417 protein-coding genes, 2 tRNA genes, 1 other RNA gene and 9 pseudogenes (2 of these 429 cut by a window edge) are annotated in these 450,631 nt (G+C 64.1%); 233 read left to right on the top strand and 196 right to left on the bottom strand.

Annotation, left to right across the window (positions count from 1 at the left end; translation table 11 throughout):
- A protein-coding gene (locus IVB41_RS14605; RefSeq protein ID WP_247432110.1) for an SDR family oxidoreductase crosses the window boundary here: on the top strand, positions 1–473 show its 3' portion. Its footprint begins 289 nt before the window's first position; 473 of the gene's 762 nt are visible here — the last part of the coding sequence; its start codon lies off the left edge, out of view; the stop codon is at positions 471–473.
- Between the two features lie 63 nt (positions 474–536).
- On the opposite strand, the gene IVB41_RS14600 is transcribed toward IVB41_RS14605, so the two are convergent.
- Both IVB41_RS14600 and IVB41_RS14595 read right to left on the bottom strand, forming a co-directional pair.
- Complete coding sequence (locus IVB41_RS14600; RefSeq protein ID WP_247432107.1) at positions 537–2,129, bottom strand: GMC family oxidoreductase; 1,593 nt, start codon at positions 2,127–2,129, stop codon at positions 537–539.
- Between the two features lie 94 nt (positions 2,130–2,223).
- On the bottom strand, positions 2,224–3,681 hold the full coding sequence (locus tag IVB41_RS14595) for a coniferyl aldehyde dehydrogenase (protein ID WP_247432104.1): 1,458 nt from the start codon (positions 3,679–3,681) through the stop codon (positions 2,224–2,226).
- Between the two features lie 313 nt (positions 3,682–3,994).
- Here IVB41_RS14595 and IVB41_RS14590 point away from each other — a divergent pair.
- Positions 3,995–4,071 (top strand) — tRNA-Met (locus tag IVB41_RS14590).
- 283 nt (positions 4,072–4,354) lie between these two features.
- Positions 4,355–5,254, top strand: a complete 900-nt coding sequence (locus IVB41_RS14585; protein WP_247406133.1) for an alpha/beta fold hydrolase — start codon at positions 4,355–4,357, stop codon at positions 5,252–5,254.
- A 143-nt stretch (positions 5,255–5,397) separates the two neighbouring features.
- Here the strand turns inward: IVB41_RS14585 and IVB41_RS14580 are convergent, their stop codons facing one another.
- Positions 5,398–5,889: a hypothetical protein gene (locus IVB41_RS14580; protein WP_027570125.1), complete on the bottom strand. Its 492-nt coding sequence runs from the start codon at positions 5,887–5,889 to the stop codon at positions 5,398–5,400.
- Positions 5,890–6,180: 291 nt separating this feature from the next.
- Between IVB41_RS14580 and IVB41_RS14575 the strand changes: the two genes are divergently transcribed.
- The 3 genes from IVB41_RS14575 to IVB41_RS14565 all read left to right on the top strand — a co-directional run bounded on the left by IVB41_RS14575 (position 6,181) and on the right by IVB41_RS14565 (position 11,301).
- Positions 6,181–9,234, top strand: coding sequence for an AAA family ATPase (locus IVB41_RS14575; RefSeq protein ID WP_247432874.1), 3,054 nt, complete (start codon positions 6,181–6,183; stop codon positions 9,232–9,234).
- Between the two features lie 314 nt (positions 9,235–9,548).
- Positions 9,549–10,766, top strand: a complete 1,218-nt coding sequence (locus tag IVB41_RS14570; RefSeq protein ID WP_247432101.1) for an OpgC domain-containing protein — start codon at positions 9,549–9,551, stop codon at positions 10,764–10,766.
- Between the two features lie 46 nt (positions 10,767–10,812).
- Positions 10,813–11,301, top strand: coding sequence for a DUF2059 domain-containing protein (locus tag IVB41_RS14565; protein WP_247432098.1), 489 nt, complete (start codon positions 10,813–10,815; stop codon positions 11,299–11,301).
- A gap of 49 nt (positions 11,302–11,350) precedes the next feature.
- Here the strand turns inward: IVB41_RS14565 and IVB41_RS14560 are convergent, their stop codons facing one another.
- Positions 11,351–12,553: an ABC transporter substrate-binding protein gene (locus IVB41_RS14560; RefSeq protein WP_247362875.1), complete on the bottom strand. Its 1,203-nt coding sequence runs from the start codon at positions 12,551–12,553 to the stop codon at positions 11,351–11,353.
- Positions 12,554–12,765: 212 nt separating this feature from the next.
- Here IVB41_RS14560 and IVB41_RS14555 point away from each other — a divergent pair, with 212 nt between their 5' ends.
- Entirely contained in the window at positions 12,766–14,379 is a 1,614-nt protein-coding gene (locus IVB41_RS14555; protein WP_247432095.1) for an acyl-CoA synthetase, read from the top strand.
- 16 nt (positions 14,380–14,395) lie between these two features.
- Positions 14,396–15,403, top strand: coding sequence for an NAD(P)-dependent alcohol dehydrogenase (locus IVB41_RS14550; protein WP_247432092.1), 1,008 nt, complete (start codon positions 14,396–14,398; stop codon positions 15,401–15,403).
- Between the two features lie 144 nt (positions 15,404–15,547).
- Here the strand turns inward: IVB41_RS14550 and IVB41_RS14545 are convergent, their stop codons facing one another.
- A complete protein-coding gene (locus IVB41_RS14545; RefSeq protein ID WP_247432089.1) occupies positions 15,548–16,750 on the bottom strand; it encodes an MFS transporter in 1,203 nt (400 codons plus the stop codon).
- A gap of 191 nt (positions 16,751–16,941) precedes the next feature.
- Between IVB41_RS14545 and IVB41_RS14540 the strand changes: the two genes are divergently transcribed.
- The 3 genes from IVB41_RS14540 to IVB41_RS14530 all read left to right on the top strand — a co-directional run bounded on the left by IVB41_RS14540 (position 16,942) and on the right by IVB41_RS14530 (position 19,876).
- Complete coding sequence (locus tag IVB41_RS14540; protein WP_247432085.1) at positions 16,942–17,742, top strand: MBL fold metallo-hydrolase; 801 nt, start codon at positions 16,942–16,944, stop codon at positions 17,740–17,742.
- Positions 17,743–17,896: 154 nt separating this feature from the next.
- Complete coding sequence (locus IVB41_RS14535) at positions 17,897–18,913, top strand: alpha/beta fold hydrolase (RefSeq protein WP_247432082.1); 1,017 nt, start codon at positions 17,897–17,899, stop codon at positions 18,911–18,913.
- A 15-nt stretch (positions 18,914–18,928) separates the two neighbouring features.
- A complete protein-coding gene (locus tag IVB41_RS14530) occupies positions 18,929–19,876 on the top strand; it encodes a fatty acid desaturase (RefSeq protein ID WP_247432079.1) in 948 nt (315 codons plus the stop codon).
- Positions 19,877–19,943: 67 nt separating this feature from the next.
- Here the strand turns inward: IVB41_RS14530 and IVB41_RS14525 are convergent, their stop codons facing one another.
- Both IVB41_RS14525 and IVB41_RS14520 read right to left on the bottom strand, forming a co-directional pair.
- On the bottom strand, positions 19,944–20,177 hold the full coding sequence (locus IVB41_RS14525; protein ID WP_027570136.1) for a hypothetical protein: 234 nt from the start codon (positions 20,175–20,177) through the stop codon (positions 19,944–19,946).
- A gap of 99 nt (positions 20,178–20,276) precedes the next feature.
- Positions 20,277–21,296: a YafY family protein gene (locus IVB41_RS14520; RefSeq protein ID WP_247432872.1), complete on the bottom strand. Its 1,020-nt coding sequence runs from the start codon at positions 21,294–21,296 to the stop codon at positions 20,277–20,279.
- Positions 21,297–21,379: 83 nt separating this feature from the next.
- Here IVB41_RS14520 and IVB41_RS14515 point away from each other — a divergent pair, with 83 nt between their 5' ends.
- Positions 21,380–22,024 (top strand): glutathione S-transferase family protein, encoded by a 645-nt coding sequence (locus IVB41_RS14515; protein ID WP_247432076.1) that lies wholly within the window; start codon positions 21,380–21,382, stop codon positions 22,022–22,024.
- Between the two features lie 17 nt (positions 22,025–22,041).
- A complete protein-coding gene (locus IVB41_RS14510; RefSeq protein WP_247432073.1) occupies positions 22,042–22,476 on the top strand; it encodes a DUF6157 family protein in 435 nt (144 codons plus the stop codon).
- Here the strand turns inward: IVB41_RS14510 and IVB41_RS14505 are convergent, their stop codons facing one another.
- The 4 genes from IVB41_RS14505 to IVB41_RS14490 form a co-directional block, all read right to left on the bottom strand.
- Positions 22,477–23,262, bottom strand: coding sequence for an enoyl-CoA hydratase/isomerase family protein (locus IVB41_RS14505; RefSeq protein WP_247432071.1), 786 nt, complete (start codon positions 23,260–23,262; stop codon positions 22,477–22,479).
- A gap of 30 nt (positions 23,263–23,292) precedes the next feature.
- The gene (locus tag IVB41_RS14500) at positions 23,293–24,402 is read right to left on the bottom strand and encodes a cyclic nucleotide-gated ion channel (RefSeq protein WP_027570141.1); all 1,110 of its coding nucleotides are present in this window, start codon (positions 24,400–24,402) and stop codon (positions 23,293–23,295) included.
- A 112-nt stretch (positions 24,403–24,514) separates the two neighbouring features.
- Positions 24,515–24,733 carry a hypothetical protein gene (locus IVB41_RS14495; RefSeq protein ID WP_247432067.1) on the bottom strand — a complete coding sequence of 73 codons (219 nt, stop codon included), beginning with the start codon at positions 24,731–24,733 and terminating at the stop codon, positions 24,515–24,517.
- A gap of 122 nt (positions 24,734–24,855) precedes the next feature.
- Entirely contained in the window at positions 24,856–26,301 is a 1,446-nt protein-coding gene (locus tag IVB41_RS14490; RefSeq protein WP_027570142.1) for a TAXI family TRAP transporter solute-binding subunit, read from the bottom strand.
- Between the two features lie 402 nt (positions 26,302–26,703).
- Here IVB41_RS14490 and IVB41_RS14485 point away from each other — a divergent pair, with 402 nt between their 5' ends.
- Both IVB41_RS14485 and IVB41_RS14480 read left to right on the top strand, forming a co-directional pair.
- Positions 26,704–27,051, top strand: coding sequence for a DUF3307 domain-containing protein (locus tag IVB41_RS14485; RefSeq protein ID WP_018458457.1), 348 nt, complete (start codon positions 26,704–26,706; stop codon positions 27,049–27,051).
- Between the two features lie 276 nt (positions 27,052–27,327).
- Positions 27,328–27,726 carry a hypothetical protein gene (locus tag IVB41_RS14480; protein ID WP_007599645.1) on the top strand — a complete coding sequence of 133 codons (399 nt, stop codon included), beginning with the start codon at positions 27,328–27,330 and terminating at the stop codon, positions 27,724–27,726.
- Here the strand turns inward: IVB41_RS14480 and IVB41_RS14475 are convergent.
- Positions 27,723–28,046 carry a YkgJ family cysteine cluster protein gene (locus IVB41_RS14475; RefSeq protein ID WP_247362860.1) on the bottom strand — a complete coding sequence of 108 codons (324 nt, stop codon included), beginning with the start codon at positions 28,044–28,046 and terminating at the stop codon, positions 27,723–27,725. The genes IVB41_RS14480 and IVB41_RS14475 overlap by 4 nt on opposite strands.
- Positions 28,047–28,059: 13 nt before the next feature.
- A complete protein-coding gene (locus IVB41_RS14470; protein WP_027570145.1) occupies positions 28,060–28,758 on the bottom strand; it encodes a YafY family protein in 699 nt (232 codons plus the stop codon).
- A 112-nt stretch (positions 28,759–28,870) separates the two neighbouring features.
- On the opposite strand from IVB41_RS14470, the gene IVB41_RS14465 reads away from it, so the two are divergent.
- On the top strand, positions 28,871–29,176 hold the full coding sequence (locus tag IVB41_RS14465; protein WP_247362858.1) for a hypothetical protein: 306 nt from the start codon (positions 28,871–28,873) through the stop codon (positions 29,174–29,176).
- 38 nt (positions 29,177–29,214) lie between these two features.
- Positions 29,215–29,943, top strand: a complete 729-nt coding sequence (locus IVB41_RS14460) for a glutathione S-transferase family protein (protein WP_027570147.1) — start codon at positions 29,215–29,217, stop codon at positions 29,941–29,943.
- Between the two features lie 216 nt (positions 29,944–30,159).
- On the opposite strand, the gene IVB41_RS14455 is transcribed toward IVB41_RS14460, so the two are convergent.
- The 11 genes and pseudogenes from IVB41_RS14455 to IVB41_RS14405 form a co-directional block, all read right to left on the bottom strand.
- Positions 30,160–31,311, bottom strand: a complete 1,152-nt coding sequence (locus IVB41_RS14455) for an ABC transporter substrate-binding protein (RefSeq protein WP_027570148.1) — start codon at positions 31,309–31,311, stop codon at positions 30,160–30,162.
- A 78-nt stretch (positions 31,312–31,389) separates the two neighbouring features.
- The gene (locus tag IVB41_RS14450) at positions 31,390–31,821 is read right to left on the bottom strand and encodes a thioesterase family protein (RefSeq protein ID WP_247283456.1); all 432 of its coding nucleotides are present in this window, start codon (positions 31,819–31,821) and stop codon (positions 31,390–31,392) included.
- 10 nt (positions 31,822–31,831) lie between these two features.
- The gene (locus tag IVB41_RS14445) at positions 31,832–32,593 is read right to left on the bottom strand and encodes an SDR family NAD(P)-dependent oxidoreductase (protein ID WP_027570150.1); all 762 of its coding nucleotides are present in this window, start codon (positions 32,591–32,593) and stop codon (positions 31,832–31,834) included.
- Between the two features lie 25 nt (positions 32,594–32,618).
- Positions 32,619–34,505, bottom strand: coding sequence for a feruloyl-CoA synthase (locus tag IVB41_RS14440; protein WP_247432065.1), 1,887 nt, complete (start codon positions 34,503–34,505; stop codon positions 32,619–32,621).
- On the bottom strand, positions 34,502–35,311 hold the full coding sequence (locus tag IVB41_RS14435) for a crotonase/enoyl-CoA hydratase family protein (protein ID WP_247283469.1): 810 nt from the start codon (positions 35,309–35,311) through the stop codon (positions 34,502–34,504). Before IVB41_RS14435 ends, IVB41_RS14440 begins: the two co-directional genes overlap by 4 nt.
- Before the next feature lie 181 nt (positions 35,312–35,492).
- Positions 35,493–35,792, bottom strand: coding sequence for an addiction module antidote protein (locus IVB41_RS14430; protein WP_007605286.1), 300 nt, complete (start codon positions 35,790–35,792; stop codon positions 35,493–35,495).
- A 3-nt stretch (positions 35,793–35,795) separates the two neighbouring features.
- A pseudogene (locus tag IVB41_RS14425) lies at positions 35,796–36,091 on the bottom strand (type II toxin-antitoxin system RelE/ParE family toxin).
- A gap of 66 nt (positions 36,092–36,157) precedes the next feature.
- A complete protein-coding gene (locus IVB41_RS14420; RefSeq protein ID WP_027570154.1) occupies positions 36,158–36,619 on the bottom strand; it encodes a DUF3237 domain-containing protein in 462 nt (153 codons plus the stop codon).
- A gap of 11 nt (positions 36,620–36,630) precedes the next feature.
- On the bottom strand, positions 36,631–37,950 hold the full coding sequence (locus tag IVB41_RS14415) for a TRAP transporter large permease (RefSeq protein WP_027515392.1): 1,320 nt from the start codon (positions 37,948–37,950) through the stop codon (positions 36,631–36,633).
- Between the two features lie 2 nt (positions 37,951–37,952).
- Positions 37,953–38,462 carry a TRAP transporter small permease gene (locus IVB41_RS14410; RefSeq protein WP_007599673.1) on the bottom strand — a complete coding sequence of 170 codons (510 nt, stop codon included), beginning with the start codon at positions 38,460–38,462 and terminating at the stop codon, positions 37,953–37,955.
- 126 nt (positions 38,463–38,588) lie between these two features.
- Positions 38,589–39,605, bottom strand: a complete 1,017-nt coding sequence (locus IVB41_RS14405) for a TRAP transporter substrate-binding protein (RefSeq protein ID WP_247432869.1) — start codon at positions 39,603–39,605, stop codon at positions 38,589–38,591.
- A gap of 214 nt (positions 39,606–39,819) precedes the next feature.
- Here IVB41_RS14405 and pobA point away from each other — a divergent pair, with 214 nt between their 5' ends.
- Together pobA and IVB41_RS14395 are read left to right on the top strand one after the other, a co-directional pair.
- A complete protein-coding gene (pobA, locus tag IVB41_RS14400) occupies positions 39,820–40,989 on the top strand; it encodes a 4-hydroxybenzoate 3-monooxygenase (RefSeq protein WP_247432062.1) in 1,170 nt (389 codons plus the stop codon).
- Positions 40,990–41,226: 237 nt separating this feature from the next.
- Positions 41,227–41,646, top strand: a complete 420-nt coding sequence (locus tag IVB41_RS14395) for a PaaI family thioesterase (protein ID WP_007599679.1) — start codon at positions 41,227–41,229, stop codon at positions 41,644–41,646.
- Positions 41,647–41,651: 5 nt separating this feature from the next.
- Here IVB41_RS14395 and IVB41_RS14390 read toward each other — a convergent pair whose 3' ends face one another.
- Positions 41,652–42,536, bottom strand: coding sequence for a LysR family transcriptional regulator (locus IVB41_RS14390; protein ID WP_247406190.1), 885 nt, complete (start codon positions 42,534–42,536; stop codon positions 41,652–41,654).
- A gap of 119 nt (positions 42,537–42,655) precedes the next feature.
- On the opposite strand from IVB41_RS14390, the gene IVB41_RS14385 reads away from it, so the two are divergent.
- Positions 42,656–43,291 carry a pyridoxamine 5'-phosphate oxidase family protein gene (locus IVB41_RS14385; protein ID WP_027570158.1) on the top strand — a complete coding sequence of 212 codons (636 nt, stop codon included), beginning with the start codon at positions 42,656–42,658 and terminating at the stop codon, positions 43,289–43,291.
- Positions 43,292–43,422: 131 nt separating this feature from the next.
- On the opposite strand, the gene IVB41_RS14380 is transcribed toward IVB41_RS14385, so the two are convergent.
- The 3 genes from IVB41_RS14380 to IVB41_RS14370 are packed head-to-tail and all read right to left on the bottom strand — an operon-like array spanning position 43,423 to position 46,968.
- Entirely contained in the window at positions 43,423–44,154 is a 732-nt protein-coding gene (locus IVB41_RS14380) for an ABC transporter ATP-binding protein (RefSeq protein WP_247432059.1), read from the bottom strand.
- Positions 44,151–45,920 (bottom strand): ABC transporter permease subunit, encoded by a 1,770-nt coding sequence (locus tag IVB41_RS14375; protein ID WP_247432056.1) that lies wholly within the window; start codon positions 45,918–45,920, stop codon positions 44,151–44,153. Before IVB41_RS14375 ends, IVB41_RS14380 begins: the two co-directional genes overlap by 4 nt.
- Before the next feature lie 7 nt (positions 45,921–45,927).
- Positions 45,928–46,968, bottom strand: a complete 1,041-nt coding sequence (locus IVB41_RS14370; protein WP_247432052.1) for a branched-chain amino acid ABC transporter permease — start codon at positions 46,966–46,968, stop codon at positions 45,928–45,930.
- Positions 46,969–47,144: 176 nt separating this feature from the next.
- Here IVB41_RS14370 and IVB41_RS14365 point away from each other — a divergent pair, with 176 nt between their 5' ends.
- On the top strand, positions 47,145–47,666 hold the full coding sequence (locus IVB41_RS14365; RefSeq protein WP_027570162.1) for a MarR family winged helix-turn-helix transcriptional regulator: 522 nt from the start codon (positions 47,145–47,147) through the stop codon (positions 47,664–47,666).
- 57 nt (positions 47,667–47,723) lie between these two features.
- Here IVB41_RS14365 and IVB41_RS14360 read toward each other — a convergent pair whose 3' ends face one another.
- The 10 genes from IVB41_RS14360 to IVB41_RS14315 all read right to left on the bottom strand — a co-directional run bounded on the left by IVB41_RS14360 (position 47,724) and on the right by IVB41_RS14315 (position 59,953).
- Complete coding sequence (locus IVB41_RS14360) at positions 47,724–49,820, bottom strand: bifunctional diguanylate cyclase/phosphodiesterase (RefSeq protein ID WP_247432049.1); 2,097 nt, start codon at positions 49,818–49,820, stop codon at positions 47,724–47,726.
- Between the two features lie 222 nt (positions 49,821–50,042).
- Positions 50,043–51,326: a glycerate kinase gene (locus IVB41_RS14355; RefSeq protein WP_247432046.1), complete on the bottom strand. Its 1,284-nt coding sequence runs from the start codon at positions 51,324–51,326 to the stop codon at positions 50,043–50,045.
- Positions 51,327–51,519: 193 nt separating this feature from the next.
- Positions 51,520–52,749, bottom strand: a complete 1,230-nt coding sequence (locus tag IVB41_RS14350) for an ABC transporter substrate-binding protein (RefSeq protein WP_247432042.1) — start codon at positions 52,747–52,749, stop codon at positions 51,520–51,522.
- 239 nt (positions 52,750–52,988) lie between these two features.
- A complete protein-coding gene (locus IVB41_RS14345) occupies positions 52,989–54,215 on the bottom strand; it encodes an ABC transporter substrate-binding protein (RefSeq protein WP_247432039.1) in 1,227 nt (408 codons plus the stop codon).
- A 120-nt stretch (positions 54,216–54,335) separates the two neighbouring features.
- Positions 54,336–55,571: an ABC transporter substrate-binding protein gene (locus IVB41_RS14340; protein WP_027570167.1), complete on the bottom strand. Its 1,236-nt coding sequence runs from the start codon at positions 55,569–55,571 to the stop codon at positions 54,336–54,338.
- Positions 55,572–55,602: 31 nt separating this feature from the next.
- Positions 55,603–56,619 carry a branched-chain amino acid ABC transporter permease gene (locus IVB41_RS14335; RefSeq protein WP_026233593.1) on the bottom strand — a complete coding sequence of 339 codons (1,017 nt, stop codon included), beginning with the start codon at positions 56,617–56,619 and terminating at the stop codon, positions 55,603–55,605.
- 2 nt (positions 56,620–56,621) lie between these two features.
- Positions 56,622–57,500: a branched-chain amino acid ABC transporter permease gene (locus IVB41_RS14330; RefSeq protein ID WP_007599708.1), complete on the bottom strand. Its 879-nt coding sequence runs from the start codon at positions 57,498–57,500 to the stop codon at positions 56,622–56,624.
- Positions 57,501–57,512: 12 nt separating this feature from the next.
- Complete coding sequence (locus IVB41_RS14325) at positions 57,513–58,226, bottom strand: ABC transporter ATP-binding protein (protein WP_007599709.1); 714 nt, start codon at positions 58,224–58,226, stop codon at positions 57,513–57,515.
- Positions 58,223–59,020, bottom strand: coding sequence for an ABC transporter ATP-binding protein (locus IVB41_RS14320; RefSeq protein WP_007599710.1), 798 nt, complete (start codon positions 59,018–59,020; stop codon positions 58,223–58,225). Before IVB41_RS14320 ends, IVB41_RS14325 begins: the two co-directional genes overlap by 4 nt.
- Before the next feature lie 66 nt (positions 59,021–59,086).
- Entirely contained in the window at positions 59,087–59,953 is an 867-nt protein-coding gene (locus IVB41_RS14315; RefSeq protein WP_007599713.1) for an IclR family transcriptional regulator, read from the bottom strand.
- A gap of 128 nt (positions 59,954–60,081) precedes the next feature.
- Between IVB41_RS14315 and IVB41_RS14310 the strand changes: the two genes are divergently transcribed.
- The 9 genes from IVB41_RS14310 to IVB41_RS14270 all read left to right on the top strand — a co-directional run bounded on the left by IVB41_RS14310 (position 60,082) and on the right by IVB41_RS14270 (position 73,782).
- A complete protein-coding gene (locus IVB41_RS14310; protein WP_247432036.1) occupies positions 60,082–62,178 on the top strand; it encodes a 3-hydroxyacyl-CoA dehydrogenase NAD-binding domain-containing protein in 2,097 nt (698 codons plus the stop codon).
- A gap of 193 nt (positions 62,179–62,371) precedes the next feature.
- On the top strand, positions 62,372–64,066 hold the full coding sequence (pimA, locus tag IVB41_RS14305; protein ID WP_247432033.1) for a dicarboxylate--CoA ligase PimA: 1,695 nt from the start codon (positions 62,372–62,374) through the stop codon (positions 64,064–64,066).
- Entirely contained in the window at positions 64,063–65,250 is a 1,188-nt protein-coding gene (locus tag IVB41_RS14300; protein WP_247432028.1) for an acetyl-CoA C-acyltransferase, read from the top strand. Before pimA ends, IVB41_RS14300 begins: the two co-directional genes overlap by 4 nt.
- Before the next feature lie 155 nt (positions 65,251–65,405).
- Positions 65,406–66,596, top strand: coding sequence for a pimeloyl-CoA dehydrogenase large subunit (gene pimC, locus IVB41_RS14295; protein WP_027570171.1), 1,191 nt, complete (start codon positions 65,406–65,408; stop codon positions 66,594–66,596).
- A 132-nt stretch (positions 66,597–66,728) separates the two neighbouring features.
- Positions 66,729–67,871, top strand: a complete 1,143-nt coding sequence (gene pimD / locus IVB41_RS14290) for a pimeloyl-CoA dehydrogenase small subunit (RefSeq protein ID WP_247432025.1) — start codon at positions 66,729–66,731, stop codon at positions 67,869–67,871.
- A 127-nt stretch (positions 67,872–67,998) separates the two neighbouring features.
- Positions 67,999–68,772 carry an SDR family NAD(P)-dependent oxidoreductase gene (locus IVB41_RS14285; RefSeq protein WP_027570173.1) on the top strand — a complete coding sequence of 258 codons (774 nt, stop codon included), beginning with the start codon at positions 67,999–68,001 and terminating at the stop codon, positions 68,770–68,772.
- 250 nt (positions 68,773–69,022) lie between these two features.
- Complete coding sequence (gene glpK, locus IVB41_RS14280; RefSeq protein WP_247432022.1) at positions 69,023–70,528, top strand: glycerol kinase GlpK; 1,506 nt, start codon at positions 69,023–69,025, stop codon at positions 70,526–70,528.
- Between the two features lie 118 nt (positions 70,529–70,646).
- On the top strand, positions 70,647–73,094 hold the full coding sequence (locus IVB41_RS14275; RefSeq protein WP_247432019.1) for a penicillin acylase family protein: 2,448 nt from the start codon (positions 70,647–70,649) through the stop codon (positions 73,092–73,094).
- Positions 73,095–73,188: 94 nt separating this feature from the next.
- Entirely contained in the window at positions 73,189–73,782 is a 594-nt protein-coding gene (locus IVB41_RS14270; protein WP_247432016.1) for an N-acetyltransferase, read from the top strand.
- Between the two features lie 138 nt (positions 73,783–73,920).
- Here IVB41_RS14270 and IVB41_RS14265 read toward each other — a convergent pair whose 3' ends face one another.
- Positions 73,921–74,352 (bottom strand): DUF6636 domain-containing protein, encoded by a 432-nt coding sequence (locus tag IVB41_RS14265; protein WP_247432013.1) that lies wholly within the window; start codon positions 74,350–74,352, stop codon positions 73,921–73,923.
- A 118-nt stretch (positions 74,353–74,470) separates the two neighbouring features.
- Between IVB41_RS14265 and IVB41_RS14260 the strand changes: the two genes are divergently transcribed.
- Positions 74,471–75,100: a glutathione S-transferase family protein gene (locus IVB41_RS14260; protein ID WP_247432010.1), complete on the top strand. Its 630-nt coding sequence runs from the start codon at positions 74,471–74,473 to the stop codon at positions 75,098–75,100.
- Positions 75,101–75,151: 51 nt separating this feature from the next.
- On the opposite strand, the gene IVB41_RS14255 is transcribed toward IVB41_RS14260, so the two are convergent.
- The 5 genes from IVB41_RS14255 to metF form a co-directional block, all read right to left on the bottom strand.
- Positions 75,152–76,159, bottom strand: a complete 1,008-nt coding sequence (locus IVB41_RS14255) for a DUF3592 domain-containing protein (protein WP_247432007.1) — start codon at positions 76,157–76,159, stop codon at positions 75,152–75,154.
- A gap of 83 nt (positions 76,160–76,242) precedes the next feature.
- Complete coding sequence (locus IVB41_RS14250; RefSeq protein WP_245287899.1) at positions 76,243–76,935, bottom strand: hypothetical protein; 693 nt, start codon at positions 76,933–76,935, stop codon at positions 76,243–76,245.
- Positions 76,936–76,991: 56 nt separating this feature from the next.
- Positions 76,992–77,123 (bottom strand): hypothetical protein, encoded by a 132-nt coding sequence (locus IVB41_RS35610; RefSeq protein ID WP_256379063.1) that lies wholly within the window; start codon positions 77,121–77,123, stop codon positions 76,992–76,994.
- Positions 77,124–77,636: 513 nt separating this feature from the next.
- A complete protein-coding gene (metH, locus tag IVB41_RS14245) occupies positions 77,637–81,500 on the bottom strand; it encodes a methionine synthase (protein ID WP_247432004.1) in 3,864 nt (1,287 codons plus the stop codon).
- Positions 81,501–81,506: 6 nt separating this feature from the next.
- Positions 81,507–82,427 carry a methylenetetrahydrofolate reductase [NAD(P)H] gene (gene metF, locus IVB41_RS14240; RefSeq protein ID WP_247432001.1) on the bottom strand — a complete coding sequence of 307 codons (921 nt, stop codon included), beginning with the start codon at positions 82,425–82,427 and terminating at the stop codon, positions 81,507–81,509.
- A gap of 395 nt (positions 82,428–82,822) precedes the next feature.
- Here metF and IVB41_RS14235 point away from each other — a divergent pair, with 395 nt between their 5' ends.
- Entirely contained in the window at positions 82,823–83,836 is a 1,014-nt protein-coding gene (locus IVB41_RS14235; protein WP_247431998.1) for an LLM class flavin-dependent oxidoreductase, read from the top strand.
- A gap of 45 nt (positions 83,837–83,881) precedes the next feature.
- Here IVB41_RS14235 and IVB41_RS14230 read toward each other — a convergent pair whose 3' ends face one another.
- A complete protein-coding gene (locus tag IVB41_RS14230; RefSeq protein ID WP_247431995.1) occupies positions 83,882–84,727 on the bottom strand; it encodes a prephenate dehydratase in 846 nt (281 codons plus the stop codon).
- Between the two features lie 21 nt (positions 84,728–84,748).
- Complete coding sequence (locus IVB41_RS14225; protein ID WP_247406244.1) at positions 84,749–85,489, bottom strand: 3-deoxy-manno-octulosonate cytidylyltransferase; 741 nt, start codon at positions 85,487–85,489, stop codon at positions 84,749–84,751.
- 219 nt (positions 85,490–85,708) lie between these two features.
- Here IVB41_RS14225 and IVB41_RS14220 point away from each other — a divergent pair, with 219 nt between their 5' ends.
- From IVB41_RS14220 to IVB41_RS14195, 6 genes are all read left to right on the top strand, one after another.
- Positions 85,709–86,263, top strand: a complete 555-nt coding sequence (locus IVB41_RS14220) for a cytochrome c family protein (RefSeq protein WP_027570186.1) — start codon at positions 85,709–85,711, stop codon at positions 86,261–86,263.
- Between the two features lie 208 nt (positions 86,264–86,471).
- Complete coding sequence (locus IVB41_RS14215) at positions 86,472–88,373, top strand: extracellular solute-binding protein (protein WP_247431992.1); 1,902 nt, start codon at positions 86,472–86,474, stop codon at positions 88,371–88,373.
- 14 nt (positions 88,374–88,387) lie between these two features.
- Entirely contained in the window at positions 88,388–90,268 is a 1,881-nt protein-coding gene (locus IVB41_RS14210) for an extracellular solute-binding protein (RefSeq protein WP_247431989.1), read from the top strand.
- Positions 90,265–91,374, top strand: a complete 1,110-nt coding sequence (locus IVB41_RS14205; RefSeq protein WP_007605353.1) for a microcin C ABC transporter permease YejB — start codon at positions 90,265–90,267, stop codon at positions 91,372–91,374. Before IVB41_RS14210 ends, IVB41_RS14205 begins: the two co-directional genes overlap by 4 nt.
- Positions 91,374–92,555 (top strand): ABC transporter permease, encoded by a 1,182-nt coding sequence (locus IVB41_RS14200; protein ID WP_247431987.1) that lies wholly within the window; start codon positions 91,374–91,376, stop codon positions 92,553–92,555. The genes IVB41_RS14205 and IVB41_RS14200 overlap by 1 nt, the downstream gene beginning before the upstream one ends.
- A 4-nt stretch (positions 92,556–92,559) precedes the next feature.
- On the top strand, positions 92,560–94,197 hold the full coding sequence (locus IVB41_RS14195) for an ABC transporter ATP-binding protein (RefSeq protein WP_247431984.1): 1,638 nt from the start codon (positions 92,560–92,562) through the stop codon (positions 94,195–94,197).
- A gap of 6 nt (positions 94,198–94,203) precedes the next feature.
- On the opposite strand, the gene IVB41_RS14190 is transcribed toward IVB41_RS14195, so the two are convergent.
- Complete coding sequence (locus tag IVB41_RS14190; RefSeq protein ID WP_247431981.1) at positions 94,204–95,058, bottom strand: C40 family peptidase; 855 nt, start codon at positions 95,056–95,058, stop codon at positions 94,204–94,206.
- The gene (locus IVB41_RS14185) at positions 95,051–96,424 is read right to left on the bottom strand and encodes a M17 family metallopeptidase (protein WP_247431978.1); all 1,374 of its coding nucleotides are present in this window, start codon (positions 96,422–96,424) and stop codon (positions 95,051–95,053) included. The genes IVB41_RS14190 and IVB41_RS14185 overlap by 8 nt, the downstream gene beginning before the upstream one ends.
- Positions 96,425–96,627: 203 nt before the next feature.
- Between IVB41_RS14185 and IVB41_RS35790 the strand changes: the two genes are divergently transcribed.
- The 3 genes from IVB41_RS35790 to IVB41_RS14170 all read left to right on the top strand — a co-directional run bounded on the left by IVB41_RS35790 (position 96,628) and on the right by IVB41_RS14170 (position 99,582).
- Positions 96,628–96,831 (top strand): hypothetical protein, encoded by a 204-nt coding sequence (locus IVB41_RS35790; protein WP_018454690.1) that lies wholly within the window; start codon positions 96,628–96,630, stop codon positions 96,829–96,831.
- Positions 96,832–97,115: 284 nt separating this feature from the next.
- On the top strand, positions 97,116–98,618 hold the full coding sequence (locus IVB41_RS14175) for a metallophosphoesterase (protein ID WP_247431975.1): 1,503 nt from the start codon (positions 97,116–97,118) through the stop codon (positions 98,616–98,618).
- Positions 98,619–98,832: 214 nt separating this feature from the next.
- Positions 98,833–99,582: a tetratricopeptide repeat protein gene (locus IVB41_RS14170; protein WP_247284104.1), complete on the top strand. Its 750-nt coding sequence runs from the start codon at positions 98,833–98,835 to the stop codon at positions 99,580–99,582.
- A gap of 60 nt (positions 99,583–99,642) precedes the next feature.
- Here IVB41_RS14170 and IVB41_RS14165 read toward each other — a convergent pair whose 3' ends face one another.
- From IVB41_RS14165 to IVB41_RS14120, 10 genes are all read right to left on the bottom strand, one after another.
- Entirely contained in the window at positions 99,643–100,617 is a 975-nt protein-coding gene (locus IVB41_RS14165) for a type II secretion system F family protein (RefSeq protein ID WP_027570195.1), read from the bottom strand.
- A 9-nt stretch (positions 100,618–100,626) separates the two neighbouring features.
- On the bottom strand, positions 100,627–101,604 hold the full coding sequence (locus tag IVB41_RS14160) for a type II secretion system F family protein (RefSeq protein ID WP_027570196.1): 978 nt from the start codon (positions 101,602–101,604) through the stop codon (positions 100,627–100,629).
- A gap of 16 nt (positions 101,605–101,620) precedes the next feature.
- Positions 101,621–103,084 carry a CpaF family protein gene (locus IVB41_RS14155; protein ID WP_027570197.1) on the bottom strand — a complete coding sequence of 488 codons (1,464 nt, stop codon included), beginning with the start codon at positions 103,082–103,084 and terminating at the stop codon, positions 101,621–101,623.
- Positions 103,085–103,105: 21 nt separating this feature from the next.
- Positions 103,106–104,374 (bottom strand): AAA family ATPase, encoded by a 1,269-nt coding sequence (locus IVB41_RS14150; RefSeq protein WP_027570198.1) that lies wholly within the window; start codon positions 104,372–104,374, stop codon positions 103,106–103,108.
- Complete coding sequence (locus IVB41_RS14145; RefSeq protein ID WP_247431971.1) at positions 104,371–105,108, bottom strand: CpaD family pilus assembly protein; 738 nt, start codon at positions 105,106–105,108, stop codon at positions 104,371–104,373. The genes IVB41_RS14150 and IVB41_RS14145 overlap by 4 nt, the downstream gene beginning before the upstream one ends.
- Positions 105,109–105,125: 17 nt before the next feature.
- Positions 105,126–106,601 (bottom strand): type II and III secretion system protein family protein, encoded by a 1,476-nt coding sequence (locus tag IVB41_RS14140; protein WP_027570200.1) that lies wholly within the window; start codon positions 106,599–106,601, stop codon positions 105,126–105,128.
- 11 nt (positions 106,602–106,612) lie between these two features.
- Complete coding sequence (cpaB, locus tag IVB41_RS14135) at positions 106,613–107,410, bottom strand: Flp pilus assembly protein CpaB (protein WP_027570201.1); 798 nt, start codon at positions 107,408–107,410, stop codon at positions 106,613–106,615.
- A gap of 127 nt (positions 107,411–107,537) precedes the next feature.
- The gene (locus IVB41_RS14130) at positions 107,538–108,062 is read right to left on the bottom strand and encodes a prepilin peptidase (RefSeq protein ID WP_027570202.1); all 525 of its coding nucleotides are present in this window, start codon (positions 108,060–108,062) and stop codon (positions 107,538–107,540) included.
- Between the two features lie 122 nt (positions 108,063–108,184).
- Positions 108,185–108,325 (bottom strand): hypothetical protein, encoded by a 141-nt coding sequence (locus IVB41_RS14125; RefSeq protein ID WP_197031224.1) that lies wholly within the window; start codon positions 108,323–108,325, stop codon positions 108,185–108,187.
- 73 nt (positions 108,326–108,398) lie between these two features.
- Positions 108,399–108,563 carry a Flp family type IVb pilin gene (locus IVB41_RS14120; protein ID WP_007599783.1) on the bottom strand — a complete coding sequence of 55 codons (165 nt, stop codon included), beginning with the start codon at positions 108,561–108,563 and terminating at the stop codon, positions 108,399–108,401.
- 260 nt (positions 108,564–108,823) lie between these two features.
- On the opposite strand from IVB41_RS14120, the gene IVB41_RS14115 reads away from it, so the two are divergent.
- The 4 genes from IVB41_RS14115 (at position 108,824) to IVB41_RS14100 (ending at position 111,791) form a co-directional block, all read left to right on the top strand.
- A complete protein-coding gene (locus tag IVB41_RS14115; RefSeq protein WP_027570203.1) occupies positions 108,824–109,651 on the top strand; it encodes a sterol desaturase family protein in 828 nt (275 codons plus the stop codon).
- Positions 109,652–109,803: 152 nt separating this feature from the next.
- The gene (locus IVB41_RS14110; protein ID WP_027570204.1) at positions 109,804–110,301 is read left to right on the top strand and encodes a pilus assembly protein N-terminal domain-containing protein; all 498 of its coding nucleotides are present in this window, start codon (positions 109,804–109,806) and stop codon (positions 110,299–110,301) included.
- A gap of 261 nt (positions 110,302–110,562) precedes the next feature.
- A complete protein-coding gene (locus tag IVB41_RS14105; RefSeq protein ID WP_027570205.1) occupies positions 110,563–111,135 on the top strand; it encodes a TadE/TadG family type IV pilus assembly protein in 573 nt (190 codons plus the stop codon).
- A 5-nt stretch (positions 111,136–111,140) separates the two neighbouring features.
- Positions 111,141–111,791, top strand: coding sequence for a TadE/TadG family type IV pilus assembly protein (locus IVB41_RS14100; RefSeq protein WP_247359497.1), 651 nt, complete (start codon positions 111,141–111,143; stop codon positions 111,789–111,791).
- 77 nt (positions 111,792–111,868) lie between these two features.
- Here the strand turns inward: IVB41_RS14100 and IVB41_RS14095 are convergent, their stop codons facing one another.
- From IVB41_RS14095 to IVB41_RS14085, 3 genes are all read right to left on the bottom strand, one after another.
- Complete coding sequence (locus IVB41_RS14095) at positions 111,869–112,081, bottom strand: cold-shock protein (protein ID WP_007599788.1); 213 nt, start codon at positions 112,079–112,081, stop codon at positions 111,869–111,871.
- Positions 112,082–112,352: 271 nt separating this feature from the next.
- Positions 112,353–112,640 (bottom strand): translation initiation factor IF-1, encoded by a 288-nt coding sequence (gene infA / locus IVB41_RS14090; protein WP_007599789.1) that lies wholly within the window; start codon positions 112,638–112,640, stop codon positions 112,353–112,355.
- A 23-nt stretch (positions 112,641–112,663) separates the two neighbouring features.
- Positions 112,664–114,259 carry a DEAD/DEAH box helicase gene (locus IVB41_RS14085; RefSeq protein WP_247431966.1) on the bottom strand — a complete coding sequence of 532 codons (1,596 nt, stop codon included), beginning with the start codon at positions 114,257–114,259 and terminating at the stop codon, positions 112,664–112,666.
- Between the two features lie 479 nt (positions 114,260–114,738).
- Here IVB41_RS14085 and urtA point away from each other — a divergent pair, with 479 nt between their 5' ends.
- The 15 genes from urtA to IVB41_RS14010 all read left to right on the top strand — a co-directional run bounded on the left by urtA (position 114,739) and on the right by IVB41_RS14010 (position 128,670).
- Positions 114,739–116,061, top strand: a complete 1,323-nt coding sequence (urtA, locus tag IVB41_RS14080) for an urea ABC transporter substrate-binding protein (protein ID WP_027570208.1) — start codon at positions 114,739–114,741, stop codon at positions 116,059–116,061.
- A gap of 84 nt (positions 116,062–116,145) precedes the next feature.
- Complete coding sequence (urtB, locus tag IVB41_RS14075) at positions 116,146–117,753, top strand: urea ABC transporter permease subunit UrtB (protein ID WP_027570209.1); 1,608 nt, start codon at positions 116,146–116,148, stop codon at positions 117,751–117,753.
- Entirely contained in the window at positions 117,750–118,928 is a 1,179-nt protein-coding gene (urtC, locus tag IVB41_RS14070) for an urea ABC transporter permease subunit UrtC (RefSeq protein ID WP_247431963.1), read from the top strand. Before urtB ends, urtC begins: the two co-directional genes overlap by 4 nt.
- Entirely contained in the window at positions 118,925–119,686 is a 762-nt protein-coding gene (urtD, locus tag IVB41_RS14065) for an urea ABC transporter ATP-binding protein UrtD (RefSeq protein WP_247359503.1), read from the top strand. Before urtC ends, urtD begins: the two co-directional genes overlap by 4 nt.
- A gap of 3 nt (positions 119,687–119,689) precedes the next feature.
- A complete protein-coding gene (gene urtE / locus IVB41_RS14060; protein WP_007599806.1) occupies positions 119,690–120,385 on the top strand; it encodes an urea ABC transporter ATP-binding subunit UrtE in 696 nt (231 codons plus the stop codon).
- 31 nt (positions 120,386–120,416) lie between these two features.
- Positions 120,417–121,247 (top strand): urease accessory protein UreD, encoded by an 831-nt coding sequence (locus tag IVB41_RS14055; protein WP_247431958.1) that lies wholly within the window; start codon positions 120,417–120,419, stop codon positions 121,245–121,247.
- A 33-nt stretch (positions 121,248–121,280) separates the two neighbouring features.
- The gene (locus IVB41_RS14050) at positions 121,281–121,583 is read left to right on the top strand and encodes an urease subunit gamma (protein ID WP_027570212.1); all 303 of its coding nucleotides are present in this window, start codon (positions 121,281–121,283) and stop codon (positions 121,581–121,583) included.
- Positions 121,584–121,592: 9 nt separating this feature from the next.
- The gene (locus IVB41_RS14045) at positions 121,593–121,898 is read left to right on the top strand and encodes an urease subunit beta (protein ID WP_007599812.1); all 306 of its coding nucleotides are present in this window, start codon (positions 121,593–121,595) and stop codon (positions 121,896–121,898) included.
- Between the two features lie 57 nt (positions 121,899–121,955).
- A complete protein-coding gene (locus IVB41_RS14040) occupies positions 121,956–122,495 on the top strand; it encodes an HD domain-containing protein (RefSeq protein WP_247359505.1) in 540 nt (179 codons plus the stop codon).
- 37 nt (positions 122,496–122,532) lie between these two features.
- Entirely contained in the window at positions 122,533–124,248 is a 1,716-nt protein-coding gene (gene ureC, locus IVB41_RS14035) for an urease subunit alpha (RefSeq protein WP_247431955.1), read from the top strand.
- Between the two features lie 140 nt (positions 124,249–124,388).
- Positions 124,389–124,688: a putative quinol monooxygenase gene (locus IVB41_RS14030; RefSeq protein WP_007599815.1), complete on the top strand. Its 300-nt coding sequence runs from the start codon at positions 124,389–124,391 to the stop codon at positions 124,686–124,688.
- Positions 124,689–124,702: 14 nt separating this feature from the next.
- Entirely contained in the window at positions 124,703–125,311 is a 609-nt protein-coding gene (locus IVB41_RS14025; protein ID WP_247431952.1) for an urease accessory protein UreE, read from the top strand.
- Positions 125,292–126,038, top strand: coding sequence for an urease accessory protein UreF (locus IVB41_RS14020; RefSeq protein WP_247432865.1), 747 nt, complete (start codon positions 125,292–125,294; stop codon positions 126,036–126,038). The genes IVB41_RS14025 and IVB41_RS14020 overlap by 20 nt, the downstream gene beginning before the upstream one ends.
- Before the next feature lie 50 nt (positions 126,039–126,088).
- Positions 126,089–126,712, top strand: coding sequence for an urease accessory protein UreG (ureG, locus tag IVB41_RS14015; RefSeq protein ID WP_247431949.1), 624 nt, complete (start codon positions 126,089–126,091; stop codon positions 126,710–126,712).
- A 299-nt stretch (positions 126,713–127,011) separates the two neighbouring features.
- Complete coding sequence (locus tag IVB41_RS14010; RefSeq protein WP_027570218.1) at positions 127,012–128,670, top strand: HWE histidine kinase domain-containing protein; 1,659 nt, start codon at positions 127,012–127,014, stop codon at positions 128,668–128,670.
- 7 nt (positions 128,671–128,677) lie between these two features.
- Here the strand turns inward: IVB41_RS14010 and IVB41_RS14005 are convergent, their stop codons facing one another.
- From IVB41_RS14005 to IVB41_RS13985, 5 genes are all read right to left on the bottom strand, one after another.
- Positions 128,678–129,286 carry a TetR/AcrR family transcriptional regulator gene (locus tag IVB41_RS14005; protein WP_247432862.1) on the bottom strand — a complete coding sequence of 203 codons (609 nt, stop codon included), beginning with the start codon at positions 129,284–129,286 and terminating at the stop codon, positions 128,678–128,680.
- 88 nt (positions 129,287–129,374) lie between these two features.
- Entirely contained in the window at positions 129,375–130,517 is a 1,143-nt protein-coding gene (locus IVB41_RS14000) for an OpgC domain-containing protein (protein ID WP_247431946.1), read from the bottom strand.
- A 188-nt stretch (positions 130,518–130,705) separates the two neighbouring features.
- Complete coding sequence (locus IVB41_RS13995; RefSeq protein ID WP_247431943.1) at positions 130,706–131,161, bottom strand: hypothetical protein; 456 nt, start codon at positions 131,159–131,161, stop codon at positions 130,706–130,708.
- A 76-nt stretch (positions 131,162–131,237) separates the two neighbouring features.
- Complete coding sequence (locus IVB41_RS13990) at positions 131,238–131,609, bottom strand: YqjD family protein (protein WP_027570222.1); 372 nt, start codon at positions 131,607–131,609, stop codon at positions 131,238–131,240.
- Positions 131,610–131,687: 78 nt separating this feature from the next.
- Complete coding sequence (locus tag IVB41_RS13985; RefSeq protein WP_027570223.1) at positions 131,688–132,800, bottom strand: AI-2E family transporter; 1,113 nt, start codon at positions 132,798–132,800, stop codon at positions 131,688–131,690.
- 212 nt (positions 132,801–133,012) lie between these two features.
- Between IVB41_RS13985 and IVB41_RS13980 the strand changes: the two genes are divergently transcribed.
- Positions 133,013–133,846 carry a L,D-transpeptidase gene (locus IVB41_RS13980; protein ID WP_247431940.1) on the top strand — a complete coding sequence of 278 codons (834 nt, stop codon included), beginning with the start codon at positions 133,013–133,015 and terminating at the stop codon, positions 133,844–133,846.
- Positions 133,847–133,863: 17 nt separating this feature from the next.
- Positions 133,864–134,520, top strand: a complete 657-nt coding sequence (locus tag IVB41_RS13975) for a DUF2865 domain-containing protein (protein ID WP_247431937.1) — start codon at positions 133,864–133,866, stop codon at positions 134,518–134,520.
- 75 nt (positions 134,521–134,595) lie between these two features.
- On the opposite strand, the gene IVB41_RS13970 is transcribed toward IVB41_RS13975, so the two are convergent.
- Positions 134,596–136,689, bottom strand: coding sequence for a methyl-accepting chemotaxis protein (locus IVB41_RS13970; protein ID WP_247431934.1), 2,094 nt, complete (start codon positions 136,687–136,689; stop codon positions 134,596–134,598).
- Between the two features lie 274 nt (positions 136,690–136,963).
- Between IVB41_RS13970 and IVB41_RS13965 the strand changes: the two genes are divergently transcribed.
- The gene (locus IVB41_RS13965; RefSeq protein WP_007599832.1) at positions 136,964–137,119 is read left to right on the top strand and encodes a Thivi_2564 family membrane protein; all 156 of its coding nucleotides are present in this window, start codon (positions 136,964–136,966) and stop codon (positions 137,117–137,119) included.
- A 151-nt stretch (positions 137,120–137,270) separates the two neighbouring features.
- Here the strand turns inward: IVB41_RS13965 and IVB41_RS13960 are convergent, their stop codons facing one another.
- The 3 genes from IVB41_RS13960 to cysD all read right to left on the bottom strand — a co-directional run bounded on the left by IVB41_RS13960 (position 137,271) and on the right by cysD (position 142,455).
- Positions 137,271–139,436 (bottom strand): malate synthase G, encoded by a 2,166-nt coding sequence (locus IVB41_RS13960; protein WP_247431931.1) that lies wholly within the window; start codon positions 139,434–139,436, stop codon positions 137,271–137,273.
- Between the two features lie 288 nt (positions 139,437–139,724).
- Positions 139,725–141,641: an adenylyl-sulfate kinase gene (cysC, locus tag IVB41_RS13955; protein WP_247431928.1), complete on the bottom strand. Its 1,917-nt coding sequence runs from the start codon at positions 141,639–141,641 to the stop codon at positions 139,725–139,727.
- A gap of 19 nt (positions 141,642–141,660) precedes the next feature.
- Positions 141,661–142,455: a sulfate adenylyltransferase subunit CysD gene (gene cysD, locus IVB41_RS13950; RefSeq protein ID WP_027570229.1), complete on the bottom strand. Its 795-nt coding sequence runs from the start codon at positions 142,453–142,455 to the stop codon at positions 141,661–141,663.
- 245 nt (positions 142,456–142,700) lie between these two features.
- Here cysD and cysG point away from each other — a divergent pair, with 245 nt between their 5' ends.
- From cysG to IVB41_RS13890, 12 genes are all read left to right on the top strand, one after another.
- Positions 142,701–144,125, top strand: a complete 1,425-nt coding sequence (cysG, locus tag IVB41_RS13945; RefSeq protein WP_247431925.1) for a siroheme synthase CysG — start codon at positions 142,701–142,703, stop codon at positions 144,123–144,125.
- A complete protein-coding gene (locus IVB41_RS13940) occupies positions 144,122–144,439 on the top strand; it encodes a DUF2849 domain-containing protein (protein WP_027515471.1) in 318 nt (105 codons plus the stop codon). The genes cysG and IVB41_RS13940 overlap by 4 nt, the downstream gene beginning before the upstream one ends.
- An 11-nt stretch (positions 144,440–144,450) precedes the next feature.
- Positions 144,451–146,106 (top strand): nitrite/sulfite reductase, encoded by a 1,656-nt coding sequence (locus IVB41_RS13935; protein WP_247283711.1) that lies wholly within the window; start codon positions 144,451–144,453, stop codon positions 146,104–146,106.
- Positions 146,093–146,608: a DUF934 domain-containing protein gene (locus tag IVB41_RS13930; protein WP_247283721.1), complete on the top strand. Its 516-nt coding sequence runs from the start codon at positions 146,093–146,095 to the stop codon at positions 146,606–146,608. Before IVB41_RS13935 ends, IVB41_RS13930 begins: the two co-directional genes overlap by 14 nt.
- A complete protein-coding gene (locus IVB41_RS13925) occupies positions 146,605–147,336 on the top strand; it encodes a phosphoadenylyl-sulfate reductase (RefSeq protein ID WP_247283730.1) in 732 nt (243 codons plus the stop codon). Before IVB41_RS13930 ends, IVB41_RS13925 begins: the two co-directional genes overlap by 4 nt.
- Before the next feature lie 120 nt (positions 147,337–147,456).
- Positions 147,457–148,458, top strand: a complete 1,002-nt coding sequence (locus IVB41_RS13920) for a sulfate ABC transporter substrate-binding protein (protein WP_247431921.1) — start codon at positions 147,457–147,459, stop codon at positions 148,456–148,458.
- A gap of 36 nt (positions 148,459–148,494) precedes the next feature.
- Positions 148,495–149,331 carry a sulfate ABC transporter permease subunit CysT gene (gene cysT, locus IVB41_RS13915; RefSeq protein WP_081747971.1) on the top strand — a complete coding sequence of 279 codons (837 nt, stop codon included), beginning with the start codon at positions 148,495–148,497 and terminating at the stop codon, positions 149,329–149,331.
- A 9-nt stretch (positions 149,332–149,340) separates the two neighbouring features.
- On the top strand, positions 149,341–150,252 hold the full coding sequence (cysW, locus tag IVB41_RS13910) for a sulfate ABC transporter permease subunit CysW (protein WP_247406302.1): 912 nt from the start codon (positions 149,341–149,343) through the stop codon (positions 150,250–150,252).
- Positions 150,242–151,279 carry a sulfate/molybdate ABC transporter ATP-binding protein gene (locus IVB41_RS13905; RefSeq protein ID WP_027570238.1) on the top strand — a complete coding sequence of 346 codons (1,038 nt, stop codon included), beginning with the start codon at positions 150,242–150,244 and terminating at the stop codon, positions 151,277–151,279. Before cysW ends, IVB41_RS13905 begins: the two co-directional genes overlap by 11 nt.
- A 91-nt stretch (positions 151,280–151,370) precedes the next feature.
- Positions 151,371–151,874 carry a CAP domain-containing protein gene (locus IVB41_RS13900; protein WP_247283753.1) on the top strand — a complete coding sequence of 168 codons (504 nt, stop codon included), beginning with the start codon at positions 151,371–151,373 and terminating at the stop codon, positions 151,872–151,874.
- A gap of 78 nt (positions 151,875–151,952) precedes the next feature.
- Positions 151,953–153,128, top strand: a complete 1,176-nt coding sequence (locus tag IVB41_RS13895) for a patatin-like phospholipase family protein (protein ID WP_027570240.1) — start codon at positions 151,953–151,955, stop codon at positions 153,126–153,128.
- A gap of 1 nt (position 153,129) precedes the next feature.
- Positions 153,130–153,918, top strand: coding sequence for a 3-hydroxybutyrate dehydrogenase (locus IVB41_RS13890; RefSeq protein ID WP_247431918.1), 789 nt, complete (start codon positions 153,130–153,132; stop codon positions 153,916–153,918).
- A 46-nt stretch (positions 153,919–153,964) separates the two neighbouring features.
- Here the strand turns inward: IVB41_RS13890 and IVB41_RS13885 are convergent, their stop codons facing one another.
- From IVB41_RS13885 to IVB41_RS13875, 3 genes are all read right to left on the bottom strand, one after another.
- Complete coding sequence (locus IVB41_RS13885) at positions 153,965–154,789, bottom strand: sulfite exporter TauE/SafE family protein (protein ID WP_027570242.1); 825 nt, start codon at positions 154,787–154,789, stop codon at positions 153,965–153,967.
- 194 nt (positions 154,790–154,983) lie between these two features.
- Positions 154,984–156,351 (bottom strand): flippase, encoded by a 1,368-nt coding sequence (locus IVB41_RS13880; protein WP_247431915.1) that lies wholly within the window; start codon positions 156,349–156,351, stop codon positions 154,984–154,986.
- 230 nt (positions 156,352–156,581) lie between these two features.
- On the bottom strand, positions 156,582–157,421 hold the full coding sequence (locus tag IVB41_RS13875) for a protein-disulfide reductase DsbD domain-containing protein (RefSeq protein WP_027570244.1): 840 nt from the start codon (positions 157,419–157,421) through the stop codon (positions 156,582–156,584).
- 142 nt (positions 157,422–157,563) lie between these two features.
- Between IVB41_RS13875 and IVB41_RS13870 the strand changes: the two genes are divergently transcribed.
- Positions 157,564–158,208, top strand: coding sequence for a YqgE/AlgH family protein (locus tag IVB41_RS13870; protein ID WP_007605477.1), 645 nt, complete (start codon positions 157,564–157,566; stop codon positions 158,206–158,208).
- 129 nt (positions 158,209–158,337) lie between these two features.
- Here the strand turns inward: IVB41_RS13870 and IVB41_RS13865 are convergent, their stop codons facing one another.
- Positions 158,338–159,225 (bottom strand): TauD/TfdA family dioxygenase, encoded by an 888-nt coding sequence (locus IVB41_RS13865; protein ID WP_027570245.1) that lies wholly within the window; start codon positions 159,223–159,225, stop codon positions 158,338–158,340.
- A gap of 200 nt (positions 159,226–159,425) precedes the next feature.
- The gene (locus tag IVB41_RS13860; RefSeq protein WP_027570246.1) at positions 159,426–160,205 is read right to left on the bottom strand and encodes an SDR family NAD(P)-dependent oxidoreductase; all 780 of its coding nucleotides are present in this window, start codon (positions 160,203–160,205) and stop codon (positions 159,426–159,428) included.
- A 98-nt stretch (positions 160,206–160,303) separates the two neighbouring features.
- Here IVB41_RS13860 and IVB41_RS13855 point away from each other — a divergent pair, with 98 nt between their 5' ends.
- Entirely contained in the window at positions 160,304–161,041 is a 738-nt protein-coding gene (locus IVB41_RS13855) for an SDR family NAD(P)-dependent oxidoreductase (protein WP_247431911.1), read from the top strand.
- 73 nt (positions 161,042–161,114) lie between these two features.
- Positions 161,115–161,489 carry a CsbD family protein gene (locus tag IVB41_RS13850; RefSeq protein ID WP_027570248.1) on the top strand — a complete coding sequence of 125 codons (375 nt, stop codon included), beginning with the start codon at positions 161,115–161,117 and terminating at the stop codon, positions 161,487–161,489.
- Between the two features lie 138 nt (positions 161,490–161,627).
- Here the strand turns inward: IVB41_RS13850 and IVB41_RS13845 are convergent, their stop codons facing one another.
- Both IVB41_RS13845 and IVB41_RS13840 read right to left on the bottom strand, forming a co-directional pair.
- Positions 161,628–163,316 (bottom strand): SGNH family hydrolase, encoded by a 1,689-nt coding sequence (locus IVB41_RS13845; protein ID WP_247283813.1) that lies wholly within the window; start codon positions 163,314–163,316, stop codon positions 161,628–161,630.
- 202 nt (positions 163,317–163,518) lie between these two features.
- Positions 163,519–164,916, bottom strand: a complete 1,398-nt coding sequence (locus IVB41_RS13840; protein WP_247431907.1) for a lytic murein transglycosylase — start codon at positions 164,914–164,916, stop codon at positions 163,519–163,521.
- Between the two features lie 203 nt (positions 164,917–165,119).
- Here IVB41_RS13840 and IVB41_RS13835 point away from each other — a divergent pair, with 203 nt between their 5' ends.
- Positions 165,120–165,995: a UTP--glucose-1-phosphate uridylyltransferase gene (locus IVB41_RS13835; RefSeq protein ID WP_007599884.1), complete on the top strand. Its 876-nt coding sequence runs from the start codon at positions 165,120–165,122 to the stop codon at positions 165,993–165,995.
- Positions 165,996–166,102: 107 nt separating this feature from the next.
- Here IVB41_RS13835 and IVB41_RS13830 read toward each other — a convergent pair whose 3' ends face one another.
- Complete coding sequence (locus IVB41_RS13830; RefSeq protein ID WP_247431904.1) at positions 166,103–167,599, bottom strand: diguanylate cyclase; 1,497 nt, start codon at positions 167,597–167,599, stop codon at positions 166,103–166,105.
- 144 nt (positions 167,600–167,743) lie between these two features.
- On the opposite strand from IVB41_RS13830, the gene IVB41_RS13825 reads away from it, so the two are divergent.
- A complete protein-coding gene (locus IVB41_RS13825) occupies positions 167,744–168,013 on the top strand; it encodes a hypothetical protein (RefSeq protein WP_247431901.1) in 270 nt (89 codons plus the stop codon).
- Between the two features lie 12 nt (positions 168,014–168,025).
- On the opposite strand, the gene IVB41_RS13820 is transcribed toward IVB41_RS13825, so the two are convergent.
- Both IVB41_RS13820 and IVB41_RS13815 read right to left on the bottom strand, forming a co-directional pair.
- The gene (locus IVB41_RS13820) at positions 168,026–170,902 is read right to left on the bottom strand and encodes an EAL domain-containing protein (protein ID WP_026232774.1); all 2,877 of its coding nucleotides are present in this window, start codon (positions 170,900–170,902) and stop codon (positions 168,026–168,028) included.
- A gap of 154 nt (positions 170,903–171,056) precedes the next feature.
- On the bottom strand, positions 171,057–172,055 hold the full coding sequence (locus tag IVB41_RS13815) for an NAD(P)H-quinone oxidoreductase (RefSeq protein ID WP_247431899.1): 999 nt from the start codon (positions 172,053–172,055) through the stop codon (positions 171,057–171,059).
- Positions 172,056–172,166: 111 nt separating this feature from the next.
- Here IVB41_RS13815 and IVB41_RS13810 point away from each other — a divergent pair, with 111 nt between their 5' ends.
- The gene (locus IVB41_RS13810) at positions 172,167–172,358 is read left to right on the top strand and encodes a DUF1192 domain-containing protein (protein WP_027570253.1); all 192 of its coding nucleotides are present in this window, start codon (positions 172,167–172,169) and stop codon (positions 172,356–172,358) included.
- Between the two features lie 538 nt (positions 172,359–172,896).
- A complete protein-coding gene (locus IVB41_RS13805) occupies positions 172,897–173,406 on the top strand; it encodes a DUF1465 family protein (protein WP_007599893.1) in 510 nt (169 codons plus the stop codon).
- A 90-nt stretch (positions 173,407–173,496) separates the two neighbouring features.
- Here IVB41_RS13805 and rpmE read toward each other — a convergent pair whose 3' ends face one another.
- On the bottom strand, positions 173,497–173,724 hold the full coding sequence (gene rpmE, locus IVB41_RS13800; RefSeq protein WP_007599895.1) for a 50S ribosomal protein L31: 228 nt from the start codon (positions 173,722–173,724) through the stop codon (positions 173,497–173,499).
- A gap of 218 nt (positions 173,725–173,942) precedes the next feature.
- Between rpmE and IVB41_RS13795 the strand changes: the two genes are divergently transcribed.
- Positions 173,943–175,769, top strand: a complete 1,827-nt coding sequence (locus IVB41_RS13795) for an ABC transporter ATP-binding protein/permease (protein WP_247431897.1) — start codon at positions 173,943–173,945, stop codon at positions 175,767–175,769.
- 485 nt (positions 175,770–176,254) lie between these two features.
- Here IVB41_RS13795 and IVB41_RS13790 read toward each other — a convergent pair whose 3' ends face one another.
- From IVB41_RS13790 to IVB41_RS13775, 4 genes are all read right to left on the bottom strand, one after another.
- Complete coding sequence (locus IVB41_RS13790; protein ID WP_027570257.1) at positions 176,255–176,476, bottom strand: hypothetical protein; 222 nt, start codon at positions 176,474–176,476, stop codon at positions 176,255–176,257.
- 98 nt (positions 176,477–176,574) lie between these two features.
- Complete coding sequence (locus IVB41_RS13785; RefSeq protein ID WP_247431894.1) at positions 176,575–177,021, bottom strand: GNAT family N-acetyltransferase; 447 nt, start codon at positions 177,019–177,021, stop codon at positions 176,575–176,577.
- Positions 177,021–178,049, bottom strand: a complete 1,029-nt coding sequence (locus IVB41_RS13780; protein WP_247283836.1) for a peptidoglycan -binding protein — start codon at positions 178,047–178,049, stop codon at positions 177,021–177,023. The genes IVB41_RS13785 and IVB41_RS13780 overlap by 1 nt, the downstream gene beginning before the upstream one ends.
- Positions 178,050–178,053: 4 nt before the next feature.
- The gene (locus IVB41_RS13775; protein WP_247359542.1) at positions 178,054–179,079 is read right to left on the bottom strand and encodes a flagellar motor protein MotA; all 1,026 of its coding nucleotides are present in this window, start codon (positions 179,077–179,079) and stop codon (positions 178,054–178,056) included.
- A gap of 219 nt (positions 179,080–179,298) precedes the next feature.
- On the opposite strand from IVB41_RS13775, the gene IVB41_RS13770 reads away from it, so the two are divergent.
- The 5 genes from IVB41_RS13770 to IVB41_RS13750 all read left to right on the top strand — a co-directional run bounded on the left by IVB41_RS13770 (position 179,299) and on the right by IVB41_RS13750 (position 189,288).
- Positions 179,299–180,318, top strand: a complete 1,020-nt coding sequence (locus IVB41_RS13770; RefSeq protein WP_027570261.1) for a cyclopropane-fatty-acyl-phospholipid synthase family protein — start codon at positions 179,299–179,301, stop codon at positions 180,316–180,318.
- A 296-nt stretch (positions 180,319–180,614) separates the two neighbouring features.
- On the top strand, positions 180,615–183,215 hold the full coding sequence (locus tag IVB41_RS13765) for an autotransporter outer membrane beta-barrel domain-containing protein (RefSeq protein WP_247431889.1): 2,601 nt from the start codon (positions 180,615–180,617) through the stop codon (positions 183,213–183,215).
- Between the two features lie 307 nt (positions 183,216–183,522).
- Positions 183,523–184,716: an efflux RND transporter periplasmic adaptor subunit gene (locus IVB41_RS13760; RefSeq protein ID WP_247283864.1), complete on the top strand. Its 1,194-nt coding sequence runs from the start codon at positions 183,523–183,525 to the stop codon at positions 184,714–184,716.
- Positions 184,717–184,722: 6 nt separating this feature from the next.
- A complete protein-coding gene (locus IVB41_RS13755) occupies positions 184,723–187,875 on the top strand; it encodes an efflux RND transporter permease subunit (RefSeq protein WP_247431886.1) in 3,153 nt (1,050 codons plus the stop codon).
- Between the two features lie 282 nt (positions 187,876–188,157).
- On the top strand, positions 188,158–189,288 hold the full coding sequence (locus tag IVB41_RS13750) for an AAA family ATPase (protein WP_247431883.1): 1,131 nt from the start codon (positions 188,158–188,160) through the stop codon (positions 189,286–189,288).
- Between the two features lie 33 nt (positions 189,289–189,321).
- Here IVB41_RS13750 and IVB41_RS13745 read toward each other — a convergent pair whose 3' ends face one another.
- The 9 genes from IVB41_RS13745 to tkt form a co-directional block, all read right to left on the bottom strand.
- Positions 189,322–190,107, bottom strand: coding sequence for an inositol monophosphatase family protein (locus tag IVB41_RS13745; RefSeq protein WP_247283884.1), 786 nt, complete (start codon positions 190,105–190,107; stop codon positions 189,322–189,324).
- A 112-nt stretch (positions 190,108–190,219) separates the two neighbouring features.
- Positions 190,220–191,314, bottom strand: coding sequence for a tetratricopeptide repeat protein (locus IVB41_RS13740; RefSeq protein WP_247283888.1), 1,095 nt, complete (start codon positions 191,312–191,314; stop codon positions 190,220–190,222).
- An 8-nt stretch (positions 191,315–191,322) separates the two neighbouring features.
- The gene (locus tag IVB41_RS13735) at positions 191,323–191,997 is read right to left on the bottom strand and encodes a thiamine phosphate synthase (RefSeq protein ID WP_247431880.1); all 675 of its coding nucleotides are present in this window, start codon (positions 191,995–191,997) and stop codon (positions 191,323–191,325) included.
- A 3-nt stretch (positions 191,998–192,000) separates the two neighbouring features.
- The gene (locus IVB41_RS13730) at positions 192,001–193,026 is read right to left on the bottom strand and encodes a class I fructose-bisphosphate aldolase (RefSeq protein WP_247431877.1); all 1,026 of its coding nucleotides are present in this window, start codon (positions 193,024–193,026) and stop codon (positions 192,001–192,003) included.
- Positions 193,027–193,193: 167 nt separating this feature from the next.
- The gene (gene fba, locus IVB41_RS13725; RefSeq protein WP_027570269.1) at positions 193,194–194,261 is read right to left on the bottom strand and encodes a class II fructose-bisphosphate aldolase; all 1,068 of its coding nucleotides are present in this window, start codon (positions 194,259–194,261) and stop codon (positions 193,194–193,196) included.
- 66 nt (positions 194,262–194,327) lie between these two features.
- The gene (locus tag IVB41_RS13720; protein WP_247431875.1) at positions 194,328–195,524 is read right to left on the bottom strand and encodes a phosphoglycerate kinase; all 1,197 of its coding nucleotides are present in this window, start codon (positions 195,522–195,524) and stop codon (positions 194,328–194,330) included.
- Positions 195,521–195,679 carry a hypothetical protein gene (locus tag IVB41_RS13715; RefSeq protein ID WP_247406375.1) on the bottom strand — a complete coding sequence of 53 codons (159 nt, stop codon included), beginning with the start codon at positions 195,677–195,679 and terminating at the stop codon, positions 195,521–195,523. The genes IVB41_RS13720 and IVB41_RS13715 overlap by 4 nt, the downstream gene beginning before the upstream one ends.
- Before the next feature lie 33 nt (positions 195,680–195,712).
- Positions 195,713–196,720, bottom strand: coding sequence for a type I glyceraldehyde-3-phosphate dehydrogenase (gap, locus tag IVB41_RS13710; RefSeq protein WP_247431871.1), 1,008 nt, complete (start codon positions 196,718–196,720; stop codon positions 195,713–195,715).
- Positions 196,721–196,866: 146 nt separating this feature from the next.
- Positions 196,867–198,852, bottom strand: coding sequence for a transketolase (tkt, locus tag IVB41_RS13705; protein WP_247431868.1), 1,986 nt, complete (start codon positions 198,850–198,852; stop codon positions 196,867–196,869).
- 424 nt (positions 198,853–199,276) lie between these two features.
- Here tkt and IVB41_RS13700 point away from each other — a divergent pair, with 424 nt between their 5' ends.
- The 5 genes from IVB41_RS13700 to IVB41_RS13680 all read left to right on the top strand — a co-directional run bounded on the left by IVB41_RS13700 (position 199,277) and on the right by IVB41_RS13680 (position 201,794).
- Complete coding sequence (locus IVB41_RS13700; RefSeq protein ID WP_026232773.1) at positions 199,277–199,597, top strand: DUF4164 domain-containing protein; 321 nt, start codon at positions 199,277–199,279, stop codon at positions 199,595–199,597.
- A complete protein-coding gene (locus IVB41_RS13695) occupies positions 199,594–199,977 on the top strand; it encodes a cell division protein ZapA (RefSeq protein ID WP_007599950.1) in 384 nt (127 codons plus the stop codon). The genes IVB41_RS13700 and IVB41_RS13695 overlap by 4 nt, the downstream gene beginning before the upstream one ends.
- 48 nt (positions 199,978–200,025) lie before the next feature.
- Positions 200,026–200,185, top strand: a non-coding RNA gene (gene ssrS, locus IVB41_RS13690) — 6S RNA.
- Between the two features lie 210 nt (positions 200,186–200,395).
- Positions 200,396–200,992, top strand: coding sequence for a 5-formyltetrahydrofolate cyclo-ligase (locus tag IVB41_RS13685; protein WP_247431865.1), 597 nt, complete (start codon positions 200,396–200,398; stop codon positions 200,990–200,992).
- On the top strand, positions 200,970–201,794 hold the full coding sequence (locus tag IVB41_RS13680; protein WP_247431863.1) for a TIGR00282 family metallophosphoesterase: 825 nt from the start codon (positions 200,970–200,972) through the stop codon (positions 201,792–201,794). The genes IVB41_RS13685 and IVB41_RS13680 overlap by 23 nt, the downstream gene beginning before the upstream one ends.
- 191 nt (positions 201,795–201,985) lie before the next feature.
- Here IVB41_RS13680 and IVB41_RS13675 read toward each other — a convergent pair.
- From IVB41_RS13675 to IVB41_RS13640, 8 genes and pseudogenes are all read right to left on the bottom strand, one after another.
- Positions 201,986–202,126: pseudogene (locus tag IVB41_RS13675) on the bottom strand (c-type cytochrome); the annotation flags it as partial.
- Positions 202,127–202,174: 48 nt separating this feature from the next.
- Positions 202,175–202,807: a hypothetical protein gene (locus IVB41_RS13670; RefSeq protein ID WP_247431857.1), complete on the bottom strand. Its 633-nt coding sequence runs from the start codon at positions 202,805–202,807 to the stop codon at positions 202,175–202,177.
- 52 nt (positions 202,808–202,859) lie between these two features.
- The gene (locus tag IVB41_RS13665; RefSeq protein ID WP_247431852.1) at positions 202,860–203,639 is read right to left on the bottom strand and encodes a hypothetical protein; all 780 of its coding nucleotides are present in this window, start codon (positions 203,637–203,639) and stop codon (positions 202,860–202,862) included.
- A 227-nt stretch (positions 203,640–203,866) separates the two neighbouring features.
- The gene (locus tag IVB41_RS13660) at positions 203,867–205,210 is read right to left on the bottom strand and encodes a cytochrome c (RefSeq protein WP_247431850.1); all 1,344 of its coding nucleotides are present in this window, start codon (positions 205,208–205,210) and stop codon (positions 203,867–203,869) included.
- Positions 205,207–207,384: a molybdopterin cofactor-binding domain-containing protein gene (locus tag IVB41_RS13655; RefSeq protein WP_247431847.1), complete on the bottom strand. Its 2,178-nt coding sequence runs from the start codon at positions 207,382–207,384 to the stop codon at positions 205,207–205,209. The genes IVB41_RS13660 and IVB41_RS13655 overlap by 4 nt, the downstream gene beginning before the upstream one ends.
- 8 nt (positions 207,385–207,392) lie before the next feature.
- On the bottom strand, positions 207,393–207,857 hold the full coding sequence (locus IVB41_RS13650; RefSeq protein WP_247406390.1) for a (2Fe-2S)-binding protein: 465 nt from the start codon (positions 207,855–207,857) through the stop codon (positions 207,393–207,395).
- Positions 207,858–208,304: 447 nt separating this feature from the next.
- Positions 208,305–208,445, bottom strand: a pseudogene (locus IVB41_RS13645) (ATP-binding protein); the annotation flags it as partial.
- A 77-nt stretch (positions 208,446–208,522) separates the two neighbouring features.
- On the bottom strand, positions 208,523–208,843 hold the full coding sequence (locus IVB41_RS13640; RefSeq protein ID WP_081747973.1) for a hypothetical protein: 321 nt from the start codon (positions 208,841–208,843) through the stop codon (positions 208,523–208,525).
- Positions 208,844–209,022: 179 nt separating this feature from the next.
- On the opposite strand from IVB41_RS13640, the gene IVB41_RS13635 reads away from it, so the two are divergent.
- Positions 209,023–209,286, top strand: a complete 264-nt coding sequence (locus tag IVB41_RS13635; protein ID WP_007599963.1) for a hypothetical protein — start codon at positions 209,023–209,025, stop codon at positions 209,284–209,286.
- Between the two features lie 323 nt (positions 209,287–209,609).
- Here the strand turns inward: IVB41_RS13635 and IVB41_RS13630 are convergent, their stop codons facing one another.
- Both IVB41_RS13630 and IVB41_RS13625 read right to left on the bottom strand, forming a co-directional pair.
- Complete coding sequence (locus IVB41_RS13630) at positions 209,610–211,034, bottom strand: methyl-accepting chemotaxis protein (RefSeq protein ID WP_247431842.1); 1,425 nt, start codon at positions 211,032–211,034, stop codon at positions 209,610–209,612.
- Positions 211,035–211,143: 109 nt separating this feature from the next.
- Positions 211,144–212,891: pseudogene (locus IVB41_RS13625) on the bottom strand (methyl-accepting chemotaxis protein).
- 206 nt (positions 212,892–213,097) lie between these two features.
- Here IVB41_RS13625 and IVB41_RS13620 point away from each other — a divergent pair.
- The 7 genes from IVB41_RS13620 (at position 213,098) to IVB41_RS13590 (ending at position 218,357) form a co-directional block, all read left to right on the top strand.
- Positions 213,098–213,844 (top strand): YebC/PmpR family DNA-binding transcriptional regulator, encoded by a 747-nt coding sequence (locus tag IVB41_RS13620; RefSeq protein WP_247431839.1) that lies wholly within the window; start codon positions 213,098–213,100, stop codon positions 213,842–213,844.
- A 71-nt stretch (positions 213,845–213,915) separates the two neighbouring features.
- Positions 213,916–214,443, top strand: coding sequence for a crossover junction endodeoxyribonuclease RuvC (gene ruvC, locus IVB41_RS13615; protein ID WP_007599969.1), 528 nt, complete (start codon positions 213,916–213,918; stop codon positions 214,441–214,443).
- Entirely contained in the window at positions 214,440–215,057 is a 618-nt protein-coding gene (gene ruvA, locus IVB41_RS13610) for a Holliday junction branch migration protein RuvA (RefSeq protein WP_247431836.1), read from the top strand. Before ruvC ends, ruvA begins: the two co-directional genes overlap by 4 nt.
- Positions 215,058–215,212: 155 nt before the next feature.
- Positions 215,213–216,247 carry a Holliday junction branch migration DNA helicase RuvB gene (ruvB, locus tag IVB41_RS13605; protein ID WP_197031222.1) on the top strand — a complete coding sequence of 345 codons (1,035 nt, stop codon included), beginning with the start codon at positions 215,213–215,215 and terminating at the stop codon, positions 216,245–216,247.
- Between the two features lie 129 nt (positions 216,248–216,376).
- The gene (locus IVB41_RS13600) at positions 216,377–217,294 is read left to right on the top strand and encodes a metallophosphoesterase (protein WP_247431834.1); all 918 of its coding nucleotides are present in this window, start codon (positions 216,377–216,379) and stop codon (positions 217,292–217,294) included.
- Positions 217,295–217,407: 113 nt separating this feature from the next.
- Complete coding sequence (ybgC, locus tag IVB41_RS13595; protein ID WP_247432859.1) at positions 217,408–217,812, top strand: tol-pal system-associated acyl-CoA thioesterase; 405 nt, start codon at positions 217,408–217,410, stop codon at positions 217,810–217,812.
- A gap of 77 nt (positions 217,813–217,889) precedes the next feature.
- A complete protein-coding gene (locus tag IVB41_RS13590) occupies positions 217,890–218,357 on the top strand; it encodes a nuclear transport factor 2 family protein (protein ID WP_247431831.1) in 468 nt (155 codons plus the stop codon).
- A 119-nt stretch (positions 218,358–218,476) separates the two neighbouring features.
- Here IVB41_RS13590 and IVB41_RS13585 read toward each other — a convergent pair whose 3' ends face one another.
- The gene (locus tag IVB41_RS13585) at positions 218,477–219,196 is read right to left on the bottom strand and encodes a type 1 glutamine amidotransferase (RefSeq protein WP_247400944.1); all 720 of its coding nucleotides are present in this window, start codon (positions 219,194–219,196) and stop codon (positions 218,477–218,479) included.
- Between the two features lie 23 nt (positions 219,197–219,219).
- Positions 219,220–220,146 carry a LysR family transcriptional regulator gene (locus IVB41_RS13580; RefSeq protein ID WP_247400947.1) on the bottom strand — a complete coding sequence of 309 codons (927 nt, stop codon included), beginning with the start codon at positions 220,144–220,146 and terminating at the stop codon, positions 219,220–219,222.
- 151 nt (positions 220,147–220,297) lie between these two features.
- Here IVB41_RS13580 and IVB41_RS13575 point away from each other — a divergent pair, with 151 nt between their 5' ends.
- The 9 genes from IVB41_RS13575 to IVB41_RS13535 are packed head-to-tail and all read left to right on the top strand — an operon-like array spanning position 220,298 to position 229,065.
- Positions 220,298–221,254 (top strand): N-carbamoyl-D-amino-acid hydrolase, encoded by a 957-nt coding sequence (locus IVB41_RS13575; protein WP_256464233.1) that lies wholly within the window; start codon positions 220,298–220,300, stop codon positions 221,252–221,254.
- A gap of 35 nt (positions 221,255–221,289) precedes the next feature.
- A complete protein-coding gene (locus tag IVB41_RS13570; protein WP_247431828.1) occupies positions 221,290–222,114 on the top strand; it encodes an ABC transporter substrate-binding protein in 825 nt (274 codons plus the stop codon).
- The gene (locus tag IVB41_RS13565; protein ID WP_027570289.1) at positions 222,111–222,968 is read left to right on the top strand and encodes an amino acid ABC transporter permease; all 858 of its coding nucleotides are present in this window, start codon (positions 222,111–222,113) and stop codon (positions 222,966–222,968) included. Before IVB41_RS13570 ends, IVB41_RS13565 begins: the two co-directional genes overlap by 4 nt.
- Positions 222,965–223,729 carry an amino acid ABC transporter ATP-binding protein gene (locus tag IVB41_RS13560; protein ID WP_247287529.1) on the top strand — a complete coding sequence of 255 codons (765 nt, stop codon included), beginning with the start codon at positions 222,965–222,967 and terminating at the stop codon, positions 223,727–223,729. The genes IVB41_RS13565 and IVB41_RS13560 overlap by 4 nt, the downstream gene beginning before the upstream one ends.
- A gap of 14 nt (positions 223,730–223,743) precedes the next feature.
- A complete protein-coding gene (locus IVB41_RS13555) occupies positions 223,744–224,559 on the top strand; it encodes an ABC transporter substrate-binding protein (RefSeq protein ID WP_247431825.1) in 816 nt (271 codons plus the stop codon).
- On the top strand, positions 224,546–225,430 hold the full coding sequence (locus IVB41_RS13550) for a polysaccharide deacetylase (RefSeq protein WP_247431822.1): 885 nt from the start codon (positions 224,546–224,548) through the stop codon (positions 225,428–225,430). The genes IVB41_RS13555 and IVB41_RS13550 overlap by 14 nt, the downstream gene beginning before the upstream one ends.
- An 8-nt stretch (positions 225,431–225,438) precedes the next feature.
- Entirely contained in the window at positions 225,439–226,089 is a 651-nt protein-coding gene (locus IVB41_RS13545; RefSeq protein ID WP_247431817.1) for an aspartate/glutamate racemase family protein, read from the top strand.
- Between the two features lie 22 nt (positions 226,090–226,111).
- A complete protein-coding gene (locus tag IVB41_RS13540) occupies positions 226,112–227,695 on the top strand; it encodes an ABC transporter substrate-binding protein (protein WP_247431814.1) in 1,584 nt (527 codons plus the stop codon).
- Positions 227,692–229,065, top strand: coding sequence for an amidohydrolase family protein (locus IVB41_RS13535; protein WP_027570295.1), 1,374 nt, complete (start codon positions 227,692–227,694; stop codon positions 229,063–229,065). The genes IVB41_RS13540 and IVB41_RS13535 overlap by 4 nt, the downstream gene beginning before the upstream one ends.
- On the opposite strand, the gene IVB41_RS13530 is transcribed toward IVB41_RS13535, so the two are convergent.
- Entirely contained in the window at positions 229,055–229,969 is a 915-nt protein-coding gene (locus IVB41_RS13530; RefSeq protein ID WP_027570296.1) for a LysR substrate-binding domain-containing protein, read from the bottom strand. The genes IVB41_RS13535 and IVB41_RS13530 overlap by 11 nt on opposite strands.
- A 271-nt stretch (positions 229,970–230,240) precedes the next feature.
- Here IVB41_RS13530 and IVB41_RS13525 point away from each other — a divergent pair, with 271 nt between their 5' ends.
- The 10 genes from IVB41_RS13525 (at position 230,241) to IVB41_RS13480 (ending at position 240,120) form a co-directional block, all read left to right on the top strand.
- The gene (locus IVB41_RS13525; protein WP_247358225.1) at positions 230,241–231,275 is read left to right on the top strand and encodes an ABC transporter substrate-binding protein; all 1,035 of its coding nucleotides are present in this window, start codon (positions 230,241–230,243) and stop codon (positions 231,273–231,275) included.
- A gap of 23 nt (positions 231,276–231,298) precedes the next feature.
- Positions 231,299–232,333 carry an ABC transporter ATP-binding protein gene (locus IVB41_RS13520; protein ID WP_247431810.1) on the top strand — a complete coding sequence of 345 codons (1,035 nt, stop codon included), beginning with the start codon at positions 231,299–231,301 and terminating at the stop codon, positions 232,331–232,333.
- Positions 232,330–233,205 (top strand): ABC transporter permease, encoded by an 876-nt coding sequence (locus tag IVB41_RS13515; protein WP_247431807.1) that lies wholly within the window; start codon positions 232,330–232,332, stop codon positions 233,203–233,205. The genes IVB41_RS13520 and IVB41_RS13515 overlap by 4 nt, the downstream gene beginning before the upstream one ends.
- Positions 233,202–234,008 (top strand): ABC transporter permease, encoded by an 807-nt coding sequence (locus tag IVB41_RS13510; protein ID WP_247358228.1) that lies wholly within the window; start codon positions 233,202–233,204, stop codon positions 234,006–234,008. The genes IVB41_RS13515 and IVB41_RS13510 overlap by 4 nt, the downstream gene beginning before the upstream one ends.
- Positions 234,009–234,016: 8 nt before the next feature.
- Positions 234,017–235,153, top strand: a complete 1,137-nt coding sequence (locus IVB41_RS13505; RefSeq protein WP_247431804.1) for an FAD-binding oxidoreductase — start codon at positions 234,017–234,019, stop codon at positions 235,151–235,153.
- Positions 235,154–235,172: 19 nt separating this feature from the next.
- Positions 235,173–235,469 carry a (2Fe-2S)-binding protein gene (locus IVB41_RS13500; protein WP_247431801.1) on the top strand — a complete coding sequence of 99 codons (297 nt, stop codon included), beginning with the start codon at positions 235,173–235,175 and terminating at the stop codon, positions 235,467–235,469.
- A complete protein-coding gene (locus IVB41_RS13495; protein WP_247431798.1) occupies positions 235,466–236,884 on the top strand; it encodes an NAD(P)/FAD-dependent oxidoreductase in 1,419 nt (472 codons plus the stop codon). The genes IVB41_RS13500 and IVB41_RS13495 overlap by 4 nt, the downstream gene beginning before the upstream one ends.
- Positions 236,881–238,002 (top strand): FAD-binding oxidoreductase, encoded by a 1,122-nt coding sequence (locus tag IVB41_RS13490; RefSeq protein ID WP_247358232.1) that lies wholly within the window; start codon positions 236,881–236,883, stop codon positions 238,000–238,002. Before IVB41_RS13495 ends, IVB41_RS13490 begins: the two co-directional genes overlap by 4 nt.
- Positions 238,003–238,016: 14 nt before the next feature.
- The gene (locus tag IVB41_RS13485; protein ID WP_007596366.1) at positions 238,017–238,364 is read left to right on the top strand and encodes a RidA family protein; all 348 of its coding nucleotides are present in this window, start codon (positions 238,017–238,019) and stop codon (positions 238,362–238,364) included.
- A 172-nt stretch (positions 238,365–238,536) separates the two neighbouring features.
- On the top strand, positions 238,537–240,120 hold the full coding sequence (locus IVB41_RS13480; RefSeq protein ID WP_247431795.1) for an ABC-F family ATP-binding cassette domain-containing protein: 1,584 nt from the start codon (positions 238,537–238,539) through the stop codon (positions 240,118–240,120).
- A gap of 177 nt (positions 240,121–240,297) precedes the next feature.
- On the opposite strand, the gene IVB41_RS13475 is transcribed toward IVB41_RS13480, so the two are convergent.
- Positions 240,298–241,632 (bottom strand): dicarboxylate/amino acid:cation symporter, encoded by a 1,335-nt coding sequence (locus IVB41_RS13475; RefSeq protein ID WP_027570306.1) that lies wholly within the window; start codon positions 241,630–241,632, stop codon positions 240,298–240,300.
- Positions 241,633–241,757: 125 nt separating this feature from the next.
- Here IVB41_RS13475 and IVB41_RS13470 point away from each other — a divergent pair.
- From IVB41_RS13470 to IVB41_RS13405, 14 genes and pseudogenes are all read left to right on the top strand, one after another.
- A pseudogene (locus tag IVB41_RS13470) lies at positions 241,758–243,076 on the top strand (solute carrier family 23 protein).
- 73 nt (positions 243,077–243,149) lie between these two features.
- Positions 243,150–243,986: an SDR family oxidoreductase gene (locus IVB41_RS13465; RefSeq protein ID WP_247431792.1), complete on the top strand. Its 837-nt coding sequence runs from the start codon at positions 243,150–243,152 to the stop codon at positions 243,984–243,986.
- Positions 243,987–244,384: 398 nt separating this feature from the next.
- Positions 244,385–245,764 carry a hypothetical protein gene (locus tag IVB41_RS13460; RefSeq protein ID WP_247431789.1) on the top strand — a complete coding sequence of 460 codons (1,380 nt, stop codon included), beginning with the start codon at positions 244,385–244,387 and terminating at the stop codon, positions 245,762–245,764.
- Between the two features lie 16 nt (positions 245,765–245,780).
- Positions 245,781–246,404, top strand: coding sequence for a hypothetical protein (locus tag IVB41_RS13455; RefSeq protein WP_247431786.1), 624 nt, complete (start codon positions 245,781–245,783; stop codon positions 246,402–246,404).
- A 52-nt stretch (positions 246,405–246,456) separates the two neighbouring features.
- Positions 246,457–247,587, top strand: a complete 1,131-nt coding sequence (locus IVB41_RS13450; protein WP_247431783.1) for a LuxR family transcriptional regulator — start codon at positions 246,457–246,459, stop codon at positions 247,585–247,587.
- Positions 247,588–247,624: 37 nt separating this feature from the next.
- Positions 247,625–248,461 carry an NAD-dependent protein deacetylase gene (locus IVB41_RS13445; RefSeq protein ID WP_247431780.1) on the top strand — a complete coding sequence of 279 codons (837 nt, stop codon included), beginning with the start codon at positions 247,625–247,627 and terminating at the stop codon, positions 248,459–248,461.
- Positions 248,462–248,601: 140 nt separating this feature from the next.
- Complete coding sequence (locus IVB41_RS13440) at positions 248,602–250,686, top strand: hydantoinase/oxoprolinase family protein (protein WP_247431777.1); 2,085 nt, start codon at positions 248,602–248,604, stop codon at positions 250,684–250,686.
- 2 nt (positions 250,687–250,688) lie between these two features.
- The gene (locus tag IVB41_RS13435) at positions 250,689–252,347 is read left to right on the top strand and encodes a hydantoinase B/oxoprolinase family protein (RefSeq protein ID WP_247431774.1); all 1,659 of its coding nucleotides are present in this window, start codon (positions 250,689–250,691) and stop codon (positions 252,345–252,347) included.
- Between the two features lie 39 nt (positions 252,348–252,386).
- Positions 252,387–253,385 (top strand): TRAP transporter substrate-binding protein, encoded by a 999-nt coding sequence (locus tag IVB41_RS13430; protein WP_247431771.1) that lies wholly within the window; start codon positions 252,387–252,389, stop codon positions 253,383–253,385.
- A 9-nt stretch (positions 253,386–253,394) separates the two neighbouring features.
- Complete coding sequence (locus tag IVB41_RS13425) at positions 253,395–253,988, top strand: TRAP transporter small permease subunit (RefSeq protein WP_247287568.1); 594 nt, start codon at positions 253,395–253,397, stop codon at positions 253,986–253,988.
- A 34-nt stretch (positions 253,989–254,022) separates the two neighbouring features.
- A complete protein-coding gene (locus tag IVB41_RS13420; RefSeq protein WP_247431768.1) occupies positions 254,023–255,327 on the top strand; it encodes a TRAP transporter large permease in 1,305 nt (434 codons plus the stop codon).
- A gap of 354 nt (positions 255,328–255,681) precedes the next feature.
- On the top strand, positions 255,682–257,400 hold the full coding sequence (locus IVB41_RS13415; RefSeq protein ID WP_247431765.1) for a PQQ-binding-like beta-propeller repeat protein: 1,719 nt from the start codon (positions 255,682–255,684) through the stop codon (positions 257,398–257,400).
- Positions 257,401–257,502: 102 nt separating this feature from the next.
- On the top strand, positions 257,503–257,883 hold the full coding sequence (locus IVB41_RS13410; protein WP_247431762.1) for a cytochrome c: 381 nt from the start codon (positions 257,503–257,505) through the stop codon (positions 257,881–257,883).
- A 32-nt stretch (positions 257,884–257,915) separates the two neighbouring features.
- On the top strand, positions 257,916–258,683 hold the full coding sequence (locus tag IVB41_RS13405) for an ABC transporter substrate-binding protein (protein WP_247431758.1): 768 nt from the start codon (positions 257,916–257,918) through the stop codon (positions 258,681–258,683).
- 84 nt (positions 258,684–258,767) lie between these two features.
- On the opposite strand, the gene IVB41_RS13400 is transcribed toward IVB41_RS13405, so the two are convergent.
- The gene (locus IVB41_RS13400) at positions 258,768–259,412 is read right to left on the bottom strand and encodes a glutathione binding-like protein (RefSeq protein WP_247431755.1); all 645 of its coding nucleotides are present in this window, start codon (positions 259,410–259,412) and stop codon (positions 258,768–258,770) included.
- 116 nt (positions 259,413–259,528) lie between these two features.
- Between IVB41_RS13400 and IVB41_RS13395 the strand changes: the two genes are divergently transcribed.
- Positions 259,529–260,173 carry a TetR/AcrR family transcriptional regulator gene (locus IVB41_RS13395; RefSeq protein WP_247431751.1) on the top strand — a complete coding sequence of 215 codons (645 nt, stop codon included), beginning with the start codon at positions 259,529–259,531 and terminating at the stop codon, positions 260,171–260,173.
- Between the two features lie 166 nt (positions 260,174–260,339).
- Here the strand turns inward: IVB41_RS13395 and IVB41_RS13390 are convergent, their stop codons facing one another.
- Together IVB41_RS13390 and IVB41_RS13385 are read right to left on the bottom strand one after the other, a co-directional pair.
- Positions 260,340–262,307, bottom strand: a complete 1,968-nt coding sequence (locus IVB41_RS13390) for a methyl-accepting chemotaxis protein (protein WP_247431748.1) — start codon at positions 262,305–262,307, stop codon at positions 260,340–260,342.
- A gap of 118 nt (positions 262,308–262,425) precedes the next feature.
- Positions 262,426–263,391, bottom strand: coding sequence for a glyoxylate/hydroxypyruvate reductase A (locus IVB41_RS13385; RefSeq protein WP_247288291.1), 966 nt, complete (start codon positions 263,389–263,391; stop codon positions 262,426–262,428).
- Positions 263,392–263,535: 144 nt separating this feature from the next.
- On the opposite strand from IVB41_RS13385, the gene IVB41_RS13380 reads away from it, so the two are divergent.
- The 4 genes from IVB41_RS13380 (at position 263,536) to IVB41_RS13365 (ending at position 266,300) form a co-directional block, all read left to right on the top strand.
- Positions 263,536–263,904, top strand: coding sequence for a YciI family protein (locus tag IVB41_RS13380; RefSeq protein WP_027570323.1), 369 nt, complete (start codon positions 263,536–263,538; stop codon positions 263,902–263,904).
- Entirely contained in the window at positions 263,901–265,217 is a 1,317-nt protein-coding gene (locus IVB41_RS13375) for an RNA polymerase sigma factor (RefSeq protein ID WP_027570324.1), read from the top strand. Before IVB41_RS13380 ends, IVB41_RS13375 begins: the two co-directional genes overlap by 4 nt.
- Before the next feature lie 94 nt (positions 265,218–265,311).
- Entirely contained in the window at positions 265,312–265,848 is a 537-nt protein-coding gene (locus IVB41_RS13370; RefSeq protein WP_027570325.1) for an SRPBCC family protein, read from the top strand.
- Positions 265,849–265,886: 38 nt separating this feature from the next.
- Positions 265,887–266,300: a VOC family protein gene (locus IVB41_RS13365; protein ID WP_247431745.1), complete on the top strand. Its 414-nt coding sequence runs from the start codon at positions 265,887–265,889 to the stop codon at positions 266,298–266,300.
- Positions 266,301–266,407: 107 nt separating this feature from the next.
- Here IVB41_RS13365 and IVB41_RS13360 read toward each other — a convergent pair whose 3' ends face one another.
- The 4 genes from IVB41_RS13360 to IVB41_RS13345 form a co-directional block, all read right to left on the bottom strand.
- Entirely contained in the window at positions 266,408–266,761 is a 354-nt protein-coding gene (locus tag IVB41_RS13360; RefSeq protein WP_247431742.1) for a hypothetical protein, read from the bottom strand.
- Between the two features lie 435 nt (positions 266,762–267,196).
- Positions 267,197–267,607, bottom strand: a complete 411-nt coding sequence (locus IVB41_RS13355) for a hypothetical protein (RefSeq protein WP_371180161.1) — start codon at positions 267,605–267,607, stop codon at positions 267,197–267,199.
- Positions 267,608–267,716: 109 nt separating this feature from the next.
- Entirely contained in the window at positions 267,717–268,505 is a 789-nt protein-coding gene (locus tag IVB41_RS13350; protein ID WP_027570329.1) for an SDR family NAD(P)-dependent oxidoreductase, read from the bottom strand.
- A 120-nt stretch (positions 268,506–268,625) separates the two neighbouring features.
- Positions 268,626–270,290, bottom strand: a complete 1,665-nt coding sequence (locus IVB41_RS13345; RefSeq protein ID WP_247431740.1) for a PAS domain-containing methyl-accepting chemotaxis protein — start codon at positions 270,288–270,290, stop codon at positions 268,626–268,628.
- A 317-nt stretch (positions 270,291–270,607) separates the two neighbouring features.
- Between IVB41_RS13345 and IVB41_RS13340 the strand changes: the two genes are divergently transcribed.
- The 5 genes from IVB41_RS13340 to IVB41_RS13320 all read left to right on the top strand — a co-directional run bounded on the left by IVB41_RS13340 (position 270,608) and on the right by IVB41_RS13320 (position 273,378).
- Positions 270,608–270,970, top strand: coding sequence for a nuclear transport factor 2 family protein (locus tag IVB41_RS13340; RefSeq protein WP_247431737.1), 363 nt, complete (start codon positions 270,608–270,610; stop codon positions 270,968–270,970).
- Positions 270,971–271,129: 159 nt separating this feature from the next.
- The gene (locus IVB41_RS13335; protein ID WP_247431734.1) at positions 271,130–271,534 is read left to right on the top strand and encodes a YciI family protein; all 405 of its coding nucleotides are present in this window, start codon (positions 271,130–271,132) and stop codon (positions 271,532–271,534) included.
- Positions 271,535–271,572: 38 nt separating this feature from the next.
- Positions 271,573–271,935, top strand: a complete 363-nt coding sequence (locus IVB41_RS13330; RefSeq protein ID WP_027570333.1) for a YciI family protein — start codon at positions 271,573–271,575, stop codon at positions 271,933–271,935.
- A 96-nt stretch (positions 271,936–272,031) separates the two neighbouring features.
- On the top strand, positions 272,032–272,772 hold the full coding sequence (locus IVB41_RS13325) for a TetR/AcrR family transcriptional regulator (RefSeq protein ID WP_027570334.1): 741 nt from the start codon (positions 272,032–272,034) through the stop codon (positions 272,770–272,772).
- Between the two features lie 120 nt (positions 272,773–272,892).
- Positions 272,893–273,378 (top strand): DUF2852 domain-containing protein, encoded by a 486-nt coding sequence (locus IVB41_RS13320; protein WP_027570335.1) that lies wholly within the window; start codon positions 272,893–272,895, stop codon positions 273,376–273,378.
- Positions 273,379–273,584: 206 nt separating this feature from the next.
- Here IVB41_RS13320 and IVB41_RS13315 read toward each other — a convergent pair whose 3' ends face one another.
- Positions 273,585–274,748, bottom strand: coding sequence for an acyl-CoA desaturase (locus tag IVB41_RS13315; RefSeq protein WP_247431731.1), 1,164 nt, complete (start codon positions 274,746–274,748; stop codon positions 273,585–273,587).
- Between the two features lie 314 nt (positions 274,749–275,062).
- Here IVB41_RS13315 and IVB41_RS13310 point away from each other — a divergent pair.
- Positions 275,063–275,829 (top strand): annotated as a pseudogene (locus tag IVB41_RS13310) (serine acetyltransferase).
- A gap of 35 nt (positions 275,830–275,864) precedes the next feature.
- On the opposite strand, the gene IVB41_RS13305 reads toward IVB41_RS13310, so the two are convergent.
- Positions 275,865–276,383, bottom strand: a complete 519-nt coding sequence (locus IVB41_RS13305) for a DUF2231 domain-containing protein (protein WP_247401031.1) — start codon at positions 276,381–276,383, stop codon at positions 275,865–275,867.
- Between the two features lie 540 nt (positions 276,384–276,923).
- Here IVB41_RS13305 and tolQ point away from each other — a divergent pair.
- The 10 genes from tolQ (at position 276,924) to ftsH (ending at position 289,306) form a co-directional block, all read left to right on the top strand.
- On the top strand, positions 276,924–277,640 hold the full coding sequence (tolQ, locus tag IVB41_RS13300; protein WP_007596319.1) for a protein TolQ: 717 nt from the start codon (positions 276,924–276,926) through the stop codon (positions 277,638–277,640).
- Positions 277,641–277,683: 43 nt separating this feature from the next.
- Positions 277,684–278,133 carry a protein TolR gene (gene tolR / locus IVB41_RS13295; protein ID WP_018453789.1) on the top strand — a complete coding sequence of 150 codons (450 nt, stop codon included), beginning with the start codon at positions 277,684–277,686 and terminating at the stop codon, positions 278,131–278,133.
- Positions 278,134–278,136: 3 nt separating this feature from the next.
- A complete protein-coding gene (locus IVB41_RS13290) occupies positions 278,137–279,096 on the top strand; it encodes a protein TolA (RefSeq protein WP_247431728.1) in 960 nt (319 codons plus the stop codon).
- Positions 279,097–279,137: 41 nt separating this feature from the next.
- Positions 279,138–280,487 (top strand): Tol-Pal system beta propeller repeat protein TolB, encoded by a 1,350-nt coding sequence (tolB, locus tag IVB41_RS13285; protein WP_247432852.1) that lies wholly within the window; start codon positions 279,138–279,140, stop codon positions 280,485–280,487.
- 243 nt (positions 280,488–280,730) lie between these two features.
- The gene (locus IVB41_RS13280) at positions 280,731–283,061 is read left to right on the top strand and encodes a bifunctional diguanylate cyclase/phosphodiesterase (protein ID WP_247358260.1); all 2,331 of its coding nucleotides are present in this window, start codon (positions 280,731–280,733) and stop codon (positions 283,059–283,061) included.
- A 161-nt stretch (positions 283,062–283,222) separates the two neighbouring features.
- Positions 283,223–283,987: an N-acyl amino acid synthase FeeM domain-containing protein gene (locus IVB41_RS13275; protein WP_247401037.1), complete on the top strand. Its 765-nt coding sequence runs from the start codon at positions 283,223–283,225 to the stop codon at positions 283,985–283,987.
- Between the two features lie 258 nt (positions 283,988–284,245).
- Positions 284,246–284,734 (top strand): peptidoglycan-associated lipoprotein Pal, encoded by a 489-nt coding sequence (gene pal / locus IVB41_RS13270; RefSeq protein WP_007596304.1) that lies wholly within the window; start codon positions 284,246–284,248, stop codon positions 284,732–284,734.
- 187 nt (positions 284,735–284,921) lie between these two features.
- Positions 284,922–285,977 (top strand): tol-pal system protein YbgF, encoded by a 1,056-nt coding sequence (gene ybgF / locus IVB41_RS13265; protein WP_247431725.1) that lies wholly within the window; start codon positions 284,922–284,924, stop codon positions 285,975–285,977.
- 76 nt (positions 285,978–286,053) lie between these two features.
- Positions 286,054–287,169: a tRNA lysidine(34) synthetase TilS gene (gene tilS, locus IVB41_RS13260; protein ID WP_247431722.1), complete on the top strand. Its 1,116-nt coding sequence runs from the start codon at positions 286,054–286,056 to the stop codon at positions 287,167–287,169.
- 214 nt (positions 287,170–287,383) lie between these two features.
- Positions 287,384–289,306: an ATP-dependent zinc metalloprotease FtsH gene (gene ftsH / locus IVB41_RS13255; protein WP_007596301.1), complete on the top strand. Its 1,923-nt coding sequence runs from the start codon at positions 287,384–287,386 to the stop codon at positions 289,304–289,306.
- A 159-nt stretch (positions 289,307–289,465) separates the two neighbouring features.
- On the opposite strand, the gene IVB41_RS13250 is transcribed toward ftsH, so the two are convergent.
- Positions 289,466–290,959: a hypothetical protein gene (locus IVB41_RS13250; protein ID WP_247431719.1), complete on the bottom strand. Its 1,494-nt coding sequence runs from the start codon at positions 290,957–290,959 to the stop codon at positions 289,466–289,468.
- Positions 290,960–291,256: 297 nt separating this feature from the next.
- Between IVB41_RS13250 and IVB41_RS13245 the strand changes: the two genes are divergently transcribed.
- The gene (locus tag IVB41_RS13245) at positions 291,257–291,421 is read left to right on the top strand and encodes a Flp family type IVb pilin (protein ID WP_027570346.1); all 165 of its coding nucleotides are present in this window, start codon (positions 291,257–291,259) and stop codon (positions 291,419–291,421) included.
- A gap of 173 nt (positions 291,422–291,594) precedes the next feature.
- Here the strand turns inward: IVB41_RS13245 and IVB41_RS13240 are convergent, their stop codons facing one another.
- Complete coding sequence (locus tag IVB41_RS13240) at positions 291,595–293,085, bottom strand: hypothetical protein (protein ID WP_247401048.1); 1,491 nt, start codon at positions 293,083–293,085, stop codon at positions 291,595–291,597.
- Positions 293,086–293,380: 295 nt separating this feature from the next.
- Here IVB41_RS13240 and IVB41_RS13235 point away from each other — a divergent pair, with 295 nt between their 5' ends.
- On the top strand, positions 293,381–294,061 hold the full coding sequence (locus tag IVB41_RS13235) for a TetR/AcrR family transcriptional regulator (RefSeq protein WP_027520003.1): 681 nt from the start codon (positions 293,381–293,383) through the stop codon (positions 294,059–294,061).
- 150 nt (positions 294,062–294,211) lie between these two features.
- Here IVB41_RS13235 and pyk read toward each other — a convergent pair whose 3' ends face one another.
- Together pyk and IVB41_RS13225 are read right to left on the bottom strand one after the other, a co-directional pair.
- On the bottom strand, positions 294,212–295,648 hold the full coding sequence (pyk, locus tag IVB41_RS13230) for a pyruvate kinase (RefSeq protein WP_027570348.1): 1,437 nt from the start codon (positions 295,646–295,648) through the stop codon (positions 294,212–294,214).
- Positions 295,645–296,238, bottom strand: a complete 594-nt coding sequence (locus IVB41_RS13225; protein ID WP_027570349.1) for a DUF1036 domain-containing protein — start codon at positions 296,236–296,238, stop codon at positions 295,645–295,647. The genes pyk and IVB41_RS13225 overlap by 4 nt, the downstream gene beginning before the upstream one ends.
- 177 nt (positions 296,239–296,415) lie before the next feature.
- Between IVB41_RS13225 and IVB41_RS13220 the strand changes: the two genes are divergently transcribed.
- The 3 genes from IVB41_RS13220 (at position 296,416) to IVB41_RS13210 (ending at position 297,683) form a co-directional block, all read left to right on the top strand.
- Positions 296,416–296,718 (top strand): DUF1244 domain-containing protein, encoded by a 303-nt coding sequence (locus IVB41_RS13220; RefSeq protein WP_007596287.1) that lies wholly within the window; start codon positions 296,416–296,418, stop codon positions 296,716–296,718.
- Between the two features lie 209 nt (positions 296,719–296,927).
- A complete protein-coding gene (locus tag IVB41_RS13215; RefSeq protein ID WP_007596286.1) occupies positions 296,928–297,200 on the top strand; it encodes a DUF2312 domain-containing protein in 273 nt (90 codons plus the stop codon).
- Between the two features lie 60 nt (positions 297,201–297,260).
- Entirely contained in the window at positions 297,261–297,683 is a 423-nt protein-coding gene (locus tag IVB41_RS13210; protein ID WP_247431716.1) for a DUF1801 domain-containing protein, read from the top strand.
- A gap of 15 nt (positions 297,684–297,698) precedes the next feature.
- On the opposite strand, the gene IVB41_RS13205 is transcribed toward IVB41_RS13210, so the two are convergent.
- The 3 genes from IVB41_RS13205 to IVB41_RS13195 form a co-directional block, all read right to left on the bottom strand.
- Positions 297,699–299,321 carry a DUF882 domain-containing protein gene (locus IVB41_RS13205; RefSeq protein ID WP_247287595.1) on the bottom strand — a complete coding sequence of 541 codons (1,623 nt, stop codon included), beginning with the start codon at positions 299,319–299,321 and terminating at the stop codon, positions 297,699–297,701.
- Between the two features lie 287 nt (positions 299,322–299,608).
- Positions 299,609–301,768, bottom strand: a complete 2,160-nt coding sequence (locus IVB41_RS13200; RefSeq protein ID WP_247431712.1) for a murein L,D-transpeptidase — start codon at positions 301,766–301,768, stop codon at positions 299,609–299,611.
- A 347-nt stretch (positions 301,769–302,115) separates the two neighbouring features.
- The gene (locus IVB41_RS13195) at positions 302,116–303,609 is read right to left on the bottom strand and encodes a sigma-54 dependent transcriptional regulator (protein WP_027570353.1); all 1,494 of its coding nucleotides are present in this window, start codon (positions 303,607–303,609) and stop codon (positions 302,116–302,118) included.
- Positions 303,610–303,736: 127 nt separating this feature from the next.
- Here IVB41_RS13195 and IVB41_RS13190 point away from each other — a divergent pair, with 127 nt between their 5' ends.
- The 11 genes and pseudogenes from IVB41_RS13190 (at position 303,737) to IVB41_RS13140 (ending at position 316,646) form a co-directional block, all read left to right on the top strand.
- Positions 303,737–305,668, top strand: coding sequence for a M3 family oligoendopeptidase (locus IVB41_RS13190; RefSeq protein ID WP_247431709.1), 1,932 nt, complete (start codon positions 303,737–303,739; stop codon positions 305,666–305,668).
- 253 nt (positions 305,669–305,921) lie between these two features.
- Positions 305,922–308,951: a patatin-like phospholipase family protein gene (locus IVB41_RS13185; RefSeq protein WP_247431706.1), complete on the top strand. Its 3,030-nt coding sequence runs from the start codon at positions 305,922–305,924 to the stop codon at positions 308,949–308,951.
- A gap of 142 nt (positions 308,952–309,093) precedes the next feature.
- On the top strand, positions 309,094–309,246 hold the full coding sequence (locus tag IVB41_RS13180; protein ID WP_007596280.1) for an aa3-type cytochrome c oxidase subunit IV: 153 nt from the start codon (positions 309,094–309,096) through the stop codon (positions 309,244–309,246).
- 137 nt (positions 309,247–309,383) lie between these two features.
- Positions 309,384–310,511: a Re/Si-specific NAD(P)(+) transhydrogenase subunit alpha gene (locus IVB41_RS13175; protein ID WP_247431701.1), complete on the top strand. Its 1,128-nt coding sequence runs from the start codon at positions 309,384–309,386 to the stop codon at positions 310,509–310,511.
- An 11-nt stretch (positions 310,512–310,522) separates the two neighbouring features.
- A complete protein-coding gene (locus IVB41_RS13170; protein ID WP_007596278.1) occupies positions 310,523–310,840 on the top strand; it encodes a proton-translocating transhydrogenase family protein in 318 nt (105 codons plus the stop codon).
- A 42-nt stretch (positions 310,841–310,882) separates the two neighbouring features.
- The gene (locus tag IVB41_RS13165) at positions 310,883–312,280 is read left to right on the top strand and encodes an NAD(P)(+) transhydrogenase (Re/Si-specific) subunit beta (protein ID WP_247287601.1); all 1,398 of its coding nucleotides are present in this window, start codon (positions 310,883–310,885) and stop codon (positions 312,278–312,280) included.
- A gap of 171 nt (positions 312,281–312,451) precedes the next feature.
- Positions 312,452–313,249 carry an alpha/beta hydrolase gene (locus tag IVB41_RS13160; protein ID WP_027570358.1) on the top strand — a complete coding sequence of 266 codons (798 nt, stop codon included), beginning with the start codon at positions 312,452–312,454 and terminating at the stop codon, positions 313,247–313,249.
- Entirely contained in the window at positions 313,203–314,684 is a 1,482-nt protein-coding gene (locus tag IVB41_RS13155; RefSeq protein WP_247358272.1) for a sodium:proton antiporter, read from the top strand. The genes IVB41_RS13160 and IVB41_RS13155 overlap by 47 nt, the downstream gene beginning before the upstream one ends.
- A 111-nt stretch (positions 314,685–314,795) precedes the next feature.
- Positions 314,796–315,260 (top strand): annotated as a pseudogene (locus IVB41_RS13150) (ionic transporter y4hA); the annotation flags it as partial.
- A gap of 37 nt (positions 315,261–315,297) precedes the next feature.
- A complete protein-coding gene (locus tag IVB41_RS13145; RefSeq protein WP_027570360.1) occupies positions 315,298–315,582 on the top strand; it encodes a cupin domain-containing protein in 285 nt (94 codons plus the stop codon).
- A gap of 92 nt (positions 315,583–315,674) precedes the next feature.
- Positions 315,675–316,646: a hypothetical protein gene (locus tag IVB41_RS13140; protein ID WP_247431698.1), complete on the top strand. Its 972-nt coding sequence runs from the start codon at positions 315,675–315,677 to the stop codon at positions 316,644–316,646.
- Positions 316,647–316,673: 27 nt separating this feature from the next.
- Here IVB41_RS13140 and IVB41_RS13135 read toward each other — a convergent pair whose 3' ends face one another.
- A complete protein-coding gene (locus IVB41_RS13135; RefSeq protein ID WP_247431695.1) occupies positions 316,674–317,324 on the bottom strand; it encodes a tetratricopeptide repeat protein in 651 nt (216 codons plus the stop codon).
- A gap of 125 nt (positions 317,325–317,449) precedes the next feature.
- Positions 317,450–317,764: a 30S ribosomal protein S21 gene (gene rpsU, locus IVB41_RS13130; RefSeq protein WP_007614218.1), complete on the bottom strand. Its 315-nt coding sequence runs from the start codon at positions 317,762–317,764 to the stop codon at positions 317,450–317,452.
- 260 nt (positions 317,765–318,024) lie between these two features.
- On the opposite strand from rpsU, the gene aqpZ reads away from it, so the two are divergent.
- On the top strand, positions 318,025–318,747 hold the full coding sequence (gene aqpZ, locus IVB41_RS13125) for an aquaporin Z (protein ID WP_247401078.1): 723 nt from the start codon (positions 318,025–318,027) through the stop codon (positions 318,745–318,747).
- 36 nt (positions 318,748–318,783) lie between these two features.
- Here aqpZ and IVB41_RS13120 read toward each other — a convergent pair whose 3' ends face one another.
- Positions 318,784–319,890: a 5-(carboxyamino)imidazole ribonucleotide synthase gene (locus tag IVB41_RS13120; RefSeq protein ID WP_027570364.1), complete on the bottom strand. Its 1,107-nt coding sequence runs from the start codon at positions 319,888–319,890 to the stop codon at positions 318,784–318,786.
- Positions 319,887–320,375: a 5-(carboxyamino)imidazole ribonucleotide mutase gene (gene purE, locus IVB41_RS13115; RefSeq protein ID WP_247358276.1), complete on the bottom strand. Its 489-nt coding sequence runs from the start codon at positions 320,373–320,375 to the stop codon at positions 319,887–319,889. The genes IVB41_RS13120 and purE overlap by 4 nt, the downstream gene beginning before the upstream one ends.
- A 141-nt stretch (positions 320,376–320,516) precedes the next feature.
- On the opposite strand from purE, the gene IVB41_RS13110 reads away from it, so the two are divergent.
- Positions 320,517–321,293, top strand: a complete 777-nt coding sequence (locus IVB41_RS13110) for a GGDEF domain-containing protein (RefSeq protein WP_247431690.1) — start codon at positions 320,517–320,519, stop codon at positions 321,291–321,293.
- On the opposite strand, the gene IVB41_RS13105 is transcribed toward IVB41_RS13110, so the two are convergent.
- The 3 genes from IVB41_RS13105 to IVB41_RS13095 form a co-directional block, all read right to left on the bottom strand.
- The gene (locus IVB41_RS13105) at positions 321,294–321,545 is read right to left on the bottom strand and encodes a hypothetical protein (protein ID WP_027570367.1); all 252 of its coding nucleotides are present in this window, start codon (positions 321,543–321,545) and stop codon (positions 321,294–321,296) included. It lies immediately after the preceding gene.
- A gap of 22 nt (positions 321,546–321,567) precedes the next feature.
- Entirely contained in the window at positions 321,568–321,774 is a 207-nt protein-coding gene (locus tag IVB41_RS13100; protein WP_027519981.1) for a hypothetical protein, read from the bottom strand.
- Between the two features lie 117 nt (positions 321,775–321,891).
- Complete coding sequence (locus IVB41_RS13095; protein WP_027519980.1) at positions 321,892–322,098, bottom strand: YdcH family protein; 207 nt, start codon at positions 322,096–322,098, stop codon at positions 321,892–321,894.
- A 327-nt stretch (positions 322,099–322,425) separates the two neighbouring features.
- Between IVB41_RS13095 and IVB41_RS13090 the strand changes: the two genes are divergently transcribed.
- Positions 322,426–322,605, top strand: a complete 180-nt coding sequence (locus IVB41_RS13090; RefSeq protein ID WP_007596254.1) for a YdcH family protein — start codon at positions 322,426–322,428, stop codon at positions 322,603–322,605.
- Positions 322,606–322,772: 167 nt separating this feature from the next.
- Here the strand turns inward: IVB41_RS13090 and IVB41_RS13085 are convergent, their stop codons facing one another.
- Complete coding sequence (locus tag IVB41_RS13085; protein WP_247431687.1) at positions 322,773–323,876, bottom strand: NAD(P)/FAD-dependent oxidoreductase; 1,104 nt, start codon at positions 323,874–323,876, stop codon at positions 322,773–322,775.
- Positions 323,877–324,078: 202 nt separating this feature from the next.
- On the opposite strand from IVB41_RS13085, the gene IVB41_RS13080 reads away from it, so the two are divergent.
- The 6 genes from IVB41_RS13080 to IVB41_RS13055 all read left to right on the top strand — a co-directional run bounded on the left by IVB41_RS13080 (position 324,079) and on the right by IVB41_RS13055 (position 331,752).
- Entirely contained in the window at positions 324,079–326,766 is a 2,688-nt protein-coding gene (locus tag IVB41_RS13080) for an EAL domain-containing protein (protein WP_247431683.1), read from the top strand.
- A gap of 39 nt (positions 326,767–326,805) precedes the next feature.
- Positions 326,806–328,266 carry a glycerol-3-phosphate dehydrogenase gene (locus IVB41_RS13075; RefSeq protein ID WP_247431680.1) on the top strand — a complete coding sequence of 487 codons (1,461 nt, stop codon included), beginning with the start codon at positions 326,806–326,808 and terminating at the stop codon, positions 328,264–328,266.
- 75 nt (positions 328,267–328,341) lie between these two features.
- Positions 328,342–329,511, top strand: coding sequence for an ABC transporter ATP-binding protein (locus IVB41_RS13070; protein ID WP_247431677.1), 1,170 nt, complete (start codon positions 328,342–328,344; stop codon positions 329,509–329,511).
- Positions 329,508–330,422: an ABC transporter permease gene (locus IVB41_RS13065; protein WP_247431674.1), complete on the top strand. Its 915-nt coding sequence runs from the start codon at positions 329,508–329,510 to the stop codon at positions 330,420–330,422. Before IVB41_RS13070 ends, IVB41_RS13065 begins: the two co-directional genes overlap by 4 nt.
- 4 nt (positions 330,423–330,426) lie before the next feature.
- Positions 330,427–331,239, top strand: coding sequence for an ABC transporter permease (locus IVB41_RS13060; RefSeq protein ID WP_247431671.1), 813 nt, complete (start codon positions 330,427–330,429; stop codon positions 331,237–331,239).
- A gap of 12 nt (positions 331,240–331,251) precedes the next feature.
- Positions 331,252–331,752: a DUF6622 family protein gene (locus IVB41_RS13055; protein WP_247431668.1), complete on the top strand. Its 501-nt coding sequence runs from the start codon at positions 331,252–331,254 to the stop codon at positions 331,750–331,752.
- Here the strand turns inward: IVB41_RS13055 and IVB41_RS13050 are convergent.
- The 4 genes from IVB41_RS13050 to IVB41_RS13035 all read right to left on the bottom strand — a co-directional run bounded on the left by IVB41_RS13050 (position 331,749) and on the right by IVB41_RS13035 (position 337,066).
- Entirely contained in the window at positions 331,749–332,600 is an 852-nt protein-coding gene (locus IVB41_RS13050; RefSeq protein ID WP_027570375.1) for a carbohydrate ABC transporter permease, read from the bottom strand. The two genes, IVB41_RS13055 and IVB41_RS13050, sit on opposite strands and share 4 nt — an antisense overlap.
- Positions 332,597–333,469, bottom strand: a complete 873-nt coding sequence (locus IVB41_RS13045; protein WP_211394722.1) for a carbohydrate ABC transporter permease — start codon at positions 333,467–333,469, stop codon at positions 332,597–332,599. The genes IVB41_RS13050 and IVB41_RS13045 overlap by 4 nt, the downstream gene beginning before the upstream one ends.
- A gap of 76 nt (positions 333,470–333,545) precedes the next feature.
- Positions 333,546–334,931: an ABC transporter substrate-binding protein gene (locus IVB41_RS13040; protein ID WP_027570377.1), complete on the bottom strand. Its 1,386-nt coding sequence runs from the start codon at positions 334,929–334,931 to the stop codon at positions 333,546–333,548.
- Between the two features lie 209 nt (positions 334,932–335,140).
- Complete coding sequence (locus tag IVB41_RS13035) at positions 335,141–337,066, bottom strand: AsmA family protein (protein ID WP_247432849.1); 1,926 nt, start codon at positions 337,064–337,066, stop codon at positions 335,141–335,143.
- 290 nt (positions 337,067–337,356) lie between these two features.
- Here IVB41_RS13035 and IVB41_RS13030 point away from each other — a divergent pair, with 290 nt between their 5' ends.
- From IVB41_RS13030 to IVB41_RS13020, 3 genes are read left to right on the top strand one after another with little or no spacing between them, the layout of a single operon-like run.
- Positions 337,357–338,064, top strand: coding sequence for a CoA transferase subunit A (locus IVB41_RS13030; RefSeq protein ID WP_007596238.1), 708 nt, complete (start codon positions 337,357–337,359; stop codon positions 338,062–338,064).
- An 18-nt stretch (positions 338,065–338,082) separates the two neighbouring features.
- Entirely contained in the window at positions 338,083–338,733 is a 651-nt protein-coding gene (locus tag IVB41_RS13025) for a CoA transferase subunit B (RefSeq protein ID WP_027570379.1), read from the top strand.
- A gap of 22 nt (positions 338,734–338,755) precedes the next feature.
- Positions 338,756–339,391, top strand: a complete 636-nt coding sequence (locus IVB41_RS13020) for a GNAT family N-acetyltransferase (protein ID WP_247401094.1) — start codon at positions 338,756–338,758, stop codon at positions 339,389–339,391.
- 42 nt (positions 339,392–339,433) lie between these two features.
- Here the strand turns inward: IVB41_RS13020 and IVB41_RS13015 are convergent, their stop codons facing one another.
- From IVB41_RS13015 to IVB41_RS13005, 3 genes are all read right to left on the bottom strand, one after another.
- Positions 339,434–340,312, bottom strand: coding sequence for an SUMF1/EgtB/PvdO family nonheme iron enzyme (locus tag IVB41_RS13015; protein WP_247431665.1), 879 nt, complete (start codon positions 340,310–340,312; stop codon positions 339,434–339,436).
- Between the two features lie 52 nt (positions 340,313–340,364).
- A complete protein-coding gene (gene nirK / locus IVB41_RS13010; RefSeq protein ID WP_247431662.1) occupies positions 340,365–341,462 on the bottom strand; it encodes a copper-containing nitrite reductase in 1,098 nt (365 codons plus the stop codon).
- Positions 341,463–341,696: 234 nt separating this feature from the next.
- Positions 341,697–341,903, bottom strand: a complete 207-nt coding sequence (locus IVB41_RS13005; protein WP_247431659.1) for a hypothetical protein — start codon at positions 341,901–341,903, stop codon at positions 341,697–341,699.
- Positions 341,904–342,062: 159 nt separating this feature from the next.
- Between IVB41_RS13005 and hemN the strand changes: the two genes are divergently transcribed.
- Both hemN and IVB41_RS12995 read left to right on the top strand, forming a co-directional pair.
- Positions 342,063–343,415: an oxygen-independent coproporphyrinogen III oxidase gene (gene hemN, locus IVB41_RS13000; RefSeq protein WP_247431656.1), complete on the top strand. Its 1,353-nt coding sequence runs from the start codon at positions 342,063–342,065 to the stop codon at positions 343,413–343,415.
- Positions 343,416–343,516: 101 nt separating this feature from the next.
- Positions 343,517–343,714 carry a DUF1858 domain-containing protein gene (locus tag IVB41_RS12995; RefSeq protein ID WP_007596228.1) on the top strand — a complete coding sequence of 66 codons (198 nt, stop codon included), beginning with the start codon at positions 343,517–343,519 and terminating at the stop codon, positions 343,712–343,714.
- Between the two features lie 87 nt (positions 343,715–343,801).
- On the opposite strand, the gene IVB41_RS12990 is transcribed toward IVB41_RS12995, so the two are convergent.
- Positions 343,802–344,512, bottom strand: a complete 711-nt coding sequence (locus IVB41_RS12990) for a Crp/Fnr family transcriptional regulator (protein ID WP_027570385.1) — start codon at positions 344,510–344,512, stop codon at positions 343,802–343,804.
- Between the two features lie 128 nt (positions 344,513–344,640).
- On the opposite strand from IVB41_RS12990, the gene IVB41_RS12985 reads away from it, so the two are divergent.
- A complete protein-coding gene (locus IVB41_RS12985) occupies positions 344,641–345,852 on the top strand; it encodes an NnrS family protein (RefSeq protein ID WP_027570386.1) in 1,212 nt (403 codons plus the stop codon).
- Between the two features lie 2 nt (positions 345,853–345,854).
- Here IVB41_RS12985 and IVB41_RS12980 read toward each other — a convergent pair whose 3' ends face one another.
- Entirely contained in the window at positions 345,855–346,883 is a 1,029-nt protein-coding gene (locus IVB41_RS12980; protein ID WP_247431653.1) for an AraC family transcriptional regulator, read from the bottom strand.
- Positions 346,884–347,085: 202 nt separating this feature from the next.
- Between IVB41_RS12980 and IVB41_RS12975 the strand changes: the two genes are divergently transcribed.
- Both IVB41_RS12975 and IVB41_RS12970 read left to right on the top strand, forming a co-directional pair.
- Complete coding sequence (locus IVB41_RS12975) at positions 347,086–347,706, top strand: response regulator transcription factor (RefSeq protein WP_247431651.1); 621 nt, start codon at positions 347,086–347,088, stop codon at positions 347,704–347,706.
- A gap of 167 nt (positions 347,707–347,873) precedes the next feature.
- On the top strand, positions 347,874–349,550 hold the full coding sequence (locus tag IVB41_RS12970; protein WP_247431648.1) for a mucoidy inhibitor MuiA family protein: 1,677 nt from the start codon (positions 347,874–347,876) through the stop codon (positions 349,548–349,550).
- Between the two features lie 190 nt (positions 349,551–349,740).
- On the opposite strand, the gene IVB41_RS12965 is transcribed toward IVB41_RS12970, so the two are convergent.
- The 8 genes from IVB41_RS12965 to IVB41_RS12930 all read right to left on the bottom strand — a co-directional run bounded on the left by IVB41_RS12965 (position 349,741) and on the right by IVB41_RS12930 (position 358,260).
- Complete coding sequence (locus IVB41_RS12965; RefSeq protein ID WP_247431645.1) at positions 349,741–351,096, bottom strand: esterase-like activity of phytase family protein; 1,356 nt, start codon at positions 351,094–351,096, stop codon at positions 349,741–349,743.
- Positions 351,097–351,180: 84 nt separating this feature from the next.
- Positions 351,181–351,627 carry a DUF6130 family protein gene (locus IVB41_RS12960; RefSeq protein WP_247431643.1) on the bottom strand — a complete coding sequence of 149 codons (447 nt, stop codon included), beginning with the start codon at positions 351,625–351,627 and terminating at the stop codon, positions 351,181–351,183.
- 20 nt (positions 351,628–351,647) lie between these two features.
- A complete protein-coding gene (locus IVB41_RS12955) occupies positions 351,648–352,652 on the bottom strand; it encodes an alpha/beta fold hydrolase (protein ID WP_247287642.1) in 1,005 nt (334 codons plus the stop codon).
- A gap of 48 nt (positions 352,653–352,700) precedes the next feature.
- Complete coding sequence (locus IVB41_RS12950) at positions 352,701–353,669, bottom strand: MBL fold metallo-hydrolase (RefSeq protein WP_247431640.1); 969 nt, start codon at positions 353,667–353,669, stop codon at positions 352,701–352,703.
- Between the two features lie 133 nt (positions 353,670–353,802).
- The gene (locus IVB41_RS12945; protein WP_027519957.1) at positions 353,803–354,699 is read right to left on the bottom strand and encodes a carbohydrate ABC transporter permease; all 897 of its coding nucleotides are present in this window, start codon (positions 354,697–354,699) and stop codon (positions 353,803–353,805) included.
- Complete coding sequence (locus tag IVB41_RS12940; protein WP_247431637.1) at positions 354,692–355,648, bottom strand: carbohydrate ABC transporter permease; 957 nt, start codon at positions 355,646–355,648, stop codon at positions 354,692–354,694. Before IVB41_RS12940 ends, IVB41_RS12945 begins: the two co-directional genes overlap by 8 nt.
- Before the next feature lie 136 nt (positions 355,649–355,784).
- Positions 355,785–357,128: an ABC transporter substrate-binding protein gene (locus tag IVB41_RS12935; RefSeq protein ID WP_247431634.1), complete on the bottom strand. Its 1,344-nt coding sequence runs from the start codon at positions 357,126–357,128 to the stop codon at positions 355,785–355,787.
- An 88-nt stretch (positions 357,129–357,216) separates the two neighbouring features.
- Positions 357,217–358,260 (bottom strand): C-terminal binding protein, encoded by a 1,044-nt coding sequence (locus tag IVB41_RS12930; RefSeq protein WP_247431631.1) that lies wholly within the window; start codon positions 358,258–358,260, stop codon positions 357,217–357,219.
- A 252-nt stretch (positions 358,261–358,512) separates the two neighbouring features.
- Here IVB41_RS12930 and IVB41_RS12925 point away from each other — a divergent pair, with 252 nt between their 5' ends.
- Positions 358,513–360,198, top strand: a complete 1,686-nt coding sequence (locus tag IVB41_RS12925; protein WP_247431629.1) for a methyl-accepting chemotaxis protein — start codon at positions 358,513–358,515, stop codon at positions 360,196–360,198.
- Between the two features lie 120 nt (positions 360,199–360,318).
- Here the strand turns inward: IVB41_RS12925 and IVB41_RS12920 are convergent, their stop codons facing one another.
- Complete coding sequence (locus tag IVB41_RS12920) at positions 360,319–361,296, bottom strand: tripartite tricarboxylate transporter substrate binding protein (RefSeq protein ID WP_247431626.1); 978 nt, start codon at positions 361,294–361,296, stop codon at positions 360,319–360,321.
- Between the two features lie 97 nt (positions 361,297–361,393).
- Positions 361,394–362,329 carry a DMT family transporter gene (locus IVB41_RS12915; protein WP_007614154.1) on the bottom strand — a complete coding sequence of 312 codons (936 nt, stop codon included), beginning with the start codon at positions 362,327–362,329 and terminating at the stop codon, positions 361,394–361,396.
- Positions 362,330–362,422: 93 nt separating this feature from the next.
- Here IVB41_RS12915 and IVB41_RS12910 point away from each other — a divergent pair, with 93 nt between their 5' ends.
- Both IVB41_RS12910 and IVB41_RS12905 read left to right on the top strand, forming a co-directional pair.
- The gene (locus IVB41_RS12910) at positions 362,423–362,824 is read left to right on the top strand and encodes a DUF1330 domain-containing protein (RefSeq protein WP_247431623.1); all 402 of its coding nucleotides are present in this window, start codon (positions 362,423–362,425) and stop codon (positions 362,822–362,824) included.
- Positions 362,825–363,047: 223 nt separating this feature from the next.
- A complete protein-coding gene (locus IVB41_RS12905) occupies positions 363,048–366,239 on the top strand; it encodes an adenylate/guanylate cyclase domain-containing protein (protein WP_247431620.1) in 3,192 nt (1,063 codons plus the stop codon).
- Positions 366,240–366,242: 3 nt separating this feature from the next.
- Here the strand turns inward: IVB41_RS12905 and IVB41_RS12900 are convergent, their stop codons facing one another.
- The 3 genes from IVB41_RS12900 to IVB41_RS12890 all read right to left on the bottom strand — a co-directional run bounded on the left by IVB41_RS12900 (position 366,243) and on the right by IVB41_RS12890 (position 368,803).
- On the bottom strand, positions 366,243–366,917 hold the full coding sequence (locus IVB41_RS12900) for a class I SAM-dependent methyltransferase (protein WP_247431617.1): 675 nt from the start codon (positions 366,915–366,917) through the stop codon (positions 366,243–366,245).
- A gap of 8 nt (positions 366,918–366,925) precedes the next feature.
- Positions 366,926–367,441, bottom strand: coding sequence for a hypothetical protein (locus tag IVB41_RS12895; protein ID WP_247431614.1), 516 nt, complete (start codon positions 367,439–367,441; stop codon positions 366,926–366,928).
- Positions 367,442–367,870: 429 nt separating this feature from the next.
- On the bottom strand, positions 367,871–368,803 hold the full coding sequence (locus IVB41_RS12890; protein WP_247432846.1) for a DMT family transporter: 933 nt from the start codon (positions 368,801–368,803) through the stop codon (positions 367,871–367,873).
- 366 nt (positions 368,804–369,169) lie between these two features.
- On the opposite strand from IVB41_RS12890, the gene IVB41_RS12885 reads away from it, so the two are divergent.
- Both IVB41_RS12885 and IVB41_RS12880 read left to right on the top strand, forming a co-directional pair.
- Positions 369,170–370,462 (top strand): adenylosuccinate synthase, encoded by a 1,293-nt coding sequence (locus tag IVB41_RS12885; protein ID WP_247287660.1) that lies wholly within the window; start codon positions 369,170–369,172, stop codon positions 370,460–370,462.
- Positions 370,463–370,499: 37 nt separating this feature from the next.
- Entirely contained in the window at positions 370,500–372,125 is a 1,626-nt protein-coding gene (locus IVB41_RS12880; RefSeq protein ID WP_247431609.1) for a hypothetical protein, read from the top strand.
- A gap of 160 nt (positions 372,126–372,285) precedes the next feature.
- Here IVB41_RS12880 and IVB41_RS12875 read toward each other — a convergent pair whose 3' ends face one another.
- The 3 genes from IVB41_RS12875 to IVB41_RS12865 all read right to left on the bottom strand — a co-directional run bounded on the left by IVB41_RS12875 (position 372,286) and on the right by IVB41_RS12865 (position 373,328).
- Positions 372,286–372,558: a hypothetical protein gene (locus IVB41_RS12875; protein WP_027519942.1), complete on the bottom strand. Its 273-nt coding sequence runs from the start codon at positions 372,556–372,558 to the stop codon at positions 372,286–372,288.
- Between the two features lie 259 nt (positions 372,559–372,817).
- Positions 372,818–373,045, bottom strand: a complete 228-nt coding sequence (locus tag IVB41_RS12870) for a hypothetical protein (protein ID WP_007614124.1) — start codon at positions 373,043–373,045, stop codon at positions 372,818–372,820.
- A 37-nt stretch (positions 373,046–373,082) separates the two neighbouring features.
- A complete protein-coding gene (locus IVB41_RS12865; protein ID WP_247431606.1) occupies positions 373,083–373,328 on the bottom strand; it encodes a hypothetical protein in 246 nt (81 codons plus the stop codon).
- Between the two features lie 143 nt (positions 373,329–373,471).
- On the opposite strand from IVB41_RS12865, the gene IVB41_RS12860 reads away from it, so the two are divergent.
- Together IVB41_RS12860 and IVB41_RS12855 are read left to right on the top strand one after the other, a co-directional pair.
- Entirely contained in the window at positions 373,472–373,897 is a 426-nt protein-coding gene (locus IVB41_RS12860) for a DUF5413 family protein (protein WP_247287664.1), read from the top strand.
- 61 nt (positions 373,898–373,958) lie between these two features.
- Positions 373,959–374,516 (top strand): DUF4112 domain-containing protein, encoded by a 558-nt coding sequence (locus tag IVB41_RS12855; RefSeq protein WP_247287665.1) that lies wholly within the window; start codon positions 373,959–373,961, stop codon positions 374,514–374,516.
- A 78-nt stretch (positions 374,517–374,594) separates the two neighbouring features.
- Here the strand turns inward: IVB41_RS12855 and IVB41_RS12850 are convergent, their stop codons facing one another.
- From IVB41_RS12850 to msrA, 4 genes are all read right to left on the bottom strand, one after another.
- On the bottom strand, positions 374,595–374,888 hold the full coding sequence (locus tag IVB41_RS12850; RefSeq protein WP_007596188.1) for a hypothetical protein: 294 nt from the start codon (positions 374,886–374,888) through the stop codon (positions 374,595–374,597).
- 211 nt (positions 374,889–375,099) lie between these two features.
- Positions 375,100–375,264, bottom strand: a complete 165-nt coding sequence (locus IVB41_RS12845; RefSeq protein WP_081747975.1) for a DUF3309 family protein — start codon at positions 375,262–375,264, stop codon at positions 375,100–375,102.
- Positions 375,265–375,372: 108 nt separating this feature from the next.
- The gene (gene msrB, locus IVB41_RS12840) at positions 375,373–375,792 is read right to left on the bottom strand and encodes a peptide-methionine (R)-S-oxide reductase MsrB (RefSeq protein ID WP_247431602.1); all 420 of its coding nucleotides are present in this window, start codon (positions 375,790–375,792) and stop codon (positions 375,373–375,375) included.
- Between the two features lie 58 nt (positions 375,793–375,850).
- Positions 375,851–376,555 carry a peptide-methionine (S)-S-oxide reductase MsrA gene (gene msrA, locus IVB41_RS12835; RefSeq protein ID WP_247287667.1) on the bottom strand — a complete coding sequence of 235 codons (705 nt, stop codon included), beginning with the start codon at positions 376,553–376,555 and terminating at the stop codon, positions 375,851–375,853.
- A 244-nt stretch (positions 376,556–376,799) separates the two neighbouring features.
- Between msrA and IVB41_RS12830 the strand changes: the two genes are divergently transcribed.
- Positions 376,800–378,497 (top strand): caspase family protein, encoded by a 1,698-nt coding sequence (locus IVB41_RS12830; protein WP_247431599.1) that lies wholly within the window; start codon positions 376,800–376,802, stop codon positions 378,495–378,497.
- Positions 378,498–378,680: 183 nt separating this feature from the next.
- Here the strand turns inward: IVB41_RS12830 and IVB41_RS12825 are convergent, their stop codons facing one another.
- The 6 genes from IVB41_RS12825 to napE all read right to left on the bottom strand — a co-directional run bounded on the left by IVB41_RS12825 (position 378,681) and on the right by napE (position 384,059).
- Complete coding sequence (locus tag IVB41_RS12825; protein WP_007596183.1) at positions 378,681–379,796, bottom strand: ATP-dependent RecD-like DNA helicase; 1,116 nt, start codon at positions 379,794–379,796, stop codon at positions 378,681–378,683.
- An 88-nt stretch (positions 379,797–379,884) separates the two neighbouring features.
- Entirely contained in the window at positions 379,885–380,538 is a 654-nt protein-coding gene (locus IVB41_RS12820) for a NapC/NirT family cytochrome c (RefSeq protein WP_247358312.1), read from the bottom strand.
- Complete coding sequence (locus IVB41_RS12815) at positions 380,535–381,005, bottom strand: nitrate reductase cytochrome c-type subunit (protein WP_247431596.1); 471 nt, start codon at positions 381,003–381,005, stop codon at positions 380,535–380,537. The genes IVB41_RS12820 and IVB41_RS12815 overlap by 4 nt, the downstream gene beginning before the upstream one ends.
- A complete protein-coding gene (gene napA, locus IVB41_RS12810; protein ID WP_027570414.1) occupies positions 381,002–383,515 on the bottom strand; it encodes a nitrate reductase catalytic subunit NapA in 2,514 nt (837 codons plus the stop codon). Before napA ends, IVB41_RS12815 begins: the two co-directional genes overlap by 4 nt.
- A 16-nt stretch (positions 383,516–383,531) precedes the next feature.
- Positions 383,532–383,846: a chaperone NapD gene (locus tag IVB41_RS12805; protein ID WP_247431593.1), complete on the bottom strand. Its 315-nt coding sequence runs from the start codon at positions 383,844–383,846 to the stop codon at positions 383,532–383,534.
- 27 nt (positions 383,847–383,873) lie between these two features.
- Complete coding sequence (gene napE, locus IVB41_RS12800) at positions 383,874–384,059, bottom strand: periplasmic nitrate reductase, NapE protein (RefSeq protein WP_007596178.1); 186 nt, start codon at positions 384,057–384,059, stop codon at positions 383,874–383,876.
- Positions 384,060–384,266: 207 nt separating this feature from the next.
- Here napE and IVB41_RS12795 point away from each other — a divergent pair, with 207 nt between their 5' ends.
- From IVB41_RS12795 to IVB41_RS12785, 3 genes are all read left to right on the top strand, one after another.
- Complete coding sequence (locus IVB41_RS12795) at positions 384,267–385,394, top strand: helix-turn-helix domain-containing protein (RefSeq protein ID WP_247431588.1); 1,128 nt, start codon at positions 384,267–384,269, stop codon at positions 385,392–385,394.
- Between the two features lie 87 nt (positions 385,395–385,481).
- A complete protein-coding gene (locus tag IVB41_RS12790; RefSeq protein WP_247431584.1) occupies positions 385,482–386,720 on the top strand; it encodes an acyltransferase family protein in 1,239 nt (412 codons plus the stop codon).
- A gap of 81 nt (positions 386,721–386,801) precedes the next feature.
- Positions 386,802–388,007 (top strand): LLM class flavin-dependent oxidoreductase, encoded by a 1,206-nt coding sequence (locus IVB41_RS12785; protein ID WP_247401155.1) that lies wholly within the window; start codon positions 386,802–386,804, stop codon positions 388,005–388,007.
- Between the two features lie 163 nt (positions 388,008–388,170).
- On the opposite strand, the gene IVB41_RS12780 is transcribed toward IVB41_RS12785, so the two are convergent.
- Positions 388,171–388,617, bottom strand: a complete 447-nt coding sequence (locus IVB41_RS12780) for a hypothetical protein (RefSeq protein WP_247431581.1) — start codon at positions 388,615–388,617, stop codon at positions 388,171–388,173.
- Between the two features lie 391 nt (positions 388,618–389,008).
- On the opposite strand from IVB41_RS12780, the gene IVB41_RS12775 reads away from it, so the two are divergent.
- From IVB41_RS12775 to IVB41_RS12715, 13 genes are all read left to right on the top strand, one after another.
- Positions 389,009–390,232 (top strand): sensor histidine kinase, encoded by a 1,224-nt coding sequence (locus tag IVB41_RS12775; RefSeq protein WP_247431578.1) that lies wholly within the window; start codon positions 389,009–389,011, stop codon positions 390,230–390,232.
- A gap of 44 nt (positions 390,233–390,276) precedes the next feature.
- On the top strand, positions 390,277–390,654 hold the full coding sequence (locus IVB41_RS12770; RefSeq protein ID WP_247431575.1) for a response regulator: 378 nt from the start codon (positions 390,277–390,279) through the stop codon (positions 390,652–390,654).
- 58 nt (positions 390,655–390,712) lie between these two features.
- Positions 390,713–391,420 carry a PRC-barrel domain-containing protein gene (locus tag IVB41_RS12765; RefSeq protein ID WP_407062483.1) on the top strand — a complete coding sequence of 236 codons (708 nt, stop codon included), beginning with the start codon at positions 390,713–390,715 and terminating at the stop codon, positions 391,418–391,420.
- A 346-nt stretch (positions 391,421–391,766) separates the two neighbouring features.
- Complete coding sequence (locus IVB41_RS12760) at positions 391,767–392,126, top strand: DUF2200 domain-containing protein (RefSeq protein ID WP_247358321.1); 360 nt, start codon at positions 391,767–391,769, stop codon at positions 392,124–392,126.
- 117 nt (positions 392,127–392,243) lie between these two features.
- On the top strand, positions 392,244–393,032 hold the full coding sequence (locus IVB41_RS12755; protein ID WP_247431569.1) for a helix-turn-helix transcriptional regulator: 789 nt from the start codon (positions 392,244–392,246) through the stop codon (positions 393,030–393,032).
- Positions 393,033–393,109: 77 nt separating this feature from the next.
- Positions 393,110–394,276: a cytochrome P450 gene (locus IVB41_RS12750; RefSeq protein WP_247431566.1), complete on the top strand. Its 1,167-nt coding sequence runs from the start codon at positions 393,110–393,112 to the stop codon at positions 394,274–394,276.
- A 359-nt stretch (positions 394,277–394,635) separates the two neighbouring features.
- Positions 394,636–395,598: a sulfonate ABC transporter substrate-binding protein gene (locus IVB41_RS12745; RefSeq protein ID WP_247431563.1), complete on the top strand. Its 963-nt coding sequence runs from the start codon at positions 394,636–394,638 to the stop codon at positions 395,596–395,598.
- A 38-nt stretch (positions 395,599–395,636) separates the two neighbouring features.
- Positions 395,637–396,590 (top strand): sulfonate ABC transporter substrate-binding protein, encoded by a 954-nt coding sequence (locus IVB41_RS12740; protein ID WP_247431560.1) that lies wholly within the window; start codon positions 395,637–395,639, stop codon positions 396,588–396,590.
- On the top strand, positions 396,587–397,762 hold the full coding sequence (ssuD, locus tag IVB41_RS12735) for an FMNH2-dependent alkanesulfonate monooxygenase (RefSeq protein WP_247431557.1): 1,176 nt from the start codon (positions 396,587–396,589) through the stop codon (positions 397,760–397,762). The genes IVB41_RS12740 and ssuD overlap by 4 nt, the downstream gene beginning before the upstream one ends.
- Positions 397,759–398,565, top strand: coding sequence for an aliphatic sulfonate ABC transporter permease SsuC (gene ssuC, locus IVB41_RS12730; protein WP_247287687.1), 807 nt, complete (start codon positions 397,759–397,761; stop codon positions 398,563–398,565). Before ssuD ends, ssuC begins: the two co-directional genes overlap by 4 nt.
- Before the next feature lie 20 nt (positions 398,566–398,585).
- Positions 398,586–399,422 (top strand): ATP-binding cassette domain-containing protein, encoded by an 837-nt coding sequence (locus tag IVB41_RS12725; RefSeq protein ID WP_027570429.1) that lies wholly within the window; start codon positions 398,586–398,588, stop codon positions 399,420–399,422.
- 33 nt (positions 399,423–399,455) lie between these two features.
- Positions 399,456–400,037 carry a flavin reductase family protein gene (locus tag IVB41_RS12720; RefSeq protein WP_247358326.1) on the top strand — a complete coding sequence of 194 codons (582 nt, stop codon included), beginning with the start codon at positions 399,456–399,458 and terminating at the stop codon, positions 400,035–400,037.
- A gap of 95 nt (positions 400,038–400,132) precedes the next feature.
- Positions 400,133–400,291, top strand: coding sequence for a hypothetical protein (locus tag IVB41_RS12715; protein ID WP_247432901.1), 159 nt, complete (start codon positions 400,133–400,135; stop codon positions 400,289–400,291).
- Positions 400,292–400,401: 110 nt separating this feature from the next.
- Here IVB41_RS12715 and IVB41_RS12710 read toward each other — a convergent pair whose 3' ends face one another.
- From IVB41_RS12710 to IVB41_RS12670, 9 genes are all read right to left on the bottom strand, one after another.
- Positions 400,402–401,550 (bottom strand): M20 family metallopeptidase, encoded by a 1,149-nt coding sequence (locus tag IVB41_RS12710; protein WP_247431553.1) that lies wholly within the window; start codon positions 401,548–401,550, stop codon positions 400,402–400,404.
- Between the two features lie 214 nt (positions 401,551–401,764).
- Positions 401,765–403,150, bottom strand: a complete 1,386-nt coding sequence (locus IVB41_RS12705; protein WP_247431550.1) for a sigma-54-dependent Fis family transcriptional regulator — start codon at positions 403,148–403,150, stop codon at positions 401,765–401,767.
- Between the two features lie 44 nt (positions 403,151–403,194).
- The gene (fliN, locus tag IVB41_RS12700) at positions 403,195–403,545 is read right to left on the bottom strand and encodes a flagellar motor switch protein FliN (protein WP_007596160.1); all 351 of its coding nucleotides are present in this window, start codon (positions 403,543–403,545) and stop codon (positions 403,195–403,197) included.
- Positions 403,546–403,547: 2 nt separating this feature from the next.
- Complete coding sequence (locus tag IVB41_RS12695; RefSeq protein ID WP_007614077.1) at positions 403,548–404,168, bottom strand: FliH/SctL family protein; 621 nt, start codon at positions 404,166–404,168, stop codon at positions 403,548–403,550.
- Entirely contained in the window at positions 404,168–405,259 is a 1,092-nt protein-coding gene (gene fliG / locus IVB41_RS12690) for a flagellar motor switch protein FliG (protein ID WP_007614076.1), read from the bottom strand. The genes IVB41_RS12695 and fliG overlap by 1 nt, the downstream gene beginning before the upstream one ends.
- A 17-nt stretch (positions 405,260–405,276) precedes the next feature.
- On the bottom strand, positions 405,277–406,884 hold the full coding sequence (gene fliF, locus IVB41_RS12685) for a flagellar basal-body MS-ring/collar protein FliF (RefSeq protein ID WP_027570433.1): 1,608 nt from the start codon (positions 406,882–406,884) through the stop codon (positions 405,277–405,279).
- Between the two features lie 192 nt (positions 406,885–407,076).
- On the bottom strand, positions 407,077–407,352 hold the full coding sequence (locus IVB41_RS12680; protein ID WP_002714638.1) for a DUF1153 domain-containing protein: 276 nt from the start codon (positions 407,350–407,352) through the stop codon (positions 407,077–407,079).
- Positions 407,353–407,724: 372 nt separating this feature from the next.
- Positions 407,725–408,432: a flagellar hook capping FlgD N-terminal domain-containing protein gene (locus IVB41_RS12675; protein ID WP_027570434.1), complete on the bottom strand. Its 708-nt coding sequence runs from the start codon at positions 408,430–408,432 to the stop codon at positions 407,725–407,727.
- A 13-nt stretch (positions 408,433–408,445) separates the two neighbouring features.
- A complete protein-coding gene (locus tag IVB41_RS12670; protein ID WP_247431547.1) occupies positions 408,446–410,104 on the bottom strand; it encodes a flagellar hook-length control protein FliK in 1,659 nt (552 codons plus the stop codon).
- Between the two features lie 349 nt (positions 410,105–410,453).
- On the opposite strand from IVB41_RS12670, the gene mnmA reads away from it, so the two are divergent.
- The 4 genes from mnmA (at position 410,454) to IVB41_RS12650 (ending at position 413,088) form a co-directional block, all read left to right on the top strand.
- Positions 410,454–411,635, top strand: coding sequence for a tRNA 2-thiouridine(34) synthase MnmA (mnmA, locus tag IVB41_RS12665; RefSeq protein ID WP_247431544.1), 1,182 nt, complete (start codon positions 410,454–410,456; stop codon positions 411,633–411,635).
- A gap of 20 nt (positions 411,636–411,655) precedes the next feature.
- Entirely contained in the window at positions 411,656–412,294 is a 639-nt protein-coding gene (locus IVB41_RS12660) for a class I SAM-dependent methyltransferase (protein ID WP_247431541.1), read from the top strand.
- Positions 412,295–412,340: 46 nt separating this feature from the next.
- Complete coding sequence (locus IVB41_RS12655; RefSeq protein ID WP_247431538.1) at positions 412,341–412,697, top strand: hypothetical protein; 357 nt, start codon at positions 412,341–412,343, stop codon at positions 412,695–412,697.
- A 314-nt stretch (positions 412,698–413,011) separates the two neighbouring features.
- Positions 413,012–413,088: transfer RNA gene (locus IVB41_RS12650), tRNA-Met, on the top strand.
- Positions 413,089–413,573: 485 nt separating this feature from the next.
- Here IVB41_RS12650 and IVB41_RS12645 read toward each other — a convergent pair.
- From IVB41_RS12645 to IVB41_RS12620, 6 genes are all read right to left on the bottom strand, one after another.
- Positions 413,574–413,816, bottom strand: coding sequence for a hypothetical protein (locus tag IVB41_RS12645; protein ID WP_247431535.1), 243 nt, complete (start codon positions 413,814–413,816; stop codon positions 413,574–413,576).
- Between the two features lie 196 nt (positions 413,817–414,012).
- Positions 414,013–415,377: a four-carbon acid sugar kinase family protein gene (locus tag IVB41_RS12640; RefSeq protein WP_247431533.1), complete on the bottom strand. Its 1,365-nt coding sequence runs from the start codon at positions 415,375–415,377 to the stop codon at positions 414,013–414,015.
- Positions 415,374–416,597 carry a ribulose-bisphosphate carboxylase large subunit family protein gene (locus IVB41_RS12635; RefSeq protein ID WP_247431530.1) on the bottom strand — a complete coding sequence of 408 codons (1,224 nt, stop codon included), beginning with the start codon at positions 416,595–416,597 and terminating at the stop codon, positions 415,374–415,376. Before IVB41_RS12635 ends, IVB41_RS12640 begins: the two co-directional genes overlap by 4 nt.
- A gap of 4 nt (positions 416,598–416,601) precedes the next feature.
- The gene (locus tag IVB41_RS12630) at positions 416,602–417,141 is read right to left on the bottom strand and encodes a VOC family protein (protein ID WP_247431527.1); all 540 of its coding nucleotides are present in this window, start codon (positions 417,139–417,141) and stop codon (positions 416,602–416,604) included.
- 19 nt (positions 417,142–417,160) lie between these two features.
- Entirely contained in the window at positions 417,161–419,071 is a 1,911-nt protein-coding gene (locus tag IVB41_RS12625) for a TRAP transporter large permease subunit (RefSeq protein WP_247431524.1), read from the bottom strand.
- 5 nt (positions 419,072–419,076) lie between these two features.
- On the bottom strand, positions 419,077–420,093 hold the full coding sequence (locus IVB41_RS12620) for a TRAP transporter substrate-binding protein (protein ID WP_247431521.1): 1,017 nt from the start codon (positions 420,091–420,093) through the stop codon (positions 419,077–419,079).
- A gap of 148 nt (positions 420,094–420,241) precedes the next feature.
- Between IVB41_RS12620 and IVB41_RS12615 the strand changes: the two genes are divergently transcribed.
- From IVB41_RS12615 to IVB41_RS12605, 3 genes and pseudogenes are all read left to right on the top strand, one after another.
- Positions 420,242–421,285 (top strand): LacI family DNA-binding transcriptional regulator, encoded by a 1,044-nt coding sequence (locus tag IVB41_RS12615; RefSeq protein WP_247431519.1) that lies wholly within the window; start codon positions 420,242–420,244, stop codon positions 421,283–421,285.
- Positions 421,286–421,514: 229 nt separating this feature from the next.
- Positions 421,515–421,685: a hypothetical protein gene (locus tag IVB41_RS12610; RefSeq protein ID WP_247431516.1), complete on the top strand. Its 171-nt coding sequence runs from the start codon at positions 421,515–421,517 to the stop codon at positions 421,683–421,685.
- A 7-nt stretch (positions 421,686–421,692) separates the two neighbouring features.
- Positions 421,693–422,374 (top strand): annotated as a pseudogene (locus IVB41_RS12605) (DAPG hydrolase family protein).
- Between the two features lie 251 nt (positions 422,375–422,625).
- Here IVB41_RS12605 and IVB41_RS12600 read toward each other — a convergent pair.
- Complete coding sequence (locus IVB41_RS12600; protein WP_247431514.1) at positions 422,626–423,783, bottom strand: hypothetical protein; 1,158 nt, start codon at positions 423,781–423,783, stop codon at positions 422,626–422,628.
- Positions 423,784–424,239: 456 nt separating this feature from the next.
- Between IVB41_RS12600 and IVB41_RS12595 the strand changes: the two genes are divergently transcribed.
- On the top strand, positions 424,240–426,609 hold the full coding sequence (locus IVB41_RS12595) for a hypothetical protein (protein WP_247431512.1): 2,370 nt from the start codon (positions 424,240–424,242) through the stop codon (positions 426,607–426,609).
- Between the two features lie 24 nt (positions 426,610–426,633).
- Positions 426,634–427,656, top strand: a complete 1,023-nt coding sequence (locus tag IVB41_RS12590; RefSeq protein ID WP_247431510.1) for a glycoside hydrolase family 75 protein — start codon at positions 426,634–426,636, stop codon at positions 427,654–427,656.
- Between the two features lie 386 nt (positions 427,657–428,042).
- Here IVB41_RS12590 and IVB41_RS12585 read toward each other — a convergent pair whose 3' ends face one another.
- Positions 428,043–428,318, bottom strand: a complete 276-nt coding sequence (locus tag IVB41_RS12585) for a helix-turn-helix domain-containing protein (protein WP_247431508.1) — start codon at positions 428,316–428,318, stop codon at positions 428,043–428,045.
- A gap of 96 nt (positions 428,319–428,414) precedes the next feature.
- Between IVB41_RS12585 and IVB41_RS12580 the strand changes: the two genes are divergently transcribed.
- The 6 genes from IVB41_RS12580 (at position 428,415) to IVB41_RS12555 (ending at position 434,087) form a co-directional block, all read left to right on the top strand.
- Positions 428,415–428,879, top strand: a complete 465-nt coding sequence (locus IVB41_RS12580; protein WP_247431506.1) for a hypothetical protein — start codon at positions 428,415–428,417, stop codon at positions 428,877–428,879.
- Between the two features lie 89 nt (positions 428,880–428,968).
- On the top strand, positions 428,969–429,490 hold the full coding sequence (locus tag IVB41_RS12575; protein ID WP_247431504.1) for a hypothetical protein: 522 nt from the start codon (positions 428,969–428,971) through the stop codon (positions 429,488–429,490).
- Positions 429,491–429,862: 372 nt separating this feature from the next.
- A complete protein-coding gene (locus IVB41_RS12570) occupies positions 429,863–430,669 on the top strand; it encodes a hypothetical protein (RefSeq protein ID WP_247431501.1) in 807 nt (268 codons plus the stop codon).
- Between the two features lie 31 nt (positions 430,670–430,700).
- The gene (locus tag IVB41_RS12565; RefSeq protein ID WP_247431499.1) at positions 430,701–432,743 is read left to right on the top strand and encodes a hypothetical protein; all 2,043 of its coding nucleotides are present in this window, start codon (positions 430,701–430,703) and stop codon (positions 432,741–432,743) included.
- A gap of 344 nt (positions 432,744–433,087) precedes the next feature.
- The gene (locus IVB41_RS12560) at positions 433,088–433,381 is read left to right on the top strand and encodes a helix-turn-helix domain-containing protein (RefSeq protein WP_247431497.1); all 294 of its coding nucleotides are present in this window, start codon (positions 433,088–433,090) and stop codon (positions 433,379–433,381) included.
- A gap of 28 nt (positions 433,382–433,409) precedes the next feature.
- Positions 433,410–434,087, top strand: coding sequence for a tripartite tricarboxylate transporter substrate binding protein (locus IVB41_RS12555; protein WP_247431495.1), 678 nt, complete (start codon positions 433,410–433,412; stop codon positions 434,085–434,087).
- A 52-nt stretch (positions 434,088–434,139) separates the two neighbouring features.
- Here the strand turns inward: IVB41_RS12555 and IVB41_RS12550 are convergent, their stop codons facing one another.
- The gene (locus tag IVB41_RS12550; RefSeq protein ID WP_247431493.1) at positions 434,140–434,580 is read right to left on the bottom strand and encodes a hypothetical protein; all 441 of its coding nucleotides are present in this window, start codon (positions 434,578–434,580) and stop codon (positions 434,140–434,142) included.
- A gap of 190 nt (positions 434,581–434,770) precedes the next feature.
- Here IVB41_RS12550 and IVB41_RS12545 point away from each other — a divergent pair, with 190 nt between their 5' ends.
- The 5 genes from IVB41_RS12545 to IVB41_RS12525 all read left to right on the top strand — a co-directional run bounded on the left by IVB41_RS12545 (position 434,771) and on the right by IVB41_RS12525 (position 440,535).
- Entirely contained in the window at positions 434,771–435,931 is a 1,161-nt protein-coding gene (locus IVB41_RS12545; protein ID WP_247431490.1) for a hypothetical protein, read from the top strand.
- Positions 435,932–435,946: 15 nt separating this feature from the next.
- Positions 435,947–436,786, top strand: a complete 840-nt coding sequence (locus IVB41_RS12540) for a trypsin-like serine protease (protein WP_247431487.1) — start codon at positions 435,947–435,949, stop codon at positions 436,784–436,786.
- Positions 436,787–436,794: 8 nt separating this feature from the next.
- The gene (locus tag IVB41_RS12535; protein ID WP_247431484.1) at positions 436,795–439,125 is read left to right on the top strand and encodes a S8/S53 family peptidase; all 2,331 of its coding nucleotides are present in this window, start codon (positions 436,795–436,797) and stop codon (positions 439,123–439,125) included.
- A 782-nt stretch (positions 439,126–439,907) separates the two neighbouring features.
- Entirely contained in the window at positions 439,908–440,108 is a 201-nt protein-coding gene (locus IVB41_RS12530; RefSeq protein WP_247431479.1) for a hypothetical protein, read from the top strand.
- A 16-nt stretch (positions 440,109–440,124) separates the two neighbouring features.
- Positions 440,125–440,535: a hypothetical protein gene (locus IVB41_RS12525; RefSeq protein WP_247431476.1), complete on the top strand. Its 411-nt coding sequence runs from the start codon at positions 440,125–440,127 to the stop codon at positions 440,533–440,535.
- 414 nt (positions 440,536–440,949) lie between these two features.
- On the opposite strand, the gene IVB41_RS12520 is transcribed toward IVB41_RS12525, so the two are convergent.
- From IVB41_RS12520 to IVB41_RS12505, 4 genes are all read right to left on the bottom strand, one after another.
- Positions 440,950–441,210: a SemiSWEET family sugar transporter gene (locus IVB41_RS12520; protein WP_247431473.1), complete on the bottom strand. Its 261-nt coding sequence runs from the start codon at positions 441,208–441,210 to the stop codon at positions 440,950–440,952.
- Positions 441,211–441,346: 136 nt separating this feature from the next.
- Positions 441,347–441,661, bottom strand: coding sequence for a hypothetical protein (locus tag IVB41_RS12515; protein WP_247431471.1), 315 nt, complete (start codon positions 441,659–441,661; stop codon positions 441,347–441,349).
- Between the two features lie 28 nt (positions 441,662–441,689).
- Positions 441,690–442,838, bottom strand: a complete 1,149-nt coding sequence (locus tag IVB41_RS12510) for a YihY/virulence factor BrkB family protein (RefSeq protein WP_247431468.1) — start codon at positions 442,836–442,838, stop codon at positions 441,690–441,692.
- Positions 442,839–443,050: 212 nt separating this feature from the next.
- Entirely contained in the window at positions 443,051–444,160 is a 1,110-nt protein-coding gene (locus IVB41_RS12505) for a DNA topoisomerase IB (RefSeq protein ID WP_247431464.1), read from the bottom strand.
- A 231-nt stretch (positions 444,161–444,391) separates the two neighbouring features.
- Between IVB41_RS12505 and IVB41_RS12500 the strand changes: the two genes are divergently transcribed.
- Positions 444,392–445,216, top strand: coding sequence for a ribonuclease HII (locus IVB41_RS12500; protein ID WP_247431460.1), 825 nt, complete (start codon positions 444,392–444,394; stop codon positions 445,214–445,216).
- Between the two features lie 31 nt (positions 445,217–445,247).
- On the opposite strand, the gene ligD is transcribed toward IVB41_RS12500, so the two are convergent.
- From ligD to IVB41_RS12465, 6 genes and pseudogenes are all read right to left on the bottom strand, one after another.
- Positions 445,248–446,195 carry a non-homologous end-joining DNA ligase gene (gene ligD / locus IVB41_RS12495; RefSeq protein WP_247431456.1) on the bottom strand — a complete coding sequence of 316 codons (948 nt, stop codon included), beginning with the start codon at positions 446,193–446,195 and terminating at the stop codon, positions 445,248–445,250.
- Positions 446,196–446,207: 12 nt separating this feature from the next.
- On the bottom strand, positions 446,208–446,771 hold the full coding sequence (locus tag IVB41_RS12490) for an MOSC domain-containing protein (RefSeq protein ID WP_247431453.1): 564 nt from the start codon (positions 446,769–446,771) through the stop codon (positions 446,208–446,210).
- Positions 446,771–448,453 carry a DNA polymerase/3'-5' exonuclease PolX gene (locus IVB41_RS12485; protein WP_247431450.1) on the bottom strand — a complete coding sequence of 561 codons (1,683 nt, stop codon included), beginning with the start codon at positions 448,451–448,453 and terminating at the stop codon, positions 446,771–446,773. Before IVB41_RS12485 ends, IVB41_RS12490 begins: the two co-directional genes overlap by 1 nt.
- A 1,273-nt stretch (positions 448,454–449,726) precedes the next feature.
- Entirely contained in the window at positions 449,727–450,065 is a 339-nt protein-coding gene (locus tag IVB41_RS12475) for a hypothetical protein (protein WP_346770836.1), read from the bottom strand.
- A gap of 62 nt (positions 450,066–450,127) precedes the next feature.
- Positions 450,128–450,391, bottom strand: a complete 264-nt coding sequence (locus IVB41_RS12470) for a GlsB/YeaQ/YmgE family stress response membrane protein (protein ID WP_247392912.1) — start codon at positions 450,389–450,391, stop codon at positions 450,128–450,130.
- A 25-nt stretch (positions 450,392–450,416) separates the two neighbouring features.
- Positions 450,417–450,631, bottom strand: a pseudogene (locus tag IVB41_RS12465) (YidB family protein); it runs 243 nt beyond the window's last position.

Here is a 450,631-nt window from a genome sequence, read left to right as displayed (position 1 = left end):
CCATCGAAAAGCTCGCGACGGAGCAGACCGAGGCCGATTGGGACGCGGTGATCGGCGCCAATCTCAAGGGCGCCTATTTCCTCGCGACCGAGATCGCGCGCCGCATGATCGCGCGCAAGCAGGCAGGCAACATCGTCAACATCGCCTCCGTGCTCGGCACCGGCGTGCTGAAGGCGCTGTCGCCTTACGCGATCTCCAAGGCCGGCATCATCCAGGCGACCAAGGCGATGGCGCTGGAGCTTGCGGGGCAGAATATCCGCGTCAACGCGCTGGCGCCCGGCTACATCGACACCGAGATGAACCACGCGTTCTGGTCGACGCCGCCGGGCGAGCGCCTGACCAAACGCATCCCACAGCGCCGCATCGGCGCCGAGTCCGATCTCGACGGCGCGATCCTGCTGCTCGCGTCGAAGGCCTCGCGGTACATGACGGGCAGCGTGGTGACGGTGGACGGCGGGTTCTTGTTGAATTGAGCGCACCGCTGTCGTCCCGGCCTAGTGCGCAATTGCGCACTAGGCCGGGACGACGAGGTAGAGTCACCGCATCTCCGCCCTGATCATATCCGCCGCCTTCTCCCCGATCATGATGGTCGGCGCATTGGTGTTGCCGCCGATCAATGTCGGCATGATCGAGGCATCGACGACGCGCAGGCCTTCGACGCCGTGCACCTTCAGCGCCGGATCGACCACGGCCATGGCGTCGGTGCCCATCTTGCAGGTGCCGACGGGGTGATAGACGGTGTCGACACGCGCGCGCAGGATGGCGCGGATGTCGTCATCCGTTCTCACATCGGATGTGAACATGTCCTTCTTCTGCAAAGCGCGCATCGCGGGCGTCTCCATCAGCCGTCGCGTGGTCTTGAAGCCCGCGACCATCGTCTCGAGATCCTCAGCCTCGCCCAAGAAATTCGGATCGATCATCGGCGCCGCCAGCGGATCGGCGCTTTTCAGCCAGACGCTGCCACGGCTCTTCGGTCGCAACAGGCAGACGTGGCACGAGAAGCCCGCCTCCTTGTGCTTCTTGCGGCCGTGGTCGTCGAGCATCGCGATGATGAAGTGCAGCTGGATGTCGGGCACATCGAGATCGGTTCGGGTTTTCAGGAAGCCGCCACACTCGGCGAAATTGGTGGTCATCAGTCCGCGCCGGTCCCCGCGATATCGCTGGATGGCGCGGAGGAGGGATGGCAGGCGGCCGAGCGATGAGTGGACGAAGTGCGGGTAGTCGGAGGCGTAGACGAACACGAAATCCGGATGATCCTGCAGATTGCGTCCGACGCCCGGCAAATGACGCACGACGTCGATACCGTGCGCGGCAAGCGCATCGCCATCGCCGATGCCCGACAGCATCAGCAATTGCGGCGACTGGAAGGCGCCGGAGGCGAGGATCACCTGGCGGCGGGCGCGCAGCTGCTTTGTCTGCTTGCCCTGTACATATTCGATGCCGACCGCGCGCCCACCTTCGAACAGGATGCGCGTGGCATGCGCCTGCGTCTCGACACGCAGATTGGCGCGCTTGCCCATGTGCGGATTCACATAGGCTCGCGCCGCGCTCCAGCGCTCGCCATTATGCTGCGTCACCTGGTAGCTGCCGAGCCCTTCGTGGTCCTCCGCATTGAAGTCCTCGCGGATGCGGAACTGCGCCTCGCGGGCGGCCTGATGGAAGATTTCGTGGATCGGATTGTCCGAGCGCAGTCTGTTGACATGCAGCGGGCCGCCCTTGCCATGATACGCGCCGTCGAAATCGGCGTTGTTCTCCGAGCGCTTGAAATAGGGCAGCACGTCCGCGTACGACCAGCCGGCATTGCCGAGCGAAGCCCAGTGGTCGTAGTCCCATTTATTGCCGCGGATGTAAACCATGGCATTGATCGCCGAGGACCCGCCGAGCCCCTTGCCGCGCGGTTGATAGCCGATACGGCCGTTCAATCCCTTCTGCGGCACGGTATCGAAGCCCCAGTTCGCGACCTTGTATGGCAAGGCGAGTCCGAACGGTGTGGTGATCCGCCAATTGTCGTTCCGTCCGCCGGCATCGAGCAGCGCCACGGATGTCCCCGCATCCTCCGACAGCCGCCCCGCCACCGCGCAGCCGCCGGAGCCCGCGCCCACGACGACGAAATCGAATGTGTCAGTCACTGATGTTTCCCCCTTTATCGTCATTCCGGGGCGCGTAGCGGGAGCCCGGAATCTCGAGGTTCCGGGTTCGCTTCGCGCCCCGGAACGACTACCCCTACGACATGAACCGCATCATCTTCTCCAGCCGCGCGATCTTGCCGCCGTAGGGCGGATAGAGGTCGGCGAGGCGGTTGAATTTCGAACGATAGAACACCGGCTTCAGCTTGCTGAACGTGCGAAAGCCCCATTCGCCGTGATAGGCGCCGGTGCCGGACGCGCCGACGCCGCCCATCGGCTGGTTGATTTGCGCGAAATGAAAGAGGCAGTCATTGATGGTGACGCCCCCGGAGACGGTCCGCGCCAGCACCTCGTCGCGCGCAACGTGGTCCTTGCCGAACCAGTACAGCGCCAGCGGCCGGTCGCGGGCGTTGACGAAGGCGATGGCGTCGGCCGGCTCGCGATAGCTGAGCACGGGAAGCACAGGACCGAAAATCTCCTCCTGCATCACCGCCATGTCTGCGGTCGCGCCCGCGATCAGCGTCGGCGGGAATTTGCGGTGCGCCTTCCAGTTCGGATCGTCCGCCTTCGCCGGCTGCAAGATCTTTGCGCCGCGGCTTGCCGCATCAGCGACGAGATTTTCCAGCCGCGCATAATGCCGGTCGGAGATCACGGAGGTGTAGTCCTTGTTGGAGGGGGCGGTGCCGAACATGCGCCGCATCTGCGCGCGCACTTTTTCGGCGAAAGCCTGCAACGCGCGCTCGGGCACCAGCACATAGTCCGGCGCGATGCAGGTCTGCCCGGCATTGAGCAGCTTGCCGTAGGCGATGCGTTCGGCGGCCTCTTCGAGGTCGGCCGAGGCGTCGATGATAACAGGCGACTTGCCGCCGAGCTCGAGCGTGACCGGCGTCAGATTGCGCCCCGCGGCCTCCGCCACCAGCCGCCCGACCCGGGTCGAGCCGGTGAACACCAGATGATCGAACGGCAGCGATGCGAAGGCCTTCGCGATTTCGTCCTCAATGCCGGTGACGAGCAACTCCGCAGCGTCGAACCGCGCGGCGACCGTCTCCTTCAGCAGCGCTGAGAAATGCGGCACGAGCTCGCTCGGCTTGATGATGACGCGGTTGCCGGCGGCGAGTGCGCCGATGGCGGGCGCGAGCGTCAGCTGCAGCGGGTAATTCCACGGCGCGATGATGCCGACGACGCCGAGCGGCTGCGGCATCAGCCGGTTGCGCGCGGGCAGGAATTGCAGCGCCGTCGAAACGCGCTGCGGCGCCATCCAGCTCTTGAGGTGTTTCGTGGCATGACGGATCTCGGAGAACACCATCATGGTCTCGGCGATGGTGGTCTCGACCGTGCAGCGGTGGCCGAAATCGGCCGAGATCGCCTGCCGGAAGCGCTCCTCGTTGTCGGCGACGACAGTGCGCAGCCGCGCCAGCCGGTCGAGCCGCTCGGCAAGGCCGGGCGCCGGCTCGGCCCGCGACCGCGCGATCATGGCACGGAAGGTTTCCTCAACGGCCCGAAGCGGGGCGCTCGGCGGGGGGCGGTCCAAGGGGCGATCCAAGGCGTGGTCCATGGCATTCTCCCCCCTTGAAGTGGCGTTTCCGCCTGGTTTTGTGGCCGCAAGCTGGCCCCTTGTGGAACTTCTGGCAAGGGCGGGCCAAACAGGCCGCAAATTCGTCCACCGCGCTGTCATAAAGTCGAAAAAAACGTCCCCGCAGCCCTTTCCAAAGGCACCCCGGGTTGGTACATACCGCCCGCACCCAACGGGCTTTGCCCGGGGTTGCCTTCCAAGGAAGCCTTCGGGACGGACGAAGCAAGCCACGCGAACAGCGCCGGCCCTTCATTCACCGTCCCCGGCACTTTCACGAAGGCAAAGCAACGGTTAACGCGGGGTGGAGCAGCCCGGTAGCTCGTCAGGCTCATAACCTGAAGGTCATAGGTTCAAATCCTATCCCCGCAACCAAGTTCGGACCTTACCGGTCCCGATCCGAAAATGGCCCGCATAACGCGGGCCATTTTTGTTTTGGGGCGTCCTCGATCATGCATGTCCTGCTTTGGCTGAGCCTTGGTTCGTTCGGGCCAAAGCGCGTCTCGTCGCCATTGGTGGAGGTCCCGAACGTAAGCGCGATCAGTCCAGAGCATGCCGTCCGGGGAAGGAACCCAGGATGCCGCCGGGCGTCAACACGAGTCACCGGCGCGTCCGGTGCTCACTTGTTGGCTTGCCGTCGTTCGGAAGGAGAGGGCCAATGCAGTTCGAAGATTTCGAGGCCGCCGATGTTCGGGCGGATGAGACACGTATCTTCATCCGTCGCGCCGGTTCGGGGCCGGCCGTTCTCCTGTTGCACGGATTTCCGCAGACGCATCTGATGTGGCGCGACGTTGCGCCGGTGCTCGCGCAGAACTTCACGGTGGTCTGCGCCGATCTTCGCGGATATGGCCAAAGCGATTGTCCTCCCTCCAGTCCGGACCATACGCCATATGCAAAACGAGCGATGGCAAAGGACATGGTGTCCGTCATGACGAAACTCGGCTTCGACCGTTTTTCGGTCGCGGGCCATGATCGCGGTGGCCGTGTCGCCTATCGGCTCGCGCTTGATCACCGCGAACGCGTGCAGCGGCTTGCCGTCCTGGACATCGTTCCGATCGCCGATGCCTGGGAGCGCGCCGACAAGAACCTGACGGTCGGCTATTGGCCGTGGTCGTTGCTTGCGCAGCCTGAACCTCTTCCCGAGCGGCTGTTGTCGGCAGCCCCCGATGCCATCATCGACAATGCGCTGCATGGCTGGGGGTCTTCAGCTGGCAGCTTCAGTCCGGCCGTGCGGGCAGCCTATATCGACGCGTTGAGCGATGAGGCGCATGTTCATGCGATCTGCGAGGAATATCGTGCGGCCGCGACACTCGATCACGCGCACGATCTGGCGGACCGTCGTTCCGGCCGCCGAATTGACTGCCCTGTGCTCGTGCTCTGGAGCGGTCGCGGCCCTCTGAACGCGTGGTATGCGAGCGAGGGCGGCCCGTTGGGGCTCTGGCGGAGCTGGGCCGATGATTTGGACGGAAAGCCGCTTGATGGCGGGCACTTCTTCCCGGAGGAGCTTCCGCAGCAAACTGCGTACGAGCTGAACCGGTTTTTCGGAAGCGGCGGATAGGACCAGCGGCTTGGCCGTGCTGCTTCCTTCGACAGCTCTTGGCGAGCGCGAGGGCTGCCCCTTGGGGCGGGCGGCGATCGGAAGCAAACATTAAGCCCGCGCTAATGCGCAGGCGTAATGCGTACTTGCGTACTATCCGAAGCTCAGGGTCTGTGCGGACAGACCATCGTCAGATTGAGCAGCGTGGGCGTCTTGCTGTCTGCCTCGTACTCCCACTCCAGCCGAATCTCATGCCGGTCAGCGTCGCGATCGGCCGGCGCATGCGTGATGATATTGGTCTTCATCGGAATCGGAGGCTCCGAGTTGAAGCACTTCCGGACACAGGCATCGAGCAACGCGCATCGCGTCAGGGGGATCACGTCCGGCTCGTCCTTCGACAGCGGTGTGGTATTCGGTTGGAACGTGAGATCGACGCGAGCGCGGCCCTTCTCCTTCTGCCAGTGCTTCGCGCTTCCCTGCGGCCACTTGCTCTTCGGCGTCAAAACTAGGTGATATTGGCCGTATTCCAATGTCGGGAGGTGGATATTTTCCGAGGCCTTGAGCTTCTTTACGCTCTTCTTCATGTTCTCCAATGGGTAGTAGTTACCATTCATCAGGTCCTTAAATGGCTTACCCGTATATACTCTCATGCCCATGTATTTTGCCCCTCAATGAGTACTTGGCTTCCCCGGGAAATGTGCAGCTCCGCGAAGCTTGACGACCACAACACGAGCCTGGCGGCTCGTCATACGCAGCCTGTTTTTCGCGCAGCTTTCGGCAAGCTACCACCTGGGACTGTGAATCGTCCAGATCAGCAACCGGTTCGAGGATGTTTGCCCAAGATGAGCCGCATGCCCCGTTGCTAACCAGGTTTCCATAAGCGATCTTATTGCTTCGTTCGCAGAGGCCGACCGACGATGCCGCTGCAAGGCCTTGAAAGCACGGGAATGCATTGCGCGGCATGTCAGTCGACGATCGACCCTGGCGACAGCCGGTGTCCCAATTGCGGTGCAGGCGTGCAACGTTCCGATCCCGACAGCGAACGACGGTTCGTCACGATTTTACGGGCCGATGTGATTGATTCCACCGGGCTTGTTGCCGAACTGGATCCGGAGGAGGCGGTCTCGCGCCTGGAGCCGGCCCTGGCGTCCATGAGAGGCGCGGTTCGGCAGTTCGGCGGCATCGTCAGCAAGGAGCTGGGCGATGGGCTTGCCGCGGTGTTCGGCGCCCCGATCGCGGATGACAATCATGCCCCGATGGCCTGCCACGCCGCGATCGAGCTCGTCCGCCGCGTCGCAAGCCTGGGTGACCCCGGACTTCAGGTGCGGGTCGGTCTCCACTCTGGCCATGTCGTGGCCTACATGGTCGCCAGCGAGTTCTCCAAGGTTTACGAGATCGGGGGCGCCGCCCAGCATCTGGCCGCGCGGTTGGAGGCGGCGGCAGAGGCGAATCAGATCTACGTCTCGGAGGCCTGTCAAAAGCTCGCCGAGGGACATGTCCGGTTCGAATCATTGGGCGACAAGTCCCTGCGCGGCTTCAATCAGCCCGTGCCGGTCTACCGGATCGTGGGCGCGAGCGACCTGTCGAGCTGGCGGGTACGGCGGGCGCGTAGCGTTTCTCGCTTCGTCGATCGCACGATTGAGCGGGCTCTGCTGGAGCGCACCTCCGGAAACGCCAGGACAACCCGGCAGAGCGTCCTGCTGCTGGGCGATGCGGGTATCGGAAAATCGCGGCTCGCGCACGAGTTTGCCCAGCAGCTGAGAGCGGATGGCTGGCGGTTGATCGATGCGGAATGTAGCCCGAACCTCCAAGGCGCGCCCTTCAGCACGCTCAAGCGGATCTTGCTCTCGATCCTGGAGGGGACAGCAAGACATCCCGGCAGTCCAAGCGATCCTCGGGACGATCTGCCGGCGATACAACAGTGCGCCCTCGACGCAGTGCTCGACCTACCGATATCGAATCCGTACTGGGACGAGCTGGAGCCTCACGCACGGGGACAAGCGATCGCAGACGCAAGCTGTGCCCTCGTTGGAAGCCTGGCCCATCGCCAGCCAACGGTAGTCTTGCTCGAGGATCTGCACTGGATTGACCGTGCGAGCGATATCGTCGTAGCCGCCGTTGCGTCGCTACAGGCGCCCGGTCTTCTCGTGCTGTTCACCTCCCGGCCGAATGGCATGCCGGTCTGGATCGCGCGCTGTCCCGCCGAGATCGTCGCGATGCGGCCCCTCGACGACGATTCGGGGTTGGCCATGCTGGCAGACATGCTTGGCTCCTCGGAGACCAACGCCGATTTGAAGAGCCGGATCATTTCTCATACTGCCAACGTTCCCCTGTTCATCGAGGAGGTCTGCCGCGGGTTGAAGGATAGCGGCACGCTGCGTGGCCAATGGGGCGATCTTGCGCTCGTGCGTCCGATCGACGAACTCGGCATTCCCAGCAGCATCCAGGGCGTGATTGCAGCGCGCCTCGATCGGGTATCGAAGCAAGAACGGTCCATTCTGCAGATCGCCGCCACTTTGGGGCCGAGATCGAACGAAGCCTTGCTTGAAAAGATCGCAGCCCTGTCTCGTGACGTTCTCCAGGGGTGCCTCGCGGCGCTCGATCGCGCTGAGTTGCTTGTCAGGATCGATAGCGAATTGGAGAATTCCCTGGAATTCCGGCATGAGATGGTCCGGCAGGTCACCTATGACTCGATGGTCGAAAAGGTACGCGAAGACATCCATGCGCGCGTTCTTTCGGCCCTGGAGGACAGCGAAGGCAGTGCCGACGATCCCGACAAGCTCTGCTACCACGCCACGCGGGCGAAGGATTGGGACAAGTCGTTCAGCTATGGCAGGGCTTCGGCGAGAAGATGTCTGGCGCGGTCGGCATTTGCCGATGCGGCTGACTATTTCGAGGTAGCCATGAGGTCTTTGGACATGATGCCGGCGAATGCCTTGAGGGAGGCGAGCGCCGTGGATGTTCGTATCGAGGCGCGTGCGGCATTCATTGCGTCTGGCCAGATTGCCGAATGGCTCAACCTCGGCAAGGAGGCTGAGCGTCGCGCCGATGCGATCAACGACATCGGACGGAAGGTGGCGGCCATGACGGTCATGGCGGCTGCACAAAACTTCTACGGCACGCCCATCGAAGCGATCACCCTCGGTGAGCAAGTCGCGCACCTCGCGGAGGAGTGGGGTAATCCTGGATGGCTCAATGCCGCGCACTACGGGCTCGGACAGGTGTATTTTCTTGCCGGGCGCTACCGTGAAGCTGATCGATTTTTCGCCCGGAGCTGCGCTCAGCTGATGGGGCCGGAGCCCAGCGCGCCTTTCGGCTCGACACCGAAATACGCATTGTTGCTCTGCTGCATGATGAGCAGCATTACCCACACCGTCATGGGCGAGCTCGATGCCGCCGAACAACTTCAGCAACAGGCCGCGGAGATCGCGGGGGAGACGGGCCGGCCCTACGACCGTGTCGCCGCTGCCTATAGCGGCGGCTGGCTGATGCTCGGCCGCAACGAGCCGGCGGCGGCCGCGGCCATCCTCGAGGACGGTTTTGTCCTGGCGCAGAAGCACGGCATCCGGCTGTTCGTGCCGGTGCTCGGCTGTCACCTCGGCATGGCCTATCTGGAGCAGGGGCTGTTCGACCGGGCGCGCGGCATGCTGACGGAGGCGCGCGAGGAGGCGAAGGCGGTCGGCTATACCTCGGCGGTGCTGCGCAGCTCGATCTATTTGGCGCTCGCCACCCATCGCCTCGGCGACGTCCAGGCCGCGCAGAACATGCTGCGCGAGGCGCGCAACACCGCGCGGCAACAGGGGTTCTCCGGCCTGGAGGCGGAGGCCCTGTTCGGCGAGGCCGTGGTGACGCCGCCGTCGGATCCGGAGGCCAAGGCGGCGATCCTTGGCGCCCTGCGCGCGACCATCGCGATCGCCGCCGAGAGCGGCGCGCTGCCGCTGCGGCACAAAGCCGAGGCGATGCTCAACGAGATGCAGGCGACGGGCGACGAGCTCAGCTGACGGCAGCGGCGGCCGGGCTGCCATCGCGGCCGAAATCTGCCCGACGCGTCAAATAAATTCAGCAGGCGTCGCAATGGGTTAGCTACTGTGCATGGGGTTGTTTTCGCCCTTTTATCTTGAAGGGCCCTTCATGGCGCGGCGCAGAGGACGGCACGCTGGTGCGGCCCGCTCCGATGACTATGCCCTTGCACGCGCAGCAAGGTCGGCTACCGTCGGCCCTGGCCGCACGGCCAGGCGACTTTTGATTTCAATTTTTTAGCATTCGATTTTCCGGCGCCGCGACGGCGCGACGCCCACCGAAACGAGGCGGGGCCATGATCACACGGGACCAGTCAGCGCTGCTCGCGCCGGTCGAGCGCGACCTGCGGCTCGATCTCTTCCGCGGCATCGGTCTGTGGATGATCTTCCTCGACCACATCCCGCACGACGTCGTGGCCTGGCTGACCTTGCGCAATTACGGCTTCAGCGACGCCGCCGAATTCTTCGTCTTCATCTCCGGTTATCTGGTCGGCTGGATCTACGGCCCGATCGTCGCGGGCGGCTGGTTTGCCGCCGCGCTGAAGCGGCTGTGGCGGCGCGCGATCGAGATGTATGTCGCCCACATCATGCTGTTCCTGCTGTTCACGGCGCAGATCGCCCGCACCGCGCGCCGCTTCGACAATCCGATGTACGAGCACGAGTTCAACGTGTTCAATTTCCTGTCGCATCCGGACGAGCTGATCGGGCAAGCGATCCTGTTGAAGTACAAGCCGGTCAATCTCGACGTGCTGCCGCTCTACATCACGCTGGTGTTCGCCTCGCCTTTCATCGTGTGGTGCCTGGTGCGGCGGCCGAACCTGACGCTCGCCGCATCCGTGGTGCTCTACGTGCTGGCGCGCTGGTTCGACTGGAACGTCGCCTCCTATCCGCCCGGCACGCACTGGTACTTCAACCCGTTCTGCTGGCAGCTGATGTTCGTGTTTGCGGCCTGGTGCGGCATCGGCCAGATCGACAAGATCGCGAAATGGGTGTGGTCGAAGGCGGCGATGGCGCTGGCCGCGGCCTGGCTCGCCTTCGCGCTGCTGATCGTGATGACCTGGCACGTCCCCGTGCTCGAAGCCCTGATCCCGAAATGGATGATCAAGGCGATCTACCCGATCGACAAAACCGATCTCGACATGCTGCGCTTCACGCATTTCCTGGCGCTGGCGATCTGGGTGACGCATCTCATCTCGCGGAAATGGCGGACCCTGCACGGGGAATGGCTGCGACCCGTGATCCTCTGCGGCCAGCACTCGCTGCCGATCTTCTGCCTCGGCGTCTTCCTGTCGTTCTCGGCGCACTGGATCCTGACGCAATACACCAAGGGGGTCTGGGAGCAGCTCGCGGTCTCCGTCGTCGGCATCGTCATCATGATCGCAGCCGCCTGGCTGCTCGACCGGGCCGGACGGGTGCCGAACCTGTTCGTGAAGGTGACGGAGATCGAGGAGGCCGACACCGTCCTGGAAAGCGCGCCCGCGGACAGGTCTGCCGTGGCGCCCGCGGGTCATTGAGGTTCGCCGGCCTGTATTTTGGCGGAGAGATCCAACGGAGAAGTTCATGTCCAGACTTGTGTTGATGATCGCCGGCGCCCTCCTGCTCCTGATTTGTGGTGCGTCGGCGCAAGCACCGTCGCCGGAGGCGATGAGCGCGGCGCGCAAGCTCGTGGTCACCTTGAAGATCGCGGACCAGTATCGCGCGCTGTTGCCGCAGCTCCTGCTCAAGCTGAGGTCCGTGGTCGCGCAGGACAGGCCGGAGATCGAGCGCGACTATGACGCGGTGACGGCACCCGGTTCCGAGATCTACACCCCGGCCCTCAACTCGATGGTCGATCAGGTCTCAGCCCTCTATGCCCAGAGCTTCAGCATCGACGAGCTGCGTCAGATTGAGGCTTTCTATGTCCAGCCGGCCGGGAAGAAGCTTCTGGAGAAGTCGGATGCGCTGGCGCAGGCAAGCGCGCAGATCGGCCAGGACGTCGGCCAGAAGACGGCCGACGAGTTGAAGCAGCGCCTCATCGAGGCGCTGCGCCAGAAGGGGCACAAGCTTTGAGCTTATACCGACAGGGCTCGCGACCCTATACCTTGTCCGTCCTGCTGGCTCACTTCACAAGAGGGCAGCCGCCGTCCTTCAGGGGCCGGAAGGCCTGGTCGGCAGCGACTTCGGCGAGCAGCTTGTAGTAGTCCCACGGGCCCTTGGACTCCTCGGGCTTCTTCACCTGGAACAGATACATGCTGTGCACCATGCGGCCGTCTTCGCGTAAGCTGCCGTTGTCGGTGAAGGCATCCTTCACCGGCAACTCGCGCATCTTGGCCATGACGGTTTTGGTGTCCCTTGTGCCGGCGGCCTGCACCGCCTTCAGGTAGTGCAGCGTCGCGCTGTAGGTCGCCGCCTGGTTCATCGTCGGCATGCGCTTGACGCGCTCCATGAAACGCTTGCCGAAAGCGCGGGTCTTGTCGTTGAGGTCCCAGTAATAGGCCTCGGTGATGATCAGTCCCTGCGCGAGCTTCAGCCCTAAGCTGTGCACGTCGGAGATGAACATCACGATCGCAGCCAGGTTCTGGCCGCCGGCGACGATGCCGAACTCACCGGCCTGCTTGATTGCGTTGATGGTGTCGCCGCCGCCGTTCGCAAGCCCGATGATCTTGGCCTTGGAGGCCTGGGCCTGGAGCAGGAAGGAGGAGAAGTCCGCGGTGTTTAGCGGATGCTTGACGCTGCCGAGCACCTTGCCGCCCGCGGCCCTCACGACGTCGCCGGTGTCGCGTTCGATCGAATGGCCGAACACATAATCCGCGGTGAGGAAAAACCAGCTGTCGCCGCCGTTCTTGACGATGGCGCTGCCAACCGTGTGCGCGTTGGAATAAGTGTCGTAGGTCCAGTGCGCGGTGTAGGGCGAGCAGGACTTTCCGGTAATGTCGGAGCTCGCCGCATCCGTCACGATCATGATCTTCTCGTACTGCTTCGACAGCTCCATCACCGCGAGCGCGGTGGCGGATGTCGGCAGGTCGATGATCATATCGACGCCTTCGGTCTCCCACCACTTTCGCGCGATGGTCGAGGCGACATCGGGCTTGTTCAGCACATCGGCGCTGACCATGTCGATAGGCTTGCCGAACATCTGCCCGCCGAAATCCTCGATCGCCATTTTGGTGGCCTCGACATTCCCCTGGCCTCCGATGTCGGAATAGACCGAGGAGAAGTCGGAGAGCACGCCGATCTTGAGCGGCGCCTGCTGGGCGAGAGACGGGCTGATCAGAAACGCAGTCAATCCGGCCGCTAGGGCGGCACGCATAATTCGGCACATGGCATTTCCCCAAACTCTATCGTTGGTGCACGAGGCTAGATTTGCCCCCCTGAAGCGTCAACTCTTGCGTAACGGCGCCGCGCTCGCTGGCTGATTTGACGCGGCCGGTTGCCCCGACTACGCTTTTGCAGAGAACAAGAAGCGGGTGAATGCGGTGGCCTGACCTGTGCTCAGGCGGCCCTCGCGAAGAGAAAAAATCCAGGGGAACGGAAATGACCGGCGATATCGCAGCCACCATCTCGAAGGCCCGCGAGCATTCCATCGGCGACCTCCTGCGCCGCGCAGCGGGTCGCGATCCGGGCAAGCTCGCGGTCAGCTGCGGCCATGTGAGCTGGACCTTCGCCGAGATGGACGCGATCTGCAATCGGCTCGGCCGCGGCCTGCTTGGCCTCGGCGTGAAAAAGGGTGACCGCTTCGCCGTGCTCTCGCGCAATTCGCACGCCTTTGCGGCGCTCCGGTTCGCATTGGCCCGGATCGGCGCGGTGCTGGTGCCGATCAACTTCATGCTCAATCCGGACGAGATCAATTTCATCCTGAAGAGCTCCGGCGCAAAGCTGCTCGCGGCCGGCCCTGATTTCGTCGAGTCCGCGCGCGCGGCCAGCGCCAGGGATTGCGCGGTCGAGAAGATGATCTGGCTGCCGGGTGAGGATCCTGCCACGGCGCCCGCGGGCCTCACCACTTTCGACGATCTGCTCGATGCCGACGGCTCGTACCTCGAGGCGTCCGTTGACAGTCGCGATCTCGCGCAGATCGTCTACACCAGCGGCACGGAGTCGCTGCCCAAGGGCGCGATGCTGACCCATGAAGCAGTGATGTGGCAGTATGTCAGCTGCATCATCGACGGCGGCATGAGCGTGGACGACAAATTCCTGCACGCGCTTCCGCTCTATCATTGCGCGCAGCTCGATGTGTTCCTGGGGCCGCAAATCTATCTCGGCGCCTCCGGCGTGATCACGGGCAAGCCGACCGCCGACAACATTCTGTCATTGATCCAGACGCACAGGATCACGTCGTTCTTTGCGCCGCCGACGATCTGGATCGCGATGCTGCGCTCGCCCAATTTCGACAAGACGGATTTGTCGACCTTGCAGAAGGGTTATTACGGCGCCTCGATCATGCCGGTGGAGGTGTTGCTCGAGCTTCAGCGCCGCCTGCCCAGCGTGAAATTCTGGAATTTCTACGGCCAGACCGAGATCGCGCCGCTCGCGACCGTGCTGGGTCCCGCGGACCAGCTGCGCAAGGCCGGCTCTGCCGGCAAGCCCGTGCTCAATGTCGAGACCCGCGTGGTCAATACTTCAATGGAGGATGTGAAGGTCGGCGAAGTCGGCGAGATCGTGCACCGCTCGCCGCATCTGCTGTCCGGCTATTACAACGATCCGGTCAAGACGGCGGCGGCGTTCTCCGGCGGCTGGTTTCACTCCGGCGATCTCGCCACCGTCGATGACGAGGGCCACATCACCGTGGTCGATCGAGTCAAGGACATGATCAAGACCGGTGGCGAGAACGTCGCGAGCCGCGAGGTCGAGGAGATGGTCTACCGCATCCCCGCAGTGTCCGAGGTAGCGGTGGTAGGCCTGCCCGATCCGCGCTGGATCGAGGCAGTGACTGCGATTGTCGTGGTCAAGAGCGGCGAGAAGCTCGACGAGGAATCCGTCATCAGGCATTGCGCAGGCCAGATGGCGCATTTCAAGGTGCCCAAGCGCGTCATCTTCGTCGATGCCCTGCCCAAGAACCCGAGCGGCAAGCTGCTCAAGCGCGAGCTGCGCCAGCGCTTCGTCGGCGGCGAAACGCTCGACAAGGCGATCCAGAAGAATTTTGGGACCTGACGCGGAGCGCCCGACCATGAAAGTCTGGCAAATCGCGCGGGACTGGTCGATCGAGGGAATGGAGCTCGCCGATCTACCCGAGCCCAAGCCCGGCCCGGGGCAGGTCGCGGTGCGCATGCGGGCGGCATCGCTTAATTATCGCGATCTGCTCACGGTGCAGGGCAAGGGTGGCGTCACCAGATTGCCGCTGATCCCGTTCTCCGATGGCGCCGGCGAGGTGATCGCCGCCGGCGACGGCGTTTCCCGCGTAGCAGTCGGGGACCGCGTCTGCCCGATGTTCTTCCAATCGTGGATCGACGGAGCGGTTTCAGCCGCGAGCCGGCGCTACGCGCTCGGTGGCACGCGTCCGGGTGTGTTGCAGGAAGTCATGTTGCTGGACGCGGAGGGTGTCAGCCGCATTCCGTCGCATCTCTCTTTCCAGGAAGCGGCGACGCTGCCTTGCGCCGGGCTAACCGCCTGGCGCGCACTGTTCGAGGAAGCCAAGGTGAAGCCCGGCGACACCGTTCTGGTGCAGGGTACCGGCGGCGTGTCGATCTTCGCATTGCAATTTGCCAAACTTGCAGGCGGGAGCGTGATCGTAACGTCATCGAGTGACGAGAAGCTCGAACGCGCTCGTGCGCTCGGCGCCGATCACACGATCAACTATCGCTCGGTTCCTGAGTGGGGCAAGGCCGCGGCAGAGTGGACCGGCGGCGGCGTCGACCACGTCGTCGAGGTCGGCGGCAAGGATACGTTCTCGCAGTCACTCGAGGCGGCGCGGATCGGCGGTACCATTCTGGTGATTGGCGTGCTCTCCGGCTTCTCGCAGCAGATCGCGATTCCAAGCCTGTTCTCCAAGAATTTGCACGTCATCGGCCTCTCTGTCGGTAGCCGCCGCATGTTCGAAGGCATGACCGCCGCGATCGGGCGAAATGGGATCAAACCGGTGATCGACCGCGTGTTCCACTTCGACGCCGTGCCTGATGCGTTGCGGTTGATGCAGCAAGGCGGTCATTTCGGCAAGATCGTGGTGGAGTTTGGTTGAGCGGAATTCGGCGAGAGCTGCAGCGCGCAACTCGTCCTACATCGTCATTGCGAGCGCAGCGAAGCAATCCAGAATCTTTCCGCAGAGACAGCCTGGATTGCTTCGTCGCTTCGCTCCTCGCAATGACGGCTGAGAAGGCTGGCCTCAATACTTCTTTACAGCCGCGCCGAACGCGAACCACAGCGCCATGGACGCGAGGCCAAAACCGCCGAGCAGCAGGAAGGTCGGGCCGTAGCCGATCCATTGCGCGATCCAGCCGCCCAGCGCGGGGCTGAGGCTCGCGCCGATGCCCTGCACGGTGATGACGGCACCCTGGCCGAGATTGATGCGGCCGGTGCCGTTGAGGGAGCGCGCGACCATGCCTGGGACGGCAACCGTCTGGAGCCCGGTGCCGATGCCGTCGAGCACCTGCATCGGCACGACGCCCCACCATCCCGTGACGAAGAAGGCGAGCACGCCGCGGATGGGCAGGAACATGAAGGAGACGAGGATGATAGGCCAGTAGTTGCGCTTGCTCGCCGCCTTCATGGCGATCAGCGACGTGATGACCATGACGCCTTGTGCGATCACGACGGTGGTCGCGACGAAGCTCGGGCCGTTGGCCTGGCCTTCGGCGACCGCCGCCAGGCCGTAGAGCGGCACGATGGCGGCATTGCCGAGATGAAACAGCGCGAGCGCCATTGCCAGCACGAGCAGCGCGCGGTGCTTGAGCAGCATCGTGAGCGCGTCCGGCGCGCTGTCCGGATCGTCCTCCTTGCTGCCGCGCGCGGCGCGATCGTCGATCGCCTTGGCCGGGATCATCATCACGCAAGCGATCGCGATGGCGCCGAAGATTGCCGCCAGCACGAACACGGAGACATAGCCGAACCTGTAACCGAGATAGCCCGACAGCGCGGCGCCGACCATGTTGCCGGCGTGGTTGAATGCCTGGTTGCGGCCGTTGAGCGCGTTAAAGCCCTTCTGCTTGGCGATGCCGAGCGTGATGCCGGTGACCGCTGGCACGATCGCGGCGCTCGCCAGCGATTGTGCGACCTGCGAGAATGTCACCGCCCAGAAATTCTGCGAGATCAGGATGATCGCGGACGCGAGCACCACGCAGATGCCGGGAATGACGACCCACATGCGCTTGTTGCGGCTCGCGTCGATGAAGCCGCCGATCGGCGTCGTGATCAGCATGCCCGCGACATTGCCGATCGTCATCGCGGTGCCGATCAATCCGCTCGCCCAGCCGCGCTCCTGGAGGAAGACGCCGACGAAAGGGCCGATGCCCGACTGCATGTCGGCCATGAAGAAGTTGAGAGCGAACAGGGGCCAGATACGAGACGAGGAGGGGGACCGCGATGTCATCGATACCAAAACGTGGTCTCAGCCGGGATACGGCGGGTGGGACATGATCCTTTCAGCCAATCGTTCTGGCGCGGACGAAACTTTAACGGGCGCTGATCGGGTTGGTTCCAGGTCTTGCCCGGGCGGCGGGCCTTGCGGTCACGGCCAGCGAGTCCCTATTGAAGTTGGATAGTCTCTGTCGGGAGTACGGCATGCCCCTCTGGACCTGCGAAACCTGCGGCGCGCAATTTCCGGGCGAAAATCCGCCAACGTCCTGTGAAATTTGCGAGGACGAACGGCAATACGTCGGGTGGAAGGGCCAGACTTTCCTCACGCGCGAGGCGCTCTCGGAACGTCACCGCATGGTCTGGCGCGACGATCTCGGCCTGACCGGCCTCGCGCTCGAGCCAAGCTTTGCCATCGGCCAGCGCGCGCTGCTGGTGCCGCTCGCGGGCGGCTGGCTGATGTGGGACTGCGTCCCGCTGGCGACGCCGGAGGCGATCGCGCATGTGCGGTCGCTCGGCGGCCTGAAGGCGATCGCGATCTCGCATCCGCATTACTATGGCGCGCTCGCCGATTGGAGCGAGGCGTTTGGCGGGGTGCCGGCCTATTTGCACGCCGATGATCGCCAATGGGTGACGCGTCCGCATGCGGCGATCGTGCACTGGACCGGCGACAGCCATCGCATCTCCGAGGATGTGCTGCTGCTGCGCACCGGCGGTCATTTCGCCGGCGCCACCATGCTGCATCACGCGAGCGGTGCGGACGGCAAGGGCGCGCTGCTCACCGGCGATATCGCGCAGGTCACGATGGATCGCCGCTTCGTCAGCTTCATGTACTCCTATCCGAACTACACGCCGCTCAATGCCGCCGCGGTGCGACGGATCGCGGCTGCCGTCGAGCCGCTGGCCTTCGATCGCATCTACGGCGCCTGGTGGGGCCGCAACATCGCCGCAGGCGCCAAGGCCGCATTCGCGGCCTCTGTCGCGCGCTATCTGGCCGCCATCGCCTGACCCGGCGCGCGACCGGATTTATCTTGCTGGTCCATAATAAATGGACTACAAGTACAGTTATTAAGCGTGGCGCGACGATGCGTCTGCGGGACCGGCATGATCGATGCATCGCCGTTTCCGCGGCGCGCTTGCCGCGTGAGCGGGAGTTCGGTCGATGACGGCAGGGCGCGACTACGAGATCTTCGAGGCCGGCGACGTCGCGCTCCGGTCCGGGGCCGCCGTCCCTTCGCTCAAGCTCGCCTACAAGACCTACGGCACGCTCAGTCCGGACAAGGACAACGTGATTCTCTATCCGACCTCGTTCAGCGCGCAGCACGCCGACACCGAGTGGCTAATTGGCCCCGACGGGGTGCTCGACGCAACACGCTACTTCATCGTGATCCCGAATCTGTTCGGTAACGGGCTGTCGTCCTCGCCGTCGAATACCGCCGCGCCGTTCCCGATCCTGACCTATCACGATGCCATCGCGGTCCAGCACCGGCTGCTCACCGAGCGGTTCGGCATCTCGAAGCTTGCCCTGGTCTATGGCTGGTCGATGGGCGGCATGCAGGCCTATCACTGGGCGGCGCTGCATCCCGATATGGTCGAGCGGGCGGCCGTTGTCTGCGGCAGCGCCCGCTGCGCGCCCTATAATTACGTCTTCCTGGAAAGCGTGAAGGCCGCGCTGACCGCCGATCCCGCCTTCCGCGACGGCCGCTTCGTCGAGAAGCCTGTCGCGGGCTATCGCGCCATGGGGCGCGTCTACGCGGGTTGGGCGATGTCGCACGGCTTCTATCGCGACGAGATCTGGCGCGAAGCGGGCTTTACCTCGCTGGACGACTATCTCGTCCGCACCTGGGACGCGGCGTTTGCCCGGCGCGATGCTAACGATCTCCTGGCGCAGATCGGCATCTGGCAGACCGGCGATGTCAGCCGCTGCACGACCTTCGATGGCGATTTCGATCGCGCGCTCGGTGCAATCAACGCGCACATGTTGCTGATGCCCGGTGCGACCGACCGCTATTTCGACGTCCGCGACAACGAGGACGAACTCGGCCGGCTGGTCAATGCGCGCTCTGCGGTGCTGCGTCCGATCCCGTCGCTGCACGGCCATCGCGCCGGCAACCCCGTCAACAATGCGCGCGATCGGGCCTTCATCAAGGCCGAGATCGCAGAGCTTCTCGGCAAGTAGGGCGGGCATCCGATCATGATCGACGCAACCGTTTCAGAGTCCGGCCATCGGCTGAAGCCGCTGGCGCCGGCGATGCTGCGTGAACTGTCGGTGCGGTCCAACCTCAGGGGTGCCGTGCAGAGCCTCGGCCATTACGGCGTGATCCTGCTGATCGGCGGGCTGATCTGGATGGTCGCCTCACGCCATGGCGTGCTCTGGGCGCTGCCGCTGATGGCGGTGCAAGGCTATCTCGTCGCGTTCCTGTTCATGGCTGTGCACGAGACCGCACACAAGACCGCGTTCAAAAGCCGCGGTCTCAACCTCGTGGTCGGCTATCTCTCAGGCTTCATCATCGGATTGCCCTACGAATATTATTGCCTGTTTCACTGGGACCATCATCGCTACACCCAGGATCCTGACAAGGACCCCGAACTGATCGTCGGCGTGAAGCCCACATCGGACACGCAGCTCGCGATCGCCTATAGCGGCCTGCTTCAGGTCGCCGGACGCTTGCGGTTGATGCTCGACCATGCCGTCACCGGCAAGGTCGTTGTGCCCTGGATCCCCGAGAACAGACGCACCATCATCGTCACCGAGGCGCGCGCTTACGTCGCACTTTATGCGCTGCTGCTCGTGCTCTCGCTGTGGTTCTCGTCGGCGCTGCTGCTCTGCGTCTGGATCGTGCCGCTGATCATTGGGCAGTTCTTCCTGCGGCCCTATCTCTACGCCGAGCACACCGGCTGCGAGCGCACCCGCAGCGCATTCCAGAACACCCGCACCACCTACACCGGCGCAATCGTCAAATGGGTTGCGTGGAATATGCCTTACCATGTCGAGCACCACGCTTATCCCACGATCCCGTTCCACGCGCTGCCGCAGCTGAACGGGATCGTCGACGGCGAGATCGTCCACCGCGGCCGCGGCTACATCAGGACGACGCGCGAGACCTGGGCCTGGTTTCGCCGACATAGACAGGCCGGCTAGCCGACGAAATTTGACGTGCAAAGCCCCGGTCGCGGTGCGATCGGGGCTTTGTCGTGAATGCGGGATATCAGTAGATCCCGTACGCGCAGACGTTCACGACGCGGACGCGCAGGCCGTGGCGGGTCTGGACGACGCGCTCCTGATAGCAATTGTTGACGCCGCTGTTGACGTAGACCCCGCCAAAGCCCCAGCCGGGACCCCAGTGATGGTGGAAGCCGTGGGCCGACGCGGCGGTGGGGGCGAGAGCGGCAACGCCGAGCGAGCCGGCGGCGATCAGACCAAGTGCAAGCTTACGAAACATCTTCATTCTCCAGTGTGGCGCAGGGGCCGTTGTTGTGTCCCTGCATCTCGGTCGAGCCGAAACGCGGATGCGTTCATGCAGGCAGGGGAGAATCGTGTTTCAGGAGTGTTTCGTCGGTCGCGGTGCGTTGCGCCGCCGTCCTGCTTTCCGCGCCGCGCGATAGCGCACGGCCATCGCTTCTGTCAGCTCGGCCATCTTCTCGCGCAGATCGGCCGGCTCCAGTACTTCGGCCTCGGGCCCGAGCCGCAACAATTCGGCGGCGGCATGCCATGACGTCTTGCCGGTCGGCACTCTGGCAATGCGCCAGCCGTCTGCATCCGCGGTCTCTTCGAGCTGCGTGCGCGCCCTGACGTAAGGCTGGGTCAGCGCGTCGAGCAGTTTCACGCCGAAGGGCGACAGCCGAACGATCGCGACATTGGGATGCATCTCGGCCTCGAGACGCAGCGTTGCGTCCCGCCAATAGTTGGCGAGATCGAAACCGGCGGGCCGCTCACAGCGATCGTCGAGCGCCGTGCAGTCGAGCACGCGCGCGACGCGATAGGTCCGCACGCTGCCGTCGACCAGACCTGCCAGATACCAGCTGCCACCTTTCAGCACGAGACCGAGCGGCGCGACGCGACGCTGCTTCTCGGCGCGCCAGCTCTGGTAGCGGATCTTGATCAGTGTCCCGCGCAGGGTCGCGGCAGCGATGGTGCGCAGATGCTTGGGTTCTTCCGCCTCGCCGAACCAGCCCGGCGCGTCGAGGTGAAAACGGTCCTGCATCCGTCCGGCGTCTTCGCGCAAATTGGCGGGCAGCGCGGCCATCAGCTTGTTCTGTGCGGCGATCATCGCCGCATCCAGCCCGAACGCTGCCGCCGGGCCCGGCAATCCCGCCAGGAACAGCGCTTCCGCTTCGCTTTGCGACAGACCGTTCAGCCGCACGCGATAGCCATCGAGCAGGCGATAGCCGCCCTCCGCGCCGCGGTCGGCATAGACAGGGACGCCGGACGCCGCGAGCGCGTCGATGTCGCGGTAGATCGTGCGCACCGAGACTTCGCAGGCCTCCGCGAACTCAGGCGCGGTGACCTGCCCCCTGGCCTGCAGGGTGGTGAGGATCGACAGCATCCGGCTCGCGCGCATAATCCTTTTAACCATACCTGACACAGGATGTCAGGTATGGTTCGCTATAACGCCATCGCCAGCCGGCCAGATGGAGACCCGCCATGACCGATCCGAACCGCATCACGCTGTATTATTCGCCGCAAACCCGCGCCACCGGCACGCGGGTGCTGCTTGAGGAACTGGGGGCGCCCTATGATCTTCATGTCCTCAACATGAAGGCCGGCGAGCAGCGCCAGCCGGCCTATCTCGCCGTCAACCCGCTCGGCAAGGTGCCGGCGATTCACCACAGCGGGCAGCTTGTGACCGAGCAGGTCGCGATTACCGTCTATCTCGCCGATTTGTTTCCGCAGGCAGGGCTGACGCCCGCGCTGAACGATCCGCTGCGCGGCCCCTATCTGCGCTGGATCGCCTATTACGGCGCCTCGTTCGAGCCGGCCCTGATCGACAAGTTCATGCAGCGCGAGCCGGCACCGATCACGCAATCGCCTTATGCCGACTACGACGCCATGCTCGGCGCGCTCGAGGCGCAGCTGTCGAAGGGACCGTATCTGCTCGGCGAGCGCATGACGGCCGCGGATGTGCTGTGGGGCGTCGCGTTCAGCTGGACGATGATGTTCGGCATTGTGCCGAAAAAGGACGTGTTCGTCCGCTATGCCGAACGCATGACCTCGCGGCCGGCGTTCCAGCGCATCAACGCGGCCGACGCCGAGATGGCTACGCAGCATGCCGCGGCGCTTCAGGGCTGAGTGATCCAAGGTTGAAGATGACGAAGCCGATGCACACGACCAACTGCTTCAACACCTTCATCCAGGTTGCTGAAGATTGTCCTGCGCGCACAGGCGAAGAGCCGCCGCTGCGCGCGGGAAAGCCGACGGTGGCGTGCCTGCAATACGGGATGATCGCGAAGGCGCCTTACAAATACACGTCCGACGACGTGATCTTCGCGACGTCCGCGCCCGGACGCGAACTCGCCGTGAAGGCAACGGAAACGGAGAAGCAGGCGGCCCGTGAAGCGTTCTTCTCCCGAGGGCAGGCGTGCATGAGGGCGTCGAGCCTGGGCAAGCGCTTCGGCTGGGGCGTTCATGCCGATAGCAAGGGCCGGATCGCGCTCTATCCCATCGAGAGCAAACGCTACCAAGCGCTTGCCCGCGATCCGAAGCTCACGCAGGTGCGGGCGATGCGGTCGAAGCGGGCGTGATCAGAAAATTGGCGGCCGCTTCTCCGCGAAGGCCTTGATGCCTTCCTTGATCTCGTCGCCGCGCATGCTGTCACGGTGGCGCTGGTCGGCGCCTTGCTCGTCGAGTTCGCCGCGGGCGAATTCGTTGATCGCGCGCTTCATGCCGCGCATCGCCTGCGGCGCGTTGCCGGCGAGGATGTTGGCGAGCCTATCGACCTCCTCGTCCAGAAACTCGACCGCCACCATATCGGTCAGATAGCCGATCCGCAGCATCTCCGGCGCGCTGATCTTTTGCGCGGTCAGGAACAGCTTTTTTGCATTGTCGACGCCGAGCCGTGTCACGTAACGCTTGATGCCGCTGCTGTAGTAATGCAGCCCGAGGCGTGCCGCGGGCATGAACATCTCGGCGGTATCCACGCCGATGCGGAAGTCGCAGGCGAGCGCGAGATCGGTCGCGCCGCCATAGACGCCGCCGTTGAGCCGGCAGATCGTGGGGACGCCGAGATCCTCCAGCCGGTTGACGACTACCTCAAAGGCGGAGCCCGCGCTCTGCTGCTCGTTCGCACTGACCGCGCGCTCGGCAACCGAGTTGAGATCATAGCCCGCGGAGAAGGCGCGCCCGGTGCCGGTCAACACCAGCACGCGGATAGCAGGATCGGCCTCGACCCGATCGAACAGTTTGACCAGCTCGCCGAGATCCTCGGCCTGGAGCCGGTTGAGATGTTTGGGTCGGTTGAGGCGGATGGTGGCGCGTGCGCCAACGAGTTCGAGCACCGGGCCGGTGGCTGCGTCGGTGATGTCCGACATTCTTGTCTCCATTTATTTGCTTGTCGCCATCTATTTGTTTTCGAGCGTGCGCCGCTTCGCCTCGGCATCGATGGTTTCGGCGAGATCGGGATGCCGCGCCATCAGCACGCGGAAGTCGACGAGGTCGAGCACGAGAAGCCGCGACACCTTGGTGGTCGAGACATTGGCGCCGCGCAAATTGTTGCCGAGCAAGGCCATCTCGCCGAAGAAGGCGCCATCGCCGAGCTGCACCTTCTTGCCGGGCAGGTCGACCTCGACCTCGCCCGCGGCGATGAAATACATGCAATCGCCCTGCGCACCCTTGCGGATGATCATGGTGCGCGCCGGCAGCTCCATGGTTCGCAGCATGTGGGTGACGTCGGCGATGGCCGCCGGTCCGAGCGCCGCGAAGAACGGCACCTTGCTGACGGATTCCCAGGTCTTGAGGAAATTGTCGCGCCGGGTCTCCGCGGCAAAGCCGGTCGCCAAAATACCGGTCCAGAGGCCGAACACACCGAGGCCGGAGATCATCACCAGCGCGGCCACCATGCGGCCCAGCGGCGTCACCGGCACGACGTCGCCATAACCCGTCGTCGTCAGGGTTGCGACGGCCCACCACAGCGCGGCGGGGACGCTGCCGAAGGTCTGCGGCTGCACGTCCCGCTCCAGGAAATATTCGGCGACCGAGGCCAGGAAGACCACCATCAGGAAGATCACGAGCACGCTAAGCAGCGGCCCCGATTCGAGCACCAGCACGCGGCGGAGCTGCCGCAGGCCGGGAATGCCCGGTACCACCTTCAGCACCCAGAGCACGCTGAGCAGCCACGCCGTCCTGGGCTCGATTCCGAGAATCAGCGCGGCCGGCACGGCCAACGCACCGACCGCGTCGACCAGCCCGGCGGAGGAGGACATGTAGAGTGCGAGGCGCCCCTGTCGCGCCATATGGCGCAGCCGGACCACCCATTCGAACACGAAGTAGACGAGGCAGGTCCAAAGCAGGGCATCGACCCAGCGATGTGCCGCCTCATAGGCCGGGTTGACCGTCAGCAGCACCATGCCGAGCACGCCGACGCCGACGGCCACATAGGCCGCCCTGGTCATGTTGCGGCCGGCCGTGGCGGCCGCGAACTGGGCCAGAGCGGAGATCAGCGGCTTGGACATGCGGAAAGGCGGCTCGGTTTTGTCTTTGCGGTCCCCGGCTGGAACCTCGGTGCCAAAGTGCCTGCCCGGGTCGAGGCCGTCAACGACGGGCGCGGCCGCGGGCCACGTGCCGCTACTTGAAATGCGGCGGTTCGTCGTAGCCGCGACGGCTGCTGAAGAACAGCAACACCATCAAGCCGATGCCGACAAGAACGGAAAACCCGGCCCCCAGCGCCAGCGCCACATAGCCGTCCGTCGGAATCGGCTCGCCCTCGACCGCCATCGCGGAGTAAGCGAAATAGCCAACCGCGGCCAACATTCCCAGCAGGAAGATGATGAGGAGTGCACGCATGGCGCGGTCTCCGGTTGATCCGAGAACAAACGGTTGTGGACAGGGACGGTTCCCGGACGAGGTCCCCCGGTCCTTCGCGGACGTGCCGGCAAGGCGTCACCGCAGATCCTCAAATCGATAGGTCAGGCACTCTGAGCTGTCTTCACCACCACGACATTGCTCTCGTCGTGATGGGGAGGGGCCGCATCCTGAGCGGCCTTCTCGCCCTCGCCCGCATGGCGCTTGAGGTAGTCGCGGCGCATGCCGATCTCGTCGCGGACGAATTCGTAGCCGAGCTTGAAGGTATCGAGCCCGTCGGTACTGATCGTGCCGTCTCGCAAGCCGATGACCGCGCCGCGCAAGATGCCTTCCAGCTCGTCCTGGAGACATTCGAGCTGGTCGAGCGAATGCGCGTGTTCAATCCGCTCGCCGATGTCGAGGATGGCGGTGGAAAGCTCGCTGGCCTTCTCCGGCGCGATCCGGGTGATCTTGGCGTAGATCGCGGCGAAGATCGAGCCGATGACGCTGAGCGCGGCAGCGGCCAGATACATCAGGTCGCTGTACTTATCCATGAACGACTTGGTGTCGTCGTTGATGTAGTCGGCCGCCCCTTGATGCGCCATCACGAAGGCGTCCTTCTCGACGGAGGCGGGTTCGATTCTGCTGGCAAAGCCACTGTCGAGCCCGAGCGCGGACTTGTTCTCGTAGACGCTGCGCGCGAGCTCCCCGGCCGCCGTCGGCGACATCCGGGATTGGGCGACCAGCAACCATTCGAGCCCGATCGTGTCGAGATCGTCGTCGGGAATTTCCGGTGATGCAGACAGCGTGCCCGCCGTCAGCGTCTCGCTGGAAATGCCGGGGATCCTGCGCGCCAGCGCTTTCGCCTCGTCAATCGCATTCAGCGTGAAGCCGCCGCGCCTGGCGACCTGCTCATACGCCTTGTCCCGCACCGCCCTCGAGGCGTGGACGATGGCGACGACCGCGCCAAAGCCGCTTGCCGGCGCGAACAGCTTGTCGAGCGTTGCGCCCGGTGGCGCCATCTGGATCCTCGCCGCGTCCGCGCCGTCGGGAATGTCGAGGATGCCGCGGACGAAGGCGAGCGATGATTCGTTGTCGGCGAGGACGGCGACCTTCTTCTTCTTCAGTTCGGCGAGCGACTTGATCTTCTTGTTTCCCGGCCCGAGCAGCAGCACGAGATCGTGCTCGAGGATCGCGAGCGTGCGCGCCCGCAGCGGCACCTTGGCGTCGGTGCGCAGCACCGCGAGGTCAGCCTGCTTGCGATCGAACTGGGCGATCGCCTTGGCGTTGTCGGCGTTGTTGACGATCTTGATCCGGAAGCGCGAGGCGTTGTTCTTCAGGACGGCGGCGAGCTTGGCTGCGAACAGCGCCTCGTCGCTGTTAGGGGCGCCGACGGCAAAGGTCAGCGTTTCCGAACTGTGCACCAGCATGCGGCCGCCCCAGACGGTGGCAAGCGACAACAGCAGGGTCAGCACGACGTAGAGGAAGACCTGCTGCTGATTGGTCTTGATCACCTTGGGTCGCCGGGGCGGTGGCTCGATCGGCGATGAGGTCGGGCCCTCAGTACTCATGGCAGCACTCTGGCCTTATGCTTCCGGTGGCGGGCGGCATCGCGGATGCGATCGCTGCGGTCGCCCTGTAATTCGTAAACGTCTGAAAAAAGAACGATATTCTCTGCCGGCAATGATAGCGCGCAGGCCGCGGAATGCAAATTCCGAGCCGAAGGTAACCTTACTCAACCCGGCCGCGGCGATTGGTCATCCTATCACCAGTTAGCCACAGTTGGCGATTTTCCGGTTCCCCCCGGCTGCATTCCGCCGCGGGAGGTGTCATAAATCGCAGGTCCCGGCGATTTGACCGGTCCAGGAAGAGATTGCGCTGAACGCTCCAACTCTTCTTGCCACGTCAACGAGGGCGCCTTGTCGTTTCCACCCCTGTCATCGGCGGTTCCGGTCGAAGCCCTCATTGGTTGGATGTTGCTGCTGACGTTCAAGCACATCATCGCCGATTTCGTCCTCCAGACCGCCTGGATGGCGCATGGCAAGGACCAGAAGCACGGCTGGGCCCTGCCGCTCCTGGTGCACTGCCTGGTTCACCTTGCGGTTGCGCTGCCGCTCATCCTGATCGTGGCGCCGAAATTCTGGTTTGTGGCGCTGATCGACTTCGTGATCCACATCACGATCGACCGCGCCAAGGGGCTCGTCTCGGCCAATTTCGGTGTCGATCTTGCGCATCCCTGGTTCTGGACCTTGATCGGTGTCGACCAGGCCCTGCACCATCTGACCGGCTTCGGCCTCTCCATCTTCATGGCGGCGAACTGAGCGCTGGCGGCCGTCTGGAGTGGCTGGCGGGCCTGCATGGTTCGAGACAGCGCTTCGCGCCTCCTCGCCACGAGGACTGAGAATCTTTCAGCAGAAGCAGACCTCATCCTGAGGGCCCGCCGAAGGCGGGTGTCTCGAAGGATGGCCACAGAGAAAACCCTTTCCAGCCCATTGATTCGCGGCCCACGCGCAAGCACCCCGGGTGACTACCGGGCAGCGTGGTTAACCTTTCATTAGAGAATTGCACTGCATCTTCCCAGACGAGGGAGAACTGCAATGTTTTCAAGCCGCGATACCTTTGAAGGCGATTCGTGCCCGGTCCGCGACGAACTCCTTGGCGAGATGTACCGCGCCAGCGAGAGTGGCCTGCCGAGGCTGGTTGAAAGTGTTTCCCCTGACGCGCGCGCCAGGCTGGCGCTGTTCTGCTATCGCCGAAGCCATCTGCATTCGCTGGCGGTCGCGATCGCAGGCAGCTGCAACGAGCGCGACCTGATCGAGAACGGCGGCCGTGTCGGTTCGACGCTCTACGCGCTTGCGCGCGAAGGCGCGGCGAAATCCTCGCCGTCGCTGTCCGGTGGGCGCAAGCCGATCACGCTGTCGACCAAGCCGCTCTCGGTGCTCGCGCCGCTGGACGACGAGATCGACGACGAGATCAGCGAAGCCGTCCCGGCCTAAACGCTCGCGATCATTGGCAGCCCGAATTTCCGTCGCGCCATCGCGCATTCGGCGTCGCCCGGCATGCACGTGCGGCACACGTCCGGCCGCACTGCGTAGATGCCGCACGCGGTCGCTTGTCCGATCTCTCCCTGCAGCGCCGAACAGCGATCGCCTTCGCAGCGCATGCCGGATTGACGGTCGTTGACGAGCGCTTCGGGAATCGCGGCGAGCTCCTCGTCGCTCTCGATCGAGAAGCGCGGCCAGTTCGCCGAATAGCCGCAGCAGGCGCCGCAACTCTGGCAGCAGCTCGACAGGTCGATGTGGGCGTTCTCGTCCATCGTCACGTGTCCTTCACGTATCCTTGGGCGGGCCCCAGACCAGGCTCTGCCGCCATTTTGCGCGCAGCACGTCGCGCCTTTCAGGATATCTCTCATCGGGATAGGTCGCGTCGACCACGCGGTCGGTGCGGAAGCTGCGGAAGTCTCCGCGCAGCTCGCACCAGGCCGCGAGCAGGCGCACGGCTTCGAGATAGCCGATCGAAATCGGCCAGATCATGCGCTCGCTGGCGCGGCCCTGCTCGTCGCGATAGCGCAGCATGATCTTCTTGCCTTCGTGGATCTGGGTGCGTGTGCGCGCCATGTCCAGGCGGTCGGGCTCCCTGTTCCAGCTCGGCCGGGCCCGGCTTGCCGGCTCCAGCACGAAGGGACGCAGGCGCTCCGGGACAGTGTCGGCGATCTTGGCCATCAGATCTTCAGCCGCGCGCGCCAGCGCGGGATCGGCATGGCCGGCGACCCATTGCGCGCCCAGCACCGCCGCCTCGATCTCGTCGGGTGTCAGCATCAAAGGCGGCAGGTCAAAACCCTTTTCCAGGATGTAGCCCATGCCGGCTTCACCGCGGATGGGCACGCGCTGGCCGATCAGCGTGGCGATGTCGCGATAGATCGTGCGCTTCGAGGTCTCGAGCTCGGCCGCGATGGCGTCCGCCGTCAGCGGCTTACGCGTGCGCCTCAGCACCTGGATGATTTGAAACAGCCGGTCGGCGCGTCTCATGACGGGTCTCTTGTCGGTGGTTTTTCAGATGGTGGCGCGCGGCTGCTGACAGGATGTTGGCAGCAGGGGAGTTCTATACCGGGTCAACACGTCGACTGAAGAGGATTTGTCCATGATCATTCCAACTCATTTCGGCCCGGCCGCTGCGCTGTGGCGGACCCAGCCTCTACAGGTCCAGCCTTTGCAAGTCCTGCGTTTGCAACTCCGGGCTTGGTATGCATGGGCGTTCGGCCGCCTCGTATCCCTTGATCTCATGGTCGTCGACCTCCGCCTTGCGCTCGCGACCATGGTGGCTCGCTTCCTGGTCCAGGCCGCGGACGCGCTGGTCCGTCATGTCATGGCCCGCGCCTGGCGAGGGGCCCGTTTCGCAGAAGATATCACGGCTGCTGCCACCATGGTGGCAGCAGCCCGCGGTTAAGTTCCCTCAACTCTTTCGGTGGTTTCAGGAGAGCCTTCATGATCACGCTTTACGGCTTTGGCACCGGCTTCGGCCTGCCGGAAATCAGCCCCTTCGTCACCAAAACGGAGGTGCAGCTCAAGATGGCGGGATTGCCTTACCGCAAGGAGCGGGCGATGCCGCCCGCCTCTCCCAAGGGGCAGCTGCCTTTCATCGACGATGGCGGCGAGGCGGTGGCCGATTCCACCTTCATCCGCGCCCATATCGAGCGCCGCTACGGCTTCGATTTCGACGCCGGGCTGTCTCTTGCCGAGCGCGCACAGGCTTGGGCGTTCGAGCGCATGATCGAGCATCACGTTTATTTTGCGCTGGTCGGGGCGCGCTGGGTCGACCCCGTCAACTTCGCCAAGGGGCCTGCGCATTTCTTCGACGGCGCGCCGGAGCACAACCGCGAGAAGTTGCGCGAGGACGCGCAATTCCGTGTCGCCGAGAACTATTTGCTCTCCGGGCTCGGACGGCACGCGCCCGATGACGACGTCGATCTCGCCGTGCGCTCGCTGTTTGCGCTCTCGGTGCAGCTTGGTGACAAGTCCTATCTGATGGGCAACAAACCCTGCGGCGTCGATGCCACCGCCTTCGGTGCACTCGCCGGGATCCTGACGCCGTTCTTCGAATCCGCCCTGCGCCGTCGCGCCGAAGGATTTTCGAACCTCACCGCTTATGTCGACCGGATGATGGACACTTACTATCCGGAGTTCGCCTGGACCCCGCTGCGGCAGGCAGCTTGACGACAGCGCGTCCGCAGGGCGTGGCGGGTGAGGGCTATCTCCTCTGGGGGCTTTGCCGGTAGACGTCAGACAATCCCAATGCGGAGGCACCCTCACCCCAACCCTCTCCCGCAAGCGGGAGAGGGGGCGACACCGGAGGTGCGGCTCGCTCATACAGCCAAAACAAAAAGAGCCGGCCCATCGGGCCGGCTCTGTCGTCTCTAGTTTTCGCCGCGTCTACTTCACCAGCGAGTACTTGCCGTTCTTCACCGTGAGCAGGATGCGCGAGCGCTCGTCGAGGCCGTAGCGGTCCTTCTCGGTGAAATTGTAGACACCCTGGCTCGCCGCAAGCTCCTTCTCCGACAGCAGCGCCTGGCGGATCGCTTCGCGGAATTCCGGCGTGCCGGGCTTCGCCGTCTTGAGTGCCGCCGGGATGATGCGCTTGAGAATCTCGAACGCATCGTAAGAGTGACCGGCGAACTGGCTGCGGCTGTTCGGGCCGTACTTGGCTTCATAGGCCGAGTTGAGCGCGAGGCCCGGCTTCTTGGTGGCAGCTTCGTCCGGCTGGTCCTCGGGATCCATGACGGGACCAGAGGCCATCAGCACGCCTTCCGCCGCTTTGCCGGCGATGCGGATGAAGTCCATGCTGGCGGCGCCATGGGTCTGGTAGATCAGGCCCTGATAGCCACGCTCGCGCAGCTCGGTCTGCGGCAGCGCGGCCGCGGTGCCGGAAGCGCCGACCAGAATGGCATCGGGATTCGCTGCCACGAGCTTCAGCACCTGTCCGGTCACCGACGTGTCGGGGCGAGCGAAGCGCTCCTCGTCGGCGATGGTTATGCCCATCGGCACGGCCTGCGCCTTCAAATCGTTGAACCAGAGGTCGCCATAGGAGTCGGAATAGCCGATATAGCCGACGGTCTTCACGCCCTTGGCCTTCATGTGGTCGTACAGCACCTTGCCCACGATCGGGATCGGCTGCGGCATCGCCACCGACCACTTCATGCGCTCCGGCGTGATCGGGAACGGCGCCAGGCCGAAATGCGGAATGCCGGCTTCGTTGGCGACGTTGGACACGGCGATGGTCGGCGGCGTCAGCGCCGAGCCCATGATGATGTCGGCCTTGGATTCGGTCACGAAGCGGCGTGCGTTGGTGGTCGCGGTGGTGGGATCGCCACCGTCGTCGAGCACGATCACCTTCAGCGGCACACCGCCGATCTCCTTCGGCACGAACTCCAGCGCATTGCGCTCGGGAATGCCCAGCGCTGCGCCCGGGCCGGTCGTGGTGGTGGTGATGCCGATGGTGACCTCGGCGGTCTGAGCCAGCGCGGGCACGGCCGGCAGCGCAAGCGCGGCCGCGGTGACGGCGGCGGTCAGGTAAAAGCGTTTCATCTATTCCTCCCTTTATGTGTTTCTTTGAAAGCAGAAATCGGGGGGTAATTCAGCCCCCTCTTTTGGTGATGTGGCGATTTAGCTCCGGGTCTCGCTCCCCGTGAATTTGGCTACCATTTCCGCAGGAAACGGTGCCGATTTCAGTTTGTCGGGGTTAACGGGGTCGCGCCCGACCAGGACACGGGTCTCGAAACCCTCGATCGCAAGCGCCTCGCCCTTGAAGACGCTGTGCTTTACCTCGAAACTCGAGCGCTTGATGCTCTCGACCTTCGTTTCGATGGTGATCCAGTCGCCATAAGTCGAGGGGATGTAGAACTTGGCGCGCGTATCGACCATGGGAATGCCGACCAGGCCGTATTTCTTGACCAGGTCCTGCTTGGAGAAGCCGGCGACTTCGAACAGGGTCGACGTCGAATCGTCGAACATCGCGAAATAGCGCGGGTAATAGACGATGTTGGCGGGGTCGCAGTCACCCCACTGGATCTGGACGTCGCGCCGGTTCACGAACATATGCCGCGCCCTATTTCGGCGCCATGCGCAGCGAGCCGTCGAGGCGTACCACTTCGCCGTTGAGGTAGGAATTCTCGACCATGTGCAGGGCGAGCGCCGCGAACTCGTCGGCGTGGCCGAGCCGGCGCGGGAACGGGATTGCGGCGGCGAGTGAGTCCTGGGCTTCCTGCGGCAGGTTGGCGAGCAGCGGCGTGAGGAACAGGCCGGGCGCAATCGTCAGCACGCGGACGCCGAACTGCGCCAGCTCGCGCGCGATCGGCAGCGTCATGCCGACGATGCCGCCCTTCGAGGCCGAATAGGCCGATTGCCCGATCTGGCCGTCATAAGCGGCAACGGACGCCGTGTTGATGATGACGCCGCGCTCGCCGGTGGCCTGCGGCTCGAGCTTGGACATCTCGTTTGCGGCGAGACGCAGCATGTTGAAGGTGCCGATCAGGTTGACCTTGATCACCTTGTCGAAATCGGCGAGCGCCATCGGGCCGTCGCGGCCGACGACGCGCTTGGCAACGCCGATGCCAGCGCAATTGACCAGCACGCGCGCGGGTCCATGGGCTTTGGTCGCCTGCGCGATCGCAGCTTCCGCGGACGCGGCATCGGAGACGTCGCAAGCCACAGCCACGCCCTTGATCTCGGCGGCGACAGTCTCGGCGAGCTTGGCATTGAGATCAAACACCGCGACCTTGGCGCCCTGGCCAGCCAGCTTTCGCGCGGTCGCCGCACCAAGTCCCGACGCGCCGCCGGTGACGATGACAGCCTGATCCTTCAACAACATGGCGTTCTCCCTGGTGCGATATTTCTTAGCCGACCGATATCACACGGTCCGATGGATTGGCAGCGTAGAGCTCCTCGATCAGCAGGCTGCGATGCTCGAGCACCGCGCGCTGGTTGATCGAGCCCTTGTCGGTGACCTCGCCCTTGTCGATCGAGAGCGGCGTGTCCATGAGGATCGCGCGCGTGATCCGCGTCGAGGATCCCGTGGCCGCGCCGAGAAAGCGGGTCAGCCGTTCGCGAAATGCCTCGCGCACCAGCCGGTCGCGGGTCGCGACGACGAGATCGTCGGTCGGCAGCGTCGGGTTGATCAGCCGGCAGCCGTCGAGATCGAGCACGACGAGCGCGGAGACCTCGTCACGATTGATGCCGGCGATGACGACGTCGCGCACCAGCGGTGCGCAGGCCGCAACGAAGCGCGCGCGCAACGGGCCGACACTGACCCAGGTGCCGCTGCCGAGCTTGAAATCCTCGCCGATGCGGCCGTCGAAATCGAAGCCGGCATTGAGATCATCGGGATCGACGGGCTTGAGTGCATCGCCGAGCTTGTAGAAGCCTTCTTCGTCGAACGAACTTGCGGTGATGTCGGGCTGGCGCCAGTAGCCGGGCATCACGTTCGGCCCCTTGCAACGAACTTCCATCTTGCCGTTGTTCGGCACCAGCTTGGCGTCGTTGCCGGATACGGGAAGCCCGACATGGCCGGAGCGGCTGGTGCGCGGGTTGACCGACATGAAGAACGGCGCGGTCTCGGTTGCACCGAGGCCGGTCAGCATCGGCACGCGGTAGCCTTTTTCCTTCACCGCGAGCTCGTCGAGGCTGTTCCAGACGAACGGCGACAGGGCCGCGCCCGAGAAGAACATTGCGTGCAGCCGGTCGAAGAATTTTGCGCGCAGGCCCTGGTCGTCGCGCAGATAAGGCAGCAGCGACTCGTAGCCCTTGGGGACGTTGAAATAGACCGTCGGCGATATCTCCTGGAGATTGCGCACGGTCTCCTCGATGCCTCCAGGCACCGGCTTGCCGGCGTCGAGATACATCGAGCCGCCATTGTAGAGCGTCAACCCGATATTGTGGTTGCCGCCAAAAGTGTGATTCCAGGGCAGCCAGTCGATGATGACGGGCGGCTCGTCCTTGAGGAAGGCGAGCGTCTCGCGCAGCATCACCTGGTTGGCGCAGATCATGCGCTGGGTGTTGACGACTGCCTTGGGGTTGCCGGTCGAGCCCGACGTCAGCAGGAATTTCGCGATGGTGTCGGGGCCGATCCTGCCGTGGACCTCGTCCAGATCGCCGCGGATCGGCGTTGCCATGAGGTCGGCGAGCAAGGTGACGTCGCGGCCCGGCACATGGCCGTAGGACGCGGCGATCTCGGTGCCGAGCGAGACGTTGGCCGCGAGGGCGTCGGCGAACTTGTCGGCGTCCTCGGCGAAGACGAGGCCGGGCGTCAGCAGCTTCACCAAGTAGGAGAGCTTGCCGTAATCCTTCGACACCAGCGAATAGGCCGGCGACACCGGGCAGAACGGAATGCCGGCATAGAACGCTCCGAACGCCAGCAATGCATGGTCGATAGAATTGCCGGAGAGGATGACGACCGGCCGCTCCGCCGACAACCCGCGCGCAATGAGTCCTGAGGCAATGTGCCGGCTCGCGGCGAGCAGCTCGGCGTAGCTGATCTTGCGCCAGCCGCGGCCGCCTTCGCGCTCGGCCATGAACACGCGATCGGGGGTCGCGCTCGCCCAGTGATGCAGGCGGTCGGTGATGCGAGCCGGATAGTCTCCGAGCGGCTGTTTGGGCCGCAGGTAAATCGTGCCGTCGTCGCGCCGCTCGATATTCACGACCGGATCGCCGAACGAAATGGGCCGCAGCGGGGAAGTGCTCGCGCCGCGCTCCATGCTGGAAGAGGACGACGGCTGCGCGTTCATGATTTCGGCTTCACCTTTGCGGTCTTGTGTTCGAGGAACTCGCGGATTCTGCGCTTGGCTTCCTTGTCGCTCTGCGCCACCGTCGCCATCAGCGATTCCATCAACAGGCCGGTCTGCGGATTGGCCTCCGCGATCATCGGTAGCGCCTGGAGCACGGCGAAGTTGGTCAGCGGCGCGTTGGAGGCGACCTTGGTCGCAAGCTCCATCGCCTTGCCGAGTCCGTTGCCGGCTTCCGTGACATATTGCGCAAAGCCGTAGGAGGTGCCTTCGGTCGCGGAATAAACGCGGCCGGTCAGCATCATGTCCATCATCCTGGCGACGCCGATTAGCCGCGGCAGGCGCACCGAACCGCCGCCACCGACGAAGATGCCGCGCTGCCCCTCCGGCAGCGCGAAATAGGTCGAGGGTTCGGCGACACGGATATGCGCCGCACATGCGAGCTCCAGCCCGCCGCCGATCACGGCCCCCCTGAGTGCCGCGATCACGGGCACCCGGCTGTACTGGATGCGGTCGAACACCCGGTGCCACATCTGGGAATGGAGAAGGCCGCCGGTGGCGTCGTGGTCGGTCAGTTCGGAGAGATCGAGACCGCTGGAAAAATGATCGCCGATGCCGTGGATGACGACCGCGCCGATATCCTCGGGCAGGGACGCAAAACACTCGCCGATTTCCAGGATGATGCCGTCGTTGAGCGCATTGCGCTTGGCCGGCCGATTCAGGCCGACGGTCAAAACCCGGTCCGCCCGCTCGATCCTCAAAAGCCCGGAGGCGCCCGCGTCAGCGGTCTCGGCGTTTCCCTGTGTCATTTGCGTCCTTGTCAGAATAGTTATGTTGTATAACGAATTCAGGGGGAGTCAATACGGCTGACAGCGGAGAAGCCGATGCATAGTCCGGAAAAGGGACGACAGTCCGGGTGCAGCGCCCGTACCCGAATGCCCGATGCGCAAGATTGGGATCGATATTACGGACGCCGATGCGATCCGGTCGCTACGCCGCCTTCGTTCCACTTTGAGGTTGCGCCACAAGATTGATCCCCATGGCGTGGAGAACTTTTATCACAGTGCCGAATTCGGGTTTGGCCTCGCCGCCAAGCGAGCGATACAAGTTCTCACGGGATAGACCGGCCTTTTCGGCAATGGCGCCCATGCCCTGAGAACGGGCTACGGCACCGATTGCCATCGTTATTGCGGACGGATCGTCAGATTCAAAGGCTTCGGTGAGATAGGCCGCAATCATCTCGGGGCTGTCGAGGTACTCCGCAGCATCGAATGATTTCACTTTTGCCATTGCTCAGACCTCCAATTCGCTCGCGATCTTCTTTGCCAACGCTATGTCCCCCGGCTGAGAGCCTTTATCGCCACCGCAAAGAAGGACGATGATCTCCTCGCCTCGGGCAACGCAGTAGATCCGGTATCCGGCGCCCTCATGGACTCTCATTTCGCTGATGCCGCCTCCGACCGCAGCAACGTCTCCGGGATTGCCGAGCGCCAGCCGATCGATCCGGGCGAGGATTTTGCCTTCGCTCTCCGGTCTCGCAGGTTTCTAAGCCAGTCAGAGAATTCGTCGGTTCTCTTGATTGTCGGTATCTGTAGCGTATACGCTACAGATGCCGACATGTCAATGAACTAGCCGGCCCTTGCGGCGCGACGCGTTCACATCACCTGATGCACGTCGATCACCACGCGATCCGCATGCCGCGCTGCTGAACCGACAAAAATGTGCTCCATCAGCCAGCGATATTTCTCATGCCCGGTCTCGAACTTCGGCACGGTGCGGAAATAGATCTGCTTCGGGTCGACCGGCTCGCCGCGCTTGAGCTTTTGCAACAGTTCGACCGGGCCGAAGCGCATGCCCTTGTTCTCGACATAGACAATGGCGCCGTCGTCGGTTTCGAAGGCGTACTTGGCCTCGAGATCGATCAGCTCATTCGGGCGGATGGTCTGGAAGTCCGCGCCGAACGGCAGCACCTTGCCGGTGATCGCGCCCGTCACCTCGCCGCCGATGATCGGAATGATGCGGCGAATTCCGATGCCGGTCTCGCCGGCGGTGACGACGTCGCCGATGCGTGCGGTGACGGTGAAGACGTATTTGGTTTCCAGCGTCGGCGTGGTCATCGATTCACCCCTCAATGGGCCATCATCCGCGTCGGCAGCCACGTCGCCAGCAGCGGGAAGGCGATCAGGATCACCAGGCGCACGAGGTCTGTTGCAACGAACGGGATCACGCCCCTGAAGATCGTGGAGAAGGAGACGTCCTTCACCACGCTTTTGATGACAAAGACGTTCATGCCCACCGGCGGATGGATCAGGCCGAGCTCGACCGTCATGACGATGATGACGCCGAACCAGATCGGGTCGAAACCGAGATGCATGATCACGGGGAAGATGATCGGCACGGTGAGGATGATCATCGCCATGGCGTCCATCAGGCAGCCGAGCACGAGATACATCACCATGATCAGCGCCAACACGCCGTAGGGGCCGAGGCCGAGGCCGGTGAGGAATTCCGTCACCTTCTGCGGGGTCTGCGTCACCGTGAGGAAGTACCCGAAGATCAAGGCGCCGATCAGCACGGTGAACACGGCGGCCGCCGTGCGCGTCGCCTGCAGCAGCGAGGCCAGAATCTTCTCGCGGTCGAGGCGGCCGGTCGCCACGCCGATGATGAAGGCGCCGGCAGCGCCGACGCCGCCGGCTTCCGTCGGCGTGAAGCGCGGCAAATAGGGCAGGCCGTAGAGGCCGCCGATCACGAACACGAACAGCAGCACCGGCGCCCAGATGTCCTTCAGGCCGGCGAAGCGCTCGCGCCACGGCAGCACCTTGCCCTTGGGCAGAAAGTCCGGCCGGAAATAGCCGATCAGGAAGATCGTGATCATGTACATTGTCATCGCCAGGATGCCCGGAATGATGCCGGCGATGAAGAGCTTGCCGATGTCCTGCTCGGTGATGATGCCGTAGACGGCGAGCACGGTGGAGGGCGGCAGCATCGCGCCCAGCGTGCCGCCGGCCGCGATCACGCCGGTGGCAAACGACTGCGGATAGCCGAAACGTCGCATCTCGGGATAAGCGACCGCGGAGAAAGTCGCTGCGGTCGCGACAGAGGAGCCGCAGATCGCGGCAAAGCCGCCGCAGGCGCCGACGGTAGCGATGCCGAGTCCGCCGCGCAAATGGCCGACAAAGCCGTTGGCGGCGCGGAACAGCTCGCGGCTCATGCCGGAATTGCTGACGAAGGAGCCCATCAGCAAGAACATCGGAATGACGCCGAAGGTGTAGTCGGTCACCGTGCGCATCGAAGTCTGGCCGACCAGCTTCAGCGCCGGCGTGGCGCCGACGAGATAGGAGAAGCCGGAGACGCCGACAAGGCCCATGGCCATGCCGACCGGCACGCGCAGCAGCATCAGGGCGAACAGGGAAACGAAGCCGATTACGGCGACGGCATCGGTGCTCATGATTACTCCGTCGCCTTCAGCTTGGGGTCGTGCATTTCTTCGGGATGGAAGATCAACCGGTAGGTGCGGATCGCGATCAACAGCACTGCCGAGACGTCGCCGATCCAGGCGATCGCGAAGAACGGCCAGGTCGGCATATGCATGTCGAAGGTCTGGACGTTGTCGTTGTAGGTGCCGCGGACCTTGTCGAACAGCGTCCAGGTCTGCACCGTCACGACGAACAGCAGCACCAGGGTCGCGAACACGTCGATCCAGCGCTGGTAGCGCGGCCCGACATTGCCCCAGACCAAATCGACCGTGATGTGGGTGCCGCGATAGGAGGTGGCGGCGATACCCCAGAAGATCAGGATGCCGAGCAGCATGCGACCGATGTCGAAGCTGTCGGGGATCGCATAGTTCAGCGTGTTGCGCAGCAGCACCGACAGGAAGATGTCGAGCGCGACAATGCCGACGAAGGCCGCTGCGATCCATTCGATCGAATCGATAACGCGATCCATCCAGCTGCGCTTCATGTGAGCTTCCTAGGAGATGTGATCCTCAGGCGGGAGAGGGAGAGGACGCGCTCCTCGCGTCTCGGCCCGCTTGCAGAACAACGGCGGCGAGATGCATCCCGCCGCCGCATGTGTTTCGACGAAGAGCTACTCCGCCAGCGCGTTGTACTTCTTCAGCGAGGCTTTCAGCTCGCTAAGCGCCGCGTCCGGGTCCGCGCCGGCCTTCTTGGCGCCGTCGCTCCAGGTTTTCACCAGGGGCTCGGCGGCCTTCTTCCAGGCGGCGGTCTGCTCGGGTGTCAGCTTGTAGACCTCGTGACCGGTCTCCGCCTTGACCTTGTCGATGCCGGCATCCTCGAACTTGCCCCAGTGCTCGCCGACCACACCGGCCATCTCGACCGTGCAATTCTTGTCGATCGCGGCCTTCTGCTTGTCGGACATCGCATTGTACTTGTCCTTGTTCATGACGAACACGAAGGTCGTGGTGTAGAGCGGCGCCTCCATGTCGTACTTTGTCACCTTGTCGATGCCGAACAGCACGAGGGAGCCCCATGGGAAGGTGACGCCGTCGGCGACGCCGCGCTCGATGATGTCGCGCACTTCGGGCGCGGAGGACTGCACATTGGTGCCGCCGAGCGAGGTGACGAAGTTCGCCATGGTGGCGTGGGCGGGCCGGATCTTCAGGCCCTTCACGTCCTCCGGCATCACGATCTTCTTGGTCTTGGAATGGAACGAGGAGGGTGAGTGGACGAAGGCGAGGCAGTATTTGACGTCCTTCATCTCCTTTTCGGCGTATTTGCGGTACCAGGCGTCGAGCCCCATCGAGCCGCCCTTGGCATCCGAGATCAGGAACGGCAATTCGCCGGCGCCGATGATCGGGAAACGGCCCGGTTGGTAGCCGGGATTGACATAGGTGACGTCGGCGATGCCGTCGCGCGCCATGTCGTAATGGTCGAAGGCCTTGCCCATCTGCTGGGCCGGAAACACCTTGCCCTTGATGGTGCCGCCGGAATCCTTCTCGACCGCGGCGGCCCAGTCCTCGAGCGATTTCTGCAGCGGATGCGACGCCGGCACCCAGTGCGAGATCTTCAAATCGAAGGTCTTGTCCTGCGCGAGCGCAGGGCTCACGCTTGCTGCCAGCAGCAACGCCAGACAGGCTTTCCTCATCACGTGTCTCTCCCTCTTTTGACGGCGGGCTTCGATGGCCCGGTCTCGTTAATTAACATGTTATCTAATTGGCCGGCGCGTTCAAGCCGGAACTGGCGCGGCGTGCCGCCGCGCACTCCCTTTTGCCCAACCGTTATATGATATAATTATCGTGCGCGGACGGCTGCGACAAGCGAGCCGCGCCGAAAGCCTACAGGATCGGGAGGAGCAAGTATTGCGGACAAAAGTCGCAATCATCGGGGCAGGGCCGGCGGGATTGTTGCTTGGGCAACTGCTGCACGGTTACGGCATCGACAATGTCATTCTCGAGCGGCAGAGCCCGGACTATGTGCTCGGCCGCATCCGTGCAGGTCTCCTGGAAGAGGGGACCGTCGCGCTGCTCGACCAGATCGGCGCCGGCGCGCGGGCGCATGCCGAAGGTCTGGTGCATGAAGGGATCGAACTCGCCTTCTCGGGGCGCCGGCACCGCATCGACATGAAGGCTTCGACCGGCAAGACGGTCATGATCTACGGCCAGACCGAGGTCACGCTCGACCTGATGAATGCACGCGCGGCCGCCGGTCTCACCTCAGTCTACGAGGCCAGAGACGTGCAGCCGCATGATTTCGACGGCAGTCACCCGCGCGTAACCTACGTGAAGGATGGCGTCACCCACACGATCGATTGTGATTTCATCGCCGGCTGCGACGGCTTTCATGGCGTCAGCCGCGCCAGCGTTCCGGCTTCGGCGATCGAGGAGTTCGAGCGCATCTACCCGTTCGGCTGGCTCGGCATCCTCTCCGAGACGCCACCGGTCAGCCACGAGCTGATCTATTCCAACCACGCCCGCGGCTTTGCGCTGTGCACCATGCGTTCGACCAGACGCAGCCGCTACTATGTGCAGTGCGCGCTCGATGACCATGTCGACCAATGGCCGGACGACCGTTTCTGGGACGAGCTCAGGCGCCGGCTCGGCCAGGACGCCGCCGACAGCCTGATCACGGGCCCCTCGATCGAGAAGAGCATTGCGCCGCTGCGCAGCTTCGTCGCCGAGCCGCTGCGCTTCGGCAGGATGTTCCTGTGCGGTGACGCCGCCCATATCGTGCCGCCGACCGGCGCCAAGGGGCTGAACCTGGCGGCCAGCGACGCGCATTATCTGTCGAGCGCATTTCGCGAGTTCTACGACGAAAAATCCAGCGCCGGCATTGATGCCTATTCGGCGAAGGCACTGGCGCGGGTCTGGAAGGCCGTGCGCTTCTCCTGGTGGATGACCTCGATGCTGCACAAATTCCCCGACACCGGCACCATCGGCGCGCGCATCCAGCTCGCCGAGCTCGACTACGTCACGCAGTCGCAGGCCGCGATGACGTCGCTGTCGGAGAATTACGTGGGGCTGCCGTTTTAGGACGGTCACTGTCATGCCCCCGCGAAGGCGGGGCATCCAGTACGCCGCGGCCTCTCCGTATCACGTCGCCGTCTCTGGAATACTGGATCACCCGCTTTCGCGGGTGATGACAGTCCTGGTGAGGCGACGCCGCCGTCCATTTCAAACGCCCGCGCAAATGTCGTTTAAAACTTTGTAGGTGATGCAACCGTCACGTCCCTCGCGTTCAATGGCGGCAGCCACCAACGCGAGATGGACATGACCAGCACCGACATCCCCGCCGGCTTCGAGCCGCACTTTCGCAAAGCCCCGCTCACCGATCCCTGGGAGCCGCTTTACTCCAGGAAGACCGACAACGGCGTCACCGTGGGATTGCGGCTGGCAACACCGCACACCAACGCGCGCGGGCTGATCCATGGCGGCCTGATCGCGGCGCTGGCCGATGCCGCCATGGGCTACAGCTGCGCGCAGGCGACGGGCTGGACCACCTCGTTGGTCACGATCTCGCTGTCGGTCGACTATGTCGGCGCCGGCGAGATCGGCCAATGGCTGGCAGTCGAGGGTGAGGCGATCAAGACCGGCAGCACGATCTGCTTCGCGCAGTGCCTCGCGAAGGCCGACGGCGCCGTGATCGCGCGCGCCAGCGGCACCTTTCGCGTCGTGCCGAAGAAGGGGTGAGGGCGTCACCCAAATTTCCACTCCGCGGTCTCCACCACGAGATCGACGAAGGCGCGCACCTTCGCGGAGAGCAGGCGCGAGGTCGGGTAGACGATGTGGATTGGCAGCGCCGGCTGCTCGTAGTTCGCCAATACGATCTTGAGCCGCCCGCGCCGCAAGCCTTCGGCGGCCTGATAGGCCAGCACTCGGGTCACGCCGCCGCCGGCCTCGGCATATTGCAGGGCGGCGTCGGCGCTGTTGCTGGCGAACCGTGGATTCGGCGCCACCTCGATGTCGTGGCCGTTCTGTACGAAGCGCCAGTTCGCGGATGGACCGAACGCGATGGTCTGGTGCGTAAGCAGTACCTCCGGCGTCTTCGGCTCGCCATGGCGCTTGAGATAGCCTGGCGTCGCCACCACGATCCGCCGCATCTCGCCGACCTGGCGCGCGACGAGCGAGGAGTCGGCGAGATGGCCGATCCGCACCGCGACGTCGACGGCATCTTCCACGAGATTGACGAGGTTGTCCGACAGCCGCAATTCGCAGGCGACCTCGGGATAGCGTTTGAGGTAGGCGATCATGACAGGGCCGACATGGAGCCGGCCGAAGCCGACCGGCGCCGCCACTACCAGCCGCCCGCTCGGCCGGCTGCGCTCCTCCCGTGCCGAGCCGTCGGCCTCCTCGACATCGGCGAGGATGCGACGCGCGCGCTCGAGATAGCGCGTGCCGACGTCGGTCAGGGTCACCTGACGGGTGGTCCGCTGCAACAGCCGCGCCCCGAGATGCTCCTCCAGAGCCGCGATCAGCCGCGTCACCGCCGAGGGGGACAGCCGCAGCTTTCGTGCCGCTGGCGCGAAGCCGCGCAAATCGGCGACGGTGACGAAAACATGCATGGCTTCAAGGCGGTCCATGGCATTATTGCATATAACGCAATGATGAAGTGTCAAGCCGGCTGATTGTTTTAGCCTGCGAAAAGTCCACTTTAGCTGGCGAAGACGCAAGGACGCGCCGGGATTTCGGGAGATGGTCGATGACGGCAACTCACACCTACGCCAGCGACGTGGCATTCACGCCGGCGGTGAAGTCGATCCAGACCCGAAAGGGATCACGCGAAGGCTATGCGCATGCCGAGCAGCGCGGCTGGCGCACCGAGGTCGATGAGAACCTCGCGGCGTTCCTGGCCGACGCCAACAGCTTTTATCTCGCCACGGCCTCTGCCGACGGCCAGCCCTACATTCAGCATCGCGGCGGCCCGAAGGGCTTTTTGAAGGTGCTGGACAAGCAGACGCTCGCGTTCGCGGACTACGCCGGCAATCGGCAATACATCACGCAGGGAAACCTGTCTGAAAATCCCAAGGCCTACATCTTCGTGATGGACTACACCCATCGCCGTCGAGTGAAGATCTGGGGCGAGGCCCGCGTGGTCGAGGATGACGAGGCGCTGACGACATCGCTGATGCCGAAAGGCTATCGGGCGCGCCCGGAGCAGGTGATCCTGTTCAAGATCGAAGCGTGGGATACGAACTGCCCGCAGCACATCCCGCAGAAGTTCGACGCTGGCGATGTGGCAGCGGCGCTGGCGGCGAGGGATACGAAGATAGCGGAGCTGGAGGCGGAGGTCGCGGCGCTGAAGGGGGAGGCGAACTCACCATCCAATGAAAGCTAGAGCGACTTGCGCGGGATGAGGGGTCCCTCTCCGCGAATGAAGCGGTTTCCGTTTGGATGGATACCCCTCATCCGGCGCTTCGCGCCACCTTCTCCCGCAAGGGGAGAAGGGAAGAGGAGTTCACGGCGCACTTACAACACACTCGCGCCTTCGTGCTGGAAGCCGAGATAGCTGGCGGCGACGCGTTCATTCGCCGCGATGTCGCTGGCCTTGCCGCTGAGCACGATCTCGCCGAGCTCCATGACGTAAGCTTGATCCGCGATCTTGAGCGCGGCCTGCGCGTTCTGCTCGACCAGCAGCACGGAGACGCCGGCGGCACGCAACTCGGTGACGATGCGGAAAATGTCGGCGACGATGATCGGGGCGAGGCCGAGGCTCGGCTCGTCCAGCATCAGGAGCTTGGGCTCGCCCATCAGCGCGCGGCCCATCGCAAGCATCTGCTGCTCGCCGCCGGAGAGCGTGCCGGCGAGCTGCTTGCGCCGCTCCTTGAGCCGCGGAAACAGCGTGTAAACCCGCTCCATCGAGGCTTTCGCCTTGCTTCTCTCGATGCGGAAGGCTCCTAACTCGAGATTGTCCTCGACATTCATGGTCACGAACAATTCGCGGTGCTCGGGAACGAGGCCAAGCCCCATGGCGACGCGGTCCTCGATGTCGAGCCGCGACAGATCCTGACCTGCGAATGAAACGCGCCCCTTCAGCGGCAAAATGCCGATGATGGCGGACAGCAGCGTGGTCTTGCCGGCACCGTTGGCGCCGACGATGGTGACGATCTGGTTCTGGCCGACTTCGAGCGAGACAGAGCGCACGGCCTCGACCTTGCCATAGGCGACATGGGCGTCGGCGACGGACAACAGCGCGCTCATGCCGCCACTCCGAGATAGGCCTTGATCACTTCGGGATTGGTCTTGATCGTGGCCGGCGTTCCTTCCGCGATCTTGGTGCCGAAATCGAGCACCACGATGCGGTCGGCGAGGTTCATGACGAAGCCCATGTCGTGCTCGACCAGCAAGACGCTCATGCCGCCGTCGCGCAGCTCCCGCAGCAACGTCGCGAGCTGCTGCTTCTCCATGTGGCGCAGGCCGGCCGCCGGCTCGTCGAGCAGCAGCAGCATCGGATCGACGCACAGCGCGCGGGCGATCTCGACGATCCGTTGTTGTCCCAGCGACAGCGAGCCTGCGAGCTGACGCATCTGCTCGCCCAGTCCGACCCGCTCGATCTGGCGGGCGGCTTCGGCGAGCAGCTTTGCCTCATCAGTGCGGTCGAGCCGCAGCATTGAGGAAATCGGCCCCGAATGGCCGCGCAGATGCGCGCCGATTGCGACGTTTTCCAGCACGGTCATGTCAGGCACCAGCTTGACGTGCTGGAAGGTGCGGGAGATGCCGAGCTTGACGATCTCCTGCGGCGGCGCCCTGTCCACCTTGTTGCCGAGCACGGAGATCGAGCCCGAGCTGGCCGACAGCACGCCGGTGATCAGGTTGAAGGTGGTGCTCTTGCCGGCGCCGTTGGGGCCGATCAGCGCGACGATCTCGCGAGCCTGAACGTCGAAGGAGACGTTGTTCACCGCGACCACGCCGCCGAATTGCTTCCGCGCCTTCTCGACCTGAAGCAGGACGCTGGATTGGCCGGGCGAGCGGGTGCGCTGCTCCAGTTTCAGCGAAGTGTCCGGCTTCTTGCCACTGGTACGCTGGGGCAGGAACGACATCAGCCAGGGCCAGACGCCGCCGGGTGCGAGCTGGAGCAGCGCCACCAGCATGATGCCGAACACGATGGTCTCGACCTGGCCGGAGCCGGGCAGGATCAGCGGCAGGTAGCTCTGCAGCACTTCCTTCAGGACCACGACGAGCGCCGCACCGAGGACGCCGCCCCAGACATAGCCGGCGCCGCCGACCACGGCGATGAAGAGATATTCGATGCCCGCCTGCGCGCCGAACGGCGTCGGATTCACCGCGCGTTGAAGATGGGCGTAGAGCCAGCCGGAGAGGCCGGCAAGCACGGCGGCATGGATGAACACCAGCATTTTCGCCCGCGGCGTGTGCACGCCGAACGCCTCGGCCGCGACATGGCCGCGCCGGAGCGCGCGGATGGCGCGGCCGGTACGGGAGTCCAGCAGGTTCATCGTGAGCAGCGCCGAGAGGATTACGGCAACCCAGATCGCGTAGTAGATCGAACCGGGCGAGAGCATTTTGAACGAGCCGATCGACAGCGGTGGGATCGCCGAGATGCCGTCGTTTCTTCCCAAAAACTCCAGCTTGCTGAAGAGATAGAACAAGCCGAGTCCCCAGGCCAACGTGCCGAGCGGCAGATAATGGCCGGACAGACGGACCGTGACGAGGCCGAGCAGCACCGCCAACAATCCGCTGACCACCAGCGACAGCGGCAGCGTCAGCCAGGGCGACATGCCGTAGGTCGTCGACAGCACCGCGGTGGTGTAGGCGCCGAAGCCGACGAAGGCCGCTTGTCCGAACGAGGTCAGGCCGCCGACGCCGGTCAGCAGCACGAGGCCCATCGCGACCAGGGCGGTGAGGCCGACATTGTCCAGCAGCACGATCCAGAACGGGGGCATGCCAGGAACGAACGGGATCGCCGCCATGATCAGCGCGAAGATGAGGATGGGGAGCCGGCTCTGCATCTTGGCGTCAGTCCTTCTCTTCCTCGACTGCAGGCGCCGCGAGCGAGCGCAGCAGCAGCACGGGAATCAAGAGCATGAAAACGATCACCTCCTTGTAGTTGGAGGCATAAAAGGACGAGAACGCCTCGACGATGCCGACGACCAGCGCCGCGACCGCGGTGAGGGGATAGCTGACAAGCCCGCCGATGATGGCGGCGACAAAGCCCTTCAGGCCGATCAGGAAGCCCGAGTCGTAATAGAGCGTCGTGATCGGCACGATCATGATCCCGGACAGTGCACCGATGACGGACGCCAGCAGGAAGGCGATCTGCCCGGATAGCGTGGTGCGGATGCCGACGAGCCGGGCACCGAGCCGGTTCACGGCGGTCGCGCGCAGCGCCTTGCCGTAAAGTGTCAGCCCGAAGAACAGCCACAGCCCGACGATGAAGGCGATGGTGATGCCGTAGACCGTGATGCTCTGGCCTGTGAAGCGCAGCGCGCCGGTGGTGAAAGATCCCGACAGCACGGCAGGTCCGCGCTGGCCTTCGGCGCCGAAGAACAAAAGGCCCAAGCCCTGAAGCGCCAGGTGGACGCCCACCGAGGCGATCAGCAGCACCAGCACGGAGGTGTGCGCCAGCGGCTGGAATGCGATGCGGTAGAGAAACAGGCCGATCATCGCCACGATCACCAGCGACAGCGCGATGCAGACCGCAACCGGCGGCTTCTGGGCGGCGTAGTAGACGGTCAGCGCCAGCACGATGGCCGGCAGCACGATGTTGGTGAGGATGCTGCGCAGCACCAGGCGTCCGTGCAGCGCCTTGCGCGCGGCGAACAGGTCGAACGCGAAGGCGCCAATGCCGAGGGCGAGCGCGAGTTTGGCCGTGCCCGGCATCTGGCCCGCGGCCAGCGAGGCGTAGGTCAGCGCGCCATAGGTGACGAATTCGCCTTGGGGAATGAGGATGACGCGGGTGACGACGAACACCAGCACCAGCGCCAGGCCGAGCAGCGCATAGATCGCGCCATTGGTGATGCCGTCCTGCAGCAGGAACAGCATGATGGTGGTATTCAAGACCGGACGCTCCCCCTCAAAGATTCAGGACCGGTCCCCTGATTGTGGTGGACGGTCCGCTCACAGCCATTGAACAGCGCTGACGGTATTTGATATGGTCCATAACAATTATCAAATATAACATCAAGGGTGGCGAACGATCCTCCCGAACTTAACGGGATTGCGAGCATGAGGCGATGACCGTTTCCAAAAGCGCTGAAAAGTCCTCTGAAAAACCCGCCGAGACCGCCAAGGGCCGCAAGGATGCGGCCGACGGGCCTGGCGAAGCCCTCCAGCTCGGCGAGCTCTCGGAGCAGCTCGGCTATGTCCTGAAGCGGGCACAGCTCAAGGTGTTCGAGAACTTCCTGCGCTGCATGGCCTCGCTCCAGCTCACGCCGGCGCAGTTTTCCGTGCTGTTGCTGGTCGAGAAAAACCCCGGCCGTAACCAGACCGAGATCGCCTCCACCCTCGGCATCCTGCGTCCGAATTTCGTGGCCATGCTCGACAATCTCGAGAGCCGCGACCTTTGCGCGCGGATCCGCTCCACCAACGACCGCCGCTCGCACATCCTGGTGCTGACTGACAAGGGCAAGGCCGTGCTGGCCCGCGCCAAGAAGCTCGTCGCCACCAAGCACGAGGCGCGGCTGAACGAGCTGCTCGGGCCATCCAACCGCGAAGCCCTGCTCGGGATGCTCTCGAAGATCGCCAACGAGTTTTGACGCTTTCATTGCTCCGAAGACGGAGCATCGAACCTGGAAACGCGGGCGGGGCGGCGGTTACGCCGCGGCGAACCGGTCGGGCATGGCAGGTGCTTCCGCGGACAGGAAGCGGCGCTCGATTTCCAGGGCGGGCAAGGGCGGGCTGAACAAATAGCCCTGCATTTCCGTGCAGCCTTCCGCTGCGATCCGGTCCCGTTGCTCCTCGGTCTCCACGCCCTCCGCCGTCGTCGTCATGCCCATCCCGCGCGCCAGTGCCGCCACCGCCCGCACGATGCTGAGGGAGGCCGCATTGTTTTCCACGCCGCTGACGAAAGACCGGTCGATCTTGATCTTGTCGAAGGGGAAGCATTGCAGATAGGTCAGTGACGAATAGCCGGTGCCGAAATCGTCCATGGCGACCTTGATGCCCAGCGCCCGGAGCTGGTGCAGCGTCGTCAGCGTCCCATGCCTGTCCTGCAGCAGAACGCTTTCCGTGATTTCGATTTCCAGCCGCCGCGGATCGAGGCCGGAGGCCGCGAGCGCGCCGACGATCACCTCTGTCAGGCCCGGCTGGCGGAATTGCACCGCCGAGATGTTGACGGCGACGTGCAGATGGTCCGGCCATCGGCTTGCAGTGGCACAGGCCTGCCGGATCACCCATTCGCCGATCGGCACGATCAGGCCGATCTCTTCCGCAAGCGGGATAAAGCTGTTCGGCGCGACCAGTCCGCGCCCTGGATGTCGCCAACGGATCAAGGCTTCGAAGCCGCTGATCTCGCCGCCGTCGGTCTTCACGACCGGCTGGTAGTGCAGTTCGAACTCGCCGGCGGCAAGGCCGTTGTGCAGGTCCTGCTCCAGTGCACGACGGCTTTGCGCCTCTTCGCCCATGGCCGGCTCGAAGAAGCAGTGCATGCCGCGGCCGTCGCTTTTCGCGCGATTCAGGGCCAGATCGGCATTGTGCAGGAGTTGCTCGGGCGTTGAGCCGTCACCGGGCGCAATGGCGATCCCGATGCTCGCGCCCACAATAGCCTGATGTCCGTCGAGCCCGAACGGAGCACTCAGGGTGCTGACAACATCGCGCGCCAGCGTGTCCGCTTCGCTCGAACCGGAAATCGGCGACTGGAGGATGACGAATTCATCGCCGCCCATGCGCGCGATCGTATCGCTGTCGCGCGCGAGCTGTTTGAGGCGGCGGCTGACATCCTGCAGCAGAATGTCGCCGGCCTGGTGGCCCATGGTGTCGTTAACGGCCTTGAACTTGTCGAGATCGATGTGGTGGATCGCGAACATCCCGCCCTGTTCGAGCGCCTGCTTGAGGCGCTGACCGAGCAGGGCGCGATTGGCGAGGTCCGTCAGCGCGTCGTGGTGCGCCATATGCGCGATCTGCAATTCCGCCTTGCGCTGCTCGGTGATATCTTCGTGCGTCGCGACCCATCCGAGATCGGGCATCGGTCGGTGCCTGATCTTGAAGGTTCGCCCGTTCCGCATCTCGACGATGCTGTCCATGGCCTCGGCCGACGTGGCGACATCGGTCCGCCATGTGGCGTATTCCTCCCGCGTCATTGCCGGCACGCTGCCGGCTTCGAAGCGCAGGTCTAGGATCTCCTGGAGCGGCGTGCCCGGACGAACGCGGTCGGACGGCAGGCCGTACATTTCGATATAGTGCGTGTTGCAGACGAGCAGCCGATGGTCGGCGCTGAAGAAGCAAAGTCCCTGCGACATGTTGTTGATCGCAATGTCGAACTGAAAATTGCGCTCCTGCAGCCGCGCACTGAGCTCTTCGCGCTCGGTAATGTCCTCGTGCGTCGCCATGCCGCCGCCGTCGGGCAGGGGATGGATGGTGTAGGCGATGATTCTTCCGTCGGCGAACTGCTGGACCGTCTGCTCGCTGACGACCGAGCCTTCCGTGCGGGCGCGGACATAGGCGCCGGCTTCTCCGCCGATGTTCAGGCCCAGTTTGAGCCGATGCTGGATCAGGTCCTTGATCGGCGTTCCCGGGCGCACCTGCTCGGGCGAGAGCGCGTACATCTCGCGGTAGCGCGGATTGCAGAAAATGACCCTGCGGTCGCTGCCAAAGAGGATGATCCCAAGCCACAGATTATTGGCGGCGCACTTGAGCAGCTCGCCGAGCACGAGCGGATCAATGCTTGCGACCTCCTGATCACTTTGCGCCATGTGCGTTGCCCCCGGGACGACGCGATTAGAGCAGGCGGTGGTGAATCAGCCCAAAAATACGCCCAGTTTCGGGACATGTTCCTGAAACTGCGGCGAATGCGAGGTTAAAGGCGGCGATGCCCGCCCCCTGGAAAAGAGGACGCCGACGAGAATTCAGAGATCGTTAACCATGCCGTCGCCCCGAACCGCGCGCCGCGCCGGCGGGATGGCGATGCCGCCGTGTCAGTCGACCAGGATTACCCTGATGTCGTTGACATTGGTCAGCGTGGGACCCGGCAGCAGCAGGTCGCCCGTCGCCTCGAAGAACGTCGTCGCATCGTTGTTGTCGAGATAGACCTGGGGTTGCAGCCCCTGCGCCGCCATCTTCGCGAACGTCGCCGCATCGATCAGCGCGCCGGCGGGGTCGGTGGGATTGCCGGCACCGCCATCGGCGCCGTCGGTGTCGCCGGCGAGCGCGGAGATGTCAGGCGTGTCCTTCAAGAGGGCGGCGAGCGCCAGCGCGTATTCCTGGTTCGGGCCGCCGCGGCCATTGCCCCGCACGGTGACCGTGAGCTCGCCGCCGGAGAGGATCGCGACGCGCTTGCCCTGCGCGCGGGCCTGAAGCGCCAGCCTGGCGTGATCGGCGGCAACGTCGCGGGCCTCGCCCTCAAGGTCGGCACCGAGATCGATCGTCTCGTAACCGGCCTCATGCGCGAGCCTCACCGCAGCGTCGAGCGATTGCTTCGGACGTGCGATCAATTCGAAATGGGCGCGCGCGAACGCGGCGTCTCCCGGCTTGCAGCTCTCGTTGGCGGGGTCGTCCAGCGCGCGGCGAACGGCATCGTCGATGTCGAGCTTGTACCGGGCGACGATGGCGCGCGCATCATTGAGCGTGGTCGGATCGGGCACGGTCGGACCCGAGGCGATCGCGGAGGGATCGTCATGCGGCACGTCGGAGATCGCAAGCGTCACGATCTCGGCGGCATTTTTGCCCGCGCGCGCCAGCCGCCCGCCCTTGATCCGCGACAGATGCTTGCGCACGACATTCATCTCGCCGATCGGCGCGCCGGAGCGGAGCAGCGCCTTGTTGACCGCCTGCTTCTGCGCGAAGCTGATGCCGTTGACGGGCGCGATCCAGTTCGCCGAGCCGCCGCCGGTGAGCAGCACCAGGAGCAAATCGTCCGGCCCGGCCTCGGCTGCGAGCGCGAGCGTATCGGCCGCGCCCTTCAGGCCGGCTTCGTCAGGCACAGGATGACCGGCCTCGACCACGCGGATGCGGCGCGTCGGTACGCCGTAGCCGTGACGCGTGGTGGCGATGCCGACGAGGCGCTCCGGTGCGAGCCCGAGCGTGTCGAGATAATGCCGCTCGGCGGCGGCGGCCATCGCGGCCGCGCCCTTGCCGGCGGCGAGACAGATTACGCGTCCCCTTGGCGCGGGCCGCAGGTGCGGCGCCAGTATCGTGCTCGGATGAGCGGCGGCAACGGCGGCGTCGTAGAGCGCGCGGAGCAGGGGGCGTCGGTCGGTCATGACGAAGGGCCTTGAGCGGGCAGGAAAGACTGGCGGCAAACGCGCCGCTCACCTGCCTACCGCATCATGCGCCAAAGCGTAAGCCGGCTTTGTCATCATTCGATTGTGCAATCGCGTGATCATAATCGGCGCGCAAGCAAAAACCCCTGCGATCATCTCGCAGGGGGCTCTCGTCGTCGTATGGTCGAGCCGGTTAGCCGCCGACGTCGGCGCTGATCACGTCGCCGAACAGTTCCCACTTCTCGCCCTTGAACTTCTCGAGCTGGAGCTGGCTGATCGGCGCGAAATCGGTCGGCGAGGTGTTGATCTGCACGCCCGGCAGCAGCACTTCGGTGCGGAAGTCCTTCAGGCTGGCGGCCTGTTTCATGACGTTCGCGCGGGTGAGATCGTCGCCGCACTGCTTCAGGATCTGGACCAGGGTCTGCGCCACGCCGTAGCCGACGATGGTGCCGTGATCGAGCTTGTCGCCGTCAGGAAAGTACTTGTTCATGAACGCGACGAAGTCCTTCATGCCGGGGTCGCTGTTCCACGTCGAATCCGAAATGTCCTTCAGATAGTCGGCGGAGATGATGTCCTGCGAGTTCTCGAACCCGGCGGGCTTGAGCACGCTGCCGACGGAGGCCGAGACGTTGTTGAGGAAGTGCAGCGGCTTCCAGCCGATCTCGGCCACCTTCTTGATCGCCTGCGCCGCGAATTTCGGCGTCGTGATGTTCATGAAGACGTCGGCGCCGGTCGACTTCAGCTTGACGATGTGGTTGTCGATGGTCGGCTCGGAGGTCTCGTAGCTCTCCTCCATGACGATCATCGACGCGGCCTTGGCGCCGAGGCCGTCCTTCAGACCTTTGAGATAATCCTTGCCGTAATCGTCGTTCTGGAACAGCACGGCGATCTTGGCGTCCGGCTTGTTCTTGAGCAGCCATTTCGCATAGATCTGCGTCTCGCTCTGGTAGTTGGGCTGCCAGCCCATGGTCCAGGGGAAGTTCTGCGGATCGTTCCACTTGGTGGCGCCGGTGGCCACCAGGAGCTGCGGCACCTTCTTCGAGTTCATGTATTTGTGGATCGCCGAGTTCGGCGGCGTGCCGAGCGAGTTGAAGATGAACAGCACCTCGTCGCTCTCGACCAGCTTGCGCGCCTGCTCCACCGTCTTCGGCGGCGAATAGGCGTCGTCGTAGCTGATGAAGTTGATCTTGCGGCCGTTGATGCCGCCTTCGTCGTTGATCTTCTTGAAATAGGCGGCTTCCGTCCGCCCGATGATGCCGTAGGCGGAGGCCGGTCCGCTGTAGGGCATGATGTTGCCGACCTTGATCTCGGTATCGGTCGCGCCGGTATCGTATTTCTTCTGGGCCGATGCAGTGGAGGCCGAGGCCGCAATGAGCGCGAGCGCCAGTGACGCGGCCGCAAGTTTGCCGGTGACAGCGGGCATTCCTATCTCCCTATTTTCTTGGTGTGTGTGCGTCCCTTTTCTTGTGTTGCCTGTTCTTGGTGACGCAGCCGCAATTCAATACGATTTACCTGATGCCTACAACAGAAAGCCCCTGCGGCGGGGTCGCAGGGGCTGCTTCTTTAGTAGTCAGGGGCGCCCGCGCGCGCGTGTGCGACTGCGAGAAGGTGCATCCGTCTGAGTTGACGAACCGATCAGGAGCGAGTTTGAGTTGCGCGGCTTCAGTGGCCGAGCTCGCTCGAGATGACGTCCCCGAACAGCTCCCATTTCCGGCCCTTGAACCGCATCATCTGGAGCTGCTCGATCGGGGCGAAATTATCGGCTGCGGTGTTGATCTTGATGCCGGGCAACAGGGTGTCGGGCTCGAAATCCTTCAAGGAAGCGGCCTGCTTCATGACGTTGTCGCGGGTGAGATCGTCGCCGCACATTTGCAGCACCTTCACCATGGTCTGCGCGGCGGCATAGCCGAACACCACGCCGGCATCCAGCTTGTTGGCCTTGGGATCGTATTTGGCGAGGAAGTTGTAGAACTTCTTCATGCCGCCGTCGGCATTCCATTGCGGGTCGGAGCCGTCCTTGGTGTAGCTCGCCGACAGGATCCCTTGCGAGATCTCGAGCCCCGCCGGCTCGAGCACGCCGCCGACCGAGGCCGAGACGTTGGAGATGATGTGGACCGGATGCCAGTTGATCTCGGCCGCCTTCTTGATTGCCTGTGCGGCAAATTTCGGCGTGGTGATGCTGACGAAGATGTCGGCGCCGGCGGCCTTCAATTTTACGACGTGCTCGTCGATTGCCGGCTCCGACGTGTCGTAGCTGTCTTCCAGCACGATCATCGAGGCCTTGGGCCCAAGGCCGTCCGTCAGTCCTTTCAGATAGTCCTTGCCGAAATCGTCGTTCTGATAGAGCACGCCGATCTTGCCGTCCGGCTTCTCCTTCATGATGTACTTGGCGTAGATGCGCGCCTCGCTGGCGTAGCTCGGCTGCCAGCCCATGGTCCAGGGATATTGCTTCGGATCGTTCCACTTCGAAGCGCCGCTCGCCACGAACAATTGCGGCACCTTCTTCTCGTTCATGTATTTGCGAATGGCGCCGTTGGTGGAGGTGCCGAGCGAGCCGAAGATCAGCAGCACCCCGTCGCTCTCGACCAGCTTGCGGGCCTGCTCCACCGTCTTCGGCGGCGAATAGCCGTCGTCGTAGGAGATGAACTTGATCTTGCGGCCGCCGATGCCGCCCTCGGCATTGATCTTGTTGAAATAGGCTTCCTCGGCCTTGCCGATCGCCGCATAGGCGGAGGCCGGGCCGCTATAGGGCATGATGTTGCCGATCTTGATCTCCGTATCGGAAGCGCCGCTGTCGTATTTCTTTTGCGCCAGGGCCGGGTTGCCCATCGCAGTGCACAACGCGAATGCGGCCAGAACGCCCGCAACCTGAAATCGAACGGCAGTCATCTTTCTCCACCCGGAACGGATCGCCGCCGCATTGAACAAGAATGATGCGGGACGTCAACAAAAAGCCCCCGCGATCGTTCGCGGGGGCTTCTCGACGTGTCGGACTATAGCGTCAGAGTGTCACTCGGTGGCGATGTCGCCGCTGATGATCTCGCCGAAGAGTTCCCACTTCTCGCCCTTGAAGCGCTGCATCTGGAGCTGGGCGATCGGGGCGAAGTCGGTGGGCCCGGTGTTGATCTTGACGCCGGGCAGCAGGGTGTCCGGTGCAAAATCCTTCAACGAGGCCGCCTGCTTCATGATGTTGGCCCGGGTCAGATCGTCGCCGCACATTTCCAGGACCTTGGTCAGCGTCGACGCCGCGCCGTAGCCATAGACCATGCTGGTGTCGGACTTGTCGGCACCCGGCATGTACTTGTCGACGAACTCGTTCCACTTCTTCATGCCGGGGTCGTTGGCCCACTGCGGGTCCGTGGAGTCCTTGGCATAGGCTGCCGACAACACGCCCTGCGAGGCCTCGAAGCCGGCCGGCTTCATCACGCTGCCGACCGAGATCGACACGTTGGTGAGGATCTGCAGCGGCTTCCAGCTCAGCTCGGCGGTCTTCTTGATGGTCTGGGCCGCGAACTTCGGTGTCGCGTAAATCAGCAGGACGTCGGGATTGGCCGCCTTGATCTTGACGATGTGACCGTCGATCGAGGGCTCCGACACCTCGTAGCTCTCTTCCATGATGATCATGGACGCGCCCTTGGCGCCTAGGCCGTCCTTGGTGCCCTTGAGGTAGTCTTTGCCGAAATCGTCGTTCTGATAAAGGATCGCGATCTTGGCGTCCGGCTTCTCCTTCAACAGCCATTTTGCGTAGATCTGCGCTTCGCTCTGGTAGGAGGGCTGCCAGCCCATGGTCCAGGGGAAGTTCTTCGGGTCGTTCCACTTGGTGGCGCCGGTGGCGACGAACAGCTGCGGGATCTTCTTGGCGTTCAAATACTTCTGGATCGCGCTGTTCGAGGGCGTGCCGAGCGGGTTGAACACGACGATTACTTCGTCGCTCTCGACCAGCTTGCGGACCTGCTCGACGGCCTTCGGCGGCGAATAGCCGTCGTCATAGGTGACGAAGTTGATCTTGCGGCCGTTGATGCCACCCTTGTCGTTGATCATCTTGAAATAGGCTTCTTCGGTCTTGCCGATGATGCCATAGGCCGACGCCGGACCGCTATACGGCATGATGTTGCCGATCTTGATCTCGGTATCGGATGCGCCGGTGTCGTATTTCTTCTGGGCAAATGCGGCGCCGGAGGTGAGAGTGATGACCGCCGTTGCCGTCACCAGCGCAGCGGTTCGCAGTGTTCTTTCAAAAAACAATTCGGGTCTCCTTAGCTTAATCAACGGGTTGTCAGTTCTTTCTGAGCCGGCCGACGAGTTGCTGGCCCATGATCGCGATCTGCCTCGCGCCGTGCGGCACGAGGTAGATGACGGCGAACAGGAGTACGCCGAATACGGCGCCGGAGAGGCCCTTGGAGATGCCCTCCGCCATGTTCGGCACGAAGATGATGAAAGCTGCGCCGACGAACGAGCCGGGCAGCCAGCCGACGCCACCGACGACCATGCCGAGGAACAGCGAGATCGCCAGCGTGATCGTGTAGCTGTCGGGCGCGACGAACTGCACGGCGATGGCGCCAAGCGAGCCGGCAACGCCGGTGATGCCGGCGGACACGCCGAAGGCCAGCGTCTTGTACAGTGCGACGTTGACGCCCATCGAGGAGGCCGCGATCTCGTTGTCGCGGATCGCCATGAAGGCACGGCCCGAGCGGGAGCGCAGCAGGTTTACCGAGAAGATGTAGATCGCGAGCACGACGGCGAGCGAGAAGTAGTAGAGCCAGGTGTCCTGCGACATCGGCAGCCCGAACGGCGCGTCGGGCTTGGTGACGACGAGGCCCTGCACGCCGCCCGTCCAGTGCTCGAGGAAGTTCAGCTTCAGCAGCTGCGGCATCGCGGTGGCAAGCGCAAAGGTCGCGAGCGCGAGATAGACGCCCGATAGCCGCAGCGCCGGCTTGCCGAACAGGTAGCCGAATGCGAAGCAGACCGCCGCGGAAATCGGAATTGTCAGCGCATAGTTGACGTTGAAGTACTCCATCAGCACCGCCGACGTATAAGCGCCCACGGCGTAGAAGGCGCTCTGGCCGAGCGAGAACTGGCCGGAGCCGCCCGTCAGGATGTTCAAGGCCAGCACCGCGAGCCCGTAGATCAGGAGCATCGTCATCTGGAAGATGATGAAGTTCTTGACGAACACCGGCACGATCAACAGCACCGCCAGCACTAACAGGGAGGTGCCCGTGCCCAGCGTCATCGCCCGCTTCGGAACCGCCTCGACGGCCGGGGCTTCCGTGACGACGTCTTCTGCAGCGCTCATGATCAAACTCGCTTGACGATTTGCCGGCCGAACAGGCCAGCGGGTTTGACGACCAGGACGGAAATGATCAGCGCGAGCGCGATCGGGAGCTTCAACTCGTTGCCGACGCCGGGAATGTAGGTGCCGGCGAGGTTTTCGAAGACACCGACCAGGAAGCCGCCGACCACGGCGCCGAACGGGCTCGTCAGTCCGCCGAGCACCGCCGCGGCGAAGCCGTAGATCAGCACGCCGCCCATCATGTTGGGCTCGAGGAACACGACCGGTGCGATCAGCATGCCGGCGATCGCACCGATCGCGGACGCCATGCCCCAGCCGAGCGCGATCATCCAGCTCGTGTTGATGCCGACCAGCCGCGCCGATTCAGGCACGGAGGCGGCCGCGCGCATGGCGAGGCCGATCTTGGTGTACTGGAAGAAGAAGTAGAGGCCGAGCAGCAGCAGCACCGTCACGCCGATCATGCCGGCCTGGTGGGTCGAAATCAGCTGGCTGCCGAGGAACGGCGAGGAGCCGAACGGGGTCGGATACTGCTTGATGGTGAAGTCCCAGATCAGGCCGGCCGAGGAGTTGATGATCGCGAACAGCGCGATGAAGCCGGCGACGTTGGTCAGCACCGGCGCCTTGGCGAGCGGCTTGAACAGGATGCGCTCGATCGCGATGCCGCCGACGAAGGACAATGCCAGCGTGATCACGAAGGCGGCCCAATAGGGAATGCCCCATTGCATCAGCTGCCAGGAGATGAAGGTCGAGAACATCGCCATCTCGCCCTGCGCGAAGTTGAGATGGTCGATCGCCTGGTAGATCATGACCACGGCGAGCGCCATGCAGGCGTAGATCGCGCCCGTGGCGATGCCGGCCAGCACTTGGTTGGTGAACAGCTCCATCGTGCCGGCTCCTCAGTAACCCAGATAGGATTTGCGGATTTCTTCGTTGTTCGCGATGTCCTTGGCGTTGCCCGACATCACGATGCGTCCGGTCTCGATCACATAGGCCTGGTCGGCGAGCTCGAGCGCGAGCTGGGCGTTCTGCTCGACCACCAGGATCGACACCTTGTCCTCGCGATTGATCTTGCCGAGGATGCCGAACAGGTCGCGCACCACCAGCGGCGCCAGGCCGAACGAAGGCTCGTCCAGCAGCATCAGCCGCGGCCGCAGCATCAGCGCGCGGGCGACCGCGAGCATCTGCTGCTCGCCGCCCGAGAGCGTGCCGGCCTGCTGGGTATGCCGCTGCTTGAGCACCGGGAAATGCGCATACATGCGCTCGATGTCGGAGACGATGCCGGCGCTGTCCTTGCGGGTGATTGCGCCGAGCTGGAGGTTTTCCTCCACCGTCATGGTGGTGAAGGTGCCGCGGCCCTGCGGCACATGGGCGATGCCGAACCGTACGATGCTTTCGGTGGAGCGGTTGTTCAGCGGCTTGCCGTCGAACTCGATGCCGCCGGTCGAGCGCACCATGTTGCAGATCGCGCGCAGCGTGGTGGTCTTGCCGGCGCCGTTGGCCCCGAGCAGCGTGGTCAGCGATCCCTCGCTGAGCGAGAAGGAGAGGCCGTGGAGCGCCTGGACCTGGCCGTAATAGGCGCGCAGGTCCTTGACGTTGAGCAGCGTCGTCATTGGTCCTTGCTCCCGAGATAGGCCTTGATGACGTCGGGATCCGCCTGCACCTGGGCCGGCGTGCCTTCCGCGAGCTTCTTGCCGAAATTCAGCGCGACGACGTGGTCGGCGATCGACATCACGAGGCCCATGTGATGCTCGACCAGCAGCACGGTCATGTGGCGTTCGTCGCGGATGCGGCGGATGAGGTCGCCGAGCACGTAGACTTCCTCGTGGTTAAGGCCGCCGGCGGGCTCGTCGAGCAGCAGGATCTTCGGATCGGCAGCGAGCGCGCGCGCCAGCTCGACGCGCTTCTGCGTGCCGAACGGCAGGCCCGACACGACGGTGTGGGCGACATCCTCGAGGTCGAGATAGGCGAGGATCTCGTGCACCTTCTTGTTGACGTCGCTCTCGCTGCGGCGAACCCAGGCCAGCCGCAGCGAGTCGCTGATGATGTCGCTGGAGGTGCGGGCATGGGTGCCGACGCGGACATTGTCCATCACCGACAAATTCGGAAACAGCGCCACGTTCTGGAAGGTGCGGCCGATGCCGATCTCCGCGATCCGGTGCGGCGGGCGCGTCAGGATGCTCGCGCCCTCCATCAGAATGTCGCCGGACGACGGCTGGTACAGCCGCGAGAGGCAGTTGAAGAGCGTGGTCTTGCCGGCGCCGTTAGGGCCGATCAAGCCGAGGATCTGGCCCTTGTGCATGTCAAAGGACACACCGTTGAGCGCGACGATGCCGCCGAACACGACGCTGACGTCGCGAACCGCGAGCAGGGGCGATGTCCCCTGCGCGAGCTGTGCCTGCGTCATCTCGTCTCGCCCACTCTGTTCGGTGAGCGACGGAGCGATGTGAACCGCTCTCGATGACAACAAAGGCTATCTGATCCCCTCGGCCACACGCGCAACTTTCCCTCCTGATTTCAGCTTTTTGCTGACGTCTTTTTTGGAATGCGGCATCAGACCCCCAAGTGCCGCTTCGATGTTCCTTACCATCGCAAGCAGACGCGGTCCAATGTCGTTGATCAAACGCTCTTCCGTGAAGCGGAATGCTGGCGCGCCGCAATTGAATGCGTAGGGGCCGGTTCCGTCGTTGAGCCTGAGTGCGACGCCGGCGGCGCCGATGTCGTCGTGCCAGTCGCCGACCGAAATCGCAAATCCGTATTTCGCGACCGTCTCGCCGGAACGTTCCAGCCCGTCGCGCATCTTGGGCCAGCGGCTGCCGTAATGTTCGCGCAAGACACGAGACAGTTCCGCCCGATCGTTCTCCTCGAGCGCCCAGAAATAGGCGCGGCCCATCGCGCTGGTTGCAATCGGCACGCGGGAGCCGACGTCAAGTTGAACGCCGACCGTCTCGCTGCCGCGGCTTTGCCCGAAATAGATCATGCTGTGACGGTCGCGGCCGCCGACGGCAACGGCTCCGCCGGTCGCGCGCATCATTTCCTCGCGGAACGGTTCGGACAAATGCCGAACGCCGAGATTGGACAAGGCGGCGTAGCCGAGCGCCATCGCGGCCGGCGCAAGCTGATATTTCTCGAAGCGGGGAACCGGCGTCAAATAGCCGAGCTTGGTCAAGGTATAGGTCAGCCGCGAAACGGTCGGCTTGGGCAAGTTGGTACGCGCCGCGATTTCCTGATTGCCAAGAAGTCCGTCGCTGGGCTGGAATGCGCGCAATACGTCTAGTCCGCGGGAAAGCGCGACGACGAAATTCCGATCGGTCGCGGTCTTCTTTCCTGTACGCTTCATCCCAGATCTGCTTCTTGCGCGGAGTCGTTGACAAGCCACGTGCTTCAAAATAACCCTGCCGTCAAGATGCGGAATTAAATTCCGCAGTGCGAAATTGAACAAAAGTTACCCCACCAAGGAGGGACACCGTGAGCGAAGTGGTCAAGCTTGAGCGTCATGACGAAGTCGGGATCGTCACGGTCGACAGCCCTCCGGTCAACGCGCTGAGCGCCGCGGTTCGCGGCGGAATTCTGGAGTGCATCAAGGCCGCAATCGCCGATCCCGCCATCAAGGGCATCGTGCTGACCTGCGCCGGCCGCACCTTCATTGCGGGCGCTGACATCACCGAATTCGGCAAGCCGCCGAAGCCGCCCGCCCTTAACGACGTGCTTTCCGAGATCGAGAATTCACCGAAGCCGGTCGTGGCCGCGATCCACGGCACCGCGCTCGGTGGCGGCCTCGAGGTCGCGCTCGCCTGTCATTTCCGCGTCGCGGTGAAGGAAGCCAAGCTCGGCCTGCCCGAGGTGAAGCTCGGCCTGCTGCCGGGCGCCGGCGGCACCCAGCGCCTGCCGCGCGCAGTCGGACCGGAGCTCGCGGTCAAGATGATCGTCGGCGGTGATCCGATCGGTGCGGCGGAAGCTCTGAAGAACGGCCTGATCGAGGAGATCGTCGAGGGCCCGGCCGCCGGAGGTGAAGCCTTCGTACGAAAGCTGCTGGCTGAAAAGCGTCCGCTGCGCCGTCTGCGTGACGACGACTCCAAGATCGCGGCGGCCAAGGTCGATCGCTCGATCTTCACCAACGCGGTCGCCGCCATGACCAAGAAGTCGCGCGGTCTGGAAGCTCCGTTCGCGGCGGCTGACGCCGTCGGCTACGCCATCGACCTGCCGTTCGACGAAGGCCTCAAGAAGGAGCGCGAAGGTTTCCTGAAGCTCGTCGCCAGCGATCAGTCCAAGGCGCAGCGCTATGCCTTCTTCGCCGAGCGCGAGGCCAGCAAGATCGCCGGCGTTCCTGAGGGGACCAAGCCACGGCCCGTGAACCGCGTCGCCATCCTCGGCGCCGGCACAATGGGCGGCGGCATCGCGATGTCCTTTGCCAATGCCGGCGTTCCCGTCACCCTGATCGAGACCGGCGAGGAGCAGCTCAAGCGCGGCATGGGCATCATGCAGAAGAACTGGGAAGCGACCGCTGCGCGTGGTGGCATCCCGGCGGATGCGCCCGCCAAGCGCATGGCGCTGATCAACGGCGTCGTCGGCATCGAGAACGTCGGTGATGCTGACCTGGTGATCGAGGCCGTGTTCGAGACCATGGCGGTCAAGAAAGAAGTGTTCGGCAAGCTCGACCAGTACGTCAAGCCGGGCGCTGTGCTCGCCTCCAACACCTCGTACCTGAACATCGACGAGATCGCGAAGTCGACCAAGCGTCCGCAGGACGTGCTCGGCATGCACTTCTTCTCGCCCGCCAACGTCATGAAATTGTGCGAGATCGTGCGCGCCGACAAGACCGCGCCGGATGCCCTTGTGACCGCGGTCTCGATCGCGCGCAAAATCGCAAAGGTGCCGGCCGTGGTCGGCGTCTGCGACGGCTTTGTCGGCAACCGCATGCTGGCCCAGCGCGGCAAGCAGTCCGAGAAGCTGCTGTTCGAAGGCGCGCTTCCGCAGCAGGTCGACGCCGTCGTGACGAAGTTCGGCATGCCGATGGGGCCGTTCGCGATGGGTGACCTCGCCGGCCTCGACATCGGCTGGCGCTCGCGCAAGGACCGCGGCATCAAGTCGGAGATCGCGGACGCGCTCTGCGAAGCCGGGCGCTTCGGCCAGAAGACCGGCAAGGGCTATTACAAATACGAAGCCGGCTCCCGTTCGGCGCTGCCGGATCCCGAAGTCGAGAAGCTGATCGATGAGACGCTGCTGCGCATGGGCCGCAAGAAGCGCGTCGTCAGTGACGACGATATCCTCGAGCGCATGATGTATCCGATGATCAACGAGGGCGCAAAGATCCTGGAGGAAGGTATCGCCGCGCGCCCGTCCGACATCGACGTGGTCTGGCTCTATGGCTATGGCTGGCCGATCTACCGCGGCGGCCCGATGTTCTGGGCCGACACCGTCGGCCTCAAGCACATTGCCGATCGTCTCTCTTTTTACGCCAAGGAGACCAACGATCCCAGCCTCGAGCCCGCGCCGCTGCTGAAGAAGCTCGCGGCCGAAGGCAAGACCTTCGCGTCGCTCGCGGCGGGCTCGAAAGCGGCGTGATATTATGTGGCTGTGATGTCTCGCCCCGGGCAACGCTCTCTCCGTTCCCTCCCCCCTTGTGGGGGAGGGTCAGGGAGGGGGTAGCCCCGGGCGCAGGCGTTTGTGGCCACCCCCTTCCCCAACCCATCCCCACAAGTGGGAAGGGAGCCCGTCTGTCCGTGCCCGCCTCACGTTTGCAAAGTAACGGCCTTCAATGACCCATCCCGGCGAACAGTTTTATCCCGAGGGCGTGCGTTGGGACGACGCCATCGTCAAGGGCACGCTCCCTGACCTGCTGTCGAAAGCCGCCGCTGACTACGGTGCGCGCACCGCGCTCGAGTTTCGCGATCGTCCGATCAGCTACACCGAGCTCGCCGCGATGGCCGAGCGCGCAGCCGCCGCCTTCCTGCGCGCCGGCTATGGCAAGAACAGTTCGGTCGCGCTGTTCCTCGGCAATACGCCGGACCATCCCGTCAATTTCTTCGGCGCGCTGAAAGCCGGCGCCCGGGTCGCGCATCTCTCACCGCTCGACGGCGAGATCGCGCTGACGCACAAGGTCACCGATTCCGGTTCGCGCCTGCTCGTCACGTCCAACCTCGCGGCGCTGCTGCCGACCGCGCTGAAATTCCTGGAGAAGGGCCTGATCGACCGCCTGGTGGTCTGCGAGGACAATAATTGGGGTAAGGTCGGCACGCCGCAGGCTGCGATCCCCAGCGATCCCCGCATCGTCACCTTCAAGGCCTTTGTTGAGGGCGCCACCGCGCCGGCAGAGTGGCCGCAAGTGAGCGCCGACGACGTCGCGCTGCTGCAATATACCGGTGGCACCACCGGCTTGCCCAAAGGCGCGATGCTGACCCACGGCAATCTCACCTCGGCCGTGTCGATCTACGACGTCTGGGGCAAGCCGTCGCGCGCGACGCGTGGCGACGTCGTCGAGCGCGTGATCTGCGTGCTGCCGCTGTTCCACATCTATGCGCTCACAGTCGTGCTGCTGTCCTCGCTCAGGCGCGGCAATCTGATCTCGCTGCATCAGCGTTTTGACGTCGAAGCGGTGATGCGCGACATCGAAATCAAGCGCGCAACCTACTTTCCCGGCGTGCCGACGATGTGGATCGCGATCGCAGCCCTTCCCGACCTCGACAAGCGCGATTTTTCCTCGCTGGCGACGATCGGCTCCGGGGGCGCGCCGCTGCCGGTGGAGATCGCGAGTTTCTTCGAGCGCAAAGTCGGCAAGAAGCTCCGCAGCGGCTGGGGCATGACCGAGACCTGCTCGCCCGGCACCGGCCATCCGCCTACAGGTCCCGATAAGCCCGGCTCGATCGGCCTGATGCTGCCCGGCATCGAGCTCGACGTCGTTTCCCTGGACGATCCCACGAAGGTGCTGCCGCCGGGCGAAGTCGGCGAGATTCGCATCAAGGGCCCGAACGTCACCAAGGGCTATTGGAACAAGCCCGAGGGATCCGCGGAGGCCTTCGTCGACGGCCGCTTCGTCACCGGCGACATCGGCTATGTCGATAGCGACGGCTATTTCTTCCTGGTCGACCGCAAGAAGGACATGATCATCTCCGGCGGCTTCAACGTTTATCCGCAAATGATCGAGCAGGCGATCTACACCATGTCAGGCGTCCACGAGGTGATCGTGCTCGGCATTCCCGACTCGTATCGCGGCGAGGCCGCAAAGGCCTTCATCAAGCTCAGGCCCGGCGCAAAGCCGTTCTCGCTCGACGAGCTGCGCGCGCAGCTCGCCGGCAAGCTCGGCAGGCACGAATTGCCAGCGGAGGTCGAATTCGTCGACGATCTGCCGCGCACGCCGGTCGGAAAGCTGTCGCGCCATGAGTTGCGCCAGCAGCAGAAACCATCACAATCCGCCCAACTTGCCACCCGACTTGCATCAGGAGATCGCTCTTGACCGACGCCGTCATCGTTTCCACCGCCCGCACCCCGATCGGCAAGGCATATCGCGGCGCGCTCAACGCTACCGAGGGCGCGACCCTGCTTGGCCACGCCATCGGCGCGGCCGTCGCGCGCGCCAAGGTCGACCCCAAGGAGATCGAGGACGTCGTGATGGGCGCAGCCCTGCAGCAGGGCGCGACCGGCGGCAACATCGCGCGCAAGGCGCTGCTCCGTGCCGGTCTCCCCGTCACGGTCGCCGGCACCACCATCGACCGGCAATGCGCCTCGGGACTGCAGGCGATCGCGCTCGCCGCACGTTCGGTGATTTTTGACGGTGTGGAGATCGCGGTCGGCGGCGGCGGCGAGTCCATCTCGCTGGTGCAGAACGACAAGATGAACGGCTTCCATGCGCAAGACCCGGCGCTGCTCGAGATCAAGGGCGAGGTCTACATGCCCATGATCGACACCGCCGAAATCGTGGCCAAGCGCTACGGCATCTCCCGGGAGAAGCAGGACGAATATTCGCTGGAGAGCCAGCGCCGCACGGCCGCGGCCCAGCAAGGCGGCAAGTTCAAGGACGAGCTGGCGCCGATCACCACAAAGATGGCGGTGACCGACAAGGCAACCGGCGCAGTCTCGTTCAAGGACGTCACGCTCTCGCAGGACGAGGGCCCGCGCCCCGAGACCACCGCGGAAGGCCTCGCCGGCCTCAAGGCCGTGCGCGGTGAAGGCTTTTCGGTCACCGCCGGCAATGCCAGCCAGCTCTCTGACGGCGCCAGCGCGAGCGTGATCATGAGCGACAAGGAAGCGGCGAAGCGCGGGCTGAACCCGCTCGGCATCTTCCGCGGCTTCGTCTCCGCCGGCTGCGAGCCGGACGAGATGGGCATCGGCCCGGTGTTCGCGGTGCCGCGCCTGCTCAAGCGTCATGGCCTCACCGTCGACGACATCGGCCTGTGGGAGCTGAACGAAGCCTTCGCGGTGCAGGTGCTGTATTGCCGCGACAAGCTCGGCATCGACCCCGACAAGATCAACGTCGACGGCGGCGCGATCGCGGTGGGCCATCCCTACGGCATGTCGGGCGCGCGCCTCACCGGCCACGCTCTGATCGAAGGCCGCCGCCGCAAGGCGAAATATGCGGTCGTCACCATGTGCGTCGGCGGCGGCATGGGCGCGGCGGGGCTTTTTGAGGTGTTGCAGTAGTTCTGGTCCAGTAGCCGTCGTCCCGGCGAAAGCCGGGACCCATACTCCGCAGCAGGAGTTTGGCGCACGAACAACAATGGCCTTCGCAGGACAACGAAGGCCGGTGGTTATGGGTCCCGGCCTTCGCCGGGACGACACATTCACAGGAGGATCCGATGGATCTCGCATTCACGAAAGAAGAGCAGGCGTTTCGCGAGGAAGTGCGGTCATTCTTCCGCGACAATGTGCCGCCGGATACGCGGCGCAAGCTGGTCGAGGGCCGCCACCTCTCGAAGGACGAGATGGTGACGTGGTGGCGCATCCTCAACAAGAAGGGCTGGGGCGTCAGCCACTGGCCCAAGCAATATGGCGGCACCGGCTGGACCTCCGTGCAGCACTACATCTTCAACGAAGAGCTGCAGTCCTATCCGGCGCCGCAGCCGCTCGCCTTCGGCGTCAGTATGGTCGGTCCCGTGATCTACACCTTCGGCAATGAAGAGCAGAAGAAGCAGTATCTGCCCCGCATCGCCAATGTCGACGATTGGTGGTGCCAGGGCTTCTCCGAGCCCGGCTCCGGCTCCGACCTCGCCTCGCTGAAGACCAAGGCCGAGCGCAAGGGCGACAAGTGGATCATCAACGGCCAGAAGACCTGGACGACGCTCGCCCAGCACGCCGACATGATCTTCTGCCTCTGCCGCACCGACCCGTCCGCCAAGAAGCAGATGGGCATCTCCTTCATCGTGTTCTCGATGAAGTCGAAGGGCGTCACCGTGCGCCCGATCCAGACCATCGACGGCGGCGCCGAGGTCAACGAGGTCTTCTTCGACGACGTCGAAGTGCCCTACGAGAACCTGATCGGCGAGGAGAACAAGGGCTGGGATTACGCGAAATTCCTGCTCGGCAATGAGCGCACCGGCATCGCCCGCGTCGGCGTCTCCAAGGAGCGGCTCCGCCGCATCCGAGATCTCGCCGGTAAGGTCGAATCCGGCGGCAAGCCGATCATCCAGGACGCGGCCTTCCGTGACAAGCTCGCGGCCTGCGAGATCGAGCTCAAGGCGCTCGAGCTGACGCAGCTCCGCGTCGTCGCCGACGAAGGCAAGCACGGCAAGGGCAAGCCCAATCCGGCGTCCTCCGTGCTGAAGATCAAGGGCTCCGAGATCCAGCAAACCACCACCGAGCTGCTGATGGAAGTGATCGGCCCGTTCGCCGCGCCCTACGACGTGCACGGCGACGACGGCTCGAACGAAGCCATGGACTGGACCGCCCAGATCGCGCCGAGCTACTTCAACAACCGCAAGGTCTCGATCTACGGCGGCTCCAACGAAATCCAGCGCAACATCATCGCCAAGGCGGTGCTGGGGCTGTGATCGTACACTATTAACGCGCACTCACCGTCATGGCCGGGCTTGACCCGGCCATCCACGCCTAGCGCCACGAAAGAACGTGGATGCCCGGCACAAAACTGGGCATGACGACATCGATACCGGAGAGCAAAGAATATGGATTTTGATCTGAACGAGGAGCAGCGGCTTCTCAAGGAAAGCATCGACGGCCTCTTGACCGATTCCTACGATTTCGAGAGCCGCAAGAAGTACATGAAGGAGAAGGGCGGCTGGAGCCGGACCGTCTGGGGCAAGCTCGCCGAGCAGGGCCTGCTCGGTCTGCCCTTCGCGGAGGCCGATGGCGGCTTCGGCGGCGGCGGCGTCGAGACCATGATCGTGATGGAAGCGCTCGGCAAGGCGCTGGTGCTCGAGCCTTATCTCGCAACCGTCGTGATCGGCGGCGGCTTCCTGCGCCATGCGGGCAGCGATGCGCAGAAGGCCGCGCATGTGCCCGGCATCGTCGACGGCAGCAAGACGCTCGCCTTTGCCCAGCTCGAGAAGAACTCGCGCTACGATCTCTTCGACGTCTCCACGACGGCGAAGAAGAAGGGCGAGGGTTGGGTCATCGACGGCGAGAAGTTCGTCGTGCTCAACGGCGAGAACGCAGATACCCTGATCGTGACCGCGCGCACCAGGGGCGAGCGCCGCGACAAGAGCGGCATCGGCGTGTTCCTTGTGCCGGCCAACGCCAAGGGCGTCGCCAAGAAATCGTACCCGACCCAGGATGGTCTGCACGCCGCCGACATCACCTTCACCGGCGTCGAGATCGGTGCCGATGCCGTGCTCGGCAATCCCGACGATTCGCTCGCGCTGATCGAGCGTGTCGTCGACGAAGCCCGCATCGCGCTCTGCGCCGAAGCGGTCGGCCTGATGGACGAGTCTCTGAAGACAACAGTCGAGTACATCAAGACGCGCAAGCAGTTCGGTGTCGCGATCGGTTCGTTCCAGAGCCTCCAGCACCGCGCCTCCGACATGTTCGTCGCCGCCGAGCAGGCGCGATCGATGTCGATGTTCGCGACCATGGCTGCTGATTTCGAGGACGCCAAGGAGCGCAGCAACGCCGTTGCCGCGGCCAAGGTGCAGATCGGCAAGTCGCTGAAGTTCGTCGGACAGCAGGCGATCCAGCTCCACGGCGGCATCGGCATGACCATGGAGGCGAAGATCGGCCACTACTTCAAGCGCCTGACCATGATCGAGAACAGCTTTGGTGACACCGACTATCACCAGCGCCGCGTGGCGGATGGTGGCGGGTTGATCTAGTCGCCACCGCCGTCATTGCGAGGAGCGTAGCGACGAAGCAATCCAGACTTTCTCCGCCGAAAGATCCTGGATTGCTTCGCTTCGCTCGCAATGACGCAGTCAACGGAATCAACGGAGCCCAACAACAATGAAAAACACCCCGTTCGATCTCACCGGCAAAGTCGCCGTGGTCACCGGCTCCAGCCGCGGCATCGGCCGCTCCTCCGCCGAGCTGCTCGCTAAGCTCGGCGCCAAAGTGGTGGTCTCCTCGCGCAAGGCTGATGCCTGCCAGGAGGTCGCCGACGGCATCAAGGCGGCGGGTGGTGACGCCACCGTCATCCCCTGCAATATCGCGCGCAAGCAAGAGGTCGAGGCGCTGATCGCGGGTGCGACCAAGCATTACGGCAAGATCGACATCCTCGTCTGCAATGCCGCGGTCAACCCGTATTACGGCCCGCTGCTCGACATCACCGACGAGGCCTTCGACAAGATCATGGGCAGCAACGTCAAGAGCAACATCTGGCTCTCCGCGCTGGCGATTCCGCAGATGGCCGAGCGCGGCAACGGCTCCGTTGTCATCATCTCCTCGATCGGGGGCTTGCGCGGTTCGACCGTGATCGGCGCCTACGGCATCTCCAAGGCCGCCGACTTCGCGCTGTGTCGTTCGCTCGCCGGCGAATGGGGCCCGAAAGGCGTCCGCGTCAACTGCATCGCGCCCGGCCTGATCAAGACCGACTTCGCCCGCGCGCTGTGGGAAGACGAAGCGAATCTAAAACGCCGCACCGCCACCACACCTCTTCGCCGCATCGGCGAACCCGACGAAATCGCGGGCGCAGTGGCCTACCTCGCCTCCGACGCGTCGAGCTTCATGACCGGACAGACCATCGTCATCGACGGCGGCGTGACCACGGCGGCGGCGTAGGTCTCTCAGCTCGTCGTCCCGGCGAAGGCCGGGACCTATCACCACAGGGAGTGGTTTGACGAAGTCTGGTCGTGCTGGATCGGCATCGTGCGCGATCGATGGATCACGCGGTATGGGTCCCGGCCTTCGCCGGGACGACAGCTGAGCCCTTCTTGACCTTCCCGCCCTAATCCGCTCCCTTTGGCGCGACACAATGATCCCTCCCGGGACAACGCCAAGAAAACGACCAGCAAACCCCAAGGGTGCTTCCATGTCTTTCGTCCTTGCCATCGACCAGGGCACCACCTCCTCGCGCGCGATCGTGTTTCGCGGCGACATTTCCATTGCGGCGAAGGCGCAGGCCGAGTTTCCGCAGCATTTCCCCGCCTCGGGCTGGGTCGAGCACGAGCCCGAGGACATCTGGACCTCGACCGTGACGGTCTGCCGCGACGCGATCGCGCAGGCCGGCATCAGCGCAAAGGACATCGCCGCGATCGGGATCACCAACCAGCGCGAGACCACCGTGGTGTGGGACCGCGCCACCGGGCAGGCCGTGCACCGCGCCATCGTCTGGCAGGACCGCCGCACCGCCGACATCTGCGCGAGACTGAAAGCCGACGGCCGCGAGCCCGTGATCTCGCAGAAGACCGGCCTGATCATTGATCCCTATTTCTCCGGCACCAAGGTCGCCTGGATTCTCGACCATGTCCCCGGCGCGCGGGCGCGCGCCGCGCGCGGCGAATTGATGTTCGGCACCGTCGATTGCTATCTGCTGTGGCGCCTCACCGGCGGCAAGGTGCACGCCACCGATGCCACCAACGCCTCGCGCACGCTGCTGTTCAACATCCACACCGGCCAGTGGGACGACGAACTCCTGGAGATCATCGGCGTGCCGCGCTCGATGCTGCCCGAGGTGAAGGATTCCTCCGCCCGTTTCGGCGAGAGCACGCCGGACCTGTTCGGCGGCGCGATTGCGATCTGCGGCATCGCCGGCGACCAGCAGGCCGCGACCATCGGCCAGGCCTGCTTCCGCCCGGGCATGATGAAGTCGACCTACGGCACCGGCTGCTTCGCCCTGCTCAACACCGGCACGACGCCCGTGGCCTCGAAGAACAAGCTGCTCACCACCATCGCCTACCAGCTCGGTGGCAAACGCACCTACGCGCTCGAAGGCTCGATCTTCGTCGCGGGCAGCGCGGTACAGTGGCTGCGCGACGGCCTCGGCATCATCAAGCACGCCGCCGAGACCGGACCTCTTGCTGATCAGTCGGACTCCATGCAGAGCGTCTATCTGGTGCCGGCCTTCGTTGGCATGGGCGCGCCGTACTGGAATCCGCGCGTCCGCGGCGCGCTGTTCGGTCTCACCCGCAACACCGGCCCGGCCGAGCTCGCCCACGCCGCGCTCGAAAGTGTCTGCTACCAGACGTTCGACCTTTGGGCCGCAATGCGCGCGGACTGGCCGAGCTCGGAAACCGCGAGCGTCGTGCTCCGCGTCGACGGCGGCATGACCGCGTCCGACTGGACCATGCAGCGCCTCGCCGACCTGCTCGACGCGCCGGTCGATCGCCCGGTGATCCAGGAGACAACGGCGCTGGGCGCCGCCTATCTCGCGGGCCTCCAGGCCGGCGTCTATCCCGAGCCGACCAAATTCGCCGACAACTGGCGCCTCGAGCACCGCTTCAAGCCGAACATGAGCCAGGCGACAAGGGAGCGGAAGCTGGCGGGCTGGGCGAGGGCGGTGAAGGGCGTGCTCGCGAGCGACGAGGGCGAGGGCTAGGAGGATCTCGTAGCCTGGATGGAGCGCAGCGAAATCCGGGGTTCTGCATGGCACGATTCCCGGATTGCGCTGCGCTCCATCCAGGCTACAAGAAAAAGCAACAAAGGGAGCACCAACAATGAACACGGATTTCAACCGGGTCATCCAGAAGCTTTATGGCGCTGCGATCTGCGCCGCGCTGCTCACCTCGACCGCTATCGCGCGTGAGAAGCCGGACCCGCTCGGAAGCGCGCGGCAGGTCAAGACCGACGTCGCCGGTCTCAATGCTCCCGCGCAGATCCTGGTCGATGTCTGGGGCATCCCCCACATCTACGCCGGTAATGAGCATGACCTGTTTTTCTTGCAGGGCTTCAACGCCGCGCGCGACCGGCTCTGGCAGATCGATCTCTGGCGCAAGCGCGGGCTCGGTCTGCTGGCAAAGGATTTCGGCCCGGCCTATGCCGAACAGGACAAGGCGCTGCGGCTCTTTCTTTATCGCGGTGATATGAATGCGGAATGGGCGGCCTACGGCCCCAAGGGGAAGACCTATGCGGAGGCATTCGTCGCCGGGGTCAACGCCTATGTCGCCGATGTGCGCGCGGGCAAGCGCCCGCTGCCGATCGAGTTCAGGATCGCCGGCACCAGGCCGGATCCATGGACGGCGGACGACATCGTCCGCATCCGCAGCCACGGCCTGACGCGCAATGTCGCCTCCGAGGTCAAGCGCTCGTTGGTCGCCTGTGCGGCTGGCCTCGATGCCGATCGCTTTCGCGTCAAGCTCGAACCGGCGTGGACGACGAAAGTGCCGGATGGTCTCGATCCCTGCAGCGTGCCAAAGGCGGTGCTGGCGCCTTACGACCTGGCGACGCGCCCGGTCGCCTTTGCCGCGCCGAAAGATCGCCAGGCCGCGCTCGCGCACGATCCGGACAAGTACCTCACCGAGGCCGACCAGCAACGCGACACCATCGGCTCCAACAATTGGGTGATCGCGGCGTCGCGGACCGCGACGGGACGGCCGATCCTCGCCAACGATCCGCATCGCGAGCACAGCGTGCCGTCGCTGCGCTACATCGTCGGCCTCAATGCGCCCGGTCTCTCCGTGATCGGTGCGGGCGAGCCGGCGCTGCCCGGCATCTCGATCGGCCACAACGGCACCATCGCCTTCGGTCTCACCATCTTCAACGTCGACCAGGAAGACCTCTACGTCTACGAGCTCAATCCGCAGAATCCCAACCAGTACCGCTATGGCAGCGGCTGGGAGGACATGCGCATCGTGCACGAGACGGAGCAGGTGAAAGGCGAAGGCGATCGCGACCTCGAGCTGAAATTCACCCGGCATGGTCCGGTGATCTATGTCGACGACGCCAACAAGCGCGCCTTTGCCGTCCGCTCGATCTGGTTCGAGCCCGGTACCTCGGCCTATTTCGGCTCCTCCGACTACATGACCGCGAAGGATTGGAACGGATTCCTCGGGGCCATGCGGCGCTGGGGCGCGCCGTCGGAGAACCAGGTCTATGCGGACACCAAGGGCAATATTGGCTGGGTTGCCGCCGGCAAGACGCCGCGGCGCGCTAACTATGATGGCCTGATGCCGGTGCCCGGCGACGGCCGCTACGAATGGCAGGGTTTTCTCTCGCTCGACGAACTGCCCAAGGCCTATCAGCCCAAGCAGGGCTTTCTCGCCACCGCCAACCAGATGAACCTGCCGGCGGATTATCCCGTCAGCGAGCGCAAGGTCGGTTTCGAATGGGCGGACAGTGCGCGCTGGCAGCGCATCACCGAGGTGCTGCAGGCCAACAGCAAGGTGACGCTGGCCGACGCCATGGATCTGCAGAACGACGACACCACGATGCTGGGGCGGCGGCTGGTCAAGCTGTTGCAGCCGCTCACCTCGGACGATGCTAACGTGAAAAAGGGCCTCGAACTGCTCAAACCGTGGGATGCGCGTGATGCCGCCGACAGCGCCGCTGCCGCATTGTTCGAGGTCTGGATCGCCAATCATCTTGGACCGGTACTGTTGAAGACCACGGCGCCCAAGGCCGCCGACCTGATCGCGCCCGAGGCGTCCAGCATTTCGGCGCTTGTCGCCTTCCTGGAATCTCCAGACGCGTCGTTTGGCTCCGATCCCGCCGCCGCCCGCGACCAGATCCTGCGCGACAGCCTTGGCGCCGCGGTGGCCGATGTGGCGGCCAAGCTCGGGGCCGATTCCTCAACCTGGCGCTGGGGCCGCCTGCACGTCGCGAAATTCGACCACGCGCTGATGCCGCTTGCCGACAAGGCGACAGCCGCTCAGCTCTCGGTCGGTCCGCTGGCCTACGGCGGCGCCGCCAATGTGCCGCGCGCGGCCACCTATCGCCGCACCGATTATCAGCTGTTCGCCGGCGCCTCGTTCCGCATGGTGCTGGACGTCGGCAATTGGGATGCGAGCCGCACCATCAACACGCCGGGCCAGTCGGGCGATCCCTTCAGCGGCCATTATCGCGACCTCGCGCCGCTGTGGGCGACCGGCCGGTATGTGCCCCTGCTCTACAGCCGCGCTGCGGTCGAGGCGGCGACGGCGGAAGCGATCACCCTGACGCCGCGGTGAGTGAGGCGTATCCACAAACTCCGCCGTCGTCCTGGCGAAAGCCAGGACGACCCCGAATGTGTGGCCGGCGTTCAGCTTCAAAGGGACGCATCCCATGATCCTCCCCGACGGCTATTCCGACATTCCCGCCGGCAAGATCGCTGCCGTCGTCACGCATCTCGAGATGACCGCGCGTCCGCCGCTGCGTGGCGATCCCCTTGGCGCATGGACCCTGCGCAAGGTCGATACCCCCGCGCTTCATTGGTATCGCGATCTCCATCGCCGCGTCGGCGAGCAGTGGTTGTGGTTTTCGCGGGCGCGCATGAACGACGCCGAGCTCGCCGCAATCATCCATGCACCGGGCGTCGAGGTCTATGCGCTTGTCGTGGACGGCAACGATGAAGGCCTGCTGGAGCTGAACTTTCGCGAGGCCGGCCAATGCGAGCTCGTGTATTTCGGCGTCACCGCAAAACTGATCGGCACCGGTGCCGCCCGCTTTATGATGAACCGCGCGCTTGAGCTCGCGTGGTCACGCGACCTGTCCCGCGTTTGGGTGCACACCTGCACCTTCGACCATCCGTCCGCCGTTTCGTTCTACCAGCGGTCAGGATTTCGCCCGTTCCGCCGCCAGGTCGAGATCGCCGACGACCCGCGCCTCGATGGAACGGTGCCGCGGACGGCGGCGAGGTATGTGCCGATCATCGAATAGTGCGCAGCTGTCTCCCCACCGTCGTTGCGAGGAGCCCTTGCGACGTAGCAATCCAGCCTCAGAAGCGTAGCGGATGGAGCGCAGCGCAATCCGGGGCGGTATCCCCGCATTCGGCTGCGCTCCATGGGGGCTACATGATCAAAACACCTCCTGCTTCACCCGTGCCAGCGAAAACCCCCGCTGCATCGCGTTGAAGCACGTCAGCCCCGTCGGCTCCGACCGACACGTGAACCCAGCGCGCTGCCACACCTCGCCATAGGCGAGCACGGGCAGTGACGGGTCCATGATGGTGTCTCCGGCGCAGATGCGGCCTGCGGCTCCTTTCGCGCTCATCTCGAAGGCGTTGCCCCATTCCAGCTCGCAATCCGCCGGACGGCGCGGCCGCGTCTCCAGGTTCATGATGTCGCAGCGGAGTACGCCTTGGTCATTCCTTTGACCGTTGTCGGTGAAGAACTGGCAGGCGATGTTTTTCGACGGCGTCTGGAAGCCGGTCGGACGGTCCTGCGCGCGGACGAGGCTCGCGGCCAGCAGGGAGAGTCCAAGTGCGACCGTTGCAAGTCGTTGCATCATGCATGCTCCTGCGCCCAGCTCTGTCATGCCCGGACTTGATCCGGGCATCCATCGCTTTCTAATCTGAGGAGAGATGGATTGCCGGGTCAAGTCCGGCAATGACGAAAGGCACAAAACCATGTTCCTGATCGGCCAATATGATTCTCCCTTCGTTCGCCGCGTCGCGATTGCGTTGCGGCTTTACGGGCTCGCCTTCGAGCACAAGCCGTGGTCGACCTTCGGCGACGCCGACAAGATCGCGCCCTATAATCCGCTGCGCCGCGTGCCGACGCTGGTGCTCGACGACGGCGAGGCGCTGATCGAGAGCACGGTCATCCTCGATTATCTCGACGAATTGGTAGGGCCGGAGAAGGCGATGCTGCCGCGCTCCGGCGCCGAGCGCCGGCATCATTTGCGCATCTGCGCGCTCGCCTCCGGTCTCGGCGACAAGGCGGTCAGCCTGCTCTACGAGCGCGTGTTGCGGAAGGAGCAGCTTGCGCTGTGGGTGCAGCGTTGCGAAGCGCAGATCGCGGACGTGCTGAAAGCGCTGGAGGCCGAGCGCGCCAAGGTGACCACGCCATACTGGCTGGGCGACCGCATCGGCCATGCCGACATCGCGGTGGCCTGCGTCGTGCGCTTCACCCGCGAGGCGCACCCGCTTCTGTTCGAGACCTCGCGCTATCCGGCGTTGTCGGCGCATGCCGACGCGTGCGAGGAGCTGGTGCCGTTCCAGGAGATCGTGCAGCCACTGTCACCGCCGAAGGGGTGAGGCTCTTTCAATCCCTCCCGCTTACGGGGAGAGGCGAAGGGAGAAGCGCCGCTATGCGAACCCGACCTTGATCAGGATTGTCAGGAACAGGCCGCCGACGACCGCGCAGACCGCGGCGCCGATCAGCGGCCCCAGCGCGCCTGCGCGGCTTGCAGGCTCCAGCACGGCTTGACCGGGCTGGTCCGGATCGTAATAGACCTGGACGCTCTTCCCGGGCCTGTATTTCGCAGCGGCCTCTTCGGCGACCTCGCGCAACCCGGAGATCATGGTGCCGTTCCAATCGACTTCGGTGCCGATGAAGTCGCGCTTGCCGACCCTGTAGGCGTAGCGCAGGTCGACCTGATAGCGGTGGACGAGCTTCGAAGTCGTTGGTCGATTGTCGTGCTCGGTCTTCTCCTCGACGATTTCTTCGATCACGTCACAATGGGTGACCCTGCCGGCAGCGGTCGGCCAGCGCAGGCTGGCGCTCGCCAGCCGGCGCGTCCGGACATAATCGGCGGCGAGGAACACCCCGCCTACGAGCACGATGATCGGCACCGCGAACGCGAACAGCGGAACGCCGTTGTCGGCGTAGAGCACGTGGCCTGCGAACGAATGCGCGGTCAGCGTGGCGGCGATGATGCCGAACACCATTGTGAACGCCACCAGTGCCGCGACGTTCTGCGCGGCGGCGGGCTCCAGCAGCGCCTCGGTCGGTTGCTTCGGATCGACGTGGACGTCGACATGGGCGCCGACCGGATAACGTCCGGTCAGTTTTGCGGCCAGGACCCTCGTCGTGATGACGGTGCCGCCGACAAAGACCTTGTCGCCTTCCAGCTCCTGGCCGCCGGCCTGATAGCGGTAGCGGATGATGGGCTTGGCGTCGTTCCGATCGTCCGAGGTGTGCGCCGTTGGCTGGTCGACCCGGGAGACCGTGATGATGCCCTCCACCTTGTCCCAGCTCCGCGCCGCGACCATCCGGCCTCGCATGCGGATCAGGTTGAACAGCGTCAATCCAAACAGCAGCACCGCGATGCCGGCGGCAATCTGGGTCCACATCAATTGTTGGGCGTTCAGCATCCGATTCCCCTGCGCTTCGGCGGCGACCGCCATTGGTCGCGGCGAACGCGCGTTGCGTTCACGTCAGGGGTGCGGCGCCGATCCTATCTCCTCGTGCAGGGCTTGATCTCGCCCGAAGCAGAGTGCATCACGATCGGATTTGGCGACAGTCTGATGCCGAAAAACAATTGAGAGCCGGAGACCTTGTCGTTCGCCCCCTCATGGACGTCAAGATCGAGCTTCGTCGCGATCTCGGATGTCAGTTTGGCCCGCTCCTCCATCGAAATAGTGTTGTGATATTTGATCTCGTAGACGACGTCGGCCTCCAGCACGGACCGCGTCTGGCACACGACGCCGCCGCTCGAAACGTTCTGGGTGACCGCGTCTTCACACTCGGCTTTCAGCAAGGCGTTGCGGGCCGAGATCAGCGACTCGTCGGATATCAGCAGAATGTTGGCGTTCTCGAGCTTGAGGTTGACGGTCTCGACCTGCTGCATTCCGGCGACGGCCGACAGCTTGTCCCTGACCTGGGCCGACACGTCGAGCTTTTTCTCGAGCGACTGCTTCAGGTCGCGGTCGACGGTCCGCGATTTTTGAATCTTGCCGGTGAGCAGCGTCGGATCGACCTCGCAAGTCGGATGCAGCTCCACCCGGCCATTGCTCAGATACTCGATCGTGTTGATCGTGCCGGGGCCGCCGAACGTGCTTGGCGGCACCACCTCGAAATATCCGGTCTCGGAGAGGATGGCCGTGATGGTCTGCTTCTTGCGCGGGAATCCCGCGTAGACCGAGACCATCACGAGGGCTATCGCGACAAAAACTCCGCTACCAAGCCAAAGCCATTTGCGGCTTGTTACTTTCCCGGGCAGCACAACTGATTTTTCTCGCCGCATGGCACATAGCCTTTCGGACAGTCCGCCGCGGCAATCGTGGGTAGCACGACGAGAGCGATCGCGGCGACGAACGGTGCAATGAACTGCTTCATATGTTCGATCCCAAGCAAATCGTCGGTTAAAGGTAGTAGGCCGAGACAGTAGCGAACCAAGGTTGAGCGGACAAGTGAACGAGTTCACAAGCGGCCGATTCTTGCGAGGGCGCATCCGCAGCTGTTCGATGTGCTGCGTCGTTCCGGTACAGGCTGAGCATTTGCTTCACCGATATTGTTCTGGGAAAGCCAGGACCCATCACCCCAGTTGGTCATTTGGCGAAGATTCGTCGTTCGGTAGTGCCCGCGATCGTCACCGTGGGTCACTCGGCATGAGTCCTGGCTTCCGCCATGACGACACCGAACGTTCGACACCGAACGTGTGGCGCGCGCTCATGATCGCGGCGGACGAGGCAGCGAGTATCAAATGGGCGCGGTCGGCGATCATGCATTCATACAGGTGTTTTGCCCGACGCCGCAAGCCATTTCGGGAAGGACGAAATTTGTCGAGCTTTTTCAACCCCATGCCTACTGTGCATGGGGTTGATTTCTCGTTTTTTGTTTGGAGGGCGCCTAGCCCGCGCCCGCGCGCTTCTTCTGCCAGACCAGGTGCACCGCGCAGGTGCAGCCCGGCGGATGCGAGGCAAGCTCCTTCGACGTTTCGTCGTTGGCCGGTGTTGCCGCGAATGCCGCCTTGTCGGCCGTACCCTCTCGCGCCGGGATGTAGTTCAGGATCGGCGCGAGCCAGCGCTCGGTCTCGGCGACGCTCATGCCCTTGCGCGCAGCATAATCCTCGACCTGATCGCGCTCGATCTTGCCGACGCCGAAATAGTAGCTCTCGGGATTGGCGAGATAGAGCCCCGACACGGAGGAGCCCGGCCACATCGCAAAGCTCTCGGTCAGCTTCACGCCGGCGGTGTTTTCGGCGTCGAGCAGCTCGAACAGCGTGGCCTTCTCGGTGTGATCGGGCTGCGCGGGATAGCCGGGAGCGGGACGGATGCCCTGGTACTTTTCGAGGATCAACTCGTCGGTCGAGAGCGTCTCGTCCGGCGCATAGGCCCAGAACTCGCGGCGGACGCGGGCATGCATGCGCTCCGCGAAGGCTTCGGCGAGGCGATCGGCCAGCGCCTTGCACAGGATCGACGAGTAGTCGTCATTGGCCATCTTGAAGCGGTCGGCGACCACATCCTCGCCGATGCCGGCGGTGACGACGAAGCCGCCGACATAATCGGGCACGCCGGTGCCGGCGGGCGCGACGAAGTCGGACAGCGCCGCGTTGAAACGGCCCTCGCGCTTCTCGAGCTGCTGGCGCAGCGTGTGCAGCGTCGCGATCGTCCTGGTCCGGCTCTCGTCGGCGTAGAGCACGATGTCGTCGCCCTGCGCATTGGCCGGCCAGAAGCCGACGGTGGCGCGCGCGCGGAACCATTTCTCCTTGACGATCAGGTCGAGCATCTTGCGCGCATCGTCGTAGAGCGCGCGCGCGACCTCGCCGACCTTGGCATCGTTGAGGATGGCGGGGAAGCGCCCGGCGAGCTCCCAGGTCTGGAAGAACGGCGTCCAGTCGATATAGGGCACCAGCTCGGCGAGATCGTAGTCGTCAAAGCTCCTGGTGCCGAGGAAGGTCGGCTTCACCGGCTTGTTCGCGGCAAAGTCGACTGGCACGCGGTTGGCGCGGGCGGTCGCCAGCTTCAGCCGCTTCTTGTCGGCCTGGGCGCGCATATGCGCATCCGAGATTTTTGCGTATTCAGCGCGGACTTCGGCGGCATAGGCCTCGCGCCTCTCGGGCGACAGCAGAGCAGACGCAACACCAACCGCGCGGCTGGCGTCGTTGACATGCACCACGGGGCCGGCGCGATAGCTCGGGTCGATCTTCACTGCCGTATGCACGCGGCTCGTGGTGGCGCCGCCGATCAAGAGCGGCAGCTTGAGGCCTTCGCGCTGCAATTCTGCGGCGAAGAACGCCATCTCGTCGAGCGAGGGCGTGATCAGGCCGGACAGCCCGACGATGTCGGCCTTCTCCGCCTTCACCGTCTCGACGATCTTGGCCGCCGGCACCATCACGCCGAGGTCGATCACCTCGTAATTGTTGCACTGGAGCACGATGCCGACGATGTTCTTGCCGATGTCGTGGACGTCGCCCTTGACGGTCGCGAGCACGATCTTGCCGGCGGACGAGGAGCCTTCCGTACCGATGCCGTTGGCGAGATTGCGCGCCTTCTCCTCTTCCATGAACGGCATCAGCCAGGCGACAGCCTGCTTCATCACGCGGGCCGACTTCACCACCTGCGGCAGGAACATCTTGCCGTCGCCGAAGAGATCGCCGACCACGTTCATGCCCGCCATCAGCGGACCCTCGATCACGTCGAGCGGGCGCTTCGAGGCCTTGCGGGCCTCCTCGGTATCCTGCTCGATGAACTCGGTGATCCCGTGGACCAGCGAATGCGACAGCCGCTTCGCCACCGGCCATTCGCGCCAGGCGAGATCGGCTTCCTTGGTCTGGGTCTTGTTGCCGCGGAATCTTTCCGCGAGCGCCAGCAGACGCTCGGACGCACCGGGGTCGCGGTTGAGTATGACGTCCTCGCACACCTGGCGCAATTCGGGATCGATGTCGTCATAGACGATCATCTGCCCGGCATTGACGATGCCCATGTCCATGCCGGCCTTGATGGCGTGATACAAGAACACCGAATGCATGGCCTCGCGCACCGGCTCGTTGCCGCGGAACGAGAACGACAAATTGGACACGCCGCCCGAGATGTGCGCGCCCGGCAGATTCTTGCGAATCCAGCGCGTCGCCTCGATGAAGTCGACGCCGTAATTGTTGTGTTCCTCGATACCGGTTGCGATCGCGAAAATATTCGGATCGAAGATGATGTCTTCCGGCGGGAAGCCGACGCGGTTCACGAGGATGTCGTAGGCGCGCTTGCAGATCTCGGTCTTGCGGGCGAACGTATCGGCCTGGCCGACCTCGTCGAACGCCATCACCACGACGGCCGCGCCGTGGCGGCGGGCGATCTTGGCCTCGTGAATGAACTTGTCCTCGCCTTCCTTCATCGAGATCGAGTTGACGACCGGCTTGCCCTGCACGCATTTCAGGCCGGCCTCGATCACCGAGAATTTCGAGCTGTCGACCATCACGGGGACGCGGGCGATGTCGGGCTCGGCGGCGACGAGGTTGAGGAAGGTCACCATCGCGGCTTCCGAGTCCAGAAGGCCCTCGTCCATGTTGACGTCGATGATCTGCGCGCCGTTCTCGACCTGGTCGCGCGCCACCTGCAGCGCGGCGGTGTAGTCGCCGGCGGTGACCAGCTTGCGGAAGCGGGCGGAGCCGGTGACGTTGGTGCGCTCGCCGACGTTCACGAAAGGAATCGCGTCGGTCAGGATGAACGGCTCGAGGCCGGAGAGCCGCAAGCGAGGTTCGATCTCCGGCACGATGCGCGGCTTGTGCGGCGCGACCGCAGCCGCAATCGCAGCGATATGGTCCGGCGTGGTGCCGCAGCAGCCGCCGACGATATTGACGAGGCCGTCACGCGCGAACTCGCCGACCAGGCGCGCCATGTATTCCGGGGTCTCGTCATACTGGCCGAACTCGTTGGGCAGGCCGGCATTGGGATAGGCACAAACGAGCGTGTCGGCGACGCGGCCGATATCGGCGATATGCGCGCGCAGATCTTCCGCGCCGAGCGCGCAGTTGAAGCCGATGGTGATGGGCTTGGCGTGTTGCACCGAATGCCAGAACGCTTCCGGCAACTGGCCCGACAGCAGGCGGCCGGACTTGTCGGTGATGGTGCCCGATACCATCACCGGCATGTCGATGCCGCGTTCTTCCGTGATCTCGGCGATCGCGTACAGCGCCGCCTTTGCGTTGAGCGTGTCGAAGATGGTCTCGACCAGCAGCAGATCGACGCCGCCGTCGAGCATGCCGTTGATCTGCTCGCCATAGGATTTGCGCAAATCGTCGAACGTGACGGCGCGGTAGCCGGGATTGGACACGTCGGGCGAGATCGAGGCGGTGCGGTTGGTCGGTCCGATGGCGCCGGCGACGAAGCGCGGCTTGCCGTCCTCGGCCTCGACGCGGCGTGCGGCGTTGCCGGCGAGGCGGGCGCCTTCGCGCGCCATCTCGTAGACGATGTCGGCGAGATCGTAATCGGCCTGCGCGATCGAGGTCGTGGAGAAGGTGTTGGTGGCGACGATGTCGGCACCGGCACGCAAATAGGCGGCGTGGATGTCCTCGATCGCCTGCGGCTGGGTCAGGATCAAGAGATCGTTGTTGCCGCGCAAATCGCGATGGAAGGTCTTGAAGCGCTCGCCGCGGAAGGCGGCCTCGTCGAACTGGAGGTTCTGGATCATCGTGCCCATGGCGCCATCGAGCACGAGAATGCGCTCGCGCGCGGCGTTGAGCAGGGCGGTTCGCTTGGGAGAGGTGGATACGGTCATGCTGTCTTAAGCCGCCTTCTGCGCGCTCTTGGCGCGGATGCCGAGCAAATGGCTGATCGCGAACACGAGATCGGCGCGGTTCATGGTGTAGAAATGGAAGGTATCGACGCCGTGCTTCGCCAGCTTCTGCACCTGGCCGGCGGCGACGGTGGCCGCCACCAGCTTGCGGGTCTCGGCGTCTTCATCGAGGCCCTCGAACTTCGCGGCGATCCAGTCCGGCACGGAGGTGCCGTTGCGGGTGACGAAATTGCGAGCCTGCTTGAAATTATGCATGGGCATGATGCCCGGCACGATCGGGATGTTGATCCCGCGCGCCTGCACGCGGTCGAGATAGCGGAAATAGAGGTCGTTATCGAAGAACACCTGCGTGATCGCGCGGGTCGCACCCGCATCGACCTTGGCCTGCAGCGTGTCGATGTCATCGTCGAAGTCGCGCGCCTCCGGGTGCTTCTCAGGGTACGCCGAGACCGATACCTCGATATCGCCGTGCCGCTTCTTGATGCCGGCGACGAGGTCGGCGGAGCTCTGGTAGCCGTCGGGATGGCTGGAATAGGCCGTGCCGATGCCGCCCGCGGGATCGCCGCGCAAGGCCACGATGTGGCGGACGCCGACCTCGTGATAGCGATCGACGATCTCGTCGATCTCCCCGCGCGAGGCGCCGACGCAGGTCAGATGCGCGGCCGGCAGCAGCGCGGTTTCTTTCAGGATGCGCGAGATGGTCGCGTGGGTGCGCTCACGGGTCGAGCCGCCGGCGCCATAGGTGACCGAGACGAATTTCGGGTCGAGCGGGGCCAGCCGGTTGATGGTGTCCCAGAGATTGCGCTCCATATCTTCCGTCTTGGGCGGAAAGAACTCGAAGGAAATCGCAGGCCGCTTCAGGTACCCGTCTTGCCCGTCGGGGTGGGCAGGCATCGTCGCGTCAGTCATGGGCACCACTCACTCCAACGGCGCGCCGGGTCGTGGGCGGGCCGCGGTCAGGTCTAGATTGGGAGAGGTCAAGATAAGCCAAAGCGGCCGCGCGCGACAGCCCATCGCAGATGGGAAGTGGCCCACTTTTGTTACTATCGTAGCAAATGAGATGTCGTTTGAAATCGAAGTGGGCTAAATGCATTCAGCTGTAATGATAAACAAATCAGGCATATAGCCAGATACCGTGGCCATTTGACGCAAAGTTCTGGGGTGGGCAATGTGAAGGAGTTGTTTTCAGATCGATTTTGTCCCAACTTCGCGGCGCGGTCCGGCGCGCGAGCCCGCGGCCTGCACGTCAGACCTGCGCGGTCTCCCCATTGCCGCTGCGCCGCTCTCCATTACGTTAACGCGCCATGATCCCGCTCTCAGTCCTCGACCTCTCCGTCGTCACAACAGGCACAAAGCCGGCCGCGGCACTGCGCAACAGCATCGACCTGGCGCGCCATGCCGACGGGCTCGGCTATGTCCGCTACTGGCTTGCCGAGCATCACAACCTCGCCTCCGTCGCGAGCCCGGCGCCCGACGTGATGATCGGGCAGATCGCGGCGGTGACGAAGCACATCCGCGTCGGTTCCGGTGGCGTGATGCTGCCCAATCACGCGCCGCTGGTCGTGGCCGAGCGCTTCAAGATGCTGGAGGCGTTATTTCCGGGCCGCATCGATCTCGGCCTCGGCCGCGCCCCCGGCACCGACGGTGCCACAGCCTATGCGCTGCGCAGTCGGCTCGATCGCCGCGAAGGCGACGATTTCCTCGAGCGGCTGCACGAATTGATCCTGTGGCAGACCCGGGAATTCCCCTCGGGCCATCCCTACCACAACGTCGTTGCGATGCCCGACGATACGCCGTTGCCGCCGATCTGGCTGCTCGGCTCCAGCGATTATTCGTCCGAGCTCGCCGCGCAGGTCGGCATGGGCTTCGCATTCGCCCATCATTTTGCATCCCACGATGCGATCGACGCGATGGTGCATTATCGCAATCGTTTTCAGCCCTCGGCCTGGAGTGCGAGCCCGCGCGCGATCCTCGCGGTCGCCGTCATCACGGCCGACACGGATGACGAAGCCGAAAAGCTCGCCGCGTCTTTCGACCTCAACCGCCTGCGCCGTGACCGCGGCCAGTATCTTCCGTTGCCGAGCGTCGAGGAGGCGCTGGCCTATCCCTATACCGACTCGGAGCGCACCTCGATCCGGCGCAACCGCTCGCGGCTGTTCGTCGGTAACCCGGCGACGGTGCAGAAGACGCTTCAGCCACTGATCGATGCAAGCAAGCCGGACGAGTTGATGGTGATCACCGCCGTCTATGATCACGAGGCGCGAAAGAAATCGCATTCGCTGCTGGCGGAGGCGTTCGGGCTTAAGGCGGTCGGATAAGGCTCTCGTGCTCCGGCTCGCGCTTCGCGCGTCCGGGACACGAGACTATTCCATCGTCGCGCGGAACGGGTGGCCTGGATACACGCCGACGATGCGGAATTCGCGCGAGAAGAATTTCAGCTCCTCGATCGCGAAAGCGAGGCCCTTGTCATCAGGGTGGCCGTCGACGTCGGCGTAAAACTGGGTGGCGAAGAAATCGCCGTCGACCATGTAGCTCTCGAGCTTGGTCATGTTGACGCCGTTGGTGGCAAAGCCACCGAGCGCCTTGTAGAGCGCGGCCGGCAAATTGCGCACCCGGAACACAAAAGTCGTGACCAGCGGACCGGAGCCCTGTGCGGCCCATTTCGGTTCGCGCGCGAGCACCACGAAGCGCGTGGTGTTGTGGGCCTCGTCCTCGATGTCCTCAGCCAAAATGTCGAGGCCGTAAATCTTTGCGGCCAGGCGCGAGGCGATCGCGGCGACGGTCTTGTCGTTGCGCTCGGAAATGTCGCGGGCGCTGCCGGCGGTATCGGCGTGCACGATTGGCTTGATGCCAAGCTTGCGAATGATGCGCCGGCATTGGCCGAGCGCGTGCACGTGGCTCTCGACGCTCTTGATGTCCTCGAGCCTGGTCCCCTTCACCGCCATCAGCTGATGCCGGACCGGCAGAAACCATTCGCCGATGATGAAGAGGCCGGAGGCCGGCAGCAAATGATGGATGTCGGCGACGCGGCCTGCGACCGAATTCTCGATCGGGATCATGCCGAGATCGGCTTCGCCCGACGAGATCGCCGACAAGGCGTCCTCGAAGGTGGCGCAGGGCATCGGCTCGGCGTCGGGATAGGCCTCGACGATGGCGATGTGGGAATTGGCCCCAGGCTCGCCCTGGAATGCGATTTTCAGCTTGCTCATGCTCGGCCTTGTAACAGCGGCTCAGGATTTGGAAAGGATGCTGCGGGCGGTTTCCAGGTCCGCCGGGGTGTCGACCCCGCGGGGCACGGTATCGACGATGGTGAAGTCGATGCGCATTCCGGCCTCGAGCGCCCGGAGCTGCTCGAGCTTCTCCTGCAATTCCAGCGGCGAAGGCGGAAGCCGGACGTAGCGCTCCAGCGCGGCGCGGCGATAGGCGTAGAGGCCGATATGGTGGTAACGCGGCCCGTCGCCGGTCGGCGCGGTTGCGCGGGTGAAATAAAGTGCACGCATGCGTCTGCCGCCGAGCGAGGTCCCGATCGCCTTCACGACGCTGGGCGCGAGGTCCTCCTCCTCGGTGTGGATCTGCGAAGCCAGCGTTGCGATGTCCACGACGGGGTCTTGCAGCGGCGGCAGCACCTCGCGGATGTTGTCGATCGTGATGGTCGGGAAATCGCCCTGGAGATTGACCACGATCTCGGCTTTGCCGTCCGGATCGAGCTTCTGCATGGCCTCGTGGATGCGGTCGGAGCCGGAGGGGTGCTCCGGGCGGGTCATTACGGCCTCGCCGCCATGGGCGGTCACGACGGACGCGATCTCCGCGGTGTCGGTTGCGACCGCGACCCGGCCTATCCCGGCGGCCTCGGCGCGGCGCATCACGTGCACGATCATCGGCTGCCCCGCGATATCGGCGAGCGGCTTGCCGGGCAGGCGGGTGGCGGCCATGCGGGCTGGAATCAGCACCAGGATGCGGGGATCGATCATGGTTCAAGGGCCTGGAAACGGGGCGTTTTCCGCGCCGAGAAATGGGGTGGGGACGGGCGTGAAGCCCGCTCGCTTATACGGGTTGCCAGACCCCGGGCAAACCGATATCTCAATGGCAAAACTCGGGGAAACAATAAAGGAACGTTGATTCTCCGAGGCTCGTCCTGGCGGCCGCATTGGGCCGCTCGATCCTTCTTGCGGTGTGGGGCCTGGCCGGAAATGGACTCTTTCGAACTGAACAAGATTCTCGGTGCCGTGCTCGGCACCTGTCTCCTTCTGCTGGTGACGAGCTTCACCGCGAGTGCGCTGTTCTCGCCCAAGATGCCGGAAAAGCCGGGCTTCGAGATCGCGGTGAAGGAAGACGCCGGTCACGGCAAGGAAGGCGGCGCTGCCCCCGCAGCCGCCGAACCGATCGAAAAGCTGCTCCAGACCGCCTCGGTCGAGAAGGGCGCCTCCGCCGCCAAGAAGTGCGGCGCCTGCCACACCTTCGAGAAGGGCGGCCCGAACCGTGTCGGTCCGAACCTCTACGGCGTCGTCGGCGACCATGTTGGCGAGGGCCGCGGCGGCTTCAACTTCTCGGCTGCGATGAAGGCCAAGGGCGGCACCTGGGACTTCGATGCGCTCAACAAGTTCATCGCCAATCCCAAGGCGGCTGTCCCGGGCACCGCGATGGGCTTTGCCGGCATCCCGAAGGATAGCGAGCGCGCCGACGTGATCGCTTACCTGAACAGTCTCTCCGACAGCCCGAAGCCGCTGCCGACCGCGGCGAAGTAAGGCCTGTCGATTTCGATCTTGGTACGCGGCCGGGCTCAAAGCCCGGCCGTTTGCTTATCCGGGCCTCGCGGCGTTGTTATCGGGGCGTTTGGCCGCAGCGATCGGCCAGCCGGGCTTCCAAGATGAGGAAAAAGCAACATATTCCGTCGAAACCTCGCCTATATTGGGACCTTAAAGGAGTAGCCTCCTTCAAGACAGGAATGTTGATTTGCCCCTTACCCGACGCGATCTCCTGCTCACTGGCACCGCTGCCGCAACGCTCTCCGCCCTTGGTTCCGTAGGGGGCCTTTCCGGCGTCGGCGTGGCACACGCGCAATCCGCCAGCGAGCCGACTTGGCGGCACGCGCTGTCGCTGTTCGGACAGGTCAAATACCCTGCGGACTTCAAGCGCTTCGACTACGTCAATCCGGAAGCGCCAAAAGGCGGCGTCGCGCGCCAGATCGCCGTCGGCACATTCGACAATTTCAATATCGTCGTCTCCGGTGTGAAGGGGCAAGTCGCCGGTGCCGTGGCATTCATCTACGAATCCCTCACGACGGCCTCGCTCGACGAAGTCTCGACCGAATACGGCGCGCTGGCCGAGGCCGTCAGCCATCCGGATGATTTCTCCTTCGTGACTTACCGCTTGCGGCCGCAAGCCAAATGGCACGACGGCAAGCCGGTTACCGCGGACGACGTGATCTTCTCGCTCGATTCCTTCAAGAAGCACCACCCGCAGTACTCGGCCTATTACAGCCATGTGGTGAAAGCCGAGAAGGTCGGCGAGCGTGAGGTAAAGTTCGTGTTCGACGCGCCGGGCAACCGCGAATTGCCGCAGATCGTTGGGCAGCTCACGGTCCTGCCGAAGCATTGGTGGGAGGGCACCGACGCGCAGGGCCGCAAGCGCGATGTCTCCGCCACCACGCTCGAAGTGCCGCTGGGTTCGGGCCCCTACCGGGTCAAGGAATTCGTTGCCGGGCGGTCGATCGCGCTGGAGCGCGTCAAGGATTATTGGGGGCGCGATCTCGCCGCCAATGTGGGCCGAAATAATTTCGACGAGCTGCGCTACGAGTTTTTCCGCGACGCCACCGTGGCGATCGAGGCTTTCAAGGCCGATCAGGTCGATTGGCGCACCGAGAACAGCGCAAAGAATTGGGCGACAGCCTACGACTTCCCGGCCGTCACCGAAAAGCGCGTGATCCTCGAGGAGTTCGCCAATCGCAGCTCGGGCGTCATGCAGGCCTTCGTGCCGAACCTGCGCCGCGCCAAGTTTAAGGATCCGCGCGTGCGACGCGCGCTCAATTACGCCTTCGACTTCGAGGAGATGAACAAGCAGATCTTCTACGGCCAGTACAAGCGCATCAGCAGTTATTTTGATGGCATTGATGAGCTGATGGCGACCGGGTTGCCGCAGGGCAAGGAGCTCGAGATCCTCGAGACAGTCCGCGCCGAGGTCCCGCCCGAAGTCTTCACCACGGCCTACACCAACCCGGTCGGCGGCAGTCCGGAAGCCGTTCGCGACAATCTGCGCGAGGCGCTGCGCCTGTTCAAGGAAGCCGGCTACGAGGTGCGCGAGCGCAAGCTGATCGACGTCAAGACCGGCGCCCAGTTCTCGCTGGAATTGCTGAACTCAGATCCAAGCTTCGAGCGGATCACGCTGTTCTACAAGCCGTCGCTGGAGCGGCTCGGCATTGCTGTCAGCGTGCGGACGGTGGATCCCACTCAGTACGAGAACAGGACGCGCGAGTGGGATTTCGACATCGTCACCAACTCCTGGGGCGAGTCGCAGTCGCCGGGTAACGAGCAGCGCGAATTCTGGTCCTCAAAGACGGCCGACATCGCCGGTTCACGCAATATTACCGGCATCAAGAATCCGGCGGTCGACAAGCTGATCGAGCGGGTAATCTACGCCAAGGGTCGCGACGATCTCGTCGCGGCAACCAAAGCACTCGACCGCGTGCTGCTGTGGAATCACTACGTCGTGCCGCAGTGGACTTATACGAAGGTCCGCACCGCGCGCTGGGATCGGTTTGGCAGGCCAGCGGAATTGCCCAAATATGGTCAGTCCGGCTTTCCGTTCATCTGGTGGTACGACGCGGACAAGGCGGCGCGGATCGCAAAGAAGTCGTGAAGGACATTCTCCGCATGGCGCAGCTTTCACGCCGGCATGTGCTGGCCTTGGGTGCCGGTGGCGCGTTCGGCGCCTCCTGGCTCCGGGGCGCGGCAGCGTCCGAGATGCCTGCCGAGGCCCACGGCATGTCGGCCTTCGGCGACCTCAAATATCCCGCCGACTTCCATCACTTCGACTACGTCAATGTCGACGCGCCCAAGGGCGGCACTTTCTCGCTGATCCCGTCGGTGCGCGCCTACAACCAGTCATATCAGACCTTCAACTCGCTCAATGCCTTCATCCTCAAAGGCGATGGCGCGCAGGGCATGGACATGACCTTTGCGCCGCTGATGCTGCGCGCCAATGACGAGCCGGACGGGATGTACGGGCTTGCCGCCAAATCTGTAAATATATCGACAGACAGACTGGTTTATCGCTTCACCATGCGGCCCGAGGCGAAATTCCACGATGGCACCAAGCTCACCGCTCACGACGCGGCGTTTTCGCTGACGTCGCTGAAGGCGAAGGGGCATCCGCTGATCATCGTGCAGATGCGCGACATGGTCAGCGCAGAAGCTGTTGACGATGCGACGCTTGTTGTAACCTTCGCCAAGGGACGCGCGCGTGACGTGCCGCTCTATGTGGCGAGTCTGCCGATCTTCTCGAAAGCCTACTATGCCTCCCGTCCGTTCGACGAAACGTCTCTGGAGATCCCGTTGGGTTCGGGGCCGTACAAGGTCGGCAAGTTCGAGGTCAACCGCTACATCGAGTACGAACGCGTCAAGGATTGGTGGGCTGCCGATCTGCCCCCCTGTCGCGGCAGCTACAATTTCGACGTCGTGCGCTACGAATTCTACCGCGACCGCGATGTCGCTTTTGAAGGTTTCACCGGCAAGAACTATCTCTACCGTGAGGAGTTCACCTCTCGGATCTGGGCGACCCGCTATGACTTCCCTGCGGTGAAGGACGGTCGCGTCAAGATGGAGGTCGTGCCCGACGACACGCCGTCCGGCGCGCAAGGATGGTTCATCAACACGCGGCGCGACAAGTTCAGGGATCCGCGCGTGCGAGAGGCACTGATCGACGCCTTCGACTTCGAGTGGACCAACAAGACCATCATGTACGGTGCTTATGCCCGCACGGTGTCGCCATTTCAGAACTCGGACCTCATGGCGAGCAATGGGCCTCCGCTGCCGGAAGAGCTGAAGCTGCTGGAGCCGTTTCGCGGCCAGATTCCCGACGAGGTGTTCGCCGCGCCGTTCACGCCGCCGGTCTCGGACGGCTCCGGGCAGGATCGCAGCCTGTTGCGCAAGGCGCAGCAACTGCTCAGCGACGCCGGTCTGCCAATCAAGGACGGCAAGCGGGTGCTGCCGAACGGCGAGATCTTCAGGATCGAATTCCTGTTGGACGAGGCTTCGTTCCAGCCGCACCATGGGCCCTACATCAAGAATCTCGCGACGCTCGGCATCGAAGCGAGCGTGCGCCTCGTCGATGCCGTGCAACACAAGGCGCGCCAGGAAGATTTCGACTTCGACATGACGATTCAGCGCTTCAGCATGTCGGCGACACCGGGCGATGCCATGCGCGCATTCTTTTCCTCGCAGGTCGCTGCAACCAAGGGCTCGTATAATCTCGCGGGCGTCGCCAGTCCGGCCATCGATGCCATGATCGAGAAGATCATGGCGGCCGACAGCCGCGAGGACTTGACCATCGCCTGCCGCGCCTTCGATCGCCTGTTTCGCGCCGGCCGCTATTGGGTGCCGCAATGGTATAACAAGACGCACCGGCTTGCTTATTGGGACCAATTCGGCCATCCGCAGAAGCCGCCGCGTTATGCCAACGGCGTCGGCGCTCCCGACATCTGGTGGTACGAGGGTGGCAAGGCCGCGAAGCTCGATCAGGCGAAACAGCCATGAGCGCCTATATCGCCCGCCGCATCCTGCTGATGATCCCGACCTTGCTCGGGATCCTCTTCGTCTCCTTCATCGTCGTGCAGTTCGCGCCGGGCGGGCCGGTCGAGCGCGTGATCGCGCAGCTCTCGGGCGCCGACACCGGCGGGACCTCGCGCATTTCGGGCGGCAGCGACTTTGCGCAGCGCGCCCCGGGGCAGCTGGGGGCCGGCGGCGACGCCATCAATTCGAAATATCGCGGCGCGCAAGGCCTCGATCCCGACTTCATCAAAAAGCTGGAAGTGCAGTTCGGCTTCGACAAGCCGGCCCCTGAGCGCTTCGCGCTGATGGTCTGGAATTTCGCCCGCTTCGATTTCGGCAAGAGCTATTTTCGCGACGTCAGCGTCCTGCAGCTCGTCAAGGAGAAGTTGCCGGTCTCGATCTCGCTCGGCATCTGGCTGACGTTGCTGACTTACCTGATCTCGATTCCGCTCGGCATCCGCAAGGCGGTCAGGGATGGGACGCGCTTCGACACCTGGACGTCGAGCGTGCTCGTGCTCGGCTATGCCATTCCTGGCTTCCTGTTCGCGATCCTCCTGATCATCCTGTTTGCCGGCGGGTCGTTCTTCAACTGGTTCCCGCTGCGTGGACTGACGTCGGACGGCTGGTCGCAGTTTCCGTGGTACTGGAAAATCATCGATTACTTCTGGCATTTGACGCTGCCGCTGATCGCCATGGGGCTCGGTGCGTTCACCACCATGACATTCCTGACCAAGAACTCGTTCCTCGACGAGATCCGCAAGCAGTATGTGATGACCGCGCGCGCGAAGGGCTGCAGCGAGAACCGGGTGCTTTACGGTCACGTCTTCCGCAACGCGATGCTGATCGTCATCGCCGGCTTTCCCAGCACCTTTATTCACGCCTTCTTCTCGGGCTCGCTTCTGATCGAGACCATCTTCTCGCTGGACGGACTGGGACTACTCAGTTTCGAAAGCGTTCTCAACCGCGACTACCCCGTGGTGTTCGGCACGCTCTTCATCTTCTCGCTCGTCGGCCTCGTGATCAACCTGATCTCTGACCTGACCTATATGTGGATTGATCCGCGGATCGATTTCGAGGCGCGGGAGGTCTGATGACACTGGCCGCCCCCACCACGCCGATCGAAACCACTGCGAAGTCGCCGCTCGGCAGTGCCGTGCCGATCACGCGCAAACCGTTCGTGCCATCGCCGCTCAACAGGCGCCGGTGGCAGAATTTCAAGGCGAACCGGCGCGGCTATTGGTCCTTCTGGATCTTCCTGATCCTGTTTGTGGTGTCGCTATTCGCCGAGCTGATCGCCAATGATCGGCCGTTCCTGATCAAATATGATGGCCACCTCTATTGGCCCTCCGTCGTCACCTATTCGGAAACCACTTTCGGCGGCGACTTCGAAACGGCGGCCGACTATCGCGATCCCTATTTGCAGAAGCTGATCAGGGAGAAGGGCGGCAGCATCGTCTGGCCGCTGATCCGCTATTCCTACGACACCCACAATCTCGATCTGCCGACGCCGGCGCCGTCGCGGCCGACCTGGATGTTGACGGAAGCGCAGTGCAAGCCCGTCGTCGAGAAGAAGGGCCTCGAGAGCTGCCGCGATCTCGAATACAACTGGCTTGGCACCGACGATCAGGGCCGCGACGTGGTGGCGCGGCTGATCTACGGCTTCCGCATTTCGGTGCTGTTCGGCCTCTGCCTGACCATCGTCTCCTCCGTCGTTGGCATCGCGGCCGGCGCGGTGCAGGGCTATTTCGGCGGCTGGATCGACCTGTTGTTCCAGCGTTTCATCGAGATATGGACCGCGATTCCTTCGCTCTATCTGCTGCTGATCCTGTCATCGGTGCTGGTGCCCGGTTTCTTCGTGCTGCTCGGCATCCTGCTGTTGTTTTCCTGGGTATCGCTGGTCGGGCTTGTGCGCGCGGAATTCCTGCGCGGACGCAATTTCGAGTACATCCAGGCGGCGCGGGCGCTCGGCGTGTCGAACAAGGTCATCATGTTCAGGCATCTGTTGCCGAACGCGATGGTCGCGACCATGACATTCCTGCCGTTCATCGTGTCGAGTTCGGTGATGACGCTGACGGCGCTCGACTTCCTGGGGTTCGGACTGCCGCCCGGCTCGCCGTCGCTTGGCGAGCTGCTGTCGCAGGGCAAGTCCAACGTGCAGGCGCCCTGGCTCGGTTTCTCCGGCTTCTTCTCGGTCGCGATCATGCTGTCGCTCTTGATCTTCATCGGCGAGGCCGTGCGCGATGCGTTCGATCCGCGCAAGACGTTCAGGTAAGCCAATGGACGCGATCAACCAGCCTTTGCTCAGCGTGCGCGACCTCTCGGTGGCCTTCCACCAGGGCGGCGTCACGACGCTCGCGGTCGACAAGGTCTCGTTCCAGATCAGGCGCGGCGAGTGCCTGGCGCTGGTCGGCGAGTCCGGCTCCGGCAAGTCGGTCAGCGCGCTCTCGATCCTCAAGCTGTTGCCCTATCCGAACGCCTCGCATCCCTCGGGCAGCATCCACTTCAAGGGCCAGGAACTGATCGACCGGTCGGAGCAGGAGATGCGGGAGATCCGCGGCAGCGACATCTCGATCATCTTCCAGGAGCCGATGACCTCGCTCAACCCGCTCCACACGATCGAGGCGCAGATCGGCGAGATCATCCAGCTGCACAATCCGACCAGCAATGCCGAGGCGCGCAGGCGGACGCTGGAATTGCTGACGCAGGTTGGCATTCCCGAACCAGAAACGCGGCTGAAGAGCTATCCGCACCAGCTCTCCGGCGGCCAGCGCCAGCGCGTGATGATCGCGATGGCGCTCGCCAACGAGCCGGACCTGCTGATCGCGGACGAGCCGACCACGGCGCTCGACGTCACCGTGCAGGCCCAGATCCTGACGCTCCTCGCAGAGATCCGCGGCCGGCTCGGCATGAGTCTTCTCTTCATCACCCACGATCTCGGCATCGTGCGACGCATCGCCGACCAGGTCTGCGTCATGAAGGGCGGCGAGATCGTGGAGCAGGGGCCGGTCGAGCAGGTCTTCAAGAGCCCGAAGCATCCCTATACGCGCGACCTGCTCGCCGCGGAGCCGAAGCCGGATCCCGCGCCGCCGCAGCCGGATGCGCCGGTGGTGATGTCGGCCGACGATCTGAAAGTCTGGTTTCCGATCAAGCGCGGGTTGATGCGCAAGACGGTCGGCCACATCAAGGCGGTGGACGGCGTCAGCATCGCCGTGCGCAAAGGCGAGACGCTCGGCGTCGTCGGCGAGTCCGGCTCGGGCAAGACTACGCTGGGGCTCGCATTGCTGCGGCTGATCTCCTCGAACGGACGTATCGTGTTCCTGGGAAAAGATATCCAGGGTCTCCGCTTCAAGGAGATGCGGCCGTTCCGGCGCGACATGCAGATCGTGTTCCAGGATCCGTTCGGCTCGCTCAGCCCGCGCATGTCGGTCGCCGACATCGTCGCGGAAGGCCTCACCGTGCATCAGCCGCAGCTCTCGCGCGGCGAGCGTGAGGAGCGCGTCGTCAAGGCGCTCGAGGACGTCGGATTGAAGCCGGATACCCGCAACCGTTATCCGCACGAATTCTCCGGCGGCCAGCGCCAGCGCATCAGCATCGCGCGGGCGGTGGTGCTGGAGCCGGATTTCGTCGTGCTGGACGAGCCGACCAGTGCGCTCGACATGCTGATTCAGGCGCAGATGGTCGATCTGCTACGTGAATTGCAGCGCCGGCGCGATCTCACCTACATGTTCATCTCGCACGATCTGCGCGTCGTCGCCTCGCTCGCGAGCCATCTGATCGTGATGCGTGGCGGCAAGGTGGTCGAGGAAGGCCAGGCCGCCGAGCTCTTCAAGAATCCGAAGACGGATTACACGCGCGCGCTGTTTGCGGCGGCGTTCCGGCTGGAGACGGCCGAGAACGGTTCGGCGGCGACGTAGCGTCCGTCAGAGCCGCTTGATCGCGGTGACCTCGCTGCCGGCTTGCTTGATCCGTGCAATGGCCGGCTCGATCGGCTCGATCACCGTTGCCATGTGATGCGCATTGGCGTGAACCATGGTGCCGCCATCGCGGACGATCGCGACATGCCCCTTCCAGAAGATGAGATCGCCGCGTTGTAACTTGCTCTGCTCATGCGGCTCCAGCGCGCGACCGAGGCCGGCCTGCTGCATGTCGCTGTCGCGCGGGCAGCCGATGCCCGCTGACGTCAGCGAGATCTGGACGAGTCCGGAGCAATCGACGCCAAGGCTGCTCTTGCCACCCCAGAGATAGGGCGTGCCGACGAAACGCTCGGCGACGGCGACGAAATCCGGCTCGCGATGACCGAGCGGGACGAGATGGACCTTGGGCAGATAGTGTCCGTCGCGCGTCACGGCGAAGCTGCCGTCCTCGCGCACAACCACGATCTTTGATCCCATCACCAGGGTGTCTGCGGGCGGCAGCTTGATCGAGGGACCGGGGAAGGCAAAGGTTCGTAGCGCGCTGACCATATGGGTCGGGGCGGCCGAGGGCTTCATCAGCGCTGCATCCGGCAGCCAGCCGACATAGCCGTCACTGGAGAGCTGACCCCACGCCCAGCCTTCGCCGTTGCGGTCGTAGACCGTGACGCGCTCGCCGCGCAACGCTTGTGTCATCAGCATTGCGTTCGACGACGGCTGTTCGCGCACGGGCGCGATCGCCTCGACTGTCTCGAATTCCTCGCCCGTGACGAAACGATCCGCCTGCACCTTGCCTTCGAGGTATTTTGCGGCGAGGTCGCCGCGCGCGGGTGTCAGCCTTGGATCTCGCCCCGGATCACGCATAGCGCTCGCTCAGCAATGTGTAGATCGCGCGCGCGGCCTGGCATTCGCCGCCCTCGGGGCGTGCAGGCTTCGCCGACGGCGTCCAGCCGTAGATGTCGACATGCAGCCAGCTCCTGGCATGCTCGACGAAGCGTTGCAGGAACAGCGCGCAGATGATCGAGCCGGCAAAGCCGCCTGATGGTGCGTTGGTGATGGTGGCGGTCTTGGAGTCCAGCCACGCATCGTAAGGCGGCCACAGCGGCATGCGCCACAGCGGATCGTTCTCCTTCACCGCGCATCGTGCGACGTCGGCGGCAAGCATCTCATCGTTGGTGTAAAACGGCGGCAAATCCGGCCCCAGCGCGACGCGTGCCGCTCCCGTCAGCGTGCCGAGATCGATCAGCAGGTCCGGCTTTTCCTCGTCCGCCAGCGCCAGCGCGTCGGCAAGCACCAGCCGTCCCTCCGCGTCCGTATTGCCGATCTCGACCGTGATGCCCTTGCGCGAGGTGAAGATGTCGAGCGGGCGGAAGGAATTGCCTGCCACCGCGTTCTCCACGGCCGGAATCAGTACGCGCAGCCGCACCTTCAGCTTCGCATCCATCACCATGCGCGCCAGCGCCAGCACGTTGGCGGCGCCCCCCATGTCCTTCTTCATGATCAGCATGCCGCTCGAAGGCTTCAGGTCGAGCCCGCCGGTGTCGAAGCAAACGCCCTTGCCGACCAGCGTCACCTTGGGATGCGCCGGGTCGCCCCAGCCGATGTCGATCAGCCGCGGCGCGCGGTCTGAGGCCATGCCGACGGCGTGGATTAGCGGAAAATTCGTCTTCAGCTCATCACCGATGGTGCAGGCAAAGCTTGCACCGAATTCGGCGGCGAGATCCTGCGCGGCTGCGGCAAGCTCCTCCGGCCCCATGTCGTTGGCCGGCGTGTTGATGAGGTCGCGCGCCAGCATTGCGGCGTCAGCCATGCGGTTGATCTCGGTCGTGTCGACGCCGTCGGGGGGCATGAGACGGACCTCGGGGCGATCCGCCTTGCGGTACCGGGCAAAGCGGTAGCTGCCGAGTGCGAAGGCGAGTGCGGCGAGCCGTGCATCGTGCGGTGCATTGGCGAAGCGATAGACGCCCGGCGGCAGCAGGCCGGGCAGGGCGCCCGGTCGGAACAGGTCGCGCGATCTTGCACCTTCGTCCTCGATCCCGAACAGCACTTGCGCGATCGCGCCATCGGGCGCGGGCAGCGCGAGATAGCCGCCCGGCTTTGCGGTAAAGGCGCTCGCAGTGGCGAACTGGCGTTGCGCCGCCGGTAGCCGCTCAGCGACCTGATCCCAGCTCGACTTGGTGACGAAGGTGATCGGAATGGCGGTAGGCGACGTCTCGAAGACAGAAGGCATTGGCGGGTCCAGATCGTCAGATCGAGCGGGTCATACGAACGGACGAGATTTCGCAGAGTTTCGCCGCCGCTGCAATCAGCTTTGCTGCCATCGTTGAGCGATCCGCTACTCGCAGCAAGGGGGCCATGCTAGGTTCCGGCAACGGGCCGTCAGGTGCGGAGATCTCCGGCGGCCGACGACAAAGCCGGCCGGGAGGAAATGCAATGGAATTTGTGTGGAGCGTGGTCACATTCATCGGCCAGGCGGTCGAGGCGATTTTTGGCTATGTCGAGCATCATCATTGGATATTCGCGTTCCTCGCCGGTGGTTACGTCTTCTATCTCCACGACCGCTCCGTTCACGCGCGGTTCGATGCACTGGACAAGCGCATTGACGAAATCCGCAAGCGGCTCGCCATCGAATATTGATCTGGTGAACGAAACCATCATCGGGCGGGCCCCGTATCTCATGCCGAGGACCGCCGTTCAGCGAGCGGCCGCAGGGCTTTACTAGCGCTGCGGTTGTGGCATTATTGGCCAATATTTTAGATTGTGTCGTGCGGTTCTGCACGTGGCGAGCGCAACAACGAGGCATGCAGTCGCTTCTTACCCCGGCTCGTCATGGATCGGGCTGATACCGAACGGAACCTGATCGTCGAAGGCATTTCTCTTATCGTTTGCGCGGCGCGGCATTCGCAAATAAGCGACGCAAAATGGATAGATCGTTCGTCATCGTACAGATTTCCGACCTGCATCTGGACGGGTCTGGTCGGCTGCTTGCGACGATCGAGACGCTCAATGCCGCAATTCGCGAGAGGATGGCGGACTTCGCGGATGTTCCCGATCGCATCCTGTTGATCACCGGCGATATCGTCGACGACCCGACGCCGCCTGCGCTCGACGAAGCGCTCGCCGTCATTGCGTCCTTCCGGCAGACCGGGCTGTTCACCGACATTCAGGCAATTGCCGGCAATCACGACGTCAAGCGCCCGAGCCAGCGTGCAGGCCGCCACGACGTCTATGATTACCTGCATTTGCCGCGGACCTCGAAGAGCGTCTACTACCGTCAGGCCGGTCTCGATCTGGTGCTGCTGGATTCGAACCGCGCGAGCCTCACGACGCTCGCGAGCGGCAACGTCGACCAGGGCGCCTATCACGCCCTGGTTTCGGATTCCTCGCGGCTGAGCGTCGAACTCGCGGGCAGCCTCGGGTCGGGCGGCCGCGCCGATTATGCCGAGCCGGTTGAAAACCTGGTGCGCGTGCTGGCGCTGCACCATCATCCACTGCCGCAGGCGACCGGAGAAGGAAAGCGGTTTCTCGGCGTGCCCGACGAGCCGCTGATGTATCTCGCCGCGCCCGCGACCTTCCTCGAAGCGGCGACATCGCTCAACGTCGATCTGGTTCTGCACGGACACCGGCATGTCGAAGGCTTGACGCGCTATTCGATTCCCGATCCGCGCGCTACGTCGAGTGAGAGCGATGAAGCATTCTGGCGCACGATCTACGTCCTGTCCTGTCCATCATCGACCGGGCAGGCCGGTGACGATGCCGGCTTCAACGTCATCCATTTCGGCCCGATGTCCCATGGCGGCCGCACCGAGTATCGCTTCGCGATCGCCCGCTACTCACGTCCGCGCAAGGATGGTGTCTTCAGGCCGCTCGATTCCAACCTGCCGCACGGCGTCGTCAGGCTGCCGGCCGGGCGCGAGTTTTCCCGAGATCCGGCCGTCCAGTCGGGCATCGAGATCGACGCATGCACGACGCTGAAACGGGATCAGGTCGCGGCATTCGCCCGCCGGCTCCTGCTACGCCGCGCCTTCTATGCCGACGGCGAGGTGGATTGGGCCGATTTGCTCCACGTCTATCTCGTGACCTCTCACGCCTGGGCCGATCTCGACAGCAAGTTCTCGAGATCCGCACGCAAGCATGACCTCGACGCCGTAGCCGTGGTGACATCGCTGCTGCGTGGGTTGATCGAGCAATCCGCAAACGTGCTCGGCGTCGACGACGTTCAGCTCGACGAGTTCCGCGCGAGGCGTCTGGTCAATCGTGACGATCTTCGGCGCGAATTGCCGAGGGTGGCGCGCCCGGGCATCGATGTCGAGATCGAAACGCGGCAACGACTGCAATTGCTGCGAGACCTGAACGAGCAGGTGAAGGCGCTGGGCCTCGATCAGGGCCTCGGCGGCGAGATGCCGCCGCAGGCGCCGCGGTGAGGGACGCGGCAGGGAATTAACCGGCCGTTAGGGTTAACAGTCTATTGCTGGCGTGTTCGGCTCGATCAATCGGCTCGAGAGTCAAAGCGTCATGCGTCAACGGTTCGGTCTTGAACGGTTCAGTCTTGGACGGCTCAGTCTTGGACGGCTCAGTCTTGGACGTCTCAGTCTTGCCCGGCTTCTTGCGTCCACCTCGCTGGTTGCGGCGGTGGCCATGGGCCTCGGCGGCTGCACGGCGATGTCGAAACTCTCCGACGTCACGGGCTCGGTCGGGCCGCGGGCGGAAGCCGCTCCCACCGATCCCGCGCGCGCTGCCGAAGTCTATGGCGAGCGCTATCGTGCCAATCCCAAGGACGCCGATGCGGCGCTCGCCTACGGCCAGGCCTTGCGCGCCAACGGCCAGCACGCCCAGGCCGCCGCCGTGCTCGAGCAGGCGACCATCGCCAATCCCGGCAACAAGGCGCTGATGGCCCAATACGGCCGCGCGCTCTCCGACAACGGCAATTTCCAGCAAGCCTTCGACGTGCTGACGAAGGCGCATTCGCCCGACAACCCGGATTGGCGGCTGCTCTCGGTGCAGGGGACCGCGCTCGATCAGATGGGCCGTCACGAGGAAGCGCGTTCCTATTACGCGAGCGCGCTCAAGATTGCGCCTGGCGATCCCGGCGTGCTCTCCAATCTCGGCCTGTCCTACATGTTGTCGAGAGATCTGCCCAAGGCCGAAGACGCGCTGCGGCAAGCCTATGCCTCGCCGCGCGCAAACGCGCGGGTGCGGCAAAATCTCGGTCTGGTCGTCGGTCTCCAGGGCCGCTTCGCCGAGGCCGAGACCATCGTGAAGGCGGACCTGCCGCCGGACCAGGCTGCCGCCAATGTCGCCTATCTCAAGGAAATGCTGACCCGCAGCGACGTCAAGCGGGGTGCGCCGAAGCGAACTCCGGTCGCCTCGCTCGGCCAGCCCGACTGATCAGACGTGATCGTCCAATCCTGAAGGCAGCCGCGGACCTTGCGCGGTCCGCATCTAACGTCATTGCATCTCGGTGACCTTGATTCCCGTCGGTCCGAGGATGACGACGAACAGCACCGGCAGGAAGAACAGGATCATTGGTACCGTCAGCTTCGGCGGCAATGCTGCGGCCTTTTTCTCGGCCTCGTTCATGCGCATGTCGCGGTTTTCCTGCGCCATCACCCGCAAGGATTGGCCGAGCGGGGTGCCGTAACGCTCCGCCTGCTGGAGCGCGAGACATACCGACTTGACGCCCTCGAGCCCGGTGCGCCGCGCGAGGTTCTCGTAGGCGACCTTGCGATCCTGCAAATAGGACAGCTCGGCCGTGGTCAGGGTGAACTCCTCCGACAGCGCGATCGATTGGCCCACGATTTCGACCGCGACCTTCCGGAACGCCATCTCGATCGACATGCCGGATTCGATGCAGATCAGGAGCAGGTCGAGCGCGTCGGGAAAGGCGCGCTTGATCGAGAGTTGGCGCTTGGAGATCGCGTTCCTGAGGAACAGCATCGGCGCTTGAAGTCCGAGATAGGCCGCTCCGACGCAGATGCCGATCTTGATCGGCATCGACTGCTGCATATGCGCGATCAGGAACACGTAGACGACCGAACCGACGAACAGCACGATCGGAGCAACCAGGCGGGCAAACAGGAAGGTGATGTAGGGCGCCTGGCCCCGATAGCCCGCCATGATGAGCTTGTCCCGTGCAGCTTCCTGCGCGAGCCATTTGGTAAGGTTGAAGTCGTCGACGACCTTCGAGACGAGCTGCTTCGGCGTCTGGCGAAGCGAGACTTTTTCGCTCTTGTGGAGGCGCTCGCGCTCGCGCTGCCGGATGCGCTCACGTTCGTTCGCTACCGCCTTCATGCGCTTGGAAAGGCCTTCGCCAGCGAACAGCGGCATCACCAGCGTATAGACTGTGGCGCTGGCGGCAACGGCGGCCAGCAGCATCGTCATGAAGTGGACATCGTGAAGTTTCGCAACGAGGAACTCTACCATAAGGCACCATCAGAAGTCGAAATTGATCATCTTCTTCATCACCATGATGCCAATCGACATCCAGACGACGCAGCCGACCAGCATGAGCTGGCCGGTGGGATGAGTCCAAAGCATCGAGATGTATCCCGGCGTTGTGAGGTAGACGAGGAACATCACGATCGGCGGCAGCGAGCCGATGATGCCGGCCGAGGCCTTGGCTTCCATCGACATCGCCTGGATCTTCTCTTTCATCTTCTTGCGGTCGCGCAGCACCTTGGAGAGGTTGCCGAGTGCTTCGGAGAGGTTGCCGCCCGATTTCTGCTGGATCGAGATGACGATGCCGAAGAAATTGGCCTCGGGCAGCGGCATCCGATCGTAGAGTCGCGTGCAGGCCTCGCCGAGCGGCATGCCGATCGCCTGCGTTTCGATGATGGACAGAAACTCCGAGCGCAGCGGCTCCGGCGCGTCGGCGGCGACGACCTTGATCGATTCGAACAGCGGCAGGCCCGCCTTGATGCCGCGGACGATCACGTCGACCGCGTCGGGCAGCGCCTTCAGGAATTTGGCTTCGCGGCGCCTCTTCAGGAAGCCCAGCGCCCAGCGTGGCAGACCGAAGCCGCCGGCGAAAGCGAGTCCGGCGGCACCGAGCAGGCCGCCGCCGATGAACAAGGCGAGTGCGAACAGCACGCCCGCCACGACGGCGGACACGATCCAGAATTTCTGCGGCGCCCAGTCGAGGCCCGCCTGCGACAGGCGAACACTGAGCGGTACGCTCTTCTCCTGCTGGCGCCGCGCCTCGAGATCCTTGAGCGAGGTTTCGACCTGCTCGCGGCGCGAGCGCTGCGTCTTCTCGGCCGCGCGGGCCGTGGGCGCCTCTGCCCGCGAGATCGAGGCGCGGCGGCTCTCGGCCTTCCGTTCTCCGGAGAGCATAGGATAAAGGAAGACCCAGGCGAGGCCGCCGACGGCGGCGGTGGCAAGGAAGGCGAGGGCAAGGACTTGCATGTTCATGGCTGCGCTGACCCGCTCACGTCGTGGGCGCCACTTCTGCGGCGTCGAGCGCCGCGGCAAGGCGCTTCTCTTCGCCGTAATAGCGGGCGCGTTCCCAGAACTTCGGACGGCCGATTCCGGTCGACCGATGCCGGCCGATGATCTTGCCGTTGGCGTCCTCGCCGACCATGTCGTAGAGGAAGACGTCCTGGGTGATGATGGTGTCGCCTTCCATGCCCATCACCTCGGTGATGTGGGTGATGCGGCGCGAACCGTCGCGCAGGCGCGCGGCCTGGACGATGACGTCGATCGAGGCGCAGATCATCTCGCGGATGGTGCGTGAAGGCAGGGAGAAGCCACCCATCGTGATCATCGATTCGCAGCGCGATAGCGCCTCGCGGGGATTGTTGGCGTGCAGCGTGCCCATCGAGCCGTCATGGCCGGTGTTCATGGCCTGGAGCAGGTCGAACGCTTCAGGTCCGCGGACTTCGCCGACGATGATCCGCTCGGGACGCATACGCAAGCAGTTGCGCACCAGCTCGCGCATGGTGACTTGGCCCTCGCCCTCGATGTTGGGCGGGCGGGTTTCCAGTCGGACCACGTGCGGCTGCTGGAGCTGGAGTTCGGCGGCGTCTTCGCAGGTGATGACACGCTCGTCGTGCTCGATGTAGTTGGTCAGGCAGTTGAGCAAGGTGGTTTTGCCCGAGCCGGTACCGCCGGAGATCAGCACGTTGCAGCGGACGCGGCCGATGATCTGGAGGATTTCCGCGCCCTCCGGCGAGATTGCGCCGAACTTGACGAGCTGATCGAGCGTTAGCTTGTCCTTCTTGAACTTGCGGATGGTGAGCGTGGGGCCGTCGATCGACAGCGGGGGCACGATGGCGTTGACGCGGGAGCCATCGGCCAGGCGCGCGTCGCAGATCGGCGAGGATTCATCGACGCGCCGGCCGACCTGGCTGACGATACGCTGGCAGATGTTGAGGAGCTGCTGGTTGTCGCGGAAGCGGATACCGGTGCGTTGGATCTTGCCGGCGACCTCGATGTAGACGGTGTCGGCGCCGTTGACCATGATGTCGGCGATGTCGTCGCGCGACAACAGCGGCTCCAGCGGACCGTAGCCGAGGACGTCATTGCAGATGTCGTCGAGCAGCTCTTCCTGCTCGGCGATCGACATCACGATGTTCTTGATCGCGATGATCTCGTTGACGATGTCCCGGATTTCCTCGCGCGCGGACTCCGAATCGAGCTTGGCGAGCTGGGCGAGGTCGATGGCCTCGATCAGCGCGCCGAAGATGGTCGCCTTGACCTCGTAATAATTGTCCGAGCGGCGGGCTTCCATGGTCGGCGCAGGCTTCGCCGGGGCAAGCGGCGGAGAGGTGACGGCCGGCGGCGGCGGCACGCGCGACACAGCGGGCGCCGAAGCCTGGGCAGGCTCTGACGACACGGCACCGGGCTTCGAGGCCCGAGGGTCGGTGTCTGTTCCGCTACGCTTACCGAACACTTAAAAACTCCATGCGGCGACCTATTTTCCCCGCAACTTCTCAATCAGGGGTGAAAGCAGGGACGACTTTTGCTTTTTCGTTTCGCTGCGGCCGGTCAGGCGCTGGGCGATCTGAAGGAACATCTCGATTGATTTGTGATTGGCCGAGATCTCCGCGATCATCTGGCCGTTATTGGCCGCCGAGCCGAAGATCTGCGGCTCGAACGGGATCGAGACGACTGGCTGGCTCTCGATCGCCTTGGCGAACTCCGCTGCGGCGATTTCGGGCCGTTTCGGCACGCCGACCTGGTTCAGGCAATAGAGCGGCGGACGGTCGTTCGGGCGCGCGGCCTTCAGGAGATCGAACAGGTTCTTGGTGTTGCGCAAATTGGCGAGGTCGGGTGCCGCCACGATCAGGATGTCGTCCGCTCCGATCAGGGCGCGTTTTGTCCAGCCCGACCATTGGTGCGGAACGTCGAGCACGATGCAGGGCATGGTGGAGCGCAGCGTGTCGAACACGGCATCGAAGGCGTCGGCGCCGAAATCATAGACCCGGTCGAGCGTCGCCGGCGCCGCCAGCAGGCTGAGGTGGTCGGTGCATTTCGACAGCAGGCGATCGATGAAGGCGGTATCGACGCGATCGGGCGAGAACACGGCGTCGGCAATACCCTGCGGCGGATCCTGGTTATAGTCGAGCCCGGCAGTTCCGAAGGCGAGGTCGAGGTCGGCGACGACCGCGTCCATCGCGAGATCGCGGGCGATCGCCCAGGCGACGTTGTGGGAGATGGTTGACGCGCCGACGCCGCCCTTGGCGCCGACCACGGCGATGATACGGCCGACGGCCTTGGCTTCCGGCGCCGAGAACAGGTTGCAGATCGAGCGGACGACGTCGATCGCGCCGACCGGCGCGAGCACGTAGTCGCTGACGCCGCGGCGCACCAGCTCGCGGTAGAGCATGACGTCGTTGATGCGGCCGATCACGACCACGCGGGTGCCGGCGTCGCAGACGGTTGCGAGATGATCGAGCCCGCCCAGGAGGTCGTTGCGGCCGTCGCTTTCGAGCACGATCACGTTCGGCGTGGGTGCCGAGCGGTAGGCTTCGACCGCAGCCGCCATACCGCCCATCTGGATCTTGAGATGGGCCTTGCCGAGACGGCGATCTTCGCCGGCCGACTGCACAGCGGCCGCCGTTTCCACGGTCTCGCAGAAAGCCTGGACGGAAACGCGGGGGGCAGGCGCAATATGCTCCTCGGCCGGCGGGAGCGATGCCTCGGACTGCTCTTCTTGGGGCTGGCGAGCGTAGCTGATCATTTGCCGGTGTCGCTGAGTTTGGCCTTGTCGGCCTCAGGATAGGCGACCGCCGTCGGCATTCCCTTGCGATACTTCTCGAACGCGGCGGTGCGCCGCGGCGTGTAGGACGGCGTTTCGGGCCGCGGCTGCTCGAGATCTGACGGATTGTCGACCATCGCCGCGAGGTTGCGCTGATAAGCGCAGCCGTAATTGTAATATTCCTTGTTCTCGAACCAGCTCTTGTTCTTCATCGAAGGGCCGATGTCTTCCGGCCACAGGCCGCAAGGACCCGCGACCGCGGCGATCTTGGAATAGGTGAGCCGGATCGGCGGCAGGAAGCGCTTGTCTTCCGGCTGGTAAGAACGGGCGCTGACGCCGCGCGGCGGAACGCCTGCCGCTGACAGGATCGCCTGGATTTCACGCATGGTGTCCGCGACCGGACGCGCGTTGGGCGTGCCGGACGGCACGTCGATCTGGATCGCGCCGGTGCCTTCGTGCATCCAGGCCGACGCGACGCCCATCACGTCGGCGCGCTGGGCGGCGGTCAAGCCGCCGCGGGCATGGCCGACGAAGACGACGATGGAGCGATTCTGCTCCTCGATGGCGATCGGATGGCGCTGCTTGTAGTTGTCGGGAATGGAGGCGGTGACCGCTTCGTCATGCTGGCAGCCGCCAAGAGCGAGCGCCATGCCGACGAGCGCGCCGCCGAGGTGGATGGCGCGCCTGCGATTCTGGGGTGGTCTAGTGATCTTCATGAAGTCCCCGTTCCGCCTCAGTCGGTGATGAAGCCGTAGGTGCCGCGGTAGTTCTTGGCCGGTTCGGTCCGGCCGGGCACGCCGTAGATGCGGTTGATGTTGCCGAGCAGTTCGGCCTGCGGATCCGCAGGCGCGGAGAAGCCATCATCCGGCCGCGACAGATCTTTTTGCGCAACTGCGCGAACGATATAGGGCGTCACGATCACGACCAGCTCGGTCGCGTTGTTGACGAAGTCGCGGCTGCGGAACAGCGTGCCGAGGACCGGGAGCTGCATCAGGCCCGGCAGTCCGCTGACGGCCTGCTTGGTCTGCTGCTGGATCAGGCCGGCCATAGCCATCGCACCTCCGGAGGGAATTTCCAGTGAGGTTTCTGCGCGGCGGGTCTTGATCGAGGGCACCGTGAGCGAGTTGACCGAGGTCGAGGTTACGGCCTGGGACAGCGTGATCGCGTTTTCGTTGGAGAGCTCAGAGACCTCCGTCATCACCCGCAGGCTGATCTTGCCCTCGGTGAGAACGACGGGGGTGAAGTTGAGCGAGATGCCGAACTTCTTGAAGCTGATCTGGGTGGTACAAACGTGCGTGGTAGGGTCGCACGCGTAGCCGGCAGGCACCGGGAATTCACCGCCGGCGATGAATGTTGCCGATTCACCGGAGATCGCGGTCAGATTCGGTTCGGCCAGCGTCCGGATCACACCCGCGGTTTCCATCGCACGCAGGGTGGCCTGCACCGACGGGGCCCCGCCGAACTTGGTGGTCAGATTGTTGCCGTCGACGAGGTTCTTGCCGAGAGCCGTGAACGGATTGGAGTTGCTGAAGCTGACGACCGAGGTGCCGTAGCTGAGGTTGGCGGTAAGGTCGATTCCGAGCTGCTTGATGATGCTGCGCTGCACTTCGGCAACAGTCACCTTGAGCATGACCTGGTCGCGGCCGCGGACCACGATCGAGTTCACGACCTTCTCGGGGCCGCCCGCGAGGCGCACGGCGAGGTCGTTGGCCTGCTGGGCTTCGGCGGGATTCGCGGCCGAACCGGTCAGGATGATGCCGTCGCCTAGCCCGTCGATCTGGATGTCTGAGTTCGGCAGGACCTGCTTCAGCGCGGCCCGCACGCCGTTGAGGTCGCGCTTGACCGCGATGTCATAGGCCGCAATCTGCTGGCCGGCGGAATCGAAGAACACGATGTTGGTCTGGCCGATCGCGGCGCCGATGATGTAGGCGCGCTGCGCCGAGCGGACGACCGCGTTGGCGATCTTGGGATCGGCGACAAGCACGTCCTTGATGTCACGCGGAAGGTCGATCACGATCGACTTGCCGATGCCGAGCGAGAGGAATCGCGCGTTCATCTGACCGTCGGCCGCAGCCTGCGCCACAGGGCGATAGTCGGCGGCAACCACAGGGGTCAGCACCGGGTTGAGCGCGAGCGCGACGGTGGCCGAAAACGACAGGGCGCGGACCACAGAGGTTCGCATCGTCGCCAAGTTCGCCCTGCATTTCATATCGACAGTCCTCATCGTGCCTTCGCCGTCGAGCTTGGGATACCGTACCGAATGATCGAAATGCCATCGCGCTTCTGCGCGGAATCATCGAGCGTGATCTCGCTCAGCTTGACGTCGACGATGCTGCGCAACGCCAGCGACAGCGTGCCGCTCTGGCGTGCGGAGGAGAGCGTCGCAGTCTGCGCAGGATTGAGCTCGAGGGTGACGGTCTTGCCGACCACCGCGTTCTGCCCGTCCTTCTCCTTCGGCGCCTGGTCGATGGCCAGGACGCGGATATTGGCCAGGATGATCTCGGACGTGATCACATCAGGCGCGCCGCTGCTTTGGTCCGGATTCTTGAGACGGCGCGTCAGAAGCACGTCGACGCGGTCGTTGGGGAGGATGAAGCCGCCTGCGCCGGTTTCCGGCGAGATCTCGGTCGAAATCGCCCGCATGCCGGTGGGCAGGATTGCCGCCATGAAGCCGGAGCCTTCGGCCTTGACCAGCTTCTGGTCGCGGATCGGCTCACCCTGGATGAAGGGGGATCGTGCGATCGAGCCGGTGACCTGGGTTACCCCCTCCGGGCGCTCGTTGCGGCGGATGAAGGTGGTGCTGGCGGTCGCGGACGGCCAGGTCTGCCATTGCACGTCTTCCGGCTTGACGGTCTGGCCGAGGCCGATGTCGTTCTTGGCGACCAGGACGTCGACGGTGGGAAGCTGCGCGACCGGAGCCGGAGGCGGCGCAGAATTGTCCGAGCCGCTCGCCAGATACGCGGCGACACCGCCGGCGCAGATGGCGACCGTCAGGACGACAATGCGTGCCCTATTCATACGCTTCACTTTCCAACAAACGCCGCGACGCTGACGCCGCCGTAATCGGCAGTTGACCAGCTATTCGTCAAAGCATGGTTAATGAGGCGTATCTAAATCGCCTTAACGCCGGGTTGACCCGATGCGTTCAGCGCAATGCGAGGTGAGCGAGGTCGATCGCCTTCACCCATTCGGTCTCCGGGTAGACCATCAGCGCACTCATTGCGAGCGCGATGCCGTAGGGAATGCCGCTCTCCTTGGCGTGCAGCCGCGCGAGCCAGGCCTGGCCCGCCAGCCCATAAGGCAGCGGCCACTGCCGGAACTGGAGCAGGAGCAGCGTCAGCGCCCCGCCGAACAGCGAGGCGTAGAGCAGGAAGTTCATCAGCTGTGCGAACCCGAACCAGAGTGCGACGGAGGCCGCGACCTTGGCATCGCCACCGCCGACCCAGCCCATCGCAAAACAGGTGAAAGCCACGACCAGGACGAGCGCACCTGAGCCGACATGGCTCAGCATCTCGTAAGGTGCCATGCCACCGGCGAGAGCGAGCGCGAAAAAGCCGGCGACCAGCGCCAGCGATACGCGGTTAGAGATCGTCATCGTGAAGAGATCGCTCGCGGCGGCAAACGCCATCAGGGCAGGGAAGAGCAGAAGGCGCGCAAGGTCGAGGATCATGGGTTGCGTCTTGAGGCCTGGGTTTGCCGCGGAGCTGGCGTCGCCGGATTCTAGCCGGCAGTGCTAAACAAACCGAAAACGGCGGCAGCCGTTTCGATGGGCGGAGCCAGCCGAAGGCGTGCTCACCAGAGGGAGGCGATGCGTGCGGCGAGCGCGACGGTCGCAAGCAGCAGGGCCAGGCAGACCCAGTAAGCCGGCGAGCCGGTCTGCGCGGCCTCCGCCGCGTTTGCCGCGACCGCGGCATCGGTTCTGTACTTGCTCAACGCCACTGGAACTCGCCGTCTGAAAAACAAAGGCCCCGGAGGCCCGGGGCTTTTGCCGTCGTTCGTCGATCGCTTACTTCAGCGAGCTGCTGATCGAGGTGAACTTGGCGTTCAGCGTGGTGCCGAGATTGTTGACGACGGTGATGATGGCCAGCGCGATGCCGGCGGCGATCAGGCCGTATTCGATGGCGGTGGCGCCGGATTCATCTTTCGCGAAACGCGCAATCAGGTTCTTCATGAACAAAACTCCATCTGGGGTGGGATCGCCTCGTTCGGCGTTGTGCTTGACCCAATGACCATGAGATCCGAGCTCTTTCGGGAGAGTTAATTCGATCGGGCAAACCCGCCTGCCGCTGGCCAGAGTGAATTTCGCCTTAAGGCAGCCAGCTGCAATCGTTCCAGTTCCGGATGTGCAGCAAGCGCAGTTCCGGCTTCACCGTCCCTTAAATTTGAGGGAGTACGCGTAGGCGGGACCAGCAATTCGCAAGAGAGGCGACAATGTCGAGCCTGCCCATGGAAATCGCCCTGATGCTCGGCGAGACCATCGCGAAGGTGATCCCCACGACTTTCGCGCTCGCGGTGGTCTTCACCGTGCTCGAGCACGTCTGGGCCTGCAATCCCGGCGTGCCCTGGTGGCGCAAGCGGGAGATCGTCACGGACATCTGCTACTGGTTTGTCGTTCCGGTGTTCGCACGCGTCATGCGGATCAGCCTTCTGATCGTCGGTGCGAGCTTCGTCTTCAACATCCATGATGCCGACGAACTCATCGCCTTCTACGACAATGGCCACGGCCCGCTGTCGCTATTGCCGCTCTGGGTCCAGGCCGTGCTGTTCCTGGTCCTGTCCGATTTCATGCTGTACTGGCTGCACCGGTTGTTCCACGGCGGCGGGTTCTGGAAGTACCACGCGATCCATCACTCCTCGGAGGAGATCAGCTGGATTTCCGCGGCCCGCTTCCATCCCGTCAATCTCGTGCTCGGTACGATCGCGGTCGACGTCGTGCTGCTGATGGCCGGCATTTCGCCGAACGCCATGGTCTGGCTCGCCCCGTTCACGACCTTCCATTCGGCCTTCGTGCACGCCAACCTCAACTGGACCTTCGGGCCGTTCAAATATGTGCTGGCGACGCCGGTGTTCCATCGCTGGCACCACACCTCGCTCGCAGAGGGCGGCGACACCAATTTTGCCGGCACGTTCCCGATCTGGGATGTGCTGTTCGGCACTTTCCGGATGCCCGAGGGGCAATTGCCGCAGGATTACGGCAAGGATGAAGCCACCATGCCGAAGGAGATCGGAGGGCAGCTTGCCTATCCGTTCCGCCGCTAGGTTCTCGGGGCCGCGAAATGCCAGTCCGTTCAAACAATAGTCGGCGAATTTGCGGAACGTTCACGAATTGAGGGCAGGTTAGCCGGGTCGGGCACCGGCTCGGCTGTTATCTGATTGCTTCTGCCGGTTTGTGACGTCCCGGGGGTAAGAGTATGCGTAAACAACTGCTGCGCCGTCATGCGCGCGTCTGTCTTCTGGTTGCGGCCGCGGTGCTGGCATCGCCGGCTGCTGGCCTTGCCGAGCCGACCGCAGATGCCATAGCCGTGAATGTCGACCAGGCCAAGCTGGTGCGGTTGCCTGGCAAGGTGGCGACCATCGTGGTCGGCAATCCCATGATCGCCGACGTCACGCTCCAGCCTGGTGGCATGATCGTCGTGACCGGCAAGGGCTATGGCGCCACCAATTTCATCGCGCTCGACAGAGGCGGCGAGATCCTGGTCGATCGCCAGATCCAGGTCGAAGGTCCGAGCGATCGGCTCGTCACCGTCTATCGCGGGATCGAGCGCGAGTCCTACAGCTGCATGCCGGTTTGCCAGCGTCGCGTGACGCTCGGCGACAGCGACACCTATTTCAACAACACGATGAGTCAGGCCGGTTCGTTGAGCAGCACGGCCAGCGGCAATGCTGGTGCGGGCGCCAAGACGAACTGAGTAAGACCAACTAAGTAAGACCAACCAGCGAGTTTGATTGGCGGGTTTGCCGGGGCAAGGATCGCCCCGGGCCGATGCGGGCGCATGAGTTTCTCTCTCCGTATGCTCGTCTCAATGCTCTCGTCTCCTTGGCCTGGGTCGTTCACGGTTAACGCGCCCCTAATGGCCCGGGTCGCCGGGTGCGGATCGCCTGAAACACTTAAACAATCAGTTTCCGCTATTGAACATGGCAGATGATTGCTTCTGCTGCTGGGGAATTTGATGCCTTCGCCTGCACCTACGAGGTTCACGCTCCTCGCCATGCTGCGCCGGTTTCGCGGCAGTCGCCGCGGCTCCGCAGCCGTCGAGTTCGCGCTGGTCGCACCGATGTTCTTCGCGCTGCTGTTCGCCATCATCGAGACGGCGCTGATGTTCTTGGCGACCCAGGTGCTCGAGAGCGCCAGCCAGAATTCCGCGCGGGTGTTGCTGACGGGGCAGGCGCAATCCGGTTCGGTGGCGGCCTGCGCGGTGTCCGGCGTGAGCACGCCCTGCTCGCAAACGACGTTCAAGGCTTACGTCTGCAGCCAGATCCCAGCGCTCTTTGATTGCACTAAGCTCTACATCGACGTTGTGAGTACAAACTCGTTCGGAGCACTAAGCCTCACCAGCTACGGCAATTCCTGCAGCTTCAACCCGGCCGGCGTGCAGTACAATGCCGGGGCCGCCGGCCAGGTCGTCGTGGTGCGCCTGTTCTATCAGTGGCCGCTCATCGTCACCGGCCTTGGCTTCAACATGGGCTGCAGCAACAAACGGCTGCTGGTCGCGACCGCGGCCTTCAAGAACGAACCTTTTTGAGACAGATGGATTCGAGCAAGCCGATGCAGCCGATTGCGCATATCTGGAGGAATACCGGTCACTTCGTGCGTGACTTCGTCGCCGACAAGCGCGCGCTCGCGGCGACCGAATTCGCGGTCATCGTGCCGCTGATGCTGGTGATGTTCTTCGGTACCGTCGAATTTTCATCGGCCGTGGCGATTGATCGCAAAGTCACAATGATTGCACGGACACTGTCCGATTTGACGTCGCAGTCAACGTCGCTCGACTCGAACGACTTGCAGGACACGTTCACGGCAAGCATTTCGATGATCATGCCTTACGACGCTACGCTCGTGAACGGCACGGTTCTTCAGATCTATATCGACTCGAGCAGCGTCGCCAAAATTAAATGGAGCCAGTCCGCCACCATTGCCAACGGTGCGACGCAGGCCACGCTGACGGCTCCGCCCTCGGCTCTGGCTGCTGGTACCACGGTCACCTCGATGATTCCATCGACGCTCTTGATCCCGAAGACCTACCTCATTTACAGCGAGGCGAGTTACCTCTACACGCCTTCTGTCAAATTTGTTCTGAAGTCGGGCATCACGCTGAGCGATATCTCCTACACGCGGCCGCGCCAGGTCACCTGCGTTCCTTACAACGGCGTACCGTCGCTGCCGTGCCCCCTGAACTAGAAAAAAGGCCGGGCATTGTGCCCGGCCTTTTCTTTTAACTTGTTCGCTCGAGCCGATCGGGGCCGTAAGCGGTAGGCTCAACCGGCGGAACGGAGGTTGTCCGCTGCCGACTTGCCGGAACGGCGGTCGGCCACGATCTCGTAGGAGATCTTCTGACCTTCGCGCAGCGTGCCGAGGCCTGCACGCTCCACAGCGCTGATGTGGACAAACACGTCCTGGCCGCCATCGTCGGGCTGGATGAAGCCGAAGCCTTTGGTCGCGTTAAACCACTTCACGGTTCCCATGCTCATGGGGGTAGTCCCTTCTCAGATAACACAATGTCAGAGCCCGCTCGCGCGGACAGGTTAGATCGAATTTTTGGAAGGGTCGTCAGCGTGTCTGAACCGGCTGTACCGGTGGATGCTAATGTCGTCCGGCCGAAAATCGATTAACTCATTTTATTGGAAACAGAACCCCAAAACAATGCTGACGTGCACGATTTTTTGATCCGCCGTGATGTTCACGGCGGATCAGCATACAGGTCGGAACTTCAGGTCCGCGCTCGCGCGCTGAGCCTCCCGACTAGCGGCGGCGGAACTGGCCGCCGCGCTGTCCGGGGCGCGGAGGGCCGCCCATCCCGCTCGGACGTTCGTCCTTGTGGCGGAAAATCAGCCGGCCCTTTTCGAGGTCATAGGGCGACATCTCAACCGTCACGCGGTCGCCCGCCAGAGTCTTGATGCGGTTCTTCTTCATCTTGCCGGCGGTGTAGGCGACGATCTCGTGTCCGGCGTCGAGCTGCACGCGGTAGCGCGCGTCGGGGAGGATTTCGGTGACCAGTCCTTCGAACTGGATCAGCTCTTCCTTAGCCATGAATTTCTCCAGGTCGTGGACGGCTAGTGCGAATGGGGTTTGCGGTTCGGTTGGCCGTTCGGTCGACTCTCGCGGCGCAAAAAGGCAACGCCTTGTATCCCATCAGACGCCCCGGCGCTATGCGCGGAACGCTGTTCCGGACGGCCGTTTGGCGAAGAATGCGCCTTGCCGCCGGTGTGGTCGCGACGAGGAGCCTTCGAAGCCTTCGGGCCACTGCCGGGCCGTGCGTCAGCACGCCTGGCGTCGCCATGCCGTCCCTCGCCGGGTCTTCCGTCGCCCTGCTTGGCGGCACTGTGGTGGCGCCCGTCCGCATGCCTTTCGTCGGCACGGCGACCGTCACCGTGGCGTCCCTCACCAGACCTTGCGCCTTGCGGACGCTGGCCCGGGCGGCCCGGCCGACCCTGTCGTTGCTGCTGCGGGGAAGGGCCCGCATCCCGGCGGCCGGCGTCGGTGCGGCGATCCTCACGCGGCAGCGCCACTTTGATCAGCCGCTCGATATCGCGGAGATAGCTCAGCTCCTCGCCGCCTGCGACCAGTGAGATCGCGGTACCCTCGGCACCCGCGCGCGCGGTGCGACCGATGCGATGCACATAGGTCTCCGGCACGTTGGGCAGGTCGAAATTGATGACGTGGGTGATGCCGTCGACATCGATGCCGCGGGCGGCGATATCGGTGGCGACCAGCGTGCGGATTTCACCGGTGCGGAACTGGGCAAGCGTCCGTTCGCGATGGTTCTGCGACTTGTTACCGTGGATGGCGCTGGCCGGGATCCCCGCCTTCTCGAGTGTCTTAACGACCTTGTCGGCGCCGTGCTTCGTGCGCGTGAAGACCAGGGCTCGGTTGACCTGCTCCTGCTTCAACAGCTGGGCGAGGAACGCCGGCTTGGCGGAGAAGTCGACCTGGATGATGCGCTGCTGGATGCGCTCCACGGTCGAGGAGACCGGGGTCACCGCGACGCGGGCAGGGTCGCGCAGCATGGCGTCGGCCAGCTCGGCGATGTCCTTCGGCATGGTGGCCGAGAAGAACAGCGTCTGCCGCTTGATCGGCAGCTTGGCGACGATTTTGCGGATGTCGTTGATGAAGCCCATGTCGAGCATGCGGTCGGCTTCGTCGAGCACGAGGAATTCGACGCTTCCAAGCTTCAGTCCGTTGCTCTGCACGAGGTCGAGCAAACGGCCGGGGGTGGCGACCAGCACCTCGACGCCCTGCATCAGCGAGCGGACCTGACGGCCCATCGGCACGCCGCCGATGGCGAGGGTCGAGGACAGGCGGATGTGGCGGCCATAGGCGTTGAAGCTGTCGAGGATTTGGCCGGACAGTTCGCGGGTCGGCGACAGCACCAGGACGCGGGTCGTCTTCGGCTGCGGCTTGATGCGATTCTCGAGCAGGCGGTGCAGGATCGGCAGCGCGAAAGACGCGGTCTTGCCGGTTCCGGTCTGGGCGATGCCGACGACGTCGCGGCCGGTCAGCGCGGTCGGAATCGTCTGGGTCTGGATGGGGGTGGGGGTGACGTAGTTCTCTTCGGTGAGAGCACGAGCGATGGGTTCGGCGAGGCCGAAATCCTGAAACGAAGTCAAAAGGTGGGTTCTTTCCATGTCAAAAGCGGGCGCCCGGCGCATTCGGCGCGGCGCGCGCAAAAGGGTGTCGAGAGGGACACCTGCGTGTTTGGGGTGTCGGATGGCTTGATGGGATGGGGCAAGCCAGACGCCCGTAAGGGCTTAAGAACACGCGGCTCGCAACGGTCTCTGATTCGCAAGAGACCTCGCCCCCCATATGGAACATTGAGGCGGCGCTTTCAAGGCAGGCGCACCACAAATGGCGATCGCGGTGCAGAAATAGTTATGCCGGAAATTTAGCCAGGGTGGGAAATTTGCTTAGAAAATAGCCTGCCTGCCACATTCGCATACACTCGAATTGCTCAAGGTTTAGGCGGCGCGGCTATGGCGATGCTTGGTTTTCTGTCGATTTCCCCAGCGAAATCAATGGCGTAATATGTGTCTAATCCATGGCACGGTTCTTGCGAATCCGTTAATCGCAGGCGGCCGTTGGGGCCGTTTCGCAGCGTTTTTCACGTCTGCGTCAGGGAGATGAGACACTCATGCATAGCAAATCCACTCACGATATAGCGGCGCCATTTAGCCGCCGTGGCGTTCTCGCCGCGACCGCCGGACTGATGCTTGGTCTGGCTTCCATTTCCGGTGCGAAAGCCGCGGACGACACCATCAAGGTCGGCGTGCTTCATTCTCTCTCCGGCACCATGGCCATCAGCGAGACCACGCTGAAGGACACCATCCTCTTCCTGATCGACGAGCAGAACAAGAAGGGCGGCGTCAACGGCAAGAAGCTCGAAGCCGTCGTCGTCGATCCCGCTTCGAACTGGCCGCTGTTCGCCGAGAAGGCGCGCGAGTTGATCACCAAGGACAAGGTCTCGGTCGTGTTCGGCTGCTGGACCTCGGTGTCGCGCAAGTCGGTGCTCCCGGTGTTCAAGGAGCTGAACAGCATCCTGTTCTACCCCGTGCAGTACGAGGGCGAGGAGAGCGAGCGCAACGTGTTCTACACCGGTGCCGCGCCGAACCAGCAGGCGATCCCCGCCGTCGACTATCTGATGAAGGACGAGAAGGTGAAGCGCTGGGTGCTCGCGGGCACCGACTACGTCTATCCACGCACCACCAACAAGATCCTGGAAGCCTATCTGAAGTCCAAGGGTGTCGCCCAGGAAGACATCATGATCAACTACACGCCGTTCGGTCATTCCGACTGGCAGACGATCGTGGCCGACATCAAGAAGTTCGGCTCGGCCGGCAAGAAGACCGCCGTGGTCTCGACCATCAACGGCGACGCCAACGTTCCTTTCTACAAGGAGCTCGGCAACCAGGGCATCAAGGCGAAGGACATCCCGGTCGTCGCGTTCTCGGTGGGTGAGGAAGAACTCGCCGGCATCGACACCAAGCCGCTGCTCGGCCATCTCGCCGCCTGGAACTACTTCCAGTCGATCAAGTCGCCGGAGAACGAGAAGTTCATCAAGGCGTGGCAGACCTACACCAAGAATCCGAAGCGCGTGACCAACGATCCGATGGAAGCGCACGTGATCGGCTTCGACATGTGGGTCAAGGCGGTCGAGAAGGTGAAGTCGACCGATCCGGACAAGGTGATCGACGCGCTCCCGGGCATCGAAGCCAAGAACCTGACCGGCGGCACCTCCAAGATGCTTCCGAACCATCACATCACCAAGCCGGTGTTCATTGGCGAAATCAAAGCCAACGGCCAGTTCGACGTGGTGTGGAAGACCCCGGGTCTTGTCGCGGGCGACGCCTGGTCGAAGGAGCTCGACGGCTCCAAGGACCTGGTCGGCGACTGGGTCGGCAAGAAGTGCGGCAACTTCAACACCAAGAGCAACAAGTGCCTCGGTTCGGGTTCCTGATCCGAATCTGACACTTCATTGCATGATCGGAGAAGGCGGCGATCCCGCCGCCTTCTCCACCCTTTTCTGCCGGGGTCTTTCACAGTGCCAGCCAATTTGTCCGCCCGCCTCTGTTCGCTCCTGCTCTCGTTGTTCCTGATCGCGTTCGCACTGCCGGCCTTGGCTGGTCCGTTCGAGGATGCGGTCGCCAAATTCGCCAACGACGATTATTCCGACACGGAAGAGGCGATCGGCGTGGTCGCGAGCAGCGGCAATACGCTGGCCTTTCCGATCATCAGCGCGCTCCAGGACGGCCGGCTGATGGCCGATCCGGACAGCAAGAAGGTGTACGTCACCGGCGCCGACGGCAAGTCGATCGATGCCGCGACCGGTCAGGCCGTGGCCAGCGTGCCCGACAGTGCAAGCGCGGTCCGCCTCAACAACCGCCTGCGCCGCAGCGTCGATGCCGCGATCGGCAGTCTGACGCTGCAGTCACCCGACATCGGAGCGCGGCTCCAGGCGGCGCAATCCGTCTTCAAGTCGCATGAGGAGACGTCGCTCGAAGCCGTCGACGGCGCGCTCGCCAAGGAAACCAACCGATCCGTCAAGGCTGCGCTGGGCGACGCCCGCGCGGCGATCCTGTTGTTCAAGCCCGATGCCACCGAGGTCGAGAAGCTCGAAGCCGTTGCCACCATCAAGGCGCGCGGCGACCAGGAGGCGATGGCGCTGCTCACCGGCATGGGCGACCAGCCGGCCTCGGTGACCAAGGCTGCCGCGAGCGCAATCGGCTCGATCCAGAGTTCGCTCGCGGTCTGGTCGATGGTGCAGAATGCCTGGTACGGCCTCTCGCTCGGTTCGGTGCTGCTGCTTGCCGCGATCGGGCTTGCCATCACGTTCGGCGTGATGGGCGTCATCAACATGGCCCATGGCGAGATGGTGATGATCGGGGCCTACACCACCTTCGTGGTGCAGGAGGTGATCCGCACCCGCTATCCCGGCCTGTTCGACTATTCGCTGCTGATCGCGGTACCGCTCGCCTTCCTGGTGGCGGGCGCGCTCGGCGTCGTGATCGAGCGCAGCATCATCCGGTTTCTCTATGGCCGTCCGCTGGAGACGCTGCTGGCGACGTGGGGCCTGTCGCTGGTGCTGCAGCAGGCCGTGCGCACCATGTTCGGCCCGACCAACCGCGAGGTCGGCAACCCCTCCTGGATGAGCGGCGCGTTCGAGCTCGGCCAGATCACGATTACCTATAACCGGCTCTGGATTCTTGTCTTCACGCTCGCGGTGTTCGTTATTCTGCTCGCGATGCTGCGCTACACCGCACTCGGGCTCGAGATGCGCGCGGTCACGCAGAACCGCCGCATGGCGGCTTCGATGGGCATCGCGACCTCGCGTGTCGATGCGCTGACCTTCGGCCTCGGCTCGGGCATTGCCGGCATCGCCGGCGTGGCGCTGTCTCAGATCGACAATGTCAGCCCCAATCTCGGCCAGAGCTACATCATCGACAGCTTCATGGTCGTGGTGTTCGGCGGCGTCGGCAATCTCTGGGGCACGCTGGTCGGCGCCTTCACGCTCGGCATCGCCAACAAATTCCTGGAGCCGGTCGCCGGCGCCGTGCTCGGCAAGATCGCCATCCTCGTTCTCATCATCCTGTTCATTCAAAAGCGGCCGCGCGGTCTGTTCGCGCTCAAGGGCCGTGCGGTGGAAGCATGACCCCTCACATGCTGACGCGATCGCTGGACCGCGGCGCGACGATCTTCCTTGCCGTCGTCGTGGCCTGCGGCATCCTCATCCCGCTCTCCAACCTGCTGCTGCCCGCGGGCTCGTTCCTGCAGGTGCCGACCTATCTGGTCGCGCTCTGGGGCAAATATGTCTGCTACGCCATCCTGGCGCTCTCGATCGACCTGATTTGGGGCTATTGCGGCATCCTTTCGCTCGGCCACGGCGCCTTCTTCGCGCTCGGCGGCTACGCGATGGGCATGTACCTGATGCGGCAGATCGGCAGCCGCGGCGTCTACGGCAACCCGATCCTGCCGGACTTCATGGTGTTCCTGAACTATTCGAAGCTGCCCTGGTACTGGTACGGCTTCGACATGTTCTGGTTTGCCGCGCTGATGGTGCTGATCGTGCCGGGGCTGCTCGCCTTTTGCTTCGGCTGGCTCGCCTTCCGCTCCCGCGTCACGGGGGTGTATCTGTCGATCATCACGCAGGCGATGACCTATGCACTGCTGCTCGCCTTCTTCCGCAACGATTTCGGTTTCGGCGGCAACAACGGCATGACCGACTTCAAGGACATTCTGGGCTTCAACGTGCAGGCCGAGGGCACGCGTGCTGCGCTGTTCGCGCTGAGCTGCCTGGCGCTGATCGCCGGCTTCCTGATCTGCCGCGCCATCGTCTCGTCCAAGCTCGGCAAAGTACTGATCGCCGTGCGCGATGCGGAATCGCGCACGCGCTTCCTCGGCTATCGAGTCGAATCCTACAAGCTGTTCGTGTTCACGGTGTCGGCCTGCATGGCCGGCGTCGCCGGCGCGCTCTATGTGCCGCAGGTCGGCATCATCAACCCAAGCGAATTCGCGCCGGGCAATTCGATCGAGGCAGTGATCTGGGTCGCGGTCGGCGGCCGCGGTACGCTGGTCGGCGCTGCGCTTGGCGCCGTCGTCGTCAACTACGCAAAGACGTTCTTCACCTCCGGCATGCTCGCGCCTTACTGGCTGTTCATGCTGGGCGCCATGTTCATCCTGGTGACGCTGCTGCTGCCCAAGGGCATCGTCGGCACGTTCAACGCATGGTGGGACTCGTCGAAGGAAAGGCGCGACGCCGCGACCAATGCGAGCGCCGCGGCCGAAGACGGCGTCACCGAACCTAAAATGGCGGAGGAAGCGCAATGAACGTCATGGACACCCGCGCCACCTCCGCAATGCTTTATCTCGACGGCGTGCACGTCTCGTTCGACGGCTTCCACGCCATCAACAACCTCTCGCTGACGCTCGAGCCCGGCGAGATGCGTGCCATCATCGGCCCGAACGGCGCCGGCAAGACCACAATGATGGACATCATCACCGGCAAGACCAAGCCTGACGAAGGCACCGTGCTGTTCGACGGCGTCACCGATCTGACGCGGCTGGACGAAACCCGTATCGCCGAGCTCGGCATCGGCCGCAAATTCCAGAAGCCGACCGTGTTCGAGAGCCAGACCGTGCAGGACAACCTGCTGCTCGCGCTCAATGTCGACCACAGCGTCAAGGGTACGCTGTTCTGGCGCGGCAGCCGGGCGGAATCCGAGCAGATCGACAAGGTGCTGGAGACGATCCGCCTCACCGATGCCCGCGCCCGTCTCGCCGGCAGCCTCAGCCACGGCCAGAAGCAGTGGCTCGAGATCGGCATGCTGCTCGCACAGGATCCGAAACTGCTTCTCGTCGACGAACCCGTCGCCGGCATGACCGACGTCGAGACGCATCTCACCGCCGAGCTGCTCAAGCAAATCAACAAGACCCACACCGTGATGGTGGTCGAGCACGACATGACGTTCGTGCGCGAGCTCGGCGTCAAGGTCACCTGCCTGCACGAGGGGACCGTGCTCGCGGAAGGCACCATCGACCAGGTCTCGTCCAACGAGCGGGTCATCGAAGTCTATCTGGGGCGGTGAGCGATGCTTGAGGTCAAGGACATCAACCTGTTCTACGGCGCGGCGCAGGCGCTGCGCGGCGTGTCGATCGCGGCCGAACCCGGCAAGGTCACTTGCGTGCTCGGGCGCAACGGCGTCGGCAAGACCTCGCTCCTGCGCGCGATGGTCGGGCAGTACCCGATTTCCTCGGGCGCGATCGTGCTCGACGGCAACGATATCACGGGTCTGAAGCCCTATGAGCGCGCGCGCAAGGGCATCGGCTTCGTGCCGCAGGGGCGCGAGATATTTCCGCTTCTGACGGTCGAGGAAAATCTCAAGACCGGCTTCGGCCCGCTCAGGCGCGAGGACAAGCACATTCCGGACGACGTGTACTCGCTGTTCCCGGTGCTGCAATCCATGCTCGGCCGGCGCGGTGGCGATCTCTCCGGCGGCCAGCAGCAACAGCTCGCAATCGGGCGCGCGCTGGTGATGCGGCCAAAGCTGCTGCTGCTCGACGAGCCGACCGAGGGCATCCAGCCCTCGATCATCAAGGACATCGGCCGTGCCATCTCGTACCTGCGCAATCTCGGCAACATCGCCATCGTGCTGGTCGAACAATATCTCGACTTTGCCTGCGAACTCGGCGACAGTTTTGCGGTGATGGATCGCGGCGCGGTGAAGTTCACCTGCGACCGCTCCAATCTCGACGCGAGCGAAATCAGCCGCCAGATGGCGCTGTAGGCCATTCTGCCGCGACCGGCTGGGGAGGCGGATGCGCAGCGACGTTTTAGCGACATCTTCGGTGTTCGACGCCAACCGTGCCCGCGGCGCGGTGCGCTTCGACGTCCACGCGCGTGACGGTGTGACACGTCGCGGGATCTTGCATGAGTCCGGCTCCCTGCGCGTGCGCTTCCCTTCGCCGGAGGACGAGGGTCTCTCCGGTGTGTTCGTCAACACGGCCGGCGGCGTTGCGGGCGGCGATCGTTTCGACATCGAAATCGCGGCCGCAGATAGCTCGAAGCTGACGCTGACGACGGCAGCCGCGGAAAAGGTCTACCGCGCGCCAGGGCGGGCGGCGGAGCTCAATATAGCGCTGAAGGTTGCCGCGGGCGCCCATCTTGGCTGGCTGCCGCAGGAGACGATCCTGTTCGACCGGGCGCGCGTGCGGCGCCGCTTCGACATCGACCTCGATGCGACTGCCTCGCTTCTGCTGTGCGAGATCGTGGTGTTCGGCCGTACCGCCATGGGCGAACGAATGGAGCAAGGCGAGTTCGTCGACCACTGGCGGCTGCGTCGCGGCGGCAAGCTAGTGTTCGCCGAGACCGTCAGGCTCGACGGCAATATCGGCGCAAAGCTTGCGCGATCGGCGGTGGCCAAGGGCGGCGCTGCGATCGGCACGGCGCTGATCGTGCCCGGCGACGAGGCCCTGATCGAGCGTCTCCGCGAGGCCTCGGAATCCTTCGCCGGCGAGGTCGGGATATCCGCCTGGAATGGCTTTGCAATGGCACGGTTCTGTGCCCAAGATGCGGCGCGGCTGCGCGCGGACATGATGGCCGTATTGGCGCGCACCGGTGCGGCGCTGCCGCGGCTCTGGCTCAATTGATCGGCCGAAAGTGTTGAACGGAAGAGATTTCGCATGAACCTGTCTCCCCGCGAAAAGGACAAGCTTCTGATCTCGATGGCGGCGATCGTGGCCCGCCGCCGGCTGGATCGCGGCGTCAAGCTCAACCATCCGGAGGCGATCGCGCTCATCTCCGATTTCATCCTCGAGGGCGCGCGCGATGGCCGCACCGTCGCCGAGCTGATGCAGGCGGGCGCGCAGGTCCTCACCCGCGAGCAGGTGATGCCGGGAATCCCAGAGATGATCCATGACATCCAGGTCGAGGCGACCTTTCCGGACGGGACCAAGCTCGTCACCGTGCACGAGCCGATCAGGTAGGAGAGAAGCATGATCCCCGGCGAACTCTTCATCCAGGACGGCGAGATCGAGCTCAATGCCGGCCGCAAAACCGTGACGCTGACGGTCGCCAACACCGGCGACCGCCCGATCCAGGTCGGCTCGCACTACCATTTCTTCGAGACCAACCCGGCGCTGAAGTTCGATCGCAAGAAAGCCCGCGGCATGCGCCTCGACATCGCCGCCGGCACCGCCGTTCGCTTCGAGCCGGGCCAGACCCGCGACGTTCAGCTCGTCGCGGTGGCCGGTAAGAAGACCATCTACGGCTTCCGCGGCGACGTGATGGGGAAGCTGTGAAATCCACAGGAACGAGCGTGGCGCGCCACGGTTGAGGCGAAAACGGAGGACTTTGCCATGCTGTCACCTGTCCGCCTCATCTCCGAAGCCGCCGAACTCGCCGCGCGCCGCCACAACGGCATGGCGCGCAAGGGCCGCGGTCATGAGCCTTACATCAACCACCTCGCCGAGGTCGCGAACCTGCTTGCGACCGCGACCGACGGCACCGACGCCGAACTCGTTGCCGCCGGCTGGCTGCATGATGCGATCGAGGACACCGACACCACGCGCGAGGAGCTCGCGCAAAAATTCTCCGACCGTGTCGCGTCGCTTGTCGAGGAATGCACCGACGACATGAGTCTGCCGAAGCCGGAGCGGCGGCGGCGTCAGGTGCTCGACGCACCGAAAAAATCGGCTGGCGCCAGGCTGATCAAGATCGCCGACAAGATCAGCAATATCGGCGCGCGGGTGCATTCGGATCCGACGGCCGCGGAACGTGACGACCTCGTCGATTACACCGACTGGGCCGAGCAGGTTGTCGCCGGTTGCCGCGGCGGTAACTCCTGGCTCGATACGACATTCGACGACACGGTGCTCACAGCGAGGACCTCGCTGTGAGCACGGATCCAAAATTCAAACGCAAACGGGGCTTGTGATGTCCGTCAAAATAAAGCGTCCCGTTTATGCCGACATGTTCGGCCCGACCACCGGCGACAAGGTGCGGCTGGCCGACACCGACCTCATCATCGAGGTCGAGAAGGATTTCACCACCTACGGCGAGGAAGTGAAGTTCGGCGGCGGGAAGGTGATCCGCGACGGCATGGGCCAGTCGCAGGTCACCAACAAGCAGGGCGCGGCGGACACCGTCATCACCAATGCGCTGATCGTCGATCACTGGGGCATCGTGAAGGCCGACGTCGCGATCAAGGACGGCATGATCGCTGGCATCGGCAAGGCCGGCAATCCCGACATCCAGCCCGGTGTCACCATCATCATCGGCCCCGGCACCGACGTGATCGCGGGTGAAGGCAAGATCCTCACCGCCGGCGGCTTCGACAGCCACATCCATTTCATCTGCCCGCAGCAGATCGAGCACGCGCTGATGTCGGGCGTCACCTCGATGCTAGGGGGCGGCACCGGCCCCTCGCATGGCACGTTCGCCACCACTTGCACGCCGGGGCCTTGGCACATGGGGCGGATGATCCAGTCGTTCGACGCCTTCCCGGTCAATCTCGGCGTCTCCGGCAAGGGCAACGCCTCGCGGCCCGCGGCGCTGGTCGAGATGATCAAGGCCGGCGCCTGTGCGCTGAAGCTGCACGAGGACTGGGGCACGACGCCGGCCGCGATCGACACCTGCCTGTCGGTCGCCGACGACTACGACATCCAGGTGATGATCCACACCGATACGCTGAACGAATCCGGCTTCGTCGAGGATACCATCAAGGCGTTCAAAGGCCGCACCATCCACGCCTTCCACACCGAGGGCGCCGGCGGCGGTCACGCCCCTGATATCATCAAGGTCGCGGGGCTGAAGAACGTGCTGCCGTCTTCGACCAACCCGACGCGGCCCTTCACGCGCAATACCATCGACGAGCATCTGGACATGCTGATGGTGTGCCACCACCTCGATCCCTCGATCGCGGAAGATCTGGCGTTTGCCGAAAGCCGCATCCGCAAGGAGACCATCGCGGCCGAGGACATCCTGCATGATCTCGGCGCGCTCTCCATGATCTCCTCGGACTCCCAGGCCATGGGCCGCCTCGGCGAGGTCATCATCCGGACTTGGCAGACCGCCGACAAGATGAAGAAGCAGCGCGGCTCGTTGCCGCAGGACAAGGGCAAGGACAACGACAATTTCCGGGTCAAGCGCTACATCGCCAAATACACGATCAATCCCGCGATCGCCCACGGCGTTTCGAAGCTGATCGGCTCGGTGGAGAAGGGCAAGCTCGCCGATCTCGTGCTGTGGTCGCCGGCCTTCTTCGGCGTCAAGCCGGATTGCGTCGTCAAGGGCGGCATGATCGTCGCGGCTCCCATGGGCGATCCCAACGCCTCGATCCCGACCCCGCAGCCGGTGCATTACCAGCCGATGTTCGGCGCGTTCGGCAAGGCGCGCACTGCGTCTTCTGTGGTGTTCACCTCGAAGGCCGCGATCACCGGTGGCGTCGCGCGCAAGCTCGGCATCGACAAGAAGCTCTATGCAGTCCAGAACACCCGCGGCAGGATCTCGAAGAAGAGCATGATTCACAACGACGCCACGCCCAATATCGAGGTCGATCCGGAGACCTATGAGGTCCGTGCCGACGGCGAGCTTTTGACCTGCGCCCCCGCCGAGGTGCTGCCGATGGCGCAACGATATTTCATGTACTGAAATAGCGCCTCAACGCATGTCCCAGGAATATGTCTTGGTCGCATATCGGAGACAGCTTTTCCGGTTTTGCGTTCGATCCCGCCTGGTCTAAGGTCCCGCCCGGTATCTGAAGCCCAGAAGAAAAGCCGGGAGGATTTCTCGTGATCTATGTCGTCGCCACCTTGACCATCAAGCCTGAAACGCGCGCCGAGTTCATTGCAGCCGCCACTGCCTGCATCAAGGAGACGCGAAAAGAGCCCGGCAATATCGCCTATGATCTGCATGAGAGCGTCACCGATCCCGCCAAGATGGTGTTCGTCGAGCAGTGGGAGAATGCCGAGGCGCTGGTGCCGCATCGCGCCATGGAGCACATGAAGACCTTCGGCCGCGTCGCGGTGAAGTGTTTTACGGCGCCGCCGAAGATTGAAGTGATCACGCCCGAGAAGGTCGAGACACGGTAACGGGGTAAAAGCGCATGATCCGGGCGACGCAGGTCAGGGGACAACACCGCTTCGCGGAAGCGCCGGCGGATACGGTCGTGCTCGATTTCGACGATCGACACCGCCGCCGCATGGCGATGACGGGGACGCGGGGGCTCGAGTTCCTGCTCGACCTGGAGAATGCCGTCGCGCTGCGCGGCGGCGATGCGCTGGTGCTGGAGGACGGCCGGCTGGTCGAGGTGGTCGCCGCGCCCGAGCCGCTGCTCGAGATCCGCGGCCACGATCCGCACCACCTTATTCGCGTCGGCTGGCATCTCGGCAATCGTCATCTGCCGACGCAGATCATGGCCAAGGGCCTGCGCATCCGCCGCGACCACGTCATCGAAGCCATGGTGAAGGGCCTCGGTGCGCGCGTGATCGAGATCGAGGCGCCGTTCGATCCCGAGGGCGGCGCCTATGCCGATGCCGGTCATGCGCATGGACACGACGACCATGCGCATCACCATCATGGCCACGATGATCATCATGATCATCACCATGATCATGCCGCACATGGCGACGGTCACGATCACCATCACCACGACGAGCATTGCGATCACCCCGATCATCACCACGGCCACAAGCATGCTCATGACCACAAATGAGCCGGTCGCGGCCCGCGACCTCGCGGAGCGCGAGGCGGCGGCGCTGTACCGGTTGATGACCTGGCTGTCGCCCGCGTTTCCCGTCGGGGGCTTTTCCTACTCCAGCGGCATCGAATGGGCGGTCGAGGCCGGCGACATCACCGACACCGCGTCGCTGGCGGACTGGCTCGATGCGATGCTTCGCGACGGCTCGGGCTTCTGCGATGCGACGTTTCTGGTCCACGCCTATCGCGCCACTGAAGCGGGCGAGGGCGACACCTTGAGCGATATCGCCGATATCGCCGATATCGCCGAGCTCGCCGCGGCGTTCGTGTCCTCGCGCGAGCGGCAGCTGGAGACGACATCGCAGGGCCGTGCCTTCATCGATATCGCCCGCGCCGCGTGGGATGCCGACGGGCTGGATGCCATGGTTGCGGCATGCCGGACGCCACTGGTCTATCCCGTTGCCGTTGGCGTGGTCGCCGCGATGCACGGCGTGCCGCTGGCGCCGACGCTGCACGCCTTCCTTCATGCGCTGGTCTCGAACTGGATCTCCGCGGCCAGCCGGCTCATTCCGCTCGGCCAGACCGACAGCCAGCGCGTGCTGGTGAGGCTGGAAGCCGCGGTTGCCGCGACGGCGAATCGTGCGCTGAATGCGACGCTGGACGATCTCGGCGGCGCGACATTTCGCGCCGACCTCGCCAGCCTGCGGCACGAGACACAATATACGCGGCTGTTCAGATCTTGATTGCGGGCAGTACACTCCGCAGCCGCCAGGACGACGATAGGAAAGAAGCAATGGCGAAATCTCACGGCCCCTTGCGTGTCGGCATCGGCGGTCCGGTCGGATCGGGCAAGACCGCGCTGATGGACCTGCTCTGCAAGACCATGCGCGAGCGCTACGACATCGCCGCGATCACCAACGACATCTATACCAAATGGGATGCGGAATTCCTCGTGCGCTCGGGCTCGCTGACGCCGGATCGCATTGCCGGGGTCGAGACCGGCGGCTGCCCGCACACCGCGATCCGCGAGGACGCCTCGATGAATCTCGCCGCGGTGGCGGATATGCGCGCCAAGTTTCCCGGGCTCGATCTCGTGCTGATCGAATCCGGCGGTGATAACCTCGCTGCCACTTTTTCCCCTGAGCTTGCCGATCTCACCATTTACGTCATCGACGTGGCGGCCGGCGACAAGATCCCGTCCAAGGGCGGCCCCGGCATCACCCGGTCCGACCTCCTTGTGATCAACAAGATCGACTTGGCGCCCTATGTCGGCGCCTCCTTGGAAAAGATGGAGACGGACGCCAGGCGCATGCGCGGCGAGCGACCGTTCGTCATGACCAACCTGAAGAAGAGCCAGGGGCTGGACCGCATCATCGGCTTCATCGAGGCCAAAGGCGGCTTGAAACGGGCCAGCTGACCGGCGCGACCACCTGGCGCAGGCGTTTTCCCCCGATAACGGCATGGGCAGAGCCGTGTCCGCGGAACAAATTTCGGTCACGGCAATTGATTACCTCCGGTGCCCGGAGCAAATCCATCCCGGCCCGACCATCGGCCGGGCGGCTTTAAGCTTCTCAGGCGACCCAAGTTGCGTATCGATGCCTCCTCCTCCATTATCTCGGCCATTGGGGTTCACCCTGTTTCGGCACGTGCCCGTTCGAGCGGCGTCCATATGCTCCGTGTTTATTGCCGACCTCCTGCTTTCGCCTGAGTAGTCGCGTGGTCAGGCTGGGTTTCATCATCGGCTTCATTGCTCTTCTCGGAGCCCTGCTCTCCGGGCTTGCGGCTTATCGCGTCCACGACCAGGAGCTGGCGCTGGACCGGATCGCGCTTGCGCGCGCGATCGACGTCCATGCGAGCCTGGTCCAGGACCGGCTCACCGAGCGTGAACTGCTCGCGCGGGTTGCCTCCGGCCTGTTCCGGGCACCGTCGGTGCTCAAGCCAAACATGCTCGAGCCGCTGCGCTCGGCCATCTACGCCTTCAAGACCGATTTCGTGGTGGCGGGCTGGGTGGCCCGCCTGAAGCCGAACGAGCTTGCCGCAGCGCAGGCCGCCATCGCGAGCGCCGGCTTCCCCAATCCGCGAATCCGCACCTATGACGACAAGCCGATCGATCCGGCAGGTGTCACCCAGCCGATCGACGTGCTGCTGGATCTCGAGCCGCGCAGCAACGAGACCAAGGGGCTGCCTGGCCGCAGTTACGACCAGGACCAGGTGCGCAGCGCCATGCTGACGCGCGCCAGAGTGGAGAAGAGATCGGTTGCCTCAGAACCGGTTGCCCTCCTGCGCGGCGACGGGCCCATCGGCATCATTGTGGCCGCTCCCGTCATCCCCGAGGGCGCAACGGAGCCGGCGGGCTTCATCACATTTTCCTACGAGCTCTCTTCCCTGATGCTGACCAACGACGACATGTCGTTGTTCGCGGTCGCGCTGAAGGATCCGCGCCTGGAGGGTGGCGAGCTGGTCGCCAACGATCAAGGCGTCGTCTCCGGCCGAACGACGGCGGCCGATGGGCCCGCGCCGTCGGCGACGCGCACGGTGAGCTTCGGTGGCCGCGACTGGCAGCTCGGCTATTACGCCAAGACCAATTCGGCGCGCCGCGCCGAACAGACCGCGATCATCGTGGCGGCGATCGGCTTTGCGATCACCGCGATGGTGTGCGGCCTGTTCGGCTATGTCGCCTACAACAATTTGCGGCTCAGCCGGGAAATCCAGGTCAGAATCGGCTTCGAACGCCGGCTGACCGCTGTCATCGACGAGCTCAACCACCGGGTCAAAAACATCCTGGCAGTGATCCAGTCGATCGTGACCCGCACGCTGCGCCATGGCTCCGACATCGATGTCGCGCGCGAGCTCCTGATCGGCCGCATCCACGCCATGTCCAACGTCGTCTCGCTGCTCAGCGAGAGCCAGTGGCAGGGTGTCAAGCTGAAGGGCCTGTTCGAGGCGCGCGCGATCCCGCATGCCGACCGCATCGCCGTTACCGGTCCTGATATCGCAGTCAGCGCGCGCGCGGCGCAGAGCCTCTCGCTGCTGTTCTTCGAGCTCGCCTCACACTCCGACGAAGGCCTGTCGCTGGTCGGCAAGCATCCGCACATCACGGCCAATTGGACGGTGACGAATGAGGGCGCCGGCGAGGTCTTCTATTTCCGCTGGGAGGAGTTCAACACCAGCGAAGCGACGCGCCGCCCCGATTCCGATTTCGGCCTGATCCTGCTCGACCGCGTCGCGCCCGAGGCGCTCGGCGGCACCGCCAAGCGCTATTTCACCGACGTCTCCTATGTCTATGAGCTGACCGCGCCGATGGAGACGGTCGAGGACATGACCGAGCGCGACCGCACCGACAAGCTGTCGGCACCGATCCGGCCCGCGCGGTGATTCCAGGTTAGCTCTTCGACCGCAGCACGAGGTCAACCAGATTGCGCGCGTAGGCCGGTGTGATCGGCGCGATGCCGAAGACGTAACGGTAGAACAGGCTGCCATAGATCGCGTCGTAGAGATCCTCCGGCGGTGCTTCCGCCAGAATGCTGCCGTCGTTTTGGCCGGCGGCGATCATCTCGACCAGCGCGTCGCGGCGGAATTGCAGGTAGCGGGCGTAGAACAGCTCCGCCGAGCCGGTCTTGGAGATGCATTCGGAGATGACGGCGAGCTGGACCTTGCCGAACTCGCCTTGGAGCGCTTCGGCATAGGCGGCGGCATGGCGGCGTGCGCGCGTGGCGGGGCTGCCCGAGCTTGCAGGCGGCAGCGGCAGCATCTGCGCGGCTTGATGAAGGAAGGCATCGATCAGCAAGGCTTCGCGGGACGGCCACCATTTGTAGATCGTCATCTTGGAGACGCTGGAGTGGCGCGCGATCGCGTCGATGGTGGTGGCGGCAAGGCCGGTGGTGGCCATCAACGCATAGGCGCTTTGGAGAATGGCGTTGGTGGTCTCGATCGACCTCGGCCGGCCGCGCCGGGGCGCGCTATCGGCCCCCTCACCCCCGCCATTCGCCATCGCCACGCCCCGCCTCCTCGCGCAATCCGCTGCCGCTCCGCTTAGCCCAGCCGCGATGGCCGGCCTAGCGGAATCGGAAGGTGCCGGGCTAGGCCTGTTGCCGCAAGGCCGCCGGCAGGTCCTGCCGCTTCGACCAGGCGATGTAATATGCGACCGCGGCCATCGCCGCGAAGCCGGCCAGACTCACGGCGATCTGCATCACCATCAGATTGGCACCGGTGATCAGGATGAGATGGCCGGCTAAGGACAGGAATACGCCGACGCAGAACACCGCGAGCCATTCCTCGCCGCATCGGATGACTGCCCGTAGCGATCTCCATTGCAGGCCGGGATGATCGGCCGGCACGAGATGTGTCGCGATGAAAGCGAGTGCGAGGAAGTGGACTACGCGATAGGGTGCGAGGTTTTCCTTGTCGGTCGGCGTGATGTTGTCGAGCACGATGTCCGGCAGGTAGGCGGCAAGCGCCGGCGAGTGGCGCATCAGCGTGATCGCCATTGCGAATACGAGATAGGCGCCTGCAAGCACGCGCAGCCAGGACAGGCCGTGTAGCGCGCGGCCCGACGCGCCGGTCACGGCGAACCAGCCGCCCAGCACCATCAGCATCTGCCAGCAGAACGGGTTGAAGGTCCACTCCTGGTCCGGATAGACCCGGAAATTCCAGTCGAACCAGCGCGCCGCAACGTACAGCGCGACCGATGCCACAAGCGTCAGGTTCGGCCGCCGCAACAGCCCCCACAGCGCCAAGGGAAAGAAGGCCATCAGCGGGATCATCAGCTGTAACAGATCGAGATTCAGCGGCTCCTCCTGGAGCACGAGGCCACGCACCAGGATTCGCAGCGGGTGTTCGAGGATTCCCGATATGTTGTATTCGTGGATGATTTCGGGCGCCATCGATTGCGAGGCGACATAGGCGATGGTGTCGATATAGATCACGAACAGCACGACATAGGCGGCATACAGCCGCCAGACGCGGCGAAAGATGCGCGTCGCCGCGACAACGTAGCCGCGCTCAAGCGCTATCCTGCCGTGAATGATCGCGACGCCATAGCCCACCACGAACACGAACAAGTCTGCGGCGCCGCTGAAGCCGAAGTTGCGCAGCGTCAGCAAATTGACCACGTTGTTCGGGATGTGGTCGACGAAGACCGACCAGTTGGCGATGCCGAGCGTCAAATAGAGCCGGGGGTCGTGATGGAATGCGGCGAGGTTCGCCTGGACAGACGGTTTCATCGAAAAAATGACTTTTGGAATCAGGGGCGCTGCTTTTAGCGGCAACCGCCTGCCTATCCGAGTAGCGTTTGCGTGAGTAGGGACATTCGCGTCGGGCGACGCAAATTTGGCGGGGCGCCCGCGGGTGTCGAATTCCGAAAGATGCGCTTGCGGGACCTATGACGAAATTTTCTAACGCGCGCTAGCCGCTACTCGGCAGGTTCGGCCGAGGCATCGTCGGGTACGCCGGCGCGGCTCGCCATGATCCCGAGAGCGACGCCGCCGATCGCCAGGATCGGCAACAGCCGCTTGATCCCGATGGCGCGAACGATCTGGAGTCCGGTGGCGAGCAGCATGGGGTCCGCGAGCATGCTCGAGGCCCCCGACCTCGTGGCGCGCTCGGCTGCGATATAAGCTTGCTTGCGCAGCTGCCGTTTGTAGACCCAATAGCTCACCGCTGCGGTCAGGGTCAGCAGAAAGAAAATGCCTGCACCGGCGAGGCAGGCCTGCACTGGACCATATTTGTTGAGCACAGAAATGAACGCTGCCGCGCACAGGAAGCACGTGGTGATGAAGAGTGCGAGCGCCGCGCCTGCTGCCAGCGATGTCAGCCGCACAGTAGTACCGGTGGATGCGCTGATCCCGTCGATGATGCGCTGAAACATGGCCTTGCTCCTCAGATCCCCACAAGCCGGCACCGGCGGCGCCGCTGCGCCACCGTCTTAATACCCGTTCGCGATCTCAGCGACGCCAGACTGCGCCGATCAGGAAGCCGATGCCGAGCGCGAGCCCAACGGTCGCGAGCGGCCGCTGCGTGATCGCGTCCTCCAGCGTCTCCTCGATCGAGCCATAGGCCTCCTGTGCCGCGCCCATCATCGCGCTGCCGCGTTCCGACATATCGTCGATCGCGGAATCCACGTTTTCGCGCGCCTGGCTATAGCCGCGGCGGGCTTGCTTGCTGGAGGAGTTGGCAAAAGTATTGAGCGCGTCGGTGATCTGATCGGTGAGGGCGGCGATATCGCTTTTCACGGCTGCTACATCCTTCTCGAGGCGTTCTCGGGTGGCTTTGTCGGTCCAGTCTCTCATCCCGGCTTCGGCATTGGTTGCGGACATCGGGGGCTCCGAGCTGTTGACGGTTGAGACAGCCGGGAAACGTTTCGTCGTCGCGTAAGTTCCGTCCACGGAAACCGGTCAGTCCTGCGGGAGCTGCGGCGAATCCTGCGGCAACAGATGCTCCTTCAGGATCAGGGCGACGATCAGCAGCGGCGACGACAGGAACGCGCCCATCGGGCCCCACAGCCAGGTCCAGAACGCCAGCGCCAGCAGCACCGCGAGCGCATTGAGCGCCAGCCGTCGGCCGATGATGGTCGGCGTGACGAAATGTCCCTCCAGGAAGGTGATGCCGCCAAAGGCGAGCGCCGCCATCAGGCCGCCGCTGACGGTCGGAAAGGTGACCAGTCCCACCACGACCAGAATGGCGAACATGGCCACCGGTCCGATGATCGGAATGAAATTGAGGGTGGCCGCGAGCGCGCCGAGGCCAGCCGGATTGGGCATTCCGGTGAGCGCGCAGACAATGCCGGCGGCGACACCGACGCCGACATTGATGAGGGTCACGGTCAAAAGGTAGTTGCCGAGATGGACCTCGATCTCGTTGAGGATGCGAAGCGTGCGCAGCCGTGCCTCATGATCGCTGAAGGTCATGATCATCGCCCGTCGCAGGTCCCGCCAGCTAGCGATGAACAGGATCAGGGTGACGAAGAACAGCAGGAATTCGGTAAAGGTCGGTGACAGGAATTCGATCGTCGGCTGCACCCAGTCGAATTTCGGCATCTGGAAACTTGGCAATCCCTCCGAGCCGCCGAGCATCATCTGCAGCTCCCGCCACAGCGCCAGTGGCCGGTCGAACACGTGGACCTTGTCTTTCAACTGCGCGCCGAGTTCGGGCAGGCGCGAGCTCCATTCCATCGCTGGCGAGGCGATCAGCGCAACGATGAAGCCGACCACGGCGGTCACCGCGAACACGATCAGCGCGGCGGCGAGGCTCCGCGGCACTTTCCGTTTCTCCAGGAAGGTCGCTGCCGGTGAGAGCATCGTGCCGGTGACGAACGCCATCACGACGGGCAGAAAGAACGCCTTTCCGACATAGAGCACCGCGACGATTGCAATGAGGAGCAGTCCGGCGAGCGAGAAGGCGACGAGCTCGGTGCGGCGGATCACCGGGGGGAGCTCGCCGTGGCTCTCGGGAAGCGGGGTGCCTTCGCCGTTGCCGGAAGTCATACGTTCACTGGGAAGGACGCGCACAATACCTCTCCGGCACGGAGTCTGTTCGGTCCGCGCGCCCAACGACCAGGAGAGAACGTCCAAGCGCCCTGGGAGTTCCATCGCGGCTTCGTGAAGAAATGCTCGCTTGACTATGACGTCGCTGCTGCATCCGGCAGGGGAACTTGTATCGGTTCGACCGCGTTGATCGGTCCAGAGCATCACCCTGATGCAGGTATCCAACGGGGCAGCACATGACGAAGTTCTCTGCAGTCCGACGCCGCTTATCGCCGCGCCGCATCACCGCATTCGCGTTCGCAACCGCTTTGCTGGCGGTGCCGTTCGGCGCCGCAAGCGCACAGACGCTGGGCTACACCTATCCGCAGGATCAGGCCTACCCGCAGGACCATGGCTATTCGCAGGGTTATGCAAACCAAGGCTATGCAAACCAAGGCTATGCAAACCAAGGCTATGCGAACCAAGGCTATGCAAGCCCGAACGCGCAGGCCTCCGACGAGGATGCCGCGCTGCCCGATCGCCTGCGCAAGCAGATTGTCAGCTTCGACCGCAGCGAGCCGGCCGGTACCATCGTCATCGATACCAACAATACTTATCTTTACTATGTGCTCGGCCAGGGCCGCGCCATCCGTTATGGCGTCGGTGTCGGGCGCGAGGGTTTCACCTGGTCGGGCGTGCAGAGCGTCAGCCGCAAGGCGGAGTGGCCGGACTGGCATCCGCCGGCTGAGATGATCGCGCGCCAACCCTATCTGCCCCGCTTCGTCGCTGGCGGCCCCGGCAATCCGCTCGGCGCGCGTGCGATGTATCTCGGGTCGAGCGAATACCGCATCCATGGCACCAACGATCCCGCCACGATCGGCAAGTTCGTCTCGTCCGGCTGCATCCGCATGACCAATGAGGACGTCACCGACCTGTTCGGCCGCGTCAATGTCGGTGCCAAGGTCGTTGTTCTGCCCAAGAACGCGCCGCTGATGGCCAAAGGCGGGGATTCCGTGCGCAAGCGTCCGGCCGTGACGGCGCTGCCCTCGGGCCGTCAGGCGCTGAACATTTCGAATTCGGCCGTAAACTAAGGGTCGCGTGAGGTCACATGAAGAGACGTTCGATCGGCAAACTCGCCGGTGGCGCGGCGGCATTCGTCGCCGTTGCTTCCTTCGGCCTCGCGCTGACCCCATCGGCCCATGCGGAGGACTTTTTCTCGGCCCTGTTCGGCGGCTTCCGCGGGCGGGCGGCGCCAGAGATTCGCATGCCGTTCCAGACCGATGACATGCCGCGCTACGACACGCCGCGCCAGCGGGCCTCCTCCTACGGCGGCGGCACGGCCTATTGCGTGCGCGGCTGCGACGGACGTTATTTCCCGGCGCAGGGAAATGATTCCGAGAGCAAGGCGCAATCCTGCAAGAGCTTCTGTCCGGCCTCGGAGACCTCGCTGGTCTATGGCGGCAACATCGAGGACGCGACGACGGACAAGGGGAAATCCTATTCCGACCTGCCCAACGCGTTCCGCTATCGCAATGAGATTGTCGCAGGCTGCACCTGCAACGGCAAAGATCCGGTCGGGTTCGCTCAGGTCAAGGTCGACGACGATCCCACCTTGCGCAAGGGCGACATCGTCGCGGGCGCCGATGGTCTGGTGGTCGCCAGCCGCAATGCCAATGACCGCCGCGGTGTCGCGATGAATTTCTCCCCGTTGCCGGATTCGGTGCGCGCAAGATTCCGCCAAGTGCCGGTAGTGGCGAAGGAGTAGCCCTCAACGCCGTCCTGGCGAAAGCCAGGACGACGTTGAGGGTGTGCGGCGCGGCTCTCTCTTTAACGGCCTACGCTACGCCGCGCGGATCTTGCCGAGGAAGTCGCTAACCTCATGGCCGAGCTGGCGGCTCTGGCTCTCCAGCATCTCGGAGGCGTGTTTTACGTTGTCAGCGGCGGCTGCGGCAGCGTCGGCATCGGATTTGACGCCGGTGATGTTGTCCGAAACGTTCTTGGTGCCCTGCGCCGCAAACTGGGTGCTGCGGGTGATCTCTTGCGTGGCCGCTCCCTGCTCCTGCACGGCGGCGGCGATCGCGGTCGCAACCTCGTTCACTTCGCCGATGATGCCGCCGATGGTCTGGATCGCGCTGATGGCATCGCCCGCGACCTTCTGGATGTCGGCGATCTGCTCGGAGATCTCCTCGGTTGCCTTGGCCGTCTGGCTCGCCAGCGACTTCACCTCGGAGGCGACCACGGCAAAGCCGCGCCCCGCTTCGCCTGCGCGGGCCGCCTCGATCGTGGCGTTGAGCGCGAGCAAATTGGTCTGCTGCGCAATGGTGTTGATCAGGCCGACAACCTCGCCGATGCGGCCGGCCGACTTCTGAAGTCCCTGGACCGTGCCGTCGGTGTCGCGCGCCTGGGTCACGGCGCGGCTGGCGATGCCTGCGGCATGCGCGGCCTGCTGGCTGATGTCGTTGATCGAGGCGCTGAGCTCCTCCGCGGCGGCGGCGACGCTGTCGACGCTCATGGACGCGTCATTTGAGGCCTTGCCCGCGACCTGCACGCGGTCGTTGGTCTGCCGCGATACCGCGGAGAGATCGCCCGAGGTCTTGCGCATTTCACCGGAGGCTTCGCTCAATTCGCCGAGCGTTTTGCGCACCGCGCCCTCGAACTCGCCGACATAGGTCTCGACCGCGCGCTGGCGCGCCGAGGCGCCCGCATTGCGTTCGCGCTCCTGCGCCTCGATCGTGAGCTTCTCGTTGGCCTGCTGCTTGAAGGTCTCCAGCGCGCCGGCAAGCGCGCCGATCTCGTCGTTGCGGTCGAGATAGCCGCTGTCGACGGCAAGATCGCCGCCGGCGACCTTGAGCATGGCGTCGCGAATGGTGTTGAGCGGAGTGATGACGCGGCGGCTGACCAGCATGATCGCGCCGACGGCAAGCCCCACGGCGAGCGCCAGCAGCGTAAGCTGCACGATCAGTGCGCGCTGTGCGGCGCCGCGCTGCTCCTGCGTGTGGATCTTGGCAGCATCGAGCGCACCTTCTGCTACTGCGACCGCGCTCGCCATGCGACCGACCGTGAGCGGGCTCCATTGGTTCGCCGTCATCTCGGGCTTCTCACCCTTGACCAGCGCGTCCGCGAGACGGTCGCGCAAGGCCAGATATTGCGGCTCGAAATAAGAGGACTTTGCGGAGGCCATCGCGGAGGCGAGCCCCGCCGGCAACTGCATGCCGGACGTCGACAACTCCAGCGCCTTCCACATCGCGCTCGTGCCGCCGACATGTTGGGTATAGGCGTAGCGGCCTTCCGGCGTGATTTTGCCGGCGGCAAGCCCGGTCGAGACGATCAGCGACGCCTCACCCGCGGTGTTGCGGAGCAGCCAGGCGTTCTGCTTGATCGACAGCAGCTGGTCGATCGCGGCGTCCTGGTGATTGACGGTGGCGGCCAACGTGTTCGAGAGCTTGTCGAGCGTGTCGAGCAGGCCCTGCGTCGTCTCCATGTATTCCTTGGGCAGGCCGGCGCGGCGCTGCTCCTTCGGCTTGGCCACGTCCTCCCAGAACTGCTTCTGCCCCTCAATCAGCAGCTTGTAGAGGCGCGCGAGCTCCGGTACCAGCGTACCCGATTGCGGAAAGTCGATGGTCGGCAGCAGCTCGAGCGCGCGCGCCATGGCGGGCATCTGCGCGTCACGCAGCGCGCGCAGATATTTCTCGATCTCGCCGTCCATCGGCTCGGTCGCGTTCAGGAGGCGGACCGTGGTCGAGCGATCGGTGCGCAGATTGTGCATCGCCTTGAACAGATCGGCGGACGTGTCGGCGATCTGGGAGATGCGGTTGGCGGTCTTCAGGCGATCCCAGGACTCGTAGGCGGTGAGCGAGAGTGCGATCACCACGCAGACCGACGTGATCGCGATCACCGCCTTCAGCAGCGCGGATACGGTCAGACGATTCAGCATCGAAGTCCCCCAATTCCCATTACAAAGTGCGCAAAGTCGCCCCGGCAACATCGAAAAGTGGGCGCACGCAAGACCAGGCAATCGCATGCCGTTTGTGGCTCAGGTCCCAAACGGTGACTGCATCTGAAAGGAAAAGGGTAAAGTTTTAGGCAGGCCGGCTGACGGTAGAAGTACGTATTTACTAGAAGTTGCAGAGGGTTGCGTCGATGGAACCAAGCCGGGAGTTGCGCGTTAGGAGACAGTCAGCAATTTTGCCTAAAGGGGGGTCCTAGCGATGCTGGTCGGCGTACTCGTCACCTTTCTCGTCGTCATTCTCGTACTTTACCTCATCAACATGCTGCCGATGGACGGCCGCGCCAAGCAGATCGCGCGCGTCGTCGTCATCATCATCGGCATCGTGTCGCTGCTGAAATATCTGGCCGTGTTCTAGCCGGGCTTTCGTAGCCCGGACGGATCGCAGCGCAATCCGGGTCTTGCCCCAAACCATAGCGGCCCCGGATTACACTTCGCTCCATCCGGGCTACGGCTCCAACAAAAAAGCCCCGGCGTGAGCCGGGGCTTTGGTGCTCGGTTATTCGGGCCTACCCCGCCGCTTTGGCCTCGCGGCGGCGGGCGGTGAGGATGTATTCGGTGTAGCCGTTCGGCTGCTCGCGCCCCTTGAAGATGAGGTCGCTAGCCGCCTTGAAGGCCGTGCCGTCGAAGGCGGGCGCCATCGGCTTGTAGATGGGATCGCCCGCATTCTGCTTGTCGACGACGACCGCCATGCGCTTGAGCGATTCCATCACCTGCGCCTCGGTGATGACGCCCTGGTGCAGCCAGTTGGCGAGGTGCTGGCTGGAAATGCGCAAGGTGGCACGGTCTTCCATCAGGCCGACGTCGTGAATGTCAGGCACCTTGGAGCAGCCGACGCCCTGGTCGATCCACCGCACGACATAGCCCAAAATGCCCTGGCAGTTGTTGTCGATCTCCTGCTTGACATCGTCGGGTGCCCAGTTCGATTTCGACACCGGGATGGTGAGGATGTCTTCGAGCTTCGCGCGTGGGCCGCCCTTGGCGAGCTCCTGCTGGCGCGCGGTGACGTTGACCTGGTGGTAGTGCAGCGCGTGCAGCGTCGCGGCCGTCGGCGAGGGCACCCAGGCGGTGGTGGCGCCGGCCTGCGGATGGGCGAGCTTCTGGGCCAGCATGTCCGCCATCTTGTCTGGCGCGGCCCACATGCCCTTGCCGATCTGGGCATGGCCGGGCAGGCCACAGGTCAGGCCCATGTCGACGTTCCAATCCTCATAGGACTTGATCCAGGGCTGCGCCTTCATCTCGTTCTTGCGGATCATCGGACCCGCCTCCATCGAGGTGTGGATCTCGTCGCCGGTACGGTCGAGGAAGCCGGTGTTGATGAACATGATGCGCTTGGAGGCGCGCTGGATGCAGGCCTTGAGGTTGACGGTGGTGCGCCGCTCCTCGTCCATGATGCCGACCTTGAGCGTGTTCTCGGGCAGCGACAGCATCTTCTCGACGCGGTCGAAGATCTCGCAGGTCAGCGACACCTCGTCGGGGCCGTGCATCTTCGGCTTGACGATATAGGCAGATCCCGTGCGGCTGTTCTTGACCTTGGAGTTGCCTTTCAGATCATGCACGGCAAGAAGCCCGGAGACGGCGGCGTCGAGCAGGCCTTCCGGAATTTCCTCGCCCTTGTCGTCCAGCACCGCGTCGGTGAACATGTGGTGACCGCAATTGCGCATCAGCAGCAGGCTGCGGCCGTGCAGCTTGATCTCGCCCTTGCCGTCAGGCGTCTTGTAGCTGCGGTCGGCATTGAGCGAGCGCGTCAGCGTCTTGCCGCCCTTCTCGAAATCGGCCGACAGCGTGCCGTTCATCAGGCCGAGCGTGTTGCGATAGACCAGCACCTTGTCCTCGGCATCGACGGCCGCGACCGAGTCTTCCATGTCGAGAATCGTGGAGACCGCGGACTCCATGACCATGTCCGCAACGCCGGCCGGATCGTCCTTGCCGATCGCGCTGGTGCGGTCGATCTTCACCTCGACATGCAGGCCGTTGTTGGCGAGCAGCACCGCGCTCGGTGCGGCTGCGTCGCCCTGGAAGCCCGCGAATTGCGCGGCGTTCTTCAGCGCGGTGGCGTTGCCGCTCTTCAGCTTCACCGCGAGCTGGCCTGCGACCACGCTATAGGCGGTGACGTCGGTGTGACTGCCGGTCGCCAACGGCACGGCGGCGTCGAGGAAGGCTTTCGCTTTTGCGATCACCTTGTCGCCGCGCGCCTTGTTGTAGCCCTTGCCGCTCTCGGACGGATCGTGCGGGATCGCGTCGGTGCCGTAGAAGGCGTCATAGAGCGAGCCCCAGCGCGCATTCGCCGCATTCAGCGCGTAGCGTGCGTTGGTCAGGGGCACGACCAGCTGCGGGCCGCACATCTTGCCGATCTCCTCGTCCACATTGGTGGTCTCAACCTTCTGCGTCGCCGGCTCCGGGACGAGATAGCCGATCTCCTTCAGGAAGGCGGTATAGGCGTTGAGGTCGAACGCCTTGCCCTTGTTGGCGCGGTGCCAGTCGTCGATCTTGGCCTGCAGCGTGTCGCGCACCGCCAGCAGCGCGCGGTTCTTCGGGCCCAGCTCCTTGATGATGGCGGCAAGCCCGGCCCAGAACGCATCCGGCGCGATACCCGTCTTCGGGGCCGCTTCCTTGGCGATGAAATCGAACAGGACGGGAGCAATCTTCAATCCGTGGGCGTCGACGCGTTTCATGATGGGCTTTCTCGTTGGAAATGGCTGTTTTTGGCTGCTTTTGACCCGACAGCAGCAAAATGCGCTCCAAGGAGCGGCTTTCGGGGTCTTATTAGCCCCAAAATCGGGGCCGTGAGAAGGCCCCCAAAAGTTGTCAAAATGTCAAGGCGAGGTGGGGGGACGCACGGTGTCATTCCCCGCGAAGGCGGGGAATCCAGTCGCCGAGGCCTTTGGGCTGAATCACTGCAGTCGGTGGAATACTGGGTCGCCCGGTCAAGCCGGGCGACGACAGCGGGGCAGCAGCCCGGCTCAAATATTCGCGGCGAGGTCCACGAGTTCGTCGAACAGCACGCCGGTCGTCTTGAGCATCCGTTCGATCTCGTCCGCCGCCTCGGCGACCGTCCGCGTCGACGTGTCTATCACGAGCTCAGCGGCTTGCGGCGTCTCGTAGTCGTTGAGGATGCCGGTGAACGACGCGAGCGTGCCGGCGCGGGCCTTCTTGTAGTGGCCCTTGGGGTCGCGCTCCTCGCAAATTTCCGCAGGCGTCGCGACGTGGATCTCGCGGAACGAAGTGTCGGCGATGCGGCGCGCGGTGGCGCGGTCCTCGCGGGCGGGCGAGACGGCGGCGACAATGGCGATGTGGCCGTTGCGGGCGAGATGCGTCGCGACTTCAGCGAGACGCCGGATGTTCTCGCTGCGATCGGCGGTCGAGAAGCCGAGATCGCTGTTGAGCCCGGCGCGTAGCGTATCGCCGTCGAGCAGGATCGGCGAGCCGCCATTGCTGAACAGCCGCCGCTCCAGCGCTTTTGCGAGAGTCGACTTGCCGGAAGCGGGGAGACCGGTGAGCCAGACCACGGCGCCGTTGTGACGATAGCGCGCGGAGCGTTCGTCGGGCCGCAGCGCGGATTCCACCGGCACGATGTCGACGGGCACGGCGCGCTGGCCGGCATCGACCGACAGCACGAGACCGCCGCCGGCGATGCGCCCGGACACCTCGATCACGAGACGGCCGGTGCGCGGATTCTCCGTGTAGGGATCGGTGGCAATCGGATTCGAAAGGGAAATGTCGATCTCGCCGACATGGTTGCGCCCGATCGCCTTGTTCTCGACGCTCGACAGCTCGCCCGGATCGACCGCCTTCTCGATTGCGACGACGGTGGCGCGGCTTTCCTTCGGTCCGCAGCGAACCAGGAGCTGGTCGCCCTTGGCCAGCGGCTTGTCGTGCAGCCAGAATATCCGCGCGCGCAGCCGCCGCGTCTCGCGCGGCGCGCTGTTCGTATGCGCGATGATATCGCCGCGTTCGAGGAACAGCTCGCGGTCGAGCGTGATGCCGACCGAGCGGCCCGCACCCTGTCGGCCCGCGACCGGCGTCACCGGCCAGCTCTCGACCGTCTTGATCCTGGCGATCTTGCCGGCGGGCATGATCACGATTTCGTCGCCGGCGACCAGGTTGCCGGATTCGATCCGGCCCGCAACGATGCGGCGATCGTCGAATTTGTAGATCGCCTGCACCGGCAGGCGCAGCGCCAGCGCTTCGAGCGGCCGCGCCGGCTCGAGTCCATCAAGCGCTTCGACCACGGTCGGACCCTTGTACCAGCCGATGCGGTCGGTGCGCTCGGCGACGCCGTCGCCGTCGCGGGCGGAAATCGGGATCACGACCGTGGGCTTCACACCGAGGCCTTGCAGATGCGCCGAGATCTCGTCGCTGATGTCCTTGAAGCGCTCGGCGGAGAAGCCGACGCGGTCCATCTTGTTGACGACGACCGCGACCTGCTTCACGCCGAGCAGATGCAGGAGATAGCCGTGCCGCCTTGTCTGATCGCGCACGCCTTCGAGCGCGTCGATGATCAGCACCGCGCCGTCGGCCTGCGAGGCGCCGGTGATCATGTTGCGCAGGAATTCGGCGTGGCCGGGTGCGTCGATCAGCACGATGTCGCGCGAATTGGTGCGGAAGCGGATCTGCGTGGTGTCGATAGTAATGCCCTGGTCGCGCTCGGTCTGCAGCGCGTCGAGCAGGAACGACCATTCGAACGGCATGCCGCGCCGCGCGCTGACAGCCTTGAGCATGTCGAGCTTGCCGTCGGGCAGGCTGCCGGTCTCGTGCAAGAGGCGGCCGACCAGCGTCGACTTGCCGTGGTCGACATGGCCGACGATGACGATGCGGACCTGCGGACGCGTGGTGCCGTTCGGGGTCGCAGGCGATGCGGGGGTGACGATCATGTTCATACGACGCTCGCGTCCTTGATCAGAGATAGCCGGCGACGCGCAGGCGCTCGAAAGCGTCCTCGGTCTCGTGGTCGAGCGCACGGCCGGAACGTTCCGGCACCTTGGTCTGCTCGAGCTCGATCAGGATCTCGTCGATGTTCGACGCGTTTGAGGCGACCGGATTGGTGATGTCCTGATCGCCCAGCGAGCGATAGCGCTTGCCGTTTTGCGACAGATACAGCGGGATGATCGGGATGTTCTCGCGCTTGGTGTAGGCCCAGATATCGGACTCGGTCCAATGCAGGATCGGATGGATGCGCAAATGCGCGCCTTGCGGCGGCGACGCATTGAAATGATCCCAGAACTCCGGCGGCTGGTCGCGCACGTCCCAATTGCCCTCGAGGCCGCGCGGAGAGAACACGCGCTCCTTGGCGCGCGTCGCCTCCTCGTCGCGGCGAATGCCGGCAATCAGGCCGTCGAAACCGTATTTGCCGAGCGCCATCTTGAGGCCCTCGGTCTTGCGCGCGGCGGAACGGGCGGCGGGCGGCAGCGTTGGGTCGACGGCATCAATCGGCGGGCAGGGCTCGACGCGCAGATCGAGATCCCATTCCTTGCCGTAGTGATCGCGAAAGCGATACATCTCCGGAAACTTCTTGCCGGTGTCGACATGGAGGGCCGGGAACGGCAGACGGCCGAAGAACGCCTTGCGCGCCAGCCAGATCATGACGTTGGAGTCCTTGCCGAGCGACCACAGCAGGGCGATCTTCTTCAAACGGGCAAAAGCCTCGCGGAAGATGTAGATGCTCTGGGCCTCGAGCTGGTCGAGATGGTCCATGCTCGGTGCCAGGTCTGCAGAAAATTCTTGCGCGGGCACGCGCTCGGCGAGAGCGGGGCTGCTCAACCCGCCAGCAGTGGAATTGTCCTTGAGAAGATGCATCTCTGCCACTTTGCGTTTGGAGGCGAAAATTCTATAGTTGCGGTGCAAGTCAGAAGAAAAAATTTTCTCTTTGCGCGCTCGAAACGACACATATATAGAAAATAATTCCAGTCAACCCCGGATGTGGGGGAAGCGAGTATCGTATGCGGTTCTTGCCCGTGTTCCTCGATCTCAAGGCCGGTCCGGTGGTCCTCATCGGTGCGGGTGAGCTTTTGCGCGCCAAGCTGCGCGTGCTCACTGCGGCCGGTGCGCGCATTCGCGTGCATGCGATCGACGGCAATCAGGATCTGGGTCTGAGCTCCGAGGACGCCGCGCGTATCGACATTGCGGCGGCCGATCCACTGACCGCCGATCTCTCGGGAATCATCGCCGTCGTTTGCGCCGGCGCAGGCGATGTCGGCGTGGCGATGTCGGCCCGCGCCAAGGCGCTCGGCCTGCCCGTCAACGTCATGGACGATCTCGAGCATTCCAGCTTCATCTTTCCGGCGATCGTCGATCGCGGCGATGTCGTGGTCGCTATCGGCACCGGCGGCACGTCGCCGGTGGTGGCGCGGCGCGTGCGCGAGAAGATCGAGGCGCTGCTGCCGGCGCGCATCGGCGAACTCGCCGAGTTCATCGGCGGCTTCCGCAAATCCATCAACGAACGTATTGCCGAGTTTCCGCTGCGCCGCCGCTTCTGGGAGCGCGTCATCGACGGCCCGATTGGCGCTGCCATTCTGGCCGGCCGCAAAGGCGACGCGGACGCAGCGCTCAAGGCGATTTCCGATCCATCCGCTTTCGCGCGGGCCGACAAGCCGGAAGGATCTGTCGCGCTGGTCGGCGCCGGTCCAGGTGATCCGGATTTGCTCACCATCAAGGCGCTGCGCGCGCTCCAGGATGCCGATATCGTCTTCCACGACGAGCTGGTCTCGCCTGAAATTCTCGATCGCATCCGCCGTGACACGACGCGTGTGCCCGTCGGCCGCCGCGTCGGCAAGCCCGGCATCGGGCAGGACGCCATCAACAAGCGCATGATCGAGGCCGCGCAATCCGGCCAGCGTGTGGTGCGGCTGAAGGGCGGCGATCCCTTCGTGTTCGGCCGTGGCGGCGAAGAAGTCGAAGCGCTGCGTGCTGCCGGCGTTGCCTATTCGATCATTCCCGGCATTACCGCAGGCCTCGGCGGTGCCGCCGATTTCGAGGTGCCGCTGACCTACCGTCACGAAGCAACCCGCATCACCTTCCTCACCGCGCACAAGGCGCGCGACGCGGAAGTCGTGGACTGGTCGACGCTGACCGACGCCAGGATGACCGTCGTGGTCTACATGGGCATGACGGCTGCGCCCGCTATACGCGCTGGCCTGTTTGCCGCCGGCCGTTCGCCGGAGACGCCGGTCGGCGTGTTCGCCCGCGTCACGCGCCCCGATGCGCAAGGCGCGATCGGCACGCTGCGCGACCTGCCTGAGCTGGTGCGACGGACCAACGGCGGGCCTGCCATTCTCATCATCGGCGATGTGGTTCGGCATGCCGGATCGCTTCGCCGCCAAACCCCAAAGCAAATCATCTCTGACCTATTGGATGCAGCCGAATGACCTCCCCGCTTGAACAGAAAAAGATCAAAATCGCCGGCCCCTCGGTCGTGACCGCCAATCGCACCTGGGACGGCATCGTGGTGTACCGCACCGCCGCCAAGGGCTGGTCTGCCGACCTCTCGGAAGCCGCGATCGTGCGCAACTCCGACGAGGCGAAAGCGTTGCTTGCGGAGTCCGTGGCCGATGACGTGGGCGCGATCGGTCCCTATATCGCCCCGGTACAGGTCGGCGCCGACGGCAAGGTCGAGCCCGGCAATCTGCGCGAACAGATCCGCCGCACCGGCGTGACCATCGGACAGCCGGTCCAGGTTTAAGGCATTCTCTCATGTACGCTTACGACGAAATTGACCGCACGCTCGTCAACGAGCGCGTCTCGGAATTCCGCGACCAGGTGAAGCGCCGCCTGTCCGGCGAGCTCACCGAGGACGAGTTCAAGATCCTGCGGCTGCAGAACGGCGTCTATCTGCAACTGCACGCCTACATGTTCCGCGTCGCGATCCCCTACGGGACGCTGGCGTCCAACCAGTTGCGGGCGCTCGCCCACGTCGCGCGCAAATACGACCGCGGCTACGGCCATTTCACGACGCGGCAGAACATCCAGTTCAACTGGATCAAGCTCGCCGAGCTGCCGGATGCGCTGGCCGATCTCGCCGAGGTCGGCATCCATGCGATGCAGACCTCCGGCAACAACATGCGCAACGTCACCTCGGACCAGTGGGCCGGCGTCGCGCCCGGCGAGATCGAGGATCCCCGCATCTGGTCGGAGCTGATCCGCCAGCACACCACGCTGCATCCGGAATTCTCGTTCCTGCCGCGCAAGTTCAAGATCGCGATCACCGCGTCGGACCACGACCGCGCCGCGATCAAGATCCACGACATCGGGCTGAAGCTGATCAAGAACGAGAAGGGCGAGACCGGCTTCGAGGTTCTGGTCGGCGGCGGGCTCGGGCGCACGCCGTTCATCGGCAAGACCATCAAGCACTTCGTGCATGGCCGCGACATTCTCAGCTATATCGAAGCGATCCTGCGCGTCTACAACCAGTACGGCCGCCGCGATAACATCTACAAGGCGCGCATCAAGATCCTGGTGCACGAGCTCGGCATCGAGAAGTTCTCGCGCGAAGTCGAGGAGGAGTGGCAGCACATCCGCAACTCCTCGCTCCAGATCGACGACGAGGTGGTCGAGGACATCCGCTCGCGCTTCACCTATCCCGCCTACGAGAAGCTGCCGCACAATCCGGACGAGCTGCGCCAGGCCGCGGCCGATCCGGATTTCGAGGCGTGGCGCAAGAACTCGGTGGCCCCGCACAAGGTCCAGGGCTATTCCATTGTCACGATCTCGCTGAAGCCGATCGGCGCGCCTCCGGGCGATGCCACCGCCGAGCAAATGGATGCGCTCGCCGATCTCGCCGACAGATATTCCTTCGGGGAGATCCGCGTCGGCCACGAGCAGAACCTCGCTTTGCCGCACGTTGCCAAGCGCGACCTGCCGGCGCTGTGGAAGGCGCTCGACAAGCTCGGCTTGGCGACGCCGAACGTCAATCTGATCACCGACATCATCGCCTGCCCGGGGCTCGACTACTGCTCGCTGGCCAATGCGCGCTCAATCCCGATCGCGCAGGAGCTGACGCGGCGTTTCGCCAATCACGAGCTGGCCAATTTGATCGGCCGGTTGCACATCAACATCTCCGGCTGCATCAACGCCTGCGGCCATCACCATGTCGGTCACATCGGCATTCTCGGCGTCGAGAAGAACGGCGAGGAGGTCTACCAGATCACCATCGGCGGGCGCGCCGACGAAAGCGCAGCGCTCGGCAATCTGATCGGCCCCGGCGTCAAGTTCGACGAGGTCGCCGACGTCGTCGAGGACATCGTGGAAGCTTATCTGGCGCTGCGCGAGCGGCCCGAAGAGCTGTTCATGGACACCGTAAAGCGCCTCGGCGTCGAACCCTTCAAGGAGCGCGTTTATGCCACTCGTTAACGGCGGAAAGATCGCCGACGACAGCTTCGTCAAGCTCGCCGTCGACACGCCGCTGCCCGAGGGCGGCGACATCCTGGTGCCGGCCGAACGCTTCGTGGGCGAGGCGGATACGTTGCTCAAGCGGAACGGCAAGGTCGGCGTGATCTGGCCGAACAATCGCGACATCGCCGAGCTGGTGCCCTATCTCGGCAAGATCGCCGTCGTCGCGCTGGTGTTCCCGACCTTCCGCGACGGACGCGCCTACAGCCAGGCGCGGCTGCTGCGCGAGCGCTACAATTACCGCGGCGAATTGCGTGCGACGGGCCAGATCCTGCGGGACCAGTTCGTGTTCATGCTGCGCGCGGGCTTCGATTCCTTCGACGTCAAGAAGCAGGCCGACGCGGAAGCCTTCATGCAGACCGCGAAGCGCTACTCGGTGTTCTACCAGCCCACCGGTGACGGCCGGATCACGGCGCTGCACCGGCGCATGCAACTGCGTCATTCCGAGGGTGTCGGCACGTGAACGCAATCGCCTCTCCGGTGTCGTCAATCTCCGTCTCGGCGCTGCCCTCGGCGGAGGAGCTCGATCGCGCCTTGCGCGATGCCTCGCCCGCCGAAATCATCGCCGCTGCGTTGAAGACGGTCGGTCGCGACAAGCTCGCGCTGGTGTCGTCCTTCGGCACGGAATCGGCGACGCTGCTGAAGGTCATGGCCGACGTCGATCCGGCGATCCCGGTGATCTTCCTCGACACCGGCTGGCTGTTCGAGGAGACGCTGACCTATCGCGACACGCTGATCGCGACGCTGGGCCTGAAGGACGTCCGCTCGATCAAGCCTGCCGAGGAGACGCTGTCGCGCGAGGATCCCGACCGCGACCTCTGGTTCTCCGATCCCGACGCCTGCTGCCGTATTCGCAAGGTCGAGCCGTTGGCGCGGGCGCTGAAGCCGTTCGATGCGTGGCTCAACGGCCGCAAGCGCTTCCAGGGCAGCGCGCGCGCCGGCATTCCAGTGGTCGAGGACGATGGTGCACGGTTGAAGTTCAATCCCTTCGCCAATGTTTCGCGCGAGGAACTTGAAGCGATCTTCGCCCGTGCCAAATTGCCGCGTCATCCTCTGGTTGCGTCGGGATTCCTGTCGGTTGGGTGTATGCCTTGCACGAGCAGAACGGCCGAAGGCGAGGATGAGCGTGCCGGTCGCTGGCGCGGCCGGGCCAAGACGGAATGCGGCATCCACACGATGAAGACTTCGTAGCATGGTCACGCTGCCCTGCTACGAACAAGAAAATCCGGTTCCGTTGACTTAAGCGCGTTTCGACCCGAGTTATGCCTGCCATCGATGACGCCGACGTCATTGATGTGAATGGAGATGGACATGATGCGCCGTATCGTTCCGCTCGCGGCAGGACTGCTCGTGACAGGCTTGTTGGCAAGCTCGGCTCTCGCCGCTGACATCAATCTGCTGAATGTGTCGTACGATCCGACGCGTGAGCTCTATGTCGAGTTCAACAAGGCGTTCGCGGCAGCCTATCAGAAGGAAACCGGCAAGAGCGTCGAGATCAAGCAGTCGCATGGCGGCAGCGGTTCGCAGGCGCGCGCCGTGATCGACGGATTGCAGGCCGACGTGGTGACGCTTGCGCTCGCCTACGACATCGACGCCATCGCCGGCAAAGGCCTCGCGACGGCTGATTGGCAGAAGCGGTTGCCGCAAAACTCGTCGCCCTATACCTCGACCATCGTGTTTCTGGTCCGCAAGGGCAATCCGAAGGGCATCAAGGACTGGGACGATCTGCTCAAGCCGGGCATTGCCGTGATCACGCCGAACCCGAAGACATCAGGCGGCGCGCGCTGGAATTATCTGGCGGCCTGGGGCTTTGCGCAGAAGAAATACGGCTCGGCGGACAAAGCCAAGGATTTCATCGGAAAGCTCTATCAGCAGGTGCCGGTGCTCGACACCGGCGCGCGCGGCGCGACCGTGACCTTCGTCGAGCGCGGCGTCGGCGACGTGCTGCTCGCCTGGGAGAACGAGGCGTACCTGGCGCTCAAGGAATTCGGTCCGGAAAAATTCGAGATCGTGGCGCCGCCGCTCTCGATCCTGGCGGAACCGCCCGTGACGATCGTCGACAAGGTTGCCGATAAAAAAGGCACCCGTAACGCCGCCGACGCCTACCTGCAATATTGGTATACCAAGGAAGGTCAGGAAATCGCGGCGCGCAACTTCTATCGTCCGCGCGATCCCGAGATCGCAAAGAAACACGAAAACTCCTTCGCGAAGGTCGAGCTGTTCACGATCGACGAACTTTTCGGCGGCTGGACCAAGGCGCAGAAGGAACATTTTGCCGACGGCGGCGTCTTCGATCAGATCTACAAGAACTGATCGGGCGCTGTCGGCGGGGCTTAAACAGGGGGCCTGGTGAGCGCAATCGCAGCACGACGCCGGACATTGCCGGGCTTCGGTCTCACCATGGGGCTGACGCTGTCCTGGCTGTCGATCATCATCCTGATTCCGCTCGCGGGCCTGTTCCTGAAATCGCTTGAGCTGAGCCCCGAGCAGTTCTGGAACATCCTCTCCAGCCGCCGCACCCTGAATGCGTTGCGCGTATCCTTTGGACTCGCCTTTGCGGCCGCCTGCGTCAATCTCGTGATGGGCAGCATCATCGTCTGGGCGCTGGTGCGTTACCGCTTCCCGGGAAGGCGGCTGTTCGATGCCATCGTCGACGTGCCATTTGCGCTGCCGACGGCGGTCGCCGGCGTCGCGCTGACCGCGTTGTTCGCCGAGAAGGGCTGGCTCGGCGCGCCGCTTGCGGCGGCCGGCATCAAGGTGGCGTTCACACCTGTCGGCATCTTCGTCGCCATGATCTTCATCGGTATCCCCTTCGTGGTGCGCACCGTGCAGCCGGTGCTCCAGGACCTCGACCCTGAGATCGAGGAGGCCGCCGGAAGTCTTGGCGCGAGCCGCTGGCAGACCATCATCCGCGTGATCCTGCCCTCGCTCGGCCCGGCGCTGCTCACGGGGCTGGCGCTCGCCTTCGCACGCGCCGTCGGCGAATACGGCTCGGTGATCTTCATCGCCGGCAATCTGCCCAACGTCTCCGAGATCGCGCCGCTGCTGATCGTGATCCGCCTCTCCGAATTCCGCTATGCCGACGCGACCGCCATCGCGGTGGTCATGCTGGTCGTGTCTTTCGTCATCATCTTCGCCGTCAACCGGCTCCAGCGCTGGGCGCAGAGCCGGATCCCGGCACGCTGAGGGCGGATCATGACGATGCAGATCGCAGATTCGGTTCCGCTCTCGGCTCCCGACGCCAAGGCACGCGCGCATGCGGCGGCCGCGCGGAACAACCTGCGCACCGAACCGCGCGCGGTCCGCATCGTCATCATCGCGCTGGCGATGACCTTTCTCTCTGTCTTCGTCGTGCTGCCGCTGGTCGTGGTGTTCGCGCAGGCTTTCTCGAAGGGAGTCCTCGCCTATTTCGCCGCGCTGGCCGACCCGGAAGCGCTTTCCGCAATCAAGTTGACGCTGTTGGTTGCGGCAATTTCCGTCGGCCTCAATCTTGTCTTCGGCCTGGTCGCGGCCTGGGCGATTTCAAAATTCGAATTCTCGGGCAAGACCTTCCTGATCACGCTGATCGATTTGCCATTCTCGGTCAGCCCCGTCATCTCGGGCCTCGTCTTCGTGCTGCTGTTCGGCGCGCAGGGCTATTTCGGCGGCTGGCTGCGCGATCATGATATCCAGATCCTGTTCGCGGTGCCCGGCATCGCGCTTGCGACCACCTTCGTGACCTTCCCCTTCGTGGCGCGTGCGTTGATCCCGCTGATGCAGGAGCAGGGCACGCAAGAGGAGGAGGCCGCGATCTCGCTCGGCGCCTCGGGCCTGCAGACCTTCTTCCGCGTCACGCTGCCCAACATCAAATGGGGCGTGCTCTACGGCGTCCTGCTCTGCAATGCGCGCGCGATGGGCGAGTTCGGCGCGGTCTCAGTGGTCTCCGGCCATATCCGCGGCGAGACCAACACGATGCCGCTGCTGGTCGAGATTCTCTACAACGAATACCAGTTCGTCGCGGCGTTCGCGATCGCCTCGCTGCTGGCGATGCTGGCGCTGATCACGCTGATCGCGAAAACCGTTCTGGAAAATCACCTCGACGAAGGACACGACGCAAGTGAGCATTGAAGTCAGGAATCTCGTCAAGAAGTTCGGCAGCTTCAAAGCCCTCGACGGCGTCGACCTCAAGGTCAATGACGGCGAGCTGCTGGCGCTGCTCGGTCCGTCCGGCTCGGGCAAAACAACGCTGCTGCGCATCATCGCCGGCCTCGACTGGCCCGATTCCGGTGAGGTGTCTTTCAACGGCGAGGATGCGCTGGCGCAGGGGGCGCGCGAGCGGCACGTCGGATTCGTGTTCCAGCACTACGCGCTATTCCGCCACATGACGGTGTTCGAGAACGTCGCCTTCGGGCTGCGCGTGCAGCCGCGCGCGATCCGCAAGGACGAAGCGACCATCCGCGCGCGCGTCAAGGAGCTGCTCGATCTCGTGCAGCTCGACTGGCTCGCCGACCGTTATCCGAGCCAGCTCTCCGGCGGCCAGCGCCAGCGCATCGCGCTGGCCCGCGCGCTCGCGATCGAGCCGCGCATCCTGCTGCTCGACGAACCCTTCGGCGCGCTCGACGCCAAGGTGCGCAAGGAGCTGCGCAAATGGTTGCGTTCGCTGCACCATGAGATCAACGTCACCTCGATCTTCGTCACCCATGACCAGGAGGAGGCACTCGAAGTCGCCAACCGCGTGGTGGTGATGGACAAGGGCAAGATCGAGCAGATCGGCTCGCCCGATGACGTCTATGAGAGCCCCGCGACCGCCTTCGTCCACAGCTTCATCGGCGAATCCATCGAGCTTCCGGTCCTGATCGCCGACGGTCTCATCACGCTCGGCGACCGGCCGCTGCAGCTCGCGGCAGATGGCCTTGCGCCTGGCGCGTCAAGACTGTTCGTGCGGCGACACGACATGCTGGTCGGCCCGCCCGGCAGCGGGGCCTTCGAGGGCGCCGTGCGGCATGTCCGGAATTTCGGTCCCGTACAGCGGGCCGAGGTGGCACTCGCTGGCGGCGAGACCATCGAGATCGACGCGCCCCGCGACAGGGAACTGCGCGCCGGCGACACGATCGGCCTGGAGCCCCGCCGCTACCGGATATTTGCGGGCACCTGAGCGGGATCAAAGGGTCAATTTTTCCTCAATATTCACCTTTCAGCCACGGTTGGTATGCAACAACGGCCCCTGATTTTGGGGGCTCCTGTTCATGCGCGCCGCGGCCGCAATACTCATCACTTTGCTGCTCGCCGGCTGCGCCGGCAACGAAGCACCGGTCCAGCAACCCTCGATGTATGCCGATATGGCTGTCCCGGGCGCAAAGCTCGATGCGCAGGCGGCAGCGATCATGATTTCGCAATACCGCCAGAACAACGGGCTCGGGACCGTCGTGATCGACCCCGAATTGATGCGGCTCGCCGAATCCCAGTCCCAGGCCATGGCAGCGGCCAACAAGATGGACCATGACGTCCGCGCGCCGCTGGCCAAGCGCCTCAGCGCCGGCGGCTATCCGGCGACCGTTGCAGTCGAGAACGTCTCGGCTGGCTATCATACGCTGGCGGAAGCGTTTTCGGGTTGGCGCGACTCGCCCCCCCACCGCGCCAACATGCTCAAGAGCGGTGTCACAAAATTAGGCATCGCGGCGGGCTATGCTCCCGGCACCAAATACAAGGTGTTCTGGACCATGATCCTGGCCTCGACGGACTCCCGATAAGCCAGACTTGATCCCGGGATGCATTGACGCCGCGGCAGACTGTCGCCACGGTCGCTCGCCATCTGCTACTGTTCCCGCATGACCGATCATAGTCCAGAAGTCGCAACAATCCCCGCGAACGCGCAACGTGTCCTGGTCCTCCAGGGCGGCGGCGCGCTCGGCTCCTATCAGGCCGGCGCCTATCAGTCGCTCTGCCATGCCGGCTTCGAGCCGGACTGGGTCGCCGGCATCTCGATCGGCGCGGTCAACGCCGCGATCATCGCCGGCAACGAAGGGCAGACGCGCGTCAAGCGGCTCAAGGAATTCTGGGAGATGGTCTCCGCGCCGGTGCCGTGGAAGCCGATCGGCAAGAGCGATCACAGCCGCGAACTGTTCAACTCGACCAGCGCCGCATTGATCGCGACCTTCGGCGTGCCAGGCTTCTTCACGCCGCGCATCCCGCCCGCGCCGCTCTGGCCGCCCGGCAGCCCGCAGGCCGAGAGCTATTACGACACCGCACCGCTGAAGAAGACGCTGGAGCGACTGGTCGATTTCGACCGCATCAACGATCTGAAGACGCGGCTGTCGGTCGGCGCGGTCGGCGTCACCTCAGGCAACTTCAAATATTTCGACAATTTCGAGTTCAGGAAGCTCGGCAAGAAAATCGGCCCCGAGCACATCATGGCCTCCGGCGCGCTACCGCCCGGGTTTCCGTCCATCGTCATCGAGGGCGAGCATTATTGGGACGGCGGCATCGCCTCCAATACGCCGCTCGACTACGTGCTGGACGCCGAGACCGACCGCGATCTCCTGATCTTCCAGATCGACCTGTTCAGCGCGCGCGGCGATCTGCCGACCTCGCTGCTCGAGGCGACCGAGCGCGAGAAGGACATCCGCTTCTCCAGCCGCACGCGGATGAACACCGACAAGAACAAGCAGGTGCACAACGCCCGCAGGGCCGTGCGCGACCTGATTTCCAAATTGCCCGATTATCTCAAGAACGACCCTTCCGTGGAATTCCTTGCCAAGGTATCGCGCGAAAGCACCGTGACTGTGGTGCACCTGATCTACCGCAGCAAGAATTACGAATCCTCGTCCAAGGATTACGATTTCTCGCATGTCGCGATGGTCGAGCATTGGGAAGCCGGCGTGCGTGACGTGCATCTGTCGATGCGCCACAAGGACTGGCTCGAGCGGCCGCAATCCGGCGAGACCATGGTGACCTACGATCTCACGGGGGACGTCACTGCGCCCCCGCCAAAAAGGAGCGAGTAATATGGGAAGTCTGTCAGGCAAGAATGCCGTCGTGACCGGTTCGACCAGCGGCATCGGGCTTGCCTATGCGCGCGCTTTCGCCGCCGCCGGCGCCAACGTCGTCATCAACGGGTTCGGCTCGCCGGAGGACATCGAGAAGGAGCGCGCCAAGATCGAGTCCGATTTCGGCGTGAAGGCAGTCTATTCGCCCGCCGACATGACCAAGCCGGCCGAGATCGCCGGGATGATCGCGCTCGGCGAGAAGAGCTTTGGTTCGGTCGACATCCTCGTCAACAATGCCGGCATCCAGTTCGTCTCGCCCATCGAGGAATTCCCGCCGGAGAAATGGGACCAGATCATCGCGATCAACCTGTCCTCGGCGTTCCATGCCATTCGCGCAGCCGTCCCCGGCATGAAGAAGAAGGGCTGGGGCCGCATCATCAATACCGCTTCCGCGCACTCGCTGGTCGCTTCGCCCTTCAAGTCGGCCTATGTGTCGGCCAAGCACGGCATCGCCGGCCTGACCAAGACCGTGGCGCTCGAGGTCGCGACCAGCAAGATCACCTGCAACTGCATCAGCCCCGGCTATGTCTGGACGCCGCTGGTGGAGAAGCAGATCCCCGACACCATGAAGGCCCGCAATCTCACGCGCGACCAGGTCATCAACGACGTGCTGCTCGATGCGCAGCCGACCAAGGAGTTCGTCACCTCCGAGCAGGTCGCAGCCCTCGCGCTGTTCCTGTGCGGCGACGATGCCGCGCAGATCACCGGCAGCAACCTGTCGATCGACGGCGGCTGGACCGCGGAGTAGAGCGCGACGGCTGGCAAATGGCGGAGCCGAGCTCCGCCGTTTTCGTTCAGTGCGTCCAGGCCAGCGCCGTCTCGAATGCCGAGGACAGGTGCAGCTCCGCGAACATGATCTTGCCGGCGACCACGAACAGCACGCAGGCAAGGGTCAGGCGCAGCACCGTCTCGGGGACGCGCGTCGCGCTGAAGCTGCCGACGATGATGCCGGGCAGCGAGCCCAACAGCAGCACGCCCATCAGCGCCCAATCCACGTCGCCAAGCGCCCAGTGCCCCATTCCGGCGATCAGCGTCAGCGGGACGGCATGGGCGATGTCGGAGCCGACGATGGTCGCCACCGGCAGGCGCGGATAGAGCAGCAGCAGAACGGTGACGCCGACCGCGCCGGCGCCGACCGATGAAATCGAGACCAGCACGCCGAGCACGATTCCGGTGACGACGGTTGCGATCGCGGTGGTGCGGTCATCGACCTGCTCCAGGCGCCGGCGATAGCGCTCCATGATCGATCTGCGGAAGATCAGCGAGGTCGCGGTCAGCAGCAGCGCGAAGCAGAGCACGAGGTTGACGAGATTGCGCTCGGAATCGCTCTTGAGGTCGAGCTTCCACAGCACGAGCAGCGTCAGCGCGCTCGCCGGAAGGCTGCCGCAGGCGAGCCGCAGCACCGCCGGCCAGTGCACGCTGCGCGACCAGCCATGCACCAAGCTGCCGCCGGTCTTGGTGGCGGCGGCATAGAGCAGGTCGGTGCCGACCGCGGTCGATGGATGAATCCCGAACAGCAGGATCAGCAGCGGCGTCATCAACGAACCGCCGCCGACGCCGGTCATCCCGACCAGCAGGCCGACGCCGAACCCGGAGGCGACGTAGAGTGGATCGATCATGTCCAGGGAATCTTAGGTTTATCTCGTCAGTTGGGCAATATGACGTAGAATAAACTTTCCCTGCAGCGCAACCGATTGGGGGTAATAAGAAAAATCGTGCTGCGCTCCTGGCGATAGGTAGGCATTTCGCGTTGTTCCCGGGCGCGCTTCGAAGCAGCCGTTCCCCGAGGGCAGCACGCGAGGCAGGCGGAAGTCTATTTCCCGAACGCCAGCACGTGCAGGCCGAGCCGCTGCCGCACGATCCAGAACAGCAGCACCGTCTCGAAACTGAGCGAGATCGAGGTCGCGGCCGCAGCACCATGGCCGCCGAAGCGCGGCACCAGCGCGATGCAGAGCACCAGGTTCATCGCAAAGGCCAGCGCATAGGCCAGCGCGCAGATCTTCTGCTGGCCGAGCATGTTGAGCAGCCGTTCGACCGGGCCGATCGCGGATCGGACCACGAGGCCAATGGCGGCGACGAACATGATGTCGTAGCCGACCACGAATTGAGGCCCGAACAGCCAGAGCAGCGGCTTGCCGAGCGCGAGCAGCACGATGGTCGCCGCCAGCGACGGCCAGAACGTCCAGTTGATTGCATGCGCCACGTAAGCCGACAGCCGCGCCTTGTCGCCGCTTGCATTGTATTCGGCGAAGCGATGCGCGGTCGTCGCCGACATCGCGTAGTGGATGAAGGAGACCAGCGCGAGCGTCTTCACCACGGCGAAATAGACGCCGACCTCGTCGGAGGGGCGGAACTGCTGAAGCACCAGCACGTCGGTGTAGGACAGCAGCAGGTAGAAGCTTTCGACCAGCAGGATCGGCAGCGAGACGGCGAGCCAGCCGCTGACGTCGTAGGCCTTGGGACCGGGCTCGATGTGACCAGCGAGCTTGCGGTTCAGCACCACCATCTGCCCGGTCATCGCGATCCACACCGCGCCGGCACTCGCGATCATCGCGGCGACCGCGCCGAGATGATAGCCGAGCAGGAAGGCGCAGGCCGTGATGCCGATGATCAGCGCCTGGCGGATGATGAATTGCGGCATCAGGCCGAGCTGCATCCAGTCATGCGAGCGCGCGATGCCGTCCTGGGTGTTGGCGACGACGAAAGCGGGCAGCGTCATGCAGCCGATATAGAGCGGCAGCTCTTCGGCCGGCTCGATCCAGGGTGACAGCAATTTGACGAGACCGGCGAGGCCGAGCGAGACCAGCGCGGAAACGGCAAAGGTCAGCCAACGGCTGCCCGAGAGAAAGCCGCGCAGCAGCGCATGCTCGCCACGGGCGAGGTATTCCGGGATGATTTTTTGCGCGGAAGCCGAGATGCCAAAGTCCATCATGCTGCCGAGCAGCAGCACCCAGGTCCAGACATAGACATAGACGCCGTAGTCCGACGTCCCCATCCAGCGCGCGAGCAGAACCTGAGAGAAATATGCAAGGCCGGCGCTGATCACGCGGATGACGAAGATGGTGCCGGCCAGCCGCCGCGTCAGCGATGCTTCGCTCGACCCGCCCGTTAATTTTTCGCGCAGCCGCGCGATGAGGCCGGCAGGTCCGGTCGTTGCGGGTTCTGCATCCATCACGGCCAAATCGAAGGGTCCCCGAGGCGCGCACGAGTGCTGCGGCAGACTTGCCGCAGGAGCCCTGGGGATTAGCAACCATTCGTTAAGATTCGGTTGGATCAAGGATGTCGTCCTGGCGAATGCCAGGACCCATACCGCGTGATCTGTCAGGAGGAATTGGGTAGCAGTTCCAAAGAAGGAGTCTTCGCCAAACTAATCCCTGGGGTAATGGGTCCCGGCCTGCGCCGGGACGACAACTAATCCAAATTGGTATTGAACTCGTACGACTTCTCCGGTCCGACCAGCGTGAACTTCAGCGCTGCGCCGTCGGGCTTGGCGCCCGGCGGCAGTCCGTCGAGTTCGAAAGAAAATCGCTTCACGCCCGGTGGGCTGGGCTCGACCGGCGCCGGGATCGGCAACGCCCAATCGGGCGTCGGACCTTCCACATAGAGATTGACGGTGCGCGCATCCGGCACGACGACGTCCACCACCACATTCTTGGGCCCGTCGCGCTTGACGTCCCGGATGGTGAGCGGATTGGGATCGCCGATCGTGGCAGGCTTGGGCACGGTGTCGAGCGCTGCACGCAAATTGGCGTCCTCGGTCGAGGCGACGCTGTTGAAGCCAAGCTCGGCGCGGGCCTCGACCGGAATGCAAAGCTTTTCGCACACCGCATAATTGATCTCGGCGCGCAACGTCACCGGCTTGTCAGCCGCCTTGGCGATGATGCGCAGGGGCAGCACGATCTGGTCGTGATAGCCGATCGAATGGCCGCCCGCGCCGTCGTCGAATTTCTGCGGGGCCGGCCACATCACCGTCACCGCCTCGACATTGTCGGATTTCGAGAAATCGAAGCGCGGCGGAACGCCGGAATCGCCCGGCATGCGCCAATAGGTTTTCCAGCCGGGCTGGATCTGGAAGGCGATACCGCCGAGCAGGACGGCGCCGCTGCGCGATCCCGCCAGCAACCGCACCGCGGAATGTCCATCGCGCTGCCACGGCGATGCGTCGTTGGCATGGGCCGCAAGCGCCAGCGACGACGCGAGCAGGGTTGTCGCGACGCCAATCGCCGCACGCCGGGGAACTCTTGTCAGCATGGTACGTCTTTACAGGGTCACCCCGCGGCAAACCATTGAATTGCTTGTGATGGATGCACTTGAATCAAGGCCCTGCAAGCCTTGATTTGACAGCGGCCCGGCCCGACATCAGGATAGGAATTGAAACCGGAGTGCTTCACCGATGGCTCCCACAGGCAAGAGGACGGGCGAAAGCACCCGCAAGTCAGCCCCCGCGCTCCCGAGTTCGGCGGGCTACCTCGACGGCCAGCTGTTGATCGCCATGCCCGTGATGGGCGACGAGCGCTTCGAGCGCTCGGTGATCTATCTCTGCGCCCACTCCGCCGAAGGCGCGATGGGCATCATCGTCAACCACCCGGCCGGCAGCATCGACTTCCCCGAGCTGTTGCAGCAGCTCGGCATCATCAACAAGGGCGAGCACATCAAGCTGCCTGAGAACGCCGAAAGCATGAAGGTGCTGCGCGGCGGTCCGGTCGATACCGGCCGCGGCTTCGTGCTGCACTCCAGCGATTTCTACATCGAGAACGCGACGCTCCGGATCGACGACGGCGTCTGCCTCACCGCGACCGTCGACATCCTGCGCGCCATCGCCAACGGCTCCGGCCCCAAGCACGCCATCCTCGCGCTCGGTTATGCCGGCTGGGCGCCCGGCCAGCTCGAGACCGAAATCCAGAGCAACGGCTGGCTGCATTGCGACGCGGATTCGGATTTGATCTTCGGCGATGACGTCGACGAAAAATACGGGCGCGCACTGCGCAAGATCGGCATCGATCCCGGCATGCTCTCGAACGAGGCCGGGCACGCCTAGCGCCTCGCTGTCATGCCCCGCGAAGGCGGGGCATCCAGTACGCCGCGGCGCATCGGTTCTATCACAACTGTCTCGGAGTACTGGATCGCCCGGTCAAGCTGGGCGATGACACCGATTGCTGAGTAACGCCTACTCCGCCGCCTGCTGCTGGACCGTCGGCTCCGTGCCTGCGACCGTCGCGCGGCGCATGTCGCGGGGCTGCGACTGGTCGTAGCGGCGGACGCGGTGCATGGTCTGGCGGTTGTCCCACATCACGAGGTCATGCAGCGTCCATTTGTGGACGTAGACGAACTCGCTCTGGGTCGCGTGCTCGTTGAGATCGCGCAGCAGCAGCCGACCCTCGGGGACGCTCATGCCGACGATCTTGCCGGCATGCGATGAGAGATAGAGCGACTTGCGGCGATGAACGGGATGGGTGCGCACGAGACGTTGCAGCACCGGCTTGAACATCTGCTTCTCATCGTCGGTGTATTCGGTGAAGCCGAGCGATCCCCGCGAATACATCAGCGAGTGCTCGCAGACGAGGTCCTCGATCTCCGCCTTGGTCTCGTCGTCAAGCGCGTCATAGGCCGCGCGCATGTCGGCGAATTCGGTGTTGCCGCCCTTCGGGTTGAGCACGCGGGCCGACAGCAGCGAGAATTTTGCCGGGATGGGGCGGAACGAGCTGTCGGAATGCCACAGGCAGTTGCCGAGGTTGAACAGATGCGCGCGGCTGTCCTTTGCCAGCGGCTTGCCGTCCTTGCCGAGATTGGAGACGTCGTTCAGGCCCGATTGGAGGCGGTAGTCCTTTTCCTTCGTGACCGTGCCGCCGCGCGCGTCCTCGCGCTGGCCGAAATTCAACGCGAAAGCCATCTGCTGTTCGTCGGTGATGTCCTGGTCGTGGAACACCAGCACCGCATATTTGTCCATGGCGGCTTCGATCTCGCGCGCCTCGGCCTCGGTGAGAGGTTGCCGCAGGTCGAGGCCGGAAACCTCGCCGACAAAATGTTTGTGAAGCTGCCGGATGGCGATCGTCATGACGTTTCTCCCGCGAACCGCGAGCGGTTGGTCCGCTCTGTCGGTGAAAAAGTTACTCCCGTAACAAGCGATGTCAACGCTAGGCGCGCATAGCTGCCCGTAGCCCGGATGGAGCGCAGCGTAATCCGGGAAGTCTTCCCGCGAGGTGAGAACCCCGGAGTGCGCTGCGCTCCATCCAGGCTACGCACCTTTGGTGCCGCTCACGCGTTGCGCGCCATCAGGCCGCCGTCGACGGGGATCACCGCGCCGGTGAGGAAGGACGCTGCCGGCAGGCACAGGCTCAGCGTCATGTGCGCGACCTCTTCGGGGTCGCCGTAGCGGCCCAGTGCAGTGCGGCGCTTGGCGTAGATGGTCTTGTGCTCTTCCGAGATCCTGTCTGTGATGGCGGTGCGGACCGGCCCCGGGCAGATGCAGTTGACGGTGATGCCTTCGCGGCCGAGCTCCACCGCGAGCGAGCGGGTGAGGCTGGCGACGCCGCCCTTCGCCGCCGAATAGGGGCTGTGCAAAGCGGTGGCGCCGAGCGCCTCGGTCGAGGCGATGTTGACGATGCGCGGGCTCTTCGACTTGCGCAAGTGAGGCAGCGCGGCGCGGATGATGCGCGGATGAGCCGTCAGCATCACCGCGATACCCCTAGCCCAGGCGTCCTCATAGGCCTCGTCGTCGATCGCGACGCGCACGGAGATGCCGGCATTGTTGACGATGATGTCGAGCCCGCCGAAATGCGTCGCGACGTCGCCGACCACGCGCCTGATCTCATCGCCGTCGGCCACGTCGAGCTTCCAGGCTTTCGCGGCTCCGCCGCTTGCCGCGATCTCCTTCGCCACGGCGAGTGCGCCCTGCTCGTCATAGTCGGTGACGGCGACGTTGGCGCCCTCGGTGGCGAACACGCGGGCCGTTGCGCGTCCCATGCCGCTGGCCGCGCCGGTGACGAGAACAGTCAGGCCCTTCACGGAGCGGCTGAGCTGTTTGAAATCGGACATGGTGTTTCCTCGTGCTCTGCTTGTTCTTGTTGTGATTGACAAGGCTGTCATCGATCCGCAGACAGGTCAAACAAGCAAGACGATCGGGGAGGCCAGCGATGACGAACGAGCTCGATTTCTCAGGCAAGCAGGTGCTGGTCGTCGGCGGATCCAGCGGCATCGGCAACGGTATCGCGCAAGCCTTTCGCGTCAGGGGCGCGCAAGTCGCGGTCTGCGGCACGCGTGCTCACGCGAAGGAATATTCAGCTGAGGAGGGCTCGGATCTCACCGGTCTCTCCTACGCGCAACTCGACGTGGGCAATGCCGGCGCGGTCGAAGCGTTCAAGCCGTCGTTCGAACGGCTCGATATCCTGGTGCTCGCGCAGGGCGCGGTGCTCTATCGCCGCGGCGAGTTCGAGATGGCCGGCTTTCGCAAGGTCGTCGAGGTCAACCTGATGAGCCTGATGGCCTGCGCCACGCGATTTCATTCCATGCTGCGGGACTCGCGGGGATCGCTGATCATGGTGTCCTCGACCGCGGCCTATCATTCCACCATGGGCAATCCTGCTTACAACGCGTCGAAGACCGGGGCTGTCGGATTGACACGGACGCTCGGCGAGGCCTGGGCCGAAGACGGCATCCGCGTCAACGGCATCGCGCCTGGTCTGGTCGACACCAAGATGACGAGGGTCACGACCGAGAATCCCAAGCGGCTCGAAGGTGCACTTTCACGCATTCCGCTGCGGCGATTGGGCACGCCTGCTGACATGGCGGGCGCGGCGCTGTTCCTGGCATCTCCGCTGTCGTCCTACATTATCGGCCAGACGTTGGTCGTCGACGGCGGGCTGATTCTCTGAGTCCAATTTCAAGTCAGATGGAACTGCGCCGCTCCTGATCGGTTACTTGGGCTGACCCCCGAGGAGGAGCATCATGGATAAAGATCGGATTGTCGGATCGGCCAAGGAATTCGCCGGACGCGCGGAAGGCGCTGTCGGTGATCTCGCAGGCGATGCGCAGACACAGGCGTCGGGCAAGGCACGCGAAGCGGCCGGCACGGTGCAGAATCTCTACGGCCAGGCCAAGGATGCCGTACGTGACGCGACCGACACCGCGGCCAGCTATGCCAAGGACGCCTACGACAAGCCGGCCGAAACCTTGCGCGACGGTTCGCAGGCGATTGCCCAGAAGGTGCAGGACAACCCGCTCGGCGCGCTGCTGGTCGCCGGCGGCATAGGCTTCGCGCTCGCGTTGCTGATGGCACGGCCTTCCCGCCGCCCGCCGCCGCGCTGGCGCTATTACGGCTGAAGCCAAGGCGCGATAAGCATCAGGCCCCGGACGCAGCGCGGCGTGTAACGCCGCGTTGCCGAGCCGGGGCCTTTTTTTATGGATGTTGCAAGGCGGTGTCCGCTCTGCGGCTGCGCCGCGTCCGGGACATGAGATCAACTATCGGAACACTTCCGCCGATCGCCCGACATTGCCAGGCGGCCGCGGGATCGCGGGGTTGGGATTCGGATTGCGCGGCGCGGGCGCCAATTGACGCGGCGGGGGCGGCGGCGAGCCAAAGCCGAAGAAATCTCGCATCGATGGCGCTGCCTGTGCCGGTTGCTGCGGCACCGGTGGCTTCTTTGGCGCAAGCTTTGGCGGGGCGATCGCTGCGGCCGCACCCGGCGTGCCGCCATCAGGCGTCGTCGCGGCCACCGGCGTATCGCCCTTGGCCTGCTCGCGGCCGACTTCGCGGCGCGGCCAGGCATAATCGTCAGCGCGGCCGGCCGGCGCAGCCAGTGGCTCGCCCTTCACCATCGTCTTCGCAGCGAGCGCATCGACGGCGGCAGGACGTGAGCCCGGCCCACCCAGCAATTGATCGGTCGAGATCGAGGCCGCAACCAGCGGCACGATCGGGCCGGCCAGCGGCCGCGGCGCGGGCTTGCCGGGTTCGGCACTGGTGTCGGGGGTCGCCGGTTCGCTCGGCAGCGCGATCGGGCCGGAGCGCCCGGCGAGCAGGCGGGTGATCTCGCGTTCGACATAGTGGGCGAGCTTGCGCGCGCCGGGTTTTGTGAAATAGACGCCGTCACCGCTGCGGAGTTGACGGATCTGGCCTTCGAAGTCCGGGCCCTTCTGCAAGAAGCGGCCGGCCTCGTCGACAAAGCCGTCCCAGACGTCGACGTAAGTGATGCCGGCCTTGGCCGCGCCTTCGCGATAGAGCGAATCCAGGAACAGCATGTCCGCGGTGCCCTTGGGACCGCGGATCGCGGGCAGGCCGACCCAGAGCACCGGCACGCCCTTGGACTTGAGGACGTTGGCGAGCTCCTCGATCTTCTTGCCGTAGAGCTCGACCCAGCGTTCGTCGCGGAATTCGTAGAGGCCGTTCGGGTTACGCGCGGTCTTCTCTGGCGCAGCGACTGCGGGTGCGTCAGCGTTGTCGGCATCATCCTGCGGCAGGTCGGCATCGGCCGGTTTGTCGTCCGGCTTCGCGGCGGTGTCGCCGGGCTTGGCATCGCCGGGCTTGGCCGGTGGTTTGCCGCGCGCGCCCTTGTCGTTCTTCTTGTCCGTCGCCTTGTCCGATTTATCGGGCGCCGCCGCCTCGCGGATCGCGATGCGGTCGTTGAGGCCGAGCATCACCACGATCACGTCGGGCTTCTCGGTCTCGAGAATGCCCTTTGCAGCAGCCGTCCAGTCCGAGGGCTCACCCTTGGGCTGATACTTGATCAGGCCGGACGTGGTCTTGTGCTTGCGGATCACGCCCATGTCGGGCTGCTCGGTGTAGGCATCCTCCAGGCCGTAGGCGAGCCAATCGGCCATGGCGTCGCCGATCACCAGCACGTTCCTGTCGGGAATGGTCTCGCGCTTGGCCGGCGCCGGCGCGCGCGAAAAGTCCTGACGCGGTGCTTGCGGCTGTTGCTGCTGGAACGGCGCGAAGAAGTCGCCGCCGAACCATCCGCCACCGCCACCGCCACCTCCACCGTTCCGCGGCGGCGGCGGGGCCGCGCGCTGCGGTGGGCCGCCGAAGCCGGGGAAGTTGAAGAACTGCGCCGAGGCGGGTCCCGCGACCGACACCAGAATCGCAAGCGCCGTCCCCAGCGCGATCAGCGGGCCGGTCTCGGTCAGCACCTTGAACAGGGACTTCTTCGACATGCGATCTCGGCACGTGCAATGGGGATCAGGACAGGCTCGATATAATAACGGAATCGGGCGCCAAACGGGCAGATTCTCTTTCAGATTCTCTTCAGATCCTTGAGATCCTTGGCCCAAGATTATTGGTCCATACACGGCGAACCGCCGCCCCGGTCAAGACTGCCGGCCAAAATCCCTGTTCAGGGTTACTTTCGACGCGATTTTACCGCCCGCGCAGCCGGTCCAGCGCGTCGGAGGAGGCAAATCCGTCCGCGGGGACCCCGATCGAGGCCTGGAAGTTGCGCAGGGCTTCCCGGGTCTGGCCGCCGAACTGACCGTCCGGGGTGCCCTTGTAGAAGCCGCGCTGGGCCAGCAGCTGCTGGAGTTCCAGCCGTTCAGTCCGGGACAGCTCCCGTTCCTGCCGCGGCCAGGGCTGCACGAACGGCTGGCCGCCGCGCAGGCGGTCGGCGAAATGGCCGATCGCCAGCGCATAAGCCTCGGCCGGATTGTACTTCATGATGACCCGGAAGTTCTGCAGCATCAGGAAGCCGGGCCCTTGGGCACCGGCCGGCGCCAGCAGATAGGCCTTCTCGGCCGGATGCGGGAAGGGCTGGTTGGCCGGGCGCTTGAGGCCGAGCTTTTCCCATTGCGCCACCGTCATCGCCTTGGCGCGATCGGCCAGCATGTAGTTGAAGCCCTGGGGCACCACGACCTCGTAGCCCCAGGTCTGGCCGGCCTGCCAGCCGTCCTTCTTCAAATTGTTGGCGGTTGACGCGATCAGGTCGGAGGGATTGTCGACGACGTCACGCCGGCCGTCGCCGTCGCCGTCCACGGCAAAGCGCTTGAACGCGGTCGGCATGAACTGGGTCGGGCCGAAGGCGCCGGCCCAGGAGCCGCGCAATTGCTCGGGCCTGAGATCGCCGCGGTTGAGGATCTCCAGCGCGGAGAGGAATTCGTCCTTGAAGTAACCCTGGCGGCGGCCGATGCAGGCGAGCGTCGCGGTCGATTGCAGCACGCTGCGGTCGCCCATCTGAGTCGAGTAGTTGGACTCGATGCCCCAGATCGAGGCGATGATGTAGCGATCGACGCCGGTGGCTTTTTCGGTGGCGTCGAACTGCGCCTTGTATTTGGCCAGGACCTCGCGGCCCTTGGCGAGGCGGTTGTCGTTCACGAGGATGTCGAGATAATCCCAGATCGACTTGGTGAACTCGGGCTGCGAATCCATCAGGTCCATGATGCGCAGATCGGGTGCGAGGCCTGCCGTGAAGCGCTGGAAATTTTCCTGCGTGATGTTGCGCCGTGCGGCATCGGGCCACATGCCCGCGACGCAATTGTTGAAATTGCCCGCGGCCTCTCGGATCGCGGCGGATGTCATCAGCGGATGACCGGAGGCGCCGTCCTCGCCGGTCCAGGGTTGAACTCCCGTTTGAGCCCCGCTGGGCCCGGGCGCTGCTGGCGAAGGCGCCGCGTTGGGGCCGGAGAAGATACCGCCGAACAGATTTGACAGACCGTTCTGAGCCTGCGCGCCGGCGGGAAGCGGGAACAGCAGGGCGGCCGCAATCATCGTCGCACCGGTCACGGACCCGCCCCGTTTTGCCAGCCCTGCCATTGATTGCATCATGTCCACACCTGTCCGGCCAAAATCCGCCCTCAGGAGGCCTGGTTACGGTTGCCAACAGCTTAACAAAGGTGAAATTTTGATGGTGGCCTTTTTCTTAACTCTGTGAGGATGAGGCCCCACATCCGCCTTTGTTGGCGGCTGCAAACAAGCTAGCAAGATGCCATTGCTCCCTTCACGTGTTCCTCAGGTATTCGATCAATCCCATGAAAATCCGCAAAGCCGTATTTCCCGTTGCCGGCCTCGGCACCCGCGTCCTGCCCGCCACCAAGGCGATGCCGAAGGAAATGCTGACGATCGTCGACAAGCCGCTGATCCAGTACGTCTATGACGAGGCCCGGGAAGCCGGCATCGAGCACTTCATCTTTGTCACCGGCCGCAACAAAAGTGTCATCGAAGATCATTTCGACCGGATGTTCGAGCTCGATGCGACGCTGGCCGCGCGCGGCAAGAAGACCGAGCAGGACGTTCTGGCGCAGAACCAGCCGGAGGCCGGCGCCGTCAGCTTCACCCGCCAGCAGGCGCCGCTCGGGCTCGGTCACGCGGTCTGGTGCGCGCGCGACATCGTCGGCAACGAACCGTTCGCGGTCGTGCTGCCCGACGAACTCGTGCTCAATTCGCCCGGCTGCCTGAAGCAGATGATCGACACCGCCAGCAAGCTCGGCGAAAAATCCAACGTCATCGCGGTCGAGCCGGTGCCTGACCATCTGACCCATCAATACGGCATCTGCGGCGTCGGCAAACGCACCGGCAAGATGTTCGAAGTCGACGGCATGGTCGAGAAGCCGGCCAAGGGCACCGCGCCCTCCAATCTTTCGATCACCGGCCGCTACATCCTGCAGCCGGAGATCTTCAAGATCCTGGAGACCCAGGAGCGCGGCGCCGGCGGCGAGATCCAGCTCACCGACGCCATGATCGGCCTCGCCAGATCGCAAAAATTCTACGGCGTCGAGTTCGAGGGCGAGCGCCACGATTGCGGCTCCAAACCCGGCTTCCTCCGCGCCAACATCGCCTACGGCCTGAAGCGGCCGGAGCTGCGTGACGGGCTCATTGCGGAGATGAAGAAATATCTGGGGCAGTAGCGCTCCGCTCGTCATTGCGAGGAGCGAAGCGACGAAAGCAATCCAGGCTGCCTCCGCGGCGACAGTCTGGATTGCTTCGCTTCGCTCGCGATGACGGAACGAACCCCTCACGCCACCAGCGACAGCTTCGGCAAGCTCGCGACCACCGACTGGTTGCGGCCGCCGGCTTTTGCGGCGTAGAGGGCCTTGTCGGCGGCGGCGACCAGCAGCGGCCAGTCCATGCCCGTGGTCGGAACGAGGCTCGCGATGCCGCAGGACACCGTCGAGCTCGTGTGGTCGTCGGACCAGCCCTGCACCTTGGCGCGGATCTTCTCGGCCACTGTGAGGGCGTCGGGGACCGAGGTGCCCGGCAGCAGCACGGCGAATTCCTCGCCGCCATAGCGCGCGGCGCAGTCGCCGGCGCGGCTCACCGAATCGGAAATGCAGATGGCGATGCCGACCAGCACCTGGTCGCCGGCCTGGTGGCCGAACGTGTCGTTGTAGGCCTTGAAGTGATCGGCATCGATCATCAAGAGCGCGATCGGCGTCTGCTGCCGCATCGCGCGCCGCCATTCGACGTCGATCACCTGGTCGAACTTGCGGCGGTTCTTCAGGCCGGTGAGCGCGTCGGTCGTCGCCATCTCCTCGAGCTTGCGCTCGGCCTCGGCGCGCCGGCCGATCTCGCGCGCGAGCACCAGCGTCGATGCGAGCATGAACAGGCTGAGCGCCAGCACCACGGCGCCGATGCGGTAGGCTTCCCTCTGCCAGAGCTCGAACACCGCGGCCAGCGGTTTGCCCGCCACCACGAACAGCGGACCGCTGTCGCTGCTGCGCACATAAAGTCGCGGAGTCGGATCGACCGGGCCCTGGCCCGCATAGGAGGCGCCGACCCGGAGATTTTCGGCCTTCCATGTCCGCCGATCGTTCAGGTTGGTGCCGATCACGTCGAGGTCGAACGGGCGCCGCATCATGATGGTGCGGTCGCGCTTGAGCACGGTGATGGTGTCATGGGGATCGAGGTTCAGCCGCTCGAACAACTCGTGGAAATAGCTGAAGCGGATCGAGCCGGCGACGACCCCGAGGAAGCCGCCGTCGGTGTCGCTGATGCGCCGGCTCAGCACGATTGCATAGGCGCCGCGGAACAGCATCGGGCGGCTGATGAAGAGGCCCGTTTCGGGACTGTCGCGATGAGCCTTGAAGTAATCCTCGTCGCCCCGGTTCACGGCAACGGGATCGAGCGTCGAGGCGTCGATGGTCAACCGGCCGTCGGCGTCGAACACCTGGATCGCGCCGAAATGCCTCGCCGTGGTCGAATGGTCGAACAGGATGAGGTGACGGATCGGCTTCGAGACCGTGGCGATTTCCGGCAGCAGCATGTTGCTGGCGACCGCCTTGAGGGCCAGATCGTAGATCTCGATGTTGCGGCTGACGTCGGACTCGATGGTCGTCGCCAGGTTTTCCAGCGTCTGGCGGGCGAGCGCCTCCTCGCCGCGGCGCATGTCCAGCATGACGTTGACGCAAATGGCGGAAAAGCCGATCACCGTCACCACGGACGAGATGATCAGCAGCTTCGCCGAAAGCCGCCATGGCCGTCGGGCCGTGACGTCGCGCCATCGAGACAACATCGTTTGCTCCCGGCACCAGTGAATGCGCCCGAAAGCTTGAGTAGTGTTTAAGCCGGGACGGCGCTGCCGGAATGAGTTAAAAATTGGTTTCCGCGGCTCACGTTTTTGGGCAAAGCGGGCCTTCGACCAGCGAAGAGGACAGCGGTGAACGACTACGACGCGTTGCGCGATTATCTGATGCGGAAGAAGCAGACGGAATTCGTGCTGACCTATGAACAGATCGAAGAGATCATCGGCGCGGCCCTGCCGCGCGCGGCGAATCGTGCCTCATGGTGGGACAGCCTGCGCAGCCCGGATATCCAAATGCCGCAACGCGAAGCCTGCCTCGCCGCGGGTTTCAAGGCGATGCGGATGCCGGACGGCGAGAGCGTGCGGTTCACCAAGCTGAAGAGTGACCGGCGTAGGCCTGGGTGAGGCGAGGGGAAGCTAGCTCGCCGCTTCCAGGCGCACTTCCGTGAGCAGGCGCATCGCGGCGTCGGCATCCATGGGTTCGCCGAAGGCAAACCCTTGCGCATATTCGCAGCCCATCTGGTAGAGCTCGACCGCGTCGGAATCGGTCTCGGCACCTTCGGCGACCACGTCCATGCCGAGGTCGTGCGCGAGCGCGATGATGGACTTCAGGATCACCGGGCGGGTGCCGCGGTTGGTCGTGCGAACGAAGGACTGGTCGATCTTGATGGTGTCGAACGGGAAGCGCTGCAGATAGGCCAGCGACGAATGCCCGGTGCCGAAATCGTCGAGCGACAGCCCGGTGCCGAGCTCGCGGATCCGCGTCAGCATCTGTGCCGCGTGCTCCGGATTCTCCATCACCAGCGATTCCGTCAGTTCCAGCTTCAGCGTGCCGCGCGCGACCGAGGAGCGCGACAGCACGGTGCGGATGTCGTGGATCAGATCATGGCGCAGCAATTGCCGCGAGGAGACGTTGACCGATGCGAAGATCGGCTCGCGCGAGCGCATCGCGCGCTGCCAGATCGAGAGCTGCTTGGCGGTCTGGTCGAGCACGAACATGCCGAGGTCGATGATCAGGCCGGTCTCTTCCGCGATGGTGATGAATTCCGACGGCGCCATGCGTCCGAGCTTGGGATGATCCCAGCGCACCAGCGCCTCGAAGCCGGCGACGGAGCGGTCTTCAAGCCGCACGATCGGCTGGTACAGGATCGTGAGCTCCTGCCGCTCGATGGCGCGGCGCAGTTCGCTCTCCAGCGTCAGCCGGTCGGTCTTTCGCGCGCGCATCGCGGACTTGTAGACGTCGATGCGGTCGCCGCCGATGCGCTTGGAGTGATACATCGCAAGCTCGGCGTCCTTGATGATCTCGTCCGTGAGCTGAACTTGCGGATCGGACAAGGCAAGGCCGATCGAGGCCGTGAGAAAGATCTCGCGTTCGTTGAAGGCGATCGGCGCGCGGATGGTCTTGCGGATGGTCTCGGCGAAGGCGGTGATGCGGGCGGGGTCCTGTTCCGAGAGCAGGATCAGGCCGAACTGGTCGCCGGCGAGCCGCGCCAGCGTATCCTGCGGCTTCAGGATGCGGGTGAGGCGGCGGGCCAGAGTCAGCAGGATGGAATCGCCGACCGCGATGCCGACGGAATCGTTGACCTGCTTGAAGCGGTCGAGGTCGATCACCATCAGCGTCGGCCGCAGCGTCGGCATGGTCTTGGCGAAATGGGCGACGGCGCCGAGGCGGTCCATGAACAGCTTGCGGTTGGGCAGGCCGGTGAGATTGTCATGCACGGAATCGTGGAGCAGGCGCTCCTCGGCGTTGCGCAGCTCGGTGACGTCGGTGAGGGTGCCGACCACGCGCGAGACCTCGCCGTCGGAGCCGACCACCGGGCGCGCCTTCAGCGCGAACCACATGAAGTGACCGTCCGGCGTGCGCAGGCGGAAATCCTGCACCAGGCGGCCGCGGCGCTGGTCGAGCACGCTGTCGAGAGCGGCGCGGAAACGGTCCTGGTCGAGCGGGTGCAGCACTTCGAGCCAGGAGGCGGCCGGACCTTCCAGCGTGCCGCGCTTGAGGCCGAGCAGGGCCTCGGTCTCGGGACTGGTGAAGACCTTGTCAGCGGAGACGTCCCAGTCCCAGATCAGATCGCCAGACCCGGCCAGCGCCAGCGCGCGGCGCTCGATGTCGGAGACGACGCCGGTGGTGGCGCCGCCGCCGGCGAACGCATGTTGCATCACCGTGAAGCCGATCAGCATCACGATCAGCACGAGGCCGCCGAGCAGGGCAGGGCCGACGATGTCGTTGGTGACGGAGCCCGCGACCGTCATGCCGGCCGCGACCACCCAGACCACCAGCAGGAACCAGGTCGGGATCAGCAGCACCGCGCGGTCGAAGCCGTGGGTGGAGAGATAGACGATCAGCGCGAAGCCGGCGAAGGCAATCAACACCAGCGATATGCGCGCGATGCCGGACGCCACCGCAGGGTCGAACAGGGCCAGCGCGACGAGAGAGCCCAGGAACGCGAGCCAGCCCACCGTGATGTGGGAGTAGCGCACGTGCCATCGACTGAGATTGAGATAGGCGAACAGGAACACCAGCAGCGTCGCCGCCAGGATCGCCTCACCCGCCGCGCGCCAGATGCGCTCGGCGTTGTTTGACATGTCGAGCACCTTGCCCCAGAAGCCGAAATCGACGCCGATATAGACCAGCACCGCCCAGGCCAGCGCCGCGGCGGCCGGGAACATGATGCTGCCCTTGACCACGAACAGGATGGTCAGCACCAGCGCCAGCAAGCCGGAGATGCCGATCACGATGCCCTGGTACAGCGTGAACGAGTTGACCTTGTCCTTGTAGGATTCCGGCTCCCACAGATAGAGCTGCGGCAGCTTGTCGGTGCGCAGCTCCGCGACGAAGGTGACGACGGCGCCGGGATCGAGCGTGACGCGGAAGACGTCGGCGGTCGGGCTCTCCTGCCGCTCCGGCCGGTCGCCGGTCGAGGGCGTGATGGTCGCGATGCGCGACAGCCCGAGATCGGGCCAGAGCAGCCCCGAAGAGACGATGCGGTAATGCGGGGCGACGATCAGGCGGTCGAGCTGGTCGTCGGTGTTGTTGGCGAGCGCGAACACCACCCAGTTCTGGCCCCCTTCGCGGGCGCGCACCTCGATGCGGCGGACGATGCCGTCGGTGCCGGGCGCGGTGGAGACCTGGATCCGGTCGGCGTCGCTGCGCTGATGCTCGAGCACGCCGGTGAGGTCGATTGCGGGCGCGTCACCGCGGACGCTGACAGCGTCCAGCGCGCGCGCCGGGAACGCGCAGACGAGAATCATGAGGCCCAGCGCTATGGGCGCGAGGCACCTGATCAGACGCAAGGTCAGTTCTCCGCGTTCGACGCAAACTCTTCGGTGCAGGCTCTTCGGTGCACGGCGTTTTCCGAACGGAACAAGGTGGTTCGGTGCGTCGCGATAGATGCCACGAAAGCAAGGAAAATCAAAGGGTTTCCGGCCTGCCCTGTGGGTCGCTGACCTAGACCTCCAACACAATTTTGCCAATATGTGCCGAGGTTTCCATCCGCCGGTGCGCGTCGGATGCCTTTTCCAGCGGGAAAGTGCTGTCCATCAGTGGCTTGACCCGGCCTTCGCGCAATAGCGGCATCACTTTCGCCTCGATCGCGGCCACCATCGCCGCCTTGTCCGCATTACTACGGGGGCGCAGCGTCGAGCCGGTATGGGTCAGGCGCTTCACCATCACCTTGGCGATGTTGACGGTGACCTTGGGCCCGTTGAGGGTCGCGATCTGCACGATGCGGCCGTCGAGCGCGGCGGCGTCATAGTTGCGGTCGACATAGTCGCCGGCGACCATGTCGAGGATCAGATTGGCGCCGACATTGTTCGTTTCCGCCTTGACCACGGCGACGAAGTCTTCCGTCTTGTAGTTGATGGCACGATCCGCGCCGAGCTTGAGGCAGGCATCGATCTTGTCCTGCGATCCCACGGTGACGATCACCTTCGCGCCGAACGCTTTGGCGAGCTGGATCGCCATGGTGCCGATCCCCGACGAGCCGCCATGGATCAGCAGCGTCTCGCCGGCCTTTAGGCCGCCGCGCTCGAACACATTGTGCCAGACCGTCATCAGCGTTTCCGGCAATGCGCCGGCTTCCTTGATCGACAGCGACGGCGGCACGCTCATCGCCTGGCCGTCCTGGGCGATGCAGTACTGCGCATAGCCGCCACCGGCGACCAGCGACATCACCTTGTCGCCGATCTTGTGCCGCTTGGCGTTGCTGCCGACGGCCACCACTTCGCCGGCGATCTCGAGGCCGGGCAGGTCGCTGGCGCCGGGCGGCGGCGGATAGGCGCCGGAGCGCTGCGCGACGTCGGGCCGGTTGACGCCGGCGGCCTGCACCTTGACCAGGATCTCGTCGGGGCCGGGCTGCGGCAGCGCCCGTTGTTCCGGCACCAGCACTTCCGGTCCGCCGGGTTTCGAGATGGCGATCACGGTCATTTGCGCGGGCAGCTTGTCCATGATGTGTCCTTGAGCAAAGGTGCGGGATGGAACGAGGCCATTGCTTAGCCAGCGCGGTGCAGGCTGGCAACCGCCTCAGCCGCTTGTGATACGAACGCAGGAGGAACCAGGATGGCGATGGAAGACGACGACCGCCCGCGCAAGAAGATCAGCCATGACATCGGACAGGATCTCTCGCTCTTGTCGGTGGAGGAACTGACCGAGCGCATCGCGCTGCTCAAGGGCGAGATCACAAGGCTGGAAGAAGCCGCAACAAAGAAGCGCGCCTCGCGCGATGCGGCGAACAGCGTTTTCAAGAAGTAGGCTCGAAACAATAGCTGTCGTCCCGGCGGAGGCCGGGACCCATACGCCGTGCGAGCAGTTTTCCGAAGACTCGGAGTTGCCGGCTCGCGCGACGACTTTTCCCTGTGGCTATGGGCCCCGACCCCCGTGCGCAATTGCGCATTAGGCCGGGGCGACGGAGAGAATTCGTTCCGCGGGCGCACTCGGCCACTGACCGACATGGCTAACGAACCCTCAAAATATTCGCTCGTTTACTCCACATTAAGCTTTCGAGTTTATGACTGGGAACTGTCCTTGTTTGGACACCGAGTGGCTCCTGTCCACTCTGTTTGACGCCTCCCTGTTATCAACTTTCAAAGCCGCCGGTTTTCCGGCGGCTCTTTTTTTGCGCCCAGCTCCGCCTTTTTGCGTCTCGCACCGGTTGAATTCCGAGCAAAGACCCGCGGAAACCATATCCATGCTTGTCACTGGACTCGGCGTCCCGCCCGCGCAATGATTTGTTCATCATAAGCCGGCGCCAAAGCCGGGCAGTCAGACAGTTGCGTAAGGGGCGTTAACCATGGAACGTTTGCAAGCCGAAGGCGCTCTCGTTCAACTCAGCGAGCGGTTCACTAATTCTGCGGCGTTCGGCGTCCTGTTCCGCGAGGGCATGGACCTGGTCGAGGAGACCGCCGCCTATCTCGATGGCGCCGGCCGCACCGAGGCCAAGGCGCTCGATCGCGCCGTCAGCCTCACCTACGCGACCGAGAGCATGCGTCTGACCACCCGCCTGATGCAGCTCGCCTCATGGCTGCTGCTGCACCGCGCCGTCAAAGAAGGCGAGATGACGTTGGGCCAGGCCAACCGCGAAAAAACCAAGGTCAAGCTCTCCGCCGCCGATCCCGGCTCCACCGACAGCATCGAGAAGCTGCCGTCGCAGCTCCAGGATCTGATCCATCGTTCGATGAGCCTCCAGACCCGCGTGCGCCGCCTGGACACCACCATCCACACCCCGCCGGTCGATCATTCCTCGATCGGCAACCCGCTGGTGCCGCATCTCAACGCACTGAAGGCGGCATTCGAGCGGTAAGCTCCCGTCATTGCGACGAGCGTCCCCCCAAAACAAAAAACGCCCCCGGCTCTCCGGGGGCGTTTTTCGTCTCCAGCCGCGAGGGCCGGATCAATCCTTTTTGAGAAAGCCCGAAAACTTCTTCTGGAAGCGCGAGACGCGGCCGCCGCGATCCATCAGCTGCGCGTTGCCGCCGGTCCAGGCCGGGTGCGACTTGGGGTCGATGTCGAGGTTCAGCGTGTCGCCTTCCTTGCCCCAGGTGGAGCGGGTCAGGTACTCGGTTCCGTCGGTCATCACGACCTTAATCGTATGATAGTTCGGGTGAATTTCGGCTTTCATGGCAATTCCTCGGCGCCCCGGCGCCTCACTTGAGTGGCTATCGAATGACGGATTTGGCGGGGTCTATACCCCACGGGCCCCTGTAAAACAAGCCATTGCAGAGCCTTTGGGGCCTTAGGGGACCGGGCGGCCCCCTAAGGGACATCCCGGATTTGCCACGCCTGCTCGCGCGGCCTATCTGGAGCAGACTACCTCTCTTTGTCTTTTGGTCGGATCTCATGAGCGCAGTAGAACGGCTTGAAACCGGGCCCGCAGAGGCCCCGTCGATCGAGGCCGACCTGATCGAGGCGCCGGCGAAGAGCCGCGCGAAGCTGCGGCCGCTGCTGGCGCTTGCGCCCTATGTCGCGCGCTATCGCGGCCGGGCTGCGCTGGCCTTCGTGGCGCTGACGATCGCGGCGCTGACCACCCTGCTGGTGCCAGTCGCGGTGCGCAGGATGATCGACTTCGGCCTGACGCCTGAAGGCATCGAGCTGATCAACAGCTATTTCTCGGTGATGATCGCCGTCGTCGCCGTGCTCGCACTCGCGAGCGCCGCGCGCTACTACCTCGTGATGACGATCGGCGAGCGCATCGTTGCCGATCTCAGGCGCGACGTCTTCGCCCATCTGTTGTCGCTGTCGCCGGCCTTCTTCGATTCCGCGCGCAGCGGCGAGCTGGTGTCGCGCCTGACCGCCGACACCACCCAGATCAAATCCTCCGTCGGCGCCTCGGTCTCGATCGCACTGCGCAACCTGATGATGTTCTTCGGTGCCGCGGCGATGATGGTGATCACCAGCCCGCGGCTATCAGGCTTCGTGCTGCTGGCCATTCCCCTGATCGTGCTGCCGCTGGTCGCCTTCGGGCGCTGGGTGCGGCGGCTGTCGCGCAATGCGCAGGACACGCTGGCCGAGGCCTCCGCCTATGCGAGCGAACTCGTCGGTGCGATCCGTACCGTGCAGGCCTATACCAGCGAGAGCCTCGCCGAGAGGCGCTTCGGCGGCGAGGTCGAGCAGGCCTATGAGGCCGCGCGCACCTCCACGCAGGCGCGCGCCGTGCTCACCGCCATCATCATCTTCATCGTGTTCGCAAGCGTGGTCGCGATCCTCTGGATCGGCTCGCACGACGTGCTGACCGGCACCATCACGCCGGGCCGGCTCGGCCAGTTCGTGCTCTATGCGGCCTTCGCCGCGGCCGGCCTCGGCCAGCTCAGCGAGGTCTGGGGCGAGATATCGGCGGCATCAGGCGCTTCCGAGCGCCTGTTCGAGATCCTGCATGTGCAGCCCGACATCACCGCGCCCGCGTCGCCGCGCGCGCTGCCGGTGCCGGCGCGCGGCGAAGTCGGCTTCGACCATGTCAGCTTCGCCTATCCGGCACGGCGCGACGTCAATGTGCTCGATGCCGTCTCGTTCACCGTGCGCCCCGGCGAGAAGGTCGCGATCGTCGGTCCGTCCGGCGCCGGCAAGAGCACGATCTTTCATCTGCTGTTGCGCTTCTACGATCCGCGCAGCGGCGCGATCTCGCTCGACGGCGTGCCGGTCAAATCCGCCGATCCCCGCGATTTCCGCTCGCGCATCGCCCTGGTGCCGCAGGAATCCAACGTGTTTGCCGCAAGCGCCCGCGACAACATCCGCTTCGGCCGGCCCGATGCCACCGACGCCGAGGTCGAGCGTGCCGCCGAGCTCGCGCACGCCGCCGAGTTCATTCGCCGCCTGCCCGAAGGTTTTGACACCCCGCTCGGCGAGCGCGGCGTGACGCTGTCCGGCGGCCAGCGCCAGCGCATCGCGATCGCGCGTGCGATCCTGCGTGATGCGCCGCTGCTGCTGCTGGATGAGGCCACCTCCGCGCTCGATGCCGAAAGCGAGACGCTGGTGCAGACCGCGCTGGAAGAACTGATGCGCCACCGCACCACGCTGGTGATCGCGCACCGCCTCGCCACCGTGCTGTCGTGCGATCGCATCCTGGTGATGGACCAGGGCAGGATCGTCGAGCAGGGCACGCATGCGGAGCTCGTGGCCGCGAACGGACTCTATGCCAGGCTGGCGAGGTTGCAGTTCGAGGGGGCGTGAGGCGTCGCCTCACGCACAGTGTCATCGCCCGCGAAGGCGGGCGATCCAGTACTCCGAGACGGTCGTGATCAATCGATAAGCCGCGGCGTACTGGATTCCCCGCCTTCGCGGGGAATGACGGCAGAGATTTTGGCAGGCGCGTCGCGCCACATCGTCTTCGTGTAGCGAGCGGATGAGTGCATGCTGCCTTGCAGTTCCCCCGGATGTGGCGCCTAATCAGGTATCGCCGGCCAAAGGCTCGTCCATAGGCGTCGGTGCCTGAGAGATGATTTGCGCTCCCGCCTCAACGGGAGTGCGCATCATGGCCCAGCCATACAGCGAAGAGACCCGCGAACTCCTGGAGCGGGCGCAGCGAACGATCAACGAGTCGATCGAGCTTCGCGAAGAAAGCCGCCACGCGATCCTCAAAGCCAAAAGCTGGCAATTCGAGCTCGAACTCCGCCTGAGCCGAGAGCGCGTCACGGCGAGTTACGCGACAGCGCCGATCATCGACACTTCGGCGACAGCGCCGGCACATTCGGCCATGGCCAGTTCTTCCAGCTCCCGTCCTCATCGACGCAGGCCGATGGCCCAAGGCCGTTCGTCGGAGCACTCGTCGTCTTGACCGGCGTGGCGAGGCGCTGGTCGACATAGCTCGTCGAAACATATCCGGCGACGATGACGCCGAGCAGGACCGAAGATCCCTTGGCCAGATCGCTCAGTTTCATCGGTCATCTCCATCCGCTTGCCGGCGCACCTTCTCAAGGCACAACGAATAGCTGCCGCCATGGGATCCCGACGTGACGGGCGTCACGCGCCCCAGAATCTAAGGTTGCCAAATCATCTTCAGCACCGGACGTCCCGAAGTCGGATTCACCTCGTCGCCGGCATGCGCGAAGCCGTTGCGCTCATAGAAGCGGATGGCGCGGCTGTTGTCCTTGTTGACGAGCAGTGTCACGCCGGTCGGTGACAGACGCTTGGCCTCGTCCACCAGCAGCCGCGCCGCATCCGAGCCCCAATGCGCGGGATCGACAACGAGCTGGTCGAGATAGCCGTCGCCGTCGATGGTGACGAAGCCCGTGAGTGCGCCGTCCTGCTCCGCCACCACGATCGAAGCCTTCGGCACCAGCTCCTTGCGCCAGCGTTCGCGCCACCAGTCCAGCCGTGCCGCGAAGTCGATCTGCGGATAGGCCTGCTGCCAGGTGCGATGCCAGAGCTCGATCGAGGCGGCCTCGTCCGCGGGAAGGTAAGGACGAAGATGGAGGGCGCTCACTACCGCTCCGTCAGCTTCAGCTCGATGCGGCGGTTGCGCTTGTAGGCTTCCTCGGTGTTGGCGGTGTCGAGCGGCTGGAATTCGCCGAAGCCGGCGGCGACAAGGCGCTGGGCGGGCACACCGAGCGAGATCAGGTACTGCACCACCGAGATCGAACGGGCGGCCGAGAGGTCCCAATTCGACTTGAAATTCGCACCGTTGACCGGACGCACGTCGGTGTGGCCGTCGACGCGCAGCACCCAGGGGATCTCGTTCGGGATCTTCTTGTCGAGATCGATCAGTGCGGTCGCGAGCGTGTCGAGCTCGGCGCGGCCTTCGGGCAGCAGCACCGCCTGTCCGGTGTCGAAGAACACTTCGGACTGGAACACGAAGCGGTCGCCGACGATGCGGATGTCGGGGCGGTTACCGAGGATGGCGCGCAGGCGGCCGAAGAATTCCGAACGGTAGCGCGACAATTCCTGCACCCGCTGCGCCAGGGCGACATTCAGGCGAGAGCCCAGATCGGCGATTCGATTTTGCGATTCCTTGTCGCGCTTCTCGGAGACGTCGAGCGCTTCCTCCAGCGCCGCTAGCTGCCGCCGCAGCGCGCTGATCTGCTGGTTCAGCACCTCGATCTGCGCCAGCGCGCGGGCGGAAACCGCCTTCTCGGAGTCCAGCGCCTTACCGAGCTCGGAGGATTTGCCCTGCGCATCGTTGCCGGCGGCGGCGAGCCCATCATAGAGGCCCTTGATGCGGTCGCGTTCGCTCTCGGCCGAGGCGAGGCCGGCTTTCAGCGACGAAACCTGGTCGTCGAGCGTGAGCTTGCCGAGCTTCTCCAGCGACAGCAGCTCGTTGAGCTGCGCGATCTTGGCGTTGAGCTGCTCCAGCGCCTTGTCCTTGCCGGTGACCTCCTGCGACAGGAAGAACTGCACGACCAGGAACACCGACAGCAGGAACACGATCGACAGCACCAGCGTCGACAGCGCGTCGACGAAGCCGGGCCAGTAGTTGAAGGAGGTATCGCCGCGGCGGCCGCGCGCCAGTGCCATGTCGTTAACCCTTCTCGGGCTGACGCGCGATGCGCTCCAGCAGGCGCCGGATCTCGCGGTTCTGCTCGCCCTGGCCGTCGGCCCATTCACGGATCATCTGCTGTTCGGTCCGCATATGCGAGACCAGCGCCTGGATGGCTTCGGCGAGGCTCGCCATCGCTGCGGTGGTGCCGCGGCTGCCGCTGCCTTCCTCGAGCACCGTGCGCAAGCGCTCGACGACGGCCTGAAGCTCGCCGCTGGCAATGCCACCGCCGCCACCGCCGGAGGCGACCGCCACCTCGCCGTTGCCATATTCGCGCACGGTGGTGGCAAGCCAGTCTTCGAGATCGGTGTAGAAACGGTTCTGCGCCTGGCTCGATTGCAAATCGAGGAAGCCGAGGATGAGCGAGCCGGCAAGGCCGAACAGCGAGCTCGAGAACGAGATGCCCATGCCGCCGAGCGGGGCGGCCAGCCCCTCTTTCAGCGTGTCGAACAGGGCGCCGGAATCGCCCCCGACCTTGAGCCCGTCGATCACCTTGCCGACCGAGCCGACCGTTTCGATCAGGCCCCAGAAGGTGCCGAGGAGGCCGAGGAAGACCAGAAGCCCGGTCATGTAGCGGGAGATGTCGCGGGCCTCGTCGAGGCGGGTCGCGATCGAATCGAGCAGGTGCCGCATGGTGGTCTGGGTGATCGACATCCGCCCGGTGCGCTCGCCGCCGAGGATCATCGCCATCGGAGCCAGCAGCTTGGGGTGGCGGGCGGGCGCAAGGCCGGGATCGGCGATGCGGAAATTGTTGACCCAGGACACTTCGGGGTACAGCCGGATCACCTGGCGGAAGGCCAGGATGATACCGATGAACAGCACTCCGCCGATCAGGGCATTGAGCCCGGGATTGGCGAAGAAGGCCTGGATGATCTGCTTGTAGAGCACCACCCCGACCAGGGCGCAGAGCACCAGGAAGACCAGCATCCGCACCAGGAAGACGCTGGGCGAGGATAGCTTGGTGTATTCGATGTCGAGGGAGGAGCGGGGCGAGGCGCCTGGCGGCATGGCCGGTATCATCCGTTAACTTGCTTGCGGGGCGCACTATGGCACAGCGCCAGCCCAAAAAAAGCGCCGGATGCGCCGATTTCAGGGAGAGCTGGGGAACCCAAAGCTGAAACCGGGCTTTGGTAAGGACGTACTTTGCAAATCGTCGGCATTCCACAGGTTCAAGTCGCACTTTTCCTCCTGGCGCCCAAAACCCGCCGCCCAAGACGGAGTCGTCGCATGAGCGTCGTGTCCGCGATCATCGGGACTGCCGAACGGGTGCCGCTGCCTGATGTCGTGATCCGCGCGGCGATCCAGCGCCTGTGCTCGCGCACGGTGACGCGCCTGTCCGCGCTGGGCGGGGCCGACGATGCCACCTTCGCCGGGCGGATGATGCTGCGGCCGATCGCCGAGGACGCGGAGGCTGGGCATGACAAGGTGCCCGCTTCGGTCTTTGCGAAGGTGCTCGGTCCCAACCGCAAATACTCCTGCTGCTTCTACAAGACGGACGCGACCACCTTGCAGGAGGCCGAGGAGGAGGCGTTGCGCCAGACCGCCGAGCATGCCGCTCTCGCCGACGGCCAGACCATCCTCGAGCTCGGCTGCGGCTGGGGCTCGCTGTCGCTGTGGATGGCGCGACAGTTTCCGCACGCCAAGGTGACGGCGGTGTCGAGCTCGCAGGCGCAGCGCGCCCATATCGAGGAAGAGGCACGGCTGCGCGGTCTCCTCAACCTGCGGGTGGTCACGGCGGACATCAACGTGTTCGCGCCTGACGGTCAATTCGACCGCATCGTCTCGGTCGAGATGTTCGAGCACGTGATGAACTGGCGCAAGCTGATGACGCGCCTGCGGTCATGGCTCGCGCCCGAGGGGCGCTTCTTCATGCACATCGTCGCCCATCGCTCCGGCTCTCACCTGTTCGACCGGGCCGATCGCGACGACTGGATCGCGCAGCGCGTCTCAACGGGCGGGCTGATGCCGAGCCATCACCTCGTCAGGCAATTCGACGATATCTTCACGGTCGAGAAGGAATGGTGCTGGAGCGGCACGCATTATCAGCGCACCGCCAACGACTGGCTCGCGAATTTCGACACCCATCGCTGTTTCATCGAAGCGGCCTTGCGCAACATCCATGGCGAGGAGACCGCCCTGCAGATGCGACGCTGGCGCTGGTTCTTTCTTGCGACCTCGGGCCTGTTCGGCTACGCCGACGGAACCGAGTGGGGCGTCAGCCACTATCGAATGAAGGCGGCGGGATAAGGCGCGGACACTCGAAAGAATTTGTTAAGCGTCTTTCGTTGCGCAAACGGCACACGCTGCGCGTTTTCTTTGCAGGAACATGTTGCGATTGTTGTCTGATCATTTCCGCTCGCCTATCGTCGTGGTTGTCCTTCGTGGACGACATAAATCCGCATCCCCGAACGGTGCGGACGCAATTGGAATGACGTATGCGCGAATGCATCGGTGCTGCCTCGATCCGACGACACCACGATGATCCGCTGCGGAGGAGTCTGAAACGGACGCAGCGCTCTCGATCCAGCGACACCCGGACGCGAATGCTTCGCTTGCTTCTGGCAAGCGCCTCGGCAGCGGCACTGATAGCCCTGTCCACAGCATCCGCCTCCGCCCAAAGCTGGACCGGTACGACCAGCAATGACTGGACGGTCGGCAGCAACTGGTCGGGCGGAGTGGTCCCAATCGCGGGCAACGGCGTCAACATCAATACGACCTCGCCAAACCCGACCGTGCTCGGCATCGGCGGCGCGGCAGTCGGAGCGACCGGAAGCCTCTTCCTTGGCGGATCTTCCAGCAGTCTGACGATTCAGAACGGCAGCACGCTGACGAGCAACGGCGCGTCTCTCGCAATTGGAGTCGCAGGCGGGAACAACGGCACCGTGACTGTCAGCGGCGCCGGTTCGCAATGGATTACATCCGGCGACCAGATCGAAATCGGCGCCAGTGGCAATGGCACACTCAACATCCAGAACGGCGCCAGAGTCGTCGCCCAATCAGGGGTTGCGCTCGGAACCTTCGCTGGCGGCGCGGGCACGCTCAATATCAATAGTGGCGGCACACTCGAGACGAACACTCTCGCACGCGTCGCTGTCGGAACCGGACAGGTCAATTTCGATAACGCCATCCTGCGCGCCCGGATAAATACCGCCTTCTTCATCGGTGGATTTTCGGCGGGAACACTCAACATCGCCACAGGCGGGCTGACCGTCGACACCCAGGCTTTCACCGTGAGCGCGAGCTCCGGTTTTTCCGGCGTCGGCGGATTGACCAAGACCGGCACAGGTACATTCAATCTCCGCGCAGCCAATACCTATACCGGTGCGACGGTGATCCAGACGGGCACGCTTGCCCTCGCCGTTACTGGCTCGGCAGCCGCGTCAAGCCGGGTCGTGGCAAACGGAACCTTCAGTATCTCGGGCATCACTGCCGCCGGCACGAGCATTCAAAGCCTGGCAGGAACCGGCACCGTCGCGCTGGGTGCGAAGAATCTCACCATCACCAACGCGAACGATCAGTTTGCCGGCGTGATCGGCGGCACCGGCGGCCTGACGCTCACTGGCGGCACCCAGACGCTGGCCGGCGCCAATACCTACAACGGCGCGACCAATGTGAACGGCGGCACTTTGCGCGCCGGAGCCGCGAACACCTTCAGCGCGGCCTCGGCCTTTGCGGTAGCCTCCGGCGGCACGCTCGACCTTGCCGGCTTCAATCAAACGCTCACTTCGCTGGCCAACGCCGGCATGGTTAGCCTCGGCGGCGCGCCGGGCACCACGCTGACCGTGGCCGGCAATTATGTCGGCAGTGGCGGCACCGTGCAGCTCAACACGCGGCTCGGCGGCGATGGCTCTCAGACCGATCTGTTGCGCGTGCAGGGAAGCACGTCCGGTTCGTCGTCGTTGCGCGTCACCAATGTCGGCGGCACCGGCGCGCAGACCGGCGAAGGCATCAAGGTGATCGATGTGGTCGGCGCGTCCAACGGCAGCTTTTCGCTTTTGGGCAGCTATGTTTTTCACGGCGAGCAGGCGGTGGTCGGCGGCGCTTATGCCTATACGTTGCAGAAGAACGGCATTGCCAGCCCGGGCGACGGCGATTGGTATCTGCGCTCAAGCCTGCTCAACCCGCCGCCCGCGACACCCGCCGGTCCACTCTATCAGCCGGGCGTTCCGCTGTACGAAAACTATGCGCAGGTGCTGCTCGGCATGGACGATCTGCCGACGCTGCAGCAGCGCGTCGGCAACCGCTATTGGGGCGGCAGCGATGCGATGGCGCGCGCCGGGGACGCGACGGTGCCAGGCGCGGCGTCATCGGCGCCGACGGCGTTCTGGGGCCGCATCGAAGGCGGGCATTCGGATTTGCAGCCCTCCAACACTGCGGGTTCGACCTACAAGGCCGACCATCTGAAAGTGCAGACCGGGCTCGATGGCCTTGCGTTTGAGAACGAGCGGGGCCGGTTGTTCGTCGGGCTCACGGCACAATACGGCCTGACGACCGCCGATGTCGCGTCGTTCTTCGGCAACGGGCGCATCCGCGTCGAGGGGACGGGCGTCGGCAGCACGCTGACCTGGTATGGCGACAACGGCTTCTATGTCGACGGTCAGGCGCAGTCGATGTTCTATCGCAGCGATCTCAGTTCCGTGCTGGCCGGCAGCCTGATCCACGGCAATGAGGGGTTCGGCTATGCCTTCAGCGCCGAAACCGGCAAGCGGATCGGTTTGGGCAATGGCTGGCTGCTGACGCCGCAGGCGCAGCTTTCCTATGCGAAGGTCGCTTTCGACGGCTTTGCCGATCGGTTCGGCGCGCCGGTCGCGTTGCGTGATGGCGACAGCCTGCTCGGCCGCGCCGGGCTTGCACTCAACCATCAGAGGACCTGGAACGACGGCACGGGCATCGTGCGCTCCGACGTCTACGGCATCGCCAATCTGCGTTACGAGTTTCTCAACGGCACCAACGTCGATGTCGCCGGCACCGGTTTTGCCAATGCGCAAGACCGACTGTGGGGCAGCATCGGCGGCGGCGGCACCTATAGCTGGGCCAACGGGCGCTACGCTGTCTTCGGCGAAGTCTCCTACAATGCGAGCCTCAACAACGGCTCGGACAACCGCAACTACAAGGGCACCGGGGGCTTCCGCTTGACGTGGTGAAGCATGCGCTCGCATCGGAGCGTCATGCCACTGGAACGCCGGCTGGGCCGCAGATGATTCAAATGGGATATCGCTCGGCTGCGATGTTCCGTCGCGGCACGCGGTGATGGAACCGGACTCACAATCGGGTGAGGCGCAAAAAGCGTCCTGACTTCAGCAGCATAGGCCGTGTGACATTGGGCCGCCCGCAAGGTGCGTTGCGTCGCAGCACGTCCCCTCTATTTTGACGGCATCAGCCGCGTGCCATGGCCCAGAACGGGCCCCGCGGCGCGTGATCAGTTTCAACAATATCGGGGCACTTAACTTCATGTCAGGACTTCGCGCGCGATCGGCATGCGTTGCAATGATGCTCGCGGCCTTTACGCCGCTGTTGGCAGGCTGCGACGAATCCAGCTCCGCCATTTCAGCAGCCCAGCCCAACGACCCCGATGTCAGCATCGTCATCGTCAAGCCGCAGCCGCGCGCCGTGGTGCGCGAGCTGCCGGGCCGCATTGCGCCGACGCGGGTGTCCGACGTGCGGCCGCGCGTCTCCGGCATCGTGGTCGAGCGCCTGTTCCGACAGGGCAGCGAGGTGAAGGCCGGCGATCCGCTGTACCGGATCGATCCGCGTCCGTTCGAGGTCGAGGTGATGGCCAACGACGCCGCGGTCGCCAAGGCCGAGGCCGCGCTGATGCAGTCCCAGCAGCAGGCCCGCCGCATCGCCACGCTCACAGCCCAGCGCGCCGCGCCCGAAGCCGAGAACGAGAAGGCGATCGCGGCCGAGCGCCAGGCCCATGCCGAGGTCGAGGGCCGCAAGGCCGACCTCGCACGCGCCAAGCTCAATCTCGACTACGCCACCGTGCGCGCGCCGATCGACGGCGTCGTCGGTGCCGCCCTGGTCAGCGAGGGCGCGCTCGCGGTCCAGAACGAGACCAATCTGGCCACCATTCAGCAGCTCGATCCGATCTATGCGGATTTCACCCAGTCCGTGAACGAGCTCAACCAGCTCCGCCGCGCCTTCGAGAGCGGCGACCTCGAGCGCATCGCGCCAGATGCCGCGAAGGTGCATCTCGTGCTCGACGACAACACCCTCTACTCGCTCGACGGCAAACTATTGTTCTCCGACGCCAAGGTCGACGCCAATACCGGTCAGGTGACCTTGCGCGGCGAGTTCCGCAATCCCAAGCGCGAGCTGCTGCCGGGCATGTATGTCCGCGTCCGCATCGACCAGGGCCTCGATAGCGATGCGATCGCGGTGCCGCAGCAGGCGATCCAGCGCAATGGCGGCGGCGGCAGCGAGGTATTCGTCGTCAAGGACGACAACCACATCGCGGTGCAGCCGGTGCGCACCGGTTCGGTGCAGGACGGAATCTGGTTCGTCACCGAGGGACTGAAGGCCGGCGACAAGGTCGTGGTCGAAGGCTTCCAGAAGTTCGCCGCCGGCGACAAGGTCAAGCCGCAATCCTGGTCGGAAGCGGATGCGACCGCCGACAATCGGCACGCCCAGAAGCTGACGCGGTAACGCGCCATGGCGAGCTTCTTCATCGACAGGCCGATCTTCGCCTGGGTGGTCGCGCTGTTCATCTGTCTGGTCGGCGCAATTTCGATTCCGCTGTTGCCGATCGCGCAATATCCGATCATCGCGCCGCCCTCGATCTCGATCTCGACCAGCTATCCCGGCGCCTCGCCCGAAAACCTCTACAACAGCGTCACGCGGCTGATCGAGGAGGAGCTCAACGGCGCCTCCGGCATCCTCAATTTCGAATCGACCAGCGACTCGCTCGGCCAGGTCGAGATCATTGCCAATTTCGTGCCGGGCACCGATACCAGCGCCGCCTCGGTCGAGGTGCAGAACCGCATCAAGCGCGTCGAGGCGCGGCTGCCGCGCGCCGTGATCCAGCAGGGCATCCTGATCGAGGAAGCCTCCAGCGCGGTGCTCCAGATCATCACGCTAAACTCGACCGACGGCAGCCTGGACGAGGTCGGGCTCGGCGACTTCATGATTCGTAACGTGCTCGGCGAGATCCGCCGCATTCCCGGCGTCGGCCGCGCCACGCTGTATTCGACCGAACGCAGCCTGCGCGTCTGGGTCGATCCGGCCAAGCTGGTCGGCTATGGCCTGACCGCCGACGACGTCAACAAGGCCATTGCCGCGCAGAACGCGCAGGTCGCTTCGGGCAGCATTGGCGCCGAGCCATCGACCGCGACCCAGCGCACCTCCGCGCTGGTGCTGGTCAAGGGCCAGCTCTCGTCCCCGGATGAATTCGGCACCATCATCCTGCGCGCCAATGCCGACGGCTCGACCGTGCGGCTGCGCGACGTCGCGCGCATCGAGGTCGGCGGCCTCAGCTACCAGTTCAACACCCGTCTCGACGGCAAGCCGACCGCCGGCCTTTCCGTGCTGATGTCGCCGACCGGCAATGCGCTGGCGACCGCGAGCGCCGTCGAAGCGAAGATGAAGGAGCTGTCTCGCTTCTTCCCTGCCAATATCGGCTACGAGATTCCCTACAACATCACGCCCGTGGTCGAGGCCTCGATCAAGAAGGTGTTGTCGACGCTGGTCGAAGCCATCGTGCTGGTGTTCGTCGTGATGTTCCTGTTCCTGCAGAACATCCGCTACACCATCATCCCGACTATCGTGGTGCCCGTGGCGCTGCTGGGCGCCTGTACCACGCTGCTGCTCGCCGGCTACTCCATCAACATGCTCTCGATGTTCGGCATGGTGCTCGCGGTCGGCATCCTCGTCGACGATGCCATCGTCGTGGTGGAGAACGTCGAGCGCATCATGGCGGAGGAGGGGCTGCCGCCCAAGGAAGCGACGCGGAAAGCGATGTCGCAGATCACCGGCGCCATTATCGGCATCACGCTGGTCTTGATGGCCGTGTTCGTGCCGATGGCGTTCTTCCCGGGCTCGGTCGGCATCATCTACCGCCAGTTCTCCGTGACCATGGTCGCCGCGATCGGCTTCTCCGCCTTCCTCGCACTGTCGCTGACGCCGGCGCTGTGTGCGACCTTGCTCAAGCCCGTCGCTGCCGGCCACGGTCATGCCAAGAAGGGCGTGTTCGGCTGGTTCAACCGCATGCTCGACAGCAGCAAGGAGGGCTATTCCCGCACCGTCGGCTTCTCGCTGAAGCGCACCGGCCGCTTGATGCTGGTCTATGTCGCGCTGCTCGCCGGCCTGTCCTGGGCCTTCGTCAACCTGCCCGGCGGCTTCCTGCCCGTCGACGACCAGGGCTTCGTCACCACCGACGTGCAGACGCCGTCGGATTCGTCCTATGGCCGGACCGAGGCGGTGATCGAGAAAGTGGAAAAATACCTGGCGCAGCGCCCGGGCGTTGACAACGTCACCTTCCTCACCGGCTTCAGCTTCTCCGGCCAGGGCATGAACACCGCGCAGGCCTTCATCACCCTGAAGGACTGGTCGGAGCGCGGGCCGAAGGATTCTGCAGCGGCGATCGTCACCGACATCAACCGCGATCTGTCATCGTCGATCCGCGACGCCAAGATCTCCGCGCTGCAGCCGCCGCCGATCGACAATCTCGGCAACTCCTCGGGCTTCTCGTTCCGCCTCCAGGATCGCGGCCAGAAGGGTTATCCGGCCTTGATGCGCGCCGCCGATCAGTTGATCGCGGAGGCCAATGCAAGCGCTGTGCTTCAGAAGGTCTATGTCGAAGGCCTGCCCGAGGCCGGCGTGGTCAATCTCGTCATCGACCGCGAAAAGGCCGGCGCCTTCGGCGTCACCTTTGAGGACATCAACAATACGATCTCGACCAATCTCGGCTCGAACTACATCAACGACTTCCCGAACCGCGGCCGCATGCAGCGCGTCGTGGTGCAGGCCGATGCCCGCGACCGCATGCGGACCGAGGACATCCTCAACTACAACGTCAAGAACAGCCGCGGCCAGCTCGTGCCGTTCTCGTCCTTTGCCACAGTGGAATGGGCGCGCGGACCGACGCAGATTACCGGCTTCAACTACTATCCGGCGGTGCGCATCTCGGGCGAGGCGAAACCCGGCTTCACCTCGGGCGATGCCATCGCCGAGATGGAACGGCTCGCCGGCAAGCTGCCGCGCGGGTTCGGCTATGAATGGACCGGACAGTCGCTCCAGGAGAAACTGTCGGGTTCGCAGGCGCCGTTCCTGCTCGGACTCTCGGTGTTCGTGGTGTTCCTGTGCCTGGCCGCGCTTTACGAGAGCTGGACCATTCCGCTCGCGGTGCTGCTCACCGTGCCGCTCGGCATCGTCGGCGCCGTGGTCGCAGCGATGCTGCGCGGCCTGCCCAACGACGTCTATTTCACCGTCGGCCTGATCACCATCATTGGCCTTGCGGCCAAGGACGCGATCCTGATCATCGAGTTCGCCAAGGATCTGCGGAAAGAAGGCAAGCCGCTGGTGGATGCCACCATCGAGGCCTGCCGCCTGCGCTTCCGTCCGATCCTGATGACGGGCCTCGCCTTCATCTGCGGTGTGCTGCCGATGGCCATCGCCCACGGCGCCGGCGGCGCTAGCCAGCAGGCGCTCGGCAGCATCGTGATGGGCGGCATGATCGCGGTGGTGATTTTGGCGCTGCTGATGGTGCCGGTGTTCTTCGTCTCGGTGCAACGCGTGCTGGGTGGGGATCGGGAGAAGGTGGCGAAGGAGGCCGAGATGTACGGGCCGCCCGCGCCGGCCAAGCCGTAAGGTGAGGTGTCATGCCCCGCCTAGTGCGCAATTGCGCACGGGGGGCGGGGCATCCAGTACGCCGCGGCCTTTCCGCACCCAACAGACGCTCTGGAATACTGGATCATCCGCCTTCGCGGATGATGACCGTTCGGGTTTGCGCTGGTGAGAGTCGGCCACTGAACGCCGGATTGGTCGGCTTGATTTCTCGGAGGCCTCAATCCAGACTGCATCCCTGGATTGAAACAACGTATTCGCACCGTGCCCGCGAATGCCCGGGCACCCGCCGATCGAGAGCATGTGATGCGTCCGTCCGACATTGCGATCTCGAATTATCGCTCCATTCGGCGGCTCTCCATACCCATCCATCCCTTGTCCGTGTTCGTTGGCGAGAATGGAGTCGGCAAATCCAATCTCTACAAGTCCTTGTCGCTGTTGCGCGACGCGGCGACCGGTCAGATCACCCGCATGATCGCCGATGAAGGCGGATTGAATTCGGTCTGCTGGTCCGGCACACGCAAACGAGGCGAAGACCGTCGGCTGCGGCTCTCGGCCACATTCGACAGCATGAGCTATTCCATCGAGCTGGGGTTTCCGAGCCCGCTTCAGGCCGCGTTTTCCGGCGAGCCGATGATCAAGACCGAAATTATCGAGGCGACACACGGCAAACGAAGGATCAAGCTGATGGAGCGTATCAATTCGCTCATCAGCGTCCGCGGCGAGAGCGGCGCCTGGAACGCTCACAAGGATGCAGTGCTGCCGTCAGAGACTGCGCTAGCGGCTTTTTCCGACGGCAAGCAATGCCCGGAAATCGACCTGATCAGAAATGCAATGCTGGGCTGGCGATTCTATCATGACTTTCGCACCGATCCGGCGTCGCCGATACGAAAGCCTTGTCTCGCGATCGCGACGCCCTCGCTCAGCGCCGATGGAATCGATCTGGCTGCCACCCTGGCGACCCTCTATGTCATTCGGGAAGACGCCAACGACCTGCAGGACGCAATCCAGGATGCATTCCCGGGCGCCGAACTCCGCGCATGGGAAGAAAATGGCAGGTGCGAATTCGCTCTGCAATTGCCGGACATGCCGCGGCCGTTCAGGGCTCATGAACTATCCGACGGGACACTGAAATACATCTGCCTGCTCGCGGTGTTCATGGGTTACCGGCTGCCGCCGTTCATTGCGCTGAACGAACCCGAGACCAGCCTGCATCCGTCGCTGCTGGCGCCGCTGGCCCGGCTCATCGCCAAGGCATCGCGCCGCGCCGACATCTGGATCGTCACCCATTCGGAACAGCTGATGGACGCACTGCGAAGCGAGAGTTCGGTCCCGCTTCGCCGGGTCATCAAGTCGAAAGGCGCTACGGCGATCGAGGGCCTGACCATTGGCGGTGAATATCGTGACGAGGAAGATGACGAGGACGACGATTCTTGAACGTCGTAGATCGAGCCGTCGTGCTACTGCGGCCTACTTCCGCAAAATCTTCACCAATTCCCCGTGCACGAATTCATTCCCGCACACGACATTCCCGGTCACCAACGGGTCGCCCGGCGTGTCGATGTCGGTCACCGTCCCACCGGCTTCGCGGATCATGATCAGGCCCGCCGCGACGTCCCAGGATTGCAAATTGCGTTCCCAGTAGCCGTCGAGGCGGCCGGCGGCGACGAAGGCGAGGTCGAGGGAAGCGGCGCCGAAGCGGCGAAGGCCGGCGACGCGCTCCTGCATCGCGGTCATCTCGCGGCGGAATTCTTCGTGGTCGCCGCGGCCGATATGGGGCAGGCCGCAGGCCACCACGCATTCGTTGAGCTGGCGGCGGCCGGCCACGCGCAAGCGCTGGTCGTTGAGGAAGGCGCCCTTGCCGCGCTCGGCGATGTAGAGCTCGTCATTGGCGGGGTTGTAGATCACGCCGGCGATGATCGTGCCTTCGCGCGACAGCCCGATCGAGATCGCGAATTGCGGGATGCCGTGCAGGAAGTTGGTGGTGCCGTCGAGCGGATCGACGATCCAGGTGTGGCTCTTGTCGGATCCCTCGCGCGTGCCGCCTTCCTCGCCGATGAAGCCGTAACCGGGACGGGCCTTGGCGAGGTCCTGGTAGAGGATCTCCTCGGCGCGCTTGTCGGCCAGCGAGACGAAATTCGCCGGTCCCTTCAGCGAGACCTGGAGATGCTCGATCTCGCCGAGATCGCGCTTGAGGCTGCGGCCGGCGCGGCGCGCGGCCTTGACCATGACGTTGATAGTTGCGGAATACAGCATGAGCTTCCGGTCTTGATCGGGGAGATGGCGCGAAATCGCACCTGTTTGAAGGATGGGGTGCCCTGCGAGGGGGCCAACGTCAAGTCATTGCTTCAGTTCGTTCGGTGCCAAGTCATTTGGCCCCGAGCCATTTCCTGGCGGCGGCCTCGGCCTTGGCCCGGTCCTCGGCCGGCAAATCGGACAATTGCTTGTCCAGCTCCGGATCGCCCTTGCCGGCGGTCTTGGCCACCAGATGCCATTTGAAGCCCTCGACCTTGTCCACGGCCGTGCCCATGCCGTTGATCAGCACCCAGGCCAGCCGGTTCTGCGCGATCGCGCTGCCCTGGCGGGACGCCTTGCGGAGCAGGGCGACGGCCGCCGGCTGGTTCTTCGGCGTGCCGGTACCGTTGAACAGCGCGATGGCGTATTCGACCTCGGCATCGACATTGTCGGTCAGCGTGGCGACCTGGAGCAGACGCACCGCCCGTTCCAAATCCTTCGGCACGCCAGTGCCTTCCTTGTAGAAGGTCGCGAGCGCGTATTGCGCCTCGGGCAGACCGGCATCGGCCGCCTGGCGCAGCAGCTCGGCGGAGCGCTTGACGTCCTGCGGCAGGGTCTGTCCGTCGAGATAGAGCAGCGCGAGGTTATAGGCCGCCTTGGGCTCGCCGAGCTTGGCGGCGGACGCCATCAGCTTGACCGCCTCGTTTTTGTCGACCGGGCCGCCACGGCCGGACATCCTGAGCATGGCGAGCGCGAACATCGCCTCGCGGTCGCCGGCGTCGGAGGCGCGCTTGTACCATTGCAGTGCCTTGGCGTAGTCGCGCCGGATGCCCATGGCATTGGAATAGAGCTCACCCAGCATGGTCATCGCCTTGGCATCGCCGGTCTCGGCACGAGCGGTGGCGAGTTCGAAGGCGGTCTTGTACTGGCCGCGCTGATAGGCGCCGAACACCAGATCGACGTTGGGATTGTCGGCCGGAGGCGCCGGGATCACGGTCGCGGCCGGAGCAGGCTTTGGAGAGGCTGAAGGCTTGGGGGAAGCTGAAGGCTTTGGTGCCGGCGCTGCTTCCTTCTTCTTGGTGATGGTGTGCGGCGTGGCCTTCGGCTTGTCCTTGCTTTTCTCGGCTGAAGGGTTCGGCGTTGCCACGGGCGGCGTGATCTGGAGCTGCGCGGCCGCGGGCACTGTGAGCAGCAGCGTGGCCAGGATGGTGATGCGCGGGAGCTTCATGACGGGCGCTAGCCGTGCTCCTGTTCTGCAAGCGCAGTCGCATGAGCCTTCTTGATCGCAGCGTCGGCCTCGATCAGCGCCGCCTTGGGTCCGCGCGGATCGGCCCAGATGAAGTCGCCCACCAGCACGAAATCGGCACCGCTGGCGGCGAATTCGTGGGCCTCCTCCAGCGAGATGGCAAAGCCGACGCAGGGCGGTTCGAACAGCTCGGCCCACCAGTCCAGCCGCTCGGCGATCGCTTGCGACGACGGCCGCTGGCCCTTTGCGTCGGGCTCGCCGAACAGCACGTAATCCGCGCCGATCTCGCCGGCATCCATGGAATGGTGCCGCGTCGTCAGCCCGCCGACGCCGGCGATGCGGTCGGGCTTCAGCGATGGCAGCGCCTCCTTCAGCGCGGCGATGCCGGGCAGGTGCGCGCCGTCGGCGCCGCCGCGTGCGACGAGCTCAGGATGGCCGTCGACGAGCAGCGCGGCGCCCGCTTTCTGAACCGGCGGCGCGAAGGCCTTGATCCGCGAGATCATGGTGCGCTGATCGGTCACCTTCAGACGCAACAGCACGGCCGCGACGTCGGCGGCGGCGAGCAGGCCGGGCAGCTCGGTCAGAAGCGAAGCGGGATCGTCGACGACGGGCGTCGCGAGATAAAGGCGCGGCGCCGGGCGCGGCGGAGGAGATTTGTTCGACAAGATCTAGGCCGCTTTCTGTTCCAGGCTGCTTTGCCATTCGCCTTTGGCGGCGAGGCCATTCATGCGCGCGCGATGACTGAATGCGTCTTGTCCGGCTGCGATGTTCTCGGCCTTGCCGGACCAGGCCTTCTGCGGCGCGGCCTGGAGGGCGCGGCCGTAGGAGAAGGTCAGGCCCCAGGGCAGCGGGCCGAGCTTGTGCATGGCGTTGAGGTGCGCCGTTGCCTCTTCGTCCGACTGGCCGCCGGAGAGGAAGGCGATGCCGGGCACCGCCGCGGGCACGCACGCTCTGAGCAGCCGTATCGTCTTCTCCGCGACCTCCTCGGCGGCAGCCTGCTTCGCAGACTTCTTGCCGGGGACTACCATATTCGGCTTCAGCACCATGCCCTCGAGCGCGACGCGCTGCACGCGCAATTCCTGAAACGTCTTGTTGAGCACACGGCTCGTCACCTCATAGCAGCGATCGATGTCGTGATCGCCGTCCATCAGCACTTCGGGCTCGACGATCGGCACGATCTGCGCGGCCTGGCACAGCGCTGCATAACGCGCCAGCGCGTGGGCGTTGACGCTGATCGCGGTCATCGAGGGGATGCCACTGCCGATGTCGATCACCGCGCGCCATTTGGCGAAGCGCGCGCCGCGCTCGTAATATTTCTTCAAGCGCTCGGCGAGCTTGTCGAGCCCGACGGTGACGAGCTCTCCCGGGCACATCGGCAGGGGTTGCGTGCCTTCGTCGACCTTGATGCCGGGAATGGCGCCGCTCTGTTCGATCAGCTTGACCAGCGGCGTGCCATCCTTTGCGTTCTGCCAGATCGTCTCGTCATAGAGGATGACGCCGGAGATATAGCGGCTCATGGCTTCGTTCGAGCGGAACAGCATCTCGCGATAGTCGCGGCGGTTCTCCTCGGTCGATTCCACGCCGATCGCATCGAAGCGCTTCTTGATGGTGCCTGAGGATTCGTCGGCGGCGAGGATGCCCTTGCCGGTCGCGACCAGAGCGGTCGCGATCCTGTTCAGCTCAGTCAGATTCATCGAGATGTCCTCCCAAAACGATTCTGCCCTTGCCGGTGAAAATAGACCGTTCTCGGGCAAATGCCGAGTTAACGTTCGTCGCAGGGTAAGGGGGGAGGGGCTTTGGCGCCGGCAACAAGGCGTCATCCCGGGCTTACCGCCCGGAATGACGGAGAAAGTGGGGCTGGCTACGCCACCTTCGGGGCGAGCTCGCCCTTGGCGTAGCGCTTGGCCATCTCGGCCGTGGTCAGCACCTTCTTGATCTTGGAGGCTTGGCCAGCGGTATTGAATTCCTGGAGCCGCTGCTTGCACAGCTTGGTCATCGCTTCCATCGCGGGCTTCAGGTATTTGCGCGGGTCGAACTCTTCCGGATTGTCCTTGAGCACTTTCCGGATCTGGCCGGTCATCGCCATGCGGTTGTCGGTGTCGATGTTGATCTTGCGCACGCCGTTCTTGATGCCGCGCTGGATCTCGGCCACCGGCACGCCCCAGGTCGGCTTCATCTTGCCGCCATAGGCGTTGATGATGTCCTGGAGGTCCTGCGGCACCGACGAGGAGCCGTGCATGACGAGATGCATGTTCGGCAGCTTGCGGTGGATCTCCTCGATCACGTTCATGGCGAGGATGTCGCCGTCGGGCTTGCGGGTGAATTTGTAGGCGCCGTGAGACGTCCCCATCGCGATCGCGAGCGCGTCGACCTGGGTCTCCTGGACGAACTTCACGGCTTCATCCGGATTGGTCAGGAGCTGGTCGTGGCTGAGCTTGCCCTCGGCGCCGTGGCCGTCTTCCTTGTCGCCCATGCCGGTCTCGAGCGAGCCGAGTACGCCGAGCTCGCCCTCGACCGAGATGCCCCCGAGATGCGCCATCTCGGTCACGGTCTTGGTGACGCCGACATTGTAGCCCCAGTCGCCGGGGGTCTTGCCGTCCGCCTTGAGCGAGCCGTCCATCATGACCGAGGTGAAGCCGGCCTGGATCGCGGTCATGCAGGTTGCCGGCTCGTTGCCGTGGTCGAGATGCACGCAGACCGGAATGTGCGGGTAGATCTCGGTCACCGCGTCCATCATGTGCTTGAGCATGACGTCGTTGGCGTAGGAGCGCGCACCGCGCGAGGCCTGGATGATGACGGGCGCGTCGACCTGGTTGGCCGCGTCCATGATCGCCAGCGCCTGCTCCATGTTGTTGATGTTGAAGGCCGGGACGCCGTAATCGTTCTCCGCCGCATGGTCGAGCAATTGACGCAACGTGATCCGAGCCATCTGTGTTTTTCTCCCGTTTGGGCCTGCAAGGCCACTGCTTGAAGGCGGCTACGACTTGCCGACCGATTACTTGGTGCGCAGAACTTCGACGCCGGGCAGGGGCTTGCCTTCCATCCATTCAAGAAATGCGCCACCGGCGGTCGAGACATAGGTGAACTGACCGGCCACATGGGCCTGGTTGAGGGCCGCGACGGTGTCGCCGCCGCCCGCGATCGAGACCAGCTTCTTGGCCTTGGTGCGCTCTGCGGCATGCTTGGCGGCGGACATCGTGCCGCGGTCGAACGGCTGCATCTCGAAGGCACCGAGCGGTCCGTTCCAGACCAGCGTCGCCGCATCGTCGATCGCGGCATGAACACGCGCGATCGACTGCGGACCGACGTCGAGGATCATGCCGTCGGCCGGGATCGCGTCGAGGCCATAGGCGTGCGACGGCGCGTTGGCCGCGAAATGATAGGCGACGGTGGCGTCGACCGGCAGGATGATGGCGCAGTTGGCGGCTTCCGCCTTTTCCATGATGCGCAACGCGGTCGCGGCGAGATCCTTCTCGGCCAGCGACTTGCCGATGCCGACGCCCTGGGCGTGCAGGAAGGTGTTGGCCATGCCGCCGCCGATCACGAGTGCGTCGACCTTGGTTACGAGGTTTTCGAGCAGGTCGATCTTGGTCGAGACCTTGGCGCCGCCGATGATCGCGATGACGGGCTTGGTCGGTGAGCCCAGCGCCTTCTCCAGCGCGACCAATTCGGCCTGCATGGTGCGGCCGGCATAGGCGGGCAGCTTGTGGCCGAGGCCTTCGGTCGAGGCATGGGCGCGGTGCGCGGCCGAGAACGCGTCATTGACCCAGATGTCGCCGAGTTTTGCGAGCTCCGCGACAAAGGCCGGATCGTTCTTCTCTTCCTCTTTGTGGAAGCGGGTGTTTTCCAGACAGAGGATGTCGCCGTCGTTCAGCGCCGCCACGGCCTTGGCTGCGGGCTCGCCGATACAGTCGTCGGCGAAGCCTACGGGCTTCTTCACGACCTTCGACAGCGCCTCGGCGACGGGCTTGAGCGAGTCCTTGGCATCGCGTCCTTTCGGCCGACCGAAATGCGCGAGCAGGATGACCTTGCCGCCCTTGTCGGAGATTTCGGTGATGGTCGGCGCGACGCGCTCGAGCCGGGTCGCGTCGCTGACGCGCCCGTTCTCCATGGGCACGTTGAGATCGACGCGCAGCAGCACGCGCTTGCCCTTCACGTCGACGTCGTCGAGGGTGCGGAATTTGTTGGTCACGAGGGATCCCCTGAACCGCCTTGGGTAATGTTGGGCCAGTCCTCGATCTTCCGATCCGGATCGGGCTTGATCTTCGAGCCCGATCGCAAGAACAGGAACAACAGGCCGCCCATCAACGCCAAGAGGAGCGCGAGGGCGACGAGTTGCGAGGTCATGGCGTTCTCCGGCTGCGCCGTGACGCGTGTTGGTTAGATCACCTTCGCCATCGCCACGGCAGTGTCCGCCATGCGATTGGAGAAGCCCCACTCATTGTCGTACCAGGACATCACGCGCACCAGCGTGCCGTTCTGCACCTTGGTCTGGTCCTCGTGGAACGTCGAGGAGTGCGGGTCGTGGTTGAAGTCGATCGAGACGTTCGGCGCGCTGGTGTAGCCGAGGATGCCCTTGAGCTGCTGCTCGGAGGCACGCTTCATCGCCTCGTTGATTTCCTTCGGATCGGTGGCGCGCTTGGCGACGATCTTGAGGTCGACGACCGAGACGTTCGGGGTCGGCACGCGGATCGCGACGCCGTCGAGCTTGCCCTTCAGTTCCGGCAGCACGAGGCCGATCGCCTTGGCGGCGCCGGTCGAGGTCGGGATCATCGACATCGCAGCCGCGCGGCCGCGGTAGAGATCCTTGTGCATGGTGTCGAGCGTCGGCTGGTCGCCGGTATAGGCGTGGATCGTGGTCATGAAGCCGGTCTCGATGCCGACGAGGTCGTTCAGCACCTTGGCGATCGGCGCGAGACAGTTGGTGGTGCAGGAGCCGTTGGAGACGACCAGATGTTCCCGGGTCAGCGTGTCGTGGTTGACGCCGTAGACGATGGTGGCGTCGGCGCCGTCGGCGGGCGCAGAAACGAGAACGCGCTTGGCGCCAGCGGTCAGATGCGCGGAGGCCTTGTCCTTCGAGGTGAAGATGCCGGTGCATTCCATCGCGATGTCGATCCCGAGATCCTTCCAGGGCAGCTTCGAGGGATCGCGCTCGGCGGTCACCTTGATCTTGTTGCCGCCGAGGCTGATCGTGTCGCCATCGACGGTCACGGTGCCGGGGAAACGGCCATGGACGCTGTCGAAGCGAAGCAGATGGGCATTGGTCTCGACCGGGCCGAGGTCGTTGATGCCGACGACCTCGATGTCCTTGCGGCCGGACTCGGCGATGGCCCGCAGGATGTTGCGGCCGATGCGGCCAAAACCGTTGATTCCGACGCGGACTGCCATGTTTCGTCTCCTTCAATGACCGTTGTCATCCCGCACAACGCGCTAGCGCGCCTGCGAGGGTTTTTTTAGGGCGGACGCCCGGTTCGGCCGGGCGGGGCTTGATCATATGAGAGTTAGGTAGTCCTTTTTTTCGGCAATCTCAACTCTCAGGAAACGCGTTTCAGAACGGCGTTAACCGCGGCCTCGGCGGTAATGCCAAAGTGCTGGAATACCTTGTTGAGAGGGGCGCTGGCGCCGAAGGAGTGCATGCCGATAAACTCGCCATCCTGGCCGATCACGGCGTCCCAGCCCCAGCGCACGGCGGCCTCGATCGCGACCTTGACCGGGGCGTTGCCGATGATCTCGTCGCGGCGCTCCTTTGGTTGCGCTAACAGGAGCTCGAGCGAGGGAACCGAAACCACCCGGGTCGGAATGCCGCGCTCGGCGAGCTGCTTCTGGGCGGCCACGGCCATCTCCACTTCGGAGCCGGAAGCAAACAGCGTCGCCTTGGCTTCGCCCTGGGCGGCCACCAGCTCGTAGGCACCGAACCGGCAGGGGCTCTCGTTCGGCGCGGCGGTGCGCAGTTGCGGCAGGTTCTGCCGGGTCAGCGCCAGGACTGTCGGGCCGTCGATGCGGTTGAGCGCGAGCTCCCAGCACTCGGCAACCTCGATGGAATCGCACGGGCGGAACACGCGCATGTTGGGAATGGCGCGAAGTGCTGAGAGATGCTCGACCGGCTGGTGGGTCGGGCCGTCTTCGCCGAGGCCGATGGAATCATGGGTCATGACATAAACGACGCCGGTGCCCATCAACGCGGCGAGCCGCATCGCGGGCCGGGCATAATCCGTGAACACCAGGAACGTCGCGCCGTTCGGCGCAAAACCCCCGTGCAGGAAGATGCCGTTCATCGCCGCGCACATGCCGTGCTCGCGGATGCCGTAATGGATGAAGCGGCCCTTCGGCGTCTTGGCCGAGAACGCAGTCGCCGACTTCGCCTTGTTGTTGTTGGAGCCGGTGAGGTCGGCCGAGCCCGCCAGAAATTCCATCGGCATCGCGCCGGCAATCACTTCGATCACGGCTTCAGAAGATTTGCGGGTCGCCGCATTCATCGGCTTTTCCAAGAGCTCCTTCTTGTAGCCTTTGAACGCCTTTGCCAGCGCGGCCGGGCGCTCGTGGCGCAGCCGACGCTCGAACTCGGCGCGCTTGCGGCTGCCGAGTTCACCGAGCCTTGCTTCCCATTCCTGTCGTGCCGCCGCGCCACGGCTGCCGGCCGCGCGCCAGGCTTTGAGCACGTCGTCGGGCACCGAGAACGGCTCCAGCGAAATGCCGAGATTTTCCTTGGCGGCCTTGAGTTCGTCGGCGCCGAGCGCTTCGCCGTGCACCTTGTTGGTGCCGGCCTTGTGCGGCGCGCCGAAGCCGATGGTGGTGCGGCACGCAATCAGCGTCGGCTTGTTTGATTTCTGCGCGCGCGTGATCGCGGCAGCGATTGCGGCCTGGTCGTGGCCGTCGATCTTCTCGGCCGCCCAACCCGCCGATTTGAACCGCTTCACCTGGTCCACGGAATCGGAGATCGAGGTCGGGCCATCGATCGAGATGCCGTTGTCGTCATACAGCACGATCAGCTTGTTGAGCTTCCAGTGCCCGGCCATCGCGATCGCTTCCTGCGACACGCCTTCCATCAAATCGCCGTCGGAAGCGATCACATAGGTGTGGTGGTCGACGATCTTCTTGCCGAACTCGGCCGCGAGCATCTTCTCGGCGAGCGCCATGCCGACGGCGGTGGAAATGCCCTGGCCGAGCGGACCGGTGGTGGTCTCGATGCCCTTGGTGTGGCCGTGCTCGGGATGTCCCGGAGTCAGCGATCCCAACTGGCGAAAGTCCTTGAGCTGGTCGATCGTCATCTCGGGGCTGCCGATCAGATACAGCAGCGAATAGATCAGCATCGAGCCGTGCCCGGCCGAGAGCACGAAGCGGTCCCGGTCCGGCCAGTCCAGCGCGGCGACGTCGAATTTCAGGAATTGCGTGAACAGCACGGTCGCCATGTCGGCGGCGCCCATCGGCAGGCCGGGATGACCCGATTTCGCCTTCTCGACGCCGTCCATGGCAAGGCCGCGGATCGCATTGGCCATACGGTTGTGATCGACCTGCGTCATGTCTGAAAATCCGTCTGAAATGAGGCGCTTGTGGCTGGATTTGGCCGCGCCGGAAGGAGCCTTTCGGCCGCTGGGGTCGCGGCTGGGATAGCATCTCGGTTCCGGCAGGCCAAGGCAATCAAACGCCGGTTTGGCCGTAAAAGTTGCTTACGGCATGATCCGGACCCGCAGGGCCGCGTTAGCGCAAAGTGGAGGCCGGTTTTCCGGCCAGGTCATGCCCGGCAGGAACTGATAGATCGGGATGAATCCCATCCCGATCTATCAGTGCATAGTTTCGTGGCGGCGTTGCGCTCCGCTAGCTTGCCACGTAAATTTCTGCTTCTAACCGCTTGCCGAACCGAGTCTTTTGCCGGACGGCAAGCTCCAAGGTAAATGCCCAAAGGAAAAGCCCAAGGGCAAGGCTACAGGTTCCGCCGCTGACTGCATGAACGATCGCGTATCCAACAGCTCTGCCATGACCGAGTCCTCGGCCGTCGAGATCGAGATCGCGACCCGCAGGCTCATGGCGGCGCTCGACTCGCTCGAAAGTGCCGTGGAGCGGCGGCGCGATGCCGATCGCGACGAGAACGAGCTCGCGGCGCGAATCCAGGCGCTCGGCGCGGACCGCTCGCGGCTTGCCGACGAACTCGACGGCGCGCTGGTGAAGGCGCGCAAGCTCGAGCGCTCCAGCCGCGAGATCTCCGATCGGCTGGATTCCGCGATCGTCACGATTCGCTCGGTGCTCGATACCGGAGAGGATGGATGAGCCACATCAACGTCACCATCAACGGCCGGCAATACCGCATGGCCTGCGAGGAAGGCCAGGAGGTGCGGCTGCTCAAGCTCGCCGAAAGCCTGGAGACGCGGATTCAGTCGCTGCGCGGAAAGTTCGGCGAGATCGGTGATGCCAGGCTCACCGTGATGGCGGCGCTGACCGTCTGCGACGAACTGGTCGATGCCGGCAACCGCATCCGGACCATGGAGCAGGAGCTGACCGAATTGCGGGATTTCCGCAACGCCGCCGTCGAGCGCGCCCGGTTGACCCAGACCGCGGTCGTGAACGCACTGAACTCTGCGGCGGAGCGCATCGAGAAGTCGACCCAGGTCCTGAACCGGACCGTCGGCAACGGGATCGCCATCGGCTGACCCTTCACCGGGCTGGCGATTCGTCAGTATCGTTGTTACATTGCCCGAGCGGGGCTGCGACGCGCGTCAGGAGCCATTATCCCCGGGGCCTTATCGATCCTTTAGGGAACTGTCCCTGGCCGGGCCCGTGGGCTCGGACATATGGTGCCCACCTACTTTCGTAGGGAACTCCGGGATCGAGTGCTTCAACGGCGTTCGCGGCTTCGCACTTTTGCTTTTCTGGCCATACGTTCCTTCGAATTGCGTCCTCGACAAACCAGCGGTGTCATGCCCCGCGTAGGCGGGGCATCCAGTACGCCGCGGCGTCGATGTTTGATCACTGGCGTCTCTGGAATACTGGATCACCCGCCCCAGTGCGCAGGGCGCACAAGGCGGGTGATGACGGCGGAGCAAGGCTCAGCCTTCGGAGCAAGCGCGCATGACCAACACCAAAGCCGAACTCCGTGCCAAAGCCCTCGCGGCGCGCGATGCGCTGAGCGAAAAGAAGCGCACCGCCGCCGCCGCCAAGCTCGCCAAGCGCGGGCTGCCGTTCCAGCTTCTGCCCGGCAGCATCGTGTCAGGCTATTCGCCGATCCGCAGCGAGATCGATCCGATGCCGCTGCTGAAGAAGCTGGCCGAGCAGGGCGCCAGGCTCGCGCTGCCTTGCGTCACCGCGCGCGGCCAGTCGCTGATCTTCCGCATCTTCCATCCCAACGACCGGCTGATGATGGGCCCGCTCGGCATTCCCGAGCCGTCGCCAGGGGCCGCTGAAGTCATTCCCGACATCATGCTGACGCCGCTCGCTGCCTTCGATCGTCTCGGCCATCGCATCGGCTATGGCGCGGGGCACTACGACCACACCTTCGCGCATCTGCGAAAAACCAAGACCATCGTCGGCATCGGGCTCGCTTTTGCAGCGCAGGAGATCAAGGCGGTTCCGGCACTAGCCCACGACGTGGCGCTGGATTATGTGCTAACGGAATCCGACGTATTCGATTTCCGGAGTTCTGAAGTTGCGCATTCTCTTCGTGGGTGATGTCGTCGGCCGTGCCGGGCGCAATGCCATCGCCGAATATCTGCCTGGCATGGTCAAGGACTGGTCGCTCGATTTCGTCGTCGTCAACGGCGAGAATTCCGCCGGCGGCTTCGGCATCACGGAAGCGATCTACCAGGAGTTTCTCGACGCCGGCGCCGACGCGGTGACGCTCGGCAATCACTCCTGGGACCAGCGCGAAGCTCTGGTGTTCATCGAGCGCGCGGATCGCCTGGTGCGGCCCGCGAATTATCCACGCGGTACGCCCGGCCGCGGCGCCGCGCTGGTCGAGACCAAGAACGGCAAGCACGCGCTCGTCGTCAACGCTTTGGGCCGCGTCTTCATGACCCCGTTCGACGATCCCTTCGCAGCGCTGGAGCGCGAGCTCGGCGCTTGCCCGCTCGGCGTTGCCGCGGACGCCATCGTCGTCGACTTCCATTGCGAGGCGACCAGCGAGAAGCAGGGCATCGGCTTCTTCTGCGACGGCCGCGCCAGCCTCGTCGTCGGCACCCACACCCATGTGCCGACCGCCGACCACCAGATCCTGTCAGGCGGCACCGCCTACATGACCGATGCCGGCATGACCGGCGACTACGATTCCATCATCGGCATGCAGAAGGAAGAGCCGCTGCGACGGTTCACCTCCGGCATCCCCTCAGGCCGCTTCGAGCCGGCAGCGGGCGCCGCGACGCTCAGCGGCGTCGCCGTGGAGACGGATGACGCGACCGGACTCGCACTGCGTATCGCGCCGGTGCGCATGGGCGGCCGGCTGGAGCCGACGACGCCGAGGTTTTGGTTGAGCTGAATTGCAGCGGCAGATGCCGCTGCACCTTCTCCCCTTGCGGGAGAAGGTGGCGCGAAGCGCCGGATGAGGGGTTGCTTCCGCGAATTCAAATGCGAGTTGGACTCGCGGAGAGAGACCCCTCACCCGGCTTCGCTTCGCGAAGCCACCCTCTCCCGCAAGGGGAGAGGGTGCAGCGGCGTTCGCGGCGACTCTTACTCCGCCGTCTGCTCCCGCAACCCCGCCACATCCTTCGCCGTCAGCCTCGAGCCCTTCGCGCCGAACCGCGCCGTGACGTAATTCGCCACCGCTGCGATCTCGTCGTCGCTATACGCATTGCCGAACGCGGGCATCGATCGCTGCCACTGCCGGAGGCTGGCGCATGGGATTGAAGTAACGGAAACCTATGCTTCAGGATGCTTCTCAGGCTTCGAAGAAAGGCTATTTAGGCCTCTCCTTTGGTTACGCTCGCGACGAATACCATCTGACTCCTCGTACTGCGCACGAGGCCATGGAGGCGTCTCAGCCATCACCACATCGAAAAGAAGATCGAAGCGATCTGCCAGATCACCGATTGAGGTAACAAGCTTTTCTACCGCCGCTAAGTCAACCAGCATGAAGTCGTGCCGCAATTTGCGGTCCGCCGTCGTCTCTACCCGGTAGAGTTTCCGGTCCTGACTGTTGAGAACGATCATATCGTGTATGAATCGATTGCGTTGTCCAGCGACCCCCTCGGCTTCCGACGACAGCGAATTGAAAGCCTTGATCAGCTTTTGACTCACGCCACGCAATTCAAACAGCGATGCTAGGCACCTGAAGCGTGGTCCAAGTCCGATCAGTTGCGCCGTCATGCAAGTGCCAGCGAACCGTTCAACATTTGCAAGCTCCCAAATCGAGTCGTTGAGAATGTATTCGAAGCCCGCCCAATAGCGCGACAGTTTTCCAAGAGCTGAATAAAGCGGCTCGAATTCCGGGCTCTCGTCAGGGGAAAAGTGATAAGATACCGGCTCAGCATCAAATGTGGGTTCGTTGGTCATGAAGTTCCTACCCGGCACGGTTATCGGCTGCTTGGATGGGCCTCGAGCCAAGTTACGGAAGTTTCGGCCCCACGACGATCCGGATTTTGCCTTCGGGCATCATCTGATCTTTGCCGCCACCTACCGTCTGGACTGGGGAATCCACCGCTTTTAACAGTGCCATCAAGAGGATTTGCTCTGGCGCTGCTGGATCGTCGGTTATCGGACCCTTGGTCACTACAGAAACACCCCAAGGTGAGGCACCCGCTTGTTGCGTGAGGGGCAGTAGTTGGTACACTTCACGAAGCTCAGGAGGTCCTAATTGCGGCGTTAAAGGCGCAGGCAGTTTTTGGTCGGTTCTCCATCCCATAGATGCCAAAGCAACGAAGATTTGAAAAGCCAAGCCAGAGCCGTCGGCTGCGCTTTGGTCAAATAGCACCTCGAAAAATTGCGAGGGCATACCGCTGATATCAGCTTTCAGCTTTTGGTTGTCTAGCCTCCTAGCAAACCTCAGCTGTTGCAGTTCTATCTTAGCTTGTGCGGTTTCCTTTCGTGCTGACTCGGCTTCAAGCGAGAGTCGCGCCGTTTCCTCATTTACCGCTGCTATCTTTTCATTCGCCCTTTCGCGGGCAAGGTCCCAATGGTGTTCTTTGACGATGCCCATCCAGACTATCGCGACGGTCGCGGCTAACCCAAATAGCAAGCTACCAACGAGTACAAAGCTTGCGCGGTCAAATAACCAGCTGGCGGTTTCGAGTGACGGCCAAGGCTCGTTGCTTATGTCGTGAGCGTTATCAGCCATAAGCGCCGCAATCATTGGAGACTTTGGGTTGCTTGACATCGCGCGCGTCATTGGGAAGCGCCGCTAGATTTGCTCCAAGGCTACCCCTTCGGGTTCGAGCGCCGCAATACACGCAAGGAAGAATACTGCGGGAAAACGTGCCCACGCTATCGGGATCCCGTATGGGGATGCCACACGAATATCAATTCTTATTTCCCTCATTTTTTCAATTGGTTAGACTGGATCCGAAGCTCTCACAAGGGGAAAAGGGATAGCAGCGATGTTCGTGGCGGCGACGCCTACTCCGCCGTCTGCTCCCGCAACCCCGCCACATCCTTCGCCGTCAGCCTCGACCCCTTCGTGCCAAACCGCGCCGTGACGTAATTCGCCACCGCCGCAATCTCGTCATCGCTATACGCGTTGCCGAATGCCGGCATCGACAGCGCCCCGTCGGGCGTATTCCGCTTGGTGCCTGAGATCACGATCTGCGCGACGTTGGTAGCCGCGGGGTCGTTGACGGCCCAGGTGCCGGTCAGCGTTGCCATCGGCGAGACCGGGCTCTCGCCGCTCCAGCCGTGGCAGCTGGCGCAGGCGCTGGCGAACATTTTCTTGCCGCGCGCGTCCGCCGTGACGCCGTCCTTGTGCGAGGCAGGCGCGACGGGTGCGGTGGTTGCGGGCAGGTCGGGCGAGGGCTGTGGTGGCACGCTGCGCAGATAAGCGACGATGCTGCTTATGTCCTCAGGCGCGAACTGGCTGAAGCTGTGGTCGACCGCTTCGCCCATCGGACCCGACGCCGAGCCGTGGCCGGGCGCATGGCCGAGCGACAGATAGGAGATCAGGTCCTCGTCACGCCAATTGCCGAGGCCGGTGGCCTTGTCGGAGGAGATGTTGAAGGCGCGCCACCCCGCCGTGATCGCGCCTGCGAACTTCTTGCGGTTGTCCAGCGCAAAGCCGAGATTGCGCGGCGTGTGGCATTCGCCGCAATGCGCGAGCGCTTCCGCGAGATAGGCGCCGCGATTCCATTCCGGGCTCTTCGACGTATCAGGCGCAAAGCGCGTGTCGGGATTGAACACGGCCGACCAGACAATCATCGCCCAGCGCTGGTTGAACGGGAAGGACAGCGTGTTCTCCGGCGGCTTCGCGCGCACCGCAGGCAGGCTGAACAGATAGGCCTTCACCGCCAGCACGTCCTCGTCGGTCATATAGGTGTAGGACGTGTAGGGCATCGCCGGATAGAGCCGGGCGCCGTCATGGCGCTTGCCGCGCTGGACGGCGTTGAGGAAATCCTGGTCGCTGTAATTGCCGATGCCGGTGTCCTTGTCCGGCGTGATGTTGGTGGAATAGAGCGTGCCGAACGGCAGCTTGAAGCCGAGCCCGCCGGAATAGTCCTTCTCGCCCGGCTTGGTGTGGCAGACCATGCAGTCGGCGGCCTTGGCCAGATATTCGCCGCGTTCGACCAGGCTCGCCTTCTCCAGCTTGGCCGGCACGCCGGCCGGCTTGCCGGCACGGTAATCCGCTAGCGCCACTTTGGTGCCGCCCGCGAAGTCGAGCGGACCGGGGCCGCGGATGATCCAGACGCCGAGCGCCACCACGACAATGGCGATCACGATGATGCCAGTGAAGATACGCATCTTGCCGCTCATGCCTTTTTCCCCGCAGCCAGCAGTTTCCGATCGATCGGCAGGCGCCGCAGCGCGACGCCGGTTGCCGCGTAAATGGCGTTGCGCAGCGCCGGCGGTCCGGCATTGACGCCGGCCTCACCGATGCCGCCGGGCGCCTCGCCGCTCTTGACCACGATCACCTCGATCTTCGGCATCTCGTTGATGCGCATCATGCGGTAGTCGTGGAAATTCGACTGCTGCACGCGGCCCTTCTCGATGGTGATCTCGCCATAGAGCGCGGCGGTGAGGCCGAACACCAGGCCACCCTCGATCTGCGCCTTCACTGTATCGGGGTTGACCGCGATGCCGGTGTCCACCACCGATGTGATGCGGCGGAGCGTGATCTCGCCGATATCGTCGATCTCCGCTTCCACCACGGTGGCGAGGAAGCTCGCGAAAGACGGCTGCACGCAGACGCCACGACCGACGCGCGGTGGCAGCGGTTGGCCCCAGCCGGATTTCTCGGCGGCGAGATTGAGCACCGCGAGCATGCGCGGATTCTTCGTCAGCATGGAGCGGCGGAATTCGACGGGGTCCTTGCCGGCTTTGCGCGCCAGCTCGTCCATCGCGCATTCGACCGCGAACACGTTGTTGTTCGGACCGACGCCGCGCCAGAAGCCGGTCGGCACCGCCGGCGGTTCGGCGCGGACATATTCGACATGGAAATTGGCGAAGTCGTAGGGCGCATCCACCGCGGCATCGACCGCGTCGATATCGATACCCTTCTGGAACGCCGGTGGCAGCCAGCGCGCCAGCACGGCGGAGCCGGCGACCTTGTACTTCCAGGCCGCGACCTTGCCGTCGACCAGCGATGCCGTGACCTGGTCGCGATAGACCGGGCGGTAGACGTCGTGCTGGATGTCCTCCTCGCGGGTCCATATCACCTTGACGGGATAATCGACCTGCTTTGCGATCTTCACGGCGGCCACCACCATGTCCGGCTCGAGCTTGCGGCCGAAGCCGCCGCCGAGCAGATGCTGGTTGACGATCACCTTGTCGACCGGGAGGCCCGCGGCCTTCGCCGCCTCCGACTGCACGCGTGTCATGATCTGCGTGCCGGTCCAGATCTCGCAGGCATCAGGCCTGACGTGAACGGTGGCGTTGATCGGTTCCATCGAGGCATGCGCGAGGAAGGGCAGTTCGAAGCTCGCCTCGAACCTGTCGCCGCTTGCGAGCCCCTTGGCGATGTCGCCGACCGATTTCGCGACCACGCCGTCTTTCTCGCTGGCGGCGCGCAGATGCCGCCATATATCCTCCGTGCTGAGCTTGGCGTTCGGTCCCTCGTCCCACTCGATCTTGAGCGCATCGAGGCCTTTCTTGGCGGCCCACATGTGGTCGCCGATCACGGCGACCGTGTCCTCGAGCACCACGATTTTGCGCACGCCCGGGATTTTTGTCGCCGCACTGTCGTCGACCTTGCCGACCTTGCCGCCAAAGACCGGGCAATTGGCGATCGCTGCGATCTTCATGCCGGGCAGGATCGCGTCTATGCCGTAGACGACCTTGCCGTTGACCTTGTCCGGCGTGTCGAGCCGCTTCAGCGGCTGGCCGATGATGACGAAGTCCTTGGGGTCCTTGACCGAAACATCCTTCGGCGGCGTCTGGCCCTGTGCGGCCAGTGCCAGTTCGCCATAGCCGAGCCTGCGGCCGCTTGCGGCGTGCACGACCTCGCCTTTCGACGCGGTGCAGCTTGCAGGCTCGACCTGCCATTGCACTGCTGCAGCCTGCACCAGCATCGCGCGCGCACTGGCGCCGGCTGCGCGCAATGGTTTCCACCAGGCACGGATCGAGGTCGAACCACCCGTGGCCTGCAAGCCGAAGGCGGGATTGGCGTAGAGCTTGTCGTTGGGCGGCGCATGCAGCACGGCGACCTTTGCCCAATCGGCGTCCAGCTCTTCGGCCAGGATCATCGCAATCGAAGTATAGACCCCCTGGCCCATCTCCACCTGCGGCATCATCAGGACGGTGCGGCCGGTCTCGTGGATGCGGATGAAGGCGTTGGGCGCGAACTTGCCGTCGGTCGTGTCCTTCGGCTGCTCCGGCTCGTTGACGGCGGCGCGTAGCGGCAGGTGGAAGGCGAGCAGGAAGCCGGTGGCGAGACCGCCGGTCAGAAGCGCACGGCGGGAGACGTCAGGAAGAGTCTTGTCGGTGGTCATGGCGGACCTCATGACTGACGACCGGAGGCGGCCTGCTTGATGGCCTCGCGGATGCGCACATAGGTGCCGCAGCGGCAGATGTTGCCAGCCATCGCGGCGTCGATGTCGGAATCGTCAGGGCTGGGCGTTGCCGCCAGGAGTGCCGCGGCCGCCATGATCTGGCCGGACTGGCAGTAGCCGCACTGGACCACTTCGGCATCGAGCCAGGCCTTCTGCACCTTCGCGCCCGCAGGCGTGCTGCCGACATGCTCGATCGTCGTGATGGCGCGGTTCGCGACCGCGCTGACCGGCAAGACGCAGGAACGGACGGCCTTGCCATCGACGTGCACCGTGCAGGCGCCGCACTGCGCGATGCCGCAGCCGAACTTGGTGCCGGTCATCCCGAGGACGTCGCGCAGGACCCACAGCAGCGGCATTTCAGGTGGCGCGTCGAACGATTTCGTTTCGCCGTTGATGGTGAGAACAGTTGCCATATGCATCCCCTTGCTCGCTCGATCGCTTACGGCGATCTAGTCAGCGAATTTGCGCGCACAATAATCATATCGATGCGAAACGATGAAGCGTCGACATTTCCGGCAATGCATATTTGCGTAGCGAGCGCGTCAGGCCATGACGTTCACGAATTTGTGCGGCGATCGCTGCGGTGATTTTGGGCTAATTGATATGATAATCGTCATTTTCTGACGCTTTTTCTTCACATGCGCCGTTGCTCGCCGCAGATGATCGTGCGAATGCGCAAAATCATGCGATGACGAAACTCGTGCGATTATGGAAGTCGATCGACGGCGCGGACTTCTTACGCGATCAATTGCGGCGACTCATTGATGTGCCCTCTCACCTTGTGGGAGAGGGCAGCGACGCCCGTAGACGCAGGCTCACTCGGGTGAGGGTCCGTCTCCGCGTACGGGCACCGTTGTGCATCAACCGGCAAAGGGAAGCCTGATCGTGAACGAGGCACCACCGTGCTCCCGATTACTCGCTGATATGAACCCGTTGTGCGCTTCGATAATGGTGCGCGCAATGGACAGGCCCATGCCCATGCCTTCCGCTTTGCTGGTGTAAACGGCTCGAACGGTCACCGCCGGCGCTTGCTTGTGCGCACAGAAGGCCAAGCCGCGCTATCGGGCGTCGCCATGGATCAATAGGCGCAAATGTAGTTTCCGTAAGCATCGTAGCAACTGCGGCGGTACGCAGCAGTGCCAACGGCAGCCGCGCCGACCGCTGCCGCTCCTACACCGTAGCCCCGATAGCCGTAGCCGCGATAGCCGCCTCGATAGCCCGCGCCGCGCACCGCAACAGCGCCGCCGCCCCGCGGTCCTCGAACTGCGACCGCACCGCCGCGGTAAGCGCCGCCACCCCGATAGGCACCTCCGCCGCGCCGGGCCTCGGCATCATCGGGGATCAAGCAGGCGGTGAGCAAAACGAAAGCGGCAAGAGAAGCAAGAATGAAGCGGAGCATGACAGAAACCCTTCCATGAATTCCTTAAGCCCCGCTCGCGAGATTGCGGCTCACTCCGCGCGTGAGCTTGATGTAGATCAATCGAACCCGCGCATTTGCGACGCCTACGCTATGTTCAGCCGCACCTGAGGCGCTTCCGTCACCTTTCGGTGACGCAAGTGCGAAGAGGGAGGTCCGCCATGCATCCGAGGAAGCTTCTTTCGATCAAGTCAGCGACGGTCGCGGGCATCGCCGCCAGCGGCCTGCTTGGGCTTGCAACCCTGTCGCTCAGTCCAACCCCAGCCAAGGCGGTGATTTACTGCCAGTACGTAGAATATCCGGCGGGTTGCGTTGCTCGGGCAGGCGTCGTGCTCAGGCCGCGCCCGGTGGCGCGCGCCGCAGTCCGTCATAACGCCGGTGGCAATGCGAATGGTGGCGTCAATCGCGTTGGAGCCGGGCGGTAAAGGCCGGTTTCGCAAGCCAGCAAGAAGCCGTCATCGTTTCGTCCCGGTGGCGGCTTTTCTTTGTCTGGCGGGGATAGGCCACTGGCTCGCATCGCGTGGCTCCGACAAGGAGAGAAGGGAGGAATGGAAATTTCGGAATAATAGCATTCTACGCCTGTTTTGCCCGACGCCGCAAGCGCTTCAGAGGCGCCTGGATCGACGGATTCATCGGGCGCTTAAGCCATTGAGTCTGCTCGCCCCGGCTACTGTGCATGGGGTTGTTTTCGAGGTTTTTGATTCAGGGACGCCATCGCGTCGCCGCCGCAACCGCGTCGCGACGACCCTCAGCTCTGCCGAAAGCCCATCCGGAAGGCGCCCCAGTGCTTGCCGCGGATCATGATCGGCGAGGACAGGTCCTTCATCAGCACGAACTGCCCGCCGCCCATGTCGCGGCGATAGGTCTGGAGCAGGAACGGCTTGGTGTTGGCCGCGACCTTCTGCACCGCGCGATCGGTGAACAGGCGGCGGTTGCGGCAATTGGCGTTATTCCAGACCGGGTCCTTGCCCTGCGGCAGGCGGTAGTTCGGGTTGTGCGTCGGCAGATAGCCGCCCTTGGCCCAGGCGACGCAGAACACGATGCGGGGATCGGACTTCTGGATCGGATCCTGAATTGCGGGCAGCACGCGGTCGGTGAAGTCGACATAGTTAGTGTTGTACTGCTTGGGATCGGTGCCGGGGATTTCCCGATAGTTCTCGTCCATGAACTGGTCGAGCGTGATCTCGCCGCGCCCGATGGCGGCTTCGAACTCGTCCGAGATCCGCTTGGCGGTCTCGACGACGATTCGGATCAGCGGCGCATCCGACGTCTCGACGCCGCTGTCTGCGATCAGCGCGATCAGGCCTTCGGACGTGTCGAGCAGTTTGGTCACGCGCTGATCCGCGTTTTTGAGATCGCGCGAAGAGAGGTCGACGCCCTTGGCGAGCTCGTTGAGCTCGCTGATGACGCTGTCGCAATGTCCGAGATTGGAAGTCGCCGCGCGCGTGACGCTGCCGATCTCCGCTTCCACCGAGGCGAAGCCCTGCTGGACCCGCGAGATGATGCCGGAGATCCGCTGGGCGCCTTCGCCGGCCGTCTTCGCGCGCTGCGAAGCATCGCTGCTCTCGCCGATCAGGCCTTCGATCTGGCCGTCGAGATCGCGCACGGTGTCGGAGATCTGGTGTGTGGCCTGGCGGGTGGCTTCCGCGAGGTTCTTGACCTCGCTTGCGACCACCGCGAAGCCGCGGCCGGCATTGCCGGCGCGTGCTGCCTCGATGGTGGCGTTGAGCGCGAGCAGGTTGGTCTGCTTCGCGATCGCCTCGATCGAGCCGGACACTTTTGCCACCTGCGCCAGCGCGGAGCCGACGGCGCTGAGCCGCGCCTCGATGCGTTCGACGGCTGCGACGAGTTCGGAGATGTGGCTCACCGCGGCATCGACTGCGCCGCGCGACTGCGCGATCTCGCCGACCGCCGCCGACGTGGTCGTTTGAACCGCCTGCGACGCATTGGCGATGTCGTGGTTGGCCGACACCATCGTCTCGGCGGTTTCCTGGAGATGATGAAACCGTTCCGACTGGTTCGCGACGCGGCTTGCGACTTCCTGGACGTTGCCGGCGATGTCGGCGAGTTCCACGCCGAGGCCGCCGATGCGGTCGGCGAGCTGATCGATCAGCCGCTCGGCAAGCGTTCGGTTGGAGCCGGTGTCCAGTACTGCAAGTTGTACGACGGACATGTCTTGAGAGTCCTCCAGTCAGAGCCGTTCGCCGGCTCTCCGCGGCATTCCCATTCCAATTCCGGTCTTAAGAGGTGATTCGCGCGTTGGCGTCTTGCCTGAGCGCGCACTAGAGCTTGTAGGCCGTCCGAAATCCGCCCCAGTGCCGGCCCTGCACGCGGATCGGAACGTCGATCTCGCGCATCATCACAGTATTTCCGTTGCCCATGTCGCGCGCATAGCTCTGCACCAGATACGAGCGCAGGTTGCGCGCGGCAGCCAACCCCGCCGGATCGTTGAACATCCGCCGGTTGCGGCTGTTGGCTGTGTTCCAGGCGGCATCGCCCGGCCGCTGCGGATGCGAATAGATCTTGTTGTGCACCGGCAGGAAGCCGTTGCGATCGACCATGGCGCAGAACGCCAAGCGCGGGTCCTTTGCCAGAAACGCTTCCTGGAACGACGGCAGCGCGCGGTCGGCCCAGTCCAGATATCGGGTGCGGTACTGCTGCGGATTGGTTCCGGCGATTTCTGCATAATCGGTGTCGAAGAGGTCCTCGATCTTCACCTCGCCGCGAGCAACCGCCTGCTCGAAGATTCCGGTCAGCGCGTTGCCCGCTTCCATGGCGCGGGTGACGAACTCCGTGTTCTCTTCATGGATCGACCAGAGCCTGTCCTCGATCTTCTCGCGGAGCGCGGCATCGGGATTGACGAATTGCGCTCGGGCGCCGGCCTTGGACTGCTCGACCACGCGCAGGCGGCAGGCGCCGACGCCTTCGAGGGTGCCTTCGATCATGGCTTGCGATGCAAGGCGGCCCGCGTCGGCGCCGCCGATCAGCACGCCGTCCATCGCTATCTCGTAGACCGGCAGCACGCCGCGGGCGGTTTCGAGCTTGAGATGGCAGGGCAGCCGCTCGGTCTTGCGGCGGTCGTCGTGCTCGCTCTGGCGCAGCAGCACGGCACAGCGCGATTTCAGTTTCTGTGCGAAGGCGGTCACGGCCTTGCCGGCGCTCGCGACGTTCTCGCCGTGGCTCTCGGCCGCCTTGGTCGCAGCATCGATCTCGGCTGCGCTTTCGCCGACCGAGATGATGAACTGCGACGCGCTTGTCGCGTTGCCGGAGACTTCGCTGGTGGTGGCGTTCTGTTCGGCGACCGCGCCGTTGACGGTCTCGAATACCGGGCGGATGGCCTCAATCGCCTGCGAGATGCGGTGCACCGCATCCGCGGAGCCGGCGGCGTCGCGCTGCAGCGCGTCGATCTTTTTGGTGATCTCCTCCGTCGCGCCCTGGGTTGCACCGCGAGTGCCTTGACCTCGGTGGCGACGACCGCAAAGCCTCTTCCCGCGGCGCCCGCACGCGCGGCCTCGATGGTCGAGTTGAGCGCGAGCAGCGTCGTCTGCCGCGCGATCTGCGCGATCAGATTGACGACGTTGCCGATGGCGGCCGAGGATTCGCGCAGGCGATCGACGTTGGCGCGGGCTTCCTGTGCCGCGGCGCTGGCCTCGTCGGCGAGCTTGCCGGCCTCGCGAACCTGCGCCCCGATGCCCAGCGCCGACTGGGTGAATTTGTCGGCGGCATGGCCGAAGGTGGAGGCGTTCGATTGCGCGGCATTGGTCCGGCCGGTGAGGGCGTCGGTGCGGTCGCGAATGGCGGCAAGCGTCGTCGCAGTCGCCTCGGCGCCGCCGGCCACCGAATTGGCGGCGCGCTCGAGCTGGCGAATCATGGCGCCCAGCTCAAGTTCCAGCAGTTCCAGGATTTCCTTGGCCGAATCGCTTTCGACGGCCGCGGCAGGCTCGGAATGGGCCGCCGGCTGTGCAGCCTGCGGGGCCGCCGCAGTTGCAGTCATGTCCGGCAGACGCTTCCGAAATAGTCCGAATGCCATCAGGTCTCTCTTGTCGGGGGACGGTCGGACGCTATTTTCGCAGGCTGGAATGAAATCAGGGTTAACGATGCCTGACATCTAGGCACGGGCCCATACGGTGTTACCTTAAAGTCGTAGAGCCTCTTTCTTTCCAGGGGGATGGCGGCCTATAAGGCCGCGCTTCCCACGCTCACCTTGGCGCACGATTCCCCTAGAGAAGATCACGCATGGCCGGACATTCCCAATTCAAGAACATCATGCACCGCAAGGGGCGGCAGGATGCCCAGAAGTCGAAACTGTTCGGCAAGCTGGCGCGGGAAATCACCGTCGCGGCCAAGCTGGGGACGCCCGACCCCAACATGAACCCGCGCCTGCGTGCGGCCATCACGGCGGCGCGCCAGGAGAACATGCCGAAGGACAATATCGAGCGCGCCGTCAAGAAGGCGCTCGGTAATGACGGCGAGAACTATGACGAGATCCGCTACGAGGGTTACGGACCCGGCGGCGTTGCCGTCATCGTCGAGGCGCTGACCGACAACCGCAACCGCGCGGCTTCCGACATCCGCTCCTTCTTCACAAAGTCCGGCGGCAATCTCGGCGAAACCGGCTCGGTGTCCTTCATGTTCGACCGCACCGGCATCGTCGAATACGACCGCAGCGTCGCCTCCGACGATGCGGTGCTGGATGCCGCGATCGAGGCCGGCGCCGACGACGTGATCTCGACCGAAGCCGGCCACGAGATCTATGCTTCGACGGAAGGCTATCGCGACGTCGCCAAGGCGCTGGAAGCCAAGTTCGGTGAGCCGCGCAAGGCCGCGCTGATCTGGAAACCGCAGAACACGGTCGCGGTCGACGACGAGACCGGCGAGAAGCTGCTCAAGCTGATGGACCTGCTCAACGAGCACGACGACGTCCAGCACGTCTACGCCAATTTCGAGGTGTCGGACGCGCTGCTGGCGAAGATGGGCGGGTAGGGGGCCACTTCCCCTGTTACTTCCGTTCTGTTTCTGTTTCCCCCACGGCGGCCAGCCGCTATCACTGGCCCATGACGACGCTCCCGATTCGTGGCCCCGTTCGCATCATCGGCATCGACCCTGGCCTGCGCCGCACCGGCTGGGGCGTGATCGAGGCCGAGGGCAATCGCCTGATCTACGTCGCCTGCGGCTCGGTGGAGCCGCCGGACGATTTGCCGCTGGCGAGCCGGCTGCTCGCGATCCATGAGGGGCTGGCCGCTGTCCTGTCCGGTCACAAGCCGATGGAAGCCGCGGTCGAGCAGACTTTCGTCAACAAGGACGGCGTCGCGACGCTGAAGCTCGGCCAGGCCCGCGGCGTCGCCATGCTCGCGCCCGCGATGTTCGGCATCAGCGTTGCCGAATACGCGCCGAACCAGGTGAAAAAGACGGTGGTCGGCGCCGGCCACGCCGACAAGCAGCAGATCGCGATGATGCTCAAGATCTTGCTGCCCAAGGCCGATCCGCCGTCCGCGGACGCCGCCGACGCGCTCGCCATCGCCATCACCCACGCCCATCATCGCCAGAGCACCGCGCTGCGGCTGAAGGTGGCAGGCTTATGATCGGCAAGCTCAAGGGCCTGATCGATTCCTACGGCGAGGATTTCGTCATCCTCGACGTCGGCGGTGTCGGTTATCAGGTGCATTGCTCGACGCGCACGCTGCAGCATCTGCCCTCGCCGGGCGAGGCCGCCGTGCTGTCGATCGAGACCTATGTTCGCGAGGACCAGATCAAACTGTTCGGCTTCCACAGCGACCAGGAGCGCGAATGGTTTCGCCTGCTCCAGACCGTGCAGGGCGTCGGCGCCAAGGTCGCGCTCGCCGTGCTCGGTACGCTGCAGCCGTCCGACCTCGCCAACGCGATCGCGTTGCGCGACAAGGCTGCGGTGGCGCGCACGCCCGGTGTCGGCCCCAAAGTCGCGGAGCGCATCGTCACCGAACTGAAGGACAAGGCGCCGGCCTTCGCCAATGTCGATCCGGCGATCGTGCACCTCGCCGGTGCCGTCGACGACCAGCGCGCGCCGCGACCCGTGGCGGACGCGATCTCAGCGCTGGTCAATCTCGGCTACGGCCAGCCGCAGGCGGCGGCGGCGATCGCATCGGCCGCGCGCAGCGCGGGCGAGAGCGCCGGGACCGCACAGCTCATCCGGCTGGGCCTGAAGGAGCTGTCGAAGTGAGCGCGGAAATGGTCAATCTCGTAGGGTGGGCAAAGCGAAGCGTGCCCACCATCTATAGAGCGATCAGCGACATGGTGAGCACGGCGCGAAGAGCGCCTTTGCCCACCGTACGATTTTCGGGAGTCCGTTGAGTGAGCGATCCCAAGGCCAACCGCATGGTCACGCCCGAGCGCCGCAGCGATGATGTCGGCGACACCGCGCTGCGCCCGCAATCGCTGTCCGACTTCGTCGGCCAGCAGCAGGCGCGCAAGAATCTGTCCATCTTCATCGAGGCGGCGCGCAAGCGCGGTGAGGCGCTGGATCACGTGTTGTTCGTCGGTCCCCCCGGCCTCGGCAAGACCACGCTGGCGCAGATCGTGGCCAAGGAGCTCGGCGTCGGCTTTCGCGCCACGTCGGGCCCGGTGATCGCCAAGGCCGGCGATCTCGCCGCACTCCTCACCAATCTCGAAGAGCGCGACGTGCTCTTCATCGACGAGATCCATCGCCTCAGCCCTGCAGTGGAAGAGGTGCTCTATCCCGCGATGGAGGACTTTCAGCTCGACCTCATCATCGGCGAGGGCCCGGCGGCGCGCTCGGTGAAGATCGAGCTGTCGAAATTCACCCTCGTCGGCGCCACCACGCGCGCCGGCCTGCTCACCAATCCCTTGCGCGACCGCTTCGGCATTCCGATCCGGTTGAATTTCTACACGATCGAAGAGCTTGAGAGCATCGTCACCCGTGGCGCACGCGTGCTCAACGTCGGCATGAGCGCGGATGGCGCCAACGAGATCGCGCGACGCGCGCGCGGCACGCCACGCATCGCCGGCCGGCTGCTCCGCCGCGTGCGCGATTTTGCTTCGGCGGCCGATGCCGACAGGATCGATCGCAAGATTGCCGATCACGCGCTGAGCGCGCTCGAGGTCGATGCCGCCGGCCTTGATGCGATGGACCGCCGTTACCTCACGACCATCGCACAGAACTATGGCGGCGGCCCGGTCGGCGTCGAGACGATGGCCGCCGCGTTGTCCGAGCCGCGCGACGCGATCGAGGACATCATCGAGCCCTATCTGATCCAGTGTGGCTATCTGCAGCGGACGCCGCGCGGCCGCCTGCTCACCTCGCACGCCTTCCGCCATCTCGGGATAGCCGAGCCCTCGCGCGATGCGGCGGCACAGTTCGGCCTGTTCGGGACCGACGAGAGCGACGACTGATCTACGCAAGTGCAGCCTGCTCGGGCCGTCATGAATTTCCGGTCATCTCGTGCAGAGGGTCTGCACAAACGCACCCCATTTCCGCTCCAATAGGATCGCATCACGAAGCCGCATCACGATCGGGCTGCCATGATCACGCGCCGTCATTTCTTCCGTTCCATCGGCGGCCTGTCCGCCCTCGGTGTCTCGACCGCGGCCTATGGCGTCGGCGTCGAGCCGATGCTGCGGCTTCGGGTCACCCGCTATCATCCAACCCCGCGGCAATGGCCGGCGGATTTTCCGCTGAAGATCGCCGTGATCGCCGACGTCCATGCCTGCGATCCCTGGATGTCGCTGGAGCGGATCGAGGCCATCGTCGATCGCACCAATGCGCTCAACGCGGATATCATCGTTCTGCTCGGCGACTATGTCGCCGGTCTGCACCAGGTCACGCGCATCATTCCAGCGAGCGAATGGGCCAAGGTGCTGGCCGGCCTGAAAGCGCCGCTCGGCGTGCATGCCGTCATGGGCACTCATGATTATTGGGCGGACAGGACCGTACAGCAGGCCGGCCACGGGCAGACGGTCGCGCATCGCGCGCTGGAGGCGGCCGGCATTCCCGTCTACGAGAACGACGTCGTGCGGCTCGCCAAGGACGGCCGCGCGTTCTGGCTCGCCGGCCTCGGCGATCAGCTCGCCTTTCTGCCGGCGCGGCGCTTCCGGAGCACGGGGCGCTTCGGCGCCGACGATCTCGACGCGACGCTCGCCAAGGTCACCGACGATGCGCCGATCATCCTGCTCGCGCATGAGCCCAATATCGCGCCGCGCGTGCCCACCCGCGTCGCGTTGCAACTGTCCGGCCACACCCATGGCGGCCAGGTCCGCCTGCTCGGCTGGTCGCCGGCGGTTCCGCCGCAGCACGGCCTCCGGCTCGCCTACGGTCATGTCCGGCTGAAATGCGACGTCATCATCTCCGGCGGCCTCGGTTGCAGCATCATGCCGCTCCGCGTCGGCGTGCCGCCGGAGATCGTCGAGGTGACGCTGGGTCGGGGGCCTTTGATCGTCTAGCCGCGCTTGCGCAGCCGGCCGTTTTTGCGCAAAACGGACCGGTTACCGAAAGCGAAGAGGCTCGTGACGTGACAGCTCATCTCGACGGCGAGATCCGCGACGGCCGCCACCACATGCAGGTCCGCGTCTACTACGAGGACACGGATTTTTCCGGCATCGTCTATCACGCCAACTATTTGCGCTTCATGGAGCGCGGACGGACCAATCATCTGCGGCTGATGGGCGCCGAGCAGCAGGCATTGTTCGAGCAGGCCGAGGCGGAAGACGCAAGCTTCGCCTTCGTGGTGCGTTCGATGCATCTCGATTTCCTCAAGCCTGCCCGGATGGACGATGTGCTCGATGTCGTGACCTGGCCGGTCGCGGTGAAGGGCGCCTCCATCATGCTGGCGCAGGAGGTGCGCCGCGGCGAGGAGGTGTTGGTGAAGGCCGAGGTGCGCGTCGCCTTCATCAGCGGCGGCCGCGCCCAGCCGATCCCGAAATCGATCCGCGCCTTGATGAAGGCTGATCTGATTTCGTGATCGGGCGATAGCGGACGGCCTCTCGACTCCCCCGCGCGCGGCGATAGATTGCACTCCCGCCAACCGATGAGGCCCTCATGTCGCGCCCGCCGCTTCCGCCCTTCACCCGTGAGACCGCCGCGCAGAAGGCGCGTATGGCCGAGGATGCCTGGAATTCGCGCGACCCGGTGCGCGTCTCGCTCGCCTATACCGAGGACAGCCGCTGGCGCAATCGCTCCGAGGTTTTTCAGGGTCGCGAAGCCATCGTCGCGTTCCTCACCCGCAAATGGGAGAAGGAGCACGACTACCGCCTGATCAAGGACCTCTGGGCGTTCGACGATAACCGCATCGCCGTGCGCTTCCAGTACGAATGGCACGATGCGAGCGGCCAGTGGTACCGCTCCTACGGCAACGAGCAGTGGGAGTTCGACGAGCACGGCCTGATGCGGCGGCGCGAGGCTTCGATCAACGACGTGGTGATCGCGGAGAAGGACCGGCGGTTTCACTGGCCGGCACCGGGGCCGAGGCCGGCGGATGTGGCGGGGCTGGGAACGGACCCTTTCTGAGCCGAGAAACAACTGTCACCCCTCATGGTGAGGAGCCGCGAAGCTGCGTCTCGAACCATGCAGGCCCCGTTGCTGCATCCGGGCCTCTATCCTTCGAGACGCGCGCGAGAGCGCGCTCCTTAGGATGAGGGGATGGATTTGCGCGCCAGAAACCTCGTAATCGCCCCTCCGAGCTTGGCATGGTCCATCGGCTCCGCCAGCGACTCCCTCGCCGTGGCAACGACATCGTCCGGCGCCTTGCCGTCGCGCAGCTCGCAGCACACTTGCGCAAACCCCAAGTCGAACTCCGGGTGCGGCTGCAGGGTGAGCGTCGCGCCGTTGGCGTAGAGCAGGCCGGCATGCGGGGTGAAGTCGGAGGAGAGGATCGTCAGCGCATCGTTCGGCGGCTCAATCACCTGGTCCTGATGCGAGCAGGCGATGGCGACTGCTTCGCCGTCGACGACGCCGTTGTCCGGCAGCACCTGATAGACGTGCCGGCCGATGCCCCAGCCCTTCTCCGATTTGCGCACGGTGCCGCCGAGCGCCTGCGCGATCAACTGATGACCGAAGCAGATGCCGACCATCGGTGTCCTGCTGGCGTAGGCCGTGCGCACGAAATCTTCCAGCGGCGCGATCCAGTCGAGCCCGTCATAAACGCCGGCGGCCGCGCCGGTGATCAGCAGCGCCTCCAAATTGCGCGGATCGGGAAGCGCATCGCCGTTCGGGATGCTGACGATCTCGACCGTCGCAGCCGGGTCCTCGGCGCGGACCATGCGCTCGAACATGTCCGGGAACGACCCGTGGCGCTCGCGATATTTTTGGGGGACCTGCCCGGTCTCGATGATGGTGATGCGTGCCATGTGCCCTCGGGTAAAGGTTAAGCTCAGTCGCTTCCTGCCCCATGTTGCTGGTGTGGCGCTGTACGCACCAGCAGCGCGCTCTCTTTCCGGACCTCGTTGAGAAACGCCTTGGCCAGGCGCGACAGCGGCTCGGCTTCCGACCATAGCATATAGGCCACGGCGTGCGTCGTCGGCGCGAACGGCCGCACGACGAGGCCGGTCCCGCCGTTCTGCCGCGGCGAGAAGGGATCGACCACCGCGGCGCCGACGCCGGCGGCGGCGAGCACGCAGGCCGTGTTGCAGTAGCGCACCTCGACGGTCGGCCGGAACGGCGCGCCGGCACGGGCGAAACTGTCACGCACGGCCTCGCCGAGCCGTGTGCCGCGCTCGAGCCCGATGAAGGGCAGGCCGGACAGGTCCGCGGCCGAGATCACCGGCTGGTCGGCGAGCGGGTGCTGCGGCGGCAGCACGCACACCATCTCGCCGGTGTGCACCACCTCGTGGGCGATGCCTGGATGATGTGTCAGCCCGAGCGCGAAGCCGAGCTCGGCGACGCGGTTGAGCACGCCTTCGATGATTCCCTCATAGCGCCGCACGTCGAAGAACACCCGTGTCTCCGGGCGACGGCGCAGGAAACCTGACAGCGCCGAGGGGATGATGCTGTAGGCGAGCGGCGGCGTCGCGACCAGCGCGAGATGCCCGGAGCGGTTCTCGCGCAGATCGCGCACGCGGCTCTCGAGCTTTGCGTGCAGCGCGAAGATCGCCTCGCTCTCCTTGTAGAGCGCCATTGCTTCCGTGGTCGGAAACAGCCGGTTGTTGACGCGTTCGAACAGCGCAAAACCTGCCTGCGCCTCCATCGTCTTCAGCGCGTTGCTCACGGCAGGCTGCGACAACGCCAGTTCGTCGGCGGCCGCAACCGTGGTGCGGTGGCGGATGACGGCGCGGAGAATCTCGAGCTGGCGCAGGTTCATATCACTGCCGATTATACTCTGGGCCAAAACATCATAGCAGAACGAATTGATTTTGCAGCCCCGCTTCCGCGTAATGGCAGCGGATTTGCACGTCGCATCAAAGGGTTCATTCGCCCATTGAGGCGCCACTGCGCACAGATTGGAGGCAATCTTGGTTCGTGTCCTTCGCGCCGCCGCCGCACAGATGGGGCCGACGCAAAAAGCCGATACGCGCGAGCACACGCTGTCGCGGATGCTTGCGCTGCTGGAGGATGCGGCCGGCCGCGGCGCCAGCCTCGTGGTGTTTCCCGAGCTTGCCTTCACCACGTTCTTTCCGCGCTGGTTGCTCGAAGGCGAGGCGCTCGACCATTATTTCGAACGCGGCATGCCGAACCCGAACGTCGCCGCCTTGTTCGACCGTGCACGTGCGCTGCGCGTCGGCTTCTATGTCGGCTATGCCGAGCTGACGCCGGATGGACGCCGCTACAATTGCGCCGTCCTGGTCGATCGCGACGGCGAGCTGCTCGGCCGTTATCGCAAGGTGCACCTGCCGGGCTCGGTCGAGCCGCGACAAGGTGCGCGCTACCAGCAGCTCGAGAAACGCTATTTCGACTATGGCGATCTCGGCTTTCCGGCCTTCCGCGCCGGCTCGGCCTGGGCCCACGCCATCATGGGTATGATGATCTGCAACGATCGCCGCTGGCCGGAATCCTGGCGCGTGCTTGGCCTGCAGGGCGTCGAGCTCGTCTGCATCGGCTACAATTCGGCGGCCTATGATCCCAATGGCGGCAGCACGGAAGATGCCTCCTTGCGCACCTTCCACTCCACGCTGGTGACGCAGGCCAACGCCTACATGAACGCGACCTGGGCGATCTCGGTGGCGAAGGCGGGCGAGGAGGACGGCTCCGGGCTGATCGGCGGCTCCTGCATCGTCGATCCCAATGGCCGCATCGTCGCGCAGGCCGCAACGCTGACTGACGAGGTGATCGTCGCCGACATCGATCTCGACCTCTGCCGCCAGGGCAAGGACAAGATGTTCAACTTCGCCGCGCACCGGCGGCCGGAGCAATACAGGGTGATCACCGAACGCGCCGGCGTCATCGAGCCCGCGGTTCTCGACGCAGACTGACAGGACGTTCCAACAACGTTGGCAAAGGAGCCGATATGACGCGCCTCTCGTATTTCCTCGGCATCGCAGCGCTGGCGGCCGCGACGTCCGCGCAGGCGGCGGAGCTTCCGGCCGAGATCAAGCAAGCGGGCGCGTTGAAGCTCACGGTCAACTCCACTTACGCGCCGATGGAATACCGCGATCCCGCGACCAATGAGCTCGTCGGGCTCGACGTCGATCTGGCAAACGAACTGGCCAAGCGGCTCGGCGTGAAGATCGTCTGGAGCGAGACGCCGTTCGCGGAATTGATCCCGTCGCTTCAGACCAAGCGCGCCGATTTCATCATCTCCGGCATCTCCGATCGCGCCTCGCGGCGCGAGACCGCGGATTTCGTCGATTATCTCGGGACCGGCCCACAGTTCTTCGTCATGGCGGAGAACGAAGCCAAGGCTGCGACCGATCTCTGTGGTAAGAAGGTTGGGACCACCCGCAGCACCAGCTTCCCGGTCGAGATCGAGAAGTGGAGCAAGCAGAATTGCGAGCCGGCCGGCAAGCCGGCGGTCCAGTACGTGCCCGGCGAGAACTCGATCGACGTCCGCAACCAGCTCAAGCAGGGCCGCATCGACGCCGCCGTACAGGGCAGCGAGACGTTGCCTTATGCGCAGACGCAGGAACCCGGCAAATACCGCGTGATCGGCGAGCCCTTCGCCAAAGGATATCAGGGCATCATGTTCCGCAAGGACGACGCGGCGCTTCGTGAGGTGGTGACCGAGAAGCTCACCGCGATGATCGCCGACGGTTCCTACAAGGCTGTCCTCGACAAATGGGGTCTCGGCGGCAATGCGGTCGCCCAGCCCATGCTGAACGCGGCGTCGCAATGAAGACGGCACCGGCACTCGCGGAGGGTTTTCCCGACCTGTCGGGGATGCGGATCGCGCGCGAGCCGCACTGGTTTCGCTGGCTCAGCGCAGCGCTGATCGTTCTTGTACTTGCATTGATCGTGCGCGCGTTTGCGGCCGGCCAGATCGAATGGTCCTATGTCAGCCGCTTCCTGACGGCAAAGGTGATCCTCGAAGGCATCGTCAACACCATGGTGATGGCGGTGCTGGCGATGGCGCTCGGCATCTTCCTCGGCGTCGTCATCGCGATCATGCGGCTGTCGCCCAACCCGGTGCTGAAGACCGTTGCCGCCGGCTACACCTGGTTGTTCCGCGGCACGCCGCTGATCCTGCAACTGCTGCTGTGGTTCAATCTCGCGCTGGTGTTTCCGACCATCGGCATTCCCGGCCTGTGGAGCGCGCGCGCCGTCGATGTCATGACGCCGTTCCTCGCCGCGCTGCTCGGGCTCGGCATCAACCAGGGCGCCTATACGTCGGAAGTGATGCGGGCCGGCATGCTGTCGGTCGATATCGGGCAATATGAGGCCGCGCAGGCGATCGGCATGGGACGCTTGCGTGCGCTGCGCCGGATCGTTCTGCCGCAGGCGATGCGGGTGGTGATCCCGCCGCTCGGCAACGAGTTCATCGGCATGGTGAAGGCGACCTCGCTCGCCAGCGTCATCCAGTATCCGGAACTGCTGCACAACGCCGAGAACATCTACTACGCCAATTCGCGCGTGATCGAGCTGCTGATCGTCGCCGGTCTCTGGTATCTGCTCGTCGTCTCGGTGCTGACGCCGCTCCAGATGCTGCTCGAACGCCGTTTTGCGCGCGGCACATTGCGGCTCGCGCGATGACAAAACCCCTCGTCGCGATCCGCTCCGTCAGCAAGAGTTTTGGAGAGTTTCAGGCTCTCAAAAATGTCTCGCTCGACATCCGGCCCGGCGAGGTGATGTGCCTGATCGGCGCCTCCGGCTCCGGCAAGACCACGCTGCTCCGCTGCATCAACCAGCTCGCCGCGATCGACAGCGGCGGCATCTGGCTCGACGGCGAGCTCCTGGGCGTGCGCGAGCAGGGCGGACGGCTCCATCGGCTTAGCGAGCGCGAAATCGGGCGGCAGCGGTTGAAGACCGGCATGGTGTTCCAGCGCTTCAATTTGTTTCCGCACAAGACCGCGCTCGAAAACATCACCGAAGGTCCGCTCCAGGTTCAGGGTCGAAAATCCGACGAGGTGCGTGCGGAGGCGATCGAGCTGCTGCGGCGCGTCGGATTGTCGGCCAAAGCGGATTCGTATCCCGCCCAGCTCTCCGGTGGCCAGCAGCAGCGCGTCGCGATTGCCCGCGCGCTTGCCATGAAGCCGATGCTGATGCTGTTCGACGAGCCGACCAGCGCGCTCGATCCCGAGCTCGTCGGCGAGGTCTTGGCGGTCATGAAGGAGCTGGCGCGGAGCGGCATGACCATGATGGTCGTGACGCACGAACTCGGCTTCGCGCGCGAGGTCGCCGACCGTGTCGTCTACATGGACCAGGGCGCGATCATCGAGCAGGGGCGCGCATCCGATGTCTTGGGCGCGCCGCGCGAGGAGCGCACCAGGGCATTTCTTTCGGCAGTGATCTGAATGGGGGCGTATCGATGAAGAGAATTCTGGTTACGGCGGCACTCGTTGGCGCCATGAGCGCTCCGGTCATGGCAGTCGAGCTGCCGGCGGAGATCGCCAGGCGCGGCAGCATCAAGGTCGCGCTGGTGCCGAACTATCCGCCGATGGAGTTCCGCGATCCCGCCACCAACGCGTTGTCCGGCTTCGACATCGATCTCGGCGAGGCCATCGGCCGCAAGCTCGGCGTCAAGATCGAATGGCAGGAGACCAGCTTTGCCGAGTTCATGCCGTCGATCTCGACCGGGCGGGTGGACGCCATCCTGTCCGGCTTCACCGACTATGCCAGCCGGCACGAAATCGCGTCCTTCGTCGATTATCTGCGCAGCGGCCCGCAGTTCTTCGTGCAGCAGTCGCGCAAGGCGGAGTTCAAGGACGCAGCCGCGCTCTGTGGCAAGAAGGTCGGCGCCAGCCGCCGCACCATGTTCCCGGCGCAGATCGCGGCTTGGAACGAGAAGAATTGCGGCACCAATCCGGTCCAGTTCGTCGGGACCGACGGCTCGGCCGATGCCCGCACCCAGCTCAGGCAGGGCCGCATCGATGCCGCCGCCCAGGGCAACGAGACGCTGCCCTACATCATGGACCTCGAGCCCGGCACCTATGCGACTGTGGGCGAGCCCATCGCGCAGCAATTCACCGGCATCGCTCTGCCGGTCAAGGAAAAGGCGCTGCAGCAAGCCATGCTGGAGGCAGTCGACGCGCTGATCGCGGACGGCACTTATCGTACGCTGCTTGGCAAGTGGAAACTGACCGACAACGCACTCGAAAAGGCGACCCTCAATGCTGGACAGTAAGGCACTCCAGAGCATCCCGCTCACCCCAGCCAACACCGCGGATCCTGCGCCGGAATACCCCTGGCCGAGGCCGTACAATTCGGCGATGTTCCTGTCGTTCGACGTGGACGCGGAGAGCGCCTGGACCAGCAAGGACGCGGTGCACGCGCAGCGGCTCATCACCATGAGCTATGGCGGCTATGAGGCGCGCGTCGGCACGCCGAAACTGCTGGAGCTGCTCGATCAGCTCGATCTCAAGGCGACCTTCTTCGTCACGGGATGGTCGGTCGACGCGCATCCGGCGATGGCCGAGTCCATTCTCAAGGCCGGTCACGAGATCGGCCACCACGGTTATCACCATCTCCTTCCCGATCCCGGCGATCCCTGGATCGAGGAGGAGCTCGAGCGCGGCTTCGAGGCGCTCAAGCGCCGGCTTGGCGTCAGGCCGACCGGCTACCGCGCGCCCTACGGCGAATTCACCGAGGAACTGCGGGTGGCGCTGGTGCGCCACGGCATCGTCTACACCTCCTCGTTTCGCGACGACGTGCGGCCCTATCGGCATCGTCTCGCCGACGGCAAGCCGGGCACGATCGAGCTGCCGGTAACCGCAAGCTATGACGACTGGATGCACGGCCTGTCCGCGCGCTTCAGTCCGCGCTCGATTTTCCCCAAGGAGCATGTGCTTTCGATCTGGAGGGACGAGCTCGACGAAACCAGAGACTGGGGCGCGATGGTGACGACCGTGCTGCATCCGCAATGCAGCGGCCGACCGATGCGGCTGCGCCTGCTGCGCGAATTCCTGACCTACGCAAAATCATGCCCGGATGTCTGGATCACGACCGGTGAGAAGATCGCGGCCAACTTCCTGCGCCACGAGGCCGGAGAAAGTTGAGCCACGCCATGACCCGCATCCTCGTCATCAATCCCAACTCCTCCGCATCGGTGACCGCGGCGATCGATGACGCCGTCGCGCCGCTGCGCATCGCCGGCGGCCCCGCAATCGAGGTCGTCGGCCTTGCCGAGGGGCCGCTCGGCATCAGCTCGCAGCGCGACGCCGACAGCATTGTGATGCCGCTGGTCAACCGTGTGTCGCGCGACGATGCGGATGCCTTCGTGCTCGCCTGCTTCAGTGATCCCGGCCTGCATGCGGTGCGCGAGGCGGCCGGCGGGCGCCCGGTGATGGGTATCGCCGAGTGCGGTATCTTTCGCGCACTGATGCTGGGCGAGCGCTTCGGAATCATCGCGCTGTCGCCCTCGAGCATTCGCCGCCAGCAGCGGATGGTGCGGCTGATGGGCGTCGACAGCCGCTATGCCGGAAGCTGGTCGGTCGGCGCAAGCGCGGCGGAGACGGCAGGCGCGGACATCCGGGGACGGTTGATCGAAGCTGGCCGCGCGCTGGTCTCGCAATGCCGTGCCGATGTCGTGGTGATGGGCTGCGCCGGCATGGCCTCGCATCGCGCGGCGATTGCGGATGCCATCGGTGTGCCCGTGGTCGAGCCGGCGCAGCAGGCGGTGGCCGCTGCGATCGGCGCGGTCTTGCTGAACACGTAAGATCCTTCAGGAGCCTCTTGCAATGCCCGTCTCCCGTCGTTCGCTCCTCAAGGCCGCAGCCGCTGTGCCGGCGCTGTCATTCCCGGGTATCGTCCGTGCCGAATCCCAGACCACGCTGCGCTTCATTCCCGTCATCGACCTCGCCTTCGTCGACCCCATCTATTCCACGGCGCAGGTGTCGCGAAACCATGGCTTCATGGTCTACGACACGCTCTATGGCATCAGCTCTTCGCTCCAGGTCTCGCCGCAGATGCTGTCGGGCCATGTCGTCTCCGGCGACGGCCTGCAATGGGACCTCAGTTTGCGCGACGGCCTGTTCTGGCACGACGGCGAGCGCGTGCTTGCCCGCGACTGCGTTGCCAGCATCCGCCGCTGGGCCGCGCGCGACGGCTTTGGCGGTGAGCTGATGGAGGCGACGGACGAGCTGTCGGCCGCTGACGACCGCACCATCCGCTTCCGCCTCAAGCGTCCATTCCCGCTGTTGCCGCAGGCGCTCGGCAAGGCCGCGATCAACGCGTGCTTCATGATGCCGGAGCGGCTGGCGAGCCAGGATCCATTCAAGCCGCTGACCGAAGTGATCGGCAGCGGGCCGTTTCGCTATCTCGCCGACGAGCGCGTGCAGGGCGCGCGCAACGCGTATGCCAAATTCGAGCGCTATAAGCCGCGCAGCGGCGGCAAGCCGGATTGGACCGCGGGTCCGAAGATCGTGCATTACGATCGGGTGGTCTGGACCACCACGCCCGATGCCGGCACCGGCGTCGCCGCGCTGCAGACCGGCGAGCAGGACTGGCAGGAGACCACGCCGCACGACCTGCTGCCGATCATCAAGGCGGCCGGCGACATCGAGGCGCGCATTCTCGATCCCCGCGGTTATGCCTGCATGCTGCGCCTCAATCATCTTCAGCCGCCGTTCGACAACCCTGCCGTTCGCCGCGCCCTCCTGGGGGCGATCGATCAATCCGCCTTCATGACCGCGGTCGCCGGGACCGATCCGAACTTCCAGGTCTCCCCCATCGGCTATTTCGCGCCGAATACCCCGATGGCCAGCGATGTCGGCCTCGATGTCTTCCGCGGCCCGCGTGACTACGCCAAGGTGAAGGCCGATCTCAAGGCCGCGGGGTATCATGGCGAGAAGATCGTGGTGCTCGTGCCCACCAACTCACTGGCCCAGAAGCCGCTGGGCGAGATCGCCGTCGATTCCTTGCGCAAGGCCGGCATGAACGTCGAATATGCCGGGCTCGATTTCGCCGTGGTGTTGCAGCGCCAGCTCAAGAAGGATCCGCTTCCGCAGGGCGGCTGGAGCGCGGCGGTCGGCAACTGGCAGGGCATCGATTGGCTCAATCCGGCGGGCAACACCAACATCCGTGGCGAGGGCAAGGTCGCCGGCTGGTATGCGAGCGAGAAGATGGGAGCCTTGCGCAGCCAGTGGCTCGCGGCCTCCGAGCTCGCGGAACAGCAGCGCATCTGCCGCGAGATCCAGGCGGTGGCGTTTCAGGAAATCCCCTATATTCCGATCGGCCTGTACAAGCAGCCGACCGCCTATCGCAAAGCTATCACCGGCGTTCTCGACGGCACCGCCGTCTTCTGGAACGTACGCCCCGCATGAGCACATCAGCAATTTTCGGCAGCTATGTGCTGTCTCGCAAGGACGGCGCGCAGGACGTGTTGCGCGACCGCTGGGTCCTGATCGAAGGAAAGACGATCGCCGCGGTCACGCGCGACAAGCCGCACGCGGACGAGGTGCATGACCGCCCCGGCCGTTTCGTTCTGCCGGGTCTCCTCAACCTGCACAATCACTGCTTCTCGGAAGCGGTGGCGCGCAGCCACACCGAGGACGGCAATGGCCGCAAGAACAATCAGAGCATCGTCTACACGGTGCTCTTGCCTCTAACCAAGCGCGGTGCAGATATCTTGTCGGCGGAAGAGCGCATGGCGGTCGCACGGCTCGGCATCCTCCAACTCCTGAAGGGCGGCGCCACCACGGTGATGGAGCCGTTCCGGAACTCGATCCCGGAGATGTTCGACGCCGCCGAAGAGATGGGCATCCGCTTCTATGGCGCGCCCTATCTGTTCTCGACGTCGGACGCCAAGGCCGGCCCCGACGGCGTGGTGCACTATTCCGGCGATGACGGCACAGCCGACATGGCGACCTGGGATGCGCTCTACCAGCGCTGGAACAATCGCGGCGACGGTCGCATCGGCCTTGCGATGAGTCCGCATGCCACCGACACCTGCGGGCCCGATCTCTTGAAGGCCTGTGCCGCGCGGGCGCGCGAGCTTGGCGTGCCCATCACGACGCATATGGCGCAGAGCCGCGCCGAGGTTGAAACCATCGGCAAGCGCTATGGCGGCCGCACGCCGGCGCAATATCTCGACTGGCTCGGCCTGCTGGCGCCCGATCTGATGGCGGCGCACTGCATGTTCAGCACCGACGACGATCTCAAGCTGATGGCCGCGCGCGGCATGACGGTCCTCAACTGCCCGCGCGTGTTTGCGCGCGCCGGCGTCACCGCCGCGTTCAGCCGGTTCGCGGAACACGGCGTTCGCACCGTGGTCGGCACCGACGGCTACAACATGGACCTGCTCGGCGAGCTCAATGCGGCGTCGCTGATCTCCAAGATCACTTCGGCGCGGGCTGACGTCGCGAACGCGCCCGAATTGATCGAGGCGAACACGGCAATCGCCGCCGATGTCATCAAGCGGCCCGATCTCGGCCGGATCGAGCCGGGCGCGACCGCCGACCTCACCATCGTCGATCTCACCCATCCGCATCTTCAGCCGCTGTTCGACCCGCGACGCGCACTGATCGCGCTCGCCAATCGCGCCAATATCGATCAGGTCATGGTCGACGGCCGCATGCTGGTCGATGCCGGCCGCTATCTCGGCGCTGACGAGGCGGCGATCACGGCGGCGGGGACTGCTGCGATCGGCAAGATCTGGGACCTGCCGGAGGCGCAGGCGGCGTTCAACGGCTGAGAGCTCCCTCGTCGAATTCGGCGAGCGACTTGCGCATGGTCTCGACCAGATCCAGCGCCACCGGCGAGGGGCTGCGCTGCGCCGGAAACACGGCGGAGAATTCGAAGTCGATGCGCGGCAGGAAGCGGCGGACGACGACGCCGCGCGTGGAAAATTCCTGCGCGGTGAAGGGATCGCAGATCGCAACCCCGAGCCCCGACGACACCATGCCGCACATGATCTCCGAGAGCGTGGTCTCGACCCTGAGCACGCGGCGGACATCGTGGCGATGGAAGACCTGGTCGACGAGGTGGCGGCTCGACGAGCCCGCCGACAGCGAAATGAAAGTCTCGCCCTCGAAATCGCGGGGCTCCAGCACTTCCTTTTCCGCGAGGCGGTGACCGGTGGGCAGTACAGCCACACGCGCGGGCGCCGGCAGCTTCTGGCTCGGCAAGCCGGAATGCGCGATCGGCACCTCGGCAAAGCCGACGTCGCATTGGTTGTTCAGCACCCAATCGACCACGATCGGCGAGATCACACCGAAGAAAGCGAGGTTGAGGTTGGGACGCTCCTTCAGGAAGTGCCCGGTGAGCCGCGGCAAATAGCCATTCGACAATGCTGGAAGTGCCGCGATCCGCAGTGAGCCGGTGCGGCGGCCCCGGATTTCCTCGGCTGCCGCGGTGATGCGTTCGAGGCCGACGAAGGAGCGCTCGACCTCGGTGTAGAGCGCCATGGCCGCAGCGGTCGGCACGAGGCCGGTGCCGCGCCGCTCGAACAGCTCCATCTTCAGCAGCGCCTGGAGGTCGCGCAGCAACCGGGAGACCGCCGGCTGCGTCACTTTCATCAGCGCCGCCGCCTCAGTCACGCTGCCGGTCAGCATCGTGGCCCGGAAGGCTTCCACTTGCCGCGAATTGATCCGCGCCATCCTGAATTCCATTCATAACATTTAGGCATACAAAGGGTGCCATTATTCATTGGACGACGGAAGCCGGAGTTTGCGATCTTTTTCATCAGAGCTGGAGACGGCCCGCTTTTTCGGCAGATCGGAGGGGTTCGAACCTCCGGATCGCGCCAAAACCAGCCGCGCAGGGGCCGGAGCCCTGTCGGGGAGGGATCTGCGCGGAAGGAAATGCGGAAGGTTCAGCCAACGAGACTCGTCGGCACGTCACCTCATCCCGGTATGGAGATCGGACCACATGAAGACTTTTCGCCTTCTGACAGCGGTCAGCATCGCGGCGCTCGTCGCCGCCCCGTCGGTCGCCACGGCCCAGCAGAAAACGCTCTACGTCGCCGGCTATGGCGGCTCGTTCGAGAAGACTATTCGTGACGAGGTGATCCCGACCTTCGAGAAGGAGAACGGCGTCAAGGTAGAGTACGTCGCCGGCAACTCCACCGACACGCTGGCAAAGCTCCAGGCGCAGAAGGGCAATCAGCAGATCGACGTCGCCATCGTCGACGACGGCCCGATGTACCAGGCGATCCAGCTCGGCTTCTGCGGCAAGCTCGAGGGACTTCCGGCCGATCTCTACGACACCGCCCGCTTTAAGGACGATCGTGCGGTCGCCATCGGGATCGTCGCGACCGGCCTGATGTACAACACCAAGGTGTTTGCGGAGAAGGGCTGGGCGCCGCCGACCTCCTGGAACGATTTGAAGGACACGAAATACGCCAAGCAGCTCGTGATCCCGCCGATCAACAACACCTATGGCCTCGAAGCGCTGGTGATGCTGTCGAAGATGAACGGCGGCGGCGAAACCAACGTCGATTCCGGCTTCAAGATCTTCAAGGAGCAGATCAATCCGAACGTGCTCGCCTATGAGCCGTCGCCGGGCAAGATGACCGAGCTGTTCCAGTCCGGCCAGGCCGTGATCGCGGTGTGGGGCACCGGCCGCGTGCAGAGCTTTGCCAATACCGGCTTCCCCGTCGATTTCGTCTATCCGAAGGAGGGGGCCGCGACGTTGCTGACGACCGCCTGTCCGATCACCAAGCCGAACGCCTCGCCGCTTGCGTCCAGCTTCGTCAAGATGCTGCTCGAACCCAAGATCCAGCTCGTGATGCTGAAGGACTACGGCTACGGCCCGGTGCTGAAATCGCTGGTCATCCCGCCCGAGCTCGGCAAGATGGCGCCGATCGGCGAACGTGCGGCAAAGCTCTATAATCCGGACTGGACTGTCATCAACGAGAAGCGCGAGGAATGGACCAAGCGCTGGAATCGCGAGGTCGAGCGCTGATCGTTCGCGGCGGAGACAGCGTCATGGCTTATCTCGAGCTCGATCGGGTCGCAAAACAGTTCGGCGCGCAGACTGTCGTCGACGACTTCAGTCTCGCGGTGGGGAAGGGGGAGTTTGTCTCCTTCCTCGGCCCCTCTGGCTGCGGCAAGACAACGACCCTGCAAATGATTGCGGGCTTCCTCGATCCCAGCCGCGGCGCGATCCGGCTGGAAGGCAAGGACCTGACCGCGATCCATCCGGCCAAACGCGGGCTTGGCATCGTGTTCCAGAGTTACGCGCTGTTTCCGCACATGACCGCGGCCGAGAATGTCGCGTTTGGCCTCGAGATGCGCAATGTGTCGCGCGGCGAACGGACCGAGCGCGTCCGCGCCGCGCTCGCGATGGTCGGGCTTGCCGGCTACGAGGATCGCCATCCGCGCCGCATGTCCGGCGGCCAGCAGCAGCGCGTGGCGCTGGCGCGCGCGCTGGTGATCAAGCCGAGCGTATTGCTGCTCGACGAGCCGCTATCCAATCTCGACGCCAAGCTGCGCGAGGAGATGCAGATCGAGCTGCGCCAGATCCAGCGCACCATCGGCACCACCACGATCCTCGTCACCCACGACCAGAACGAGGCGATGTCGCTGTCCGACCGCATCGTGGTGATGAGCCAGGGCCGGATCGAGCAGATCGGCACGCCGCAGGAGACCTATGAGAAGCCGGCCTCGGCCTTCGTCTCGCAGTTTTTGGGCAAGACTAACGACTTTGCCGCGACGATCGATCGGACCAGTGCGCCTGCGCGACTGATCGCCGGCTCGTGGAGCGCGCCTGCGCCTGCCGGGCGCAGCGGTCCCGTCACCATCAGCATTCGCCCCGAGCGGATCGACTTTGGCGACGCAGGCCTCAGCGCAAAGATCGTCACGCGCATCTTCCAAGGCAATCACTGGCTGTTCCAGTGCGACAGCGAATGTGGCCCGGCGACCGTAATCCGCCAGAATGACGGCCGGTCGCAACCGGTCGAAGGCGAGGCAGTTCACCTCACCTGGCGGCCGGAGGACATGGGCGTGAGAGGCGTCGCATGAGCGCTTCCGCCGAGGAACGAAACGCACGCACGCCCTGGGCGCTGACCGCGCCCGCTTTGATGCTGTTCTTCGGCGTGCTCCTGATTCCGCTGGCAATGACCGTGATGCTGTCGTTCCATGACTGGGGCCAGTACAAGGGCATCGAGCCGGTCTTCATCCTCAAGAACTGGCACGAGATCGTTACCGATCCCTATTACGCCGAGATGTTCGGGCGGACGTTTCGCATTGCGATCCTGACCACGCTGCTCACCGCGCTGCTCGGTGCGCCCGAAGCCTACATCCTCAACCGCATGGGCGGACGCTGGAAGAGCGTTTTCCTGCTGGTCATCCTGGGGCCGCTGTTGATTTCCGTGGTGGCGCGCACGCTCGGCTGGGCGCTGCTGTTCGGCGGCAATAACGGCCTCGTCAACAAGCTCTTGATGTCGGCCGGGTTGATCCGCGCGCCTATCCCCTTCATGTTCACCGAGACCGGAATGGTTATCGCGCTTGCGCATGTGATGATGCCATTCATGGTGCTGTCGGTGTGGGCGGCGCTGCAGCGGCTCGATCCGCAGATCGAGAATGCCGCGATGTCGCTCGGCGCCGGCCCTGTGACCATCATCCGCCGCATCATCATGCCGCAGATCATGCCGGGCGTGCTGTCAGGGGCGATCATCGTGTTCTCGCTCTCGGCCAGTGCGTTTGCGACGCCCGCGATCATCGGCGGCCGCCGGCTCAAGGTCGCGGCGACGCTCGCCTATGACGAATTCCTCAACACGCTGAACTGGCCGCTGGGTGCGGCGGTCGCCACGCTGCTGCTGGCCGCGCTGGTCTTGATCGTCGTCGGCAGCAACACACTGATCGAGCGCCGCTACGCGGAGGTGTTCCGATGAGCCGGAACGGGCCGCTCGCGCTGATCTTCCACACCATCTTCGTCATCGTCATGGTGGCGCCGATCCTCGTCGTCTGCCTCGTCGCGTTCACGCCTGAAGGCTTCTTGTCGCTGCCGACAAACGGTTTTTCGCTGCGCTGGTTCAGGGCGATCGCCAACTATCCCGAATTCGTCCATGCTTTCTGGGTCAGTCTTGGCCTTGGCGCACTGTCCTCCTTCGTGGCGCTGCTGTTCGCAGTGCCTGCGGCGCTCGCGATCGCGCGCTATCGGTTCCGCGGCCGAGACGCACTGGCGGCACTGTTCCTGTCGCCGCTCATGATCCCGCATGTCGTGCTCGGCATCGCATTCCTGCGCTTCTTCACCTCGGCCGGCCTCGGCGGCAGCTTCGCCGCGCTGATCATCGCGCATGTCATCATCGTGTTTCCGTTCGCGCTGCGGCTGACGTTGGCGGCGGCGACCGGCATGGACCTTTCGGTCGAGATGGCGGCGATCTCGCTCGGCGCCGGCGGCTGGACGCTGTTCCGCCGCGTGACCTTGCCGCTGATCCTGCCCGGCGTCATCAGCGGCTGGGCGCTCGCCTTCATCCAGTCCTTCGACGATCTCACCATGACCGTCTTCCTCGCGGCACCCGGCACCGAAACACTGCCGGTGCGCATGTTTCTGTACATCCAGGACAACATCGATCCGCTGGTGACGTCGGTTTCGGCCTGCGTGATCGCTGTTACCATGACCGCTCTCATTCTGCTCGACCGCTTCTACGGGCTCGACCGCGTGCTCGCCGGCAAGGGCGATACGGGGCGATAGGAGAATCCATGCGAACAGATTACGACGTCGCCGTCGTCGGCGGCGGATTGCTCGGCTCCGCCATCGCCTGGGGCCTCGGCCGGCTCGGCAAGCGCGTCGCCGTGCTCGACGAAGGCGACATCACCAAGCGTGCCTCGCGCGCGAACTTTGCCCTGGTCTGGGTTCAGAGCAAGGGCTTGGGCATGCCTGCCTACACGGTGTGGACGGTGCAGGCGTCACAGGCGTGGAGCAGGCTCGCCGCGGAGTTGAAGCAGCAGACCGATCTCGACGTCTCGCTTCAGCAGAATGGCGGCTTTCATCTCACGCTCGGCGAGGACGAATTCGGCCAGCGCACCGAGCTGGTCAAGCGCATGCATAACCAGACAGGTGCCGCCGACTACATGATGGAGATGCTGCCGGCGTCCGAGGTGAAGAAGGTGCTGCCGCTGATCGGGCCTGAAGTCTCCGGCGGCAGTTATTGTCCGCTTGACGGTCACGTCAATTCGCTGCGCACATTTCGTGCGTTCCACACCGGCTTCAAGGCCTTCGGCATCGATTATCTTCCGGAGCGTCCGGTCTCGGCGATCAGCCAGAGCGGCGGTGAATTCCGCCTGACGACGCCGCAGGGCGAGCTCCGTGCCGCCAAGATCGTGCTCGCCGCCGGCAATGCCAACCAGACGCTGGCGCCGATGGTCGGTCTCTACGCCCCGATGGGCCCGACCCGTGGCCAGATCGTGGTGACCGAGCGCACCATGCCCTTCCTGCCGCATCCGCTGACCACGATCCGCCAGACCGACGAGGGCACGGTGATGATCGGCGACAGCAAGGAAGACGAGCTCGACGATCGCGCGCTGAAGCACTCGATCAGCGCCGTCATGACCGATCGCGCCCAGCGGATGTTTCCGCATCTCGCGCGGCTCAACGTGGTCCGGAGCTGGGCCGGCATCCGCGTCATGCCGCAGGACGGCTTTCCGATCTACGACCAGTCAGAAACCCATCCCGGCGCCTTCGTCGCCTGCTGCCATTCCGGCGTGACGCTCGCCTCCAACCACGCTTTCGAGATCGCGCGGATGGTTGCGCAGGGCGCGCTCGAGCCGGAGCTGGTCGGCGCGTTCTCGGCCAGCCGTTTTGGCGCCGCCGGTGCCGCGAACAACAGCGGCTACTAGGGATATTGAAGGAGCCAGGATGTTCAAACGTTCCGAACAGGACAAACGACCGTCGGTGCAAATCTTCGTCGACGGCGTTGCCGTCGCGGCGCGGCAGGGCGACACCGTCTCCGCGGCGCTGCTGGCCTCGAGCTGCGATGCACGCCGTTCGACCGCGGTGAGCGGCGCGCCGCGCTTGCCCTATTGCATGATGGGCGTGTGCTTCGATTGCCTCGTCACCATCGACGGCGTCGGCAACCGACAGGGTTGCCTGGTGCCGGTCACCGAGGGCATGCAGATCGAGATTCAGAAGGGCAAGCGGGAGATCGGGAAATGACTGTGGCTCCCAAGCGCGAAGAATACGACGTCGTGGTGATCGGGGCGGGGCCTGCCGGCCTCGCCGCTGCCGCGACGTCCGCCGAAGCTGGCCTGTCGACGTTGCTGCTTGACGAGAATGTCGGGCCCGGCGGCCAGGTGTTCCGCGCCATCGGCTCGACACCGGTGACCGAGCGCGATCAGCTCGGCGCTGACTATTGGGTGGGCGCCGATCTCGTGCGGGCGCTACGCGCAGGCAACGCCGAGGTCATCCAGCGCGCAACGGTCTGGAGCCTCGACCGCAATCTCGACATCGCCGTCTCGGTCGGCGGCGCGTCCGCGTTCGTCAAGGCCAGGCGCGTGATCCTCGCGACCGGCGCACTGGAGCGGCCTTTCCCGATTTCGGGCTGGACGCTGCCGGGCGTGATGACCGCGGGCGCCGCGCAGACGATGTTGAAATCATCGGCCCTGGTGCCGGATGGCCGTACAGTCATCGCGGGGCAGGGGCCGTTGCTCTGGCTGCTCGCCGCGCAGATATTGCGTCTCGGCGGCCGCATCGATCGTATTCTCGACACCACCGCGCGCGGAAACTATTTCGCGGCTCTCCCCCACGCCTTTGCCTTCCTGACCTCGCCTTATTTCGCCAAGGGCCTCTCGATGATGCGCGAGGTGAAGGCGAAGGTGCAGGTCGTCTCAGGAGTCAGCGAGCTTGCGGCCTCTGGTGACGGCCAGCTCGCGAACGTGAGCTATGTCGCCGGCGGCAAGCGCGAAACCGTCCTTGCGGATCTCTTGTTGCTGCACCAGGGCGTCGTGCCCAACGTCAATCTGGCGATGGCGGCCGGAATCGAGCATCGCTGGGATGATCTGCAATTGTGCTGGTCTCCGGTGCTCGATGCCAGCGGCAATTCGTCGGTCGCCGGCATTGCGATTGCCGGCGACGGCGCCGGCATCGGCGGTGCGAGTGCAGCCGTGGTGCGCGGCCGCATCGCGGCCTGCGCGGCGGTGGAGGCGTTGGCGCCTGCGGCTGCCACAAAACTTGCGCCGATGGCGAGCCTCCGCGCCGATCTCGCCAAGGCCGAACGTGGTCGCGTTTTCCTCGACACGCTGTTCCGTCCGGCGCCGCAGTTTCGCATTCCCGCAGGCGACACCATCGTCTGTCGCTGCGAGGAGGTCACGGCAAAGGATATTCTCGACGCCGTCGCGATCGGCGCGACCGGGCCGAACCAGCTCAAGGCCTATCGCCGCACCGGCATGGGGCCGTGCCAGGGCCGGCTCTGCGGCCTCACCGTCACCGAGCTGATGGCGCAGGCGCGGGGCAAGACCCCGCAGGAGATCGGCTATTACCGGCTGCGCGCGCCGGTCAAGCCGATCACGCTCGCCGAGCTTGCCGCGGTTCCGAAGAGCGAAGACGACATCAAGGCGGTGGTGCGCGGATGACGAAAAACGTGGATGCGATCGTCGTGGGCGGCGGCATCCACGGGTGCTCGACTGCGCTGCATCTGTGTCTCGCCGGCCTGAAACCGGTGCTGATCGAGAAGGACTATGCTGGCCGCCACGCCTCCGGCGTCAACGCCGGTGGCGTGCGCCAGCTGGCGCGGCACATCCCCGAAATCCCGCTTTCGATCCGCTCGATGGGAATCTGGGAGAAGATCACCGATCTCCTCGACGACGATTGCAGCTTTGAGAGCTATGGCCAGGTCCTCGTCGCCGAGAACGAGGAGGAACTCGCGGTCTGCCGTGCACGTGTGGCCGAGCTCAACGTGCTCGGCTTCACCCACGAGGAGCTGATCGATGCGGCCGAGTTGCGGCGCCTCGTGCCTGCAGTCGCCGAGAGCTGTCCCGGCGGCGTGGTCTCGCGCCGCGACGGTGCGGCCAATCCTGCGCAGGCGACGACGGCGTTCCGGCGCAAGGCCGGGCAGCTCGGTGCGACCGTTCGCGAGGGCATTGCCGCCACGAACATCCGGCACACCGATGGTCTCTGGCATGTCGATGTCGGCGCCGAGAGCTTTGCCGCGCCGGTGCTCGTCAATGCCGCCGGCGCCTGGGCCGGGACCATTGCAGCCGCGCTCGGTGAGCCCGTTCCGGTCGAGACCGTGGCGCCGATGCTGATGATCACCTCGCGCGTGCCGCATTTCATCGATCCAGTCGTGATCCTGCGCGGCCGCAAGCTCTCCTTCAAGCAATTCAAGAACGGCACGGTGCTGATCGGCGGCGGCCATCTGGCAACGCCCTATCAGGATCGAAACGAGACGGTGCTGGACTGGAAGAGCCTCGCGACCAGCGCCCGCACCGTGTTCGAGCTGTTCCCGGTCATGCGCAGCGCGACGATCGTCCGCGCCTGGGCCGGCATCGAGGCCAAGACCAAGGACGATCTGCCCGTGTTTGGACCGAGCAGCCGGCACAAGGGCCTCTATCACCAGTTCGGTTTCTCGCTGCACGGTTTCCAGCTCGGCCCCGGCGCGGGCGCCGTCATGGCGGAGCTGATCGTCAACGGCGGCACCCAGACCCGCATCGGCGAACTCGGCATCGACCGTTTCTATTCCCCCACGCTCTAGCAAAAGAGGACATCATGAGCATTACCCGCAGCATCCGCACGCCCATCATGCACCGCGCCGTCGAAGCCAACGGCTTCGTCTTCATTGGCGGCACCATCGCCGACGACACCTCGGTGTCGATGGGCGAGCAGACCCGCAACATCCTCGGCAAGATCGCCGGCTATCTGAAGGAAGCGGGTACCGACAAGTCGCGCGTCGTGAGCACCTCGATCTTCGTCACGGACCTTTCCAAGAAGAAGGAGATGGACGCGGTCTGGACTGAGTTCTTCGGCGACAATCTGCCGACCCGCGCCACCGTCGGTGTCGCCGATCTCGGCGGCAGCGCGCTGATCGAGGTCGTGGTCACCGCGCTCAAGGGCTGATCGCGCAGGCCAGCGGGGCACGTCAGCGCTCCGCGCGCCGCCCTCCCTGCGAGCCTCGCCTTGATCTCGCCCTTCGATGAGATTAGTTAGAGAGCTCCTCAAACAGGATATTCGAGAGCCATGGATTTTACCCCGACCGCAAAGCCGACCTGCCTTGCTCACGGGGAATTCCATGCCTGCTTCCATCATCCTGTCCAACCTGTCGCTGTCCACACCTGACGGCCGCTGTCTTTTCTCCAATATCGATCTGACGTTCCGAGCCGAGCGGACCGGCCTCGTCGGTCGCAACGGCGTCGGGAAGACGACGCTGCTTGCGTCGATTTCGCGAGAGCACATTCCTCCGTCGGGGCGCGTTGCCATCAACGGAACAGTTGGTCTGCTACGCCAGAACGTCCAGCCGCTTGCGGGCGCGAAGGTGATCGACCTGTTCGGTGCGCGAGCCGCGCTCGATCTTCTTCGCCGTGCCGAGCGCGGAGACGCCTCGGCCGAGGAGGTTTCCGAGGTCGATTGGACCCTCGAAACACGGCTTACGTCCGCCCTTGCGCGTGTCGGGTTCGACGTCGCTCCGGAGATCGAGCTCGACCGCCTGTCGGGCGGGCAGGTCACGCGGGTTCGTCTCGCCGCGCTGATCTTTGCGGAGCCGGACTTCCTGCTGCTCGACGAGCCCACCAACAATCTCGATCGGGAGGGAGGCAAGGCGGTGATCGATTTCCTTGCCTCCTGGCGCGGTGGGGCGATTGTCGTCAGCCACGATCGGAGCCTGCTCGAAACCATGGATGCGATCGTCGAGCTGACGTCGCTCGGAGCCGCGCGATACGGCGGCAATTGGAGCAGTTATTGCGAGCAGAAAGCCCTTGCGCTTGCGGCTGTCAGGCACGACCTCGCGCATGCCCAGAGGCGCCTGTCCGAGATCGACGGGAAAGCGCAGGAGGCCGCGGAGAGGAAAGCGCGCAAAGACAGCGGGGGCAAGAAGAAGCGCGCCAAGGGCGACATGCCGCGCATCCTGGCCGGCGCGCGCAAGGACCGTAGTGAAGACACCGGCGGCAAGAACGCGCAGATCGCCGAGCGGCGGCGCGCGGATGCGCTCGAGGCCGTCGATACGGCGCGCCGACGCATCGAGATTCTTCAGCCGCTGTCGGTGAAATTGCCCTCGACCCGGCTGCCGACGGGCAGGGAGGTGGTTTGGCTCGATCGCGTCAGCGCCGGCTATGGGCCGGATAGGGAAGTCTTGCGCGATCTATCGCTCGCGATCGTCGGTCCGGAGCGCGTGGCAATCGTCGGGCCCAACGGCTCAGGCAAGACGACGCTGCTGAAACTCGTCGCCGGCGAGTTGCATCAGCTCTCCGGCACCGTGCGGGTCAGGCCGGATCTTGCGCTGTTCGATCAGAAGGTCAGTCTGCTCGATCCCGCGATCTCCATCCTGGACAATTTTGGGCGCTTCCATCCGAAGGCGGGTGCAAATGAATGCCATGCCGCGCTGGCCCGGTTCATGTTTCGCGCCGATGCCGCCTTGCAGATCGTTGGACATTTGAGCGGCGGGCAGATGTTTCGCGCCGGCCTTGCCTGCGTGCTGGGCGGTGCGACGCCGCCGTCCCTGCTGATCCTCGACGAGCCGACTAATCATCTCGACATTGAATCCATCGAAGCCGTGGAAGCAGGTCTGAGGGCCTATGACGGCGCGCTGCTCGTCGTCAGTCATGACGAGGCGTTCTTGCAGGCGATCGGGATCACGCGCAGGGTCGAACTGGCCGGCTAAATCGGTTGCCCATCGTTGATTAACAAAAACCCGACGCCCTGCCCCCAGCGCGTCGGGTGGAAAAAGATGAGTATCAATCCGTGATCCCAACGCAGCAGTTGTGACTCGCGTTGCGCCAATTTACCACTCCGGGAAACTACCGCGTTGGAACCGGACGCCGCCAAACCTGCGTCCGGCCTAGGAGGCGGCGCTGCCGCCCGGTTCAAGCGCCTCACCCATCTCCAGCGGATGGGCCATGGCCTCGTGCAGCGCGTCGCGGTCGAGCTCGCCTTCGGAGATGCTGATGACGACGCAGGCGACGCCGTTACCGATCAGATTGGTCAGCGCGCGGCACTCGCTCATGAACTTGTCGATGCCGACCAGGATCGCGATCGACTGGATCGGGATGTCGGGCACGATCGAGAGCGTTGCCGCGAGCGTGATGAAGCCCGCCCCGGTCACGCCCGAGGCGCCCTTCGAGGTGATCATGGCGATGCCGAGAATGCCGAGCTCCTGCCAGATGGTCAGATGGGTATTGGTCGCCTGCGCCAGGAACAGCGTCGCCAGCGTCATGTAGATGTTGGTGCCGTCGAGGTTGAAGCTGTAACCGGTCGGAATGACGAGGCCGACCACCGAACGCGAGGCGCCGAGATGCTCCATCTTCTGGATCATCTGCGGCAGCACAGTCTCCGACGACGAGGTGCCGAGCACGATCAGGAGCTCGTCCTTGATGTAGGCGATGAAGCGCAGGATCGAGAAGCCGGCGAGCCTTGCGATCGCCCCCAGCACGACCAGCACGAACAGCATGCTGGTGAGATAGAACGTGCCGATCAGGGCGGCGAGGTTGAGCAGCGAACCAAGGCCGTAGGCGCCGACGGTGAACGCCATCGCGCCGAACGCCCCGATCGGAGCGACGCGCACGATGATGCGGATGATGCCGAAGAACATCTTTGCGGCCTTGTCGATCGCCTCGGCGATGGGCTCGCCGGCCTTGCCGAGAAAGGCGATGGCGAAGCCCGACAGGATCGAGATCAGCAGCACCTGCAACAGATCGCCACGTGCGATGGCGCCCAGATAGCTGTCGGGGATGATCGCCAGCAGATGGGCGACGATGCCTTCTTCCTTGGCCTTGGTGACGTAGGTCGCCACCGATTTCGGGTCGATCGTGGCGGGATCGATGTTGAAGCCGTGTCCGGGCTGGAGCACCTCGCCGACCAGAAGGCCGATCGCGAGCGCGACGGTCGAGACCGTCTCGAAATAAATCAGCGACTTCAGCCCGACCCGGCCAACGCGCTTGAGGTCGCCCATCGAGGAGATGCCGTGCACCACCGTGCAGAAGATCACCGGCGCGATCATCATCTTGATCAGCGCGATGAAGCCGTCGCCGAGCGGCTTCAGGGCCTTGCCGAGATCGGGATAGAAATAGCCGATCAGCACCCCGAGCGCGATCGCGATCAGCACCTGGATGTAGAGGATCTTGTACCAGGGCTGGTGCCGGCGGTGGATGGCTGGCTGGATCGCAATCTGTGTCATAGAATAGGCCCCGGAACGTATTGATCTTGTTTGATTTGCATCATGTGATGGCCGCCGCAGAAGCGACAATCACATTTTTGTCTGTTCGCACGAAGATCGGTCGCTGCACCGCAACTGGGGGGAACATGCCGATTGCAACGGGCTCCGAACAGCGAGCGCAAGGCTATTTTCCGCGTTGGACTCTGAAGTCCTCCGGCGTGATCATGCCCGAGGAGCGGCTGCCGCTTGGCCAGACCGTCGTCTCCGGTCTCCAGCATTGCGTCGCAATGTCGGGCTCGACGATCATCGCGCCGCTGCTGATGGGGTTCGATCCCAATGTTGCGGTGCTGTTTTCCGGCATCGGCACGCTGATCTTCTTTGTCATGGTCGCGGGACGCGTGCCGAGCTATCTCGGATCGAGCTTCGCGTTCATCGCGGTGGTCATCGCCGCCACCGGCTATGCCGGGCACGGGCCGAACCCGAACCTGTCAGTTGCGCTTGGCGGCATCGTCGGGGCCGGCGTCCTCTACGGCGTGATCGCGCTGATCGTGATGTGGTCCGGGGTTGGCTGGGTCGAGAGGCTGTTGCCGCCGGCCGTCACCGGCGCTGTGGTCGCCGCGATCGGTCTCAACCTCGCGCCCGTGGCGGTCAAGGCCGTGAGCGCCAATGCGTTCGACACAGCAATCGGGCTCGCGACAGTTCTGATTGTTGGCGTGGTTGCCGTGGGCGCACCGGGCCTGTGGCGCCGCCTGCCGATCATGCTCGGCGCGATTGGCGGTTATCTCTTGTACCTGCTGTTCGCGAACGGCCTCGGCTTCGGCAAGCCGATTGACTTCACCCCGCTTGCGGCTGCGCCGTGGATCGGCCTGCCGAGTTTTACCACGCCGACCTTCCAGACCGATGCGATCGTCCTAATTGCGCCGGTTGCGATCATTCTCGTCGCCGAGAACCTCGGTCACATCAAGGCCGTCGGCGCCATGACGGGCCGGAGCCTCGATGACTATCTCGGCCGCGCCTTGCTCGCCGACAGCCTCGCGACCATCGTGGCGGCCTGCGGCGGCGCACCGGGGTTACCACCTATGCCGAAAACATCGGCGTCATGGCGGCCACGAAGGTCTATTCGACCTTGCTGTTTGCCTTCGCGGCGGTGGTGTCGATCGTGCTCGGCTTCTCGCCGAAATTCGGCGCGCTGATCTTGTCGATCCCGGGTCTTGTCATCGGTGGGCTCTCGATCGTGCTGTTCGGATTGATCGCCGCGATGGCCGGCCGGATCTGGGTCGAGAACAAGGTCGACTTCTCAAGTCCGGCAAACCTGATCACCGTGGCGGTCGCGCTCACCGCAGGCGCCGGCGACCTCACGCTCAAATTCGGCGCCTTCACGATCGGCGGGATCGGCACCGCAACCTTTGGCGCCATCATCCTGTACCAGATCCTGACTTCGCCATTCACGCGCCGCGTCGAATGAATCGCAGCGATGCGCTGAGGGATGGAACAAAAAGCCGGTTCCGTCGCTGATCAGGGCATCCCGGAGAGGACCCATGCCACAAACCGATCGCTCGACCTCGTTTCACTCGCGTCTTGTCGGCCAGTACGCGCTGGTGACCGGCGCCTCCCAAGGCATCGGCCGCGCCGTCGCCATCCGGCTTGCCCAGGAAGGCGCGACCGTCGCCATCAACTATTTCGGTCACGCTGAAGGGGCTGAGGAGACACTCGCGCTCGCGCGGACGGCATCGGGTGATCGCGGCCACGGCAGGCTCGATCACATCATCGTCAAGGCCGATGTCGGCAATGAACAAGACGTCGCCGCGATGTTCGAGACGATTCTGGCGCGCTGGAAGCGCCTCGACTGCCTCGTCAACAATGCCGGCTTCCAGCGGGAATCGCCGAGCGAAGCGCTCGACATCGACACCTACCGCCGCATCATCGACGTCAATCTCAACGGCGCCGTGTTCTGCGCCCAGAAGGCGCTCGCGCATTTCGTCGCGCGCGGCGCAGGCGGCAGCATCATCAACTGCTCGAGTGTGCACCAGATCATCCCAAAACCTGGCTATCTGGCTTATTCGATCAGCAAGGGCGGCATGGCCAATCTGACGCGCACGCTGGCACTGGAATTCGCCGGCCGTGGCATTCGCGTCAATGCGGTGGGTCCCGGCGCGATCGACACGCCGATCAACGCGGCCTGGACCGGCGATCCGGAAAAGCGGGGAGTGGTCACCAGCCACATTCCGCTGGGCCGTGTCGGCACACCGGAAGAGATCGCCGCCGTGTTCGCCTTCCTCGCGTCGGACGATGCCAGTTACATTACCGGGCAGACCATCTACGCTTGCGGAGGCCTGACGCTGTTTCCTGAGTTTCGGGACAACTGGGCGAGCTAGCAAAGATCACGAGCGTCCTTGCAGTTCTCGCGGTCTGCCTGCGGCGCCGACGCTCATCGTCGAGACTTTTCGCGATGCAATCCAGCAACAGTCGGAAAAAAGCGGGCTGTCGGCGTCGCACGCGCGAGCGAACTCAACCGAACGGTTGATGTCCCGTCCGTGGCCCTGTCCCACAGTTGCGGCAGCTTGGATCAGTGGAGAGCGAGAAGATGCCGGTCAGTTGTCCGCAACCGGGAGCGACTGATCGGGGTAGCTTGCACCGCTCGTCGCCCCGCATTGACCGCAACGCTCCTCGCATGATCACGGCGTTGGTCAACCTGGCGGTTCTCACGGCTATGGCCTTGTTCCTCGGAATGTCTCCGGCCGCCGCCCAGTGCTATTCCAATGGAAGCTCTTTCGTGGGCACCTGCTCGGCCCAAGGGACTCCCGGCTCCAACGGGATCGCAGTCGGCGATAATACCCGAGCCGACCAGCTATCCACCGCCTTTGGCGACCACGCAATTGCGCTTAACGACAGTGCGACCGCGGTGGGCCATGACGCGGTGGCCAACGACTTCGGCGTGTCGATGGGCACAAATGCCGCGAAATCAACGGTTAACCAGGGCATCACCAGCATCGGTACCAACTCCAACAGCACGGCGGCCGGCGCCGGCAGGTGGAGTACGGCAATTGGCGCGGGTGGCGACCCCGGCAGCGCTCCCAGTTCGCTCGGAAACTACAGCGTCGCGATCGGGGGTGGCGACGGTAGTTTTCTCGGAACGGGCGCAACGTCGGGCGGATTTGGGTCGGTTGCGATCGGCCTCAGCAGTTCCTCAGGGGGCGCTTCATCCACAGCCATCGGGAACGCCGCGAACGCCAGCAACACCAACTCGACTGCGTTGGGCAGCGCGGTGACCGCAAGCGGCGGCAATTCCTTCGCGGCCGGCAATAACTCCCACGCCACTGGGGCAAGCGCTGTCGCGATCGGCGACGGCGCTACCGCCGGCACGGGCGCCAATGCGATTGCCATCGGCACCGGTGCAGTTTCAACCGGATCGATTGCCGTCGGCGCTGATTCGGCGGCGGCGCTCGGCAACACCGCCGTTGGCGATGGGGCAAAGGCAAGTGCCGCCGCCGGCAGTTCCGCATTCGGCAACGGTGCTGTTGCGTCGGCATCCAATGCCACCGCAATCGGCGCTGGCAGCAACGCTACCGCTGCCGGCGCGGCGGCCTATGGACAGGGCAGCACTGCGTCTGCCGCGAGCGCAACGGCAATCGGTTCTGGCGCCACCGCGGGATTCTCGAACTCCACCGCCATCGGCTCCGGCGCGACAGCAACGGCTGTCAACCAGGTCGCGATCGGGACCGCCAGCAACACCTATCGCATGGCCGGCGTCGCGTCGGCGGCCAGCCTTGCGGCACAGAGTGGACCGGTGTCCTTCGTGACGACCGATGCGGCCGGCCATCTGGCAACGTCGAGCTTCAACCCGGCGAACATCGCCTCACTGCAGTCGCAGGTGACCTCCTTGCAGTCGCAAGTGATGGACAACCGGCTCGAAGCCCGCAGCGGGACCGCGGTCGCGCTCGCGGCCGGCTCGATGCCGGCGCTGCAACAGGGGCGCAAGTTCGCGCTCTCGGCCGGCTACGGCAATTTCGAGGGCGCCAACGCATTTGCGGTCGGTGCAACGGCACTGCTCTATGACGGCAAGAGCTATGCTATTATCGCCAATGCCGGCGGCGGCATCGGACTCGAGCGCAGCGTTGCAGGCGGACGTGGTGCTGTCTCGATCCAGTGGTAGGAAGAACCCGTTCGTCATGACGCTGCGTTGGTTGAGCGCGGGCCTTGGTCTTCCGATTGCCGGTCTTTTGATCCTGGGGGCAGTGACGACCTCTGCGCAGCAGACGCCGCCGCAGCCCCACCAGACGCCGCCGTCGCAGCAGCAGGCGGCCAAACCCGCCAATATCGACCGCAACGGCGTGCTGATGCTGATCCGCTCGACGCTGCTTGCGCTCGACCGTGCCAACAAGACCGGGAACTACACCGTGCTGCGCGATCTCGGTGCGCCCGGCTTCCAGATCAACACCGCCGCAAAGCTTGCGGAGATCTTTGCCAAGCAGCGTGGCGACAAGCTCGATCTCTCCGGCCTTGCCGTGATCGATCCGCAATTGTCGCTGCTGCCGCAGATCGAGCCGAACGGGCTCCTGCACATGGCAGGATTTTTCCCGTCGGTGCCGTCGCAGGTGAATTTCGAACTGATGTTCGCGCCCGTCGAAGGACAATGGCGTGTGTTCGGCGTGTCATTGTCGGTGGGGCAGTCCGCACCGGTGGCGCCCGCCGCTCCTGAAGCTGGGCCTGGCAAGGCGGTCGTCTCACGGAAGCAATCCGCCCCGCCTAAGCCGGGCGCGCCTGCGAAACAGCCTCTGGTCTCGACTCAATGAGGGACGAGGTGCGGATGCCGAATCTGTTGTTCGACATGTCGGAGAGCCGGCCGTGATATCCGAAGCCGCTCTGCTTTCAGAGCTGATCGGCCTGATTTACGACGCCGCGCTCGATCCCGCCTTGTGGCCGCGCGCCCTCGAACAGGCCTGCCTGTTTGTCGGCGGGTCCTCCGGCGCCCTGTTCTGGCATGACGCGGCCACCGAACAAACCGCAGTGCTGCACCTCTTCAATGAGGAGCCGGACTACACAAAGCTCTATCTCGAGAAATATCTCGCCTTGAACCCATGCTTTCCAGCGGCCACTTTCTGCGAGGCTGGTCTCGTCTATGCATCAACCGACTTCGTCCCCTTCGAGGAGATGGTGGCGACGCGCTTCTACGAAGAGTGGATGAAGCCGCAGGGCATGATCGATGCGCTCGGGTCGAATCTGGAGAAGGGCGCAACCTATTCATCGATCGTCAGTGTCCGGATGCATGAGAAAGACGGTCTCGCCGACGCTGACGCCCGCAGCCGGTTTGCGCTGATCGTGCCGCACTTCCAGCGCGCGGTCTCGATTGGCCGGCTGTTCGATCAGAACAGGGCGACACAGGCGGTGTTGACCCAGACGCTTGACAGCGTCACGGCCGCCGTCTTTCTGGTTGGTCCCAACGGACGTCTCGCCTTCACCAACGCGCCCGGACGCGCGATGCTGGACGAGGCTGCGCTGCTCACGGAAAGAAACGGAACGTTGTTCGCTGTTGCCCTCGACGCTCAGCGCGCGTTGCGCGAAGCGCTTGTCGCCGCGCAGAACGGCAACATGCCGACAGACAGCGGCGGCTCGATTCCGCTCGGGACCTCGCAAGGCCGCTGGTTTGCCAACGTGCTGCCGTTGACCTCGGGGGACCGGCGGCGTACCGGCGCGCTGTATTCCGCGGTTGCCGCGGTGTTCGTGCGCAAGGCCTCGCCGGCAAGCCCGCCGCCGCTGGAGGCGCTTGCAAAACTCTACAGGCTCACCGCAAGCGAGGTCCGCCTGATCGACGCCGTCATGAGGGTGAGCGGGATCAAGGCGCTGGCCGAGTTGCTCGGGCTGACGCAGGCGACCGTCAAGACACACCTCCACAACGTCTTCCGCAAGACCGGTACGGCGCGGCAGAGCGAGCTCGTGAAGCTGATTGCGGGATTCGACCGGTCCGAACAGCGGTGATCTGGCAAAACCCGCCTGCGCGGACTACATCTGCGTCATGGCAAATGATCCTCTGGCAAATGATCCGCTGGCAAATCATCCGCTCCAGGATTTCGTCGGCCGGCACGAACGTCTGTTCGTACTGACCGGCGCCGGCTGCAGCACCAATTCTGGCATTCCCGATTATCGCGACAGTCACGGCAACTGGAAGCGGACCCAGCCGGTGAACTTCCAGGCTTTCATGTCGGAAGAGCATACGCGTCGGCGCTATTGGGCGCGCAGCCTGATCGGCTGGCGGCGGTTCGGCCAGGCGAGGCCGAACGATGCGCATCACGCGCTCGCCCGGCTCGAGGCGAGCGGGCGTTGCGGAATGCTGCTGACCCAGAACGTCGACCGGCTGCATCAATCCGCCGGCCACCGCCAGGTGATCGACCTGCACGGCCGGCTCGATCTGGTCCGCTGCATGGGTTGCGGCCAAAAGACGCCGCGGAGCGAATTCCAAGAGATGCTCGGCCGCGCCAATGCGGAATGGTTGACGCTCGATGCCGCCGATGCCCCCGACGGCGATGCGGACCTGGAGCATGCGGATTTTTCGTCGTTCAAGGTGCCTCTTTGCGAAACTTGCGGCGGCATCCTCAAGCCCGATGTCGTGTTCTTCGGCGAGAACGTCCCGCGCGACGTGGTCGCTACCGCGCAGGATCATCTGGCGCAGGCCGACGCCATGCTCATCGTCGGCTCGTCACTGATGGTGTATTCCGGCTTCCGCTTCGTGCAGGCTGCCGCGCAACGGCAAATCCCGATCGCTGCGGTCAATCTCGGACGCACCCGCGCCGATGATCTCCTTACGCTGAAGGTCGAGGAGCGCTGCGAAGCCGCGCTTGCATTCCTGCTCTGATCGCGCGGGCTGCGAACACGCCTTGCCTATTGCATGGGTGCCAAGCAGAATAGCTGGACGCAGTATGTTCCTGCCATCCATGGCATGGAAATTGCTGCGCTTTTGTCCTCAGTCTTGACGATCAGCACGGAGAATTTGGAATGCTTGAGGGAGCCGAGGTGCGGCTTGCCGTCGATATCGGTGGCACGTTCACCGACATCGTGCTGGACGTGGGGCAGGATCGCAAGACGCGCAAATTGCTGACGACGCCGCAGCGGCCCGAACAGGCGGTGCTCAATGGCATGCGGCTCATTCTTGCTGATGCGCGTGCCCATATCAGCGACATCGACGTCTTCATTCACGGCACAACGCTCGCGACCAACGCCATCATCGAGCGTCGCGGCGCGAAGACGGCGCTGATCGCGACCGAGGGCTTTCGCGACGTGCTCGATATCGGCACCGAGAGCCGCTACGACCAGTATGACCTCTCCATCGACAAGCCGAAGCCGCTGGCGCCGCGGTCCCTGCGCTTCACCGTGCCCGAGCGCATCGACGCCCACGGTGCCGTCCGCCTCCCGCTGGACGAAGCGGCGGTGCGTGCGCTCGCGCCAAGATTGCGCGCGCTGAACGTCGAGAGCGTCGCGATCGCTTTCCTGCACTCCTACGCCAATCCCGAGCACGAGCGCCGCACGGCCGCGATCATCAGTGAGGAGATGCCCGGCATTTCCGTGACCGTATCGTCCGCGGTGTGCCCGGAGATCCGCGAATACGAGCGGACATCGACGGCGGTAGCCAACGCCTATGTGCAGCCGCTGATCGATGGTTATCTCGCCCGCATGTCCGATGCCTTGCAGGTCGAGCAGTACCGCGGCGCGATCTATCTCGTCACCTCCGGCGGCGGTGTCACCTCGATCGAGACGGCGCGGCGCTTTCCGGTGCGTCTCGTCGAATCCGGTCCTGCCGGCGGCGCCATTTTCGCGGCGCAGATCGCGGCGCGTCTCGGCGAAAGCAAGGTGCTGTCCTTCGACATGGGCGGCACCACGGCAAAGATCTGCCTGATCGAGAAATACCAGCCCGAGACCTCGCGCGTGTTCGAGGTCGATCGCGCAGCGCGCTTCCTGAAAGGTTCGGGTCTGCCGGTGCGGATTCCCGTGATCGAGATGGTCGAGATCGGCGCCGGCGGCGGCTCGATTGCCCATGTCGACGCGATGAAGCGCGTCACGGTCGGCCCCGAGAGTGCCTCCTCGGAGCCCGGGCCCGCCTGCTACGGCCGCGGCGGCCTGCGCCCGGCCGTGACGGATGCCGACGTTGTGCTCGGCATGATCGATCCCGACGATTTCGCGGGTGGAACGATCAAGCTCGACCCTGAACTCTCGAAGCAGGCGCTGCTGCGCGCCGTGGGCGAGCCGCTCGGCCTGTCGGCGGAAACCGCGGCCTATGCCGTGCACGAGGTCGTCTGCGAGAACATGGCGAGTGCGGCGCGCGTGCACGCGGTCGAGCGCGGTGAGATTGTCGGTCAGCACACGCTGATCGCCTTCGGCGGCGCGGCACCGCTGCATGCGGCGCGCGTCGCCGAGAAGATCGGTGTCTCCCGCGTGATCGTCCCTTCCAATGCCGGCGTCGGCTCGGCCGTGGGCTTCCTTGCGGCTCCGATCGCCTACGAGCTGGTGCGCAGCCGTCATGTGCGGCTCGACGATTTCGACACCGAGGGGGTCTCCGACCTGCTCCAGGAGATGGTGACCGAAGCGCGTGCGCTGGTCGAAACGGGTGCGGCAGGTGCGCCGGTGCGCGAGCGCCGCGCCGCCTTCATGCGCTATGTCGGCCAGGGCCATGAGATCTCGATTGAGTTGCCGAACCGCCGGTTGGCGACGGCCGATCTGGCCGGCCTGCGCCAGAAGTTCGAGGCGGATTATGCGGCGATGTTCGAGCGGTCCATCCCGGGTGCGGCGATCGAGGTGTTGAGCTGGTCGGTGCTCGCGACGACCGAGGCGCGCAATCCGGCCACGGTCGCGGCCGTTACGCGCAAGCCCGCGGGCAAGGCGTCGGGCAGCCGCAAGTTCTTCGACGGCCGGGCAGGGGAGGTGATCGAGATCCCGCTCTACCGCCGCGAGGACATGGCGCCGGGCGCGACGATTGCGGGTCCCGCGGTGATCGCCGAGGACGAGACCTCGACGTTCGTCTCCAACAGTTTTGATGCCCATATCGACGGTGCCGGCAGCATCGTCATGGAACGGAAGGCGGCCTGATCATGAGCAAGGCAAGCGGGGCGAGCCTGATCGACCTCCAGATCATGTGGCACCGGCTGATCGCCGTGGTCGAGGAGCAGGCGCAGGTGCTGCTCCGCACCGCCTTCAGCCCGATCGTGCGCGAATGCGGCGACCTCTCGGCCGGCGTGTTCGACCTCAAGGGACGGATGCTGGCGCAGGCGGTGACGGGCACCCCCGGCCACGTCAATTCGATGGCTGAATCGGTCAAGCACTTCATCGCCCACTTTCCGATCGAGACGATGAAGGAGGGCGACGCCTACATCACCAACGATCCCTGGATGGGCACCGGGCATCTCAACGATTTCGTCGTCACCACACCCTGCTTCAAGGACGGCAAGCCGGTCGCGCTGTTTTCCTGCACCAGCCATCTCATGGACATCGGCGGCATCGGCTTCGGGCCCGACGCCACCGACGTGTTCATGGAGGGGCTCTACATCCCCATGCTGAAGCTGATCGACCAGGGCGTCGTCAACGAGACGCTGATGGCGATGATCCGCACCAACACGCGGCTGCCGATCGATACCGAGGGCGACACCTACTCGCTCGCCGGCTGCAACGACGTCGGCTGCGAGCGCCTGGTCGAGATGATGACCGAGTTCGGCATCGACACCCTCGATACGCTCGGCGACTATATCTGCGACCGCTCGCGCGAGGCCGTGCTTGCCGAGATCGCCAAGCTGCCGAAGGGCACCTGGCGCAACACCATGGTGGTCGACGGCTATGACGCGCCGGTCTCGCTTGAGGCGACGCTGACGATCTCGGACGAAGGCATCCACGTCGATTTCGACGGCACCTCGGCCGCGTCCCGATTCGGCATCAACGTGCCTCTGTCCTACACCATCGCCTACACGGTGTTCGGTCTCGGCTGCGTCGTCGCCTCGCAGATCCCGAACAATGCCGGCTCGCTCTCGCCGCTGACGGTGTCGGCTCCCCCGGGCGCGATCCTCAATGCGCCGAAGCCGGCGCCGGTCGCCTCGCGTCACATCATCGGCCAGATGCTGCCCGATGTCGTGTTCGGCTGCCTGCGCCAGATCATTCCCGAGCGCGTGCCCGCGGAAGGCACATCGTGCCTGTGGAATCTCAACGTGCGCGGACAGACCCGCTCGGGCGCCGGCGGCAATTACGGATTCTCGATGGCGGTGACCTCCAATGGCGGCACCGGCGCGCGCTTCGCGAAGGACGGGCTGTCGGCGACCGCCTATCCCAGCGGGGTGCGGGGCACGCCGGTCGAAATCGCCGAGACGCAGACGCCGCTGATCTTCTGGCGCAAGGAGCTGCGTCCGGATTCCGGAGGGGCGGGGCGCACCCGCGGCGGCCTCGGCCAGATCATCGAGGTCGGCAGCGGCGTCGATGCGCCGTTCGACATCCTGGCGGCATTCGACCGCATCGATCATCCGCCACGTGGTCGCGATGGCGGCAAGAACGGTGAGGCCGGCTATGTCGGCCTGAAGTCCGGCAAGAAGCTGCGTGGAAAAGGCTTTCAGCAGGTGCCGCCGGACGACCGGCTGGTGGTGCTGACGCCAGGCGGCGCCGGCATCGGCGATCCCCGGGAGCGCGCGCCGACAGCCGTCAACGACGATATCGAAAGCGGACTCGTGTCTGCCGACAACGCGCTTGCAGTTTATGGGCATACGCGATGACGCCGCAGGCGTCGTGCGCGTAGCGAACGGAGGGGCTCAATGATCACGCGACGGAATTTTACGGCGGGCGCAGCGACGCTGCTCGCAGCCGGCCACATCTCGCCCCCCGCGCGAGCTGCGACGGTGAGCTGGGACATGTCGACGGTATGGCCCGACGGCAATTTTCACACCCAGAACGCGTTTGCCTTCGCGGAAGAGGTGAAGAAGCAGAGCGGCGGCTCGGTCGCGATCACCGTGAAGGCCGGTGGACAGCTCGGCTTCAAGGGCCCCGAGCATCTGCGCGCCGTGCGCGACGGCTTGGTGCCGCTCGCCGACGTCCTCAACATCCAGCAGGTCGGCGACGAGCCCTTCATGGGCGTCGAGAGCATTCCCTTTCTCTGCGGCTCGATGGACGAATTGAAGGTGCTGCACAAATATGTGCGGCCCGAATACGAGAAGGTCGCCGCGCGCAACAACCAGAAGATCCTCTACATCGTGCCATGGCCGACGCAATATCTGCATCTCAAGGTCAAGGTTGCCGATGTCGACGGCTTGAAGAGCATCAAGATCCGCGTGCCCGACAAGAACGCCGTCGACATGCTGGCCGTGGTCGGCATGGCGCCGGTGATGATTCCCTGGGGCGAGACCATCCCCGCGCTGGCCTCCGGCGCGGTCTCCGGTGTCTCCACCTCGGCGGTGTCGGGTGTCGACGGCAAGTTCTGGGAATTCCTGAAATACATCTACCCGACCAACCACGTCTGGTCGTCGCAGATGCTCACCGTCAATCTCGATTCCTGGAAGGCACTGAGCGCCGATCAGCAACAGCTTGTCGCCGGCATTGCCGCCAAGATGGAGCCGGGCTTCTGGGCGAACTCCCTCAAGGCGGACGTCGACAGCCTCAACCGGCTCAAGGAAGGCGGCATGGAGGTGGTGCCGGTCTCGGAGGCCATGATCACGGACATTCGCGCCAAGACCGCGCCGCAGCTCGACGCTTTCGTCAAGCGCGTACCGGCGGCCGACAAGCCGGTGCGGGCCTATCTCGCCGAAATGAAGCGCTGAGGACTTGCAGTGGCGGATGTTTTGCCTGCGTCGTCCCAAAGTCTCAACGCGGCGGCGCCAGCGCCGCTGCGCATCCTGCTTGACGGCATCGACCGTCTCGGCCGGCTGGACGGGTGGATCGGGGGCGGTTGCCTCTTGATGCTGACGCTGCTGATGCTGTGCGAGGTAGCAACGCGCTTCCTCTCGAACTTCCTGCCGTTCTTTCCGCCCACGATCTCGATCGCGTGGGAGTATTCCTCCTATCTGATGGCGGCGTCCTTCACCTTCGGCGCCGCCATGACCCTGCGCGTCGGCGGCCATATCCGTGTCGTGCTGCTGCTGAAGAACGTCCCCGCTCCGTTTCAGCGCGCGATCGAAATCCTGTCGGCCGCAGCGGGCTTCGCCTTCATGGCCTTCCTGACATCGTCGATGGCGAAGTTCGCCTTCGGCGCCTATGTGCGCGGCCAGGTTTCGACCTCGAGCGACACCCCGCTGTGGTTTCCGCAGGCCGTCGTCACCTTTGGCATGCTGCTGCTGACGCTCCAGTTCCTGGCGCGCGCGATCCAGGCCGTGCTCGGCCTGCCGCTGGAGGATCACCGCATGAAGGCCTCGCCCGTCGAATGATCGCCCACGCGCCAGCCAGCGGACACCGGATTCCATGACCATCGAAGTCGTTGCACTCTTTGCGATCCTGTTTGCGCTTCTGGCCTGCGGCGTCTGGATCGGCCTGACGCTTGCGCTCACTGCGACGCTGCTGCTGGCGATGTTCCGCTCGATCCCGCTCGACAAGCTGCTGCCGCAATACGCCTGGAACATCCTGACCACGCAGGAGCTGCTGGCGTTGCCGCTGTTCATCCTGATGGGCGAGCTGCTGTTTCGCACCCGTCTGTCGCGTTCGCTGTTCCAGGGGCTCGCGCCCTGGGCGGGGCTTCTGCCGGGTCGTCTTCTGCATGTGAACGTGATCGGCTGCACCATCTTCGCGGCGATCTCCGGCTCGTCGGCGGCGACGACGCAGGTGATCGGCCGTATGTCGCTCAACGAACTGCTGCGCCGTGGCTATTCCCGCGACATCGCGATCGGCTCGCTCGCCGGCGCCGGCACGCTCGGCTTTTTGATCCCGCCGTCCAACATCATGATCATCTACGGCGTGCTCGGCGACGTCTCGATCCTGAAACTGTTCACCGCCGGCGTGCTGCCCGGACTGTTGCTGGCGGCCACCTTCATGGGGTGGGTGATGCTGCACACGACCCTCAACCCGAGCATGGTGCCGGAGACGGAAGCCAAGCTCTCGCAGGTGCCGTGGCGCGAACGTTTTGCGGCGCTGAAGGATCTCGCGCCGGCGCTGTTCCTGATCGCCTGCGTGCTCGGCTCGATGTATGGCGGGCTGGCTACGCCGTCGGAGGCCGCCGCGGTCGGCGTGCTCGGCGCGGCGCTGGTCGCCTGGGCGCAGGGCTCGATGTCACAGCAGGTGATCCGCGACGTGCTGATCGGCTCGGTCGTGACCTGCTCGATGATCGCGCTGATCGTGCTCGGCGCCTCGATCCTCGGCAACGCCGCGGCCTTCCTCGGCATCCCGCAGGCCGTCGCCGCCTTCGTGAAGGGCTTGGGGTTATCGCCCTTCATGCTGATCGTGGTGCTGATTATCTTCTATCTGATCCTCGGCTGTTTCCTCGACGGCTTCTCGATGATCGTGATGACGCTGCCGATCGTGCTGCCGATCGTGAAGGGCGCGGGCTTCGACGAGATCTGGTTCGGCATCTTCCTCGTGCTGGCGGTCGAGATGGCGCAGATCACCCCGCCGGTGGGCTTCAACCTGTTCGTCATCCAGGGCCTGACCGACGATGGCCTCGGCTACATCGCGCGCGTCACGATGCCGTACCTGCTCATCATGGTGGGCTTCGTGCTGTTGCTGACGCTCTGGCCCGGCATCGTCACGATCCTTCCGCGCGTGCTGTACGGGTAAATCCTTCCTCGGGCCTTGGCGCTATCGCCGCCCGCAGCAGTCTGAGACTGCGAGGCCAAACGAACCGGTCAGCGCAACTGACGTTTGCAATCCGCGGCGCGCGTCAAATTCGCGCCGTGCGCGTGTTCCATCTTTGCGCTCCTCGTCATCCGGCGTACGCTGCTGGAGCGAGGATAAGCGCAACTGCAACCAGTCCAGAGACGTAGCACCTTTTGGCGATGTCCGCCGAGAGAGATCGAGGGCCGTCGGCGGCTCGTATGCGATGGAGAAGGCCGACAGAGAGCGGACTGCAGCATTCCTCGCGGTGGCGTCTGTGAGACGCAAGTTAAACAGCCATAAAAGCGGGAGGAACGGATGAGGAAGCGTTGGTGTAAGTCTGGTCTACCTCTTATTGCCGGCGCGACGCTGATGGTGTCGTCGGCCTTGGCCCAGTCCGTGGATACTGCGCGGATCGAGAACGGCGGTCAGAACGATTGGCTGACCTATCACGGTTCATACAAATCCTATCACTACAGCCCGCTGGCGCAGATCAACGCAAACAACGTCGGCAATCTGAACGTTGCCTGGACCCATATTCCAGGACGCTCGACCCGCGGCCTGCAATCGATGCCCCTCGCGGCGGATGGCGTGCTCTATTACTCGGGTTCTTACAGCCGGGTTTTTGCGCTCAACGGCGCGACAGGCGAGGTGATCTGGTCTCATTTTCCGGAGCTGGACGAGGCACTGATCTCCCGTCAGACCCATTCCCCCTACAATCGCGGCGTAGCGCTCGGCGAGGGCAAGGTTTTCGTCGGCACCATGGATGGCAGGGTTCTTGGCCTGGATATGAAGTCGGGGAAGGTCCTCTGGGAAACCAGGTTGATCGACTCGCAGAAGCTCACGGTCGGTTTCACCGGTGCACCGCTTTACGCGAAGGGTACGGTGATCATCGGAGCGCAAGGCGGTGAATGGCCGGGCCGCGGCCCGATCTTCGGCCTGGATGCCACCACCGGGAAGAAGAAGTGGGAGTTCTTGACCGTCGCCGGCACCGACGAGGCCATGAAGACGTGGGGAAACGATTCCTGGCGCACCGGCGGGGGTGGCGGCTGGATGCCGGGCACTTACGATTCCGAGACCAACACAATCCTGTGGGGCACCGCAAACCCGGCGCCGCTCTACGATTGGTCGGGCGCCGATTACAAGACGCAAGGCGCGCGTCCCGGCGACAATCTCTACACGAGTTCGGTGATCGGTCTCGACGTCGATACCGGCAGGCTGAAATTCCATCATCAGGAATTGCCGCACGACGCCTGGGACTTCGACAGCGCGGTCGGCGAGTTTGTGATGCTCGAACGCGACGGTCAGAAGTTCGTGGTTCACCCGAACAAGGGCGGTTTCGTCTTCGTCTATGACCGCAATCTCGCCGTGAAGAACGTCTGGCGGCTCGTTGAGAACATCAATTTCGTCAAGGATATCGATCCCAAGACGGGTGCCTTGATCGGCCGTCGCGACTTCAGCGCCGGGAAGGTCACCGAACCGCCGCTGTGCCCCTTCATTGGCGGCGGCGTCAGCTGGAACGCCGGCTCCTACAACCCGAAGACAGGCCTGTACTACAAGATCGGCCAGGAATGGTGCATGACGCTCGACGTCCAGAAGACGACGCCGGTTACAGCGCCCCAGGTCCAGCTCAACATTGGCGCCGATTTCAAGATGGTACCCCCTCCGGGCGGAGAGATTTATGGACATCTCGACGCGCGCGACCCCATCACCGGCGCCAAGAAGTGGGAGGTTCGCTATCCCGAGCCGCCGCTCGGAAGCGTGCTGTCAACTGCGGGCAATCTCGTATTCGTGCCCGACTCCCGCGGCATCCTTCATGCCTACGATGCCGAATCCGGGGCTGAGCTGTGGAGTCACAACAACGGCACCGGCCACCAGGGCGGCATCGTCAGCTATTCCGTCAATGGCAAGCAATACATTGCCGTAGTCGCTGGCTTTGGCGGCATGCTGGCGGACGAATACGCGCCAAACTTCGGCGGCGCCTACAAGAGCATGCCGCGTGATGACGGGGCGCTTGTCGTCTTCAGCTTGAAATAGATCATCGCAGATTGCCGGGGAGCAGGCGCAAGCTTGCTTCCCGTGCATTGGAATTTCCCGGTGTGCTTCAGGACTCGTGCTGCAGGACTCGTGCTTCGGGACGTGGCGCTTCAGGATATGGAGCTGGATACCTTGAACTTGCATTTCAAGAAGATCACCGCGCTGCTATCGGCGGTGCTGGGCGCCTCGTCGCTGTATGCCGCACTGGTTCAGGCGCAGTCTGCCACTCCCGTACCCGACAACGGGACGCTCGACGTCGAGCAGTTATTCGCAGGGACTTGCGGCTTTTGTCACTCTGCTGGCGGTCGGGCCGCCGGCAAGGGACCGCAACTGATGAATTCGCCGCGCGACGACGACTATCTGCACAGCCGCATCAAGAACGGCAAGTCTGGTGCGATGCCGGCATTCGGCGGGGCCTTCACCGACGCGCAGATCGACCAGATCGTCAAATATATCCGCGCCCTGAAGCCACGCGAGGGCTGAATGACCAGCCGATGTCGATACGAGAACGCGGAATGAAGGCAGTTCTCCCGCTTGTGGTCGGCGCCGCGATCGGATTGCTGAATCCTGCGCAGGGGCGGACCCTGGACGCGATCCGCGCGTCCGGTGTGCTCGGATTATGCGCCCATCCGAACTCGCTTCCGTTCGCAAGCAAGGCGGCCGATCCACCCGGCTTTCAGATCGAATTGGGCGAGGCGCTGGCACACGAGCTCGGCGTCTCGCTGCGTCTCGACTGGATCATCACCCAGTACCAGATGCGGAGCGCCGGATGCGACATTGTTCTGGACGTCATCGCCAACCGCGAAGCGCAGGGTGAAACCCGCTTGAGACTCTCAAAACCGTATTACCGCACGGGCGTCGCGCTCGCCGTCCCCTCATCGAGCGCGCTGGCCTCGTTCCAGAGCCTCAACGAGCATACCAAGGTCGGGGTGCAGGTCGGATCCGTCGCTGCCATGATCATCAGCCAACGGCACGTCCCGACGTCGACTTTCGGCTTCGAGAGCGACAGCCTCGATGCCTTGTCAAACCATGAGATCGATGCCGCGGCGGTCACCCCCACCGCGGCGAGTTATTTCAATCTGACGCATCCGGACAAGGCATTTCGCATCCTGGATCGCGACGAGTCCATAGCCGATCTCAACTGGAACGTCGCGATCGGCATGGTCCGTCCGGATGATGCATTGCGCGACACCATCGATGGAGCGGTTGAACGGCTGCGAAGCGACGGCGCGATCGATCGGATATACGGCCGCTACGGGGTCGTACTGCAGACACCGAAATAGCCAATTGTTCCGGACGCGGTCAGTCGCGCTTTAACCCGTCGTCCCGGCCGCATTGGCCGGAACGACTGTCGTTTCGAATGTCGCTTACGCCGCGGCCTTCTTCCGCGCCTGCTCTGCCTTGTACAGCTCGAACTCTTCCGCGATCGCGCGTGCGACCGACGGCCGTTGACGCAGGCGTTCGTAATAGGCCTTCACGTTCGGCCATTTGGCGAGCTCGATCGGCGGCGTCGCCATGGTCCAGTTGATGACCGTGACGAGGTAGGCGTCGGCGACGCTGAAATGGTCGAGCAGGAACTCGCGCCCCTTCAGGTAATTGTCGAGATAGTCCAGCCGCGACAGGTTCTTCTCCAGCGCATAGGCTTTCGTCTCCTGCGGCGCCTTGCGGTCGAGCACCGGGATGAACAGGCCCTTGTGCAGTTCGGTGCCGATGAAGCAGAGCCACTGATGCAGCCGCGTGCGATCGATGCCCGCTGCGGCGCCAAGGCCCGATTGCGGGAAGCGGTCGGCGATATATTGCAGGATCGCGGCGTTCTCGGTCAGCACCACGCCTTCATCGGTGCGCAGTGTCGGCACCAGGCCGATCGGATTCACGGTTCGAAAATCAGTGCCGTCGCTCAGCACTGTCTTGGTCGGCGGATCGACTTCGAGATAATTCGCTTCGGCGCCCGCTTCATACAGCGCGACGCGGCTCGCCATCGAACAGGCGAGGGGCGAGAAATAAAGATCCATCTTGAGCCTCCTTGGGCAATTCTTCGATGTGACTTTTGGAGTGTCGCTCAACCCGGCCAGATTGATTTTTGTACTGTCTTGCATATTATGGGAACGGTCAAGGATTAAATTGCGAGATGGTACAAAAATCGAAGCCGCCAACTGCTGCCACGGAGCCCAAACGCCGCGGCCGTCCGCGCGCCTATGAACCCGACGTCGCGCTTGGCAAGGCGCTCGACCTGTTCCGCACGCAGGGCTTCGCGGCGACCTCGCTCGACGATCTCAGCGAAGCCACCGGCATGAATCGCCCTAGCCTCTATGGCGCCTTCGGCGACAAGCGCGAGCTCTACATCAAGAGCTATCAGCGCTACCGCGAGGAAGCGCGCGCATCGATGGTGGAGATCTTTCGCCAGGAGATGCCCGTGCGCCGGAGGCTGGAGCGCATCTTCGCCTCCGCGCTGAACATCTATCTTTCCGGCGAGACCGGCCCGCGCGGCTGCTTCACCGTGGTCACGGCAGCCTCCGAGGCGGTCGGCGATCCCGACATCCGGGCCATGGTGCTCGATGGCCTTAACGAGCTGGACAAGGCGTTCGCGAGTTGCTTCCGCCGCGCCAAGGAGAAAGGCGAGTTGTCCGACAGCGCCGATCCCGCCGTGCTGGCGCAGCTCGCATCCGCAACTGTGCACTCAATCGCCATCCGCTCCCGCGCGCGTGTGTCGCGGAAGGAGCTCGAGGCGATCGCGAAGGGGGCGATCGACGTGATGGTGGGAGGAAAGAGCTAGGCGGTGGCGTGGCGCGAGTATCTCCCAAACGCCGTTCTGGCGAAAGCCAGGACCCATAGCCACCGAATTTGGTTTGGCGAAGGTTCGGAGTTGCCGCCGTCGCGCCGCAGCTCCTCCCTGGGGTGGGTCCTGGCCTTCGCCAGGACGACACTGAGTTTGTAGCCCGCTACGCCGCGCGAATGTGCGCGAGGAAGCGGTCCACCTCGTCGCGCAGCCGCTGCGATTGTTTCGACAGCTCGATCGCCGAGCCCAGGACTTCCTCGGCCGCTGTTCCCGTCGCGGCGATACCGGCGGTGACGCCCGCGATGTTTTGCGAGACCTCGCCTGTGCGGGCGGCTGCCTGCTGGACGTTCTGCGCAATCTCCTGCGTCGCGGTGCCCTGCTGGCCGACGGCGGCGGCAATCGCGGCGGAGATCTCGTCGACCTCCTGGATCGTCGCGCAGATCGACTGGATGCCGTCCACTGCGCCGGTGGTCTCGCCTTGTACCGCCGTCACCTGCGCGCCGATCTCCTCGGTCGCCTTGGCGGTCTGGGTTGCCAGCGCCTTCACCTCGGAGGCGACCACCGCAAAGCCGCGGCCGGCTTCCCCCGCGCGGGCCGCCTCGATCGTCGCGTTGAGGGCCAGCAGATTGGTTTGCTCGGCAATGCCGCTGATGAAGGAGACGACGTCGCCGATTTTCTGCGCGGCGTCGGCCAGACTCTGCACGCGCTCATTCGACCGTCGCCCGTCGCTGGCAGCTTTGCCGACCACCGCCGTCGCGTGCGCAAGGCGCCGGCTGATCTCGGTCATCGACGACGATAACTCTTCCGCGGCGGCAGCAACCGTCTGCACATTCTCGGAGGCGAGCGCCGAGGCCGATGACACCGTGCCGGTCTGCTGCCGTGATCGCTCGACGATATCGGACATCGAGCGCGCCGTGTTCTCCATCTCGACCGCGGCCGAGGAGACCGTGGTGACGACATCGCGGATGCTGGCTTCGAAATTGTCGGCGAGCGCGGCGAAGGCGCGCCGTTTCTCCGCTTCGGATTGCGCCTTGGTGTCGGCCTGTTCGGCCTGGAGCCGGTTGAAGTTGACGGCGTTGTCGCGGAACACTGCGACAGCCTTGACCATCGCGCCGACCTCGTCATTCGCCTTGCTGACGGGGACGGTGACATCGAGGTGTCCGTCGGCCAGCTCGCGCATCACGCTCGTGATGGAGATGATCGGACGCGAGATGCTGCGGGCGATGAGATAGCCGACGATGGCGGCGAGCACGAGCCCGAGCGCGGCGATGCCGAATGCCAGCAGCCAGGCACGGTCGGCAGAGGCCACATAGTCGGCATTGTCCATCACCAGTTCGACCGCGCCGAGCGGCTTGCCGGAAAAATCCCTGATCGGCCCGAGCAGCGCGGCCACCGGCGTGGTGTCGAGCTTGGCCTGCCGTACCGTGAAGTCGCCGCCGGCGGCGCGGCCGTAATCGGCCGCATCGAAGAAGCTCTTGCCCTTCAGTGTGCCGCCGAACAGCTTGAAGCCGCCGCCGTCCGCGAGATGGAAGGCGATGTCGACATGGCGGTTGGTCTTGAAATCGTCGAGGAAGGACTGGCCGAAGGTCAGGCCAAACTCCACTGAGCCGAGATGCTTGCCGCCTTGCGCGATCGGCACCACGCCGCGGATGCCGAGCCCGGCCAGGCCGCCCTCGAGCCCGACCACGACCTTGTGCTCCTGGTTGGCGATGATCACGGTTTTGCGAAAGCCCGAGAGGTCGTCGCCAAATTTGGCAGGCTGGTGCACGCGCAAGAACGAGGTCGCGGGCGCCACGTGGAATTGGAACTGTTCGACGCCGTACTCCGATTTGGTCGCGGCAAACACCGGCCCGAACAGGCCGATTAAAGCGTTGCGATCCTGTTTGGCCATCGCGTCCTGCGTCGCGGGCATCGCGGCCACGACGGCGCTCATGGCGGCGGCACGCTGGGATTCCTCGGCAATTCGCGACTGGAGCGCGTCGTAATGACTGCGAAGCTCGCGCTGGTCGGCCCGGTCGATGATGCCGGAAATGATCCACATCGCCCCGAGCACGGCGAACAGGGCGGTCGCCGCCGCCGTCACCGCCAGCGCAACCGTGATCCGCATCCTGAGGCCGAGCGTGAAGCGCATGTCCGACTCGTTCGTTGAGCGTTGATTAACAACGCCTATCAACTTCTCGCTAAGAGAGGGTGAACGGGATACCGGCCGGCGATCAGTGATTTTACGGGCCCGGGTGGCACGTGAGGTCTCAGTACCCCCGCGTCCGGTCCACCACGTTCTCCAGCACACCACCCGCCTCGAACTGCGCGATTTGCTGGGCGACATAGGTCGAGATCGCATCGGCGTCGGTATCGGCGGCGTTGTGTGGCGTCAGCAACACCTTGGGATGGGTCCAGAACCGGCTATCCGCCGGCTGCGGTTCCTGCACGAAGACGTCGAGCGAGGCGGCGCCCAGCGTGCCGTCGTCGAGGCAAGAAAGGATGTCGGCTTCGTTCTGCAGGCCGCCGCGGCCGGCGTTGATCAGCACGGGCGCACCGAGTGGGCTTTTGCGGTTGAGCTTGGTGAAGACGTCGCGGTTGAGGATGCCGTGTGTATCGGGCGTCAGCGGCAACAGGCTGACGAGAATATCGGTCGTGCGCAGGAACGCGTCGATCTGCGCCGCGCCGTGGAAGCATTCGACACCCGCGATCGTGCGCGGGCTGCGGCTCCAGCCGGCGACGCGGAAACCAAGCCGCCGCAGCACATCGGCCGCGTCAGTGCCGAGCGTGCCCAGTCCCATGATACCGACCGTGACGGCGCTCGCCGGCCATTGATAGGTCGGCTCCCAGCGCTTTTCGCGCTGCGACTGGCGCAGATAAAGCTCCTGGCGATGGTGCATCAGCACGTGCTGCACGACGTATTCGGTCATGCGGCCGGTCAGATCGGGCACGGCGACACGCACCAGCGGCACGTTCGGAAGGCTCTTGTCCGCCATCAGCGCATCGACGCCGGCGCCCAGATTGAAGATCGCACGCAGATTGGGGAAAGAGCCGAGGTCGCCCGGCACCGGTTTCCACACCGCGGCATAGTGCACCTCGGCCGGATCGAGCCTGGGATCGGGCAGCAGCGCCACGCGGCGGCCGCCGCTGACCGCGTCGAACCGGGCCTTCCAGCGCTCCGGCAGCCAGTTCTGCTGCGTGCTGTTGATCAGGACGGCCAGTGTGCCAACGGTCATTCGAAGTGCCTCTTGAGGTTCCGCTTTTGAAGGCTCTCCTTGGCACGATCTGCCGGATTTTTCTTGCAATTTTTTTCCGCAGCCATGTCGGGGCAAGGCATACTGGATCGTCTTCAAAACAAGCGCTCAGAGAAGGTACTGCCCATGCTTTATGCGATCCTTTGCTATCACGACGAGGACTTCGTCGGCTCCTGGAGCAAGGACCAGGACGAGGCCGTGATGAAGAAGCTCGCCGTGGTGCAGGAAGGTCTCGCGAAGCAGGGCAGGCTCGGCCCCGTGGCGCGGCTGCTGCCGACCACTGCGGCAGCGACGCTGCGCAAGGAGGACCCGCCGCTGGTGCTCGACGGCCCTTACGCGGAGACCAAGGAGCAGTTGCTCGGCTTCTATATCGTCGATTGCAAGAACCTCGACGAGGCGCTCGACGTTGCGCGCGACCTCGGATCGGCCAATCCCGGCGGCGCCTATGAAGTGCGCCCGGTGGGCGTGTTCAGGCCCGGAGGGAATCTGACGTGAGCGAGGCCGATACCGCCTGGATCGAGACCGCGCTGACCTCGGCGCGCCCCCAGGCGGTCGGCGCGCTGCTGCGCTATTTCCGCGATCTCGACACCGCCGAGGAGGCCTTCCAGAACGCCTGCCTGCGCGCGCTGAAGACCTGGCCGCAGAACGGACCGCCGCGCGATCCCGCGGCCTGGCTGATCATGGTCGGTCGCAACGTTGCCATCGACGAGGTGCGCCGCACCCGCAAGCAGCAGCCGCTGCCCGAGGACGACCAGGCGATCTCCGATCTCGACGACGCCGAGGGCGCGCTCGCCGAGCGGCTCGACGGCTCGCACTACCGCGACGACATTTTGCGGCTGATGTTCATCTGCTGCCATCCGGGCCTGCCGGCGACGCAGCAGATCGCGCTGGCGCTCCGCATCGTCTGCGGCCTGACCGTGAAGCAGATCGCACGCGCCTTCCTGGTGTCGGATGCGGCGATGGAGCAGCGCATCACGCGCGCCAAGGCCAAGGTCGCCGAGGCCGGGACACCGTTCGAAACGCCGGGCGCGGTCGAGCGCTCGGAGCGGCTCGCCGTTGTCGCGGCGATGATCTATTTGATCTTCAACGAGGGCTATTCGGCGAGCGGCGACACCGCCGCAATCAGAAAGCCGCTGTGCGAGGAAGCAATCCGGCTGGCGCGGCTGCTTTTGCGGCTGTTCCAGAGCGAGCCGGAGATCATGGGGCTTACGGCGCTCATCTTGTTGCAGCATGCGCGCAGTGCCTCGCGCTTTGCCGCGGATGGCTCGCTGATCCTGCTGGACGACCAGGATCGTTCGCTGTGGAACGGCACGATGATCGCGGAAGGCCTCGCCCTGATCGACAAGGCGATACGCCATCGTCGCAGCGGGCCCTACCAGATCCAGGCCGCGATTGCCGCGCTGCACGCCCGCGCGGCGACGCCCGAGGAGACCGACTGGGCGCAGATCGACCTGCTCTATGGTGCGCTGGAGGTGGTGCAGCCCTCGCCAGTGGTGACGCTCAACCGCGCGGTCGCGGTGTCCAAGGTGCGCGGACCGCAAGCCGCGCTCGACCTGATCGAGCCGCTGGCGCCAAAGCTTGCCAATTACTTCCATTTCTACGGCGTGCGCGGCGCTTTCCTGATGCAGCTCGGCCGCAACGACGAAGCCCGCGTCGCCTTCGACCGCGCCATCGCTCTCGCCAACACGTCAGCAGAAGCCGCTCACATCCGCATGCATCTCGATCGCCTGATCCGGGACAGCCAGCCCAAGGGCGCCCATGGCGGCGCCAGGCAAGACGCCAAGGTCAAAGACGCCAAGGTGAAGTAGGGAGCGCCTGCTTCGGGCGTTGCAAAATTTTCGCTTCGCCTTGTCGGACCCGGCCCTCTCCCTTCGTCCTAGGACCGTATCGAGGGAGCCATTCATGCTGAAAGCCGTTGCCATCATCGCCGTCGTGCTCGCTGTCGGACTCGCGGGTGTCCTCGTCTTCGCATTGACGAAACCCGGCACCTTCCGTGTCGAACGCAGCCTCGCTGTGAAGGCGCCCGCCGATGCGATCTATCCGCTGGTCGCCGATTTCCATCGCTGGACCGCCTGGTCACCTTACGAGGGCCGGGACCCCGCGATGAAGCGCAGCTTCGGCGGAACTGCGCCAGGCAAGGGCGCGACCTATGCCTGGGACGGCAACAACAATGTGGGCGCCGGCCATATGGAGATCCTCGAGGCGAGTGCGCCGTCAAAACTCCGCATCAAGCTCGACTTCGAGCGGCCTTTCGAAGGCCACAACACCGCCGAGTTCACCTTTGTGCCGCAAGGCGATGCCACACTGGTCACGTGGGCGATGTCCGGTCCGGCCCCGTTCCTGTCCAAGGTCATGCAGGTGTTCATCAACATGGACAACATGATCGGCAAGGATTTCGAGGCGGGCTTGGCCAGCCTGAAGAAGCTCACCGAGAAGTAGCGCCGTCACCCCGAACGAAAGCAAAACGGAGAGAAACGATGCTCAATCCTTATCTATTCTATCAGGACACCTGCGAAGCGGCATTCAATTATTACGCCAAGGTGCTCGGCGGCAAGATCGACGCTATGATGCGTTCGTCGGACGCGCCGCCGGACATGGCGGCCGCGCCCGGCCGCGAGAAGACGATCATGCATGCGCGGATGTCGCTGCCCGACGGCAGCGTGCTGATGGCCTCCGACGCACCCAGCGAGCATTTTCACAAGCCGCAGGGCTTTTCGATCTCGCTCACGGTCGCGGACCCCGCGGAGGGCGCGCGCAAGTTCAACGCGCTCGCCGACGGCGGCAGCGTTACCATGCCCTTCAGCAAAACCTTCTGGGCCAAGGGCTTTGGCATGTGCGTCGACAAGTTCGGCATTCCCTGGATGGTGAACTGCCCGGCCGAGGGAATGTGACAGGCGCGATCGTTTGACGCGCTGGGCGGCGATCCCCTCTCCCCGACGATGCGGAGAGGGGCGCGCATGAGATGTTGCGTCATGTGCCGATCGACCGCGTGCCGCTCTCAGCGGATCGATCCGGTCACGTCATTGCTCGGTGGTTGGGAGGAGGGAACGCAGCGCGGACAGATCACGAGCTTGGTCCCGAGCTGCCTGTCATTCTCCGCTTCGATTTCGTCATGGATTGCCCACCACGCCGCGGAGTACGGGCGCAAGGTGCCGAGGACTCTCTCCCGCTCCTGATTCGAATCACTCGCCGCGGGAGCTTGGGTCGCCACGCGACGCTTCATGACGGAGGGACGGTTCGGATCCTGACCGAGGCCGTCCCATGCGATCGGACGGCGTTCCTGCGCAGGCGCGACCACGCATCCCATGAGCGTTGCGCAAAAAGTGAGCAAGACAAAGCCGTGTCGCATCATGCCGGACACCTTGGGTGTTGTATGCGACGCGCCAAGTTCGCTGGCCGAAGCTTGCGTCGCACCGCTCAAATGGAACCTAAGGGAAACGCCTGGCCGACACGGCCGAATATGGATGTTGCTGTCGCATCACATTGCGAGAGCAGTGAGGCCGCTTCGTGAAATGATGCGGACCGCATCGCACAACAACTGGCGCAATATTAGGCTGTGAACTCCGGGACAGAATCGTTATTTATTTCGTCATAAAATTCTAAAAACTGGGGCGGGCGTACTTGGAAGGGGAGCGACCGATGGCGGCGGCGCTGCAGATCAACTTTGCACTTTGGGGTATGCTCATCTGCGCGAGCATGGAATTGACCGAGCTGATCCAGAGTTTCTATTAGACCTCAGGAAGCTTGTGACGGGCGGAATTGGCGGGCGCCTGCGTCCGCCTGATCATCACCGGCAGCGCGGATAGATCGCGGCGAGGTCGCGTCCCTTCAGCAGAAGCAACCGCGACGAGAGGCCGCCGCGGCGGCTGATCCAGTCGCGCACCGGGCCGGGATAGGCCGCAAGCACCGCATCGGATGCTTCCGGCTCGGCGTAGAAGCGTCCGCGCCGATCGACCGATCGTGCCGCATGGAAGCCGAGTACGGCACGCTTTGTCACACAAATCCGCTCGCCCGGCACGATGCTCAGCACCAGCGTGCAGGCGGACAGGCAGGGACCGTCGATCACCACGCGCTCGCCGCTCTCGCGCACCTTCTCGAACAGATCGAGGAACGGCCCGACCTGTCCACCGGGCGACTGGATGATGCGGATTTCGGCCGAGGCAGGTGTGGCGGCGAGCAGCGCGGATGCGAACATCATGGCCTTGAGGAAGGTGACGCGCCGCATGAAGCCTCCGCGAATTCGAGTCCGTAGGATAGGCCAATGAGAAGAGCTGGGTGGCGCTTCGCTAGGCCAACCTACGCCGTGTCTATCCGTTCCGCCGTTCGCCGCGCAGCGTCGGCAGGCCGATGCCCGCCGCATCGAAGCCGCCATCGACGGCCAAAATTTGGCCGGTGATGTAGCTCGATCGTTCCGAGCACAGGAAGTAGATGGCTTCGGCGAGTTCCTCTTCCAGGCCGTAGCGGTTGAGCGGGATGGCGTCGTGATAGTCGGCGCGGATCTCCCTGGTGTGCACCTGCTTCGCCATCGCGGTGTCGACCGGTCCCGGCGCGACCGCGTTGACGCGGATGTTGAGGGACGCGAGCTCGACCGCGAGCTGCTTGGTAAGGTGCGCGAGGCCGGCCTTGCTGGTGCCGTAGGCCGAGCGCAGCGTCGAGGCGCGCACCGCCGAGATCGAGGTGATGTTGACGATGGCGCCGCCATTGCCGTCGCGCATCAGCGGCACCGCCGCCTTGGTGCAGAGGAACGGGCCGGTGAGGTTGACTTCGAGCACGCGCCGCCAATCGGTCTCCGACGTCTCCATCAGCGGCGCGAACACGGCAATGCCGGCATTATTGACGAGCGCGTCGAGCCGGCCAAACCGCTGTTCGACCGTCGTCATCGCGGCGGCAACCGCGGCTGCGTCCGAGACGTCGCAGGTCAACGCCAGGGTGGCCTCGTCCCGGCCGATCTCGGCGACCGCGCGGCCGAGCAGCTCGCCCTCGATGTCGAGCAACGCCACCCGCCAGCCCTCGGTCAAAAACTTCTTCGCGGTCGCAAGCCCGATGCCGCGCGCGGCTCCGGTGACGAGGGCGATTTTCTGCGGGGTGGCGGTCATAGCTTATCCGTGGTTCGGGAATTGAAGCGGTCTCCCTACCACGAAAGCCGCGAGGAGACGCGACAAACTATCGCGCCTTTAGCTCGTCGAGGCTCTCCTTTTGCAGCCGCGCAGGTCGGCCTACGCCAGCTCCGCCGTGGCGCGTTGCATGTTGGCCGACATGTCGGCCGTCACGATGCTCTGTTCCTCGACCGCCGCGGCGGTGGAGGCGATGAACTCGTTGACGCCGGCGATCGCGACCTTGATTGCGGTCAGCGAGCTTGCAACGTCGCCGGAGATGGTGTTCAGCGCGTCGATTTCGGACGTGATGGTGTCGGTCGCCTGCTTGGCCTGGTTGGCGAGGCTCTTCACCTCGGAGGCGACCACGGCGAAGCCGCGGCCGGCTTCGCCCGCGCGCGCCGATTCGATCGTGGCGTTGAGCGCGAGCAGGTTGATCTGGCCGGTGATGCCCGAGATCATCTCGACGATGCCGCTCATCGCCTGCGCTGCCGCGTTCAGCCGCTGCGCCTGGCCGTCGGCGGCCTCGACGCGAGTGGTCGCGACCTTCGAATTCTCGCGCGACTTCGCCATGGTGGCGGAGATCTCGCGAATCGAGGCGCTCATCTGTTCGCTACCGGCCGCGACCGCCTCGATCAGACCGCGCGCGTTGTCGGCTTTCTTGCGGCCGATCGCCTGCGCGGTGATGTCGGTGGCATATTTCACCACCTTGTAGGGTTTGCCGTTGAGGTCGAGGATCGGATTGTAGGACGCCTGGATCCAGATTTCGCGGCCGCCCTTGGCGATCCGCTTGTATTCGGCGGCTTGGTATTCACCGCGGTTGAGCGTCTCCCAGAACTGGCGGTAGGCTCCCGAATTTTTCTCGTTCGGCTCGACGAACATGGAGTGGTGCTGACCCTTGATCTCGGTCAACGAATAGCCCGTCGCCTTCAAGAAATTCTCGTTGGCGGTGCGGATGGTGCCGTCCATGTTGAACTCGATCACCGCTTGCGATTTCTGGATTGCGGCGAGCTGTCCGTCATTGTCGGCGGCCTTCATCTTCTGCGCGGTGACGTCGGTCGCGAACTTCACCACCTTGAACGGCCTGCCCATCTCGTCGAGGATCGGGTTGTAGGTTGCGAGAATCGAGATTTCGCGTCCGCCCTTGCCGATCCGCTTGTATTCGGCGGCTTCGAACTGGCCGCGGTTCAGCCGCGCCCAGAAGTCCGCATAGGCCGAGCTCGCGCGATCCTCCGGCGTCACGAACATGCTGTGGTGCTTGCCCTGGATCTCGTCGAGCGAGTAGCCCACCGCGCCGAGGAAATTCTCGTTGGCGGTGACGATGGTGCCGTCCATGTTGAATTCGATCACAGCTTGGGCACGGCCGATCGCGGCGATCTTGCCCGCGTCCTCCATGGTCCTCATCTTGTAAGCCGTGATGTTGGTTGCGAACTTGATGAAGCTCACCACCTTGCCGTTCTCGTCGCGCAGCGGCGCGTACGACGCATGGACCCAGACTTCCTTGCCGTTCTTGCCGAAGCGCCTGTATTGCGTGGTCTGGAACTCGCCGCGGTTCAGGCTGGCCCAGAAGTCGCGATAACGGGCGCTTTCGCGTTCAGTCGCGCTGACGAAGATGCTGTGATGCTTGCCCTTGATCTCCGAGAGCGTATAGCCGCTCATCTTGAGGAGATTTTCGTTGGCATCGAGAATGGTGCCGTCGAGGCCGAATTCGATCACGGCCTGGGACCGGTCGAGCGCCTCGACCTCCGCGACCGCGTGCCTGACTTTCTTGCTTTGGAAATTGAACACGTAAGCTCCGCCTAATGCTGAGGGGCGAATCAGCCGGATCGTCATACCGTTTCGCTCAAGCTAAAAAGTTGCATGGGCTTCTTTAGCAACTGTAAACTCCTGCACGAGGCGGCGCCCGTTCTGTCTTTCGCACGCCTCGGCCATGTTGCTCAGGTTGCAAGTACTCTCGACTCATATGCACGGCGGAGTTCATAGAACGCGCCGTATTTGTACGGGCCACCGCGTGCATTATTTTTCGCGTGGTTGCCGCCGGACGTGATGTCGGCGCGGGTGCGCCTCAATCGTCTTCAAGACGATGCTGATCACGGAACCGTTCGATGACTGACCCCGAGCGCCTAATTCGAGACCTTTTCGCGGCCTATCTCGCCAACGACCGGCAACGGGTCGCCGACGCGTTGGCCGACGATTTCCGCTTCACCAGCCCGTTCGACGACGACCTCGACAAGGCGACCTATTTCGAGCGTTGCTGGAGGGACACCGGCTGGATTGCGCGGCACGACATCGAGCGGATTTTCATCCAAGGCGACGAGGCCTTCGTCACCTATTTCTGCCTGGCGACAGATGGCAGGAGCTTTCGCAACACCGAGTTCTTCACCTTCGCCGGCGGCAAGGTTCGCCGCATCGAGGTCTATTTCGGCGCTGCCCGGCACGACGGTCGTTTCCTGCCGCAGGCGCGCTAGCGCCAGCCAATAACCTCCAGAATAATTTTCGTCACCTGTCGGTTTCGTCAAGGTTCCTTCGTCTTGGAGGTGAGGGCGGGCGGCCCGGGCTGTCGCTCCCGTCCATCCGGAGTGGCGCCGCCGCGCAACCCGAACGACAAAAGCACGCAAGGAATGCTCATGCGATTCATGATGCTGATGATCCCGCTCGGCTACGAGACCGCGGCGCCCGACGTTCAACTCGATCCCGAGCGGGTCGCTGCGATGATGCGCTACAACGAGGCGCTGAAGGACGCCGGCGTGCTGATCACGCTCGACGGCCTGCACCCGCCCTCGATGGGCGCGCGCGTCTCGTTTGTGGCCGGCAAGCCCATCGTGACCGATGGTCCGTTCGCCGAGGCCAAGGAGGTCCTGGGCGGCTACTGGATGATCGAGGTTGCCTCGCGTGCCGAGGCGATCGCCTGGGCCAAGCGCTGTCCGGCCGCACCGAACGAAATTATCGAGATCCGTCAGGTGCAGGAGATGAGCGACTTTCCGCCTGACGTGCAGGAGGCCGCCGCCGGTTTCGGCGACCTCAAGAAATAGCCGTAGCTTCGTCTATCCATCATCAAGGGAGAGAACCAATGAGCACCGACACCTATCTCGCCGTTTTCCTCGGCAGCAAGACCAGCTCCAAATGGGCCGCATGGGATGCGATGCCCGAGGCCGAGCGCAAGGCGAAGGAGCAGGAGGGCATGGCGGCCTGGAAGGGCTGGGTCGAAAAGCACCAGGGCGCGATCGAGGCCATGGGCGGCCCGCTCGGCAAGACCAAGAAGGTCGACGGCAAGGGCCTCGCCGACATCGCCAACGAGATGGGCGCCTTCACCGTCGTGCGCGCGGCGTCCCATGAAGCCGCGGCGAAGATGTTCGAGAACCACCCGCACTTCACGATCTTCCCCGGCGAACGCGTCGAGATCATGCCGGTGCTGCCGATCCCCGGCGGCTAGGGCTTCGGCCCGCGGCGCCGGACCGGGAAGAATACGGTCGATCAACCCCGTCGCCGCTAGTGACCTTCCTGCCCAGCTCATGTAAAGGTCGTTCACATGAGCTGGCGCAAGGAGACGCGCCGCGCCGAGCGCGGCTATCACCACGGCAATCTGAAGGAAGCCCTGTTGCAGGCCGCCCTCGGGCTGATCGCCGAGAAGGGCGCGGCCGGCTTCACCTTTGCCGATGCCGCGCGCATGGCTGGCGTCAGTGCCGCGGCACCGTACCGGCATTTTCGCGACCGTGAAGAACTGCTGTCCTCGATCGCGCAGCGCGGCTTCGAGCAGTTCGAAGCGCGCCTGACCGCGGCTTGGGACGACGGACGGCCCGACACCGTCACGGCGTTCGAGCGAGTCGGCAGGGCCTATCTCGCCTTCGCCCGCGAGGAGCCCGCGTTCTACAATGCGATGTTCGAATCGGGCGTGCCGGTGGATTCCAATCCAGCGCTCCAGGCCGCCAGCGAGCGTGCTTTCAACATCATTCGTGCCGCGGCGGAGCGGCTTGCCGCGCTGGCACCGCCGGGCACCCCGCGGCCGCCGGCGATGATGATGGCGCTGCACATCTGGTCGATGGCGCATGGCGTGGCCTCGCTGTTCTCCCGCGGCGATGCTGCGCGTCGAAAGCTGCCCATGTCCCCGGACGAGCTGCTCGAAGCCGAGGTGCTGATCTATCTGCGCGGTCTCGGCTTCCCGACCGATCGCCGTCCCCCGGCGAAAAGCGCCGAGCCGCCGCCGGTACCACCGGAGGCATCCTCCGGTTCGGGCGTGCCGCCCGGTGGTCCCTGGGGCAAGCCGAAATAAAGTTACCCAAATAATTCCCCCGCCCTGTCGGGCGGTCGGCTTGACAAAATCGCGGGATGATCTACCTATGTAAATGTTATTTACATTCACAACGGCGCTGATGCCGTCATGGAGAGGGAAATGGCCTACACCGCTGATGTCAATCGATGGCGCGGCCCTTCGGACCAACACTACGAGCGCCCCCACATGCTCAACACGCCCTGGCATCCCGGCTGGATCGCCGTGACCATCCTCGGTTTCATCATGTGGTGGCCGATCGGACTTGCCCTTCTCTTTTTCACACTCGGGAGCAGAAGAATGTCGTGCTGGAGCAACCAGGATCGCTGGCAGAACAAGATGGAGCGGATGCAGTACAAGATGGACCGTATGCGCGGCCGCATGGAGCGCCACGGTTTCGGCTTTGGCTTCGGCCCGCCCTCGAGCGGCAACCGCGCCTTTGACGAGTACCGCACCGAGACACTGCAGCGGCTCGAGGAGGAGCAGGTCGAGTTCAAGAACTTCCTCGACCGTCTGCGTCACGCCAAGGACAAGGAAGAGTTCGACCAGTTCATGGCGCAACACAAGACACGCCCGACCCCGCCGCCGACCGACCAGCAGCAAGGTTGATCTCAAGCTTGATCTCGGGACTGACGCCTCTCAAAGCCGTCAGGCGCATGCCCCCAAAGTCCTGATGGCCCCGAGCCGCCCGCCTGCGCAACCCGCAGGCGGGCGGTTTCGTTTTGGGAATGCGCGTCAGAACTGCCGCGAGCGTCCGGATTTGCCTTGGTCTGGAGAAGTCTTGGTCCAGAAGTCTGGTCCAGAGAGAGACTTGGTCAGCGCGCCGTGGCGAGCTGCGCGCGAACCGACTCCAGGAAGTGTTCGTAGGCGTAGTCCACGATCTCGTTGAGTGATCGCGTTCGCGCGAACATCGCCTTGGCCTCGGCGAGAAACTCCTCGCGGGTCGGAATCTTCGGCAGATGCAGATGCGTCAGTGCATCGACGCCTTCGTGCGCGCGACCGAGGATGTCATGCAGCGTCGGCAGTTGCAGCTGGGCCAGATCGGCTCGGCGGAGCGCCGACGAGATCGCATGCGCCAATGTCTGCGCATCGAACCGTCCGGCAAGCTCACGGGCTGCCCGGTTGATGACGCGTGCGCCAAGCGGCTGCTCGTTGCGCAGCACCTGCTCGGGCGGCGACTTCATGTTCCAGACGATGCCGAACCAGGACAGCACCTTCAGGATGTAATAGGTGACGTCGATTTCCCACCAGCGAAAACCTTGCCGCACGCTGCTTTGGTAGGCGTGGTGATTGTTGTGCCAGCCCTCACCGAGGGTGAACAAGGCCAGCAGCCAATTGTTGCGAGAATCATCGCCGGTCACGTACCGCTTGCGTCCATGCACATGGGCGAGGGAGTTGATGCAGAAGGTCGCGTGATAGACCAGCACGGTGCTCCATAGGAAGCCGACGACGAGGCCGGACCATCCGCCAACCAGGAAGCAGAGCGCAGCCAGCGTAATGGCCGGCAGCAGTTCCAGACGATGCAGCCACATCAACTCCGGATAGGCGGCGAAATCGCCGACCTTCACGAGGTCGGTGCCATCGTGCTCCCGGTAAAAAATCCAGCCGAGATGGCTGTAGAGGAAGCCCCGATGACGCGGTGAATGCACGTCGTCTTCGGTATCGGAATGCAGATGATGATGTCGATGCTTGGCCGCCCACCACAAAACGCTTTTCTGCGCGGTGCTCTGCGCAAGCCAGGCCAGGATGAACTGAAATACCCGGCCGGTCGCAAAAGCCCGATGGGAGAAATAGCGGTGGTAGCCCGCTCCGATTGCAAACATGCGGACGACATACAGCGAGGCGCAGATCGCGATGGCCTGCCAGGTCACGCCAGTCCAGATGGCTGCAACGCAGCCGAGATGGACCAGCAGGAACGGCAGTGCGGAGGGATACATGATGTCGTCGTGTTGGTCGTCGGCGGAGGCATTGGGCGACATGGATTGGCGTGACCTTGGATGATGGAGATCCGGAGTCGCTTCGGCAGCACTGAGGGCCGCTGTGTACGACAAACCCGGGGGTGGCGGACCGCTGCGGGGCTTCGAACGAGATACTTTGCCTGAACAACCCGGGCCAGCGCGGCAGTACGATCCTGAGACCATAGCTTCGGCCGGGAACTCGACTTCCTCCATATATATGATCCCGGCCGCCTGGCATGCAAGCTCGTAGCCTCACGGGGAGCGTGGCGCGCGCGCTGCCGACGCTCTATATCTGACGGTGAAAAGGAAGCGTCAAAACATCGCAGGCGGCAACGATGACGGAAGCTGCGATCATGTTGAGCGAGACCCTCTGGCAGAAGATCCGCGACGAGGCGCAGTGCGCAGCGGCAGCCGACCCCATATTCGGCCGGGCTCTCGGCGGCCTCATCTTCGCCCATGACGATTTTACCGGCGCATTGTCCGACCTGATCGGACGGCGGCTTGGCGACAGCGCGGCCGAACGCGCGCGCTTCACGACATTTTCCCGCGACGCCTTCAATGGCCAGCCGAATCTGATCGAGGCCGCCGGACGCGACTTGCAGGCCATCGTGCTCCGCGATCCCGCCATCACCGGACTGTTGGCGCCGCTGCTGCATTTCAAGGGCTACGTCGCCTTGCAGGCCTGGCGCGTCTCGAACTGGCTCTGGCATCACGACCAGCGCGACGCGGCGCTGCTGTTTCAGAACGAGGCGTCGAACGTCCTGCAGGTCAGCATTCATCCGGCGGCGAGCTTGGGTCGTCGGTGTATCTCGACCACGCCACCGGCATCGTGATCGGTGCCGATGTGGCGATCGGCGACGAGGCCACCATCCTTCAGAACGTCAGCATCGGTCGCGGCACGGAACTGCCGGCGCGCTCGCCTCGCATTGGTCGCGGCGTGTTCATCGGCTCCGGCGCGGCGATTCTCGGCAACGTCAGCATCGGCGATTTTGCAAAGATCGGCGCCGACACCGTCGTGACGAGCGACGTGCCCCGGGGTTGCACCGCAGTCGGCAATCCGGCGCGGCTGACGAATTGCCCCGAACCGGCCTCGGCGGCCTGACTCGCCCTCAAGTCATCAGGCGACGTGCTCCTCGTTCAGGCGGCGCGGCGGTGGCGCTCGCCGCCATGATGCGGCGTGACCGGCTCCGAACTGGTCTGGCCCGGTGCGTCCAGCACCGCGACATGATGCCGGTAGACCATTTCCCAGCCCTTCCATCCCGTGAACAGGAGGATGCCCACCACGATCAGCGAGAGCGCCACGCCCCACGGCTTGACCGCAGCCTCCGCGCCTTGCGCGTAGCGGAGGTAGAAATTGATCAGGGCCAGCACGACCGCCGCCAGATTGCCGACCATGTGATACCAGGCATCGTTGAGGCTGCGGATACGGGCGTCGCTGAAGAAGTCGGTGAAGCCGGCCACGGCGGCAACGAGCGCCATGACGATGCCGGCGCCGATCAGCCATATGGCGGCTCTGGCCCAGAAGCCGTCGCCGGTTCCGACGAAGGCGAGATCGGCGATGGGCGCGCCGACCAGGAAGGCGACGGGGAACGGGATGATCATGGGGTGGAGCGGATGATCGCCGATGGCGGCGGTCGATTTGGGGTTGATGCTCATGGCAAAACCTCGCGAGTAGTGATTTTCGGGACAATTTTTCGGGCGAGGGCTGGTTCCTCCGACGGATATTGGGCTCCTCTCCTGATGCGCACAGGAGCGGAACGCTGGTGTTCCGGGCCCCAGCGCGACGTCCCGTCGAGGACGCCCTGCGGAGCCGGGGCTCCGCGCGGGCGTTGCGGCACGTGGGGGAACGCGGACCCGCCCGCCGCGCTTCCCATCCCCCTGCGGGACCTCGCTTTCCCGCAGCCAAATTCGCCTGCGGTAACTCAGCATTAACCATCGCCGGGCTCTGGTAATTGCGGACAATGGCGCCCAGAGCCCGAAGCTGAGCCTTGGGGTCGGGCCCATAGTTTTGACATCTTGGCAGGGAATGCAGGCGGCTGGCTTTGGACGAGCCCTGCACCCCAGACAGACAAGGCTTTGAGCGGGCTGGCCGGCCGCGCCGGTTCTAGCGCGGCTATTGGGGAACCGGCGGCCATTTGCTGGCCGGGACATTAGGTCGGGACATCAGGTAACGATCGCCTTGAGAGGATACTGCTTATGAATCCGGCCGACGTGGCTCAGTCAGCCCTTCCGGTTGCCGCTTCCGCGGACGTGTCGCTGATCGCGCTGTTCTGGCAGGCTCACTGGATCGTGAAAGCCGTGATGCTGGGGCTTCTCGCCTGCTCGGTCTGGGTCTGGGCGATCGCCATCGACAAGATCTTCCTGTTTGCCCGCACCCGCCGCTCGATGGACCGTTTCGAGCAAGCTTTCTGGTCCGGCGAGTCGATCGAAGACCTCTATCGCACGCTCTCGGCCAAGCCGACGCATTCCATGGCGGCCTGCTTCGTCGCGGCGATGCGCGAGTGGAAGCGTTCGTTCGAGAGCCAGGCCCGCTCGGTCGCAGGCCTTCAGATGCGCATCGACAAGGTCATGAATGTGTCGATCGCCCGCGAGGTCGAGCGGCTGGAACGCCGGCTGCTGGTGCTCGCCACCGTCGGCTCCGCAGGCCCGTTCGTCGGCCTGTTCGGCACGGTCTGGGGCATCATGTCGAGCTTCCAGTCGATCGCGGCGTCTAAAAATACCTCTCTGGCGGTGGTGGCCCCCGGCATCGCGGAGGCGCTGTTTGCGACCGCCGTCGGCCTTATCGCCGCCATTCCTGCCACTATTTTCTACAATAAGTTCACCTCCGAGGTGAACCGGCAGGCCCAGCGGCTCGAAGGCTTTGCCGATGAATTTTCAGCCATCCTGTCGCGCCAGATCGACGAGCGGGGCTGACGGACGGCATGTATAGTGTGAAGGGCAATTTGGGCACCAGACCATGGGCATGAACGTTGCGAGTTCGTCCGGAGGCGGTGGACGCCGTGGCCGGCGCAAGCCGGTCGTGGCCGAAATCAATGTCACGCCGATGGTGGACGTGATGCTGGTGCTGCTCATCATCTTCATGGTTTCGGCGCCGATGCTGACGGTTGGCGTGCCGCTCGACCTGCCGCAGACCCAGGCCAAGAGCCTCGAGAACAACGACCAGAAGCCGATCCAGATGTCGGTCGACATCAAGGGCAAGGTGTTCATCAACGACGCCGAGATCGCGATCAACGAACTGATCCCGAAGCTGAAGGCGATCACGGACGCGCGCGGCGGGCTCGAGGAACGGATCTATCTGCGTGCCGACAAGAAGGCGGATTACGGGACGGTGGCCAAGGTCATGGGCCAGTTGTCCGGCGCAGGCTTCAAGAAGCTGGCGCTCGTCACGGAAGCGGATCAGGGGTAGACCGTGAAGGTGAAGGTCGACAAGACACTCGTTGCGTCGATTGCCCTCCACGTCCTCGTGCTGGGATGGGGGCTCGTCACCTTTAGCAGCAGGGCTTTCGTGCCGGCCGAAGAGTCGCTGCCGATCGACATCATCTCCACCGACCAGCTCGCGCAGATGATGTCGGGGCAGAAGACCGGCGACAAGAAAGAGCCGAAGCCGAAGGTCGAGAAGATTGCGGAAGCCAAGCCCGAGGAAGACGCCGTCGGCAAGGTCACCGAGAAGAAAGAGCTGATCAAGACCAACTCGACGCCCGAACCGCCGCCAAAACCCGTCGAAAAGCCGGTCGAGAAAAAGCCCGAGCCGCCCAAGCCCGTGGCCGAGGCGAAGCCGAAGGAAGAGCCGAAGCCACAGGAAAAGAAGCCTGATCCGGCCAAGGAAGATCCGATCGCCGAACTGCAGAAAAAGCTAGACACCAAGAAGCCGCCGCCCAAGCCGCCCGAGCAAAAGGTCGCGGCGGTGCAGCCGCCGCAGCAGCCGAAGCCCAAGGAGCGCAGCTTCGATCCCGCGCAGATCCAGCGTGATCTCGACAAGCGCGCCGCGACCCGGCACGAACTCGCTGGCTCGACACTGAATGCGTCGGCCTCGCTGGGATCGACGAGCGGAACGGCCGCCAACAACATTGCGACCTGGCGGGGGGCGTTCCAGGGGGCGGTGAAGCGCTGCTTCACGCCGACCTATAACGGGCAGGATGCAGATCAATACGAAGCCGACATCGACATCCCCATGAAGATCGACGGATCGCTCGCGTCCGAGCCGGTCGTCGTCGCGGTGAGGGGGCCGTCGCGGTCGATCGCACAGGCGGTGGCGGAGAGTGCCAGACGCGCCATCGTGCAGTGTCAGGTCTATTCGTTCATGCCGAAGCAGCAATACGAGAGCTGGAAGCTCATTCCGATGACTTTCGGCCTGAAAGACATGTTGTGACATCCGAACAAAAGAATTTTGCGATGAATGACGTTCGATCGATGAACCGCCGCCGCTTCATGACCCTGACCGGATCGACGCTCGCGATGCTGGGAGGCGGGCAGGCCTTCGCTCAGCAGCCGCAGCAGGGACGCCTTCGCATCGATCCCACCGAGTTTCGGCCGATCCCGATTGCGATCACCAATTTCGTGCCGGGCTCGCCCGCCGACGGCGACGTCGGCAACGGCGTCACCCAGGTCATCACCAACAATCTGAAGCGCTCGGGCCTGTTCGCGCCGGTCGACCAGGCCGCCTTCATCGAGCGCATCAGCAACATCGACGTCGCGCCGCAATTCGAGAACTGGAAAACCCTAAACGCGCAGGCCCTCGTCACCGGCCGCATGACGCGGCAGCCGGACGGACGCCTCAAGGCCGAATTCCGCTTGTGGGACGTGGTCACCGGCCAGCAGCTCGCCGGCCAGCAATATTTCACCTCGCCGGAATATTGGCGCCGCATCGCCCACATCATCTCCGACCAGATCTATGAGAAGCTGACCGGCGAGAAGGGCTATTTCGACAGCCGCGTGGTGTTCGTCGACGAGACCGGGCCGAAGGAGCGCCGCGTCAAGCGCCTCGCGATGATGGACCAGGACGGCGCCAATGTGCGCTATCTGACCCGCGGCTCCGACCTCGTGCTGACGCCGCGCTTCTCGCCGAACTCGCAAGAGATCACCTACATGGAATTCGGCCAGGGCGATCCGAAGGTCTACCTGTTCAACATCGAGACCGGCCAACGCGAGATCGTCGGCAACTTCCCGGGCATGACCTTTGCGCCGCGCTTCTCGCCGGACGGCCAGCGCGTCATCATGAGCCTGCAGCAGGGCGGCAATTCCAACCTGTTCGTGATGGATCTGCGCTCGCGCTCGACCACGCGCCTCACCGACACGCCCGCGATCGACACCTCACCTTCCTACTCCCCGGACGGCACCCGCATCTGCTTCGAGTCCGATCGCGGCGGCAGATCGCAGATCTATGTCATGGCCGCGGGCGGCGGAGCGGCGCAGCGCATCTCCTTCTCCAAGGACGACAACAACGCCACCTATTCGACGCCGGTGTGGTCGCCGCGGGGCGATTACATCGCCTTCACCAGGCAAGGCGGCGGGCAGTTCTCGATCGGCGTGATGAAGCCGGACGGCTCCGGCGAACGGCTTCTCACCTCCGGCTACCACAACGAAGGTCCGACCTTCTCGCCGAACGGCCGCGTGCTGATGTTCTTCCGCGATCCCGGCGGCAGCGGCGGGCCGTCGCTGTTCTCCGTCGACATCTCGGGACGCAACGAGCTGAAGGTGCCGACGCCGGGCTTCGCTTCCGACCCGGCATGGTCGCCGCTATTGTCCTCGACATCGGGCTAGCCGCCCGTCCTCGGCGCGCGATGATTTGACCGCGCGCCTTTTCCGAAAACTTTGCCAGATGTTTCCCCGCGATAATTGTTCTTTAAGGTTGCACTCGGCAAACTTTTCCCATCGGTTTGTTTCTATTGATGTATTTCGACTATTGGTCACTCAAAACAACTCGACTTTAACGATGTTCCCTCAGAAAGACTTCATACCGGATCGGTAAAACTGCGCTCCAGACAGGACGCGCGTAAACACCAGATGCAGTTTGCAAGTCAGAGCGGAGAGCCGGAACAGCGGCCGCCGAAAACTTCGGCGGCGCAAATCGATTCGCTGTTCGAAGCGCCTGGCCCGTTGCTGGCCGGACTCATTTTCGTGTCGATTGGTGCGGCCCTGACCGCGCTGAGGACGGGCGAGCCGCTGATCTGGGCTTGCGTCGCACTTCTGATCCTGGCCGGGTCCGCGCGGGCGATCGACCTGCGCCTCTATCAGGCACGTCAGGCGGTCATGACCGTCGAGGCGGCCGCACGCTGGCAGAAGCGCTATCAGATCGGGGCAAAGATCCAGGCGGCTGCGATCGGCATCTGGTGCGCCACCGCCCTGTTGGCCACGGACGACGCCGTGGCTCACATGATAGCCTTGTCGGTCACCACCGGAATCGCGGCGGGCGGCGCGGGCAGGGCATATGGCCGGCCTGCGATCTTCCACCTCCAGGCCGTGCTGATTTTCGGCCCGGCCGTGCTTGCCCTGGCGCTGCGTGGAACGCCCTACTACATCGCGATGGCGCTGGTCAGCGGCGCGTTCCTGATGGCGATCATGCAGCTTTCGGTGAATCTGCACCGAATCTTCATGGGAGCGGTCGTGGCACGGGAACGTGAAGCCGCGCTCGCCGGCCAGTTCGATACGGCGCTGAACAACATGCCGCACGGCCTCTGCATGTTCCGCGTCGACGGACAGCTGGCGGTCATGAATCACCGCTTCGGCGCAATGATGAACCTGCCGGAAGGTCTGGCGCAGCGCGGCATCAACGCGCGTGACATCGTCGCGGCGTGCGTCAGCGCCGGATCCATCTCGGCTGGGAGCGGCGAGCGGATCGTCGCGGACATCGAGAGTTCGCAAGCCAAGGAGATCATCACCGCCGATCCCGACACGCAGCGAAACCGGTCGTTGTCCTGGACTGTCCAGCCGATGGCTGACGGCGGCGCGGTGGTGCTGCTCGAGGACATTACCGACCGTCGCAGCGCCGAGGCCAAGATTACGCATCTGGCGCGCTACGACGACCTCACCGCGCTCCCCAACCGCGTTCATTTCCGCGATGAGATCGAAAGGCTGCTGGCGATCTCGCACGACGCCGAGCGCCTGTCCGCGCTGCTGTTCGTCGATCTCGACCAGTTCAAGCAGGTCAACGACACGCTCGGCCATCCCTGCGGCGACCAGCTGCTGTGCGCGGTCGCCAACCGTCTGCGCGAGATGTTGCGCCCCGAGGATTTCGTCGCCCGCTTCGGCGGTGACGAATTCGTCGTATTCCAGGAGAACATCTCCTCGCCCGAGGACGCCGCCGCGCTGGCGCGCCGGATCGTCGAACGGCTGAGCGAGCGCTACCGCATCGACAATCATCTGGTCGAGATCGGGGCCAGCGTCGGCATCGCGTTGACCTCTCCGGAGGGCGTCAGCGCGGACACGCTGCTCAAGAACGCCGACATGGCGCTGTACCGGGCCAAGGCCGACGGCCGCGGCACCTTCTGCTTCTTCCGCGACGAGATGGCGGCGACCGTGGAGGCGCGCCGCATCCTCGAGCTCGACCTGCGCAAGGCGCTCGCCAACGAGGAATTCGAGCTGTTCTACCAGCCGCTGGTGAATTTGAAGTCCGGCAAGATCACGACGTGCGAGGCGCTGCTGCGCTGGAATCATCCGGTGCGCGGCACGGTCTCGCCGGTGGACATCATCCCGGTCGCCGAGGACATGGGGCTGATCGTCGATCTCGGCCGCTGGATCCTGCGCCGCGCCTGCATGGAATGCATGAAATGGCCGGAGGGCGTCAACGTCGCCGTCAACTTCTCGCCGCAGCAATTCCACCAGCGCGACGTCTTGAGCGAAATCCGCTACGCGCTCGAGGTTTCGGGGCTCCCGGCGCATCGGCTGGAGATCGAGATCACCGAATCCTCGCTGTTGCGCAACACCCAGCTGACGCACGACATCCTGTCGCAATTGCATGCGATCGGCGTGCGCATTTCGCTGGATGATTTCGGCACCGGCTATTCGAGCCTCAGCTACCTGCACAATTTCCCGATGCAGAAGGTGAAGATCGACCGCTCCTTCCTCGAAGGCATCGATGCCGACCGGCCGCTGACGCTGCTGCGCGGCGTGGCGCGGCTGTCGGCCGATCTCGGCATGGCCGTCGTGGTCGAGGGCATCGAGACCAATGATCAGCTGGAGCTGATCAGCGCCGACGGCACCGTAACCGAAGGGCAGGGCTATCTGTTCAGCCGGCCGGTGCCGGCAGTCCGGATTCGCCAATTGCTCAATGCCTCGCATGGCCGTCGCGGGGCTGAGGACCAGATCGTCATGGTGTCCTCGCGATCGATCGCCTGATCTTTCTCTGCCTCACTCCTCAACGTATTTAGCTCTCGTTCGTCCGTGTTTTTGCGGGCTGCAAAGGTTAACCCTAACGTTTCTAAGCCTTTGCAATTCCGTTAATGAACCATTAATCTCCCCACACTCGCAGAAGTTGCTTTGGAGTGTAGGGGTACTGGATGACGTCTGGAGCTGAACCGCAAACGGTGCTCCTTCCGCGGGGAGCCGCTCTGTTTGACCGCATCGATTACCGCCTGATCGAAACTCCTGAGGACCGAGACAACCTCTATCTGATGCGGTACCGGGCCTATCTGCATGCCGGACTGATCGAGCCGTCGGAGTCGCGGCGCGTGACTGATCGCTTCGACGATGCGCCCAACACCTGGAATTTCGGGGTCTATGTCGATGGAGAGCTCTGCAGCTCCGTTCGCATTCACGTCCTGACGTCTGACTGGCGAATGTCCTACACGACCGAAGTGTTTGGCGACGTCTTGCATCCCCGCCTCGACCGCGGCGAAGTTCTCATCGATCCATGCCGGTTTGTTGCTGATCCCGAAAAGCACCAGCGTTTTCCGGAGCTGCCCTATCTGACGGTGCGGCTGGCTTTTGTGGCTTGCGATCATTTCAACGCCGACACCGGGCTGGCCATGATCCGGACCGATCATCAGGCGTTTTATCGTCGCATCTTCCTGCACGAGACTATTTCACCGGAGCCCCGCGGGTTTCCGGGCTGGCCCACCAAGAAGGCCGTGCTGATGGCGTCCGATTTCCGGAACCTGCGGGAAAAGGTTCTGACGCGCTTTCCGATCATGCGCTCCAGCGCTTTTGAGCGGCGCATGTTGTTTCAACGCAGCAGCCCGCGCCAGGCGGCCCCGCGGCCGGTGTCGCTGGCCACGCAGCGGACCCCGGACGTAGCCGCCTCGGCAACGGGTTCTGCCCGCTAGGCCCCAAGGTCAGGCCCCCAGCGTCTCCACGCGAGAGCCTAAAATTCCAGCAAGGGCCGCGGTTTTTGCCGGTCGGCGCGGCTTGCCTTCACCATCGCGCCACATTTACAACCCATTAACCATGACGGTTGCTTTTCGCTGGTTGGGGGCATTTGACCGGCTGTGGCAAGGTTCCATCAAGGTTGACGGAACGTTCGCTTAACCAACCCCCTGTAGACCGGACAGCAGTGGACGAAACGTGAGCGTGGAGGCTCCGGAATGAAACATCCTATGCGCATCCTCCAGGGATTGAAGCTGGCCGCGGTGCTTGCCGTCGCGTTGTCGATGGGTGCCTGCGCCAACAAGAATGCTGCCACGGATGCGATGGCCAACGCGGCGACGCCGGGCAGTCAGCAAGACTTCGTCGTCAATGTCGGCGACCGCGTGTTCTTCGAAAGCGACCAGACCGATCTGACCCCGCAGGCGATCGTGACCCTGGAGAAGCAGGCGCAGTGGCTCCAGAGCTATCCGCGCTACAGTTTCACCGTCGAAGGTCATGCCGACGAACGCGGCACCCGCGAATACAACATCGCGCTCGGCGCCCGCCGCGCCCAGTCGGTGCGTTCGTTCCTCGCCTCGCGCGGCATCGATCCGAACCGCATGCGCACGATCTCGTACGGCAAGGAGCGGCCGGTCGCCGTTTGCAACGACATCTCCTGCTGGTCGCAGAACCGCCGCGCCGTCACCGTGCTGAACGCGAGCTCCTGACCATTGGTCAGGCGCCGTTCATCTTCAGAAACCGATTATGCCGGCGCCCTCTCGGGCGCCGGTTTCGTTTCAGCGATCTGTGACGGAAACCCCTTTGTTTCAGTCACAGTTTTGGCGTACTCCGCTTCAATGTGTGGCGCGTCGAATGTTCGGTCGCAGGCCATTTCGCTTTCGTCGTCAGGGCAAGATGTCATCCAGATTTAAGGTCTTCACCGGCACCGTGGCGATCGCCGCGCTGCTCTCTTTGTGCTCGCCCGCCCTCGCACAGTCGGACGATGCAGATCCCGAGATGCGGATCGAGCGGCTGGAGAACCAGTTGCGCCAGCTCACCGGCCAGAACGAAGAGCTGCAATATCGCAACCGCCAGCTCGAAGAGCGGCTGCGAGCGCTCGAGGGCGGCGCGCAAGGCGCGCCCGGCCAGACGCCGGTCCAGCCCAACGTCGCGGCCATGCCGCCCGCGCAAGCCGCCCCGGCCTATCGCCAGCCGCCGCACCAGCAAGCGGCCCAGCCGAATTACGAGCAGCCGCAAATCGCCTCTCCGGCGCCGATCGTTCAGGAGCAGCCTGCGCCCGGCGCGCCGGGCACGCGCCGCCGCGGCGATGCCTTCGACCCGAACCAGAGCCCGAATGCGCCGGGTGCGCCGCGCGCGCTCGGCGGCGGGCAGCAACCGATGCCTGCAGGTGCCCCGAGCGGCGCGCCCGGTGGCCGTGGCGCCGGCGAACCGCTTGATCTCGCCAACAGCGGCCCCCGCTATCCGCAAGCGGCCGCGCCTCAGGCTGCGCAGCCCGGCTATCCGCCGGCCCCATCCGGCTCTCCCGCGCCGGCAGGCGCCCCGGCGCTGACGACGCTGCCGCCCTCGGCCACGCCACGCGACGAATTCGACCTCGGCATCGGCTACATGCAGCGCAAGGACTATGCGCTGGCCGAGCAGACCATGAAGAACTTCTCGCAGAAATATCCGAGCGACCCGCTGCTCGGCGACGCGCAATACTGGCTCGGCGAGAGCTATTTCCAGCGCCAGCAATATCGCGACTCCGCGGAAGCCTTCCTCGCCGTCACCACCAAATACGACAAATCCGCCAAGGCACCGGATGCCCTGCTGCGGCTCGGCCAGTCGCTGGCGGCGCTGAAGGAAAAGGAGGCCGCGTGCGCCGCCTTCGGCGAAGTCGGCCGCAAATATCCGCGCGCTTCCGCCGGCGTCAAAGCCGCGGTCGACCGCGAGCAGAAGCGCGTGAAGTGCTGACGCGCGGCGATTGATCCTGACAAGACGGATGGCGCTGCGCTAAACATTCGGTCCATCCGCGGACGATTGCAGCGTCATGTCAGAGGACAATTCCCCGATCTCGGCGCGTGAGGCCAGGCGCCTCTTCGCAGGCCTGAAAGGCGCGCAGGGACTGCTGCTCGCGGTCTCCGGCGGGCCCGACTCGGTCGCGCTGATGTGGCTTGCGGCGCGCTGGCACCGCAGCCTCGCGCGCGGCCCGCGTCTCACCGTCGTCACCATCGACCACGGCTTGCGGCCGGAGGCGGCGCGCGAGGCGCGCGAGGTCAAGCGTCTGGCGACCGGGCTTGGCTTGCCGCACCGTACCCTGCGCTGGCGCGGCGCCAAGCCGAAAACGGGACTGCCGGCCGCCGCGCGCGAAGCCCGCTACCACCTGCTCGTGCAGGCCGCACGCAAGGCTGGTGCGAGCCACGTGCTGACCGCCCACACCCGCGACGACCAGGCCGAGACCGTGTTGATGCGTCTTGTCCGCGGCAGCGGATTGGCCGGGCTGTCGGCGATGGCCCGTCTCACCGAGCGCGACGGCGTCGTTCTTGCGCGTCCACTGCTCGATGTTCCGAAGTCGCAGCTGATCGCGACCTTGAAGCGGGCGAAGATCGGCTTTGCCGACGATCCCACCAACCACGACGCTGCCTTTACCCGGCCGCGGCTGCGTGCGCTGCTGCCGCAGCTCGCGGCGGAGGGTGGTGATGCCCGCAGCCTGGCCCGGCTCGCGGCAAGGCTGGCGCGCGCCAATGTGGCCGTCGAGGTGCTGACCAATGGAGCCGAGCGCTTCCTCCGTTTGCGTGATCGCGGCGATGCGCCGCAGGCCGGCGTTCGAAGCTTCGAGGCCCCCGTGTTTGCCGCCCTGCCGGAGGAGGTCCGGCTGCGGATCCTGCTGCGGGCCATCAACGCGTTCGGGCATGAGGGACCGGCGGAACTCGGCAAGGTCGAATCCCTTCTGGCCGTGCTCGATCAGGCCATTGCCGCAAGTCCCCGCGGACCCAAAAATGGCCGGCCGGCCCTGAAGCAGACGCTTGCGGGAGCCTTGATTAGCCTTGTCGGGGGACGTATCCGCATCGGGCCGGCGCCGGCCCGGCGCAAGGGTGGATCAAGGGTGGATAGGGGCGGATCATCGCACCGGCCGTTTCGAGACCGCGCCGTGAGGACACCTTAACCAGGCAGGAAAAAGCGGGATCTGGGTGCCATTATTTCAGCGGGAATCGGACTAAGATGGGCTAAATAGTCCCATCTCGTTCCCTTGGCAGCGACCGGAGCGACACCTAGATTGTATCCGTCTAACCGAGAGGATTCCTTGGGGATTTCCTCGCGCTGCCCAAATAACTGCCCAAGGCTCAGGCCGCGATCCGCGCGACCACGAAGGAAGATCGATGAACGCCAATCTGCGCAATTTCGCCCTCTGGGTCATCATTGTCCTGCTGCTGTTGGCGTTGTTCACGCTCTTCCAGAATCCGGGTCAGCGCGCCTCCTCGCAGGACATCGCCTTCTCCCAGCTCCTGAGCGAGGTTGACCGCGGCAATGTGCGCGACGTCGTGATCCAGGGGCCGGACATCCACGGCACCTTCACCAACGGCTCGAGCTTCCAGACCTATGCGCCGAGCGATCCGACGCTCGTGAAGCGCCTCTATGACAGCAAGGTGCAGATCACCGCGAAGCCGCCCGGCGACAACGTGCCGTGGTTCGTCTCGCTGCTGGTCTCCTGGCTGCCCTTCATCGCGCTGATCGGCGTGTGGATCTTCCTGTCGCGGCAGATGCAGGGCGGCGCCGGCAAGGCGATGGGCTTCGGCAAGTCGCGCGCAAAAATGCTGACTGAAGCGCATGGCCGCGTCACCTTCGAGGACGTCGCGGGCGTCGACGAGGCCAAGCAGGACCTGCAGGAGATCGTCGAATTCCTGCGCGACCCCGGCAAATTCCAGCGTCTCGGCGGCCGCATTCCGCGCGGCGTGCTGCTGGTCGGCCCTCCCGGCACCGGCAAGACCCTGATCGCGCGTGCGGTCGCGGGCGAAGCCAACGTGCCGTTCTTCACGATTTCGGGTTCTGACTTCGTCGAGATGTTCGTCGGCGTCGGCGCCAGCCGCGTCCGCGACATGTTCGAGCAGGCCAAGAAGAACGCGCCCTGCATCATCTTCATCGACGAAATCGACGCCGTCGGTCGGCACCGTGGCGCCGGCCTCGGCGGCGGCAATGACGAGCGCGAGCAGACGCTGAACCAATTGCTGGTCGAGATGGACGGCTTCGAGGCCAATGAGGGCGTGATCCTGATCGCCGCGACCAACCGTCCCGACGTGCTCGATCCCGCGCTGTTGCGTCCCGGCCGCTTCGACCGTCAGGTCGTGGTGCCGAACCCTGACGTCGTCGGCCGCGAGCAGATCCTCAAGGTCCACGTCCGCAAGGTGCCGCTGGCGCCGGACATCAACCTCAAGACCATCGCGCGCGGCACCCCGGGCTTCTCCGGCGCCGACCTGATGAACCTCGTCAACGAAGCCGCGCTCACCGCCGCCCGTCGCAACAAGCGGATGGTGACCCAGGCCGAGTTCGAGGAAGCCAAGGACAAGGTGATGATGGGCGCCGAGCGCAAGTCGCTCGTCATGACCGAGGAAGAGAAGCTGCTGACGGCCTATCACGAGGGCGGCCACGCCATCGTCGGCCTCAATGTCGTCGCGACCGACCCGATCCACAAGGCGACCATCATTCCGCGCGGTCGTGCGCTGGGTATGGTCATGCAGCTGCCCGAGCGTGACAAGCTGTCGATGTCGCTGGAGCAGATGACCTCGCGCCTTGCCATCATGATGGGTGGCCGCGTCGCCGAAGAGCTGATCTTCGGCCGCGAGAAGGTGACTTCGGGTGCGTCGTCCGACATCGAGCAGGCGACGCGTCTGGCACGCATGATGGTGACGCGCTGGGGCCTGTCCGAGGCGCTCGGCACGGTGTCCTATGGCGAGAACCAGGACGAGGTTTTCCTGGGCATGTCGGTGTCGCGCACCCAGAACGCATCGGAAGCGACGGTTCAGAAGATCGACACCGAGATCCGGCGTTTCGTCGAAGAAGGCTACAACGAAGCGACGCGTATTCTCACCGAGAAGCGCGCCGATCTCGAAGCTCTCGCCAAGGGCCTGCTCGAGTTCGAGACGCTCTCCGGCGACGAGATCATCGACCTGCTCAAGGGCAAGAAGCCGAACCGCGAGTCCGTGCTCGAGCCGACCACGCCGCGCGCCTCGGCGGTGCCTCCGGCCGGCAAGTCGCGCCCGCGGCCCGATCCGGATCCCGGCCTGGAGCCGCAGCCGCAGGCGTAATCGCGAACGGCAGATCGAATTGAAAAACGCGGCGGAAACGCCGCGTTTTTTGTTGGGTGGTGGTGCGTCGGCGAACGACTCGTCGTTGCGAGGAGCTCTTGCGACGCTCGCAGTGACGACGTTGAGGCAGGGCAGGGTTGCCTCGCAATCACCTTGGCGCTAGGGCTTCGCGCTCGTCGCCGACCCACCTACCGTGTTGTCCCGCACGTGGATCACTGCGATGTCGTCCGTATAGATCCGCTTCCAGCCCTTCAGCATGTCCAGGATCTGCGGTCCGGGCGCGTCGGCGGCCAATAGCGTTGCGTCGATCTTGTGCTCGTCGAGCAGCCGCGGAAGCAGCTCGGGCTTCTTGCCCTCGGTCGCCTTGAAGAAGTCCATGACGAATTTCTCGCCATAGAGCTCGGCGCGACCGTCGACGTAAACAGGGACGTCGCGCGAGATCAGATAGCCGCCGAACTGATAGGCGTTGAAGACGCGCTGGACCTTGCGTTGTTCGAGCAAATCGACTGCCGCGACCGGCGTCTGCGTCATGGTGAAGCTGAAGCTGTGGTGGCCCATATAGAGCGAGGTCGAGGCCCAGCTTGCGGCGACGATCATGAGTGCGCCAAGCGCGGTGACATAGCGGGCCGGCCAGCGGTCGGCACCGGGTGCGTCCGGCTGCGGGCGCGAGGCCAGCTGGCCGAGCGGCTTCGCCAGCACCAGCGGCACCAGGAACGCGAACGCCTCGATGCTCCTGACGTGGGTCAGCGCGCTCCAGGTCAGGAACAGGATCAGGAAGATCCTGGGCGCAGAGAGCACGAGGCCGCGATAATAGCCGAACGCGATCAGGCCGAGCAGGGCGCCTTCGAACGAGGAGAAGGTGGCAAAGTTCGCCGGCATCCATTCGAAGATCAGCGAGAGCAACTCGCCCAGGCTCAAGATGTTGGTGGCGCCCAGCAGCGTTCCCCAGCCGTACGGCGTACAGCAGCTCGCGACCAGTGCACCGATGCCGAACAGCACCCAGCGCAGGAACAGCTGAAGCCGCCGCCCCTTCTCGGCGTGCTCGACGGCCTCGAGCGCGATCGGACCGATCAGCGCCAGACCGAGCACGAAGCCGCCATGCAAGTTCGCCCACAGCGCCATCAGCGGCAGCCAGTACCAGGACGGCGCGCTCCTGCGGTCGGCGGTCGCCATCAATAGACCGACCCATGCCACCATGACAGGCAGCGCCAGGACGTGCGGACGCGCCAGGACGTGATGCAGCGACAGCAGCAGGGCCAGCATCGCAAGCAGCACTGCGCGCGGTGCCTCGATCTGCACGTCGAGCAGATAGACGAAGATCGCGGCCGTGAGCGCGACTCCCATCGCGGTGAGGATGACGGGACCTGCCCAGCCCAATTGCGCATAGGAGAGAGCGAACAGCACCTGCGACAGCCACGACGTTGAAATCCACGGCGCGCCCGTCCGCGTGAAGGAATAGATGTCCGTGTACGGCATAGCGCCGTGCTCGATGATCCATTGTCCGATCTTGATCTGCCAAAACGAGTCGGAGTCCTGAAGCAGCGTATCGCCGACATACATGAAGAAGAGATAGGCGCCCGCACCGACGCACAGCGGCACCAGGGCTCGCGCACGACCCTGCACCGTGATGCTGTTGGCAAAGGAAAGGGACATGCCGCGTCGTCGTCCTGTTGTTTTGTCGGGGTGCCGAGCGATCGACATTGGACCACGGCGGTCATAATTCCGGGTAAACCGGTGATACCGGGCCGGCTTGATGTCTCGACAATTTAACGGATCGTTTTAGATTTCGGTTTACCATCGGCGAATACACGCAAACCGCTCTGTATTTCCGCAGTCGAATTAACTGCGGCGCAATTCTTTGCCACTACGTTCGCATCCATGGTCGAGCGGCGCTGGGAAGCCAAAAAGACCAGATCAGTTGTAGCCTCGTGTACTCATTTGGAGCTCTTTATGAAGAACCTCGTTGCGAATTTCGCGAAAGATGAATCCGGCGCCACCGCCATTGAATACGGTCTGATCGCCGCCGGCATCGCGCTGGCGATCATCACTGTCGTCAATAACCTGGGCACCACGTTGAACGCCAAGTTCACCTCGATCTCGTCCAGCCTCAAGTAAGACTGAACGGACCAAGAGTAGAAAGAGCCTTGTCCCGGACAAGGCTCTTTTCTTTTGTGCCAAGCCTTTCGTGCCAAGTCTTTCGTGCCAAGTCTTGTTCTAGCGAAGTCTTTTCTTCGCCGAAGCCGTCGCGTCCATGCGAGTCCGCGACGGTTAAACGCCTGATCCGCGGCTCACGGTGCTGAGGGTAGCTTCGCCGGTGCGTCATCGCGGACGTGGATGACGGCAAGGTCATCCGAGTAGAGCCGCTTCCAGCCCGGCACGTGGTCCATGATCCTTGCGGCGGGAGTCGATCCGTTCAGCAGTGTGGCGTCGATCTGGTAGGTATCGAGCAAACGCAGCAGAGTCTCAGCGTTCTTGCCTTCGATGGCGTCGAAATAGTCAAGCACAAACTGCTCTCCATACAGCTCGGCGCGGCCATCGATGAAGGTCTTGAGGTTGCGGAAGATCAGATAGCTCCCGATCGGCGCGGTGCTGAAGATGCGCTGCGCGTGCCGCTGCTCGAGCAGATCGACTGCGGCCCGAGGGGTCGGATTGCGGATAAAGGCATATCGCGTCGGCGTGGCATAGGACCGCGTGATACTCCAGCTGGTCGCAACGATGACGAGCGCGGCGATTGCGGTCACTGCAAAGGAGGTCCGTGCTTCAGCCCGTGCGAGCGCGACCGCTCTGGCCGCGCCCAATTGTTCGGCCAACGGTTTCGCCAGCACGAGCGGTGTCAACAATGCAAAGACTTCGATGTTTCTGACGTGGTTGAGTGCCGCCCAGACCAGGCCGAGCAGCAGAAGAATGCGAGTCCACGACAGCACTAATCCCTTGTAGTAGCCGAGGGCGATCAATCCGAGCAGGCTGGCACCGAACAAGTCGAACGAGCTGAAATCGGCGGGCATCCACTCCGAGATCTGCGAGAGCACCTTGCCGAGGCTGAGGATTTTCGCCGATGCGAGCGGCGTATTCCAGCCATAGGGCGTGCAGCAGCTTGCGGCAAGCGCAGCAAGCCCGAACAAGGCCCAGCGCGACGCCAGTGCAAAGCGGCCCTTGCGATCGGTGGACGCGATCGCATCGAGGCCGATGGGCCCAATCAGCGCCAGCCCCATGACGAAGCCGCCGTGAAGATTGGCCCATAGCGCCATCAAGGGAAGCAATAGCCACGACGGCGCGGTGCGCCGATCGGCGGCCGCCAGCAGCCCGCCGACAAAAGCCAACATGACAGGCAGTGCCAGCATGTGCGGGCGGGCGAGAAAGTGGCCCATCGACATGAAGAGGAGCGGGGTGACGAGCAGAAAGGCGCGCGCAGGCTCCAGATAGGGCTCAAGCAGGTAGACGAAAATCGCTGCGGTCGCTCCGATCGCGAGCGACGTCAGGATAACTGCCCCCGACCAGTTGGACGGCTCGTAAGCCAGCGCGAACAGGACTTGCGATAGCCAGGAGCTCGAGATCCAGGGCTCGCCGGCTCGCGTGAAGGAATAGATGTCGGTATAGGGCAGGGCGCGGTGTTCGAGAATCCACTGCCCGATCTTGATCTGCCACAGCGTATCGGTATCCCGCAGCATGATGTCGCCGATGCCCAGGAAGAACAGGTAGACGCCGGCGGCGATGCAGAACGGCAGTAGCCAGCGCGCAACACCGCGGACGGGCACGCTGCTTGTCATGGAAATCGACATCGGACTCTCGGGGCTGAAACGACAGCACGCAGCAGCGCGCAAGCATCGGCAAGCTGAGCATGATCGCTTTTAAGTTGAGGTAAACCGGATCGTCATACCGCGGCCGCGCCGAGCAAGAATGCGTTTACCTGCTCTTGTCGCGCTGAAATTTGCGTCGCGCGCATATGCTCATTTGTGTCTTGTCATCCGCCCTGAATAGTTGTTCAGTTCTTGAGGGCGATTTGGGCGAAGATTAGCGAATAAGCAGGCGGTCGGGCTTTGCGCCGGACCGGATGCTGGGGACAGGAAGCGCGCCATGGTTTATCGGCGGACGCATCAAGTGGTGAAGCGCCTTGCGGCCCGGCGCAGTGCGATACTGGCGGCGGCGCGGGAGGCGGCGGCGGAAGGCGGGATGGCGGCGGTGCAGATTGCGCCGGTCGCGCTTCGCGCCAGCGTCGCTGCGGGTACGGTCTACCGCTACTTCCCATCAAAGGCCGATTTGATCTCCGAATTGATCGCCGAAGTCTCCCGCGACGAGCTCACGGCGATCCGGCGAGCCGCCGATGCCGCGCCGGGGCCGTCTTCGGCGCTGGCGGCGGCGGTGACCACCGTGGCGGTGCATACCCTGTCACAGCGCAGGCTCGCCTGGGGCATCCTCGCCGAGCCGGTCGATGTCGATGTCAGCGCTTCACGTCTCGCCAGCCGGCGCGAGATCGCGGGCGAAATGGCCTCGCGGATCGACGCGGCCGTGCGCGCCGGCCACCTGCCGGCGCAGGACACCGCACTCGCCGCCACCGCGCTGCTCGGCGCCCTGCACGAGGCCCTGGTCGGACCGCTCGCGCCGGACAATCTCGACGATCCCGCCAGGATGCGCGATGCCGTGCAGACCGTGACGCTGCTGGCGCTCCGCGCGGTCGGCGTCATGGACGCCCGCGCCAGGGGTCTCGTCGTGCAGCAGACGCTGCTGCCGGCGGCGAAAGCGCTGGTTGGGGCCTAAAACGTCAGCCTGATCGACCGGCGGACCTGATCGCGCCCAGGCCATTGCCAGAGCTCGCCTTTTCGAAAAACCTCAGCACATGCGCCGGACCCGCCGGCTACTGTGCATGGGGTTGTTTTCGACATTTTCGTTTGCCGCGTGCCTGCGGACCTAAATATTCGCTTCGCCCTCGGGGCCGACCGAGGCGATGCGCACCATGTTGGTGGTGCCGGGGATGCCGAGCGGCACGCCGGCGACGATGATCACGCGCTGGCCGGCCCGGACGAAGCCGTCGCGGAACGCGATCTGGCCGGCGCGGCTCACCATGTCGTCCTGGTCGCGCGCATCTTCCGCCACCACGCAATGTATGCCCCAGACGACCGACAGCCGGCGTCCCGCCGCGACGTTTGGCGTGATCGCCACGATCGGCGGCTTCGGCCGCTCTCGCGCCACGCGCACGGCGGTCGATCCCGAGCTGGTCCAGCAGATCAGGGCCGGCAGGTCGAGCGTCTCGGCGATCTGCCGCGCGGCGTCCGCGATGGCATCGCCGGCGGTGGCTTCCGGGGCGGGGCGCTGTGCGGTGATGACGGAGCGATAGATCGGGTCGCGCTCCACCTCCTCGCCGATGCGATTCATGGTCGAGACAGCCTCGACCGGGAATTTGCCGGCCGCCGATTCCGCCGACAGCATGATGGCGTCGGCACCTTCATAGACGGCTGTGGCGACGTCGGAGACTTCGGCGCGGGTCGGCACCGGCGACTGGATCATCGATTCCAGCATCTGCGTCGCGATCACCACCGGCTTGCCGGCGCGCCGCGCCATGCGCGTCATCTGCTTCTGCAGGCTCGGCACGCGTTCCAGCGGCAGCTCGACGCCGAGGTCGCCGCGCGCCACCATCAGGGCGTCGGAGGCGTCGATGATGTCGGCGAGGCGATCGATCGCCTGCGGCTTCTCGATCTTGGCCATCACCGCCGCACGGCCGCGGATCATCTTCTTGGCCTCGAGCACGTCGTCGGCGCGCTGCACGAAGGACAGCGCGATCCAGTCGACGCCGGTGACCAGCGCCGCCTCGAGGTCGGCGCGGTCCTTCGGCGTCATCGCCGAGACCGGCAAGTCGGTGTCGGGCAGGCTGACGCCCTTGCGGTCGGACATCCGGCCGCCGACCACGACGCGCGTCACCGCGTGTTCCTTCGACGTCTCCTCGGCGATCAGCCTCACCTTGCCGTCGTCGAGCAGCAGCGAATGGCCCGGCCGCAGCGCGGCCAGGATCTCCGGATGCGGAAGCTGGACGCGGGTGGTGTCGCCCGGAGCCTTGTCGGAATCCAGCGTGAAGGTCTGGCCGTTCTGGAGCTGGACCGCGCCTTCGGCGAAGGCACCGAGCCGGAGCTTTGGGCCCTGGAGGTCGACCAGAATGCCGATCGGCCTGCCATAGCTGCTCTCGACGTTGCGGATCGTCGCCACCAGCTCGCGCATCTTGTCATGCGGGGTGTGGCTCATGTTGATGCGGAACAGGTCGGCGCCGGCCTCGAACAGGCGGCGGATCATCGCGAGGTCCGAAGAAGCGGGTCCCAGGGTCGCGAGAATCTTGATACGGCGAAGACGCCTCATGGCTTATTTCCAGACGGGGGCGAGGGAGCTGGCGGGAGGCCAGGCGCGGCGGGGGGCGTACCACCGGGCGGGCCATTGGGCAAACCCGGAACCCCCGGACCAACCGGTCCGGGGAGACCAGGCACGCGCTGCTGTTTTGACGGCTGCTCGTTGGCATCGGTGAGCTGCACGGTCCAGGCCCGCTGCTCGCCGGTATCGACCTCGAAATAGCCGGTCCGATCATAGCCACGTGCGAGGCAATCCTCGGTGCCGCGGATGGTAAACTCCTTGTCTCGCGAGCACATGAAGGCTTGGCCCGACCATTCGCCGCCGCGGTCATAGTCGATGGCGTAGATGTAATAGAAGCGGGCCACCAACGTTCCCCGCAGCAGGGTCTCGCAGGAACGGGACGAGATGTTCCACCAGCCCTCGGTGGTCCAGCCCTCGGCATCCTTGTAGCCGAGCGCGATGCCGACCCGGCTCGATGTATTGTTGCAAAGCCGGAAATCGGCCGAGGCCGGGCTGGCCCAAAAGCATAGCAAGCCAACCACCAGCACCGGGACCAACCGGGCGAGCAGGCGAAGGGGGGAGCGGGGAGATTCGGCGATCATTGTCGCGGAAGCTATATCAGATCATTGACGATTTGGCGTAGGGCCCGGGAACTCCCGAAGCCGGCTTTGCGCCCGTTTGCGCCGCGATATGGCAAAATCTGTGACAGGCCCCACCTGATCTCGTAAGGGTGCCCCATCCAGGTCACTGCCAATTTCGCAAAGCCGAGGGATCCAGCCATGGCAATCGACGACAAAACCAGAACGGAACTCGAGGCTGCCGCTTTCCGGCGCCTGGTCGATCATTTGAAGACGCGGACAGACGTCCAGAACATCGACCTGATGAATCTCGCAGGCTTCTGCCGAAACTGCCTCTCCAACTGGCTCAAGGACGCCGCCGACGCCCAAGGCGTCGCCTTGAGCAAGGACGAGAGCCGGGAAGCCGTCTATGGCATGCCTTACGAGGCCTGGAAATCGAAATACCAGGGCGCGGCCACGCCTGAGCAGCTCGACGCCATGAAGAAGGTTCATCCCGGGCACTGAACGGCCGCGCCGGCAGCCTGATGTGCGGTGCCCTTGAGTCGCATCACACAACAGCTTTCTTCGACGTGCCGTAGGAAGGTGTGGGCGCGCTGTGGACGAGCGCGATGCTGCCTTGAACCCGAGAGGTCCGAACCCTAAGGGTCTAACCAGCACGCGCGGTGAGGATGCCGGCGTCACCTCGTTTTGCCAGTTTCATTGGGAGTACCAAGATGGCCACCTCCGCCGCCGTCCGCGACGACGAGCCCGCGACGAAATTTGCCAAGGACCAGCTCAAGTCCATCATTGAGCGCATCGAGCGGCTGGAGGAAGAGAAGAAGGCGATCTCCGACGACATCCGCGACGTCTTCGCCGAGGCCAAGGGCAATGGCTACGACGTCAAGGCGCTGCGCACCATCGTGCGGATGCGCAAGCAGGACCCGAACGAGCGCGCCGAGGCCGAGACGATCCTCGAGACCTATATGCAAGCGTTGGGGATGATCTGAGCTATCGGTGTCGTCCTGGCTTTTGCCAGGGCGACACCATGTCGATCGAAGGAGACCGCGGTGACTGCGCCGCCGCTGCCGCGCGAGGTAAGCCGTGCCTACGACGCTTTTCCGGCGTCGATCGGCAAGCGGCTGCTTTGGGCACGCGAGCTGATCTTCGCGGCCGCCGCGGCGCATGAAGGCATCGGCCGTCTCACCGAAACGTTGAAATGGGGCGAGCCTGCTTATCTGACCGAAGAGACCGGCAGTGGCAGCACGATCCGGCTCGGCCGCCTGAAGGACTCCGCGCACGCCGCGATTCTGTTCAACTGCAAGACGACGCTGGTCGATACCTTTCGCGAACGCTTTCCCGATCGGTTCGAATATCGGCAGACCAGGGCGTTGCTGTTGCCGGTGTCGGGCAAGCCGCCTAAGCGGGAGCTATCGGTCTGCCTGTCGCTGGCGTTGACGTATCATCTGGATCGACGAAGGAAGAAGCGTTAGCGGCGCGCGAAGACCTCAGCGCAACGCGGCGGTCCGCATGACGAACGACGTCGTCTCGAGCTTGGCGGTGGCGGTGCCCGAGAAGCTGTCGCACGACAAGCCCTGCATCGGATCGTCGGCAAAACCCATGGCGATCACGGACTGCGGCTTGACGAAGTAGGCGCGCATCGCGGCCGTGTCGAGCTCGCCCATCAGCGTGACCGACATCGCGCGGCTGGCGCTCGGCGACAGCATCACGATCTTGAGCCAGATGCTTTCGCCCTTGGCTGCGGAGAGCCGGGTCGCGGTTGCGACCATGCCGTCGACGCGCTTGCCGACCACCGTGTTGATCTCGGTCGCGGGTGCAAGGTTACGCGACGCGGAGGCGGGACGGGCGGAGCGCGGGATAGGCGCGGAGGCGGCGACGACATTGGCGCGGTCGACCGGGGAGGCGGACGCCGGCGCGTAGGCCAGCGCCTGATAGGCGGCGCTGGACACGCTCGCGGTCGGCTGCGGATCGGTGGCGGCGGCAAGCGCCTGGCGGGCCTTCAGCGCAGCCACTTGGGCCGGCGTCGCCTGCTGCGGCGTAGCCGGGGCATCCCAGAAGCCACGGGCATTGATGATGTCGGCGGGCGTCTCGGGCTTGGCGTCAGCAGATTTGCCGGCGGCCGGCTTGTCAGCCACGGGCGCCGGCTTCGACTTGGGCAGCGCGACGAGCTGCGCATCGGCCGAGGCGAGCTGAATCGTCGCCGCGATTGACGGCTTGGCGCGCGGCGTCGGCACCGGATCGGCCGGCTTAGTCGCGGCGGCGACCACGGTCGGCGCGACAGGCTTCGCAGCCGGAGCGGGCGCGCCCTCGTCATCCTCGTCGTTGCTCGTGGCGGCCGGAGCCGGCTTGCCCTTGAACAGGGCGGCAAAGAAATTCGACTTGCTGCCGGAATCTTCGCCGCTGCCGCGCCGCTCGATCTCGGCCTTGGCGAGCTCATAGCCCTTCAGCGGCGTACCGTCGGTCGGGACATGGACGGTGCGTCCGTCCGGGAAGACCCGGGCGAGCTGGTCATGCGTCATGCGCGGCCAATGCCGGATGCTGCCGGTGTCCAGATGTACGAACGGCGAGCCTGAGGTCGGATAGAAGCCGACGCCGCCGCGCTGGAGGCGCAGGCCGGCGAAGCGGATCTGCTCCAGCGGCACGTTCGGGATGTAGAAGTCCATCGCATGCCCCAGCATGTGCTGGCTGAAGCGCGCCACGCCGGAGGAGCGGCGGCGGAGCATGGAGTTGGTGGCGGGCGAGCGGTAGGCGGAGATGATCTGGATCGGCTGCTTGCCGTCGACGTCGCGGTAGACTTCCCAGAGGATGTCGAAGAGGTGACGGTCCATGACCGTCTCGTCCTGGCTGCGCCAGTCGCGCAGGAAGTGGTTGAGCTGTTTCAGCGCCGCTTCGTCGTAGCGCCCGTCGCGCTTGAAGGTGACGGTAAGGTCTTCGCCGGAATGGGTGTGGTGGAAGGAGAGCGTCTTGGTCTCGTTGAGCGCGGCGGCGTTATGAACTGAACCCGCGGCAGCAAGCAGCAATACGGCAGCGAGGCCGATCCGTGATCCGGCCTTCACTCCCGCATGGGACAACGACAGCACAGCAAATTGGCGTGCGATACCAGTCAACACGTTAGAGCCCACCCAGTCGACGAGCGTTCAAAATGGACTCTCCCGCTAACCCCGTAGCGCACGAAAGAGGATGAACGCTTTATTAAAGCGAGAAGGTTAATTCGAGGTTGACCTTCCCGCCCCCAAACCAAGTTAGATCGCGAACCTAACCGGGTGAGTGTGGCGAAAAAAGGCCCGCTGCCCGAGGTCAGGTGGAGAATGGTTAACGTTAAGCGACCCCATCCAGAGGATGAGGTCGCTGATTTTATTGCTGAATTTCAGGAAATCAGACCCGGGGCGGGCCTGGCTCAGCGGGTGAACACCCGCTGCTGCTGCGGACGGCGGCCGACCGGAGCCGGCGGCGGGGTCGGCGCTCCGAACAGGCGCTCGAAGAAATTCGGGCCGGACGAGCCGCCATTGGCCGCCAGGACGCCGTTCGGCAGCGTCGTTGCCGGGCGTGAATAGCTCGGCTGGGAGTGCGCGACCACGTTCTCGAGATCCTTGCCGCGACCGTTCTTCAGGATGTTGATCATGGTCGCGTCGCGGCCATAGACGTCCTTGCGGAATTGCAGCTTGCCGCCATCGTCCACGAATGCGGTCTGATAGGTGATGTTGACCGGGATCGGGGTCGGGAATTTCAAGTCGATCTCGCTCTTGCCGTACATGCTGCGGATGCGTTCCGGCGTGTACTTCTCGTTCGGCATCGCGATGTTGAGCAGGACCGACGCGTACTGATCCGGGTTCTGCACGCGCATGCAGCCGTGGCTGAAGGCGCGTTCGTCCCGGGCGAACAGGTTCTTGTCCGGCGTGTCGTGCTGATAGACCAGGAACTTGTTGGGGAAATTGAAGCGGATGCGGCCGAGCGCATTGGCTTCACCGGGCGGCTGCGAGATGTGCACTGAACCGTCGCGGTTCTGCTCGAGCTTGAGGCCCATGCGCTGGAGCACGGTCGGGTCCTGTTGAAGCGCCGGCAGATATTCGTTGTAGACGATCGACGGCGGCACGTTCCAGGTCGGATTGACCGTGATGTACTTCATCGTCTCGGTGAGCAGCGGGGTCGCGTGCGTGCCGGGCTTGCCGGTGACGACGCGGGTGGTCCAGACCTGCTGGCCGCGCTGCATCACCTTCAGCGTGTAGTCGGGAATGTTGAGGATGACGTAGGCATCGCCGAGGGAGGGGACGCCCAGGTCGCGCGGCAGCCAGCGCCAGCGCTCCATGTTCACCAGCACCACGTCGATCTGCTTGTCGCGCTTCGGGGTGTTGATCGCCTTGACCGTCTTGTCGTCGAGGACGCCGGTCGCCTTGAGCTCGGCGCCGTTCTGGAACTTGCGCACGGCTTCGGCGACCGCCGCGTCATAGCGGCTGTCGTTGGCGTTCTCGGTGATGCCGAGCTTGGCGCGCAGCTGCGGCACGCGCGGATCTTCAACGACGATTTCAGCCTGCTTCTTGCCGGCCGGGGTGTATTTCAGCGTCGGACCATCGGCGATCTCGATCATCGGGCCGTTGCCCTGGCCGCGGAGCTCTGCGAGCTTCGCCTTCAGCTCCTTGTAAAGCTTCTGCGGCGGATTGTAGCTGTCGAGCGCCGCGGAGGCGTCCGGCGCCGTCGTGACCTTGGCGAGCACCTCGTTCGGATCGATCGGATGCTCGGGATAGAGGATGTCGCCGCTGACCTGCGACCAGTGCATGCGGCCGCTCTGAGCCTGGCGCGCATAGTCGAACATGCTGGCGGTGAGCTTGAGCTCGGCATCGGCGAGCGTATCGGGTGTCGTGGCGGCTGCGAAGTCCGGCAGCGGGTAATCGGCGGGATTGAGACCGTCGGACGCCGCGTCCTTCAGCCGTGCGATCACGCCCTTGGCCGCAGCGGTCAGGCTGCCGGCCTGGGTCCAGACCGGCGCGAAGTCGCGTGCACCGTAAAACTTCTCGATCGTCGCGCGCTCGTTCTTGCGGTCGAAATAGCGTGAAGCCTTGGCGCCGATGGCGTCCTTGAGCTTGTCGGCGACCGGCTGGTCGGCGGCGGGAACGTTGCTCGCGGCCTTCACCGGCTCCGAGGCCGGAGCCGCAGCGGTGGCGGGCGCGGCCGGCGTTGTCGCCGTGTCGGCCTTGGCAGGTTCCGTCTTCGCCGTCTCGCTCTTCGGCGCCTCGGTCGCCGGCGTGGTGGCGACGTCGGAAGGCTTGGTCTCGACCTTGTCCGGCGCGGGAGCGGCTTCGGCCTTCACGGGTTCCTTGACCGGCTCCTTTGCCGAGTCCTGAACCGTGGCGGTGGTGTCGAGCTTGATGTCGGATGCGGTCGGGGGCGGGACGTTTGCGGGTTCGGGGCGCGGGATCGCGGCTTCGATCGCGAGCTCGGCAGCGCTGCTGCGCGCCTGATCCTGCGCCAGGGCCGAGCTGGCCGATACCGTGAGGAAGGTCGCCGCGACCGTCATCAAGACACGGTCAAAGCCTGCACGGTGGTTCAAACAGTCACGCATTGTGTCGCACCCCTCGGGTGAACTGTCCCCCGTGGAACAGCTTCGTTATCGCCTATTGAGCTTCGGCTAAACCGCGCCGGCCTCTCGAAAGTTGCACGCCTGCACGCAACGAATCCTACGCAGACGATATACAGGCCCCCATTTCGCAGCCAGCGCTACCCGGGACAACTCACGACAAACTGACTTCAAGCAAGCCTCTTGGCAACGGATTGTGCGCTTCTGCCACGCGCTTTTCCCTGTGTCTGTCACTTCCAAGTCACGGTTCAAATCGCAGTCGAATTCCGTCGTCGTACGAACGGCTTACAGTCGTATCGCTCCGCCCGGACGAACCTCCGTTCGCGTCAGGCTCAGTGCGTCTCCTCACCGCTTTTGCCGCCATGGCCGGGAACCCCGGCCTCATCGAGTTTGCGGTAGAGGGTGGACCGGCCGATTTTGAGGCGGCGGGCGACCTCGGACATCTGCCCGCGGTAATGCGAGATCGCGAAACGGATGATCTCGTTCTCGATATCCTCCAGCGGCCGGACGTCTCCGGTCGCGGTCAGCATGGAGAGAGCACCCGCTTGCGGCAGCGGTGCGATCGGTATGTCATTACCCGACACGACGGAGGGGGCCGCGATCGGCTCCAGCATCAGCGGCGCGGTCGGAATGTCTGTTCCCGGATGTGGCTGCGAGGCGATCAGGGGGAAGTCGTCAAGGCCAAGCTGGTCGCCGTCGCTCATCACCACGGCGCGGTAGACCGCGTTTTCGAGCTGGCGGATGTTGCCGGGCCAATCGAGCTGGGCAAGGTGAGCAACGGCCTCGCCGCTGATGCCGGTGATGGGGCGGTTCTCCTCGGCGGCAAAGCGCGCCAGGAAATGCCTGAGCAGATGCGGAATGTCCTCGCGCCGGGCGCGCAGCGATGGGATCGTGAGCGGCAGCACATGCAGGCGATAGAACAAGTCTTCCCGGAAGTGGCCCTGCTTGACCCGCTCCAGCAGCCTGCGATTGGTCGCCGAGATGATGCGGACGTCGACCTTCACGGGTCTGCGGCCGCCGACCGCCTCGACCGCGCCTTCCTGGAGCGCGCGAAGCAGCTTGACCTGCGCGCTCAGCGGCAGCTCGCTGACCTCGTCCAGGAATAGCGTGCCGCCATGGGCTTCGACGAACTTGCCGGTGTGGCGTTCGGTGGCGCCGGTGAAGGCGCCCTTCTCGTGACCGAACAGGATGGACTCGACGAGGTTGTCGGGGATCGCGCCGCAATTGACCGCGACGAACGGCTTTGCCTTGCGCTCGCCGCTGCCATGGATGGCACGCGCGAACATCTCCTTGCCGACGCCGGACTCGCCCTCGATCAGCACGGGGATCGAGGAGTTTGTTGCTTTCTGCGCCGCGCGCATCACGCTCGCCATCGCCTCGGCGCGGGTGATGATGTCGGAGAAGGTCAGCCGGCCCTCGCGGCTGTGACGGATGCGCTGCAATTCGCCCTTGAGCGCCGAGGAGTTGAGCGCGTTGCGAAGAGAGACCTGGAGCCGCTCCAGGCCGACCGGCTTGACCACGAAATCGGCCGCGCCCGCGCGCATCGCCGAGATTACATTGTCGATGCCGCCATGGGCCGTCTGCACGATGACGGGGATGCTGAGACCCGCTTCGCGGATTTTCGCCAGCACGCCCATGCCGTCGAGGCCGGGCATCACGAGATCGAGGATGACGCCGTCGATGGCCGCGTCAGGGGCGGTGAGGGCGGCAATCGCCGCGTCGCCGGAGTCCACCACGATCGTCTCATAGCCGCATTTCTGCACCATGTTTTCGACCAGCCGGCGGGCTACAGCGTCGTCGTCGGCGATCAAAATACTGGCAGCCATGGTGTTCCCCGCACGCTACTACTATCTGTCTCGAATCGGGGCACTCTGGCCGAAGCCGATTAACGCACTGTTAAATCCTGATGCCCCCGCCCGCCGTCGCGATTGTTGAACACAGGTTTCCCACACAATGAATTCGCGCTCCAAGCCTGCAGTTAAGAAGTCCGCCATCAGCAAGCCCGCTCTTCGCAAGCCGAACACCAAGACAGCCAAGGCAAAACCCTCCAAGCGTTCACCCGCCAAGTCTTCGCTTGCCAAGCCTTCACCCGCAAAGCCTGCGAGCAAGACCGGCAAGCTTCCGGAGTGGAACCTCGCCGACCTCTATTCCGGGATCGATGCACCGGAAGTGGCGCGCGATCTCGCAAAGATGGATGCCGATTGCGTCGCGTTCGAGACGGACTACAAGGGCAAGCTCGCAACAGGAACAGCAAAGGAAGATGGCGGAAAATGGCTCGCTGAAGCCGTGCGACGCTATGAGGCGATCGACGACCTCGCCGGCCGGCTCGGCTCGTACGCTGGCCTCGTTCATGCCGGCGACAGCGTAGACCCCATGATTTCAAAGTTTTACGGCGACGTTTCCGAGCGCCTGACGGCGGCATCGACACATCTGCTGTTCTTCGCGCTCGAGCTCAATCGCATCGATGACGATATTTTGAACCGCGCGATGCAGGCCACCGAGCTCGCGCACTACCGTCCCTGGATCGAGGATCTGCGCAAGGAGAAGCCGTACCAGCTCGACGACAAGCTCGAGCAGCTCTTCCTGGAGAAGGCGCAGACCGGCTATTCCGCCTTCAACCGGCTGTTCGACCAGACCATCTCGGGCTTGCGCTTCAAGGTCGGGCCCAAGGATCTCGCGATCGAGCCAACGCTCAATCTGTTGCAGGACCGCGACGGCGCCAAGCGCAAGACCGCGGCAGAGGCGCTCGCAAAGACTTTCAAGGCCAATGAGCGCACCTTTGCGCTGATCACGAATACCCTGGCCAAGGACAAGGACATCTCCGACAGCTGGCGCGGCTTCAAGGACGTCGCGGATTCCCGGCATCTGAATAACCGCGTCGAGCGCGAGGTGGTGGATGCGCTGGTCGCCTCGGTCCGCGCGGCCTATCCAAAATTGTCGCATCGCTACTACGCGCTGAAGGCACGCTGGTTCGGCAGGAAGCGCCTGGCCTATTGGGACCGCAACGCGCCGCTGCCCTTTGCTGCGACCGACGTGATCGGCTGGGGCGACGCGCGAAACATGGTGCTCACCGCCTATCGCGGCTTCTCGCCAAAGATGGCTGACATCGCCGAGCGCTTCTTCACCGACCGCTGGATCGACGCGCCGGTGCGCCCGGGCAAGGCGCCGGGGGCCTTCTCGCATCCGACCACGCCGTCCGCGCACCCCTACGTGCTGATGAACTACCAGGGCAAGCCACGCGACGTGATGACGCTCGCCCATGAGCTCGGCCACGGCGTGCACCAGGTGCTGGCGGCCAGGAACGGCGCATTGATGGCGCCGACGCCGCTGACGCTGGCGGAGACCGCGAGCGTGTTCGGCGAGATGCTGACCTTCCGGCGGCTGCTGGCGCAGACCAGGAGCGCAAAGCAGCGCCAGGCGTTGCTCGCCGGCAAGGTCGAGGACATGATCAACACCGTGGTGCGGCAGATCGCGTTCTATTCCTTCGAGCGCGCGGTCCACACCGAGCGCAAGAACGGCGAGCTCACCGCGACGCGGCTCGGCGAGATCTGGCTCTCTGTGCAGGGCGAGAGCCTGGGGCCGGCAATCGAAATCAAAGCGGGCTACGAGAACTACTGGATGTACATCCCGCACTTCATCCATTCTCCGTTCTACGTCTACGCCTATGCGTTCGGCGATTGTCTCGTGAACTCGCTCTACGCCGTCTACGAGAATGCGGCCGAGGGATTCGCTGAACGTTATCTCGACATGCTCGCCGCCGGCGGCACCAAGCATTATTCCGAACTGCTGCGGCCGTTCGGGCTCGATGCCAAGGATCCAAAGTTCTGGGACGGCGGCCTGAGCGTCATCGCCGGTATGATCGACGAACTGGAAGCGATGGGCTGAGGGCAGGCGCCGTCGACGCTACGTCGGAGCGGCGCGGATGGGACCTCGCGAAGGGTCCGTCAACGGAAGCGGGTCTCCGACGGAACTGTAGCGGCCAATTCGGCCACCTCGCAGCCGCAGCATGCCAGGCTGGTGGCCTCGAAATGCTTCCGGAGGAGTTGAACGTTCGCCTGCGCCCGTAGACTAATCTTCTGCGTACTAATTCTTTCGATGCAATTTTTGATTGATTATGCGAGGCGCTGGGGAGGCGGACGTGGCCAGCGAAAGCGATCGTCGGCAGACGGAAGTCTTTGAGCCGAACTTGACGGCGGCAAACGATGAAACGGGGTGGTCCACCCAGTTCAGCCGGATCATCGAGACCGAATTCGCGGCCATCAACAGCCGGCGCGCGGCGTTGGAAGCCGACCGCATCAAGGGGCTCGACGCAGGCCCTCGCGAGGGTTCCTCGCCCGATTCCGGGAAACCTTTCGTTCCCGTCATCCCGGCAAAGCGCGACGTCAACGACGTCGTCGGGCTCGCGCTGTCCGGCGGCGGCATCCGGTCGTCCGCCATATGTCTTGGCGTATTGCAGGCCCTCAATCATTACGAACTGATCAAGCGCATCGACTATCTGTCGACGGTCTCTGGCGGCGGCTATATCGGCAGCTCGCTCAGCGCGACGATGACCGCGGCGAACAGGTTCGTCTTTGGCGAGCAGCCGCTTCCCGGCTCGACTGACCGTGCAAGCGAAATCAGCGACACGCAGGCCGTGGGCCATATCAGGAACTATTCCAACTATCTGATTCCGGCCGGTGCGCGCGACCTGCTGACCGGCATTGCCATCGTCGTCCGCGGGCTTGTCGCCAATGTTGGCTTCGCGCTGCCGGTGGTTCTTCTGCTCGTTGCGCTGACAATCTTCTCGAATCCGGCAAGGTCGTGCCTCTATGCGCCCAATCTGTTCGGGGTCAACGTTCTTGACGGACAAGTCTTTTCCTTCATCGGCAATTATCCGGTCATAAAGACGTTCGGATTCTCTCTGGCCGGTGCCTTTCTCGCGGTTGTCTTTCTGATCGTCGGCGTGATTCATCGCATGATTTGGCCGGTCAATCGCCGCGAGCTCTTTACTTATCTCGTCGGCATCTCGCTCGTCATGGGCCTGATCTGCAACGCCGCGCACTACTTTCCGATCGCGCATTTTGCGCTCACGCTTTCCGCGACGCTGTTGGGCCTCTTGCTGTTCCTGCTGTGGGCGCTGCGGCGCTCGTTCCTGCCGGACGATCGTCTCCAGGAGTTCCGTGGCCATTTGCCGACCATGGGTGCGACCTATCTGGTGCTGGTCGGTGCGATCGCCTTCTTCGAATTCCAGCCCTTCATGATTGCGCAGATGTTTGGCGTGGCCGAGGGGAGCGGGACCGATCAGGCGGCGGGACTGGTTGCCGGTGTTGTGGTTGGGTGGATCAAGTCACTTGCGGCGGTCGCCACGCCGATTGCAGCTCTCGTGACGGTGTTCCGGCAGCAGCTGGGTGGTCTTTTGAAGGGCGCAGGTGCGTCGGATCTAACCTCCCGCATCCTTGCCTATGTCGCCAAGGCGGCAGTCTGGATCGCAGGGTTGGCGCTGCCGCTGCTGATCTGGATCGGCTATCTCTATCTTTGCTTCTGGGGCATCGCGAACGACAAGGCGGTTGGCGCCAATAGCCGGCAGTGCGATGTAAGCGGTTGGAGCGCGGATCCCATGACCGCGCCGGTCGAAGCAGCGCCCGCCAGCCTGTCCGGCAAGGTTCAGTTCAACTCGGAAGCCAAAACACTGTCGGCCGAGATTGCCAGCAAGGACGGCGCAATCGTTGCGGCTCCGGCGAAGGTCGACGTGGCCTCGCACATTCCGCATTGGCTGCTGGCCGCAGCGAAGCCGTTCGGCGATCCCAATCCCGACCATTGGTCGATGACGCTGCTCGGCTATTACAGGATTTCCAACAACATCAACCTGCCGATGGGGGTATTGTATTTTACCGTCGCGCTCGTCTTGTTGATCGTATCGCTCATCATGCGGCCGAATGCCAATTCGTTGCACAGGCTCTATCGCGACCGGCTGAGCAAGGCCTTTCTTTTCCGCCCCGACATGCCCAAAAGGCGTATGGCCAAGGACGTCCCGAGCCTCGATCAGGGGCGCGATTTCCCCGAACTCGACCTCAAGCTGAGCGATTTGTGCCCGAGAGAGACCGCACAGGACGGGACAAGGACCTATCAGCTGGCGGCGCCCTACCATCTGATCAATGCCGCGCTCAACATCCAAGGCTCGGATTATGCCAACCGGCGCGGCCGCAATGCGGATTTCTTTCTGTTCTCGCCGGTATGGTCCGGCAGCGAAGCGACCGGCTATTGCGACACCGCCAAGCTCGAGCAAAAAGAAAGCGGGCTCGATCTTGCGACCGCGATGGCCATTTCAGGAGCCGCCGCCTCGTCCAATATGGGATCGAACTCGATCAGGCCGCTGACGCCGACGCTCGCGCTCTTGAATGTACGGCTCGGCTATTGGCTGAAGAATCCACAATATGTCGACGATCAGGAGCGGCCGCAGCATCGCTCGACGCTGTATCTATGGTCGGAAATCTCGGGCCGGCTCTACGAGAATGCGGACGCGGTCTACTTGACCGACGGGGGGCATATCGAGAATCTCGGCGTCTACGAATTGTTGCGCCGGCGCTGCAAGGTGATCATCGCGGTCGATGCGGAGGCCGATGCGCCGATGAATTTCGGCTCCCTGATGACGTTGCAGCGTTACGCCCGCATCGATCTCGGCGTCCGGATCAACCTGCCATGGCAACCTATTCGCGATCGCACGCGCGCGCTGATGGCGCGCAATGCCGACCGGAAGACCGAGTTGACGGCGCAGGACAAGGCGGACGACGCTTCGCAGGATCACGTCCACGTCGCCATCGGCGTCATCGATTACGGCGCCGAGCAGAACGGCTATCTCATCTACATCAAATCCTCGCTCACCGGCGACGAGAACGACTACATCTGCGACTTTGCCCGACGCAACGACACCTTCCCGCATGAAGCGACGGGCGATCAGTTCTTCTCGGAGGAACAGTTCGAGGTCTACCGCGCGCTCGGTTTCCACATGACCCATGGTTTCCTCAACGGCGAGCTTCCGGTGTCCGTCGGCTCGGGAACAGGACGACGGACCACGAACTTCACCAAGGGAGGAGATCCGGTGGTCGACGCGGTCCGCGAGGCGCTCGGCCTTCCGGCGTTGCCGCGACAGGCCGCCACCGCCACGGGCACCATGATCGATCAGGGCTGACCGGCGCTCGCGCCGAGCTGTCCCGCCAATCGGAATTCCAAATGACCTGATTTGCCGGGAAACCGCGCCTGCCTGCCGTTGCCCTGCCCGAAAGTTTGCGGTATCCCAGCCATGAAATTCGACTTTCGACTGGGGACAATTCATGGCCGACCATAGCGAAGTGGCGTACAGCACCGCCGACGGCAACGACTACGTTGCCCACGAGCAGACCTACGAGGGCTTCATCAAGCTGGTGAAGTACGGCACGGTCTCGGTCGCGCTTATCGTGATCCTGATGGCGATCTTCCTGACCTGATCCACCGCCTGCAGCACCGCCAGCGTCGTCGGTGCCCATAAAATTTGCAATCAAGCCGGATTGAAAACCGGTATCCAACGTTGCGGGAGTAACGCTAAGTTCGCGTGCGCGCTCTTTCCCGCGTCGCCGGAGGGCCTATGAAGATCGCCGTTGCCAAGGAAATCGATCCGTCGGAGCCGCGGGTCGCCGCTTCGCCGGATACGGTGAAGAAGTTCAAGGCGTTAGGCGCCGAGATCGCCATCGAGCCGGGCGCCGGCCTCAAGTCGGGTCTGCCGGACTCCGAATTCACCGCCGTGGGCGCCACCGTCAGCGCCGACGCGCTGAAGGACGCCGACATCATCATCAAGGTGAAGCGCCCCGAAGCGTCCGAGTTGGCGCAGTACAAGCGCGGCGCGCTCGTCATCGCCATCATGGACCCCTATGGCAACGAGGCCGCGCTGAAGACGATCGCCGATGCCGGCGTCTCCGCCTTCGCGATGGAATTGATGCCGCGCATCACGCGCGCGCAGGTGATGGACGTGCTGTCCTCGCAGGCTAACCTCGCCGGCTACCGCGCCGTGATCGAGGGCGCCGAGGCCTTCGGACGCGCCTTCCCGATGATGATGACCGCGGCCGGCACGGTGCCCGCCGCCAAAGTGTTCGTGATGGGCGTCGGCGTCGCCGGCCTCCAGGCGATCGCGACCGCGCGCCGTCTCGGCGCCGTCGTCACCGCAACCGACGTCCGGCCCGCCACCAAGGAGCAGGTCGAATCGCTCGGTGCAAAATTCCTCGCCGTCGAGGACGAGGAATTCAAGAACGCGCAGACCGCCGGCGGCTACGCCAAGGAAATGTCCAAGGAGTACCAGGCCAAGCAGGCCGCGCTCACCGCCGAGCACATCAAGAAGCAGGACATCGTGATCACCACCGCGCTGATTCCGGGCCGGCCTGCGCCGAGGCTCGTCACGGCCGACATGGTCAAGTCGATGAAGCCGGGATCGGTGCTGGTCGATCTCGCTGTCGAGCGCGGCGGCAATGTCGAAGGCGTCAAGGCGGGCGAGGTCGCCGAGGTCGATGGCATCAAGATCGTCGGCTATACCAACGTCGCCGGCCGCGTCGCGGCGTCGGCCTCCAGCCTCTACGCGCGCAATTTGTTCAACTTCATCGAGACGATGGTCGACAAGACCAGCAAGGCGCTGGCCGTGAACTGGGACGACGAACTCGTCAAGGCGACCGCGCTGACCAGGGACGGCGCCGTCATCCACCCGAACTTCCAGCCGAAAGCGTAAGGAGAGCCGTCATGGAGCATATCGCACAAGTCGTCGATCCCTTCGTCTTCCGGCTGTCGATCTTCGTTCTCGCCGTCTTCGTCGGGTATTTCGTGGTGTGGTCGGTGACCCCGGCGCTGCATACGCCGCTGATGAGCGTGACCAATGCGATCTCCTCGGTGATCGTGGTCGGAGCGCTGCTCGCTGTCGGCGTCGGCATGATCTCGAGCGGCTCAGGCTGGGCGCGCGGCTTCGGCTTCATCGCGCTCATTTTCGCCTGCGTGAATATCTTCGGCGGCTTCCTTGTCACCCAGCGCATGCTGGCGATGTACAAGAAGAAAGTGAAGTGAGCGGCGTGCACCTCGGGGTGACAAAGGCAAAGGGGACCTGAGATGAACGCCAATCTGGCTGCAGTTCTGTATCTCGTGGCGGGTGTGCTGTTCATCCTGTCACTGCGCGGGCTGTCCAGCCCCGCCTCATCGCGGCAGGGCAATTTCTTCGGCATGATCGGCATGGCGATCGCGGTCGCCACCACGCTGGCCAGCCATCCGCCGGCGGACGGCCTCGCCTGGATCCTCGTGATCCTTGGCATCGCGATCGGCGGCAGCGTCGGCGCGGTGATCGCGCGCCGCGTGCCGATGACCTCGATGCCGGAACTGGTCGCCGCGTTCCATTCGTTGGTCGGCATGGCCGCGGTGCTGGTCGCCGCCGGTGCGTTCTATGCGCCGGAGGCCTTCGACATCGGCAGCCCCGGCAACATCCATCCGCAGAGCCTGGTCGAGATGTCGCTCGGCGTCGCCATCGGCGCGCTGACCTTCACCGGCTCGGTGATCGCGTTCCTGAAGCTGTCCGCGCGGATGAGCGGTGCGCCGATCATCCTGCCGTTCCGCCACTTCATCAACATCGCACTCGCCATCGCCCTCGTCGTCTTCATCGTCGGACTGGTGATGTCGGGCAGCGCGCTCGACTTCTGGCTGATCGTCATCATCGCGCTGGCCCTCGGCGTGCTCATGATCATCCCGATCGGCGGCGCCGACATGCCGGTCGTCATTTCGATGCTGAACTCGTACTCGGGCTGGGCCGCGGCCGGCATCGGCTTCACGCTCGGCAACTCCGCGCTGATCATCACCGGCGCGCTGGTGGGATCGAGCGGCGCGATCCTGTCCTACATCATGTGCCACGCGATGAACCGCTCCTTCATCTCGGTCATCCTCGGCGGCTTCGGCGGCGAGACCGCGGCGGCGGGCGGTGGCGGCGGCGAGCAGAAGCCGGCCAAGCTCGGCTCGGCCGACGACGCCGCCTTCATCATGAAGAACGCGCAGAAGGTCATCATCGTGCCCGGCTACGGCATGGCGGTGGCGCAGGCCCAGCATGCGCTACGTGAAATGGGCGACATCCTGAAGAAGGAAGGCGTCGAGGTGAAATACGCCATTCACCCGGTCGCCGGCCGCATGCCCGGCCACATGAACGTGCTGCTGGCCGAAGCCAACGTGCCCTATGACGAGGTGTTCGAGCTCGAGGACATCAACTCTGAATTCGCGCAGGCCGACATTGCTTTCGTGATCGGCGCCAACGACGTCACCAATCCGGCGGCCGAAGAGGACAAGACCTCGCCGATCTACGGCATGCCCGTGCTCCAGGTCTGGAAGGCCGGAACCGTGATGTTCATCAAGCGCTCGCTCGCCTCGGGCTATGCCGGCATCGACAATCCGCTGTTCTATCGCGACAACACCATGATGCTGCTCGGCGACGCCAAGAAGGTCACCGAGAACATCGTCAAGGCGATGTAACGCGGAGACAAACCGACCATTGCGAATGCGACGCGCGAGCAGCGCGTCGCATGGTACGCCGCTCAGCAGGTGGCGTGCGGGCGCCTCAACGTTCCGGGGCGCCTCGGGCGGTGTCATGAAATTGCTGCGGAGCTGCTGCAAAGCCCTGAACGGGGGCCGGGCCGCGTCATCATGACCATCGTCAAGTGGATCGCCATCCTGCTCGTGACCGTCTATTTCGCCGGTCTCCTCGTGCTGTATGTCAGGCAGCGCGAGATGCTGTTTCCGATCCCGCCCGTCGGCCGCACCGCGCCGGACGCCGCAGGCCTCCCTGAGGCCGAAGAGCACGTCCTGACCACCTCCGATGGCGAGAAGGTCATCGTCTGGCACGTGCCGGCGAAGCAAGGCCGTCCCGTGATCCTGTATTTTCCGGGCAATGGCGATTATCTCGCCGGTCGCGTCAGCCGCCTCAAGGCCATGACGGCGGACGGCACCGGCCTCGTCGCGCTGTCCTATCGCGGCTATGCCGGCTCAAGCGGGGCGCCGAGTGAGGCCGGCCTGCTGCGCGATGCCGCGGCTGCCTACGCCTTCACCACTGCGCGCTACGCAGCGGAGCGAATCGTCGCCTGGGGCTTTTCACTCGGGACCGGCGTGGCGGTCGCGGTCGCCTCGGAGCATCGTGTTGGAAAACTCATCCTGGAAGCGCCCTATACATCGACGGCCGATATTGCAGCTTCATCGTTCTGGTACGTTCCGGTGCGTCTGCTGATGCGCGATCCATTTCATTCCGACGAGCGCATCCCGCGCGTCACTGTGCCGCTATTGGTGATGCATGGCACCGATGACCTTGCCATTTCCATCGTGTTCGGAGAGCGTCTGTTCGTGCTCGCGCATGAACCGAAACAGTTCGTTCGCTTTGCGGGCGGCGGACACGATAATCTCGATGCGTTCGGTGCGATTGAAACGGCGAGGCGCTTCATTGCTTTCTAGACGACTTTTCGTTCGGCGCGGGAGCGGGTTCATCGCCGCGATCCTCGTCGTGTTGTTGCCACAGCACGCATGGGCGGCGACCGGGCTCGACGGCGCGGTGATGGGCTGGCCCTATGCGCTGCCCTTTGCCGGCCTGCTGCTGTCGATCGCGCTCGGGCCGCTGCTGTTTGCAAAAGTCTGGCACCACCATTACGGCAAGATCGCCGCGGCCTGGTCGCTGCTGGCACTCGCCTCGCTCGTCATCCTTGCCGGGAGCATGGCGACGTTGGCCGCCCTCGTTCACGCCATGCTCGCCGAATATCTCGGCTTCATCGTGCTGCTGTTCTCGCTCTATGTCGTGGCTGGCGGCATTCTCGTGACGGGCGACATCAAGGCGACGCCGGCATCAAATGCCGGCATCCTCGCGCTCGGTACGGTGATGGCGAGCGTAGTCGGCACCACGGGGGCGGCCATGATCCTGATCCGCCCTCTGATCCGCGCCAACCGGCCGCGGCGCTACAACGCCCATGTCGTCATCTTCTTCATCATCCTGGTCGCCAATGTCGGCGGCGCGCTGAGCCCGCTCGGCGATCCCCCGCTGTTCGTCGGCTTCCTGCATGGCGTCGACTTCTTCTGGACCACGCGGACCATCTGGCTGCAGACGGCGATCGTTGCCGGACTGCTGCTCGCGATCTTCGTTGTCATCGACGTCTGGCGCTTCCGCAGCGAACCCTTGCCCGGTGCTGTCGGCGCCGCGAAGCCGGTCCGCATCCGCGGCCTCGTCAACCTGGTGCTGATCGCGGCCGTCGTCGCGAGCCTGCTGGGCTCGGCGATGTGGAAGCCCGGCATCGCCTTCGACGTTCTCGGAACCAGGCTGGAGCTGGAAGACATCGTCCGCAACGCGGCGCTGCTGGCCATAGCGGCCCTGTCGGTGTGGTTGACGCCGGACGAGCACAGGCAGGCCAACGGCTTCACCTGGGAGCCGATCCGCGAAGTCGCGAAGCTGTTCGCCGGCATTTTTATCGCGATCATCCCGGTCATCGCCATGCTGGATGCCGGCCATCACGGCGCGTTCGCCTGGCTGTTGTCGGCCGTGACAGGGCCGGACGGCACGCCGCGCGAGGTTGCCTATTTCTGGTTCACCGGTCTGATGTCGGCGTTTCTCGACAATGCGCCGACCTATCTGTTGTTCTTCGAGCTCGCCGGCGGCGACCCGCAGGTGCTGATGCATGAGCTCTCGGGCACGCTCGCTTCCATCTCCATGGGCGCAGTCTACATGGGCGCGCTCACCTATATCGGCAATGCGCCGAATTTCATGGTGAGCAGCATCGCAAGCGAGAACGGGATCGAGATGCCGAGCTTCTTCGGTTATTTCGTGCGCGCCAGCGCGGTGCTGATCCCGCTGTTCGTGCTGCTGACGCTGCTGCCGTTCGCTCCGATCCTGCGCTGGCATTGAATCTGCCGCCCGATTTGCTACTGCTCGACTGAGACAATTGGAGCCGATGGATAAGCGCGCACAATCCGATGCCTCGGTCGGCCTGGATCTTTCCGGCGCTGGCCGTGCGAGGCGCATCTGTCGGGCCGGACCTTGGTGCTCAGTGTCGTGCTGCTGCTGATTGCGCTGCTGGCGGTCGTGTTGCTGTCCAAGAAATTCTCGCTGGTGGTCGATGCCGTCGCGGCCAGGATCGGTGCGCCGCCTGCCTTTGCCGGACTTCTGGTCGCGCTCCTGATCCTGCTGCCGGAAGGCGTCGCGGCCGTCTCGGCGGTCCGCAAGAACGACCTCCAGAAGAGCATCAACCTCGCGCTCGGCTCGTCGCTGGCCACCATCGGGCTGACTATCCCGGCGGTCGGTGTCGCCCCCTATGCGCTCGACAAGGAACTCACGCGCGGCCTCAGCGGCCAGGGCAGCGTGCTTTTGCTCCTGACCTTCTTCCTGAGCATGCTGACCTTCGGTACGAGCAGGACCAATGTCCTGTTCGGGCTGGTCCATATGGTGGTATTTGCCGTCTATGTGTTCATGGTTTTCGTGCCTGAACCGGTTTTCCGGATGATGCCCCAGGAGAGTTCCGATGATTGCCGCCGAGTCCGAGGTTCAGATCGACAATGACCAGGTTCGGGTGACCGAGTGGCGGCTCGCGCCAAACAGCGCCACCGGCCATCACACCCACGGCATGGACTACGTCATTGTTCCCGTGGTCGCAGGGGAAATGACCATCGTGGCACCCAATGGCGAGCGGTCCAAAGCACAGCTTGCGGCCGGGAAATCCTATTTTCGCAAGGCCGGCGTTCAGCACGACGTGCTTAACGAAACCGCAACCGAGATCGTGTTCCTTGAGGTCGAGCTGAAGCCGTAATTCCGGCGTACCCCTTTGCCATTGATCTGTCGCAGTTGATCCCTCACTATGCCTCAAAGTTCCCGCATCAGATCGCGCGGGGAGTGGCCGGAATGCTGAAATACATTGCTAAAATCTCGATGGACATCTTCCCCTCGGTGCTCGCAACGATCATCGGGGCGTACATCGTTAATCATTACATCAACGCCAAGCCGGCGGCGGATGCACCCGCGGCCGTGACGACGCCCGCCGAGGCTGGCAAGAACGGCAAGCCCGCCGATGTGGCCAACCTCCCCGCGCCCGGCGTCAAGGCCAAGGGCATTTCCGAGAAGAAGGTGACGGACAAGCCGGCGGCCGAGAAGACTGCCGATCAGCCGGGTGCTGAGCCCAAGACCACTGAGAAGTCGATGGCGGACGTGGCACCGGCCGAGGCCGCGCCGCGCGGCAAGCCGTCAGCGCGCGAGAAGGCGGTTGCCAAGTCCACCCCGGCCGTCAGTGCACCCGCTCCCGCCACCCCGGTGGTGGAGGCCAATTCGGCGCCGGCTGCTGCCGCGCCGGCCGCAACCCCCGACGCCAACGATCTCGTGCGCGCCGCGATCGAGCGCCTGCGCAAGTCGCCTGAGAGCAAAGCGGCTGAGGCCAAAGCTTCCGACACAAAGGCTTCCGACAACAAGTCTTCCGAGACCAAGTCTTCCGAGACCAAGTCGCCCGAGAAGATTCAGGAGCCTGCGGTGCGTGAAGCCGCCCGCACCCCGGAGGCCCCGCGTATCATTCCCGTGGATACGTCATCGGTGCGTCCGTTGCCGCCGCCGATCACGGTCTCGACACCCGCAGCCGAGGCCTATGGCAATGGCGGCTCGTCGCAGGCGAGCCCGCCCTACACGGCCTCGGTTGGCGACGAGAACCCGAATCGGCTGACGCCCCCGGCTGATATTCCGGTCCCGATGATCGCGCCCCCGCTCGATCTGCGCGCCGATGCCGGCGCGTCCATGCCGCGGCCGAAGACCAATGTCGCCGACGACATGCTGTCGGGCGTCAAGTCCATGTTCCATTCCGTTCTGCCGAAGAGTGTCACCCCGGATTAAGACGGCGCCTGCGCTGCGGCAGAATCGTCAGCCGCCGACGCGGGCGAGGCCGCTGCGGGCGACGTCGTCGCGTGGACGAAGCGAGACCGCCTTGGTGTAGGACGCCGCCGCCTTGGTCCTGTCGCCCAGCCGTTCATAGGCTTGCCCGCGTATGGTCCAGACTTGGGCATTGTGGGGATCGGCCTCGGAAGCCTCATCCAAGTCGGCCGCTGCCTCCTTGACCTTGCCGAGGGCGAGATAGCTGATGGCGCGGCCGAGCAGCGGCTCGACCTTTTGCGGGTTTAGGCCGCTCGCGGCGCTGAAATCGGCGATCGCGAAATCGTGCTGGTTCTTGCCCTGGTAGATCAGGGCGCGGCCATAGAGCGCCTGCGCATTGTAGGGATCGAGTCCGACCGCGTGATTGAACTCATCGAGCGCGGCCGCCGTCTCGCCGGACTTTGCCAGGGCCTGGGCCTTTGCCGTATGGGCCTGGGCTTCACTGACATTGCCGGCGCTGACCACGTTTTCGGCGGTCGCAGCTGCCCTGGGTGCCTCCTGCGGCTTCTCCTTCTCCGGCGTCAGCGATCCCAGGTCGAAGGAGCAGCCGCACAGCGAAATCCCCATCAAGGCCAGCGCAAACGGCTGCAGCAAGATCTGGCGTAACCGCGCCAAGCCGGGCTTGGGGAAAGGGGAGGCCATCTACGGTTCGCTCGCGCTGGTGCCGCATCGGTAGTGCCCCATCCCAGGAAGGCACCGTTCACAAAACAATAACGCGGGCCAGGGGCCCGCGTTATCGAAAACTGAAGTCTCTCAAATTCGGTAGATCAGCGCGGTCCGCGCGGACCAGCACTTGCACCGGCACCAGCACCGGGGCCACCGCGACCGCCACGATCACCGCCGGGGCCGGCGCCGAACACCGGCTTCGGCTTCATCGGCAGCAGGCCTTCGCGCTGCAGCTTCTTACGGGCCAGCTTGCGTGCGCGACGCACGGCTTCGGCCTTTTCGCGGGCCTTCTTCTCGGAGGGCTTTTCGTAGTGACCGCGGAGCTTCATCTCGCGGAAAATACCCTCGCGCTGCATCTTCTTCTTGAGCGCCTTGAGGGCTTGATCGACATTGTTATCGCGAACGAGAACCTGCACGCGGCATCCTCTTCAGTGGATCGGATTTGAATTCTGGTAAGTCAAAGGGGATGGCGAAACGCACACGCCCTTAACCTTGAGGGCGCGGATGTATCAGACAAAACTTGGGATGTCCACCGGCCAAGCGGGTTTTCGGGCCAAGTTCAGCCATTAAATGAGGCAAAATACCTCTTCGCGGCCCTGATTTGGGAGATTTGACGCCAAGGGTGGGGCCGTTTCCGGAGCTTTGTTCCGGTAACTTTGAAAGCAGGGGACGACACATGGATATGAAGAAATACGCGGCCGAGGCTATCGGCACCTTTTGGCTCACATTCGCAGGTTGCGGAAGTGCTGTGATCGCAGCCGGCTTTCCGCAGGTCGGCATCGGCCTGGTCGGTGTCTCCCTCGCATTCGGGCTGAGCGTGGTCACCATGGCCTACGCGATCGGCCACATCTCAGGCTGCCATCTCAATCCGGCCGTCACCGTCGGTCTTGCCGCCGGCGGACGTTTTCCGGCCGGACAGATCCTGCCTTATGTGATCGCGCAGGTCGCCGGCGCGATCGTGGCCGCGTGGCTTCTCTACGTCATTGCAAGCGGAGCTCCCGGCTTCGACGTCAGCAAAGGATTCGCGTCCAACGGCTACGACGCCCATTCTCCCGGCCAGTACAGCATGATCGTGTGCTTCCTCACCGAGGTGGTGATGACCATGATGTTCCTGTTCATCATCATGGGCGCCACCCACGGCCGCGCGCCCGCGGGCTTTGCGCCGCTGGCGATCGGGCTCGCGCTGGTGATGATCCATCTCGTCAGCATCCCCGTCACCAACACCTCGGTGAACCCGGCGCGCAGCACGGGACCGGCGCTGTTCGTCGGCGGCTGGGCGCTGTCGCAGCTCTGGCTGTTCTGGGTCGCGCCGCTGATCGGCGGCGCGCTTGGCGGGGTGATCTATCGCTGGCTCAGCGACGAACCCACCGGCGTCGTCGCTGGCGCAAAGACGGCGTAATCGCAAAGCGGGATCGCGGCATGCGCCGCGGTCCCGTCAATCGCCGGTCGTGGGTCGCACTTCGGTGACATGCCCCATCTTGCGGCCGGGGCGCGGTGCGCCCTTGCCGTAGATGTGCACGGTCGCGCCCGGCACGCTCAGCCACTTGTCATATTCGTTGATCTCGTCGCCGATCAGATTGGTCATGGTGACGACCTCGCCGTGGCGCACGGGCTTGCCGAGGGGCCAGCCGGCAATGGCGCGGATGTGCTGCTCGAACTGCGAGACGGATGCGCCGTCGAGCGTCCAGTGTCCGGAATTGTGCACGCGCGGAGCGATCTCGTTGACCAGCACCTTGGGTCCGGTGCCGTTGGCGAGCACGAACATCTCGACGGCAAGCACGCCGACATAATCGAGCGCGCCCGCGATCTTGCCGGCAATGCTGCGCGCTTCCTCGGCGAGCACGTCCGGGATCCGGGCGGGCGCTCGGGAGATCTTCAGGATGTGGTCGCGGTGCTCGTTTTCGGTGACGTCGAAACACTCGACCTGGCCTGTCGCGGAGCGGGCGGCGATCACGGAAATCTCACGTTCGTACGGCACGAAGGCTTCCAGGATGGCCGATTTGGTGGCGAGACTGGTCCATACTTTCGCGACGTCGTCGCCCTCGCGGATGATGGCCTGGCCCTTGCCGTCATAGCCGAAGCGGCGGGTCTTCAGCACCGCCGGAAGGCCGATCCTGGCGATAGCCTCGCGCAACGACGGGACCGAGGTGACGTCGGCATAGGCTGCGGTGCCGATGCCCAGCCGCGTCACGAAATCCTTCTCGGCGAGCCGGTCCTGGGTGGTCTCAAGGATCTTGCGGTTGGGCAGCACGGGACGGCGCGCATCCAGCACCATCGCGGCCGCGGACGGCACGTTCTCGAATTCGTAGGTGATGACGTCGACGTCGTTGGCGAACAGCTCGAGTGCTTCGACATCGGCATATTCGGCGCAGGTCGCATTCAGGACGACGTCGAAGGCCGGTGAATCCGGATCGGGCGAGAACACCTGGCAGCGCAGGCCGAGCCGTGCCGCCGCCATAGCCAGCATCCGCCCCAATTGTCCGCCGCCGAGGATGCCAATGGTGTCGCCGGGCTTCAGCTTCACCTGCTTTGCGTCAGTCACGCCTTGTCCTCCGGGCGCTCGGCCACGGCCTCGGTCTGCGCCTTGCGCCAGGCGGCGAGGCGATCGGACAAGGCCGGGTCGGATAAGGCCAGCACGGCGGCCGCCAACAGCGCCGCATTGATGGCGCCGGCCTTGCCGATGGCGAGGGTGCCGACCGGGATGCCTGCGGGCATCTGGACGATCGAATAGAGCGAATCGATGCCCTTCAGCGTCCTGGATTCGACTGGGACGCCGAACACGGGCAGTTCCGTCAGCGCTGCCGCCATGCCGGGCAGGTGCGCAGCGCCGCCCGCGCCGGCGATGATGACCTTGTAACCGGCCCCCTTGGCGCCCTTGGCGAACGCAAACAGCCGGTCGGGGGTGCGGTGTGCCGAAACGATGCGAGTGTCGGCGACAACGCCGAGCGCTGCAAGCGTGTCGGCGGTATGCCGCATCGTGTCCCAGTCCGACTGGCTTCCCATGATGATGGCGATTGGCGCGGTCATGACGTCAATTGTGCTCGAAAAACAGGAAGATAGGCCAGATTAGCGGTTCCGGCCGGTTGCTCGCAAGGCGGTGGCAAGGAGAAGGGAATGCACTATCCTGTCTTGGTGAATCCCCGCAAGCCTTCATTGAGCAGGATGCCCATGAAGAAACCAAAAAGGGCGAGCGCTGCGAAGGCCAAAAAGGGCCCGAAAACCAGCGCCGGTCGCTCCAAAGTTGCTCCCAAGCGTCTGGCCAAGAGTCGGGCCAAGGGCCCGGCCAAGGGTCCGGCCAAGGGTCCGGCCAAGCTTCCGGCGCGGCGTGGAGCGTCGGCCGCTGGCGGCGCCAAAGGGGCCATGAAGCCGGCCGTCAACGCGACCATCCGCGACCTCCGGAGCAAGCTCAAGGGGGCGCTGCGGCGGGTCGCGGAGCTCGAGGCAGCCGCCGACACCGACTTCCTGCTGGAAATTCCGAACCGGCGCGGCTTCGAACGTGAGCTCGCTCGCGCCGTCGCCTACATGAAGCGCTACCGCGCCAGCGGCGCGCTGATCGTCCTCGACGTCGATCGGCTGAAGCCGATCAACGATTCCTTCGGCCATGCGGCCGGCGACGAGGTGCTGAAGGCGATTGCCGCCACGCTGACGCGGCAGATCCGCGCCTCGGACTTGGTGGGCCGCCTCGGCGGCGACGAGTTCGCGCTGCTGCTCTGGAATCTCAGCGAGACCGACGCCAAGGCGAAGGCCGCGGCTTTCGAGCAGGCCGTCGACGAATTGTCCTTTGTCTTTCGCGGCCAGCACGTGAGCGCGGGCGCTTCCGCCGGCGTCGCCCTGCTTGGAGTGCAGTCCGACTCCACGCGGGCCCTGGAGGAGGCCGATGCCGCCATGTATGTGCGCAAGGCGCACCGGCGGCACGAGCCGCGCATCAGGCTCGTCAGCAGCTAGTTAAAGTGTGCCGAGGTCTTTCGGTACGTTGCCGAAGCTGCGGAGCAGTTTGGCGTCGCCGAATTCGCCGGTCATGGGATCGCCGCTGCGGCTGAACGCGACCGCGCCGGTGTGGCCGGCGCCGTGCGACATGATCTCGGCGCGCCGTAGCGCGGCCGCCGCGCTCTGGCATTCCTCGGCCGCACCTGCGACCGGCGAGCCGTCCTCGTCGGTCAGGAAAGGTAATGCAACGTAATAGGTGACATCGGACATGGTCGGCTCCGATAGCTGACACTCAGGCGGCGCTGCTCTTGCTGCGCGAGGTCTCCGGAATGCAGCCTGCGGAAACCGCCGCCTGCAATTCCTCCAGCTCGGCCTCCAGATATTCATTGGCCATGATCAGCGCCTTGATGGTGCTGCGCAGATTGCCGTCGCACATCGCGATCGCCTGATCACAGGCTTGTTCATAATGGCCGTTGTCGAGAAGGGCGGCTGCCGACATCTGCGTTTTCCTTGGACGGTTTTCCGGGGGCGTTGGTGTCCAAATGTTCTTATTTTGTTCCTTTTGAGTCAAGCGGATTCACATGCGGCGGGTCGCCGTGAGCTGTCCTCCTGTGGATCAGGCGATGATATCGGGCGTGATCTGGTCTTCGATGAACGCGATACGGTCACGCAACAACAGCTTGCGTTTCTTCAACCGCTGTAACCGCAACAGGTCGGGGGCGGGCGATTGATGCAGTGCATCGATCGCCGCATCAAGATCTCGGTGTTCCTGGTGCAACCGGGCGAGCTCGGATTCGAGTTCGCGCGCATCTTCATTGGTCATGTCTGCGGTGGCCGAAAAACCGATAGGCGTGAGATTAAGGCTGTGGATGCCCTGTGGAAACTATCGTCCTTGCGCGCCGTGATCGCAAGCGATCTCGGGCTGTCCCGCGTCGATCTCCCGCGAGATATTTCTGCGGTCGCTCCGACGTTGCGCAAGCGCATTGATATCACGGATTTTTCCCGCGTGGTTCCCTTACTCACGCTTCGTTACATATGAATTTTCAAAAATGACAGTGCGACGACGGATACCCATCGACAGAACGAATCGGTGATGTACACTTCGTCGTCCGGTCGAATCCAAGGTTCACCCCTACCGAGGAGGTTTCGAATGACAATTCAGGCACATCTGGTTGAATTGGAACGGAAGCACAAAACTCTCGAAAACGAATTGCACGAAGCTCTCGTGCACCTTTCAACAGACGACCTGCAAATTGTTGAGTTGAAGCGCCGGAAGTTGATGGTCAAGGACCAGATCGAGCGTCTCAGGCACGGCGACACGCTCCACTAGTAACCCCGTAACAGCGTAGAGTTGATCGCACCCTTTCAGGCAGGGATGGGAGCCTTTGCGCTCATCCCTGCTGCAAGGCGCGCAGCGTGCAAGGATTTGCGCGGCTCTAGCTTCTTGTCTGGACGCGCTTCTTTACGCGCAACCGGAATCCCCTTCGCTTTAAACCACTAGAAGTTTGCGAGCTCGGCAACGTGATCCGCGATCGCGAGCGATGACGTCAATCCGGGCGACTCGATGCCGAACAGATTGATCAGGCCTTCGACGCCGTGATCGCGCGGGCCCTGCATCAAGAAATCCTGCGTGGCCACCGCCGGCGGCACGATCTTCGGGCGGATGCCCGAATAGCTCGGCATGAGCGCGCCGTCAGGCAACGTCGGCCAGTATCTGCGGATCGCCGGGTAGAAGCGCTCGGCGCGTGCCGGGTCGACCTCATAGTCGATCGTCTCGATCCACTCGACGTCGGGGCCGAAACGTGCCTGCCCTGCCATGTCCAGCGTCAGATGCACCCCTAGCCCGCCGGGCTCGGGTACCGGATAGATCAGGCGCGAGAACGGTGTCCTGGCATTGCAGCTGAAGTAGTTTCCCTTGGCGAGGTAGGCCGTCGGGATCCGTTCCAGCGGCATGCCCTCGATGTTGCGCGCCACGGTGGTCGCCGAGAGCCCGGCGGCGTTGACGAGGAGGCTGCATTGCAGCGTCATCGGCGCTTCGCCGCCCGCCTCGATCTCGATCACGCCGGCGGTCGCCTTGGCACGGATCAGCGGGGTGTGGAACGCGAAGGCCGCGCCCGCGTCCTCGGCTTCGCCGCGCAGCGAGAGCATGTAGGCGTGGCTGTCGATGATGCCGGTCGACGGCGACAGCAGCGCGGCGTCGCAGGCGAGCGCCGGCTCCAGCGCACGTGCCGCATCGCCGGTGAGCAACTGCATGTCGAGCACGCCGTTGGCCTCGGCATGCGCCTTGATCGATTGCAGCTTCTCGGTCTCTTTCGGATTGGTCGCGACGATCAGCTTGCCGCAATTCCTGTGCGGGATGCCGCGCTCGGAACAGTAACGATAGAGCGCGTGCTTGCCGTCGACGCACATGCGCGCCATCCAGCTTCCGGCGCGGTAGTAGATGCCGGCATGGATCACCTCGCTGTTGCGCGAGGAGGTGATGGTGCCGATGGCCTCGGCTTGCTCGAGCACGATCACCTCGCGCCCGGCTTGCGCCAGCTTTCGAGCCACCGCGAGCCCGATCACGCCGGCTCCGATGACGACGCAGTCCACCCTATCCATGGTTGTGCAGGACGTCCGCTCGAAGCGACGAAGGCCTCACGCCTGGGAACGGCGGCGCGGGGGCGTTTTCCGTTAAGGAAGCATTTATCATGTCAGGGCAATTGCCGTATTTGATGCCACATTTTTCCGTTGCTCGTACAGGCGTTTACCCGATCCAAACCCGCCAGACCAGACAATCCGACGTTGAAATCGCGGGTGGCTGATGGCTGAGAAGAACTGGCACGCGGGCAGCGCGCTTCCGATTGCGATGCAGGCCGTCGTGTGCCTGGCCGCAGCGGTCGCGCCTGCGCGCGCCTTTGCCCTCTCCGACAGCTTCAGCCCTCCGAGCTACCTCGGCCACCTCGATCCCAACGTGATCTGGGAAGCCCTGATCGCGGGAATTGTGATCTGTTCGTTCTTCGCCGCGATCGCGCTATGGATCCATTCCTCACTGCGCCGGACTAGGCGTTTGCAGCTGCGGCGCAATGCCTTTGTCTCCTCCGCCATGAACAACCTCAACCAGGGCGTGGTGATGACGGATGCGCAGCGGCGCATCATCTTCTGCAACGACCGCTATCTCGATATCTACGGCTTGATGCGGTCGGACATCTGGGCCGGAATGACCGGCCACGACATCCTTGAGCTGCGGCGCCAGCGTGGTGTGCTCGGCGGCGCTTCCGACGACGAGTTCTATGAGAAGGCGGCAAGCCCGAACGGCCTGATAACCGAACTGCCGGACGGGCGGGCCATCCTGGTGAAGTATTTCGTGCTGCCCAACGGCGGCTCGGTGGCGACCCATCTGGACGTCAGCGAGCAGCGCAGGCTGTCCCGGCAGCTCGCCTCCACCAAGCAGTTCCTGGAAACATTGCTGGACCACGTACCGGCCTGCGTGGCGGCGAAGAACATCGAGGATGGTCGCTACATTTTCGCCAATAGCGCCTATGAGCGCTTCTGGGGTTTCTCACGCGATCATGCCGTCGGCAAGAACGCCCGCGAGCTGTTTGCGCCCATCTCGGCGGACAGCATCGAGGCGACCGACCGGGCGGCACTCGATTCGCCGGACGGCCAGTTTCGCAACGAATTCGAGGTCGACCGCGCCGGTGAGCGGCGCATGGTTGCCTCGATCCGGATCGTGGTCCGCAACGAGAGCAACAAGCCCGAATTCCTGATGCTCGTGTTCGAGGACATCACCGATCGCCGCTCGCTGTCGAAGGAGCTGGAGAGCACGAAGAAGTTCCTGGAGCTCGTGGTCGACAACATCCCGGTGGCCCTGATCGTCGAGCAGGTCAAGGACGGCCGCTACCTGCTCGCCAACCGCAGCGCGGAGACGATCCTCAACCGCAGGCGCGAGGAAGCCACTGGCCTGACCGCGTCCGACATCTTCAATCCCAAGGAAGCCAAGCTGATCATCGCGCGCGACGAAGCCGCGATCAAGAAGCGTGGGATGATCACCGAAGAGCACCCGATCTCCACCAAGGACGGGCTGCGGCTGTTCCTCACCCGCCGCGCCACCGTGCTGGGCGACACCGGCGAGCCGCAATATCTGATCAAGACCCACGAGGACGTCACCGATCGCCGGCAGACCGAGTCGCGCATGGCGCACATGGCCTACCACGACGGCCTCACCGATTTGCCGAACCGTGCCGCTTTCCTGCAGGCGTTGACCCAGATGATCGAGGCCTGCGAGGGCACCGGCGAGGAGTTCGCGGTTCTGTGCGTCGATCTCGACGGCCTCAAGGAGGTCAACGACGTCTTCGGCCATGCGCACGGCGACAAGCTCCTGGTCGAGGTGGCCCAGCGGCTCCAGGATTCCGCGCGCGGCGGCGTGGTGGCGCGCCTGTCCGGCGACGAGTTCGGCCTGATCATCGACGGCAAGCAGCCGGAGGCAGGCCTCGCGCTGGCGCAGCAGATCGGTGATGCCGTCGCCAAGGAATTCCAGATCGACGGCCGCCCGGTCCGCGCCGGTGTCACCACCGGCATGTCGATCTTCCCGCACAACGGCGCCGACGCCGCCTCGCTGCTCGCCAATGCCGGCGCGGCGCTGTTCCGCGCCAAGCAGAAATCGCGCGGCACGATCAGCCTGTTCCAGCCGGAGATGGACCAGCAGATCCGCGATCGCCGCGTGCTGCACCAGGACCTCTCGATGGCGATCAAGAATGGCGAGCTCTCGCTCGCCTTCCAGCCGCAGGGGACTGCTGGCCACAGCGTCGCCGAGAGCGAGATCATCGGCTTCGAGGCGCTGGCGCGCTGGCAGCACCCGGTGCGCGGCCAGGTCTCCCCGGCCGAATTCATCCCGATCGCGGAGGAAAGCGGCCTGATCGTCGAGATGGGCGAGTGGATCCTGCGCGAGGCCTGCCGCGAGGCCGCCTCCTGGCCGACGCCGCTTCAGGTCGCGGTCAACCTGTCGCCGGCGCAGTTCATGCACGGCGACGTGGTCGGGCTCGTCCATTCCATTCTGCTCGAGACGGGTCTCGCACCCGGCCGGTTAGAGCTTGAGATCACCGAGGGCGTGCTGATCGAGGACTTCGATCGCGGTCTTGCGCTGCTGCGCCGGCTCAAGGCGCTCGGCGTGCGCATCTCCATGGACGATTTCGGCAGCGGTTATTCCTCGCTGAGCTATCTCCAGGCGTTCCCGTTCGACAAGATCAAGATCGACCGCGCCTTCATCATCAATCTCGGCCGCAACCCGCAATCGGCGGCGATCGTGCGCGCGGTGATCGATCTCGGCCATGGCCTGGAAATGTCGATCGTCGCCGAGGGCGTCGAGACGTTGGAACAACTTGCCTTCCTCGCCGCGGAAGGCTGCGACGGCGTGCAGGGCTATCTGCTCGGCAAGCCCCTGCCGATCGGGAAATATGCCGGCCTCGTCGGTCGCGCCGAAGTCATGGAGCTTGCGCTCAAGACCGGTTAGTGATGGTGGGCGCTTCGTTCGCTTCCATTCGACGGCTTCATGGCGGATTACGACCTTGCGATCATCGGGGGCGGCCTGAACGGTGTCAGCCTCGCGCGCGATGCCGCCGGCCGCGGCCTGCGGGTCATCCTGTTGGAGCAGGGCGATCTGGGCGGCGCGGCGTCCTCGGCAACACCGCGGCTGATCCACGGCGATCTCTCGATGCTGGAACGGCGCGGCTTCCGACGGGTGCGCCGGGCGCTCGCCGAGCGCCGGACCTGGCTCCGGATCGCGCCGCATCTGGTTCGGCCGATGCGCTTCGTGATCCCGGCGCATTCCGACGAGCGCCCGCCATGGCTGCTGCGCCTCGGCCTGCTCCTCTACGACAGCCTCACCAGCCGGAGCGGCCTGCCTGCAACGGCGACCCTCGACATCACGCATCATCCGGTCGGCAACGCGCTGAAACGACCATTCGGCACGGCCTTCGAATATTCGGATTGCGTCGTCGACGATTCCCGACTGGTGGTGCTCACGGCACTGGATGCGGCCGAGCGCGGCGCCGTGATTCGGACTGGAGCGCGCTGTGTGCGTGCCGATCGAACCGACACATGGCGGCTCGCGGTGGTCGACCGCGGCCATCGCCACGCGATCACGGCCCGGGCACTGGCCAACGCCACCGGCGGCTGGACGTCGATGGTCGCCGAGACCGTGCTGCGGCAGCCGCAACCCGCCATGGCGGCGATGCAGATGAGCCAGATCATCGTCCCGCGGCTGTTCGATTCCGATAACGTCTACGTCTTCCAGAACAGCGATGGCCGGCTGATCTTCGCGAGTCCCCTCGATCGCGACTTTACGCTGATCGGCACAATCACGCACGATTTCACCGGCGATCCCGCGATCGTCGCGATGCGGGGGACCGACGTCGGCTATCTCTGTGAAGCGGCCAGTCGCTATTTCCGCGAGCGCGTCGCCCCGACCGACGTGGTGCGGGCGGTCTCCGGCGTCAACCTGACGCTTGCGTCCGCGCGCCAGCGTGACGGCACCACGCTGTTCCACGCGCGGCGGCGCAAGGCGCCGCTGATCACGATGTTCGGCGGCGACCTCACCACCTCGCGCCTCCGCGCGGAGCGCGCGGTGACGAAGTTGACGCCGTTCTATCCGATGTCGCCGCCCTGGACCGCAGGCGCGGCGCTGCCGGGCGGGGATTTCGCCTGGGACCGTTTCGACACCGAGGTCGATCTTGCGCGTGACCGCTGGCGCTTTCTCTCGGAGACGCAGGCCCAACGCTTCGTCGCGGCCTATGGCTCGCGGCTGCCGGCTGTGCTCGGTGAGGCGAAGACCCGCGACGATCTCGGCCCGGCCTTCGGGCCCGAGTTGACGGGCGTCGAGGTGCGCTATCTCATGACCCACGAATGGGCGCGTTTTCCCGAGGACATCCTGTGGCGCCGCTCCAAGCTCGGCCTGACAATGTCGGCGGAGGGATGCGATGCGCTGGCTGTGTTCATGGCGAATCCGACGTGAACGAACCGCCTCTAACCGGTTGAGTGAGGGACGATCGGCCGCTAGCGTGCGGCGGGATTGAGGTTGGCAGGGACCATGACTGACGAGTTGGCCAGAACAGACGCCGCTGCGGATCCGGTCGGAGAGACGCAGTTCGCGGCCAGCGAGCCGCTGCTGCGCATCGAGGGCGTCGCCAAGACCTTCGGGACGTTCCGGGCCGTCGACGGCGTGTCGCTCGACATCAAGACCGGCGAGTTCTTTGCGCTGCTCGGCCCCAGCGGCTGCGGCAAGACCACGCTTCTGCGCATGCTCGCCGGTTTCGAAGCGCCGGATCAAGGACGCATCCTGCTCGGCGGCAAGGACATCGCGCAGGCGCTGCCGCATGAGCGGCCGATCAACATGATGTTCCAGAACTACGCGCTGTTTCCGCACCTGTCGGTGCGCGACAACATCGCCTTCGGCCTGAAGCGCGCCGGCATGGCGCGCGCCGACATTGCCACGCGTGTGGCGGAGATGGTCGCGCTGGTGAAGCTCGACGGGCTCGAGAAGCGCAAGCCCGACCAGCTCTCCGGGGGGCAGCGCCAACGTGTGGCGTTGGCGCGTGCACTGGCGCGGCGGCCGCAGCTCCTTCTGCTCGATGAGCCGCTCGCAGCGCTGGACAAGAAGCTGCGCGAGAGTACCCAAGGCGAGCTGATGGAGCTTCAGCGCCGGCTCGGCATGACCTTCATCATCGTCACCCACGATCAGGAAGAGGCGATGACGATGGCGAGCCGGATCGGCGTGATGAGAGACGGCAAGCTCGCGCAGGTTGCTAGCTCGCGCGAACTCTACGAGGCGCCACGCTCGCGCTGGATCGCGGAGTTTGTCGGCGACGTCAATTTGTTCGACGCCGAGTCCAAATTGCGCGACGGTCATCGCCTGGTGATAGGCACGCGCGATGCGGGACCGCTGGTGGTGGCGGAGCCGCGCGAGCCGTTCGGCGAGGTCAGATTATCGGTTGCGATCCGCCCCGAAAAGGTCAAGCTCTCGCGCCGTGGTCCGGTGAGGGAAGCCGGTCATGAAACGGCGATCAACCAGCTCGACGGCGTGATTGCCGACATCTGCTATCTCGGCGGCACCACCACCTACAAGGTGAAGCTCGACGCCGGCGGGATGGTGCAGGCTTCGGTCGCCAACAGCGCGCGCCTCGACGTCGACGCCTACAGCCTGAACCAGCCTGTCGTCGCCTGGTTCACGCCCGACGACTGCGTGGTGCTGCCGTCATGAGCGCGCGCCGCATCTTCGCGCGACCGGCTCGCCTTGCCGCGATCGCGCCCTATGTCTGGATGGTGCTGTTCTTCCTGGTGCCGTTCGGCTTCGTGCTGAAGATCAGCCTGTCGCAGACGGCGATCGCGCAGCCGCCTTACGAGCCGGTGTTCGACCTGATGGCGGGATGGGGGGCGCTGAAGACCGCCTTTGCCGCGTTGTCGATCGACAATTTCAGGCTGCTCGTCTCCGACGACATCTACGTGTTCGCCTATGTGCGTAGCCTCACCGTCGCCGTCATTGCGACCGCGCTGTTGCTCCTGATCGGCTATCCCATCGCCTACGCCATGGCGCGGCTGCCGGCGCGCTGGCAGGCCGTGGCGATGGTGCTGGTGATCGTGCCGTTCTGGACCTCGTTCCTGATCCGGATCTATGCCTGGATCAACATCCTCCAGCACGACGGCCTGCTCAACCAGATCCTGCTGGCGCTGCATCTGGTCAGCCAGCCGGTGGTGTGGCTCTCCACCGACAGCGCGATGTATATCGGCATCGTTTATTCCTACCTGCCGTTCATGATCCTGCCGCTGTACGCCACGCTGGCCAAAATGGAGCCCGCGCTGGAGGAGGCCGCCTCCGATCTCGGCGCGCCGCGCTGGCAGGTGTTCTGGCTCGTCACCTTCCCGCTGTCGCTGCCCGGCGTCGGCGCCGGCGTGCTGCTGTGCTTCATCCCCATCGTCGGCGAGTTCGTCATTCCGGATCTCCTGGCCGGCTCCAATGCGCTGATGATCGGCCAGACCTTGTGGCTCGAGTTCTTCACCAACAAGGATTGGCCGGTCACCTCCGCCGCGGCCATCGTGCTGCTGCTGGTGCTGCTGGTGCCGCTGCTGCTATATGAACGGCTGCAGAAGCGGCAGCTGGAACAGGGGCGGTGAGGCGATGCGCAAAGTCTCCCGCCTGTCACGCTTCAACGTCGCCTCGCTCGCGCTGGGTCTGGCCTTCCTCTACCTGCCGATCCTGATCCTCGTCATCTATTCCTTCAACGCCTCGCGGCTGGTGACGGTGTGGGGCGGCTGGTCGCTGCGCTGGTATCACGAGTTTTTCAATGACCGTGCCATGATCGAGGCGGCCTGGATGAGCCTGCGCGTCGCGGTTTCGTCGGCGACCATTGCGACCCTGATCGGCACGCTCGCCGCATTGGCGCTGTCGCGCGGCGAGCGGTTCCGTGGCCGCACCCTGTTCTCCGGCATGCTCTATGCGCCGCTGGTGATGCCGGAGGTGATTACCGGATTGTCGCTATTGTTGCTGTTCGTGGCGCTGAACGCCGAGCGCGGCTTCTGGACGGTGACGATCGCGCACACCACGCTGACGATGTGCTTCGTCGCCGTCGTCGTGCAGTCCCGCCTCGGCTCGCTCGACCGCTCCTTGGAAGAGGCCGCGATGGACCTCGGCTGCGATCCCGTGCGCGCGTTCGTGGTCGTGACGCTGCCGCTGATCGCGCCCGCGATCGTCGCGGGCTGGATGCTCGCCTTCACGCTGTCGCTGGACGATCTCGTGATCGCGAGCTTCACCACCGGACCGGGCTCGGCGACGCTGCCGATCCGGATCTATTCGGAGGTGCGGCTGGGCGTGAAGCCCGAGATCAACGCGATCTGCACGCTGGTGATCGCCTTGATCGCGGCCGTCATCGTGATCGCCTCGCTCGCCTCGAAACTGTCGAGCTCGCAGGGCGAGAGCGCGGCGGCGCTTTAGACGGGAGGCATCGTGACATTCACCTACCAGGTGCTCGTCCACACGCCGCTCTGGGTCTTCGCGTTGTTCGCCTATCTGGTCTGGCAGGGCATCAAGGCGATGCAGCCGCGCAGGACGCCGATCTGGCGTGCGCTGATCGTGCCGGTCGTGTTCATCGTCTGGGGCGTCTCACGGATCGGCTCTGGACATCAGGACGGCACGTGGCCACTGGTCGCCTGGATCGCGGCGGCACTGGTGCTGCTGCCGCTCGGCGTGCTGACGCCGCGTCCGTTCGATGTCGATCACACGACCGGGGAGATCATTCGTCCCGGCAGCGCGTTTGCGCTGGTCCGCAATCTCGTCGTGTTCTCTCTGCAGTACACAGTTGGCGTGATCACGGCGATCAATGCCGGCGATCGCGCGCTGGCCTTCATCGCCGGCCGCGCGATTTCGGGCGCGACCGCGGGCTATTTCATCGGCTCGACGATCGCGCTTCTGATCGCGTATCGCCGCAAGAGCGCGGCCGATGTTTAGGACTTCACCGCACCTGCCGTGAGCCCGCCCACCATGTAGCGCTTGAAGGCGTAATAGACCGCGGCCGGCGGCAGCGCGTAGATGAAGCCGGTGGTCATCAACAGCTCCCACGGCGAGTCGTCGGCGGCGAGGAAGTTGCCGAGCGCGACCGGCAGTGTGATGTCGGTGTCCTTGGACAAGAGCAGGAACGCGTAGAGATATTCGTTCCAGGCCAGCAGCACGGCATAGGTGCCGATCGCGACCAGCGAGGGCATCATCAGCGGCACATAGACCAAGCGGAACAGCTGCAGCGTGGTCGCGCCGTCCATCACGGCGGCCTCGTCGAGCTCGACCGGCAGCTTGTCGGACGCCTGCTTCAGCACCCAGATCGCATAAGGCGAGGCGATCGTCACCATGGCCAGGATCAGCGACCAGTGATTGTTGAGCAGGCCGTAAGTGCCCATGGTGCGGTACATCGGCACGGCGAGGAACGCCGCCGGGATGAAGTAGGTGAACAGCGCGAGATTCATCACCCAGCGGCCGCCCGGCACCTTAAGCCGCGAGATCGAGAATGCGGCGGCGGTCGCGATGAACAAGGTCAGCGCGCCGGCGGCCAGTGCGATCACAGTCGAGTTCCAGAACTGGATCCAGAAGTCGCGCAGGAAATAGTGCTCCTGGTAGAACACGATGTGAAAGTTGTGCAGCGTCGGATGATCCGGCCACAGCTTGCCCGAGAACGCGTCCTCCTTCGGCGAGATCGCGAAGAGGAACATGTGGTAGATCGGAATCATGGTCCAGATGAAGACCGGGATGCCGATCAGCAGGAGCTTGGCTTCGGTGCCAACTTCGCGGAGGGTGGGAAGCTTCATCGCGACAACCGTTTCATCATGAAGTACATCAGCGGCAGCACGAACGGTATCGCGCAGACGATGGAGGCCATCGCAAGCGAGAGCTGGTCGAGCCGGAGATAGCGGATGCCGAGCGTCGACAGCACATGCGTGAGGTCGGCCGGCCCGCCGCCGGTGAGCAGATAGACGCTGTTGAAGTCGCCGAGCGTCCAGATCATCGAGAGCAGCGTGCAGGTGACGTAGAGCATCTGCATCGACGGCCAGGTGATGAAGCGGAATTTCTGCCACGGACTGGCGCCGTCGACTTCGGACGCCTCGTACAGATCCTGCGGGATCGCGAGCCGCCCGGTCAGCAGGATCAGCGTCCAGAACGGCAGCGACTTCCAGATATGCACGGCGATCGCCATGGTCAGCGCGACCGTCGGGTCGTTCAGCCAGTTCGGGCCGTCATCGCCGGTGAGGGAGAAGATGAAATGGTTGACCATGCCCCATTCCGGATTGAGCATGAAGCGGACCGACAGGATGGTCGGGATCGACGGCACCGCCCAAGGCAGGATGAAGATCACCGACAGCCATTTGATCCAGGGGCGCTGCTGCGCGAAGAAGCCGGACAGGAACAGCGCGATCAGCATCTTCACGTTGATGCCGATGACCAGGAAGATCAGCGTGTTGACCGCGGCGCGCGCGAAGATCGGGTCGTTGTACAGAGCGACATAGTTCGCCGGATTGCGCGCCAGCCACAGGCCGTAGCCGACGGGATAGACGACGAAGGCCAGGAAGACGAGTAGATAGGGCACAAGCAGCAAGATGCCCCAGACCTGCTGCGTGGTCAGGCGCGCCGATAGGGGAGGGGCCGGAATTGTGTCTGAGCCGGAAAGTGTGATCGCCATATCGCATACCCACCGAAAGCAACCGGTCGCGGAGAGCCGCGACCGGTATTAGCATATACCTTATTGCAGTCCGGGATCAGCCCGCGACCGCCTTGATGCGAGCGATCAGCTCGTCGACCGCCTTGTCCACCGGCACCTTCTCGCTGACGACGCGGTTCATCGCCTTGGCCCAGACGTTCTCGTTGTTCAGGATGGTGAACTTCCAGTTCTTGGTGAAGTCGAACGGGGCGGTGCCGCCCTTGAACTGCGCGTAGACCGCCTTGCGATGCCGGTCGGCCTGCCAGAACGGGCTCTCCTGGCTTTCCTTCGTCACCGGGAACCAGCGGCCGAGCGCACCCTCGATATAGGGCCGGACGTTCTCTTCCTGGAGCAGGAAGGCGATGAACTGCTTGGCCTCGGCCTTGTTCTTGGCCACGGAGAAGACCAGTCCGGTCTTGACGTCCGAGCGGTAGCGGATCGTCGAACCGTCCGGAGCCTTCGGGAAGGACGCAGTGATAATGTCCTCGCCATAGGCCTTCTTGCCGGCTTCGCGCTGCTCGGGCGTGAGCGCCTGGTTCTGGGAGTCCTCGAACCACTTCGCCGCGATCGAGATCGTGAAGTTGTGGGTCATCACGATGGTCTTGTTGTGGAACGCGACGTTGTTGTCGGGATCCTTCCAGGTCGTCGAGGACGGCGGGGTGCAGCCCTTGATGTAGGTGTCGGTGTAGTCCTTCATCGCCTTGATCAGGTTCTCGCGGACCTTGGGATCGTCGACCGTGAGCTTGCCGTCGTCGTCGACCAGCTTGACGTGATAGGCATCCATGAAGGTGTAGAACGACTGGAAGGCGTCGGTGGATTCCACGCCCATCGGCTGGCCGACGCCGTAGACGCGCTGGCCCGTCGCCTTGCGGATCCCCGGTTGCACCTTGTCGCACCAGAACGTCCAGTAGCCTTCCCAGTCGGTCGGGATGTCGGCGAGCTTGAAGCCGGCCTTCTCCAGCATGTCGTTCCAGATCTCGACATGCATGCTCTGCTGCTTCAGCGGGAAGCCGTAATAGGCCTTCTTCTTGGTGACGTCGTTATAGAGGATCGACGCATCCAGCGTGTTCTGCACGAACCGATCCTTGATCGGCTCCATGATGTCGGAGAGGTCCTCGAGCCTGCCTTCGTAGGCCCACTTGCCCTGCACCTGCACGTCGTAGGTGTCGGAATAGGCAACATCGGGCACGGTGCCTGAATCGAGTGCGGCGACCGTCTTCGGAATCATGTCCTGGATCGCGTACTGCGACAATTCGACCTTGATGCCGGTCTTGGCTTCGAACTTCTTGATCGTATCGAGCAGCGCGTCGTCTTCGGAGCGGTAGAAGCCCTTGCCCCACCAGACCGTAATCGTCTTCTGCTGCGCAAATGCGGGTGCAGCGGCTGCAAACAGCCCGGCCGCAGCGACCGCCAGTGATACTGCGCCAATAACCTTGGATTTCACGTTTTTCTCCCTCAAACGGCCGGTGTTTTTAACCGGTCGTATAAAACACTAGCGCATGGCCGTGGTACGATCTAGCGGCTTCTTGTCAGACATAGGTCGTGGGGTGTCGGGCGAGAGGAGATGCTTAATGCGCGCATCGATCCAATCGCTGCATCAATTCGCCCTGATCAATTCTGCGTCGATCGGCTGGTGCCGCTTGATCGCCGTCCTCAGTTGGACTTCGCGCCCTTGGCGTTCTCCGCTGTCGGCGCTTCGGCCGGTGCGGGACGTTTTCCGGTCCCCGTGATACGCTCGATCGCGGAGCGCACCGCGTCGCCCGGCTTGCGGTCTTTCAGCATGTCGAGCAGGGGCGCTGAGGCCGGCGAGCGGCGGATCAGGCTTTCCGGGTCGGGGAACACCAGGGGATCGTCCCAGGGGCCCTGCACGACGAAGGGCAATTCGAACCCCGACGCGCTGTTGAGGCTGGCCACGCCCTTCATGTCGTATTCGCGCGTCGGCACCGAGGCGGTGCCGGTCATCGTGATCTTCGCCGCAGGTCCCTCGACGCGGATGTCCTCGGCGGTGGCCACGCCATCGGAGAACTTCACCGCGATAGTGAGATTGTCGTAAGGGGTGGAGCCGTTGCGGAAATTGCCGCCGCCGGACAGCGGCCGCCGCTCGAGCCGCTTCAGGAGCTGCTCGGCATTGAAGCCCGCGATCGCACCGTCATGCCCGGTCACGGTGGCGCTGCCGTCGAGCGACTGCACGAGGCCGAACGGGCTCGAGCCGGACGCGAGGAGCGAGACGTTGATGTTGCCGCGCCCGGACAGCTTGTTGATACCGAACAGCTCGGAGGCGCAGGCCTGAAGGTCGACGTCGGTGAACTGGAACTGCGCCTTGATGTCGGCGACGGTGTCGGAGCGCGCGATGCCGAACGAGCCCTTGGCGATGCCGCCATAGACTTGGGCCTCGCCGACCGAGAGCGCCAGCGTGCCGTTGCGCAGATTCGCGCCGATCGCGGTGCGGCCGAGTTTCGACGCCCCGACCGTCAGCTTGGCTGCCGACAGGCGCATGTCGAGGTCGGTGGTCGAGAGGGCGTTGAGGTCGAACAGCTGCCTGTTCCAGTCGCGCGCGCCGCTCGCGAGCAGGCGGAAGGTCGAGATGTAGGGTGTGAAGTCGAGCGCGTCGGCTGCGAGCGTCGCCTGCAGCGTCTGCCGGCCGTTATTGGCGTAGGTCATCACGCCCTCGGCGGTGTTGCCGTCGAGCTCGACATTGACGTTGGTGAGCGCGATCGAGGCGCCGACGACATTGGCCCGCGCCTTCAGCGCGAAGCGGCCGAAGCCGCCGCTGGCGGGCTGCGGCTGGCCGGTCCAGCGCAGCGCGTTGCGCAAGGACGGGCTGTCGATGGTGAGCGTGCCCTCCATCATCGGGCTGGTGCGGTTGGCGACGCTGCCGTCGAAGGCGAGCTTGAGCGGTGCGCTCGCGATCCGCGCCTTCAACCCCGAGCGCTCGCCGGAGAGCGCGGCGACGAAATCGGAAAAGCTGATCGAGCCGTCGACCCGTTCGCCGCGCCAGTCGAACTGTCCGGTCGCGGCGAAGGAGCGCGAGATCGAGGGCCAGGCCAGCGACAGGTCGATGTCCTCGAATTTCTCGGTGCCATGCGTGGCAGCGTCCTCGTAATCGAGCACGCCGTCCTGGATCCGGATCTCGGAGAACGACACCTGATTCTCGGCGCCGGGCTTCATGGTGCGCGCGATGGTCTGGATGAACGGGGTCCAGTTGCTTTCGCCGTCCGGCTTCAGGCTGACATGGATGCGCGGCCGCAGCAGCGTCAGGTCGGCGATCTCGAACCGTTGCAGCAGCAGCGGCAGCAGCCGCAGGTTCGCGGTGAGCACGTCGACATGGAGCGCGGGATCGCTGGTGCCGCCGCCCTTCAGGCCGACGTCATGGAAGGAGATGTAGCTTGCCGGCAGCACCGAAATGTCGATCGCGCCTGCGACATTGACCTCGAGTCCGGTGACATCGCGGATCTGCGTTTCCACCGCCTTGCGCAGTGCGTCGCGATTGATGAGCCATGAGGTCGCGATCAGGGCGATCAGCGCCACGCCGAGCAGCGCCGCGATCGGCGTCCCGAGGCGCTTCATTCCTTGGGCCATGGTCAATGGCATGTCCTGATCGGGTTGGTCGCTGGAGCCAGAAGGCGGGCCGGGAAACCTGCGCGCCCCCATGCCCAAGACCTATTGTGTTAAGTGCCGCAACTTGATGGGTTTTCTTGTCGCTTTCAAGGCCGCGGGAACGGTTGCGCCCACGGCTTGGGCAGCTTCTATCACCCAGGGGCGGAGCGGAGAACCCCGTATCATTGACGGCTTCGGACGATTTCGCCTAATAATCGCCGCCACTAAGGCGCGACGCCTGCAAGCCGAAGGTTCACTCGAAGGTTATTTGCATGAACAAGGTCTATCCCGACGCCAAGTCGGCTCTCGAGGGCGTTCTGAAAGACGGCATGATGATCATGTCGGGCGGCTTCGGCCTCTGCGGCATCGCCGAGACGCTGTCGGACGCGATCCGCGACTCCGGCGTCAAGGACCTGACGGTGGTTTCGAACAATGCCGGCGTCGACGGCATTGGCCTCAGCCGCCTGCTCGAAACCCGCCAGATCAAGAAGATGATCTCGTCCTATGTCGGCGAGAACAAGCTGTTTGCCCAGCAATTCCTCGCCGGCGAGCTGGAACTCGAATTCAATCCGCAGGGCACGCTGGCCGAGCGCATTCGCGCGGGCGGCGCCGGCATTCCGGCCTTCTACACCAAGACCGGCGTCGGCACGCTGATCGCCGAAGGCAAGGAAGTGAAGGAATTCGACGGGCAGAAATACCTGATGGAGCGCGGCCTGTTCGCCGACCTCGCCATCGTGCACGCCTGGAAGGGCGACACCGCAGGTAACCTCATCTACCGCAAGACCGCGCGCAACTTTAACCCAATGATGGCGACCGCCGCTAAAGTCACTGTGGCCGAGGTCGAGCATTTGGTTCCGGCCGGCGAACTCGATCCCGACCACATCCACACGCCCGGTCTTTTCGTCAAGCGCATCGTCGAGGTCGGAACGGCCAAGAAGCGCATCGAATTCCGCAACACCCGCCCGCGCACCGCCGCTTAAGCGTATCAGGAGAACCACATGGCCTGGACCCGTGAACAGATGGCTGCGCGCGCCGCGAAGGAATTGCGTGACGGCTACTACGTCAACCTCGGCATCGGCATCCCGACGCTGGTCTCGAACTACATCCCGGACGGCATGGACGTCAGCCTCCAGAGCGAGAACGGCATGCTCGGCATGGGCCCGTTCCCCTATGAGGGTGAAGAGGACGCCGATCTCATCAACGCCGGCAAGCAGACCGTGAGCGAGCTGCCGTCGACCTCGTATTTCTCGAGCGCGGATTCCTTCGGTATGATCCGTGGCGGCCACATGGATCTGTCGATCCTCGGTGCGATGCAGGTGGCCCAGAACGGCGATCTCGCAAACTGGATGATCCCCGGCAAGATGGTCAAGGGCATGGGCGGCGCGATGGATCTCGTCGCCGGCGTCAAGCGCGTGGTCGTTGTGATGGAGCATTCGGCGAAGGACGGTCCAAAGCTCCTGAAGCAGTGCAATTTGCCGCTGACCGGCGAGCGCGTGGTCGACATGGTCGTGACCGATCTGGCCGTCTTCACCATCGACAAGCACGGCAACGGCGGTATGGCGCTGATCGAGCTCGCCGACGGCGTCTCGCTCGACGAGGTCAAGGCCAAGACCGAAGCCGAATTCCGCGTCGCACTGAAGAACACGTAAGGTTTTCGCGAAGGGGGCGCGCATGACGATACGGTCTGCGCGTCCCGAAGACGCCGATTTCATCGCGCAAACCATCCTGTCATCGCAACGCGGCTACCGGCCGCGCGGCTGGTTCGACGTTGCGCTCGGTTTGCCGGAGGCGCAGTGCCGCGAGTTCGTCGCGCGCATCGTGGTCGCGCGCGCGGTGTCGATGTGGCACGTCTCGGAATTTCTGGTCGCCGAGATCGATGACAAGCCTGCGGCTGCCTTGTGTGCGCTACCGGCGGACGGCACGGGACCAGCAGCTTGGCGTGCCATCGAAGAGATCGCTGCCGCGACCGGGCTCGCCCCGCCTGAGCTTGCCGCCATCCGCCAACGTGGCGGCTACACGCGCGCCTGCTGGGTTCAGGGCGGTGAGGGCGATTGGATGATCGAGTATGTCGCGACTGATCCCGCCTATCGTGGTCGCGGTCTCGCGCAGTCGCTGATCGCGCATGCGCTGGAGAAGGGGCGGGCGGCTGGATTTGCCCGGGCGACAATATCGTTCCTGATCGGCAACGAGCCCGCCGAGCGCGCTTATGCCAAGGCCGGCTTTGTCCTTGCCGAGGAGAAGCGCGATCCTGCCTTCGAGGCGATCATCGGTGCGCCGGGCTTTCGCATGTTCGCGCGGGCGATGTGAATTCCCGGCGTCGTGCTGGCGAGGCCATGACGCTACGATCACTCACGACCTCGCCGCCCACGTCTTGCTCCACCGCGCCGATACGCTGGCGACCCAGGACGTTTCCTCTCGCACCAGGCGGAAGCCGAGATTGGCAGGCGGTACGCCTTGCGCGCAGCCGCCGGCGCGGGCGTCGCGGATGAAATCCGTGACATAGGCGCGGTGGGCACCTTCGGCGACGCGCACGCCGCAGTTCACGGTCGGTTTGCCGGTATTGCCGGCCGCGTCGGTGCGCGAGCGCACGAAGCAGGTCGAGGTCCACTCCCAGACATTGCCGGCGAGATCTTCGACGCTGTGCTCGTTTGAACCGAACTTGCCGAAGGGATAGGCGGTCGTGTCGAAGAGGTCGCGCTCGGATTCACGCTCGTAGCGACCGATCCAGCGCTTCGATGGATCTGCTGCGTCCACCGGAAGGCCGTCATCTCTGAATCTGGAGCCGGCCGCAAAAGCCCATTCCGCGTCGCTCGGCAGGCGGTAGCTGTGACCGGTCTTGCGCGAGAGCCAACCCGCATACGCCTCGGCATCGTGCCAGCTCACCTGCAATGCGGGTCGATCGGAGGCGATGGCCACGCCGCGATCAAGCGCGCGGCAAGCTCCCTCCCGCACGCAAATCTGATAGTCGGATGACGAGACCTGATGCCGCATGATGTGCAGCGGCCTCTCGAAGCGCATCGCGCGCAGCGGCGCTTCCGCTTGCTGTCCGGCACGCGTGAAATCGCCGGCCTCGCGATAGGACAGGCTGCCTGGCGCGACCCTGACGATGGCGGGCTCCATCGCGGTGCCGTGGGTCCCAATGTCCGATACCAACGGCGCCACCGCGATCGGCCCTGCAAGCCCGGCGGCGCAGGCGAGTAGCAGTTTCAGCTTGAATGCGATCAGCATGGTCATCCCCCCAAGGAAGAAGGGGGCCGGTTATCACCGGCCCTCATCACGTCTAGTTGGTGTTGGGGGGTGGGATATCGGCAGGAGCCTTCACCTGCGTCATCAGATCGTCGTTCCATTTGCCTTCGACCTTGAAGTGCGCGGTGGCGCCGAGGTCGGCGGCCTCGATCAGATTGTGCGTGACATAGGCGTAGATGCCGGGCTGCATGAACTTGTACAGCGCAGCGCCCGCCGAGCCGCCGCGGATGAACCAGGTCTCGAGCCCCGTCTCCGGCGCGTTGGAGAACTTGCCGGTCTCCCAGACATAATCGCCATGGCCGCCGATCAGATGCGGACGGCTGTCGCGATTGGCCTGCGAATGCACGATCAGCACGTTCTCGCCGACATTGGCGGTGAGCGCATTTTTGCCGGTGAGCGCGCCGACCTTGCCGTTGAACACCACATGGGAGGGGATCAGCTTCTTCATCACCTCTTCGGTCTCGGTGAAGGCTTCGCCCGGCGATTCATAGGACTTGAAATTGCCCTTGTCGTCGCGCGGCACGTACATGTCCTGCTCGCCGACATAATAGACCTTGTCGTATTTCAGTGCGTGGCCCTTGCCGTCGTTGAGGCCGTCACGCGGCAGCACCATCACGGCGCCGTTCATGCCGGAGACGACGTGCCAGGGGATCATCGGGCCGCCCGGTGCGCAATGGTAGACGAACACGCCGGTCTTGGTCGCCTTCCAGCGCAAGACGACCTGCTCGCCGGGATTGACCAGCGTGAGCGCACCGCCGCCGAGCGCACCGGTCGCGGAATGGAAGTCGATGTTGTGCGGCATGGAGTTGGATGCGGGATTGACCAGCGTCGTTTCGACGTAGTCGCCCTCGTGCACGACCATCATCGGACCCGGCATCGAGCCGTTGAAAGTCATCGCCTGGAAGGTGGTTCCCTTCTCGTCGATGACGACTTTCTTCTCCTCGATCGTGAGCGTGAATTCCACGATCTTGGGGCCCTGCTTGGTCGCTTGCTCATGCGCGTGCACGAACGGCGGAGCGACCAGCTCGACCTTCTGGCGCGGCAGTTTGAGATCGTCGGCAGCCAAGGCGGGTGTCGCCAGCATCAAGGCGGTGGCGGCGGCGCTGATCAATGCGGCTCGGCGGGTGAACATCGGAAGCATCCTTCATCTGAAATGGTCTTGATGACGGAATGCAGTGTGCGCCGATCGCGGCAACCGTGTTTGTGCTGCAACAAGCTTTTGCCGAATTCGCCTCCGGTAAAATCCTCGGGAGTTTTCGAAGACCGCATCGGCGATACGAAAGACGCGGTGGTGCGCGACGTCAGCCGCATCGAGCGCAAATCGCTCGCACTTCAGTTACGTGTATTGCGGATGGATTGTTCTCGGCTAGAGCAACTGGATCGCAATCCAGACCGTGCCCCAAACCGCGAGCGACAACGCGGCCAAGACGGCGGCCGAGATGACCATCACGCGTATCAGGTGGCTGGCGCCAACGGCAGGCGTGGAGGGGACCGGACGAAAATCGTCGAAGCGCGGGATATGGCCGCGAACGCCGGTGAGCCACAGAACGAGATCGAGCGCGAACGACGCCATAACCTATCTCCAGAGGGCAATAATCAAATGTCACCATGGCTCCGATCCCGTGCTGGGACTTTGAGCGAGCGCAAGGTTTCGCATCTGAAAACGGGTAATTTCGTGCCATCCGGGATGCGCCGCCCCGCTGCGCAGCATTGATTGACGAATGGGTAAGATATGAGGGCCGATCTTGCGACGAGCTACGGCGAAGAACGACTGCCACGCTACACGAGCTACCCGACCGCGCCGCATTTCTCGCCGGCGATTGGCGAGGGTGCCTACGCCCAGTGGCTGGCGGAGCTCCCGGCGGCGGCCAGCGCGTCGCTTTATCTGCACGTGCCGTTCTGCCGCGAGATGTGCTGGTATTGCGGCTGCCATACCCAGATCGTTCGTCGAGACGGTCTCATCGCGGCCTATCTGCGTACGCTGCGCAGCGAGATCGCGCAGGTGTCCGAGACGATCGGCCGGCGCATCAAGGTCGAGCACATCCATTTCGGTGGCGGCACCCCGACGATCATGGCGCCGGAGGCTTTTGCCGAGTTGATGGCGGCGATGCGCCAAGCCTTCTTCGTGCTGCCGTCGGCCGAGATTGCGGTCGAGATCGATCCCCGCACGCTGACGGCCGACATGGTCGAGGCCATGCGGCTCTCGGGGGTCAATCGCGCGAGCCTGGGCGTGCAGAGCTTCGACCCTGTCGTGCAGCGCGCGATCAACCGTGTGCAGAGTTTTGAACAGACGGCTTCCGTCGTCGACATGCTCCAGCGCGCCGGCATCAACGGGATCAACTTCGATTTGATCTACGGACTGCCGCACCAGACCGTTGCCTCGTGCCTGGATACGGTGCGACGTTCGCTCGAGCTTGGGCCCGACCGCTTCTCGGTGTTCGGCTACGCGCATGTGCCTGCTTTCAAGAAGCACCAGCGCATGATCAACGAGGCCGTGCTGCCCGACGGCCTTGCGCGCCACGACCAGGCCTGCGCGATCGCCAATGCGTTGAAGGAGGCCGGTTATGTGCAGATCGGGCTCGATCATTTCGCGCGGCCGGACGATTCCATGGCTGTGGCCTTCGAGCAACGCACGCTGCGGCGCAATTTTCAGGGCTACACCACCGACAAGGGCGAAGTCCTGCTCGGCTTCGGCGCGAGCGCGATCGGACATTTGCCGCAGGGCTATGTCCAGAACGAGGTCCAGATCGGCGCATATGCGCAGAGCATCGCCGCGGGTCATTTGGCCACCGCTAAAGGCTATGGGCTCACCGACGACGACCGGCTGCGCGCCGACATCATCGAACGCATCATGTGCGAGTTCAGCGCCGATCTCGGCGATATCTGCGCGCGTCATGGCGCAGAGGCCGGGGCAATGCTGAAATCGGCATCGCGTCTGAAGCCGCTGATCTCCGACGGCGTCGTGAGACTGGACGGCGACCGCATCGCAGTCGCAAAGGACTCGCGCTTTCTCGTGCGCAGCGTCGCAGCCGCGTTCGACGCGCATCTGGATCCCGCGAAGCAGTTGCACAGCCGGGCGGTGTGAGATCACCTTACCGTCATGCCGGAATGACGGGCCAGCTTGCGCTTCGACAAAGAGACTCGCGCCCGCTCCGCTATCGTGGTTTCGGAACGGAGTTGTTGTCCATGCCTTTTGGATCCGACGATCTGGTCGATGACATCATGCGCACGGCGCCGCACACGATCCGCGTGTTTCTCGCCTTCAGGATGGCTTGCGTTGGCTGTCCGATCGCAACCTTCCACACGGTCGATGACGCCTGCCGCGAGCACGGCATCGATCGCGACAAATTCCTCGCCGCGCTGTGCGACCGCGTGCCGGCGTGAACCGGTCTGGAATTCGCGCGGGCCGCGTGCGGATTCCCGGGTGAGGGGCGCTTTCGCCGTAAGCGGAAGCACCCTTCACCCCTGGCTTCACGCCGCGCCGCTGTCGGGGCTCCGCTCCGCGAGCACGACGATCCCATGCGGATCGCGCAGGATGATGCGCTGACGGCCGCTCTCGACCAATCCCTGCTGTTCCCAGCCGCTCAGGATGCGGCTCACGGTGTGCAGCGTGGTGCCGGTCATCTGCGCGATGTCCTGGCGGCTGATCGGGAAATCGATCTCGATGCCGTGGTCGAGCTTCTTGCCGGATTGTTTGGCGAGGCGCAGCAGCGCATGAGCGACACGCTGCTCGACCTGCTGGGTCGACATTTCCAGGATCCGGGTGTGGCTCTCCTGGAGCCGCGTGCCGACGGTCTGGAGCGTGTTGGCGGCAAGCGAGGGAAATCGCTCGACCAGTCGCGGCCATGCCGAGGTCGGCCAGATCAGTGCGACGCTGTCGTCGACCGCGATCGCCGTGGCCGGATAGCGCGCGGCACCGATCGCCATCGCGAGACCGAACGTTTCGCCCGGCGCGACATAGCGCACCACGATCTGCTCGCCGGTCGGTGTGGTCTTGGCCGCGCGAACATGGCCGTGCAGCAGCAGGAAGAAGGATTGCGCGTCCGCGCCCTGCTCAAAAATGGCGCTGTTCTTGGGATAGCGCACTGAGCGGGCTTCGCGCAGGATCTCCTCGAGGTCCTCCGGTTTGACACCCCCAAACAGCGGCAAATGCGCAACCAGCGATGTGTCGACCTTGGCCATTCTGCCTCCTTGGCGCTGGAAGTGTGATGACACCTGCAATCGTCAGGGTGTTTGCGATAGCTCAAAAACGACCCGGCCGGACGGCAGTATTTTTCCAGGCGACGATTTGAATCGACTGGAGTTGACCCATGGCTGGCGTCCGATCCCGCAACTTTGAGGGCTGGCCGCTGTTTGCGAACAGCTTTCGGCCCTTTTTCCTGCTTGCCGCCATCCAGGCAGGGCTTTCGATCCTGGCATGGCTGCCGATGTTCTATGGCGAATTGTCGGTGAGCTCCGCTTTCGCGCCGCGCGACTGGCACGTCCATGAGATGCTCTACGGCTTCCTGCCGGCGGTGATCACGGGATTCCTGTTCACGGCGATCCCGAACTGGACCGGGCGGCTGCCGATCCAGGGGACGTCCTTGGCCGCGCTGGTGGCGGTCTGGCTCGCCGGTCGGGTCGCGGTGACGCTGTCTGCCGATATCGGCTGGGCGTTTGCGCTTGCCGTCGATGCCGCCTTCCTGACGCTGGTCGTCGCTGCTGCAACGCGCGAGATCATCGCCGGCGGCAACTGGCGCAACCTTCCTGTGGTGGTGCTGGTGCTCGTGTTGCTCGCAGGCAATGTCGCCTTCCATCTCGAAGCGCATTACGCGGGTGCGGCCGATGTCGGCATCCGCGTCGGCATCGGCGTGGTCGTTGTGATGATCTCGCTGATCGGCGGCCGCATCATCCCGAGTTTCACCCGAAACTGGCTGGTCAAGTTCAACCCCGGCCGCCTGCCGGTGCCGTTCGGGCGTTTTGACGGTGTGGTGATCGGGTGCAGCGCAATTGCGATCATCGCGTGGATCGTCGCGCCCTTGAGTACGGTTACCGGGGCGGTGATGGCGCTGGTGGGTGTGCTGCACCTGGTGCGGCTTGCGCGCTGGGCCGGTGATCGCACCTTCCGCGAGCGGTTGCTCCTGATTCTCCATGTCGGCTATGTCTTCGTGCCGCTTGGCTTCCTCCTGCATGCTTTTGCCGTCTTCGGCGCGTTGCCGCCGAGCGCGGGCATCCACGCCTGGATGGCGGGAGCGGCCGGAACCATGACGCTCGCGGTGATGACCCGTGCGAGTCTCGGCCATACCGGACAGGCGCTGACGGCGTCGCCGGCGACACAAGCCATCTATGCCGCGATCATCGTCGCGGCGCTGGCGCGGGTCGCGGCGGTGGTTTGGCCGGCGCACAGCGATGCGTTGCTGCACCTTGCCGCGTGCGGCTGGATCGTTGCGTTCCTCGGCTTTGCCATCGCGTTCGGTCCGCTGCTCGCCGGCAGCCGTCGCCGCGCCCTCGCCATCATGGGCGTGCCCGTCCCGGCACGCTGAATTCAAGCCGCGGTCGCCGCGGTCAGGGATTCCAGCGGCCGGACGCCTTTGCGCCATGCGGTGATTGTGCAGCCGAAATGGCCGCGGAACCAGCGGGCCATGGCGCTCTGTGCGGAGAAGCCGAGCTGCACGGCGATGTCGGCCAGCGGTCGGCCGGGGTCGTCGATCAGCTGGACCGCGAGATCGGCGCGCTGCGCGTCGAGGATGGCCGAGAAGCTGGTGCCGGCTTCGGCGAGATGGCGGTGGATGGTGCGGCGGGTGCAGGCGAGGTGCTCGGCCACGCGCTCGACCGTGCAGTCGCCGCCGGCGAGCAGGAGACGCACGACCTCGTCGACCTTCTCCTCCCAGCTTGCCGGCCGCGTCTCGATCGCCTCGATCCGCTTGCGCAGATAGCTCGCGATCAGCGGATGCGCGCTCGGGATCCGGCGCTCCATGTCGTGTGCCGACAACAGGATCGAATCGTCCTCCGCATTGAAGGTCACACGGCAGCCGTAGAACTCGCGGTAGCGCTTGCGGTCGAGCGGCGGTGGGTAGTGCAGGTGAACTTCCTGCGGCCGCCAATCGCTGCCGAACAGCGACTGGATGATGCGGTGGACGCTGCCGAGCGCCATGTCGATCGACTGGCGCGGCGCGGTCGGCTGTCGGCCGCGCAGGTGCAGCGTGACGGTGACGGTCTGCTTGTCGCGGGTGACATCCAGCTTCATGCCGTCGTGATGGATCGGGATGAAGCGCGAGAAGGCTTCGATGGCTTCACCAACGGTCGCCTGTTCGCGCACGATCAGGCCGACTGCGCCGAAATTGGTCAGCCCGCCGCGCTCGGCAAGCCGCAAGCCGAAATCTTCGGCTCCGGACGCCTCTGCCGACATTTCGAGCAGGCGGCGCAGGCCGGTGACGGCAATGGGCGTATCGGGCTTGTCGAGGCAGGCCAGCGGCAGCCTGACCTTGCGCATCATTTGTTTGGGGTCGAGCCCGACCGACCGGGCGACCTCCGGGTAATAGCTCAAGCCTGCGCTACGAATGAGGTCGGTCATGCGACCCGTTCCTGTCAGCCATCCCGCAGATGTCCCGAAATGTAAAGTTTATGTCCCGATCCGTCAAATCCGGGAACCGGGTGGAACATACATAAGTGAAACCGAAGCACGGGCGTGAATGCCGTGCATATGACGGCGCGGCGCGACGAGGCCCCGCTGCTGTCTCGGACCATTTGACCAAAGACATTGCTGGATCGGAATTATGCCGGGGAACATGCTTTCCAAGGGTGAGGTATTCGTCATCGACACCGATGCCGCCTCCCGCGAACAATTGTCCACCGCGCTCCAACAGAGCGCATACAACGTGATCTGCTTCGCCGACGGCGCGTCTCTGCTCTCGGAGGCCAAGGCGCGGATGCCGGCCTGCGTGCTGCTGGAGATGCCGCCCGATCGCTCCGGTCTCGACGTGCTCAAGCGCCTGCGCGAGGAAAACTGCATGGCGCCGGTGCTGGTGACCGCGACAAACGGCAGCATCGCCATGGCGGTTGATGCCATCAGGAGCGGTGCGGCCGACTTCATCGAGAAGCCGTTCCGCACCCGCGACATCGTCGACCGGATCGATGCCGCCATCGACGAGTTCGCACAGCCCGGCTCCAGCCGGCAGCGCTGGCTGCCCGGCTGCGAACCCCTGACCGCGCGAGAGGGCGACGTGCTCGAGCATCTCGCCGCCGGCCTGACCAACAAGGAGATCGCTCGGCGCATGCATCTGAGCGCACGCACGGTCGAGGGCTATCGCGCCGGCATTCTGAGGAAGGCGGGCGCCAAGAACGTCACCGATCTGCTCCGCCGCATCTTCGGGCAGGGTTCGTCCGTTCAGGATTAAGGGCTCCGTCGCGGCCGACGACACGTTCCGGGCCTTGCTGCCGCCGCGGCGGCGCCCCACGGAAACCCTAATCGAACCAGTTCCTTCCCTGCCGCGTCCAACCATGTTGGCGAGGCATTGGATCGCGCGTCCGGCTGGCGGCGGCGATGACTTGGAGGAGGGACTTGATGCGCATCACCGCAAGATGTTTGGCGACGACGAGCCTGGTTCTGGTGACCACGGCATTCGCGTCGTCGTCATGGGCCGCCGAATTGGGCGCCACGTCGGCCATCGATACCGTCACCGTTTACCCCGATGGCGCGACCGTAACCCGCGTCATCGCGGTGGACCTGCCGTCTGGCGACTCGACGCTCGTTGCCAAGGACTTCCCGCTTGGTCTCGACACCTCCTCGATCCGGGTGGAGGGTGAGGGAGGAGCGAAGCTCACCATCGGCACGATCGATGCGCGAACGCCACGTGCGGCGCCGGTCAATCTGCCGGAGCTGGACAAGCGCATCGAGGCGCTGACCGACCAACGAGCCGACCTGCAAGGCGCGATCGACTCGGCCAATGCGCGGCGCAAATTCGCGGAGCATTTTGCGGAAGCCTCCCCCGCCGGCATCGGCGACAAGGGCGAGGCGCGGCCGATTGCCGAATGGCGCACGGCCTTTGCCACCGTCGGCGAGGAAATTGCGAGCGCCGACACCGCCGTTCGCGACGCCACGCGCAAGATGCGCGAGATCGATCGGCAGATCGCCCAGTTCGAAGTCGAGCGCAAGGCCAAGCCGCCGAGCAAGCTCGAAGTCCGCATGGATATCGCCGCGCCGGCAGCAACCAAGGCGACGTTGAGGGTCACCTACAATGTGCGCAATGCGCGCTGGCTGCCGCTCTACGACGCCCGGCTCGACACCGGCGCGAAGGATCGCAAACCGCAGCTCGAGCTTGTCCGCCGCGCCGAGGTCACGCAATCCACCGGCGAGGACTGGTCGAACGTCGCGCTCGGCGTCTCCACGGTCCGCATCGGCCGCGGCGGCAGCGCGCCGGAGCTGAATTCGCTGGTCGCGCAATATCCGCAGGTGCCGAGGCCGCGGGCGCTGGGCTCAGTTTCGGATTCGGCAATGCCTGCAGCGGCGCCAATGCCGCAGCGAAAGATGGAAATATCGGCGGCCAAGGCGGCCGACGATATCCGCGAGCGCGCCGAAGAACAGCAGGCGGTCGCCGAGATCGGCGACTTCCAGGCCACCTACAAAATCCCCGGCCGCATCAGCCTCGGCGCCGCCGAGGGCGCCAAGAGCCTGCGCATCGCCTCGATGACCGTGCCCGCCGATCTCATGGTGCGCGCGGCGCCGGTGATGGACCCCACCGCGTTCCTCGAAGCCGGCTTCAAGCAGACCGACGACACGAGCCTGCTGCCGGGCAAGGTCGCAATCTATCGCGACGGGACTTTCGTCGGCCGCGGCAAGCTCTCGGCTTCGGCCAAGGACGATATCGTGCGGCTCGGCTTCGGCGCCGACGACAAGGTCCGGATCGAGCGCGCGGTGCTCAAGCGCAACGAAGGTTCGGCAGGCCTCCTGGTCACGACGTCGAAGACCGACGAGCGATCGTTCAAGACGACGATCCGCAACGGTCACGACTTCCCGATCAAGGTCGCGATCGAGGATCAGTTGCCGGTCAGCGAGAACGAGGACATCCTCGTCGAGATGTTGCCTGCGACCACGCCGCCGACCGCAAGCAACATTCGCGACCGGCGCGGCGTCCTGGAATGGTCGTTCGACGCCAAGCCCGGCGAGGTCAAGGACATCAACTTCGCCTGGCGCGTTCGCTGGCCGAAGGACAAGAGCATGGTGATCGTGCCGGCGGGCTGATGGGCGGCGCCGAAGTGCGATGCTGTCTTAGCTCGCGCTCGCTCACTCCCTGTCATGCCCCGCCTAGTGCGCAGTTGCGCACGGGGGCGGGGCATCCGGTACGCCGCAGCGTCACGATCTAATCCCTGGCGCCGCGGATTACTGGATCGCCCGGTCGAGCCGGGCGATGACCGTGTTGAAAGAGCATAGCTCACTTCGCCTTCAGGAAATCCGCGACATCGAGCAGCATGAACTCGTCGTCGTCGGCCTTGTTGGGATCGCGGCTGGACGAGAACGGCAGATTGTTGTCGTTGCCGACGATGATGTGGGTTTCGTCGACACGATCGACGTTCTCGATGGTGAAGAACGGGAAGGTGTAGACGCCGTCATTGAGCGGCTTCTTCGCCTTCTTGTCGGGATCCCTGATCTTCAGGAGGTCGATGTAGCCGATCTTGCGCACGGGCTTGCCGACATTGGCCTCGGTGAGCTCGATCTTGTAGACGCGCTTGAACTTCGCCACGTCGGGGAAGCAGTTCTCGCCGCGGCTGCCTTGCGGGCAGGCCTTGTCGGGCGTGCCTTCGCCGTTGTCGCGCTCGATGATCAGGCCGCTCGCCGGGTCGATCATGTTGAAGTCGCCGATGGCATTGCCGTTCTGCTCGAACACATACTGCCAGTAGCGGCCGGTGAACTTTTCCGCGGCGACGTCGAATTCGAGGATGCGCGAGGCTTCCTTGCCGTCGACTTTCTCCCAGTCCTTCTTCTCGGCATCCCAGAGCGGCCCCTCGAGCAGGCCGTAGAGAAACTTGCCGTCTTTCGAGGAAGCGAAGCCCTCATAACCCTTGGAGCGTCGGAGGTTGACGTTGCTGTAGGTCGCACCCGGCGCGCCCGGGGTCGCCACCGCCCAATGATCCGGCGAGCGCACCGGCTTGCCGTCGGCGACCGTCTCGAATACGGCTAGAATCTTGCCGGTCTTGTCGGCCTTCAGGATGTAAGGGCCGAACTCGTCGCCGATCCAGAAGGTGTCGCCGATAATCTGGAAACCTTCGGTGTCGAAGTCGGAGCCGGTGAGGTAACGCTTCTCGGTGTCTTCATGCACGATGCGGAACGGCACGCGTCTGTCGGGATCGTGCAGGAACACGGTCTCCAGCCGCTCGATCTTGCCGCCGGCCCAATCCATCCTGTAGCGGTTGAGGTACAGCATCGAATCCGGCGAATTGGCGCGCGCGCCCATGCCGTTGTCGGTGATGACCCAGAAAGTGCCGTCCCCAATCGACTTGATACCGGAATGGCCCTGCAGCGGCTGGCCCTTGAACGGCAGCGACACGCCGGTCGCCCGCTCATAGGACCTGCCCATCACCGTGCCGAGCGCGTCGACCCGCTTCCCGGTGGTGTATTTGCCGGATGTCTTGAGATCGGCCGGGGCATCAGCCGGCGCGTCGATGAACGTGGCGGCCGGCATCACCAAATGGCCGGCGAGCTTGGCGGGGAATTCGCCTTCGCTCTGCGCGAGCGCGGAGCTCGCGGTGAGGATGATCGTTGCGACGGTGCCAAGAAAAGTCGCGCGCATGTGCGTCTCCTGTTAACGGAGGACGTCTTATGCGGACCGCGCATTGCAGTTTTGTGAAACCGGGCCAAACGCCGCGGCCGACAGCTATTTTTTCAGGGGTGTTGGAATCTCGAAGCTGACGGCTTTGCTGTCGATCACATGGTGCGTGGGATCGGCCAGCTCCAGCAGGACCTTGTGGGGGCCGGGCTTCAGTCCGACCACGATCACGGTCTCGCCGCTGGCATCGACAAAATGCCACGGCGCATCGTCGACTGTAATATGGACGTGGCCGATGCGCGGCGATACGTCGAGCGCGCCCTTGCCAAACACCGGCACGACGTGGAGATTCTCCGTGGTGTACTGGATGAAGACGAGACCCTGCGCCAACTGTTCGGCGAGCGGCGGATCGACGATCAGCCGCGCAGGCGCCTCGTTTTCGATCGCGACCAGTGGCGATGGGCCGCGCACATCTCTGGCGGTTTGGGCGACGGCGGCTGCTGCGAACAAGGTGGAGGCCGCCAGAACGGCCACGCAGTCGAGAGCGGCATACATGCCGTTTCCTTCCGGGATGATCAGGCGATCTTGCGGGAGAGGAAGTTGCGAATTAACGGGACCATTTCGTCGAACTTGTCCTCGAGCGCGAAATGGCCGGTGTTGATGAGGTGAAATTCCACTTGGGGCAGGTCGCGTTTGTAGGGATGGGCGCCATCGGCCGGGAAGATGAAATCGTTCTTGCCCCAGACGATCAGGGTCGGCGGCTTGTGCTTGCGGAAGTAGGCCTGCACCGCGGGATACAGCGGCAAATTGGTCCGATAGTCGTAGAACAGGTCCATCTGGATTTCGCTGTTGCCAGGACGGTCGAGCAGCGCCTGATCCTGCACCCAGTTGTCGGGTGAAATCCGGCTGACGTCGGACATGCCGTCGGTGTACTGGAATTTCGTCGTTTCCAGCGTTACCAGCTTCATCAATGCCTGCCGACTGGCATCGGATCCGTCGGCCCAGTATTGCTTGATCGGATTCCAGAACTCCTTCAGCCCTTCGTCATAGGCGTTGCCGTTCTGCACGATCAGGCCGCTGATGCGCTCTGGATTTTTGAGCGCCAGGCGCCAGCCGACGGGAGCGCCGTAGTCCATGACGTACATCGCGTAGCGGGTGACGCCGAGCTGGTCGAGCAGGCCGCCGACAAGCTCGCCGAAACGGTCGAACGTGTACTTGAATGTCGCGCGCGGTGGCATCTCGCTCTGGCCATATCCGGGATAGTCGGGAGCGATCACGTGGTACTTGTCGGCCAGTGCCGGGATCAGGTTGCGGAACATGTGCGAGGAGGTCGGGAAGCCGTGCAGCAACAGCACAACCGGCGCGTCCTTCGGACCAGCCTCGCGATAGAAGATCTTGATCCCGTCGACGGTCTTGGTTCGATGATAGGTGACCGGATAGGCACCGGCGGTGTGTTCGTCGCGCTCCGGCTTCGCGGACGCTGCCGTCGAAGCAACTGCGACAGCCGCTCCGGACAACCCAAGAACGAGACGCCGACGATCGAGGAGCGATGGCTTGCGTGTGGTCTCTGCGGTTTTCATATTATTTCCTTTCAAAACGATGAGTTCGCCGACGGCCGCGAGGTTTTTTCAAACGCCCTGGTAGACCAGTCTGGTGAAGAAGCCGGGATCGATCACGAATTGCCCCCATATCGCGTCGAACGCCGCTGTCGGCTTCGCCGCAACGGTTTCATCGCGCGTTCGTCCCTGCTTCTTGAGGCGGGCGACGTTGTCGCGGATCCCGACGAGCATGTCGCGAAAGGCCTGGAACTCGGCTTTGTTGCCGACCGGCTTGCCATGCCCGGCGATGACGATCGTGTCCTTGTCCATCGCCGCGAGATTGGCGTCGCATGCAGCGATCATCCCGTCGATGCTGCCACCGGTCGAATAGTCGATAAACGGATAGATGCCGTTCCAGAACATGTCGGCGACGTGAACGATGTTGGCTTCTGCGAAGGTGACGGAGATGTCGCTGTCGGTGTGCGCGGGCCCGTAATACTTCAGGCCGATGGAGCTTCCGTTGAGCTTAAGCTCGCGGCTGTCGGCAAAGACTTCGCTGGGGATTCCGCCCGCGCCGAGCGGAAGGAAATTGTAGTCCCAGTCTTCGACTCGTTGGACTTCGAGCAGGTGCTTTCGGGTATTTTCCTGTGCAATGATCTTGGCGCCGGCTGCATGCAGCCATTCGTTGCCATCGGCATGATCGAAATGCCAGTGGGTGTTGACGAGATGGGTGACGGGATCGGCGCCGAGATCAGCCAGCGCTTTGGTGAGTTGCGGACGTGAGACGCGGATCCCCGCATCGATCAGCACTTTGCCGTCGGGCCCGGTCAGCACGGCAATGTTGCCGCCGGAGCCTTCCAGCACGGTGATGTTGTTTCGGAGCTTGTGCGTGACAATCGGCGATACTGCAGCGCTGTCCTTGATCAGGCTGACGATGCCTCGCGCCTCTGCGTAGGCTTCCCTAGGGCTAAGCCATCCCGAAGCGGCGGCGGTCGTGGCGCCGACGCAACACAGGCAGAAACCGCGTCGAGATAATGATGGGAGCTTTGGCGAACGCATGCAATTTTCGCTTTCTCGAGCGACAATCGACGGCGCCAATGATCGACCCCGCTGTCAGGATGGAGCGTGGGGCCAAGGAAACATGCGGTCTATCACGATAGCACGATCGGCTGCGCTTGCGCGCAGCCACGAATTACTCCTTTACCGCGCCCGTCAGCGACGACACGTAGTAATCGACGAACAGCGAGTAGAAGATCGCAACCGGCAGCGAGCCGAGCAGAGATCCCGCCATCAGCGCCCCCCATTGGTAGACGTCGCCGGTGACGAGCTCGGTCAGGATCGCGACCGGCACCGTCTTGTTGGCGCCGCTCTGGATGAAGGCGAGCGCGTAGATGAACTCGTTCCAGGACAGCGTGAAGGAGAAGATGCCGGCCGAGATCAGGCCGGGCACCGCCAGCGGCAGCGTGATCCGGCGTAGGATCTGGAGCCTGGTGGCGCCGTCCACCAGCGCGCATTCCTCGAGCTCGTAGGGGATCGACTTGAAATAGCCGATCAGGAGCCAGGTGCAGAACGGCACCAGGAAGGTCGGGTAGACCAGGATCAGTGCCAAGGGTGAATCGAACAGGCCGAACTGCACGACCACGGTTGCGAGTGGAATGAACAGGATCGACGGCGGCACGAGATAGGCAAGATAGATGCCGAGGCCGACATAAGGACTGCCGCGGAAGCGCAGGCGCTCGATCGCGTAGGCGGCCAGCGTGCTCGCGATCAGCGACAGCGTGGTCGCGCCGACCGCAACCAGCATCGTCGTCCATAGCCAGCGCGGATAGGCGGTATTGAACAAGAGGTGCTTGATGTGCGCCAACGTCGGCGAGGAGATCCAGAACGGGTTGTGCTCCTTGTAGTTCATCAGTTCCGCGTTCGGCTTGAACGACGTGATCGCCATCCAGTAGAACGGAAACAAGAGGATCAGCACGAAGCAACCGAGCGGCAGGTAGATCATCATCAGCCGCCGCAGCCCGGAATCCCAAGCCATGGTGTCCGGCGGTGTGGTGGCGACGGCGGCCGGCTGGGCGGTGGTATCAGTCATTGCTCTCTCCCTGCTGCCATTTGCGGCGCGCCAGGCCGAAATAAGAGAACAGCGTTGCGAACACGAGGAACGGGATCATCGACACCGCGATCGCCGCGCCCTCGCCGAGCTCGCCGCCGGCAATGCCGCGCTGGAAGGCTAGCGTGGCCAGCAAATGGGTCGAGTTGCCCGGACCGCCACGGGTGATGGCGTAGACGAGCTGGAAGTCGGTGAAAGTGAAGATGATCGAGAAGGTCATGACGATGGCGAGGATCGGCATCATCATCGGGAAGGTGATGTAGCGGAAGCGCTGCCAGGCGCTGGCGCCATCCAGCATCGCCGCCTCGTAGAGCGAGGGAGAGATGGTCTGCAGGCCCGCCAGCAGCGAGATCGCGACGAAGGGAATGCCGCGCCAGATGTTGGCGGCGATCAGCGAGAAGCGCGCCGGCCAGGGCGAGCCGAGGAAGTCGATATTGGTGGTGCGCCAGTGCAGCACGTCGACCAGAAGGTAGGAGATGATCGAGAACTGCGGATCGTAGATCCACCAGAACGCCAGCGCCGAGAGCACCGTCGGCACGATCCAGGGCATCAGGATGATCGCACGCAACAGGCTCTTGAACGGAAAATGGTTGTTGAGCAGCAGTGCCAGCCAGAAGCCCAGCGCGAACTTCCCGAAGGTCGCGATCCCCGTGTAGACCACGCTGTAGAACACCGCGTTCCACCATAGGGAATCGGTGAGCAGATACTGGAAGTTCTCCAATCCCACGAAGACGCCTTTTCTGCCGATCGTGGTGTCGGTGAAGGCGAGCCAGATGCCAAGACCCAGCGGATAGGTCAGGAACACCGTAAGCAGCCCGATCGCAGGTGCGAGGCACATCACGATCAGGAACGGCTTGTAGTCGAACAGGCGCGCCAGCCAGGAGGGCTGCCGTCGTGCGAGGGCGAGAGTGGGAAGTGTGGTCACGGACATCGGGTCTTTGTCCTGTCTGTGAAAGTCTCCACGCCCGTCATTGCGAGGAGCGAAGCGACGAAGCAATCCAGGCCGTAACCGCGGAGACAGGCTGGATTGCTTCGCTTCGCTCGCAATGACGCGCTTCTGTCCAGCGTTACTTCTGCCGCCGGAAGTACCGCTTGCAGCGCTGCTCCGCTTCCGCGGCCGCGGCTTCCGGTGTGGCAGCGCCGGTCGCGACGGATGCGAACATCTGGATCAGCACGTAGTCGGCGCTGACGGCACCGGTCGCGGTCGAGATCGGACCCGCATAGCCGTCGTAATAGGTGCTGTTCATCGTGTCCTTGAACAGCTTCACCTTGGGGTCCTGCGACCACACGGCGGCCTCGGCATAGGCGGCCAGCGGCTGGGACCAGTAGCCGGAATTGGCGTTGAGCCAAGGCTCGTATTGGTCCTTTTCCAGCATGTATTGCAGGAAGGCCTTCGCGGCGTTGGGGTACTGGCTGTGCTTGAACACCATGGCGTTCAGCGTCAGGCCCGCCATCGGCGAGACCTTGGCCAAGCCCTTCGGCAGCAACTGATGCTCGCTGTCGTCGGCGATCGCCTTGGTCGCCGGATCGTTCTTCAGCGAGAAATACAGCGAGACGCCGTTCGCGGTCAGCGCGATCTCCTGCGCCGCGTAGGCGCGGTTGTTGCTGACGTCATTCCAGGACGTCGTGCCGGCGATGAAGGTCGGGTAGAGCTGCTTGACCCAGTTCAGCGCGGCGATCGTCTCCTTGCTGTTGATGATGACGTTGCCCTCTTCGTCGAGCAGGGCTGCGTTGTGCGACCATAGCGCCCAGCTTGCGAACCCGTTGCCGTCCCCCTTGGCATTGCCGAGGGCGAAGCCCGCCGGCTTGCCGGCCTTCTGGAGCTTCTGGCACAGGTCGAGGATTCCGGCATGGTCTTCCGGCACCTTGTCGAAGCCGACCGATTGCAGGATCGACTTGCGGTAGATCAGGGGACCCGCAGTGGCTCCGAACGGCAGCCCGATCCAAATGGGGCTCTTGTTCTTCTTGCCGTAGCGCTGCGCCAGCGGCAGCCAGCCGCCGTACCGCTTGCCGAGATAATCGGCGACGTCGGTCAGCTCGACCAGCTTGTCGAGATAGATGTGCGGTGCGTCGGAGAAACCGATGATGATGTCGGGACCGGCGCCGGAATTCGAGGTCACCGCGGTCTGCTGGTTGATGTCCTCCCAGCCGACGAAGTCGACCTTGACCTCGACGCCCGTTTCCTTGGTGAATTTTGCTGCATTGGCGCGGAACACATCCTCGTCGGCCTGGACGAAACGTACCGGTCGCAGCATGCGCAGGGATGCGCCTTTCTCGATCGGCAGCTTCGGTGTGGGGACGTCCGCGGCCTTGATCGCGGATTGGGCATTCGCCGGAGCACCGGTTGCCGCGATTGCCGCAGCGGACAGGCCCAGCGCCAAGGCATCACGACGTGTGATGTCGTTCCTCATCGGTTCCTCCCTATGTGTTTCCCTTCCCGGCGTTGATCGCCGGTGAAGGGTCTTTCCGGTTGCCGGCGCGCCTTCGCGGCCGTCCCGCCTAGCTGTTCGGGCCGCGGTCCATGCTGACAGGCTGCCAGCGGCGGAGCGCGGTGTCTTGCAGCACCGACGGATTGACGCAGCTTACCGGCCACATGCCCTGAAGCACCAGTGACAATTCGTAGCCCACCCGGCGCTTGCGCGCCTCGTCAAACCGTGCCGAGGCGGAGGCGACATGGGCGGTCAGGGTGACGTTTTCCATGCCGAGCAGCGGATTGTTGTGCGAGGGCGGCTCCTTCTCCAGCACATCGAGGGCGGCATGGGCGATCCAGCCCTCCTGAAGCGCCTTGATCAGGCTTTCCTCGTCCACGGTGGCGCCGCGGCCTGTGTTGATGAAGACCGAGCCCTTCTTCATCTGCCGGAAGTGCTTCTCGGTGAGCATGTGATGCACCTCGGGCCGGGCGGGGGCGTGCATCGAGAGGAAGTCGGATTGCGACAACACCTCGTTCAGCGTCGCCGGAATCACGCCGTGGTCGGACATCAGCGTTTCCTGGATGAAGGGATCGTAGGCCATCATCCGCAGGCCGAACGGAGCTGCGCGTTTCGCAACTGCACGCGCCACGCGCCCGAACGAGATGAAGCCGAGCGTCTGGCCCATCAGCCGCGGAATCTTCGACAACGCCGGCCGGCCCTCGGCCCAGCGGCCGCTGCGCACCATCCGGTCCTGCTCGACCAGCCGGCGGAAGCCCGCGAGCAGCAGCATCATAGCGTGGTCGGCGACCTCCTCGATGAAGGTGTCGGGGATGTTGGTGACGGGAATGCCGCGCGCGGTTGCGGCCTTGATGTCGACGCTGTCGACGCCGACCGAGCCGAGCGTAATGACCTTGCAGCTCTCCAGCGCGTCGATGATGGTCTTGGTGATCGGGATGCCCTTCGCGTAGATGGCGTCCGCTGTCTTCGCGGCGGCGATGAACCCGGCCTCATCGGCCGGCGCCTCGACGATCTCGGCGTCGATCGGATCGAGCGCCTCGCGCTCGTAGGAATAATCGCTGCTCGCGACCGTGAAGCTCGCGCCCTTCGGCGTCACGATCCTGTATTTCGGCATGTCCTGCTCCCGATTTGGTTTCTTGTTGTGACCCGGCCTTCGCGCGGGCCTTTGCGTCTTTTACGCGAAATCTGGGATGTCGCGTACAATTCCAGGTTGTCGTTGAGGCAATTTATACGACTGGTCCGACGTCTTCTCCGGGCTTTTACGGGGCGCCCCGTAACAGCTTGCTAAGGGGTCACCCCCTAAAAGTTAATTTGATTTCGATCGATTCACTCGCGCGTCCTTATCCCTTTGTTGCCGGAGCATCCCGTGAAATTGAGCAATCTGAAGATCGCCCCCAAGCTCGGCATCCTTGTCGGCGTCACCTTGTTCGGCTTGTGCATTTCCGGGGTCCTCTCCGGGTACCTGATGAAGCAGGAGATGGTGAACGCGCGCATCGAGCAGGCCAAGGCCATCGTCGACATGGGCCGCAACTATGCGGTGGCGCTGAAGAAGCGGGTGGATGCGGGCGAGATGACGAAGGACGCCGCGATGGCTGATCTTCGTCGCTACGGCAACGCGATGACCTATGACAAAGGCGCCGGTTATCTCTTCGGAACGTCCTATGACGGTATCACGCAGCTGGCGCCAGATCCGAAGCAGATCGGCAGCAACCGCATGGAAGTTCTCACCAATGGCCGCAAACTGTCTTGGGAGCTGATGAACGGCGCGAAGGCCAACGGTTCGATCCTTTTGACCTATGAATACGCGAAACCGGGCCAGGAAGGCTTGATCCGGAAGATGGGCTACGCGGTGGCCGTCCCCGAACTCGAGATGTATCTCGGCACCGGCGCCTATCTCGACGACATCGACGCAAAGATGGGCCCGGTCTACTGGCTGCTCGGTCTCGCCATGTTCGGCATCGTCATCGTCGCCGGAAGCGTCGCCTGGCTGCTCGGCCGCAGCATCAGCGGTCCGCTGGTTCTGCTCGGCGCCCGCATGAAGGATCTCGCCGAGGGCAAGCTCGAGGGTGACATTCCCGGCGTCGGCCGTGGCGACGAGGTCGGCGCGATGGCGTCGACCGTCCAGATCTTCAAGGACAACGCACTGCGCATTCGCGACCTCGAGAAGACCGAAGCCGATGCGAAGGATCGTGTCGCGGCGGAACGTCGCAGCGCGATGGAGGGTATCGCCAGCGATTTCGAACGCAGCGTCAACGGCATCGTCCGCTCGGTCTCCTCGGCCGCGACGGGCATGCAAGCCACCGCTCAATCGATGACCGCGACCGCCAGCGACGCCTCTTCGCGTGCGGCGACCGTCGGCGCGGCGTCGCAGAGAGCGTCTGGCAATGTCGGCACGGTTGCCGCCGCTGCCGAAGAGCTGTCGAGCTCGGTTGCGGAAATCTCCCGCCAGGTCACCCGCTCGACCGAAGTGGCGAGCCGCGCCGTCAACGACGCCGAGCGTACCAACGCCACGGTGCAGGAACTCTCCACCGGCGCCGAGAAGATCGGCGAGGTGGTCAAGCTGATCCACTCGATCGCGGCACAGACCAACCTGCTGGCGCTGAACGCCACCATCGAGGCGGCGCGCGCCGGTGAATCCGGCCGCGGCTTCGCCGTCGTCGCTTCCGAAGTCAAGGCGCTCGCCAACCAGACCGCCAAGGCCACCGAGGAAATCTCCGCCCAGGTCGCAGCGATGCAGACCTCGACCAGCGATGCCGTCGCCGCCATCGGCGGCATCACCCAGACCATCGCCGAGATGAGCCAGATCACCGCGGGCATTTCCGCATCGATCGAGCAGCAGGGCGAGGCAACCCGCGAGATCGCCCGCAACATCCAGTCGGTTGCAGCCGGATCGAACGAGATCAACGCCAATATCGGCAGCGTCACCTCCGCCGCGGAAGCGACCGGCACGGCGGCAAGCGACGTGCTCACCAATGCCCGCGAGCTCGACAGCCAGTCCGGCGCGCTGCGCAGCGCAGTCGACGGCTTCCTCGCCAAGGTGCGCGCGGCGTAAGTTCTTGCACTGAATGCGTAGGTGGGCAAAGACGCGAAGCGTCGTGCCCACCTTTTCTTTTTGAGTTCGCGGTAACTTCTCGGTGGGCACGCTTCTCTTTGCCCAGCCTACGAGACCGTCCTACTGCTTCTCGATCCCCGCCTCGCGGATCAGTTTCTCCCACAACACGAGCTGTTCGTTCACGAACGTGCCGAGCTGCTCCGGCGTGCCTGAAAACGCGTCCATGCCGAGGGTGGCGAGCTGGGCCTTGATCTCCGGCTTCTCGACGATCTTCCGGATCTCGGCGTTGAGCCGCGTCACGATCTCCTTGGGCATGCCGGCGGGGCCGAAATAGCCCTGCCACGACGAGATGTCGAAGTCCGGCACGCCGGCCTCCTGCATCGAGGGCAGGTTCGGCACCAGTGACGAGCGGTCCTTTGTCGTGACGGCGAGCGCGCGTAGCGCGTTGCCCTGGACATGCGGCAGGCCGGTCAGGATGTCCACGAACATCATCGAGACGCGGCCGCCCATGACGTCGTTGAGCGCCGGCGGCGAGCTCTTGTAGGGCACGTGCAGGAGGTCGAGGCCGGCATTGTGCGCAAACGTCGCGCCAGAGACGATCGCCGAGGACGAGCCCGAGGCGTAGCTCAGCTTGCCCGGATTGGCCTTGCCGTACGCGATGAGCTCGCCGACCGTCTTGGCCGGCACCTCCGGGTGGATCACCAGCATGAAGGGCAGGTCGCCGGTGCGCGCGATCGGGGTGAAGTCCTTGACCGGATCATAGGTCAGGCTTTTGAGCAGATAGGGATTGGCCGAATGCGTGGTGTTGGTGGTCACCAGCAGCGTGTAGCCGTCGGGCGCGGCGCGCGCGACATAGGTGGCGGCAATCATGCCGTTGGCGCCCGCCTTGTTCTCGATGACGATGCCGACGCCGAGTGCCTGCGACAAATGCTGCGAGATCAGCCGCGTCGTGGTGTCGGTGCCGCTGCCGGCCGCGAACGGCAGCACCAGCGTGATGTTGCGGCTCGGATAGTTGTCGGCCTGCACCGCGGATGCGGCGGCGAGACAAAGGGCGGCCGTGCCGATGGCACGCAGGTTTCGGATCAACGCTGAAAGCATGTCTGGTCGTTCCCTCTTTTTTCGTTGGCGCGGAACCTAGCGTCTCCTCGTCGAAATCGGAAGGCGCGAGTTTGTCGCCTCGTCTCGCGGTGCGGAATTACTTCACCGCAGAGCCCTGGCGCGAGGCGATCACGACGCCGGCGAGCACCAGCAGGTAGCCGATCAGGTGGAATGGCTGGATCTTTTCGCCGAGCAGCAGGATCGCCATCGCCGAGCCGAACACCGGCACCAGATGGAAGAACGGCGCGGCGCGGTTCGGGCCGATCAGCGCCACGCCCCGGTTGAAGAACAAATAGGCCAGCGTCGAGGGAAAGATCAGGATGTAGCCCAGCGTCGCCAGCGTCACGCCGTCGAGTTGCAGGACGCGGCCGCTCCAGGCCTCCCAGATCGCGGTCGGCAGCAGCATCGTCGCGCCGCAGCAGGTGGTGAAGGAGAGAAAGGAGAGTTGGTGGATCTTCGGTCGGCGCGGGATGAAGGCAGAGTAGATTCCGAACGCCACCAGCGAGGAGGCGAACATGATGTCGCCCCTGTTGAAGCTGATGCTCGCGAGCGCGGCGAGATCGCCGCGCAGGATGATGATCAGCACGCCGAGAAGCGAGATCCCGATGCCGGCGAGCTGCGCACCGGTCAGCCGTACACCGAACAGCACCAGCGACCACAGCGCCACGAACAGCGGTCCGGCCGACTGGATCAGCAGCGCGTTCAGCGCCTCCGTGTACTGCATCGCCCAGTACGAGATCGCATTGTTGAAGGCAAAGCCCACCAGCGACAGGAACAGCATCAGCGGCAGGCTCTTGCGCAGATTCGGCCAGTCGCGCTTCAGGTGCGGCCAGGCGAACGGCAGGAGGATCAGGAACACGCCGAACCAGCGGATCGTGGTCACCGTCAGCGGCGGCACATGCGCGCCGACATGGCGCGCGAGCACGATGTTGCCGGCCCAGAACAGCGAGCTCAGGCTGAGCAGCAGATAAGGCTGGTTGTTGAGCCAACTGGCCGGATTGGAGGCCGGTGGCGCGGGCGAGGCGATCGTCATTGGCGTTGGATGCGAGCTTGCGCCGGATTTACGTCGTGACACAAGTCACGCGGCCGCAATGCTACAATGCAGGCGTGACCAGAGGAGGCGGCATTGGCGGTTAATATGTTGAACATCGGCGGCCTGGAGCGGCTCGATCGGCATGCACCGGTGGTGATGCTGAACCTGATGCGCTTCCACGCGCGCTCGGGCGACGGCGACGGTTCCGGCTGGGACGCCTATTTGCGCTACAGTGCCGTCACAGTGCCGATGATCAAGGCGCGCGGCGGCACGCTGCTCTGGACCGGCGACGCCAAGACGGTCGCGCTCGGCCCGCACGATGGCAACGACTGGGACTTCGTGGCGCTGGTCTACTATCCGAGCATCGCGGCCTTCCTCGACATGATGAAGTCGGAGGCCTACGAGCGTGACGCCGATCCGCACCGGCGCAACGCCTGCGCCGAGCATGTGATCGTTGCGACGGAGCAAGCCTACAGTAAATTCAGCGCCGGCTGATCCTGCCGGACTCACGGACTAAGTGTGCGTGTTTCGATGTTTTTTGCAACCTTTGGGCGCGACTTCGACGCAGTTGCGCGCCCAATGTGAACTATTCGGTTGCCTGAGGGTGCCAAAGATGGTGCCTTTGGCCGGTGAGCGCGGATGACCGGCATTGCAGGCTAGGCATAACGCGTTGCGGTGCTGCTTCCTCCTGGTCGACTATTGCTTCGTTGGGGATCAGATGCTCTGTGAGAGTTGTGGCGGTGACAATCCGGCGACCAATCGCTTCTGTCACGGCTGCGGTTCGGCTCTGCCGATGGCCTGCTCCGCCTGCAATCATCTCAGCCCGCCCGGCTCGGGTTTTTGTGGGGCCTGCGGCGCGGCCCTGAATGCCGCGAGCCGATCAATCCCGGCAGCGGCGGCGCATTCGACGAGGCCGCTTCGGGGCGAGCTGAAGCAGGTGACGGTGCTGTTTGCCGATCTCGTTAGCTCGACCGAGATCGTTGCCGGCCTAACCGCCGAAGATGCCATGCAGCGTCTGAAGCCCGCGCTCGATTCCATGTGCGACGGCGTGGAGCGGTTCGAGGGCACGGTGGTCCGAACTCTCGGCGACGGCATCCTCGCCTTCTTCGGCGCACCGCGCGCGCAGGAGGGCCACGCGCTGCTGGCTTGCGAGGCGGCGCTGGCGATCCGCGACACGTTTCGTGCGCGAGACGATGCCATGTCGGTACGCATCGGCCTGCATTCCGGCGAGATCGTCGCGGATGCTCCGCTCGTCGACACGGTCACCGAGCACGGCGCTTACGGGCTCACCATCCATCTGGCGAGCCGGCTGCCGACCAAGGCGGAACCGGGTGAGATTTGCCTGACCGACGAGACCTACCGTCTGGTGCGCTCGTTCTGCGACGTCGGCCCGCTCGGCCGTCACCGCCTGCGCGGCGTGCCGGAGCCGATCGAGCTGTATCTTCTCAAGAACCTCAAGCCGGCGGTCGCTAGCCAGCAATTCCGCGGTGTCGCCTTGGCGACGTTCCGCGGGCGCGAGCGGGAGATGGCTCTGCTGCAGCGGACGTTGGCGGGGGTGGAGATCGGCAGCTCGCGCGTCACCGGCATCGTCGGCCCGCCGGGGACCGGCAAGAGCCGGCTGTGCTACGAGTTCGCTGAATATTGCCGCGCGCGCCACATCCCGGTGTTCGAGGCCCGCGCGCAGCCCTATGGCACGGCAACGCCGCTGCAGCCGGTGCTGGAGTTCTTGCGTTCGACCTATTTCAACGTTTCACCGGACGACGAGCCTGATCTGGCGGTGAAGCAGATCGCCACGCGCCTCGCCGAGCTCGGCTCTACATTCGAGGCGGACCTCTGGCTGGTCTGCGATTTCCTCGGCATCAGGCACGTCCAGGGCCCACCCTCCTGGCTTGGTCCGCGCGCACGCAACGTTCGTCTGCTGGACATCGTCCGGCACATGATTCGCCAGCGCGGCGCGTCGGCGTCGGTGATCATCATCGAGGACCTGCATTGGCTCGATCAGGCGAGCGAGGAATTCGTCGCAACGCTCGTTGACGCGGTGATCTCCACCAAGACGGTCCTGATCGTGAATTTCCGACCGGCCTATTTCGCGCCTTGGATGCGCGAGCCGCTGTACCAGCAGATCGAGCTCGCCGAGCTCTCGCCGACGGATACCGACGATCTCGTCAACGAGCTGCTCGGGCCGGGGGACGAGCTGTCCGAGGTACGACGGCGCGTCGCCGAGCGCAGCGGCGGCAACCCGTTCTTCGCTGAGGAGCTGATCCGTTCCCTGGTCGAGCATCTGGCCATCGTTGGCGAGCAGGGCGGTTATCGGCGCGGCATTTCTGGTGTCTCCGACGTGCTGCCGCCGACCGTGCAGGCCGTGATCGGAGCGCGGATTGATCGGCTGGCGCCCGGCGATCGCGACCTCCTGCACACGGCCGCGATCATCGGCAAGGAGTTTCAGCTCGCGGTGCTGCAGAGCGTCGCCAGCGCGTCCGCTGCCGAGCTCGAGGCGACGCTGGCCCGGCTCTGTTCCGGCGAGATGCTCCAGGCGCGCAGCGGCGAGGACGGCCAAGGCTATAGCTTTCGCCATCCCCTGATTCAGGAGATCGCCTACTCCACCCAGCTCCGCGCGCGGCGCAGCCTTCTGCACGCGCGGGTGGCGCGCGCGATCGAGCAATTTTATCCGGAGCGGCTCGAGGAGTTTTCAGCGCTCCTGTCGCACCATTTCGAGCAGGCCGGCGAGATCGACGCCGCCGCCGAATACGCCGCGCGCGCCGCGCGCTGGATCGGCTCGACCAGTCCGGCAGAAGCGATTCGGCATTGGCACAAGGTGCGCGCGCTGAAGGGGGGACAGAAGCGTAGTCTGGCGGGCGATGTGCTCAGGATCGCGGCCAGCAGCCAGATCGCTTGGCTAGGCTGGCGCGAGGGCATGACGTCGGAGGACGCAAAACCCTTCATTCAGGAAGCGTTGGAATGGGCGCAGGAGATCGACGATTCCATGATCCCGCTCCTGCTGTTCGTCGAAGGACGGATCGCGGGTGCGAGCGGCGGGCAAGCCGATGCTTACGTCAACACCGTCAGGGAAGCCTTGGCGCTGACGGAATCGCGACAGCTTACCAGCCGCGCCGCGACGCTCAATGCCTCGCTCAGCCAAGCCTACGGCTGGGCCGGCCTTTTGCGCGAAGCCCTGGCGGCGAGTGATGCGGCGCTCGCCGGCGTTCCTGGCATCACCGACTTCGAGCACCAGTTCCTTGGCTACAATGTCGAGCACTGGATCTTCGGCCTCCGCGGCCGAATCCTCGTTCGTCTCGCCCGTTTCGACGAGGCGCGGCGGTGCTTCGATCGAATTCTCGCCATCGATCCGACGCTGATCGATCCGACGGTGCAGTTCATCGCCCATCTTGGGTCTGTCGATCTGGCCTGGTGCCTTGACGATTCCGCGATGGCCTCCACCCATGCCTGGCGCGTGATCGAACTGGCGACGCGCCAGGCCAGTCCCTATTTGCGCGCCTATTCGCTTGCCTGCATCGGCACGGCGCAGGGCATCGCGCAGAACTATCACGCCGCAATCCTGTCGTTGACGGAGGGCGTCGAGTTCGTGCGCGCGGCGCGCGTGGCCATGGAAATCGAACCAGAGATGCTTGCGAGCATCGCCGACTATCAGCTTCGTTCCGGCGCCCACGCCGCGGCCGTCGACAAGGCGCGGGAAGCGATCGCGGTGGCGCAGGAACGGCACGCCCGGCTGCCGGAATGCCGCGCCACCATCGCGCTCGCCGCCGCGCTGGCGGCGAGCAACAAGCCGGATCACCTCGGCGAGGTGGCCCTCCTCGTCGATCGGGCCGAGGCCCTGATCGAGCTGACGGGGGCGGGCATTTACCGGCGGCTGCTGGAGGAGACTCGACGACGGCTGTCGGTCGGCGCGTGAAGGCTAGAGTTTCCGCACGATGAGCGTGAACTCCATCAATCCATAGCCGTCGTGCACCTCTGCAATGGCATTGAACCGGCTAGCACAGTAGCGAGCCCAGGATGCGGTGTCGGTGGTGTAGAGGCCTCGGCGGGCAGGCGCGCTTTCTGGCCGCTTCATGAAGTTGACTGCGAAGCCGCGCCTGGTGGTGCGATGAAGATCATCGAGGCTCGCCGCGATGAACTGCTCCCAGTCGTGCTGCGTCTGATCCTGCGCAACGTTGAAGATGCCGCTGGCGACCGCGTAGTCGGCCGTCCGGGGGCTGCTATGGCCGATGGCGAACGAGGTGTTGCCGCGGTTCCGCCAAAGCCGCCGCGCCCGCCGAACCATCGGCTCCGAGACGTCGATACCGAGATAGTCCACCGCGCAGCCGCCATGCCGGCGGCCGAGATAGGCGATCAGCGCGCCATAGCCGCAACCGAGATCGTTCAGCGAGAAAGGCGATGCGAAGTCGCACAACTTCAGGAGCTGGACGAAGCGCATCTCCTGCGTGGCCTGGCAGGTCCAGTCGACGCCGTTCGGCGTCGCGCCGAAGCGTGCGACCTTCGCCGAATAATAGGCGGCGATGCCGCTGTAAATCTGGCTCAGGTCTCCGGCGCGGGGAGAGGCAAGCTCGCTCGCGACAACGGCGGCGCGCATCAGCCCGCCTATTTCTTCGACTTCTTCTTGCCCTTGCCTCCAGGCGGGACCTTGGGCGCCATCGGCACCGAGATCGTGAGGTACGTTCGCTCGATGTAGAAGACCGGCTTGTCCTCGCGAACCACGACCCGCAGGCCGTAGCCGCCGGTATCGCGGGAATCATGGGCCTTCATGAAGCAAGGCAGCGGCGATTTGCGCGCAAAGTTCTTGATCAATGCGTTCACGATGCGCTGGTCGCCCGTTTCGCCGTCCTGGTCAGAGGGGACCTTGGCCAGCCAGGCCAGCACACTGTACCATCGGTTCTTTGCACGGTTGTTGTTGAGGCCGCCCAATCCGAGGAGCTTTGCGCTCTCGAGGAACGGCCGTCCTTCCTGGAAGATTTCGAATTCGTCCTGCAGGGCCTTGATTTCGGACACGCCCCCGGCGGTCAGTTCGATATCTTTCTGCTCGGGACCAAATCTCAAATTGAACAGATCGAACAGCGGGCCGATATAGATATCGTCCTCGGCCATCAATGCGCCCATATCACTCTCCCTGCAATTACAGTTGGGTTATTGGATCGGGAAGCCAGCAATCGGGACATTGAACCTTGGTCCCGGACAAATTGCAAGGAAAGCGGGACGCTCGTGAGCTCACTTCTTCCGCTCAGTGCGCTTTCTGCCTCTCCAGTATCAACCCATCAACAGCGGCGCGCCACGCGGTCTGCATCAGGCGGCAGACCTCCTCGGGCGACCGCGGCGGGCGCAGGGCCGCAAACGTCTTGGGGTGGCAACGATCGCGGTGGTGACCGGAGCCATCTCGGCCATCTCGCCCACGCCGGCAGCTTCGGCAGACCGAGCAGGTCCTCGCGGTCGGCGCGATCTGCGCGTTGATCGCGGTCGGCGTTCAGGCCGCAATTGGCCCCGGCACGACGACGCTCTGCATGGGTGCGGCGCGATACATTTGAAGACGAGCTATGCCGCCTGCTTCCGTGACGCCACGAACACGCCGGCCAGCACCAGCGCGAAGCCGATGAAGTGGAACGCCTGGGGGTGCTCGCCCAGAAACGCCATCGCCATGATCGAGCCGAACACCGGCACGACATGGAAGAACGGCGCGGCGCGGTTGGCGCCGATCAGCCGGACACCGCGATTGAAGCAGAGATAGGCGAGCGTCGAGGGGAACACCGCGACATAGAACAGGGTCAGGAGGTTCGGCCCGTCGAGCTTCATCACGGGACGCGCGGACAACTCCCAGATCTCCAGCGGAATGAGACAGGCAGCACCGCAGCCGAAAGTGAAGGCGAGGAACGACAGGCCGTGCATCGGCGGCCGCTTCAAGGTCAGCACCGAATAGAGCGCGAAGATGATCAGCGCGACGACGAAGATGAGGTCGCCCTTGTTGAAATCGATGTTCGACAGCGTGGTGAGATCGCCATGCAGCAGGATGATCAGCACGCCGCACGTCGACAGCAGCACGCCGAAGGCCTGCCCTGCGGTGAGGCGCACGCCGAGAATGGCGAGCGACCACAGCGCCACGACGAGCGGCGCGGCGGATTGCAACAGGAGAGTGTTGAGCGCCTGCGTATGCTCCAGCGCCCAATATTGCAGCGTGTTGAAGGCGCCGATGCCGGTGATCGAGAGCGTGACCATCAGGCCGAGCTTGCCGCGGATCGCGGGCCAGTCCTGCGCCAGGTGTTTCCAGGCGAACGGCAGCACCAGCAGGAAGGCGAAGAACCAGCGCAGGAACGACAGCGTCACCGGCGGGATGTGACCGGCGGCGAGCCGTCCGACGATGGCATTGCCGGCCCAGCACATCGCGGTGATGCTGAGCAGCAGATAAGGCTGGTTGGCGATCCAGTTCTGGCCGGACGTGGCGGCGCCGGTGGTCTCGTCGGTGGCGGACATTGGATTGTTGTGGCCCCGCGTCATGCGCCAAGCCTCCAGCCCGGCGGCACCCGGGCCGGTTCGGACCCGGCCCGTTCAAAGACACGGAAATCGAGGTTGCATCAACGGGGGCCGGATGCATCGCGACCATGCAGCGGCGGAAGCAGCCTCTCACGCTTTGGTCGAAGCATTGCACCGGTCGCGAAGGTTTCTGGATTTTCAGGGGATATCAAAGGCTTGGAGTGCGCTCGCGGCCTCGAAAAAGTCCCGTTCTTTGCTTGCCTAGAGGGGCTGCATCCTTTATCCGGTTGGCTGCCTCGCGTTCGAGCGGCCCCGGCCGTGATTGGGCTGGGCGCATCTAACAGATTGCATAGGGATTACCCGCGAATGGCCAATGTTGTCGTCGTCGGCGCCCAGTGGGGCGACGAAGGAAAGGGCAAGATCGTCGACTGGTTGTCGGAGCAGGCGGACATCGTCGTCCGTTTCCAGGGCGGCCATAACGCCGGCCACACGCTGGTGATCAACGGCAAGACCTACAAGCTGGCGCTGCTGCCCTCGGGCGTGCTGCGCGAGCAGAAGCTGTCGGTGATCGGCAACGGCGTGGTGTTCGATCCCGCCGCCTTCCTCGACGAGGTCACCAAGCTGCGGTCGCAAGGCGTCGCGGTCAGCCCGGACAATCTGCGGGTTGCCGAGAACGTCACGCTGATCCTGCCGCTGCATCGCGAACTCGACGCGCACCGCGAATCCGCCAATGCGGCGACCGCGATTGGCACCACTCGCCGCGGCATCGGCCCGGCCTACGAGGACAAGGTCGGCCGCCGCGCCATCCGCCTGATGGACCTTGCCGATCTCGATACGCTGCCGCACAAGATCGACCGGCTGCTGGCGCATCACAATGCATTGCGCCGCGGACTGGGCCTGCCGGAGTTCGACGGCAAGGAGATCCTGAAGGAATTGACCGCGCTGGCGCCGCAGCTCTTGCCCTATGCCGAGACGGTGTGGCGGCTGCTCGACATCAAGCGGCGCGAGGGCAAGCGCATGCTGTTCGAGGGCGCGCAAGGCGCGCTGCTCGACGTCGATCACGGCACGTACCCTTACGTCACCTCGTCCAACACGGTGGCGGCGCAGGCCGCGACCGGTTCGGGCCTCGGCCCCGCCGCGGTCGGCTATGTGCTCGGCCTCTGCAAAGCCTATACGACCCGCGTCGGCCAGGGCCCGTTCCCGACCGAGCAGGACAACGAGACCGGCCGCAAGATCGGCGAGCGCGGCCGCGAGTTTGGCACCAATACCGGACGGCCCCGCCGCTGCGGCTGGTTCGATGCGGTTCTGGTTCGCCAGGCGGTCCGGACCTGCGGCATCAACGGTCTGGCGCTGACCAAGCTCGACATTCTCGACGGCTTCGACACGATCGAGGTCTGCACCGGCTACAAGCTCGACGGCAAGGAGATCGATCATTTCCCGGCGGGCGAGGGCGCCCAGGCCCGGGTCGAGCCGATCTACGAGACCATCGAAGGCTGGAAGGAGCCGACCGCCAATGCGCGGTCCTGGGCCCAGCTGCCGGCCCAGGCGATCAAATATGTCCGCCGGATCGAGGAATTGGTGGGGTGCCCGGTCGCACTGCTTTCCACCAGCCCCGAACGCGAGGATACTATCCTGGTACAAAATCCGTTTGAGGCTTAACGATCTCTTACCGGGACGCGCGTATAATTGAGTAGAAATGGCTGATTACTATCCGCTGATCGCCCGCGCTATTGCCGCCCTGGACCCCAACGCTCCCGGCGAGAGCCGTCGCGCGCTCTACGAGCGGGCGCGCACCGCGCTGATCGCGCAGCTCCGCAGCGTGCAGCCGCCGCTCTCCGAATCCGAGATCACCCGCGAGCGGCTCTCGCTGGAAGAGGCCGTCCGCAAGGTCGAATCAGAGGCCGCCCAGCGTGCCCGCGAGGCCTCGCGCCCCGGTGGCGGCGCGCGCAGCAGCGGCAGCGGCGATGCCTTCCGCCGCGCCAGCACCCGCGCCACCGAGGGCAACGCGGCCGCGCCCCAAACTTCTGCCCCGCCACGCGCCCGTCCGGCACCGCCGCCGCCGCGCGCCGACCGGCCCTCCTTCAACGTCGATGACCAGGGCGACGCCCCACGTGCGCCGCGGGCTCCGCGTTTCGACGCGCCGCGGCCGCAGGGTCCGTCGGCACCGCCGTCGATGCCGGAGCCGCCGCCGGCCGGACGTGATCGCGCCGGTGGGCGCCGCCCGCCGGACATGGGACCCCCGCCGCCGCTGCCGCCGGCACCGGGCGTGCGCGGCTTCCGCGACATCACGGCCGACGCCAACGATCTCGGCGGCGCCGCCGCGCAGGCCAACCGCGCCGCGCGCCGCACCTACGCCAACGTGCCTTCGCCCTCGCCGGAATTCGACCGACTCGAGCCGAGCCTGGAAAATCGCGCCGCCGGGACGGACGCGCCCTACTCCTACGACGAATCGATCGAAGAGGCCGAGCGCTACGCGCCGCAGTCGCAGCCGCCGTCGCAACGTCCGCACATCCCCGTTCTCGACCGTGAACCCAAGAAGAAGCGCGCCCGCACCGGCTCCGTGTTTCCGTTCAAGAGCGCGATCGCCGTCGGCATCGTGCTGATCCTGGTCGGTGCCGGCATCCTCTGGGGCAAGCAGCTGGTTCAGACCGCGACCAACCTGTTGAAGTCTTCGCCGACGCAGGTGGTGGAGGCGCCCAGGGATTCGTCGCAGCCGCAGAGCAAGCCCAAGATTCCGGATCGCGTCGGCCAGCCCTCGGCCAGTGACCAGCCGGTCGCGCCGGTGGCGCAGAAGGTCGTGCTCTACGACGAGGATCCATCCGATCCGAAGGGCAAGCAATATGTCGGCTCGGTGGTGTGGCGGCTCGAGCCGATCAAGGCGTCGGGCAACCAGAAGGCCGACGTCGCCGTGCGCGCCGACATCGAGATCCCCGACCGCAAGTTCAAGATGACGATGTCGTTCCGCCGCAACACCGACTCCTCGCTGCCGGCGAGCCACACCGCGGAGTTGACCTTCGTCCTGCCGGCGGACTTTTCGGGCGGCGGCGTCGCCAACGTGCCGGGCATCCTGATGAAGTCGAACGAGCAGGCACGCGGCACGCCGCTGGCAGGCCTCGCGGTCAAGGTCACCGACGGCTTCTTCCTGGTCGGCCTCTCCAACGTCGACGCCGACCGCAGCCGCAACGTCCAGCTGCTGAAGGAGCGCTCCTGGTTCGACGTGCCCCTGGTCTACGCCAACCAGCGCCGCGCCATCATCGCCATCGAGAAGGGCGCTCCCGGCGAGCGCGCCTTCAACGACGCCTTCGCGCAGTGGGGCGACTAGATCTCTGCTCCGTGAGACCTCGGCCCGCATGGTTCGAGACGCCCGCCTTGGCGGGCTCCTCACCATGTGGGTTTGATATCTCTCCGCGAAACGAGACCTCATCCTGAGGGCCCGCCCCTTGGGCGGGCGTCTCGAAGGATGGCCGCAGCTACGCTCTCTTCTACTGCGCCGTCGCTTCCCGCTTGCGCGATGTCGCGGCGGCGTGCTCGCGGTCCATCACGGCGCGACAGCCCGGGCTGACCTGAGCTTTCTTCTGCACCATGCAGGCCCTGATCCTGGGGATGTCGGGGATCTCACTGGAGCACAGCCGCATGGCATCGCCGGAGCACATCTGCTGCGCTTCGGACGAGAAGGAAAGGCCGGGCGATGTCTGGAATGCGATGGCTGCGGTTGTGACGGCGAAGAGAGTTGCGATGGTCTGGTAGCGTGTCATGCGGAATGCGTCCCCGAGTTCCGTGGGTTGAGCCACTTGGTTTTGGGGCGCCGCACGCGGCTTGACCTGCCGCATGTCACAGCCTTCACGCCGGGACCTCAATCCCGCATGTGGTCGCTCGATCTCTCGTGATGTTCGAATCGAAAAGTGCTGCGCCGCCCGAATCAAGTATGCGCCATTGTCACGCGGCCGCAATGGCAGGCGAAAAGGAATTCGCAATTGTTGCGCGCACGTCACGCACAATGCGACTCGCGTGCGATCAGATCAACCGATCGGAGGATACGCTCGCTTGTTCCGCATCGCTTGCGCCAAGCGCCGCGTGCTCCTCGACCGCCGTAACGCCCTTTGCCGTGAGCTCGAACAGATCGCCGTCCTTCATCACGTAACCGTCGGCGATCAGCTCGCCTATCTTGCCGTGCCGGTCGTCGGCAAAGGCGATGGATTGGCTGATGTCCCTCAGGATCGAGAGCTGTTCGTCGCGCAACATGGCTTCACTCTCCGTTCGCCGGGGATGGTTCCGGTCCTCACATGCCGTGGCTCTGAAACACCTTGCTGCAAGACCGCGACAGCTTGGCCCTGTTGGCTTGCAAGCAGCCTTGCACCGCCATGTCGTTGCCGAGGTCCTTGCGGCAGAAGCGCGAGGCGTCCCGCGAACAGGCCTGCTGCTCCTGCGGCGAACCCATATGGCCTTGTGCGAGAGCGGGCGCGTTCGACAGGCCGCTCACGGCCGTCAGTGCGATCGTCGCCAGGAAGAACAGTTTGCGGGACATCGGCGGCTCCAAATCTGACAGGTGAGTTTCAAGTCCTGTCTGAACTCGTCGCTATGCCGCTTGTTCCCAGCGCAGAGCCCGCACCCCCGCTATTCAAGGTTCCCGCGGCGCTGCTATAACGGGGCGAAGGATGAGGGTGCCTGATGAAACGCTATCTCGTGTTTGCGCTGGTTGGCCCGTTCGTGGGCGGGTTCCTGCTGCTGCTGACGACGACCTATCAGTCCGGCTATTGGACCCAGACCAGTCTCGCTGAAGTCGGCAAGCTGTTCGCAGTGTTCTTCAAATCCCTGCAATACAGTTATCTGTTCGGCTTCCTGCCCTCGCTGATGATCGGTGCAGTCGACGATATCCTGGTCCACGTCCGCCGGATCGGCCCGGTGCTGCGGATGCTGCTGGTCGGCGTGTTCGCCTTCATCCTGGCCTCGCTGACCTACAGCTCGCGCGGTCCGGACTCGGGCGCAGTGCAGTTCATCCTGTACGGCCTCGTCGGGTTCGTGCCGGCGGTGATTTCATCCTGGCTCGTGCATAGATATGTCGCGGAGCCGCAGCCGGCGGCAGCACAGACTTGAGGGCGCGACCTTCGATCACGCCGCAGCAACCTCCGCCGCGCTGGCGCGTTCCCTACAGGCCATGACCATGTCCGATGACGATATTCTTGCTCCGCGTCGCTCCCGTTCGGGAAGCCGCCCGGGTCCGGCCTCTTCGGGCACCGAGGGGCGTGGGCCGATCATCGATCAGGATGGTCACGAGATCCGGCCCGAAACGCTCGAGCAGGGCTTTCGCGAGTTTCGCTTCGAGTTTGGGAAGGACAGTCCCTTCGCCGGCAACCCGTTCGGCAATCTGACGCGCGAGCAGCGGATCGCGCGGATCGAGGCGATCGCAAAGCTGCTCGACGTCGCCTTCGTGCTGCCCGGAACCAATATCCGCTATGGCATCGACGGCTTGATCGGACTGATCCCCGTTGTCGGCGACATCATCACCACCGCGATCTCGCTCTGGCTGGTGCGAGAGGCGAGGGCGCTCGGGGCGCCCTGGTACATCACCGCGCGCATGCTCGGCAATGTCGCCCTCGACGGCGTCGTCGGCATCGTGCCGTTCGCGGGCGACGCCTTTGACGTCATGTTCCGTGCCAACATGCGCAACGTGCGCCTGCTCCGCCGCTGGCTCGACAAGCAGCCGCGCATCTGACACGCCCCAAAACGCAAAAAGCGCGACAGCCTTTCGGCCGTCGCGCTTTCAGCGCACATCGGAGCGCGTTACGAAAACTTACGCCGCGTCGGCAGCGTCGGTGCTGGCTTCCACCGGCTTGCGGTGACGGGGCAGCGGGAAGGCTTCGCTCTCATAAAGCGAGCGGATACCGTTCTGATCGAAGCGCGCTTCCTCGACCTGGAGATAGGCGCCGTTCAGCGAATCCGTCGGCAACTGCTCCATCGCGAACTGCACGGCTTCGGCCGCGGTGCCGAACCGGCGATAGGTGAAGCCTGCACGCTTCTTCTTGCGGATCGCAGCGGGGAAGAGTTCGGCGGAAGTGTTGAAGTTGAACGGACGCAGTGGACGCATGGTCAAAGACCTCGTGATCTCTCTGGGGCTTTAAGCGCGTGGGGTTGGGACGGGCAGAGGCCACGATTGAGTGGGCGCCGCACATGTCATTTTCGTCCTCTAATATAGCCCGTTTTGACAAAATTGCGACCCCCGCGATGCGAGATGATGAATCCGCGCATGGCAGCTCCGCAGGGCCGAAAATGACAACAATGTCAGTGGCTTGAATGGTTTATAGCTTGCCAAGGAGCAGCAGCACGAGCAGCACCACCAGGACAAGGCCGCCGATCCCCATGCCGGAATGACCCATTCCGTAGCCGTAGCCACCAACGCGGCCCGACAGGCCGCCGACGAGATAAATGATCACCAGGATGATCAGGATGGTCCCAAGCGTCATGGCATCCTCCCTGGCGGCCGCGGCAACGCCATGGCCGGCCGCACCACGAGGTAAGAAAAGCACATCGCGCCGCCGGGTTCCATGACGGAACCCGGCGGCGCGCAAGGTTTATTTGGGTTCGAGCTTCAGCGCCGCGGAATTGATGCAGTAACGCAAGCCCGTCGGCCCCGGGCCGTCGGGGAAGACATGGCCGAGATGGCCGCTGCACTTGGCGCACAGCACCTCGGTACGGACCATGCCGTGGCTGACGTCCCGCTCCTCGTCGATATGGCCCTCGACGGCGGGCTGGGTGAAGCTGGGCCAGCCGCAGCCGGAATCGAACTTCGCGTCGGACTCGAACAGCACATTGCCGCAGCCGGCGCAGGTATAGGTGCCGGCGCGGTGGTCCTGCTCATATTCGCCGGAGAAGGGACGCTCGGTCGCCTTCTCGCGAAGCACTGCGTATTGCATCGGCGACAACTCGCTGCGCCATTGCTCTTCGCTCTTGATGACCTTGTCGTCCGTGGTTTTTGTCTTGGTGTCGGGCATGGGTCTCCCGTTTTTTCGATGATTTTGTTTTCGGTGATCTTGTTCAGTGATCTCGCGATCAGTTGGTGGCCTTGCTGGCGCTCACCAGTGTCGGCTTCTCGATATAGTTATCCGCGAACAGCTTTTTCAGGTTCTCGACCTTCGGAAGGTCGTTGTAGGCGATGTAGGGCTGGTTCGGGTGCAGCGTCAGATAATCCTGGTGATAGGCCTCCGCCGGATAGAACGCCTCCAGCGCGCCGACCTTGGTCGCGATCGGCTTATTGAAGACCTTGGCGCCGTTGAGCTGGGTGATATAGGCCTCGGCCACCTTCTTCTGCTCGTCGGAGGTGGTGAAGATCGCCGAGCGATATTGCGTGCCGGAGTCGGGGCCCTGCCGGTTGAGCTGGGTCGGGTCGTGCGCCACCGAGAAGTAGATCTGCAGGATCTTGCCGTAGGAGATCTTCTTCGGGTCGTATTTGATCTCGACCGATTCCGCGTGGCCGGTCCGGCCGCTCGAGACGGTCTGGTAGTCGGCCGTCGCCTTGGTGCCGCCGGCATAGCCGGAGACCGCGTTGACGACGCCTGCGGTGTGCTGGAACACGCCCTGCACGCCCCAGAAGCAGCCGCCGGCGATCACGGCGGTCTGGATCCCGCTTGCGGGCGCCGCGTCAACGGCGGGAGCGGGGATCACGACCGCATCCTCTGCGGCCCGGGTCGGCGCGGCAAAGGCCAGCGTCAGGGCGGTGGTTGCGGCGAGCAGGGACAGGATGGCAGGTCGGCGCATGGCGATCCTCTTTCGGAAGGTCTGACAGTCTAGGGCGGTTGGGGCCGGGCGAACAGCCTGCCCGGCATTTTCGGACATTCGAGATACGGGCCGGCCGGGCGATTGTTACGGCCGGACGGACACGAGTCTGTGAAACGCGCCGCCTGGAGCGGCCCGGCTTGGCGAGGACAGGAACTCCGCGCTAGATGAACCGGCGCGATCGGTGATCGACCTAGAGAATGATGGCTGGAGCTGACCTGACAACATGCTGCGCGTCGTATCCCTGACCCTCGTCGCCGTGCTCGCCATCCTGGCCGGCTGGAGCTCGATCGCGGCGGCCGAACCAAAACCCGGCGACGACCTCGCCATTTGCCGCGACCGCCAGGCGGATGCGCAGGCGAGGGCGCAGGCCTGCGACAATTTGCTCAACGCCGACCGGCTCAGCGGCAAGGACAAGGCCGTCGCGCTTTCCGTGCGCGGCAATACGCTGATCAACAAGCGCGACTACGTCCATGCCATCGAGACCTTGTCCATGGCCGTCGACCTCGATCCCGACAACGTCGTCACGCTCAATTTGCGCGGCCTCGCCTATGAGCGGACGGGCCAGGACGACCATGCGATGACGGACTACAACCTCGCGCTCCAGAAGCGCCCGACCTACGGTGTCCCCTACAACAACCGCGGCATCATCCAGTTGCGCCGGGGGGCGCTGCAAAGCGCGCTCGACGATTTCAACCTGTCGATCAAATACGCGCCAAAATTCCTGCTCGGCTACACCAACCGCGCCCGCGTGCGCACGCTGATGCAGGATTTTGACGGCGCGATCGCCGATTTCGCGGAGGCCGAGAAGATCGAACCGGGCGCGCAGCAGATCACCGCCAACCGCTGCGTCACCTACGGCATGATGGGCAAGTACGACCAGGCCTTCGCCGACTGCAACGGCCTGATCGAGAAGCAGCCGAAAAACGTGTACGCGATCAACAATCGCGCCGACGTCAACATGCTGAAGGGCGATCTCGACGCCGCGTTGAAGGACTACAACATTGCGATCCAGATCAACCCGAACAATGTCCGGGCACATTCGGGTCGCGGCCAGATCTACGAGCGCAAGAAGGACCTCGCCCAGGCTCGTGCCGACTATCGTGCGGCGGCCTATTCGCTGACGAAGTTCGACGAGCTCGACGTCGCGCGTGCCCGCGCGATCGCGCAGGAGCGATTGGCGGCGCTGACCCCGCAGGCGCCGGCCGGATCAACGGGGCGCCGTGTGGCGCTGGTGATCGGGAACGGCGCCTACAAGAACGTCCACGCCTTGCCCAATCCGCCACGCGACTCGAAAATGATCGCAGCCGCGCTGCGCGATGTCGGCTTCCAGACCGTGACATCCGTCAGCGACCTCACCCGCGACAAGTTCTTCGAAGCGTTGCAGACGTTTGCGGCCGAGGCAGAGAAGGCCGATTGGGCGGTGGTCTATTACGCCGGCCACGGTTTCGAGATCGGCGGCGTCAATTATCTCGTTCCCGTCGATGCCAAGCTCGCCGCCGACAGGGACGCCGAGACCCAGGCGGTTGCGCTGGAGCAGGTGATCGCGGCGGTGGGCGCTGCGCGAAAAGTGCGTCTGGTCATGCTGGATGCCTGCCGCGACAATCCGTTCGCGCCGACCATGCAGCGCACGCTGTCGCTCAAGCTGGTGGACAAGGGCTTTTCCAACATCGAGCCTGGCGCCGGCTTCATGGTGGTCTACGCCGCCAAGCACGGCGAGACCGCGATGGACGGCGACGGCGGCGCCGACAGTCCGTTCGCCACCGCGCTCGCCCGCGAAATCAAGATGCCGCGCGTCGAGATCCGAAAACTGTTCGACATCGTCCGCGACGACGTCTGGCTTGTGACCAAGCACGTGCAGCAGCCGTTTTCCTACGGCTCGCCGCCGGGAAGAGAGGATTTTTATTTTGTTGTGGGGAAGTGAAGGCTGCTTATGGGGCGCACCTTCGTCCCCTCACATTAGGTGTCGTCCCGGCGGAGGCCGGGATCCATAGCCACAGGGCGTGGTTTGGCGAAGACTGACAGTGATCGAACCTTCCTCGGTACCAAGACCCCCGAATACGGATAGACGACGCGGTATGGGTCCCGGCCTTCGCCGGGACGACGGCTACACCACAATGCTCAGCCGCTTCGCCGCCCGCGTGATGCCCGTGTACAGCCACCGCGCGCGGCTCTCCTGAAACGCAAAGCTCTCGTCGAACAGCACGACGTCGTCCCATTGCGAGCCCTGCGACTTGTGCACGGTCAGCACGTAGCCGTAGTCGAACTCGTCATAGGGCTTGCGCTGCTCCCAAGCGATCGCCTCGACGCCGCCCTCGAAGCAATCGGCACGCACCGAGACCTTCGTCACCTTGTGGCCGAGATCCTCGTCCGGCGACAGCCTCATGCTGAGAATGCGGGATTTCGAGCGCGAGGTGTTGCGCGACTTCACGCGCCACAGCCCGCCGTTGAACAGGCCCTTCTTGCGATTGTTGCGCAGGCAGACGAGCTTGTCGCCGGCGACGGGGAAGACGTCCTCGATGTTCTGGCGCTGACGCACCCGCATATTGTACGCGCGCCGCGTGTTGTTGCGTCCGACCAGGACCTGGTCGGCGGCCATGACGCGATCAGGATCGAGCTCCTTGCGCGACACCACCTCGCTCTCGCCGTAGCGCCCGATGTCGAGCTCGCGTCCCTCGCGGACGTCCATCGACATCCGCACGATCGGATCGTCCTGGGCCTGGCGGTGCACCTCGGTCAGCATCGCGTCCGGCTCGGTATTGGTGAAGAAGCCGCCGCCCTGGATCGGCGGCAACTGCGCGGGATCGCCCAGCACCAGCAGCGGGCAGTCGAACGACATCAGGTCGCGGCCCAATTCGGCATCGACCATCGAGCATTCGTCGATCACGATCAGCTTGGCTTTGGACGCCGGGGCGTCGTCCCACAGCTCGAAGCTCGGCTGCTCCTCGCCGGATTCGCGGGTGCGGTAGATCAGCGAATGGATGGTGGAGGCTTCGTCGCAGCCCTTGTTGCGCATGACCAGCGCCGCCTTGCCGGTGAAGGCGGCGAACTTCACCTCGCCGTCGACGCCGTCGGCGATGTGCCGCGCCAGCGTGGTCTTGCCGGTGCCGGCATAGCCGAACAGGCGGAACACCGGCGGCGTGCCGTTGCGGCCGGGCTTGGCCTTGAGCCAATCGCCAACGGCCTTGAGCGCGGCATCCTGATGCGGGGTGAATGTGGCCATGTCTGTCTTGAGGAGGGGGCGAAACGGAGCGATTCGCCAGCCCCAAAACTAACCATTCGCACCGCCGGTTCAAGCCGGGCGGGGCGCCCTACTGCCAGCCGGGAACGCCGCGCATGTCGGGCAGATGGTGGGCGATGCCTTTGTGGCAGTCGATGCAGGTCTTTTCCTTGGTGAAGAGGAAGCGCTGGTGGGCGACCGAGGCCCGCGGCGACTGCTTGGTGATGTCCATGGAATCGGCGCTGTGGCAGTTGCGGCATTCCAGCGAATCGTTGGACTTGAAGCGCGCCCATTCATGCGCCGCCAGCTCGAGCCGGTGATCCTGGAATTTCTCGCGGGTGTCGATCGTGCCGAAGATCTTGCCCCAGACCTCCTTGGAGGCCTGCATCTTGCGGGCGATCTTGTCGGTCCAGTTGTGCGGCACGTGGCAGTCCGGACAGGTCGCGCGCACGCCGGAGCGATTGGCGAAGTGGATGGTCGACTTCAGCTCGGCATAGACGTTGTCCTTCATCTCGTGGCAGCCGGTGCAAAATTTTTCGGTGTTGGTCAATTCCAGCGCGGTGTTGAAGCCGCCCCAGAAGATCACGCCGGCCATGAAGCCCGCCAGCACCAGCACGCCGAGCCCGAACACCGAGCTCGGCCGGATCAGCACCTGCCAGAGCTCGCGCGCAAAGTCCAAGCTTCGCGCGACGAAGCCGTGTTTGGCCTTCATTCCCTCGTCGGGCTCATCAGCGGTCGTCGTCATCGGCGGCCACCGGGGCTTGCGCGCGACAGCAGCGTGTCGATGTCGGTGAAGTCGTTGCTGACGGGCGGCGTGGCGGTGTTCTGCGGCACGTGGCATTCCGTGCAGAAGAAGCGGCGCGGCGAGATCGAAGCCAGGAACTGGCCGTCGCGATCCATGAAGTGGGTGATCGAGACCATCGGCGCCTGCGATTCCGCGATGCGCGCCCGCGCATGGCAGGACAGGCACTTGTTGCCGTTGAGATCGACCTGATAGCCGTCGATCGCATGCGGGATCACCGGCGGCTGCTCCGGATAGTTGCGCACTTCCCTTTCGGAGGTGTTGCGGTTCGGCAGCATCGGCGGCGCCGGACCTTCGTCGTTGAGCGGCGTCGGGCCGCGCAGGCCTGACGTCACCGTCTGCGCGGTCAGCGAGCTCGCGCCAGCCGCGATCACGACCGCGAGCAGCGCTACTCCAAATCGTTTCATCATGACACGTTCACCCGCTCGATGCGCACGGCGCACTTCTTGTAATCAGTTTGCAGCGAGATCGGATCGGTGGCGTCCAGCGTCACCTTGTTGATCAGCTTGGATTCGTCGAACCACGGCACGAATACGAGGCCACGCGGCGGCCGATCGCGGCCGCGGGTCTCGACGCGGACACGGATGAAGCCGCGGCGGGAGACCACTTTCACTTCGTCGCCGCGGCGGATCTTCGCCTCCTGCGCGTCGTCAGGATGCATGAAGCACACGGCCTCGGGGAAGGCCTTGTAGAGCTCGGGGACCCGGCGCGTCATGGTGCCGGAATGCCAGTGCTCCAGCACGCGGCCGGTGGAGAGCCAGTAGGGATATTCGTTGTCGGGCGATTCCGCCGGCGGCTCGTAAGGAAGGGCGAAGATGCGCGCCTTGCCGTCGGGATAGCCGTAGAACTGCACGTCGGTGCCCTGCTTGACGTAGGGGTCGCTGCCTTCGCGGAAACGCCATTTCGTTTCCTGGCCGTTGACGACGGGCCAGCGCAGGCCGCGCTCGCGGTGATAGGCGTCGAACGGCGCGAGGTCGTGGCCGTGGCCGCGGCCGAACGCGGCATATTCCTCGAACAGGCCCTTCTGCACGTAGAAGCCGAACGCCTTGGACTCCTCGTTGGCGTAGCCTTCCTCGATCTCCGACGTCGGGAATTTATCGACCTGGCCATTCTTGTAGAGCACGTCGAACAGCGTCTTGCCGCGCACGTCCGGCTTCTTGGCGATCAGCTCCTCCGGCCAGACCTCTTCGATCTTGAAGCGCTTGGAGAATTCCATGAGCTGCCAGAGGTCGGACTTCGACTCGCCGGGCGCGGGGACGAGCTGATGCCAGAACTGCGTGCGCCGCTCGGCGTTGCCGTAAGCGCCTTCCTTCTCCACCCACATCGCGGTCGGCAGGATCAAATCGGCGGCGAGCGCCGTCACCGACGGATAGGCGTCCGAGACTACGATGAAATTGTCGGGGTTGCGGAAGCCCGGATAGGTCTCCTCGTTGGCGTTGGGACCAGCCTGAAGGTTGTTGTTGACCTGCACCCAATAGGCGTTGATCAGGCCGTCCTTCAGCATCCGGCTTTGCAGCACGGCGTGCGCGCCGGGCTTGTCGGGAATGGTGCCCTCGGGCAGCAGCCAGATGTGCTCGGCCTTGGTGCGGTGCTCCTTGTTGGTGACGACCATGTCGGCCGGCAGGCGGTGCGAGAAGGTGCCGACCTCGCGCGCGGTGCCGCAGGCCGAGGGCTGGCCGGTCAGCGAGAACGGGCTGTTGCCGGGCGAGGAAATCTTCCCGGTTAGAAGGTGGATATTGTAGACGAGGTTGTTGCACCAGACGCCGCGGGTGTGCTGGTTGAAGCCCATGGTCCAGAACGAGACCACCTTGGTCTTGGGGTCGGCATAGAGTTCGGCCAGCGCCTCCAGCCGGTTGAGCGGCACGCCCGACATCTCGGCCGCCTTCTCCAGCGTGTACTCCGAGACGAACTTGACGTACTCGTCATAGCTCATCTCGGTGGAATCATTGGCCTTCGCCGCGCCCGTCGCCTTCTTCTGCAGCGGATGCTCGGGCCGCAAGCCATAACCAATGTCGGTCTGGCCGCGCCTGAAGATGGTATGCGCGGCAACGAAGTCCTTGTTGACCCGGCCCGTCTTGATGATGTGGTTGGCGATGGCGTTGAGGATGTAGAGGTCGGTCTGCGGCTTGAACACCATGCCGATGTCGGCGAGGTCGAACGAGCGGTGCTCGAAGGTCGAGAGCACGGCGACGCGAACATGCGGCGCGGAGAGCCGGCGGTCGGCAAGGCGCGTCCACAGGATCGGATGCATCTCCGCCATGTTGGAGCCCCACAGCACGAAGGCGTCGGTGGCCTCGATGTCGTCATAGCAGCCGGCCGGCTCGTCAATGCCGAAGGTGCGCATCATGCCGGCCACGGCGGAGGCCATGCAGTGGCGCGCATTGGGATCGATGTTGTTGGTGCGGAAGCCGGCCTTGAACAGCTTCACGGCCGCATAGCCCTCCCAGACCGTCCACTGGCCGGAGCCGAACATGGCGACGCCGTTCGGCCCGCGTTTCTTGATCGCCTCCTTCCACTTCACCTCCATGATGTCGAAGGCTTCGGTCCAGGAGATGGGCGTGAACTCGCCGTTCTTGTCGTATTTGCCGGCCGTCTTGCGCAGCATCGGCTGGGTCAGGCGGTCGTGGCCGTACATGATCTTGGAGAGGAAGTAGCCCTTGACGCAGTTAAGGCCGCGATTGACCTCGGCCTTGATGTCGCCGTGGGTGGCGACGACGCGATTGTTTTTGGTCGCGACCATCACGGAGCAGCCGGTACCGCAGAAGCGGCAGGCGGCCTTGTCCCATTTCAGTTCGGCGACGTCGCGCTCGGCGACGAGGTTCGCGGCGAGCGCCGGTGCCGGCATGCCCGCAGCGGCGGCCGCAATGGCGGCGGCCTCGAGCTTCAACATCTGGCGACGGTCGAGCTTTGGCGATGTCATAATGGCTCTTCCTGACTCAGGCGGTTTCAATGGCGTGAAAGACCAGCGCCGCCGAATAGACGTCGGGCAGTGACTGGATAGTGTTGAGCAGGGTGCCGAGGCTGCCGGAATCAGGCGCCTCGGTCACGACGATGAGCTTTCCTCGCGCATCGCGGCCATGAATCTCGCAGCCGGCAAGGGCGGTGATCGCGGCTTCCAGCTGGTCCAGTCGCTCGGGGCGCGCCTGCACGATGATGCTGGCGATTTCGCAACCGGGCGGCGAGATGACGCGCTCGGCGCTGAGCACCCGGCCGGTGATCAGTGCGCGGCGGTTGAGTTTGGATTCGGCCATGATGCCTGTCTTTCGCTTTTCGGGGGATCAATGCGGGGAGGGCGGCGGGCCGGGAGGGCCGGCGAACATCTGGTAGATCCAGACGCCGAGCCCGTAGGAGCCGACCGTTCCGACCGCGAGGACGGGCATCACGATCGCGGTCAGGAACAGGAAAGCGAAAATCTCCATGCGCTTACGGCGCACGCGCGAAGTCGCGTCGTCAGGGGCCGACATATTCGGTCTCGTCTGAAATGTGGGGATTGGGACGGCATCCGGGCCGTTGCCTTGCCGCACTTTAGATGTAGCAGGGCCACTGACGCCTTGATCTGGATCAATCCGTCCAGTTGCGATGCTGGCTCCCGCCAGACCCACAAGCACAAGTTTGGGTTGTACCCGTGCGACGGCGATGCGACAATTTGGCATCGAACGGGGATACGAGCTGTGAACGCGACGGGGCTGACGGCGATAGATCTCGGGCTTCGCGGCGCGGCGAGCGGCGTGTTCCTGTTGATCGTTCTCGTGGCCTTGCTGCGTCGTGCAACCGGCCAACAGGCTTTGCTGGGCATCGCGATGTGCGCAGGCGGCATGTTCTATGCGATCGCGACGGCGCCCAACCTTCCCAAAACGGCTTGGTGGTGGGTGTTGCCGATCTTGTCCGCACAGCCTGCGGTCTTCTGGCTGTGGGCGCGCGCGGCGTTCGACGACGATTTCGTGCTGAGGCGTTGGCACGGCGCCCTGTGGCTGAGCATCGTGGCTTTCGGGTTTGCGATCACGCTGGGCTGGGCGAACTGGCCCGCTTTGGCCGGCGCAGGCGGGCGAGTCCTGGCTTTGGCCACCCTGGTGTTGGCCCTCGCTGCCGCGGTTCAGACGGTCAAGACCTGGCGCGCCGATCTGGTCGCGCGGCGACGCCGACTGCGGCTGGCGATGCTTGCGATCAATGTCGTGCTCATCGCGACCGTCGGCGTCGCCGGCTTCGCCGCAATTCCCGTCGCGGTTCCCGGTGCGCCCGGCAGTCTCCCGACCGCGCTCGGGCTGTTCGTGGTGGCCATGCTTGCCGGCATCGGCCTGTTCAGCGCGCCGGCGATGGCCGTCAATGACGCCACGGCCGCGATCGCATCCGGCGAGGCGGGGAGGCAAGCCCCGGCCGCCGACCGCGCCGCCGCGGGGCGGGTCGTCGTCGACCCGATCCTGCTGCGGCGCCTCGACCATCTGATGACGGTGGAGCGAAGCTACCGCCAGGAAGGCCTTGCGATCGGAGCGCTTGCGGCGCGGCTCGATGTTCCCGAGCATCGGCTGCGCCAGGCGATCAATGAAGGGCTGGGCTATCGCAACTTCAATGCTTTCCTGAACCGCTACCGGATCGAGGACGCCAGGCTGGCGCTGTCCGACGTGACGCAACGGGAGGTCCCGGTGCTGACCATCGCCATGGATGCGGGCTTCCAGTCGATCGGACCTTTCAATCGCGCGTTCAAGGCCGAAACCGGCATGACCCCGACCGAATTCCGGCGCGAGGCGCTGAGCCGGCCCGAGAGCGCTGAACTCAGCCAACCGCGCCGCGAAATCGGCTAGCCGATTTTTGGATCAGGCGAGAACGCCCTGCGCCGATTGGTTAGACGGTCCAAGCATAAACTCCCATCCAGCGGAACGAGCCTATCCATGTCCCACTCGACCGCCGCCGCCCCTGTATCGGAGAGGCTCCATGCTCTCGACGCAGTCAGGGGTGGCGCCCTGCTGCTCGGCATCGTCCTGCACGCGACGTTGTCGTTTGTGCCGGCCTCGCCCCGGTTCTGGATCATCCAGGACACCCATCCAAGCGTTACTCTGGGTCTGCTGTCCTTTACCATCCACGTCTTCCGGATGACGACCTTCTTCCTGATGGCCGGCTTCTTTGCCCGCATGAGCTTTCACCGCCGGGGGAGCTGGGGCTTCGTCAGGGACAGGCTGCAGCGGATCGGCCTGCCGTTGGTGATCGGCTGGCCGCTCGTGTTCATGCCGATAGCTCTGATCGTGATCTGGGCATCTCACTTTCCAAATGGCGGTCCGATCCACCCCACGTCAGGCTGGCTGCCGGCATTGCCTAAGTTCCCCCTGACCCACCTCTGGTTTCTGTATGTGCTGCTGGAGCTCTATGTCGCGACGCTGCTGCTGCGCGGTGCAATGGTCTGGCTTGATGTATCAGGGACGCTGCGCATGGTGTTTGACCGTGTCTTCGCGCGGATCATGCGAAATCCGCTGGCTCCCCTGGTTCTGGCAATCCCGATCGGCATTGCCTTCTGCCTCGATCCACGATGGACCAACGTGATGGGCGTGAGGACGCCGGATCAATCGCTCGTCACCAATGCGCAGGCCTGGATCGGCTTCGGCACCGCATTCGGCATCGGCTGGCTCCTGCATCGGCAGGTCGATCTGCTGCGGCTCATCGAGCGACGCTGGCTGACACATGTCCTGCTCGCGCTCTTCCTGATCCTGGTCAGCTTCGCGGTGTCAGGCGTCATGCTGTCGTTGCCTGTCGCGCCGAAACTGCCGGTCAGCTTCGCCACGCTCAGGCTGATCTCCGCCATCCTCTATGCACCGGCGATTTGGGTTTCCACATTCGCGGTCCTCGGCCTCGCCCTCCGCTTCATGTCAGGCTTCAGTCGGACGTGGCGCTACCTCGCCGATGCATCCTACTGGCTCTATCTGATCCACCTGCCGATCGTGATGGCGCTGCAGGTCGCGCTGTCGCAGCTCGACTGGCCCGGGCTGACCAAGTTCGCGATCATTCTCCTTGTCGCGCTTCCTCCGATGCTTGCGAGCTATCATCTGCTGGTGCGCTTCACCTTTATCGGTGTGGTCCTGAATGGCCGCCGCGCCGAAAAGCGCCTTCTCCCGCAAGGCGGAATTGCGACTGCGTAGACAGCGCCGCCCAACCCATTAAGATGCCCGCAACAAAAATATGAGCGGCAAGAATACTCAAGAAAACTTGGGAGAGGCGTCATGAAGTTCGGCATCTTCTATGAGCTGCAACTGCCACGTCCGTGGGTCGCCGGCGACGAGCTCAGCCTCTACCAGAACGCGCTCTCGCAGATGGAACTGGCAGACCAGCTCGGCTACGACCACGCCTGGGTCGTCGAGCATCACTTCCTCGAAGAATACTCGCACTCACCCTCGCCGGAATCGTTTCTCGCAGCCGCAAGCCAGCGCACCAGGAACATCCGGCTCGGCCACGGCATCCTCCAGCTCACCACCAACCATCCTGCACGTGTCGCCGAGCGCGTCGCGGTGCTCGACCTGCTCTCGAACGGCCGCTGCGAATTCGGCATGGGCGAGAGCGCATCCATCACCGAGCTCACACCGTTCGGCCGCGACATGGAGACCAAGAAAGAGGTGTTCGAGGAAGCCGTCGCCGCGATCTTCCCGATGTTCAAGGACGCGGGCAGCGAGCATCACGGCAAATATTTCGACATCCCCTTGCGCAACGTCGTGCCGAAACCGGTGCAGAAGCCGCATCCGCCGTTGTGGATGGCCTGCTCGCAATTACAGACCATCGAGCGCGCCGGCCGCCATGGGTTTGGCGCGCTCGGCTTCCAGTTCGTCAGCGCGGATGCCGCGCATGCCTGGGTGCACGCCTATTACAACGCCATGACCAAGCGTCTCGCCAAGCTCGCCGACTACGAGATCAACCCGAACATGGCGCTGGTGTCGTTCTTCATGTGCGCGAAGACGGACGAGGAGGCCCGCGCCCGCGCCGACGGCGCCACCTTCTTCCAGTTCGCGTTGCGCTTCTACGGCGCCTCGCAGAATCGCCAGCGTCCGGCGCCCTACACCGTCAACATGTGGGACGAGTACAACAAGTGGAAACGCGACAATCCGGAGGCGCAGGAGGCCGCGCTGCGCGGCGGCCTGATCGGCTCGCCCGAGACCATCCGCAGGAAGCTGAAGCGCTTCCAGGGCTCGCACATCGACCAGGTCATCCTTCTGAACCAAGCGGGCAAGAACAGCCACGAGCACATCTGCGAATCGCTGGAGCTGTTCGGCCGCGAGGTGATGCCGGAATTCCAGAACGATCCGGCGCAGGCGGCCTGGAAGCAGGGCGTCATGAGCGGCGAGATCAAGCTCGAGGAAATCGACACAGAGGCCTTCACCGACCGCTACGGCAAGCTCGCTGTCAGCGTGGGGCCGGCGAAGGCGGCGGCGGGGTAGGGCAGCGTGTTGCGGCACCGCGGTAGGGACGACCACGAAGTCGAGTGCGCCTCCGCACCATCAACCTGCCGGCGCACGAGTTTTCGGCGGCGATTTTCTCAAGACGCTGTCCGCATCCTTCTACAGCCATGGTGTCTTAAACATAAAGCGTGTTGGTGTTCGCCTAGTCGTCGATCACCATCTCAACCAGCTTCGCTATTTTGTCCCGCGTCAGATCACCCGAGTTTGAAATGTAGGGCTCGACATCCGGCGCATACACAAAGGGGACACCCTTCCTGGTTCCGCTGCCGCCGATGCGAGTCACAACGATGTTGCCAAATGCAGTTGAGATGCTCGTTGGAGCACCATTGCCCACGGTAAAAGTAACTCCGACGGGACGGTGATCATGCCGCTCGATCTGAGGAGAAAAGGAGAATTGGTCTTCGCCGAAATGATGCTTCAGCTCCTCCAGGAAAGGTATTACCTCGCGCTCCATCGCCTGCTTGCAGTACTCGATGTCGGCGGTTCGCTTGTCCTTGTTCTCCGCGGCGATAGTCGTCTGCCTCTCCTTTTCGACGACGGCTGCGGATAATTTTTGTCGGAACTTCTCGGCGAGCTGCTCGGCGTCCATTTTCGTTCCAATCAAACCTGGCCCCAATGATGTTGGAGCTCATAAGACATTGTTAAGGCTTATCGGCAGCCTTTTGTTTCAATGGATTCATCAGAGCGAATGGCGATGCTTCTTTCGCTGCAGGTTGCCAATGTGTGCCACCAGACACTCCCGCGTATTCTGTGAGCGGAAAGCGAAGCTTTGAGACGGCTTGCGTGGTGGCGGTTGACACGGCCGCTGGGGGGGCTCCTTCCAAAGCCTCGAAACCGCCATCGAGTCATTTCGAGCTCGATTGATTGCTCCGGGGGAACAAAGAACCGCTTGCGGCGTTGTAGAAATTGGTCGGCGCTTCTTCAAGCCACCGCGTATCGCCGCGCTTCTGCGAAAGACGCAATCCAGAATTGGCGATTTAATGCCCTCCGAACCGAGGCTGGTTTCAGGAATGGCCTCCGATGCCTCCCTCGATCGCCAGGATGAGCTTCCATACCGTCGCCGCCAACAGGCTCTCCTCAGGGAGTTCGGTACGGCTGCACTGCAAACCCGTGACTTCAGGCAAATTCTTCAGCATGCGGCCGAATTCAGTGCTCGCGGTCTGGGATGCTCATACGCCAAGGTTCTGGAATATCTTCCCGACGAGAAGCGTTTGATCGTGCGTGCCGGGATCGGCTGGCCCGCGGGGACAGTAGATCACGTAACGCTCGGTGCTGATATCGAATCGCCCGCGGGCTTTGCCTACCAGACCGGCCAATCGGTCATCTCCAATCACTTGCAGGAAGAGACACGTTTCCGGACGCCGGCGCTTCTGGCCAAGCATGGCATCAAACGTGCGATCAACGTGCTTATCAGGCGAGGTGGCGAGGGCGACGTGCCGTTCGGTGTTCTCGAGGCCGATAGTCACGATCCCGGACAATTCGACGACGCTGATGCGGATTTCCTGGCTGGTTTCGCAGGCCTGCTCGGCATCGCGATTGAGCGCCAACACGCCGACGCCAAGCTTCAGGAAGCTCTTGAGCACGAAGCATTGCTCACGCGTGAGATGAGTCATCGCGTCAAGAACAGCCTCACCTCAGTCGTTGGCCTGCTACGTGTGCAAGCACGTGGGTCGGATTCCGTCGATGTGAAGCACGCATTGGAAAACGCCGCCATGCGCGTCGCTTCGATCGCGGAAGTGCATGATCATCTCTGGCGCGGCAGCAAGGTCGGATTCGTCGATCTTGCCGATTTCGTCGAGCATCTTTGCAGAAATCTTCAGAGTTCGGCGCCGGAACACAGGCTTCAATATCGTTCGGATCCCATCGTCATATCCGCGGACAAGGCCATTCCTCTGGGCTTGCTGGTGAACGAGCTCGTCACAAACGCGATTAAATATGCCTATGTCGATGGGCCGGGTGTCATCGCTGTAGACGCCCGCGAGATCGACGGACATCTGCTGGTCGAAATCTCCGATCAGGGCGCAGGGTTACCCGACGGGTTTGACATCAACCAGCCGCGGAAGAGTCTCGGATTCCGGGTCGTCAGCGGCCTGGTCAGGCAGTTGATGGGCGAGCTTACGATCTCAACAAATATACCGAGGGGAGCGCTATTCACAATCCGGCTTCCTCTTGATCACCCTCAACAATCGCTCGATGCGAACTGAAGGCTATTCCGGGTTCTGCATTGAAGTCTTGAGGGTTCTCTTACATGGCCTTGGCCACTCCACCCATCCGAGTCCTTGTTGTCGAAGACGAAGCGTTCATTCGCATGGACGTAGTTGACGTGCTCCGCGCGGCCGGATTCGAAGTGCTAGAGGCAACCAACGCCGAGGAGGCCATTCAGATGCTCGAATGCAACTCTGATGTCCGTCTTGTATTTACCGACATCGATATGCCCGGTTCAATGAACGGTTTGAAATTGGCGGCGGCCGTCAGGAACCGCTGGCCGCCAGTTAGAATCATTGCAACCTCAGGTCATGTCGAAATACGAGCCGGTGATCTTCCGGCGGGCGCCCTGTTTTTCCCCAAGCCCTACCAGCCGCTGCAAATCATCGACGCGATCCGTGAGCTGACCAGTGTGGTGTGATGAATTACCCCAGTCCCCAGAAAGGTGAGTTGCAATGAAGACCATACGGACCTTGTTGATGGCTGCGCTGACCGTTTCCGGCGGCGTCACCCAGGCGTTGGCTGAGTGCCAGATTGCCGACGCAGGGCTGGAGGAGGCCATTCAGCAAAATCCCCGGTTTCGAGGACCAGCTAACAGTCAGGCCGTGCGCGACCTTCGGAGTCTAAGAGACGCCGCTTTCACGCTTCGATCTTATGGACGGCATGAAGACTGTGAGCGTCTCCTCGCCAACATTCGTGAACTCATCGCGGGGCCGCCGATGGGATCCTTGGGAGACAATGATGAGGAAGAGGCCGATAAGCAAATTGCCGCTCGTGAACCAAAAATTAGGCGCGGAGCGACTTTGGGCAGCCGTGACAAAAAAGACGCCAAACCGTTGATAAGGATCGACCAACTTACCCCCGGTTTGAGGACCGACGAGATGATTGGGGCGGAAGTCCGCAGTTCCGATGACAAGATCGTCGGCGAGGTGCGGAACATCGTTTTCGGCACGAAGGATGGGAGAGATTACGCGATTATCGCCTCGGGCGGATTTTTCACCACCGGAAAGGACAGTATCGTGGTGCCGATCCGATCTCTGAAGGTCACGCAGGATCGATCGAGCTTCTTTCTTCCCATTGCGAAGGGAGTCATGAAAACGGTGCCTGTGATGCCTGACCAGGAATACAAGTGGCTCTCCGACCCGGCTTGGCGCGCCAATAACGATGCCTTGTTTGAAAAGCCGTAGCCGACCGGCGGCGCGTTTTTACGCAACGGCGCATCACTGGCTAGCCCAGAGCTTCGTTCACTTCCACATGCAGAGCGTTGCGTCGGTGAGGGCGAAAGCGGACAGGTTGAGACCACCGCCCGTCCCGTAGAGAACCATGTGACCTGAACTGGCGGCGTCGACAGCGATCGTGGCACGGGGAAGTTTTGCAGCATTTTCGTTCCACGGACTTTCCAGTCAGAGCTTCTGCAGGCAAACTCCATCGATGGCAGGTCTCTGTCGGCCACCGTCGGCGGATGTGGTAGCGAAGGATTACGGTATAGTCTCAAGCCTCTACGTTCCTGATGAGCGATGCCCTGGAGCGGTCATGGCAAAACATCGGATCTATACGACGAGCTTCGCAAGCGTTTACCCGCTTTACGTTGCGAAGGCGGAGAAGAAAGGACGCACCAAAGCAGAGGTCGATCAGGTCATCTCCTGGTTGACTGGCTATGGTCAGAAGGAGCTGGAAGCTCAACTGGAACAGCGGACGGACTTTGAGACCTTCTTTGCGAAGGCCCCCACACTCAATCCTTCGCGAGCCCTGATCAAGGGCGTGGTTTGCGGCGTCCGGGTCGAGGATGTCAAAGAGCCGACGATGCGAGAGATACGCTACCTGGACAAGCTGATCGATGAGCTGGCCAAGGGAAAAGCGATGGACAAGATTTTGCGCAAAAGTGCTGACTAAGGGGGCATCCTTCGTCCGCCTGGCTTGGCGACGTTACGGCAGATATCCGGCGACACCCGCCTTTCGCTGCGCGGCCATTGCTGATAAATTTCGTCAAAAGGCGATGGGGAGAAAACGATGCGCCCTCGCGGGACGCCCGCAAATCCGGCAGTTGGGGATGTCACGCCCGCGGTGCTTGCCATCGGTCGTCCGGATTTCCCTGATATCCTGATCGATACACTGCGCCGGCAGGCCGGGGTCGGGCATTGCATGGTGTTCGCGCTGAGCCGCGCGGGCGCCGCACACTGCCTGCTCGATGCCGGCAACATCCCGATCGGCGGCGATCTCGGCGCCGCTTATGCCGGGCAGTTCCACCAATCCGATCCCAACCGCGATGCGTTGTTCGAAGGCGAGGCCCGCGCGACGCTCGTGCTGCCCGCCTTCGCGCCGCGCATGTACGGGGCCCGCTACCGAAAAATGTTCTTTGTGGATTCCGGCATCGTCGACAAATGCGCGACCGCGATCTGGGTCGACGATACCTGTTTCTACGTCAATTTCTATCGCATCGCTGTCCAGGGCCGCTTCAGCGACGCCCAGCGTTCGCGGCTTGAGGCCATCGCACCGGCCATCAGTGCGAGCGTGGCGCGCCATTTCCAGCACGGCTCGGCGGCGACGACCGAGCAGTCTCTCGCCGCGCTATTCGCGACGCGCGCGCCGCTCGCCAGCCTCACCCCGCGCGAGCAGGACGTTTGCCGGCGCATCCTCTCCGGCTTCAGCTCCGAGGCGATCTCGCAGGCGCTCGGCATCAGCCTGCATTCGACCCTGACCTATCGCAAACGCGCCTATGATCGGCTCGGCATCTCGTCACAGAGCGAGCTGTTTGCGATCGTGCTGCGCCTGCTCGCCGGCCCGCGCGGCCTGAACTGAAGCTGTCCCAATCGCTGGGGACAGACGGCGCCTCCTGAAGCCGCTAACGTTGGCGGTGATCAGCAATGGAGCGAAGCTTGAGCACCGCGCCGCGCATCGACATCGACCCTGTCGCGTTCTGGGCCGACCCGTACCCGATGCTCGCGACAATGCGCAAGGAGGCGCCGATCGCCTTCGTGCCGCAGCTCGGCTCGACGCTGCTGACGAGCCGCGACGATATCTCGATCTCCGAGAAGCAGATCGACGTGTTCTCCTCGCACCAGCCCGCGGGCCTGATGAACCGGCTGATGGGCCACAACATGATGCGCAAGGACGGCGAGGCGCATCAGGTCGAGCGCCGCGCGATGTTTCCGACGGTGTCGCCGAAGACGGTGAAGGCGCACTGGGCCGCGCTGTTCCAGGCCCATGCCGATCGCATCATCGACACGATCGAACCCGGGCGGATCGATTTCATGCGCGACTTCGCGTTGCCGTTCTCCGGCGAATGCCTGAAGTCGATTACCGGCCTCACCAATATCGGCTTTGCGGATATGGATGCCTGGTCACAGGGCATGATCGAGGGCATCGCCAATTACAGCGGCGACGCAGCGGTCGAGGCGCGTTGCCATGCGGCGACGTCGGGCATCGATGCCGCCATCGACGACATCCTGCCGGTGATGCGCAAGCATCCCGACCAGAGCATCCTCGGCGTGCTGCTCGCGTCGGGCATGGCGATGGAGAGCGTGCGCGCCAACGTCAAACTCGCGATCTCAGGCGGCCAGAACGAGCCGCGCAAGGCGATCGCCGGCACGGTATGGGCGCTGCTGAGCCATCCCGACCAGCTCGATCTCGTGCGCAAGGGCGAGGTGACGTGGCTCCAGGCCTTCGAGGAATATGCCCGCTGGATCTCGCCGATCGGTATGTCGCCGCGGCGCATCGCAAAGCCGTGGACGATCCGCGACGTCGCGTTCGAAACCGATGAACGCGTATTCCTCATGTTCGGCTCCGCCAACCGCGACGAGAAGCATTTTGAGCGCGCCGACCAGTTCGACGTGCGGCGTGATACGGCCAAGAGCGTTGCGTTCGGCGCCGGTCCGCATTTCTGCGCCGGTGCCTGGGCCTCGCGCGCCATGATTGCCGACGTCGCACTGCCGACCTTGTTCGCCCGTGCCGGCCGGCTCGAGATCGCCGACGACGAACCGGTGCGGATCGGCGGCTGGGCCTTTCGCGGGCTGCAAAATCTGCCCGTGAGATGGCTGCATTAGTCCGGCAGGGACCGGTCCATCCGCAACGCCGCCATGATGCCATCCTGCTCCTGTTTTGCCCGACGAGTCAAAGCAATTTCGGATAAGGCGTAAGTCATTGTTTTCGCACGCCCCGGCTACTGTGCATGGGGTTGTTTTCGCGATTTTTTGAATCTTGGCCGGGCGCGTGCGTTTTTCACATTCGCGTGCGGAAAAATATCCCCTGCATTCGCTCCGCCGATTGAAAGATTAATCATGCGCTCCGCCATGCGCGCAGTGCTTGCATCGCTATTTTTCCGCGCGTCTCGACACCTTCGATCAGCCGCACCATCATTCCCGAGCACGAATGAAGGACGGCCGCACGCGGCCGGGAGTGTCGGATGCAACGTCGGGACTTTCTCAAACTATCCGTTGGAACTGCGGCAGTCGCCGCATTCGCTTCGAGTGCCAAAGCACAAGGAACGTCACAAGGCGCGGTAAAGGAAATTCGTGTCGGCTACCAGAAGACCGGCGTGCTGGTTATCACGCGTCAGCAGGCCGCCCTGGAAAAACATTTCGCGCCCTTGGGCGTCGACGTGAAATGGGTCGAGTTCTCGTCGGGGCCTCCGATGATGGAGGCGATGAATGTCGGCAGCGTCGATTTCGGCGCGGTCGGCGATTCCCCGCCGGTGTTCGCCCAGGCCGCGGGCGCGGCGATCGTCTATGCCGCCGGCCAGCCCATCACCAACGGGCAGGGCATCCTGGTGCCGAAGGACTCGCCGATCCGCTCAATCGCCGACCTGAAGGGCAAGCGCGTCGGCTTCACCAAGGGCTCCAGCGCCCACAATATCGTGGTGCAGACGCTGGAGAAAGCCAGCCTCACTTATGCCGACATCACGCCGGTCTATCTGACGCCGCCGGATGCCGGGCCCGCCTTTGCCAATGGCAGCATCGAAGCCTGGGCGATCTGGGATCCGTATTTCGCGATCGGCGAGACCAAGCAGGGCGGCCGCATCCTGATCAATGCGCGCGACGTCACCAAGACAAATTCCTTCTTCATCGCCAATCGCGAGTTCGCGAGGAATCACGGCGCCGTCCTGCAACAGATCATCGATGTGACGACCGCGGCCGGTCAATGGGCCGAGCAGCACCGCGACGAGGTCGCCAAATCGCTCGCCGCGATCACCGGCGTCCCGTTGGACATCCAGACCCTCGCCGCCAATCGCGCGAATTTCGTGGTCGGCCCGGTCACCGACGACGTCGTCACGACCCAGCAGGGCGTCGCCGACCGCTTCCACAAGCTCGGCCTGATCCCGAAGCCGATCGTGATCCGCGACATCGTCTGGCGCAACCCGGCAGCCTGATCGTGCCAACCAGCCTTCCCATTCAAAAGGGTTTGAACATGAGGCGTATCATCCAGCGTCTGATCGCGGCCATCGTGCTGTCGATCGGCATCGTCGCCGCCGCGGTCGGCACCTCCTACGGACAGGACAAGGTGGTCCGCATCGGCTACCAGAAATACGGCAAGCTTGTGCTGCTCAAGAGCAAGGGCACGCTGGAGCCGAAGTTAGCTGCCGACGGCTACAAGGTGGTGTGGACCGAATTCCCCTCCGGCCCGCCGCTGCTGGAGGCGCTCAATGTCGGCGCGATCGATTTCGGCAACACCGGCGAAGCCCCGCCGATCTTCGCGCAAGCCGCCGGCGCGCCGATCCAGTATGTCGCCTACGAGCCGCCGGCGCCGAAGGGCGAGGCGATCCTGGTGCCGAAGGAGAGCCCGCTGAAATCGGTCGCCGACCTCAAAGGCAAGAAGGTCGCGCTCAACAAGGGTTCCAATGTCCATTACCTCCTGGTCAAGGCGCTGGAGAAAGCCGGCGTCAAATATTCCGAGATCGAGCCGGTGTTTCTCGCGCCAGCCGATGCGCGCGCCGCCTTCGAGCGCGGCGCGGTCGATGCCTGGGTGATCTGGGATCCGTTCCAGGCCGCTGCGGAAGTGGCGACCGGCGCCCGCACGCTCGCTGACGGCACGAACATTGTCGCGAACTACCAGTTCTATTTCTCCTCGAAGAAATTCCTCGAAGCCCATCCTGAGATCGTCGACGCCGTGCTGGCCGAGCTGAGCGCGGTCGACGATTGGGCCAAGGGTGATATCCACGCGGTTGCTGAGCAGCTGGCGCCGTCGATCGGCCTGTCAGTGCCGGTGGTCGAGGTCGCGCTGAAGCGGCAATCCTACGGCATCAAGCCGCTGACCGATGCCGTCATCGCCGATCAGCAGCAGGTTGCGGACGCGTTCTTCGCGCTCAACCTGATCCCCAAATCCATCAAGATTTCCGACGTGGCGCGGAGGCCAGGATCATGAGCACGCACAGCAAGCAAGCGAACGCCAACATCCTCTGGTTCCTGCCGACCCACGGCGACGGCCGCTATCTCGGCACCGGCATCGGCGGCCGCGAGGTCAATTTCAACTATCTGCGCCAGATCGCGCAGGCTGCCGACCAGCTCGGCTATTTCGGCGTGCTGCTGCCGACCGGGCGGTCTTGCGAGGATTCATGGATCGTCGCCTCCTCGGTCGCGCCGTTCACCGAGCGGCTGCGCTATCTCGTGGCGGTCAGGCCCGGCCTGCAATCGCCGAGCGTAGCCGCGCGCATGACCGCGACGCTCGACCGCATCACCAACGGCCGGCTCCTGGTCAACGTCGTCACCGGCGGCGATCCCGTCGAGAACAAGGGCGACGGCATCTTCCTCGCCCATGACGAGCGCTACGAGGTCACCCGCGAGTTCCTCAGCGTCTATAGCGAGCTGCTCGCTGGCAAGACCGTCAATGTCGAGGGCAAGCACATCCACGTCGAAGGGGGCAAGCTGCTGTTTCCTCCGGTGCAGTCGCCGCGTCCGCCGCTCTATTTCGGCGGCTCGTCGGATGCCGGCATCGACGTCGCCGTCGATACCGTCGACAAATATCTCACCTGGGGCGAGCCGCCGGCCTTGGTCGCGGAGAAGATCGCGAAGGTGAGGGAGGTCGCCGCGGCTCGCGGTCGAAAACTATCCTTCGGCATCCGGCTCCACGTGATTGTCCGCGAGACCAATGACGCGGCTTGGCGTGCGGCGAATGAGCTGATCAAGCATGTCAGCGACGAGACCATCGCGACCGCGCAGAAGAACTTTGAGCGGATGGATTCGGTCGGCCAGCAGCGCATGGCGCAGCTCCATGGCGGCAAGCGCGACAAGCTCGAGATCGCCCCGAACCTGTGGGCCGGTGTCGGCCTCGTGCGCGGCGGCGCCGGCACGGCGCTGGTCGGCGACGCCCAGACCGTCGCGGCCCGTATCAAGGAGTATCAGGACATCGGCATCGACACCTTCATCATGTCGGGCTACCCGCATCTGGAGGAAGCCTATCGTTTCGCCGAGCTGGTGTTCCCGCTGCTCTCGATGGAGCAGCCCAGCAACGTGACCAGGCTTCACTTCAACGGTGGCCCCTTCGGCGAAACGGTCGGAAGCGATTATCGTCCGCAGCAGCAGGTGTCGCAATCATGAGCCTGATCGACAGCGTTTCGCTTCCCCGCGGCTTGCGCCTGCCGCGCGCGGACGGCCTGATCCAGTGGATCGTGCCGCTCGCCATCATCGCGATCTGGCAGGTCGCCAGCGTCACCGGCTTCGTGCCGACGCGGGTGCTGCCGGCGCCGAGCGACGTGTTGCTTGCGGGCTGGAAGCTGCTGCTCTCCGGCGAGCTCGTTCGCAACATCTGGGTCTCGTTCTGGCGCGCCTCGATCGGCTTCCTGATCGGCGGCAGCATCGGCTTTGCCTTCGGCCTCGCCAACGGCCTGTCGCAACTGTCGTCAAAGCTCACCGATACCACGCTGCAGATGGTGCGCAACGTGCCGCATCTGGCGCTGATCCCGCTTGTCATTTTGTGGTTCGGCATCGACGAGAGCGCGAAGCTGTTTTTGGTCGCGCTCGGCGTGTTCTTCCCGATCTACCTCAACACGCTGCACGGCATCCGCACCGTCGACCCGCAGCTGATCGAGATGGGCCGCATTTACGGCATGACCGACGGCGAGCTGTTCCGCCGGGTGATCTTTCCGGGCGCGCTGCCCTCGATCTTCGTCGGCATCCGTTTTGCGCTCGGCATCATGTGGCTGACCTTGATCGTCGCCGAGACCATCGCGGCGTCCTCGGGCCTCGGTTACATGGCGATGCAGGCGCGCGAGTTCATGCTGATCGACGTCGTGGTGCTCTCGATCCTGATCTACGCGCTGCTCGGCAAGCTCGCCGACAGCGCCTCCCGCGTGCTGGAGCGCCTGACGCTCTCCTGGCACCCCGCTTATTGGAAACGCTGAGCAGACATACTGGGAATCACATGCAGACAGCCCTTCGTACCTCCCTTCCGGATACCGAACTCGCCAGCCGCGCCCATTTCGCGCCTCACGCCCGCGTCGTGCGCGAGGAGCGCCCGGTGCAGACATCTGGCCTGCCGCTCAGCATCCGCGGCTTGCGCAAATCCTACGGCGACAACGAGGTGCTGCGCGGCATCGACCTGCACATCCCCGCCGGCCAGTTCGTCGCGATTGTGGGCAAGAGCGGCTGCGGCAAGAGCACGCTGCTGCGCCTCATCGCGGGCCTGGAGAAGTTCGACGCCGGTAGCATCTCGCTCGGCGACGCCGTGAAGCCCGAGGATATCCGCGTGATGTTCCAGGAGCCGCGGCTGTTGCCTTGGGCCCGCGTTCTCTCCAATGTCGAGGTCGGCCTCGGTCGCGATCGTTCATCCAGTGATGCGCATACACGCGCCGATAAGGCGTTGACCGAAGTCGGACTGACCGACAAGCGCGACCAGTGGCCCTCGGTACTGTCGGGCGGCCAGAAGCAGCGCGTAGCTCTTGCCCGCGCGCTGGTCTCGCGTCCCCGTGTGCTCGCCTTCGACGAGCCGCTTGGCGCGCTGGACGCGTTGACCCGCATCTCGATGCAGCGGTTGCTGGAGCGCGTCTGGCGCGACCAGGGCTTTACCGCGATCCTGGTAACCCACGATGTCGCCGAGGCGGTCGCGCTGGCCGACCGGGTGCTGGTGATCGAGGAAGGGCGGATCGCCCATGACGTTGTGGTTAACACGGCCCGGCCGCGCGAACGTGGCTCGGCCGAGCTCGCGGGTCTCGAAGGCTCGATCCTGAGCCACCTTTTGTCGGCGGACGATCGTACCTAGATAGACAGGGACCCCCCGCTTGGGGACGATGCCATGAATGTAGTGCCCCGCGATCTCATGACCGAAAATGTCGTCTCCTCCGCCGATTTCCGCGGCGCCATGCGCCATCTCACCGGCGGCGTCAGCGTCATCACCGCCGGACGGGGCAAGGACATCACCGGCATGACCGTCACATCGGTCAGCTCGTTCTCGGTCGATCCGCCGACGCTGATCGTCAGCATCAACCGCGACGCCTCCTCCTTCCCGCTGATCCGCCGCCACGGCGCTTTCGGCGTGAATATCCTCGCGGCCGATCAGCTCGACATCGCCGAGCGCTTTGCCGGCAAGGGCGGGCTCAAGGGCGCCGATCGTTTCGCGGGCGCCAGATGGGTGACGGCGGTCTCGGGTGTTCCGCTGCTGGTCGGCGCATTGTCCGCCGTCGATTGCGAAGTCGAGGAGATCTTCGAGCGCCATTCGCATGGGATCATCATCGGGCGGGTGCGAGACGTCAGGAATTCGACCCGCAATGCTGCGCTGGCCTATTGGCACGGCCAGTACGTGGCGGTGGATCAGGACGAAGACGCACTCCGGCTTGCGGACGTCAGCGTTCCCACCCAGGTCCGGCGCGGCGTTTGATCGCCGCCGGCCACAGGCCGTGCAGGCTGGCCTTTTCCCCGTCATCGCTCTAGAAGCGCTGCCTGAGCCTCCCGCCGGGACAGCAATGGAGCGCAATGATGAAACGCGTCGCGACCTGGGCTTTCTATGCGCTCGGCGCGCTCGCGATCGCCTATCTCGCGCTCTATGCCTATGCGATGTTCAGCGGCCATCCGATCGTGCCGGGCGACCCCATCCAGATCTTCCGCAGGCCGGATGCGCCGAGCTATTCGTGAGGTTCTCTCCTCGTCATGGCCGGGCTTGGCCCGGCCATCCACGCGCCGCCGCGCTTCCCGGAGAGACGTGGATGGGACAAGCCCGGGCATGACGGCGGAGTGCGTGGCGACTACCCCCGCGAGATCGCCAGCGCCAGCGCCTGCGCGCGCGGCACGATGCTGTCGAGCTCGAGATATTCCTCCGGCGTGTGCGCGAGCCCGCCGACCGGGCCTAGTCCGCAGATGGTCGGCGTTCCGACCGCGGCGGTGAAGCCGGAATCGGCGCAGCCGCCGGAGAACTCGCCTTCGAGCGTGGTGAGGCCGGCCTGCTTTGCGGCGGCCTGATAGTTCTCGAACAACGCCTTTGAATCGGCGCTCTGCACCACCGGCACGAACTCGCCCTTGACCGTCAGCGTCGCGCTGGTGCCGGGCACGTAAGGTGTCGCGATGATGGTCTCGATCGCGGCCATCACCCTCGCGCGGTCCGCCGGATCGACGTAGCGCAGGTCGATCTGCCCTTCAGCGTAAGGCGCGGTCGTGTTGACGGACTGCCCGCCCGAGACAAGGCCGACATTGAGCGTGATGCCCTTGTCGAGATCAGTCAGCGCGTGGATATGCACGATCTTGTGCGCGAGCTCGCCGATTGCGCTGACGCCGGCGGCGAAATTGGCGCCGGAATGCGCGGCTTTGCCGATGATGGCGAAATGCATGAAGATGCCGCCCTTGCGGCCGGTGACGATATTGCCGGTCGGGCGGCCTGGCTCGGAATTGAACACGGCGCGCGCGGCGCGTCCTTCGCGCTCGATCACCGGCCGTGAGGAGGGCGATCCGATCTCCTCGTCCGAGGTGATCAGCAGCTTGATCGGGTGCGGATTGCCGCCGAATTTGTGGAAGGCGGTTGCCACGAATATGTTCATGACGACGCCGGACTTCATGTCCGCAACACCAGGACCATAGGCGCGCTTGTCTTGAATCGTGAACGGACGCCGCGCGGCCTCGCCTTTGCCGAACACGGTGTCGCGATGTCCCATCAACAGCACCGGCTTCTCGTTGCTGCCGGGCTTTGCCACCTCGGCGTGGATCGCATCGCCGAAAGTGCCGTGGCTTTCGCGCCGGAACGGAATGCCATGCTCGGCAAAATGCCGCTCGAACCGCGCCCCGACCGCATCGACGCCTTCCTTGTCATAGGATCCGGAATCGATGTTCACGACATCGCGCAGCAGGTCCATCATCGCCTGCCGCTGCGTCGCCAGCCAGTCCGTGATTTGATCTTGAGACATGTTGATCCTCGCGTGGTTCTCACGCGAGTTTATAGGGCCTTGCGGGGGCCTGACCTAGTCGCCGGATGCGGTGCGGCCATGCTGCGGTTCAAGGCGGGATATCTCTCCACCTTCGCCGGGACGACACTGGGGCGTGGCGCGCGGCGACGTTCTACCTCAAACAAAAATGCCCGGGATTGATCCCGGGCATTCGCATTCTCAATCGGCGTGGATCTTACGCCCCCACCATCGGCATGCGCGGATACTCGCCCGGGGTGCCGGCTGGCGTGATCGGAATGCCGCCGTCGGAATATTCGTTGAGCTTGTTGCGCAGCGTACGGATCGAGATGCCCAGGATATTGGCGGCATGGGTCCGGTTGCCCAGGCAGTGCTTCAGCGTCTCCAGGATCAGGTCGCGCTCGACGTCCGCGACGGTGCGGCCGACCAGGGCCCGCGTCACCTGCTCGGCGGCCATGGTGGCATGCGCCACGGCCGGCACGGTTTTGGCGAGGTCGAGGCGGTCGCCGTCGGGCGTGAGGATCGCATCGGCGCCGATCTCGTCGCCCTGCGCCATCAGGACCGAGCGGTGCATGGTGTTTTCGAGCTCGCGGACGTTGCCCTGCCAGCGGTTGGTGGAGAGCACGCGGCGCGCTTCCGCCGAGATCGGGCGCATCGGCACGCCGTTCGCTTCGGCGTATTTCTTCACGAAGTGCTGGGCGAGCTCGAGAATGTCGAGGGGACGCTCGCGCAGCGGCGGGATCTTCAGATTCACGACGTTGAGCCGGAACAAGAGGTCCTCGCGGAACGTGCCCTCGCGCACGGCCTCGACCAGGTTGCGGTTCGAGGTCGCGATGATGCGGATGTCCACCGGGACCGGCTTGGTGCCGCCGACGCGGTCGATCACGCGCTCCTGGATGGCGCGGAGCAGTTTCGATTGCAGGCGGACGTCCATCTCCGAGATTTCGTCGAGCAGCAGCGTGCCGCCGGTCGCCTCCTCGAACTTGCCGATGCGGCGGGCGATCGCCCCGGTGAAGGCGCCCTTCTCGTGGCCGAACAGCTCGGACTCCAGCAGATGCTCGGGGATCGCGGCGCAGTTGATCGAGATGAACGGGCGCTTGGCGCGTCCCGAGCGGGTGTGGACGTAGCGAGCCAGCACTTCCTTGCCTGTCCCGGATTCGCCGGTGATCATCACCGAGGCGTCCGAGCCCGCGATCTGCTGCGCGAGCTTGATCACCTTGGCCATTGCCTCGTCGCGATAGACCAGCTCGCGGGAATCGTTGGCGACGGCAGCCAGCACCGCTGCGATTAGTTCCGGGTCCGGCGGCAGCGGGATGTATTCCTTGGCGCCGGCATGGATCGCGGCAACCGCGGCGCGGGCGTCGTTGGTGATGCCGCAGGCGACGATCGGGGCGTGGATGTGCTCGGCCTCCAGACGTATCACGAGGTCGCGGATGTCGAGGGCGACGTCCACCAGCAGCAGGTCGGCGCCCTTGCCGCCGCGCAGCACGCGCATCGCCTGTTCGTTATCCTCGGCGTGGGTCACGGTGGCGCCGTTCGCCATCGCGATCTTGGTGGCGGTGGTGAGCTGGCCCTTCAATGTGCCAACGATGAGAAGCCGCATGTCAGTCTCCTGTCCGTCTGGTCGCGCTGCCGCGCGTCGTCGCTTTAGGCGCGTTCAGTCTTGATGATTTCAGTCATGGTCACGCCGAGCTTGTCCTCCACCAGGACGACTTCGCCGCGGGCGACCAGCTTGTTGTTGACGTAGATGTCGATGGCCTCGCCGACGCGCCGGTCGAGCTCGAGCACGGTCCCCGGTCCGAGCTTCAACAGCTCGCTGACGTCCATCTTGGAGCGGCCGAGCACGGCCGAGACCTGCACCGGCACGTCGAATACGGCCTCAAGGTCGGCGGCGGCGCGCGTCGCGTATTCGTCTTCGTTGTAGCCGACGTCGGTGCCGGTAGGCGGCATCGGGCCGTTGAGATCGGGCAGCGGGACCTGTCCGTCAGTGTCGCTCATGATTAACTCCCCCTGCGGGACGCAACGTAGCGCCCCACCATTTCGTCGATCTTGGCCGCGATGGCGGCGCGCTCCAGCACGACGCCGCCATCGGCCCATTCGATCCGGCAGTCGCCGGTGGCAATCTCGGGCTCGGCCAGAATCACCAGCCGGCCTTCAAAGCCGTTCTGCCTGGCCAGCCGCTCGATGTTCTCGCGCGCGGCATCGTAGAGCGCGTCGTTGATGCGGACGACGAGATGCGGCGTCGCGACCAGATGCGAGAAGCAGTCCTTGACCAGCGCGACGATCTCGCCGAGCGGCTCGGCGGCGACCAGATCGGCGCACAGCTTGCGCGCCACCGCGACCGCGACGTCGACCGCCTCGGTCTCCATCTTGGATTCGATGTTGCCGATGCCCGAGGCGATGCCCCGGATGGCGATGTTGATCTCTTCCATGGCAAGCGCGACACGGCGGTCGCTCTCGGCCTTGGCCTCGCGCTGGCCAGCGGCGAAGCCGTCCTGATAGGCGCGCGCCTCGGCTTCCGCGACCTTCTGGGCGATCTCGGCCGCGGTTGCGGCCTTCTCGCGCGTCCGGTCGGGCGCTGCGAAGTCGTTGTCGAACAGGAATTTTGCCGGAGCGGCCATCAGTACACCAGCTCGTCGTCGGCGCGGTTCTTGGTCAGCATGATCTCGCCCTTGGCGGCGAGGTCCTTGGCGAGATTGACCAGCAGCGCCTGGGCCTCGTCGACGTCGCGCAGGCGGACCGGACCCATCGCCGCCATGTCGTCCTGGAGCATTTTGGCCGCACGAGAAGACATGTTGCCGAAGAAGAAGTTGCGGACGTCCTCGTTGGCGCTCTTGAGCGCGACGCCGAGCTTGTCCTTGTCGACGTTGCGCATCAGGGTCTGGGCGGAGCCGGAATCCAGCTTCACGAGGTCGTCGAAGGTGAACATCAGCGCCTTGATGCGCTCGGCCGATTCGCGGTTGTCCTCTTCCAGCGAGGTGATGAAGCGGGTTTCGGTCTGGCGGTCGAAATTGTTGAAGATTTCCGCCATCACCTCGTGGGCGTCGCGTCGGCGGGTCTGGGACAAATTGGACATGAATTCGGTCCGCAGCGTCTTCTCCACGCTCTCGATCACCTCCTTCTGCACCGCCTCCATCTTCAGCATCCGATTGACGACGTCGAGCGCCAGATCCTCGGGGAAGATTCCGAGCACGCGGGCGGCGTGTTCCGGCTTCAGCTTCGACAGCACGACCGCGATGGTCTGCGGATATTCGTTCTTGAGGTAGTTGGCGAGCACCTCTTCCTGCACGTTGGAGAGCTTCTCCCACATGTTGCGGCCGGCGGGGCCGCGGATTTCGTCCATGATGCCGTTGACGCGCTCGGGGGCCAGGTATTGCTGGAGCAGCCGCTCGGTGGCGTCGAAATTGCCCATCAGCGCGCCGGAGGCCGACATCCGCGAGACGAACTCGAGCAGCATGTCCTCCACCGTGTCGACCTCGACGGTGCCGAGCGTCGACATCTCCAGGGAGAGCTGGCGCACCTCGTCGTCGTCGAGCAAGCCCCAGATCTTGCCGCCATATTGCTCGCCGAGCGCCAGCATCAGGATCGCAGCGCGCTTCGGCCCCGGTACTGCTTCGGTCTTGGCACCCGCGCGGCCGACGGCACGCTGACCGAGCGTGGAGATCACGCTGGTGATGTCGTTGGAATTGGCGTTTTGCAGGGCAGCGGCCATGTCAGATCACTTCTCGATTATTTCGCGGGTTCGGTCAGCCATTGGCGGATGATGGCGACCGTCTCGTTGGGATTGCGCTCGGCGAGTTCGCCGACGCGATGGACGGATTGGGCATGGACCTGGCCCTGGACGGTGGCGACGTCGATCGCGCTCGCAGCGCCGCTCGGCAGGAGTGGCTGGCTGGCGGGCGCGGCCTCGTCGCTCGCCGGACCGGTGAGGACGCCGGAGATGGCGGCTGCGACTTCGTCCGATGCCAGGATGCGCTTGACCAGCGGCCGGATGACCAGGAACAGCACGACCAGGCCGAGCAGCATCATCACGCCAAGCTCGACGAAGTACATGACGTCGTCCTTGGTGAACTGGAGCATGCCGAGCAAGCCGCTCGGCTCCGCGATCGGCGTGGTGGACGGGGCGTCGGCAAAGCGCAGATTGACGACCTCGACCTGGTCGCCGCGCTTCTGGTCGAAGCCGATCGCCGAGCGCACCAGCGTGGCGATCCGATCGAGCTGCTCCTTGGTGCGGTCCTGGTAGGCCAGATCGCCCTTCTCGTTCTTGGAGTAGATGCCGTCGACCAGCACCGCGACCGAGATGCGGTTGACCCGGCCGGCCTCGGTCACCTCGGTCTTGGTGGTGCGGGAGATCTCGTAATTGTTGGTCTCTTCGCTCTTCTTGCTCTGGTCCTTGGCCGCGACGCCGCCGTTCTGCTGATTGCCGGGCAACTCGTTGTTGACGGTGACCTGGCCGTTGTTGTCGGCGGTCATGCTCTGCTCTTCGCGGGTCTGGCTCGAGCGCAGCACGCGGCCTTCGGGGTCGTACTTGTCCGAGGTCTGGGTGATCTTGTTGAAGTCGAAATCGGCGGAGAGCTGGACCCGGGCGCGCCCCGTGCCCACCACGGAGGAGACGATGTCCTCGACCTGCTTGCGCATCCGCTTCTCGAAGGCGGTGCGGCGCTCGTCGCCGATCTGCTGGTCCGGATCGGTCTGCGCGCCGTCGGCGAGCAGCTGCCCGGTCTCGTCGACGATCGAGACCCGCTGCGGCTTGAGCCCGTTCACGGCCGAGGCGACGAGGTGGCGGATGGCGCGGATCTGCTGGGCTTCCAGCGCGCCGCGGACCCGAACCACGATCGAGGCCGACGGCTCCGGCGCCTCGCGCGAGAACAGCGGGCGCTCGGGCAGCACCAAATGGACGCGGGCGGCCTGGATGCGGTCGATGGCGCGGATGGTGCGGGCGAGCTCGCCTTCCAGCGCGCGGAGATGGTTGATGTTCTGGACGAAAGAGGTGGTGCCGAGCGCATCCGACTTGTCGAACACCTCGTAGCCGACGCCGCCGCCCTTGGGCAGGCCGCCCTCGGCGAGCTTCATCCGCAGGCGGGTGACCTTGTCCTTGGGCACCATGATGATGGTGCCCTCGTTGCGCAGCTCGAACTGGATGCCCTGCCGCTCCAGGTCCTTGATGATGCCCGAGGAGTCCTCGACGCTGAGGTCGGTGAACAGCGTCGTCATCTGCGGCGTGGTGACGCGCATGATGACGAACGCAAAGAAGCCGACGAGCGCGGCGGTGACCGCGATCATCGCCCCGAACCGGGCGGCTCCAATACCCTTCAGAAAGTCCGCAAGACCTTGCAAGCAACCGCCCCGACAGATTCGGCTGCTTTCACAGGAAAGGCCGACTGGGCAATTATTGCCTAGGTGATGGTTTCGATATGGTTAACGAAGGTTAAGAGCTGCGACAAAAGTCGCGCCAAAACGAAACATGAAAAAAATCGGCCTCGCAAGGCGAGGCCGATTTTCGTCAAAAGCCGCAGATTTCCGGATTGCCTACTGGCGATATTGTTGGATACGGGTGGTGCGAAGTCCCGCCAGACCATGCTGGTCGATCGAAAACTGCCAGGAGAGGAATTCGTCAACCGTCAGGGTATAACGGCTGCAGGCCTCCTCAAGGGAGAGAAGACCGCCACGGACTGCGGCGACGACCTCGGCCTTGCGGCGGATGACCCAGCGTTTGGTGCCGGGTGCAGGCAGATCCGCAATCGTCAACGGACTACCGTCCGGCCCGATGACGTATTTTACCCTCGGGCGATGGGGTTCTGTCATGGCGTACTCACAAACTCTCAACCACTGAACTCACTCAGGAACCCTACGCGCGCCGGCTTAAAAATCCGCTAAGCCTAAGGCTTCAATACAATTCTCGTTGAAAATGGCTGGAACGCAGCCGTCTCGACCGGCGGGACGGTGCGTCCAGGCGGGCCGAGGGGATGTTCGTAAATACTTTACTAACGAACGAGGCCTGCGCGCGACGCTGCAAGGCTCCAATTGTCGTCCTGGCGAACGCCAGGACCCATTACCCCAGGGAAGAGTTGCTACGACGACTCGGGGTCAGGTCCTCGCGCCAAAACGACTTGCGGTGGTTATGCGTCCTGGCTTTCGCCAGGACGACACCGAATATTCAGTCGCGACATTCCGCCTTTAATTGCTGGCCGTCGCGATGATGCTCTTGACCTGGCTCAAGGTGTAGCTGGAGCCGTCGATGGTCAGCAGCGGCGGCGACTGGGTCAGGTCGACGGATGACACCGTGCCCTGCACCTGCGCGGCGATGCCGACATTGTTGTTGGCGACATCCTTGCCCGTGGCCGAGATCGTGTACTTGCCGTCGGGCCATTGCGTGCCGTCATTGCCCATTCCGTTCCAGGTGAACGGAACGTCGGTGCCCGCGCCGGCGGTGTATTTGCCGGTGAACACGGTCTGGCCGCTGGCATTGGCGATGGTGATGTCGACGGTGGCGTCGCTCGGCACGTTGAGATGCCAGGTCGCCGATGAATTCGTCATGGTCCCGGTGGTGCCGTCGACCAGGGCGGTCTTGCCGACGAAGCCGAGCGCCTGGGTCGCCTGCGTGGTCTGTTGCAGGGTGACGAGCTGGGACAGCGAGTCGTTGGTCTTGAGCTGCTGCTCGACGCCGGCGAACTGCACCAGCTGCTGGGTGAACTGGTTGGTATCGAGCGGATCGAGCGGGTTCTGGTTCTGCAGCTGCGTCGTCAGCAGCGTCAGGAAGGTCTGGAAGTTGCCGGCGAGCGTCGCGCCGGTGGTCGAGCCCAGGCCGGGGTTCGACGAGGATTTCGGCAGGTCCGTCGTGCCCGAGACGACGGATGGGGCAGTGGCGGCGTTCGTGGTGGTCATGATCGAATACTCCTCACACTCTGATGTCGACGCCGCTGCTCGATCCGAGCATGCGGCCGTAGCTGCGCCCGACCGGGGCCGCGGGAACTGCGTCCTCGTCGCTGACGATCAGCCGGCGGGCATTGCCGCCATTGTCGTTGTTCTGGCCGGAGTGCTGGCCCGATGAATTCTGGTCGCGCAGGCTGAAGGACAGCCCGTTGCTGCCGGTCTTGAGGCCGGCATCGTCGAGCGCGCGCTGCAATTGCGGCGCGTCCTGCCGCAGCATCTGCAGCGTCTCCGGCTTCTCGACGGTGAGATGCGAGGTGACCTGGCCGTTGCGGTCGACATTGATGCGGACGTCGATGCGGCCGAGGTCGAGCGGATCGAGGCTGATGTCGAACCGGGTCTTGCCCGCGCGTGCGGCGGCGGCAATTTCGATCGGCACGCCGCTGATCGGTATGGCATTGGCATTCGCCGCGGTCGCCGTGAGCGTCGCGGTCGAAGCGGTCGCGGCCGAAGTCGTATTGGTCAGCGGCGCTTGAATGGCGGAGGCCGCCTGCGCGCTGGCGTCGGTGGTGGGGATAGCGGCCTGCATGCCCGCGTGGGCATGCGGTGTTGCCGTCGCCGGTGCGGCATCGGCGGTGCGGTCGGAAGTGCCAGCCTTGGTGTCGGCCGCGTTCGCGTCGATCGGCGGCTTGTCGGCTTGCGGATGCGCCGTGGTGGCGGAGGCTGCCGTCGCCGAGGTCTGCGCGGCGTTCGCCTTGCCGGTGTCCTGACCGATATTGGAGACGTCGCTCGCGCCTTGCGCAGTGGCTGCGGCCTTGAACGAGGTTTTTGGCGTGCCCTGGTCGACGGCGGCGATCAGGCCGCCATTGGTCTTGGCATCGGTCGCGGTCGAACCGGTCGTGCCGGTCGCGGCATCGGCCAGCGTCGCCGAAGTGTCGGCATCGACCTTGGCGCTCGCGGTCTTGGCGCTCTTGTCGCCCGGCGTCGCGGTATCGGTCTTGGTGCCGGCGATCTGCGCCGTGATGGATGCGCTGGCGGCGATGCCGGCGGCGGCAATCGTCAGCGGCGAGGAGGCGGGGCCGGCGGCCTGGTTCGCGGTCGCGTTGGGATCGACCGGCACGGCCACCACGAGTGCATTCGGATCGGGCACGGCGGCCTGCGTCGCGTCAATCTGCGCGGCGGCCGCGGTATCGACGGCGGCGGCGAGGCCATCGGTGCCGTCGGCCTTGTCCGCTTTGGTCTCGTCGGACTTGTCCGCAGACTTGTCGGCCGATTTGGCGTCGGACGCCTTCGGCTTGTCCTTGGTCTTGCTATCAGCCTTGGCCGCATCGGCGGTCGAGTCGTTCTTGGCGTCGCTCTTGGCATCGTTCCTGGCGTCGTTCCTGGCGTCGTTTTTGGCGGACGCGGAATTGTCGGCGTCGTCGCTGGCCTTGCTCTGCGAGAACTGGTCGCTCGCCGCGCGATCGCGCGGGCTCTTGTCCGAGGCGGAGGACGATGAATCCGGCCGCCGCGGGGTGTCCTGTGCGGAGGACGCCGCGCTGTCGTTGATCGCCTGGGTGTTGCTGTCCACCAGCGAGCCGAAGGAATCGTTGGCGGAGCTGTCTTTCGGGGCTTGCGACCGGGCAGGCTTTTGCTGCGCGCTCTGCACTTGCACGCTTGCCGCTACATCTGACGTACGACCGACCACAGGCAACCCCTTGGAAACATCTTCGCCATGAAAGGTAGCAAGGAGCGGGCCACCCTTGCGCGATCAAGTTTTGTCGAGACAAATCAATATCTTGGCGAATTGGCGCCTCCGCCGCGAGGCCTCTCGAAGCCCCACCATTTCTGCCTCCCCGGCAAGAATTGCCGTAAACCATGCGGGGTCCGTGATTGCTTCACCGGAAGGCCGCCTATATTAAAGAGACAGCTCTCAGCCGCTTTCGACCGGGCAGGCCGCGCCATTCGGGAACTCTCAGTTCCCGCGGGTCGCCGTTGTCCCGCCGGAAGCACCCAGCGGATCGCCCAACGCCGCCGTCCACAACGCTTTAAGGCCCATGCTCAACAGTCTGGATCTCGAAGGCCGTCCTGAGGATACCAGGGTCGTCGTTGCCATGTCGGGCGGCGTCGATTCCTCGACGACGGCTGCGCTTTTGAAGGCGGAAGGCTACGACGTCGTCGGCATCACGCTGCAGCTCTACGACCACGGCGCGGCCACCCATCGCAAGGGCGCCTGCTGCGCCGGCCAGGACATCCACGACGCCCGCGACGTCGCGGCCAAGCTCGGCATTCCCCATTACGTGCTCGACTACGAGGACCGCTTTCGCGAGTCCGTCATCGACAATTTCGCCGACAGCTACGCGCTCGGCGAGACGCCGGTGCCGTGCATCGAGTGCAACCGCTCGGTCAAGTTCCGCGACCTCTTGAAGACCGCGCGCGAACTCGGCGCCACCGCGCTCGCCACCGGCCATTACGTCGCCTCGCGCCGCCGCGCCGACGGCTCGCGCGCGCTGGTGTGTGCCGCCGACGCCGATCGCGACCAGAGCTACTTCCTGTTCGCGACCACGCAGGAGCAGCTCGATTATCTGCGCTTTCCGCTCGGCGACATGACCAAGCCCGAGACGCGCGAGCTGGCGCGGCGCTTCGGTCTCGCGGTTGCCGACAAGCACGACAGCCAGGACATCTGCTTCGTGCCCACCGGCCGCTACACCGACATCATCACCCGCCTGCGGCCGAACGCGATGGACCCCGGCGACATCGTCGATCTCGACGGCCGCGTGCTCGGCCGGCACAACGGCATCGCCAATTTCACCATCGGCCAGCGCCGCGGCCTCGGCATCGCAGCCGCCGCGCCGCTGTTCGTGGTGCGGCTGGAGGCCGCCTACCGCCGCGTCGTCGTCGGCCCGCGCGAGGCGCTGAAGATGCACCGCATCGTGTTGCGCGACGTCAACTGGATCGGCGATGGCGACATCGACCGCGCGATCGGGAATGGCCTCGAAATGTTCGTGCGCGTGCGCTCGACCCGCGCGCCGCAGCCTGCGTGGCTGCGCGGCGCGAACGGCCATTACGAGGTCGAGCTCGTCGCCGGCGAAGAGGGCGTTTCGCCGGGACAGGCCTGCGTGTTCTACGACGCACCTGGCGGCCAGGCCCGCGTGCTCGGCGGCGGCTTCATTCAAAGCGCCGCCGCGAAAGCCGCAAGCAGCACGACGAGGCCGCTCGCAGAAGCGGTCCGCGGCTAAAAAATATATTGGGTAGGGGCATGGCAGCAGACATCTCGCGGGCCGGGGTCGAGAAGGCCTATGGCCGCTGGGCGCCGGTCTACGATCTCGTGTTCGGCAAGGTGTTCGACGCCGGAAGGCAGTCGACCATCGCCGAGGCCGACCGCATCGGCGGCCGCGTCCTCGACGTCGGCGTCGGCACCGGCCTCTCGCTGTCGGATTACGCGCGCACCACAAAAATCTGCGGCGTCGACATCTCTGAGCCGATGCTGCGCAAGGCGCAATCGCGCGTGCGGAGCTTGCGGCTCTCCAATGTCGAAGTGCTCTCGGTGATGGACGCCAAAAACCTCGCCTTCCCCGAAAACTTCTTCGACGCGGTGGTCGCACAATACGTCATCACGGCGGTGCCCGATCCCGAAGGCACGCTCGACGAGTTCGTGCGCGTCTTGAAGCCCGGCGGCGAGCTGATCCTGGTCAACCACATCGGCGCCGAAAAGGGTTTGCGCAAACTGTCCGAGCTGGCGTTTGCGCCCTTGGCTCGCCGTCTCGGCTGGCGCCCGGAGTTTCCGTGGGCGCGCCTGGTCGACTGGGCCGCAAAACACGGAGGCGTCACGCTGGCCGAGCGCCGCCCGATGCCGCCGATGGGGCATTTTTCGCTGATCCGCTACCTCAAATCGTAATGTTCGGGGGTGGGAACAGGGCGTACGCCCCGCGCGTTTCCCTCCCATGCGCACTACATCAAACATCATTCTGGCCAGCCTCCTGATCGCCGCCTCCGGCAGCGCGATCGCGCAGGCCCCGCCCGCCCCGGCGACGCCGCCGCAACAAACCGCGCCGCCATCCCCGCAGCACGCCACCGGTTGTACGCCGCAGGACCGGCCGAACCGCTCAACCGACGGCACCACCACCGGCCAGTCCCGGGAACCGCTCGGCGACAAATTGGCAAAATCGGACGGCGTGCTCTGCCCGCCCTTGGGCGTCGACCCCGAGATGCACGCCCCGGCGCCCAGCACGAACGGCGCCATGCCGGTCATCCCGCCCCCCGGCAGCCCCGGCGGCGACCCGACGGTGCGGCCGAAATAGCTGTCGCGCCGAAGCCTTGGCGTAAGCGGAGCCTGTTCCGCATCCCCATGCCCGGGCTCGTCCCGGGCATCCACGTTCTTGTGGCCGCGCGACGGCCGTGGATGGCCGGGACAAGCCCGGCCAGGACGGATTCAGCGCCAAAAGGCCCAAATCCCCGCCGACATGTCCCGCCGAAGCTTTAGCGAAGGCGGAAGCCTTGGCGCAGGCGGAAGCTTTAGCCAAAGCGGAAGCAAACTCGGATTGACAGCCCGCCGCCCCCTTCCTTATATGCCGCGCGTTCGCGAGATGGCCTTGTTCGGCCCTCGCGACCCTGTGGCGGGGTAGCTCAGCTGGTTAGAGCACGGGAATCATAATCCTGGGGTCGGGGGTTCGAGTCCCTCTCCCGCTACCAATGATTTCAATGACTTAGGCCCTGTGTCGCTGTCCGAATAATCGGCGTACCACCTTCGGTACCACCATTTTCCGATCGTTGAGTCGAAGCCTCGTCTGCTCGCGTGCACCGCGTTTGAATCCTACATCGCCCGCCACGCCAGACTTTCCCGCCTTCGCACGATCCCGTGGGCTCAAGGATTGCCTCCTTGGACGAGCCGGCGAGCGACGACGCCCGGTCCTTCGGGCGGTTCAACGAACGCCGAAGCGGTGCCTGCGGCGAGCGGTCGGCGCAGCCTTGTCTCCGCCTTGAGAGCGGCGGCGCAGGGGATCTGCCTGCTACCACGACCCGAATTGCCCAGTGAGAGGCGCGTGCCAAGGAGCTTTGAAACCGCTCGGGCGTCGTGGGGCAGAATCTCGTGGATGCAACGCCGAAACGGGCACTGCGGCGGGCACGGTAGCCGGGCTCGTTGAGCCGGGTGGTCGGGGTATTGGCGCCGAGCGGTCCTAACGTGCCCTCGCCCTGGCAGTACAAGGGAAGATCTGCTTGACGGTCTCGGCCTCCACGGCGTCGATGGTCAGCTTCTTCTTGAATCGGGCGCCTCGCGTGTCGACCTCGACGGTTTTATATTCGAGTGGGACGGGAAAACGTTTTAGAAGCCCTGACGAGCATTCTCGACCTTCCGGACGTGTTTGCCGTTCCCCGCGGGACGAGTATTCGTCGAACATACCGATGATCTGCCGCATCATGACTTGCGCCGAGTCCGTCGCCTAGCTCCCGAGTGGTGGAAACCGGCCGCACGCCCGCATTGGCGAGCTTGCCGATAGGGTGAAGCCATCTCGAAAGAAGCGACGATCACTTCATAGGGATGATCATGGTCGCAGGCGGACTCGATACGTTCGATCCGAACCAGAACTCTTCCGTGTCTCACGCGCGCCGACTAGTCTATCCGCCGTCTCTCGCACGGCTGAACAGGTCGACGCCGCCCACCTGTCCGCCCTTCAGGGCGATCTCGATTTTGGCATGCGTGCGATCCGATGATGCCTGGCAGAGCGGAGCCCCCTCCGCGAGCGGGGCAATCGCAGTCAACGCATAGATGCCCATGGCCTGTAGCACCTGGCCGGATGTGTCGCCGCCAGCGACCACGGTGCGCGGGAGCCGCGCTGTTTCCAGAATGGAGTCCAGCGCGTGGCCCAGCCCGGCGCCGATGCGGTCGTTCACCGCGGCCGCCGTAGCGCCACCCGCTGTGATCGCCGCGTTCAGTGCATCGATGGCGGGATCGTCGGGGCCGCTTGCAGTGATCAGGAGCACATCGCGCCCCGACGCGAGCGCAGCGAGCGCTCGCTCGACGACGCGGCCGACTTCCTTGGCCCATTCAGCCGGATCGACGGCGCGCGTTGCATCGAGCCGCTCGACATCGAAGCCGTTCCTTGCGGCATGAGCGATCTGTGCTGCGGTGACGGGTGAGCAGGAGCCGGATACGCAAGCGATACGCTCGACGCCGGCAAGGCGAAGATCGAGCTTGCTGTCGGGAAGAAGGCCCGACGACCGCCAATAGGCGACCAGCGCCTGCTCGACGCCTTGCGAGCCCGCAACAAAGAGCCGTTTGCCGCGATGCTCCCAGATCAGACGGCCGGCTTCGGTCAGCGAGGCTTGGTCGAGCACATCGAGCGAGATGATCTCGGTGCCGGCGGCCTGCGCACGCGCGAGTGCTTCGTCCGCGCTGCCATTGGCCATGGTGACGAAGTCGATCAGTCCGATCGACCGCGCCGTCTGCTTTGCGAGATGTCGACGGAGATCGGACTCGTCCATCGGCGTCACCGGATGACGCGACATGGTCGGATGCCGGTCGAGGCGATAGCCGACGCCGTTTGCGGAAGCGAACAAATGGCCGAACATCTGGTAGCGGCCCATCGCCGGGGTTCCCACCAGCAGCGGATGCCAGCTGCCGCCGAGCCGCGGCACGGCGAGATCGATCGCACGCCCGATCGAGCCGACATGCGGCGCGGAATCGAAAGTCGAGCACACCTTGTAATGCGCGATCGGCGCGCCGATGCCGGCGAGCACGTCGAAGGCCGGCGGAAGATTTTGCTCCATCCAGGCCGGATCCTTCGCCCGCGCCGTGCCGGCAATGCCGATGCCGCGAAACTGGCGCGAGGCGGCGAGACGTTCCGGCGTCGGAGGCTCGAGGAACAGGATCGTCGGCAGGCCCGCGAAGGTGAGTGCCTCCATCGCCGCGGACGAGCCGGTGTAATCGTCGCCGTAGAAGGCAACAAGCGGGCCGTCGGGCAAGGCGGACGCGCTCCTCATGGCTTGCCCGCGATCACGGCGTCGCCTTCAATCGCGGCGTCCCACGCCGCGCGCAGATCGGCAACGCCGGCGGCCGGTCCATCGGGGTGGGCGAGAATGCCGCCGCCGGCTGCGAAGATGAGATCGGTCGAGCCGAGCGCGCGCCAGGTCGGTAGCGCCTGCGCCGGCGTTTGGCCCGACGAGAACACGGGCATCGCGATGCACGGCTTGTGCGCGAACATCGGCGTCAGCGCGGCCCTGGCGGAGGTGACCACGCTGTCATCGGTCTCGCTGAACTTGTTGCCGATACCGTTGACATGCATGTGGTCGGCCCCGGCCAGCCGCCAGATCTTGTGCCACGCCGTATAGTCCCAGCCGAGTGCGGGATGACGGTTCAGCGCGCCCCAACCGTTGCGATGGGCATGAATGGGGAGCTGCGTGTGGCGGCCGAGCTCGACCATGCCGGTGAGACCGACCGAGTTGATGCTCGCCATCACGCAGGTGCCGCCTTCGGCCAGCACCAGATCGTGGCGGCGGCGCATCTGATCGATCTCGCCGGTCAGGTTGAAGGCGATCATGACCTTCTTGCCGGTCCGGTTGGCGTGGTCGTTGACGACGCGCATCACGGCGCGCACGCGTTCGTCGAACGGACAATAGGCGCCGTCCGATTGCAGCTCGTCGTCCTTGATGAAGTCGATGCCGGCCGCGCACAGCTCGGTGACCAGACTGGCCGTCTCGGCCGGGCTGAGCCCGATGCTTGGCTTGATGATGGTGCCGATCAGCGGACGGCCGCTGACGCCCGTGAGCTCGCACGTGCCGGCGACGCCGAATTTCGGTCCGGGATAGGCGGCAGCGAATGCGAGCGGCAGTCGCAGGTCGAGCAGCCGCAGGCCGGTGAGCTGGCGCAATTCCCAGAGATTGCCGGCGGTCGCCGTGACGAGATTAGGCAGCGACGCGCCGATATTGTCGAGTGGCCACGACAGGGTCACGCGCGCGCGTTGCCAGGGGCCGTCGGCGTTGATCGGACGGGCAACCGGAAGCGACGGTGCGGCGACCGCATCAAGCAACTCGAGGCTCTCGACGCGGGCTGCCGCACGTGCCTTCAGCTCCGGCGTCTCGCCGGGCACCGCGACGAACGTCCCGCTCGACTGCTCGCCGGCCATGGTTTCCGCCGCAAGCCGCGGATCGACTGATGTCTCGATCAGATAGTCGGCTTCGATGCGAATAGGATTTGCCGTCACGGGATCAAAGCTTGGTCAGATCGGGGAACGGCCGCACCGGGTCGCGTCCGTCCCAGTCCTCGGCGGCTGCGCGGATCAGGTTGAACATCTTGCCTTTCGGTCCTGCGACCTCCGACAATTCGATCACCGTGCCCGGATGATATTCCGTGTCGAAATAGACGAAGCGCCCACGCGTGCCGACTTCGCCGCTCATGACCGGCTTGAAGCCCTCGGTCTCAAGGCGCGCCAGATCCGCGTCGAAATCTTCGGTCCAGTAGGCGACGTGCTGCAAGCCCTTGTTTCCCGCTTTCAGGAAGTCGGCATACATCGACGGCGCATCGTTGCGGATCTGGATCAGCTCCATCTGCAACGGCCCTGAATTCGCGAGCGCCACCGAATTGTGCGGTTCATAGGCCTTGCCGCGATAATGGTAGTTCACGATCGGCACGCGCGGATTGTAGAACCAGGGACCGATGCCGAGTTCGCGACTCCAATAGTCCATGGCTTTCTCGATGTCGTCAACGACGTAGCCGGCTTGCCGGATCTCACCAAAAAAACGGCTCATTGCATGATTCCCACTCTATTCAGAACTTGAGGAAGCCGGTCGACAGCCATGGCACGGCGGCGACGATGGTGAGGCCGATGAACAGCGCGGCGACGTAACCCCAGATGTGCTTGAGCCCTTCGTCCGGCGATATCTTGCTGATGGCGCAGGCGCCGTAATAGCCGACGCCGAAGGGCGGCGCGAACAGGCCGATGCCCATCGCGAGGATCACGACCATCGCATAGTGCACTTCATGCACGCCGGCCTGCTTGGCGATCGGAAACAACAAGGGGCCGAACAGCACGATGGCCGGGATGCCTTCGAGCACGCTGCCGAGCACGACAAAGGCCAGGATCGAGATCGCGAGGAAGCCGTAAGCGCCGCCGGGGATTGCCGCCATTGTCTTGGCCAGTTGCTGCGAGAAGCCGGATTGCGTCAGGCCCCAGGCCATCGCTGTGGCGCAGCCGATGATGAAGATGATCGCGCCGGTCAGCGAGGCCGTCTCGATCAGCATGGGTTTCAGCCGCCGCCAGGGAAACTGGCGGTAGACCAGAAGGCCCATCAGGACGGCGTAGGCGATGCCGATGGTCGAGACCTCCGTGGCGGTGGCGACGCCTTCGACCACGGCGGTGCGGATCACGAACGGCAGCAGGATCGCGGGCAGGGCGACCAGTGTGAGTTTTGCGATCTCGCGCTTCGAGGCGCGCCGCACATGGCTGAGATCCTCATGCCGGTAGCGCCGCCATACCACCACGCAGAGCGCGGTGCCGACGACCAGGGCCGGCAGCAGTCCGCCGGTGAACAGCGCGGCGATCGAGACGCCGGTCACCGAGCCGATGGTGATCAGCACGATGCTCGGCGGAATGGTCTCGGTCTGCGCACCGGTGGCCGACAGCAGCGCGACGAGATCGCCGGGCTTGGCACCGCGCCGCTGCATTTCCGGCAGCAGCACCGGCGCGATCGCGGCCATGTCGGCGATCTTCGAGCCGGAGATGCCGGAGACCAGGTACATGGCGCCGATCAGCACATAGGACAGTCCGCCCCTGACATGCCCGAGCAGGCTGGCCAGGAACTGGATCATGGCCCGTGCCATGCCGGTCATCTCGATCAGCGCGCCGAGGAAAATGAAGAGCGGCACCGCGAGCAGGATCAGATGCGACATGCCCTCGTCGAGACGGCCAACCATCACCATCATCGGCGTGCTCGTCGTCAGTGCCAGATAGCCGAAGGTCGCGAGCGCAAAGGAGAAGGCGATCGGCACGCCGGCGAACACGTTAGCTGCAACTACGCCGACGAAGAAAATGATGAGATTGGAGCGTCCGAGCGGGGCGAGGAGTGGTCCGGCAAGCCAGAATGCTGCGATCAAGATCGCGGTGGTGGCAAAGGCCGCGACAATCAGCGCGGGGCGGTGATGCGTCGCGAGCCGGATCGCGGCGACGATCGTCATCAGCGTCATCCCGACGGGAATTGCGGCCGCGCGCCAGGCATTGCTGATCTCCAGCGCGGGGGTGACGATGATCTGTTCCTCGCTCGCATAGTCGAAGGCGGGGTGGAGGATCAGCGCCAGCAGGGCGAGCGGCGCCACCGCCGCGATCGTGTCGAGAAAGGCGCGCGCGCTTGGGCCGATATGGCTGACAAGCCCTGTCATGCGCATATGCTCGCCCCGGCGCAGCGCGATCACCGCGCCCAGCATCGAGAGCCAGAGAAACAGGATCGAGGCCAGCTCGTCCGACCAGATCAGCGGACTGTGGAAGACGTAGCGCATGACGACGCCAGCGAGCATGATGCCGATCTCGGCCAGCACGAGGCCGGCCGCTGCCGTCTCGACCACTGAACTGAGCCAGTGGTCGACCGTGCCGAACGCACGCCCGGACTTGCGCGCGTTCGTATGGGAGGCAGGGTGAGATTCCGCCTCCAGATATTCCGTCATCTGATGCTCTGCGATGGTCATCGCGCTCAGGCCAGCTTGCCGACGGCGCCTTCGAGCAGCGCCCAGGTCTCGTCGCCGAAGCGGCCTTTCCACTCGCCGTAGAAACCGCCATCGCGCAGCTTGGCGCGAAACGTGTCGGGCGCAGGCCTGGTGAAGTTCATGCCATTGCTTTGAAGATCGGCCTGCACGGTCGCATTGAACGCCTTAATGTCCTCGCGCTGCTTCAGCCCGGCATCGTTGATGGCGTTGCTGACGATGGTCCTGAGGTCGGCGGGAAGGGCGTTGAAGGCGCGAGCGTTGGCGATAAACCAGAATCCGTCCCAGATGTGGTTGCTGATGGCGCAGTATTTCTGCACCTCGTAGAGCTTCGCCACCTGGATTATCGGCAGGGGGTTTTCCTGCGCATCGACGATGCGGGTCTGGAGCGACGAATAGACCTCGCTGAATTGCAGGCTGGTCGGCGAGGACGAGAGCGCCTTGAACATGGAGATGCTGAGGGGAGACACGGGCACGCGGATCTTGAGCCCCTCCATGTCCTTGGCGTTCTCGATCGGCTTGGCGCCGCTGGTGATCTGGCGGAAGCCGTTGTCCCACATCTTCTCGAACGTATGGAGGCCGACCTTGGCCATGGCGGCACGGATATGCGCGCCAAGCGCGCCGTCCATCGCTTTCCAGGCCTGATCGTAATCGGCGAAGGCAAAGCCGACCGCGTTGATCGCGGCGACCGGCACCAGGGTCGCGACCACGAGCGCGGAGGGCGTGAAGAAGTTCAGCGCGCCGCTGCGCACCTGGGCGAGCATGTCGGTGTCGCCACCAAGCTGGTTGTTCGGGAAGATGACGATCTCGACCCGGCCGTTGCTTTCCTTGGCGATACGATCGGCGGCTTCCTGGGCGCGGATGTTGAGGGGATGCGTCAGCGGCAGGTTGTTGCCGTATTTCAGCGAGAACTCAGCCGCCCGGACCGGGCGCGCGAGGCTGCCGATCAGGCCCGCCGCGGGCAGGGCGGAGAGGGCTTGCAGGGCGCGCCGACGGGTCAGGGACATGAGCTTCTCCTCCAACAGAGATCTGATGTTATTTGATGTTTCTCAGACAATGTTGCTGCGTAATCTGCGACTTGGCGCTACCGTGTCAAATGCTAAAGATGATGGTTTTTGATGCATTCGATGTTCGGACCCTAAGATGGACAAACCCATGACTCCCTCGCTGAGCCGCATCGTCGATGTGGCGCGGCGGGCCGGCGTCTCCACGGCGACCGTCGACCGTGTGCTCAATCGCAGGCCGGGTGTTCGGGCGATGACGCAGCAGCGCGTGCTCGCCGCGGCGTCCGAGCTCGACTACATGCCGGCCGAGGATCTCCTGGCAGCGATGCGGCCGAAGCCAATGCGGCTGCTGTTCCTGCTGCCGGAGGGTACCAATCGATTCCTGTCCACGCTCGGACAGCTCATCGTGCATTCCGACGGACGGCTCGCGCCTTTTAACGTCCGTTGCCAGGTCGACACCATCAAGAGCTTCAATCCAGAGCTCCTGGCGCATCGGCTCAGGCAGTCCCGCGACAAGGCCGACGGCATCGCCTTCATGGCGCTCGAGCATCCTGCGGTAAGGGAGGCCGTCGACAGACTGGCGGAGCACGGCGTGCCGACGGTGACGCTGATCTCGGATATCCTGAACGCGCGCCGCGCAGCCTATATCGGGCTGGACAATCGCTCCATCGGGCGCACGGCCGGCTATCTGATCGCGCGCTTTCTGGGCGAGCGTGCGGCCAAGGTCGCAATGATCGCGGGCAGCCGCAGCTACCGCGCACATGAGGAGCGCGAAATGGGCTTCCTCCATGTTTTCGAAGAGCTATTCCCGGCCATCAAGGTCGTGGGCCTGCGCGAAGGCCACGACGACGCCGATCGCAACTATCGACAGACGCGCATGCTGCTTGGCCAGCATCCGGATCTCGCGGGAATCTACAACATCGGCGGCGCTGCCGACGGTGTCGCCCGAGCCCTGAAGGAAATGAACCGGGAGCGCGACGTCATCTTCATCGGCCACGGCCTGACTTCGGACACCCGCGGCTTCCTGCTCGATGGGACGATGGATGCCGTCATCACCCAAAGTCAGATCAACGCGATGATGAGCTGTGTCGGCATCTTCGACAATCTGCGCGCCGGCCGCAGCGCGATGCATGGCATCGAGGAGCCGCGCAGCGAGATTATTTTTCGCGAGAACATTCCTGCGCTGGCGAGCTAGACCGACAAGGGCCTATATTTCCGCAAGGTGTGATGGACCATTCTCGATCAGCACGCCTTCCGCGATTTCGCGTTCGAGGCGCGAAACCTCAGACATCAGGGGAGAAGATTTTCAATCCGTTTTCACGACCAAGCCGATAGGGTGTGTTTCGGCATGTCCAACGCCGATTGACACGCGACATCCGCCGTTCCGTCAATGAGCAGCGCTCCGGAGGCTGGCAAGGGCGCGCATGACCATCATCGTGATCGAGCAGGACGTAGACCGTGCACTCGCACTCGCCGACCACGCCTATGTGCTCGAGCACGGGAGCTTCGCCTTGTCGGGCACGCCGAAGCAGATTGCCGCCGATCCTCGCCTGCGCCACATCTACATCGGCGCGGCCGAAAACGCGTCTCCATAAGGAGGACATGCCCATGCGACTTGCAGATGCCAACGACCTCCTCGAGGCGCCGATCTCGCCGTTCGAGAGCGGTTGGATTCGTCATCCGGACGGCCGCGCCCACGTCGCGGCACGCACCCACATGATCGGCTGCAAGGCGGCCATGGTGGAATGGTGGTTCGGTTACGTGCATACGACCGAGCATTACCTGTGGTGGCACCCGCGCGATCACGTCTTCAGCGACTGGATCGGCGAGCGCGGTACCGGCAGCTACGTCGGCGGCACCCACATCGCGCACGAATATTTCGGCGGCGGCCCGACGCTGTTCAAGCTGAAGATCAATTTCCGTGATCCCGCAACCATCCTCGACTCGTCCCGCTTTGCGGCGGCAGGGGTGAATGCGGCGATCTACGCCCGCACCGGGCCGGCCGATCGCGACCTCTGGGTAGGCCACACCCTCCATCTACGACACGCCTGATGGTTGCGTGATGCGATCGCGCTTCTGGCTCGGCGAACTCGATCCGGCGCCGCCGAATGTCACGGCCCAGGACATGCTGGCGCTGGTCCCGGACGAGCGCGTGCAGGGTCTGCACCAGCATTGTTCCGAAGAGATGAGCATGCTGGGTGGGTTTCTGCCGACGTTGTACCGGCTGCATAACCCCGAAAGGATTGCCGGGCGCACGGGTGACGGAAGTCGTCAACGCCCGTGAGAAGATCGTGACCAAGCTGACCATCCAGGACGCGCAGATCAAGATCGAGGTCACGCCGGTGATCAGGGGCTGGGTCTTCGAGCCGGAGCTGCGCGATGTGTCGCTGAGCGTCGAAGAAGCGTTCGGCTTCGCACAGATGAAACCTGTTTCATTCGCCGATCTATACGCCGGCACTACGACGACGGCTTCAATCCGGCCAAGACGGTCGATCAGACCCGCAAGCTCGTGGAGCGACGAAGATGCGATGCTCTTCAACAATTTAGGAACCGCACCTGGGAGTAGTTCGGCGTGGCGCAGAATTCGTTCCGTCGGACTGATATCGGACGGATCCTGCTGCGCCGGTCGCTGCGTTTTAGGTCGGCGTCGCCTGGTGAACGGCTTTTCGAGTATGCCCAGAATCCCACGCGGATTGGCTGCCAAGCCAACCAAAACAACGGTCGAAGGAAGTAGTACAGGAACTGGAAAAGGAGCAGGTAGGCGAAGAAGATGCACACGGGACCGTTCAATCCGACTTGTTCGGCGGCCCAACCCACGGCCGAGGCGATCAGCGTCGGACGGGTGAGGACCACGTAGAGCACCGCCGCATTCCCCACGGGGCCGACGGCGACGGTACCGACCGTTCGAAGGACATTCGTCGTGTTCGCGGCCACCAGGCGCGGGGAAGCTCTGCCTGCGGCCGCCTCGGCGATCCGCGCTTCCTTCGCGAGAAGTCCGACGCCTCCGGCCACAACGGCGACGTCCAACGCGGCGCCGCCGTAGTCCTTCCAGGTCGGCGATTCGCCACGCGCCCAAACGGTCTCGAGTTTGTGGATTCCGCCGAGGAGTAGGTTCTTGGTCCCGAGCACGGTGGCCTCTATCGACTTTCGCTTGGCACGACCGTCGACGATCTCGAATTCCGCCAAAACCTCCGCACCGCGCTCGTCGAGATCCTGGATGGCCATCGAGCCCATCTGCTCGCCGCTGGGGCCATCGCCCCACGTCGGCATCTGGCCCTGCGACGCCTGCTGTATGGCCCCCTGAACACGAGCATTGATCCTGTATCTGTTTGAGCCGTTTTCCACGAAGTAGCCGACGACCGGAACGACCATCGGTCCGTAGCGGTCGAAGGCGGATCGAAAAAGTGGATCTTCGCCGTAGAGCGCAAAGACCTTTTCCGCGACAGCCGGATACCGCCTCGCGGCTTCAATCGCGGTCAACCCGTAGGCCGCGCATATCGACAATGCGTCGAGATCGAGCGTGTCGGCGTATGCCCTCGATACGGGACACTTCGACGACGGCTTGGAGGCCTCTTCGGACACGGCTGCTCTGGCGGCCAGTTCCTTGAAGTTACGCCACGGGGTGACCGCGGAAGACAGACCTGCTGCCACAGCTATCAATAGCAGCGGTATCACGACGGCTTTCTTGGGCACGGAACACCTCGCACACTTCGAATCGCCGATTCGTACCGCAAAAAGACGCCTAATCCTTGACCGGCGACTGGAGGTGACTCGGCGCCAGGCGAGACGAGCAAGTCCGCAACGCGCGGCTCTATGGGCCGCGCAGCATGTCCGCTTTGGACTGGATCGAGCGCAATTCCTATCGATCTATCGACAGGCGAACGGTGTTAGCCTCGCCGATTGATCGCGCGGCCTGCAAGCGCCCCGTCACGGAAGCTGAAGTCCCTGATTCGACCCGCGCGATCTCGCCGCGCAGAGTTCGACCGGGTCGCTCAGCCGGTCACGTGCGTGCACCGGCTCCTAGCAGAACGACCGCATTGGGACATTCGTCGAGATCCGAACCAAAAGCTTCCATCTCCGACGTTTGTGGGTATTATCACTGTATTGCAAGCGTAGATTGTCGTTATTTGTGTTGTCGGGATGGGGAAGATGTTTGAAGGTAGGCCAGCTGCCGGCGCGCTCGGAAAGCCACGTTGGGCGAAGGGCGTCCCGCAGATCGGTCGAGACCTAGTCCGTCTCATTCCCATCGCTTTGGCGATTATTCTGTCGGAGAGCGGCGGCCTCGAGGCACGTGCACAAGGCGCGGGCGATGCCTTGCAAGGACCTTTCTTTTACGACTCCGAGTTGATGCGGCAGTTGGACTGCCCGACCGCCGAGTGCACTGGACCACTTAATTTCGGTCGTTTGCTTAGCGCGCGAGAACCCAGGAAGCGCGCCACAGTGCTGGCGTCGAACCCCTTCAACTTGCCCGTAGCCTCGCAGGTCTTGGCGACGATAAAGCGCGATCTCGGCGATATCCGTACGACTGCGAATGCGACGGACGGTCAACTGAGCCCGAATTTTCTGACGGACGCTGGCTCTCGAATCGAATTGGTCGGCGTCGTAAACCGCATGGACCGGCAGTTCATAAAAGATCCGAACCTCCATCTCTCCAAAGAACAACTGAGATGCGGGGAAATCAGTCTCATCTACCGATTTTCCTATTCGATCCGCGATGGCCATCAATCGTCCCGTCTTCCCGTGACGATGAATATCGTATTGCCGGCGGTCCCATACGACGATCGCGGCGGCAAGGTCACCTGCCAAGTCGTTGCGCGGCGATGGCTCTCGGAAATAGACAAAGGTCCGGGCCGAACGCCTGAGCAGGTGTCCAAAGACCTTCTGAACGAAGAAAGGGGACCTCTTGCCTTCATCGCAGGCGCGGACATTCTACGCATGGAGCTGAATATGCAGGCTTACCGCAAGAGCGCCCAAGCCGACGAAACGCGTTTCGGAACGGAGGCAGCTTATCTTATCCGCGTATTCAAGTGGGACGACGAGAACAGATTGTTCCTGCCGGACATTCTGAGAAATCAGATAGACAGGAACAAAGTGCTTTGCTCGCCCGGTGCAGCGTCCTGCGTCAAGGCGAACGAAAGACGTCGGAAGCTTGTGGCATTCCTGCAGCAGAAGGACACGCTATCGGCCTTGGACAAAGGGACTTTGGAGGTGGATTACGGGTTGGGCGTTCTGGCCGACAGAGCTGTCACGATATCGCCGGGAGGCTCGCATCGATCGCAGAACCAGCCTTACTGGAGCGCAGGTGACCCTTCGGAAGCCGTCATAACGGATGCGGAGATCGAGCTTGCGTTGGCGATGGCGAAAACGTTGAACGTAAGGATGAATTTCATAAAGTCCGTGGAGGATTTCAGAGCTCGGTTGAATGACAGTACATGCTCGGGATGTCACCAAACTAGGGCGATCGCCGGCTTTCATTTCCCCGGCGCGGATCGCGAGCAGACCGATGCGGTGAATTCCGTTTTTCTGCCCGCCTCGCCGCATTTCTACGGAGACCAACCGCGTCGCATGGAAATCCTTCAGAAGATGGCATCGCGCAGTAATACGCGCCTCAGCGAAAATGAGCTGGCGAGCGGTTATTCGGCGCGGCCGATGGAGAAATATGCCGATGATTTGTCGGGCACTCAGCTCGTGGGAGGATGGGGTGGAGCGTGCCTGAAGGGGCCCGTTCGCGATAGAAGCGCTAGAGGATGGGACTGCCGGAAGGAGCTCACCTGCGAACTGCTCTTCGACTCGAAGAACGATCCGGGAGTGGGCACATGCGTTCCGCAAGAACGACATCAGGTGGGAGACGCACTTCAGAAAGGAAAAGTGAGGACGACTTCGTTTGGGCAGGAGAAGTATTTTCGGCTTGCTCCGGAAAGTTCGGACGAACGCATTCCAACACAGGTCTTGCCGTCTCCGGCGCCCGCAGGGAACAGCTACTACGGCGCGCATCAAGAGTTTTACAAGGGAGACATAGATTCCACGGACAAGGCAGTGCGAAGAGACGCGAGGACCGGCGGCTTTCCGGCAGGTATGCTGAGACTTTCGGAGTGCGCAAATCTCCCACGGGAGGCCACGTGCGGATTGATCGCATCCAGCGGCTTCAACGATTGCATCGGCAGATTGGCGACGGACGCCGATTATTCCGTCAAGCTATGCTTCCGTCATTTTACGTCGTATGCGGGCGTTCGGGCCTGCGATCGCAGCAATCCTTGCCGGGACGACTACATCTGCGTCAGGCCGATGGGCTACCACCCGAAAGACTCCGCCGCGCAATTCGAAGCGAGGCAAAGCGACATCAAGGAATCCAAGTATTTTCGCGAGATCAATCGTCGGGACTACGATCCAACCGATTTCGGGCAGAAGATGCCGGACGCCGAGTGGACGAAGAGAGACGATCAACGTGGTCTATGTATTCCACCATACTTCGTATTTCAGTTCAGGTCGGACGGGCATCCCGCGCCTTCGGCACGATAGTTTCTCGATTTTCAGGAGGGTATTTTGCTCAAGTTCGCTATCAAAGTGGCGGTCATGGTCGCGTGCGGAACGGCAGCCGCTGCCGAGTGCCCTTTCGAGCCATTTCCCAGTGAAAGCGCATCTGGTGTCTTGTCGCAGCGGCGACTGATGATCAGACGGACAGAGCCGAAGGCGATCGTCGTTCGGACCAAGCTGGAGCGCGACGATGATGGAGGTCCGAACGCATATCATATCGGCTTCAAAGGAACGTCGGTCGATCCGGGCTTAGATCATATCTGCAATGGCGCCTCGGTTCTCGAGTACGATACCGGTTCAGGTAAGCTTGTCGACAAGTATCGCGAAGGTGGGTCCATAGGATCGCTTCAAGGGATCGACCAGGCGAGCACATGGAGCCGCACGGCGCTTTGCAAACAGGACTACATCGCTCTCCGCGACGCCGGTTTTCCGGCATGCGGACCGGGAAACCTATGCATGCTGTGGTATGGCATCGCCAGCACCAAGATATCGTGCGGATATCCTGGTGCCACTCACGGCCCCGCCGACGACAGGTGTGGCATTCCGATCCGCCAGAAGGTGGCTGGAGTCGAACGACCGTATTATCTGACGACCACCACGCTGCGGCGCCCCGGCTCCCAAGTGGCGGACGCGGTGCAAACGGACTATGCGAACGCCGCCGTTTTGCCCTTCGTCGTAATGCCGGGTGGACAGTCCCTTCCGGAAGGGATGCCTTGGAAGATCGGCGATCTGGCTCTCGTCGTTTGGCGCACGAACATCATCGCCGCAGTCGTGGGCGACACTGGCCCGAGTCAAAAGTTTGGCGAAGCGTCGCGAGCATTGCTCCGCGCGCTGCACGACGGCAGGAGCTCGTCGACTATTGGAGACGGCGATCCGGCCAGCGTCATCTTTGTGGCGGGATCCGACGGCACTCTTCTTTCGAAATGGCCGATCGATCCGAAGGATCTGAAGAAGCAGGGGCGCTCTTTGCTTGCGCGTCTGGGTGGCAGAGGATCTATTGGAGCATGTGCGGATATCGGGATGCGCGACTAGGGCGTCGAGATCGCACATGTTATGCGACGCGACCGCGCCGCGCCGTGCTCGCTGCGGCCTCCCGGCGAGGCCATCGACGCCGGCGCGGACGCTTTGATGCAGGCGCGTGGTGCGCGAGCGGGTTTGCGCTTCAATGAGATCGGAAGGCGCTCCCTATCGCGGTGGCTGCAATTCAGCCGATGCCACCCACCTGTGTAGCCAGCTCCGTTGCCTAGCCGTGGACTGAGCCGCTCGCCTGACCAGTCCAACAAAGGCGAGGGCACGGGCGCACAAGGCGGTCGCCGGGCTGAGAGAGGGCTCTCTCGTCGGCGGAAACGCGGGTCCGGGAGGACTGGCGTGGCTATACTGGTCTAGGAGGCCCTCACCTAACGGACGCCGGTACGTGCCTAGCTTCTTATCCGCTTGGGCCTGGTGGCGGGGTGAAGCAATTCGGACAACGGAACGCCTAGGGCGTCGGCGAGTCCCTCCATGACGAGCAGTGTGGGATTGGCCCGTCCGTTCTCGATCAGGCTGACCGCGTTCTGTTCGACACCGACTTCGGCGGCGAGCTGATCTTGGCTCCAATCCTTATCCTTGCGAAATCGACGCACATTCTGAGCAAGCGCCCTCACCGCCGCGGAATCGCGAGACGGAAACCTCTTGCCGAATCCTGTCCGTGCCATCGGGGCACCGTCGAACGGACAGTCAAATTCAGTCTATGTGATTTATCATATATTTACGTGAATGCTCTATCGATGGTCGGAAAAGGGAGACTTCATATGAGCTTGTTCGAGATCGAAGGGACCGTGACGGCGATCGGGCAGAGCCAGTTCGACAACGATATGTCCATTTATGCATTTATCGAGGTGACGGACAGGAACGGCCTTCGGACGCTTATCGAAAAGGTCGGCGTGTTCAACGATATCGGCGCCGTGCTCGCCCCTGGCTTGTCCGGACACTTCTATGTCGACCGCATCTATCGCGGGAGCGGAGCCTTGAGGTGTCAACTCTGGGGGGTGCGGACTGACAGGCTCGTGGTGATGGATTCCAAAGATCTCCGAAATCGCATCGCTATGGCGAAGCTGCTGGGGGGAATCCCCGCCATATTCGTCTTCGGGCTCGGCCTCATCATCATCGCCGAAGCGATTTACTTGCTGGCTACGGCTGGTGACCGCAGGCAGTTCTTCCTGAGCGGGGATGGCCCGCCGACACTGACACCCGCGCCCGAGGCTCTGCGCATATGAAGCGCCTCCTCCGGGGTCGCCACGCGATCAAAGTCTGGGATACGCCGTCCATGGGAGGGGCCGCCCCGCGAGCCGGAGCACGGTGCACCATGAAAACGATCAGGCGCCTTCTAATACCTTCTCTCCTTGTCGGGATGCCCGCCGCTGCATCGAACGCGAACGAAAGTATCTATTCACGTGTCCAAGAGATCGGCTGTCATGACATGTCGAAGGCTTTTTTCGGCTCGTGGAGGTGCTCCGGACCTGCCGGCTACGTGGCCGAGTTCTACGACGAGGGCAACCTCGCCGGGGTGAATATCCGGCTCGGCAGAGAACGAACGGGTTCTTCGCGCGCAGCCCAATGGCGTGGCGCGGGCAGGGTGTTCGGCGACCTCATCGAATGGAGGATGATGCGGGGGCAGCCGGTAGGTGCCGTGCTGCGTAGGTACGGGACGGAGAGCGATCCCGGCGGAGAGGAGCGGCTTTTTGAAGAACTCGCGGTCTTCAAGCTCTCGCCGGACCTGTCATGTCTGGTAGGAGTTGTCGAAGCTCGCAGACCGAATTCGGATGAGCTCGCGAGAGCGCTCGCTGACGGCGCGCGGTCGATGCCCTGTGCGCAGGCCAAAGACTAGGTCTGTCGCCGAGCACGCGGATCGTCGACAGCGGTTCTATCGGTTGAGGTCGCTCCAAACAGTTGCAGGTCTCGACCATCGCATAGGGGGCAGGTTCGCACCCGAATGCCGAGCAACCTTGCCGGCATTTGCTACGCTTCGTCTCCGAAGACACTACGCTCAAACGTGCTTGTCATCTCGTTGAACGATCGCCCGAGCCGGCGGAAAGTCGTCCGCGAGCATCGCTCCGAAGACACGCATCAGTTGACAGGCATCGAAGTTTTTGATGGACTGAGCGTGGGGAAATAGAAGTCATTTTAGAACACGTCGGGCATCGCTTCACGGCTGGAGCGGGCTACGGGATTTTTTGTTTCAATTTGGGGGGGCTGGATTGTGAACAAGGCGATGGTAGGAATCTGTATTGCGGCGTTTCTATCCGGCTGCACGGCTTTTCCTGGATCGGTGAGAGAGGGGATCGTCGAGATCTCTCAGGTGACATCGGCGATCGAGTGCGAACTAGCTGCAGTCGCAGCCGATCCGGATCCGGAAGTGCGAAATAAGGCGCCCGAGACCTGGGGCAGCCTGACCGATCTCGATTTGACTCTTGTTCGCTCGTTGTCCGGCGACGTAGCCGCCACGGTGACTGCGCCAGTCGGTCTGGGAACGGTTTCGGCGACACCGAAGCTCGGTGTGTCCGGGATAGACACGAGAACGGGGCACATCCAGTTCTCGACCGATATCGTTGCCGCGAAACGGAAGTACGGCTCGACGTGCATGGGAGACGATCCTTCCGAGACCCACATGGGGCTGGCGAACTGGTTCACCGCCGCGTTGAAGGCGATCCGGAAAGGCGATCTCGCCGGTGTGACATACACCAAGCAATTCGAGATCGTCGCGAATCCGGGCGCTCGCTTCGGCTACACACTGATACCGGTGACGAATACCGTATCGGTCGATTCAGGCATAGGCGGCTCCTATGATCGCACCAGCCGTTTCTCGGTGGCCATTGCCCCGCACATCCCCGAAGCTCCCAAGAAGCCGATACCGGTTTACATCGTATCCGAGACGGCAGCCGCCGCGGGTGCCGCAGGGCCGGGCTTGAGGGGCCGGGTGGTCCCCGCGTCGCCGGCCAGAGTCACCAACAATCCGGAATTGTACTATCTGTTGCAGCGGAAATCGCCGGTGCCGCTGGCTCGCTGAGGCAAGGCGCATCGTGAGACGGAGGCCGATCATGCGATGGAATCTCGTTGTTCTTGTGACTGCCGTTCTCTCCTCGACTGCGGCGTTCTCGGCGGAAGCGATCAACGTCCAGTTCTTGGAGGTTACGCAGAGCGTCCAGGACGATCGCAACTCGATAGGCCTGATCGCTGGGAAGCGGACCTTCGTCCGTGCGTTCGTCGAATACCACGGCGCCTCCGCCGCATCGAAGGTCCGCGGAACGATCGAGCTGAAACGCGCCGCGGGCGGTGTCCGCACGATCGACAGCCTTCCTTCCGTCGAAACGACGCTCGAGCCTTCCGAGAACGGAAAGCTCGATATGAAACGTAAGAAGCTCGATCGTGGGCTGGTATTCGAAATCCCGCAGGATTGGACCGGAGTCGGCGAACTGGCGATATCTTTGACGGGTGCGAGCTTCCACAACGGCACGCGCTTGGCTTGCTCGGATTGCGACAAGAAGGGCGTCGCGGTCTCCTTCAAACAGGGTGCGGGCGTAAGGGTCGTCCTGCTGGGAATGAGCTACAAGCGTTCCGGCAAAACCTTCGCGCCCAGAGCCGTCGACTACAAATCCGCTCTGTCGTGGCTCCGAAGGGCCTATCCGTCTTCCGACTTCGAGTTCGAGACGAGAGTGATCGATTGGAGCGCCGCTCCCCAGTCTTTCGACAAGGGGCTGAAATCCTGCAACATGGCGAATGCGGCGATTGCGGCCATCAGAAAGCTCGATCTAGCGAGCGGTAAGAACGCGCTCTTTCACTACTATGGACTCGTATATTATGACGGTACGAGCGAGGCGAACTTTATGCGGGGTTGCTCGTCTCTGCCTCCGTCGCCGGATCCGTCGGCGGTCGGGAGCGGACCCGCGGGAGTCGGATACGACTGGGATTCGAGCCCTTCTTTCGCCGGATGGTATGCGGGGCACGAGTTGGGTCATACCTTTGGCCGCCATCACCCGGTGAGCGGCTGTGGTGATCTTGACGAGACCGGCGGCGACGCTGCGTGGCCCAACAAGATACCGAAGAACAGACTAGGGACCGCAGACGAACCGTTCGTGGCGTTCGACGCAGGAGATTCCGATCTTCCGACGCCGATGACGGTCTGGGGCTGGGACAAGGCCGCAGATGTCATGACCTATTGTAGTTACGTGTGGCCAAGCGCGCACAATTATGTCGAGATGTGCAACCGCATTTCGGCGGAAAACGGGGCGCAATGCCCTTTGAGTTCGCCTCTGATGGCGGCGGCGGGACCGGCCGGCCTGCCGAACATCGCGGCGGGACCAGGCGGCGCGCCGCTTCTCGTCAAGAATAGTTCGGGTTTGCTAATGCCGGTCGCCGATAGGCTCGGTGAAACCGCTGGCGCTGGAAGTGCGATGTCCGGACCGGTCGTTTCTCTGACGGGCAGAATCGACCTGGACAGCGGGAGTGGAGAGATATCGGCGGTCAATCGACTGGACCGATCGGTCGAAAAAGCGCCGTCCGATAAGAGCGCGGAAACTCCGACCATCCGATCTTACGACGCGCAAGGGCGGGTTTTGTCCGATGTGCCTGCGACGGTCTTGCTGGACTCCGATCGTGCGGCGGGCGACCCCCGCACTGGCGTCGTGAGTGGCGAGGTGCCTTATTCGAACGACATCGCTCGCCTGGAGCTCCTCTACAAGGATAAAGCGATCGCCGTGCGGGAAGCTGCGCCGACGCGACCGGCGATAAGTCAGCCCACGGCGGATCTGCCCCGTCTGAACGAACTTCTGAAAGGGCTGAATTCTCTGACGGCAGGACCTCGACAGATCGGTGAATTCTCGAAGGCCAACGGAGCGTTGACTTACACCTGGCATAACCAAGGGAGTGCGTCGGTCAGATACACCGTGCAGATATCGACGAACGGCGGCAAGGATTGGAATACGGTCGCGGTCGAGAGTCCCCAGCGTAGCATCACGATCGATCCGACCTGGATCGAAGGAGCGTCCACGCTCGACGTGCGAGTGAGGGCAAGCGATGGAATTCATGAGACGGTATCGACCAGCCGGCCTCTCGACCTCGGCGCCCGGCTTCCGCTGCAGTAAATCGAGCTGACCCGGTTGCCGAGGGCACGCCGACGCTTTTTTGCGAGGAAGGCTATTCGCCCTACATCAGTCGCGCCTCAACTGGTCGGGCCGGATTGCTACCCATTCTGAGGTCGCCCAAGCTTATGTCGTTTCGGACCGCTGCTCTACCGGTAATGGGCCGCCTCGAGTTCACCGAGGCGCGCGGGGCTCTTGCGCCACGTCTGGCTCGCGATGAAGGTTTTGTAGGACGTTTGCTTTATGCTCATGTGATATATCATATGGCACGTCCGATCGGACTTCGGTAGCTTTAAATTCCCGAACTCTGGTTTATGGTTAATATTCGACTACCGGGAGGACCGTCGGTGGGCGTAGGCGAAACTGCTGAACTGACGCCGACGCTGATCCGGGCAGCCCGGGCGTTGCTGGGCTTCGATCAGGGACAACTCGCGGAAAAGGTCGGGATCTCGCGGAAAACGATCGCCTTGATTGAGACCATGAAAGAGAGCCCGGTCGACCCTCGGCGGCGGGCAATCCTTGAAAAGCTGCGAAACGCGATGGAGACGGATCTTCACGTAGAGTTCGTGTTTGCCTCTACCGAGACTGGCGAAGGTGTCCGCCTTCGCCGGCCGGCGCCGGCGAAGGCCGAGACGAACTAGCCTGTTAGCCGGCGGTGTGCATCAACCGATGGCCGAAGCCGTATATCCCGGTCGGGGCTACAGCATCGAGAAGGACTTCGTCCCGATCGCCATCACCGCTGTCGTGCCGAACGTCCTCGTGGTGCCGTCGGACTCGCGCTTCAACACGGTCGGCGACATCATCAAGGATGCGAAGGCAAACCCGGGAAAGCTCAGCTATTGCTCGTCAGGCAACGGTACCTCGCAGCACATCATCGGCGAAATGTTCAAGAGCCGCGCAGGAGTCGACATCTTGCACGTGCCTTATCGCGGGACCGCGGCGGCGCTCACCGATCTGATCGCGAATGTCTGCGACATGATGTTCGACGGCATGGGCACCTCCGCTCCGCAGATCGAAGGTAAAAAGCTGAAAGCGATAGCGCTGATAGCCAAAGAGCGATCCCCGCGATTCCCGGACATTCCCGCGTTTGCGGAAGCCGGAGGACCTGATCTCGATGCGTCGATCTGGTACGCGATGTGGGCACCTTCGAATACGCCCCAAGAACTGGTGTCCAAAATCAGAGGGATGGTCAAAAGTTCGTTGGCGAGCCCTGCCATCGCTCGTGCGTGGGAGATCCAAGGGGCCGTAATCCCGAACGTAAGGGACGAGGAGATCGTGGATTTCGTCGAAAGGGAGACGGCGTATTGGAGCAAAACAGTGACCGAGCTCGGAATCAAGGTCGACTAAAACGTGCTCTCATAGGTCGCCCGAGGGGAGCGCGTCTGTGGCAAAAATGAACTCAAGTCGTTGGGACGGGATCCGGTTTGTCCGGACACCCACGACGAATCCAGTCCTCGACTTCCAGAACGTCGGCATCATCAAAATAAGGACCGCCTAGCGGCATGCGCCTGAAACGACCAGTGCTGCTAAAATCAGGAGGGTCGCCCCGCAAAGCATGGAGCACGACTGAATTGTCGGGATCTCCCGGCATGACGATCCTCTGCCCTTTGACCTTCCCATCGGTAATGAATGTTTGGTAGGTCATCGCACGCCACCAGCGGCCATGACCCGAGACATCGGGATCGACACTCAGTCTCCGACAGCAGTCGTCCATGAACTGCTGGAAATCCGTCCATGCGTTGATCTTATTGGCCATCTGATGAAACCTATCGAAATTGCATTGGATCGCAGGTGCGCCCTTGAAGGGGTTGGGAAAAAGATTGAGATGCGGCACGCTCACAGAGCGTCTTTCGCACGCAAGTAATTCTATCAAAGATAGTATGTCTTGGATTGCTCAAGTCAACCGGGACGAGGCCACGCCTCCTGGAAGCGCTCGGAACGTTGCCATCTTCAATTGAAAATTTCAACTTGACATCTTTCGGTCGCGCGACCGATGATGCCGGAATATTTTATTGATATCGGAGGCTGCGATGAATCGCCTGGTTCCGGCCCTCTTTGGACGTTTCACGGTTCTGACAGCGGTTTGCCTTTCGTTGGTGACATCCGCCAAAAGCGAGCCGTATGACATTCCGCAGGACACGGCGGCTGCGCTCAATCGTCCCGACGAGTACGCATGGAAATTGTTTGTTGCGCTGAATTGGCCCGCAGATGCCACCAAGCGCGCGGCAAATCCTGCCGCAAAGTTCGGTGCCGACGGACCGGTTGTCTGGGAAACCTGGAAGAACGCGCGCGGCGAGGTCTTCCGATCGGATGGAAAGGATCCTGGAGATTGGTTGGACCAGCCGGCCGTCGTCGCCTCGCGAGATGCGATCGACGTAGACCCCAGGCCGCTGCAGCAGATCGCCCGCGACAATCAACTTGGAATTTTGCAGCCGGCTTTCGATCCGACGGCCGCGATAAACCAGATCAATGAAACGCGCCTCAACAAAGAGACTTACGAATTCGTCCGCAGCAAGACGCTTTACAATCGCGACGGCCAAAATGCGCTTGCAAAGGTCGGCCAATTGGCGATCTCATTTCCGCTCCCGGCGAAGGAGATCAAGGCGCAATGGCGCGTGATTTCCGAAGCGGACAAACCGCGGTACCACTGGACGACGCTCCGGCAGGGCAATTCGACGATCATTTTCGGCCTCACCGCGCTCCATATTACCACGAAGGACCTGCCAAACTGGTTCTGGGCAACCTTCGAACACGTCGACAATCCGACGCGCCCCGGCAACGAGCCATGGATGCTCGAATCCCGAGACAGCTTTGCGTGCCCGACCGCTCCGTACAACTGTAACCTGGCGCCCAACGGGATCGGCTTGCAGGGAACAAAATGGGCGTTCTTCCGGCTTAGGGGCACACAAACAGACTTTGTCGACTCGCGTGGAAACATCACATTGCTCGCCAATTCCCAACCCGAAGGGGGATTCCAGAAGAGCTCGTCGTGCATCACTTGTCATTCGCGCGCGACCATTGGCGCGAATGGCAATGATCGGCTGCCCATCTTTATGCCAAACGGCGAGGGCGCTAACGGACCGCCGGACCCGAACTGGTTCGTTACCAAAGACGCAAATGGCAAACCAACCCTTCGCTATACTCAACTGGACTTTGTTTGGTCGCTATTCCGCGCCCAGCCGAAGCAGTAGCGCTGGAGCGCCGTCATGTTGGATGGATCTCGTCGCCGGCCCGCGACAACGCTATTGAGCGCTGCCGCGCTGCTGCTCGCGCTCGGAGGCATTTCGTGCGGTTGTGCTGACGAAATCGTCATGAAAAAGGCTACGCCTACGGGCGCAGGCGCGCCCCAGGTCGACGGCGGCACCAGACAGGACGTGACCACCTGGCCGGCAACTCTAAAATACTTTCTGTCGGACAATTTCGCCTGCACGAGCACCATCGTCGGCTCCCGCACGGTGATAACGGCGGCGCATTGCATCGCGGGAGCGAGACAGGCGAAAGTGGAGTTGGGCGCCGATACATTCCCCATCGACTGCACCACTCATCCGCTTTTCGTTCGTGATACGCTCGAGGCCGATGTCGCATTGTGTTACAGCTCGAAAGATTTTCCGAACAACATTGGATTTGAGAATCTTGATCTGAGGTCGACGCGCATTCGCGTCGACAGCAACCTCTTTCTGCTCGGATATGGCTGCCGCAATGTGAATACTCTCGCCGGCGAGGGGGAGCTTTATGGCGGCAGTGCGAAGGTGTTTCAGTTGGCCGCGCTGCCGACCGGCCATGCTCGAACCCGCGGCGGAGTAGTGATTTGTCCGGGCGACAGCGGCGGCTCCGCCTACCTCCTTGCGGTCGACGACCAGCCGATAAACCCACGGTCGATCGTCGGCATCAATTCGGGCTATATCGCGATCAATCGCGTCTCGGCGATAACAGGACTGACGGGCGTGATGGCGGACTTCATCCGCGACTGGGCGGACGACAGGAAGACGCGCATATGTGGCGTTCACCAGGACGCGCAATTTTGTCACGATCGATTCTCTCCTTGAGGGTCACGATGCGCGCTCGCAAGCTGCTCGTTTCCTGTTGCCTGGTTTACTTGCTTGAACTCTATTTGACTTCGGCATCGGCCCTTGCGCAGGACACCAGCAAGGAACTTCTGATCAAAACGACCAAGCTCACTCCGGAGCTGGTGGTAGCGGCCGCCAAGCTCGGAAAAGAGCGGACGGTGCCGGCCAAGGCCAATTCGGACATCTTCAAGCTGATCGCGGAGATTTGCGGTACCGCCAATGCACGGCGCTACTATCTTCCCGTTTTTCTGTCGGCCAATGCCGGCAACGAGGATATTCGAAGCGGCAAGACCATTCTGACCAAGGACTCGACGCTGGTCTTTCCGGCCTGCCTCTATGCGGACGAGCAGCTTGCGACGGTCAAGGCATCGAGCACGCGGGTCGAATGGGGTAAGTTGACCCCGACCACAGCGCGCACATTGCAGGATGCTTTGCGCAAGATGGAGCCGTCTCCTGCCGCGCCTACCCAGAGCACGAAGTGGATCGCAAGCGCGAGTACGACGACGGCGCTAGAGGATGTCCCCAACGCGGATTGGGGTGGCCAGCTGATAGGCTTCGACCATCTCAACAAAAGGATTCCGCGGAAATTGGCACAGCAGGGCCCCGCCATCGTCGCGGGCTTCGACAGCGCACGAATTCTCGATCCCGCCGCGAACGAACAATACAAGAAGCTGTTGAAAGGATCTCTCGCGGCGGACGCCACGTCTCTCGACAGCACCCTGATCCTCAATTCGATCGCCTTCGAACGGACCGCACGAGCGCAAGATGTTCGGGCGTCAAATCAGACGACCGACTTCAACAGACTGCCCACCGGCTCCAGCGTTGTTACGTCGGATTTTGCGCCTGGCGGATATCATCTCACCCTCAAGGAGGGCGCCGATGTCAAAGCCGCCGCCAAGGAGATCTTCGCTTCTTTGCCGCCGACCGCCTCCGCGGTCGGCCAATTGTCGCAGTTTACTCCGTACTTCGCCGAACCGCTGAGTGGTGACGCTGGCGACTGCGCCGCCGGCGCGGCCAGAATATGGCCGATCGATCTTGACGAGCTCAAGACCGTCGTCGAAGCGCGCAAACGGATCGGCAAAATGCCGCTCACAGGCAGACTGCTGATTCTAGACACCGGCTTTCCGCGCGGGCAGGTCGGTACAGCTCCCTTCGACAAGAATTTCTTCCATCCCAGTCCACGCGATGACGATCCACTGAGAGAGCGCTTCTTGTGGACCGTCGCGCGTCCGCCGGAATACTTCAACGAGAACTCGGAGAATGCCAGCCATGGCGTCGGCGTGCTCGCGCTTGCGCTCGGAGGAGCGGAGCTCCTGCGCGAAGGATGGCTATGGCAACACCTAAATACGGAAGGCGGGTTCATTGTCGACCTGATGGGGTACCAGCGGCTGCCCGGCAACAAGCTGGGAGTCGATGCCAACGCCGTCACACGAAGCCTGTCCGGAACAGGCTGGGGTCAAGCCGATATCGTATCGGTCAATCTCAGCCTCAAGTTCAATATCGAGACAATGGAAGAGGCGCCTGACTTCACCGGCTATTTCGACGGGCAACAACAAGTTCTCTTCGTAATGGCGGCCGGCAATGACGGTTCCGACGTGGTCGGCATTATTCCGGCGCAATGGGGCGGCACTTCCAAGCGGAACGTGCTGACGGTCGGTGCGGTCTCGTCCGACAACAAATATTGGCCGAAGTCCAATAAGAGCAGATCCTTTGTGGATATCGGAGCACCGGGTTGCGCGGTACCGACATTGTCCTGGAACAGTGCGTTAGAAAAATTCGAGCCGGTTGTGCTGAGCGGCACGTCGTTCTCGGCTCCGCTCGCGTCCTTTGCCTCCAACCTGCTCCAGGAATTTACGGCCGGTGCAAGACGCAAGGCAAGAATCCTCTCGAGCGGACGCTTCTCCAGCGATCTTCGGGAAACGACAAGATCGTCCCGTGTGCTCGATATTCCCACGGCGCTCGCTACTCCTTTTGACGTCGTGCGCATGGGCGATGGGAAGATGCGTCTGGGCCGCATTACTTGGGCTCCCGGCCGCACGCTCTGCAATGTCCCCTTCGTTCAGAGCAACTTTGCCCAAGTTCATCGCACGAACATCCCTGAAAGGGTCAGTGTCGTCCGCAAGATCGGACCGAACAGTCAGGGGGCGATAGATTTTCCCCCGGATTGCACGCTGGCGCGCGGTCAGCTCAGCAGCATAGGATTTCAGGAGGCCGTGGCATCTGCCGATGGACTAGGGCTGGGGGCCGCCGAGACGCTGGACATCAGGAACATCGAGAGCATTACCTTCTGTGACAACTGCGACCTGTGGCAGCCGTAGGTGAGTCGGGCTTTGCTCTAGGCGAACGATGATCTCCTCGGACATATAGCGGAATGTCCCTAGATGATGGGCCGTACTCGGACCGGTCACGTGGCCGGTAGGTCGCGAGTGCTTCCAGACGCAGATGCACTACTCCATGCGATAAAGGCAAGGTGAGCCTAGTCAAGGTGGTGCTATCTTCGGTCGCTTCCCGGTTCCGACGCTGCATGGATTTCACGCCAGCTTAATAAAACACCCAATCTCGGTGTCCATCAAACTGGCAGCAGCTCAGTCCAAGAGGCGTGACAGTCGTCGACCCGCCCAGTGCTCCTGGGGTGCGCTCACCGGTGCCTCTCTGCCGGTGGTTCTCGCCATGCCCAAGGGCGCGCCCCTCCATGGCCAACTCTATATTCGCGATTTCGGCAATGGGCGCCAGCGACGTCGTAATTACCGTCAGACGGCTGTTCGACGTTTTGGCGTGCTGCAGCCACCACGATTCCAGCGGGCGCCGACTAAGCCTAGGATGGATAGGCGCCCAACGGCGCTTCATGCGTCAGCGATAGTGTTGACAGAACTGACTTTTCGGCTGCCGGGGCGGGGATCCTGACCTTCCAACTCTTGCGGCGGGACTGGGCAGAGCACGTTGCTATATCGGGCGATCGCCTCGCATCTCGGCACGCCCGCAGCGCCGCTGCTTCCCTAAACTCCGAGCGCATATTCCCATATCCCGCAAAGCATAAATACCTGCATTCCTGGGTCAGCAAAACCGGGCTAGGATATGATTTTGCCTGATGGGGCACCCTATGTTCGACACGGCAACCAGCGCGGTTTTGCGCGCGGTCCTCGATCAAGTCAGCGAAAGCGTCTCGCGGCGAGAGATCGGAGCACGTACCCACGTGGCATCGAAGATCCTGGAGGCTGCTACCAGGGGCGAGGTCTCTCCCGAGGGGCTGCGGCAGGTTGGCCGAGAAGCCCAGTCCCGCGCGCCCTCGATGTGGCGCTGATTGCGCGGGGGCGGGCGTGAATTTCCAGGTGACGGTCCTCAAGGTCCTCGTGAGCTATCCGGATGGCTTCGCCGTCATGGAGGACCTCAAGCGGGACATGGCCATCCTGGCGACCAGTGGCCGCGACTGGGCGGACCGGACCAGGCGCCTCGCGGCCAGGGTCCCCGATCTCGACATCTTTTCTCAAAGTCTGGTCGAACGCATCAGCGGAGGTTGGCAGATCACGTCCAAGGGACGGGCAGTGCTCGAGTTCATGGAACTCCGCCCCGCTGCGCCCGAGCCGATCCAAGCGTCCCCAGCCGAGGCGATCGTTGCTCCAGCGCCTGTCCCTCCGCTGCGGCAGCCCGCCGACCGTGCCAAACGGCGGCGCGAACGTCGCGAACGCCGTCGCGAGGCGCGCGAACGGGCGAGGGCGACTGCTTCGTGAAGCGCGATGGAACGCAAGAAAGAAGCCGCCAGCTGGCGCGGCGGCTTAGATCGTCCCGGACTCTCGATTGCTTCCCCAGCCCAAGCGTGCCGCCGGTACCTTGTTTGCGGCCATGCCGGTCCGACCTACCCGCTATCGGCCCCCCGGAGTTTTGCACCGAGCTCTTTCAAAGCCGGTAAGGCGCGAAACGGGGTGGACGGCAGCCGAACTCGCAAAGACCCGCGGCCCGCGCGATGGCCAGTACCCCACATTCGAATGGACGGCTCGTTTCTGCCGACGTGAAGGGCGGCCATTTCAAGCTCAGGGCACAGTCCGATGACATCGTTGGTCGACGGGTACCTACGGTGCATCAGCAGGCTGCCAACCCATCGAGCGAGTGACTGGCCGGCGCAGTAAGTGTAGCGAGCGCGCCCGCTATCTCAGATCCCGCATTTTGCATGCCAGAACGGTGCCGGCCAGGGTCGCGCCGACGACGTTGGCGCAGACGATGATCCAGTCGCTTCGAATTAAGCCGTAGATGATCCAAAGGACCAGTCCTGCAGTGAGCGCCGTCAACATGCCCAGCGACAGGTCTCCGGTCGACCCGCGTGGCCATGCCTTCCTGACTTGGGGAATGTAGGAAAGGGACGCGAGTGTGGCTGCGAGTCCGCCGAGGTAGGGTGCGAATTCTACCATGGCGCCATTCGCCTACCCGCCAAAACCAGCCGAAGGGATCTCGGTGAAGGAGAGCTGCCGGCTCTTTCGAAAGTACCTCGCAGTGTAAGGACCTCCGAGCAGCAAACCAGCCATCCTGGGCGACGACCAAAAGGGATCATAGCGAGATGATTTCCTGCGCTCGGATGACGATCTCTTCCTGAGCCAATTCACGTTTCAGCCGTTCTCGGAGAGATGCCCAGAATTCGGGTGCGAGCTTCGCGGCCATCACTTCGACGACGGCCACATCGTCTCGCTCGGTCGTATCGCCGCTGCGCCAAAGTCCTTGGCCGGGGGAACGGACGAAGCTGGTCGCGCCTCCGAACTTGTCGGTCAACTCTTGCAGGAATTCGTCGAACCAGTTTTTGGTGACCGGCTGGCCTTTGCCGGTCTCCGTCGGCACGAAGATCTGGACGAGATAGGAGCGATTCATAGCGTCGGACTCGCAAGGCTTAGCAATTTCAAGATCTCGCAGCCCCTATGGTGTCCGCCATCTTGGCGCCTCTGACGCCGAGCGGCTTGGGCCTGCCGGTCGTGGTGTCGCGGGCCGTCTGATGCTCCATCTCTGCGTTGAGTTCGGCGCCCAGCAGGATCACGATCGCAGAAATCCAGAGCCATGTCATGAAGCCGATGACGGCACCCAAGGATCCGTACGTCTGATTGAAAGTCCCGAAGTTCGCGGCGTAGTAGGAGAACAACCCGGAGGCCGCGAGCCACAGGAGGGTTGCTGCTGCGCCCCCCCAGGTGATCCAAGTCCACCGCGGCGCGTCGCGACTGGGCCCGAAGCGATAGATGCAAGACAGGGCGAGAGCGAGCGCGACGAAGAGTGCGGGCCACCGTCCGATCCTAATCAGCAGGTCAGCGGCGTCTGAAAGGCCGAGGTATTGTAGCACCACGGGAACGACGACAACCCCGCCCAGCGCAGCGATCACAAAGACAATTCCGCCGACGGTGAATCCTAGCGAGATCGCGTTCAGCTTGAAGAACCCTCGCTTTTCTTGCTCGCCGTAGACGATGTTCAGGGTGTCGAACAGCGATTTCATCGCGGCGTTCGCGCTCCATAGCGAGATCACCAGCCCCGTCGCGAATGCGAAACCGAGGCTCCGATTGCCCTTCGTGGCGACGCGCGTCAGTTGTTCGCGGGCGACGTCCACCGCTCCGCCAGGGATAAAGCCGGCGACGTCGTCGAGGTGCTTTGAAATCGTGCTGGGATCCGAGAACAGGCCGTAGATGGCGATGAGCGCCGCAACCGCGGGAAAGATCGCGAGAAGGCTGTAGTAGGTCATGCCGGCCGCGAGGGCCAAGATGCGGTGACTGCCTATGTTGCCGTAGATGCGCCAAAGGATGTCCTTCCATCCTCTTGCAGGAAAGTCGGCGGGCGAGTTCGCTTGGCGTCCGCGATCCCCCTCATCGGTCGCCATCTTGGCGGGTGAAGCGTTCCGCTCCTCCTCCCGATTCTCCGGGAACTTGTCTTCCTTGCCAGACCGGGCGACATGATCGGGCGGAACGATGCGATCGAAAAAGAACGCAGCGGCCGCGAGACCGAGCGCTCCAGCCAGGCTCCATCCGATGCCGTCGGATCGTGCAGGTGTCTTTTGGTTCAGGGCCATTGATCTCCTCCGCGAATTCAATCGCATCGTGGAGGATTGGTTTCTCGGCTCAGATGAGCAGCGATCTGACGGCGCCCGCCGGGCGGTAAGCAGCAAAGGCGGTCGACGATCGGGATGCCCGAAGCCGCTGCGCATCGCCGGTCGACGAGCCGAAGCGCGGAGAGGAAGCGAGGGTCGGCGAATGACGCGCGCCGCCCGGCCGGGAACACGCCCTATACCGAGGCGGCCGCCTTCAGAAAATCGAGACGCTTGCGCAGAAATGCCAGCACCATGATCTCGTCGGAAGTGAGCTTGGCATACTGGCGCTTGAACTTCTGGGCGATCTTGGCTTCGATCATCTTCACGAGATCACCCGACATGTAGGCGTCCAAGACTTCCGGGTGCACATAGCACTTCCGGCAGACGGCCGGCGTGTTGCCAAGCTGCTTCGAGACGTTCTCAATCGCGGCGACCACGTTGCGCTTCGCCTCGGCCTGGCTGTCGTACTTCTTGAATTCGGCGAGGGCAAACGCCGCAAGAACCGTCCCCGCCCATGTCCGGAAATCCTTGGCGCTGAAGTCCTCGCCCGTGATGTCCTTGATGTAGGCGTTGACGTCGCCGGAATCGACGGTGCGTGGCTGTCCGTCGTCGTCGAGGTACTTGAAGAGCTCGTGTCCCGGGATCTCCGCGCATCGCTTCACGATCGCGGCGATCCGTTTGTCCTCGACGCGAAGCTTCCATTGTTTGCCCGACTTGCCCGTGAAGTCGAACCGAAGGACGCCGCGCCCGACCGCGACGTGCTTGCGGCGCATCGTGGTGAGGCCGTAGGACTTGTTTTTTTCGGCATACTCGGCGTTGCCGACCCGGATCAACGTCTTCTCCAGAAGACTGACGATCGTGGCCAGCACCTTCTCGCGAGGTAGTCCGCCCAGTTTCATGTCGGCTTCGACCCGGGCGCGAAGGGCCGGCAGCGCGGCCGCGAACTGGATGATGTGCTCGTACTTGTTCTGGTCACGGAGTTCCCGCCACTTCGAGTGATAGCGATACTGCTTGCGGCCCCTCGCATCGAGCCCGGTCGCCTGCATGTGGCCGTTGGCCGAGGGGCAGATCCACACGGATTCGTAGGCCGGCGGGATGCCGATTGATTTTATGCGCCGGATGACGACTGCATCGGTGATGCGCTTTCCATCCTTGTCGTAATAGCTGAAAGTGGTTCCGGTCCGCTTGCGGGTGTAGCCCGGCGCGGAGTCGCTGACATACCGAAGCCCCTCTTCCGCGATGCTGGCCGCCACTTCAGCGGTACGGTCCAAAACCTGTTCTTCGTTGCCGGTCTCTCGGAGCATGAGCCTGTCCCTCGGAAGCACCCTGGGATCGAGGCTCCACTCCTCGTAAAGGAATGAAGACACCGGTTAGTTCCGTTCTGAGATCGGTGGATGCAATCCATCTCAGGTGAGCCGGGCCAGTTCCTTTTCGACAGGGCGCTGCGAGTCATTTGGGCGGCGTAGCTTAGCTTCAGACAATCGCCACAAAGTTCACCGACATGCTCCCCCACAGTCAGTCCCACGAAAGCTTCCATGTCCCAGTATTCACTTGATGTGCTGCGTCAGCGCTATCTCGTCGAGAAAAGACCGCTCGAGACTAGCGTCGAGGAGATCTTGCGAGCCGACACCCGCGCGGGAGCCCGCGCCATCCTGGCTTCGATCGACAAACGGCGGTTCGAAAACAGGTCCGAAGGACAGCGCCTGCGCAAGATGCTCAGTTTCGAAACCTCTCTCTGGGAGAGCGGCCTTCATGCCGTGGCGGGCGTGGACGAGGCTGGAATGAGCCCTCTCGCCGGGCCGGTCTCCGCTGGCGCTGTGATCCTGAAACCCGGCACGCGGATAGTTGGGATCGACGACTCGAAGAAACTCGACGCCGCGGCTCGCGAAGAGCTCGCGAAGGAGATCAAGGCAAAGGCAGAGAGTTGGTGTGTGGCGTTCGTAGAGGTCGAGGAGATCGACACAATCAACATCTATTGGGCGGGCATCCAGGTCATGCAGCGTGCAGTCCGAGGGCTAGGGTTGAGGCCGCAGCACTTGCTGATCGACGCGAAGCGACTGAAGGAAATCGACCTCCCTCAGCAGGCCATCGTCAAGGGCGACGCCAAGTCCGCCAGCATCGCTGCTGCGTCAATCCTCGCGAAAGTCGAACGCGACACGGTCATGCGGACTCTCGACGTCCGACACCCCGGCTACGGCTTCGCGGATCACAAGGGCTACCCGGTTCCGGCTCATTACGAAGCTCTCGCCAGGCTGGGCGCGTGCGCAGTTCACCGGAGGTCGTTCGGACCCGTGCGCAAGGCTCTCGGATTGCCACCCTTGCCGCCGTGGCCTTCCGCATCCGAGCGCGAAGCCGGCTGAACTCCAGGTCGTCCGCTTCGGCTTGGCGGCGTTATTTGCGCGACCAACTCTTTTCGCGCACGACGTCATTGGCCTTTTTGTCGGACCGCAGGCCGAGATAGACGGGCTGGCGCAGCTCTCCCTTGCTGGTCCACTCCGCGAACTTCACTTCCGCGACCAACGAAGGACGGACCCAGGTCGTGACCTGCTCATCCTTCACCTTGGCGGGGAACGGGGACTTGCCTGTCTTGAGCTTCACGAGCTTGCCGTGAAGCTCTTCGAGAACCTGGTGACTGAAGCCGGTGCCGACGTGGCCGATGTACCGCCATGCGTCGCCTTCGCGTACCGCCAGCACGAGGGCGCCGAAGAATGGCCGGGTTCGCCGCGGCGCCGTGAAGCCGGCGATCACGACCTCCTGCCGCTGCGCCGTTTTCACCTTCAGCCAATCGGCGGTCCGGCGTCCAGACGCGTACGGGCTATCGGCGCGCTTGGCCATGATTCCTTCGAGATGCCTCCGCTCGGCTTCTGCAAAAAACTTCGTTCCCTTGCCTTTGCGGTGGTTGCTGAACGCGAGCAGCTTGTGGCGCGGCAGGATCGCCTTTAGCCGCTTCTTGCGCTCGAGGAGTGGCAGCGCGCGCAGGTCCTCGCCCCCCGCGAACATGAGGTCGAACGCGCAGTACAAGAGCTTGGCCTCGTGGCGCAAGGCGTTCTGGAGCAACTGGAAATGGGATGCGCCGTCCTTGCCGATCGCGACGAGCTCGCCATCGATCACGGCGTCCGCCTTCACGCCCTCGAGCGCCTTCGCGACCTCCACGTAGGAGTGGCTGATGATCTTTCCATTGCGGCTGTAGAGCGCGACCCGACCACCCCGGATTTCCGCGACCATGCGGAAACCATCGAATTTGTCCTCGAAGACCCAATCGGGATCGTCGAACGGCGCATCCGTCAACGTGGCCAGCATGGGCTGCAGGCGATATGGCAGGGCCGATTTGCGAGCCATGGTTGGGACTTTCTACAAGGCCGGCAGAGGCCGAAACGAGGAGGACGGAAGGCGAATCCGCGCAGTATCACCAGCCGCGACCATCCCGCCGGCCCGTACCACGCCCAACACCCCGGATTTGAATGGAGGGCCCGTTTCCGCCGACGAGAGCACCTGTTGCTTAAGGCCGGCCCGGAAGCGGTCGATGAGGACACAGGGCGTCCGGAGACCGGTCAGCTCGACGACGGCCATGGGACCTAATTCGATGAGGGTGCCGAGCGGCATCCGCTCGAGGGCCAAGCCGGCGGTGCTGATGTTCTCGCCGAGGTCGCCGGCGCCGACCTCGAAGCCGGCCTTAAGTAGCGTCGCGAAGAGTTCGGACGGGATCAGGTGAACCTGCCGGAGATTGGGCAGGCGTGGCCGGCGGCGGGCAAGGTAACGGTGCCGGACGAATGGGCCGGCGTGGGCGTCGCCTTGGACGCCGTGGCCTTCCTCCAGCACGATCCGATCCTGAGGGGGCTTGCTGAAGTGGTGACCGCGATCGGCGGCAACTGCGACCACTGTGCCCTCCAAGGAGAGCGGGTGCGGCTTCGGCATCAGGCGGCCCGGGCGAATGAGCGCCGCTTCTGGCGGAGGTAGCGCGTGATTTCCGGAAGAGGCATCGCGTTGAGGACGCGGTCGGCGGGGACACCGCCCTTGCGCGCCATCTGGACGCCCCAGTGCATGTGGTCGAGCTCGGGGATCGAGTGCGCGTCCGGATTGATGCTCAGCATGCAGCCGAACTCCAGCGCCGCCTGGTGCCAGCGCCAATCCAGGTCGAGGCGCCATGGATGGGCGTTGATCTCGACGACGACGTCGTGCCTCGCGCAAGCGCGCAGCACCTTTTCGACATCGATTTCGTAGCCTGGCCGCCGCTTGAGCTGGCGCCCGGTCATATGGCCGATGATGGTGGTGTGAGGATCGGAGACGGCGCGCAGCAGCCGCTGCGTCTGCGCCTTGCGGTCGAGTTTGAAGCGGCCATGGATGCTTGCGACCACGAAGTCGAAGCGCTGCAGCACGTCGTCCGCATAGTCCAGCGAGCCGTCGGCCAGAATGTCTGACTCGATGCCTTTGAGGATCCGGAAATCCTTGCCGAAGCGCTTGTTCAACCGGTCGGCGTCCCGGTGCTGCTGCCTGATCTCTTCCTCCGAGAGACCGCCCGCGTAGTGCGCGGACTTGGAGTGGTCGGCGACGCCGAAATATTCAAAACCGCGCTGGCGCGTGGCCTTGGCCATCGTCTCCAGGGTCTCCGTGCCGTCGGAGGCATCGGTGTGGCAATGAAGGATTCCGCGCAAGTCCTTGTCGGTGACGAGCTTCGGCAGCTTGCCCTTCTGAGCCAGTTCGACCTCTCCGCGCCCCTCCCGCAGTTCAGGATCGATGAACGGCAGGTCGAGGGCGCTATAGATCTGGGCCTCGTCGCCGCCGATCAGGGTGCGACCCTTGTGCAACCCGTCGCTCTCCAGTCGCATTCCTTTCTCGCTGGCTATCGCCCGGAGCTGCTCGATGTGAGCGGCAGAGCCGGTGGCGAAGAGAAGGGCGACGCCGAAGTGTTTGCGATCGGACAGGCGGATCTGCAATCCGTCCGTCGCGAAGGCCTTCGACATCTTGTCGGCCTTGGAAGCCTCCGCAACAATCGTGAGGTCGCCCACTAATTCGCAGCCGCGGCGGAAGTCGCCTGCGATCGTCACCCGCTTGAGCTCCGGCCGGGCCTTCCGAAGCGAATCCTTGGCGTGCGAGAGCAGGGCGGCCGCACGGTGCAGATGGAGGCGACCTTCTCCGCTTTTCGCGATGGCCAGGTTCTGCAGAATTTTGGTCTGCAGCGCCGCGCCGAGGCCTTTGGCCTTCTTGATGCGGTCGTCCTTGGCGGCAGCCTCCAACTCGGCGAGCGAAGTGATGCCGAGATCCTTGTATAGACGCAGCACCTTCTCGGGGCGGAGGCCGGGCACCGACAGCATCTCGAGCACACCCTCGGGAAACTCCTTGCGCAGCTTTTCAAGGCTCGGATGAGTGCCGCACTTGTAAAGCTTGGTAATGATGTCGGCGATCGCCTCGCCGACACCGGGGATTTCGGTCAGTCGGTCTTCGGCGATGAGCACGTCCAGAGGGACGGCAAGGGCTGCCAAGCTGTCAGCGGCCCGAGAATAGGCTTTTGCCCGGTAGGGGTTGCCGCCACGCAAGGCGGTGCGCTGCGCATATTCCCGCAGCAGGCTTGCTACACCACGAGTGTCGAGGGAGGCCATTTAACTAGCCTCCCGTCCCGCGTCCTGCGACCCAAAGCCACTCCCAGTGCCCGAGCCTTCGCCTGGCGGACGGTCGAGAGACCTTTCAAGCTTCTGAGCTGCCCGGAAGTCCTCAAGGTGCTCCACATTCGGGGCGTAAGCGGCCTCTTTCTTGAGGAGATTATAGATCCGCCCGGCCAGCAGCTGCAGATGCTTCACCCTGCCGTGCGGCATAGATCGGGCCTTACACAGAGCGCGGACAGCGTAAGCCCGGAAGTAGTCGAATGCGTCTGACATAATGTCGATAACGCCTGGTCTCCCCCTATAGTTCGGTTGCTGGCCTCGGCCCTGCTGAGAGGGCCCCCCCAAAGTCTTCGCACATTCGCTTGAGAACGGATGCTGCACCTTCCCGCCGGCCGATTTCGCCTGGTCCTCAATCTCGCCAGCCGAGTCGGCTCGACCCAATGTCTAGGAACGAAACGCAGCAGCGTGGCTTGGTCGCTAAAGGAGCCGCGCCATGAAACGCTCTGGCATTGCACTTGTCTTAGCTCTCGTCATCCCTTGCGCAGCATTTGCCCAAGGTGGGGGCGGCGGCGGTGCCGGCGGATCTGCCGGTGGAAGCGCTGGCGGTGCGTCGTCGTCTCCAGGTGCAGGGGGTTCGACTGCAGGGGGTTCGACTGCAGCATCTCCGTCCGCTACAGGAGCCGCAGGCGCTGCGAACCCGGGCGGAACGGCAAGCCCGTCGGCTACTGCCCCGAATGCAAATACCAATCCAACCACCGGCACCACCGATGCGATAACCGGTATCGCCAATGGCACTCCCACTCCTCAATCCGGGCTCAATCAGGGAGCGGTCAATGGAAACAGCACGAATGCCGCAAGTCCCGGCACCAATGCTGCCGGAACCGCAGCTTCATCCGGAACGCCTGCTTCTAATACCCAAGGGGCCGCCGCGGGCGGCATCGGTCGGCCGACGACCACTGATCAACACGATAGTGACGCCAAGATCGATCAGGAGAACAGCAAAGTCGACCAGACCGTGAAAAAGATATGCAAAAACTGCTAAAGCATCGACGACAGAGGCGATGGCCACAGAACCTTCGGCGTCAGGCGCTGCGGCGCGAGGAGGCCCCAGGCCTGTTCGAGTGCATTTAGGCATCAGTCAAAAGCGTCAGCTTCCATCCACTAGCGCGCTCGGACACTAAGCCGGAGCTCAGCCTACCGACGGCGGTGAAAAGTGATTCGCAAAGCAGCTGCAACACTTCGCGACCGCCCGGCTCCGAACGGTCAGACCTCACGTTTTCGGACTCGGCTGCGGCGTAGGTGCGGCTTGAGGAGTTTGAGGAGGTGTCGGATTGTTCTGCTGCTGAGGCGCCGCGGGATCGCCACCCGCATGAGGAACGCACGTACCGATATTGCTGAGCAGTCGTTTGGCCTGAAGGTCGCGCACCTTTGAGTATTCGCGTCTTCGCTCGATATTGGCCGCGGCCCACCGGTCCCAGACCTCGAAGGCGTCGGTGTAGTGCTTTCGCATCTGCTCCTCGGCGGAAAGGCAATCGGCAAACTTGTCGAAAACCAGATCGGTGTTGACCGGGGTCATGCCCCCTACCAGGACAACGAGCATCCATTTCATCTTGCCGATCACCTTTCACACCGGGCATTCACCGCTAACGCAAAGAATTCCGTTCACGGTGGTTAGATGGCCCGGCGGCTGCGACCGGCCACAAAACCGTAGACGAGAAGCACGATGATGGCGCCTACCACCGCCCCCACTAGTCCTGCGCCTTCTCCGGGCCGATACCAGCCGAGAGCCTGACCAAGATAGGTCGCAACGAACGCGCCTACTATTCCCAGGATCGTGGTCAGGATGAAACCCGAGGGCTCGTTGTCGCCAGGCATGATGAACTTCGCGATGACGCCTGCGATGAAACCGATGATGATCGTCCAGATGATGCTCATATCTTTTCTCGAGTCTTGAGGAGTGTTATCCCGCGGATTCCGCCGGAAGGCGTCCGTCCGGCGTGTATTTGTCCACCGCTGCCGGGAGTTCGCGCGATAATCGGTCGAGGATCTCCTGCTGAGACAGGCCGGTCTGCTGCTCCAGTTTTTGAAGAACGTCAGGACCGATAGCCTGCTGGAGTTCGGGCGAGGTGACTTCGCGGTTTGGCCCCTGATTGATCCAGGATTGAGCCGCATCGC

Origin of the sequence: Bradyrhizobium sp. 44 (genome assembly GCF_023073095.1) — a bacterium.
In the GTDB taxonomy this organism is placed as follows: domain Bacteria; phylum Pseudomonadota; class Alphaproteobacteria; order Rhizobiales; family Xanthobacteraceae; genus Bradyrhizobium.
The sequence above is the reverse complement of the archived record's forward strand: the minus strand, read 5'-3'. Positions and strand labels throughout refer to the sequence as shown.

What these genes read in the sequence shown, in the direction of transcription:
- IVB41_RS13070 (WP_247431677.1), top strand. Translation starts at nt 328,342, where the DNA reads ATGACTGACGAGTTGGCCAGAACAGACGCCGCTGCGGATCCGGTCGGA.
- IVB41_RS13060 (WP_247431671.1), top strand. Translation starts at nt 330,427, where the DNA reads ATGCGCAAAGTCTCCCGCCTGTCACGCTTCAACGTCGCCTCGCTCGCG.
- IVB41_RS13540 (WP_247431814.1), top strand. Translation starts at nt 226,112, where the DNA reads ATGCCCGTCTCCCGTCGTTCGCTCCTCAAGGCCGCAGCCGCTGTGCCG.
- IVB41_RS13160 (WP_027570358.1), top strand. Translation starts at nt 312,452, where the DNA reads ATGACCATCGTCAAGTGGATCGCCATCCTGCTCGTGACCGTCTATTTC.
- cpaB (WP_027570201.1), bottom strand. Translation starts at nt 107,410, where the DNA reads ATGAATAGGGCACGCATTGTCGTCCTGACGGTCGCCATCTGCGCCGGC.
- IVB41_RS12780 (WP_247431581.1), bottom strand. Translation starts at nt 388,617, where the DNA reads ATGGACGCCGAGCAGCTCGCCGAGAAGTTCCGACAAAAATTATCCGCA.
- IVB41_RS12555 (WP_247431495.1), top strand. Translation starts at nt 433,410, where the DNA reads ATGGCCGAAGCCGTATATCCCGGTCGGGGCTACAGCATCGAGAAGGAC.
- IVB41_RS13135 (WP_247431695.1), bottom strand. Translation starts at nt 317,324, where the DNA reads ATGGCCTCCCCTTTCCCCAAGCCCGGCTTGGCGCGGTTACGCCAGATC.
- IVB41_RS14190 (WP_247431981.1), bottom strand. Translation starts at nt 95,058, where the DNA reads ATGCGTGATCCGGGGCGAGATCCAAGGCTGACACCCGCGCGCGGCGAC.
- IVB41_RS12535 (WP_247431484.1), top strand. Translation starts at nt 436,795, where the DNA reads ATGCGCGCTCGCAAGCTGCTCGTTTCCTGTTGCCTGGTTTACTTGCTT.
- IVB41_RS14465 (WP_247362858.1), top strand. Translation starts at nt 28,871, where the DNA reads ATGATCATTCCAACTCATTTCGGCCCGGCCGCTGCGCTGTGGCGGACC.
- IVB41_RS14055 (WP_247431958.1), top strand. Translation starts at nt 120,417, where the DNA reads ATGCGCAGCGACGTTTTAGCGACATCTTCGGTGTTCGACGCCAACCGT.
- IVB41_RS12545 (WP_247431490.1), top strand. Translation starts at nt 434,771, where the DNA reads ATGAATCGCCTGGTTCCGGCCCTCTTTGGACGTTTCACGGTTCTGACA.
- IVB41_RS14285 (WP_027570173.1), top strand. Translation starts at nt 67,999, where the DNA reads ATGAAAAACACCCCGTTCGATCTCACCGGCAAAGTCGCCGTGGTCACC.
- IVB41_RS14395 (WP_007599679.1), top strand. Translation starts at nt 41,227, where the DNA reads ATGACCAGCACCGACATCCCCGCCGGCTTCGAGCCGCACTTTCGCAAA.
- IVB41_RS13525 (WP_247358225.1), top strand. Translation starts at nt 230,241, where the DNA reads ATGAAGACTTTTCGCCTTCTGACAGCGGTCAGCATCGCGGCGCTCGTC.
- IVB41_RS14430 (WP_007605286.1), bottom strand. Translation starts at nt 35,792, where the DNA reads ATGGCAAAAGTGAAATCATTCGATGCTGCGGAGTACCTCGACAGCCCC.
- IVB41_RS14445 (WP_027570150.1), bottom strand. Translation starts at nt 32,593, where the DNA reads ATGTTGTTGAAGGATCAGGCTGTCATCGTCACCGGCGGCGCGTCGGGA.
- IVB41_RS13455 (WP_247431786.1), top strand. Translation starts at nt 245,781, where the DNA reads ATGACGCTGCGTTGGTTGAGCGCGGGCCTTGGTCTTCCGATTGCCGGT.
- IVB41_RS14165 (WP_027570195.1), bottom strand. Translation starts at nt 100,617, where the DNA reads ATGGTAGAGTTCCTCGTTGCGAAACTTCACGATGTCCACTTCATGACG.
- IVB41_RS13365 (WP_247431745.1), top strand. Translation starts at nt 265,887, where the DNA reads ATGCTCAATCCTTATCTATTCTATCAGGACACCTGCGAAGCGGCATTC.
- IVB41_RS13305 (WP_247401031.1), bottom strand. Translation starts at nt 276,383, where the DNA reads ATGAGCATCAACCCCAAATCGACCGCCGCCATCGGCGATCATCCGCTC.
- IVB41_RS14515 (WP_247432076.1), top strand. Translation starts at nt 21,380, where the DNA reads ATGACCGATCCGAACCGCATCACGCTGTATTATTCGCCGCAAACCCGC.
- IVB41_RS12985 (WP_027570386.1), top strand. Translation starts at nt 344,641, where the DNA reads ATGGCTGGCGTCCGATCCCGCAACTTTGAGGGCTGGCCGCTGTTTGCG.
- IVB41_RS14585 (WP_247406133.1), top strand. Translation starts at nt 4,355, where the DNA reads ATGCAGTTCGAAGATTTCGAGGCCGCCGATGTTCGGGCGGATGAGACA.
- IVB41_RS12565 (WP_247431499.1), top strand. Translation starts at nt 430,701, where the DNA reads ATGCGATGGAATCTCGTTGTTCTTGTGACTGCCGTTCTCTCCTCGACT.
- IVB41_RS12490 (WP_247431453.1), bottom strand. Translation starts at nt 446,771, where the DNA reads ATGCCGAAGCCGCACCCGCTCTCCTTGGAGGGCACAGTGGTCGCAGTT.
- aqpZ (WP_247401078.1), top strand. Translation starts at nt 318,025, where the DNA reads ATGGATATGAAGAAATACGCGGCCGAGGCTATCGGCACCTTTTGGCTC.
- IVB41_RS12860 (WP_247287664.1), top strand. Translation starts at nt 373,472, where the DNA reads ATGAAACGCTATCTCGTGTTTGCGCTGGTTGGCCCGTTCGTGGGCGGG.
- IVB41_RS12575 (WP_247431504.1), top strand. Translation starts at nt 428,969, where the DNA reads ATGAAAACGATCAGGCGCCTTCTAATACCTTCTCTCCTTGTCGGGATG.
- IVB41_RS13020 (WP_247401094.1), top strand. Translation starts at nt 338,756, where the DNA reads ATGACGATACGGTCTGCGCGTCCCGAAGACGCCGATTTCATCGCGCAA.
- IVB41_RS14150 (WP_027570198.1), bottom strand. Translation starts at nt 104,374, where the DNA reads ATGATCAGCTACGCTCGCCAGCCCCAAGAAGAGCAGTCCGAGGCATCG.
- cysG (WP_247431925.1), top strand. Translation starts at nt 142,701, where the DNA reads ATGCGGTTCTTGCCCGTGTTCCTCGATCTCAAGGCCGGTCCGGTGGTC.
- IVB41_RS12880 (WP_247431609.1), top strand. Translation starts at nt 370,500, where the DNA reads ATGGCTGATTACTATCCGCTGATCGCCCGCGCTATTGCCGCCCTGGAC.
- IVB41_RS13050 (WP_027570375.1), bottom strand. Translation starts at nt 332,600, where the DNA reads ATGAAGCTTCCCACCCTCCGCGAAGTTGGCACCGAAGCCAAGCTCCTG.
- infA (WP_007599789.1), bottom strand. Translation starts at nt 112,640, where the DNA reads ATGGCTAAGGAAGAGCTGATCCAGTTCGAAGGACTGGTCACCGAAATC.
- IVB41_RS13485 (WP_007596366.1), top strand. Translation starts at nt 238,017, where the DNA reads ATGAGCATTACCCGCAGCATCCGCACGCCCATCATGCACCGCGCCGTC.
- IVB41_RS12820 (WP_247358312.1), bottom strand. Translation starts at nt 380,538, where the DNA reads ATGACGACGACCGCTGATGAGCCCGACGAGGGAATGAAGGCCAAACAC.
- IVB41_RS13170 (WP_007596278.1), top strand. Translation starts at nt 310,523, where the DNA reads ATGGAGCATATCGCACAAGTCGTCGATCCCTTCGTCTTCCGGCTGTCG.
- IVB41_RS13165 (WP_247287601.1), top strand. Translation starts at nt 310,883, where the DNA reads ATGAACGCCAATCTGGCTGCAGTTCTGTATCTCGTGGCGGGTGTGCTG.
- IVB41_RS13515 (WP_247431807.1), top strand. Translation starts at nt 232,330, where the DNA reads ATGAGCGCTTCCGCCGAGGAACGAAACGCACGCACGCCCTGGGCGCTG.
- IVB41_RS14500 (WP_027570141.1), bottom strand. Translation starts at nt 24,402, where the DNA reads ATGTCCAAGCCGCTGATCTCCGCTCTGGCCCAGTTCGCGGCCGCCACG.
- IVB41_RS13535 (WP_027570295.1), top strand. Translation starts at nt 227,692, where the DNA reads ATGAGCACATCAGCAATTTTCGGCAGCTATGTGCTGTCTCGCAAGGAC.
- IVB41_RS14040 (WP_247359505.1), top strand. Translation starts at nt 121,956, where the DNA reads ATGCTGTCACCTGTCCGCCTCATCTCCGAAGCCGCCGAACTCGCCGCG.
- IVB41_RS12615 (WP_247431519.1), top strand. Translation starts at nt 420,242, where the DNA reads ATGACTCCCTCGCTGAGCCGCATCGTCGATGTGGCGCGGCGGGCCGGC.
- IVB41_RS12920 (WP_247431626.1), bottom strand. Translation starts at nt 361,296, where the DNA reads ATGCTTTCAGCGTTGATCCGAAACCTGCGTGCCATCGGCACGGCCGCC.
- IVB41_RS13935 (WP_247283711.1), top strand. Translation starts at nt 144,451, where the DNA reads ATGTACGCTTACGACGAAATTGACCGCACGCTCGTCAACGAGCGCGTC.
- IVB41_RS13745 (WP_247283884.1), bottom strand. Translation starts at nt 190,107, where the DNA reads ATGCTGTATTCCGCAACTATCAACGTCATGGTCAAGGCCGCGCGCCGC.
- pal (WP_007596304.1), top strand. Translation starts at nt 284,246, where the DNA reads ATGAAACATCCTATGCGCATCCTCCAGGGATTGAAGCTGGCCGCGGTG.
- IVB41_RS14175 (WP_247431975.1), top strand. Translation starts at nt 97,116, where the DNA reads ATGGATAGATCGTTCGTCATCGTACAGATTTCCGACCTGCATCTGGAC.
- IVB41_RS13220 (WP_007596287.1), top strand. Translation starts at nt 296,416, where the DNA reads ATGGCAATCGACGACAAAACCAGAACGGAACTCGAGGCTGCCGCTTTC.
- IVB41_RS13890 (WP_247431918.1), top strand. Translation starts at nt 153,130, where the DNA reads ATGGGAAGTCTGTCAGGCAAGAATGCCGTCGTGACCGGTTCGACCAGC.
- IVB41_RS14365 (WP_027570162.1), top strand. Translation starts at nt 47,145, where the DNA reads ATGACCGTTTCCAAAAGCGCTGAAAAGTCCTCTGAAAAACCCGCCGAG.
- IVB41_RS13965 (WP_007599832.1), top strand. Translation starts at nt 136,964, where the DNA reads ATGCTGGTCGGCGTACTCGTCACCTTTCTCGTCGTCATTCTCGTACTT.
- IVB41_RS13855 (WP_247431911.1), top strand. Translation starts at nt 160,304, where the DNA reads ATGACGAACGAGCTCGATTTCTCAGGCAAGCAGGTGCTGGTCGTCGGC.
- IVB41_RS13420 (WP_247431768.1), top strand. Translation starts at nt 254,023, where the DNA reads ATGACCATCGAAGTCGTTGCACTCTTTGCGATCCTGTTTGCGCTTCTG.
- IVB41_RS13245 (WP_027570346.1), top strand. Translation starts at nt 291,257, where the DNA reads ATGAAGAACCTCGTTGCGAATTTCGCGAAAGATGAATCCGGCGCCACC.
- fliG (WP_007614076.1), bottom strand. Translation starts at nt 405,259, where the DNA reads ATGGCCGCTGCCCTGCAAAACGCCAATTCCAACGACATCACCAGCGTG.
- IVB41_RS13865 (WP_027570245.1), bottom strand. Translation starts at nt 159,225, where the DNA reads ATGACGATCGCCATCCGGCAGCTTCACAAACATTTTGTCGGCGAGGTT.
- rpmE (WP_007599895.1), bottom strand. Translation starts at nt 173,724, where the DNA reads ATGAAAGCCGAAATTCACCCGAACTATCATACGATTAAGGTCGTGATG.
- IVB41_RS12905 (WP_247431620.1), top strand. Translation starts at nt 363,048, where the DNA reads ATGCTCTGTGAGAGTTGTGGCGGTGACAATCCGGCGACCAATCGCTTC.
- IVB41_RS13940 (WP_027515471.1), top strand. Translation starts at nt 144,122, where the DNA reads ATGACCTCCCCGCTTGAACAGAAAAAGATCAAAATCGCCGGCCCCTCG.
- tilS (WP_247431722.1), top strand. Translation starts at nt 286,054, where the DNA reads ATGTCAGAGGACAATTCCCCGATCTCGGCGCGTGAGGCCAGGCGCCTC.
- IVB41_RS13440 (WP_247431777.1), top strand. Translation starts at nt 248,602, where the DNA reads ATGCTTGAGGGAGCCGAGGTGCGGCTTGCCGTCGATATCGGTGGCACG.
- IVB41_RS13380 (WP_027570323.1), top strand. Translation starts at nt 263,536, where the DNA reads ATGCTTTATGCGATCCTTTGCTATCACGACGAGGACTTCGTCGGCTCC.
- IVB41_RS13895 (WP_027570240.1), top strand. Translation starts at nt 151,953, where the DNA reads ATGACCGATCATAGTCCAGAAGTCGCAACAATCCCCGCGAACGCGCAA.
- IVB41_RS12955 (WP_247287642.1), bottom strand. Translation starts at nt 352,652, where the DNA reads ATGAAAACCGCAGAGACCACACGCAAGCCATCGCTCCTCGATCGTCGG.
- IVB41_RS13975 (WP_247431937.1), top strand. Translation starts at nt 133,864, where the DNA reads ATGAAGAGACGTTCGATCGGCAAACTCGCCGGTGGCGCGGCGGCATTC.
- IVB41_RS14085 (WP_247431966.1), bottom strand. Translation starts at nt 114,259, where the DNA reads ATGCGCCGGGCGCCCGCTTTTGACATGGAAAGAACCCACCTTTTGACT.
- IVB41_RS14250 (WP_245287899.1), bottom strand. Translation starts at nt 76,935, where the DNA reads ATGGTCTCGGTCTACGCGGGATTCCCGCGCAAGAAGCAGACCATCACG.
- IVB41_RS14260 (WP_247432010.1), top strand. Translation starts at nt 74,471, where the DNA reads ATGTTCCTGATCGGCCAATATGATTCTCCCTTCGTTCGCCGCGTCGCG.
- IVB41_RS13755 (WP_247431886.1), top strand. Translation starts at nt 184,723, where the DNA reads ATGGCGAGCTTCTTCATCGACAGGCCGATCTTCGCCTGGGTGGTCGCG.
- IVB41_RS12995 (WP_007596228.1), top strand. Translation starts at nt 343,517, where the DNA reads ATGCCTTTTGGATCCGACGATCTGGTCGATGACATCATGCGCACGGCG.
- IVB41_RS14560 (WP_247362875.1), bottom strand. Translation starts at nt 12,553, where the DNA reads ATGTGCCGAATTATGCGTGCCGCCCTAGCGGCCGGATTGACTGCGTTT.
- IVB41_RS13505 (WP_247431804.1), top strand. Translation starts at nt 234,017, where the DNA reads ATGCGAACAGATTACGACGTCGCCGTCGTCGGCGGCGGATTGCTCGGC.
- IVB41_RS14355 (WP_247432046.1), bottom strand. Translation starts at nt 51,326, where the DNA reads ATGACCGACCGACGCCCCCTGCTCCGCGCGCTCTACGACGCCGCCGTT.
- IVB41_RS13240 (WP_247401048.1), bottom strand. Translation starts at nt 293,085, where the DNA reads ATGTCGATTTCCATGACAAGCAGCGTGCCCGTCCGCGGTGTTGCGCGC.
- IVB41_RS12695 (WP_007614077.1), bottom strand. Translation starts at nt 404,168, where the DNA reads ATGGCCGCTCCGGCAAAATTCCTGTTCGACAACGACTTCGCAGCGCCC.
- IVB41_RS13805 (WP_007599893.1), top strand. Translation starts at nt 172,897, where the DNA reads ATGGAACGTTTGCAAGCCGAAGGCGCTCTCGTTCAACTCAGCGAGCGG.
- IVB41_RS14375 (WP_247432056.1), bottom strand. Translation starts at nt 45,920, where the DNA reads ATGCAGAGCCGGCTCCCCATCCTCATCTTCGCGCTGATCATGGCGGCG.
- IVB41_RS14315 (WP_007599713.1), bottom strand. Translation starts at nt 59,953, where the DNA reads ATGAAGCGTACAGGAAAGAAGACCGCGACCGATCGGAATTTCGTCGTC.
- IVB41_RS13155 (WP_247358272.1), top strand. Translation starts at nt 313,203, where the DNA reads ATGCGTTCGGTGCGATTGAAACGGCGAGGCGCTTCATTGCTTTCTAGA.
- IVB41_RS13580 (WP_247400947.1), bottom strand. Translation starts at nt 220,146, where the DNA reads ATGAACCTGCGCCAGCTCGAGATTCTCCGCGCCGTCATCCGCCACCGC.
- IVB41_RS13335 (WP_247431734.1), top strand. Translation starts at nt 271,130, where the DNA reads ATGCGATTCATGATGCTGATGATCCCGCTCGGCTACGAGACCGCGGCG.
- IVB41_RS13510 (WP_247358228.1), top strand. Translation starts at nt 233,202, where the DNA reads ATGAGCCGGAACGGGCCGCTCGCGCTGATCTTCCACACCATCTTCGTC.
- IVB41_RS13670 (WP_247431857.1), bottom strand. Translation starts at nt 202,807, where the DNA reads ATGACCAACGAACCCACATTTGATGCTGAGCCGGTATCTTATCACTTT.
- cysD (WP_027570229.1), bottom strand. Translation starts at nt 142,455, where the DNA reads ATGGACCATCTCGACCAGCTCGAGGCCCAGAGCATCTACATCTTCCGC.
- IVB41_RS12505 (WP_247431464.1), bottom strand. Translation starts at nt 444,160, where the DNA reads ATGCTCCGAGAGACCGGCAACGAAGAACAGGTTTTGGACCGTACCGCT.
- IVB41_RS12500 (WP_247431460.1), top strand. Translation starts at nt 444,392, where the DNA reads ATGTCCCAGTATTCACTTGATGTGCTGCGTCAGCGCTATCTCGTCGAG.
- IVB41_RS13850 (WP_027570248.1), top strand. Translation starts at nt 161,115, where the DNA reads ATGGATAAAGATCGGATTGTCGGATCGGCCAAGGAATTCGCCGGACGC.
- IVB41_RS14130 (WP_027570202.1), bottom strand. Translation starts at nt 108,062, where the DNA reads ATGATCCTCGACCTTGCGCGCCTTCTGCTCTTCCCTGCCCTGATGGCG.
- IVB41_RS13430 (WP_247431771.1), top strand. Translation starts at nt 252,387, where the DNA reads ATGATCACGCGACGGAATTTTACGGCGGGCGCAGCGACGCTGCTCGCA.
- IVB41_RS14105 (WP_027570205.1), top strand. Translation starts at nt 110,563, where the DNA reads ATGCCTTCGCCTGCACCTACGAGGTTCACGCTCCTCGCCATGCTGCGC.
- IVB41_RS13250 (WP_247431719.1), bottom strand. Translation starts at nt 290,959, where the DNA reads ATGTCCCTTTCCTTTGCCAACAGCATCACGGTGCAGGGTCGTGCGCGA.
- IVB41_RS13045 (WP_211394722.1), bottom strand. Translation starts at nt 333,469, where the DNA reads ATGGCGATCACACTTTCCGGCTCAGACACAATTCCGGCCCCTCCCCTA.
- IVB41_RS14235 (WP_247431998.1), top strand. Translation starts at nt 82,823, where the DNA reads ATGATCCCGCTCTCAGTCCTCGACCTCTCCGTCGTCACAACAGGCACA.
- IVB41_RS13970 (WP_247431934.1), bottom strand. Translation starts at nt 136,689, where the DNA reads ATGCTGAATCGTCTGACCGTATCCGCGCTGCTGAAGGCGGTGATCGCG.
- IVB41_RS14480 (WP_007599645.1), top strand. Translation starts at nt 27,328, where the DNA reads ATGTTTTCAAGCCGCGATACCTTTGAAGGCGATTCGTGCCCGGTCCGC.
- IVB41_RS12890 (WP_247432846.1), bottom strand. Translation starts at nt 368,803, where the DNA reads ATGTCCGCCACCGACGAGACCACCGGCGCCGCCACGTCCGGCCAGAAC.
- IVB41_RS13900 (WP_247283753.1), top strand. Translation starts at nt 151,371, where the DNA reads ATGCGCGCCGCGGCCGCAATACTCATCACTTTGCTGCTCGCCGGCTGC.
- IVB41_RS14095 (WP_007599788.1), bottom strand. Translation starts at nt 112,081, where the DNA reads ATGAGCATGGGAACCGTGAAGTGGTTTAACGCGACCAAAGGCTTCGGC.
- IVB41_RS12720 (WP_247358326.1), top strand. Translation starts at nt 399,456, where the DNA reads ATGAATGTAGTGCCCCGCGATCTCATGACCGAAAATGTCGTCTCCTCC.
- IVB41_RS13840 (WP_247431907.1), bottom strand. Translation starts at nt 164,916, where the DNA reads ATGATGCAATCAATGGCAGGGCTGGCAAAACGGGGCGGGTCCGTGACC.
- IVB41_RS12745 (WP_247431563.1), top strand. Translation starts at nt 394,636, where the DNA reads ATGCAACGTCGGGACTTTCTCAAACTATCCGTTGGAACTGCGGCAGTC.
- IVB41_RS13750 (WP_247431883.1), top strand. Translation starts at nt 188,158, where the DNA reads ATGCGTCCGTCCGACATTGCGATCTCGAATTATCGCTCCATTCGGCGG.
- IVB41_RS13635 (WP_007599963.1), top strand. Translation starts at nt 209,023, where the DNA reads ATGCATCCGAGGAAGCTTCTTTCGATCAAGTCAGCGACGGTCGCGGGC.
- ruvB (WP_197031222.1), top strand. Translation starts at nt 215,213, where the DNA reads ATGGTCACGCCCGAGCGCCGCAGCGATGATGTCGGCGACACCGCGCTG.
- IVB41_RS14460 (WP_027570147.1), top strand. Translation starts at nt 29,215, where the DNA reads ATGATCACGCTTTACGGCTTTGGCACCGGCTTCGGCCTGCCGGAAATC.
- IVB41_RS12660 (WP_247431541.1), top strand. Translation starts at nt 411,656, where the DNA reads ATGGCAGCAGACATCTCGCGGGCCGGGGTCGAGAAGGCCTATGGCCGC.
- IVB41_RS13590 (WP_247431831.1), top strand. Translation starts at nt 217,890, where the DNA reads ATGTCGCGCCCGCCGCTTCCGCCCTTCACCCGTGAGACCGCCGCGCAG.
- pimD (WP_247432025.1), top strand. Translation starts at nt 66,729, where the DNA reads ATGGATTTTGATCTGAACGAGGAGCAGCGGCTTCTCAAGGAAAGCATC.
- IVB41_RS12855 (WP_247287665.1), top strand. Translation starts at nt 373,959, where the DNA reads ATGACCATGTCCGATGACGATATTCTTGCTCCGCGTCGCTCCCGTTCG.
- ruvA (WP_247431836.1), top strand. Translation starts at nt 214,440, where the DNA reads ATGATCGGCAAGCTCAAGGGCCTGATCGATTCCTACGGCGAGGATTTC.
- IVB41_RS14390 (WP_247406190.1), bottom strand. Translation starts at nt 42,536, where the DNA reads ATGGACCGCCTTGAAGCCATGCATGTTTTCGTCACCGTCGCCGATTTG.
- IVB41_RS13770 (WP_027570261.1), top strand. Translation starts at nt 179,299, where the DNA reads ATGAGCGTCGTGTCCGCGATCATCGGGACTGCCGAACGGGTGCCGCTG.
- IVB41_RS14565 (WP_247432098.1), top strand. Translation starts at nt 10,813, where the DNA reads ATGTCCAGACTTGTGTTGATGATCGCCGGCGCCCTCCTGCTCCTGATT.
- IVB41_RS13835 (WP_007599884.1), top strand. Translation starts at nt 165,120, where the DNA reads ATGAAAATCCGCAAAGCCGTATTTCCCGTTGCCGGCCTCGGCACCCGC.
- IVB41_RS14475 (WP_247362860.1), bottom strand. Translation starts at nt 28,046, where the DNA reads ATGGACGAGAACGCCCACATCGACCTGTCGAGCTGCTGCCAGAGTTGC.
- IVB41_RS14525 (WP_027570136.1), bottom strand. Translation starts at nt 20,177, where the DNA reads ATGTTTCGTAAGCTTGCACTTGGTCTGATCGCCGCCGGCTCGCTCGGC.
- IVB41_RS13660 (WP_247431850.1), bottom strand. Translation starts at nt 205,210, where the DNA reads ATGAGCGGCAAGATGCGTATCTTCACTGGCATCATCGTGATCGCCATT.
- IVB41_RS14535 (WP_247432082.1), top strand. Translation starts at nt 17,897, where the DNA reads ATGACGGCAGGGCGCGACTACGAGATCTTCGAGGCCGGCGACGTCGCG.
- IVB41_RS12790 (WP_247431584.1), top strand. Translation starts at nt 385,482, where the DNA reads ATGTCCCACTCGACCGCCGCCGCCCCTGTATCGGAGAGGCTCCATGCT.
- IVB41_RS12830 (WP_247431599.1), top strand. Translation starts at nt 376,800, where the DNA reads ATGCTGCGCGTCGTATCCCTGACCCTCGTCGCCGTGCTCGCCATCCTG.
- IVB41_RS13875 (WP_027570244.1), bottom strand. Translation starts at nt 157,421, where the DNA reads ATGCTGACAAGAGTTCCCCGGCGTGCGGCGATTGGCGTCGCGACAACC.
- IVB41_RS14325 (WP_007599709.1), bottom strand. Translation starts at nt 58,226, where the DNA reads ATGACGACGCTGCTCAACGTCAAGGACCTGCGCGCCTATTACGGCCAG.
- IVB41_RS13395 (WP_247431751.1), top strand. Translation starts at nt 259,529, where the DNA reads ATGGTACAAAAATCGAAGCCGCCAACTGCTGCCACGGAGCCCAAACGC.
- IVB41_RS12950 (WP_247431640.1), bottom strand. Translation starts at nt 353,669, where the DNA reads ATGCGTTCGCCAAAGCTCCCATCATTATCTCGACGCGGTTTCTGCCTG.
- IVB41_RS14555 (WP_247432095.1), top strand. Translation starts at nt 12,766, where the DNA reads ATGACCGGCGATATCGCAGCCACCATCTCGAAGGCCCGCGAGCATTCC.
- ybgF (WP_247431725.1), top strand. Translation starts at nt 284,922, where the DNA reads ATGTCATCCAGATTTAAGGTCTTCACCGGCACCGTGGCGATCGCCGCG.
- IVB41_RS13065 (WP_247431674.1), top strand. Translation starts at nt 329,508, where the DNA reads ATGAGCGCGCGCCGCATCTTCGCGCGACCGGCTCGCCTTGCCGCGATC.
- IVB41_RS13565 (WP_027570289.1), top strand. Translation starts at nt 222,111, where the DNA reads ATGAAGACGGCACCGGCACTCGCGGAGGGTTTTCCCGACCTGTCGGGG.
- IVB41_RS13795 (WP_247431897.1), top strand. Translation starts at nt 173,943, where the DNA reads ATGAGCGCAGTAGAACGGCTTGAAACCGGGCCCGCAGAGGCCCCGTCG.
- IVB41_RS12850 (WP_007596188.1), bottom strand. Translation starts at nt 374,888, where the DNA reads ATGCGTCCACTGCGTCCGTTCAACTTCAACACTTCCGCCGAACTCTTC.
- IVB41_RS13435 (WP_247431774.1), top strand. Translation starts at nt 250,689, where the DNA reads ATGAGCAAGGCAAGCGGGGCGAGCCTGATCGACCTCCAGATCATGTGG.
- IVB41_RS14420 (WP_027570154.1), bottom strand. Translation starts at nt 36,619, where the DNA reads ATGACCACGCCGACGCTGGAAACCAAATACGTCTTCACCGTCACCGCA.
- IVB41_RS12805 (WP_247431593.1), bottom strand. Translation starts at nt 383,846, where the DNA reads ATGGCCGAATCCAAACTCAACCGCCGCGCACTGATCACCGGCCGGGTG.
- IVB41_RS12970 (WP_247431648.1), top strand. Translation starts at nt 347,874, where the DNA reads ATGCGCATCACCGCAAGATGTTTGGCGACGACGAGCCTGGTTCTGGTG.
- urtD (WP_247359503.1), top strand. Translation starts at nt 118,925, where the DNA reads ATGAACGTCATGGACACCCGCGCCACCTCCGCAATGCTTTATCTCGAC.
- IVB41_RS13530 (WP_027570296.1), bottom strand. Translation starts at nt 229,969, where the DNA reads ATGGCGCGGATCAATTCGCGGCAAGTGGAAGCCTTCCGGGCCACGATG.
- IVB41_RS13990 (WP_027570222.1), bottom strand. Translation starts at nt 131,609, where the DNA reads ATGTCCGCAACCAATGCCGAAGCCGGGATGAGAGACTGGACCGACAAA.
- IVB41_RS12475 (WP_346770836.1), bottom strand. Translation starts at nt 450,065, where the DNA reads ATGAAATGGATGCTCGTTGTCCTGGTAGGGGGCATGACCCCGGTCAAC.
- IVB41_RS12935 (WP_247431634.1), bottom strand. Translation starts at nt 357,128, where the DNA reads ATGAGGAACGACATCACACGTCGTGATGCCTTGGCGCTGGGCCTGTCC.
- IVB41_RS13760 (WP_247283864.1), top strand. Translation starts at nt 183,523, where the DNA reads ATGTCAGGACTTCGCGCGCGATCGGCATGCGTTGCAATGATGCTCGCG.
- IVB41_RS13090 (WP_007596254.1), top strand. Translation starts at nt 322,426, where the DNA reads ATGACAATTCAGGCACATCTGGTTGAATTGGAACGGAAGCACAAAACT.
- IVB41_RS12595 (WP_247431512.1), top strand. Translation starts at nt 424,240, where the DNA reads ATGTTTGAAGGTAGGCCAGCTGCCGGCGCGCTCGGAAAGCCACGTTGG.
- IVB41_RS12785 (WP_247401155.1), top strand. Translation starts at nt 386,802, where the DNA reads ATGAAGTTCGGCATCTTCTATGAGCTGCAACTGCCACGTCCGTGGGTC.
- IVB41_RS13480 (WP_247431795.1), top strand. Translation starts at nt 238,537, where the DNA reads ATGCCTGCTTCCATCATCCTGTCCAACCTGTCGCTGTCCACACCTGAC.
- IVB41_RS13630 (WP_247431842.1), bottom strand. Translation starts at nt 211,034, where the DNA reads ATGTCCGTCGTACAACTTGCAGTACTGGACACCGGCTCCAACCGAACG.
- IVB41_RS14510 (WP_247432073.1), top strand. Translation starts at nt 22,042, where the DNA reads ATGACGAAGCCGATGCACACGACCAACTGCTTCAACACCTTCATCCAG.
- IVB41_RS12825 (WP_007596183.1), bottom strand. Translation starts at nt 379,796, where the DNA reads ATGGCCACATTCACCCCGCATCAGGATGCCGCGCTCAAGGCCGTTGGC.
- IVB41_RS13860 (WP_027570246.1), bottom strand. Translation starts at nt 160,205, where the DNA reads ATGTCCGATTTCAAACAGCTCAGCCGCTCCGTGAAGGGCCTGACTGTT.
- IVB41_RS13095 (WP_027519980.1), bottom strand. Translation starts at nt 322,098, where the DNA reads ATGACCAATGAAGATGCGCGCGAACTCGAATCCGAGCTCGCCCGGTTG.
- IVB41_RS13870 (WP_007605477.1), top strand. Translation starts at nt 157,564, where the DNA reads ATGGCTCCCACAGGCAAGAGGACGGGCGAAAGCACCCGCAAGTCAGCC.
- IVB41_RS14405 (WP_247432869.1), bottom strand. Translation starts at nt 39,605, where the DNA reads ATGAGGAAAGCCTGTCTGGCGTTGCTGCTGGCAGCAAGCGTGAGCCCT.
- IVB41_RS13700 (WP_026232773.1), top strand. Translation starts at nt 199,277, where the DNA reads ATGAACGATCGCGTATCCAACAGCTCTGCCATGACCGAGTCCTCGGCC.
- IVB41_RS13320 (WP_027570335.1), top strand. Translation starts at nt 272,893, where the DNA reads ATGGCCTACACCGCTGATGTCAATCGATGGCGCGGCCCTTCGGACCAA.
- IVB41_RS12845 (WP_081747975.1), bottom strand. Translation starts at nt 375,264, where the DNA reads ATGACGCTTGGGACCATCCTGATCATCCTGGTGATCATTTATCTCGTC.
- IVB41_RS12775 (WP_247431578.1), top strand. Translation starts at nt 389,009, where the DNA reads ATGCCCTCCGAACCGAGGCTGGTTTCAGGAATGGCCTCCGATGCCTCC.
- tolQ (WP_007596319.1), top strand. Translation starts at nt 276,924, where the DNA reads ATGAATCCGGCCGACGTGGCTCAGTCAGCCCTTCCGGTTGCCGCTTCC.
- urtE (WP_007599806.1), top strand. Translation starts at nt 119,690, where the DNA reads ATGCTTGAGGTCAAGGACATCAACCTGTTCTACGGCGCGGCGCAGGCG.
- IVB41_RS13930 (WP_247283721.1), top strand. Translation starts at nt 146,093, where the DNA reads ATGCCACTCGTTAACGGCGGAAAGATCGCCGACGACAGCTTCGTCAAG.
- IVB41_RS13665 (WP_247431852.1), bottom strand. Translation starts at nt 203,639, where the DNA reads ATGACGCGCGCGATGTCAAGCAACCCAAAGTCTCCAATGATTGCGGCG.
- IVB41_RS14255 (WP_247432007.1), bottom strand. Translation starts at nt 76,159, where the DNA reads ATGCTGAACGCCCAACAATTGATGTGGACCCAGATTGCCGCCGGCATC.
- IVB41_RS13225 (WP_027570349.1), bottom strand. Translation starts at nt 296,238, where the DNA reads ATGATCGCCGAATCTCCCCGCTCCCCCCTTCGCCTGCTCGCCCGGTTG.
- IVB41_RS13390 (WP_247431748.1), bottom strand. Translation starts at nt 262,307, where the DNA reads ATGCGCTTCACGCTCGGCCTCAGGATGCGGATCACGGTTGCGCTGGCG.
- IVB41_RS12620 (WP_247431521.1), bottom strand. Translation starts at nt 420,093, where the DNA reads ATGTCCCTGACCCGTCGGCGCGCCCTGCAAGCCCTCTCCGCCCTGCCC.
- tolB (WP_247432852.1), top strand. Translation starts at nt 279,138, where the DNA reads ATGAACCGCCGCCGCTTCATGACCCTGACCGGATCGACGCTCGCGATG.
- IVB41_RS13025 (WP_027570379.1), top strand. Translation starts at nt 338,083, where the DNA reads ATGGCCTGGACCCGTGAACAGATGGCTGCGCGCGCCGCGAAGGAATTG.
- IVB41_RS13475 (WP_027570306.1), bottom strand. Translation starts at nt 241,632, where the DNA reads ATGACACAGATTGCGATCCAGCCAGCCATCCACCGCCGGCACCAGCCC.
- IVB41_RS14450 (WP_247283456.1), bottom strand. Translation starts at nt 31,821, where the DNA reads ATGTTCGTGAACCGGCGCGACGTCCAGATCCAGTGGGGTGACTGCGAC.
- IVB41_RS14575 (WP_247432874.1), top strand. Translation starts at nt 6,181, where the DNA reads ATGCATTGCGCGGCATGTCAGTCGACGATCGACCCTGGCGACAGCCGG.
- IVB41_RS12885 (WP_247287660.1), top strand. Translation starts at nt 369,170, where the DNA reads ATGGCCAATGTTGTCGTCGTCGGCGCCCAGTGGGGCGACGAAGGAAAG.
- ftsH (WP_007596301.1), top strand. Translation starts at nt 287,384, where the DNA reads ATGAACGCCAATCTGCGCAATTTCGCCCTCTGGGTCATCATTGTCCTG.
- IVB41_RS12875 (WP_027519942.1), bottom strand. Translation starts at nt 372,558, where the DNA reads ATGACACGCTACCAGACCATCGCAACTCTCTTCGCCGTCACAACCGCA.
- IVB41_RS13585 (WP_247400944.1), bottom strand. Translation starts at nt 219,196, where the DNA reads ATGGCACGCATCACCATCATCGAGACCGGGCAGGTCCCCCAAAAATAT.
- IVB41_RS13570 (WP_247431828.1), top strand. Translation starts at nt 221,290, where the DNA reads ATGACGCGCCTCTCGTATTTCCTCGGCATCGCAGCGCTGGCGGCCGCG.
- IVB41_RS12975 (WP_247431651.1), top strand. Translation starts at nt 347,086, where the DNA reads ATGCCGGGGAACATGCTTTCCAAGGGTGAGGTATTCGTCATCGACACC.
- purE (WP_247358276.1), bottom strand. Translation starts at nt 320,375, where the DNA reads ATGACCGCGCCAATCGCCATCATCATGGGAAGCCAGTCGGACTGGGAC.
- IVB41_RS12530 (WP_247431479.1), top strand. Translation starts at nt 439,908, where the DNA reads ATGTTCGACACGGCAACCAGCGCGGTTTTGCGCGCGGTCCTCGATCAA.
- IVB41_RS13385 (WP_247288291.1), bottom strand. Translation starts at nt 263,391, where the DNA reads ATGACCGTTGGCACACTGGCCGTCCTGATCAACAGCACGCAGCAGAAC.
- IVB41_RS12680 (WP_002714638.1), bottom strand. Translation starts at nt 407,352, where the DNA reads ATGACAGAACCCCATCGCCCGAGGGTAAAATACGTCATCGGGCCGGAC.
- IVB41_RS14140 (WP_027570200.1), bottom strand. Translation starts at nt 106,601, where the DNA reads ATGAAATGCAGGGCGAACTTGGCGACGATGCGAACCTCTGTGGTCCGC.
- IVB41_RS14470 (WP_027570145.1), bottom strand. Translation starts at nt 28,758, where the DNA reads ATGAGACGCGCCGACCGGCTGTTTCAAATCATCCAGGTGCTGAGGCGC.
- IVB41_RS13810 (WP_027570253.1), top strand. Translation starts at nt 172,167, where the DNA reads ATGGCGATGGAAGACGACGACCGCCCGCGCAAGAAGATCAGCCATGAC.
- IVB41_RS13640 (WP_081747973.1), bottom strand. Translation starts at nt 208,843, where the DNA reads ATGCTCCGCTTCATTCTTGCTTCTCTTGCCGCTTTCGTTTTGCTCACC.
- IVB41_RS13080 (WP_247431683.1), top strand. Translation starts at nt 324,079, where the DNA reads ATGGCTGAGAAGAACTGGCACGCGGGCAGCGCGCTTCCGATTGCGATG.
- IVB41_RS14335 (WP_026233593.1), bottom strand. Translation starts at nt 56,619, where the DNA reads ATGAGCGCTGCAGAAGACGTCGTCACGGAAGCCCCGGCCGTCGAGGCG.
- IVB41_RS12675 (WP_027570434.1), bottom strand. Translation starts at nt 408,432, where the DNA reads ATGACCACCACGAACGCCGCCACTGCCCCATCCGTCGTCTCGGGCACG.
- metH (WP_247432004.1), bottom strand. Translation starts at nt 81,500, where the DNA reads ATGACCGTATCCACCTCTCCCAAGCGAACCGCCCTGCTCAACGCCGCG.
- IVB41_RS14225 (WP_247406244.1), bottom strand. Translation starts at nt 85,489, where the DNA reads ATGATCGATCCCCGCATCCTGGTGCTGATTCCAGCCCGCATGGCCGCC.
- IVB41_RS14520 (WP_247432872.1), bottom strand. Translation starts at nt 21,296, where the DNA reads ATGCGCGCGAGCCGGATGCTGTCGATCCTCACCACCCTGCAGGCCAGG.
- IVB41_RS14160 (WP_027570196.1), bottom strand. Translation starts at nt 101,604, where the DNA reads ATGAACATGCAAGTCCTTGCCCTCGCCTTCCTTGCCACCGCCGCCGTC.
- IVB41_RS13330 (WP_027570333.1), top strand. Translation starts at nt 271,573, where the DNA reads ATGAGCACCGACACCTATCTCGCCGTTTTCCTCGGCAGCAAGACCAGC.
- IVB41_RS13275 (WP_247401037.1), top strand. Translation starts at nt 283,223, where the DNA reads ATGACGTCTGGAGCTGAACCGCAAACGGTGCTCCTTCCGCGGGGAGCC.
- IVB41_RS13695 (WP_007599950.1), top strand. Translation starts at nt 199,594, where the DNA reads ATGAGCCACATCAACGTCACCATCAACGGCCGGCAATACCGCATGGCC.
- IVB41_RS12645 (WP_247431535.1), bottom strand. Translation starts at nt 413,816, where the DNA reads ATGATGCGGCAGATCATCGGTATGTTCGACGAATACTCGTCCCGCGGG.
- IVB41_RS13145 (WP_027570360.1), top strand. Translation starts at nt 315,298, where the DNA reads ATGATTGCCGCCGAGTCCGAGGTTCAGATCGACAATGACCAGGTTCGG.
- IVB41_RS14145 (WP_247431971.1), bottom strand. Translation starts at nt 105,108, where the DNA reads ATGAAGATCACTAGACCACCCCAGAATCGCAGGCGCGCCATCCACCTC.
- IVB41_RS14490 (WP_027570142.1), bottom strand. Translation starts at nt 26,301, where the DNA reads ATGAGTACTGAGGGCCCGACCTCATCGCCGATCGAGCCACCGCCCCGG.
- msrA (WP_247287667.1), bottom strand. Translation starts at nt 376,555, where the DNA reads ATGCGCCGACCTGCCATCCTGTCCCTGCTCGCCGCAACCACCGCCCTG.
- IVB41_RS12990 (WP_027570385.1), bottom strand. Translation starts at nt 344,512, where the DNA reads ATGGCCAAGGTCGACACATCGCTGGTTGCGCATTTGCCGCTGTTTGGG.
- IVB41_RS13195 (WP_027570353.1), bottom strand. Translation starts at nt 303,609, where the DNA reads ATGGCTGCCAGTATTTTGATCGCCGACGACGACGCTGTAGCCCGCCGG.
- IVB41_RS13600 (WP_247431834.1), top strand. Translation starts at nt 216,377, where the DNA reads ATGATCACGCGCCGTCATTTCTTCCGTTCCATCGGCGGCCTGTCCGCC.
- cysW (WP_247406302.1), top strand. Translation starts at nt 149,341, where the DNA reads ATGACGATGCAGATCGCAGATTCGGTTCCGCTCTCGGCTCCCGACGCC.
- IVB41_RS13075 (WP_247431680.1), top strand. Translation starts at nt 326,806, where the DNA reads ATGGCGGATTACGACCTTGCGATCATCGGGGGCGGCCTGAACGGTGTC.
- ssuC (WP_247287687.1), top strand. Translation starts at nt 397,759, where the DNA reads ATGAGCCTGATCGACAGCGTTTCGCTTCCCCGCGGCTTGCGCCTGCCG.
- IVB41_RS12915 (WP_007614154.1), bottom strand. Translation starts at nt 362,329, where the DNA reads ATGACGATCGCCTCGCCCGCGCCACCGGCCTCCAATCCGGCCAGTTGG.
- IVB41_RS14345 (WP_247432039.1), bottom strand. Translation starts at nt 54,215, where the DNA reads ATGACTGCCGTTCGATTTCAGGTTGCGGGCGTTCTGGCCGCATTCGCG.
- IVB41_RS13030 (WP_007596238.1), top strand. Translation starts at nt 337,357, where the DNA reads ATGAACAAGGTCTATCCCGACGCCAAGTCGGCTCTCGAGGGCGTTCTG.
- IVB41_RS13545 (WP_247431817.1), top strand. Translation starts at nt 225,439, where the DNA reads ATGACCCGCATCCTCGTCATCAATCCCAACTCCTCCGCATCGGTGACC.
- ureC (WP_247431955.1), top strand. Translation starts at nt 122,533, where the DNA reads ATGTCCGTCAAAATAAAGCGTCCCGTTTATGCCGACATGTTCGGCCCG.
- IVB41_RS13015 (WP_247431665.1), bottom strand. Translation starts at nt 340,312, where the DNA reads ATGCTGATCGCATTCAAGCTGAAACTGCTACTCGCCTGCGCCGCCGGG.
- IVB41_RS14415 (WP_027515392.1), bottom strand. Translation starts at nt 37,950, where the DNA reads ATGAGCACCGATGCCGTCGCCGTAATCGGCTTCGTTTCCCTGTTCGCC.
- IVB41_RS13085 (WP_247431687.1), bottom strand. Translation starts at nt 323,876, where the DNA reads ATGGATAGGGTGGACTGCGTCGTCATCGGAGCCGGCGTGATCGGGCTC.
- IVB41_RS12710 (WP_247431553.1), bottom strand. Translation starts at nt 401,550, where the DNA reads ATGTCTCAAGATCAAATCACGGACTGGCTGGCGACGCAGCGGCAGGCG.
- IVB41_RS14020 (WP_247432865.1), top strand. Translation starts at nt 125,292, where the DNA reads ATGCTCATGACCACAAATGAGCCGGTCGCGGCCCGCGACCTCGCGGAG.
- IVB41_RS13740 (WP_247283888.1), bottom strand. Translation starts at nt 191,314, where the DNA reads ATGAAGCTCCCGCGCATCACCATCCTGGCCACGCTGCTGCTCACAGTG.
- IVB41_RS13490 (WP_247358232.1), top strand. Translation starts at nt 236,881, where the DNA reads ATGACGAAAAACGTGGATGCGATCGTCGTGGGCGGCGGCATCCACGGG.
- IVB41_RS14550 (WP_247432092.1), top strand. Translation starts at nt 14,396, where the DNA reads ATGAAAGTCTGGCAAATCGCGCGGGACTGGTCGATCGAGGGAATGGAG.
- IVB41_RS13960 (WP_247431931.1), bottom strand. Translation starts at nt 139,436, where the DNA reads ATGAAACGCGTCGACGCCCACGGATTGAAGATTGCTCCCGTCCTGTTC.
- IVB41_RS12940 (WP_247431637.1), bottom strand. Translation starts at nt 355,648, where the DNA reads ATGTCCGTGACCACACTTCCCACTCTCGCCCTCGCACGACGGCAGCCC.
- IVB41_RS14100 (WP_247359497.1), top strand. Translation starts at nt 111,141, where the DNA reads ATGGATTCGAGCAAGCCGATGCAGCCGATTGCGCATATCTGGAGGAAT.
- IVB41_RS14025 (WP_247431952.1), top strand. Translation starts at nt 124,703, where the DNA reads ATGATCCGGGCGACGCAGGTCAGGGGACAACACCGCTTCGCGGAAGCG.
- IVB41_RS13315 (WP_247431731.1), bottom strand. Translation starts at nt 274,748, where the DNA reads ATGTCGCCCAATGCCTCCGCCGACGACCAACACGACGACATCATGTAT.
- IVB41_RS35790 (WP_018454690.1), top strand. Translation starts at nt 96,628, where the DNA reads ATGGAATTTGTGTGGAGCGTGGTCACATTCATCGGCCAGGCGGTCGAG.
- IVB41_RS12945 (WP_027519957.1), bottom strand. Translation starts at nt 354,699, where the DNA reads ATGACTGATACCACCGCCCAGCCGGCCGCCGTCGCCACCACACCGCCG.
- ybgC (WP_247432859.1), top strand. Translation starts at nt 217,408, where the DNA reads ATGCAGGTCCGCGTCTACTACGAGGACACGGATTTTTCCGGCATCGTC.
- IVB41_RS14110 (WP_027570204.1), top strand. Translation starts at nt 109,804, where the DNA reads ATGCGTAAACAACTGCTGCGCCGTCATGCGCGCGTCTGTCTTCTGGTT.
- IVB41_RS13815 (WP_247431899.1), bottom strand. Translation starts at nt 172,055, where the DNA reads ATGGACAAGCTGCCCGCGCAAATGACCGTGATCGCCATCTCGAAACCC.
- nirK (WP_247431662.1), bottom strand. Translation starts at nt 341,462, where the DNA reads ATGTTCACCCGCCGAGCCGCATTGATCAGCGCCGCCGCCACCGCCTTG.
- IVB41_RS14540 (WP_247432085.1), top strand. Translation starts at nt 16,942, where the DNA reads ATGCCCCTCTGGACCTGCGAAACCTGCGGCGCGCAATTTCCGGGCGAA.
- IVB41_RS13995 (WP_247431943.1), bottom strand. Translation starts at nt 131,161, where the DNA reads ATGTTTCAGCGCATCATCGACGGGATCAGCGCATCCACCGGTACTACT.
- IVB41_RS14485 (WP_018458457.1), top strand. Translation starts at nt 26,704, where the DNA reads ATGTTGCTGCTGACGTTCAAGCACATCATCGCCGATTTCGTCCTCCAG.
- IVB41_RS13885 (WP_027570242.1), bottom strand. Translation starts at nt 154,789, where the DNA reads ATGATCGATCCACTCTACGTCGCCTCCGGGTTCGGCGTCGGCCTGCTG.
- IVB41_RS12755 (WP_247431569.1), top strand. Translation starts at nt 392,244, where the DNA reads ATGCGCCCTCGCGGGACGCCCGCAAATCCGGCAGTTGGGGATGTCACG.
- IVB41_RS13035 (WP_247432849.1), bottom strand. Translation starts at nt 337,066, where the DNA reads ATGGCCCAAGGAATGAAGCGCCTCGGGACGCCGATCGCGGCGCTGCTC.
- IVB41_RS13780 (WP_247283836.1), bottom strand. Translation starts at nt 178,049, where the DNA reads ATGGCACTGGCGCGCGGCCGCCGCGGCGATACCTCCTTCAACTACTGG.
- IVB41_RS13370 (WP_027570325.1), top strand. Translation starts at nt 265,312, where the DNA reads ATGCTGAAAGCCGTTGCCATCATCGCCGTCGTGCTCGCTGTCGGACTC.
- IVB41_RS13555 (WP_247431825.1), top strand. Translation starts at nt 223,744, where the DNA reads ATGAAGAGAATTCTGGTTACGGCGGCACTCGTTGGCGCCATGAGCGCT.
- fba (WP_027570269.1), bottom strand. Translation starts at nt 194,261, where the DNA reads ATGGCTCGGATCACGTTGCGTCAATTGCTCGACCATGCGGCGGAGAAC.
- IVB41_RS14000 (WP_247431946.1), bottom strand. Translation starts at nt 130,517, where the DNA reads ATGAAACCGTCTGTCCAGGCGAACCTCGCCGCATTCCATCACGACCCC.
- IVB41_RS12770 (WP_247431575.1), top strand. Translation starts at nt 390,277, where the DNA reads ATGGCCTTGGCCACTCCACCCATCCGAGTCCTTGTTGTCGAAGACGAA.
- IVB41_RS12520 (WP_247431473.1), bottom strand. Translation starts at nt 441,210, where the DNA reads ATGGTAGAATTCGCACCCTACCTCGGCGGACTCGCAGCCACACTCGCG.
- napA (WP_027570414.1), bottom strand. Translation starts at nt 383,515, where the DNA reads ATGACATCGCCAAAGCTCGACCGTCGCCAGATGTTGAAGCTCGAGGCC.
- fliN (WP_007596160.1), bottom strand. Translation starts at nt 403,545, where the DNA reads ATGAGCGACACTGACGGACAGGTCCCGCTGCCCGATCTCAACGGCCCG.
- IVB41_RS14455 (WP_027570148.1), bottom strand. Translation starts at nt 31,311, where the DNA reads ATGAAACGCTTTTACCTGACCGCCGCCGTCACCGCGGCCGCGCTTGCG.
- IVB41_RS13685 (WP_247431865.1), top strand. Translation starts at nt 200,396, where the DNA reads ATGACCAACACCAAAGCCGAACTCCGTGCCAAAGCCCTCGCGGCGCGC.
- IVB41_RS14005 (WP_247432862.1), bottom strand. Translation starts at nt 129,286, where the DNA reads ATGGCGAATGGCGGGGGTGAGGGGGCCGATAGCGCGCCCCGGCGCGGC.
- IVB41_RS13405 (WP_247431758.1), top strand. Translation starts at nt 257,916, where the DNA reads ATGAAGGCAGTTCTCCCGCTTGTGGTCGGCGCCGCGATCGGATTGCTG.
- IVB41_RS13765 (WP_247431889.1), top strand. Translation starts at nt 180,615, where the DNA reads ATGCTTCGCTTGCTTCTGGCAAGCGCCTCGGCAGCGGCACTGATAGCC.
- IVB41_RS13520 (WP_247431810.1), top strand. Translation starts at nt 231,299, where the DNA reads ATGGCTTATCTCGAGCTCGATCGGGTCGCAAAACAGTTCGGCGCGCAG.
- IVB41_RS14220 (WP_027570186.1), top strand. Translation starts at nt 85,709, where the DNA reads ATGGACTCTTTCGAACTGAACAAGATTCTCGGTGCCGTGCTCGGCACC.
- IVB41_RS14050 (WP_027570212.1), top strand. Translation starts at nt 121,281, where the DNA reads ATGAACCTGTCTCCCCGCGAAAAGGACAAGCTTCTGATCTCGATGGCG.
- IVB41_RS14410 (WP_007599673.1), bottom strand. Translation starts at nt 38,462, where the DNA reads ATGAAGCGCAGCTGGATGGATCGCGTTATCGATTCGATCGAATGGATC.
- IVB41_RS12895 (WP_247431614.1), bottom strand. Translation starts at nt 367,441, where the DNA reads ATGGGCGCATTGATGGCCGAGGACGATATCTATATCGGCCCGCTGTTC.
- IVB41_RS12980 (WP_247431653.1), bottom strand. Translation starts at nt 346,883, where the DNA reads ATGACCGACCTCATTCGTAGCGCAGGCTTGAGCTATTACCCGGAGGTC.
- IVB41_RS14210 (WP_247431989.1), top strand. Translation starts at nt 88,388, where the DNA reads ATGGCGCAGCTTTCACGCCGGCATGTGCTGGCCTTGGGTGCCGGTGGC.
- IVB41_RS12630 (WP_247431527.1), bottom strand. Translation starts at nt 417,141, where the DNA reads ATGAGCCGTTTTTTTGGTGAGATCCGGCAAGCCGGCTACGTCGTTGAC.
- IVB41_RS12900 (WP_247431617.1), bottom strand. Translation starts at nt 366,917, where the DNA reads ATGCGCGCCGCCGTTGTCGCGAGCGAGCTTGCCTCTCCCCGCGCCGGA.
- IVB41_RS12765 (WP_407062483.1), top strand. Translation starts at nt 390,713, where the DNA reads ATGGCTGCGCTGACCGTTTCCGGCGGCGTCACCCAGGCGTTGGCTGAG.
- glpK (WP_247432022.1), top strand. Translation starts at nt 69,023, where the DNA reads ATGTCTTTCGTCCTTGCCATCGACCAGGGCACCACCTCCTCGCGCGCG.
- IVB41_RS13980 (WP_247431940.1), top strand. Translation starts at nt 133,013, where the DNA reads ATGACGAAGTTCTCTGCAGTCCGACGCCGCTTATCGCCGCGCCGCATC.
- IVB41_RS12510 (WP_247431468.1), bottom strand. Translation starts at nt 442,838, where the DNA reads ATGGCCCTGAACCAAAAGACACCTGCACGATCCGACGGCATCGGATGG.
- IVB41_RS13650 (WP_247406390.1), bottom strand. Translation starts at nt 207,857, where the DNA reads ATGGCAACTGTTCTCACCATCAACGGCGAAACGAAATCGTTCGACGCG.
- IVB41_RS13500 (WP_247431801.1), top strand. Translation starts at nt 235,173, where the DNA reads ATGTTCAAACGTTCCGAACAGGACAAACGACCGTCGGTGCAAATCTTC.
- IVB41_RS14350 (WP_247432042.1), bottom strand. Translation starts at nt 52,749, where the DNA reads ATGCCCGCTGTCACCGGCAAACTTGCGGCCGCGTCACTGGCGCTCGCG.
- IVB41_RS13830 (WP_247431904.1), bottom strand. Translation starts at nt 167,599, where the DNA reads ATGTTGTCTCGATGGCGCGACGTCACGGCCCGACGGCCATGGCGGCTT.
- IVB41_RS13730 (WP_247431877.1), bottom strand. Translation starts at nt 193,026, where the DNA reads ATGAATCTGACTGAGCTGAACAGGATCGCGACCGCTCTGGTCGCGACC.
- IVB41_RS13715 (WP_247406375.1), bottom strand. Translation starts at nt 195,679, where the DNA reads ATGACCTCGCAACTCGTCGCCCTCGCGCTCCTCTTGGCGTTGATGGGC.
- IVB41_RS14120 (WP_007599783.1), bottom strand. Translation starts at nt 108,563, where the DNA reads ATGAAGAACCTGATTGCGCGTTTCGCGAAAGATGAATCCGGCGCCACC.
- IVB41_RS13415 (WP_247431765.1), top strand. Translation starts at nt 255,682, where the DNA reads ATGAGGAAGCGTTGGTGTAAGTCTGGTCTACCTCTTATTGCCGGCGCG.
- IVB41_RS12930 (WP_247431631.1), bottom strand. Translation starts at nt 358,260, where the DNA reads ATGCCGAAATACAGGATCGTGACGCCGAAGGGCGCGAGCTTCACGGTC.
- IVB41_RS13620 (WP_247431839.1), top strand. Translation starts at nt 213,098, where the DNA reads ATGGCCGGACATTCCCAATTCAAGAACATCATGCACCGCAAGGGGCGG.
- IVB41_RS14115 (WP_027570203.1), top strand. Translation starts at nt 108,824, where the DNA reads ATGTCGAGCCTGCCCATGGAAATCGCCCTGATGCTCGGCGAGACCATC.
- IVB41_RS12515 (WP_247431471.1), bottom strand. Translation starts at nt 441,661, where the DNA reads ATGAATCGCTCCTATCTCGTCCAGATCTTCGTGCCGACGGAGACCGGC.
- ureG (WP_247431949.1), top strand. Translation starts at nt 126,089, where the DNA reads ATGGCGAAATCTCACGGCCCCTTGCGTGTCGGCATCGGCGGTCCGGTC.
- IVB41_RS12655 (WP_247431538.1), top strand. Translation starts at nt 412,341, where the DNA reads ATGCGCACTACATCAAACATCATTCTGGCCAGCCTCCTGATCGCCGCC.
- IVB41_RS14185 (WP_247431978.1), bottom strand. Translation starts at nt 96,424, where the DNA reads ATGCCTTCTGTCTTCGAGACGTCGCCTACCGCCATTCCGATCACCTTC.
- IVB41_RS14595 (WP_247432104.1), bottom strand. Translation starts at nt 3,681, where the DNA reads ATGGACCACGCCTTGGATCGCCCCTTGGACCGCCCCCCGCCGAGCGCC.
- IVB41_RS13355 (WP_371180161.1), bottom strand. Translation starts at nt 267,607, where the DNA reads ATGATGTTCGCATCCGCGCTGCTCGCCGCCACACCTGCCTCGGCCGAA.
- IVB41_RS12485 (WP_247431450.1), bottom strand. Translation starts at nt 448,453, where the DNA reads ATGGCCTCCCTCGACACTCGTGGTGTAGCAAGCCTGCTGCGGGAATAT.
- IVB41_RS13100 (WP_027519981.1), bottom strand. Translation starts at nt 321,774, where the DNA reads ATGTCGGCAGCCGCCCTTCTCGACAACGGCCATTATGAACAAGCCTGT.
- IVB41_RS12960 (WP_247431643.1), bottom strand. Translation starts at nt 351,627, where the DNA reads ATGTATGCCGCTCTCGACTGCGTGGCCGTTCTGGCGGCCTCCACCTTG.
- gap (WP_247431871.1), bottom strand. Translation starts at nt 196,720, where the DNA reads ATGGCAGTCCGCGTCGGAATCAACGGTTTTGGCCGCATCGGCCGCAAC.
- IVB41_RS12725 (WP_027570429.1), top strand. Translation starts at nt 398,586, where the DNA reads ATGCAGACAGCCCTTCGTACCTCCCTTCCGGATACCGAACTCGCCAGC.
- IVB41_RS13140 (WP_247431698.1), top strand. Translation starts at nt 315,675, where the DNA reads ATGCTGAAATACATTGCTAAAATCTCGATGGACATCTTCCCCTCGGTG.
- IVB41_RS14205 (WP_007605353.1), top strand. Translation starts at nt 90,265, where the DNA reads ATGAGCGCCTATATCGCCCGCCGCATCCTGCTGATGATCCCGACCTTG.
- IVB41_RS14505 (WP_247432071.1), bottom strand. Translation starts at nt 23,262, where the DNA reads ATGTCGGACATCACCGACGCAGCCACCGGCCCGGTGCTCGAACTCGTT.
- IVB41_RS14440 (WP_247432065.1), bottom strand. Translation starts at nt 34,505, where the DNA reads ATGAACGCGCAGCCGTCGTCCTCTTCCAGCATGGAGCGCGGCGCGAGC.
- IVB41_RS12470 (WP_247392912.1), bottom strand. Translation starts at nt 450,391, where the DNA reads ATGAGCATCATCTGGACGATCATCATCGGTTTCATCGCAGGCGTCATC.
- urtC (WP_247431963.1), top strand. Translation starts at nt 117,750, where the DNA reads ATGACCCCTCACATGCTGACGCGATCGCTGGACCGCGGCGCGACGATC.
- IVB41_RS13215 (WP_007596286.1), top strand. Translation starts at nt 296,928, where the DNA reads ATGGCCACCTCCGCCGCCGTCCGCGACGACGAGCCCGCGACGAAATTT.
- IVB41_RS12540 (WP_247431487.1), top strand. Translation starts at nt 435,947, where the DNA reads ATGTTGGATGGATCTCGTCGCCGGCCCGCGACAACGCTATTGAGCGCT.
- IVB41_RS13280 (WP_247358260.1), top strand. Translation starts at nt 280,731, where the DNA reads ATGCAGTTTGCAAGTCAGAGCGGAGAGCCGGAACAGCGGCCGCCGAAA.
- pyk (WP_027570348.1), bottom strand. Translation starts at nt 295,648, where the DNA reads ATGAGGCGTCTTCGCCGTATCAAGATTCTCGCGACCCTGGGACCCGCT.
- urtA (WP_027570208.1), top strand. Translation starts at nt 114,739, where the DNA reads ATGCATAGCAAATCCACTCACGATATAGCGGCGCCATTTAGCCGCCGT.
- ligD (WP_247431456.1), bottom strand. Translation starts at nt 446,195, where the DNA reads ATGGCTCGCAAATCGGCCCTGCCATATCGCCTGCAGCCCATGCTGGCC.
- IVB41_RS14380 (WP_247432059.1), bottom strand. Translation starts at nt 44,154, where the DNA reads ATGAGCGCGCTGTTGTCCGTCGCCGACGCCCATGTCGCCTATGGCAAG.
- IVB41_RS13350 (WP_027570329.1), bottom strand. Translation starts at nt 268,505, where the DNA reads ATGACCGCCACCCCGCAGAAAATCGCCCTCGTCACCGGAGCCGCGCGC.
- IVB41_RS14270 (WP_247432016.1), top strand. Translation starts at nt 73,189, where the DNA reads ATGATCCTCCCCGACGGCTATTCCGACATTCCCGCCGGCAAGATCGCT.
- IVB41_RS13445 (WP_247431780.1), top strand. Translation starts at nt 247,625, where the DNA reads ATGGCAAATGATCCTCTGGCAAATGATCCGCTGGCAAATCATCCGCTC.
- IVB41_RS14530 (WP_247432079.1), top strand. Translation starts at nt 18,929, where the DNA reads ATGATCGACGCAACCGTTTCAGAGTCCGGCCATCGGCTGAAGCCGCTG.
- IVB41_RS13235 (WP_027520003.1), top strand. Translation starts at nt 293,381, where the DNA reads ATGGTTTATCGGCGGACGCATCAAGTGGTGAAGCGCCTTGCGGCCCGG.
- IVB41_RS13775 (WP_247359542.1), bottom strand. Translation starts at nt 179,079, where the DNA reads ATGCCGCCAGGCGCCTCGCCCCGCTCCTCCCTCGACATCGAATACACC.
- hemN (WP_247431656.1), top strand. Translation starts at nt 342,063, where the DNA reads ATGAGGGCCGATCTTGCGACGAGCTACGGCGAAGAACGACTGCCACGC.
- msrB (WP_247431602.1), bottom strand. Translation starts at nt 375,792, where the DNA reads ATGCCCGACACCAAGACAAAAACCACGGACGACAAGGTCATCAAGAGC.
- IVB41_RS13105 (WP_027570367.1), bottom strand. Translation starts at nt 321,545, where the DNA reads ATGTCCGATGTCACCTATTACGTTGCATTACCTTTCCTGACCGACGAG.
- IVB41_RS13180 (WP_007596280.1), top strand. Translation starts at nt 309,094, where the DNA reads ATGGCCGACCATAGCGAAGTGGCGTACAGCACCGCCGACGGCAACGAC.
- IVB41_RS13655 (WP_247431847.1), bottom strand. Translation starts at nt 207,384, where the DNA reads ATGACCACCGACAAGACTCTTCCTGACGTCTCCCGCCGTGCGCTTCTG.
- pimC (WP_027570171.1), top strand. Translation starts at nt 65,406, where the DNA reads ATGGATCTCGCATTCACGAAAGAAGAGCAGGCGTTTCGCGAGGAAGTG.
- IVB41_RS13190 (WP_247431709.1), top strand. Translation starts at nt 303,737, where the DNA reads ATGAATTCGCGCTCCAAGCCTGCAGTTAAGAAGTCCGCCATCAGCAAG.
- IVB41_RS12760 (WP_247358321.1), top strand. Translation starts at nt 391,767, where the DNA reads ATGGCAAAACATCGGATCTATACGACGAGCTTCGCAAGCGTTTACCCG.
- IVB41_RS12610 (WP_247431516.1), top strand. Translation starts at nt 421,515, where the DNA reads ATGACCATCATCGTGATCGAGCAGGACGTAGACCGTGCACTCGCACTC.
- metF (WP_247432001.1), bottom strand. Translation starts at nt 82,427, where the DNA reads ATGACTGACGCGACGATGCCTGCCCACCCCGACGGGCAAGACGGGTAC.
- IVB41_RS35610 (WP_256379063.1), bottom strand. Translation starts at nt 77,123, where the DNA reads ATGAAGCAGTTCATTGCACCGTTCGTCGCCGCGATCGCTCTCGTCGTG.
- IVB41_RS13495 (WP_247431798.1), top strand. Translation starts at nt 235,466, where the DNA reads ATGACTGTGGCTCCCAAGCGCGAAGAATACGACGTCGTGGTGATCGGG.
- IVB41_RS14200 (WP_247431987.1), top strand. Translation starts at nt 91,374, where the DNA reads ATGACACTGGCCGCCCCCACCACGCCGATCGAAACCACTGCGAAGTCG.
- IVB41_RS12715 (WP_247432901.1), top strand. Translation starts at nt 400,133, where the DNA reads ATGATGAAACGCGTCGCGACCTGGGCTTTCTATGCGCTCGGCGCGCTC.
- IVB41_RS13465 (WP_247431792.1), top strand. Translation starts at nt 243,150, where the DNA reads ATGCCACAAACCGATCGCTCGACCTCGTTTCACTCGCGTCTTGTCGGC.
- IVB41_RS12815 (WP_247431596.1), bottom strand. Translation starts at nt 381,005, where the DNA reads ATGATGAAACGATTTGGAGTAGCGCTGCTCGCGGTCGTGATCGCGGCT.
- IVB41_RS12740 (WP_247431560.1), top strand. Translation starts at nt 395,637, where the DNA reads ATGAGGCGTATCATCCAGCGTCTGATCGCGGCCATCGTGCTGTCGATC.
- IVB41_RS13175 (WP_247431701.1), top strand. Translation starts at nt 309,384, where the DNA reads ATGAAGATCGCCGTTGCCAAGGAAATCGATCCGTCGGAGCCGCGGGTC.
- IVB41_RS14265 (WP_247432013.1), bottom strand. Translation starts at nt 74,352, where the DNA reads ATGATGCAACGACTTGCAACGGTCGCACTTGGACTCTCCCTGCTGGCC.
- ssuD (WP_247431557.1), top strand. Translation starts at nt 396,587, where the DNA reads ATGAGCACGCACAGCAAGCAAGCGAACGCCAACATCCTCTGGTTCCTG.
- IVB41_RS14570 (WP_247432101.1), top strand. Translation starts at nt 9,549, where the DNA reads ATGATCACACGGGACCAGTCAGCGCTGCTCGCGCCGGTCGAGCGCGAC.
- IVB41_RS12640 (WP_247431533.1), bottom strand. Translation starts at nt 415,377, where the DNA reads ATGAGGAGCGCGTCCGCCTTGCCCGACGGCCCGCTTGTTGCCTTCTAC.
- ruvC (WP_007599969.1), top strand. Translation starts at nt 213,916, where the DNA reads ATGACGACGCTCCCGATTCGTGGCCCCGTTCGCATCATCGGCATCGAC.
- IVB41_RS13845 (WP_247283813.1), bottom strand. Translation starts at nt 163,316, where the DNA reads ATGTCGAAGAAGTCCCTGTTCAAGGTGCTGACCGAGACCGGCCCGCTG.
- tkt (WP_247431868.1), bottom strand. Translation starts at nt 198,852, where the DNA reads ATGACGCAGGTCGATCACAACCGTATGGCCAATGCGATCCGCGGCCTT.
- pimA (WP_247432033.1), top strand. Translation starts at nt 62,372, where the DNA reads ATGACCCATCCCGGCGAACAGTTTTATCCCGAGGGCGTGCGTTGGGAC.
- IVB41_RS14385 (WP_027570158.1), top strand. Translation starts at nt 42,656, where the DNA reads ATGACGGCAACTCACACCTACGCCAGCGACGTGGCATTCACGCCGGCG.
- cysC (WP_247431928.1), bottom strand. Translation starts at nt 141,641, where the DNA reads ATGAACATGATCGTCACCCCCGCATCGCCTGCGACCCCGAACGGCACC.
- IVB41_RS13005 (WP_247431659.1), bottom strand. Translation starts at nt 341,903, where the DNA reads ATGGCGTCGTTCGCGCTCGATCTCGTTCTGTGGCTCACCGGCGTTCGC.
- IVB41_RS14045 (WP_007599812.1), top strand. Translation starts at nt 121,593, where the DNA reads ATGATCCCCGGCGAACTCTTCATCCAGGACGGCGAGATCGAGCTCAAT.
- IVB41_RS12625 (WP_247431524.1), bottom strand. Translation starts at nt 419,071, where the DNA reads ATGACCATCGCAGAGCATCAGATGACGGAATATCTGGAGGCGGAATCT.
- IVB41_RS14545 (WP_247432089.1), bottom strand. Translation starts at nt 16,750, where the DNA reads ATGACATCGCGGTCCCCCTCCTCGTCTCGTATCTGGCCCCTGTTCGCT.
- IVB41_RS14360 (WP_247432049.1), bottom strand. Translation starts at nt 49,820, where the DNA reads ATGGCGCAAAGTGATCAGGAGGTCGCAAGCATTGATCCGCTCGTGCTC.
- IVB41_RS13920 (WP_247431921.1), top strand. Translation starts at nt 147,457, where the DNA reads ATGATGCGCCGTATCGTTCCGCTCGCGGCAGGACTGCTCGTGACAGGC.
- tolR (WP_018453789.1), top strand. Translation starts at nt 277,684, where the DNA reads ATGGGCATGAACGTTGCGAGTTCGTCCGGAGGCGGTGGACGCCGTGGC.
- IVB41_RS12580 (WP_247431506.1), top strand. Translation starts at nt 428,415, where the DNA reads ATGAGCTTGTTCGAGATCGAAGGGACCGTGACGGCGATCGGGCAGAGC.
- IVB41_RS14275 (WP_247432019.1), top strand. Translation starts at nt 70,647, where the DNA reads ATGAACACGGATTTCAACCGGGTCATCCAGAAGCTTTATGGCGCTGCG.
- IVB41_RS13550 (WP_247431822.1), top strand. Translation starts at nt 224,546, where the DNA reads ATGCTGGACAGTAAGGCACTCCAGAGCATCCCGCTCACCCCAGCCAAC.
- mnmA (WP_247431544.1), top strand. Translation starts at nt 410,454, where the DNA reads ATGCTCAACAGTCTGGATCTCGAAGGCCGTCCTGAGGATACCAGGGTC.
- IVB41_RS14170 (WP_247284104.1), top strand. Translation starts at nt 98,833, where the DNA reads ATGGGCCTCGGCGGCTGCACGGCGATGTCGAAACTCTCCGACGTCACG.
- IVB41_RS13790 (WP_027570257.1), bottom strand. Translation starts at nt 176,476, where the DNA reads ATGAAACTGAGCGATCTGGCCAAGGGATCTTCGGTCCTGCTCGGCGTC.
- IVB41_RS13200 (WP_247431712.1), bottom strand. Translation starts at nt 301,768, where the DNA reads ATGCGTGACTGTTTGAACCACCGTGCAGGCTTTGACCGTGTCTTGATG.
- IVB41_RS13560 (WP_247287529.1), top strand. Translation starts at nt 222,965, where the DNA reads ATGACAAAACCCCTCGTCGCGATCCGCTCCGTCAGCAAGAGTTTTGGA.
- IVB41_RS14580 (WP_027570125.1), bottom strand. Translation starts at nt 5,889, where the DNA reads ATGGGCATGAGAGTATATACGGGTAAGCCATTTAAGGACCTGATGAAT.
- IVB41_RS13340 (WP_247431737.1), top strand. Translation starts at nt 270,608, where the DNA reads ATGACTGACCCCGAGCGCCTAATTCGAGACCTTTTCGCGGCCTATCTC.
- IVB41_RS13325 (WP_027570334.1), top strand. Translation starts at nt 272,032, where the DNA reads ATGAGCTGGCGCAAGGAGACGCGCCGCGCCGAGCGCGGCTATCACCAC.
- IVB41_RS13400 (WP_247431755.1), bottom strand. Translation starts at nt 259,412, where the DNA reads ATGGATCTTTATTTCTCGCCCCTCGCCTGTTCGATGGCGAGCCGCGTC.
- IVB41_RS12585 (WP_247431508.1), bottom strand. Translation starts at nt 428,318, where the DNA reads ATGGCACGGACAGGATTCGGCAAGAGGTTTCCGTCTCGCGATTCCGCG.
- IVB41_RS13110 (WP_247431690.1), top strand. Translation starts at nt 320,517, where the DNA reads ATGAAGAAACCAAAAAGGGCGAGCGCTGCGAAGGCCAAAAAGGGCCCG.
- napE (WP_007596178.1), bottom strand. Translation starts at nt 384,059, where the DNA reads ATGTCGGCCCCTGACGACGCGACTTCGCGCGTGCGCCGTAAGCGCATG.
- IVB41_RS12705 (WP_247431550.1), bottom strand. Translation starts at nt 403,150, where the DNA reads ATGCGGCTTCTCATCGTTGGCACATTGAAGGGCCAGCTCACCACCGCC.
- IVB41_RS14495 (WP_247432067.1), bottom strand. Translation starts at nt 24,733, where the DNA reads ATGCGTGCACTCCTCATCATCTTCCTGCTGGGAATGTTGGCCGCGGTT.
- IVB41_RS12870 (WP_007614124.1), bottom strand. Translation starts at nt 373,045, where the DNA reads ATGTTGCGCGACGAACAGCTCTCGATCCTGAGGGACATCAGCCAATCC.
- IVB41_RS14330 (WP_007599708.1), bottom strand. Translation starts at nt 57,500, where the DNA reads ATGGAGCTGTTCACCAACCAAGTGCTGGCCGGCATCGCCACGGGCGCG.
- IVB41_RS14195 (WP_247431984.1), top strand. Translation starts at nt 92,560, where the DNA reads ATGGACGCGATCAACCAGCCTTTGCTCAGCGTGCGCGACCTCTCGGTG.
- IVB41_RS14230 (WP_247431995.1), bottom strand. Translation starts at nt 84,727, where the DNA reads ATGAGCAAGCTGAAAATCGCATTCCAGGGCGAGCCTGGGGCCAATTCC.
- IVB41_RS12965 (WP_247431645.1), bottom strand. Translation starts at nt 351,096, where the DNA reads ATGCGCGCGACTTTTCTTGGCACCGTCGCAACGATCATCCTCACCGCG.
- IVB41_RS12865 (WP_247431606.1), bottom strand. Translation starts at nt 373,328, where the DNA reads ATGTCCCGCAAACTGTTCTTCCTGGCGACGATCGCACTGACGGCCGTG.
- IVB41_RS14320 (WP_007599710.1), bottom strand. Translation starts at nt 59,020, where the DNA reads ATGACGCAGGCACAGCTCGCGCAGGGGACATCGCCCCTGCTCGCGGTT.
- IVB41_RS13360 (WP_247431742.1), bottom strand. Translation starts at nt 266,761, where the DNA reads ATGATGCGACACGGCTTTGTCTTGCTCACTTTTTGCGCAACGCTCATG.
- IVB41_RS14435 (WP_247283469.1), bottom strand. Translation starts at nt 35,311, where the DNA reads ATGACACAGGGAAACGCCGAGACCGCTGACGCGGGCGCCTCCGGGCTT.